The sequence below is a fragment of the Streptomyces sp. ITFR-6 genome (genome assembly GCF_031844725.1).
Classification (GTDB): Bacteria; Actinomycetota; Actinomycetes; order Streptomycetales; family Streptomycetaceae; genus Streptomyces.
The window spans coordinates 6,387,533-6,846,260 of the sequence record NZ_CP134612.1; the positions used below are offsets into that span (position 1 = coordinate 6,387,533).

The following is a 458,728-nucleotide window of genomic DNA, read 5'->3' on the forward strand; positions in this document are numbered from 1 at the left end:
GCGCCCGACGCGCGGTAGACGAGCCGTCCGCCGTGCGGGTCGGGCTCACCGGGCGCGATGCCCTTCGGTGGGGCCGATGGGGTGGGGGAGGAGGGTGTGGTGGCCGGTCCGCCCGTCCGCTCGTCGAGGGAGAGCGGCGGGGGACTGCCCGCGCCGCTGCCCCCGTTCTCCTCGACGTGGCCGCCGTCCGCCGCGGTCGCGGCCCAGTACGCGCCGCCGCCACCGGCCAGCAGCACGGCTGCCGCCACCGAGGCCACGGCGAGCGGCGAACGCCGCCTGGGGCCGGTCTCGTCGTTGTCGGGTCGCTCGGTGCTCACCGGATCGCTCCTTCGCCTGCATTGGCGTCATACACCTGACCGGCATATGGCCCGCCCCTTGGGTGCGGACACCGATGGGACGGGACGCGGGAGCGCACGGTTCCCCCGTGGGGCGGCAGTTGCCGCGGAAGCGGGGGCGGGAGCGGCCGGAGCGCGTGGACTCAGCCGCCGTACTCCGCCGTCGCGTCGATCAGCTTCGCCGAGGCCGGCGGCACGCTCACCCCGTGAATCAGGGACGGCGCCACCGGGGCCGCGGCGGCCTTCGCGGGTACCACCCAGTGCGGAGCCATCCGGGCGCAGTCTCCGCGCAGCTCGGCCAGGCCGGTCTCGGACTCGAACGAAGCGATGTGGTTCGGCATATCCGCACCGTAAGCACCTCGGAGCTCAGGAGCAAAGCCCTACTATCGGGTAGTTTTTCCCATTCGGACCGCCCCGGGAACCGGTAGCGTGAGGGGGCCCGCGATTTGCGGGCCCCCTGTCATGCCGCCCCGGGGACGCGGACACCGTTCCCCCTCGACCTCCGCAGGAGCAGTCTCCCGTGCGTATCGCAGTCACCGGCTCCATCGCCACCGACCACCTCATGACCTTCCCCGGCCGATTCGCGGACCAGCTGGTCGCGGACCAGCTGCACACGGTCTCGCTCTCCTTCCTGGTCGACAACCTGGACGTGCGCCGCGGAGGTGTCGCCGCCAACATCTGCTTCGGCATGGGCCTGCTCGGCACCGACCCGATCCTGGTCGGCGCCGCGGGCTCCGACTTCGACGAGTACCGGGCCTGGCTCGACCGCCATGGCGTCGACACCGGCTCCGTGCGGATCTCCGAGGTCCTGCACACCGCCCGCTTCGTCTGCACGACGGACGCCGACCACAACCAGATCGGCTCCTTCTACACCGGCGCCATGAGCGAGGCCCGGCTGATCGAGCTCAAGGCAGTGGCCGACCGGGTGGGCGGTCTCGACCTGGTCTCCATCGGCGCCGACGACCCCGAGGGCATGCTCCGCCACACGGAGGAGTGCCGCTCCCGGGGGATCCCGTTCGCCGCGGACTTCTCGCAGCAGATCGCCCGGATGGACGGCGACGAGATCCGCATCCTGCTCGACGGCGCCACCTACCTCTTCTCCAACGAGTACGAGAAGGGGCTCATCGAGTCCAAGACCGGCTGGACCGACGCGGAGATCCTGTCCAAGGTCGGCCACCGCGTCACCACTCTCGGCGCCCAGGGCGTACGGATCGAGCGCGTGGGCGAGGAGCCGATCGAGGTCGGCTGCCCGGAGGAGAACGTCAAGGCCGACCCGACCGGCGTGGGCGACGCCTTCCGCGCCGGATTCCTCTCCGGTCTCGCCTGGGGCGTCGGCCTGGAGCGGGCCGCCCAGGTCGGCTGCATGCTCGCCACGCTGGTCATCGAGACGGTCGGCACCCAGGAGTACACCCTGCACCGCACCCACTTCATGGACCGCTTCACCAAGGCGTACGGCCACGAGGCCGCCGCAGAGGTCCGCACGCACCTCGCGTAGCCGGGCGGTCAGGACAGCCGGCGGACCACATAGGCCGAGCCCCGGTCCGCCGGCTCCTCCCCCACGTACTCCTGTTCGCGCATCGCACACCAGGCCGGAATATCGAGCCGGGCCGCCTCGTCGTCGGACAGGACGGTCACCGTGCCGCCCACCGGTACCTCTCCGATCACCTTTGCGAGCTCGATCACCGGGATCGGGCAGCGCCTGCCCAGCGCGTCGACGACCAGCGAGGCCGCCGGGGCGGCGGCGGGCGCTGCCGGGGCGGGCGCGCCCAGCTTCTCCCGTACCCCCGCCACCGCCCCGGGCAGCACGTCGAGGAAGCGGTCGACGTCCTCCTCCGTGGTGCCGGCCGGCAGCGACACGCGGACGTTCCCCTCCGACAGCACCCCCATCGCCTTGAGCACATGGCTCGGCGTCAGGGTGCTGCTCGTGCAGGACGAACCGGACGATACGGAGAAACCAGCCCGGTCCAGCTCGTGGAGCAGGGTCTCTCCGTCGACATAGAGACAGGAGAACGTGACCAGATGCGGCAGCCGCCGCACCGGATCACCGACGACCTCCACATCGGGCACCAGCACCGGCACCCGGCTCCGGATCCGGTCCACCAGCGCGCCCAGCCGCACCGACTCGGCCGCCGCCTCCGCCCGTACCGCCCGCAGGGACGCCGCCGCGGCCACGATGGCCGGAATGTCCTCGAAGCCGGCGGCGCGCCCCGACTCCCGCTCGTCGGCCGGACCTTGGACCGCGAACCGGACGCCCTTGCGCACCGCCAGCAGCCCGACCCCGGCCGGGCCGCCCCACTTGTGGGCGCTCGCCGCCAGCAGCGACCAGCCGCCGGGCACCGGTTCCAGGGCCAGCGACTGCGCGGCGTCCACCAGCAACGGCACCCCGGCCTCCCGGCAGAGCCCGGCGACCTCGGCCACCGGCTGCACGGTGCCGACCTCGTGGTTGGCGGACTGGAGGCACGCCAGCGCGGTGTCCTCGCGCAGCGCCGCTCCGTACACCGCCGGGTCCACCGCCCCCGACCGGTCCACCGGCACCTCCGTGACCGTCCCGCCCCGGCTCTCGTGGTCGGCCGCCGAATGGAGCACGGACGAGTGTTCGACCGCGGAGACGGCCAGATGGCGGCCGACACGCCGACGCCCGGCGAGAGCCCCGGAAATTCCTGAGTGCACCGCCCGGGTGCCGGACGAGGTGAAACTGAGCTCGTCGGGGCGGCAGCCGACGGCCTCCGCGGCGGCCTCCCTGGCCGCGTCCAGCAGCAGCCGGGCCCGCCGCCCCTCCCGGTGCAGCCGGGCCGGATCGGCCCAGCCCTCGTCCAGTGCGGCAAGCAGCGCCTGGCGGGCGACGGGGTGGAGGGGGGCGGCGGACGCGGCGTCGAAGTAGGGCACCCGGCCACGCTAGCCGGGCCCGGAGCCCGGCCCGGGACCCGGCCGCCCGCGGGGTCAGGAGAGGGGGCGTCAGATGGCGGCCGGAGGCGCGGATTCCACCCCTTCGGGGAGTCGGGCGGCGCGTTGGGCACCCTCCCCGCGCGACCCCAAATAGCGTCCAGTAGGGTTTGGTCCGCATAAACATCCAAACCCCTGCCCGCGTCAGGGGCGGCGACCGACAAACGAGACGGGCGCGCCGACCGTGCGGGCGAGACTCTCGGGAAGGCGCTACGTGAGTCCCAACGGCTCCGACCGCTCGTCGCGGCGCCCGATGCGGCGGAAGCTGCCGCAGGTGCTGACTGCGGGCCTGATCCTGGCGACCGCAACCGGTTGCACATACAAGGATTTCCCCCGCCTCGGTATGCCTACTCCGGTGACGGAAGAGGCCCCACGGATCCTTTCCCTCTGGCAGGGCTCGTGGGCGGCAGCGCTCGCCACGGGTGTCCTGGTCTGGGGCCTGATCCTGTGGAGCGTCATCTTCCACCGGCGCAGCCGCACCAAGGTGGAGGTTCCTCCGCAGACCCGGTACAACATGCCGATCGAGGCGTTGTACACCGTGGTCCCTCTGATCATCGTCTCGGTGTTGTTCTACTTCACCGCACGCGACGAAACGAAGCTTCTAGAGCTCTCCCCGAAGCCCGCCCACACGGTCAACGTGGTCGGCTACCAGTGGAGCTGGGGCTTCAACTACATCGAGAACGTGGACGGCTCTGCCGCCACGGGCAACAAGATCCCCAAGGAGCTCAACGCCATCCCGGACCGGTTCCGCAAGGACTTCCCCAAGGGTGCTGACGGCGTCTACGACGTCGGCGTCCCGGGAACCCGGAACCCGCAGAACGGCAACCCCGGTCCGACCCTGTGGCTGGCCAAGGGGGAGAAGGTCCGCTTCATCCTGACTTCGCGTGACGTCATCCACTCCTTCTGGGTGGTGCCGTTCCTCATGAAGCAGGACGTCATTCCGGGCCACACCAACTCCTTCGAGGTGACTCCCAACCAGGAGGGCACCTTCACGGGCAAGTGCGCCGAGCTCTGTGGCGTCGACCACTCCCGGATGCTCTTCAACGTCAAGGTCGTCTCCCCGGAGCGCTATCAGGCGCACCTCAAGGAGCTGGCGAAGAAGGGCAACACGGGCTACGTGCCGGCCGGCATCGAGCAGACTGACCGGGCCAGGAATGCGGAGACGAACAAACTGTGAGCATCCTCAACGAACCTCAGGGTGCCGCGGCAGCAGACGACTCGTACGAGGACGAGCTGCCGGTCCGGGCCAAGCAGCCGGGAAACGTCGTCATCAAGTGGCTGACCACCACTGACCACAAGACGATCGGCACGATGTACCTGGTCACATCGTTCGCCTTCTTCTGCATCGGCGGTCTGCTCGCGCTCTTCATGCGCGCCGAGCTGGCCCGTCCGGGCACGCAGATCATGTCGAACGAGCAGTTCAACCAGGCGTTCACGATGCACGGCACGATCATGCTGCTGATGTTCGCGACGCCGCTGTTCGCCGGGTTCGCGAACTGGATCATGCCGCTTCAGATCGGTGCGCCCGATGTGGCGTTCCCGCGGCTGAACATGTTCGCGTACTGGCTCTACCTCTTCGGCTCGATCATCGCGGTGGCCGGCTTCCTCACCCCGCAGGGTGCGGCCGACTTCGGCTGGTTCGCCTACTCCCCGCTCTCGGACGCGGTCCGCTCGCCGGGCGTCGGCGCCGATATGTGGATCATGGGTCTGGCCTTCTCCGGATTCGGCACGATCCTCGGTTCGGTCAACTTCATCACCACGATCATCTGCATGCGCGCACCCGGCATGACGATGTTCCGCATGCCGATCTTCGTCTGGAACGTCCTGCTGACCGGTGTACTGGTCCTGCTGGCCTTCCCGGTCCTCGCCGCGGCGCTCTTCGCGCTGGAGGCGGACCGAAAATTCGGGGCGCATGTATTCGACGCGGCCAATGGCGGCGCATTGCTATGGCAACACCTGTTCTGGTTCTTCGGGCATCCAGAGGTGTACATCATCGCTTTGCCCTTCTTCGGGATCGTCTCCGAAGTGATCCCGGTGTTCAGTCGAAAGCCGATGTTCGGATACATCGGCCTGATCGGCGCGACGATCGCCATCGCGGGTCTGTCCGTGACCGTGTGGGCCCACCACATGTACGTCACCGGCGGTGTGCTGTTGCCGTTCTTCTCGTTCATGACGTTCCTCATCGCGGTACCGACCGGGGTGAAGTTCTTCAACTGGATCGGCACGATGTGGAAGGGCTCGTTGTCCTTCGAGACACCGATGCTCTGGGCCGTCGGCTTCCTGATCACCTTCGCCTTCGGTGGTCTGACCGGCGTGATCCTCGCCTCGCCCCCGATGGACTTCCACGTCTCGGACTCGTACTTCGTGGTGGCGCACTTCCACTACGTGGTCTTCGGCACCGTGGTCTTCGCGATGTTCTCCGGATTCCACTTCTGGTGGCCGAAGTTCACCGGAAAGATGCTGGACGAGCGGCTCGGCAAGATCACCTTCTGGACGCTGTTCGTGGGCTTCCACGGCACGTTCCTGGTGCAGCACTGGCTGGGCGCCGAGGGCATGCCGCGCCGCTACGCGGACTACCTCGCGGCGGACGGCTTCACCGCGCTGAACACGATCTCCACGATCTGCTCGTTCCTGCTCGGACTGTCGATCCTGCCGTTCTTCTACAACGTCTGGAAGACGGCCAAGTACGGCAAGAAGATCGAGGTCGACGACCCGTGGGGCTACGGCCGTTCGCTGGAGTGGGCGACCTCCTGCCCGCCGCCCCGGCACAACTTCATCACCCTTCCGAGGATCCGTTCCGAATCCCCGGCGTTCGACCTGCACCACCCGGAAATCACGGCGCTCGAACAGCTTGAGCACCACTCCGAGGGTGACAAGGCCCTCGCCGGCGGCAAGGAGGCTGGCAAGTGAAGATCCAGGGCAAGCTGTTCATCTGGCTATCGGTCTTCATCCTCGCCATGGCCATCACGTACGGCGTGTGGTCCAAGGAGCCGGCCGGCACCACCGCCCTCGTCCTGGCCTTCGGCCTGAGCGTCATGATCGGCTTCTACCTGGCCTTCACGGCCCGGCGGGTCGACGCGCTCGCGCAGGACGACAAGGAAGCCGACGTGGCGGACGAGGCCGGCGACGTGGGGTTCTTCTCCCCGCACAGCTGGCAGCCGCTCTCGCTGGCGGTCGGCGGCGCTCTCGCCTTCATGGGAGTCGTCTTCGGCTGGTGGCTGTTCTACTTCTCGCTCCCGGTGCTCATGGTCGGTCTCTTCGGCTGGGTCTTCGAGTACTACCGAGGCGAGAACCGCACCCAGTGACACCGCTCCACCCGTGACACCGCTCCGCCTGACGGGGGGCCCGCACTTCTCCGAGAAGTGCGGGCCCCCCGTTTGCAGTCACCCCGCGCGCTGAAACGGATGAATCTTCTTAGCGTGGGTTCATGAACCACACGCCGCGCATCCGTCCCGTAGTGAGCTGCACTCTGCTGGTCGTGACCCTGGTCGCAGGGATGACCGCCTGTGGGGAGTCCGACAGCCATCCGCTGGCGGCCAAGCCGTACGACGCCGCCGACGAGATCTCCTCCAACACGCCCGACGGCGGTGAGAAGGTCGATCCGGACAAGCCCCTCGAAGTCAGCGTGGACGGCGACGACGGCCGGATCACCGACGTGACGGCCGTGGACGGCGAAGGACGCCACCTGGCGGGCGAACTCGACGCCGACGGACACCGCTGGCACTCCACCGCCCCGCTGGCCGCGGGCACGCGGTACACCGTCAAGGTCAGCATGGAGAACGACGAAGGCGCCCCAGGCAGCCGCACGCTGTCTTTCGGGACCGCGGCCGCCAAGAGGTTCCTGAAGGTCACCTTCGGCCCTCAGGCGGGCACCTACGGCGTCGGACAGCCCGTTACGGCGCAACTCAGCGCCCCGGTCGCGGACAAGGCCGCCCGCGCCACCGTCGAACGCGCCCTCAAGGTGCGCTCCACGCCCGCCGTGACCGGCTCCTGGTACTGGGTCGACGACAAGACGCTGCACTACCGGCCGAAGGACTACTGGCCGGCCAAGGCCTCCATCGAGGTCAGCAGCGACCTGACCGGCATCAAGGTGGCCAAGGCGCTGTACGGGGCGCCCACGAAAGCGTTGAAGATCACTACCGGCGACCGGATCGAGGCCATCACCGACGCCTCGGAGCACTCCATGACGGTCAAGCGCAACGGAGAAGTGATCAACACCATTCCGGTGACCACGGGCAAGCCCGGCTTCTCCACCCGCAACGGCGTCAAGGTCGTGCTGGGCAAGGAGTACTACGTACGTATGCGCGGCGAGACCATCGGCATCGCCGAGGGTTCGAGCGACTCGTACGACCTGCCGGTCTACTACGCGACCCGGGTCACCTGGAGCGGCGAGTACGTGCACGCCGCCCCCTGGTCCACCGGCTCGCAGGGCGTCGCGAACGTCAGCCACGGCTGCACCGGGATGAGCACCAGCGAGGCGGAGTGGTTCTACAACACCGTGCGCGAGGGCGACATCGTCAGCGTCGTCGGCAGCGAGGGCGAGACCATGACGCCGTTCGACAACGGCTACGGCGACTGGAACCTGTCCTGGGCGAAATGGCAGAAGGGCAGCGCACTGCAGAACGACACGCCCGACCGGGTCGACCCGGTTCAGGCGGCGCGCCTGCGCCCCGCGGTCTGACCGGGGGGTGCGCTGCCCCTCTGCGGGACAACGGGCGGGAGGCGGGCTCTCAGGCGCCCACGGAGAGCCTGCTGCGCAGCAGGGCGGCCAGCGAGTCCGCGAACCCGACCGGTTCGACCGGCAGGGTCACCGCGGCGTCCGCGCGGCTCCAGGTGGCCAGCCAGGCGTCCTGCGGGCGCCCGATCAGCAGCAGCACCGGCGGGCAGCGGAAGACCTCGTCCTTGATCTGGCGGCAGACGCCCATGCCGCCGGCCGGGGCGGTCTCACCGTCCAACACGCAGACATCGACGCCTCCCTGCTCCAGAGCGTCCAGGACGGCGGGCAGGGTGGCGCACTCCAGGAACTCCACCGGTGGCACGTCCGCCGCGGGCCTGCGCCCTGCCGCCAGCCTCACCTGCTCACGGGTGTGTGCGTTGTCGCTGTAGACCAGGACCGTGGCGGTCGGCTGCATTGTTCCTCCGTGACATCCGTGTCTTCGGGGCCGTCGGAGCCCTCGGTGCGCGAGGGCTGTCCGATGCGCGGATCGTACTCCGCCCGACGCCCTGTCAGCACGGCCCGGGACAGCGGATCCATGGGCCGTTCGGGGAGGACACACCCCTCTGACACACCGAACGGCACCCCCCGGAGTGAGGGCGGGATAAGCGACCGACATAATGTCGGTCGTGGCGACAGCAACGACAGTAGAAACCGGGCACGCGCACCCGTCGGTCAATCGGCCGAACCTCACCAGCGTCGGAACCATCATCTGGTTGAGTTCCGAGCTGATGTTCTTCGCGGCCCTCTTCGCGATGTACTTCACCCTGCGATCGGTGACCGGACCAGATCACTGGAAGGAAATGGCGTCGTCCCTGAACGTTCCGTTCTCGGCGACGAACACCACCATCCTGGTGCTCTCCTCACTCACCTGCCAGCTCGGCGTCTTCGCCGCGGAGCGGGGCGATGTGAAGAAGCTCCGCGCCTGGTTCGTGATCACGTTCGTGATGGGTGCGATCTTCATCGGAGGCCAGATCTTCGAGTACACCGAGCTGGTGAAGAAGGACGGCCTCTCGCTGTCCTCGGATCCGTACGGCTCGGTGTTCTACCTGACCACTGGCTTCCATGGTCTGCATGTGACAGGCGGTCTCATCGCCTTCCTGTTCGTTCTGGGCAGGACATACGCGGCCAAGAGGTTCACCCATGAACAGGCGACCGCTGCCATCGTCGTGTCCTATTACTGGCACTTCGTCGATGTTGTGTGGATCGGCCTCTTTGCCACGATCTACTTGATCAAGTAACCGGGCCAGAGCCCGAACCACATCCAGCATCGACGCAGAAGATCCTGACACCGGGGTAATCCGTGAAAAAGCTCTCCGCACGACGACGCCATCCGTTGGCGGCGGTCGTCGTACTACTCCTCGCGCTTGCGGCTACTGGGGGGCTGTACGCCGCGTTTGCGCCCGCGAGTAAGGCGCAGGCCGACGAAACCGCCCAGTCCCTCGCCATCGACGAGGGCAAGAAGCTGTACTCCGTCGGTTGCGCCAGCTGCCACGGAACCGGCGGTGAGGGAACCACCGACGGGCCCCAGCTTGTCGGCGTGGGCTCCGCCGCCGTGGACTTCCAGGTCGGTACCGGCCGTATGCCCGCGCAGCAGCCGGGTGCCCAGGTACCGAAGAAGAAGGTCATCTACACCCAGGCCGAGATCGACCAGCTCGCGGCATACGTCGCGTCGCTCGGCGCCGGCCCGATCGTCCCGACCAAGAGCCAGGTCAGCCCTGAGGGCGCGGACGTGGCCAAGGGCGGCGACCTGTTCCGTACCAACTGCGCTCAGTGCCACAACTTCACCGGCGAGGGCGGTGCCCTGACGAAGGGCAAGTCCGCTCCCAGCCTTGAGGGCGTGGACCCGAAGCACATGTACGAGGCCATGCAGACCGGTCCTCAGAGCATGCCGTCCTTCCCCGACACGACGATGCCCAATCAGCAGAAGAAGGACATCATCGCGTACGTCCGGACCGTGAACAGCGCGCAGGCCGAGAGCCCCGGTGGCCTCAAGCTGGGCGGCCTCGGTCCGGTCAGCGAGGGTCTGTTCGGCTGGATCTTCGGGCTCGGCGCACTGATCGCAGTTGCCATCTGGGTCGCGGCCCACACCGCTAAGGCCAAGAAGTCATGAGTAGCCAAGAGATTCCAGAAGAGAACCTGCCCGCAGAGCAGGTCCCCGCGCACGGCGCGGTAGAGGGCGCGGACGATCCGTTCGCGGACCCGGGGCTGCCGGCCCACCAGCCGCGCATCCAGGACATCGACGAACGGGCCGCGGACCGGTCCGAGCGCGTGGTCGCGTTCTTGTTCACGCTGTCCATGCTTGCGACGGTCGGCTTCATCGCCTCCTACGTCATCTTCCCGGTCGACCAGATCGTCTACATCTTCCCGTTCGGTCATGTGAGCGCGCTCAACTTCTCCCTGGGTCTGACCCTGGGCGTGGCGCTCTTCGCGATCGGCGCGGGAGCCGTCCACTGGGCGCGCACCCTGATGTCGGACGTGGAGGTCGCCGACGAGCGGCACGCCATCGCGGCCGAGCCCGAGGTCAAGGCGAAGGTCCTGGCGGACTTCGCGGCCGGTGCGGAGGAGTCCGCGTTCGGCCGGCGCAAGCTGATCCGCAACACGATGTTCGGCGCGCTGGCCCTGGTGCCGCTCGCCGGTGTGGTGCTGCTGCGCGACCTCGGTCCGCTGCCGGAGAAGAAGCTCCGCTCGACCCTGTGGGCCAAGGGCAAGCAGCTCATCAACATGAACACGAATGAGCCGCTCCGCCCCGAGGACGTCGCGGTGGGTTCGCTCACCTTCGCCATGCCCGAGGGCCTGGAGGAGGACGCACACGACTTCCAGACGCAGATCGCCAAGGCTGCGCTGATGATCATTCGCATCGAGCCGTCCAACATCAAGGACAAGCGCGAGCGCGAGTGGGCCCACGAGGGCATCGTGGCCTTCTCGAAGATCTGCACCCACGTCGGCTGCCCGATCAGCCTGTACGAGCAGCAGACGCACCACGTGCTCTGCCCGTGCCACCAGTCAACCTTCGACCTCTCCGACGGCGCCCGCGTCATCTTCGGTCCGGCCGGTCACGCCCTCCCGCAGCTGCGGATCGGCGTGAACAGCGAGGGCAACCTCGAGGCGCTCGGTGACTTCGAAGAGCCCGTCGGTCCTGCATTCTGGGAGCGCGGATGAGTACTGCGACCGATACGAAGCGCAAGGCGCCCGCCGGTGAGAAGATGGCCGACTGGGCGGACGGCCGGCTCGGGATCTACTCCCTGGCCAAGGCCAACATGCGCAAGATCTTCCCGGACCACTGGTCCTTCATGCTCGGTGAGATCTGCCTCTACAGCTTCATCATCATCATCCTCACGGGTGTGTACCTGACGCTGTTCTTCCACCCGAGCATGGCCGAGACCGTCTACCACGGTCCGTACGAGCCCATGCAGGGCATCCGGATGTCGGAGGCCTACGCCTCGACGCTGGACATCAGCTTCGACGTCCGCGGTGGTCTGCTCGTCCGGCAGATCCACCACTGGGCCGCGCTGATCTTCCTGGCCGGCATGTTCGTGCACATGATGCGCGTGTTCTTCACGGGCGCGTTCCGCAAGCCGCGCGAGATCAACTGGCTGTTCGGCTTCCTGCTGTTCGTGCTCGGTATGTTCACCGGCTTCACCGGCTACTCGCTCCCGGACGACCTGCTCTCGGGTACGGGTGTCCGCTTCACCCAGGGCGCGATCCTGTCGATGCCGATCGTCGGCACCTACATCTCGATGTTCCTGTTCGGCGGGGAGTTCCCGGGCGGCGACTTCGTCGCGCGGTTCTACTCGGTGCACATCCTGCTGCTGCCGGGCATCATGCTCGGGCTGCTGGTGGGCCACCTCATCCTGGTCTTCTACCACAAGCACACGCAGTTCGCGGGTCCCGGCCGGACCAACAAGAACGTCGTGGGCATGCCGCTGCTGCCGGTGTACATGGCGAAGGCCGGAGGCTTCTTCTTCCTGGTCTTCGGTGTCATCGCCGTCATCGCGGGCATCGCCTCGATCAACCCGATCTGGGCCATCGGCCCGTACCGCCCGGACCAGGTGTCCACCGGCGCCCAGCCCGACTGGTACATGGGCTTCGCCGAGGGTCTCGTCCGAGTGATGCCGGGCTGGGAGATCAACCTCTGGGGTCATACGCTCGTCCTGGGCGTGCTCATCCCCCTGGTGCTCTTCGGGCTCATCCTGGGCGCGATCGCGATGTACCCGTTCATCGAGTCCTGGGTCACCGGGGACAAGCGCGAGCACCACATCCTGGACCGCCCGCGCAACGCCCCGACGCGTACGGCCTTCGGCGTGGCGTGGATCACGGTGTACTTCATCGGCCTGGTGGGCGGCGGTAACGACCTCTGGGCCACGCACTTCCACCTGTCGCTGAACTCCATCTCGTGGTTCGTCCGGATCTTCTTCTTCGTCGGACCGGTCCTCGCGTTCATCGCGACCAAGCGGATCTGCCTCGGCCTTCAGCGCCGGGACAAGGAGAAGGTGCTGCACGGGCGCGAGTCCGGGCTCATCAAGCGCCTGCCGCACGGTGAGTTCGTCGAGGTCCACGAGCCGCTGTCGCAGGGGCAGCTGCACACCCTCACCGCGCACGAGCAGTACGCGCCGGTCGAACTCGGCCCGCTGGTCGACGAGAACGGCGTCAAGCGCAAGGTGTCGCCGATCGAGAGGACGCGGGCCAAGCTCAGCAAGAGCTTCTACGGCGAGAACAGCCAGATCGCCAAGGCGTCCCCCGAGGAGTACAAGGAGATCACCGAGGGCCACGGCCACCACTGATCACCTGAACTGATCGCCACAGCAGGAGCCCCGCCCATCCATACGATGGACGGGGCTCTTCGCTGTCCCCGGCGCTCGATAGGGTGGTCGCATCCCTGTATCGGCTGTGGACCCCAGGAGCGGACCATGAACGTTGTGACCCCGGTCGGCGGCGACAGCGTGGCGGCTCGTACCTGGCCCGGCGTGCTGACCCAGCTGATGCGCGGCGAGGACCTGAGCGCGGACGACACCGCGTGGGCGATGGACCGCATCATGAGCGGCGAGGCGACCGACGTGCAGATCGCCGGCTTCGCGGTGGCCCTGCGCGCCAAGGGCGAGACCGTCGGGGAGGTCACCGGTCTGGTCCGTGCGATGTACGAGCACGCCACCACGATCCACGTGCCCGGCCGCACGGTCGACATCGTCGGCACCGGCGGCGACATGGCCAAGACGGTCAACATCTCCACCATGTCCGCGATCGTGCTGGCCGGGGCGGGCGCCAAGGTCGTCAAGCACGGCAACCGCGCCTCCTCCTCGGCCAGCGGCTCCTCCGACGTACTGGGCAAGCTCGGCGTCAACCTGGATCTGGCGCCGCAGCGCGTCGTCGAGGTGGCGGAGGAGGCGGGCATCACCTTCTGCTTCGCGGTGAAGTTCCACCCCGCCCTGCGGTACGCCGCGAAGGCGCGGGCCGAGCTCGGCGCACCGACCACCTTCAACATCCTGGGCCCGCTCACCAACCCGGCCCAGGTGCGCTCCCAGGCCATCGGCGTCGCCGACCCGCGGATGGCGCCCATCGTCGCGGGCGTCCTCGCGGAGCGCGGCAACTCCGCGCTGGTCTTCCGCGGCGACGACGGCCTGGACGAGCTGACCACCACCGCGACCTCCAGGGTCTGGACGGCCCGCGACGGCGTCGTGCGCGAGCAGGCCTTCGACCCGCGCGACGTCGGCCTGGACCTGGTGCCGGTCGAGGCGCTGCGCGGCGCGGACGCCTCGTACAACGCCGATGTGGCCCGCCGGCTGCTGGCCGGTGAGACGGGGCCCGTACGGGACGCCGTGCTGCTCAACGCGGCGGCGGCGCTGGTCGCGCTGGACCCGGGGGAGGGCACCCTTGAGGAGCAGCTCACCGCCGGTATGGCGAAGGCCGCCGAGTCCATCGACTCCGGGTCCGCCGGGCGCGCGCTGGAGAGATGGGTCAAGGCCAGCAACGCCTGAACGCATGGAGCGGCGAAGAGGGGCGCAGTCCAGATCATGGACTGCGCCTTGCGCGTTCCCGCGCGTATGGCAAGATGCTGGGCAGGTCATGAGTGACAGCGACTACGGCCCCGGCCCGCTGTCCGGCAACCCTCCGTCCGTGGCGGGGTGCCCCGGGTGAAGACCAGGCCGTAGGCAGCGAGGTCTGCGGCAAGCGCGGACCCCTCGACATCGTGAGATGTCCACCCGTGGGGTCCTGGTCCTCAGGGAGCCTCTGTGAGCAAGCGAATGCGATAGGGCTTTTCGGCCCTCCTCCGCACACCCTTTCTTCTTCTTCCGTGCTGCCGCGTATCCGCAGGCACGCGGAGTTCGCCTGCCTGTTACGGGAGTTCGTCATGTCTGTCTTCACCGCTGCCGCCGACCAGTCCATTTGTGCCCCGCTGCCCGTTCTGGGCAAGGATGTGACGGTTCCGCTGGTGACCGGCGGTGAGGTCACCTACGCCGCGCTCGACTACGCCGCCAGCGCCCCGGCCCTGCAGCGGGTGTGGGACGACGTCGCCGCGTACGCGCCGTACTACGGCAGCGTCCACCGCGGTGCCGGCTACCTCTCGCAGCTCTCCACGGACCTCTTCGAGTCCAGCCGGGTGACCGTCGCGGAGTTCCTCGGCTGCCGCGAGGGCGACCAGGTGATCTTCACCCGGTCGACGACCGACTCGCTCAACCTGCTGGCCGCCGCGTTGCCCGCCGACTGCCAGGTGTTCGTCTTCGAGACCGAGCACCACGCGTCGCTGCTGCCCTGGCGCGACGCCCGGGTGACCTACCTGAACGCCCCGCGCACCCCGGCCCAGGCCGTTGCCACGCTTGAGCGGGCGCTCGCGGACCGCGATCCCTACGGTCCCGCGCTGGTCTGCGTCACCGGTGCCTCCAACGTCACCGGTGAGCTGTGGCCGGTCAAGGAGCTCGCCGCCGCCGCGCACGCCCACGGCGCCCGCATCGTGCTCGACGCGGCCCAGCTCGCCCCGCACCACCCCGTCGACATCAGCGAACTGGACGTCGACTGGGTCGCCTTCTCCGGCCACAAGCTGTACGCGCCCTTCGGCTCCGGCGTGCTGGCCGGCCGCTCCGACTGGCTGCGCGACGCCGAGCCCTACCTGGCCGGCGGTGGCGCCTCCCGCAAGGTCGCCCGGCGCACCGACGGCGGGGTGGACGTCGAGTGGCACACCACCGCCGCCCGCCACGAGGCCGGCTCGCCCAACGTCATTGGCGTCTACTCCATCGCCGCCGCCTGCAAGGCGCTCACCGAGGCCGGGTTCGACAGCCTGGTCGCCCGCGAGCAGCAGCTCGTCTCCGAGGTCCGGGCCGGGCTGGCGGAGGTCCCCGAGGTCAAGGTGCTCTCGCTCTTCGGTGACGACGCCCCGCGCGTCGGCGTCATCTCGTTCGTGGTGGAGGGCTGGAACAGCTCGCACTTCGCCGCGGCGCTCTCCGCCGAGTACGGCATCGGGGTGCGCGACGGTCTGTTCTGCGCCCACCCGCTGGTGCGCACCCTGCTCGGCAGCGACCCGCAGGACGTCGGCGAGTGCGGCGCGCCGGAGGCCGAGCCGGGCGAGAAGTCGCTCAACGCGATCCGGGTCAGCTTCGGCGCCGGTACGCCGGACGAGCACATCGAGCGCTTCGTGCGGGCGGTCAAGGAGCTGGTGAGCGAGGGCGCCCAGTGGAAGTACCGCACCGAGGACGGCCGCTGCGTCCCGGACCGGGGCACCGCCCAGCACTGAGCCGCAACGCGTTCGGCCGGGTACGGAAGCTGTTCCGTACCCGGCCGAACGCGTTTGCCTAGGTCAGCCGTCCAGGCCGATGGCGAAGGCCGCCTCCAGGTCGTGCTGCGAGTACGTACGGAACGCCACATGGGTGTCGGTCGCCTCGACGCCGGGGATCTTGCTGATCCGGCCGGGGATGACGTCGGCGAGATCGTCGTGCTTGGCCACCCGGACCATGGCGATCAGGTCGTACGTACCGGTGACCGAGAAGACCTCGCTGACGCTGTCCAGTGCCGCGACGGCCTCGGCGATCTCGGGAATCCGGTCCACGCTGGTTTTGATGAGCACGATCGCGGTGATCACGGCTGGCTTTCTCCCTCGGTGGCCGTGGCTGGAGATCTCACTCTAGCGTTACCCCGGTAGCGCCCCCAGGCGTAGAGGAACCCGACGGCGAAGCCGACCACATGGGCGAGATAGGCGACGCCGGGGCCGCTGCCCGCGCCCTCCGCGGCCAGCCACTGGAGCACGAACCAGAAGATCAGCACGATCCAGGCGGGGAAGCGCAGCGGGAGGAAGAGCAGGAACGGGAACACGCTGGTGACCCTGGCCCGCGGGAAGAGGTAGAGGAAGGCGCCCAGTACCGCCGAGATCGCCCCGGAGGCGCCGACGAGCGTCTGGTCGGAGGTGGCGTGCGCGGCCGCGTAGGCGAGCAGCGCGAGGTAGCCGCAGCCCAGGTAGAAGAACGCGAACTCGGTGTGGCCCATGCGCTCCTCGGCCATCGCTCCGAACACGTACAGGAACAGTATGTTGCCGAGCAGGTGCAGCCGGCTGCCGTGCACGAAGAGCGCGGTGAGCGGGGTGATCAGGGCGTGTGCGGAGCCGTCCCACAGCTCGCTCGGGATCACGCCCCAGCGCTCGAAGTACCCGGCCTGGGCGGACAGCAGCGCGTCCGCGCTGCCGTACACCGGGGCGAGCCCGGAGAGCGGGCTGATCGCGAAGACCACGCAGCACAGCGCGATGAGGGCGTAGGTGACCGGCGGCCCGCCCGAGGTGGCCGCCCGCAGAAGTCTGCCGGCCGCAGCCCGCCGATCGATCATGAACAGAGCATGACGCAAGCGGAGGGAACGGGACAGAGTGCCTCGCCGTGCCGGTGGTATGCGGTGAGGCCGTAGGGTTGCGGTAGGACATCCGCAGTTCGACGGCGCACCGCGAAGATCCTTATCTGGCAGCACGAGGCCCGAGACAAGAGGACACAACGATGACGACGGTTCCCCAGCCGACCGAGGCGACCCGCTGGCGCTGCACGCTCTGCGGAAACCTCACGCGATTCGACGTGACGCGCTCGTCCAAGGTCGTCGAATACGTCCATCTCGACCTGGCCGGGGAGTCGAGCGTCGAAGAACGCGAGGTGGTCAGTGAGACCATCGAGTCGGTGCGCTGCCGTTGGTGCAACGCGGTGGACCAGATCGAACTAGTCGACAGGCCGGGTGCCGACTCCTGACGGGGCCGTGCGGACATACAGTTTGAGGTGACGGATGGTGGAGCAGCCCCCTGGCGGCGCCGCGTCGGCCGATGCGGCCGACGATGCCGTGGAGATGCTCGACCGCCCGCTGCCCGAAGGCGTACGGCGTCGGGTCGTCGCGCTGGTCTCGGACGCGTTCGGAGCCCTCACGGTCACCGAACTCCCCGCTCAGCTCCGACAGTACGCCCGATTCACGCCGAGCAGGCGTGCCAAGTTCGCCGGGAACGCGATGGCGGCCGCGCTGGCGGGCGACGCCACCTTCAGGCGGCGCATCGGTGAACGGCTGCGGGAGACCCAGCCGGAGCTGAGCGCCGCCCTGGAGGCCGGCTCGCCGCCCGCCGCCGCCGACCCCGTGGACGTCGCCGCCGCGGCCTACGTGCTGCGCCCGGACGGCTGGGTGAAGCTCCTCGCCGCCGCGGGTGAGGAGGCCCAGCGCGCCGACGCGGAGCGGGCCGACGAAGAGAGCCGGCGCGAACTGGAACGGCTCCGCGAGGAGCTGGACCGGGCCCGCGCCCAGACGAAGAGCGAGACCGAACGGCTCCGCGGCGACCTCGACGCGGCCCGCAAGGAGGCCGAGTCGCTCCAGCGCAAACTGCGCAGCGCGGCCAACGAGGTGAAGCGCGCGGAGGCGGCGCTGCGCCGGGGCAGGGCCGAGAGCGACACCGTACGGGCGGAGGCGGCCGCCCAGGTGTCCGCGGCGGAGAGCGAGACCCGCAGGCTCCGGGCCCGGCTCAGCGAGGCGGAGGCGTCCGTCGAGGCGGGGCGCAGGGCCGCCCGTGAGGGGCGCTCGGTCGAGGACATGCGGCTGCGGCTGCTGCTGGACACGGTGCTCGAAGCGGCCGGCGGACTGCGGCGCGAACTGGCGCTGCCGCCCTCCTCGATGCGTCCCGCGGACACCGTCGACGCGGTCGAGCCCGGCCGGATGTCGCCCAAGGACGTTGCCGCCAGAGCCCTTTCCGACACCGATCCGGCGCTGCTGGACCAACTGCTGGCGCTGCCGCAGGCGCACCTCATCGTGGACGGATACAACGTCACCAAGACCGGCTACCCGCAGCTGCCGCTGGAGAAGCAGCGACTGCGGCTGCTGGGCGGTCTGTCGATGCTCGCGGCCCAGACGGGCGCCGAGATGACCTGCGTCTTCGACGGGGCGGAGCTGGCCGCTCCGGTGCTGCTCGCACCGCCCCGCGGCGTACGGGTGCTGTTCAGCAGGGCGGGTGTCACCGCGGACGAGCTGATCCGTCAGCTCGCGCGTGCCGAACCGTCCGGGCGGCCCGTCGTGGTGGTCTCCACCGACCGCGAAGTGGCCGACGGGGTGGCGAAGGCGGGAGCCAGACCCGTCGCGTCCGTCTTGCTCCTGAAGCGGCTTTCACGCGTTTGACGAATCTTGCCAGGCTTGTTGGTGGTTGCCGTAAATTACGGAACGGGCCGTCAATTCGCCGCTACACGCAGTGTGGTGTGGGTAAAGAAGTACCCGGTGTGACGAGATTTTTCCCGCGAGGATTTGAACTGATCACAGGATGGTCACTATGGTCGGGCCTCGAACCTTCGCACGGTTGATCACCCACCCGGGGTGGCAGTGAAGGAACCGCCGAATCCGTGATCCACACGGAGCCGGGGATGACGTCCCCCACAGCCCGGTAGGCGGCTCACGGAAGAAGGAGCTCGCCTTCGTGGCGTCCCACCGTCGTCCCAAGAACCCGAGCCGTGCCCGTGTGACCGTGCTCACCGCGACCGCCGCTGCGGCCGTGGCCCTCACTTCCCAGGCCGCTCACGCCGACCCCAAGCCGACCAAGAGCGAGGTCAAGGCGAAGGTCGACAAGCTCTACCACGAGGCGGAGGCGGCCACCGAGCAGTACAGCGGGGCCAAGGAGAAGCAGGAGAAGCTGGAGAAGCAGGTCGGCGCGCTGCAGGACAAGGTGGCCCGCGGTCAGGAGGAGCTCAACACGCTCCGCTCCGGACTCGGTTCGCTCGCCGCCGCGCAGTACCGCTCGGGCGGCATCGACCCCTCGGTGCAGCTCTTCCTCGCCTCCGACCCGGACAGCTTCCTCGACCAGGCCTCCTCGCTGGACCAGTTGACGGCCAAGCAGACCGAGTCGCTGACGAAGATCCAGGAGAAGCAGCGGTCCCTCGCGCAGGAGCGCAAGGAGGCCCAGGACAAGCTGGACGACCTCGCGGACGTCCGCAAGACGCTCGGCGAGAAGAAGAAGCAGCAGCAGGGCAAGCTCGCCGAGGCGCAGAAGGTGCTCAACACCCTGACCGCCGCCGAGCGCGCGAAGATGCGCGAGGACGACCTGCGCGCCAGCCGCTCCGCCGGTGACCGGGTCGACCTGGGCAGCGAGGTCCCCGCCTCCGCCCTCGGCGGCGCGGCCCTCCAGGCCGCCTCCACCCAGGTGGGCAAGCCGTACGTCTCCGGCGGCACCGGCCCGAATTCGTTCGACTGCTCGGGTCTGACCCAGTGGGCCTACCACCAGGCCGGTGCCGAGATCACCCGCACCACGTACACGCAGATCAACCAGGGCACCCAGATCGGCCGCAGCCAGCTGAAGCCGGGCGACCTGGTCTTCTTCAGCAACACCTCGCACGTGGCCCTCTACGCGGGCAACAACACCGTGCTGCACGCCCCCAAGCCGGGCGCCGTGGTCCGCTACGAGTCGATGAACACCGTCGGCGCCTACCAGACCGCCGTACGCATCTGATCACGCCCGAACGGGCGAATTCCCGCGCCCCGTACTGACTGCCCGCCCCGCCGGAGACCACAGGTCACCGGCGGGGCGCCGCTGTTCGGGGCCCCGGCCCGCCCGGCGTGGTCTTTGTCCGCTCCGTGATCGTCCGACTACTGTCTGGCTGCCGCGCAGCTCCAGTTGTCGGTCCGCCCACCCGGGCGGCAGGGGCTGCGCACATCTGCGTACAGCGGAAGGGAGTGCGGCGTCCTGTGGTGTCCCATCGCCGTTCCACACAGCCCGGCCCGAGCCGGAGCGCCCGGGTCACTGTCCTGTCGGCCGCGGCGGCGACCGCCGCCGCGACGCTCGGCGCGGCCACCGCGAACGCCGAACCGCGGGACACCCCGCAGACCGCCGGGTCCCGGGCCGACCGCCTCTACGCCGAGGCCGAGCACGCCACAGAGCGGTACAACAAGGCCGGTGAGGACGTCCGGCGGCTGCGCGGCGAGGTGAGCAGGGCGCAGGACCGGGCGGCCCGGGGACAGGAGCGGGTCAACGGGATGCGCAGGGCGCTCGGTTCCGCCGCCCGCGCCCAGTACCGCTCCGGCGGCATCGACCCCTCGCTCGCCCTGCTGCTCTCCTCCGACCCGGACAACTACCTGGAGCGGGCCGCCGCGCTGGGCATGGTCAACGACAGCCGGGCGGCCGCCCTGTCCGAACTCCGCAGAGCCCAGCGGTCGCTGGCCCAGACCCGGGCGGAGGCCGCCCGTTCCCTCGCGGGCCTGGAGCGCGACCGCGCCGCCCTCAGCCGCCACAAGCGGACCGTCGTCCGCAAGCTCGCCGAGGCCAGACGGCTGCTCGAAACGTTGCCCGGTGCCGAGCGGGCGGCCTTCGACCGGTCCTCGCGCACCGGCCGGGACACCGGGGACGGGACGGTGGCCGGACTCCCGGCGGGCTCCGGGCGGGCGGCGGCCGCCGTCATGGCCGTCCACCGGGCGCTGGGCCGCCCGTACGTCTGGGGCGCGAGCGGCCCCTCCGGATTCGACTGCTCCGGTCTGATGCAGTGGGCGTACGCGCAGGCCGGGGTCAGCCTGCCCCGCACCTCACAGGCCCAGCGGTACGCCGGCCATCAGGTGCCGCTCTCCGAAGCCCGCCCCGGCGACCTGGTCGCCTACCGCGCGGACGCCAGCCATATCGGGATGTACGTGGGAAACGGCCAGGTCATCCACGCCCCGTACCCCGGCGCCCCGGTCCGCTACGACCCCGTCGGCATGATGCCCGTCTCCTCAGTGACCCGGGTCTGACCGTACTCTCGGGCATGTGGCTGATCAGGGGCGTACCGGAACAGGGGCGCGCGGCGGACGGCGGCGCGCGGCGGGCGCCGTGCTCGCCGCGCTGCTGTGCGCCGCCGCCTGCTCGGCCCCGCCCCCCGGCCTCCCGCACAACGCCGCCGCCGATATCCGCGCCACCCTGGACCGCCGGGCCGCCGCGGTCATGCACCACGACGCGGACGCCTACGTCTCGGTCGTCGCCCAGGACGCCACCGACCTGCGGGCCGCGCAGCGCAAGGAGCTCGGCCACCTCGCGGACATGCCGATCGGCTCCTGGACCTACCGGCTGACGGACATCTCGCCGCACGGCGCGGACCGGGCCACCGCCGACGTCCGGCTCGGCTACCGGATCAAGGGCTACGACAGCGCGCCGGTCTCGGTGGACCGGGTCCTCGACCTCGAACGGGACAAGGCGGACGGCCGCTGGTACCTCACCGCGGACCGCCCGGCGCGGGGCGGCGGCCGGCAGCTCTGGCAGCAGGGCGATGTCGAGGTGGTGCGCGGCGAGCACAGCCTGGTGCTGGGCGTCGGCCGTCCCCGCGAGGAGCTGACCGGGATCGCGGACACCGCGGACCGGGCGGTGCCCGCCGTCTCCGGGGCCTGGCCGGAGAAGTGGGCCGGTCGGGTGGTGGTGCTGGTCCCGGACACCGTGCAGGACATGGGCGAGCTGCTCGGCTCGCCCGCCGCGAACTACCGGGGCATAGCGGCCGTCACCACCGGCGAGACCGGCGGTTCGAAGACGGCGCCCGCCGACCGGGTCATCGTCAACCCGCAGGCGTACGCGCTGCTCGGCGGCTTCGGGCAGCGCGTCGTCCTCACCCACGAGACCACCCACGTCGCCACCCGCACCCGCACCTCGTCCGCCACCCCCACCTGGCTCTCCGAGGGCTTCGCGGACTGGGCCGCCTACCGGGACGGGGAGCGCACCGCCGCCGAGGTCGCGCCGGAGCTGGCGGACGCCGTCCGGAGCGGCGAACCGCCCGCCGCCCTGCCCACCGACGGCGACTTCGGCTTCACCGAGGACCCGGACCGGCTGGCGAGGGCGTACGAGGGCGGCTGGCTGGCCTGCGAGCTCATCGCGGAGCGCTGGGGCGAGGAGAAGCTGTTCGCCTTCTACCGGGCCGTCGGGGGGCACTCAGGACGGGACGGGGCGGTGGAGCAGGCCCTGCACGAGGTGCTCGGCACCACTGAGCAGGACTTCACGGCGCGCTGGCGGGAGTACGTGCGCGACCGGCTGGGCTGACCTCGGGGGCCGGCCGTGTCACCGTGTCCCGCCAGAGCCGCCCGCCCGCGATCAGCGTCGCGGCGACCAGCAGCCCGTTGCGGACGAACATCAGGAGCACGCCCGTCGCGTCGCTCGTCACCACGTGGACGAACCCGAGCGGGAACTCCAGCTGGGTGACGCCCGTCGCGACCAGCACCAGACAGGCGGGCAGCGCCATCCGGCTCTCCCGGAAGACCAGGCAGACCGCCGCCAGACCGACCAGCCACAGCATGTACTGCGGGCTGATCACCCGGCTCGTGGTGGTGAACAGCAGCACCGCGGTGAACGCCGCGTCCGCCGGCGTACTCACGCCGAACACGCGCGCCTTCAGCCGCCACACCAGCAGCCAGCCGAACGTCGGCACGCTCAGCCCCAGCGCGAGCGTGCTCACCAGCGGCACGTGCGGGCCCAGGAACTCCAGCGAGCCGTAGTGCAGCTCCACCCGGCCCTGCCAGCCGAACTGCCGCGCCACATGGAAGACCAGGGCGCCCAGCGACTCGACCTCCGTGCCCCGGTCGCGCTGGAAACCGAGGAAAGCCAGCGCGCCGGGCGCCGCCAGCGCGCACCCCACCAGCAGCACCACCGCCACCCCGGCCGCCGTCGCCCACGCCAGCCGCGTCTGCCGCCCCCTTGCCGTACCGGCCAGCACCAGCGCCGGCCACACCTTCAGCAGCGCCCCGAAGGCCGCCAGCGCCCCCAGCACCCTCGGATGCCGCACCCCCGCCAGCAGCGCCGCCACCGCGACGGCCGTCACCATCACGTCGTACCGGGCGTACGCGGTCGTCCCCAGCAGCGGCACGCCCGCCACCCACACCCACGCCCCGGCCGTCCGCCGGGCCGCGCCCCGGCCCGCGTACAGCAGCAGACCGAGCACCAGCGCGTCGCAGAGGAACGCCAGCACGAAGAAGGCCGAGGCGTAGTCCAGGAACGGCAGCAGGGCGGGGGAGAGGATCGCGAGCGCCGCGACCGGCGGGTACTGCCAGGTGACGTCGGATCGCGGGTAGCTGCCCGAGCTCAGCACGTCGTACCAGCCGTGGTAGATCACAGAGACGTCGCTCGTCACGTCGGGGCCCGGCAGCGTGATCACCTTGATGACGCAGAGCAGCAGCAGAGCCCTGCTGAGGGCCCACACCACGAAGGCCGGTCGTGCGCTGCTCGAACCCGTCATGTCCCGCCCTCGTCCGTTCCGTCGGTCGTACGACAGGACATGATGCCCGCCCCGTCCGTGCGAGAGCCACGAGGCGGGGCCGCCCGGTACTGTCGGCGGCGATGGACAAGACCCTGATCGTGACCAACGACTTCCCGCCCCGCCCCGGTGGCATCCAGGCGTTCCTGCACAACATGGCGCTCCGGCTGGACCCGGACCGGATCGTCGTCTACGCCTCCACCTGGAAGCGCGGCCCCGAGGGCGCCGAGGCCACCGCCGCCTTCGACGCGGAGCAGCCCTTCACCGTGGTCCGCGACCGCACGACGATGCTGCTGCCCACCCCGCGCGTCACCCGGCGCGCCGCCCGGCTGCTGCGCACCCACGGCTGCTCGTCCGTCTGGTTCGGCGCCGCCGCCCCGCTCGGGCTGATGGCGCCCGCGCTGCGCAGGGCCGGTGCCCGCCGGCTGGTCGCCACCACCCACGGGCACGAGGCCGGCTGGGCCCAGCTGCCCGCCTCCCGGCAACTGCTGCGGCGGATCGGCGAGGGCACGGACACGATCACCTACCTCGGCGAGTACACCCGCTCCCGGATCGCCGCCGCGCTCACCCCGGCGGCCGCCGGGCGCATGGTCCAGCTGCCCCCGGGCGTGGACGAGAAGACCTTCCACCCGGATTCGGGCGGGGACCGGGTCCGGGCCCGCCTCGGGCTCACCGGACGGCCGGTCGTCGTCTGTGTCTCCCGGCTGGTGCCGCGCAAGGGCCAGGACACCCTGATCCTCGCGATGCCCGCGATCCTGGCCGAGGTGCCGGACGCCGTGCTGCTGATCGTCGGCGGCGGACCGTACGAGGCGGATCTGAGGAAGCTGGCGGCGCAGACCGGGGTGGCGGACTCGGTGCGGTTCACCGGCCCGGTGCCCTGGGCGGAGCTGCCCGCGCACTACGGGGCCGGTGACGTCTTCGCGATGCCGTGCCGCACCCGGCGCGGCGGCCTCGACGTGGAGGGCCTCGGCATCGTCTACCTGGAGGCGTCCGCGACCGGGCTGCCGGTGGTGGCGGGCGACTCGGGCGGCGCCCCTGACGCGGTGCTCGACGGCGAGACCGGCTGGGTGGTGCGCGGCGGCTCGGCCGAGGAGGCGGCGGAGCGGATCGTCGCGCTGCTCGGGGACGCGGAGCTGCGCCGGCGGATGGGGGAGCGGGGCCGGGCCTGGGTCGAGGAGAAGTGGCGCTGGGACCTGCTCGCGGAGAAGCTCAGGACGCTGCTCTGAACGCACGAGGGGCCCGCACCGTGTCCGGCGCGGGCCCTTGCGTACGCGTGGATCAGCCGCGGTAGATCGACTCGACCTCGTCCGCGAAGTCCTTCGCCACCACATTGCGCTTCAGCTTCAGCGACGGCGTGATGTGGCCCGCCTCCTCGGTGAACTGGGCGCCCAGAATGCGGAACTTCCGTACGGACTCGGCCTTGGACACCGCGGCGTTGCCGTCGTCGATCGCGCGCTGCACCTCGGCCAGCAGCTCCGGGTCCTCGCGCAGCGAGAGCGCGGTGGAGCCGACGGGCTTGCCGTGCTCCTCCGCCCAGTGCCCGAGGAACTCCTCGTCCAGCGTCACCAGCGCCCCCACGAACGGGCGCCCGTCGCCGACCACCATGCACTCCGCCACCAGGGCGTGCCCACGGATGCGGTCCTCGATGACGGCGGGCGCGACGTTCTTGCCGCCCGCCGTCACGATGATCTCCTTCTTGCGGCCGGTGATCGCGAGGTAGCCGTCCTCGTCGAGGGTGCCGATGTCACCGGTGTGGAACCAGCCGTCGGCCAGCGCCTCCGCGGAGGCCGCCTCGTTGTTCCAGTAGCCGGAGAACAGGTGCTCGCCGTGCAGCAGCACCTCGCCGTCGTCCGCGATCCGCACGACGGAGCCGGGCAGCGGCTGGCCGACCGTACCGATCTTCTGCCGGTCCCACGGGTTGAAGGCGGTGGCCGCACACGTCTCCGTCAGGCCGTAGCCCTCCAGGACGGTGAAGCCGATGCCCCGGTAGAAGTGCCCGAGCCGCTCACCGAGCGGGGCGCCGCCGGAGATCGCGTACTCGCCGCGCCCGCCCAGCACGGCCCGCAGCTTGCTGTAGACCAGCCGGTCGAAGACCTTGTGCTTGAACTTCAGGCCCATGGACGGGCCCTGCGGCGTGCCCAGCGCACGGCTGTACGCGATCGCCGTGTTCGCCGCCTTGTCGAAGATCTTGCCCTTGCCGTCGGCCTGGGCCTTGGCCCGCGCCGAGTTGTAGACCTTCTCGAAGACCCTCGGCACCCCGAGGATCAGGGTCGGCCGGAACGCGGCCAGCTCATCGGTGAGGTTCTTGATGTCCGGTACGCAGCCGAGCTTGATCGGGGCCATCACGGAGGCGACCTCGACCAGCCGTCCGAAGACGTGCGCGGCCGGCAGGAACAGCAGCACCGAGCACTCGCCGGTACGGAAGAGGGGCTTGAGCCGCTCCACCACGTTCCCGCACTCAGCGAAGAAGCTGCGGTGGGTCAGCACACAGCCCTTGGGACGTCCGGTGGTGCCGGAGGTGTAGACGATGGTGGCCGGATCGTCGGCCTTGGCGCTCGTCATCCGCAGATCGAGTACCTCGTCCGAGACCTCCGCCTCGCCGAGCGCCGACATCTGACGGATCGTGCCGTCACCGATCTGCCAGATGCCCTTCAGCTGGGGCAGCCCCTCCTGGACCGAGACGACGGACGCCTGGTGCGCCTCGGACTCCACGACGCACAGGGTGGCGCCGGAGTCGCCCAGGATCCACTGGATCTGCTCGGCGGAGCTGGTCTCGTACACCGGCACGGTGACCGCGCCCGCGCTCCAGATCGCGAAGTCGACCAGCACCCACTCGTAACGGGTGCGGGAGAGCAGGGCCACCCGGTCGCCGGGCTCGACACCCGCCGCGATCAGCCCCTTGGCGACGGATCTGACCTCGGCCAGGAACTCGGTGGCGGTGACGTCCGTCCAGACGCCCGCCACTTTGCGGCTCATCACCGCGACATCGGGATGCTGAGCGGCATTGCGGCGGATGAGATCCGTCAGGTTGCCGTCCGAGGGGACCTCGTACAGGGCCGGAAGGCTGAACTCGCGCAAGACTGCTGCTCCTCATCGGGCTCCGGTGCCACGGCTCTGTGTGACGCACCGGATGCTGTCCAAGATGGCGGGTGCTCAGTGGGGTGAGCACAACTGGACTGCCCGGACGTTACCCACCAGTACTCGGTTCCGGATAGGGGGTTCCGGCCAGATGTCTTACGCGTCACACATATCGGCCGGGCTTTCGCGCACAGTAGTGCACCCGTACCGTCCCCTGGAAGTAACCGCAGGTCCGGTGCCCTCTACCCAGGCGGACGCGAGGGTTCTAGGGTGATCAACATGCGAGCAGGACCGAACAGCCGGGAGACCGCCGCCGAGCGCCGCACCCGCATCCACGTGGTCAGTGACGTGCACGGGAACACCGAGGCACTGGCCCGCGCGGGCGACGGCGCCGACGCCCTCGTCTGCCTAGGCGACCTGGTGCTCTTCCTCGATTACGCCGACCACGCGCGCGGCATTTTCCCGGAACTCTTCGGTGTGGAGAACGCCGACCGCATCGTCGCCCTGCGCACCGAGCGCCGCTTCGAGGAGGCCCGGGACTTCGGCCGGGAGCTCTGGGCGGGCGTGGACCGCGATGCCGCGATCCTCTCGGCCGTGCGCAAGCAGTACGCCGAGATGTTCGCCGCGCTGCCCACCCCGACGTACGCCACCTACGGCAACGTCGACATCCCTACCCTGTGGCCCGAGTACGCCCGCCCCGGAACCACCGTCCTGGACGGCGAGCGCGTCGAGATCGGCGGCCGCGTCTTCGGCTTCGTCGGCGGCGGCCTGCGGACCCCGATGCGCACCCCGTTCGAGATCAGCGACGAGGAGTACGCGGCGAAGATCGAGGCGGTGGGCGAGGTCGACGTGCTCTGCACCCACATCCCGCCGGACGTCCCTGATCTGACCTACGACACCGTGGCGCGCCGGTTCGAACGCGGCAGCCGCGCCCTGCTCGACGCCATCCGCCGCACCCGCCCCCGGTACTCCCTGTTCGGCCACGTCCACCAGCCCCTGGTCCGCCGGATGCGGATCGGCGCCACCGAGTGCGTGAACGTCGGCCACTTCGCCTCGACCGGCACGCCCTGGGCGCTGGAATGGTGACCGGGCCCGGCCGGGCATCGCGGCAGGCCCTGGGCCGAGGCGCGGCGCACACGCGATAGCCTTCTGGCGGCAGGCCTCTGCCGACCGACCGGTACACCGCACTGGAGGGCCACAGCGATGGCTGAACACACCAGCTCGACGATCACGATCGAGGCGGCACCGGCCGACGTCATGGGCGTGATCGCCGACTTCGACCGCTATCCGGAATGGACCGGCGAGGTCAAGGAGGCCGAGGTGCTCGCCTCCGACGACCACGGCCGCGCCGAGAAGGTCCGCCTCGTCCTCGACGCCGGAGCGATCAAGGACGACCACACCCTCGCGTACACCTGGATCGGTGACTACGAGGTCAGCTGGACCCTGGTCAAGTCCCAGATGCTGCGCGCCATCGACGGCTCCTACGCACTGGCCCCGCTGGGCGACGGCGACCGCACGGAGGTCACCTACCGGCTGACCGTCGACGTCAAGATCCCGATGCTCGGCATGATCAAGCGCAAGGCCGAGAAGGTCATCATCGACCGCGCCCTGGCCGGACTGAAGAAGCGCGTCGAGTCCGTCCCGAAGGCCTGACCCGGTGCGTACGGTCCTGGTCACCGGCCCCGGCGGCGCCGGCCGTACCACCGTCGCGGCGGCGACCGCGCTGGCCGCCTCGCGCCGAGGTGCCCGCACCCTGCTGATCTCCCCGGACGGCATACCCGGCTTCCCCCGGTCCACCGAGCCCGCCCAGGTCACCGACACCCTCTGGTCCGTGCGGACCGACTCCGCGGAGCACTTCCGCGCCGAACTCCTCGCCCTCCAGGACCAGCTGTCCGGAGTGCTCGGCCTGCTCGGCGGCAACCGGCTGGACGGTGAGGAGCTCACCGAACTCCCCGGCAGCGGCCAGCTCGCCCTCCTGCAGAGCCTGCGCCGCGCCGCCCGGGGCGACTGGTCCCGCGAGGGCTACGACCTCCTCGTCGTCGACCTGCCGCCGCTGCGCGAGGCCCTCGCCGTACTGGCCCTGCCCGAACAGCTGCGCCGCTACCTGCGCCGGCTGCTCCCCCAGGAACGCCAGGCCGCACGCGCCCTGCGCCCGATGCTCGCCCAGCTGGCCGGCGTGCCGATGCCCGCCCAGTGGCTCTACGAGGCCGCCGCCCGGCGCGACGCCGAACTCGCGGAGGTCCAGGCCCTCATCGAGGACCGCGCCACCACCATCCGGCTGGTCGCGGAGCCGGGCCCGGCCGCGGAGGACGCGCTGCGCACCGCCCGTACCGGACTCGCCCTGCAAGGACTGCGCGTCGACGCCCTGCTGGCCAACCGGGTGCTGCCCCGGCACTCCAGTGACCCCTGGTTCGCCGCGCTCGCCGCGCAGCAGGAGAAGTGCCTCGACCACTGGCGCGAGGAGTGGGCCGCCGAAGCCCCGCCTCGGGAGCTGCCCCACCTGGGCCGCGACCCGCAGGGCGTCGATGACCTGGCCGCGCTGGCCGGTGCGGACGGAGCGGCGGCCGTGGCCGACCGGGGGACCGGCCGTGCCGAGGACCCCTGGTGGATCGAGGAGTCCGAGCCGCCGGACGGTCCAGGCGGTTCAGCCGGTCCGGGCGGTCCAGCCGGTCCGGACGGGATACTGGTCTGGTGCCTGCGGCTGCCCGGAGCGGTCAAGAAGGACCTCCAGCTGGTCCGCCGAGGCAGCGAACTCCTGCTCACCGTCGGCCCGTTCCACCGCATCGTGCCCCTGGAGTCCGCGCTGCGCCGCTGCACCGTCTCCGGCGCCGCGCTCACCGACGGGGTGCTGCGGGTCCGGTTCACGCCCGACCCGGAGCTGTGGCCCAGGACGGGCTGAACGGCTCGCGGCCGTTCGGGTAACGTCGTAGGTACGGGTCCCGTGTGCCGGGCCGCCGGCCACCCACGTCGCAGGAGTCCGCCATGAGCGAAGCCACCGATCGTCCCGCCGACGACGACGCGTGGGCCCAGGCCTGCGCCGAGGACCTCGCCGCCGAGAAGGCCCGCCGCCGTGCCGAGTACGGTCCGCCGCCCGGCTCCGCCGCAGAGGAGCTGCGCAAGCTGGTGGACGCGGTGGCCGACAAGGTCTCCTCCCTCCAGTCGCCGCTGTTCGGGGCGGCGGCCCAGGGCGCGGTCCAGCAGGTCATCCGGCAGGCGAAGTCCGCGGTCGAGCCCGTCATCGAACGCAATCCGGACGTTTTCGACCACATCGCCGCAGCCGGTGGTGAACTGCTCGCCGCCTACCGCTCGGCCGTCGAGGGTCAGGAACGCCGTTGGACCCAGGGCGCGGGGGACCCGGCGGGCACGGAAAAGAAGGCGGACGACGCCACAGGCCCCCGGGACGAGGGGCCTGACACCGGCGAACAGATCGACCTGGACTGACCGGCGCCGACAGGACGGCGCCCGGCCTCGGGTACGGTTGCCCCAGCGGGGCTCGACCGAAACTGAGGGATTCATGGGACTCACCATCGGCGTCGATATCGGCGGCACGAAGATCGCAGCTGGAGTGGTCGACGAAGAGGGCCACATCCTCTCGACCTTCAAGGTGCCGACCCCGCCGACGGCCGAAGGCATCGTGGACGCGATCGCGGCGGCGGTGTCCGGCGCGAGCGAGGGGCACCCGGTCGAGGCGGTCGGCATCGGCGCGGCAGGATATGTCGACGACAAGCGTGCCACGGTGCTGTTCGCACCGAACATCAACTGGCGGCACGAGCCGCTCAAGGACAAGGTCGAGCAGCGCGTCGGCCTCCCGGTGGTCGTCGAGAACGACGCCAACGCGGCGGCCTGGGGCGAATACCGCTTCGGCGCCGGCCAGGGCCACGACGACGTCATCTGCATCACGCTCGGCACCGGCCTCGGCGGCGGCATCATCATCGGCAACAAGCTGCGCCGCGGACGCTTCGGCGTGGCCGCCGAGTTCGGCCACATCCGGGTCGTCCCGGACGGTCTGCTCTGCGGCTGCGGCAGCCAGGGCTGCTGGGAGCAGTACGCCTCCGGGCGGGCGCTCGTCAGGTACGCGAAGCAGCGGGCCAACGCCACCCCCGAGAACGCCACGATCCTGCTGGCGCTCGGCGACGGCACGGTCGAGGGCATCGAGGGCAAGCACATCAGCGAGGCCGCCCGGCAGGGCTGCCCGGTGGCCGTCGACTCGTTCCGCGAGCTGGCCCGCTGGGCCGGAGCCGGACTGGCCGACCTCGCCTCGCTGTTCGACCCGTCCGCCTTCATCGTCGGCGGCGGCGTCTCGGACGAGGGCGAGCTCGTCCTCGACCCGATCCGCAAGTCGTTCCGGCGCTGGCTGATCGGCGGCGAGTGGCGCCCGCACGCCCAGGTCCTCGCGGCCCAACTGGGCGGCAAGGCCGGTCTGGTGGGCGCTGCGGACCTGGCCCGGCAGGGCTGATCCGGCCGGATACGGACACACCGGACGCCCGTCGCGCCCCTCTCGGGTAGCGGCGGGCGTCCGTCGTATCGTGACCGGCATGGTCATGACGTCGCTGCCAGAATCCCGTACCGAGCAGGACGGTTCGGCCGTCATCAGAGTGCTCGGCTACAACATCCGGTCGATGCGCGACGACCCCGCCGCGCTGGCCCGGGTGATCCGCGCCTGCGCGCCCGATCTGGTTCTCATCCAGGAGGCGCCGCGCTTCTTCCGCTGGCGCAAGTACGCCGCCCGGCTCGCGCGCGCCTGCGATCTGGTGATCCTCGGCGGCGGAGCCACCGCGGCCGGGCCGCTCCTGCTCTGCTCGATGCGCGTCGCGGTGGAGCGCGCGGAGGACATCCTGCTGCCGCTCACCTCCGGACTGCACCGCAGGGGTTTCGCCACCGCGGTCGTCCGGATCGCGGGCACCCGGATCGGGGTGCTGAGCTGCCACCTGAGCCTGCGGCGCGAGGAGCGCCTCACCCAGGCGGAGGCGCTGCTGGGCAGGCTGGAGGCGATGGGCGTGGAGCACGCCGTGGTGGGCGGCGACCTCAACGAGTCACCGGGCGGGCAGGCGTTCCGGCGGCTGGCCGGGCGGCTCCAGGACTGCTGGGCGGTACGGCCCCGGGGCGGCGAGCACACCTTCCCGTCGCACGACCCGGCCCGGCGGATCGACGCGCTCTTCGCGACCGGGGGCATCGAGGTGCTCGGCTGCGGGGTGCCCACGGAGCTGCCCGGGGTCCGCGAGGCCGACCTTCGGGCCGCGACCGACCACCTGCCGGTGCTGGCCGCGCTGCGGGTGCCCGCGGCGCGGGGTGCGGGTGCTCCGAGCCGACCGAGCCCGTCCGGCGCTTGAGGACGGAACCCCGCGCCCCGGCCGGGGCAACCGCACCGGGGCGCAGCGACCCCGCAGGGGATCGGCTCAGACCACCGCGCCGCGGCCGGGGTCGTCGCCGTCCTCGTCGTCGTGCTCCATCCGCGCCACCAGCGTCACGAAGCCGCCCAGGAAACCTCCGACGCAGACCGTCGTCAGCCACCAGGTCATCTCCCAGCCCAGCAGCACCGCGAGCAGCAGCAGGACCGGGCCCCCGATCACGGCCAGCCAGGCGAACTTCGCCGTGACGTCGGCCTCCGGCAGCGGCGGCGGCTCCGGCGGCACGAAGTGCCCCTCGTCGCTGTCGTCGCCGTCGTCCGCGTCACCCGGGGCAGGCTCCGCCGGCTCGTAGTCGCGCGGGCCGGCACCGACACCGGGGGCGAACACCACCGAGCTGCCGAGCGGCTTCTCCGGCGGCTTGGGCGGGCGCTTGCCGATGCCCTTGTCCGGGTCGAGGGCGGTCAGCGGACCGTCCTTCAGCAGCGCCACGTCCTCGATGGACCGGAACGGCCTGGCGCCCGGCGGGTCCGGCGGCTCGTCCCCGTACCCCGCGACGATCGCCTCCCAGACGGCGTCCTCGTCCACCGGAAGCTCCCCGTCGCCGCCCCGGTCCGTGGCCGGGGCCTCCGGCGGTGGTGCGCCGCCGTCATCGGGGACGGCCGCTCCCTCGGCGGGAAGCGGCTCGCGCTCCTCCTCGCCGCCCGCGCGATCCGCGTTGTACTCAGCCACCGGTCGTGCTCCCCTTCTTCCCGACGCTCGGAGCGAGGCGGCCGATGAACGAATAGCTCTCGTCGAAGATCCGCTCCGCATCGTGGTCCAACGTCGCCACGTGGTAGCTCTGTTCCAGGAGGATCTCCTCGACGTCCCTCGAAGAGATCCGGCTCAGGATCCGGGCCGAGTCGGCGGGCGGCACCACGTGGTCCTGCGGGCTGTGCAGGAGCAGCAGCGGCTGGGTCACCTGGGGCAGCTCCGCGTCGACCAGCCGGAAGAACTTCCGTACCGAGTGGGCCGCGTGCAGCGGCACCCGGTCATAGCCGACCTCCTCGGAGCCCGTCAGGGCGATGTCGCTGACCAGCCCCTTCGTCGTCGGCACCAGATGGCGGGCGACCGGCAGCGCGTGCGCCGCGAGACCGTGCACCTTGTTGGCCGGGTTGACCAGCACCAGACCCCGGACCGCGTCGCCGTGCTTAGCCGCGAGCCGCAGCGCGAGGGCGCCGCCCATGGAGAGGCCGAAGACGAACACCTGGGAGCACCGCTCCAGCAGTGACCGCAGCTCCCGGTCCACCTCCGCGTACCAGTCCTGCCAGCCGGTCACCTGCATGTCCTGCCAGCGGGTGCCGTGCCCGGGAAGCAGCGGCAGCGAGACCGTGAGCCCGCGCTCCGCCAGATAACCGGCCCAGGGGCGCAGCGACTGCGGGGAGCCGGTGAATCCGTGACAGAGGAGGACGCCAACCTCTCCGCCGTCGTGGCGGAACGGCTCGGCTCCAGGAAGGACCGGCACCGGGGTCTCCTGTTCGTCAGGCTCGGAGGGGAGCGAAAGGGGGGAGTGCAGAGGATTACTTCACCGTACGCGACCGGACCGACACCGACCAGGGCCGTCACCGGCACGGACCGGGTACCCCGCGCCGTGCCGGGCAGGAGCAGGGAAGACCGGACGGGTTAGGGTCTGTCGGACAGCACACAGGAGGCACCCGAGTTGATCTACGGCGCTATGAAGTTCTCCATCGGCGGGTCTCTGAAGCTCGCCTTCAGGCCGTGGGTGGAGGGCCTGGAGAACATCCCCGCGCAGGGACCGGCGATCCTCGCGAGCAACCATCTGTCCTTCTCCGACTCCTTCTTCCTGCCCGCCGTCCTGGACCGCAAGGTCACCTTCATCGCCAAGGCCGAGTACTTCACCGCGCCGGGCGTCAAGGGCAAGCTGACCGCCGCCTTCTTCAAGGGCGTCGGCCAGCTCCCGGTGGACCGCTCGGGCGCCCGGGGCGCCGGCGAGGCGGCGATCAAGGCCGGCATCGAGGTGATCGAGAGCGGCGGTCTCTTCGGCATCTACCCGGAGGGCACCCGTTCGCCCGACGGCCGCCTCTACCGGGGCAAGCCCGGCGGGCTCGCCCGGGTGGCGCTCGCGACCGGGGCGCCGGTCATCCCCGTCGCGATGATCGACACGGAGAAGATCCAGCCGCCCGGCCAGGTGATGCCCAAGCTGATGCGCCCGGGGATCAGGATCGGCAAGCCGCTCGACTTCAGCCGCTACCACGGCATGGAGGGCGACCGCTTCATCCTGCGCTCGGTCACCGACGAGGTGATGTACGAGATCATGAGGCTCTCCGGTCAGGAGTACGTGGACATCTACGCGACCGCCGCCAAGCGGCAGCTCGCGGACGAGTCGAAGCGCCAGGCGGAGGCCGCCAAGCGGGGTTCGTCCGGCCGCCGGGACGGGCAGCCGGGCACGGACGGGGACCACGGCGGCGCCTGAGCGGTCGCCGGTCCGTCGGGGGTGGGGAGAGATCCCGCGTGGGGGAGAAGAAGATGGCCAAACGGGTGCGGGTCGTGCGGATGTCGGTCGAGCAGCCGCTGTGGCGTGCGCTGACCGCCTACCGCATTCTCACGATGCTCTACGCGATCCTGCTCGCCGTCTTCGGACGCGACAAGTACGAACGGCCCTGGGTGGCCATCGCCTTTCTGACCGTCATGGCCGTCTGGACGCTCGCCACCCTGCCGAAGGTCTCCGGCGCGGTGGCCTGCACCAAGCGCTTCCTCGGCACCGATCTCGCCCTCGCTCTCGCCGGCATCCTGCTGACCCCGCTCGCGGACTTCCAGGCCCAGCACATGGACGGTCCGACGCTGCCGTCCATCTGGACCGCCGGCTCCGTGCTGGCCTTCGCGATCAAGGGCGGCTGGCGGTGGGCGGCCTTCGCCTCCACCTTCGTCGCCGCCGCCAACCTGATCGAGCGCGCCGAACCCAGCCGCGACACCCTGCACAACGTCCTGCTGGTCTGGGTCGCCTCCATCGCGATCGGTTACGTCGTCGAGGTGGCCCGCGCCAGTGAGCGCACCCTCGCCCGCGCCCTGGAGATCGAGGCCGCCACCCGGGAACGGGAACGACTGGCCCGTGACATCCACGACAGCGTGCTCCAGGTCCTGGCGATGGTGCAGCGAAGGGGTACGGCGATCGGCGGCGAGGCCGCGGAGCTGGGCCGGATGGCCGGGGAGCAGGAGGTCGCCCTGCGCACCCTGGTCTCCAGCGGCCTGGTGCCGCCGACCCGGGTGTCGGAGGACGCGGCCGAGGGCGCCGTGGTCCGTACCGTCGAGACGGACGACGACGAGCCCGGCGCACCCGGCGAGACCGATCTGCGCGCCCTGCTCGCCCCGCACGCCGGATCCAGGGTCAGCTTCGCGGAGCCCGGCGCCCCGGTGCTGCTCCCGCCCCCGGCGGCGATGGAGCTGGCGGCCGCGGTCAGCGCCGCGCTGGACAATGTCCGGGTGCACGCGGGGGAGGGCGCCCAGGCCTGGATCCTGGTCGAGGACTGGCCGGACGAGGTGATCGTCACGGTCCGGGACGACGGGCCGGGCATCCCGGACGGGCGGCTCGCCCAGGCCGAGGGTGAGGGGCGGCTCGGGGTGGCCCTGTCGATACGCGGCAGACTGCGGGAGCTCGGCGGCACGGCAGAGCTGATCTCGGTGCCAGGCCAGGGCACAGAGGTCGAGTTGAAGGTTCCGAAGGTCCCGAAGGATTCACGGGGGAAGGCGGGTTCAGTCCGATGAGCACAGCACACGGAGAGGGCGCCGGGCAGCAGCGGTCCATCAGGGTCATGGTGGTCGACGACCACCCGATGTGGCGCGACGCCGTCGCCCGCGACCTCGCGGAGTCCGGGTTCGACGTGGTGGCGACCGCGGGCGACGGCCCCCAGGCGGTCCGCCGGGCCGGGGCCGTCACCCCCGACGTCCTGGTTCTCGACCTCAACCTGCCCGGGATGCCGGGCGTCCAGGTCTGCAAGGAGCTGGTCGGCGCGCACCCCGGGCTGCGGGTCCTGGTGCTCTCCGCGAGCGGCGAGCACGCCGATGTGCTGGAGGCGGTCAAGTCGGGCGCCACCGGCTACCTGCTGAAGTCCGCGAGCACCCAGGAGCTGACCGAGGCGGTCCGCTCCACCGCGTCCGGCGATCCGGTCTTCACCCCCGGCCTCGCCGGACTCGTACTCGGCGAGTACCGCAGGCTGGCCTCCGAGCCCGTCCCCGCGGCCTCCGACGAGCCGAAGGTCCCGGAGCTCACGGACCGGGAGACCGAGGTGCTGCGGCTGGTCGCCAAGGGGCTCTCGTACAAGCAGATCGCGGAACGGCTCGTCATCTCGCACCGCACCGTTCAGAACCACGTCCAGAACACCCTGGGCAAGCTCCAGTTGCACAACCGGGTGGAGCTGGTGCGGTACGCGATCGAGCGCGGCCTCGACGACGTCTGAGATCAACACCCGGACATTGCACGGGAATTGACCGTACGACCCATGCCACTGTGACCTGGATCACCTTAGCTTGGAGTGGAGTGAGCTCACTTCGGCGAAGGGATGCTTCCATGCGGGTCGGAGTACTGACCGGGGGCGGCGACTGCCCCGGGCTCAACGCGGTCATCCGTGCCGTCGTCCGCAAGGGCGTGCAGGAGTACGACTACGACTTCATCGGATTCCGGGACGGCTGGCGGGGACCGCTGGAGGGGGTGACCGTCCCGCTCTCCATCCCGGCGGTGCGCGGCATCCTGCCGCGCGGCGGCACCATCCTCGGTTCCTCGCGCACCAACCCCCTCAAGGCGGATCACGGCGTCCGCCGGATCCGGGACAACCTCGACAGGCACGAGGTCGACGCACTCGTCACCATCGGCGGCGAGGACACCCTCGGCGTGGCGGCGACCCTGTCGCAGGAATACGGGATCCACTGCGTCGGCGTACCCAAGACCATCGACAACGACCTCTCCGCCACCGACTACACCTTCGGTTTCGACACCGCCGTCAACATCGCCACCGAGGCCATCGACCGGCTGCACACCACGGCCGAGTCCCATATGCGCGTCCTCGTCGTCGAGGTGATGGGCCGCCACGCCGGCTGGATCGCGCTCCACTCGGGACTGGCCGGCGGCGCCAACGTCATCCTCATCCCGGAACAGCGCTTCGACGTCGGCCGGGTCTGCGCCTGGGTGGCCTCCCGGTTCCGGGCGAGCTACGCCCCGATCGTGGTGGTCGCGGAGGGGGCCATGCCCGCGGAGGGCGAGATGGTCCTCAAGGACGGCTCGCAGGACTCCTTCGGCCATGTCCGGCTCTCCGGGGTCGGTGAGTGGCTGGCCAAGGAGATCGAGCGCCGCACCGGCAAGGAGGCCAGGACCACCGTCCTCGGCCACATCCAGCGCGGCGGCACCCCCAGCGCCTTCGACCGCTGGCTGGCCACCCGGTTCGGCCTGCACGCCATCGACGCCGTGCACGACGGCGACTTCGGCAAGATGGTCGCCCTGAACGGCACGGACATCGTGCGGGTGCCGATCGCGGAGGCGACCGCCCGGCTCAAGACGGTCGACCCGGCGCTCTACGCGGAGGCGGAGGTCTTCTTCGGCTGAGGGCCGGGCGGCGTGCCGGGCGCCCCGGCCTTATATTCGCGAAGACCGGACCGGGTCCGGACCCGCACCCCGGTGCGGACCGGGACCCGGCACCCCGCCCGCATCAGTCACGGGAGACGTCGTGGAAATCCTGGCCTTCGGTGTGCAGTCCGACGAGAAGCCGCTGATCGAGAAAGCCTTCGCCGGGAAGCACGAGGTCCGCTGCCTGGACGTCTTCCTGAACCAGGACACCGCACCCATCGCGGCCGGCTACGAGGCCGTCTCCACCAGCGTCAACGCCGACCTGGGCAGCGCCGTCCTGCAGACCCTCGCGGCCGGCGGCACCCAGATGATCGCCCAGCGCTCCACCGGCTTCAACAACATCGACCTGGACGTCGCGGAACGCCTCGCCATGCGCGTCGCCCGGGTCTCCTACTACTCCCCGTACGCCGTCGCGGAGTTCGCCTGGACCCTCGCCATGGCGGTCAACCGCCGCGTCATCCGGGCCGCGAGCCGCACCCGCGACTTCGACTTCCGCCTCGACGGGCTCCTCGGCCGCGACATGCACGGCCGCACGGCCGGCATCATCGGCACCGGCAAGATCGGTGAGGCCTTCACCCGGATCGCCCATGGCTTCGGCATGAATCTGCTGGGCTGGGACGTCGCGGAGAACCCGGCCTGCGTCGAGCTGGGCATGCGCTACGTGGCGAAGGAACAGCTGCTGGCCGAGTCCGACCTGATCAGCCTGCACGTACCGCTGCTCCCCTCGACGCACCACGTCATCGGCAGACAGGCGCTGGCCCGGATGAAGGACGACGCGATCCTGATCAACTCCAGCCGGGGCGGACTCGTCGACACCACCGCCCTGGTAGGGGAGTTGCGGGCCGGCCGTTTCCTCGGCGTCGGACTCGACGTGTACGAGGCCGAGGCCGGGCTCTTCTTCCTCGACAAGTCCCTGGAGGGCGTCGACGACGACACGCTCGCCCGGCTGGTCACCTTCCCCAACGTCATCGTCACCTCGCACCAGGCGTACTACACGGAGGACGCGGTCGGCCAGATCATCGAGGCCACCGTCCGCAACATCGACGACTACCTGGCGGGCCGGCGCAGCGAGAACGTCCTGGTCCCCGCGGCGCCCGCCCCCTGAGCCCGCCCCTCAGCCGCGCACCGGCAGCCCCGCCAGCAGCTCGGCCACGATCGCCGCACCGCGCAGCGTCAGCACCGACTCCGGGTGGAACTGCACCGAGGCGAAGCCGTCCCCGCGCAGCGCGTGCAGCTCCCCGGCCGCCCCGTCCACGCTCGCCTCGATGCCGTGCGCCGCCAGCTCGGTGACCGAGGCCTCGTCGCAGCGCGCGGTGAAGCTGTTGTAGAAGCCGACGGTCTCCGGGCGGCCGAACAGCTCGATCCGGGTCTGCGCACCCTGGTACGGCACCGCCTTGCGGACGATGTCGAGACCCAGTTCCGCCGCGATCAGCTCATGGCCCAGGCACACCCCCAGCAGCCCGTGCCGGTGGTCCCGGACCAGCTCGGCGGCCAGCGTGCGCAGCAGCCGCATCTTCGGATCGGCCGCATCGCCCGGGTTGCCGGGGCCGGGCCCCAGCACGATCGGGCCCTTGTGCGCCCGCACGGCCTCGCGCAGCCCCGGCTCGTCGTAGCGGCGCACCGACACATCGAGCCCCGAAGCGCGCAGCAGATGCCCGAGCATCGCGGTGAACGTGTCCTCGCCGTCGATGACCAGCGCATGGCCGGACAGCTCTTCGGTGCGCTCCTGCATCCGCAGCCAGAACGGCGCCAGCCCGTCCCGCCGGGCGTCCAGCGCCGCCCGCACCCGGGGGTCCGCGGCCAGCAGCGGCCGGGCCTCCTCCGCGCGCGGACGCCCCGGCCGCACGCCCAGCGCGGTCAGCACGCCGGCCGCCTTGGCGTGGGTCTCCGCCACCTCGCTCTCCGGATCCGAGTGACGCACCAGCGTCGCCCCGACCGGGACCCGCAGCTCACCGTCCGGCGAGATGTCGGCGGTCCGGATCAGGATCGGTGAGTCCAGCGTCTGCGCCCCGTCCGGGCCCTGCCGCAGGAGGGCCAGCGCGCCCGCGTAGTAGCCGCGCCCGCCGGACTCGTACCGCTCGATGACCCGGCAGGCGTTCTGCACCGGCGAGCCGGTGACCGTCGCCGCGAACATGGTCTCCTTCAGCACCTCGCGCACATCCAGCGAGGAACGCCCGCGCAACTCGTACTCGGTGTGCGCGAGATGGGCCATCTCCTTGAGCCGGGGGCCGATCACCACCCCGCCCATGTCACCGACGGTGCACATCATCTTGAGTTCCTCGTCGACCACCATGGAGAGCTCCTCCGTCTCCTTGCGGTCGCCGAGGAACTTCAGCAGGTTCTCGGCGGTCGGCCCTTCCGCGGGGTAGCGGTAGGTGCCGCTGATCGGATTCATCACGACCGTCCCGCCCGACATCCGCACATGCACCTCAGGACTGGCGCCGACCAGCGTCCTGGCCCCGGTGTGCACGACGAACGTCCAGTACGCGCCCCGCTCGCCCGCCAGCAGCCGCCGGAACAGCGCCAGCGCGTCCGCCCGCCCGAAGCCGGCGATCTCGCCCCGGAAGGTCCGCCGGATAACGAAGTTCGCGCCCTCGCCCCGGCCGATCTCGTCCTCGATGACCCGCCGGACGGTCCCCGCGTACTCCTCGTCCGGAACGTCGAACGCACCGTCCCTGACCCGTACCTCATGCGTGGGGAGCAGCTCCAGCGCCTCGTCGAGCGGCAGCGTGTACGTCTCGTCCGCGACCAGCACGGACAGCGGCGTCCCGTCGTCCCGCACATCGAAGCCGCGCTCGGCGATCTGCCGGAACGGGACCAGGGCGAGCGAGGGCCGCTCACCGACCGGGAGGTCCGCCAGCCGGTCCGCCTCCCGCACCTCACCGATCAGCACCTCGACGGTGTCGTGGTCATGGCCGGGGGTGCGCCTGCGGAGCAGGGCGAACGGCGGGCAGTCGTCACCGAGGAGTCGCTGGACGAGCGTCTGAGGTGCCGGGTGCGGGGTCATGTGCGGCGTCATGCCGGGTTCCTTCCAGTGGGATCAGCTGGGAGGAACGGCCCGTGAAAACGGAAAAGGCCGCCCCTCGGGCGGCCTCTGCGTTTCTGTGTACGCGCAGTCAGTGGGCCGCCGGATGAGCGGTCCACCACCAATTACGGGTCGAGTGCGCGAACATGGCTGAACCATAACCCACGATCGGGGACGAGGAGGCCCGCTCCACCCGATGGGGGGAACGGGCCTCCCGGCCCGCGCCGGAAGCCGAGACGCTGGCAGCGCCCGGCTGTGGCCCCGGTCACTGGCGCGCCGCGTCAGCCGTCTCAGTCACTGAGCACCAGAAAAAGCACTCGACATGACCCCGTAATGTGGGACCCGTGACCGTGAACGCCAATACCTCCGTCGCCGGTGGCAACACCTGGCGAGACCTTCCCGCGGCGCAGCAGCCCGAGTACCCCGACTCCGAGGCGCTGCGCGATGTACTCGCGGACCTCGCGTCGTATCCGCCGCTCGTCTTCGCGGGCGAGTGCGACCAGCTGCGCGCCCGCATGGGAGCCGTCGCCAAGGGCGAGGCGTTCCTGCTTCAGGGCGGTGACTGCGCCGAGGCCTTCGACGCCGTGTCGGCCGAGCACATCCGCGCCAAGCTGAAGACGCTGCTCCAGATGAGCGCCGTCCTCACCTACGCGGCCTCCGTGCCCGTCGTCAAGGTGGGCCGGATCGCCGGCCAGTACTCCAAGCCCCGCTCCAAGTCGACCGAGATCCGCGACGGCGTGACCCTGCCGACCTACCGCGGCGACTCCGTCAACGGCTTCGCCTTCACCGAGGCCGAGCGCGTTCCGGACCCGGACCGGCTGAAGCAGATGTACCACGCGTCCGCCTCCACGCTGAACCTCGTGCGCGCCTTCACCACCGGCGGTTACGCCGACCTGCGCCAGGTGCACGCCTGGAACCAGGACTTCGTGAAGTCGTCCCCGTCCGGCCAGCGCTACGAGGCACTGGCCCGCGAGATCGACAACGCGCTGAACTTCATGAAGGCATGCGGCACCGACCCGGCCGAGTTCAAGGCCGTCGAGTTCTACGCCTCGCACGAGGGCCTGCTGCTGGACTACGAGTCGGCGCTGACCCGCACCGACTCGCGCACCGGCGAGCTGTACGACACCTCGGGCCACATGGTGTGGATCGGTGAGCGCACCCGCCAGATGGACGGCGCGCACATCGAGTTCGCCTCGAAGATCCGCAACCCCATCGGCATCAAGCTCGGACCGACGACCACCGTCGACGAGGCGCTCGGCTACATCGACCGCCTCGACCCCGAGCGTGAGCCCGGCCGGCTGACCTTCATCGTCCGGATGGGCGCCGACAAGGTCCGCGACAAGCTCCCCGAGCTGGTCGAGAAGGTCACCGCCTCCGGTGCCACCGTCGCCTGGGTCACCGACCCGATGCACGGCAACACCTTCGAGGCCGCGTCCGGCCACAAGACCCGCCGCTTCGACGACGTCCTGGACGAGGTCAAGGGCTTCTTCGAGGTGCACAAGGGCCTGGGCACCCACCCGGGCGGCATCCACGTCGAGCTCACCGGTGACGACGTCACCGAGTGCGTCGGCGGCGGCCACGAGATCTTCGTGGACGATCTGCACCAGCGTTACGAGACCGCCTGCGACCCGCGGCTCAACCGCAGCCAGTCGCTGGACCTCGCGTTCCTGGTCGCCGAGATGTACCGGGACCAGTAGCCATCACGGCAGGTGGCACACGTACGACTGTGGGGCACGGATCGATGTGATCCGTGCCCCACAGGGCGTTCCGGGGCTTTTACCGCCCTTGAGCGGCGGGTAAGGTTAGGTTAGCCTCACCGATTAATCGGGGCAGCCGCCACGACCTCATCCCGCCGGGAGGTGAATCCGCATGTACGTCTGCTCGTGCTTCGGCGTTACGGAGCAGCAGGTCAGGAAGCATGCGGAAGCCGGCGCATGCACGCCCCGCCAGATCGCCTCCGCCTGCAAGGCGGGTACCGACTGCGGCGGCTGTGTGCGCACCATCCAGGCGATGCTCGGCCGGGGCGCCTGTCCGCGCCGCGAACTGCTCGACCAGAAGCAGCCGGCCGGAACCGTCGAGCGTCTCGACGCCGGCACCGCTCCCGTACCGGCGGCAGGGTTCCCCGAAGCCGCCTGAGCCGGGTCAGCTCTCCGGCTGCTCGATCAGCTGCGCGATGTAGAGCGGCTCGCCGAGCTTCTCCACCAGTTCCAGCTGGGTGTCGAGATAGTCGATGTGGTGCTCCTCGTCGGCCAGGATCGACTCGAAGATGTTCGCGGACGTGATGTCGCCCTTGGCGCGCATCAGCTCGATGCCCCGCTTGAGGCGGTCGATCGCCTCCACCTCGACCTGGCGGTCCGCCTGGAACATCTCGGTGACCGTCTGGCCCACCCGGACGTGGAAGAGCCGCTGGTAGTTCGGCAGTCCGTCGAGGAACAGAATCCGGTCGGTCAGGATCTCGGCGTGCTTCATCTCGTCGAACGACTCGGAGCGCGTGTACTTCGCGAGCTTCGTCCAGCCGAAGTTGTCCTGCATCTTCGCGTGCAGGAAATACTGATTGATGGCGGTCAATTCGGCGGTCAGCTGCTCGTTCAGGAACTCAAGGACCTCGGGGTCGCCCTGCATCGCAGAGGCTCCTTCCAACCGGTGAACTGGGCAAGTTGGCCGCATCTTCGCATCGCACCCGGTGGCCGTCCAGTAAGTGCATGCTTAGTAAGGCATGCCCGAATCGTCTCTGTGCTGGTCATGACCACCCCTGCCTGTCTGTCACCATGGAGTCATGGGTCAGCCGGAAAGCCGGGAAAACCGCGCAGCAGAGCAGTCCGAGCTTCCGCCGGGGCAGCGACTTCAGCGCGGCTGGCCGGTCACCCATTACGGACCGGTGCCGAAGTTCAAACCCGAGCGCTGGGAATTCCGCGTTTTCGGGGCCACCGCCGATGGCGACAAGCACTGCTGGAACCATCAGCAATTCTCGGAACTGCCGTTCTCCTCGGTCGTCGCGGATCTGCACTGCGTGACGAAATTCAGCATGCTCGGCGCCGAGTGGGGCGGGGTGCTCGTCCGCGACGTCGTCGCCCTCGCGCCGCCCGCGCCCCAGGTCACCCATGTGATGGTCTGGGCCGAATACGGATTCAGCTCGAACCTCAGGATCGACGACTTCACGGCGGAGCGGGCCCTGTTCGCCACCCACAAGGACGGCGAGCTGCTCACCGCGGAGCACGGCTTCCCGCTCCGGCTCGTGGTTCCGCAGCTCTACGCCTGGAAGGGCCCCAAGTGGGTCCGGGGTATCGAGTACATGACCGCCGACCGCCGCGGCTTCTGGGAGGAGCGCGGCTATCACAACGTCGGCGATCCGTGGAAGGAGCAGCGCTACTCCTACCAGGAGGAGCCCGGGGACGGCCCGGAGCTCTGACCTGCCCGGACCGCCTAAGTGGTGGTACCGGTGCACCACGGGTGGTCAGCTCCGGCCGCGCAGCTCCTTGAGCCGGGCCACGTCCGCCGCGTGGCCCTCCTTGCCGCCAGGCGTCTCGATGATCAGCGGCACGCCCTCGGTGGCCGGATGGGAGAACAGCTCCCGGAACGGCTCCTCACCGATGTGACCCGCGCCGATGTTCTCGTGCCGGTCCTTGTGGGCACCGGCCACGTCCTTGGAGTCGTTGGCGTGGATCAGTTTCAGCCGGCCCGCGCCGACCGTCTCCACCAGCAGATCCAGCGTCTCCTTCATCCCGCCGGGACCGGCCAGATCGTGTCCCGCCGCGAAGATGTGGCAGGTGTCGAGGCAGACGCCGAGCTTCGGATGGGCGTCGAGCGCCTCGAAGTACGGGCCGAAGTCCCAGGTCCGCGAGCAGAGCGAGAAGCCCTGCCCCGCGGTCGACTCCAGCAGCAGGAACGGGTCGTCGTCGTGCGTCAGCTCGTCCAGCAGCGGCCGCAGGTAGGCGCGCACCTGGGCCAGCGCCTCCTCGCGCGGCCTGCCGTTGGTGGCGGAGCCGGTGTGCACCACGACGCCCAGGGCGCCGATCTCGCGGGCCCTGCGCAGGGAGTGGCGCAGCGAGTCCACGGACTTCTCCACGGTCGCCGCCGTGTGCGAGCCGAAGTTGATCAGGTACGGGGCGTGCACATACGCGGGCATGGACGCGGCGGCGCACTCGGCCCGGAACCGCTCGTCCTGCGCCGGGTTCCCCGCGGGCGTCGCCCAGCCGCGTGGATTGGCGACGAAGACCTGGACGGCCTCCGCGCCCATCTCCCGGGCGTAGGGGAGACCGACCTTGGCGAGGCCGCCGGCCACCGGGATGTGACCGCCGACGGGGTTGCGCACTCTAGAGCCCCTTGGTCTTGATGGTGATGGTGCTGCCCTCCGGCGCCCGGTCGCCGCCGTCGACGGACTGGCTCGCGATCGTGTCGCCGAAGGAGAGGAACGGGCGGTCGACCTTGACCTCGAAGCCCGCGTCCTCCAGCTCGCTCCGGGCGTCGTCCACGTCCTTGCCGGTGACGTCCGGCACGTCGATCATGCGCGGGCCCTTGGAGACCGTCAGCGTGACGGTGTCGCCCTCCGCGGCCTCCCGGCCCTCGGCCGGTGACTGCTCGGCGACGTCGCCCGCGTCCTCGGGGCTGTTCACCCGGTCCGGCAGCACCTTGGCCTTCAGCCCCTCCTCGTCCAGCGCGTCGGTGGCGTCCTCGACGGAGAGGCCGGTGACGTCGGGGACGTCGACCGGGCTGCCCTTGGAGACGACGAGCGCGACCGCGGTGTCCGGGTGGCGCTCGGCACCGGCCTCCGGGTCCGTGCGCACCACCTCACCGGCCGCCGCGTCCTCGCTGAACTCCTTGCTGGTCATGCCGGGCACCAGGCCCGCCTTCGTCAGCCGGCGCTTGGCCTCGGCCAGCGTGACGCCCTCGACATCGGGCACCTTCACGATCTCGGGCCCGCGCGAGACGACGAGCTTCACCGAGCCGTTGCCCCGGATCCGGGCGGCCGACTTCGGGTCGCTGTCGATCACCTTGCCGCGCTCGACGGTGTCGCTGTAGGCGCGCTCCACGCCCTTCAGCTCCAGGCCGGCGTCCGACAGCCGCTCCTTGGCCGCCTTCTCGCTCTGGCCGAGCACCCGGGGTACGTGGGTGAACTGTCCGGAGTTGATGTACCAGACACCGCCGCCGATCCCCAGGACCAGCAGCACCGCGACGACCGAGGCGATCAGGCCGCGCCGGGGGCCGCCGAGGAACCCGGCCCGGCGGGCGGGCCGCTCCGGCGGCAGCGGCGGGGGCGTCTCCAGCCGGCTGGTGTGGTGGGCGGTGCCCTGACCGGGCGGCAGCACCCTCGGGATCACGCTCGTGCGGTCCTCTGCGGCGTCGCGCACCTCCGCCAGGGCCTGCGGCGGTACGGCGTCCAGCTGGGCTTCGGTGAGGCCGGCGCGGGCCTCGCGGGATTCGGCGAGCAGCGCCACCGCGTCGAACGGCCGCACCTCGGGGTCACGCGCGGTGGCGCTCGCGACCAGCCTGTCCAGCTCGGGCGCGAGCCCGGGGACGAGGGCGGAGGGGGCCGGGGCGTTTTCGTTGAGATGCTGGTAGATGACCTGGGCCGGGGACTCCCCGGTGTGCGGCTTGGTGCCGGTGAGCATCTCGTACAGCACCACACCGCACGCGTACACATCGGCGCGGGTGTCCGCAGTGCCGTGCTCGATCTGCTCGGGGGCGAGATAGGAGACGGTGCCGAGGATCGACCCGGTGGTGTTGGTCACCGTGCCCACGGCCCGTACCAGGCCGAAGTCCGCGACCTTGACCCGGCCGTCGTCGCCTATGAGCACGTTCTCCGGCTTCATGTCCCGGTGTACGAAGCCGGCCCGGTGCGCGGCGCCGAGCGCGGCGAGCACCGGCTCCAGGATGTCCAGCGCGGCCCGAGGCTGCAGTGCGCCACGCTCGCGCAGCACATCGCGCAGCGTGCAGCCCGCGACGTACTCCATGGCCAGGTAGACGTACTGCCCCTGGGCCCCCTGGTCGAAGACCCCGACCACATTGGGGTGGGCGAGCCCCGCCACCGACTTGGCCTCGCGGATGAAGCGCTCGACGAACGAGGCGTCGGTCGCGAGCGCCGGGTGCATCACCTTGAGGGCGAGCACCCGGTCGAGGCGGGTGTCCATGGCCCGGTAGACCGTGGCCATGCCGCCCACGGCGATGCGGGCATCGACGCGGTAGCGGCCGTCGAGCAGCTGCCCGACGAGAGGGTCCTGGAGGGTCGTATCCACGCAGCGAGTCTACGAGCCGCCACGGACACCGCCGACTGCCCGGGGCGATCCCGGAGCCGTACTGCAGCCGAGCCGTGACAGGGACACGCGATCCGGTGCCGCGGGATCCGGTGTCAGAACGCCGGGCGCTCCGGATCCAGCACCGCACGCCCCGCCACCGGCGACGACGCCTCTGCGAAGTGGCGGCGCGGGATCCGGCCCGCCCGGTACGCGAGGCGCCCGCCCTCCACCGCGTGCCGCATCGCGGCGGCCATCAGCTCGGGCTCCTGGGCCCGGGTCACCGCCGAGGCGAGCATCACAGCCGCGCACCCCAGCTCCATGGCGAACGCCGCGTCCGAAGCCGTACCGGCGCCCGCGTCCAGGATCACCGGGACCCCGGCCCGCTCGGTGATCAGCTGGAAGTTGTGCGGATTGCGGATGCCCAGGCCCGAACCGATGGGGGAGCCGAGCGGCATGACCGCCGCGCACCCCACGTCCTCCAGCTTCCGGGCCAGCACCGGGTCGTCATTGGTGTACGGCAGCACGGTGAATCCGTCGTCCACCAGGATCTCGGCGGCGTCCAGCAGCTCGACCGGGTCGGGCAGCAGGGTGCGCTCGTCGGCCACCACCTCCAGCTTGACCCAGTCGGTGCCGAGCGCCTCGCGGGCCAGCCGGGCGGTGAGCACGGCCTCGCCCGCGGTGAAGCAGCCCGCCGTGTTCGGCAGCACCCGGATATCGAGCTTCTTCAGTACGGAGAGCACGGAACCCTGCACGGTCGGGTCGAGGCGGCGCATCGCGACCGTGGTCAGCTCGGTGCCGGACGAGGTCAGCGCGCGCTCCAGCACATCGAGGCTGGGCGCCCCGCCCGTCCCCATGATCAGCCGGGAGCCGAAGACGGTGTCCCCGAGGGTGAAGAGGTCGTCGGACACGGTCAGCCTCCCTGGACCGCGGTGAGGACCTCGACCCGGTCGCCGTCCGCGAGCGTCGCGGCGGACCACCGACCGCGCGGCACGACGGTCTCGTTCAGCGCCGCCGCGACCCCGGAGGGCGCCTCGGTCAGGGTCGCGACGAGGGCGTCCAGGGTGGTCCCCTCGGCGACGGCGACGGTCTCGCCGTTCACGGAGACGGCCAGGGAAGTGGGCGCGGTCATGCGGGCTGCTCCTGTCGTACGGGGGCGGCGGCCGGGAAGCGGCCGGGGGAGAAGGGGCGGGCCACCTCGGGCAGCTCGCCCTCGGCCAGCAGCCGCGCCATGGCGTCCCCGGTCACCGGGGTGAGGAGCACCCCGTTGCGGTGGTGGCCGGTGGCGAGGTGGAGGCCGGGCAGCGCGGTGCGGCCGAGCAGCGGGGCGTTGTCGGGGGAGGCGGGGCGCAGACCGGCCCGGGTCTCGGTGAGCGGCAGCTCGGTGATGCCGGGCACCAGCTCGTGGGCGTCGCGCAGCAGCTCGTAGACCCCGCCCGCCGTGACGGTGGTGTCCCAGCCCATCTCCTCGCTGGTGGCGCCGACCACCAGTTCGCCGTTCTCGCGCGGCACGAGGTAGAGGTGGCTGCCCCGGACCACGGCTCGGACGGTGCGGCTGAGGAAGGGGGCGTACGCGGTGGGTACGGTCAGCCGCAGCACCTGGCCCTTGACCGGGCGGACGGGCGGCCGGACGTGCTCAGGCACCCCCGCGAGCCGGCCGCTGAGGCTGCCGGCGGCGAGCACGACCTGATCGGCCGACAGCTCCGAACCGTCGGCCAGTACCACCCCGGTGGCCCGGTCGCGCACCACGGAGAGCCGCTCGGCCCGCTGCCGGTGGAAGACGACCCCGGCCCGCTCGCCCACCGTCAGCAGCGCGGCCGACAGCCGGCGCGGGTCGACCTGGTGGTCGCCGTCGACCCGCAGTCCGCCGCGTACGCCCGGCGCGAGCATCGGCTCCAGGCGCCGGCACTCCCGGCCGGTGAGCCACTGCGACTCCAGCCCGGAGCGGCGCTGCAGCTCGTGCAGCTCCCGCAGATGGGCGCGGTCGTCGGTGTCCAGCGCGACGGCCAGGGTGCCGCAGGCGCGGAAGCCGATGTCCTGACCGCTCTCCGCCTCCAGCTCGGCCGCGAACGCCGGATAGCGCGCGGCGGAGGCGAGGTTGAGCCCCAGCAGCATTTCCTCGCCGTAGTGCAGTTCGGTGACGGCGGCCAGCATTCCGGCCGCGACCTGGGTGGCCCCGCCACCCGGATCGGGATCGACGACCGCGACGGCCAGACCGCGTTGTGCGGCCCGCCAGGCGGTGACCAGGCCGATGACGCCGCCCCCGATGACGAGGACCTCGTACCCGCTCGTGCGGTGGACAGGCGTGGGCATCCAGCCCCTCCCTTCGCCGGCATGACCCGGATCAGGTTCGTACGGTCGGAGGCCGTCCAGCCTCCCTCTCAGCCCGGTACGTCCGGGCTCCCGCGAGTCTTTTACGTCAGTCACCCTAGACCCAGCCCCCCTGGGCGGGTAAAGCAGGAGGCCGGCGGTACGAGGACCGTGAGGAACCCCTTTCCTGACGGCCCGTCAGTTGATTAAGGTGGTCGGGTGAACGAGCAGCAGCGGGCAGAGCGGCCGGAGCGGCAGTCGGAGCGGGCCGGGCGGCGGGTGGTCGTCGTCGGTGCGGGCATGGCGGGTGTGCAGACGGCGGTGGCCCTGCGGGAGCAGGGCTTCACCGGCGACCTCACCCTCATCGGTGCCGAACCCCATCAGCCCTACGACCGTCCACCGCTGTCCAAGGCGGTGCTGCTCGGCAAGGCCGAGGAATCCGCCTTCGACATCGACTTCGAGACACTCTCCATCGAGTTGCGGCTGGGCCGCGAGGTCACAGGCCTGCGCGCCGCCGACCACGAACTGGACACCTCGCAGGGGCCCGTCCCCTACGACGTCCTGGTCATCGCCACCGGAGCCGAACCCGTCGTGCTGCCCGGCTCGGAGGGGGTGCCGGGGGTCCATCTGCTGCGCACCCTGGACGACGCGGCGCGGCTGCGGCCCGTACTGGACGCGGGGCACACCGTCGTGGTCGTCGGTGCGGGCTGGATCGGCGCCGAGTTCGCCACCGCGGCCCGCTCCGCGGGCTGCGAGGTCACCGTCGTCGAGGCCGCGGAACGGCCCCTCGCGGGCGCCCTGCCCGCCGAGGTCGCCGCCCCGATGGCCGCCTGGTACGCGGAGAGCGGCGCCACACTGCTGACCGGGGCGCGGGTGGCCGGGGTCGGGCCGGGCCGGGTGCTCCTGGCGGACGGCCGAAGCCTGCCGGCCGACGCCGTCGTCGTCGGGATCGGCGCGCACCCCGCCACCGGCTGGCTGGCCGGCTCCGGCGTCGCGCTCGGGCCCGACGGCTCCGTGACCGCCGACGCGGCGCTGCGCACCTCGCTGCCCGACGTGTACGCCGTGGGCGACTGCGCCTCCTTCCCCTCCGCGCGCTACGGGGCGCGGCTGCTGGTCCACCACTGGGACAACGCGCTCCAGGGCCCGCGGACCGCCGCCGCCCACATCATCGGGGCGTCACCGGACGGGGCGGAGCCGCCCGCCTACGACCCCGTGCCCTACTTCTGGTCCGAGCAGTTCGGCAGGTTCGTGCAGTACGCGGGCCACCACGAGGGCGCGGACACCCTGCTGTGGCGCGGCGATCCGGACGGTCCCGCCTGGTCGGTGTGCTGGCTGCGGGACGGCGTGCTGGCCGCGGTGCTCTCCGTGGGCCGGCCGCGCGACCTGATCCAGGGACGCAAGCTCATCGAGGCGGGGACACCGCTCGATCCGGAGCGGGCCGGTGACGCCTCGGTGCCGCTGAAATCGGCCGTACGCCAGTAGCCGCGCGCCGCCGACGGGGTGCGCCGGGCCCCCAAGGGCGGAGTCCGGGTATCGGCTGTCAGTCCGGGATGGCAGGCTTGTCCCGTGACCGAGATTGACGCAAAGATCGATGCTCTCGTCCCCGCCTGGCTCCACCTGCCCGATATCGCCGAAATGTTCGATATCCAGGTGACGCGCGTACGGCAGCTGGTCAAGGAAGGCCAGCTCATCGCCGTACGACGTGGTGAGAACCGGGCACTCCAGGTGCCTGCCGCCTTCATCGACGGCGACAAGGTGGTCAAGGGCCTCTCGGGGACCCTGACGCTCCTGAGGGACGACGGCTACTCCGACGAGGAGATGCTGGAATGGCTCTTCACCCCCGACCCGAGCCTGCCGGGCACGCCCGCGCAGGCGCTGAGTGAGAATCGCGGCACGGAGGTGAAGCGCCGCGCCCAGGCGCTCGCCGTCTGACCTTTCGCCGTACCGGGATGCGGGCCGCACCGCGCGGCCCGCATCCCTCCGCGCCACCTGACCGACGTCATCGCTCTCCCGGGGGAACTTCGCCATGTCCACGCCTCGCGCACAGCTGTCCGATGCCCGGCTCTACCTGTGCACGGACGCCCGCAGGCGCCAGGGGGACCTCCCCGAGTTCCTCGACGCGGTGCTCTCCGGCGGAGTGGACATCGTTCAGCTCCGCGACAAGGGGATGGAGGCGGCCGAGGAGCTCGAACACCTCGCGGTCCTCGCTGACGCGTGCGGGCGGCACGGCAAGCTCCTCGCCGTCAACGACCGGGCCGACGTGGCTCACGCCATCGGCTCCGACGTGCTGCACCTGGGCCAGGGCGACCTGCCGGTGCCCGCCGCCCGCGCGATCATCGGCCAGGACGTCGTCATCGGCCGCTCCACGCATGCCGAGGCCGAGGTCGACGCCGCCGTGGCCGAGCCCGGCGTGGACTACTTCTGCACCGGCCCCTGCTGGCCCACCCCGACCAAGCCCGGCCGCCACGCGCCCGGTCTGGACCTCGTCCGCTACGCCGCCTCGCTCGCCCCGGCCCGCCCCTGGTTCGCCATCGGCGGGATCGACGCCGGCAACCTCGACGAGGTGCTCGACGCCGGAGCGCGCCGCGTCGTCGTCGTACGGGCCCTCACCGAGGCGTCGGATCCGGCCGCCGCCGCCGCCGAGCTGGCCAAAAGGATCCGGGCCCGCGCCGACGCGTGATCCGGCGGGTCCGCCGGGGCCCTCCTGGGGGGGACGTGTTTGGGACATCGGTGTCCGAAGCGTGGACAAGAACCGGTCAATTCGGGCAAATCTCGCCAGTTCGGTTGGGTGGCCGTCACGCCCTGGTTAACCTGCCGTTATGGCCTTCGGTACACCCTCCACCAGGACAGATCGCGCGCGCACCGTGCGCGAAATGCTCGCGACCGGCAAGACCCTGCACTCGTTCGAGTTCTGGGCGCCCAAGACCGAGAAGGGTGAACGGAATCTCTGGAACGCGCTGCGCCGGATCGAGGCGGTGGGCCCGAGCTTCGTCTCGGTGACGTACGGAGCCGGCGGGTCCACCAGGGCCGGGACGGTGAAGGCGACCCAGGACATCGCCGCCGAATCCACCCTCACCCCGGTCGCGCACCTCACGGCGGTCAACCACTCCATCGCCGAACTGCGCAACATGATCGGCCAGTACGCGGACGCCGGGATCCGGAACATCCTCGCCGTGCGCGGTGACCCGCCCGGCGATCCGATGGGCCCGTGGGTCGAGCACCCGCAGGGCGTGCGGTACGCGGCGGACCTCGTCCGGCTGATCAAGGAGTCCGGGGACTTCTGCGTCGGCGTCGCGGCGTTTCCCGCGATGCACCCGCGCTCCGAGGACTGGGACACCGACATCCGGCATTTCGTGGACAAGTGCCGCGCCGGTGCGGACTACGCGATCACGCAGATGTTCTTCGACCCCGAGGATTATCTGCGGATGCGTGACCGGGTGGTCGCTGCGGGTTGCGACACCCCCGTCATTCCCGAGGTGATGCCCCTCACGAGCGTCCGCCAACTGGAAAGACTCGCCCAGCTCAGCAACGCGACGCTGCCCGCGTCCCTGAAAGAACGCATCCTCGCCGTCAAGGACGATCCCGCCGCTGTACGCTCCATTGGCATCGACTTCGCAACGCAGTTCTGCGCGAAGCTGCTCTCCGAGGGTGTCCCCGGGCTGCACTTCATCACGCTGAACAACTCGACGGCGACGCTCGAAATCTACGAAAATCTCGGACTGCACAAGCAGTCGTGACCGGCCGTACCCGCCGAGCTCCGGGGCGGCGGCCGTAGAAGGGGGCGGGCATGGGCTGGACGGTCCTCTACATCGCGTTCGGCATCGTTGCGCTGTGGCTGCTCGGAGAGGTGCTGCTCCAGTACAAGGCGCGGCTCCGCTGGCGTCTGCTCGCCTTCACCGGTTTCGTCGGTGTGGTCATCGGTGTCCTGATGCCGTCCGTGCCCGTGATCGTGATCGGTGCGATCGCCTTCGCGACGGGCCAGACGTGCGTCACGCTCTCGTTCCGGCGCGGTTTCTCGACCGGCTGGGCCATAGGCGGCAGCCCCGGCGAGAGCCGCCGCCGCCGCGGGAGCGGCGACCGCGAGCCCCGGCTGCAGGTGTCGGATCTGGAGACGGAGTACGAACCCGGCGCCACGCCGCCGGAGCCGTCCCACGCCCCGCAGGGCCCGGCGGCGGTCTACGAGCCGGAGCCCATGCCGGACGACACCGGCCAGTACGGCGTCTACACCGACTCCAGGTCCCGGCAGGAACAGCAGCAGCACCAGGGACCCGAACAGCCCCAGGGCCAGCCGCAGTACGCCGGTTACGAGCCCTACACCGACTACTCCGCGTACCCGGCGCAGGGCCAGGACGCCTACGGCGTCCAGGACGCCTACGGCGGCCAGGGCGGCTATCCCGGCCAGGAGACCTACGCGGGCCAGGACGGCTACGCGGGAGCCGGGCAGTACGACTACGGCACCTCCGGGCAGCAGTACGCGGCGTACTCCGACCCGTACATCGGCACCGGCACGACCGCGGGCGCCCCGCAGTACGGCACGTACGACAGCTACGGGAACCACGACAGCGACGGCGGCCGGGCGCCGTACGCCGACCCGTACGCCCCGTCCGAGCAGTACGCTCCCGAGACGCCTCCGGGCGGGGTCTGGGTGCCGCAGCAGCGCGAGGGCGAGCAGCACTACGCCCCGCTGCCCCCGGAGCAGCCCGCTGAGCCGGCCCCGTACCCGAACGGCTACGACACCGGCCACAACGACCAGTACCGCTACTGAGCCCGGAGCGGCCGCCGGGACGGTCCCCGGCGCCGCTCCCGCTCGGGTGACGCCCGGCTCACTGCGAGCCGCGGAAGCCGTCCCCCTCGACGATCAGCCCCGCGACCAGCGTCCCCGACATCCCCGCGTGCGCCGGCCCGCCGCCCGGATGCGACCAGCCGCCCGCCAGCAGCAGGCCGGGCAGCCGGGTGCTGTTCGCCGCGTGCAGATATCCGCCCCCGGCCCCGGCCAGTGCGGGCGGGGGAACCGCGCCGCCCGCCGCGCCGGTCTCCGCCTCGCTCTCCGCGGGCGTCCGCACCTCCGCGTGGAGCACGCGTTCGCGCAGGCCGGGCACGGCCGCGTCCGCCGCGTCGATCAGGGTGTCCGCGTACCGCTTCCGCAGCGCGGCATCCGTCCAGTCCACCGCGCCGTGCGGGGCGACCGTCGCCATCAGGGTCACCGCCTCGTGGTCCGCGTCGGGGCGGGTCGAGGGGTCGTCGGGGCGCAGCACCGTCACCGTGGGGCGCTCGGCGAGCCGGCCACCGAACACCGCCGCGCGCTCGGCCGCCCCGTCCGCCGGATGAACCAGCGTCCGGTGCACGGCACCGGAGGGGCGGGCGCCGCGCAGCGACAGCAGCACCAGGAACCGTCCCGTCGCCCCGGCGCCGCCCGGCCGGGGCTGAACCGTCACATCGCCGTCCCGCCAGATCTCCTGACCGGGGATCAGCCCCGGGCGCGGCTGGGCGCCCAGCACCACATGGGCGGCTTCGGAGACCGTCCCGTCGGCCAGCTCCACACCGGCCGCCCGGCCGTCCTTCTCCACCACCCGGGCCACTTCGGCACCGAAGACGAACTCCACCTTGCGCGCCAGGCACCGCTCGTACACCGCCCGTGCCAGCGCCCGCATGCCGCCGGAGACGTACCAGCTGCCGAACGTCTCCTCCATGTACGGCAGCAGGGCCGCGCTCGCCGGGGCGTGCAGCGGATCCAGGCCGTAGGACAGCGCGTACCCGTCGAGCAGGGCGGCCAGCCGGGGGTCCGCCAGCTCCCAGGAACCGACCTCCGCCACCGTGCCGGCCCGCAACGCCGGGCGCAGCAGCCGCCGTCGCACCGGGGCCGGGTACGGATCACGGGCCAGCACCTGCCAGTCGGGGCGCAGCGGCTCCTCCAGCAAGGGCCGCCTGGACCGGTCCCAGGCATCCCCGGCCCGGTCCAGGAACGCGCCCCAGCGCGCACCCGCACCGTCCCCGAGCGCGGCGTCCAGCGCCGTGACGGCCCCGGACCGTGAGGCGTTCGGCAGCGACACCGAGGTGCCGTCCGCGAAGACATGACGGCTCGCCGGATCGACCTGGGAGAGCGTGACGCACCGCTCCAGCGGCTCCTTGCCCGTCTTCACGAACAGGTCGCGGTAGACCGCGGGCAGATGCAGCAGGGAGGGCCCGGTGTCGAACGCGAAGCCGCCTCGGGCATGGCGGCCGAGCGAGCCGCCGAAGGTCCCGGAGCGCTCGTACACCGTCACCCGGTGGCCTGCCACGGCCAGCCGGGCCGCCGCCGACATCGCGCCCATCCCGGCGCCGATCACCGCAATACGTGCCATGGCAGCGACCTTAACGGCCGCCACTGACAGCTCAGCCGTCAGGCCACCGGGAAGGGACGGCGGTCAGCCGCTTCTCCTCCCGCCGCTGCGCCCTGCGGCGCAGGAACCGGCGGATGCGGGAGGCCAGGAAGGCCAGTATCACCAGCCCGAGCACCAGCAGCGTCCCGGCGATGGTGGCCGCGATCCAGGGATGGAAGATGGCGAACGTGACGACGCCGGCCACGCCCAGGTCCTCGACCGTGCTCATGGCGATGTTGCTGAACGGCTCGGGCGAGCTGTTGACCGCCATCCTGGTGCCCGCCTTCACCAGATGGCTCACCAGCGCGGTGGAGCCGCCGAGGGCCCCGGCCGCGAGCTCCGGCAGTGAACCGTCCCCGCCGGCCAGCAGCGCCGCGACGACCGCTCCGGAGACCGGCCTGATGACGGTGTGGGCGGTGTCCCAGACCGAGTCCACGTAAGGGATCTTGTCGGCCACCAGCTCGCACAGGAAGAGCACACCGGCCACGACGAGCACATCGGTGCGCTGGAGCGAGGCGGGTACCTCGTCGCTCACACCGGTCGCGCCGAATACGCCGAGGAGGAGGACCACCGCGTAGGCGTTGATCCCGCTCGCCCAGCCGCTCGTGAACACCAGGGGGAGTACGGACACGGACGCGATCGTAACCAGTCGGCGTACGGGCGCGGGAGGGCTTCGGTGCGCAGGTCTGAGTATCCGTACCTAGGACGCCGGATGAGTAGGGACGCGGATGGGCCGAGGCCCGTGCGGACGGCAGAGTGGTGACCACGGGAGGGGCGCCGCGGCGGTACCGCCGGCACGGGGCGGCGGAACAGGCGCGGTGCCCCGCCCGAACGGGGGGCAGCGACGGAGGGCCCGGGACCACGGAGGAACGAACGGGGTCACGGGGGAGGCTCTCCGGCAGCACGGATGACGCCGGTCAGGCGAGGCCCGGGGGGATCGGGCCCGGTCGGACCGGCGTCGTCGTGCGTCCGGACCGCCGGAGCCCGCAGACCGGCGGCACGGGCGGGTCAGCGCCCGCTGACGCGGCCGTGCAGCAGCAGGGACAGCGCCGAGTGCACGTCGTCGATCGACCGCTCCGGCTGGAACGCCTGCCAGTCCAGCGCCGCCACCAGCACCATGCCGACGAGCGCGGCCGCCGTCAGCGGGATGTCGATCTCCTCGCTGAGCTCGCCGCCCGCGACTCCCTCCCTGAGCACTCCCTCGACCACGGCGACGGCCTCCTGACGCACCACCAGCAGGGTCGCCTGCCAGGCCCGGTTCGTCCGCCAGAGCTCCGCCACGTACAGCTGGGTGAAGGCGGGGTAGCGGTCGATGAAGGCCAGACCCGCCCGGATCATGGCGTCCAGCGCCTCGACCCGGCTGCCGCCCCGGGCGTCGGTCTCCTCCTCCGCCGCACGCAGCGAGGCGGTGAGCAGCCCGACGCCGTGCCGCAGCAACTCCTCGAACAGCTCGGTCTTGCTCTTGAAGTTGTAGTAGACCGTGCCCTTGGCGACCCCGGCGCGCTCGGCGATCTCGTCCACGGTGGTGGCCGAGAAGCCCTTCTCGGCGATGAGGGTCACGGCCGCCTCGTAGAGCTTCTGCCGGGTGGCCTGGCGGCGCGTGGTGCTACTGCTTTCCATGCTCCTGATTCTCACAGGTCCCGGGGCGCTCACAGGCTCAGCTCCGGGTGCAGCCGGTCCACGGTCCACATCTGCTTGCGGCGCGCCGAGACGGCCGTCAGCGCGAGCGCCCCCGCGGTGAAGGCCGCCAGCACCGCGCAGCCCTGCCAGACGGGGCCGAGCCCGCCGCCCGTGATCAGCCGGCGCAGCCCCTCGACGACGTAGCTCATCGGCAGGTAGGGGTGGATCGCGTTGAAGAAGCCCGGACTCGTCTGGACGGGGTACGTGCCCCCGGCCGAGGTCAGCTGGAGCATCAGCACGGCCAGCACGAGGATGCGCCCCGCCGCCCCGAAGCGGGCGTTCAGCCACTGCACGATCGCAGCGAAACAGCAGGTCACCAGGGCCAGGAAGCCGACCGTCCCGGCCGCCCGGACCATCTGCAGCCCGAGACCCCAGTGCAGTACGGACATCAGGGCGGCCACCTGGAGCAGACCGATCGCGGCCACCGGCAGCCAGCCCGCGAGGGCGATCCGCCAGGCCGGGGCCCCGGCGGCGAGCGCGCGCCGGTTCAGCGGCTGGATCAGCATGTACGCCACCATCGCGCCGACCCAGAGGGAGAGCGGGATGAAGTAGGGCGCGAAGCCGGTGCCGTAGTTCGGGGCGGCGTGCAGCGACTTGGAGGCCAGCTGCACCGGATCGGCCATGACCCCGGTACGGGCGTCGCGGTCCTTCTTGTCGTAGTCGGGGATCTTGCCGACGCCCTCGTCGAGGCCCTGGGCGAGGGTGGCAGAGCCGTCCCCGAGCCGGATCATCCCGCTGTTCAGGCTCGTCGCGCCCTTCTTCAGGTCGCCCACGCCGGTGTTCAGCTCGGCCGAACCCGTCTGGGCCGTGGCCAGCCCGGTGCGCAGCTGGGCGGCGCCCTTGGCGACCTTTTGGGCGCCGGTGTTGAGCGCGTTGATCTTCTTGACCGCGCCGTTCAGGTCCTCGTCCAGGTGCGGTGAGCGCTCGGCCAGTGCGTCGGCCTGCTTCTGGAGGGTGGCCAGCTGGCCCCGGAGCGCCGTGAGGTCCCCGTGCTGGTTCGTCACCAGGACGTTCACGTCGTCGGCCACGGCCGCCACATCGGCGGCCGCCTTCACGGCCCGCTTGAGCGGTGCGCAGACGGTGGCGTCGGGGAGCGGCTGTTCCTCGCACCGGGTGCGGTGGACAGCGGCGAGATCGTCGGATGCCGTGTGTGCCGCGGTGGCGGCGGCGGGCGCGGTCTTGACCAGCACGTCGAGGTTGTCCCGTACGGTCTGCGAGGAATCGGCCACCAGCCGGGCGGTGTCCCCGATCGACTTCCCGTTGTCCTTGAGGAACGGGCGGATGTCGGCCGCCACCCCGTTCACCTTGTCGGCGAGCAGCTGGGTGCCGTCCGCGACCTGGTGCGAGCCGGTCTTCAGGTCGCCCGCTCCGGTGTTCAGCTTGACGATGCCGCCGGCCAGCCGGCTGCTGCCCGCCTTCGCGTCCTTCAGCCCGTCCGCGAGGTCCTTGGAGCCCTTCTTCGCCTTGCCGATCCCGCCCCGGAGATCGTCGGCGCCCCTGGCGGCCTTCGCCGTCGCGTCGTGGAGATCCGAGAAGTTGATGAAGATCCGGTCCAGGAAGCCGCGCGAGGCGTTGGCCGAGGCGGCGGTGCGGACCTCGGAGAAGACCGTCCGGGAGATCTGCCCGACGATGTAGTTGTTCGCGTCGTTGGTGCGCACCTGGAGCGCACCGGTCTCGGGGGAGTCCCCGGAGCTGGAGGCGATGCGCTTGCTGAAGTCCGACGGCATGCGCAGCGAGAGGTAGTACGTACCGTCCTCGACGCCCTTGTCGGCCTCCTCCGCACTCACCTCGTGCCAGTCGAAGACCTTGGAGTCGAGCAGTTTGCCGGTGATCTCGTCCCCGGCCTCGACGCGCTTGCCCTCGGCGCCGGCGCCCTTGTCGTCGTTGACCAGGGCGACCGGGATGCGGTCCAGGCGGCCGTAGGGGTCCCAGAACGACCACAGGTACAGGGCGCCGTAGAGCAGCGGCAGCAGCAGGAGGGCGGCGAGGGCGGCCCTCGGCAGCCTGCCCCTGCCGAAGCGCCGCAGCTCAAGAGCGGCCAGTCGCGGCGAGCGCATCGGCGGTCCCTTCGTCGTCCGTGTCGGTGCTGTTGTTGGTGGTGCTGGTGCTGGTGCTGGTGCTGGTGCTGGTGCTGGTGGTGCCGGTGTCGGCGGTGCTCTCTGTGGTGCCGGCTCCCGTGCGTACGGTCACCGCGTCCGCCGGGGCCGGGCCGCTGCAAACGGCCAGCACGGTCGTACCGTCGGCGGCGAGGGAGCGCAGCAGCTCCCAGGCCTCGGCGCGTTCGGCGTCGGAGAGCTTCAGATCGGCGTCGTCCACCGCGATCAGCGCCGGCCGCCCGATCAGCGCGAGGGCGACGGAGAGCCGCAGCGCCTCCAGCCGCTCCAGATCCCGTACGCGGGTCCGCTCGGCCTTGGGCAGGGTGGCGGGGTCGAGCCCGGCCGCGTCCAGCGCCGCGTCGATCCGGGCCCCGGCCGAGGCGGCGCGCTCGCGGCGCGGGCGCAGCAGGGCGCGCAGGGAGCCGTCGTAGCGCCGCTGGAGCAGGGCGCGTTCGCGCAGGTGCTCGGCGACCGTGAGGGCAGGGTCCAGCTCGCTGACCCCCGGCACCGGCCCCAGCGCGGCGATGCGCCGTACGGCGGCGGCCCGGCGCGGCAGGCGCAGCCCGCCGGTCTCGGCGTGGCCCTCCGACGGGCGCATCCGGCCGGTGAGGGTGAGCAGCAGGCAGGTGCGCCCGGAGCCGGAGGGGCCCTCGACCGCGATCAGGGAGCCGGGTCCGGCGCTGAAGCTCACCTCGCGGAAGGCCCAGCCGTGCGGCCCCTTGAGGCCGAGATTCCCGGCGGTGACGGCGGCCCCGTGCAAGCTGTCCACAAGCTCTCTCCCATTATCTGAACTGACTGGTCAGTACAAAAAGGTAGCCCGAACTTGTGATCGAAGCAAAACTCCAGGTCAGGCGGGCATCTGGACCGATTGTCAGTGGGGGCAGTCAGGATGGATACAGACGGCCACCGAGCCGTTACGAGACAGGAGGTTCTGTCATGGCCCACTCGTCCGCAGCAGCCGCCCCGCGACGCCGCGCAGACGGCCCTGCCCCCTCATCGACCGGTCCGGCGCACGACGTCCACCCCGTTCTCCGGCGTGCCACGGCGCCGCCCGCCGCTCTCGATCTCCTCGCCCAGGCCCGCGCCGGCCTCGAAGAGGCAGCTGTTCTCGACGTGCCGAACGAGCGGTATGCCACCGCTCACCTCGCCGCCCTGCGCGCCGCGGCCGCCGTGCTCGCCGTCCGGGGGCGCCCCGAGCCCTCCCGGCGGCGCCGCGAGAAGATCCGCAGCGCCTGGGAGGTCCTCCCGGAGACCGCCCCCGAGCTGACCGAGTGGAGCGCGCTGTTCGCCTCCGGTGCCCGGCGCCGGGCCCGTGCGGAGGCGGGCATACCCGGTGCGGCGGGCCGGCGTGACGCGGACGATCTGCTGCGGGACGCGGCGATGTTCCTGCGCCTGGTGGAGCGGCTGCTGGTCCTGCAGCCGGTGCTGCCGCAGCCGCGCGGGGAGCGGCCCGACGCGTGAGGGCGGTGCGGGCGGCGCGAGGCAATAGGGTGGTCGGGACCTATCACCTGCGCTGTTCACGCTCCGCCCTCAGCGGCGGCCCGTGCCGAGGAGTCAACTGCCGTGTCGGACCAGCTGCGCCCCCGCGCCTCCCTCCGTACCGCCGTGGTCTGGGAGGTCCTCAAGGACGCCCTCGACCGTCAGGTCAAGGCGACCGGCAGGGACGCCCTGGACGTACTGGACACCGGCGGCGGCACGGGCAACTTCGCCGTGCCGGTGGCCCGCCTCGGCCACCGGGTCACCGTCGTCGACCCCAGCCCCAACGCGCTCTTCGCGCTGGAGCGCCGCGCCGCGGAGGCCGGGGTGGCGGAGCGGGTCCACGGCGTCCAGGGCGACATCCTCGGCCTGTTCGACGTGGTCGGGCGCGGCGGCTATGACGCGGCGCTCTGCCACGGCGTCCTGGAGTACGTGGACGACCCCGCGCAGGGCGTGCGCAACGCGGTGGACGCGCTCCGGCCGGGAGGCGCCCTCAGCCTGCTCGCCGCCGGACTGGGCGGCGCGGTCCTGGCCCGTGCCCTCGCCGGCCACTTCACCGAGGCCAGGCAGGCGCTCAGCGACCCGGCCGGACGCTGGGGCGAGGGCGACCCGATGCCCCGGCGCTACACGGCCGAGCAGCTCACCGAGCTGGTCTCCGCGGCCGGTGCCGAGGTCGGCGCGGTGCACGGCGTACGCGTCTTCGCGGACCTCGTGCCGGGCGTCCTGGTGGACACCGAGCCCGGCGCGATGGAAGCCCTGCTCAGGCTGGAGACGGCGGCCGCGGAACTGCCGGCCTTCCATTCGGTGGCGACCCAGCTGCACGTTCTGGGTGCCAGGCAGGCCTGAGGATCACGCCGCCGGCGCGGCTGATCAGCAACGCAGCCGCAGACGGAGTACGGCCCAGCAGCCCCGATCAGCGCCTGAGCCCCGTATGATCGGAGGACACCATCCGGCATGACGGATCGGAGGTTGGGGAATCAACGCCTCAGCAGCTGAGCCGCCGTGGCGGCCCGGACTGGCTGATTGGCAATGAGGGCGGGTTTCACGGGGACGATTCCCTGCCTATCCTGGAAGGGCCGCATACCGGCCGCCCCCCGCGGCCGACGACGAGGAGGACTCCGTGCCGCTCTCGGAGCACGAGCAGCGAATGCTCGAGCAAATGGAGCGAGCGCTGTACGCCGAAGATCCCAAGTTCGCGACAGCGCTTGAGGGAAGCGGGCTGCGTACGTACACCCGGCGACGGGTCTACCAGGCAGTTGCTGGCTTCCTGGTGGGTATCGCGCTCCTCATGGCCGGAATGGTCGCCCAGCAGATCTGGATCAGCGTGGTGGGTTTCCTCGTCATGCTGGGCTGCGCGGTGCTCGCGGTCACGGGCTGGCGCAAAGCGCCCAAACCCGGTGAGCAACAGACGGCCGGGACCGGAGGCGGGGGCGAGCGTCGACAGCCCAAACAGCGCCGGACCGTGATGAATCGGATCGAGCAGCGGTGGCAGCGCCGCCGCGATGAGCAGGGCCAGTAAGCGCTTCGAACACTTATGGGTGAGGGGCGGCCGCATTTCTGCGGCCGCCCCTCACACGTGTATCCGCACACGCTGTCCGCCCAGGGAGAACACCGGCCGGACGGGGTGGGCCCGACGGGTACGCGCCCCGGCCCGTCCGGGCGGGCCCGGCAGCCCGCCCGGTGTCCGGTTATCCCTCCTGGCCGCTGCCCGTCCGGACGGGCAGGTGTCAGCCCTCCTGGCCGGACGGGCGCCGTGACCAGGCCGGGCGCCGCAGCCACGCCGGGCGCCGGGGCAGGTGCCACCGGGCGGTCAGGGCGGCCCGGCGGTCCGAGGCCGCCCACACCACCCGTACGGCCGAGCGCGGTGCCACGACCGCGCGGAGCCGGAGCAGCCCGCCGACGGAGGCCCGCAGCGCGGCCCGTACCGCCTGCACGTCCTCCGTGAGCCCCGTCTCAGGCCGCGGCTCCGGCGCGTAGAGCACCTGCTCCACCGCGCCCGCCACCCGGTGCACCGCCTCGGCCCCGTTGGTGTCGAGCCGCCCCAGCCGCACGAGGCGCTCCGCGGCCTTGCGCGGGGTCAGGGACTCGTCCGGGACGATGCCGTGGTCCCACGCCGTATCGATGATCTCCCGCCAGGCGGCCAGCGTTCTGGCGGTGACGTCACCCGGCGTACGCCCGGCGGAGAAGCTCAGCCTGCGGGCCCGTGCCCGGATCCGCCAGAGCATCGGCAGCATCGGCAGCAGCAGGACGAGCACCACCAGCAGGGTCACGCCGACCACCGTGCCGGCCGGCGTCCCCGAATCCGTCGGGCCCACCGCTCCCGGCGCCACCGTGTTGCCGCACTCGCCCTGCTTGCGCGACTGCGCCGGGCAGCTCTCCGATGCGGACGGGGCGACCGGCGTGGCGGCCGACGCGCCCGTCTCCGGCCGGTCCGGACCGGCCGGATCGCCGGAGGGGGTGTCCGGCAGGGTGTACGACGGTGCGGTGCCACGCGTCGGCGTCGGCTCGAACCGGGTCCAGCCCACGCCCTCGAAATACAGCTCCGGCCAGGCGTGCGCGTCGCGCAGCCCGACCGACATCGAACCGTCCGACTGCGTGGTACCCGGAGTGAAGCCGATGGCGACCCTGGCGGGAATCCCGAGCGTCCGGGCCATCGCGGCCATCGTGAAGGAGAAGTGGACGCAGAAGCCCTCCTTGTCCTTCAGGAAGCGGCCGATCGCCGCGCTGCCGGTGCCGGAGTTCACCGAGGTGTTGTAGGTGAACCCGCCCTCGTAAGCGAAGTAGTCCTGCAGCTTCACCGCCTGCTCGTAGGCGTTGCCGGCGCCCCGCGTCACCTTCGCCGCCGTCTCCTTGACCACCTTCGGCAGTGAGCCGGGCACCCGGGTGTACTCGCGCTGGAGAGCGGCCGGGGCCGGTCCCGCACCGGCCAGCTGGTCCGGCGTCGGCTGCACGACCAGGCTGGACACCTGGTACTGCGCCCCCTGGGTCGTCTCCCCGCCGTCGCCGACGAGAGTGCGCCCCTCGGACTCGTACCGCCAGTGCCCGCCGACCCGGACCTCGGTCGCCGGATAGGGCAGCGGCAGATACGTCTGCCGGTACGAACTGGACGCGGAGATGTTCGAGCTGATCTCCGTGACCGCGACCTCCGGGGACAGCCCCCCGGGGCTCGGCAGCCGTTTCGGCACGTCCCTCAGCCGACGGGTCGAGGCCCGCCACTCGTTGCCGTTGAACTGGTCCAGCGCCAGGATCCGCAGATAGAAGTCCTGCGGGCTGTTCGAGTTGGTGCGGTACGACATCACCTGCCGGTTCTCCGGCTGGTTGAGGTTGTTCTGCAGGGAGACCAGCGGGTTCACCGCGGAGATGGTGCCGCCACCGCCCCCCTTCCCGTTGCCGGCCCCCGAACCGGACAGCAGACCGCTGTCCAGAGCGGGCAGCGCCGCGGGCATGACCAGCGCGATGCCCAGGGCCAGCGCACCGATGCGGCGGCCCGTGCGCACCGGGGCGAGCGCTCCGCCGCCCGTCAGGCCGCCACCGGCCGGACCTCTGGCGGGCCCGGCCGCACCGGCGAAGACCCGCCCCCACTGCGAGAGCCGGTCGCGCCCCTCGGCCAGCAGCAGAAGCAGGTAGCCGCAGGCGGCGAGGAGGAACCACAGCCAGTCCGCACCGCCGTCCGACAGCCCGGCCGCGACGGAGTACAGGGCCAGCAGCGGGAGCCCGGCCGGCGCGGCACTGCGGAACGTCACCGCCAGCACGTCCACCGCCAGACCGACCAGCAGCACACCGCCCACCAGCATCAGCCGGATGCCCGCCGTGGCCGGAGCCGGAATCGCGTACCGGCTGACGTCATCGGCACCCTCCGACAGCAGATCCGCGAGCAGCATCACGGTCTGCGGCCCCGGCAGGAACCCCGCCAGCGCCTGCTCCCGGGCGAACGCCACGGTGAGCAGCATCAGCGTGACCAGCAACTGCACGGCGACGGTCAGCAGCCGAGGCAGCGGCACCCGGCGCCCGAGCGCACCCACCCCGCACTGGATGGCCAGCAGGAACGCGGCCTGCACCATCCAGCTGACCGGGTCGACCAGCGGCAGCATCGAACACGCCGCCATCAGCGTCGCCGCATAGGCGCACAGCGCCAGCCGACCACGACCGCTCATGCCCGTCCCCTCATGACCAACCACCGGAGAAACCTGTCGTGCCGCCCGTCGAGCCGCCCACGGCCGCGGACTGCGTGAGCGAACCGAGATGGCTCGCCTGCTGCCACAGCCCGGCGAGGTTGCTGCCGGGCTTCACCGCGACCGCCGTCCACCCCGACTCGCGCAGCAGCCGCAGCCGCTGCTCGGACGCCGCCTCCGTGGCGGACGACTCACCGTGCACCCAGGCGGCGCTGTCCAGCACGAAGGCGACGGCACCACCGCTGCGCTGCCGCATCCGGGCGGCCACCGCCGCCTGCTCCTCGTCCAGTTCGCCCAGGAAGGCGATCAGCAGACCCTCGTTGCCGCCGCGCAGCACGTCGTACGCCCGGGAGAGACCGCCCCCGTCGGAGTTGTCCATCTCGGCGAGGGTGTCCATCATCAGCCCGGCCACGGCCGCCGGGTCCTGGCCCGAGCCGGCGAATCCGCCCGCCCCCTCCACCGGGAGCGCGCTGCCCTCGTCCGTCAGGAGCCGGACGGAGAAGCCCCGTTCCAGCATGTGCATCAGCGCGGAGGCGGCCCCGGACACCGCCCACTCGAACGCCGAGTCGGGCCCCGTCCCCTGATAGGCGGTCTGGCGGGTGTCCAGCAGCACCGTGCACCTGGCCCGCTGCGGCTGCTCCTCACGGCGCACCATCAGCTCGCCGTAGCGCGCGGTCGAGCGCCAGTGGACGCGCCGCAGGTCGTCGCCGTGCCGGTAGCCGCGCGGGATCACGTCGTCCTCGCCGGCCAGCGCCAGCGACCGCTGCCGCCCCTCGCCGTACCCGGAGGACTCGCCCGCCAGCCGGACGGGCGGCAGCGCTTCGGTCCGGGGGATGACGACGAGGGAGTCGTACGCGGTGAACGAACGCGTCAGCTCGCACATCCCGAACGGATCACTCAGCCGCAGCTGCAACGGGCCGAGCGGATAGCGCCCCCGCAGATCGGACCGCACCCGGTAGGACACCTCGCGCCTGCCGCCCGCCTCCACCCGGTCCAGGACGAAGCGGGGCCGTGGACCGAGCACGTACGGCACCCGGTCCTGGAGCATCAGCAGGCCGGTGGGCAGCCGCGAGATGTTGTCCATCCTCAGGTGGACCCGCGCCTCCGTGCCCGCGGACACCCGGGACGGCGAGAGCCGCCGGGTCCCCGCGACCCGGTACCGGGTCCGGAAGAGCACGGCCACACAGACCAGCGGCAGCACGGCGAGCAGCAGTCCGACCCGCAGCAGATCCCCCTGGCCCAGCACATACGCGCAGACCGCGGCGGCGATCCCGGCGGCGAGGAAGGACCGGCCCCGGGTGGTCAGCCCGCTCAGAGCGGCCCGCAGACCGCCCTTGTCGTCGCCGTCGTCCATCGCGGCAGGCCCCCCGGCGCTCATCAGAGCCGCCGTACGCCGGGCTGCTGCCGGGTGTCGTACGCGGTGCCCGGCCGATGCGGCGGGGACGGGACGGACGCACCGCCCGCGGCGGTCGGCACCGGTGTCTGCTGGAGGATCTCCAGCACGACCTGCTCCGCTGTGCGGCGGTTCAGCTGGGCCTGGGCGGTCGGCAGCAGCCGGTGTGCGAGCACCGCGACCGCCAGCCCCTGGACGTCGTCCGGCAGGCAGTAGTCCCGCCCGCTCAGCGCCGCGGTGGCCTTGGCCGCGCGCAGCAGGTGCAGGGTGGCGCGCGGCGAGGCGCCGAGTCTGAGATCGGCGTGGCCGCGGGTGGCCCCGACGAGCTGCACCGCGTACCGGCGGACCGCGTCCGCGACATGGACCGTGCGCACGGCCTCGATCAGCTTCGCGATGTCGTGCGCGTGCGCCACCGGCTGGAGGTCGTCCAGGGGCGAGACGCCGCCGTGCACATCGAGCATCTGCAGCTCGGCCTCCGGGCTGGGGTAGCCGATCGACACCCTGGCCATGAACCGGTCGCGCTGGGCCTCGGGCAGCGGATACGTGCCCTCCATCTCGACCGGGTTCTGGGTGGCCACGACCATGAAGGGGTCGGGCAGCTCGTAGGAGTGCCCGTCGATCGTGACCTGGCGCTCCTCCATCGACTCCAGCAGCGCCGACTGCGTCTTGGGTGAGGCGCGGTTGATCTCGTCGCCGATCACGATCTGGGCGAAGATCGCACCCGGTTTGAACTCGAACTCGCGGCGCTGCTGGTCGAAGATGGAGACCCCGGTGATGTCCGAGGGCAGCAGGTCCGGTGTGAACTGGATACGCCGCACCGAGCAGTCGATGGACCGCGCCAGCGCCTTGGCCAGCATGGTCTTGCCGACGCCGGGGACATCCTCGATCAGCAGATGCCCCTCCGCGAGCAGCACGGTCAGCGAAAGCCGTACGACCTCAGGCTTGCCCTCGATCACACTCTCCACCGACCTGCGCACCCGCTCCGCTGTGGTGGTCAGATCTGTGAGGCTCGCTCGATCGTCATAGGTCGTCACCCGGCCCTCCTCGGCCCTGCCCGACGCTCACCAGGAGCACGGGATTCCCCAGTCACGGTCCGGCGCTCCTGTACGGCCCGGCCCTCCCCGAAATACGGACACCTCGGCGGACGGTGTCCGGACGGGGTGTCACTCCCGCATTCTTGTTGCCGTTACCGCTTCGTGTCACTCGCCTGTGGATAACTGGGGCCGATATGTCGGGTTGGGTGGGTTTTTCGATGCCCGAAAGGGTCTTTCCGGAGGTCAGGAAGCCGGAGGGATCTCGCGCAGCAGACCGGTGGTCACGTCGAACACAAAGCCCCGGACGTCATCCTTGTGCAGCAGGAACGGCGAGGTGCGGACCCGCTGGATCGACTGCCGGACATCCTGGTCCGCGTCGGTGTAGGCCTCCACGGCCCAGACCGGGCGCTGGCCGACCTCTCCCTCAAGCTCCTGGCGGAACTCCTCGGTGATCGACTCCATGCCGCAGTTCGTGTGGTGGATCAGGATCACGCTGCGGGTGCCGAGGGCCCGCTGGCTGATGGTCAGCGAGCGGATCACGTCGTCGGTGACCACGCCGCCCGCGTTGCGGATGGTGTGACAGTCGCCGAGCGAGAGACCGAGCGCCTTGTGCAGGTCGAGCCGGGCGTCCATGCAGGCGACGATGGCGACGCGCAGCACCGGCTTCGCGTCCATGCCGGGATCACTGAACTCGGCGGCGTACTCGCTGTTCGCACCGACGAGGCGGTCGGTGACCGTACCGCCGGAGTTGGGCCGGCCTGCGGCGGGAGCGGACGGCTCGGCGGGGGAATGCGCGGAAATCGACATGGACAAGACGTTAGCCCGGCCCGGCCGCTCCGGCGTGGCGTGGAAGCGGACAAAGAGCGTCAACGGGGTTTGTTGTGAGGTAACCCACAAGCCTCACTCCCGGTCACCCGGCCGGGTGAACAAAGGGAGGGCCGACGCGCTGCGGGGTTGATTGATCGGGCATCGATCGAATGGCAGGGTGGAGCAGGACCGACTGCCGGTCGGTCTAAAGTGACGGGAAGTTACCGACACCCTGCACATTCCGAAGTTTCCCCGTGTGCGCGGCGTACGTACGGCCCGGCCCTCTCCCGCTCGCCGGTCGGCTGACGCCCCTTCCCCGGCGCCGGCGGACCTCCCCTTCGCGAGCGGGCGGGGACCAGGCCGTACGTGCCGCCACCCGGGACCTGAGCCTGAGAGGGCGCATGAGCCAGACCCGACACGTCCCGGTGATGCTCCAGCGGTGCCTGGACCTGTTGGCCCCGGCTCTGGAGGCACCGGGATCCCAGCAGCCCGTGGTCGTCGACTGCACGCTGGGCCTCGGCGGACACAGCGAGGCGCTGCTCTCGGCCTTCCCCACCGCGCGGCTGATCGCGCTGGACCGGGACAAGGAGGCACTGCGCCTCTCGGGTGAGCGGCTCGCTCCCTACGGCGACCGCGCCACCCTGGTGCACGCCGTCTACGACGAACTGCCCGAGGTGCTCGACCGGCTCGGCGTCCCCGAGGTCCAGGGGGTCCTGTTCGACCTCGGGGTCTCCTCCATGCAGCTGGACGAGGCAGAGCGGGGGTTCGCGTACGCCCAGGACGCCCCGCTCGACATGCGCATGGACCAGACGACCGGCATGGGCGCCGCAGAGGTCCTCAACACCTACCCGCCCGGCGAACTGGTCCGGATCCTGCGGGCGTACGGCGAGGAGAAGCAGGCCAAGCGGATCGTCTCCGCCGTCGTCCGTGAGCGCGAGAAGGAACCCTTCAGCAACAGCGCCCGGCTCGTCGAGCTGATCCGCGACTCGCTGCCGCAGGCCGCCAAGCGCACCGGCGGCAACCCCGCCAAGCGCACCTTCCAGGCCCTGCGCATCGAGGTCAACGGCGAACTGACCGTGCTGGAACGGGCGATCCCGGCCGCGGTGCGGAGCCTCGCCGTCGGCGGGCGCATCGCCGTCCTCTCGTACCACTCGCTGGAGGACCGGCTGGTCAAGCAGGTGCTCGCGGCGGGCGCCGCCAACACCGCTCCGGCCGGGCTGCCCGTCGTCCCCGAGCGCTACCAGCCCCGGCTGAAGCTGCTGACCCGGGGCGCGGAGCTGCCCACGGAGGAGGAGGTCGCGGAGAACCGGCGCGCCGCCCCCGCCCGGCTGCGAGGCGCCCAGCGGATCAGGGCGGAGGAGCGATGAGCCCCCGGAACCCCGGCGGGCTGACACGGCCGAGGGACGGGGCGGTGCGGTGAGCAGAGCGGCCGGGCAGTTGAAAGGGCGTGCCGCACGGCTCTCCCGGCTGATGCCGGCCGGGCCGAGCAACGCCGCCCGGACGCCCTTCGTCCTGCTGGTCGTCCTGCTCCTGGGCGGCGGCCTGATCACCCTGCTCGTGCTCAACTCCGCGCTCAACGAAGGATCGTTCCGGCTGAGCGAGCTGAAGAAGCGCACCACGGACCTCACCGACGAGCAGCAGGCGCTCCAGCATGACGTCGACAGCTCCGCGGAACCCGACGCGCTCGCCCGCCGGGCCCGGGAACTGGGCATGGTCCCCGGCGGCAGCCCCGTCTTCCTCGGCCCCGACGGCAGGATCCGGGGCGTGCCCTCCGCCGCCACCTCCGAGCCGGCCCCCGCACCCCCGCAGAAGACCACCCCGCCGCCGCAGCCCCCCGCGACCGCGACGCCCCCCTCCGGTTCGCCCGCGTCCGGTGGCCCCGCCCCGTCGGGCAGCGCGGCCACCGGACCGAGCACCTCCGCCGCCGGCCCCGACGCGGCCGCGCCGAGCACCCCGGCGGTCCCGCGTACCCCGGCAGACCAGACCTCCTCAAGCCCCGGCAGGTGACGCAGTGCCCTCCAAGGAACCCCCGCGCCGCCGGGTCCCCGGCCCGGCGCGCCCCCGTAGCGCGGCGCCCCGTTCCGGCCGTCCCCGGCCCGACGCGCGACGGCGGTCCGCGCCCGCCGCGCGCCGGCCGGCCCCGCGCGCCCGCTCCGGCCGCCCGCTGCGGCTCGGCAGCCCGCGCCCCCGGCTCCGGCTGGTCAGCCTCGCCCTGACGCTCGTCATGATCGCGTTCGTCGTCCGGCTCCTCCAGGTCCAGGCCGTCGACGCCAACGCGTACGCCGCCAAGGCGGACAAGAACCGCTACCTCAGCTACACCGTCGCCGCCGAGCGCGGCGAGATCACCGACCGCAGCGGCATCGCGCTGGCCACCAGCGTCGACGCGTACGACATCACCGCCGACCCCAAGATGTTCACCCCGGCCGACAGCAAGGCCCCGGACGCCCCCCAGCAGGCGGCCGCCCTGCTCGCGCCCATCCTCGGCGCCGACGCCGCCGAACTGACCAAGAAGCTCGCGAAGCCGAAGAGCCGGTACACGGTGCTCGCCCGCCGGCAGACCCCGCAGGTCTGGAAGCAGATCAAGGACCTCAAGTCGGTCTTCGCGGAGAAGGCCGCCAAGGACAAGGCGGCCGGCGGCCCCGGAGCCAATGTGCTCGCGGGTGTCTTCCAGGAGGCGACCACCAAGCGGGTCTACCCCAATGGCGGGCTCGCCGCCGGGATACTGGGTTACGTCAACGCGGAGGGCAAGGGCGCCGGCGGCCTCGAATCGCAGCTGGACAAGGAGCTGGCCGGCGAGGACGGCACGATCAAGTACGCCCAGTCCGGCGGCCGCCGGGTGCCCACCGCCGGCACCAAGGAGGTCCCGGCCGTCGCGGGCTCCGACATCGAGCTGACCATCGACCGGGACATCCAGTGGGCGGCCCAGAAGGCCATCTCGGACCAGGTGGCGAAGTCCAAGGCGGACCGCGGCTACGTCATCGTGCAGAACACCCGGACCGGCGAGGTGCTCGCCATGGCCAACGCCCCCGGATTCGACCCCAACGACCTCTCGCAGGCCGACGCGGCGTCCCTGGGCAACGCCGCGCTCCAGGACGTGTACGAGCCCGGCTCCACCAGCAAGGTCATGTCCATGGCCGCGGTGCTGGAGGAGGGGGCCGCCACCCCCGGCACCCACGTCACCGTCCCCAACCGGCTGCACCGAGGCGACCGGCTCTTCAAGGACGACATCGACCACCCCACCTGGTACCTGACGCTCAACGGCGTACTCGCCAAGTCCAGCAACATCGGCACCATCCTGGCCGCCGGACAGCTCGGCAAGACGCAGGCCCAGGCCAACAAGACGCTCTACTCCTACCTGCGCAAGTTCGGTATCGGCTCACCGAGCGGACTCGGCTACCCGGGTGAGACCCCCGGCATCCTCGCCAAGCCGCAGGACTGGTCGACCTCGCAGCAGTACACGATCCCGTTCGGCCAGGGGCTCTCGCTCAACGCCATGCAGGCCGCCTCGATCTACTCCACGATCGCCAACGGCGGGGTCCGGATCGCGCCCACCCTGGTCCGCGGCACCAAGGGGGCCGACGGGCGCTTCACCGCCGCCGACGCCCCCGAGCAGTCCCGGGTGGTCAGCGAGAAGACGGCGAAGACACTGGCGAAGATGCTGGAGTCGGTGGTCGGTGACCAGGAGGGCACCGGAACAAAGGCCAAGATCCCCGGCTACCGGGTCGCGGGCAAGACCGGTACGGCCAACCGGGTCGATCCGGTACGCGGCGGCTACCACGGCTACACCGCCTCCTTCGCCGGTTTCGCCCCCGCCGACAACCCCCAGATCACCGTCTACTGTGCGATCCAGAACCCCACCAAGGGCGGCTACTTCGGCGGCCAGATCTGCGGGCCCATCTACAAGCAGGTCATGGAGTTCGCGCTCAAGACGCTTCAGACCGCACCCTCCGGCAGCGAGCCGGCCAGGCTGCCGGTGTCCTTCAAACCCGGCGAGTGAACTCGGGGAGAACCTCCAGTGACAACCATCACCCCTGATCCCGGGAACCGGAACGGGAACCACCACGACCCCGGCCCCTCACTTCGCGAGAGGCCGGGTGATCCCGGTACGCTCACCGCCGTGTCCCACGCTGAACAGTCCCGAACCACCCAGAAGGACGCCCCTGTGAACTACCCGGGAGCGCCCCGCCCGGATCGGCTGCGGCCGACCTCCATCGCTGATCTGGCCGCCCGGCTGGGAATCGAACCGCCGGGCACCGGCGAAGTCACCGGCATCACCCACGACTCCCGGGCCGTACGCCCCGGAGACGTGTACGCGGCCCTGCCCGGCGCCCGCCTGCACGGCGCCGACTTCACCGCCCAGGCGGCCGGCCTCGGCGCCGCCGCCATCCTCACCGACCCGGCGGGCGCCGAACGCGCCGCCGCCACCGGGCTTGCGGTGCTGGTCATCGAGGACCCGCGCGGCCGGATGGGCGAACTCGCCGCCGAGATCTACGGGCACCCCGGCACCGACCTGCTCCAGATCGGCATCACCGGGACCTCCGGCAAGACCACCACCGCCTACCTCATCGAGGGCGGATTCCGAGGCGCGGGCCGCAGCACGGGCCTGATCGGCACCGTGGAGATGCGGATCGGTGACGAGCGCATCAAGTCGGAGCGGACCACGCCGGAGGCCACCGACCTCCAGGCCCTGTTCGCCGTGATGCGCGAACGCGGCGCGGACGCGGTGACGATGGAGGTCTCCAGCCACGCCCTGGTGCTCGGCCGGGTCGACGGCTGCACGTTCGACGTGGCCGTCTTCAACAACCTCAGCCCGGAGCACATGGAGTTCCACTCCGGCATGGAGGACTACTTCCAGGCCAAGGCCCGGCTGTTCACCCCGCAGCGCAGCAGGCAGGGCGTCGTCAACTTCGACGACGAGTACGGCCGCAGGCTGATCACCGAGGCATCCGTCCCGATCACCACCTTCTCCGCCGAGGGTCACCCGGACGCCGACTGGCGGGCCGAGGACGTCGAGGTCGGCCGGCTCGGCTCCACCTTCACGGTCGTCGGCCCCAAGGACGAACGGGCCACCGCCAGGGCCCCGCTGCCCGGACCGTTCAACGTCGCCAACACCCTGGCCGCGATCGTCACCCTCGCCGTCGCGGGCATCGACCCGCAGATCGCCGCCGACGGCGTCGCCGTCGTGCCCGGGGTGCCCGGCCGGCTGGAGCGGATCGACGCCGGACAGCCGTATCTCGCGCTCGTCGACTACGCGCACAAGACCGACGCCGTCGAATCGGTGCTCCGCTCCCTCCAGAAGGTCACGGAGGGCAAGCTGCACATCGTCCTCGGCTGCGGCGGCGACCGCGACACCACCAAGCGCGGCCCGATGGGAGCGGCCGCCGCCCGGCTCTCCGACACCGCCGTGCTGACCTCCGACAACCCCCGCTCCGAGGACCCCCTCGGCATCCTGGCCGCCATGCTCGCGGGCGCCGCCGAAGTGCCCGTGCACGAACGCGGCGACGTCCTGGTCGACGCCGACCGGGCCGCCGCCATCGCCGCCGCGGTCGGCCGGGCCGGCCCCGGCGACACCGTGATCGTCGCGGGCAAGGGCCACGAGCAGGGCCAGGACATCCACGGCGTCGTGCGCCCCTTCGACGACCGGGTGGTCCTGCGCGAGGCCATCGAGCGGTCCATGGGACACGAGAGCGCCGCCCACCGCGCCCCCACCCACGAGAACAACAGTCAGGGATGACCAAGTGATCGCCCTTTCCCTCGCCGAGATCGCCGAAATCGTCGGCGGGCAGTCGTACGACATACCGGATCCGGCAGCAATCGTCAGCGGGCCAGTCGTCATCGACTCCCGGGCGGTGAAGCAAGGCAGCCTCTTCGTCGCCTTCGCCGGTGAACGGGTCGACGGCCACGACTACGCGCAGCGCGCCGTCGAGGCGGGCGCGGCAGTCGTGCTGGCCGCCCGGCCCGTCGGCGTCCCCGCGATCGTCGTGGACGACGTGGTGGCGGCCCTCGGCGCGCTCTCCCGCGCCGTCGTCGGCCGCCTGGGCACCACCGTGGTCGCCCTCACCGGATCCGCCGGCAAGACCTCCACCAAGGACCTGATCGCCCAGCTCCTGGAGCGCAAGGGCCCCACCGTCTACCCGGAGGGCAACCTCAACAACGAGATCGGCCTGCCGCTCACCGCGCTGCGCGCCACCGAGGAGACCCGGCACCTGGTCCTCGAAATGGGTGCACGCTACATCGGTGACATCTGCTACCTCACCGGTCTCGTCCCGCCCCGGATCGGCCTCGTCCTCAACGTCGGCAGCGCGCACATCGGTGAGTTCGGCGGAAGGGAGCAGATCGCCCAGGCCAAGGGCGAGATGGTCGAGTCCCTCCCCGCGGACGGTCTCGCCGTACTCAACGCCGACGACCCGCTCGTACGCGCCATGACGTCCCGCACCAAGGCCCGGGTTCTGCTCTTCGGCGAAGCCGCGGATGCGGACGTACGGGGAGAGAACGTGCGGCTCACCGACGACGGCCGCCCCGCGTTCCGCCTCCACACACCCACCGGGTGCAGCGATGTGACCATGCGCCTGTACGGTGAGCACCACGTGTCGAACGCGCTCGCCGCGGCCGCCGTCGCCCATGAGTTGGGCCTGTCCGCAGACGAGATCGCCGTGGCGCTCTCCGAGGCGGGCACCCTCTCCCGCTGGCGCATGGAGGTCACCGAGCGTCCGGACGGCGTGACGTTCGTCAATGACGCCTACAACGCCAACCCCGAATCCGTGAAGGCAGCGCTGCGCGCGCTGGCCGCCATGGGGAAGGGGCGTCGTACGTGGGCGGTGCTCGGCCTGATGGCCGAGCTCGGCGACGCCTCGCTCACCGAGCACGACGCGGTCGGACGGCTCGCCGTCCGGCTCAACGTCAGCAAGCTCGTCGCGGTCGGGGGCAGAGAGGCCTCCTGGCTGCAACTGGGCGCATACAACGAGGGTTCGTGGGGTGAGGAGTCGGTGCATGTGTCCGACGCACAGGCTGCCGTCGACCTGTTGCGCAGTGAACTGCGCCCGGGAGACGTCGTGCTGGTGAAGGCGTCCCGGTCGGTCGGCCTGGAGCAGGTCGTTACGGCACTGCTGGAGAACGCGACCGAGGGCGAGGTCGCCGGCCGATGAGGCAGATCCTCTTCGCGGGGGCCATCGGGCTCTTCCTGACCCTGGTCGGTACCCCGCTGCTGATCAAGCTGCTGGCCCGCAAGGGATACGGGCAGTTCATCCGGGACGACGGCCCGCGCAGCCACGGATCGAAGAAGGGCACGCCCACCATGGGCGGCATCGCCTTCATCCTGGCGACGATCATCGCGTACGTCGTCGCGAAGCTGATCACCGGCGAGGACATGCGCTTCTCCGGCGTGCTGGTCCTCTTCCTGATGGCGGGGATGGGGCTCGTCGGCTTCCTCGACGACTACATCAAGATCGTCAAGCAGCGCTCGCTGGGCCTGCGTGCCAGGGCGAAGATGATCGGCCAGCTGACCGTCGGCATCGCCTTCGCGGTGCTCTCGCTCCAGTTCGCGGACGCCCGCGGCAACACCCCCGCCTCCACCAAGCTCTCGTTCGTCGAGGACTTCGGCTGGTCGATCGGGCCGGTGCTGTTCGTGGTCTGGGCGCTGTTCATGATTCTCGCCATGTCCAACGGCGTGAACCTGACGGACGGTCTGGACGGCCTCGCCACCGGGGCGTCGGTGATGGTCTTCGGCGCGTACACCTTCATCGGGCTCTGGCAGTTCCAGGAGTCCTGCGCCAACGCGGCCACCCTCACCAACCCGAGCGCCTGTTTCGAAGTGCGAGATCCACTCGACCTCGCGGTCGTGGCCTCCGCCCTGATGGGCTCCTGCTTCGGCTTCCTGTGGTGGAACACCTCGCCCGCCAAGATCTTCATGGGTGACACCGGTTCGCTCGCCCTCGGCGGCGCGCTCTCCGGTCTGGCGATCTGCTCCCGCACCGAGTTCCTGATGGCGGTCCTCGGCGGCCTCTTCGTGATGATCACGATGTCCGTCGTCATCCAGGTCGGCTCGTTCAAGATGACCGGCAAGCGGGTGTTCCGGATGGCGCCGCTCCAGCACCACTTCGAACTCAAGGGGTGGTCCGAAGTCCTTGTCGTGGTCCGCTTCTGGATCATCCAGGGCATGTGCGTCATCGTCGGTCTCGGCCTCTTCTACGCAGGATGGGCAGCCAAGAAGTGAGCAACGCGGACTGGCAGGGCAAGCACGTCACGGTCGCCGGACTCGGGGTCTCCGGGATCCCGGCGGCCCGGGTGCTGAACGGTCTCGGCGCCGTCGTCACCGTCGTCAACGACGGCAACGACGAGCGCTCGCGCGCCCAGGCGGCGGAGCTGGAGGCGCAGGGCATCACCGTGCGCCTCGGTGACGGGGCCACCCTGCCCGAGTCCACCGAGCTCATCGTCACCACCCCGGGCTGGAAGCCCGAGAAGCCGCTGTTCGCCGCGGCCGCCGAGGCGGGCGTCCCGGTCTGGGGCGACGTCGAACTCGCCTGGCGGCTGCGCGGACAGGATGGCCGCGAACCAGCACCCTGGCTCGCGGTCACCGGCACCAACGGCAAGACCACGACCGTCCGGATGCTCGCCTCGATCCTGGAGGCGGCCGGTCTGCGCACCGCCGCCGTCGGCAACATCGGCGTCTCGCTCCTGGACGCGGTGCTCGGTGACGAGAAGTACGACGTACTCGCCGTCGAGCTGTCCAGCTACCAGTTGCACTGGTCGCCCTCGCTGCGCGCCCACTCCGCGGCCGTCCTCAACCTGGCCCCCGACCACCTCGACTGGCACGGCTCCATGGCCGCGTACGTCGCGGACAAGGGCCGGATCTACGAGGGCAACACCGTGGCCTGCGTCTACAACGTCGCGGACGGGCTCACCGAGGAACTGGTGCGCATGGCGGACGTCGAGGAGGGCTGCCGGGCCATCGGCTTCACCCTCGGTACCCCCGGGCCCTCCCAGCTCGGGGTCGTCGACGGCATCCTCGTCGACCGCGCCTTCGTGACGAACCGGCAGAAGCAGGCGCAGGAGCTCGCAGAGGTCGCGGACGTGAACCCGCCCGCCCCGCACAACATCGCCAACGCGCTGGCGGCCGCGGCGCTGGCCCGCGCCTTCGGCGTCGCCCCGGGCGCCGTGCGCGACGGGCTGCGGAACTTCCGTCCCGACCCGCACCGCATCGAGCACGTCGCGGACGTCGCCGGGGTCACGTACATCGACGACTCCAAGGCCACCAACACCCACGCCGCCGAAGCCTCGCTGGCCTCGTACGACCCCATCGTCTGGATCGCCGGCGGCCTGGCCAAGGGCGCCACCTTCGACGAGCTGGTGACCGGGTGCGCGGGCCGCCTGCGGGGCGTCGTACTGATGGGCGCCGACCGCGACCTGATCCGCGAAGCCCTCGCGCGACACGCGCCCGAGGTCCCGGTGACCGACCTCGACCGGACCGACACTGGGGCGATGTCCGAGGCGGTCTGCGAGGCGGCACGGCTCGCCCGGCCGGGAGACACCGTACTGATGGCCCCGGCCTGCGCCTCGATGGACATGTTCACCAACTACAACAAGCGGGGCGAGGCCTTCGCGGACGCGGTCCGCGCACTCGCCGCCGAGAGCGCCTGACGGGCCCGGCCTCCACGCCGTACCGTCCCGGCACAACCGGGTGCGTACGGCAGTGCCGTGGGCGCGGGCCCTCGGCACCGAAGCCCCGGGCACGAGCAGTGGAGGGGACAGGACCATGCCGGCCGAAGAGAGCCCTGCCGCACGCGGCGGGGACCGCTCACGGGCGTCCGCGGCGATCAGCCGGGCGCTCCAACCGCCCCTCCTGGCGACCGCGGGCGCCCCGCTGCCGGACGGACTCGCGCTCCGCGTCCGCTCCGCGCCCGGCTCCCGGCGGCCCCCAGCCGCCCGCTCCAGGAGCACGGGCGGTACCCACACCCCGCGCGGCGGCGGTGTGCGGCGCCTCTACGAGCAGGCGCGACGGGCCTGGGACCGGCCGCTGACGGCGTACTACCTGATCCTGGGCGCCGGGCTGCTCATCACCGTGCTCGGGCTCGTGATGGTCTACTCCGCCTCGATGATCAAGGCGCTGGAGCTCGACAAGCCGGGCACCTACTTCTTCCGCAAGCAGTTCCTGGCCGCCGTCACAGGGGCCGGGCTGATGGCGATCGCCGCGCGGATGCCGGTGAAGCTGCACCGCGCCCTGTCCTACCCGCTGCTGATGGGCGCCGTCTTCCTGATGGTGCTGGTCCAGGTGCCGGGGATAGGAATGTCGGTCAACGGCAACCGCAACTGGCTCTATGTGGGCGGCCCCTTCCAGCTCCAGCCCAGCGAGTTCGGCAAGCTCGCCCTCGTCCTGTGGGGCGCCGACCTGCTCGCCCGCAAACAGGACAAGCGGCTGCTGAACCAGTGGAAGCACATGCTGGTGCCGCTGGTGCCGGTCGCCTTCATGCTCCTCGGGCTGATCATGCTCGGCGGTGACATGGGCACTGCGATCATTCTCACGGCGATCCTGTTCGGGCTGCTCTGGCTGGCCGGGGCTCCCACCCGGCTGTTCGCCGGGGTGCTCGCCACCGCCGGACTGATCGGCTTCGTGCTGATCAAGACCAGTCCGAACCGGATGGCCAGGCTCGACTGCATGGGCGCGAGCGAGCCGGGACCCGGCGGCTCGTGCTGGCAGGCGGTCCACGGTATCTATGCTCTGGCGTCCGGCGGCTGGTTCGGATCCGGGCTCGGTGCGAGTGTGGAGAAATGGGGTCAACTCCCAGAACCCCACACCGACTTCATCTTCGCCATCACGGGGGAGGAACTGGGGTTGGCGGGGACGCTGTCGGTACTCGCCCTCTTCGCGGCTCTAGGCTATGCGGGTATCCGCGTGGCCGGACGCACGGAGGACCCCTTCGTGAGGTATGCCGCGGGAGGTGTGACCACCTGGATCACGGCTCAGGCCGTGATCAATATCGGTGCGGTGCTCGGTCTGCTTCCGATCGCCGGCGTCCCGCTCCCGCTGTTCTCCTACGGAGGGTCCGCTCTGCTTCCGACCATGTTCGCTGTCGGGCTGCTGATCGCGTTCGCGCGAGAGGATCCCGCCGCGAAGGCGGCCCTGGCCATGCGGAGGTCCGGGGTGAGATGGAAGACGATGAGACGGCGCATCAAGAAGCGTTCGTCCGGAGAGCGGTGAATTTCGGTGCATGTCGTACTCGCCGGTGGGGGGACCGCCGGCCACATCGAGCCCGCGCTTGCCCTCGCGGACGCCCTGCGCAGGCAGGACCCGAGCGTGGGGATCACCGCTCTCGGCACGGAGCGCGGACTTGAGACAAGACTCGTACCCGAGCGGGGGTACGAACTCGCCCTGATCCCGGCCGTGCCGCTGCCGCGCAAGCCCACCCCCGAACTCATCACCGTCCCGGGCAGGCTGCGCGGCACCATCAAGGCCGCCGAGCAGATCCTGGAGCGGACCAAGGCGGACTGCGTGGTCGGCTTCGGCGGCTACGTCGCGCTGCCCGGCTACCTCGCCGCCAAGCGCGCCGGGGTGCCGATCGTCGTGCACGAGGCCAACGCCCGGCCGGGCCTGGCCAACAAGATCGGTTCGCGGTACGCGCACGGGGTCGCCGTCTCCACCCCCGACAGCAAGCTGCGCGGTGCCCGCTACATCGGCATTCCGCTTCGCCGCACCATCGCCACCCTGGACCGGGCCCGGGTCCGTCCGGAGGCGCGTGCCGCCTTCGGGCTCGACCCCAACCTGCCGACGCTGCTGGTCTCCGGCGGCTCGCAGGGCGCCCGCCACCTCAATGAGGTGGTCCAGCGGGTCGCGCCACTGCTGCAGCGCTCCGGAATCCAGATCCTGCACGCGGTCGGCCCGAAGAACGAAATGCCGCGCGTGGACAACATGCCCGGTATGCCACCCTATATCCCGGTACCGTATGTGGACCGGATGGACCTCGCGTACGCCGCGGCCGACATGATGCTCTGCCGCGCGGGCGCGATGACCGTGGCGGAACTCTCCGCCGTCGGGCTGCCCGCCGCCTACGTCCCGCTGCCGATCGGCAACGGCGAACAGCGGCTCAACGCCCAGCCGCTGATCAACGCCGGCGGCGGTCTGCTGGTGGATGACGCCGCGCTCACCCCGGAGTGGGTGCAGGGCAACGTCCTTCCGGTGCTGTCGGATCCGCACCGGCTGTACGAAATGTCCCGCGCGGCCGCCGAGTTCGGCCGCCGGGACGCCGACGACCTGCTGGTCGGCATGGTGTACGAGGCGATTGCCGCACGCCGTAACGCGTGAGGCGGACGGGTCCGGGGGCGGTGGCCCCCGGACCCGGCATAAGGAGCGAGCGTGGCCGGACCGACGACCGCCCAGCGCGGTGCAGGGCAGCAGGAGGACACCCCGGACCGGCCGCCGCGCCCGGGGGCCGAAGGGCGCCGGATGTCCCGGCGGACCCTGCTGATCGTGATCGCCGCGGCCGTACTGCTGCTCGGCTCCGGCGCTGTCTGGGCGCTCTACGGCTCGTCCTGGCTCCGGACCGAACAGGTCCGGATCACCGGCGTCGACGTACTGTCACCGGCAGAGGTGGAGTCGGCCGCGGCGGTGCCGATGGGGTCTCCGCTCGTTTCTGTGGACACGGGCGCCATCGCGGACAGATTGCGCCAGAAGTTGCCTCGTATCGACTCGGTGGATGTCGTACGGTCATGGCCGCACGGCATCGGACTTAAGGTGACCGAACGAAAGCCGGTCCTGTTGGTGAAAAAGGGCGCAAAGTTCATCGAAGTGGACGCCAAGGGCGTGCGCTTCGCCACGGTGGACAAGGCACCCGGGCGCGTACCTCTGCTGGAACTGACCCCTGGTCGGTCAGCGAGCCTGCGCCGTTTCGGCAGTGACCGGCTGGTGCGGGAGGCGGTCCGGGTCGCGGGCGACCTTCCGGGCGGCATTGCCGGGGACACCGAAGTCGTGCGGGTCACCTCGTACGATTCGATCTTCCTGGAGCTCACTCGGGACCGTGAGGTGATCTGGGGGAGTGGTGAAGAAGGTGCTGTGAAGGCGAAAGTCCTCACCGCACTCATGAAAGCCGCTCCCAAAGCAGGACACTTCGATGTGAGTGCACCCACCGCTCCTGCGGTGTCGGGCAGTTGACGCACATTCGGCCTGGCCAGCACCCTGGTTGGTCAGCGCTACGGGTGATCACATAGGGTGAAAAGAAAAACGGGAGGTTCGGCGTGTTCGTTGAACGTGCGCCACTTGTCGACTTAGTGTCCTGTTCGGAAGAGTCCATGAAGCAGACACACTGGTAACCCTAAACTTCAACGTTAGGGTTTGGGTCGGCGTTCGGACCGTCCCAATCGGCATCCGTCGTCGCGGCGGGACTACCGCCAAGCGACGACACGTAACTCGAGGCGAGAGGCCTTCGACGTGGCAGCACCGCAGAACTACCTCGCAGTCATCAAGGTCATCGGTGTCGGCGGCGGTGGTGTCAATGCCATCAACCGAATGATCGAGGTCGGTCTCAAGGGCGTCGAGTTCATCGCGATCAACACTGATGCGCAAGCCCTGTTGATGAGCGACGCCGACGTCAAGCTCGACGTCGGCCGTGAACTCACCCGTGGCCTCGGCGCCGGGGCGAACCCGGCCGTCGGTCGCAAGGCGGCAGAGGACCACCGTGAAGAGATCGAGGAGGTCCTCAAGGGGGCCGACATGGTCTTTGTCACCGCAGGCGAAGGTGGCGGCACCGGAACCGGTGGCGCACCCGTCGTCGCCAATATCGCGCGCTCGCTCGGCGCCCTGACGATCGGTGTGGTCACCCGCCCGTTCACCTTCGAGGGCCGGCGTCGTGCGAACCAGGCGGAGGACGGCATCGCCGAACTCCGCGAAGAGGTCGACACCCTCATCGTCATTCCCAACGACCGACTGCTGTCCATCTCGGACCGCCAGGTCAGCGTGCTCGACGCGTTCAAGTCGGCCGACCAGGTGCTGCTCTCGGGTGTCCAGGGCATCACCGACCTCATCACCACCCCGGGTCTTATCAACCTCGACTTCGCCGACGTCAAGTCGGTCATGTCGGAGGCCGGATCGGCGCTCATGGGCATCGGCTCCGCCCGCGGCGACGACCGCGCGGTGGCGGCGGCGGAGATGGCGATCTCCTCGCCGCTCCTGGAGGCGTCCATCGACGGCGCCCGCGGTGTCCTGCTCTCCATCTCCGGCGGCAGCGACCTCGGTCTCTTCGAGATCAACGAGGCCGCCCAGCTGGTGAGCGAGGCGGCGCACCCGGAGGCGAACATCATCTTCGGTGCGGTCATCGACGACGCACTGGGCGATGAGGTGCGGGTCACCGTGATCGCCGCGGGCTTCGACGGCGGACAGCCGCCGGCCCGTCGCGAGAACGTCCTGGGCGCGAACTCCACCAAGCGTGAGGAGTCCGCCCCGCCGGTCCGGGCCGCGGAGCCCGTGCGCCAGTCGAGCGGACTGGGCTCCGTGCCCCCGCGCGAGGAGACCCCGGTCCAGGCCGAGCCGGTGCCGGTGGCCAACGAGAGCCACCTCCCGCCGGTCGCTCCGCCGCACGTCCCGCCGGCCCGTCCTTACCAGGACTCCCAGGCCGAAGAGCTGGACGTTCCGGATTTCTTGAAGTGATAGGTCCGCACCACACAGTGAGCTCCACGGAATCCGGTTCGCCGGGCGGCGGCGCCCACTTCTCCTTCACCGACAGGTGGGGAGGGGTGAGCGCCGCTCCGTATGCGGAGCTCAATCTCGGCGGCGCGGTCGGTGACGACCCCGCCGCCGTTCTCGCCAACCGGGAGCGCGCCGCACGCGCTCGCGGGTTCGACCCGGCGCGGGTCGTCTGGATGAACCAGGTCCACGGCCGGGACGTCGCCGTGGTCGACGGGCCGTGGGGCGACGCCTCCGAGATTCCCGCCGTGGACGCGGTGGTGACCGCGCGGCGGGGACTCCCGCTCGCCGTCCTCACCGCGGACTGCACCCCCGTACTCCTCGCGGACCCGGTCGCAGGGATCGTCGCGGCGGCACACGCGGGCCGCCCGGGTCTCGTCGCCGGCGTGGTGCCCGCCGCGGTCGGGGCCATGGTCCGGCTCGGCGCGGCCCCCTCGCGGATCATCGCCCGCACCGGGCCGGCCGTCTGCGGGCGGTGCTACGAGGTGCCGGCCGCGATGCGGGACGAGGTCGCGGAGAGCGTCCCCGCCTCCTGGTCCGAGACCAGCTGGGGAACCCCCGCCGTGGATGTCGCCGCTGGGGTCCATGCCCAGCTCGACGCCCTCGGAATCACCGACCGGCACATGTCGCCCGTTTGCACTCTCGAATCGGGTGACCATTTCTCGTACCGACGCGACCGCACCACCGGGCGGCTCGCCGGATATGTCTGGCTGGACGGATAGGGCATGACGGAGCGTAAGGATCAACTCGCAGCGAATCTGGCACAGGTGGAGGAACGCATCGCATCCGCCTGCGCCGCCGCCGGCCGCAAGCGGGAGGAAGTGACCCTCATCGTGGTCACCAAGACCTACCCGGCGACGGATGTGCGGATCCTGCACGAACTCGGCGTGCGCCAGGTCGCGGAGAACCGCGACCAGGACGCGGCGCCCAAGGCCGCCGCGTGTGCGGATCTGTCCCTCACATGGCACTTTGTCGGTCAATTGCAGACGAACAAGGTTCGTTCTGTGGTGAGTTATGCCGATATCGTGCAGTCGGTGGATCGTGCCAAGCTGGTGACGGCACTCTCCGCGGCGGTCGGCCATGATGAGCGCGACGGGCGTGAACTCGGCTGTCTCATCCAGGTCGCGCTCGATGCGGAGAGCGGTGAACGGGGTGAGCGGGGCGGCGTCGCCCCGGACGGGATCGAGGAGTTGGCCGCAGCGGTCGAATCCGCCCCGGGGCTGCGGCTGGCCGGTCTGATGACCGTCGCGCCGCTCGCCGGACCGTTCGCCGGAAGGCGACGGGCCGCGTTCGACCGGCTGATGGAAATCTCATCCCGGCTGCGCGGGAACCATCCGGCTGCGAACATGGTCTCCGCAGGGATGAGTGCGGACCTTGAGGACGCGGTTGCGGCCGGTGCGACACATGTGCGCGTCGGTACCGCGGTACTCGGAGTCCGACCCGGGCTCGGGTAACGTCGCCAAGCAAGTCGGACCACAGCAGAAAATATGGTCATTACCGCCCATGGCGGACAGACCACAGTGGATCGCGGGCACTTGGTGACAGATGCCGATCCACCACAGAGCGGAGGACTCAGAGCATGGCCGGCGCGATGCGCAAGATGGCGGTCTACCTCGGCCTCGTGGAGGACGATGGGTACGACGGTCCGGGGTTCGACCCCGACGACGAATTCGAACCCGAGCCGGAGCCCGAGCGGGACCGGCGCCGGCACCAGCCCGCGCATCAGGTGGAGCGGGAACGGGGCGAACCGGTACGAGCGGTACAACCTCCCGCGCAGCGGGAGCCGGTTCAGATCCCGGCCGAGCGAGAGCGACCCGCCCGAATCGCCCCCGTGGCATCCATCACACCTGAACGCTCGAACTTGGAGAAGAACGCACCGGTGATCATGCCCAAGGTTGTGTCCGAGCGGGAGCCCTACCGCATCACCACGCTGCACCCCAGGACCTACAACGAGGCCCGTACCATCGGGGAACACTTCCGTGAGGGCACTCCGGTGATCATGAATCTCACGGAGATGGACGACACGGACGCGAAGCGACTTGTCGACTTTGCCGCGGGACTCGTCTTCGGTCTTCATGGCAGCATTGAGCGAGTGACGCAGAAGGTCTTTCTGTTGTCGCCTGCTAACGTCGATGTCACGGCGGAGGACAAGGCCCGCATCGCAGAGGGCGGATTCTTCAACCAGAGCTGAGAACACGACACCGGGAACAACCCGGCCGAGAGGCCGGAGCTACGAGAGCCAGGGGAGAGGGAAGCGCGAGGATGGGCGTCGCTCAAAGTGTTGTCTACATCGCGTTGATGTGTTTCCTCATCGTGCTGATCTTCCGGCTGGTCATGGACTACGTCTTCCAGTTCGCACGTTCATGGCAGCCGGGCAAGCCGATGGTGGTCGTCCTTGAGGCGACTTACACGGTCACCGATCCACCGCTCAAGCTCCTGCGGCGGTTCATTCCGCCGCTGCGTCTCGGGGGCGTGGCACTCGACCTGTCCTTCTTCGTTCTGATGATCATCGTTTCCATCCTGATCAGCGTCGTGATCAGGTTGTGAGCGATACGGTCTTGCCGACTGCCGACGACTACGTAGAGGTGAAGAAGAGATGCCGCTGACCCCCGAGGACGTGCGGAACAAGCAGTTCACGACGGTCCGCCTCCGAGAAGGCTATGACGAGGACGAGGTTGACGCCTTCCTCGACGAGGTCGAATCGGAGCTGACCCGCCTGCTCCGTGAGAACGAGGACCTGCGCGCCAAGCTGGCCGCCGCCACGCGTGCCGCCGCGCAGAACCAGCAGCAGCAAGGCATGCGCAAGCCGGAGCAGCAGGAACGGCCCGGTGCACCGGTGCCCGCCGCCATATCTGGTCCGCCGGTCCAGCAGCAGCAGCAGCCCCCGCAGATGGGTCCGCCCCAGCTGCCCGGTGGCGCTCCGCAGCTGCCCGCCGGTCCCAGCGGCCACGGACCCCAGGGTCCGCACGGCCCCGGTCCGCAGGGTCCGCACGGCCCCGGCCCGATGCAGGGCGGTCCCATGGGTGGCCCGATGGGCGGTCCCATGGGTGGTCACAACCCCCAGCAGCAGCAGATGCAGCAGATGCAGCAGCAGCCGCCGCAGATGCAGCAGCAGGGCCCCGGCGGCGACAGCGCCGCCCGTGTCCTCTCCCTGGCGCAGCAGACCGCCGACCAGGCGATCGCGGAGGCCCGTTCCGAGGCCAACAAGATCGTCGGCGAGGCGCGCAGCCGCGCCGAGGGCCTGGAGCGCGATGCCCGTGCCAAGGCGGACGCCCTGGAGCGGGACGCGCAGGAGAAGCACCGCGTGGCGATGGGCTCCCTGGAGTCGGCCCGCGCGACGCTTGAGCGCAAGGTCGAGGACCTGCGTGGCTTCGAGCGCGAGTACCGGACGCGTCTGAAGTCCTACCTGGAGAGCCAGCTGCGTCAGCTGGAGACCCAGGCGGACGACTCGCTGGCTCCGCCGCGGACCCCGGTGACCGCTTCGCTGCCGCCGTCGCCCTCGCTGGCTCCGGCCGGTGCGGGTGCCATGGGCCACACCATGGGCGGCAACCACGGTGGTCACGGCGGCCCGCAGATGGGCGGCAGCCCGTCCATGGGCAGCGCGCCCTCGTACGGTGGCCAGCAGCAGATGTCGCCGGCGATGACCCAGCCGATGGCACCGGTGCGGCCGCAGGCGCCGCAGCCGATGCAGCAGGCGCCTTCGCCGATGCGCGGGTTCCTGATCGACGAGGACGACAACTGAGCGGCTCGCGCTCGCTGAGCGCGTAGCCGTCGGCAGGCTGAGGGCCGGGCCCCGGGGATTTCCCCGGGGCCCGGCCCTCAGCCGTGGGCGGGGCATCCCCCTACCCCCGGGGGCGGAGCCCCAGGTTCGGGAAGGGGCGGGTAGGGGAACGCCGAAGGGCCCGGCCGGAACGTGTCCGGCCGGGCCCTTGTGTGCTGTGTGGCTAGCGCTCCGTCTTGCGGAGGCGGAAGGTCAGGGACAGGCCCTCGTCCTCGAACGGCTCGCCGTACGCCGCGTCCGCCTCGCCCTCGGCGTAGTCCAGGGCCAGGACCTCGTCCGCGATCAGGGACGCGTGCTCGGCCAGCGCCTCGGCCGTCGCGGGCGACGTGGACGTCCAGCGGACGGCGATACGGTCCGCCACGTCCAGGCCGCTGTTCTTGCGGGCCTCCTGGATGAGGCGGATCGCGTCACGGGCCAGGCCCGCACGCCGCAGCTCCGGGGTGATCTCCAGGTCGAGGGCGACCGTGGCGCCCGAGTCGGACGCGACCGACCAGCCCTCGCGCGGGGTCTCGGTGATGATGACCTCGTCCGGGGCCAGCGACACCGTCTCGCCGTCGACCTCGACCGAGGCCGTGCCCGCGCGCAGGGCCAGCGACAGCGCGGCCGCGTCGGCGTTCGCGACGGCCTTGGCCACCGCCTGGACGCCCTTGCCGAACCGCTTGCCCAGCGCCCGGAAGTTGGCCTTCGCCGTCGTGTCGACCAGCGAACCCCCGACCTCGGACAGGGAGGCCACGGAGGAGACGTTCAGCTCCTCGGTGATCTGGGACCGCAACGCGGGGGAGAGGCTCTCGAAGCCCGAGGCCGCGACCAGAGCCCGGGACAGTGGCTGGCGGGTCTTGACGCCCGACTCGGCACGCGTCGCCCGGCCCAGCTCGACCAGCCGGCGCACCAGCGCCATCTGCGTCGAGAGCTCGGGGACGATCGCCGTCAGGTCTGCCTTCGGCCAGTCGGAGAGGTGGACCGACTCCGGGGCGTCCGGGGTGACCGGCACGATCAGGTCCTGCCAGACCCGCTCGGTGATGAACGGCGTCATCGGGGCCATCAGCCGGGTCACCGTCTCGATGACCTCGTGCAGGGTGCGCAGCGCCGACTTGTCGCCCTGCCAGAAGCGGCGGCGGGAGCGGCGTACGTACCAGTTGGACAGATCGTCGACGAACCCCGAGAGCAGCTTGCCGGCCCGCTGGGTGTCGTAGCCCTCCAGTGCCTGGGTGACCTGGTCCACCAGGGCGTTGAGCTCGCTCAGCAGCCAGCGGTCCAGGACCGTGCGGTCGGCCGGTGCCGGATCGGCCCCGGACGGCGCCCAGTTCGACGTACGGGCGTACAGCGCCTGGAAGGCGACGGTGTTCCAGTACGTCAGGAGCGTCTTGCGGACGACTTCCTGGATCGTGCCGTGGCCGACGCGCCGCGCCGCCCACGGGGAGCCGCCGGCCGCCATGAACCAGCGCACGGCGTCGGCGCCGTGCTGGTCCATCAGCGGGACCGGTTCGAGGGTGTTGCCCAGGTGCTTGGACATCTTGCGGCCGTCCTCGGCGAGGATGTGGCCCAGGCAGACGACGTTCTCGTAACTCGACTTGTCGAAGACCAGGGTGCCGATCGCCATCAGCGTGTAGAACCAGCCGCGTGTCTGGTCGATGGCCTCCGAGATGAACTGCGCCGGGTAGCGGCTCTCGAAGATCTCCTTGTTCTTGTGCGGGTAGCCCCACTGCGCGAACGGCATCGAGCCCGAGTCGTACCAGGCGTCGATGACCTCGGGGACGCGGTACGCCTCCAGCTGGCAGCTCTCGTGCGAGCAGGTGAACGTGATCTCGTCGATGAACGGCCGGTGCGGGTCGAGGCCGGAGAGGTCGGTGCCGGTCAGCTCGCTCAGCTCGGCGCGCGAGCCGATGACGGTGAGGTGGTCGTCCTCGCAGCGCCAGATCGGCAGCGGGGTGCCCCAGTAGCGGTTGCGGGACAGCGCCCAGTCGATGTTGTTGTTCAGCCAGTCGCCGTAGCGGCCGTTCTTGACCGAGTCGGGGAACCAGTTGGTCTTCTCGTTCTCCTCCAGCAGGCGGTCCTTGACGGCCGTCGTGCGGATGTACCAGGACGGCTGCGCGTAGTACAGCAGCGCGGTGTGGCAGCGCCAGCAGTGCGGGTAGCTGTGCTCGTACGGGACGTGCCGGAAGAGCAGGCCGCGGTCCGCGAGGTCCTCGGTGAGCGCCTCGTCGGCCTTCTTGAAGAAGACGCCGCCGACCAGCGGCACGTCCTCCTCGAAGGTGCCGTCGGGCCGCACCGGGTTGACCACCGGCAGGCCGTACGCCTTGCAGACCAGGAGGTCCTCCGCGCCGAAGGCGGGGGACTGGTGGACCAGACCCGTACCGTCCTCCGTCGTCACGTACTCGGCGTTGACGATGTAGTGGGCGGGCGCCGGGAAGTCGATGAGGGCGAACGGGCGCTCGTACGTCCAGCGCTCCATCTCGCGGCCGGTGAACGAGTCGCCGGTCAGCTCCCAGCCCTCGCCGAGCGCCTTCTCGACGAGCGGCCGGGCGACGACGAGCTTCTCCTCGCCGTTGGTCGCGACGACGTACTCGACCTCGGGGTGCGCGGCGACGGCCGTGTTGGAGACCAGGGTCCAGGGCGTCGTCGTCCAGACCAGCAGGGCCGCCTCGCCGGCCAGCGGGCCGGAGGTGAGCGGGAAGCGGACGAAGACCGAGGGGTCGACGACCGTCTCGTAGCCCTGGGCCAGCTCGTGGTCGGAGAGGCCGGTGCCGCAGCGCGGGCACCAGGGGGCGACCCGGTGGTCCTGGACCAGCAGGCCCTTGCCGAAGATCTCCTTCAGCGACCACCACACGGACTCGACGTACTCGGGGTCCATCGTGCGGTACGCGTCGTCGAGGTCGACCCAGTAGCCCATCCGGGTCGTGAGGTCGGTGAAGGCGTCGGTGTGCCGGGTCACGGACTCACGGCACTTGGCGTTGAACTCGGCGATGCCGTACGCCTCGATGTCCTTCTTGCCGTTGAAGCCCAGCTCCTTCTCGACCGCGAGCTCGACCGGCAGGCCGTGGCAGTCCCAGCCGGCCTTGCGGCCGACGTGGTAGCCCTGCATGGTGCGGAAGCGCGGGAAGACGTCCTTGAAGACGCGGGCCTCGATGTGGTGGGCGCCGGGCATGCCGTTGGCGGTCGGCGGGCCCTCGTAGAAGACCCACTCGGGGCGGCCCTCCGACTGGTCGAGGCTCTTGGTGAAGACCTTGTTCTCGCGCCAGAAGTCGAGCACGGCGTGCTCCAGCGCGGGCAGGTCTACCTGGGCGGGTACCTGGCGGTACTGCGGCGATGTCATGTGCGGGCTTCCTCCGGCGGACGTTTTCCACTTCCGTCGGAGGGACGAGAACCGGTCGGGTCCCCGCGGTACCACCCTCCTTGGCCCCGGACGGCTGTCCGTGGCCCCCTCATTAGGGGTGCGAAGCCGGTTCTACTCGCCCTGTGCACGTGGGCACGGCCCACGGTCCAGAACTTTCCTCCGACGGCTCCGGGTGATCTTCACGACGCGCTCGCCCCCGGGCTTCCACCGTCCCCGGGTCGCTCCTGGCTGCGTACGACGCTACTCGTCCCATCCACGCCTCTCGCTGCCGCCAGTGTACGGGGCCCGGAGTGCGGGGGCCGACCGGTTTAGCGGCGGCCCCCGGCGTGACCCGAATGGCCAGACCCGGCGTACGGAGTACCGGCGCCGTCCGGCGAGGGGAGCGAGGGCGGATTACCCGGCTGGGAGCTGGGCACAACGGACTCAGGCGGGCTGTGATCCGGACATGGGGAGGGGCGAATCGGCGGCGTGCCCCGTTGCCGCGGGGCTGGGGTCGACTTATCGTCCCAGCACGACTCGCGAGCAAGATCACAATATGTGAAGGGGCCGCGGCCATGGTGGCGAAGAAGACCGCCGCGAAGAAGACGGCGTCAGCGGAATCCACGGGCCCGGCGGCCGAGGAGAAGGCGACGAAGAAGGCCGCCAAGAAGGCGGCGCCCAGGAAGACGGCGACCAAGAAGGCGGCGGCGAAGAAGGCCGCTCCGAAGAAGGCCGCGGCCGCGAGGACCGCGGCCGAGAAGGCTTCGAAGAAGGCCGCCGCTGCGGCCACGGGGGCGGCCGAGGCCGCCGAGCAGACGGGAGCTCACACGGTGGTAGCCAAGAAGAGCGCGGCCAGGACACGGACCGCGGGCCGGAGCGCGGCGCCCGTGCCTCCGGCCCGCGCCGCCGCGACCGCACCGGGGGAGCTGGCCGTACGGCCGGGCGAGGACCCCTGGACGCCGGAGGAGGTCTCGGCCGCCCGGTCCGAGCTGACCGGCGAGATCACCCGGCTCCGCAGCGAGCTGGAGACCTCGGGCGCGGCGCTGGCCGGGCTGATGCGGGACTCCGGCGACGGGGCGGGTGACGACGAGGCGGACACCGGCACCAAGAACATCACCCGCGAGCACGAGATGTCGCTGGCCGCGCACGCCCAGGAGACGCTGGAGCAGACCGAGCGGGCGCTGGCCCGGCTCGACGCCGGGACGTACGGGCTCTGCGAGATCTGCGGCAATCCGATCGGCAAGGCGCGGATGCAGGCGTTCCCCCGGGCCACCCTGTGTGTCGAGGACAAGCAGAAGCAGGAGCGGCGCGGTTAGGGCCTGCCCGGCGGATCGTGGCCGGTGCCGCCCCCCCCCGGTCATGACCGGCCGGGGGACAGGCCCTGCTCCCCGGCGCTGTGTCGTACCCTCGTCCTCAGTCGGGAACTAGGTTGAGGGACTCACGTGGCAGAGGCGGAGAGCATCATCGGTAGGCCGGAGATCCCTGAGTCGGGGGGACGCGAAGGAGCCGAGCCGGAGCGGGGCGAGGCGGCCGGGTCCCCGGACGGGCAGTCGGCGGATCCCACCGCCGCACAGGACGGGGACGGCGAGGCGGTGGTCGACCGTTCGGCGGCCACCCGGCGGCGCCGGATCATCCTGCTCTTCTGCGTCGCCGCCCTGGCGTACCTGCTCGACCTGGGCAGCAAGATGCTCGTGGTGGCGAAGCTGGAGCACCAGGAGCCGGTCGAGATCTTCGGGAGCTGGCTCAGGCTCGACGCGATCCGCAACGCGGGCGCCGCGTTCGGTATCGGTGAGGCCTTCACGATCATCTTCACGATCATCGCGGCGACCGTCATCGTGGTGATCGCGCGGCTGGCGCGCAAGCTCTACAGCCTGCCGTGGGCCATCGCGCTCGGGCTGCTGCTCGGCGGTGCGCTGGGCAACCTGACCGACCGCATCTTCCGCGCGCCGGGCACCTTCCAGGGTGCGGTGGTGGACTTCATCGCACCCGCCCACTTCGCCGTCTTCAACCTGGCCGACTCCGCGATCGTCTGCGGCGGCATCCTGATCGTGATCCTTTCCTTCAGGGGCCTGGACCCCGACGGCACCGTGCACAAGGACTGAGCCATGCAAGGCATACTCGACAGGTGAGTACGCATCCCGAGATCCGAACCCTGCCCGTACCCGATGGCCTGGAAGGCGAGCGTGTCGACGCCGCCATTTCCCGCATGTTCGGTTTCTCCCGCACCAAGGCCGCAGAGCTGGCCGCCGCCGGGAAGGTACAGGTGGACGGTTCGGTGGCCGGGAAGTCCGAGCGGGTGCACGGTGGCGCCTGGCTGGAAGTGGAGATGCCGCAGGCTCCCGCACCGGTCCAGATCGTCGCCGAGCCCGTCGAGGGCATGGAGATCGTCCACGACGACGACGACATCGTCGTGATCATGAAGCCGGTCGGCGTCGCCGCGCACCCCAGCCCCGGCTGGACCGGCACCACCGTGATCGGCGGCCTCGCCGCCGCCGGGTACCGGATCTCCACCTCCGGCGCCGCCGAGCGCCAGGGCATCGTGCACCGGCTCGACGTCGGCACCTCGGGGCTGATGGTCGTCGCCAAGTCCGAGCGGGCCTACACGCTGCTGAAGGCCCAGTTCCGCGACCGGGTCGTCGAGAAGAAGTACCACGCGCTGGTCCAGGGGCACCCGGACCCGATGAGCGGCACCATCGACGCCCCCATCGGGCGCCACCCCAACCACGACTACAAGTGGGCGGTCGTCGCGGAGGGCAAGCCGTCGGTCACGCACTACGACCTGATCGAGGCGTACCGGGCCGCCAGCCTCCTGGACATCAAGCTGGAGACCGGCCGTACGCACCAGATCCGGGTGCACATGTCCGCCCACCGCCACCCCTGTGTCGGTGACCTGACCTATGGCGCCGACCCGACGATGGCCAAGCGGCTCGGCCTGACCCGGCAGTGGCTGCACGCCGTCCGGCTCGGCTTCGAGCACCCCTCCGACGGCCGCTGGGTGGAGTTCTCCAGCACCTACCCGGACGACCTCCAGCAGGCCCTGGACCGGATCGCGGCGGAGAGCGAATGATCTCCTACACCACCCGGACCGCCGTCGGGGAGCAGGACCGCGCCGCCTGCTTCCAGCTCCGCAAGGACGTCTTCGTCGGTGAGCAGAACGTGCCGGAGGAGATCGAGTACGACGCCTACGACGCGGACGCGGTGCACGTCATCGCCGTCGCCGAGGACGGCACGGCGCTCGGTACCGGGCGGCTGCTGCACGGCCCCGGCACGGAGGCGAAGACCGGCGGTGACCTCACGGTCGGCTCGCTCGGCCGGCTCGCGGTGACCAGCGGGGCGCGCGGCCTCGGGGTCGGCGCGGCGCTGGTGCGGGCCATCGAGGACGCGGGCCGTGAGCTGGGCCTGGCCGCCGTCGACCTGCACGCCCAGACCCACGCGCTCGGCTTCTACGAGCGGCTCGGCTACGTCGCGTACGGCCCCGAGTTCCCGGACGCGGGCATCGCGCACCGGGCGATGCGCCGCACGCTGAACGACTAGGGACGCGCCGCACGCTGAACGACCAGAGCCCCCGGCCGCCCGCCGCCGGCTCCGGTCAGCCCGGCAGGCCCCAGCTCTTCCACGCCCCGTTCGACGGCACGTCGCGCGGGCCCGTCGCGTCCCGGCGGGCGCCCCTCGGGGTGATCAGCGCGGTGGAGCCGCGCGGCAGGGCGACCGTGATCCGGCCCGGCCCGCTCTCCCGCCAGTGCAGCGGGCGGCCGAGGCTGTCCCGTACCTCGACCGGGCCCTTGACCGAGTGGTCCAGGGTGAGCGGCGCGCCCGCCTCGCTGTGCACCCGGACCCAGCGCGTGGCACCGTCCGAGCGGTCGGCGTCCACGAGGAAGGCGCCCTGGGTGCGCAGGGACGCGAACGACGCGTCGGCCCAGCGGTCCGAGACGGACGGGAAGACCTTCACCACGCCCTCGTGTCCCTGCACCACCATGTCGAGCATCGACTGCGCGGCGGACAGCGGGCTCTCCAGGGCCAGGTTCTTGCCCTCCCGGTACATCGTGTTGACGGTCAGCTGACAGTCCGCGACCACCTTCAGATCGGTGAAGAAGGTCAGGAAGTCGAGCGCCTTCTCCGGTTCGTCCATCACCGAGTACATCGAAGAGGCGGTCGCGTAGCTGTAGCCGTGCCACAGCTCCCGCATCGAGACCCAGTGGTCCATGGAGCGACGCATGACCTCGCGGTCCCCGGCCCGGTCCCAGCTCCGCTCGCGCAGCGGGTACAGCCAGAGCAGATGTGAGTGGTGGCGGTGCGAATCGGCCAGCGGGACGCCCTTGCCGATCATGACACCGGCCGCCGGGTCCTCGGCGTACGGGGTGAGGCGGCGCTCGATGTCCTGCCAGCGCGCGAGCCGGGGGTCGTTGTTCCGCAGCAGCTTCGAGGACGCGATGAGGGTGCGCACGCCCCAGCGGATGAGCGAGAGGTCGTAGGTGCAGTCCTCGGCGTTGGCGTACTCGGGTGAGCGGGTCTCCAGCAGGTGCAGCCTGCCGTCCGGGCCCTCGTGCAGGAAGTGCGCGTAGAAGTTGACGGCCCTGGCGAGGACCGGGTGCACGACGTCGCGCAGGACGGACAGGTCCATCGAGTGCCGGTAGGACTGCCAGACGTTGTGCAGCGCCCAGATGAGGTTGCCGAAGTTGTCGGAGACGTGGTCGGAGCCGGGGGCGCCGACGTCGTAGGTGTCGCCCGCGCGCAGCTGCCAGTCGGAGGGGTGGCCCAGCGCGTAGCTCTCGCCGTCGCGGTACGCGGCCGGGACGGAGGCCGGGAGGTTGTGCTCGAAGCGGCGGAAGGTGCTGGTCACCGAGTCGAGTTCGGGGTGGTTGGAACCGTGGACCGGCGCCATGCCGATCTGGACGTTGAGATTCCACCAGACCGCCGTCCAGTTGTTGCCGACCTCGGGGAACCAGGGGCCCCACTCGGAGATCGTCGGCCCCCCGGCCCTGGTCGAGGCGGCGAGCTTGTAGAGCTGGAGGACGTAGAAGCTCTGCAGCCGCTTGTCCGGTACGGAGAGGAAGCCGCGCCGGTAGTAGGCGTGCCACCAGCGGCGGTGACAGTCCACCAGCCGGTCCGGGGCCGTGGCCAGGGTGCGGTCCACGGCCCGCAGCGCGTCCGCCGTCGCCTGTGACACCTGGCCGGGGAAGCGGTACACCAGGTGGGCGGCGAGCAGCCGGCCGGTGCCCTCGCGCCGCTCGCGCCAGGCGGTGGTCCAGCCGCCGCCGGCGAGCAGCGGCTGTTCGACGAAGCCGTCACCGGTCCGGGGGTCCGGGTTGGGCGTGTAGTCCTCCGGTTTCCCGCTGTTGCGGGTGGTGGCGGCCCGCAGCCACTGGAAGGACCAGGCCGAGGACTCCTCGCCGGGGCTGGGCCGGGTGGAGACCAGCAGGGCGCTCGTGTCGTTCTGGACGAGGGTGGAGAAGGCCAGGGAGCCACGGGTGGTGGTGACGGTGCCGCACAGCTCGGCGTCGTACGGGTCCAGGGTCCAGTCGACGCCGGTGATCTCCCCGGCTAGGGTCAGGGTGAAGTACCCGACGGGCAGCCGGGAGAAGCCGATGCCGCCGCGCCACTGGCCGCGCTGGTCCTGCACCTGGCTGTGACTGAGCATCAGCTTCAGGGTGTTGGCGGACTCGCCCGCGTAGAGCTGGGCGCCGAGGTAGCCGTTGGCGAGGAACGGGGCCTCCTGCCAGCCGGTGGGGAGGGTGCGCCAGGTCATGGCGGCGTCCCGGGCGGTCTTCTCGTGGACGGTTTTCTCATGGGCGGCGGGGCCCGGCCGTCCGGCGGGCGCGGTGGTGGTCGCGGCCCATCCGGTGGGGGAGCCGGCGAGCCAGAACGCGGAGGTGCCGGCCGCTGCCGTGCCGACGAAATGCCTTCGGGAGAACGCGGTCACGTGGTCTCTCCTGCCAGTCATGTATGTGGTGAGAGTTCTTGTCCCTGAATGACGCACGCCGCATACTGCCCTCCCTCGGAGGACGGCGGAAGGGGGCTGACGGCAGAAACATCGGAGGAATGATCGGTCAGGAGAGCTGTGCGGAGGGGGTGTTGCCGGGATTACGCGCCTTGCATGGCAGGCTGGAACCCCGTATCGGCCGATCACCGAGGCCGGTTCGCCGCGCTCGGAAGGCACCTTCGTGGACCAAATGGCCCTGTTGCTCCTGCTGTTGCTCGGAGCGGTGGTGACTGTGCCACTGGGGGACAAGCTGGGGCTGCCCGCGCCGGTGCTGATGACGCTCGCGGGCGTCGGAATGGCCTTCCTCAGCTTCGTGCCGAATGTGGACATCCCGCCCGAGATCATCCTTCCAGCGCTGCTTCCGCCACTGCTCTACGCCTCCGTGCAGCGCACCTCCTGGCGGCAGTTCGCCGCCAATAAACGACCGATCTTTCTGCTGGCCGTGGCGCTGGTCTTCCTGACGACGGCGGCGGTGGCCGCGGTCGCCAACGCGATCGTCCCCGGGCTGCCGATCGCCGCCGCCGTCGCACTCGGCGCGCTCGTCGCACCGCCCGACCCGGTCGCGGCGACCGCCGTCGCCGGTTCGGTCGGGCTGCCCCGCAGGCTCGTCTCCATCCTGGAGGGCGAGGGGCTGTTCAACGACGTGACCGCGATCGTGCTCTACCACGTGGCGATCGCGGCCGCGGTGAGCGGCACCTTCTCGCTCCCGGAGGCGTTCGGACTGCTGATCCTGTCCGCCGTCGTCGCGGTGGCGGTGGGCGTCGCGCTCGGCTGGCTCACCATCAAACTCATGGGCCTGCTCGGCGATGCGACGCTCCAGGTCGGACTCACCCTGCTGGTGCCGTTCGTCAGCTACGTGCTCGCCGAGGAGCTGATGGGCTCCGGCGTCCTCGCCGTCCTCACCACCGCGCTCTTCCTCGCCGAGCACACCGCCGACGCCGACGACGTGCTCGGCCGGCTCACCGGCCGCACCTTCTGGGAGATCGTCGACACCCTCGTCACCGGCGTCGCCTTCGGACTGATCGGCCTCGAACTGCACAACGTCTTCGGCACGGCCGACGGGCGGGAACTGCGGATGGCCGGCTGGGGGCTGGCCGTCGTCGCGGTCGTCGTCGGGGTCCGCCTGCTCTATCTGCTCCCCGCGACCTGGCTGGCCAAGCGGCTGCACACCCGCCGCGACGTCAGCGAGGAGATCCCCACCGGCTGGCGGGAGACCGTCGTCATGTGGTGGGCCGGGATGCGCGGGGTGGCGTCGGTCGCGCTGGCCCTCGCGATCCCGCTGAAGACGGACGACGGAAAGCCGTTCCCCGGCCGCGACGAGATCGTCTTCATCGCCTTCGCCGTGATCATGGTCACCCTGGTCTTCCAGGGCCTGACCCTGCCGTGGCTGGTGCGCAAGCTGCGGGTCAAGGCGGACACCGACGCGGAGGAGGCACTGGAGAAGGACCTCGCGATCCGGGCCGCCAGGGCCGCCAAGCAGCGGCTCAAGGAGATCCAGGAGGTCGAGGAGTTCCCCGAGGACGTCGTGGAACGGCTCCAGCGCCTCGCCTACGACGTGGGGGCCCGGATCAGCCCCGACATGGTCGACGACGAGCGCCGCGAGGCGTACGCGAAACGCACCGAGCGGTTCAAGGCCGTCAGCCGCATCCAGCGGGAGATGATGTCGGCCGCCCGCCACGCGGTGCTCGCCGCACGCAACGAGGCCGGGGCCGACCCCGAGATCGTCGACCGGGTGCTGCGGCAGCTGGACGTACGCAGCCTGCGCTGACCCGCGCCCCTGGCCGGTGACCCATGCCCCGGACGGGCCCGGTCAGCCGCGCCCGGTGCGCGGCGCCCTGTCCCGGGCCGCCGGCTTCCCGTTCGGGTGGGTGCTGACCGGCCACCCGTCCTGCGGCGGCAGCGCCGCGGGCGCCGTCGCGATGCGGGGCAGGGCGTACGGATGGTGATCGCGCAGCCAGCCGATCAGCTGCTCCCGGACCGCGCAGCGCACCGTCCAGATGTCGTCCGCGTCCTTGGCGGTGACCACCGCGCGCACCACGACGGTCGACGGGGTGGTGTCGGTGACGGCCAGCGACCAGTTCCGGCCGTCCCACGCGGCGCACTCGCCCAGGATGTCCCGCAGTTGCTCACGCATCGCGGCGACCGGCGCCGAGTGGTCCAGGTGGAAGAAGACCGAACCGGTCATCTGGGCCCCGCCGCGTGACCAGTTCTCGAAGGGCTGGCTGGTGAAGTACGAGACCGGCATCGTGATCCGCCGCTCGTCCCAGGTCCGTACCGCGAGGAAGGTCAGCGTGATCTCCTCGATCGTGCCCCACTCCTCGTCCACCACCACGGTGTCCCCGATCCGCACCATGTCACCGAACGCGATCTGGAGGCCGGCGAAGAGGTTGCCGAGCGTGGACTGGGCGGCGACACCGGCGACGATGCCGAGCACACCGGCGGAGGCCAGCATCGAGGTTCCGACCGCGCGCATGGCCGGGAACGTCAGCAGCATCGCGGCGACCGCGATCGTCGTCACGATCGCGGTGACCACCCGCTGGATCAGCGTCACCTGCGTCCGGACCCGCCGCACCCGCGCCGGGTCCTGGGTGTTCGCCGCGTAGCGCGCGTACACCGAGTCCACCACCGCGATGGCGATGCGCAGCACCAGCCAGGCGGAGGCGCCGATCATCACCAGTGTCAGCGCCTGGCCGATGCCCTTGCGGTGGTCGGTGATCAGGTCGAGCCCGGTGTGGGTGTAGCCGGCCCGCAGCAGCGCGGTGCACAACGTGAGCTGGAACGGTATGCCGCAGCGCCGCAGCAGACCCCACAGCGGGGTCTCGTGATGGCGCCCGTCGGCCCGTCTGAGCAGCAGGTCCACCAGCCGGCCGGCCAGCAGCGCGATCGCTACCGAACCGCCGATGGTGATCAGCGGACGCAGGAGGCTCTCCATCTGTCGTTCTCCAAGCTTTCGACGGTAAATGGCACCATGGGCCTCATGAACATCATGCTTTTCCACTCGACGTACGGCCTGCGCCCCGCGGTGCACGCGGCCGCCGACCGGCTGCGTGCAGCCGGGCACGAGGTGCGGGTTCCCGATATCTTCGCGGGGCACACCTTCGAAACCGTCGAGGAAGGACTGGCCTACCAGCAGGAGACGGGCAAGGAGGAGCTGCTCAAGCGGGCTGTGCTGGCCGCCGCGCCCTACTCCGACTCCCGGCTGGTCTACGCCGGTTTCTCCTTCGGCGCGTCCGTCGCCCAGACGCTGGCGCTCGGGGACGCGAAGGCGCGCGGGCTGCTGATGTTCCACGGCACTTCGGACATCGCGGAGAGCGCCTCTGTGGACGAGCTGCCGGTACAGCTGCATGTCGCGGACCCGGACCCGTACGAGACGCACGACTGGCTGAACTCCTGGTACCTCCAGATGCGGCGGACCGGTGCCGACGTCGAGATCTACCGCTACCCCGGCGCGGGGCACCTCTTCACCGACGCCGAACTGCCGGACTTCGACCAGGCCTCCGCCGAGCTGGCCTGGAAGGTCGCGATCGGTTTCCTCGCCACGCTGTGACGAGCACGCCGTGAATACCCCGAAGGGCCCCGCGCGGAACACTGCGCGGGGCCCTTCTGCGGTGCGGATCGTGCGCGGATCGCGGGCGGGTCAGCCCTTCAGCGCCGCGGTGATCGCGGTGTTGAAGTCCGCCACGCTCATCGGCGCGTTCTTGTTGTCCGCGCCGGTCAGCGTCTTGCCGTCCATCTTGAGCGTCGGGGTGCCCTGCACGCCGCTCTTGTCGAAGGCCGCGGACATCTTCATCGCCCAGGTGTCGAACTTGCCGTCCTTGACGCTCTTCTCGAACCCGCTGTTGCCCTTCAGCGCGTCCACCGTGTCGGCGATCTTGAGGAGGTAAGAGTCGTCCTTGAACTTGTCCTCGGTCTCCGAGGGGTGGTACTTCGCGGAGTAGAGCGCGTACTTGTAGTCGAGGAAGGCCTCGGGGCTCACGTCGAGGGCGGCGCCCAGCGCGCTCAGCGCGTTCTTCGAGCCCTCGCCGTTGTCGCTGTTGTCGATGAACGTGGCACCGACGTACTTGATCTTGTACTTGCCGGCGTCGACGTCCTTGTGGACGGTCTCACCGACCGTCTGCTCGAACGTGGCGCAGATCGGGCAGCGGGAGTCCTCGTACAGCTCCAGGGTCTTCTTGGCGGTCGACTTGCCGACGACGACGGTCGTGCCGTCCTTGCCCGAGGTGTTCTTCGGCACGGTGACGTTCTTCGCGTCGGCCACGTCGTCCCAGTGGTCCGGCTTGTTCAGCTGCATCACGCCGTAGCTGACGCCCGCGGCGATCGCGAGGACGGCGACGATCGAGACGCCTACGACGACCTGCCGGCGGGTCTTGTCCTTCTTGGCCTGGCGCTCGCGCTCGGCGCGCAGCCGCTCGCGGGCGGCGGACTTGTTGGCCTGGCTGTTGCGGTTGCTCATGTGTCTGTTCTCCGTGGGATGCGTGGTCGTGCGTGGTCGGGGACTCGTGCTCAGGCGGTGGCGCAGGCCGAGCGCGGCGGTCCCCTCCGTCCCACGGAGTGCACGAGGAGGCGGGCCGGTGCGTGCGCGTGCGGGCCGCGCGGCGCGGGCCGGACCGGACGGCGTACCCGGTGACGGGCCGTCCCCGCCACGGCGACCGCGACCAGCAGCGGCCGGAACGCCAGCAGCGCGAACGCGCCCAGCAGTCCGGCGAGCGCCAGCTCACCGCGGTGCAGCCAGGCGGCGGCGAGCAGCCCGACGGTGACATGGGCGGCCAGCAGCAGCCACGGCACCAGCGGCCCCGGGGAGGCCAGCAGCGCGGCTGCGCCGTGCCCGGAACCCGTCACGGAGGCGAGCGGGGTGCCCACCCCGCCGACGCCGGCGAACGCCGTCGCGCCCGCGCCGACATCACCGCCGCCGCAGAACACATCGACGCCCACCGAACGCAGCGGGCCGGTGATCGGGCCGCCCGCCGCCCCGTAACAGAGGTGCTGACCGGAGGTGAAGACGGTGTCGGCGGCCAGCTCCAGCGGCACCAGCAGCCCGGCGATCGCCCCGAAGCCGCGCTCCCGGCCGGCCAGCGCGTACGCCACGGCGAAGACCCCGCCGGCCAGTACCGCCAGGAGCGGCAGCGGCAGCGGGACCTGGGAGAGCAGCACGTGGGACGCAGCCGACAGCGTCACGACGAGCGCCGTGAAGAGCGCCGCGCGCACGAGTCTGAGCTGCGTCCCGGATATGTCCATCGTCGAGGAGTGTCGCATGCCAACCTGTAAGCGAGCCCTAAAGTCGCTGCCCTCCCATAATCACAACCCCGGGATCCGGCCGTTGCGGAACAGGTCCACGAAGATCTGGTGGTCGGCGCGGGCCCGTGCGCCGTAGCTGTGGGCGAAGTCCACCAGCAGCTCCCCGAAGCCCTCCTCGTCCGCCGAGATCGCGGCGTCGATCGCCCGCTCGGTGGAGAACGGCACCAGCGAGTGGCCGCTCTCGTCGTCCGCCGCGGAGTGCATCGTCGCCGTCGCCCGGCCGAGGTCGGCCACCACCGCCGCGATCTCGTCGGGCTCGTCGATGTCGGACCAGTCCAGATCGACCGCGTACGGCGAGACCTCCGCGACCAGCTGTCCAGAGCCGTCCAGCTCGGTCCAGCCCAGCCACGGGTCGGCGTGCGCCTGGAGGGCACGCTGCGAGATCACCGTGCGGTGCCCCTCGTGCTGGAAGTAGTCGCGCACCGCGGCGTCCGTGATGTGCCGGGAGACCGCGGGGGTCTGCGCCTGCTTGAGGTAGATCACCACATCGTTCTCCAGGGCGTCGCTGTTGCCCTCCAGAAGGATGTTGTACGAGGGCAGCCCAGCCGATCCGATGCCGATCCCGCGCCTGCCGACGACGTCCTTGACCCGGTAGGAGTCTGGCCGGGTCAGGCTCGACTCCGGCAGCGTCTCCAGATAGCCGTCGAATGCCGCGAGCACCTTGTAGCGCGTCGCCGCGTCCAGGTCGATCGCGCCGCCGCCGTCCGCGAAGCGGCGCTCGAAGTCACGGATCTCGGTCATCGAGTCGAGCAGCGAGAACCGGGTCAGCGCGCGGGCGTCACGCAGCGCGCCCAGCAGCGGACCCTCCGCGGTGTCGAGCGTGAAGGGCGGCACCTCGTCGTTCTTCGCGCCCGTCGCCAGCGCGTGGATCCGCTCGCGGTAGGCAGCGGCGTAGACCCGGACGAGCTCGGTGATCTGCTCGTCGCCCAGCGCCTTCGCGTAGCCGATCAGGGCGACGGAGGCGGCGAAGCGCTTGAGGTCCCAGGTGAACGGGCCCACATAGGCCTCGTCGAAGTCGTTGACGTTGAAGACCAGCCGGCCGTTGGCGTCCATGTACGTGCCGAAGTTCTCCGCGTGCAGATCGCCGTGGATCCACACCCGGCCGGTGCGCTCGTCGAGGTACGGACCGCCGTGCCGCTCCCGCTCCAGGTCTCCGTAGAACAGGCAGGCCGTACCCCGGTAGAACGCGAAGGCCGAGCCCGCCATCTTGCGGAACTTGACCCGGAAGGCGGCCGGATCGGCGGCCAGCAGCTCACCGAAGGCGGTGTCGAAAACCTCTAGGATCTGCTCCCCGCGCTGCGCTGCGCCGGTCTGCGTTTCCGACATCTCTGGGTGCCTCCTGGTACCTGGCGTGTGTGACGACGTACATGACAAATGGGACGGGCGTCCTCGCCCTTTCAACGCGCGACCGTATCGCGGAGTGCCCGTCACTCGTGACCCGGGAGACGTAGACTCCCACGCTGTCCCCCCAGCCGACATTCGCAGTTTCCCCGGAGGCACAGCGCCGTGACCAAGCCGCCTTTCACGCACCTTCACGTCCACACCCAGTACTCGCTGCTGGACGGTGCCGCGCGGCTCAAGGACATGTTCGAGGCGGCGAACACGATGGGCATGTCGCACATCGCGATGACCGACCACGGCAACCTGCACGGCGCCTACGACTTCTTCCATTCGGCCAAGAAGGCCAATGTGACGCCCATCATCGGGATCGAGGCGTACGTCGCCCCGGAGTCGCGCAAGCACAAGCGGAAGATCCAGTGGGGCCAGCCGCACCAGAAGCGCGACGACGTCTCCGGCTCCGGTGGTTACACCCACAAGACGATCTGGGCGTCCAACGCCAAGGGCCTGCACAACCTCTTCAAGCTGTCCTCCGACGCCTATGCCGAGGGCTGGCTGCAGAAGTGGCCGCGGATGGACAAGGAGACGATCTCCCAGTGGTCGGAAGGCCTGATCGCCTCCACCGGCTGCCCCTCCGGTGAGGTGCAGACCAGGCTCCGGCTCGGCCAGTTCGACGAGGCGGTGCAGGCGGCCTCCGACTACAAGGACATCTTCGGCGCGGGCAAGTACTTCCTGGAGCTGATGGACCACGGCATCGAGATCGAGCGCCGGGTCCGTGACGGGCTCCTCGAAATCGGCCGCAAGCTCGACATCCCGCCCCTAGTCACGAACGACTCGCACTACACCTACGCCAACGAGGCGACCGCGCACGACGCGCTGCTGTGCATCCAGACAGGCAAGAACCTCTCCGACCCGGACCGCTTCCGCTTCGACGGCACCGGCTACTACCTGAAGACGACGGACGAGATGTACGCCGTCGACTCCTCGGACGCCTGGCAGCAGGGCTGTGCCAACACCCTGCTGGTCGCGCAGCAGATCGACACCACCGGGATGTTCGAGAAGCGCGACCTGATGCCGAAGTTCGACATCCCCGAGGGCTTCACGGAGATCACCTGGTTCCAGGAGGAGGTCCGGGTCGGGATGAATCGGCGCTTCCCCGCCGGTGTCCCGGAGGACCGGCAGAAGCAGGTCGAGTACGAGATGGACATCATCATCCAGATGGGGTTCCCGGGGTACTTCCTGGTCGTCGCGGACTTCATCATGTGGGCGAAGAACAACGGCATCGCGGTCGGCCCCGGCCGTGGTTCCGCCGCCGGATCGATCGTCTCGTACGCGATGGGCATCACCGACCTCGACCCGATCGAGCACGGGCTGATCTTCGAGCGCTTCCTCAACCCCGAGCGCGTCTCCATGCCCGACGTCGACATCGACTTCGACGAGCGCAGGCGCGTCGAGGTGATCAGGTACGTGACCGAGAAGTACGGCGCCGACAAGGTCGCCATGATCGGCACCTACGGCAAGATCAAGGCCAAGAACGCGATCAAGGACTCCGCCCGCGTCCTCGGCTACCCGTACGCGATGGGCGACCGCCTCACCAAGGCCATGCCCGCCGACGTCCTCGGCAAGGGCATCGACCTCAACGGCATCACCGACCCCAAGCACCCGCGTTACAGCGAGGCGGGCGAGATCCGGGGGATGTACGAGAACGAGCCGGACGTCCAGAAGGTCATCGACACCGCCAAGGGCGTCGAGGGCCTGGTCCGGCAGATGGGCGTGCACGCCGCGGGCGTCATCATGTCCAGCGAGCCGATCGTCGACCACGCCCCGCTCTGGACGCGGCACTCCGACGGCGTGACCATCACGCAGTGGGACTACCCGCAGTGCGAGTCGCTCGGCCTGCTCAAGATGGACTTCCTGGGGCTGCGCAACCTGACGATCATGGACGACGCCATCAAGATGGTGAAGTCCAACAAGGGCATCGACCTGGAGATGCTGGCCCTCCCGCTGGACGACCCCAAGACGTACGAGCTGCTCTGCCGGGGCGACACGCTCGGGGTGTTCCAGTTCGACGGCGGGCCGATGCGTTCGCTGCTGCGCCAGATGCAGCCCGACAACTTCGAGGACATCTCCGCTGTCTCGGCCCTGTACCGGCCGGGCCCGATGGGCATGAACTCGCACACGAACTACGCCGAGCGCAAGAACGCCCGCCAGGAGATCACTCCGATCCACCCGGAGCTGGAGGAGCCGCTCAAGGAGGTCCTCGGCCTCACCTACGGCCTGATCGTCTACCAGGAGCAGGTCCAGAAGGCCGCCCAGATCGTCGCCGGGTACTCGCTCGGCGAGGCCGACATCCTGCGCCGCGTGATGGGCAAGAAGAAGGCCGACGAGCTGGCGAAGAACTTCGTCCTGTTCGAGGCCGGTGCCAAGAAGAACGGCTTCTCCGACGCCGCGATCAAGGCGCTGTGGGACGTGCTGGTCCCGTTCGCCGGATACGCCTTCAACAAGGCGCACTCCTCCGCGTACGGCCTGGTCACCTACTGGACCGGCTATCTGAAGGCCAACTACCCGGCCGAGTACATGGCGGCGCTGCTGACCTCGGTCAAGGACGACAAGGACAAGTCGGCGGTCTACCTCAACGAGTGCCGCCGCATGGGCATCAAGGTGCTCCCGCCGAACGTCAACGAGTCGGAGTCGAACTTCGCCGCCCAGGGTGACGACGTCATCCTGTTCGGGCTGACGGCCATCCGCAACGTCGGCCAGAACGTCGTCGACTCGATCATCCGGTGCCGCAAGACGAAGGGGAAGTACAGCAGCTTCCCCGACTTCCTCGACAAGGTCGAGGCGGTCGTCTGCAACAAGCGGACCGTGGAGTCCCTCATCAAGGCCGGCGCCTTCGACGAGATGGGCCACACCCGCAAGGGGCTCGTCGCCCACCACGAACCCATGATCGACAACGTGGTGCAGGTCAAGCGCAAGGAGGCCGAGGGGCAGTTCGACCTCTTCGGCGGCGGCGAGGAGGACAGCGACGAGCCGGGCTTCGGGCTCGACGTGGAGTTCTCCGACATCGAGTGGGAGAAGTCCTACCTGCTGGCCCAGGAGCGCGAGATGCTCGGGCTGTACGTCTCCGACCACCCGCTCTTCGGCATCGAGCACGTCCTGAGCGACAAGTCCGACGCCGCGATCTCACAGCTCACCGGCGGAGAGCACAGCGACGGCGCGATCGTCACCATCGGCGGCATCATCTCCGGCCTCCAGCGCAAGATGACCAAGCAGGGCAACGCCTGGGCCATCGCCACCGTCGAGGACCTGGCCGGTTCCATCGAGTGCATGTTCTTCCCCGCCACCTACCAGCTGGTCTCCACCCAGCTCGTCGAGGACACCGTGGTGTTCGTCAAGGGACGGCTCGACAAGCGCGAGGACGTGCCCCGCCTCGTCGCCATGGAGATGCAGGTCCCCGACATCTCGAACGCGGGCACCAACGCCCCCGTGGTGCTGACCATCCCCACGGTCAAGATCACCCCGCCCATGGTCAGCCGGCTCGGCGAGGTGCTCAACAGCCACCGCGGCGACACGGAGGTGCGGATCAGGCTCCAGGGCCCCCGCAAGACCACGGTGCTCCGGCTCGACCGGCACCGGGTGAAGGCCGACCCGGCGCTCTTCGGAGACCTGAAGGTGCTGCTCGGCCCGTCCTGCCTGGCCGGCTGAGCCGCCGGACCGTCACACACGCACGGGAGGGGCGCCCCGCGAAAGCGGGAGCGCCCCTCCCGGCTACCGGCCTGTGGCCGTACCGGAGAAGTCCGGTCAGTTGTGGCCGAAGCGCCGCTGATGCTTACGCGCAACATCGGCAGGGCTGCCCTGGGACTGGGCCTGAGGCTGGTTCTGCGACTCGAAAGCCGTGGACCGTGCCTCCTGCGCACCGCGCTCCGACTCGGTAGCGCGGTCCTGCTGGCTGCCCTGCTTGCGGTTCTTGTTCTTGGCCATGGTGTTCCTCCTTGGGGGACTCTCGGGGCCAGGACCACAATCAAATTCACATAATCGGATAAACATCGCATGTTGGATCATTACCGTGCGTAGTGAGGGGGTATGATGCGCCGTTTTCCGGATCCGCCACGCCGATGATCGAGTTCCACCCGTTAACCCCCGCGTGGTCGGGCAGACTCGAAGAAAACCCCTGACCTGAGTGGACCCGTTCCCGAATTCCTGGAAGAGGGTGGAACGCGTGGACCGTTGCGTCGTCCTGGTGGACGCCGGTTACCTGCTGGGCGCGGCCGCCAGCCTGCTGGCCGGAGAGCCCGCCCGTTCCCGCATCACCGTCGACCACGCCGCCCTGATCCAGGGGCTGAGGGAGCGGGCGGAGGCCGATACGGAACAGCCGCTGCTGCGGATCTACTGGTTCGACGGCGCCCCCGACCGGGTACCCCAGCCCGAGCACCGCAGACTGCGCGTCATGCCGCGGGTGACGGTCCGGCTGGGCGCCCTCACCCGCAGTGACGGGCGCTGGGCGCAGAAGGGGGTCGACGCGGCGATGCACGCGGAGCTCACCGAGCTCGCGCGCAACCGCGCCTGCTCCGACGTGGTCCTGGTGACCGGCGACGGCGATCTGCTCCCCGGACTGATGTCCGCCAAGGAACACGGCGTGGCCGTCCACCTCTGGGCGGTCCAGGCCGCCGACGGCGACTACAACCAGTCGGAGGACCTCGTCGCGGAGGCCGACGAGCGGCGCGTGCTCGACCGGGCCTGGATCACCCGCGCCGTACGCGCCAAGGAGACCGGCGGCCCGTGCGCGCCGCCGCCCGCCGCGCGGAACTCCGAGATCGCCGCGATCCTCTCCGCCCCGCTGCCCGAATCCGCCCTCGCGGCCTCCGCGGAGCGGGCCACAGAGGTCCAGGCGGAGGCCGCCCGAGCCGGTGCGCCGGAGCCGTCGGAGGATTCCGCCCCGCACACCCCGCACAGCCACCCGGGCCGAGGCGTCCCCACCCCGAAGGACCTCGCCGGCACCCTGCGCGGCCCCGGCGCCCAGCCCGCCCAGCAACCCGCCCCGCCGCCCGCCAACGCCACCCTGCGCTGGTCCTCCGACCGGGGCTGGGTGGAGCGCGGCGGCCCCCTCGGCGAGCCCCCGGAGACCGCGTCCCTCCCGACGCTGGCCCAGATCACCAGCGCGGAACAGCGCTGGGCGGACCGCGAGGAGGACATCACCACGGTCGGCGGGGACCCCTTCGAGGTGGGCCAGGTCTTCGCCCGGCGCTGGATGGAGCGGCTGCCGGAGACCCTCCACCTCCAGAAGCTGTCCACCATGTACCCCCGCGTCCCGCACCGCATCGATGGCGAACTGCTCCGGTACGCGGCCCGGTTCGGGCTGCTCGCGCACAAGGACGACCAGATCGACGAGCACGACCGGTACGCGATCCGGGCCGGGTTCTGGCGCGAGATCGACGTACGGGCAGCGGCGGAGCCCGCTTCGCCGCTGCCCGAGAAGCACGCTCCGCCGGTGGCCCGCACGGAGAAAGCGGCACCGGCCGGAGACTGAGCCCGCATCGGGGGCCGGGGCGCTCAACCCTTCCGCGGATTGTCGCGTTGATGCCACATCGTCGCGGCCCCGGGCGTCATGGGGGCACCCGGACCCCGTACTCTCGTACCTCGTGAGTACGGGCACAGCACAGGCGCAGACGGCGAGCGGCACCGTGTGCGCGGTGCGTGATCTGGTCAAGACCTACCCGGCGGCCCGGGGCAGGCGCGGCAGGCCCGCCACCCCCGAGGTACGCGCCACCGACGGCATCAGCCTGGACGTCCGGCGCGGTGAGATCTTCGGACTGCTCGGGCCCAACGGCGCCGGCAAGTCCACCCTCGTACGACAGCTCACCGGGCTGATGCGGCCCGACTCCGGCAGTGTCGACATGCTCGGCCACGACCTTGTGCGCCACCCCGAGCGGGCCTCCCGGCTGCTCGGCTACCTCGGCCAGGAGTCGACCGCGCTGGACGAGCTGACGGTGGCGCTCGCCGCCGAGACCACCGGACGGCTGCGCGGACTGCCGGTACGGGACGCCCGCGCAGAGCGCGATGCCGTACTCGACGAACTCGGCCTCACCGAACTCGCGGGCCGGCCCCTGAAGAAGCTCTCCGGCGGGCAGCGGCGGCTCGCCTGTGTCGCGGCCGCGCTGGTCGGGGAGCGGCCGGTGCTCATCCTCGACGAGCCGACGACCGGCATGGACCCCGTCGCCCGGCGTGCCGTCTGGGCGGCTGTCGACCGGCGGCGGGCCGAGCGCGGCGCGACGGTGCTGCTGGTCACCCACAACGTCATCGAGGCCGAGACGGTCCTGGACCGGGTCGCCGTCATCGACCGGGGCAAGGTCATCGCCTGCGACACCCCGGCCGGGCTCAAGGAGCAGGTCGCCGGTGAGGTCAGGGTGGAGCTGGTGTGGCGCGAACGGGCCCCGCTCGATGTGCCGGAGGTCGCCGCGCTGCGGGGATCCGCGCAGGAATCAGGACGCCGCTGGGTGCTGCGGCTCGGGCCCGACGAGGCACGGGCCGCGGTCGCCGCGGTGACCGGCGGGGCGGCCTTCGCCGCGCTCGACGACTTCACCCTGGCGACGCCCAGCCTGGAGGATGTCTATCTGGCGCTCGGCGGCGGCGCGACCAGGGGACTGGTGAAGTCATGACCGCGACGCGTGCGACGAGCGGCGCGGCCGGAACGGACCGGTGCGGGCGTGCGGCCGGGCAGGGACCGAACAGGAGCAGCGCCAGGTGACGAGCATCGTTCGCGCGGAGGCGGTGTCCGGGCAGCCGGCCCGCTCCGTATCGTCGGGCAGGGCCGACCGGGACGCTTCCGCCGACGGCCGGAGCACGCGGGCCGCGGAGCTCGCCCCGAGGGCCAGGCTCTTCCCCTCGCTCTCGGCGGTCTACCGGGCCCAGCTCTCCCGGGCCAGGGTCGCCCGCATCCCGCTGCTCTTCGTGGCGACCTTCCAGTCCGTCGGGATCATGGTCCTGATGCGCGGGGTCGTCGACGGCGGCTCGGAGGCGCGGGCCGTCGTCGCCGGGGCCAGTGTCCTGGTCGTCGCCTTCGTCGCGCTGAACCTGCTCGCCCAGTACTTCGGGCAGCTCCGGGCCGGCGGAGGGCTCGACCACTACGCGACGCTGCCCGTGCCGCCCGCCGCCGTGGTGCTCGGGGCGGCCGGGGCGTACGCCTCCTTCACCGTGCCCGGCACCATCGTCACAGCGGTGACCGGCAGTGTGCTCTTCGGTCTGCCGATGACCCATCTGTGGGTGCTCGTCGCCGTCATCCCGCTCTCCGGCGCGGCCCTCTCCGGGCTCGGCGCCGCGCTCGGGCTGCTCGCGCCCCGGCAGGAGCTGGCCACGCTGCTGGGGCAGCTGGGCATGTCCGCCGCCCTGCTGCTGGGCGTGCTCCCGGCGAACCGGCTGCCGGAGCCGATCGGCTGGGCGCGCGATCTGCTGCCCTCCACCTACGGGGTCGAGGCGCTCGCCCGCTCCTTCGACGCCCACCCCGACTGGGCCGTCGTCACCCTCGACCTGGCCGTCTGCGCCGTCGTGGGCGTCCTCTCGCTGGCCGTGGCGGCCTGGGCGTACCGCAGGGCAGCGGTCCGGTGAGGCGCGGCACAGGGACGCCTGGCACGATGGCACGGTGACAGCACCTCTGACGCCGCCGCACCAGCCCTCGCCCCACGAGCCGTGGCAGACGCCGCAGAAAGGGGGCGGCCCCGGCGGTTCCCATCCCAGGAACCTGCTGGAGTCGCCGGAGGAACGGGATCTCCGTACGGATCTGCGCCGGGCCGGGATCGTCTGCGCGGCCGTGACGGTCGCCGGGGTCGCGCTCGGACTGCTGTGGCTGTGGCTGGCGCCCCGGGTGCCGCTGATCTCCGACAACACCGCCGTCTTCCTGAGCGACAGCGAGGGCGAGGAGGCGATCGGGGCCGACGGAACGTTCGCGCTGCTCGCGCTGGCGTTCGGCGCGGTCTCCGCGGGCCTGGCCTTCCTCTTCCACCGGCGGGGCGGGGTCGTGCTCGTCGTGGGCCTCGCGGTGGGCGGCGTGCTCGGCTCGGTGCTGGCCTGGCAGCTGGGGACCCGGCTCGGGCCGACCGACGACGTGGTCGCCCACGCGCGCGAGGTCGGCAAGGGCGTGATCTTCGACGCGCCGCTGGAGCTGCACGCGAAGGGGGCGCTGCTGGCGTGGTCGCTGGCGGCGATGGCCGTGCACCTGGGGCTGACGGCGATGTTCGGGCCGCGGGACCCGGAGCCGGAGTGGGGGGTCTACCACGGGCCGGGCGGCGCGCCGGTGTACGGGGCCGCGCCGTCGTCGGGGGCCGGGCCGTCGGGCGGGCAGCCGGGCGGGCCCGCCGCAGGTCCGTCGGCGCCCGAGCCGCCGGTGCCGCCTGCGGGGTCGTAGCGGGGTTCCGGCCCGGACCCCCGGTCCTCAATCGCCGGACGGGCTCGATCCGGCCTGATCCAAACGAAAGGCCCTAACCCCGGCCGATGGGTGCGAACACCGCGTCCGTCAGGGCTGCCAGATCTTCCGGGGACAGTTCGACCTCCAGCCCGCGGCGCCCCGCCGAGACGCAGACCGTGCCATGGGCCCGTGCCGACGCGTCCAGCACCGTGGGCAGCCGCTTGCGCTGGCCCAGCGGGGAGATGCCGCCCAGGACGTAGCCCGTGGTCCGCTCCGCCGCCGCCGGGTCCGCCATGGCCGCCCGCTTGCCGCCGACGGCCGTCGCCAGGGCCTTCAGGTCCAGGGAACCGGCGACGGGGACGACCGCGACGGTCAGCCGGCCGTCCACGTCGGCCACCAGGGTCTTGAACACCCGGTCGGGGGAGACGCCCAGCGCCTCTGCCGCCTCCTCGCCGTAGGAGGGGGCCGCCGGGTCGTGCTCGTAGGCGTGCACCGTGAAGGGCGTACCGGCCGCGGTCAGCGCGACCGTGGCGGGGGTGGAGCCGGACTGGGGCTGCTTCTTCGGCTTCTTCGCCACGGGGGAGTGGCCCTCCGGTCGCTCAGTTGGGGTGGGTCGGGGCCCGGGTCAGCTCCACCGCGGGCAGCGACGGCAGGTGCCGGATGACGGCGGTCTCCGAACGCAGCAGCGTCAGCTCCTCGCGGAGCCGGGTCGCGGTGTCCGGGGCCTGGAGCAGCCGCTGCTTGGCAGGGATGTCCAGTACGGCCGCCGCGGCGACCAGGTACGAGATGACGGCCGGGTCGTCGGGCAGGTCCGCCCCGGTGGTGAGGGAGCGTTCGCTCGCGCCCGCCAGCCGCTTCTGGTAGCTCCGGAAGGCCCGCAGGACGCCCTCGGCGAGCGCGCCCGCGTCCTCGCCCGGATCCTCCTCCAGCTCTTCGAGCTCAGCCGTCAGATACGGGCCGTCGGCGTCCACGGAGAGCACCCGGACCCGGGTGGTGCCGGTCGCCAGGACCTCGAAGCTGCCGTCGGAGCGCTCCCGGATCTTCGCCGCGTCGGCGATACAGCCCACCCGGTGGAACGTCTGGACGGGATCGGGGCCGAAGCCGTCCGCCGGACCGCGCTCGGCCGGAACGCGGCCGGGGTCGGGCATTCCGGTGGCCGTCGGAGCGGTCTCGCGGCCGTCGCGGATGGCGACCACGGCGAAGCGGCGCGGTTCGTCCTCATCGGCCTTCAGGAGTTCGCGCATCATGGCGCGATAACGCTCCTCGAAGACGTTCAGCGGCAGCACGAGGCCGGGGAACAGCACCGCGTTCAGCGGGAACAGAGGCAGGCGGGCGGTGGTCACAACGGTCAAGCGTAATGGCCGCGGGCCCGTCCTCGGTCGGCCCGGTGTCGCAAGGGCGTCACAGACGCCACCTGGAGCCTGGTGCCGTCGCGTGCGTCGAGGAACCGGCCGAGCGGATCGTCGGACACGGAGGACCACGGGAACGACGCCGCGTGGGGTCCGATCTGCCGGAACTGTTCCAGCGCCTCGTCCCACCGCCCACGTGCCACCAGCACGTACGCGAGCAGGTTGCGGACCTCGGCCGGCCACGGATCGCCCGGAGCGAACGCGGTGGAGAGCGAGATCGCCAGATCCGCGGCCCGGTCGATCCGTTCGACCTGCACCGAGGTGGTCCGCACGTCCGGCCCCTCGGTCAGCACGGCGAAGGCCGCCCGCAGCGGCAGCGCCTGCACCAGGGAGCTGGACAGCGAGTCCTCCGCGGCCCGCTCCGCGAAGTCGAAGCACTCGCGGTGCGAGCCGTACCAGGCGGCGGAGAGGTACTGGAGGGCGGCGACGTGGCAGCCGTAGTGGTGCGTGGAGCGCTGTACGGCCTGCTCCCACAGCGCCTCGAACGTGGTGTGCGTGGCCCGGGTGCCCCGGGCGTGGTCGAGCGCGAGGCGCCAGGGCACCGGATCGCGCGGGTCGCACTCCGCGGCGGCCGTGATCATCGGCCCCACCTCGCGGAGCTGTTCCGCGCGGGCGGGCGACTCCCAGCCGCGCAACAGGGCCAGCTGGGCCTTGACGAGCAGCGCGTCGGGGTCGTGCGGGGCGGTGGCCAGCCAGTTGCCCAGCCAGCCGTCCCGGTTGCGGGCGAACGCCACGAGCCGCTTCAGATAGCGGTCCCGGCTCTCCCACTCGCCCGCGTCCCTGGTGGTGGCGAGCAGCTTCGCGGCCGGTTCGTACTCCCCGAGCGCGGCGGCGACCAGCGCGGGCGACAGCCGGTCGTCGGGGGCGTCGAGCATCACCGCATGGTCCGCGGGCAACCCGGTCGACAGTTCCGGGGTGTGCCGGACCATGCGCGCGGTACGGAGCAGAGCGCGGAGGAAAGGCATGGTGCAGACCATTGAAAAGCGCTGGTGGGAGCGGCGCCAGAGGGGCGCTGTGAAACTTTGGTGGCGAGTGAAAGGGTTGCCCGGCAGATGGCCAAGAAAGAGTAAAGGAAAATGCGGAATCTGGCCTGTTCTTGTCGCTCGGGGAGCAGTCGGGAGCAGCCGCGAGCGTCCGGGAGGAGTGGCCGCAGGGGTGTGTTCCGGCGCCCTTCCACCCGCTCGTGGAGCGGGCGGAAGGGCGCCGGCCGGGCGCGGCGGGGCCGCTCCGCGGTCAGCTCCGGCTCAGCAGCCGGGAGGCCCCTGCCGCGACGGTGGTGGCCAGTATCCAACCCAGCATGATCAGCGCGGCCGCCACCCATTGCCAGCCGCCCTCCATCAGCCAGTAGCCGTCCTGGCCGAGATTGATCACCGGCACCAGCAGATCCAGCGCGTACAGGGCCGGGTTCCACTCCGGGTGCTCGCTCCCCTTGATCGACGCCGGCTGGTAGCGCGAGAAGGCCACCGCTCCCGCCGCCCACAGCACCGCCATCCACACCGCGGCCCGCCCCGGCCGGTAGCCGTACGCCACCGTCCAGTCCTGGAGGTAGCCCCAGAGCTTCGCGGCGGGCGGCAGGGTCTCCCGGCGCCGCCGCTGCTTGGCGAGCAGCACCTCGCGGGCGTCCGCGTCCTCGCCGCTGTTGCGGAGCACCGCGGCCAGTCGCTCATACGGCTCCGGCACGTACTCCGGGGTCGCCGCCGCCACCCACTCCAGCCGCCGGGAGAGCGGGAAGTGCCCGTACGGGACGAGGTTCTCGTACACGAACCCGCCCATCGCCAGACCGCCCGGACCCGGCCAGCTGGTCGACACGTCGATCAGCGTGACGATCTTCGCCCCGTTCAGCACCACCCGGCCCTGGGTCGGGCGCTCCGGGTTGAACCGCAGCTCCGGAGCGATTATCCGGCGCAGCGACAGCTCCTCGTGGCCGACCAGGATGAAGACGGCCTTGTGCAGATCGACGGCGTCCCCGAACCGCCCGTCGTCCAGCCGCACCCCGCCGCGGCACCGGAAGACCTGCGCACGGGTGCCGTGCGCGGGCGTCGGGGACAGGGGGATCCCGTACGGGGGAGTGTTGCCCTGGTTCCCGGTGTCCACGCTGACCCAGGCCTCGCTCATGTACAGCGTCCGCTCCACGCTGAGCTGCGGGGCGTTCAGCGCGCGGAGCCCCTGCGTGGCTCGGAGCCGGCTGCCGCGCAGACTCAGCGAACCGCCCACCTTCGCCCCGCGCAGGCTCAGCTCGCCGAGCGTCTCGATCATCTCGGCCTGGAGGTCCTGGGCGACGGTGAGCCCGTCACCGATGAACGCCCGGCCCTGCCGGTCGGGGCCGATGCCGATCTGGTTGATCAGCAGATCCGTGCCGATCTGCGCGTCCGTGAGCCGGATGCCGCGCTCGACCCGGCAGCGCGGCAGATGGAGATCGCCCTCGGTGCGCAGCCGGGCCGCGTCCAGCCGGGGGATCGCGCACCCGACCATCCGCAAGGTCGTGAAGTGGCACTCGGGGAGCACCACTTCCTGCTCGAATCGGCAGTCGGTCAGCTCCACGTACGGCTCCACCCGGCCGCCCGCGAGATCCAGCTTCCCGGTGATCCGTACGCCACGGAGCTTCAGCGCGGCCACCCGGCCGGGCCTGGCCTTGGGGCCGCTCAGCAGCAGCCGGGCGACGACCCGGGCGCCCACACTGCGTTCGAGGCCCCAGGCGAGCGGGGCGAACGGATCGTTGAGGGCCGCGTCACGGGCGCGCAGATCGTAGGTGGTCCCGTTCCTGAACGACTGCCACATGCCCAGCTCGGCTGCGCTGAGGTCGTCCGGAAAATCCCCGTCGTGCGGTTCGGTCACCGACGCCCCTTTCACTCGGAGCTTTGGGCCGACCAGCACATCGGGGGTCGGTCCGTAGTCCCGTTATTCCCTCTGAGTGACCGAATGAACGCTAATAGTCAGCCGTGACAGCGAGGGCATGTATCAGCCAGTGATACGGGCGTCCGGGCCTCTGGGGCGGTCTGAGAGAATTGGGCGGTGATCTCTCGAATCGATCTGCGCGGCGATGCCCTCCCCGAGGGCGGCGCCCTGCGCGACCTGCTGCCCCGTGCCGAGTTCGACGTGGAAGCCGCCCTGGAGACGGTGCGGCCCATCTGCGAGGACGTACGCCATCGTGGCTCCGCGGCAGTGATCGACTGGGGGGCGAAATTCGACGGGGTGCGGATCGGCTCGATCCGGGTCCCGGCCGAGGCGATCGGCGAGGCGCTGGAGCGGCTCGACCCCGCCGTGCGCGCCGCCCTGGAGGAGTCGATCCGCCGCGCCCGGCTCGTCCACCGCGAGCAGCGCCGCACCACGCACACCACCCAGGTCGTCCCCGGCGGCACCGTCACCGAGAAGTGGGTGCCGGTCGAGCGCGTCGGGCTGTACGTGCCGGGCGGACGCTCGGTCTACCCGTCCTCCGTCGTGATGAACGTGGTCCCCGCCCAGGAGGCGGGCGTCGAGGGCATCGCCGTCGCGTCCCCGCCGCAGAAGGAGTTCGGCGGACTGCCGCACCCCACGATCCTGGCCGCCTGCGCCCTGCTGGGCGTGGACGAGGTCTACGCCGCCGGCGGCGCCCAGGCCGTCGCGATGTTCGCGTACGGCACCGAGGACTGCCTGCCCGTCGACCTCGTCACCGGCCCCGGCAACATCTACGTCGCCGCCGCCAAGCGCCTCCTCAAGGGCCGTATCGGCATCGACGCCGAGGCCGGGCCCACCGAGATCGCGATCCTCGCGGACGCCACCGCCGACCCGGTGCACGTCGCCGCCGACCTGATCAGCCAGGCCGAGCACGACCCGATGGCCGCCGCCGTGCTGGTGACCGACTCCGAGGAGCTGGCCGCCGCCACCGAGGCCGAGCTGAAGCCCCAGGTCGCCGCGACCAAGCACGTCAGCGACCGCATCGAGCCCGCGCTCGCCGGCCGGCAGTCCGCGATCGTCCTGGTCAACGACCTGGCGGACGGCCTCAAGGTCGTCGACGCGTACGCCGCCGAGCACCTGGAGATCCAGACCGCCGACGCCGCGGCCGTCGCGGACCGGGTCCGCAACGCCGGAGCGGTCTTCGTCGGCCCCTGGTCGCCCGTCTCGCTCGGCGACTACTGCGCCGGCTCCAACCACGTACTGCCCACCGGCGGCTGCGCCTGCCACTCCTCCGGACTGTCCGTGCAGTCCTTCCTGCGCGGCATCCACATCGTCGACTACACCCGCGACGCACTGGCCGAGGTCACCCACCACGTCGTGACGCTCGCGGAGGCGGAGGACCTCCCCGCCCACGGCGCCGCGCTGAAGGCCCGGTTCGGCTGGAAGGTTCCGCAGCAGTGACGAACGACAGCACCACGCGAACCGGCACCCCCGCGCGGACCCGTATCGACGACCTCCCCATCCGGGACGAACTGCGCGGCCAGTCCCCGTACGGCGCGCCGCAGCTCGACGTACCGGTCCGGCTGAACACCAACGAGAATCCGTACCCGCTCCCCGAGGCGCTGGTCGACCGGATCGCGGAGCGGGTCCGCGAAGCCGCCCGTGACCTCAACCGCTACCCCGACCGGGAAGCCGTCGAGCTCCGCACCGAGCTGGCCCGCTACCTCAGCCGCACCGCCGGACACCAGGTCGGTCGCGCCAACGTCTGGGCGGCCAACGGCTCCAACGAGGTGCTCCAGCAGCTGCTGCAGACCTTCGGCGGGCCGGGCCGCACCGCGATCGGCTTCGAGCCCTCGTACTCCATGCACGCCCTCATCGCCCGGGGCACCGGAACCGGCTGGATCTCCGGGCCGCGCAACGAGGACTTCACCATCGACGTGGACGCGGCCCGCGCGGTCATCGCCCGGGAACGTCCCGACGTCGTCTTCATCACCTCGCCCAACAACCCCACCGGCACCGCGGTCGACGCCGGGACCGTCCTCGCACTGTACGACGCCGCGCAGGCCGCGAAGCCGTCGATGGTCGTGGTCGACGAGGCGTACGGCGAGTTCAGCCACCACGCCTCACTGCTCCCGCTGATCGAGGGCCGCCCCCGCATGGTGCTCTCGCGCACCATGTCCAAGGCGTTCGGCGCCGCCGGACTGCGGCTCGGCTACCTCGCCGCGGACCCCGCCGTCGTGGACGCGGTCCAGCTGGTCCGGCTCCCGTACCACCTGTCCTCCATCACCCAGGCCACCGCGCTCGCCGCCCTGGAGCACACCGATACGCTCCTCGGGTACGTGGACCGGCTCAAGAGCGAACGCGACCGGATTGTCACCGGGCTGCGCGCCCAGGGCTTCGACGTCACCGACTCGGACGCCAACTTCGTCCAGTTCGGCCGCTTCGCCGACAGCCACACCGCCTGGCAGCACATCCTCGACCGGGGCGTCCTGGTCCGGGACAACGGCGTACCGGGATGGCTGCGGGTCTCCGCAGGGACCCCGGCAGAGAACGACGCGTTCCTCGATGCGGTACGCGAACTCAAGAAGGAGCACGACGCATGACTCGCGAGGCCCGCGTAGGAAGAGTGGAGCGGACCACCAAGGAAACCTCCGTGCTCGTCGAGATCAACCTCGACGGCACCGGCAAGGTCGATGTCGCGACCGGGGTCGGCTTCTACGACCACATGCTCGACCAGCTCGGCCGCCACGGACTCTTCGACCTCACGGTCAAGACCGACGGCGACCTGCACATCGACTCGCACCACACCATCGAGGACACCGCCCTCGCGCTCGGCGCCGCCTTCAAGCAGGCCCTCGGCGACAAGGTCGGCATCTACCGCTTCGGCAACTGCACCGTCCCGCTGGACGAGTCGCTCGCCCAGGTCACGGTCGACCTCTCCGGCCGCCCGTACCTGGTGCACACCGAGCCCGAGAACATGGCGCCGATGATCGGCGAGTACGACACGACGATGACCCGGCACATCCTGGAGTCGTTCGTCGCCCAGGCGCAGATCGCCCTGCACGTCCACGTCCCGTACGGGCGCAACGCCCACCACATCGTGGAGTGCCAGTTCAAGGCGCTGGCCCGTGCCCTGCGTTACGCCAGCGAGCACGACCCGCGTGCGGCCGGAATCCTCCCCTCCACGAAGGGCGCGCTGTGACCGGCCTCAACACCATCCTGATCCTGGTCGGCCTCTTCCTGGCCGGCGGGGTCTACTCCTTCTCGAAGCAGGGCATGCCCAAGGGCGTCATCGTGCTGCTCTCCATCGGATCCCTGATGTGCCTGGTCGCGGGCGTCATGCGGATCCAGGGACTCTGGGACTAGGGGCGCCGCGTGGACAGCAAGAAGGTGCACAGCAAGAAGAAGGTCGTCGTCTTCGACTACGGCTTCGGCAACATCCGCTCCGCGGAGCGCGCCCTCGCCCGGGTCGGCGCGGAGGTCGAGATCACCCGCGACTTCGACACGGCGATGAACGCCGACGGGCTGCTGGTGCCCGGCGTCGGCGCGTTCTCCGCCTGCATGGAGGGGCTGAAGAAGGCCCGCGGCGAATGGATCATCGGCCGCAGGCTGGCCGGCGGGCGCCCCGTCATGGGCATCTGCGTCGGCATGCAGATCCTCTTCGAGCGCGGCATCGAGCACGGCGTGGAGACCGAGGGGCTCGACGAGTGGCCGGGCACCGTGGGCCCGCTCAAGGCCGACGTCGTCCCGCACATGGGCTGGAACACCGTCGAGTCCCCGGCGGACTCCCGGCTGTTCGCCGGACTCGCCCCCGAGGCCCGGTACTACTTCGTGCACTCGTACGCCGCGCACGACTGGTCCCTCGAAGTCACCAACGCCAACATCCGTGCTCCCAGGGTCACCTGGGCCACGCACGGCGAACGGTTCGTGGCGGCCGTGGAGAACGGCGCGCTGTGGGCCACCCAGTTCCACCCCGAGAAGTCCGGCGACGCCGGCGCCCAGCTGCTGACCAACTGGATCGAGACGCTGTAATGCCGAAGCTTGAACTGCTCCCCGCCGTAGACGTACGCGACGGCCAGGCGGTCCGCCTGGTGCACGGCGAGTCCGGCTCGGAGACCTCCTACGGCTCCCCGCTGGAGGCCGCCCTCGCCTGGCAGCGCTCCGGCGCCGAGTGGCTGCACCTCGTCGACCTGGACGCCGCCTTCGGCACCGGCGACAATCGCGCCCTCATCGCGGAGGTGGCCGGCGCCATGGACATCAAGGTCGAGCTGTCGGGCGGCATCCGCGACGACGCCACGCTCGCCGCCGCCCTCGCCACCGGCTGCCGCCGGGTCAACCTCGGCACCGCCGCCCTGGAGACCCCGGAATGGGTCGCCAAGGTCATCGCGGAGCACGGCGACAAGATCGCGGTCGGCCTCGACGTGCGCGGCACCACGCTGCGCGGCCGGGGCTGGACGCGCGACGGCGGCGACCTCTACGAGACCCTCGCCCGCCTCGACGCCGAGGGCTGCGCCCGCTACGTCGTCACCGACATCGCCAAGGACGGCACGCTCCAGGGCCCCAACCTGGGTCTGCTGAGGGACGTCTGCGCGGCCACGGAGCGCCCCGTCGTCGCCTCGGGCGGAGTCTCCTCCCTCGACGACCTGCGGGCGATCTCCCTGCTCGTCCCCGAAGGCGTCGAGGGCGCGATTGTCGGCAAGGCGCTGTACGCGGAGGCGTTCACGCTGGAAGAGGCCCTGAAGGCGGTCGCCGCATGACCGACTCCGTCAAGCGTCTCTCCTCCGGCGGCCCCTGGGAGGAGAAGATCGGCTACTCCCGCGCCGTCGAGCTGTCCAACGGACTGGTCCTGGTGTCCGGGTGCACCTCCGTGGTCGGCGGCCAGATCGCCGCCGGCGGCCCCTACGAGCAGGCCGTCACCTCCTTCGGAGTCGCCTTCGACGCGCTGAAGGAGCTGGGCCTGGGCCGCGAGGACGTCGTCCGTACCCGGATGTACCTCACCCACGCCCGGGACGTGGAGGAGATCGGCCGTGCGCACAAGGAGCTGTTCGACGACGTGCGGCCCGCCGCCTCCATGATCATCGTGTCCGGCTTCATCGACCCGAGCCTGGTCGTCGAGGTCGAGGTCGAGGCCTACCGGGCAGGTGCGCGATGACGCTCGCGGTACGAGTGATCCCCTGCCTCGACGTGGACAAGGGCCGCGTCGTCAAGGGCGTCAACTTCCAGAACCTGCGCGACGCCGGTGACCCCGTGGAGATGGCGAAGCTGTACGACGCCGAGGGCGCCGACGAGCTGACCTTCCTGGACATCACCGCCTCCAGCGGCGACCGCGAGACGACCTATGACGTGGTGCGCCGTACCGCGGAGCAGGTCTTCATCCCGCTCACCGTCGGCGGCGGCGTCCGCACCACCGACGACGTGGACAAGCTGCTGCGGGCCGGCGCGGACAAGGTCGGCGTCAACACCGCGGCCATCGCCCGTCCCGAGCTGATCCGGGAGATCGCGGAGCGCTTCGGCCGCCAGGTCCTGGTGCTCTCCGTGGACGCCAGGCGCACCCCCGCGGGCACCTTCGAGGTCACCACGCACGGCGGCCGCAAGGGCACCGGCATCGACGCCGTCGGGTGGGCGCACCGGGCCACCGAGCTGGGCGCGGGCGAGATCCTGCTCAACTCGATGGACGCCGACGGCACCAAGGACGGCTACGACACCGAGATGATCGCGGCCGTACGCGAGCACGTGAGCGTCCCCGTCATCGCCTCCGGCGGCGCGGGCCGGCTCGCGGACTTCGCGCCGGCCGTCGGCGCGGGAGCCGACGCTGTCCTCGCCGCGTCCGTCTTCCACTTCGGTGATCTGCGGATCTCCGAGGTCAAGGGCGCCCTCCGGGAGGCCGGCCACCCGGTCCGCTGAACCCCGTCCACCGAGCCCTGTCAGACGCCACCGGCCATGCGGCCGGTGGCGTCTTCGTGTGTGCAGCCGTGACGAGTCCGAGTTCCGCAACATTTATTGCGCAACAGATATTGCGCAAGTTTTCTTTCCTATCTACCGTGGAGGCATGGCAAGCAAGGAATCACGCAGGGTCTCCGACCTCGGGACCCTCAAGGCGTTCGGACACCCGCTGCGGATGAAGCTCTACCGGGCGCTCTACATCGCCCGGCGGGCCACCGCCTCCCAGCTCGCGGAGCAGGTCGACGAACAGGTCTCACTCGTCAGCTACCACCTGCGCAAGCTCGCCGACCACGGCCTGATCGAAGCGGCCGACGGGCCGGGCAGGGACGGCCGCGAGCGCTGGTGGCAGCCCGCCTCGAAAGGGCTCCGCTTCCACGACGAGGACTTCAGCGACGCGCCGGAGAAGGCCGCCACCCACACCGCCGTCAGCCGGCTCTCGTTCGACCAGCACATCGAGCTCTACCGCCGCTTCCTGGACGCGTACCGGAGCTGGACACCCCCGTGGCGCAAAAGCTCCTTCACCTCCGAGTACCTGACCCGGCTGAACCCCGAGGAACTCTCCTCGCTCGAACGCGAGCTGCACGAGGTCATCAACCGGTACGAGGAGCAGGGCCGCGCCCGCGACGAGGCCGGTGACACGGAGAACCGCGAGAACGTCGCGATGCACCTGTACGGATTTCCGTTCCGGACCTGACCCGGCCACCCGAGAGGACGCCCCCGTGACCGCCACGCGCACGCCCCCAGAGGCCCCGGAACGCCCCGCCCACCGCGACGGCAACGTGCTGCGCTGGCTCGGCGCCTACACCGCGTCCACGATCGGGGACAGCGTCTACTACATGGCCCTCGCCTGGGCCGCCGCCCGCACCGGAAGCGCCTCCCAGACCGGCCTCGTGCTGGCCGTCGGCTCCATACCCAGGGCCCTGCTGCTGCTCGGCGGGGGAGTGCTCGCGGACCGGTTCGGGCCGCGCCGCGTCGTGGTCGTCAGCGACACCGCCCGCTGTCTCGTCATCCTCGGGCTGGCCGGGGCGCTGCTCCTCACCTCGCCCACGGTGTGGATGCTGATCGCCGTCGCCCTGGTCTTCGGCGCGGCCGACGCCCTCTTCCTGCCCGCCGTCGGAGCCCTGCCGCCCCGGATCACCGCCGCCGGACAGCTCGCCCGGGTCCAGGGGATGCGCGGCCTCGCCACCCGGACCGCGACCGTCGTCGGCGCCCCGCTCGGCGGCGTCGCCGTCGCCCTCGGCGGCCCGGTCCTCGCCTTCGCCGCGGCCGGTGTGCTCTTCGCCCTCTCGCTGCCGCTGCTGCTCGCCGTACGGATCCGCCCGCTGCCGGCGGCGGACGCGGCCGAAGCCGTACCCCCCGGCACCGCCTGGCGCGAACTCGTCGACGGGGTGCGCCACATCCGCCGCCACCCGCTGCTCGGGCCGCTCATGCTCGTCATCGCCGTCAGCGAACTGGGCTTCGTCGGACCGCTCAACCTGGGCCTGATCCTGCTCAGCGAGGAGCGCGGCTGGGGCGCCTCCGGCATGGGCTGGGTCGTCGCCGCCTTCGGCATCGGCGCGGGCACCTCCGCCCTGGTGCTGGCCGTGCGCGGCCGGGTCCCCAGGGCGGGGCTCACCATGTGCCTCACCGTGCTGACCGGCGCGGTCGCCATCGGCGCCCTGGCGTACGCACCCTCCGTACCCCTCGCGGCCGCTGTCGCGCTCCTCGTCGGCCTCTTCGCGGGCCTGGGCGGCGCCCTGTGCGGAGCCCTCATCCAGACCGCCGCCGACCCCGCCTACCTGGGCCGCGTCACCTCCGTCTCGACGCTCTTCACCCACGCGCTCTCGCCGCTCAGCTACCCGGCCACCGGCGCGGCCGTCGCCCTCTGGGGCACCGGCCCGGTCTTCGTCGCCAGCGCCTCGCTGTGCGCGGCGGGGGCGGTGATGGGCCTGCTGCCCCGCGCGCTGCGCCGCGCGGAACTCCCGCGCTGACCGCGCGGAGCGCCGCTACATCCCGAGCTTCGCCGTCGTCACCCGGCCGATCGCGTCCTGGTCGCCCTCCAGCTCCACCCGCGCCGCGTCCTGCCGCCCGAACGCGAACAGCAGCAGCTCGCCCGGCTCACCGGTCACCGTCACCACCGGGGTCCCCTTGTGCGCGACGGCGGTCTGACCGTTGGGGCGGCGCAGCACCAAGCCCACCGGCGCCTTGCGCCCCAGCATCCGCGCCGCCTTCTCGGTACGCGACCACAGGACATCGGCGAAGACCGGGTCCAGCTCCCGAGGGGTCCAGTCGGGCCGGGCCCGGCGCACGTCCTCCGTATGGACGTAGAACTCCACGGTGTTGGCGGCCTCGTCCACCTGCTTCACGCCGAACGGGGACATCCGGGGCGGCCCCGTACGGATGAGCTGGATCAGCTCCTCGTACGGCTTTGAGGTGAACTCGTCTCTGATCCGCTCGCTCCGGCTCTTCAAGGGGCCGATCACCAGCCCGGCCGCCGCGTCGGGCCTGCGCTCCCGCACCACCACATGGGCCGCCAGATCCCGGGCCGTCCAGCCGTGGCAGAGGGTCGGGGCCTCCGGGCCCGCCCCCTCCAACAGGTCGGCAAGCAGAAGTCGTTCGCGCTTCGCATGGGTCGACATGTCCGCCAGCGTACGACCGGTGTCCAGCGTCCGCCCAGTGGACGCACGCCCGGACGGCCCTCCTGGCCACGGCACAATGGGGACATGACCAGCTCGCCCACGCCCGGCACCCCACCACCCGCCAGCGGCCTCGACCCCGCCATCGCCGCCCGTCTCAAGCGCGGCGCCGACGGACTCGTCCCGGCCATCGCCCAGCAGTACGACACCGGCGAGGTGCTGATGCTCGGCTGGATGGACGACGAGGCACTGCACCGCACCCTGACCACCGGCCGCTGCACCTACTGGTCGCGCAGCCGCCAGGAGTACTGGGTCAAGGGCGACACCTCCGGCCACGTCCAGCAGGTCAAGTCCGTCGCGCTGGACTGCGACGCCGACACCGTCCTCGTCCGGGTCGACCAGACGGGTGCCGCCTGCCACACCGGGGACCGCACCTGTTTCGACGCCGACGTCCTCTCGCTCGGACAGTAGGGTCAGCCGCCATGGACTTCGACACCTTCCGGAAGCTGGCCATCGACCGGCGCGTCATCCCCGTCACCCGCCGGCTCCTCGCGGACGGTGACACGCCGGTCGGCCTCTACCGCAAGCTCGCGGGGGAGCGCACCGGCACCTTCCTCCTGGAATCCGCCGAGAACGGCCGCACCTGGTCGCGCTACTCCTTCATCGGGGTCCGCAGCGCCGCCACGCTCACCGCCCGCGACGGCGAGGCCCACTGGCTGGGCACCCCGCCGGTCGGCGTCCCGGTCGACGGCGACCCGCTCCAGGCCCTGCGCGCCACCATCGAGACCCTGCACACCCCGCATGAGCAGGATTCCGGACTGCCGCCCTTCACCGGCGGCATGGTCGGCTACCTCGGCTACGACATCGTGCGCCGGCTGGAGAAGATCGGTGAGAGCGGGGGCGACGACCTCAAGCTCCCCGAGCTGACCATGCTGCTCACCTCCGACCTCGCCGTCCTCGACCACTGGGACGGCAGTGTCCTGCTCATCGCCAACGCGATCAACCACAACGACCTGGCCACCGGGGTCGACGAGGCGTACACCGACGCGGTGGCCCGGCTCGACGCCATGGAGCGGGACCTGCGCCGCCCGGTCGAGAACGCCCCCGCCGCCCTGCCGCCCTCCGAGCTCCCGCCGTACACCGCACTGTGGGGCGGCAAGGCCTACCAGGACGCCGTCGAGGACGTGAAGGAGCGGATCAGGGCCGGCGAGGCCTTCCAGGTCGTCCCCTCCCAGCGCTTCGAGACGCCGTGCACGGCAAGCGCGTTGGACGTCTACCGGGTGCTGCGCGCCACCAACCCCTCGCCGTACATGTACCTCTTCCGGTTCGACGGCTTCGACGTCGCGGGCTCCAGCCCAGAGGCGCTCGTCAAGGTCGAGGACGGCCGAGCGATGGTCCACCCGATCGCCGGGACCCGGCACCGGGGCGCCACCCCGCAGGAGGACCAGGCCCTCGCGGACGAGCTGCTGGCCGACCCGAAGGAGCGTGCCGAGCACCTGATGCTCGTCGACCTCGGCCGCAACGACCTGGGACGGGTCTGCGAGCCCGGCAGCGTCGAGGTCGTCGACTTCATGTCGGTCGAGCGGTACTCGCACGTGATGCACATCGTCTCCACCGTCACCGGCCGCGTCGCCGAGGGCCACACCGCCTTCGACGTCCTCACCTCCTGCTTCCCGGCGGGCACCCTCTCCGGAGCCCCGAAGCCGCGCGCCATGCAGATCATCGAGGAGCTCGAACCCACCCGCCGAGGCCTCTACGGCGGCTGCGTCGGCTACCTCGACTTCGCCGGGGACTCCGACACCGCCATCGCCATCCGCACCGCCCTGCTGCGCGACGGAACGGCGTACGTCCAGGCCGGCGCGGGGGTCGTCGCGGACTCCGACCCGGTCGCGGAGGACACCGAGTGCCGCAACAAGGCCGCGGCGGTGCTGCGCGCCGTCCACACGGCCAACCGGCTCGGCGGCGCGTGAGGGCCTGACGCGCACCCGGCACCCCGCGCGGGCGGGGGGCTCCCGGGCGGCCGGGGGCTCCATCTCACACCCCCCGTGTGCCCGTAACTGCGGGGCGGTAGGGGATAGTGGGGTACGTGAGCGCTGTCCCCGTACCCCAGCCCCGTGCCGAAGCCGCCTCCGCGCCCGACAGCGCGGGAAGCCGCCGAAGCCTGGCCGCCGGCCTGCTCCTCGGGGCAGCCGGCGCCACCGTCGTCCTCCTCGCGTCCGGGCAGACCTGGGCCCGGGGCCGGGCCTCGGTCGGCGGCGGCGCCCTGCCGCTGAGCGCCGACGGACAGGACGTCACCGGTGTCCCGGCCGCCCTCGCCATCGTCGGCCTGGCCGCCCTCGTCGCCGTCTTCGCCGTCCGCAGCGGCGGCCGGCTCCTCGTCGCGGGACTGCTCGCACTCAGCGGACTCGGCGCCGCGCTGAGCGCCTTCCTCGGCGCCTCCGACAGCGCCGCGCTCGACGAACGGGCCGCTCAGAGCACCGGCGACAGCGCCGCCACCATCGGCGCCCTCAGCCACACCGCCTGGCCCTATGTGACCGCGGCCGGCGGGCTGCTGATCCTGCTCGCCGGGCTGCTCGCCCTGCGCTACGGCAGGCGCTGGCCCACGATGTCCGGGCGGTACGAGCGCGACGGCACCCCGCGCCCCCGCAAGGCCCCCCGCAAGGCGATGGATCCCGATCGGCCCGAGGACCTGTGGAAGGCCCTGGACCGAGGCGAGGACCCGACGCGCGAGGCATGACCCCCAGCTCACGTCCACTCCGCACGTACGGGACAATGGGCCGAGCTCACAGCACAGCGGCACCCACAGCGGCACCGGCTCTGCGCACAGCGACACCGAGCGATACCAACAGCGCAACACCAACGAGGAGCAACTCATGGCGGGCAGCAGCCACGGACACACCCCGGCCGCCTGGACCGGTGTCATCATCTCGTTCATCGGCTTCTGCGTCGCAGGCGTCTTCATGGTCGCGGCGAACCCGCTCGGCTTCTGGGCCGGTATCGCCGTCACCGTCATCGGCGGGATCGTCGGGCTCGCGATGAAGGCCGCCGGTCTCGGCATGCCGAAGGAGTCGGCGGAGCTGGCCCAGGCCAGGGCCCGCGCCGGGCAGGCGCAGACCTCCTGACCCCCTCCGCGGGACGTACGCACGCGAGGCGCAGCCCGGATCGGGCTGCGCCTTTCCGCGTCAGCGGCGACAATCACCGGGTGGACGCTTCGCCCTCTCCAGCCGCCCCGCCGACGCCGGGCCACCACCCCGCGCCCGGCGCCTCCGCGGCCCCCGGCCACCTGCCCGCTCCGGACGGCGAACGGCCACCGCCCGGCCCGCCCCCGCTGCCCGGCGGACACCCGCCCGCGCCCGGCCCGCCCGCGGGGCAGCCGGGACCGTTCCCGCCGGTCTTTCCACCGGCGCCCGTCCCCGCCTCACGGCTGCGGCGGATCGCCGCCCCGGCCGGTGTCATGGCGGGCGTCCTCGGGGCCTTCGTCCTCGTCGGCTCCGTCGACCCCAACGAGCCGGGCCACTACCCGGTCTGCCCGCTGCTCCGGCTCACCGGCATCTACTGCCCCGGCTGCGGCGGGCTGCGCAGCGCCTACGCGGTCGCCCACGGCGACCTGGGGACGGCGTTCGGCTCCAACGCCCCCGCCGTCATCGGCTACGGGATCTTCGCAGTGGTCTGGGTCCTCTGGATGGTCCGCGCGGTCGCCGGGAAGCCCGCGCGGTTCGCGCCGCGGCCCGTGCACTGGTGGGCGATCGGAGCCGTCCTGCTGATCTTCACCGTTGTTCGGAACCTGCCGTTCGGATCGGCGCTGGCGCCGTGAACACCCCGGCGGCGGCGGGCTGTGCGAATGCCCAGGTAGTGGGACATCCGTCGGCCGGATGCGGGCCCATCGGCCTCCTGCGGATACCATCGGCATGGCTGATCCTGTTCTCTTGTCACCGTCCCGGAAGGGGGCCGATCGCGTGAGTGTGCTCGACGAGATCATCGACGGCGTACGCGCCGACCTCGCGGAGCGGCAGGCGCGCGTCAGCCTCGACGAGCTGAAGGAGCGCGCGGCGCGCGCTCCCCAGGCGAAGGACGGAGTCGCCGCCCTGCGCGGCGAGGGTGTGACCGTCATCTGCGAGGTAAAGCGCTCCAGCCCCTCCAAGGGGGCCCTTGCCGCCATCGCCGACCCGGCCGCACTGGCCGCGGACTACGAGGCGGGCGGCGCCTCCGTCATCTCGGTCCTCACCGAGGAGCGCCGCTTCGGCGGTTCGCTCGCGGACCTGGAGGCCGTCCGCGCCAAGGTCGACATCCCGGTCCTGCGCAAGGACTTCATCGTCACCTCCTACCAGCTGTGGGAGGCGCGGGCGTACGGTGCCGACCTCGCTCTGCTGATCGTCGCCGCCCTCGACCAGGAGGCGCTGGTCTCCCTCATCGAGCGCGCCGAGTCCATCGGCCTGACGCCGCTGGTCGAGGTGCACGACGAGGAGGAGGCGGAGCGTGCGGTCGACGCCGGCGCACGGATCATCGGCGTCAACGCGCGCAACCTGAAGGACCTCAAGGTCGACCGCTCCACCTTCGAGCGGGTCGCCCCCGAGATCCCCGACCGCATCGTCAAGGTCGCGGAGTCCGGTGTCCGGGGTCCGCACGACCTCATCGCCTACGCCAACGCCGGCGCGGACGCCGTACTGGTCGGTGAGTCCCTGGTCACCGGCCGCGACCCGCGGGTCGCCGTCGCCGACCTGGTCGCCGCCGGCGCCCACCCCGCACTCCGGCACGGACGGGGCTGACCTCACCCGTGTCCACCGACCGTTCCGCGCCCCGTGTCCGGCCGGGCCTGCGCCCCGCCGCGGCCACCGGCCGGGACCCGCACGCGCCGCTGGCGCGCGGCTGCCGCCCCCGCGGCTGCCGCGCCCCCGCGCGCCGCGTGCACGGCCGGCGGGTGCGGTACGTGATCGGTGACGAACCCGGCCAGGTCAACGGCATGCGATGGCGCACGGGGTCCGCGCAGTAGAGCGAACCCCGGCCGTCGCACCCACCGCCCTCCGGTGGTACCGCACGACCCGCACCGCCCGGCCCCCGGCCGAGGCGGCGCCTCGCTCACGGCGCAATACGGTGAATCCACGCATCCACCCCATGCCATGCCGAGGAGCACGTCGAGATGTCGTCCGACTTCTTCATTCCGGACCCGGAGGGTCTGATCCCCAGCGCCGAGGGGTATTTCGGCGCGTACGGCGGAAAGTTCATCCCGGAGGCGCTCGTTGCCGCCGTGGACGAGGTCGCCGTCGAGTACGACAAGGCGAAGGCCGACCCGGCGTTCGCCGCCGAGCTCAACGAGCTCATGGTCAACTACACCGGCCGCCCCAGCGCGCTCACCGAGGTGCCGCGCTTCGCGGAACACGCCGGGGGCGCCCGGATCTTCCTCAAGCGCGAGGACCTCAACCACACCGGCTCACACAAGATCAACAACGTGCTGGGCCAGGCGCTGCTCACCCGGCGCATGGGCAAGACCCGGGTCATCGCGGAGACCGGGGCCGGCCAGCACGGCGTCGCCACCGCGACCGCCTGCGCGCTCTTCGGCCTCGAATGCACCATCTACATGGGCGAGGTCGACACCGAGCGCCAGGCGCTGAACGTGGCGCGGATGCGGATGCTCGGCGCAGAGGTCATCGCCGTGAAGTCCGGCTCCCGCACCCTCAAGGACGCCATCAACGAGGCGTTCCGCGACTGGGTCGCCAACGTGGACCGCACGCACTACCTCTTCGGTACGGTCGCGGGCCCGCACCCCTTCCCCGCCATGGTCCGCGACTTCCACCGCGTCATCGGCGTCGAGGCCAGGCGGCAGATCCTGGAGCGGACCGGCCGGCTGCCGGACGCCGCGGTCGCCTGCGTCGGCGGCGGCTCCAACGCCATCGGCCTCTTCCACGCCCTCATCCCGGACGCGGACGTCCGCCTCATCGGCTGCGAGCCGGCCGGGCACGGCGTGGAGACGGGCGAGCACGCGGCGACCCTGACCAAGGGGGAGCCCGGCATCCTGCACGGTTCGCGCAGCTACGTCCTCCAGGACGAGGAGGGCCAGATCACCGAGCCGTACTCCATCTCGGCCGGTCTGGACTACCCGGGCATCGGCCCGGAGCACGCCTACCTGAAGGACACCGGCCGGGGCGAGTACCGCGCCGTCACCGACGACGCGGCCATGCAGGCGCTGCGGCTGCTCTCCCGCACCGAGGGGATCATCCCGGCCATCGAGAGCGCGCACGCGCTGGCCGGTGCCCTGGAAGTCGGCAAGGAGCTCGGCAAGGACGGCCTGATCCTGGTCAACCTGTCCGGCCGGGGCGACAAGGACATGGACACGGCGGCCCGGTACTTCGGGCTGTACGAGACCGACGCGGCCGTCGAGGCGGACGCGTCCGGCCGCGGCGCCGAGATCGAGGGGGACGCCAAGTGAGCGGCAACATCGAGCTGTTGGACACCGCCCTCGCGGCGGCCAAGGCCGAGGACCGGGCGGCGCTGATCGCGTACCTGCCCGCCGGGTTCCCGACCGTCGACGGCGGCATCGCGGCCATCAAGGCGGCGGTCGAAGGCGGCGCCGACGTCATCGAGGTGGGCCTGCCGCACAGCGACCCGGTGCTCGACGGCCCGGTCATCCAGACCGCCGACGACATCGCGCTGCGCGGCGGCGTGAAGATCGCGGACGTGATGCGCACGGTCCGCGAGGCGCACGAGGCCACCGGCATCCCGATCCTGGTCATGACGTATTGGAACCCGATCGACCGGTATGGCGTCGAGCGCTTCACCGCCGAGCTGGCGGAGGCGGGCGGCGCCGGGTGCATCCTGCCCGACCTGCCGGTCCAGGAATCCGCCCTGTGGCGCGAGCACGCGGCCAAGCACGGTCTCGCGACCGTCTTCGTCGTCGCGCCCAGCAGCAAGGACGAGCGCCTCGCCACCATCACGGCGGCCGGTTCCGGCTTCGTCTACGCCGCCTCGCTGATGGGGGTCACCGGCACCCGCGTCTCGGTCGGGGAACAGGCCGAGGACCTGGTGCGGCGCACCCGCGCCACCACCTCGATCCCGGTCTGCGTCGGCCTCGGCGTCTCCAACGCGGACCAGGCCGCAGAGGTCGCCGGGTTCGCGGACGGGGTCATCGTCGGTACCGCCTTCGTCAGGTGCATGCTGGACGCGCCCGACGAGGCGGCCGGCCTGGCGGCCGTCCGCTCACTGGCGGCCGATCTGGCCGAAGGTGTTCGAAAGCGCTGATACCGGGCGTCACCCGAATGGGTGGACCTGGGACCGGGGAGGCACGCGAGTGCCTCCCCGGTTCGTTGCTGCGGTGTGAGCGAGAAGAACCAAGAGGGAAAAAGGGCCGCGCGAGACCGGCTGATCCAGCAGCGTGAGCAGTTGAAGGCGCGAGAGCGCCGTCGCCGCACGCTGATCGTCTCGACCGCCGTGGTGGGTGTCCTCGCCCTGGCCGCCGTCGTCGGTGTGATCGCCGCCAACAGCGGCGGAAAGGGCAGCAAGGACAAGGCGTCGGGCCCCGCCGTCGCACCGTCGGGCGCGACCGGCAAGGACAGCCTCGCCATCCAGGTGGGAGCGGACGACGCCCCGTCCACCCTCACGATCTGGGAGGACTTCCGCTGCCCCGTCTGCGCCCAGTTCGAGAACGCGTTCCGGGACACGATCCACCAGCTGGAGCAGAGCAAGCAGCTCAAGGTCGAGTACCACCTCGCCACGCTGATCGACGGCAATCTCGGCGGCAGCGGCTCCCTCCAGGCGGCCAACGCGGCGGCCTGCGCCCAGGACGTGGGCAAGTTCTCCGCGTACCACGACATCCTGTACCGCAATCAGCCGCAGGAGGCCGACGACGCCTTCGGTGACAACAGCAAGCTGATCGACCTGTCCAAGAAGGTCGACGGACTCGACACGCCCGCCTTCCGCAGCTGTGTCGACGACGGCACGCACGACAGCTGGGTCCAGAAGTCCGACAAGGCGTTTCGCGACGGCGGCTTCCAGGGCACGCCGACGGCGCTGCTCAACGGTCAGTCGATCTTCCCCAAGAAGGACAACGAGCCGATCACCGTCGCCAACCTGAAGAAGTGGGTCGCGGAGGCCAACAAGGGCAAGGGGAAGGGCACGGCCACCCCCGCCCCCTCGGGGTCCTGAACGGCGGATTCCCGGGGAATCGATGACCGGCTCGTTACCCAGAAGTTGTCGGGCGGGTTGCCGCACTTCCCGCCCGGCAAGGTAGCGTCGACCCTGCCATGGACCTTGCCTACATTCCCAGCCCGTCGACCGGCGTGATCGATCTCGGCCCGATCCCGCTTCGCGGCTACGCGTTCTGCATCATCATCGGTGTGTTTGTCGCCGTCTGGCTCGGCAACAAGCGCTGGATCGCCCGAGGGGGCAGAGCCGGCACGGTTGCCGACATCGCCGTCTGGGCGGTGCCCTTCGGCCTCGTCGGCGGGAGGCTGTACCACGTCATCACCGACTACCAGCTGTACTTCAGCGACGGTGAGGACTGGGTCGACGCCTTCAAGATCTGGCAGGGCGGCCTCGGGATCTGGGGTGCGATCGCGCTCGGCGCGGTGGGTGCCTGGATCGGCTGCCGCCGCCGGGGGATCCCGCTGCCCGCCTGGGCCGACGCGCTCGCCCCCGGTATCGCCGTGGCCCAGGCCTGCGGCCGCTGGGGCAACTGGTTCAACCAGGAGCTGTACGGCCGCGAGACCGACGTCCCGTGGGCGCTGAAGATCAGCGAGGGCCCCAACCGGGCGGCGGGCACGTACCACCCGACGTTCCTGTACGAGTCGCTGTGGTGCATCGGCGTGGCCCTCCTGGTGATCTGGGCGGACCGCCGGTTCAAGCTCGGACACGGGCGGGCGTTCGCGCTCTACGTCGCGTCCTACTGCGCCGGTCGCGCGTGGATCGAGTACATGCGCGTCGACGAGGCCCACCACATCCTGGGCCTGCGCCTGAACGTGTGGACCGCGCTGATCGTGTTCGTGCTGGCGGTGGTCTACATGGTGATCTCGGCGAAGGCGCGGCCGGGCCGCGAGGAGATCGTCGAGCCCGGGGCGCCGGACTCGGCTGACGCCGAGGACGCGGAGCCCGGTGAGGCGAAGTCCGACGACGCGGCGGTGGAGTCCGACGCGTCGAAGACGGAGGATGCGGCGGAGACGGCCAAGGGCTGACGCCGCCACGACGACACCGAGGGGCCGCCGGACAACCCGGCGGCCCCTCGCGCGTGTGCGCCACGCCCCCCGTCGCCGGGTGCCCTCAATCGCCGGACAGGCTTGGTTCTGCCGTCCGTGGCTCTGTCTCTGCGGGCCCCGGATCGGCGTGGAAATCAAGCCCGTCCGGCGATGGAGGACAGAAGGGGCCCCCGGGCTCAGCGTGGGCCCGTCACCACCGTGCGCCCGGCCAGGGCAAGCGTGCGGTGGGCCGAGGCCACCACCGCCGCGTCCACGAAGCGCCCGTCCGGCAGGGCCAGCGCACCCGCCTCCACACGGGCCGCCTCGACGATCTCCTGCGCCGCCTCGATCTCCTGCGGCGTCGGCCGGAACGCCCGCTCGATCACCGGAAGCTGCCGGGGATGGATCGCCGCCCGCCCCAGGAACCCCAGCGCCCGCCCGTGCGCGCAGGACGCCCACAGCCCGTCCAGGTCCCGGACGTCCGGGAACACCGACTGGGTCGGCGGGGCCAGCCCGGCCGCCCGGCACGCGACCACCGCCCGGCTGCGCGACCAGTCGAGCCCCGTGTCGTCACGCACCCCCAGATCGGCCCGCAGATCCGCCTCGCCCAGCGCGATGGACCGGACCTGCGGATGGGCGGCGGCCACCGAGTACGCGTGCTCGATGCCGAGCGCCGACTCCAGCAGCGGGCAGAGCGCGACCCCGGGGGCCAGCGCCGCGATGTGATGGACGGAGGCCGCATGGGTGATCTTCGGCAGCCGCAGCTCCGCGAGGCCCGGCAGCCCGGCCAGGGCCGTGACGTCGGCCTCGGTGTGGACCCGGACGTGGAGCGGCGCCGCGCCGGCGTCCGCAGGATCGGAGAGAAGCTCCGCGGTCGCCGCCCGCGCGTACTCCTTGCGGTCCGGGGCGACCGCGTCCTCCAGGTCCACGATCACCACATCCGCCCCCGACGCACGGGCCTTGCGCACCACTTCGGGCCGGTCCCCGGGGACGTACAGCCAGCTCAGGGGGATCGTCGCGGTCACAGGACACGCTCCGCCCGCAGCGCCGAGATCTCCGCGCCGCTCAGCCCGAGCCCGGTGAGGATCTCCTCGGTGTCCGCGCCGTGCGGCCGTCCCGCCCAGCGGATCGCCCCCGGGGTCGCGGAGAGCCGGAACAGGACGTTCTGCATCCGCAGCGGGCCCAGCTCGGGGTCGTCGACCTCGGTGACGGAGTCCAGCGCCCGGTACTGCGGGTCCTCCATCACGTCGCGGATGTCGTGGACGGGCGCGATGGCGGCCTCCGCCTTCTCGAACGCGGAGACCGCGTCGTCCCGGGTGTGCCGGGCGATCCAGTTGCCGACCGCCTCGTCGAGCTCCTCACAGTGCTCGGCGCGGGTGGTGCCGGAGCCGAACCACGGCTCGTCGATCAGCTCCGCCCGTCCCACCAGGCGCATCACCCGCTCCGCGACGGACTGCGCGGAGGTGGAGACGGCCACCCACTGACCGTCGGAGGTGCGGTAGGTGTTGCGCGGGGCGTTGTTGCGCGAACGGTTGCCGGTGCGCGGCTGGACGTAGCCGAGCTGGTCGTACCAGAGGGGCTGCGGGCCGAGCACCGTCAGGATCGGTTCGATGATCGCCAGGTCGACGACCTGCCCCTCCCCGGTGCGTTCCCGCGCGGCCAGCGCGGTCGTCACCGCGAACGCCGTGGCGATCGCCGCGATCGAATCGGCCAGCCCGAACGGCGGCAGCGTCGGCGGACCGTCCGGCTCCCCGGTGATCGCCGCGAATCCGCTCATCGCCTCCGCGAGCGTCCCGAAACCGGGCCGGTGCGCGTACGGGCCGAACTGTCCGAAGCCGGTGACCCGGGCCAGCACCAGCCGGGGGTTGACGGCGTGCAGCTCCTCCCAGCCGAGCCCCCACCGCTCCAGGGTGCCCGGCCGGAAGTTCTCGATGATCACATCGGTGTCCGCGGCGAGCCGCAGCAGGATGTCGCGCCCGCCGGCCCCGGACAGGTCGAGGGTCATGGTGCGTTTGTTGCGGCCGAGCAGTTTCCACCACAGCCCGATGCCGTCCTTCGTGGGGCCGTGGCCCCGGGACGGGTCGGGGCGGCCCGGATGCTCGACCTTGATCACCTCGGCGCCGTAGTCACCGAGCATGGTGGCGCACAGCGGCCCGGCGAAGAGCGTGGCCAGGTCGAGGACCCGCACTCCGGTCAGCGGCGCTGCCGCGGGCCCGGTCACGCGGCGTCGATTTCGCTGCGGTACGGCATGGACGTGGAGGCGCCGGGCTTCTGTACGCAGAGCGCGGCGGCCGCGGAGGCCCATGCGACGGCCTGCGGCACCGGCCGGCCCTCACCGATGGCCACCGCGAGCGCGCCGACGAAGGTGTCGCCCGCGCCCGTGGTGTCGACGGCGCTGACATCGGGGGCGGGGAAGTGGACGGCGGTGCTGCCCCGGGCCGCGTACAGGCAGCCCTTGGAGCCGAGCGTGATGAGGACCGCTGGTACGTGACCGAGCAGGACCTCCGCCGCCGCGTGCGGCTCGGTGTGCCCGGACAGTTCGGCGGCCTCGTGCTCATTGGGGATCAGCAGGTCGACGCAGTCCAGGAGTTCGTCGGGCAGCTCCCGCACGGGCGACGGGGTGAGGAGCACGCGCACCCCCTGGGCGTGACCGGCCCGCGCACCCTCGATCACGGCGGACAGCGGCAGCTCCAGCTGGAGCAGCAGCAGGTCGGCCCCGGCGATCGCGGCGATCTCGCCGGGACCGAGCGCGGTGACCGCGCCGTTGGCGCCGGGGATGACCACGATCGCGTTGGAGCCCTTGGCGTCCACCACGATGTGCGCGGTACCGCTGGGCCCCTCGACGGTGTGCAGCAGGTCGGTGTCGACGCCCGAGTGCTCCAGGTTCTCCCGCAGCCTGAGACCGTATTCGTCGTTGCCGACGGCGCCGATCATCGTCACGTCGCCGCCGGCGCGGGCGGCGGCGACCGCCTGGTTGGCCCCCTTGCCGCCGGGCACGGTGCGGAACTCCCGTCCGGTGACGGTCTGTCCGCGCTCCGGGGCCCGGTCTGTGTAGGCCACGAGGTCCATATTGGTGCTGCCGAGCACCGCGACTCCGGTCATGGGCACAGGTCCTCCTGGTGGGTGAGCCGGTGGGTCAGGTCCGCGAGGGTGTCGAAGCCGACCGAGTCGAAACCCGGTACGGACGTGGCGAGACGGTTCTTCAGCGGGGTGGTCCACCGGTCGGGCAGTGCTTCAGGCCGCCCGGCCAGCAGTCCGGCGAGCGAACCGGCGGTCGCCCCGTTGGAGTCGGTGTCCCAGCCGCCGGACACCGCACGACACACCGAGCCGGAGAAGTCGCCGTCGGCGTGCGTGAGCGCGGCGGCGAGCAGCGCCGCGTTGGGCAGCACGTGCACCCAGTGGTAGTGGCCGTACGCCGCGTGCAGCCGGTCGACGACCGCGTCGAAGTCGTCCTGCGCGCGCGCCGCTTCGATGCCGTCCCGTACCGCCCGTGCGAACCGCGAACGCGGTGGTACGACCCTGAGCCCGGCGGCCAGGCAGCCGTGCACATCGGCCTCGCCGCCGGCCGCCTCCGCCAGGGCGGCGGCGGTGAACATGGCGCCGTACACCCCGTTTCCGGTGTGGGTGAGGACCGCGTCCCGGTGGGCCTGCTCCGCCGCCGCGGCCGGGTCGCCGGGGTGGGTCCAGCCGTGCACGTCGGCCCGGATCTGCGCACCGATCCACTCCCGGAACGGATTGCGGTACGAGGCGGTGTCCGGCGGCTCGATGCCGTCCAGCAGATTGCGGTACGCGACCCGCTCCGCGGTGAACGTCCGGCCGGCCGGAAGCTCGTCCAGCCAGAGCCGGGCGAGGTCCGCGGTGGTGAACGAGCGGCCGTGACGCCGGAGCAGCAGCAGTGCCAGAAGGGGGTGGTTGAGGTCGTCGTCCTCCGGCATCCCGTCGATGTTCTCCGCGAGCGAGGTGGCCGCGGAGCGCCGGTTCCAGGGGTAGGTGGCGGCCAGTTCAGGGGGCAGTCCCCTGGCGGTGAACCAGGTGGCCAGCGGCCAGTTCCCGGTGGCGCGGGCCAGGGCGCGGATGCCTTCCAGCGGCAGCTTCTCGACCGGTTTCCCGAGCAGACAGCCCGCCGCCCGCCCGAGCCAGGCCGCGTGCAGCCGCTCGCGGTCCACGCCGGACGGCGCCGTGCGGGGGAGCGGCCAGCGCGGGCAGGCGGCCCGGACCGCGTCCAGACCGGTCGGCTCGTCGTCGGCCAACGGCGATTCCAGCACGGCGAGCTCGTCCAGCAGGCGGCCGGCGACCGCGCGCAGTCCTGGCGGTGCGGGGTGCTCGGAGGCGCCCGCGCGATCCGGGGCGGGCGACCCGCCGGCCTCGTACCACCGGCGCTCGATGTCCCGGGCGTCCCGTCCGTCCTGCGCGGCCTGCCGCAGTTCGTGTCCGATCAGGTCCTCCGGCTGCACCCAGGTGGCCCGCACGGTCGCGGTCATGGGGTGCCCGCCAGCGCGGTGAAGGCGCTCTCGTGGGCGCGGCGGCGGGCCGTGTCGTGTGCGAAGACCTCGCGGGCGACCTCCGCCAGGGTCCGGGCCGGGGCGTGCAGATCGAGGCGGCTGGCCCCGGCGACCGTGCTCACCCAGTCGGCGGGGATCGCGCCTTCACCGTGCAAAGCGCCCGCGACGGCGCCGCTCATGGTGGCGATCGAGTCGCAGTCCCGCCCGTAGTTGACAGACCCCAGGACCGTGCGCCGGTAGTCCCCGTCCCCGACGAGCAGCATGCCGAGTGCGACGGGGAGTTCCTCGATGGCGTGCAGCCGGGACGGGCGGCGGGCGCCGAGCGAGGGGGCGCGGTAGTCGGGCCCCACGGTGTCGAAGGGGGCGACCGCCTCCCGCAGCGGGGTCAGGGCGGACTCGAAGTCCCGGTGCCCGACGGCCGTTTCGCAGACCGCGTCGATCGCCGCCCGGGTGCCGTCCTTGGCGAGCGACAGACACGTCTCGATGACGCTGGTGGGCGTCGCCCCCGGGACGCAGGCCGCGGCGACGGCGGCCGCGAACACCCCGGCCGCCTCCCTGCCGTACGAGGACTGATGGGCGCCCGCGACATCCAGCGCCTCGGCGTAGGCGGCCTGCGGATGGGCCGCGTTCACCAGGCCGACCGGCGCCATGTACATCGCGGCACCGCAGTTGACGATGTTTCCGGAGCCCGCCTCGCGGGGGTCGACGTGGCCGTAGTGCAGCCGGGCGACGATCCACTTCTCGGCGAGGAAGACCCGCTGGAGCGGCAACGCCTCGGCCTCCAGCTCCGGAATCCAGCGGGGGTTGGAGATCAGCTCCGGTACCAGGTGGTCGGCGACCGAGTACGCGTCGAGGTGGCCGCGCACCTTGCCGTACACCCGGACGAGCGCATGGGTCATCAAGGTGTCGTCGGTGACGTGCCCGTCGCCCTTGTGGTACGGGGCGATGGGGCGGGCGGTCCGCCAGTCGTCGCCGTCCCAGGGGCCGACGACGCCGGTGATCCGCCCGCCGTGCCGGGCCACGATCTGCTCGGGGGGCCGCCCCTCGACCGGACCGCCGAGCGCGTCACCGACGGCGGCGCCGACGAGCGCGCCCGCGATCCGTTCATCGAGAGTGAGCGCCTTGGTTGTCGTGGGCGGTGCGGACCTCGTGGGCGCCGGGGGCGCGGTGGATGTCATGTCCGAATTGTCCACCCAGGGGTGCCGGTTCCGTGTCTGCCAGCAGCCCGGCGAGTTCCAGCAGATCCGTGCCCGCGAAACGGGGCAGCGCACACCCCGCGAGGGTGCGGCAGGCCTCGCGCCAGCCGTCCGGCACGGCGGCGATGGAGCCGAGCGCGCCGGTCAGCGCACCGGCCAGGGCCGGTGCCGAATCCGCGACCCGGGACAGGCAGGCGGCGGACGGTACGGCCTGCGCGATCTCGCCCCGGGCGGCGGTGGCCAGGGCGAGGGCGACCGGGACGGTCTCGGCCGCGGCGATCCCGTAGCTGTAGACGTGGTCCACGATCTGGTGCTCCAGCACCGGTACGAGGGCGAAGGCGCCGGCCGCCTCTCCGGCGAAGTCGCGGGCGATCCGGACCGCGTGGGCGGCGTTGCGGGCGATCTCGGTGCCTTCCGGGAGCTGGTCCAGCGCGGCGTTCACCGCCGTGTCCACGTCCGCCCCGCCGAGCGCCTGCGCGATCGCGGCGGCCATCGCCCGCGCGCCGTGCACCCCGTCGCCGTCCTGGGTGTAGCGCGCGTCGAACTCCGCGAGATCGGCCGCCGCCTCCGGATCGCCGGGGTGGACGACGGCCAGCACGGCGGCCCGCACGCACGCCGCGTCGTCGAAGTAGTGCGGGTTGTCATGGCCGGTGGCGGGCGGTCGCAGCCCGGCGGCGAGGTTGCCGAGCCCGGCCCGTACCGAGATCCGGGCCCGCAGCGGCAGCACCGCCGACTCGACCTCCGGCGCCCGCGCGGCGGCCGCGGCGACCTCTGCTGCCAGCGCGTTCCAGGCGACGTCCACCGCGGCCCGGATCCGGCGGCCGGGGGAGAGGCCGTGCAGCGGGCCCGCCGCGGAGGTCAGCACGGTCCCGGCCGCGAACGCCGCCCATTCGGCGTCGTCGGAGGGGCCCAGCCGCAGCGGCTCGGGCGGCTGGTTGAGGGCGATGGGGACGGGCAGTGTGGTGGTCGCGTTCTGCTCGGCGAAGGTGTCCAGCTCGCGGGTGAGGCGCCGGGTCCACTCCGGCATCCGGGCCGCCCGGTGTCGCGCGGCCGGCCAGCCGGCGGCGTCCCCGGCGGCCAGCCCGAGCAGCAGCCCCTCGATCCGGGCGCGGCGGGCGGTGCCGGTCATGGGCGCACCGCCGGTGCGCCGTCGCGGCCGGTGCGTTCCCCGGTGTCTTCATCGGGAGGGGGCGCCCCGCCGCCGGGTCCGGGGTCCGGGGGCCGTTGCCCGACCCGTCCGTCCGGCTCCGCCTCTGCCGGGGTGAGGAGTTCCGCGATGTCCAGGACGTGGTACCCGCGCATCGAGGGCAGGCAGCTGCCCCGGACCGGGCCGATCGCCGCGGCCCAGTGCGCCGGAATGGCCGAGGCCCCGTGCAGCGCCCCGGCCAGCGCGCCCGCCACCGCGGCCGTGGTGTCGGCGTCGCGGCCCATGTTGACCGCGGTCAGCACCGCCGTACGGAAGTCGCCGCGCGCCGCGGCGAACGCCCCGAAGGCCAGCCCGACCGCCTCCGGCGCCAGATCCGTCCACGGGTAGCCGCCGACGACCACGGCCGAGCGCACCGCGCGCTCCATCGTGAGCCGGTCCGGGTAAGGGCGCTGGGCGGCGGTCACCGCGCGGCGCAGCGAACGCGCCGTCCAGGAGTCCATGGGTACGACGGAGAGCGCGGCGGCGATCACGGAGGTGAGCCCGGACCCCGTCATGGCGGCCGCCACCCCGGCCGCCACCGCCTGGCCGCCGTAGATGCCCTCGCCCTCGTGGCTGACCCGGCCGTCCACCGCGACCAGCCGGGCCGCCTCGGCGGGCCGGCCCGCCGCGAAGACGCCGAACGGCGCCGCCCGCATCGCCAGTCCGTCGCTCCAGGCGTGCCGGTGCTGGGCGGAGATCGGGGCGGCCAGCCCCCGGCGCAGGTTCTCCAGCGTGCCGCGCTCGCTGAAACCGGCACCTCGGAACGGCCCCTCGTCCAGATCCGCGATCCACAGCCGCCAGGCCCGCTCGACATGGGTCACGGTCAGCGCCGAACCGTGCCGGGCCAGCAGCAGCCCGGAGAAGATCGCGTACTCCGTGTCGTCGGTGCCCGCCGGGTCGTCGCTCACGAAGCTCTCGATCCGGCCCCAGCGGCGGCGGATCTCGGAGGGCCGCATGTTCTCCGCGGGGGCGCCCAGCGCGTCGCCGACCGCGAGGCCCAGCAGCGAGCCCCTGGCCCGGTCCGCCGGACCGCCCCGGACGGTGTCGCCGTGGGCCGTTCCGCCCCGGACCGTTTCCCCCCGGACCGTTTCGCCGGGGGCCGGTGCTCCCCGTACCGCTGCCCTGCTGTCCGTCCGCGTGCTGTCCGTCCGTGTGCCGTCCGTCCGCGGCGCTGCCGGATTTCCCGCCATCAGCTCCATCGCGTCGACCCTTCGCTCGTACCGAGCCAGTTCTCGTACCTGTGGGATCTGTGCCACGCGGAGCCGGGACAGAGGCCGGTAATCACCACAAAAGGGCCACTCGGATGACGGCCTTCGGACAGCAAGGCAAGCCGTACCTACCTGGTCACAGACAGTGGTAAGTGCGGCCTGCCTTGCTGGCGGGGGCCATTTTTCGTGCGTACTTTCGATGGTGTCGAACGGGGCCGGAGCGGGTGAACACCCCTCCGGGAGAAGGGGAGAGCTGTGTCCATCACCGAGACCGACGCCGTACTGCACGAGGCGCACCGGGACAACCACACCCACCGCGATGTCAACGGTGGCTGGCTGCGGCCGGCGGTCTTCGGGGCCATGGACGGTCTCGTCTCGAACCTCGCCCTGATGACCGGCGTCGCGGGCGGTGACGTCTCGCACCGCACGATCGTGATCACCGGGCTGGCCGGTCTGGCCGCCGGGGCTTTCTCGATGGCGGCCGGCGAGTACACCTCCGTCGCCTCGCAGCGTGAGCTGGTGGAGGCCGAACTCGACGTCGAGCGGCGTGAGTTGCGCAAGCATCCGCTGGACGAGGAGCGGGAGCTGGCGGAGCTCTACGAATCCCGGGGCGTCGAGCCAGGCCTCGCCCGCGAGGTCGCCCGGCAGCTGTCGCGCGACCCGGAGCAGGCCCTGGAGATCCACGCCCGCGAGGAGCTCGGCATCGACCCGGGCGACCTGCCCTCGCCGCTCGTCGCCGCCGTCTCCTCGTTCGGCGCCTTCGCGCTGGGCGCCCTGCTGCCCCTGCTGCCGTATCTGCTCGGCGCGGACGTGCTGTGGCCGGCCGTGCTGCTGGCCCTGGCCGGGCTCTTCGGCTGCGGCGCGGTGGTCGCCCGGGTCACGGCCCGCAGCTGGTGGTTCAGCGGACTGCGTCAGCTGGTGCTCGGCGGCGCGGCGGCCGCGGTCACCTATGGCCTGGGCATGCTGTTCGGCGTCGCGGTCGGCGGCTGAGCCACTCGCACGCGTTACGGGCCGGGGCCGGAACCACGGTTGCGGCCCGTAACGTGTGCGTCATCCGTGTGACATACGTCCTGATCACCGCCACTGGGCGGAACGTGTTCACGCGACGTAAAATGAGACTCTATGCAGGGCTACACATAAGTAGTCGTTACCCGGCGGTTTCGTTTTCGCTTCCGCCGGGCATGAGCCGTAGACACCGCAGGCAACGACGCCTGCTCTCTGCGGTCTCCCGGGCGCCGATCCTCTGACTGCGACCCCCTCCACCGCCATCAGCGGTGTCCGTATGTTGGAACGAGCTATCCGCTTCTTGAGAAGCGTCCCATCATGTAATCTGCACGAAATTTCGCAGAGGGCCAGAGTCGTCCCTCGGCTGTTCATATGCCACGACGACGACGGGAGAGCCGATGCGCACCGACGCCTGGTCGCCCATGGACGGTCGCCCCGCCCAGCAGGGGATGTACGACCCCCGCAACGAGCACGACGCCTGTGGTGTCGGGTTCGTGGCCACTCTGACCGGTGTGGCCGGCCACGAGCTGGTAGAGCAGGCGCTGACCGTACTGCGCAACCTCGAACACCGCGGCGCCACCGGATCCGAGCCCGACTCCGGTGACGGAGCCGGAATCCTGCTCCAGGTACCGGACGCCTTCCTGCGCGCAGAGGTCCCCTTCGACCTCCCCGAGGCCGGTGCCTACGCCGTCGGCATCGCCTTCCTGCCCGCGGACGACTCCACAGCGGCCGTCAAGGGCCTGGAGAAGATCGCCGCGGAAGAGGGCCTCAAGGTCCTGGGCTGGCGCGACGTGCCGGTCACCCCCGACATCCTCGGCAGGGGCGCCCGCGCCACCATGCCCGAGTTCCGCCAGCTCTTCGTCGCCGACGGCGAGAGCAGCGGCATCGTCCTGGACCGCAAGGCCTTCGTGCTGCGCAAGCGCGCCGAGCGTGAGACCGGGGTCTACTTCCCGTCGCTCTCCGCCCGCACGATCGTCTACAAGGGCATGCTCACCACCGGGCAGCTGGAGCCGTTCTTCCCGGACCTCTCCGACGCCCGCTTCGCCACCACGGTCGCGCTGGTCCACTCCCGCTTCTCCACCAACACCTTCCCGAGCTGGCCGCTCGCACACCCGTACCGCTTCGTCGCGCACAACGGCGAGATCAACACGGTCAAGGGCAACCGCAACTGGATGAAGGCCCGCGAGTCCCAGCTCGCCTCCAGCCTCTTCGGTACGGAGCAGCTGGACCGGATCTTCCCCGTCTGCACCCCGGACGCCTCCGACTCCGCCTCCTTCGACGAGGTCCTGGAACTCCTCCACCTCGGCGGCCGCTCGCTCCCGCACTCCGTGCTGATGATGGTCCCCGAAGCATGGGAGAACCACGCCTCCATGGACCCGGCCCGGCGCGCCTTCTACCGGTACCACTCCACGATGATGGAGCCCTGGGACGGACCGGCCTGCGTCACCTTCACCGACGGCGTCCAGGTCGGCGCGGTCCTCGACCGCAACGGACTGCGCCCCGGCCGCTACTGGGTCACCGACGACGGACTCGTCGTGCTCTCCTCCGAGGTCGGCGTCCTGGACATCGACCCCGCGAAGGTCGTCCGCAAGGGCCGCCTGCAGCCCGGCAAGATGTTCCTCGTCGACACCGCCGAGCACCGCATCATCGAGGACGACGAGATCAAGGCGTCCCTCGCCGCCGAGCAGCCGTACCAGGAGTGGCTGGAAACCGGCGAGATCGAGCTGGAGGACCTCCCCGAGCGGGAGCACATCGTCCACACGCACGCCTCCGTCACCCGCCGCCAGCAGACCTTCGGCTACACGGAGGAAGAGCTCCGCATCATCCTCGCCCCGATGGCCCGCACCGCCGGCGAACCGCTCGGCTCCATGGGCACGGACTCCCCGCTCGCCGCGCTGTCCGCCCGGCCCCGGCTGCTCTTCGACTACTTCACCCAGCTGTTCGCCCAGGTCACCAACCCGCCGCTGGACGCCATCCGCGAGGAGCTCGTCACCTCGCTGCGCTCCACGCTCGGCCCGGCCGGAAACATCCTGGAGCCGACCGCCGCGGCCTGCCGCAGCGTCACGCTCCCGTTCCCGGTGATCGACAACGACGAGCTGGCCAAGCTCATACACATCAACGCCGACGGCGACATGCCGGGCATGAAGGCCGCCACGCTCTCCGGCCTCTACCGGGTCGGCGGCGGCGGCGAGGCGCTGGCCGCACGGATCGAGGAGATCTGTACCGAGGTCGACGCCGCCATAGAGGACGGCGCCCGCCTGATCGTCCTGTCCGACCGGCACTCCGACGCCGAGCACGCACCGATCCCCTCGCTGCTGCTCACCTCGGCCGTCCACCACCACCTCATCCGCACCAAGCAGCGCACCCAGGTGGGCCTGCTGGTCGAGGCCGGTGACGTCCGCGAGGTCCACCACGTCGCGCTGCTGATCGGCTTCGGCGCCGCCGCGGTCAACCCGTACCTGGCCATGGAGTCCGTCGAGGACCTCGTCAGGGCCGGCACCTTCATCGAGGGCATCGAGGCCGAGCAGGCCATCCGCAACCTGATCTACGCACTGGGCAAGGGCGTCCTGAAGGTGATGTCCAAGATGGGCATCTCCACCGTCGCCTCCTACCGGGGCGCCCAGGTCTTCGAGGCCGTCGGCCTCGACCAGTCCTTCGTCGACCGGTACTTCAACGGCACCGCCACCAAGATCGGCGGCGCCGGACTCGACGTCATCGCCAAGGAGGTCGCCGCCCGGCACGCCAAGGGCTACCCGGCCACCGGCATCTCCGCCTCGCACCGCGCGCTGGAGATCGGCGGCGAGTACCAGTGGCGCCGCGAGGGCGAACCGCACCTGTTCGACCCGGACACGGTCTTCCGCCTCCAGCACGCCACCCGCAACCGCCGCTACGACATCTTCAAGCAGTACACGGACCGGGTGAACGAGCAGTCCGAGCGGCTGATGACGCTCCGCGGCCTGTTCGGCTTCACCTCGGACCGCGAGTCCATCGACATCGAAGAGGTCGAGTCCGTCTCGGACCTCGTCAAGCGCTTCTCCACCGGCGCCATGTCCTACGGCTCGATCTCCCGCGAGGCGCACGAGACCCTCGCCATCGCCATGAACCAGCTGGGCGGCAAGTCCAACACCGGCGAGGGTGGCGAGGACGCCGACCGGCTCTACGACCCGGCGCGCCGCTCCTCCATCAAGCAGGTCGCCTCCGGCCGCTTCGGCGTCACCAGCGAGTACCTGGTCAACGCGGACGACATCCAGATCAAGATGGCCCAGGGAGCCAAGCCCGGCGAGGGCGGCCAGCTGCCCGGCCACAAGGTCTACCCGTGGGTCGCCAAGACCCGGCACTCCACCCCCGGTGTCGGCCTGATCTCGCCGCCGCCGCACCACGACATCTACTCCATCGAGGACCTGGCTCAGCTGATCCACGACCTCAAGAACGCCAACCCGGCGGCCCGCATCCACGTGAAGCTGGTCTCCGAGGTCGGCGTCGGCACGGTCGCCGCCGGTGTCTCCAAGGCACACGCGGACGTCGTCCTCATCTCAGGACACGACGGCGGAACGGGCGCCTCCCCGCTCACCTCGCTGAAGCACGCGGGCGGCCCCTGGGAGCTCGGCCTCGCCGAGACCCAGCAGACGCTGCTGCTCAACGGCCTGCGCGACCGCATCGTCGTCCAGACCGACGGCCAGCTCAAGACCGGCCGCGACGTCGTCATCGCCGCACTGCTGGGCGCCGAGGAGTTCGGTTTCGCGACCGCGCCGCTCGTCGTCTCCGGCTGCGTCATGATGCGCGTCTGCCACCTGGACACCTGCCCCGTCGGCATCGCCACCCAGAACCCGGTCCTGCGGGACCGCTTCTCCGGCAAGGCCGAGTACATCGTCAACTTCTTCGAGTTCATCGCCCAGGAAGTCCGCGAGATCCTCGCAGAGCTCGGCTTCCGGACGATCGAGGAGGCCGTCGGCCACGCCGAGCTGCTCGACACCGACCGGGCGATCACGCACTGGAAGGCCCAGGGCCTCGACCTCGCCCCGCTGTTCCACGTCCCCGAGCTGGCCGACGGCGCCGTCCGCCACCAGATCGCGGAGCAGGACCACGGGCTGGACAAGGCGCTGGACAACGAGCTGGTCAAGCTCGCCGCCGACGCCCTGAAGGCCGACAGCGCCGAGGCCGCCCAGCCGGTCCGCGCGCAGATCGCGATCCGCAACATCAACCGGACCGTCGGCACCATGCTCGGCCACGAGGTCACGAAGAAGTTCGGCGGTGCGGGCCTGCCCGAGGACACCATCGACATCACCTTCACCGGCTCCGCGGGCCAGTCCTTCGGCGCCTTCCTCCCCAGCGGTGTGACCCTGCGCCTGGAGGGCGACGCCAACGACTACGTCGGCAAGGGCCTCTCCGGCGGCCGCGTCATCGTCCGCCCGGACCGGGGCGCCGACCACCTCGCGGAGTACTCCACCATCGCGGGCAACACCATCGCCTACGGCGCGACCGGCGGCGAACTGTTCCTGCGCGGCCGCACCGGCGAGCGCTTCTGCGTCCGCAACTCCGGCGCCACGGTCGTCTCCGAAGGCGTGGGCGACCACGGCTGCGAGTACATGACCGGCGGACACGCCGTCGTCCTCGGTGAGACCGGACGCAACTTCGCGGCCGGCATGTCGGGCGGCGTCGCCTACGTCATCGACCTCCAGCGCGACCACGTCAACGTCGGGAACCTCGGCGCCGTCGAGGAGCTCTCCGACACCGACAAGCAGTGGCTGCACGACGTCGTGCGCCGCCACCAGGAGGAGACCGGATCCACGGTCGCCGAGAAGCTCCTCGCCGAGTGGGACACCGCCGTGACCCGCTTCAGCAAGATCATCCCGTCCACCTACAAGGCAGTGCTCGCCGCCAAGGACGCCGCTGAGCTCGCCGGTCTCTCCGAGCAGGAGACCACCGAGAAGATGATGGAGGCGGCGACCAATGGCTGACCCCAAGGGCTTCCTGACCACCGGCCGCGAGGTCGCCAAGACCCGCCCCGTGGATGAGCGCGTCAAGGACTGGAACGAGGTCTACGTTCCGGGCTCCCTGCTGCCGATCATCAGCAAGCAGGCCGGCCGTTGCATGGACTGCGGCATCCCGTTCTGCCACAACGGCTGTCCGCTCGGAAACCTGATCCCCGAGTGGAACGACTACGCCTACCGCGAGGACTGGACCGCCGCGTCCGAGCGCCTGCACGCCACGAACAACTTCCCGGAGTTCACCGGGCGGCTCTGCCCCGCCCCGTGCGAGTCGGCGTGCGTGCTCGGCATCAACCAGCCGGCCGTCACCATCAAGAACGTCGAAGTCTCCATCATCGACCAGGCGTGGGACCGCGGCGACGTCACCCCGCAGCCGCCCGAGCGCCTCTCCGGCAAGACCGTCGCCGTCATCGGCTCGGGACCGGCCGGACTCGCCGCCGCCCAGCAGCTGACCCGGGCCGGCCACACGGTCGCCGTCTACGAGCGCGCGGACCGCATCGGGGGACTCCTCCGGTACGGCATCCCCGAGTTCAAGATGGAGAAGTCGCACATCAACCGCCGCATCGAGCAGATGCGCGCGGAGGGCACCAAGTTCCGCACCGAGGTCGAGGTCGGCAAGGACGTCGACGCGGCCAAGCTGCGCCGCCGCTACGACGCCGTCGTCATCGCCGCCGGTGCCACCGTCTCCCGCGACCTGCCCGTCCCGGGCCGCGAGCTGAACGGCGTGCACTTCGCGATGGAGTACCTGCCGCTCGCCAACAAGGTGCAGGAGGGCGACCTGACGGTCTCCCCGATCACCGCCGAGGGCAAGCACGTCGTCGTCATCGGCGGCGGCGACACCGGCGCCGACTGTGTCGGCACCGCCCACCGGCAGGGCGCGCTCTCCGTCACCCAGCTGGAGATCATGCCCCGGCCGGGCGAGGACCGGAACGCCAACCAGCCCTGGCCGACCTTCCCCATGCTCTACAAGGTCACCTCCGCGCACGAGGAGGGCGGCGAGCGGATCTACTCCGTCTCCACCACCCACTTCGAGGGCGACGAGGACGGCAACGTCCAGTCCCTCCACCTCATCGAGGTGGAGTTCAAGGACGGCAAGCTGGAGCAGAAGACCGGCACCGAGCGGGTCATCCCGGCGCAGCTGGTCACCCTCGCCATGGGCTTCACCGGCACCGACCAGGCCAACGGCCTCGTCCAGCAGTTCGGCGTGGAACTCGATGCCCGTGGCAACGTCGCCCGCGACGACCAGTACGCTACGAATGTCGACGGCGTGTTCGTCGCCGGTGACGCCGGCCGAGGCCAGTCCCTCATCGTGTGGGCCATCGCCGAGGGCCGCTCCGCGGCACGCGGCGTGGACCGCTTCCTCACCGGGGCCAGCGCACTGCCGGCCCCGATCCGCCCGACGGACCGTTCCATGATGGTCTGATCACGGCACACAGACGTCCCGTACAACGGCGTACGGAACTGAACGCGGCGCCTGCCCGTCCCCGACCGGACGATTCGGCAGGCGCCGTGGCGCATCCCGGGCCGGGCACGCTCAGCCCGTCAGCGCCGACGTCTTGAGGACCACCAGCAGCACCAGTACCGCGGACAGCACCACACACCCGGCGGCCTGGACCGAGGTACGGCGCTCCGCCGGGGCGTACGCGTAGACCACCGTCACCACCGCACCGGTCAGCAGCCCGCCCAGATGGCCCTGCCACGAGGTGAACCCGGCCGAGACCACCATCCACACCAGGAACCCGGCCAGGAACCTGTTCACCGCATGCATGTCCCGGCCCAGCCGCCGGCTGATCACATAGAAGGCCGCCGCGAGCCCGAACACCGCGCCGGAGGCGCCCACCGAGGTGTCCAGCGGCGCGACCAGGTACACCAGCACCGAACCGCCCAGCGCGGACAGCAGGTACAGCGCGAGGAAGCGGACCCGCCCCAGCTGCTCCTCCACGACCCGGCCCAGGTTCCAGAGCGCGTACACGTTGAAGACGATGTGCAGCACCCCTAACGGCACCGAACCGAGGGCGGACCCGTCGGGCGGCAGGTGCAGGAAGGCGCCGGTCAGCAGCCGGTACCACTCACCGCCCAGCACCCCGGTCACCTCGAAGCCGGGGATGCCGCCGCTCTCGTAGACGTACCTGACGCCGTCCGGGCCGGTCAGCTCCGCACCCGTCATGCCGAACCGGTCCACGATCCCCGGGCGCACCAGCTCGGCCAGGTACACCAGGATGTTCAGGCCCATCAGTACATAGGTGACGAGCGGAACCGCGCTCCTGGCCACCGCCCCGCCGAACACCGTCCGCGGCTGCCGGACCGAACGCCGCCCCTCCTTCACGCACTCCACGCAGTGGTGGCCGACCGAGGCCGCACGCATGCAGTCGGGGCAGATGAAGCGCTCGCAACGGGTACAGCTCACATACGTCTCGTACGAGGGGTGGCGGTAGCACGTGGTGATGGCGGCCTCCATGGCCGGCTCCTTCATCGGTGAACGGGGTAAGAGCGGCCGGTGGGGGGCGGCGGCGATCAAGATAGCGAACCCCGGGGGACCGCTGAGCAGCAGGGGTTACGGGACAGCCCTTAGGCTCGGTGTCCCTGCCCCCGTCGAGACCGGAGCACTCCCATGACCTCAGAGGCGTTCCGGATCCTGCGCGCGGCCGGCCGGGCTCCGGCCCCCTGGAAGAACGGCGGGGGAGTCACCCGCGAGATCGCGGCGGCGCCCGGCCCGGCGGGCGACGGCTTCGACTGGCGGGTCAGCCTCGCGGACGTCACGGAGGACGGGCCGTTCTCCGCGTTCCCCGGCGTGGACCGCACCCTGACCGTGGTGGAGGGCGCCGGTATGGACCTCATGGTGGACGGTGAGCACCACATCGTCGACGAGCCGTACTGGCCCCACGAATTCCCGGGCGACGTGGCGACCGGCGGACGGCTGCTGGCGGGCCCGGTCGTCAACCTCAACGTGATGCACCGCAGGGACCGCGTACGGGCCGAGGTGGCGGTCGTACGCGGCGCCCTGCGGCTGGCGGCGCCCGAGGGCGGGGTGGTGCTGGCCGTGGCGCTGGAGGACGGCGCCGCCGTCGACGGCACGGACACCGGACTCGGCCGCTACGACGCGGTGTCGCTGCACGGCCGCGCGTCGTGCGTGCTGCGGACGTACGGGTACGCGGCGCTGATCACGCTGTCGGCATGTGGGCCCGGCGAAGTCCGGCCGTAATCCCGACAGCGGCTGTCGGGATTACGGGGTTCGATGAACTCATGACATCGAACTCCTGGGCAGACTTCCGGACCGCGGAACCCGACTTCGCCGACACCGTGCGACGGCGCTTCGGGCTGTACAAGCACCATGTCCTGGCCACCCTCCGGAAGGACGGCTCGCCCCGCGTGACCGGGCTCGAAGTGGACTTCTGGCTCGACGAGCCGTTCCTCGGCATGATGCCGAACTCGCGCAAGGCGCTGGACCTGCGCCGCGACCCCCGCTTCGCGGTGCACGCCAATCCCGGACCCGGCGCCGAGATGGCCGACGGGGACGTGCGGATCTCGGGGCGCGCGGTCGAGGTGACCGACGCCGGACTGCTGGCCCGTTTCATCAGCGAGCGGACACCACCGGAGCCCTTCCACCTCTTCCGGGTGGAGCCCACCGAGGTGGTACGCGTAGGGATCGAGGGCGGCGACACCATGGTCATCCAGTCCTGGCGCCCCGGCCTCCCGGTGCGCACGATCCGCCGGGGCAACGACGACGGGTCGACGACAGCGCCCTGACCGGCCGGGGAGGGGTGACGCGGTGGCCGTGCCACCGTCCCCCGGGCGGAGAATGGACGGGTGCCTACCAAGAAGAAGCCACAGGCGACGCCTTCCCCCGAGCGGCGCGGCGAGCTGCTCGCCACCGCCGCGGAGGTGTTCGCCGCGCAGGGATACAACGCCACGACCGTCCGCCGCATCGCGGACGCGGCCGGAATGCTCGCGGGCAGCCTCTACTACCACTTCGATTCCAAGGAATCGATGGTCGACGAGATCCTCTCCACCTTCCTGAACGAGCTGTGGGAGGGGTACGACGCGGTGCTCGCCGCCGGGCTCGGCCCCAGGGAGACCATCGAGGCGCTCGTCACCGAGTCCTTCCGTGAGATCGACCGGCACCGTGCCGCCGTCGCCATCTACCAGAAGGAGTCGCAGCACCTGGCGGACCGGCCGAGGTTCCAGTACCTCGTCGACTCCCAGCAGAAGTTCGAGAAGGCCTGGCTCGGCACCCTGGAGCGCGGAGTCGCGGACCGGGTCTTCCGTGCCGATCTCGACGTCCGCCTCACCTACCGGTTCGTCCGCGACACCGTCTGGGTCGCCGCCTCCTGGTACCGGCCGGGCGGACAGCACAGCCCGGAGGAGATCGCCCGCCAGTACCTCTCGATGGTCCTGGACGGGATCGCGCTGCGCGGCTGAGGCGGTCCGGAGACCCCGGCGGCCTCTCTTCGGCGATCTTCGAACGGCTCCGGCCCTTGCGCCCCATGGGTTCACCCGGAAAACAGCCGGCCGGCGGCGTGGCGTGTCCCACCGCTGGTCGGCAGATCGTGCTACGGTGGTCCGGTTGCAGTTTTGGTACCCATGAACTTTATGTGCGCCTGACGGGAATGCTTCCTCAGGCGCTTTATTGTTTTCCGGCTTTCTCCGGGTGGGGCTCAATGCGGCGACTTGGAATTCGTAAAGTGCGGATTTCCGGCACTGCACCTGTTTTAGGAGAATGACATGGCTACTGGAACCGTGAAGTGGTTCAACTCGGAAAAGGGCTTCGGCTTCATCGAGCAGGACGGCGGCGGCGCTGACGTCTTCGCCCACTACTCCAACATCGCCACCCAGGGCTTCCGTGAGCTCCAGGAGGGCCAGAAGGTCTCCTTCGACGTCACGCAGGGCCAGAAGGGCCCGCAGGCGGAGAACATCGTCCCGGCCTAATTGCCGGACGCGTACCTCGCAGCCGGGGCCCGCACCGTGAAGGTGCGGGCCCCGGCTTGTGCTGTCCCTGGGAATACGTACGTTCCGGGCGTCCTCGGGCGCCCCGCACCGGGTGCGACGAAGCACCCCGGGTGTCCCGGGCCCCCGCGCACCGCGTGCGGCAGTCCGCATTCCGCGCGGGCCCCGGCAATGTCCCAGCAGTCCCACGTAGTTCCCAGGAATCCCCAGGAGGGCAATTCCGTATGACCCGCTCCGAACGTCAGGACCGTCCCGCCCGCAATCGCCCGTCGAGGGGGCGTGGCACGGCCCAGGCAAAGGCAACCGCACAGGGTTCCGGCAAGGGATCCGGCAAGGCGTCGCCGCGTCGCAAGGCCACGCCGCCGCAGGGTGAGTTCGCCCTGCCCGAAACCATGACCCCCGCACTGCCCGCCGTCGAGGCGTTCGCCGAGCTGGACATGCCCGCCGCCCTGCTGAAAACCCTTGCCGCGCAGGGCGTCACCGACCCCTTCCCGATCCAGGGCGCCACCCTGCCGAACTCGCTGGCCGGCCGGGACATCCTCGGCCGGGGCCGCACCGGCTCCGGCAAGACCCTCGCCTTCGGCCTCGCGCTGCTGGCCCGCACCGCCGGACGGCGCTCCGAGCCGAAGGCGCCGCTCGTCCTCGTCCTCGTCCCGACCCGCGAGCTCGCCCAGCAGGTCACCGACGCGCTGACGCCCTACGCCACCGCCGTCAACCTGCGGATGGCCACCGTCGTCGGCGGGATGTCGATCAGCAAGCAGTCCGGCACCCTGCGCCGCGGCGCCGAGGTGCTCGTCGCCACGCCGGGCCGGCTCAAGGACCTCATCGAACGCGGCGACTGCCGCCTCGACCAGGTCGCCGTCACCGTCCTCGACGAGGCCGACCAGATGGCCGACATGGGCTTCATGCCGCAGGTCGTCGCCCTGCTCAAGCAGGTCGAGCCGGACGGGCAGCGGATGCTCTTCTCCGCGACCCTGGACAAGAACATCGACCGGCTGGTCAAGATGTTCCTGACCGACCCCGTCGTGCACTCGGTCGACCCGTCCGCCGGTGCCGTCACCACAATGGAGCACCACGTGCTCCACGTGCTCGACGAGACCGACAAGAAGGCCGTCGCCACGAAGATCGCCGCCCGCGAGGGCCGGGTGATCATGTTCGTCGACACCAAGCGCGCCGCCGACCGCTTCGCCAAGCGGCTGCTCGCCAGCGGTGTCCGGGCCGCCGCCCTGCACGGCGGACGCTCGCAGCCGCAGCGCAACCGGACCCTGGACCAGTTCAAGAACGGCCAGGTCACGGCGCTCGTCGCGACGAACGTGGCGGCGCGCGGCATCCACGTCGACGACCTCGACCTGGTCGTCAACGTGGACCCGCCCACCGACCACAAGGACTACCTCCACCGCGGCGGGCGCACGGCGCGCGCCGGGGAGTCCGGCAGCGTCGTCACGCTGGTGCTGCCCGAGGAGAAGCGGGAGATGACCCGGCTGATGCAGGACGCGGGCATCGCGCCGCGCACCACCCGGATCAAGTCCACCGACGAGGAGCTGACCCGGATCACCGGTGCGCGTGAGCCCTCCGGCATCGCCATCGTGGTCGAGATCCCGCAGCCGACCCAGCCCAAGCCGCGCACCACCCGGTCCGGTTCCACCGGGTCCGGTACCGGCGGCGGCTTCCGCTCGGGCACGCGTGGGCGTGGCCGGCGCGGATCCGGAGCGGGCGGCGCCGGATCCGCCGGTACCGGCGGTGCGGGTCGCGCCGGCGGCTCCGGCCGCAGCGGTGCGCCCGCGCGCGGGCGTCGCGCGGCCTAGGGCCTGTCTTCAAACTGCCGTCTGCCGGGCGACGCCATGCACGCACTCTCGCCGCACCGGCCCCAGACCCCAGTACGTCCAGTACAGGGGCCTGGGGCCGGCACGCCGAGAAATGGGGTCTCCCCTGCTCGAACGAAGCCGAGAGCTTGGGGAAGCACCTGACGCCGCCCGGCCGCCCTTCGGGCAACGACGGCAATTTGAAGACAGACCCTAGCGGAATCCAGCCCGTCCGGCGACGGAGGACGGAAGCGGGCCCGGGAGCACCCGGCTGACGCTTCGTCCTCAATCGCCGGACGGGCTTGTCTGCGCCCGACGGGCTTGTCTGCGCGCGGCGGGCTTGTTCGGGTGCGCAGCGTCAGATCAACCCAGCCGGGACAGGACATCCGCGCCGAACGCCCGGCGCTGCGGATCGTCCGCCGCGCACCACGCGAGCGCCGCCTGCCGGGTCTCCTCGTCGCCGCGCTCGCGCAGCGCCTCCGCGGAGGCCTGCCAGTTGTCCAGCTCCGGGGCACCGGAGCGCAGCGCCCGCCGGGCCAGCTCCTCGAACGGGGCCAGCAGCCCCAGCTCGTTCTCCAGGAGCGTGGCGATCGCGCCGTGCCCCGTCTGCTGGTCCCGGCCCGCGAACGGCTCCCCGTTCCCGCGCACCAGCTCGACCGTCAGCGTCTCCCCGCCGTCGACGACGGCACGGTGCACCCGTACGTGGTGCGCGTCCGTGTCCCCGTACGCCTCCAGCAGTCCGCCCCGCATCTCCTGCTCCAGGTCCACGTCCAGCATCCGGCGCGCCTCGTCCAGCGCCTCCTCCAACGCCCCCTCCGGTGCTCCCGCACCGTGGTGCAGCAGCGCCCGCACGGTCTCCAGGGAGCCTCTGCGGGCGGCCAGGAAGAGCGGAGCCTCGCCCTCCGGCCCCGGCAGACACGGATCGGCGCCATGGGCCAGCAGGGTGCGCGCGGTCCCCGCGTGGCCGAGCCCCACCGCCCAGCGCAGCGCCGTGAACCCGAACTGCTCACGCAGATCCGGCCGGGCGCCCGCGGAGAGCAGCGCCTCGACCACCTCGGTGTGACCGCCGCACGCCGCCCCGCAGATCGGCAGGTCGCCCGATTCCGGACCACAGGCCCGGTCCGGATCGGCGCCCGCGGCGAGGAGCAGCCGCACCACGCCCGGCCGGTCGGAGACCGAGGCCAGGTACAGCGGGCTCGCGCCGTCCTCGTCGGACGACTCCACGGGCACCCCGGCGCGGAGCAGCCGTACGACGGCGTCCTCGCCCTCGTACACGGCGTCGAACAGGCTCTGCCCGTCCACCGCCGGATACGCCCGCGTCATCGGATCTTCTGCCACATTTCGACTGTAATACCTTTCGAGCCAGGGCCCGTTGCGGGCGGCGGCTCAGGTCGTGCAGTCCAGCACCGTGCGGCACAGCGCGCACCTGGCCCGCACCCGGCCGCGCACCGGCACCCGGTTGCGCTGATGGCAGGTCGGGCACGCGAAGGCGACCCGCAGCCCGTCCCGGCCGGTCTCGAAGGCGTACGGGGGCTCGGGGCCCGGGGCGGAGGCCGCACCGGGATGGTCCTGGGCGTACCGCCGGTCCTTGGCGTACCGGCGCCGGCCCGCCCAGCCGGCCGCCGTCAGCGGCGGCTGCAGGCTCTCGCGAAGCGCCTGCGCCCGGCCCTTCGTGTACGCGGTGTAGGCCTGCGGGCTGGTGAACCAGGGCGAGGGGTCCTCGTCGAAGGCGAGTGCCCGCTTGGCCAGCACGTACCCGAACTCCTCCGGGGTGAGATAGCCGAGCTTCTGACTGGAGACGGCGTCCTCCCGGAACGCGTCCAGCAGCAGCCAGCCCGCCCCCAGATAGGCGGCCGCGGTGTCGGTGAGGATCTCGTTGTCACGGGTCCCCGGGAACTCAAGGCCGAGCCGGTGCAGCAGCACATGCGTGACCTCGTGCGACAGCGCGGCCCCGATGTCCCTGCGGTGGGTGCGGAACCGGTCGTTGAGCTCGATGAAGTACTCCGGACCGGCCGCGAGTTCGACACTCCCCGCATGCTCCATCGCACGGAACGCCACCACCATCCGGGCGTCCGGCAGCCGCAGGTGCCGCACCATCGCCCGCGCCACGCGCTGCGCGCCGAGATGCAGATCGTCCGCGTCCGCGAAGGCGGCGTCCACCGGCGGCAGGCTCGGCGCGAACCGGTGCACACCGTCGTACGAGAGCCGCCGGTACAGCGCGGTGATCGCGGAGCGGACGGTGTCCAGGTGCGGGAAGCCGTGCACCACCGGGCTGCCGTGAGGGCTGTCGCTCACACCCTCACCCCCGTCCGTACCACTCGGCTCCCGCCCACAGTAGCGGGACTTTCAGGAAACACCCCGGGGCGTGTCCGCCGCACTCCGGGGCGGCAGCCCCGGGCCCAGCTCCGCGTACGGCGCGCCCGCGTCCTCCAGCTCCAGCACCCACACCTCGTTCTGCCCCTCCCGGAGCACCGGGCCCGGTACGTACAGCGTGTGCTGCGGGCCCGCCGACCAGTACCGGCCGAGGCAGAACCCGTTCACCCAGACGAACCCGCGCGTCCAGCCCGGCAGTTCGAGCCCGGCGTGCCCGGTGCCGGCCGCGTCCGCGAGCTCGAAGGAGCCCCGGTACAGGCCGCCGCGCCCCGACCCGTCGAGCGGGCCGAACGGGACACCGGCCACCGCCGCCGCGTCCTCGAACGCGTCCAGCCGCAGCGCCCGCGCCCGTACGCCGTGCAGGAACTGCCGTTCGTGCAGCACGCCCCCGGTGATCCCCTTGGCCTCGCCGAGGCGCGGACCGTAGTTGACCCGGCCCAGCGACTCGACCCACAGTTCGACCTCGGCGGGACCGGCCACCTGCTCCTTGAGCGTGCCGTCCTCCTCGCTCAGAACGCCCCTGCGGACACCGTCCACATACACCACCGCCCGGTCCCGGAGCCCCGACACCCCCAGGGCGTAGGGCCGTCGGGGACCCGGCACGCCGACCCGGTAGCGCACCAGACCGCGGTCCACCCCCAGCTCCTCGAAGGTGGGCGGGACACCGGACTCCGGCCGCTCCTCGTCCCCGAGCGCCTCCATCACGTCCCGTAGCGGCGCCCAGCCGGTCAGCGCCGCCCGCACCGGTCCGGCAAGCCCGGCGGGCTCCGGCGGCAGCTCCGGCAACGGCCCGTCCGCGTACTGGGCGAGGACCTTCCGGAACAGCCAGAACTTCTCCGTGGGCCGCCCGTACTCGTCGACCGGCGCGTCGTAGTCGTACGACGTCACCGTCGGCTGGAGCTCCTGGTCCTGGAGCGGGCCGCCTCGGTTGGCGCCCGCCCAGCCGCCGAAGTTCGTCCCGCCGTGCGCCATGTAGATGTTGACCGACGCCCCGCACTCGAGGATCTCCCGCAACGCCTGCGCGGCCTGCGCCGGATCGCGTACGACGGAGGGGGCGCCCCAGTGCTCGAACCAGCCGCACCAGAACTCCATGCACATCAGCGGGCCCCCGTCCCTATGACGCCGGAGCACCCGGAACGCCTCCCGCGCCCCCGAGCCGAAGTTCGCCGTGGCCAGCAGACCGGGCACGGAGCCGCCCGTGAGCATGTGGTCCTCCGGCCCGTCGGAGGTGAACAGCGGCACGCTCACGCCGTACTCGACGAGCATCGCGGCCAGCTGCCGCAGATAGTCCTGATCGCTGCCGTAACTGCCGTACTCGTTCTCCGCCTGGACCATGATCACCGGGCCGCCCCGGTCGATCTGCCGCTCCACGACCTGGGGCAGCAGCTCGGCGAACCACCGCCGTACCGCCTCCAGATACTCCGCGTCGCGGGTCCGCACCCGGCGGCCGTACCGCCCGGTCACCCACACCGGCAGACCACCGTTCTCCCACTCCGCACAGATGTACGGACCGGGGCGGACGATCGCCCACAGCCCGGCCCGCCGGACCGCGTCCAGGAACCGGCCCAGCGCCGCCACGTCCCGGAACCGGCCGGGCCCCGGCTCGTGGAGATTCCACGGCACATACGTCTCGACGCAGTTCAGGCCCATCGCCCGCAGCATCGACAACCGGTGATCCCACTGCGCCTCGTGCACCCGGAAGTAGTGCAGGGCACCCGACAGCAGCCGTACGGGCCGCCCGTCGAACCGGAAGTGGTCGTCGTCGCCCACCGTGAAATCAGCCATCGTGCTCGTTCTCTCCTGTGCGGGCGGTCCCGGAACGCCGTGCTCCGCGACCGGGTACGGGCCACCGGAACGCGGCACGTGTGACGGAGCGGGCGAACCCGGGAGGAATGTCGCGACCCAGCCTCACCCCCTGGCGTGCGGCCGGTCCATGGACAAAGATCATTGCTGTTTGGACGCAGCGCCGCCCGGGAGCGACGCCGTCCGCAAGCGGCACACCACCGGCGCCGCGGACGCGAGAACGGGGGAGCGAAGACCGATGTACCACACCTGGATGCGCTTCTTCACCCCGAGCCCGCTCCACCACCGCCTCGGCCTGGTCTGCCTCGGGGTGGGCCTCCAGCACGGCGCACTGCCCACCGTCGGCCCCCGCACCCTGGACCACCACGTCGCCGTCGTCATCAACTCGGGCAGCGGATGGTTCGCCGGACCCGACGGACGGCGGACCCCGGTCACCGGACCCAGCCTGATCTGGCTCACCCCCGGCACCCCGCACCACTACGGCGCCGACCCCGCCACCGGCTGGGACGAGAGCTTCGTCGACTTCACCGGCCCCGCCACCACCACGTACACCGAACTCGGCTACATCGAGCCGGACCGCCCCCTCGTCCCGCTCTCCGACACGGCGGCACCCCGCGCCGCCATCGGCCGGATGGTCCGGGCCGCCCGGCGCGGCAACCCCCTGCTCGAAGTGGAGACCGGCGCCGCCGTCCACGAACTGCTCGTCGCCCTGCGCCGGGCCCGCGCCGATGTCAGCCCCGACGGCGACCCGGTGCTCCAGGCCATGGCCCGGGACGCCTTCCAGCCGCTCTCCGTCGCCGAGCACGCCGCACGGCACGGGATGACCGCCGCCGAACTGCGCACGGCCGTCCGGCGCGGCGCGGGATGCAGCCCGAAGGACTACCTCCTCGGCATCCGGCTCGGCCGCGCCAAGGAGCTCCTCGCCACCAGCGACCTGCCCGTCGCGGCCGTCGCCCGCCGCGTCGGATACGACGATCCGGCGTACTTCTCCCGGCTGTTCGCCCGCCGCGTCGGCACCGCGCCGGTCCGCTTCCGCGAGCAGCAGGGCCGCAGTGTGCCGGGCGGCTGGAGCGACCGGGTGCCGGACCCCGACCACCCGCCGACGATCACTCCGTAGCACGCCCCGCCGGACAGGCTCTAAGCTCGACGACCATGACCACGAGCAACATCGACGATTCCGTAGGCGCCGAGCTGAACCGGCTGCGAGAGAGCATCGACAACATCGACGCGGCCGTCGTCCACATGCTGGCCGAGCGCTTCAAATGCACCCAGCAGGTTGGTCACCTCAAGGCCGCCCACCAGCTTCCCCCCGCCGATCCGGCCAGAGAGTCCCGCCAGATCGCCCGGCTCCGGCAACTGGCGGAGAGCGCACACCTGGATCCGGCGTTCGCCGAGAAACTGCTGAACTTCATCGTGGCCGAGGTCATCCGCCACCACGAGCGCATCGCGGAGGAATCGGTACACGGCGCGAACGCCGGTACCTGAGCGCGCCGCCGGGGCCCGTCGCCCCGGCGCCCCGCCCCCGGCCCGCTCAGCCCGCCGCGAACCCGCCTGCACCCCGCACACCGCATACGGCAGCATGGGGTCATGTCCGTACTGATGCGCGACGAAGCGCAGACCCGAGCCCAGTTCCTCGACGTACAGCGGTACACGATCGACCTCGATCTGACCGCGGGGGAGGAGACCTTCGACTCCCGTACCCTCATCCGGTTCACCGCCCGCGCGGACGGTGACACCTTCGTCGAGATCAAGCCCGCCACCCTGCGCTCGATCAGCCTCGACGGGCAGCCGCTCGACCCCGCCGACCTCGACGGCAACCGCTTCCCGCTCACCGCCCTGACCAGCGGCGAACACGAACTCCGCGTCGACGCCGCCATGCGCTACTCCCGGACCGGCGAAGGCATGCACCGCTTCACCGACCCCACCGACAACGAGACCTACGTCTACACCCAGCTCTTCATGGAGGACGTCCAGCGCGTCTTCGCCGCGTTCGACCAGCCCGACCTCAAATCCGTCTTCGCGCTCACCGTCACCGCCCCCGAAGGCTGGACCGTCCTCGGCAACGGCATCACAGAACACACCGGGAACGGCCGCTGGACCATCGCCCCCACGCCGCCGATCTCCACCTACCTCGTCGCCGTCGCCGCGGGCCCCTGGCACTCCGTGACCACCGAACACGCCGGACTGCCCTTCGGCATCCACTGCCGCGCCTCCCTCGCACCCCACCTCGACGCCGACGCCGACGAGATCCTCGACATCACCCGGGCCTGCTTCGACCGGTTCCAGGAGAAGTTCGACGAGCCCTACCCGTTCGACTCCTACGACCAGGCCTTCGTCCCCGAATTCAACGCGGGCGCCATGGAGAACCCCGGCCTCGTCACCTTCCGCGACGAATTCGTCTACCGCTCCGCCGTCACCGACACCGAGCGCCAGACCCGCGGCATGGTCATCGCCCACGAGATGGCCCACATGTGGTTCGGAGACCTCGTCACCCTCGCCTGGTGGGACGACATCTGGCTCAACGAGTCCTTCGCCGAGTACATGGGCTACCAGACCCTCTCCGAAGCCACCGCCTACACCGACACCTGGGTCGACTTCGGCGTCGCCCGCAAGAGCTGGGGCTACGACGCCGACCAGCGCCCCTCCACCCACCCCGTCGCCCCCGACCCCGCCGCCGTCCCCGACACCGCCTCCGCGATGCTCAACTTCGACGGCATCTCCTACGCCAAGGGCGCCTCCGCCCTCCGCCAACTCGTCGCCTGGCTCGGTGAGAAGGACTTCCTGGCCGGCATCAACACCCACTTCGCCCGCCACAAGTTCGGCAACGCCACCCTCGCCGACTTCATCGACAACCTGGCCTCCGCCACCGACCGCGACGTCCACACCTGGGCGGACCAGTGGCTGCGCACCACCGGAGTCGACACCCTCACCCCGCACATCACAGAGGCCGACACCACCTGGTCCCTCACCGTCGACCACCGGGGCACCCGCCCCCACCGCATCACCGTCGGCACCTACGACCACGCCATCGACACCCAGTCCGGCCCCGACCGGCTCGTCCCGCGCGACCGCTTCGACATCGGCATCCCCCAGGACGACGCCCCCACCACCCGGCCCGGCCGCCGCCCCGCCCTCGTCGTCCTCAACGACGGCGACCTCACCTACGCCAAGGTCCGCCTCGACCCGGACTCCTGGAACACCGCCCTGCGCAGCCTCTCCGGCATCCCCGACGCCCTCACCCGGGCCGTCATCTGGAACGCCGCCCGCGACATGGTCCGCGACGGCGAACTCGCCCCCGCCACCTACATCGAGGCCGCCCGCACCCACCTCCCGCACGAAACCGACCTCGCACTCCAGCAGGGCGTCCTCACCTTCGCCACCACCCAGATCGCCGGACGCTACCTCACCCCCGACGACCGCCCCGCCGCCCTCACCACCCTCACCGCCCTCTGCCGCGACCTCATCCGCCGCACAGAGGACGGCAGCAACCCCGGCCTCCGCCTCATCGCCGTCCGCCACCTCATCGACGCCGCCACCCAGCCCGACGCCATTCAGGACTGGCTCACCGAAGGCACCGTCCCCGGCGGACCCGAACTCGACGCCGAACTCCGCTGGCGCGTCCTCACCCGCCTCGCCGTCCTCGGCGCCGCCGACGAAACCGCCATCGCCGCCGAACTCGACCAGGACCCCAGCGCCACCGGCCAGGAAGGCGCCGCCCGCTGCCGCGCCGCCCTGCCCACCGAAGAGGCCAAGGCCGCCGCCTGGCAGGCCATGTTCACCGACGACAGCCTCTCCAACTACCTCTTCACCGCCGTCGCCCAGGGCTTCTGGCAGCCCGAACAGGCCGACCTCCTCAGCCCGTACGTACCCCGCTACTACCCCGAGGCGACCCAGCTCGCCGTCCGCCGCGGACCCGCCATCGCGGAGGCCGCCGGACGCTACGCCTTCCCCGCGTACGCCATCGACGCCCACAGCCTCCACCTCGGCGAACAGGCACTCACCGACCAGGCCCTGATCCCCGCCCTGCGCCGCAAGCTCGCCGACCAGATCGACGACCTGCGCCGCGCCCTCGCCGTCCGCGACGCCCACTGACCGGACCGGAGAACCCGCACCACCCGTGCCCGGCCCGCCCTCACCCCGAGGGCGGGCCGGGCACGGCCCTTGGTGCGCCGGGCAGACCGCAGGGCCGTGCCCGCGAAACCCCATCCGGTGACACACGTCACAGGAACCCGCCGGGCCGGTCGGACATCAATCCACGTGACTCATTCAATCCCCGCCCGTCTCCGCGAAGGTGACCCGGCCGCGCTGGCCGAGGCGTTCCGGGAACACGCGGACGCCGTGTACCGCCATGCCCTGTGGTCCACCGGCAACTGGTCCACGGCCGAGGACGTCGTCTCCCTCACCTACCTGGAGGCGTGGCGCTCGCGCGAGCGGCTGCGCCCGGAGGAGACCGACAGCCTGCGCCCGTGGCTGCTGGGCATCGCCACCAACGTGCTGCGCAACACGGCACGTTCGGCCCGGCGGCACCGCAGAGCCCTGGCCCGGATGGAGCGCCCGGACACCGTCCCGGACCTCGCGGAAGAGGTGACCGGGCGGCTGGCGGACGCCGAACAGCTGGCGGCGGCCAAGGCGGCGCTGGAGGGGCTGCGGCGCACCGAGCGCGAGGTGTTCACCCTGTGCGTCTGGGGCGGACTGGACTACGCGTCCGCCGCCGAGGCCCTGGGCATACCCGTCGGCACCGTGCGCTCCCGGCTGTCCCGCGCCCGCGCCAAGCTGCGCGACGCGGTGCGGCATCCGGCCCCCCGGCGCGACGGCACGCGGAGTACATCCGGCCGGGAACTCCCCGGAGGCAGCGGACAAGTACAGCACGTAGACAGCATTCTGGCCCGAACCACCCAGGAGAACCCCGCATGAACGCCTTGTTCCGGCACCGCTCCGGCGCCGCCGCCCCGTCCTCCGGTCCGGCGGCCGAAGACCGCGCAGAACTCGACGCACTGCGTGAGATGGCCCCGCCCCCCGGCGCCCCCCGGCTCTCGCCCACCCGTCACGCGGAGCTCGAAGCGCACCTGATGAACGCGGTCAACGACACGACCGCCACGTCCGGCACCGCGAAGCGCATCAAGTCCCGCTCCGCCACCGGCCGCGCGTCGGGCTTCGGCCGGCTCACACCCGGCCGGTCGATCTCCCTCGGCGTGGCCGCCGCCGTCGTCGCGGCGACCGTGGCGGGGTTCGCCGTCACCGGCAGCAGCGGCCAGACGGCCGTCGCCGCGCCCGCCCCGCTCAAGGTGGAGAGCTCCCGGGCCACCGTGCCGCTCGCCACCGTCGCGAAGCGGGCTGCCGCCCTCGCCGGCTCCGGCGGCGCCGCACGCCGGGGGACCCACCGCCGGGAGTGGGCCATGGGGATGTGGGGCGACGGCAAGCACGAGCCGGAGCAGGTGCCGGTGATCGAGTCCCGCGACCGCTACAACGCCGACGGCAGCGGGGAGGCCCAGCGCATCGAGGACGGCCGGGTCGTCCACCGCACGCGGCTGCCCGCGGGTTCGTGGAAGGAGTCCGCGTCCTACGTGAACACCCCCCCGACCACCGCCGGCGGCCTCGCGGACTACCTGGCGGAGGAGAACTCCGACACCCGGGGCAGCGCGTACTGGACGGTGGACTCCCTGGAGGCGCTGCTGCGTGAGTGGACGCCGGGCCCCGCCCAGACGGCCGCGATCGACGGACTGCTCGCCGAGCAGCCCGGACTGCGTGCCATCGGCCCGGTCAGGGACCGCGCGGGGCGCCAGGGCCAGGCGTACGCCGCGGACTTCAAGGGGACGGTGCGCTGGACGGTCATCCTCGACGAGCACACCGGACGCGTCCTGGGCACGGAGCTCTCCAGCATCAGGACCGACCCGAAGACGCGGCTCGAACCCGGTGACGTCGAGCAGTACGACGCCTACCTGGACTGAGGCCGCACCGCCCGGTCACGGCCGTCCCGTGCGCCCTGGGGCGGGACGGCCCTCAGCCGCGACGGACCGCCGCGGCCTCCACCTGGGCGAGCTGGGCGGCCAGCAGCTCCACGAACGCTTCGCGGCGGTCCACCCCGAGGGGGCGGACGTCACGGGCGAAGTGCGACAGGGCGGGGAAGCGCTCGGGGTCCGCGCCGAGCACCGCGACACGGAACAGTTCCATGCCCTGGTCGTACTCCTGGGGCGTGATCGTGCTGACCCCGGCCTCCGAGGCGACCAGCGCGGAGATGAGGACCGCGATCCGGTGATAGTGCGCCGGGACCTCCTCGTCGGGCAGACCCGACGCCCGCAGATCCTGCAGCACCGCTTCCATCACCAGCCGGGAACCGGCGCCGCTCGACGCGTAGCGCCCCCAGACCGAGGCGAGCTGGGGCTGCCGGCCGAAGGCCTCCCGCAGCCGCAGGCCCAGGGCGGTGATGCGCTGCTTCCAGTCACCCTCGGGGCGGTAGCCGTCCATGGCGGCCAGCAGAATCCGGTCGGCGACCGCGCGCAGCAGCTCGGTCTTGCTGCGGAAATGCCGGTAGAGGCTGGAGGAATCGGTCCCGAGGACCGCGGCCAGCTTGCGCACGCTGAACGACTCGGCATCGCCCGTGCGCAGCAGCTCCGCCGCCGCGTCCAGGATCTCCTCGGTCGACCAGCGCCTTCTCCCTGCCATCCCGTTCCTCTCGTCGGCTCCCAGCCTAACTTACGCACCTGGTGTTGCACGCACCGCGTGCATAATGAGTACATGGGCATGCCGGGCCGCCGGCGAGCGGACCACCGGCCTGCCCTCGTGCCCCGCCACCCGCGCCCGGGTCGCACGACCGATACGGACGGTCACCCCAGGACCACGAAAGGACACCGCCCGTGAGGAACGCACTGGATACCGCCCAACTGGAAACCGCCCTCGAACACGTCCACCGCGCCGGAATTCCGGGCCTGTTCGCCGAAATACGCGACGGCGACCAGATCTGGCGCGGCGCCGCCGGGGTCGCGGACACCACCACCGGACGCCCCGTCACCGCCGACATGCGCCACCGCGTCGGCAGCATCACCAAGACCTTCACCGCCGCCGCCGTACTGCAACAGGTCGACAGCGGCCGGATCGGCCTCGACACACCGATCGGCCAGTACCTCCCGGCGCTCGTTCCCGGCGAACGCGGCGAGACGATCACCGTCCGGATGCTCATCAACCACACCAGCGGCCTCGCCGAGTACCTCCCCTACGCCTATCCCTCCCTCAAGGGATTCCCCAACGCCGCGCACACCCGGCCGGAGAGCCTCGACGACAACCGGTTCACCCGGTTCCACGCCGCCGAACTCATCGCGTTGGGAGTCGGCGCACCCGCCACCGGCGCCCCGGGCAGCACACCGGGCATCTACTCCAACACCAACTACCTGCTCCTCGGTGAACTCCTGGAACACATCACCGGCACCACCGTTCAGCAGTGCATCACCCGCAACGTCATCGAACGCGCCGGACTCCGCGACACCGAACTCCCCACCGGACCGCACATCGAAGGACCGCACTCACAGCTCTACGAGGCCTGGTTCGGCATGATCGACCCGCCGCGCGACTACAGTGTCTTCGACATGTCATGGGTGGGACCGGCGGCCGGACTGATATCGACCGTCACCGACCTCAACCGCTTCTACGGCCAGCTCCTGGCCGGCGAGATCGTCAGCCAGGCAGCACTGACCCAGATGCGACGCACCGTCCCGGTCATCTCCCAGGACGGAAAGACCATCGAATACGGCCTCGGCCTGTACCCGACCGAAGCCCCTGACCAGCCCGCCTTCTGGGGCCACGGCGGCTCGGCCTGGGGAGCCGGAGCCCTGACCATGACCCGTGCCGACGGCAACCGCCAGATGTCCGTCGCGGTGAACCTCCAGAGATGGAACACCCTCGACCCCTCCGGCAAGCCGCAGCCCCACCCCATCGACGCCGCACTCGCGGCCTTCTGCCGACTGGCGATGTACGGCTGACCCAACCGGCGGAACACCCCCGCTCCACAGACCCGATCGGGCCCCGGCGAACACCACTGGGCGCCCGATCGTCGGCGTTCCGGCGGCGTACGCCGACCGTCCGCACCCGGTCACGCCCCCACGCCCGCCCGAGCGTCAGAGCCCCGGCCAAGCACCCCATCACGGCCACGCACCCATACCACCCCAACCGCCACCAACCCGCCCCCCTCGCACATCCATCCCCCTTTCGAGTTCAGATCACCGCACTCACCGGCCACGCCACCCAAAACCCGGACAAGCTGGGATGTCCACCCATGCGCTCCGAAGGGCCACCACCTCCATGCCCACCCCGCCCCTCGCCGGAGGCACCACCGGCCCCGCCGCTCTGCGCCCCCTCATCGACACCGTGCTCACCGCACTCCACGACGGCGCCCGCCGACGCGACGGCCCCCTCCCCGCAGGCGGCCCCGACACCGTCACCCCCCACCTCCGCACCGCCCTGCACCCCGTCATCCCCGACCAGGGCACCGGCGCCCACCACGCACTCACCACCCTCATCACCGCCCTCACCGAAGGCGCGGCGGACCCCGCAGACCCACTCTGCGCGGCACACCTCCACACCCCGCCCCTCGCCCTCGCCGCCGCAGCCGACCTCGCCGCATCTGCCCTCAACCCCTCCATGGACTCCTGGGACCAGGCCCCCGCCGCCTCCGCCCTCGAAGCCGACCTCACCACCGCACTCGCCGCCGAGATCTACCCCCACCACACCGCACCCGACGCCCTCGTCACCACCGGCGGCACCGAAGCCAACCAACTCGCGCTGCTCCTCGCCCGCGAACGCCACGGCCCCATCCAGACCATCAGCGGCGCCAACGCCCACCACAGCATCACCCGCGCCGCCTGGCTCCTCGGCCTCCCCACACCCCTCACCATCCCCGCCCCCACCGGCGTCATGGACCTCACCGCCCTCGACAACACCCTCACCCGCCTCCGCGAGCGACCCGGCACCCCCGTCCTCGTCACCGCCACCGCAGGCACCACCGACACCGGCCAGATCGACCCCCTCGCCGAAATCGCGGCCCTCTGCACCACCCACGGCGCCGAACTCCACATCGACGCCGCCTACGGCGGCCCCCTCCTCTTCAGCCCCACCCACCGCAACAAGGTCCACGGCCTCGACCGCGCCCACAGCGTCACCCTCGACCTGCACAAACTCGGCTGGCAACCCGCCTCCGCAGGCATCCTCGCCGTCCCGGACCACCACCACCTCGACGCCCTCCACCACCACGCCCCCTACCTCAACGCCGACGACGACACCGAAGCCGGCCTCCCCGACCTCCTCGGCCGCTCCCTGCGCACCACCCGCCGCCCCGACGCACTCAAGATCGCCGTCACCCTCCAGGCCCTCGGCCGCACCGGACTGGCCGACCTCATCGACCGCACCTGCGCCGCCGCCCACCACCTGGCCGACCTCATCACCAAAACCCCCACCCTCGACCTCTACGACCACCCCACCATCTCCACCGTCCTCTTCCGCCCCACCGACGCCCCCGACCACACCGTCGCCACCATCCGCCGCACCCTCCTCACCCGCGGCCACGCCGTACTCGGCCGCACCCACGCCCACGGCCGCCTCTGGTTCAAAGCCACCCTCCTCAACCCCCACACCACCCCCCACGACCTCAGCAAACTGCTCGACCTTGTCACCCACCTCGCCACAGAGATCACGGAAGGCAGCACCCCCCGATGACAGCCCGGCCACCCAGGCCCGACCGGCCCGCACCCGACACCGACCAGCCCCACGACCTCGTCGGCATCGGCATCGGCCCCTTCAACCTCTCCCTCGCCGCCCTCGCCCACGGCATCCCCCACCCCCTCGCCGCCGCCTTCTACGAACAACGCCCCGCCTTCCACTGGCACCCAGGCCTCCTCATCGACGGCGCCAGCCTCCAAGTCCCCTTCCTCGCAGACCTCGTCACCCTCGCCGACCCCACCAGCCCCTGGACCTTCCTCAACTACCTACGCACCCGCGACCGGCTCTTCCCCTTCTACTTCGCCGAGCGCTTCCACATCCAACGCGCCGAATACGACGCCTACTGCCGCTGGGTCACCGAACAACTCCCCGGCCTCCACTTCGGCCACCAGGTCGACGCCATCCGCTGGAACACCGAACGCGCCCTCTTCGAAGTCGACTTCACCCAACTCGACGCCCACGGCGAAGCCGAAGCCCTCGGCCGCGCCCACACCCGCCACATCGCCCTCGGCGTCGGCACCGAACCCCACATCCCCGAACCCCTCAAACCCCTCGCGGAAGCCGGATCAGTCCCCGTCATCCACTCCGCCGACTACCTCCACCACCGCGAACAACTCCTCAACGCCGAACACATCACCGTCATCGGCTCAGGCCAGTCCGGCGCCGAAATCTTCCTCGACCTGCTGCGCGCCCGCCCCGCCGGACACGAAAAACTCCACTGGCTCGCCCGCACCCCCGCCTTCGCACCCATGGAGTACTCCAAACTGGGCCTCGAACACTTCACCCCCGACTACACCCGCTACTTCCACGCCCTCCCCGAACCCGTACGCGACGAACTCGTCCCCCACCAATGGCAACTCCACAAGGGCATCGACCACGACACCATCACCGCCATTCACGAAGAGCTCTACCGCCGCACCCTCCACGGCGGCTGGCCCGACGCCACCCTCACCCCCGGCGTCCGCGTCCGCACCGCGGGCCGCGTCGCCACCACCCGCGTCGAACTCCACCTCGAACACACCCAGCAAGGCACCTGCTCCCGCCTCACCACCGACGCCGTCGTCCTCGCCACCGGCTACCGCGAACGCCCCCTCGACCAGATGCTCGACGGCCTCCGCACCCGCCTGCGCCGCGACAGCTCCGGCCGCCCCCGCATCGACGAGCAGTTCCGCCTCGAACTGGACCCCGCCATCACCGGCAACATCTACGTACAGAACGCCGAACGCCACACCCACGGCGTCGGCGCCCCCGACCTCGGCCTCGCCGCCTGGCGCAGCGCCACCATCCTCAACAACCTCACCGGCACCACCGCCTACCACCTGCCGCAACGCACCGCCTTCACCACCTTCGGCCTCACCCCGCACACCCCGAACATCCCCACCCAAGCCCCCACCCACACCCCACTCGTCCAGAGCAACTGACACCCCCCCGCCCCACCCCGGCACACAGAGAAGCGGCCGCTCCCCCCGTTATGTTTTTCGCGGTCCTGCAATGGGGCCGCTGGCCTCCGGGCCCGGCATGACTGTGTCCCCCTGTCGAAGACATGACCTGGGGGGTGGTGTCACCGGGCCCGGGGGTATTCGTCGGAGACGCTGATCAGAGGTCCGGCCACCGTCCGGTCCGGCGCAACGCCGGACAGCTCGCGGGCGGCAGGTCTGCATAACGTGGATGCGCGAGCACGACACCCGAGCCGAGGCCAGCACCGTCAAAACCCCTGGAAGGGCGCGATGTTCGAGATCGAAGACGTGGGCGTGTTCCTCGGCCTGGACGTCGGCAAGTCCGCCCACCACGGACACGGACTCACCCCGACCGGGAAGAAGGTTTTCGACAAGCCGCTGCCCAACAGCGAACCCAAGCTGCGGGCCGTGTTCGACAAGCTGACCGCGAAGTTCGGCACCGTCCTGGTCATCGTGGACCAGCCCGCCTCGATCGGCGCCCTGCCCCTGGCCGTCGCCCGCGATGCCGGCTGCCGCGTCGCCTACCTGCCCGGCCTGGCGATGCGGCGCATCGCCGACCTCTACCCAGGAGAGGCCAAGACCGACGCCAAGGACGCAGCCGTCATCGCGGACGCCGCACGAACCATGCCGCACACCCTGCGCTCGCTCGAACTGACCGACGAGATCACCGCCGAGCTGACCGTACTGACCGGCTTCGACCAGGACCTCGCCGCCGAGGCCACCCGCACCAGCAACCGGATACGCGGCCTGCTCACCCAGTTCCACCCCTCCCTGGAACGCGTCCTGGGACCGCGCCTGGACCACCAAGCCGTCACCTGGCTCCTGGAGCGTTACGGCTCCCCGGCCGCCCTGCGCAAGGCCGGCCGCAGCCGGCTCGTGGAACTGATCCGCCCGAAGGCCCCACGCATGGCCGCTCGACTGATCGATGAGGTCTTCGACGCGCTCGACGAGCAGACCGTCGTCGTCCCGGGCACCGGCACCCTCGACATCGTCGTCCCCTCCCTGGCCGCTTCCCTGACCGCCGTGCACACCCAACGCCGGGCTATGGAAGCCCAGATCAACGCCCTGCTGGAGGCCCACCCTCTTTCCCAGGTCCTGACCTCGATGCCCGGCGTCGGCGTCAGGACCGCCGCTGTCCTGCTGACCACCGTCGGCGACGGCACCAGCTTCCCCACCGCCGCACACCTGGCCTCCTACGCCGGCCTCGCACCGACGACAAAGTCGTCGGGCACCTCGATCCACGGCGAACACGCACCCCGAGGCGGCAACCGCCAGCTCAAACGCGCGATGTTCCTCTCCGCCTTCGCCTGCATGAACGCCGATCCGGCCTCCCGGACCTACTACGACAGACAACGAGCCCGCGGCAAAACCCACACCCAAGCCCTCCTCCGCCTCGCCCGCCAACGCATCAGCGTCCTGTCCGCCATGCTCCGCGACGGCACCTTCTACGAATCCCGGACACCGAAGGACATCGAGCTCGCCGCATAACCCCAGCAACCCGAACCACACCAAACCCGACAGGGCCGCCTTGACGAAGGACATAGAGGCACCCCCCCCCGCCCCACCCCGGCACACAGAGAAGCGGCCGCTCCCCCCCCACAAGGAAAGGAGACGGCCGCCCCACCACAGACCCAGAAGAACCACAGACCCAGAAAGGCCCGAGCCCTAGAACACCGGCGTACCGTCCCGCGTCAGCCGCCAGTCCACCGAAGCGAACTGCGCACCGTCCACCGAACCCTTCGCCTGCACCCACGCGATAATGGTGTTCCGGATCTCCTCCGAATTCGCCCACAACTGCTTCGCACCCGGCACATGCGGGAAGTTGCCCCCACCACTCGCCCGGTAGTTGTTCACCGCCAGCACGAACTGCGCCGCCGGATCAATCGCCTTACCCTGGAACGAAAGACCGACAATCCGCGAACCATTCGGCTTCGCGATGTCGATCTCATACGTCAGACCCGACACCGCGTCATAGTTGTAATCCGGCGTGTTGTCCGCGTTCGTCAGCTTCGCCGTATCCACCGGAGCACCGGCCGCCGTCTGCACGTAATACCGCGCCGAGAACTCCAGATAATCCTTGACCTGCGCCCCCGTCACCAACCGCGCCTCAAGGGTGTTCTCGAACGGATACAGACCTGCCGCATCCTTGATCGTCACATCACCGGCCGGGATCTGCGCCGTACGCGAGAAGCAGGACGCCTGCGACAGCACCGGAAGCGACGCGTACTCACCACCCGCCAACGCCTCCTTCACCGTCTCCGCCTGAACCACATTGATCAGATCGATGATCGGCTCGTCCTTCCACGCCGCCTCGGCCGTCGTCATCGCCGCCGTCGACGTACCGATCACCTGGTTGACGTACGCCACGACCTTCTTGTGCTCGTCCGCCAGCAGCCGCGTGATCCGCTTGTCCTCCGCCGCCGTGTTGGAGTTCAGCACCTGCGAACCGGCCTTCTCGACCACCCAGCGGCCCTTCTCCCACACCAGATCGAAGTCGAACAGCGTCAGCCGCTGCCCCCACTTCAACGGCTCGGAGAGTACGACCTTCTTACCGGTCTCCTTGTTCTCCACGAAGTACTCGGGAATCTCCAGATGCGCGTGACCCACCAGAATCGCGTCGATCCCCGGCACCTGCTCCGCCACCAGACCCGCGGCATTCTCCACGTACGGAATCTGATCCCCGTACGACGACGTCCCGCTGTTCCCCGAATGCGCCGACACGATCACCACATCCGCACCCATCGAGCGCAGCCGGGGCACGAACTTCGCCGCCTGCTCCTCAAGCCCCGGGAACACCATCTTGCCGCCGACGTTCACCTTGTCCCAGATGGCGATACCCGGATTCGTCAGCCCCAGGATCGCCACCTTCACATCCCGGCCGTGCGGCGTACGCAGCTTCTTGATCACATACGGCGCGAACGCCGGCTTCAGCGTCTTCGCGTCCAGCGCGTTCGCACCCAGCAGCGGGAAGTCACACTGCTCCTCGAACCTGCGCAGCACCGGAATGCCGTAGTTGAACTCATGGTTGCCCAGCGCCGCGGCGTCGTAGCCGATCACGTTCATCGCCTGCGCCATCGGATGCACCGGACCACGCTTCGCGGTGATCGGATCGATCTTCGCGTAGTAGTACGACAACTGCGTGCCCTGGATCGTGTCACCCGCATCGATCATCAGGGTGTTGTGACGGCCCTTCTCCCGACGCACCTGCTCCACCAGCGTCGAGATCTTCGCCAGACCGACGTCGTTGTGATCCTTGTCGTCGAACTCCTGGTCCGTGAAGTAGTCCCAGTTGAAGACGTTACCGTGCAGATCCGTCGTGCCCATCACAGTGAACGAGTACCGCTTCTGCGGACGCCCATGACCATGACCGTGTCCGTGCCCATGCCCGTGACCGTGCGCCTCGGCAGGAACCGCTCCACCGCCCACGATCGCGACACCGGCACCCGCCGCGGCCGATGTGCCCAGGAACGTCCTTCGGTTCAGCGGCATCTCGTCTCCCACATCTCAGTTCTCGTCCGTACCCAGTGCTCTCGCCGCACAACGCGCGTAGACCTCGCACCCGCGTGAACAACGCGCGTAGATAATCACCCACGCACCACACCCGGCAACACCCCCAGCAGGTCTCGTTTCGATGACCACCGGCTGTCGTACCCGAGTGCGACAGTTGACCCATGACCGACACCCCGTACTCCTACGGCACCCCCGACCACCCCCGCCTCGCCGTCCGCGGCGAAGCCCGACTGGAGATCGACCCCGAGATCGCCCGCGTCGTCATCACCGTCAGCGCCCGCGGAAAAGACCGCCGCGCCGCCCTCGAAGACCTCACCCGACGCAACACCACCGTCCTCGAACTCGCCCGCACCTATGGAGAAGCCGTCGAGAAACTCGAAACCGGCGCCTTCTCCATCACCCCCGAACTCACCCAGCGCGGCCGCGACGAGAAGATCCGCGCCTACCTCGGACGCGTCCACATCACCGCCGTACTCGGCGACTTCACCGCACTCGGTGAATTCACCACCCGCATCGCCGACCTCGACATGACCCGCATCGACGGCCCCTGGTGGGCCCTGCGCCCCAGCTCACCCGCCCACGGCGAAGCCCGCCGCCAAGCCGTACGCGAAGCGGTCCAGCGCGCCCGCGAATACGCCGACGCCGTCGGCGCCCAGCTCGCCGCCCTCGTCGAACTGGCCGACCTCGGCGCCGAGAACGCCGCCCCCGCCCCGCCCCCGGCCTCCGGCGGCTACGGCGCCCCCCGCGGATTCGCCGGCGCACCGGCAGAAGCCGCCCCCGCACTCGACCTCGAACCACAACGCCAAACGGTCCGTGCCCAGGTGAACGCCCGCTTCATCATGACCCCACCGAACCTCTGAACAGAATGCTCATCCGAGCACCCCGCCGCACAATTCAACACTTGTCAAAAAGCCTTCATTCAAAGGATGTTGAGGAGTCATCCCGAGCCAATTCGCTACCCGTAGGTAAGGTTTAGGCTCAAACCATGCGCCGAGCAAAAATCGTTTGCACCCTAGGACCCGCCACCGACACATATGACCAGATCAAGGCCCTGGTCGAGGCGGGTATGGACATCGCCCGCCTCAACCTCAGCCACGGCACCTACGCCGAACACGAAGAGCGCTACCACCGAGTACGCAAAGCATCCGACGAAGCCGGACGCAGCGTCGGAATCCTCGCAGACCTTCAAGGCCCGAAGATCCGCCTCGGACGCTTCCGCGAAGGACCCGTACTCCTTGAACGCGGCGACGACTTCACCATCACCGTCGAACCCATGGAAGGCGACCGCCATACCTGCGGCACCACCTACGAAGGCCTCAACACCGACGTCACCCCCGGCGAACGCATCCTCATCGACGACGGTCGCGTCACCCTCGAAGTCACCGGAGTCGACGGACCCCGCGTCCACACCACCGTCATCGAGGGCGGCATGGTCTCCGACCACAAGGGACTCAACCTCCCCGGCGTCGCCGTCTCCGTCCCCGCCCTCTCCGAAAAGGACATCGACGACCTCCGCTGGGCCCTGCGCACCGGCGCGGACATCATCGCCCTCTCCTTCGTACGCAGCGGACGCGACATCGAACCCGTCCACCGCGTCATGGACGAGGAAGGCCGCCGCCTCCCCGTCATCGCCAAGGTCGAGAAGCCCCAGGCCGTCGAGAACATCGACGACATCGTCGCCGCCTTCGACGGCATCATGGTCGCCCGCGGCGACCTCGGCGTCGAAATGCCCCTGGAACAGGTGCCGATCGTCCAGAAGCGCGCCGTCAAGCTCGCCAAGCGCAACGCCAAACCGGTCATCGTCGCCACCCAGATGCTCGACTCGATGATCGACAACTCCCGCCCCACCCGCGCCGAGGCCTCCGACGTCGCCAACGCCGTCATCGACGGCACGGACGCGGTCATGCTCTCCGGCGAGACCAGCGTCGGCAAATACCCCATCGAGACGGTCCGCACGATGTCCCGCATCGTCGAAGCCGCCGAAGAGGACATCCTCGTGAAGGGCCTCCCGCCGCTCACCGACCGCAACAAGCCCCGCACCCAGGGCGGCGCGGTCGCCCGCGCGGCGGCGGAGATGGGCGACTTCCTCGGCGCGAAGTTCCTGGTCGCCTTTACCCAGAGCGGCGACACGGTCAAGCGCCTCTCCCGCTACCGCTCGCCCATCCCGCTCCTGGCCTTCACCCCGGACCCGGCCACCCGCTCCCAGCTGAACCTCACCTGGGGCGTGGAGACGTTCCTGGGCCCGCACGTGGACTCGACGGACGCGATGGTCGCCCAGGTCGACGAGGAACTGCTGAAGATCGGCCGCTGCCGGAAGGGCGACGTCGTGGTCATTACGGCCGGCTCCCCGCCCGGCGTCGCGGGCTCGACGAACCTGGTGCGCGTGCACCACATCGGTGAGGACGACAGCCCGAAGTAGGGCAGCTCAGAATTTCGGCCCGACGTGTGCATCCATGAGCGCCACGGATGCCCGTCGGGCGACGGAGATGTTCTCGCTGTTCGGCTGCTTCCACTCCACTCCCACCTGGTCCAGTGTGCTCGTGAAGAGACTCAGAATGTCGGCTGACAGGTTGGTGAAGAAGTAGCGGGGGTACTCATAGCGCCTTGTCTGACCCCTGACGAGTCGACTTGTCCAATTGGTGATCCGGCAGCCGTCGGAGTGGATCAGGCCTCGGATGAACTCCCACGGGTGGGCAGCAACGATGTCCTGCTGCCAGGCAACGAGGGAGATCTCACGTTCGTGTTTCTTGCCGGGACCGTGCTGGGGAAAGAGGCAGGGCCAGTGTTTGCTGAAACACGTGACGTACTGACAGCCCGGACTTGGCACCAGGCCCACCTTGTTGGCCGGTCGCGCGATCTGTACGGCCTCGACGCAGGCGGCGATGAGGCCGGGCCATGCGTCGGCACACGCGATACGGAGGGAGTAGACACCTCGCCTGCCCGCACTGACACAGCCGTCGCCGAGGTAGAGGCCGAGGAGGTACGCGTACGCGGCCGGGGTGTCGGGGTGTCGGGGTGTCCGGGCGTGTCACCGCATCGAGGGCATTCGCGGCCGCGCGCGTATTCGAGGGGCTCGATTCGCACGAGCCAGGAACGGATGGCCGCTCGTGAAATGCCGGTTTGCTTGCTTACGGAGTTCTGGCTGAAGCCCTGATCGAGGAGGGCCAGCGCGTGCTTACGTGTTTGAAGGTTGTACACACGGCCGAGCCTGCTCCGAGCGGGACGCTCCGAGGGGAAACGGCATTGCAGTCACACGATCATGTGAACCTGTGGCGTTTCCCTGCGACCTTGGAATCCAAGGAAAAGTGCCCCGAGTCGGACTCGAACCGACACTGTATGGGTTTTGAATCCATTGCCTGCTGCCAAATTGGGCTACCGGGGCTAGCACAATCGAAGGTCTCGTTCGACCCGCTGCGCGACCACCATACCGCAGCTAGGTAGGCTCAAGGGAGCAGTACCTGCCCTGAGCCAAGGAGCCCCGTGACCACCCCCGAGTCGCCCCAGCCCGTAGACGCGTCCGACGACGACAAGTCGCACGTCCCGCCGCTGACGACCCGCGTCGTCATCGCTGAGGACGAGGCGCTCATCCGCCTCGACCTGAAAGAGATGCTGGAGGAAGAGGGGTACTCCGTCGTCGGTGAGGCCGGTGACGGGCAGCAGGCTGTCGAGCTGGCCCGGGAGCACAAGCCGGACCTGGTCATCCTCGATGTGAAGATGCCGGTCCTCGACGGGATCTCCGCCGCCGAGAAGATCGCCGAGGAGTCCATCGCACCGGTCCTGATGCTCACCGCGTTCTCGCAGCGCGACCTCGTGGAGCGGGCCCGGGACGCCGGGGCGATGGCGTACCTGGTGAAGCCGTTCAGCAAGAGCGACGTGGTGCCGGCCATCGAGATGGCGGTGTCGCGGTTCGCGGAGCTGAAGGCGCTGGAGGGCGAGGTCGCGGACCTGTCGCAGCGGCTGGAGACCCGGAAGCTGGTGGACCGGGCGAAGAGCATTCTGCAGACGGACTACGGGCTCTCCGAGCCCGCGGCGTTCCGCTGGATCCAGAAGACGTCGATGGACCGGCGGCTGTCGATGCAGCAGCTGGCCGAGGCGTTGATCGAGGACGCCGAGGAGAAGAAGAAGGCGGCAGAGTAGCTCAGGCTCCGTACGGTACGGAGAAGGCCCGCGCCCCGGATGCAGTCCGGGGCGCGGGCCTTCTCCATGTGCGTACGGGCTCAGTCCTCGCCGAGGTAGGCCTTGCGGACGGACTCGTCGTGGAGGAGGTCCGAGCCGGTGCCGGAGAGGACGATCTTGCCGACCTCCATGACGTGGCCCTGGTCGGCCAGGGAGAGCGCGGCCTGGGCGTTCTGCTCGACGAGCAGGATCGTGGTGCCCTGGGACTTGAGCTCGACGATGGTCTCCATGATCTTCTGCATCATGATCGGGGAGAGGCCCATGGAGGGTTCGTCGAGCATCAGGAGCTTGGGCTGGCACATCAGGGCCCTGCCCATGGCGAGCATCTGCTGTTCGCCGCCCGAGAGGGTGCCGGCGGCCTGCTTTCGGCGTTCCCCGAGGATGGGGAAGAGGTCGTAGGCGCGCTGGATGTCCTTTTCGATGCCTGCTCTGTCGTTGCGGAGGTAGGCGCCGAGCTGGAGGTTCTCGGTGATCGTCAGCCGGGGGAAGATGTGGCGGCCCTCGGGGGAGTGGGCGAGGCCCAGTGCGACGATCTTGTGGGCGGGGATGCCGGTCAGCGGCTTGCCCTCGAACAGGACGCGGCCGTCGAGGGGCTTGAGCAGTCCGGAGAGGGTGCGCAGGGTGGTGGTCTTGCCCGCACCGTTGGTGCCGATCAGGGTGACGACCTGGCCGGCTTCGACGCTGAAGGAGATGCCCTTGACGGCTTCGATCTTGCCGTAGGCGACGCGGAGGTCCTCGACCTCTAGCAGTGCGGTCATCGGGTGTCCTCCTCCTCGGTGCTGGTGGTGGTTGTGGTGCTCTTGGTGGCGACGGCTTCTGCGGCTTCGACCTCGGCGATCTCCTCGGCGCCGGGGGCGCCTTCGAAGGGGGTGCCGAGGTAGGCGGCGACGACGCGTTCGTCGCTCTGGACGACGTCCGAGGTGCCTTCGACGAGCTTCTCGCCCTGGACGAGCACGGTGACGCGGTCGCAGAGGTTGAAGATGAAGCGCATGTCGTGCTCGATGACGAGTACGGCGATGCCCTGGTCGCGGATGGCGAAGATGAGCTCTTCGGTGACCCGGGTTTCCTGCGGGTTCATGCCGGCGGTGGGCTCGTCCAGGAGGAGGAGGCCGGGGTCGCTGGCGAGTGCGCGGGCGATTTCCAGCTTGCGCTGGTCTCCGTAGGGGAGGTTGCGCGCGAGGTGGTCGGCCTTGTCCTGGAGGCCGATGAACTCCAGGAGTTCCATGGCGCGTTCCCGGCTGGCGTTCTCGGCCTTGGTGAAGCCGGGGAGGCGCAGGAGGGCGGACCAGAGGCCTTCCTTGGTCCTGGTGTGGCGTCCGACGAGGACGTTCTCCAGGACGGTCATGTTGGCGAAGAGCCGGATGTTCTGGAAGGTGCGGGCGATGCCTGCCTGGGTGACGAGGTGGGGTTTGGGCGGCAGGACGGTGCCCTTGTAGCTGACCTTGCCCTCGGTGGGGACGTAGAGGCCGGTGAGGCAGTTGAAGAAGGTGGTCTTTCCGGCGCCGTTGGGGCCGATGAGGCCGACGATCTCGCCTGCGTTGACGGTGAGGTCGACGTTGTGGACGGCGGTGAGGCCGCCGAACCGCATGGTGACGCCGCTGGCGTCGAGCACGGGGGTGCCGGTTTTCGTGGTGGTGGTCATGGTGGTCACGCCCCCGCCTTGGCGATGCCGGCGTCGACGTCGTCGGACTTCCGCGGTTCCGGTACGTCGAGCTGGTCGGTCTCGTGGAATTCGAGCTGCTTCCTGCGGTCGGCGACCAGTCCTTCGGGGCGCAGGCGCATCAGGAGGATGAGTGCGATGCCGAAGAGGAAGAGCTGGTAGTCCTGCATGAACTGGAGTTTGGCCGGGATGAGGTAGAGCAGTGCGGCGCCGACGAGGGGTCCGCTGAGGGTTCCCATGCCGCCGAGGATGACGGCGGCGAGGAGGAACGCGGAGTTCGGGGGTACGGAGCCGGCGAACTGGTACTGCTCGGGTGTGACCGTGTAGTTGACGTGCGACTGTACGGTTCCGGCGAGTCCGGCGAGGGTGGCGCCGAGGGCGAAGGCGAGCAGCTTGAGCCGGAAGGCGTTGATGCCCATGGCGGTGGCGGCGGTTTCGTCCTCGCGGATGGCGACCCAGGCGCGGCCGATGCGGGATTCTCCGGAGCGGCGGAAGACGAGGACGACGACGGCGGTGAAGACGAGCATGAGCAGGTAGTAGTTGGCTGACCTGCCGAGGGTGAAGCCGCCGATGTCGTGCTTGAGTCCGAAGTCGATGCCGAAGAGGTTGAGGTCGGGGATGCTCGGGATGCCCTGGGAGCCGTTGGTGAGGTCGGGTCCGCTGTTGCCGTTGAGGTTGTTCACGGTGAGGCGGAAGATTTCACCGAAGCCGAGTGTGACGATGGCGAGGTAGTCGCCGCGTAGTCGCAGGGTGGGGGCGCCGATGAGGACGCCGAAGATGAGTGAGGCTCCCGCGCCGGTGAGGACGGCGGCCCAGAAGGGGAATTCGACGCCGATGGCCGACATGGTGGAGCCGGAGACCAGGGCGGCGGCGTAGGCGCCGACGCCGAGGAAGGCGACGTAGCCGAGGTCGAGGAGGCCGGCGAGGCCGACGACGACGTTCAGGCCGAGTGCGACGGTCGCGAAGATGAGGATGTTGGCGCCGATGAGCGCGTATTCCTCTTTCTGCTGGGTGAAGGGGAAGCAGACGGCTGCGACGAGGGCGGCGGTGAGGGTGATGTTGCGGTGCTTCGAGGTCAGCGCGGTGATGCGGGAGATGAGTCCGGCGCGGTTCAGTGCGGTGAAGGCGAAGGCGGCGGTGATGAGGAAGCCGATGAAGAGTTCGGTGTAGTCGGTGTCGACGCCGTAGGCGAAGACGTAGAGGCCGATGCCGAAGGTGATGGCGATGATGAGGATTTCGGCCCAGGCGGGGAGGGGGGTGGCGCGGCGGGCGGAGGGTGCGGCGAGGCCGTTGCGGAAGCGCTGCCAGCCGGAGTCCGGGGTTCCGGTGTCGGGGAGTGGCTGGTCGGCGGGGAGTCCGTGGGCGGCGATGACGGCGATGAGGGAGCCGATGCCGCTGACCCAGGCGCCGGGTTCGAGGTTGACGACGCCGCCGAGGTCGTAGGTGATGGCGCCGATGGTGTAGCCGGTGGTGCCGAAGGTCCCGAGTGCCAGGAGGCGTACGGGGCTGTTGGTGCCGCCGGGGGTGAGCCAGCCGAGGCCGCGGATGCCGTACCCGGAGAGGGTGAGGAGCAGGGTGAGTGCGGCGCCGATGAGGGTGAGGACCTGGAGGCCGCCGGGGTAGCCGGTGACGGTGAGGTCGCCGGGGAACTGGTCGGTCCAGGTCCAGGCGAGGAAGGTGCCCGCGAGGGTGATGGCCGCGCCTGCGGTGGTGGCGATGCGGGCCGCGGGGGCGGGCATCGGGATCAGGGCGGTGGCGGGGGGCGTGGTGGTGGTGTTGGTGGTCATCCGTATCACGCCCGATCCGCGACGCGTTCGCCGAGCAGGCCCTGGGGGCGGAGCAGCAGGACGATGATGAGGAGGACGAAGGCCCATACGTCCTTCCAGGCGCCGCCGCCGAAGAGTTCCATGCCGGGAACGTCGCTCATGTAGCCGGTGGCGAGTGATTCGGCGATGCCGAGTACGACGCCGCCGAGCATGGCGCCGTAGATGTTGCCGATTCCGCCGAGTACGGCTGCGGTGAAGGCTTTGAGGCCCATGATGAAGCCCATTTTGAAGCCGATCTGGCCGTTTTTGAGCCCGTAGGCGACGGCGGCGACGGCTGCGAAGGCGGCACCGATGGCGAAGGCCATGACGATGATGCGGTCGGTGTTGATGCCCATGAGCTTGGCGGTGTCGGGGTCCTGGCTGGTGGCCTGCATGCCTCGGCCGGCGCGGGTCTTGGAGACGAAGAGGCCGAGGGCGATCATGCAGACGGGTGCGCTGATGAGGACGAAGAGGTCGCCGCGCTGGATGTGGGCGCCGAAGATGTCGAGGGCGTCGCCCTTGAACTGGGGGAAGGAGCGGTCCTTCTTGGCGTCCGGGTACCACTTCCAGATGGCTTGCTGGAGGGCGAGGGAGAGGCCGATGGCCGTGATGAGGGGGGCCAGTCGTGGTGCGTTGCGCAGGGGCCGGTAGGCGAAGCGTTCGGCGGCGGCGCTGATGGCGACGGAGCAGATGACGCCGCCGATGATCATGAGGGGGATGATTGCGAGGAGGTTGGCGCCGGCCGGCATCCAGAGGTAGACGGTGAGGGCTCCGAAGCCTCCGATCATGAAGATCTCGCCGTGGGCGAAGTTGATGAGCTGGATGATTCCGTAGACCATCGTGTAACCGATCGCGATGAGACCGTACATCGCGCCGAGGATGAGTCCATTGGCCAGCTGTTGCGGCAGTTCGTGCACCGCAGGGCCTCCGTGGAGTGGTTCGGATATGGCACCGCGCGGGAGCGCTCTCGGCGCTCCCGCGCGGTCTGGTGTCAGTCAGTGGTGACCGGGGAGCTGGTTACGGCTTGTAGACCTCGCTGAGCTTGGAGACCCACTTGCCGCCGTCGACCTGGTAGGCGGTCATCATGGTGTTGGTGGTGTCGCCGAACTCGTCGAACGAGACGGGGCCGGTGACGCCGTCGAACTTGACCTTGCTCATGGCGGCGAGGACCTTTTCGCGGGCGTCGTCGGGGAGCTTGCCGTCGTTGTCGGCGACGGCGATCTTGACGGCCTCGATGATGGACCAGGTGGCGTCGTAGGTGCCGCCGCCGTAGGCCTCGTAGGCGTCCTTGTATCCGGCCGTCTTGTAGTTCGCGATGAAGTCCTTGGCGGAGTCGAGCTCTTCGACGGGCTTGCCGACGGAGGTGGCGATGTCGCCCTGGGCCTTCTTGTTGAGTTTGATGAAGTCGGCGCTGTACATGCCGTCGCCGCCCATCAGGGGGATCTTGACGCTGTCCTTGAGCTGCTGGCTCAGGGGTGCGCCGGCGGGGTACTCACCGCCGTAGTAGACGGCCTTGGCGCCGGACTTCTTGACCTTGGTGACGACGGCGTTGAAGTCGCGGTCGTCGGGGTTGACGTGGTCCGCGCCGGCGATCTTGCCGCCGAGCTTGGTGAACGTCGCCTTGAAGGAGGCTGCGAGACCGGCGCCGTAGGGCTTCTGGTCGTCGATGAGGTAGACCTGCTTGATCTTCGCGTTGTTGTAGAGGTACTTCGCCGCGAAGGCGCCCTGGATCTGGTCGGTGGTGGCGGTGCGGAAGAAGGTCTTGAAGGGACGCTTCTTGTCGCCGGTCTTCCAGTTCTCGCCCTGGGTCAGTTCGGTGCCCGTGTTGGCGGGGGAGACCTGGGTGAGGCTGGCGTCGTTGAGCGGCTTCTGCATCGACTGGGAGACGCCGGAGTTCAGGGGGCCGACGACGCCGAGGACGGTGTCGTCGTCGATGAACTTCTGGGCGTTCTGCTGGCCGACGGAGGGCTGGGCCTGGTCGTCGAGGGGCTTGACGACGAAGTTGATGCCGGGGACGGTCTTGGCCTTGTTCGCCGTTTTGGCGGCGAGGTCGGCGGAGTTCTTGATGCCGAGGCCGAGCGCGGAGAGGTCACCGGTGATGGGTGCGTCGACGCCGATGACGACGGTCTGGGTGCCGCCGCTGTCGCTGCTCTTCTTGTCGTCGTCGCGCGACCCGCAGGCGGTGAGTGTCAGTGCTCCTGTGGTGAGCACTGTGGTGAGGATGAGCAAAGAACGGTGTCGCACGAAAAGTCCTTTCCCTGGCGCGGCCTCCTCTGCTTGAGGTGCCGTGTCGTTCGCCGGGCCGTACTGGTTGGTACAGGGCCGTGCCGTAGTCGCGCCCGGCGGCGCGGTGACTGGCGGTGACTCTAAGGGCAGGGGCGGGGGTCGGGGATGGGTCAGCCGAATGATGTGACTGTCTTGTTATGCCTTTGAGGAAGGCTTGAGGTGGCTGTGCTGACATGTACGGCTTTTTACTGGAGCGTGAAGTGACCGCATTCTGAGAACGCGCAGCTCTGCTAAGGGGCTTGAACCGATCTTGCTGCTGTCGCGTGGTGGGGGTGCGGGAGGGCGCGTCGGTGCGCGCGAAAGCGCCCGGTGCCTGTGGGGCCGGGTTCTTCGGGCTGCGTCGGGCGGGTGAACATTGCGCGGATGTTACGCAGTGTTACGTCGGGGGTGGTGTGGTCGACGCGGGGTGGCGGGGGCGCGGGCGGGCGTGGCTGCTGAGTGGGCCACAGAACGGGGTGTGGGGTCAAGGGTGTTGGTCGGTGTGGCCGGTCAATTGTGTTGCGTGGGGCGGTGGTTGTGGGGGGGATATGGCGCTGCCCGGCCGGTTTGCGGTCCGGCCGGGCAGTGGGGTGCGGGGGGTGTCGGGTGGTCAGGCGGTCTTGCCCGTGGGTGCGCCTTGCGGTGCGTCCTTCGGTACGTCACGCAGGAGGCAGGTGAGGCGGGCGGTGCAGACGCGCTTGTCGTGCTCGTCGGTGATGACGATCTCGTACGTGGCGGTGGTGCGGCCGCGGTGTACGGGGGTGGCGACGCCGGTGACGAGGCCGCTGCGGGCCCCTCGGTGGTGGGTGCAGTTCAGGTCGACGCCGACGGCGAGTTTGGTGGCGCCGCCGTGGAGCATGGCGCCGACGGAGCCGAGGGTCTCGGCGAGGACGGCGGAGGCGCCGCCGTGCAGGAGTCCGTAGGGCTGGGTGTTGCCCTCGACGGGCATGGTGCCGACGACGCGGTCCGCGGCGGCCTCGATGATCCGTACGCCCATGCGTTCGCCGAGGTGTCCGGCGGAGAACAGGGCGGGGAGGTCGACGCCGAGGGCGGCGTACTCGTCGATGATCTCCTGGGGGAACTTGGGTGTGGTGTGCTCGCCCATGGGTCCGGCTCCGTCTCTCTGCGGTGGTGCGCTGCTGCGTCTGGTGTCCGTTGTTCCTGCTCTGTTCTTATCAGACGGCTGAGCGGGCGCTTAGTGCGGCTGTGTGGTGAGGCCGGTCCCGGGGCGTCAGCGGACGTTCTCGAAGCGGATCACGACGGATTTGCTGGCGGGGGTGTTGCTGGTGTCGGCGGTGGAGCCGAGGGGGACCAGGACGTTGGTCTCGGGGTAGTAGGCGGCGGCGCAGCCCCGGGCGGTGGGGTAGTGGACGACGCGGAAGCCGGGGGCGCGCCGTTCGGTTCCGTCCTTCCACTCGCTGACGAGGTCGGCGTAGGCGCCGTCGGTGAGGCCGAGGGCGGTGGCGTCGTCGGGGTTGACGAGGACGACGCGCCGGCCGCCCTTGATGCCTCGGTAGCGGTCGTCGAGGCCGTAGATGGTGGTGTTGTACTGGTCGTGGGAGCGCAGGGTCTGCAACAGCAGCCGTCCTTCGGGGAGTTCGGGGAACTCGACGGGGGCGGCGGTGAAGTTGGCCTTCCCGGTGGCGGTGGGGAAGCGGCGGGAGTCGCGGGGGCCGTGCGGGAGGGTGAATCCGCCGGGGTGGGCGACGCGTGCGTTGAAGTTCTCGAAGCCGGGGACGACGCGGGAGATGCGGTCGCGGATCGTTGCGTAGTCCTTCTCGAACTCTTCCCAGGGGGTGGTGGAGGCGGGGCCGAGGACGGCGCGGGCGAGGCGGGCGACGATGGCGGGTTCGGAGAGCAGGTGGGGGCCGGCGGGGGTGAGGTTGCCGCGGGAGGCGTGCACCATGCTCATGGAGTCCTCGACGGTGACGAACTGCTTGCCGCCGGCCTGGACGTCCTTGTCGGTGCGGCCCAGGGTGGGCAGGATCAGGGCGCGGGTGCCGGTGACGGCGTGGGAGCGGTTGACCTTGGTGGAGACGTGGACGGTGAGGCGGGCACTGCGCATGGCGGCCTCTGTGACGTCGGTGTCGGGGGTGGCGGCGACGAAGTTGCCGCCCATGGCGAAGAAGACTTTGGCGTCGCCGTCGCGCAGGGCCTGGATGGAGCGGACCACGTCGTAGCCGTGGTGGCGTGGTGAGGTGATGCCGAATTCCTTGTCGAGGGCGTCGAGGAAGGCGGGTGCGGGCCGTTCGAAGATGCCCATGGTGCGGTCGCCCTGGACGTTGGAGTGGCCGCGCACGGGGCAGACCCCGGCGCCGGTGCGGCCGATGTTGCCGCGCAGGAGAAGGAAGTTGACGACTTCGCGGATGGTCGGCACGGAGTGCTTGTGCTGGGTGAGGCCCATGGCCCAGCACACGATGGTGCGCTTGGAGGCGAGGACCATCGCGAGGGCCTCTTCGATGGCGGCGCGGTCGAGGCCGGTGGCGGTGAGGGTCTCGTCCCAGTCGGCTTCCGCGGCGGCCTCCGCGAACGCCTCGTAGCCGTGGGTGTGCTCCGCGACGAAGGTCTCGTCGACGGCGCCCTCGGTCTGCAGGATCAGTTTGTTGAGCAGCCGGAAGAGGGCTTGGTCGCCGCCGATGCGGATCTGGAGGAAGAGGTCGTTGAGGGCGGCGCCCTTGACCATGCCGAGGGGGGTCTGGGGGTTCTTGAACCGTTCGAGGCCGGCCTCGGGCAGCGGGTTCACCGAGATGATCTTCGCTCCGGCGGATTTGGCCTTCTCCAGGGCGGAGAGCATCCGGGGGTGGTTGGTGCCGGGGTTCTGTCCGGCGACGATGATCAGGTCGGCGTGGTGCAGGTCCTCCAGGGAGACGGAGCCCTTGCCGACTCCGATGGTCTCCGTGAGCGCGGAGCCGGACGACTCGTGGCACATGTTGGAGCAGTCGGGCAGGTTGTTGGTGCCGAATTCGCGGGCGAACAGCTGGAGCAGGAACGCGGCCTCGTTGCTGGTGCGTCCGGAGGTGTAGAAGAGGGCTTCGTCGGGGGAGCCGAGGGCGGTCAGTTCCTCGGCGATGATGGCGAAGGCGCGCTCCCAGGTCACGGCCTGGTAGTGGTCGGCTCCTTCTGGCAGGTACACGGGCTGGGTGATGCGTCCCTGCTGGCCGAGCCAGTAGCCGCTGCGGGTGGCGAGGTCCGAGACGGGGTGGGCGGCGAAGAAGTCCGGGGTGACGCGGCGCAGTGTCGCCTCTTCCGCGACGGCCTTGGCGCCGTTCTCGCAGAACTCGGCGGTGTGCCGCTTGTCGCCCTCCGGCCAGGCGCAGCCGGGGCAGTCGAAGCCGTCCTTCTGGTTGACCTTGAGGAGGGTCCGCGCGGTGCGGCGGACCCCCATCTGCTGCTGGGCGATGCGCAGGCTGTGGGCGACGGCGGGCAGTCCGGCGGCGGCGTGTTTGGCCGGTTCGACCTGCGGCGCGTCCTGGACCGGATCACCTGCGGGCGGCTTGGTGGCCATCGTCTTTCCCCTTTGAGCCGGCTGCGGACCGGGTGGGGTCCGCTGTGCGTGTTTCCTTGCGGGTTCCTTGCGTGTTTCCTGCTCCACCGATCCTGGCACGCGGCGCGGCAGGCCGTCCCGGCGAGCGGTCCCTCGGGCGGCCCGGGGCGGTCGCCGGTCCGGATTGTCAGTGGTACGTGGCAGGATCGGGGTGTGGCTGAGACGGCATCGAAGAAGACGGCAGACAACCGACCGCGCCTGCTCCTCATGGACGGGCACTCCCTGGCGTACCGGGCGTTCTTCGCTCTGCCCGCGGAGAATTTCACGACCGGGGCGGGGCAGCCGACGAACGCGGTGTACGGCTTCGCGTCGATGCTGGCGAACACGCTGCGTGACGAGGCGCCGACGCATTTCGCGGTGGCGTTCGACGTGTCCCGCAAGACGTGGCGTGCGCAGGAGTTCCCCGAGTACAAGGCGAACCGGTCGAAGACGCCGGACGAGTTCAAGGGGCAGGTCGAGCTGATCGGGGAGCTGCTCGACGCGATGCGCGCCGACCGTTTCGCGGTCGACGGTTTCGAGGCGGACGATGTGATCGCCACGCTGGCCACCCAGGCGGAGGCGGCGGGCTTTGAAGTGCTGATCGTCACCGGTGACCGGGATTCGTTCCAGCTGATCACGGACAACGTCACGGTGCTGTACCCGACGAAGGGTGTCTCGGAGCTGACCCGCTTCACCCCGGCGAAGGTCGAGGAGAAGTACGGGCTCACCCCCCAGCAGTATCCGGATTTCGCGGCGCTGCGCGGTGACCCGTCGGACAACCTTCCGGGCATCCCCGGGGTCGGTGAGAAGACGGCCGCGAAGTGGATCAACCAGTTCGGTTCGTTCGACGAGCTGGTGGAGCGGGCCGAGGAGGTCAAGGGCAAGGCCGGGCAGAATTTCCGCGACCACCTGGACGCGGTGCGGCTGAACCGGCGGCTGACCGAGATGGTCCGGGACGTCGCGCTGCCGAAGACCCCCGGCGATCTGGAGCGCGCCCCCTACGACCGCAGCGCGGTCACCGGGGTGCTGGATGTGCTGGAGATCCGCAATCCGAGCCTGCGTGAGCGGCTGCTCGCGGTGGACCCGGGCAAGAAGGAGGACGAGGCGCCGGCGCCCGCCGCGGGCATCGAGCTGGACGGCGCGGTGCTGGGCGCGGGCGAGGTCGCCCCGTGGCTGGCCGAGCACGGCGGGCAGCCGCTCGGCGTCGCGACGGTCGACACCTGGGCGCTCGGCAGCGGCACGGTCACCGAGATCGCGCTCGCCGCGGCGGGCGGGGCCGCCGCCTGGTTCGACCCCACGCAGCTGGACGAGGCCGACGAGCAGGCGTTCGCCGCCTGGATCGCGGACGCGGGCCGGCCGAAGGTCATGCACAACGCGAAGAGCGCCATGCGGGTCTTCCCGGAGCACGGCTGGCGGATCGAGGGCGTCTCGATGGACACCGCGCTCGCCGCCTATCTGGTCAAGCCCGGCCGGCGTTCCTTCGCGCTGGACGCCCTGGCGGTGGAGTACCTGGGGCGCGAGCTGGCCCCGGCGGCCGCTTCCGACGGTCAGCTGGCCTTCGGCGCGGACGACCGGGCGGAGGCCGACGCGCTGATGGCGCAGGCCCGCGCGGTCCTGGATCTCGGGGACGCGTTCACCACCCGGCTCCAGGAGGTGGGCGCGGCCGAGCTGCTCCACGACATGGAGCTGCCGACGTCCATCCTGCTGGCCCGCCTGGAGCGGCACGGCATCGCGGCTGACCGGGCCCATCTGGAGGGTATGGAGCAGCAGTTCGCGGGCGCCGTGCAGCAGGCGGTGAAGGAGGCGCACGCGGCGGTGGGTCGGGAGTTCAACCTCGGTTCGCCCAAGCAGCTCCAGGAAGTGCTGTTCGGTGAGCTGGGCCTGCCGAAGACGAAGAAGACGAAGACCGGTTTCACCACGGACGCCGACGCGCTGGCGTGGCTGGCGGCGCAGACGGAGCACGAGCTGCCCGTCATCATGCTGCGCCACCGCGAGCAGGCGAAGCTCCGGGTGACGGTCGAGGGCCTGGTCAAGACGATCGGGGCTGACGGGCGTATCCACACCACGTTCAACCAGACGGTCGCGGCGACCGGCCGGCTGTCCTCCACCGACCCGAATCTGCAGAACATCCCCGTCCGTACGGACGAGGGCCGGGCGATCCGCCGCGGCTTCGTCGTCGGCGAGGGTTTCGAGACGCTGATGACGGCGGACTACAGCCAGATCGAACTGCGGGTGATGGCCCACCTCTCCGAGGACGCGGGCCTGATCGAGGCGTTCACCTCCGGTGAGGACCTGCACACCACGGTCGCCTCGCAGGTCTTCGGCGTCGAGAAGACCGCGGTCGACCCGGAGATGCGGCGCAAGATCAAGGCCATGAGCTACGGGCTGGCCTACGGCCTGTCCGCGTTCGGCCTCTCCCAGCAGCTGAACATCGAGGCGGGCGAGGCCCGCGGCCTGATGGACACCTACTTCGAGCGGTTCGGCGGGGTCCGCGACTATCTGCGCCGGGTGGTGGAGGAGGCCCGTGCCACCGGTTACACGGAGACGGTCTTCGGCCGCCGCCGCTACCTGCCGGACCTGAACAGCGACAACCGCCAGCGCCGGGAGACGGCCGAGCGGATGGCGCTCAACGCGCCGATCCAGGGCACGGCGGCGGACATCGTCAAGGTCGCGATGCTCAAGGTGGACAAGGCGCTCACCGAGGCGGAGCTGACCTCCCGGATGCTCCTCCAGGTGCATGACGAAATCGTGCTGGAGATCGCCGCGGGTGAGCGCAAACAGGTCGAGGGCATCCTGCGCCACGAGATGTCGACCGCGGTGCGGCTGCGGGCGCCGCTCGACGTGTCGGTCGGTGTCGGCACGGACTGGGAGTCCGCGGCGCACTGACGGCCGGGGGCCGCGAAGGGCGGGCCCAGGCGGGCCACGCCCTCAGCTGTCGGACGGGCTCGTGCTGCGGGCCCGTCCGGTGGCGGGGAGCGTCGGTGAGCCGCCGCCGCGCCCCGGGAGCCGCATCCACACCCCGTAGAGCACCAGCCCCACCGCGAGTCCGGCGCCCGCGCCGAAGCACGCGGTCGAGATGTCGAGCGGGGTGTCGATGTGCCCGAAGTACGCGTACCAGCGCGCGCACCGGTGAACGGTGCCCAGCACCACGCACAGGCCGATGAACCCGGCCGCGTACCACCGCGCCCGTCGGCCCAGCACCGGTACGGACGCGGGCTCGGGCTGTCCGCCGTCGCGCCGCAGCGCGGCGACCGTGAACCAGGTGAGCACGGTCAGTGCCACAGCCGAAGTGCCGTACTGCACCAGTTGGAACACCGGGTATCCGCCCGCGTCCCGGCTGAGCACCGGCACCAGCCGCACCCCCCCACCGGTCGTGGTGGGTGAACGCGTCCCAGACCACATGGGTAGCGGCGCCGATGACCGCGGAGGCCACGAACCACGCACCGTCCCGGACCCCCCACGGCCCCTGGCCTAGCGCCCGCCGGGCTCCCCGTGCCAGTGCGTACACCCGCCCCTGATGCCTCCTCGGCGCCAGCGCCACCAGCGGTTCGCGCAGCAGCAGCCACAGTGCGACGGTCGCCGCGGTGATCAGGACATCCACCGTGAACACCCCCCCACACCGCGTGGGTGACCTCGCCGAACTCCATGGCGCCGCGGATGGCGGTGTCCGCGTAGTAGGTGATGTCGGGGGCGAACGAACCGGCGACGAGGGCGGAGGCGACGAGTGGGCCGCGCCCCGTCCCGTCGCGGTGGAGCCCCGGCAGAACGGCTGCGGCATGGCTCAGGGTGAACGGCATGGTGGAAGTATGGGTGAGCCGCCGTCACCGGAGCGCCGCCCCCTGTACACCTTGTGATCCAGAACGTGAGAAACCGGTGAGAAGCGGTAAGGCCGCAGTGTTCCGGCGGCACAACTTGCCGTAGGGTCGCCTGAGTCCAGGCGCAGGGGAGCGCGGACGCCGACGACGGGGAGGGCCCACACGTTATGGCAGTGCAATTCGGTCGCCGACTGCGCAGAGGGGCGACCACCACTGCTGTGGCCGCCGCCGTCGTCGCCGCGCTTTCCGCCTCGCAGGGCCCCGGTTCGCCCCTGGTCGCTTCCGAGGACGACCAGCCGGCCGCCGGCGCGACGCCGTCGGACGACAGCGCGGCCTCCGGCAACTCGCCCTACTTCACGGACCTGCCGCCGCTGAACACGCCGGACAAGCCCGGCACTTCCGTCGACCTGCCGGCGACCGGCAGTGCGGAATCGGGCATACCGGCGTCGATCCTGGCGGCGTACAAGAAGACCCAGCAGACCGTCGCGGGCACGGACGCCGCCTGCCGGCTGCCGTGGCAGCTCCTTGCCGCGATCGGCAAGGTCGAGTCCGGCCAGGCCCGCGGCGGCCGCGTCGACGCGCAGGGCACCACGCTCTCCCCGATCCTCGGCCCGGCCCTCAACGGCCAGGGCTTCGCCCTGATCAAGGACACCGACAACGGTGCCTACGACGGGGACTCGACGCACGACCGCGCGGTCGGCCCGATGCAGTTCATCCCGTCCACCTGGGAGACCTGGGGCCAGGACGGCAACGGCGACGGCCGCGAGGACCCCAACAACATCTACGACGCGGCCCTCGCCGCCGGACGCTACCTCTGCGCCGGCTCCCGCGACCTGTCGCTCGCGACCAACCTGGACCAGGCGGTCCTCAGTTACAACCACTCGGACGAGTACCTGCGCACCGTCCGCTCCTGGTTCGAGTACTACAAGCGCGGCACCCACGAGGTACCGGACGGCAGCGGAGTCCTGCCCTCCGGCCTCGGCGGCGGCACGGACCGGAACCCGTCCTCCGGGCACCCCGGCGCCTCGACGTCACCCACGCCGTCACCGTCGCCCTCGCCGCACGGCTCTGCGACCCCGAAGCCGCCTTCGAAGCCGAGCCCCTCCCCGTCGGACCCGGGCGGTCCGACCGGCAAGCCGTCGTCCCCGCCGCCGACGCCGGACCCCACGCCGTCCCAGACCCTCGCCGGGGTGAAGAACGCGGGCACCGGCCCGCTGACCGCCATGGCGGGCGACGCCTTCGCCGAGCGGATCAAGGTGCGGGCGCAGAACGGCTTGGGCGGCCCGCTCGCCAAGGTGTCCGTGACCTTCGCCGTCACCGGGGACACGGACGCCGCGTTCACCGGCGGGAAGCGCACCGTCATCCTCACCACCGGCGCCGACGGCACGGTCATCGCACCGGTGCTGAAGGCGGGCGGGAAGACCGGCGACTTCGCCGTGCGCGCGACGGCCACCGGCACCTCGCTGCCCGCCGTGAGCTACTCCGCGAAGGTCACCGCCCGGCAGGCCGACACGATCGCCAGGACCGGCACCGAGAAGCTGACCGCGGAGGCCGGCGCCACCTTCGACGACATCGCGTTCGAGGCGATGTACAAGAAGGCGGCCGCCCATGGCGTCGCCGTCACCGCCACCATGATCACCGACGACAAGAAGCCGGTCGAGAACGACAGGGGCCCGTACTTCGAGGAGAAGGACGGCAAGCAGGTCCGCACCCTGACGGACCTGAGCACCGACGCCGACGGGAAGCTCGTCCTCTCGAAGATCCACGCCGGTGACACCCCGGGCACGTACAAGCTGCGCCTCACCACCGAGGGCGGCGCCACCGTCGACATCGAGCTGACGGTCGAGGCGGCGACAGACGGCGGGACCGGGGCGGGTGGCGAAGGCGGAACCGAAGCCGATCCGGAGGCCGGAACCGAGGCCGGGGCCGGGGCCGAAGCGGGCGCCTGACCCGGACGTACCAAGACCACGACAGCCCCTCCGCCGGAACCCGGCGGAGGGGCTGTCCGCTGTGGTGCCGCGACGGCGGACAGGGGCGCGGAGCACACCAGGTGTTCTCATCTCGCGCCCCGGTTGCTACCGTGCCCCAGCCCTGACGACCCATCAGTTCCGCGCTCCGGGAGGCCGAGCATGCGTGCCCTAGTCGCCGCCGCCATCGGACTGGCCGCCGCCCTCGCCATCGTGCTCACCATCAGCGCGGTGGGCGCGCCACCCGGCGAGACCTCGCCCAAACCCCTGCTGACCACCGTCCCGGGCCCCAAGAACTAGCCGCCCGCACCACGCAACGCACCACGGAATGCAGAGGGAGGACACCCCATGCGCCGCCGAGCCAGCCTCGTACTCCTGGCCTTCGCCGTCTTCTTCGCAGCCATGTCGCCGCTGCTGCGCTGGTACGCCTTCCCCCGGCTGGCGAAGATCCCGCCGAACCAGTACCAGGAGACGGTGCTGGAGGCGAAGCCCGCGACCCTGCTCGACTACAGCACCCTCACGGCCAAGAAGGTCGGCAAGGTCACCATCGTGCAGACCCTCAAGGGCGATGTGGAGGCGTCCGAGAAGATCGAGCGCAGCGCCGGCCGCGACGTCGTCGTGTGGAACGCGCTCTCCTACATCCAGGGTCCCGACGGCAAGATGGTCTCCAAGATCCCCGAGCGCTACATCTTCGACGCGCACAGCCAGGCCCCGGTCCACGCCACCGGAGAGATGGTCGACGGCGACCGGGTCAGCCGCGAGGGCATCGAGTACAAGTGGCCCTTCCTCACCGAGAAGCGGGACTACGAGTACTTCGACGCCCAGACCCGCACCAGCTCGCCCATCCACTACAAGGGCACCGAGACCTTCCGGGGCCTGAAGGTCTACTACTTCGAGCAGACCATCCCGTGGACCAAGGTCCCGATGCCGAAGACCATGCCCATCAAGGGCATCACCCCGGAGCAGATCGCCAAGACCGGGATGACCCGCTGGTACACCACCAAGCGGATGTTCTGGGTCGATCCCGTCACCGGGGCGCCGGTCAACGGCGAGGAGATCCACAAGGAGGAGATGCGGAACGCGAAGGCCATGGGCATGCCCAAGGACACCGTCACCGTGTTCGCCGGGCACGTGAAGATGCGCGAGGACTACATCGCCTCGATCGTCGACCAGGTCAAGTCCCAGCGGGTGCTGGTCCTGCTGCTGACCTCGTACCTGCCCTGGGGCTTCCTCTTCCTCGGTGCCGCGCTCCTGGCCCTGTCGCTCTGGCTGGAGGCCCGTTCGCGGCGGCCCGGCACGCCGAGGCCGCACGCCGCGCCCGAGCCCGTACCCGACCCGGAACCTACTCCCGCTTGAGCCGGGCCTTCGTGAACCGGGTCGCCTCCATCGTCGTCGGGTCCTCCGGCCACGGGTGCTTCGGGTAGCGGCCGCGCAGCTCCGCGCGCACCGCCCTGTAGCCCTCCCGCCAGAACGACGCCAGGTCCGCCGTCACCGCAGCGGCCCGGCCGGCCGGGGAGAGCAGGTGCACCAGCACCGGTACGCCGGCCACCCTCGGGGTCTCCTGGAGCCCGAACAGTTCCTGGAGCTTCACGGCGAGCACCGGCTGCGCCCCGCCGTACTCCACCCTGATCCGTGAACCGCTCGGCACCTCGATCCGTTCCGGGGCCAGCTCGTCCAGCCGGGCCCCTTCGCCGGTCGCCCAGGGCAGCAGCCGGCGCAGCGCCTGCCCGGCGTCGATCCCGGCCAGCGCCGAGCGGCGCCGGGCCCGCGACAGCTCGGGCTCCAGCCACTCCTCCGTACGGCTCAGCAGCGCCTCGTCCGACACGTCCGGCCAGGGCTCGCCCAGCTCCCGGTGGAGGAAGGCCAGCCGCTCCCGGAGCTGTCCGGTGTCCCGGGTCCAGCGCAGCAGGGAGAGCCCCTCCCGCCGCAACCCCTCCACCAGGGCCTCGCGGACCAGGGCCGGGTCGGGCTGTTTCAGGGGGCGCGCGGAGAGTTCGACGGCGCCGAGGCGTTCCACCCGGCGGGCCACCACGTCGTGGCCGTCCCAGCGGACCTCCTCGCCGGCGAACCGCAGATGCCCGGCCGCCAGGCGTGCCGTGTCCTCGTCGATGACGGCGGCGAGCCGGACCCGCGCGGACGCGGCGTGCGCCGGACGGTCCGCGACCGCGACCGCGAGCCACGCCGCACTGCGCAGCCGTGAGCCGTCCCGAAGCTCCGCGCCCGTGCCGGACGCCATCAGGAACGTCCCCTCGCCCCGGGCCCGCGCCACCCGCTCGGGGAAGGCCAGGGCCGCCACGAGACCCACCGCCGCGTCGTCCGGCCCGGAACCGCCGCCCTCACCGCCCTTCAGGGAGGACGACAGCCGCCGCACCTCCTGGCGCCAGCGGGCCGCGTAGGCGTCCTTGCCCTGGCGCGCGGTGCGCAACGCGGCCGCCAGATCGTCCCCGTACTCCCTGGGCGGCTCCTCGCTCAGCAGCGCCACCACCTCCGCCGCCCGGCGTCCGCCGACCGAGGCCGCCCCGTCCAGCAGCGCCCTGGCCAGCCGGGGGTGCAGTCCCAGCCGGGACATCCGTACGCCGCGCTCGGTCACCCGCCCGTCCGGGCCGACCGCGCCGACCGCCGTCAGCACCTCGTGGGCCGCGCCCATCGCACCGGCCGGAGGCGCGTCGAGCAGCGCGAGCCCGGTCGCCTCCGGATCACCCCAGCAGGCCGCCTGGAGCGCGAACGCCGCGAGGTCGGCCACCTTGATCTCGGGGGAGGGGAACCGGGCGAGCCGCCCGTCCTCCGCCCGCTCCCAGCAGCGGTAGACCGTCCCGGGCGCCTCGCGGCCGGCCCGGCCCGCCCGCTGACGGCCCGCCGCCTGCGAGGCCCGCACCGTCGTCAGCGCGCTCAGGCCCCGGGCGTGATCGGTGCGCGGCTCCCTGGCCAGCCCCGAGTCGACGACGGTCCGCACCCCCGGCACGGTCAGCGAGGACTCCGCCACCGAGGTCGCCAGCACCACCCGGCGCCCCTCGGACGAACCGGCCAGCACCGCGTCCTGCACCGCCGCCGGGGCCCGTCCGTGCACCTGGAGCACCTCCGCCGCGACGCCGGACAGCTGCCCCGCCACCCGGCCGATCTCCCCGACCCCGGGCAGGAAGCACAGCACGTCGCCGTCCCGCTCGGCCAGCGCCCGCCGCACCACGGCGGCGACATGAGTCAGCAGCGCCGGATCAACCCTCATCCCGTGCGGCGGCCGCACCGGCCGGACCGGCGGCGCCCACACCACCTCCACCGGGTAGGAGACGCCCTGCGCCTCGACCACCGGGGCGTCCCCGAGCAGCCGGGCCCAGCCCTGCGCGTCCGTCGTCGCGGACGCGGCGACCAGCCGCAGGTCGGGCCGGATCGCGGCCCGTACGTCGAGGAGGAACGCGGCCACCGTGTCCGCGTCCAGGTGGCGTTCGTGACACTCGTCGATGATCACCGCGTCGACCCCGGACAGCTCCTGGTCCCGCTGGAGCCGCTGGAGCAGCACCCCGGTGGTGACCACCTCCACAACGGTGCCGGGACCCACCACCCGCTCTCCGCGCACGGTGAACCCGACCCGTTCGCCGGTCCGCTCGCCCAGCAGCCAGGCCATCCGCCGGGCCGCCGCGCGGGCCGCGATCCGCCGGGGCTCCGCGACCACGACCCGGCGTGGCGGTCCGTCGCCGGTCAGCCCGGCCAGGACCAGCGGGACGAGGGTGGTCTTGCCGGTGCCGGGCGGCGCGCACAGCACGGCGACACCCCGGTCGTCGAGGGCCCGCCGCAGCGCGGGCACGGCGGTGCGGACGGGCAGCTGGTCCAGGGCGTCGGTGCGGATCACGGCCCCAGTCTCGTACGGCCCGCCGCCGTGCCCCGCATCGGTGTCCTGCCCCGCACCGGTGTGTCAGTCGCGCTCGCAGACGAAGATGGCGGTTCCGGGGATCAGGTTGCCGCGCAGCGGCGACCAGCCGCCCCACTCCTGGCTGTTCCACTCCGGCCACTCCGGTTCCACCAGGTCGACCAGGCGGAATCCGCTCGCGACCACGTCCCGCACCCGGTCACCGAGCGTGCGGTGGTGCTCCACGTACACCGCGTCGCCGTTCTCGTCCTGCTCGACGTAGGGGGTGCGGTCGAAGTACGAGGCGGCGACGGAGAGCCCCTCGGGCCCCGGCTCGTCCGGGAAGGCCCAGCGGACCGGGTGCGTGACGGAGAAGACCCAGCGGCCGCCGGGGCGCAGCACCCGGCGCACCTCGCGGAACACCTGGACCGGGTCGGCGACGAAGGGCACCGCACCGTAGGCGGAGCAGGCCAGGTCGAAGCTGCCGTCGCGGAAGGGCAGCACCCCGGCGTCGGCCTGGACCAGCGGGACGCCGCCGATCCGCAGCCCGTGCTGGAGCTGGCGGTGCGAGAGGTCGAGCGCGACCGGGCGGGCGCCCTGGGCGGCAAGCCAGCGGGAGCACTGCGCCGCGCCCGCCCCGATCTCCAGGATGTCCAGCCCCGCCAGGTCGTCCAGGGGACCGAGCAGCCCGGCCTCCGTCTCGTCGAGGCCCTCCGGACCCCAGACGAACCTGTCGTCGCCCAGGAAGGTGCCGTGTTCGTTCTGGTACTCGTCGGCGTTGCGGTCCCACCAGCCCCGGCTGGCCCGGCTGCTCTCGGCCACGTCCGCGCTGCGGCGAGTCACCTCGGGCTCGGAGAGTCCGGGAAGCTTCGAGGTGAGGGAGCGTTCGGAGGGTTCGGCAGGGGGAATCTCTTGGCTCATCGTGCCCGTCGCTGTAGTTTGCCTTCACCCCGTCGTACGCGGTACGTACCAAGGGGGGATCTGTGGGTGGGCAACCCGTGTGTCCGGGACATCATCGGGACCGATGTGGCCTCGGTGAACACGAGTTGTGCCGGGTATGGGGCGTTCCGCCCCTGGCGTGCGCCTTCGCGCATTGACCCTGCCCTGCTGCCCCCGTATGCTACAAGTTGCGCTGCGAGCCTGCGCGCCTCAGACCTAGCAGGCCGCGCTCGCATCTGTTGTATGCCCCCTCGGTTCACGAGGCGCCTCCCGCTCGCGGGATTCGGCGCCTCCCAAGCTGGCCGGCTTCCGCAGAGGCGATACGGGCTCACGGCGTAGCAGTAACTTCGACTCACTGTCCGTACCGGAGCCCTTTCCCACATGACGAGCAGCACCGAGACCACCGCCACCACTCCGCAGGTTGCGGTCAACGACATCGGCGACGCGGACGCGTTTCTCGCGGCCATCGACGAGACGATCAAGTACTTCAACGACGGCGACATCGTTGATGGTGTCATCGTCAAGGTTGACCGCGACGAGGTTCTCCTCGACATCGGTTACAAGACCGAAGGTGTCATCCCGAGCCGCGAGCTCTCGATCAAGCACGACGTCGACCCGAACGAGGTCGTCAAGGTCGGCGACGAGATCGAGGCCCTGGTTCTCCAGAAGGAGGACAAGGAAGGCCGCCTGATTCTCTCGAAGAAGCGCGCTCAGTACGAGCGTGCCTGGGGCACCATCGAGAAGATCAAGGAAGAAGACGGCATCGTCACCGGTACCGTCATCGAGGTCGTCAAGGGTGGTCTCATCCTCGACATCGGCCTCCGGGGCTTCCTGCCGGCGTCGCTGGTCGAGATGCGCCGCGTCCGCGACCTCCAGCCGTACGTGGGCAAGGAGCTCGAAGCCAAGATCATCGAGCTGGACAAGAACCGCAACAACGTGGTCCTGTCCCGCCGTGCCTGGCTTGAGCAGACCCAGTCCGAGGTTCGCCAGACGTTCCTCACGACCCTGCAGAAGGGTCAGGTCCGCTCCGGCGTCGTCTCCTCGATCGTCAACTTCGGTGCCTTCGTGGACCTGGGTGGCGTCGACGGTCTCGTGCACGTCTCCGAGCTGTCCTGGAAGCACATCGACCACCCCTCCGAGGTCGTCGAGGTCGGCCAGGAGGTCACCGTCGAGGTTCTCGACGTGGACATGGACCGCGAGCGTGTCTCCCTGTCGCTCAAGGCGACGCAGGAAGACCCGTGGCAGCAGTTCGCCCGGACGCACCAGATCGGGCAGGTCGTGCCCGGCAAGGTCACCAAGCTCGTTCCGTTCGGTGCGTTCGTGCGCGTCGACGAGGGCATCGAGGGCCTGGTCCACATCTCCGAGCTGGCCGAGCGCCACGTGGAGATCCCGGAGCAGGTCGTCCAGGTCAACGACGAGATCTTCGTCAAGGTCATCGACATCGACCTTGAGCGTCGTCGGATCAGCCTCTCGCTGAAGCAGGCCAACGAGTCCTTCGGTGGCGACCCGGCCTCGGTCGAGTTCGACCCGACGCTGTACGGCATGGCCGCGTCGTACGACGACCAGGGCAACTACATCTACCCCGAGGGCTTCGACCCCGAGACCAACGACTGGCTCGAAGGCTTCGAGGCTCAGCGCGAGGTCTGGGAGACCCAGTACGCCGAGGCGCAGACGCGCTTCGAGCAGCACCAGGCCCAGGTCATCAAGTCCCGCGAGGCCGACGAGGCCGCTGCTGCCGAGGGCGCTGCCGCCCCGGCCGGCGCGGCTCCGGCTGCCTCCGGCGGCAGCGGTGGCGGCGGTGGCGGTTCGTACTCCTCGGAGTCCGCGGACAACTCCGGCGCCCTGGCGTCGGACGAGGCCCTGGCTGCCCTGCGCGAGAAGCTGGCGGGCGGCCAGAGCTGACGCTCTGACCCTCCGGCCGGTCATCGGTCGTAGTAGATGACGGTGAGGCCCGTCCCCTTCGGGGGGCGGGCCTCATTCGTCGTTACGGCAGGTTCCAGCGGGCTCCAGCCGGGTTCCAGTCGCTTTCCGGCCGCCTCCAGCCGCTTCCGGACGGGTCTGGCGGGTTCCTACGGGGTGACGGCGATGTTGGTCAGGCCGTTGCCGCCCGTCACGGTGTTGCTCGCGTAGACCGTCGTCGGGCAGCTCGCGCTGTAGTTGGTCACGTTGACCGCGATCCGCTTGTCGCCCGTCGAGCCGGACAGGTCCGAGGTGTTGTCCCGGAAGACGGTTCCGCAGCCCCAGCCGCTCTGCTGGGTGTGCGTCTCGTAGCCGTTGTTGGTCGTGCTGGATCCCCGGTTGCCCTGGACCAGCACGTCGTTGCCCTTCACATCGACCCAGGAGTCGTCGTAGTTGGCGCCGGTCAGCCCGCTTCCGTCGAAGGTGTTGCCGGTGATCCGGGTGCCCGTGGTGCCCTCCTTGATATCGATGTTCTCGCCGCCGACATCCGGGCCGATCGTATTGTCCAGGATCTGGACCCGGTCGCTGTTGTCGGAGAGGTCGCCCGCCGTGCCCACGTAGACGCCCTCGCCCATGCCCCGGCCGTCGTGCCCGGTGTCGTAGATCCGTGAGTTCTTGATGACGCCGTCGCTGCTGGACTTGCGGAAGTGGACGCCCTCCATGTCGAGGTCGTGCACGGTGACCGAGTCGATGACGACGCCGTCGGCGCTGTCGGCCATGATGCCCTTCTGGCCGCCGGAGACGGTGATGCCCTTCACGGTCCAGTACGAGGCGCCGTTGAGGTGCAGCCCGTAGCCGCCGCCGGCCGTCAGGACCGCCCCGGCGGAGCCGGTCAGAGTGATCCGTGCGGCGGCGGTGCCGGGGACGGCCGCCTTGAAGTTGCCGGTGTACGTGCCGTCCGCGAGCTGGATCGTGTCGCCGGGAGCGGCCGCGGTGAGGGCCGACTTGAGCTGGGCCGCGGTGCTCACCTGGATCACCGTCGCGGCTCCGGCGGTGGCGGCCGAGGCGAGGATGAGGCCGCCGGTGGCCAGGGCGGTGGAGAGCAGGGCGGGGAGCAGTGTGCGGGTGCGCATGGGGGTGCCTTCCCGTCAGAGGTTCAGGGTTCTCGTACGTGAATGTGGGGCGAGTTTCTGAACGTGCTGCCCAGTGACGGTAGGGACGAGGTGACGCCGTGTCAAGGTCTGGACCAATACCGTGGGGGCTGTGGGGACTGTGAGGCCCACGGGGAGCGTGAGGGGCGTGAGCGGGGTGAACAGAGAGAAACGTGCGGGATGCACGAGTAACTGACGGCACGTAACACGCCCTTGCCAGGATCCCGGCAACCTCAGGATCCGGACAGGAGCCGCCCCATGAACCAGACTTCGCACCACTCCTCCGTGACGCCCGGCGACAGCCGCCGCACCTTTCTGCGCAACGTCGGCATCACCGGCGGTGCGGGCGCCATGTTCGCCACCATGGGGGCCCTCGGCCTCGCCCCCACCGCCCAGGCGGCAAGCCGCGAACCCGCCTACCACGCCCCCAGCACCAGCGACTTCCACCTGAAGGGGAAGGCCGCGGCCAAGGTGGTCGTCGTGGGCGGCGGCATCGCCGGTCCCGCCACCGCATACGAGCTGGGCAAGGCCGGCTACGATGTGACGGTCCTGGAGGCCCGCGGCCGCACGGGCGGCCGCAACTTCACCGTGCGCGGCGGGGACTCCACCACCGATATCCACGGCGTCCGGCAGACGGCCCGGTTCAGCGACGGCCAGTACATGAACTGCGGGCCCGGCCGGATCCCCCAGTGGATGGTCACCCTCGACTACTGTCGCGAACTCGGCGTACCCATCGAGATGTTCACCAACGTGGACGCCAACGCCTATATCTACAACGAGAAGGCGGGCATGAAGGCCCCGGTGCGCTACCGCACCGCCAAGGCCGACGTGTACGGCTATGTCGCCGAACTCCTCTCCACGCCCCCGACAAGGGGGCGCTCGACCGGCAGATCTCCGCCGACGACCAGGAACGGCTCATGGAGTTCCTGAAGGACTTCGGTGACATCGGAGACACGCTCGACTACACCGGAAGCCCCCGGCGCGGCTACCGCGTCGACCCCGCGGCCGCCGGGGCCCCGGGCGAGGAGCTGGGCTCCGTACCCTCCGCCTCCGAGGTCTTCGCCAGCGGCGTCGGGCGGTACTTCGCCTTCGAGTTCGAGTACGACCAGGCGATGCTGATGTTCCAGCCGGTCGGCGGCATGGACCGGATACCCGCCGCGCTCACCCGGGCGACAGGGGAGCGCCGGATCCGTACCGGCGCCGCCGTCACGAAGATCACCGACACCTCGCACGGCGTCACCGTCACCTACACCCAGGCGGGGCGCACCCGCAGCATCGAGGCGGACTACTGCGTGGCCGCGCTGCCGCCCGACATCCTGGCCAAAACCGCCCACAACCTGGGCCCGGCCGTCCAGACCGCGCTGGAGGCCTGCAAGCCGTCCTCGGCCGGGAAGATCGGTCTTGAGTACCGCAGCCGCTGGTGGGAGAGCGACCACCGGATCTACGGCGGCATCACCGAGACCGACATGGACCTCGCCCACATCTGGTACCCGTCCTACGGCCACCAGGGCAGGCGGGGCACCCTCATCGGCTACTACAACACCGGCGCGGACGCCGACGCGTACGCCGCTCTCACCCCGGCGCGGCGGGAGGCGCGGGCCGTGGCCCAGGGCGTGAAGATCCACGGTGAGAAGTACCGGACCGAACTCGCCACGTCGTTCTCCCACCACTGGCGGCAGACCCCGTACCTGGAGGCGTCCTGGCACTCACTGGCGGGCGGCCCCGACGCCCCCGTCTTCGCGCCGCTCAACCGGGCGGCAGGGCGGGTCTACTTCGCCGGTGACTACCTGAGCTACGCGGACGCCTGGCAGCACGGCGCGTTCACCTCGGCGCGGAAGGCGGTCACCGCACTGCACGCGCGGGTACTTGAGTAAACACCATGTGAAGGGGCGCGGGAGGGAATGCCCGTGCCCCTCGGGGCGTTCTTCTTCAGGAACACAAGGAGGAGCGGTAACCGTGGCTGATCCGCAGAGTTTGTACGAATGGGACCCGAAGGGCCTGGCAGTCGTCGACATGGCGCTGGCCCAGGAGTCGGCCGGCCTGGTCATGCTCTACCACTTCGAGGGGTACATCGACGCGGGTGAGACCGGCGAGCAGATCGTCGACGGTCTGCTCGAATCGCTGCCGCACCAGGTGGTGGCCCGCTTCGACCACGACCGCCTCGTCGACTACCGCGCGCGGCGTCCCCTGCTGACCTTCCGGCGCGACCGCTGGACGTCGTACGAGACCCCGACGCTGGACGTCCGGGTGGTCCAGGACGCCACCGGGGCGCCGTTCCTGCTGCTGTCCGGGCCGGAGCCCGACGTGGAGTGGGAGAGGTTCGCCGCCGCCGTCGAGCAGATCGTCGAACGGCTCGGTGTCCGCCTCGCGGTCAACTTCCACGGCATCCCGATGGGCGTCCCGCACACCCGCCCCGTCGGCATCACCCCGCACGGCAACCGCACCGACCTGATGCCCGGCCACCGCAGCCCGTTCGACGAGGCACAGGTGCCCGGTTCCGCAGAGGCCCTGGTCGAGTACCGGCTGATGGAGGCCGGACACGACGTGCTGGGTGTCGCCACCCACGTGCCGCACTACGTCGCCCGCTCCGCCTACCCCGACGCCGCGCTCACCGCGCTGGAGTCGATCACGGCCGCGACCGGGCTGGTCCTGCCGGCCGTCGCCCACGCGCTGCGCACGGAGGCGCACCGCACCCAGACGGAGATCGACCGCCAGATCGGGCAGGGCGACGAGGAACTCGTCTCGCTGGTCGAGGGCCTTGAGCACCAGTACGACGCGGTGGCGGGCGCCGAGACCCGGGGCAATCTGGTCGCGGAGCCGGTGGACCTGCCGTCCGCCGAAGAGATCGGCCTCGAATTCGAACGCTTCCTGGCGGAGCGGGAAGGCGACAGCTGACCGCCGGCAGCTGACCGCCGGTCCCTTCCAGGGACTGGGGGGCTAGGCTGCCGCCATGCTGAAAGTGGGCCTGACCGGTGGAATCGGCGCCGGCAAGAGCGAAGTGTCCGCGCTGCTCATCGGCCACGGAGCCGTCCTCGTCGACGCCGACCGGATCGCCCGCGAGGTCGTCGAACCCGGGACCCCCGGGCTCGCCGCTCTCGTCGAGGAGTTCGGCACCGGGGTCCTCACCCCGGACGGCAACCTGGACCGGCCGAAGCTCGGCTCGATCGTCTTCTCCGACGCCGGCCGGCTGGCCGCCCTCAACGCGATCGTCCACCCGCTGGTCGGCGCCCGCTCCGCCGAGCTGGAGCGGGCCGCGGGCGCCGGCTCGGTGGTCGTCCATGACGTCCCCCTCCTCACGGAGAACGGCCTCGCCCCCCTGTACGACCTGGTCGTCGTCGTGGACGCCGCTCCCGGGACCCAGCTCGACCGGCTCGTGCGACTGCGCGGGATGACGGAGGCGGACGCACGGGCCCGGATGGCCGCGCAGGCCACCCGCGAGGAACGGCTCGCCGTCGCGGACCTGGTCATCGACAACGACGGACCGGTCGAGGCCCTGGCACCTCGGGTCCGCGAGGTCTGGTCGGAGCTGGTGCGGCGGGCCGAGGCCGGCTGACCCGGACCGGAATACCGGGCCCCGGAGCGACGTTCACACCGAGGTGGCCGAGGGAAGGATGCGACTGTGCCCGAGAGGAACCCGGAAACCGACGTCATCGACTTCCGCGCGGCCGAGCAGCTGCTCGCGGCGCGCGACCCCCGGGGCGCCGTGAAGCTGCTCGACTCGGTGATCGCCTCGCACCCGGAGAACACCGCGGCCCGGCTGCTGCGCGCCCGTGCCTTCTTCGCGGCCGCCCAACTGCGCCCCGCCGAGCTCGAATTCGAACTCGTCCTGGAACGCGAGCCGGACAACGCCTTCGCGCACTTCGCGCTGGCCCGCACCTTCGAGCGGGCCGGCCATCCGGAACGGGCCACCCGCCACTTCAGGCTCGCGGCGGCTCTCGACCCCAACCCGGAGTACCTGAGGGCCGCCCGCTTCGACGGCTGACGCGTGAACGCCGTCAGGCCGTCGTCAGGCCCTCATGGGGCTGAAGACGGCCGGGGCCGGGCCCCATAGACTCGGCCGGTGCCGCAGTCGCAGCGAACTGCGCGCGGTCGTCGGTTCACCTAACGGTACGCATGGCATCGCCTCTCCTGCCGGCATGGACCCGCGACAGCGGAACGCGGCGGACCGACGAGAGAGTGTGGGGTGCCGGCGATGAGCGGTGCGGCATGGGGGAACGGTTCCGTCCGGAGGGCCCGGGTCCGGGGATGCCTGCTGGGCGGGGCGATAGGGGACGCGCTGGGCAATCCGGTGGAGTTCCTGTCGCTCGCGGGTATCCGCCGCGCCCACGGTGAGCAGGGCGTACGCGGCCTGACGGCCGACGAGGACGGGGTCACCGGGCGCGTCACGGACGACACCCAGATGACGCTCTTCACCGCGGAAGGCCTGATCAGGGCCCACTCCCGGGCCATGGCCAAGGGCATCGGCGGCGCCGAGACCGCGGTCATCAGGCACGCCTATCTGCGCTGGCTCGACACCCAGAACCACCCCGCGCCCCCCGCTCGCGGCGGCGAAGACCTGGTCCGTACCGGCTGGCTCAGGGAGCAGCCCTGGCTGTACGCGCGGCGGGCCCCCGGCAACGCCTGCCTGACCGGGCTCGCGGCCGGCCACACCCCGGATCCGAGGGCCCCGCTCGACAGTCCCGGCCCGGTCAACACCGACTCCAAGGGCTGCGGCACGGTGATGCGCTCCGCCCCCTTCGGGCTGACCGGCGGGCCCGTGGACGAGAGCTTCGGGCTGGCCGCCCGGTGTGCGCGGATCACCCACGGCCACCTCACCGGCGCCTACGCGGCCGGTGCGCTCGCGGCGGTCGTCGCCCACCTCATGGAGGGCGACTCGCTGCCCGGCGCGGTGCTGCGGGCCATGGAGCTGCTGGCCCGCCACCCCGGCCACGAGGAGACGTCCGCCGCGCTCCGGGCAGCCTACGAGCTGGCCGGCCGGGGCGCGCCGAGCGCGGAGAAGGTGGAGTCGCTCGGCGCGGGCTGGGTGGCGGAGGAGGCGCTCGCCATCGCCGTGTACTGCGCCCTGGTCCTGCCGGGTGCGGATCAGGTGGGCGAGGCCCTGCTGCTCTCGGTCAACCACTCGGGCGACAGCGACTCCACCGGGGCCGTCTGCGGAAACCTGCTCGGCGCCCACCACGGCGACGTACACCTTCCGCCGTCCTGGCTGGTGCGTACCGAGGGGCGGGCGGTGATCACCGAGGTGGCCGACGACCTGTCCCTGGAGTTCGAGCACCCGGTGGACTGGCCTGGCGACCGCTATCCGGGGTGCTGATCAGGGCCGCGCCTCAGTCGGTCAGGAGCTTGGCGCGCAGGGCTGCCACGGTCGCCGCGTCGAGCTTCAGCCCCTCGCGGACGTAGCTGTCGAAGTCGCCGTACAGGTGGTCAGCCTCGTCGAACGCGGCGCGCAGCCAGCTCAGTTCGACGGCTTCCGGGTTGCCGGTGTACTGGTTGCTGGCGAGGAAGTCCGCCTCGACCGTGGCGCGCGGGACGCCGAGCAGGGTGAGCAGGACGGCGGTGCCCCAGCCGGTCCGGTCCTTGCCGGCGCTGCAGTGGAACACCGTGGCACCCGAGGTGTTCGTGGCGACGGCGGTGACCAGGTCGTGGAACGCGTAGTCGCCGCCCACGAAGTTGACCATGAACGGGTAGCCGATGGACTGGCCCAGGTCGGACGAGCCGGAGAAGAGTCCGGCGGCGACGGCCTGGGCCAGGGTCATCAGGGCCGAGTCGTGGAAGCGGATGCCGTGGCTGAGCGAGACGACGTCCGCGACCTGGTAGGCGACACCGGCCGGCAGCCGGTCCGGGTCGTCGTGGCGCTCCATGGCGTTGCGCAGGTCGACATCGAGCGTGAGGTGCTGGGAGACCAGCCGCTGCTGCTCGGCGTCGGTGAGGCTGTTCAGCTTGCCGGAGCGGTAGACCAGGCCGGAGCGGACCCACCGCCCGTCGGTGGTGCGGTAGCCGCCGATGTCGCGGAAGTTGCGGGCGGACTCCAGGCCGAGGGAGCGGTCCGCGACGACCAGCGGGCTTCCGCCGTCCGGGACCAGCCGGAAGTACCAGCGCCCGGACTCCGGGAGTGTCCCGGCGGGCACGGTCAGCGAGCCGGTGCCCGGGGCGGTCCCGACGGGGACGCCGGTGGTGGCGTCGGGGGAGGTGACGGCGGTGACGGTGACCGACGTGGCAGGGGAGGCCCAGGCGAGGGTGTGGCCGCCGTCGGCCGTGCGTGCGGCGGTGGCGGAGGTGAACGGTACGGCGGACTGCGCCGTGGCCGTCGCCGTCGCGGCGGGCGGGGCCGCGAGCGCGGACGGGGCCAGTGCCGTACCGGCGAGGAGGGCGGCCGCGACGGCGGCTCCGGCTATGCGGTGCGTGCGCATGGGTGCTCCTTGTCTGTGCCCGGCGGGCGTCCTGGCCCGCCGGGGCGGCGGAGGTGTCAGGAGGTGGGGGTGGCGGTGCACGGGGTGGTGCCACAGACATTGATGACACGGCCGGTGGTCAGGAAGGTGGCCTTCTGCTGACGTGCGGCGGGCGAGTTGCGGGGATCCTCGTGCGGGTCGTGGCCGTACTCGGGCCCAACGGGCGGGGTGTTGGTGAGCGGCGGCGTCGGGGTGCCGCTGTCCCACACGGTCATGGCCGAGCCCCGGTAGGGCGGTTGACCCGGTCCGGTCCGGCGGATGCCCCAGTACGGGACGGTGTCCGGGCTCCGTCCGGCGGCGAGCGTCGGTGACAGGACACGGGCGCCGATGGTGCGGGCCTCCACCTCGGCCGCCGCGTTCGCGACCTGGTGGTCGCCGTAGGCGATGTGCAGCAGTACCTCGTGGTGGTCGGTGAGGTGGTTCGCGTACGCGTTCGTCTCGCCCCGGTCCCACACCATCTGGAACAGCTGGAGGACGAGCTGCTGGTGCAGCTTGTCCGGGTAGGACGCGTCCAGTACCTGCTGGAACGGTGCGAAGTCGGCGCTCCGGTTGAGGAGCAGCCCGTAGTTCATGGCGGTGACGCCCAGCACCCCGCGCCGGATGTCGGGCGAGGCGGCGACGAGCGCGCCGCCGAGGATGCCGCCCTGGCTGTTCCCGTCGTACGCGAGGCCGTGCCGGGTGTCGAGCAGCGGGCGGCCGCCGGCGGTACGGAAGGCGGGGTCGGTGCCCAGCCCCCTGGCGTGGATCAGGGCGCGGCCGAGGAACAGGGCGTTCAGCATGCCCTGTTCGCTGCGTTCGGGGACGGCCGGGAAGAGGCTCGGGTCCGCGAGTCCGCCCAGCACGACGGGGATGTCCTCCTGCGCCATCCCGATCCAGTCCGTCGCGCAGAACGTGAAGTCGTGCTCGGCCGCCATGTCCTTGACGTTGCCCGCGCCCACCTCCGAGCGGCGGCCCAGCAGCCCGTGCCCGTAGAGGGACGGGCGGGACGGGGTACGGAAGGCCGCGCGCGGGATCTCGCAGCGGAACTCCGCGGTCTGGCTGTTGCCGGGCAGGGCGCGCGGGGTGCCGTCCCGGCCCCGGTTCAGCACGGAACCGGGCGGGCCGCCCGGCAGGTTCAGATAGCTGGGTACGGTGATCCGCCCCGTGACCTCGCGGGCGATCCGGGCGTCCTGGGCGGGGGTGAGGTCGGTGACCCCGGTGACGGTGAAGCCGGGCGGGCGGTTGCCGAGCCGGCGGAACGCGTCGTCGCGGATGGTGAAGAGATCGCCGCTGAGGCTCCGGGTGGACGCGACGGTGAAGTCCCAGGCCAGATTGAGCCCTTGGGCCGTGACCCCGGCCCGGCGCAGGGCCGTGAGCGAGGGGCGGAGCCCGTCCTGGCGGGCGCGCAGCGGATCGTGGGCGGGGAGCCGTCGGCCGGCGACGGCGGCGAACGGGGCGGCGGCCGGGATCGTACGGCCCGTGGCGTCCTTGAGGCGGCGCAGGGCCACGGCGTAGTGGTGGCCGTCGTGGAAGTTGCGGGCGGGGTGGATCAGCAGCGCCTGCCGGGCGGGCTCTGTGGCGTTGGCGTCGAGCTCTGCCCAGTACGGCCACCTCTCACCGGTCGTGGTGTCCAGGAGGACCACGGGCGCGTCCCGGTCGAGGGAGCGGCCGATGTCGGTGAGCGGGGCCGCGCCGGTCGCGGCCAGGTCGAGCCCCGGCACCTGGGCGATCAGGGCGGAGCCGGGGGAGAAGCCGTCGGACCGGTTCCAGGCGGCCGGGTCGACCGGGAGGCCGGTCGCGGGGCGGGGGAGCACCGCGGTGTCGAAGGCCACCCGGCGGCCCGTGCCGCTGCCCGGGTCCGGCCGGGTGTACCAGTCGTTGGGGAACGGCAGCAGGCACTCGGCGGGTGCCAGCGGGTCGCAGCCTCCCCCTGGGGCGTGGCCCGCCGGAGCCGCGTGGGCGGGCGGGGCGAGCAGCGCGGCTGCGCCGAGCGCCGCCGCGAGCAGGCCGTTGAGCAGCCGCTGCCGCACGCGTCAGCTCCCCTGGAGGTGTACGCCGATGACGCGGGCGTAGTTCGCCTCGCCCTGCCGGTTCGGGTGCAGGGGCGCGGCGGCGGCCGTCGGCACGTACCCCTCGACCCACTTCTCCGAGGGGGCCTGGCAGGAGTCGTGGCCCTTGCTGGGCGTGGCGAGGTCGATGTACTCGGCGCCGTGCGCGGCGCTCTGCTGCGCGATCACCGTGTTCATCCGGTCGACGCTGCCCTGGAGGAAGTCGGCGTCCACCGGCAGCACCGGCTGGAGCGGCCAGCAGCCGCCGGGCTTGATGTACAGCCCGTAGCCCGTGACGATCACCCTGGCCTGCGGCGAGCGCTGGTGGATCCCGTCCAGTACGGCGGCCATCCGGGGGACGAACTCCGCGATCCGCTGCCCCACCTGGTCCACCCCGCCCTCGTTGTACTTGTCCTTGCACGGGGTGGCGGACGGGTCGAGGTTGGTGCAGTCCTGCGCGATGCCGACCAGGCCGGTGTCGTTGCCGCCGATGGTCAGGGTCACCAGATCGGTGTCCGCGCGCAGCGCGTCGAACTGGGGCGGCGCCGAGCCCATGGGGACGTCGAGCAGGGAGAGCGACTGCTTCTCCGTCATGTGCTTGGACGCCGCTCCGCTGCAGGTGACGTCGGTCAGCGTGGCACCCAGGCTCGCCGCCAGCTCGTGCGGGTAGTTGTGCGTGGAGCGTCCGCAGGCCAGCGGCCCGGTGATGCCCGGGATGAGCGGCCCGGAGGCCATCGAGTCCCCGAGCGCCACGTACGAGGTGGTGTCGTCGGCGGCCGCCCAGGCGCCGGACGCGCCGGTGCCGACGGCCAGTCCGGTCAGCGCGAGTACACCGACCGCTGTTCTGACGGTCCGGCAGAATGCCTTGTTCCGGGACGAGTTCACGGCGACCTCCGGTGGTGGGGGCGAGGCGGGGCATGGCGGGTGTCGCCGGTCATCATGCAGACTCGAACGCCGTCGTTTAACTGGTGGGTAACGCAGACTTCCGCGGGGGTTTTTGTGACGCGTGACAAAGAGCGGTCCGTCGTGAGGGGCGCGGGCGCGGGACCGCGGGACTGCGGACCGCCGCCGCCGTGCATCGGCGGACGGCCGGTCGCCGCCCAGCTGCGCGCCCGCGCACCCGCCCTGACCAGCCGCGTCGTCGACCGGCTGCTCCGCGATCTGCCGGTCTACGCGGAGCTGCCCCACGAGGAGATCGCGGGCGACATCGCGGACATCGTCCAGCACAACCTGCGGCTCTTCGCCGATGTCGTCGAGCACCGCCGCCCCGCCACCGACGCCGAACTGGCCCAGCAGCGCGACTCGGCGGCCCAGCGCGCGGAGGAGGGCGTGCCGCTGGACGCCATCCTCGCCGCGTACCAGGTCGGCATCGCGATGTGCTGGCAGGAGACCGCCCGGGACGCTGGCCCCGCCGATCTGCCGGCCGTCCTGGAGATCATGGACCGCATCATGGTCCTCCAGCAGCAGCTGACCTCAGCGGTGAGCGGCGCCTATCTGGAGGCCCGTCAGATCCTGGACAGCCAGGAACACGGCGGCCGGCACGCCCTGATGGCCGCCCTGCTGACCGGTGAGTCCCTGGAGCTCCTCACCCAGCGCACCGGGCTGCGTCCGGCGGCCGGCTATCTGACGATGACCCTCGCGCTCGCCCCGCACCCCGACGAGACGGGCCAGGCGCCCGGACCCGGCACCGGGGTGGCCGCCCGCCGCAAGATCCGCCGTATCCGCGCGGCCCTGGACCGGTTCGCCGGCACGCCCGCGCTGACCGCGCTCGACGCCTCCGGCGGCACCGTCCTGCTGCCCGTCGCGGAGCCGCCGCCGTGGGACGGGCCCGGCGGGCTGCGCGAGCTGATCGCCGAGGCCACCACGGCGGCCGGGGTGCCCGTCACCGCGGCCGCCGAGACCGCGGAACCGGCGGCGGTCCCGGCGGCCGTGGCCCGTAACGCGGAGATCGTCGGCCTGGTCGCCCGCACCGGCCGGCCCGCCGGGCTGTACCGGCTGGCCGACGTGCTGCTGGAGTACCAGCTGAGCAGGCCCAGCGAGGCGCTGCACGGACTCGCCCGGCTGCTGCACCCGCTGGAGGCCAAACCGGAGCTGCTGCGCACGCTGGAGACCTACCTCGGGCACGGCCTGGACCGCCGGGCCGCCGCGGCGGCGCTGCACGTCCACCCCAACACCGTCGACTACCGCATCCGCCGCATCGACCGGCTGACCGGCCTCTCCCCGGCCCGCCCCGCCGACCTCCAGTACCTCAGCGCCGCGCTGGTCGCGCGCCGCTCCGTGTGAGGGGAACCGCGGCTGCGGACGGTTCGTTCGGGGAGATACGAGCGGACGACTGGTACGTGAGGGCTGTTCAGGGACGGGGCCCGGCGCCATCACCCCGGACGGCTGTGCGGTCGAGCTGTAAACCCGGCTGCCGGTCGGTGACGAACCCGACGTGATCGCCGGGGCGGTCCCCGCCGGATCGAGCATTCTGGAACTGGGCTGCGGGGCGGGCCGGGTGACGCACCCCCTGCTCCGGCGTGGCTTCGCGGTCACCGCGGTGGACGAGTCGGCGCAGATGCTGGAGCAGGTGCGGGGCGCGCGTACGGTGCGCAGCCCCATCGAGTCCCTGGAGCTGGGTGACGAGACGCTCGACGTGGTGATGCCGGCGTCGTTCCTGGTGCACTCGGGCGACCATCAGGTGCGGGACGGTCTGCTGCGGACCTGCCGGAGATATGTGCGCGACGGCGGGGTGGTGCTCATTCAGCGCGAGGGGAAGGACCTCCACACCGGCCTGCCTCGCGAGCGGGTCGACCCGGCCGGGTACACGGTCCGCATCGTCTCCTCCGAGCCGGTCGGCGACGGGGTGCATTCGGTGCGCGCCGAGTACCGACGACGCGCGCTGGACGCAGACGTTCCTGTCGCGGCCGATGTCGAAGGAGCGGTTCGAGGGATATCTGGCCGAGGCCGGTCTGCGCGTGGACCGCTACCTCACCGACGACGGGGTGTGGGTACGGGCCCTGCCCGAGTAGCCGGGACCGCGGGCCCGCACCGGCTGCGGGGCCCGCGGCGGGAGCCCGGGTCAGTGCACCGTGCTGAAGCTGCGCCAGGGCAGCGAGTCGGGCGCCTTCTGGCCGGTGAACGTGGTGGCCAGATAGGTCGTACCGGGCCCGGTGCAGTCGCGGGTGCGGTACAGGATGATGTCGATCAGGGTGCCGTTCTCCACTTCCTTGGCGCCCGCCGGGGCCAGCGGGTGGCAGCCCCGTACCGAGGGGCTGTTCACCTGGATCACGGCCTCCCGCTCGGTCGTGTAGGTGACCGGACCGACCGCGGTCCGGCCGAGGCCCGAACATCCCGCGACGGTGAGGGTCAGGAGGGCGGTCCCGGCTGCGGCGCCGAGGCGGCGCCGTCGGTTGTCGATCACGGGCATGGCAGGTCCTCGTCTGTCTCGTCCGGCTCATCCGTACGCGCTCCGTCACGCGGCCCCGTACGCCACGGGGGTACGTGCTGACGCTGGTCACCTTGCCCGCTCGCCGTCCGCCCGGCATCCGGGAGACCGCCGGGCGGGCTACCGGTGCGCGGAATGTGCGGACAGATGATCGACAGCCCCGCGGTCGGCTGGGGTGTGCAGATCGACCGGGTGGAGATCAAGGACGTCTCGCTGCCGGAGACGATGAAACGCTCCATGGCGCGTCAGGCGGAGGCGGACCGGGAGAGGCGCGCCCGGGTCATCAACGCCGACGCGGAGCTCCAGGCGTCGAAGAAGCTGTCCCAGGCGGCGGCCGAGATGTCCTCCCAGCCCGCGGCCCTGCAGCTGAGACTGCTCCAGACCGTGGTGGCGGTGGCAGCGGAGAAGAACTCCACCCTGGTGCTGCCGTTCCCGGTGGAGCTGCTCCGCTTCCTGGAACGGGCCCAGCAGCCGACAGCGCCGGAGGGTGTGGAGTCCCCGCCGCAGGTGCCGAAGGCCCCGGCCGGCCAGGCGCCGCCGGTGGAATCGGCGGCGCCCGTGGCGTCGGCGGAGCCCGAGGAGCCCGTCGAGCCCGTCGAGCCCGTGGAGTCGTCGGAGTCGGCCGGGGCCGCGTCTTCGTCCACGTCTCCCTCACCCGGCCCGGCGAGGACGGCCCCCGCGCCGAAGCAGGCCCCGGCCGCGGCGAACCCCGGGCCCCGTCCCGCACCCACCGGCTCGAAGCCGCTCGCCAGACACTGACGACACCACCCACGGGCCCGCCGCCGCACCCCGCCAGGACAGCGGGGCGGCGGTGGGCCCGTGGTCCGCTGTCGGACCCCCCGCCTAGACTCGCGAGTCAGAGGGATCCGGTGCCGCAAGGGCGCCGGGGACCGCGAACCGAGCCCTTGACCAGGGCCTTGGACATGAGGGGAGGGGCAGGTGGCCATCGCAGCACCGACGCGGGACGCGGCTGTCGGCCGTCTGCTCCGCTGTGCGGCCGTCTTCCTTCCCGCACCGCTGCCGAGAGAGGGACGCGTCGCGTTCTGGGACCCGGAGGGAGCCCCGCTCCCCGTCCTTGCCACGACGACGGGCCTCGCCACGACGACCGGCCCCGGCACCGCCCCCGGCGCGGACGGCCGGGTCTCCGAGATCACCGTCGTGCGACGGCACGGCGATCAGGGCGACGTCCGCCCGCAGACCGTGCCGGCCCTCGTGCTGCCCCTGGCCGACGCCGTGCCCCTGCTGGCCCGTGCCCGCCACCAGCAATCCGCCCACCCCGCCACCCGGTGCTGGGGCGCCGCCGCGCTGCACGCGCTCCATCTGGTGGCCGGCGGCCGGATGCTCCCCGGGCTGACGCCCGAGGACCACGACGCCTGGCGGGCCGGGCCGCGCGCCGCGGAGGACGTCGCGCATCTGCGTGCGGTCGCCGCGGCGATGCCGCCCGAGGGGTACGCGGTGCCGTTCCCCGGCCGCACGCCCCTCCAGGTCCCCGAGCCGGAGCCGCTCATCGCCTCCTTCCTCGACGCGGTGGCCGACACCCTGCCCCGCACCCCCGCGGCGGCGTTCGCCATGGGGGCGCCCTTCGCCGCCACGGAGGCCCAGCACCTGCCCGGCGCCAGGGAGTGGGCGGTGGCGGTCGCGGCCGGGCTCGACGCGGGCGTACGGGTGTCCCTGCGCCTGGACCTCTCCGCGTACGAACTCTTCGACACGACGGACACGGCCGGTCCCGGCAGCCCGGACGACGCCGCACGGCATGCCGCCGCGGCCGTCACCCAGGTGCACAGCCTCGCGGACCCGACCTACGTCGTCGACGCCGCCGCCCTCTGGAACGGCGGGGCGGGCGAGCCCTTCGGCCCGCGCGCCCGGATCGACGCCGTCCTCGCGCTGCGCCGCGCCGCCCGCGTCTGGGCCCCGCTGGAACGGCTCCTGGACCAGCCCGTCCCCGATGTACTGGCCCTCACAGAGGACGAGTTGTACGAACTGCTGAGCGATGCCGGGGCCCGGCTCTCGGCCGCCGGGATCAGCGTGCACTGGCCCCGGGAGCTGGCCCGCTCGCTCACCGCCGCCGCCGTCGTGCGGCCCGCGCCGGGCACCGCCACCGACGGCACCGCGTTCTTCGACGCCGAACAGCTCTTCGCCTTCAACTGGCAGCTCTCGCTGGGCGACCAGCAGCTCACAGAGGCCGAGATGGACGTGCTGGCCGAGGCCCACCGGCCCGTCGTGCGGCTGCGCGACCAGTGGGTCGTCGTCGACCCCGCACTGGTGCGCAAGGCGCGCAAGCGGGAGCTCGGCCTGCTCGACCCGGTGGACGCCCTCGCCGTCGCCCTGACCGGCAGCGCGGAGGTGGACGGCGAGCAGGTCGATGCCGTGCCGGTCGGCGCGCTCGCCGCCCTCCGCAGCCGCATCGTCGACGACGACACCACGATCGCACCGCCGCCCGGCCTCGACGCGACACTCCGCGACTACCAGCTGCGCGGCCTCGCCTGGCTCGACCGGATGACCGCGCTCGGCCTCGGCGGCTGCCTGGCCGACGACATGGGCCTCGGCAAGACGATCACCCTCATCGCCCTCCACCTGCACCGCGCCCACCCCGCGCCCACCCTGGTGATCTGCCCCGCCTCGCTGCTGGGCAACTGGCACCGGGAGATCAACCGCTTCGCCCCCGGCGTGCCCGTGCGCCGGTTCCACGGCACCGACCGCAGCCTCGCCGGGCCCGACGGCGGCTTCGTGCTCACCACGTACGGCACGATGCGCTCCAGCGCCGCCGAACTGGCCGCGCACAGCTGGGGACTGGTCGTGGCCGACGAGGCACAGCACGTGAAGAACCCGCACTCCTCGACGGCGAAGGCGCTGCGCACCATCCCGTCCCCGGCCCGGGTCGCCCTGACCGGCACCCCCGTCGAGAACAACCTCTCCGAGCTGTGGGCCCTGCTCGACTGGACGACGCCCGGACTGCTGGGCCCCCTCAAGGCGTTCCGGGCCCGGCACGCCCGGATCGTGGAGAACACCGGCACCGCCGCCGGGATCGGCAACGACGAGGCGGTCGAGCGGCTCGCCCGGCTGGTCCGCCCGTTCCTGCTGCGCCGCAAGAAGTCGGACCCGGGCATCGCCCCCGAGCTGCCGCCCAAGACGGAGACCGACCACCCCGTCTTCCTCACCCGCGAACAGGCCACGCTCTACGAGGCCACGGTGCGCGAGACCATGGCGTACGTCGAGGCGTCCGAGGGCATCGCCCGGCGCGGCCTCATCATGAAGCTGCTGGCCTCGCTCAAGCAGATCTGCAACCACCCCGCGCAGTATCTGAAGGAGGAGCCGACCAGGCTCACCGGCCGCTCCGGAAAGCTCGCCCTGCTCGACGAGCTCCTCGACACGATCCTCGCGGAGGACGGCTCCGTCCTCGTCTTCACCCAGTACGTGACGATGGCCCGGCTGCTCTCCGCACACCTCACCTCGCGGGCCATCCCCTCCCAGCTCCTGCACGGCGGCACCCCGGTGGCCGAGCGGGAGCGGATGGTCGACCGCTTCCAGTCCGGCGAGGTGCCGGTGTTCCTGCTCTCGCTGAAGGCGGCCGGCACCGGCCTGAACCTCACCAGGGCCGCCCACGTCATCCACTACGACCGCTGGTGGAACCCGGCCGTCGAGGAACAGGCCACGGACCGCGCCTACCGCATCGGGCAGACCCAGCCGGTCCAGGTGCACCGGCTGATCGCGGAGGGCACGGTCGAGGACCGGATCGGTGAGATGCTGCTCGCCAAGCGCGCCCTGGCCGACGCCGTGCTCGGCGTCGGGGAGACCGCGCTGACCGAGCTCAGCGACCGCGATCTCGCCGACCTCGTCTCCCTCCGGAGGCCGTCATGAGCCCCCGCCCCGACTCCCTTCGGCCGGCCCGCGAGGCGCGGCCGGGCGCCCGGTCCCGGCCGGGCCCCGACGACCTGCGGCGGACCTTCGAAGCGGTACCCGCGCGGACGTCCGGCGACGACGAGCCGTTCGCGGACAGCTGGTGGGGCCGGGCCTGGGTGGCGGCGCTCGAAGCCCTGTCGATGGACGCGGCGAGACTCGCCAGAGGCCGAGCGTACGCGGACGGCGGGCATGTCGCCGCGGTCACCGTCACCCCCGGCCGCGTCGTCGCCTATGTGCACGGCAGCCGGCCCCGGCCCTACCGTGCCGAACTGCGGCTGCGCACCTTCACCGACGCCGACTGGGACACCTTCCTCGGCGCGGTCGCCGCCCGCCCGGACCACCTGGCCGCGCTCCTCACCAAGGAGATGCCGCACTCCCTGGTGGACACGGCGGCCGCCTCCGGCGTCACGCTGCTCCCCGCGGCGAACGATCTGGACCCCAGCTGCTCCTGCCCCGACCACGGCTGGCCCTGCAAACACGTCTCCGCGCTCTGCTACCAGATGGCCCGGCTCCTGGACGCCGACCCGTTCGTCCTGCTGCTGCTGCGCGGCCGGGGCGAGCGCGAACTCCTGGAGGACCTGGGCCACCGCAACGCCGCGCACTCCGCACGGGAGCGGCCCGAGGCTCCCGCCACCCCCTCCGTACCGGCGAAGGACGCGCTGGCGGACCGCTTCCTGCCACCGCTGCCCGCCCCGTTCCCGGTGGCGCCGCACCCCGGGCAGCCGCCCTCCTACCCGAGCCTGCCCGGCAGCCGCGACCCGCTCGCCCTCGACCAGCTCGCCACGGACGCGGCCGCCCGCGCCCACGCCCTGCTCACCACCGGCCGCGACCCGCTCGCCGGGCTGACCCCCTGGCAGGACGCCGTCCGGCTGGCCGCCGCCCGCCCCACCGCCGGGCTGACCGCCACCACCCGCGCCCTCTACCGCGAGCTGGCCTCCGCGACCGGCCGCAACATCACCGACCTGGCCCGCGCCGTCGCCGCCTGGCGCCAGGGCGGGGCCGAGGGGCTGGACGTCCTGGAATCGCAGTGGGACCCCCCGGCGGGCCCGTTCGACCGGGCCCGCCCGGCTCTGGCCGCCGCCGGATTCCCCCGCTTCCAGCCCTGGCGCAACCACCTCACCCACCCCGGGGGCACCCTCCAGCTCCGCTTCGGCCACGACGGCCGCTGGTACGGCTACGAGTCGGACCCTGGCCAGGACGAGTGGTGGCCGCGCGCCGCACCGGACACCGACCCGGTGGGCGCGCTCCTGGAGCTCAGCGGCGGCTGACCGCTCAGCCCCTCCAGGCGGAACATCAGCCCTTCAGCAGGAACAGCAGGCCGATCAGCAGGACGGCGACGACCGGCAGCACGATCATCCGCGCCTTCCGGAACGACTCGTCCTCCTGCTGCGCCAGTCCCCGGTCGGCCCCGTGCGCCGTGGCCAGGTGCTCCCCGGCCATGTCGACGATCCGCTCCGTGGTCAGGAGTGACGGACGCCAGTCGCAGTGGGCGCACACCAGGAAGTCGCGGTACGGGTCGTACCGGAAGTCCCGCTCGATGTTGACCGTGAAGACCTGCCCCTGCCCGGTCGTGGCGGTGAAATGACGTATCGCGGCGCCCATGCGGCCTGCCCCCTGCTGAGATCGGTATCCGGTGCCCTGCCCAAAAAGCGCTGGCGCGGCTGGTGTTGATGTTGCTAGCTTCCTGGGTGTGGCGAAACTCAATCAGATCATCGCAGTGGAGAAGGGCGTCAAGTCCAAGGCTCACCAGGACCTGACGGCGGCGCATCACGGCCTCCAGAAGGCCGGTCTGCTGGCCGGGATCTCCCGGACGTACCAGCCGAAGGACGAGGAGGGCGAGCAGCTGCCGCCCGAGTCGACGCCGGTCCAGATCAAGGCCGAGGACGTGCTGCGCCAGACGGCGACGACCCTCACCCGGCTGTTCGACGTGACCGCCACCAAGGACTGGGCGAACTGCGCCGCCCGCGCCGACATCTCGGTCGACGGCCGGGTGCTGGTGGCCGGCGTGCCGGTCTCGTATCTGCTCTTCCTGGAGAAGCAGCTCACCGACATCACCACCTTCATCCGCAAGCTGCCGGTGCTCGAAGCCTCCGAGGCCTGGGCCCAGGACCCGTCCACCGACTCCTGGAAGACCGAGCCGGTGCGGACCCTGCGGACCAAGAAGGTGCCCCGCAACCACGTGAAGGCTGAGGCCACCGAGAAGCACCCGGCGCAGGTCGAGGTGTACTACGAGGACGTCCCGGTCGGCTACTGGACGACCGTGAAGTTCTCCGGGGCGCTGCCCGCGCGGCGGATCAACGAGCTGACCGACCGGGTCGAGAAGCTCCAGCAGGCCGTCAAGTTCGCCCGCGAGGAGGCCAACGGCGTGGACGTCACGGACCAGCGAGTGGGTGATGCGGTCTTCGGTTACCTCTTCGGGTGACCGACCAAGGAATCCCCGGCGGCGGTCGAAGCCGCCGGGGTGCGCGAGGAGCGCAAAGCTGAAACTGAAGTTTGTCGTGACGACGCGGTTACGGTGGAGGTTCGAGTCCTCCCCCCGGCACTTCCGCAGCTCCTGCGGATGCGGGCCGGGGTGGCCCAACTGGCAGAGGCAGACCGCGATCAATCTCAGACTCTTGCTCCAGACTCAGCATGCGCCGCCTATCGCCGAATCGACCGGGCCCGTGCCCGTGTGCGTCGAGATGCCGGTTCGACTCCGGCCCGCGGAGCTCCGGTCCGCGGTTGTCTAAAGGCAGGACGCGACGACATAAAACTGATACGGGACCTTAAACGTGTCGGCGTGCAGTACAGGCGGCATCACAGGGCTCGGGGGTCGGCTACACCCCCGGGCCCGCTCCTGTTCCGGGGCCCGGTCCGTCAGGCCCGCGCGGCCAGCGACACCCCGCGCCCGGCGAAGAACCGCGCGAACTCGGCCAGCGCAAGCTCCGCCGCCCGGGTCTGCGCGCTCGTGCCCGAGGGATTGTGGAAGTGCACACCCCCGCCGTCTGCCGTGCGCGAGGTCAGGAGCACCAGATGGCCGCCGCGCCCCGGTGCGGGCCGTTCGGGATGACGGATCGCGTAGTGCACGGACGCCATGACGGACCGGCCCGCGTCCAGCAGGCCGGGGATCTCCTCCGGCGAGAGGTGCCGGTGGACGGTGGCGTCGAGGCCGTGGCTCTCGCGTACGTAGTCGGCGAAGGGGGCGTAGACCAGGCCGTGGATCGCCCCGTCCGGATCCTCGGTGTACGCGCCGTACCCGAGCGCTCCGTCGCGCAGCGCGAAGAGGGGCGGGGCATCGGCGCCGAGTGCCATGCGCAGACAGGTCATGCCGCACAGGTGCCCCGCCCAGCGCGCGTACTCCGCGGGCGACTTGGCGCCCGACTCCGCCCACGCGGGGTCGGAGGCCGGATCGAGCCCGCCTTCGACGATCGGCCCGACCAGCTCGAACGAGGCGAACTGGGTGTGCACGGGGACCCGGCAGGTGGCGCAGGTGGAGCGGCTCACGATCGGTATCCGTTCATTTACGGCGTCCGTCCATCTCCAGCGCCCGTTCAGCTCCGAGTCCGGTCACTGCCGGAATCCGGGCAGGGTCACTGCCGGTAGCCGGTCAGGAAGCGGCCGATCCGGCTGATGGCCGCGTCAAGATCGTCAGCGTACGGGAGGGTCAGGATCCGGAAGTGGTCGGGCCTCGGCCAGTTGAAGCCGGTGCCCTGCACGACCTGGATCTTCTCCCGCAGCAGCAGGTCCAGGACGAACTTCTCGTCGTCGACGAGGGGGTGCACCTTCGGGTCGATGCGCGGGAAGGCGTACAGCGCGCCCTTCGGCTTCACGCACGACACCCCGGGGATCTCGTTCAGCTTCTCCCAGGCGCGGTTGCGCTGCTCGTACAGCCTGCCGCCCGGCACCACCAGCTCCCGGATCGACTGCCGGCCGCCGAGTGCGGCCTGGATGGCGTACTGCGCCGGGGCGTTGGGGCACAGCCGCATGGAGGCGAGCATGGTCAGCCCCTCCAGATAGCTGCGCGCGTGCTGCTTGGGGCCGGACACCACCATCCAGCCCGAACGGAAGCCGGCCACCCGGTACGTCTTGGACAGGCCGCTGAAGGTGAGGCAGACCAGGTCGGGCGCGAGGACTGCCACGCTGTGGTGCTCGGCGTCGTCGTACAGGATCTGGTCGTAGATCTCGTCGGCGAACACCATCAGCCCGTGCCTGCGGGCCAGATCGAGGATGGCTTCGAGGACCTCGCGCGGATACACGGCGCCGGTCGGATTGTTCGGGTTGATGATCACGACGGCCCTGGTCCGGTCGGTGATCTTCGATGCCAGGTCGGCCAGGTCGGGGTTCCAGTCCGAGGCCTCGTCGCACATGTAGTGCACGGCCTTCCCGCCGGCCAGCGTCGTCACCGCAGTCCACAGCGGGTAATCCGGTGACGGGATCAGCACCTCGTCACCGTCCTCCAACAGGCCCTGCACGGCCATCGAGATCAGCTCGGAGACCCCGTTGCCGAGGAAGATGTCGTCCACGTCGACCTCGGTGAGCCCCATCGCCTGGTAGCGCTGCGCCACGGCCCGGCGGGCGGAGAGGATGCCGCGCGAATCGGTGTAGCCGTGGGCCTGCGGAAGCATCCGGATCATGTCCTGGACGATCTCCTCCGGCGCCTCGAAGCCGAACTGCGCCGGGTTGCCCGTGTTGAGCCGGAGCACGCTGTGGCCCGCCTCCTCCAGGGCGTTGGCGTGTTCGATGACCGGGCCCCGGATCTCGTAGCAGACCTCGTTGAGCTTGCTGGACTGGCGGAATTCCATGCGGTGCCTCCCCGACCCGACTGTGATACTTGGTTTTACCAAGCTTGAGCTTGGAAAGTCCAACAACATGTCTAGACTGCGTCGCATGCCACGTGAGCAACAGCCCGCAACCCGCCCGGCCCGCCGCCGGAGTTACGACCAGTTCTGCGCCGGCGCACGCGCCCTGGACGCCGTCGGCGACCGGTGGACCCTGCTGATCGTCCGTGAACTGCTGGCCGGTCCGCGCCGGTACACCGATCTGCACGCGGACCTGCCCGGCGTCAGCACGGACGTCCTGGCCTCCCGGCTCAGGGACATGGAGCAGGGCGGACTGGCCACCCGCCGCCGGCTGCCGCCGCCCGCCGCCGCCGCGGTCTACGAACTCACCGAACGCGGCCACGGCCTGCTGCCCGTCCTCGCCGCACTCGCCGAATGGGGAGCACCCGCCCTCGCGGAGCGCCGGCCCACGGACGCGGTCCGGGCGCACTGGTTCGCGCTGCCGCTGCTGCGCGCACTGGACGGGCCCGGCGGACCGGCCGGTGACGGAGTGCTCGATGTCCAGCTGGACGAGGGCGAGTTCCACGTCAATACGGGGGTACGGGAGCCCGGCGGCGCGGTCTACGGGGACGGCCCCGCGGAGCGGGCCGACGCGCGCATCGTGCTCGACGCCGAACTCTGCCTCGCCCTCGGGCGCGGCGAGGCGACCTTCGCGGAGGCGGTCAGGGACGGACGCATCGAGGTGTCCGGCGAAGGGCCGCTGGCCGCCGGGCTGCGGGGCGAATGACGAAGGACTGATGACGACGGCGGCGGGACGGTTCGCCCGGCCGGCTCCTGGGTAGCGTCGGGGCATTTGGGATGCCAGGGGCATCAGATGATGCCCGGGGCACTGATGCGGAGGAGTGGCCCATGAGACGTGGCGGACAGCAGGGGCGGCCGGTCAAGGCGCTTGTCATCGGGGGCTGTGTGGCAGCGCTCTGCTTCGTGCCTTCGGCGGCCGTCGCCACTCCCGGCAGCGGTGTGAGCGGCACCGTCGTGGCGGAGGGCACCTCGCCGGGCAAGCTGAAGGTGAAGACGCCGAAGGGCCGTACCGACGTCACCTTCCGGAAGATCACCGTCGAGCCCGGCGGCTCCACCGGCTGGCACACCCACCGCGGCCAGCTGATCGCGGTGGTCAAGAAGGGGACGCTGACCCGCACCCTGGACGACTGCTCGGTCGAGGTGACGCCCGCCGGAACGTCCTTCATCGAGCCCTCCGGTGCCAAGCACCGCCACATCGGGCGCAACCTGGGGACCGAGCCGGTCGTCCTCTGGGGGACCTATCTGCTGCCCGAGGGCAGTGAACTCTCCGACGACGCCGACGCCGTGGACTGCGGAGGGAAGAAGTGAGGCGGGGCTGAGGCCCGCCCCCGTCCTCAGCGGGCGAGCGTCTCCCCGTGCGCGCCGAGGCCGCCGATCACCAGCCCGTCCCGGAACGTCAGCACCTCGTACACCCGGCCGCCGATCTGGTTGCGGTAGTCGATCACCAGGGTGTCGACGCTCACCTGGACGTCCATCACCTCGAACTCCAGGTCCGGGATGAGCTCAAGACCGCGTGCCCAGTAGGCACGCAGCTGGTCCTTGCCGCGCACGGTGCCGGAGGGGTCGCCGGTGAACCGGGTGATCATGGGGGAGCTGAACGTCACGTCCTCGTGATAGTGCGTCAGGATGCGCTCCAGATCATGGGAGTTCCAGTCGTCCTGCCACTGAGAGGCGAACGTGCGGGCGAATTCGAGATCCATGGGGAAGATCGTACGAGGCGGCGCCGGAAGGGTGGCAGGCAGTGAGTGAAGCGGGCCCCGGCGACCTCGATCCGGCGCGCCGGGCCGCGCCGGCGCGGCAGCTCCTGGGCACGCTCCGCTCCCACTGCGCCGGATCGCGGGCGGAACCGAGGGGGTCGCTCGCGAAGGGGACCGCCGACGCGCACAGCGATATCGACCTCCGCTGGACCGTGCCCGACGGACGGTTCGCGGACTGCGTCGCCGCCGTCCCGGAGCTGCTCGGCACGGTCCGGCACGTCGCCTCGCTGCGGGTCGACCCCGAGCTGGGGAACTCCCGGGCCAGGCGGCTGCTCTTCGTCGACTTCGACGGGCTGTCCCTCTTCTGGCGGCTGGATCTGGAGATCGTGGCGCTGTCCGTCGCGGACCGGCCCGGCTACGACCAGGACAACCCGGCGGCGCGCAGCGACGACTGGTCGAGGCCCGCCAGTGCGCTCGCCAACGCCGTCGCCGCCGTGAAGGCGCTGCTGCGCGGCCGCCCGGAGACCGCAGCGGGCCTGCTGGAACGCGGCTTCGCCCGGATCGGGGTGGCGGACCCGCTCTCCGGCGACTGGTTCACCGACATCACCCGCCTCGCCGCTGCCGCCGCCGCGATCGAGCCCGCCCGGGGCCCGCTCGCCGAACGCGTCGCGCGACTGGCGGCTGACCACCGGACGGACCTCGGCCGGCCGGGGCGATGATGGTGACGTGCGATTCGAAGCGATCACCTGGGAACGGCTGGCGGACGCCCTCGCCGCGCACGCCGACGCGCTGGAGCCGTCCGGCGGCGGGCCCTGGCTCAAGGTCGCCGTCGACGGGGCCCCGGCCGCCCGGACCGGCGAGCTGGCCGAGTCGCTCGCCCAGGCGCTGCGGCTGCGCGGCCGGTCCGTGCTGCCGGTGTCCACGGCGGGGTTCCTGCGGCCCGCCAGCCTGCGGTACGAGTACGGGAAACGGGACCCCGACTCGTACTACGCCAGCTGGTTCGACACCGGAGCGCTCTGGCGCGAGGTGTTCGGGCCGCTGGAGGCGGGCGGCGACGGGCGGGTGCTGCCCGACCTCTGGGACCCGGCGACGGACCGGGCCACCCGGAGCCCCTACCGGCTCCTTCCGGAGGGCGGGGTGCTGGTGGTGCACGGGCCGTTGCTGCTGGGGCACTGGTTCCCGTTCGACCTGAGCGTCCACCTGCGGCTTTCGCCGGGCGCGCTGCGGCGGCGCACGGAGGAGGCCGAGCAGTGGACGCTGCCCGCCTTCGCACGGTACGAGGACGAGGTGGCGCCCGCCGGGACCGCGGACGCGGTCGTCCGGGCCGACGACCCGCGCCATCCCGCCTGGACGGGGCTGCGGGACAGCGACTAGGCCGTGACCACTACCGTTCCCCCGGCAGGGACGGCCGCCCGCCCACCGCCATGACGGCCCGTGCTCCCGCGCGGCACCCCGCCGCAGCGGCCGTCGCCGGGGCCTCGCCCGCCAGCAGCGCCGCGAGGAAGCCGCCGGTGAAGGCGTCGCCCGCCCCGGTGGAGTCCACCGGGTCCCGCACCGGTTCGGCCGCGACCCGGCCGGTCACCGCGCCCCCGGTGGCGAGCAGGGCGCCGTCCCTGCCCAGGGTGACGACGACCTGGCGGACCAGCAGGCTCAGCTCGGCCGCGGCGTCGGCAGGTCGGGGGAGGCCGGTGAGCAGCCGGGCCTCGTCCGCGTTGGGCAGCAGCAGGTCCACCTCCCCGACGAGTTCCAGGAACCGGTCGACGCCCAGCTCGGCCAGGAACCCCGCGGAGGCCGGGTCGACGCTCACCGGGATGTTCCGCCGCCCGGCCTCCCGAAGCGCGAGCAGGGCCGTCGCGCGGCTCCGCTCGGCGAAGAGCAGGTAGCCGGAGAGGTGGAGGCGGCCGATTCCGTCGAGCATCGACGGCGACCAGTCCTCCGGAGCGAGACGCAGGGCCGCGCCGCTGTCCGTGAGGAAGGTGCGTTCGGCGGCGGAGTCGACCAGGGCGACGACCGTCGCGGTCGGGGCCCTGTCGTCCACGGCCAGCAGTCCGCGTACGCCCGCCCGGCGCAGCCGGTCCCGGTGCCAGACGGCGGAGTCGGCGCCGACCCGGGCCAGCAGTCGCACCTCCGGGCAGCCGGAACGCACCGCCCAGCAGGCCACGTTGGCGCCGGCCCCGCCCGGCAGGGTCCGGATGCCGGCCTTGGTGTCCGTACCGTGGACCAGCGCCGTCGCGTGCCGGGCCACCACGTCCGTGACCACGTCCCCGACGACGAGAAGTCCACCGGTCACCGGGCGGTCCAGTCCGTGGCGATCCGGGCGGCGAGCGCCACGTTGCCGCGGACCACCGCGAGGTTGGCCTCCAGCGAGGCGCCGCCGGTCCGCCGGGTCAGCTGGTCCAGCAGATACGGCGTGACGGCCTGCCCCACGATGCCGCGCTCCCGGCAGGCGTCCAGCGCCTCGGCCAGCACCCGGTCGTGCAGTGCGGGATCCAACTGCTCCTCCGGCGGTACGGGGTTGGCGACGATCAGCGCCGCTCCGGGGCCGCCGAGCGCGTCCTGGGCGCGCATCACCCCGGCGACGTCCTCCGGGGTGTGCACGGTCCAGTCGACCGGCTCGCCCGAACTGCTGAGGTAGAACCCGGGGAACCGGTCGGTGCCGTAACCGAGCACCCCGACGCCGAGCGTCTCCAGCCGCTGGAGCGTGGCGGGCACGTCCAGGATCGACTTCACGCCCGCGCAGACCACGGTGATGCCGGTCCCGGCGAGCAGCCGCAGGTCCGCCGACTCGTCCTGGGTCTCGGTCCAGCCCCGGTGCACCCCGCCGAGCCCACCGGTCGCGAAGACGCGCAGGCCCGCGCGTGCGGCCAGGAACGCCGTCGCGGAGACCGTCGTCGCCCCGCTCGCGCCCGCCGCCAGGGCCGGGGCGAGGTCCCGGTGGCCGAACTTGCGCATCGCCGGGTCCTGGGCGACCCGCTCCAACTGGTCCTTGTCCAGGCCGATCCTGGCCCTGCCGTCCAGCACGGCGATGGTGGCGGGCACCGCGCCGCCGGACCGCACGAGCCCCTCCAGCTCCTCGGCCACCCGAAGATTGCGGGGGCGCGGCAGACCGTGGGCGATGATCGTCGACTCCAGCGCGACGACGGGCCGGTGCGCGGCGAGCGCGGCCCGCACCTCTGCGGAGACCACGGGTGCGTAGGGGGCGGTGCCGAACGGCTCAGTCAGTGACATGTTCACATCCCTGTCGCGGGCGGGCCGCGCTCAAACGTCCACCACCCGGGCCGCGTCGGCCGTTCAGGCGAGCTGGGCCAGCTGGACCTCCGGCTGGCCGCCGAAGCCGGCGTCACGCGCTCACACCGCGGCCGAGGCCCGGTCGTGCACCTCCAGCTTGGTGAAGATCCTGGAGACGTAGTTGCGTACGGTCTTCTCGGCGAGAAAGAGCCGCCGCGCGATCTGCTGGTTGCCCAGACCGTGGGCGAGCAGGTCGAGTATTTCCAGTTCGCGACTGGTCAGGCCGCAGAAGTCCGTCGGATCAGGAGTGTTCTGAATCTGCATCGAGGAGAAGTAGCTGCTGAATCTGGCGGCGATCCTTCTGCTGAAAGCGGCGCCGCCTTTCGCGACGATGCGAATGGAATCGAGGAGCTCGTCCGGTGAACCGATGCGTGCGAGATAGCCGCTGACGCCGACGCGCAGGGCCGCCACGATCATTTCGTCGTCGTCATTCTGCGAGACAACGAGAATCTTCGGACGCGACCTCTCGTGGCCGTATTTCGTGAGGCCCTGCTGCACGTTCTCGCAGATGATTTGTTTCGTCGGAGGCTCTCCCAGGATGATGACGTGCGGCTTCACCTCGTCTTCGTCGGGACATCGGAGCCAGTCGGCGGCGTCCAGGGCCCGGTCCGGCAGGACGATGTTCTCGTCCTGGTCGACGATCGCCTCCAGGCCCGCGAGAGTGACCGAGTCCTCGCCGATGATGAGCAGGTGTATTTCCACTTCTCCACGCCTTTCTCCGTCATTCCAGGAATTGAAATGCCAATACAGAGAAGCCGCACAGGGCTCCTCCTGATCATCATTCGTTCATGTGGGTGCATGAGATGAGTGGGGGGCGGAGGTGTGGTGACGCAAATGCCGAGTATGCTGACGCGGTTCAGGGGAACGCAAGTTCGTTCATTGAGTGAAGGGAAGCGCTTCCGCTTGGGGGGCGACTCTCGGCCAGGTCCGACGGGCCCCTGAGACGCAATCGGCAGGGACGGCGACGGCCGGTCTCTGCGGCGTTGGACGTACCGCCGGACAGCGAATACTTTCGCCGCATGGTGCCTATCCGCGACCGGCGATCAATCGTGTTCGACGTGATGGCCGCGCTCGGCTTCACGCTGCTTCCGCAGCTCTCGCCGCTGCGCCCCGCCCTGGGCGGCGAGTTGAGCGGCACCACTGTGTGGCTGCTCTCGCTGAGTGCCGCGCTGCCGCTGACCGTGCGGCAGTTGTGGCCGCTGCCGGTCTTCGGCGTCACCCTTGTCGCGGCCTGCGCGGCGCTGCCGTTCGGTCTCGGGCCCACCTCCTTCCTCGCCGCCGCCTACGCGCTGTACCTGGTGGCCCTGCGACGGCAGCCGGGGCGTTCCGCGGTCCTCGTCGGCGGCGTTTGCGCCGTCGGCGCGGCCCTGCTGACCATGACGGGAAGTCAGCACTACGAGGGCGGGACCCGGTCCGTGCAGGCCGTGTTCGGGGTGCTGGTCCTCGGTGCGACCTGGGCGGCGGGGTCGGCCGCCCGGGAGCGCCGGGCCGGGGTCGAGCGCGTCATCGACCAGGCGGCCGAGCGGGCGAAGGTCGAGGAGCGCCTGCGCATCGCCCGCGACATCCACGACGTGGTCACCCACAGCGTGGGCCTGATCGCGGTCAGGGCCGGCATCGCCAACCACGTGGCCGAGACGCGCCCCGAGGAGGCGCGTGAGGCCCTGGTGGTGATCGAGGGCGTCAGCCGGCAGGCGCTGCGGGACATGAGGGCCACGCTCAGGGTTCTGCGCCGGGAGGACCGGCGGGAGGACCAGGAGGAAGCGGCCGCCCGCGATCTGCGGCCGGTGCCCGGACTCCTGGACCTTCCGGCCCTGGTGCGGACGGCCGAGGCGGCGGGCGTCGGCGTCGAACTGCGCTCTTACTGCCCGCAGGAGCCTCCGGACGGTGTCGCCACGTCCGCCTTCCGGATCGTGCAGGAGGCCCTGACCAACGTCGTCAAGCACGCGGCACCGACCCGCTGCTCCGTGCGGATCGTCGCGGAGGAAGGCGTGCTGACGGTCGAAGTCGCTGATGAGGGACCGGGCACCGGGCACCGCCCGACCGTGCCGGGAGGCGGTCTCGGACTCGTCGGGATGCGGGAGCGCGCCGACGCGCACGGCGGCACCTTCACCGCCGGGCCGCGGCCGGACGGAGGGTTCCGGGTCACGGTGACCCTGCCCTGCTGACCCGTAGGCGTTCGTGTCCTGAACCGGACTCATTCGCAGGTATGGGTTCCGGGCGCCGGAGACGCCCGGCCTTCCCGCCGCGGGAGCGATGCGGGGGCCGGGGGCCCGCGGACAGACTGGATCGCATGATCGACGTCTCGAACTTGACGAAGCGGTACGGGCCGAGCACCGTCGTCGACGGACTCACCTTCACCGTGCGGCCGGGGGCCGTCACGGGCTTCCTCGGCCCCAACGGGGCCGGCTAGTCCACCACGATGCGGATGATGCTCGGCCTGACCCGCCCGGACGAGGGGTCCGCGCGGATCGGCGGACACGCCTATCAGGAGCTGCGCTACCCGGCCCGGCACGTCGGTGCGTTGCTGGAGGCCTCCGCCCCGCACCGCGGTATGAGCGCGGTCGACCACCCGCGCTGGCTGGCGCGGAGCAACCGGATCCCGCGACAGCGGATCGGCGAGGTCCTCGACGCCGTGGGCCTCGCGGACGCGGCGAAGCGGCGGATCGGCACGTTCTCGCTCGGCATGGGCCAGCGGCTGGGCCTGGCGGCGGCCCTGCTCGGAGACCCGCCCGTCCTGGTCCTCGACGAACCGGTCAACGGCCTCGACGCGGAAGGCATCCGCCGGCTGCGTGAACTGCTGCGCGCCCAGGCGGCAGAGGGCCGCACCGTCCTCGTCTCCAGCCACCTGATGACGGAGATGTCCATGGTCGCGGACCACCTGATCGTCATCGACCGGGGCAGGCTCCTCGCGGACACCGGCATGGCGGACTTCATGGAGCGCCACGGCAGGTCCTACGTACGGGTACGTACGACCGAACCGGTACTGCTGAGAAGGGAGCTGGAGCGCGCGGGGGCCTCGGTGACCCCGGCCCGCGACGGCGGCCTGGAGGTCGACGGGCTGCCGGCGGGCGAGATCAGCCGCCTCGCCGCGGCGAGCGGCCTCGCGCTCGACGAACTGAGCACCCACCAGGGGTCCCTGGAGGAAACCTTCCTCGGACTCGTCTCCAGGACAGGAGGGCAGACCCGTGTCTGAGACACTCGCGGCCGTCCGGGCCGAGTTCATCAAGATGCGCCGCATCCGCAGCACGTTCCTCGCGCTGCTGCTCTTCGTCCCGCTCAGCGTGCTCATCGGCGCTCTGGACGGCTGGTCCGCGAAGTCGGCGATCGACTCCGACAACGGGATGATCCGGGACGGATTCACCGCACAGCAGGCCGGACTGGACGGAATCCTCTACGGCCAGCTCGCCCTGATCGTCTTCGGCGTACTCGTCGTCAGCAGCGAGTACGCCTCCGGCATGATGCGCGTCTCCCTGCTCGCCGTGCCCCGGCGCGGCCGGCTCTACGCGGCCAAACTCACCGTCACAGCTGCCGCCGCCCTGCTCGTCGCGATCCCGGTCACCGTCGTCGGGTACCTGGCCACGCAGGCGGCACTGGGCCCGCACGGCGCCTCGATCACCTCGGACGGTGTGCCCCGGGCCCTGGCCGGAGCGGTGCTCTACCTCACCCTGATGAGCCTGTTCGCCGCCGGGGTGGCCGCCGCCGCGCGCAGCGCCGTCGTACCGCTGGCCGTGATGCTGCCGATGGTGCTCGCCGGCTCCCAGATCCTCTCCGTCATCGGGGCGACGAAGGAGGTGGCGCGGTACTTCCCCGACCGGGCGGGGACCCAGATGCTCACGATCGACTCGGGCGACGCCGTCAGGGGCTGCGCGGTGCTGCTCGTATGGACGGCGGCGGCGCTCGTCCTCGGCTTCGTACGCCACCGCCGGTGGGACGTGTGACGGGACCCGACCGGGGCGCCTGCCTCATGCCCGTGGGACACGCGCCGCCGTAACTTCCCAGTCAGCCGGGTCGAGGACCGAAGAAGTCGGTTTGAGTGATCCGGTCCAACTGGGAGGAAGAACATGTCTGTTGAGATCTACGAGCCCCCGATGCTCCAGGAGGTCGGCGACTTCGACGAGCTCACCAAGTGCCTCGGCGTCGGAAGCTGCAACGACTTCGCCGGCTGTGGCTACGCCGTCGTCTGCTTCTGGTGAACTCATCCGGTGCCGGTGCGTCCGTTTCGGACGCACCGGCACCGCCCGGGGAACGAGGCGACATGGAATTCACAGTTCTTCCGGACTGCCCGGCCGGTGCCGCGGTCGCGGCGAAGGTACGGGCGAGCCGCCGGATCGACCACGCGTCGGGGCGGCCCTGGATCCTCGGGTACTGGCCCGACGGAGATACCACGCTGGTCGAGGCGGGCCGGCACCGCCTGGTGCTCATCGGCAACACCCGGATCGATCCGGCGGTCGCGGCCGCGGCACTCGCCCGGACGAAGTCGACGCACGACGTGGACAAGGAGGCGTCCCGGCTGCCGGGGCTCTTCCACCTGCTGGCCTCGGTGGACGGCGTCACCCGGATCCAGGGTTCGCTCGTCGGCGTACGGCAGGTCTACTCGGCCGTGGTCGACGGGCCCACCCACTCGCTCGCGGAGGGTGCGCAGGCCGTCCGCGCCGCGCTGGCGGAGGCGCTCGCCGCACGGGTGCGCCCCGGCCGGACCATCAGCGCCGACCTGTCCGGCGGCATGGACTCCACCTCGCTCTGCTTCCTCGCCGACGCGGCCGGTGCCGACCTGATCACCTATCACGTCGCGCCACTGGACAGGGCGAACGAGGACACCGCCTGGGCGGCCAAGGCCGCGGCCCTGCTGCCGCGGGCCCGGCACCACACACTGGCGGCGGACCGGGCGGAGAATCTGTTCGGGATCGGTTACACCGCCGGTCACAAGGACGCGGCACCCGAGGGGCCGTCCACCTGGGCCTCCGGACTTCCGCACATCAGGGACCTCGCGGGACGGGCCACGGAGCAGGGCGCCACCCTGCACCTGAGCGGATTCGGCGGCGACGAGCTGTTCGGCCGGATGCCCACCAGCGCCTGGTCACTGGCGCCCGCCCGGCCGGTCAGCGGGCTCCGGCTCGTCAACCGCTACCGGCTCGCGAATCGCTGGTCCTGGGGCAAGACCGTGAGGGCGCTCGCCGACCGGAGGACGTTCGCGCAGAACCTCACGGCGGTCGCCGCCCGGATCGCCGCCCCGCCCCCGCCGCTCGACGAACCCGACTTCGGCTGGGTGTTCGCGCCCCGCATGCCGGCCTGGGCCACGCCCGAGGCGGTGTCGGCGGTCCGGCGGCTGCTCACCACGACCGCCCGCGGTCTGCCGGAACCCCTGGACGCCGACCGGGCCCGGCACCAGGCACTCGCCTCGCTCGTCTTCGAGGGATCGACGATCCGTCAGATCAACACGGTCGTGGCCGGCGCCGGTATCGCGTGCTGACCTCCGCCGTACGCGGGACCGTACCCGGAGAGATCCTCGACCGGCGCGACAAGGGCGAGTTCAGCGCCGAGGCGTTCCGCGGCCTCGAACGCAACCGGGCCGCGATCCTGGAGCTCTGCGAGGACCCGCACCTCGCCCACCTCGGCCTCATCGACCCGGCGGCGTTCCGTGCCGCGGTGCTCAATCCCGGGCCGATGTCCCACCACCTCCAGCCGATCGACACCACCGTGGCCTGCGAGAGCTGGCTCCGGACCCACACCGGGGCGGACACCCCGCACACCGACACCCAGGACACGGGAGCAAGCAGATGAAGCTGAGGCTCGCCCGCGACGTCACCCTCACCCCCGTCGGCTCGGGCGCCGTCCTGCTCGACGGGCGCCGCGGCCGCTACTGGCAGCTCAACGCGTCCGGCTCCGCCGTCCTGCGCAGGCTGCTCGACGGGGACGGACCCGACGCGGTCGCGGCGAGCGTGTCAGAGGCCGCCCCGGTCGACGCCGACCGGGCACGGCAGGACGTCCTGGCGCTCATCGAGTCGCTGAGCGCCGCCAACCTCCTGGAGGTCTCCGCATGACCACCCCCGCAGTCGCCGAGCACTCGGCACGCCTCCCGCTGCGCAGACAGCTCGCACCCCGCTGCGCGGCCGGCGCCGCCCGGCTCCTGGTGCGGCTGCCGCCCGCCCGGCTGCACCGCCTCCTCGGCGTGATCAGCCGGGGCAGCCGGCCCGCCGGATACGCAGAGGTCGCGCGGGCCCGCCGGTCGGTCGTCTCCGTCAGCACCCGCTGCGCGGGCCTCGGCTGCCTCCAGCGCTCCGTAGCCACCGTCCTGATGTGCCGGGCCCGTGGCCGATGGTCCGACTGGTGCACCGGATTTCGCACCCAGCCCTTCGGGGCGCACGCCTGGGTCGAGGCCGACGGCCGGCCGGTCGACGAACCCGGCGAGCTGAGCGTGTTCCGTACGGTCCTGAGCGTGCGGCGTTCCGAGGGGAGCCTGCCATGACGGCGATCAGGGCCGAGAGCCTCTACGCCTACTACGGCACCCGGGCGGCCGTGAACGGCCTCGACCTGGCGGTGCCGGAAGGCTCGACCTTCGGCTTCCTCGGGCCGAACGGCGCCGGCAAGACAACCACCATCAGCATGCTGACCACACTGCTCAAACCCACCGCGGGCCGCGCGGAGGTGGCGGGCTTCGATGTCGCGAGCCAACCGGCCGAGGTCCGGCGCAGGATCGGCATCGTGTTCCAGGAGTCGACGCTCGACCTGGAGCTCACCGCTGTCGAGAACCTTTGCTTCCAGGCGGGCCTGTGCGGGCTGCCGCGCCACGAAGCGCGTACGGCGATCGCCGCCATGCTCGAACTGATGGAGCTGTCCGCGCGCGGCGGCGTCCCCGTACGGCAGTACTCCACCGGGCTGCGCCGGCGCCTGGAGATCGCCCGCGGCCTGCTCGGCGCCCCACGGGTCCTCCGTCATCGGATCGGATGTCGTCGTGCTGCGCACGGAGGACGACACCAGGGCCGCGGACGCCGTCTCCGAACGCTTCGGCATCGCCGCCGAACCCACCCCGGACGGACTGCTCCTCAGGGTCGCGGACGGCGCCGGGCTCGTCCCGCGACTCTGCACCGGTCCCGGTCTGACCGTGCACTCGGTGTCCGTCGCGCCGCCCACGCTCGACGACGTCTTCCTGCACCACACCGGGTCCGCCATCCGGGAGACCGGGACGAACGCACACACGCTGAGCAACATCGGGGAGGGGCTGCGATGAGCCGCACCGACACCGTACGGGAAGCCCCCGGCGGCTACGCGGCCACCGCCGCCGCCGAGGGCCCGCCGCCCGGCTCCGGGCCCCGGCACGCGCTGCGCCCGTACGCCCTGCTCTGGCGGCGGGAGATGATCCGGCTCAAGCACAACCCGGTACGTCTCGCCATGGGACTCGTGACACCCCTGCTCTTCCTCGTCGTCCTCGGAACCGGCCTCGACGCGGCCTCCGGGAACCTCGGCAAGGCCCAGCTGAACGACAACCGGGCCTTCCTGTTCCCCGGCGTGCTGGTCATGTCCGTGCAGGCACCCGCGATCGCGGTGGGCATCTCGCTCGTGTGGGACCGCCGGCTCGGAGTGCTGCGGCAGATGCTCGTCGCACCGTTCCCGAGGTCGAGCATCGTGCTGGGCCTCGCGCTGGGCGGAGCGACCACGGGCGCCCTCTACGGACTGCTGGTCCTGTCCGTCGGAGGCATCGCCGACATCCGGTACACCCCGGCGCAGTTGCTCGTCCTGCTGGAGATCCTCCTGGTCTCCCTGCTGTTCACCTCGCTCGGGCTGCTCGCCGCGGTGACGATCCGGCAGGTCGACACCTTCCAGGTCGTGGTGAACCTCAGCCTGATGCCGCTCATGTTCTTCTCCGGCGCGATGTTCCCGCCGAACGGTCTGCCGGGCTGGCTCGCCATCGTCGTCGAACTGAACCCGCTCACCTACGGGGTCGACGCCGTACGCCGGACCCTGCCGGGCCCGGACGTGCTCAGCTCGGAGCAGACGCGGCTGCTGATCGGTGACTGGCACCTACCCGTCGTCGCGGAGGCGGGGCTGCTCGTCGCGATCGTGGCCCTCGCGCTGGGCGTTGCCACCTACCGGTTCTCCCGCACCAAATGAGCCGGGCGGCGCGGATCACGAAGACATGGGCCCCCACCGCGGCCCGCATCGTCCTGGCGGTGGTCCTCGGCTACGCGGGCCTGGTGAGGATCCAGGACCTGAACGACGCGGGGCGCTCGGTCGCGGTCTACCGGATCGTGCCGGACGATCTCGCCGAACTCATCGGCGGCGCACTGCCGTTCGCCGAGATCGCGGTCGCGCTGCTCCTGGTGGCCGGACTGGCCACGCGGGTGGCGGCAGTCGTCACGGCCGTCCTGCTGATCCGGAATCCGCGGACCCGCTATGCCCTGGACCGCTGGGTCCTGGACACGAAGGAGGAATAGGCATGCCCCCGACGCAGCCCACGGACACCTCGGTACGGGACATGGTGACAAGGCGGCGCCGGCGCACCCTCGTCATATCGACCGTGGCCACGGTCGTCATCGCCGCCGCCGCGGTGGTCGGCGCGGGACTGGTCCGGACGAACAACTCCGATCCCGGAAAGGCCCCGGACCGCGCGCCCGCCGGTGCGACGGCCGACAAGGCGGGTCTCGCGGTCTCCGGCGGCGCGGTGCGTGTCGACCTCTACCTCGACTACCTCTGTCCCGAATGCCGCAACACGGAACGGGCGATCGCCGCGGACCTGAAGGGGCTGAAGGCCGACGGGGGCGTGCGGCTCGTCTACCACCCCGTCGCCTTCCTGGACGACTACAGCAGCCCCGGCGGCTACTCGACCCGTGCCGCCTCCGCGGCGGCCTGCGCCGCGGACCGGGGAAGGTTCGAGGAGTACTCCTCCGCGCTCTTCGAGAAGCAGCCGCCCGAGCGGGGGCCGGGCCTCAGCGACGAACAGCTGATCAGGACGGCGGAGGAGGTGGGCATCAAGGGTGACGCCTTCACCCGCTGCGTCCGCGACGCCACCCACAAGCCCTGGGTGAGGTACGTATCAGAGGCCGCCGCCTCCCGCAGGGTCTCGCTGACCCCGACCGTCATGGTCGACGGAAAGCGGCTCGACATGACGGGCGGCGATCCGGGCGGGACACTCGTCCGCGCGGTGCGGGAGGCGCGGCGATGACCACGCTGACCGTGGCACTCTCCGGTGACTGCATGGCCACCAGGGGCGCGTTGATCACGTCCGACCCGGCGGCCGAGCGGTTGCGCGGACTCCTGCGCGGCGCGGACTTCGCCTTCACGAACCTGGAGGTGGTGCCCAGCGAGGGCCGGGGCCGCCCCGTGCACAACGCGGCGGGCGGCGGCGGCCTGATCGCGGACGCCGGTGTGCTCGACGAGATCACAGAGGCGGGTTTCTCCGTGCTCGGCTGCGCCAACAACCACGCCCTGGACATGGGCGTCGACGGCGTGCTCGGCACTCTGGACCTCTTGGACGCGCGGCGGATCGCCTTCGCCGGGATCGGCACCGATCTGCCCGCCGCCCGACGGCCCCGTTACGTGGACCGGCCCGGCGGCAGCCTGGCCCTCATCGCGTGCAGCTCGACCTTCCTGCCCGGACAGGAGGCGGCCGCGCCCTCGCCCGAACTGCCGGGCCGCCCCGGACCGAACCCGCTGCGGCACGGCGCCACACTGGCGGTGACCGGCACCCAGATGGAGGTGCTGCGGGAGATCGACGAGCGGACCGGGCTGCGGGCCCGGCGGGCCGAGGCGCGCACACTGCTCGGCATCGATCCCGCCCTGCCCTCGCCTGAGCGGCTGACGCTGTACGGCGCGCGCTTCCAGGTGGCGGACGAGCCGTGACTGACGACCGTGTGCGACCGGACGGACCTGGACGAGATCGCCCGCCGGGTGGCCGAGGCGCGCGGCCGGGCGGACGTCGTCCTGGTGAGCGTGCATTCCCACGAGCCGGGGCCGACACCGGAGGAACCGGGGGAGTTCCTGCGCGCGTTCGCCCATCGGATGGTGGACGAGGGGGCCGACGCCGTGGTGGGGCACGGCCCGCACTTCCTGCGGGGCATCGAGCTGTACCGGGGCAGGCCGGTCTTCTACAGCCTGGGCAACATCGTCAGCCGGATCGAGCTCGCAGAGCGGGTTCCCGCCGAGGACTACGCGAACATCGCCGCCGCTCCAGGGACGGTCGCACCGGGCCGGTACTTCGCCGAACCCAGCGGCCATGGACGCCGCTTGTTCGCCCCGCACCGCCGCTATCGGCGCTCGCTGGTGCCGGTCCTCACCTTCGACGACGGCACGCTCGTCGGCGTCCGCCTCCATCCGGTGGGCCTGGGCTTCGGCGAACCGGTCCACCGCCGGGGCCGCCCGCGCCTGGCCGGTCCGGCGGAGGCGGAGGAGATCCTTGCCGACGTCGCCCGTCTCGCGGAGCCGTACGGCACCACGGTGAAGGCGGGGGACGGAGGAAGCGGTGAGTTGCTGCTCGACGGGGTCGACAGCCTCACGTAGAAGGCACTTGGGCGGCACTCGGGAGGGGCGCCGCTGCTGAAGTCGGCGCAGCCGAAGCCTCCGACGAACGGTATGCGAGGAACGCGCGATGACCGACGTGGTCCGGGTGCTGATCGCCGACGACCAGGCGCTGTTGCGCGGGAGCTTCCGGGTCCTGATCGACTCGACGCCCGGAATGGAGGCGGTCGGCGAGGCGGGTGACGGCGCCGCCGCGGTGGAACTGGCCCGTGAACTCAGGCCGGACGTCGTCCTGATGGATCTGCGCATGCCCGTCCTGGACGGCGTCGCGGCGACCCGGCACATCTGCTCGGACCCGTCGATGTCCGGTGTGCGGGTGCTCGCCCTCACGATGTTCGACCGGGACGCGTACGTCTATCCGGCCCTTCAGGCGGGGGCGAGCGGGTTCCTGCTGAAGGACACCTCACCGTCCGATCTGGTCGCGGGTATCCGCGTCATCGCCACCGGCGAGAGCGTCCTCGCGCCGACGGTCACCCGTCGCCTCATCGCGGACTTCTCGCGCCACAGCGCGACCCCCCGGCCGGCGTCGAGGCTCGTCGGACTCACCGGGCGGGAGCAGGACGTGCTGGTGCTGATCGCGAACGGGCTGTCGAACGCGGAGATCTGCGAGCGCCTGGTGATCAGCCTGCCGACCGTGAAGACACATGTGAGCAGCCTCCTCACCAAGCTGCGGGCCCGAGACCGCGCGCAGTTGGTCATCATCGCGTACGAGAGCGGGCTCGCGGAGCCGGGAATGCCCGCCGGATAAGGCTCTCCCATTCCGGACCGGTCCCGCTGCGGCAGAAGGCGGAAGTCCGTGATTCCCGTTGCCACCGCTGCCGTACGGGCATGAAGGTGCCGATACCCGCGAGAAATGATGTCCGAACGCGTTCCTGGTTCGGGGACCCTTGCCCGTTCTTTTGGCTTCTGGCTCTTCGGTCTCGCGGTGGTTGGGCCGGAAGCCTATTCGGAGAATTATGCGGAGCGCCAGTCCGGGGCCGGGACGCCTGCCCTGCCCCGAACTATCGCTCCTCCCGCTTACGTTTCACTGACGTTTCACTGACGTGCCGCCCCTGGGCCGCGGATTCATAAAATCGGGTGTCGGCCGGGCTTGCCCGGTCCCGGGAATTCGGTACAGCATGGCCGCATCGAGTCCAGCAGCCGCGCCCCGATCGTGCCTCGGGTCTCGGGCAGGAGCGGTGCGTGGAGGCTGACGACGTGGCAGGTGGCGAAGAGTTCCTCGACCGGGACCAGCCGGACGCCCGCCTGCCGGGCGGCATCCGGGGAGGCGACGGGGTCGGTGGCGAGGACCTCGACGTCGAAGCGGCCGAGGTGTCCGGCGACGAGCCGGCCGATGTGGCCGAGCCCCAGCAGGCCCACCCGTGACCGGTAGGCGCCCGGCACGTCGGGGTTGTGCGGGAAGCTGCGGCTGGCCACGACCTCCCGCGCGATGCGGTGTGCCTGCTTCAGGGCCAGGAGGACCTGGGCGAGGGTGAACTCCGCGACCGGGACCGCGTTGGCGGAGGCGGCGGAGACGATCGGGATGCCGCGCTCCCAGAAGGCGGGCGTGGTCAGGTGCCGGACGGACCCCGCCGCGACGAGAACGGCCCCCAGCCGCGGGGCCCGGGACAGGAAGGCGGTATCGAGGACGGGCGCGCCCCAGCCCGTGAGCAGGATGTCGACGTCCCTCAGGCCCTCGGGGTCCTCGGCCAGCTCCTGCCGGGTGCGGGGCGGTCCCTGCCAGCGCGCGAGCCGGCCGATCCCGGCCAGCACCTCGGGCGGGTAGACGTCCGCCCGGCGTTCTTCCTCCATGACCAACAGGGCTGTCGGTGCGGTGGCCGGTTCGTTCATGTCGGGTCTGGCTCCTCGGCCTGTCAGGTGCCGGGCAGGCGGCCGGGCGGCCGCCCGGCCCTGCTCGGAACTGTGGGTGAACGTCTGACTGGATGTCGTGCGTCGGTGTGGCGTGTTCGGTTCTCAGGTCGGACGGTTCGCAGGGACGATACATCGGATCACTGGAATGTCCTCGGGTGCAGGTCGGATGTCCAGGCCCTGTTGTCCGGCATTTCTTCTCATGGTCCGCGCTTGCCTCGGATCGCGCCATCCGTTCCCGTCGATCGCTGAACTTGCCAGGTATCAGGCGATTTCTGAGGGCGATGTCCCTCTCGCGCGTTCTGGATTGCCGGAAGCGTACCCGGGAGGTCGTTCGGTGGGTGCTGTTCCGGTCCGTCGAACCTTTTTGTATTCATCGGAGTATTGACCACTGAATCTCGCCCCGTTAACGTCGCGGAAAGCGCTTTCCAGGTCAACTGTGATGCGGCGAAAACAGGAGTCGTGATGCAGAGATCGCGATGGATCGGTGCGGGTGTCCTCGCCTCGGCACTGGTCCTCACCAGCTGTTCGTCCGGGCCTGCGGGAGTGGATGCCAAGCAGGACCCCAAGGCGCCGCTGGAGCTCTGGACCAGGACGACACCGGGCGGACCGGGGGAGCAGGGCGCGCTCAAGCTCGCCACCGCCTTCGAGAAGAAGACGGGCTACAAGGTCGAGGTCACCGCGATCTTCGACGACTTCAAGACCAAGCTCCAGCAGCGGGCCGCCCAGAAGAACCTGCCCGACATCGTCATGAACGACGTGACCCAGCTCGGGGCCATGCACAGTCAGGGCCTGCTCCGGGAGATCGACCTGGACAAGATCAAGAACAGCGGGCAGATCATCGGCCAGGGGCTGGACTCCGGAAAGGCCGTGGACGGCAAGCAGTACGGACTGCCGTACTCGGCCCAGGCCTCCGCGCTGCTCATCCGCAAGGACTGGCGGCAGAAGCTGAAGCTCGACACCCCGCGGAACTGGGACGACTTCGCCGCGATGGCCAAGGCCTTCACCACCCGGGACCCGGACGGCGACGGCAAGAACAACACCGCCGGGCTGGCCGCCCCGCTGTCCACCAAACGCGGCTACGCCTCCTGGTACTTCTCCAACTTCCTGTGGGCTGCGGGCGGCGACTTCATCACCGAGACGGGCAAGGGCACGTACAAGCCGGCCTCGGCCACGAAGGCATCGGTCGATGCCATGCAGTGGTTCCGCGACCTGGGCTGCAAGGCCAAGGCCATCCAGCCCGGCGCCGTGACCATGGACACCCCGCCGACGAACGAGACGTTCGAGGCGGGCCGGACCGGCATGTTCGTCGTCGGCCCGTACCTGCTGCCGCGCTTCGACGAGACCCTCGGCAAGGACAAGTACGAGGTCGTGCCCATGCCCAAGGGCCCGAAGGACGCCACCGTCCTCGCGGAGGGCGGCTCCGTCTACCTGATGGCCGGCTCCGCCAACCAGGCCGGCCAGGACGCCTTCGCCGGCTTCGCCGTCTCCGCCGAGGGCCAGAAGATAGGCATGGAGGGCGAGACCGGCTACACCGTGCAGCTCCCCGTCAACAAGACGGTGGACATCACCCAGGTGCGGCCCGACCCCCGCTGGAAGAGCTACGCCCAGGCGTACCAGGACTCCGGTCGGTACGCGCCGTCCATCCCGAACTGGACCCCGGTGCGGCAGGCGACGGCGGACACCGTGAACGCGCTCATGGCGGACTGCGGCCTCGACACCGGGGCCAAGCTCCGTGAGCTCGACAAGCAGCTCGCCGGGATCCTCAAGGAGCAGGGGATCGCCGCGTCATGAGCCTCGACCAGGCGGAACCGGCCGCCCCTCCGGCGGCCGGCCCCTCCCCGCGGAAACCGGGCCGCCGGGACGGCGGGGCCACCGGCCTCCTGGGGCGCGGCCGAAGATCGGGCCGGTGGTGGACGCCCTGGCTGTTCCTCGCCCCCGCGCTGCTTCTCTTCCTGTACTTCAAGTTCATCCCCATGGCCAACGCGCTGACCATGTCCTTCCAGGAGGTTCAGCCCTACCTGGGGAACAAGTGGGTCGGCACGGACAACTACGCCACGGTGCTCCAGTCCCACGGATTCCGGGAGGCCGCGTGGCACACGGTCGTACTGGCCGCCGGGCAGACCGCCGGTTCGATGGCACTCGGTCTCGCCCTCGCCCTGCTGATGGAGGGGCAGAGCCGCCGGCTGAAGTTCGTGCGCTCCGCGGCGTTCCTCCCGGTGGTGGTGCCGCTCGCGGTCGTCGCCGAACTGTGGCGGATCATGTACCACCCGACCGGCGACGGCATGCTCAACTCCCTGCTCGGGATGGTGGGGATGGGGCCCTCGGGGTTCATCAACGACCCCGACACGTCGATGCCCTCCATCATGCTCACCGGCATCTGGCGGGGCGCCCCCTACGACATGATGATCATCCTCGCCGGTCTGACGAGCGTGGACCGGGGCCTGTACGAGGCCGCGAAGGTCGACGGCGCGTCCAGGTGGCAGCGGGTGTGGCACGTGGCCGTGCCCGGACTGCGGTCGGTGTTCTCGATCCTCTTCATCCTCGCCGCGATCCGCGGACTGCGGTTGTTCACCGAGGTGTTCCTGCTCACCAACGGCGGGCCCCACGGTTCCACCGAGGTCGTCATGACCCTCATCTACAAGCTCGGCCTCGAACAGAACCGGCTCGGTGCCGGAGCGGCGGGAGCGGTCCTGCTGTTCGTCGCGACGCTGGTCCTGACCGTCGTCGTCCAACTGCTGCGGCGGAGGGAAAGCAAGTGAGTGAGCAGACCGAGACCGCGCTCGGCCTGACCGAGAGCAGGAGCGTCGGCGGCCGGATCCTGCGGAACGTCGTCCACCTGCTGGTCCTGACCGTCTTCGCGGGGCCCCTGATCGCCCTGCTCGTCAGCGCCTTCGGACACGTCAAGGACCCGACGCAGCTGAGCGTCATCCCCTCCGGCGTCACCCTGGACAACTTCCGGATCGCCTTCGACCAGGGGGTGCTGACGTACCTGCTGAACTCGTTCTTCGTGGTCGGCGGCGGGCTGCTGCTCCAGGTGGCCGTCTCCGTCCTGGCCGGGTACGCGCCGGCCAGGAAGGTCTTCCCCGGGATGACGCTGGTGCTCGTCGCCGTCCTGGCGACGCTGATGCTGCCCGAGGAGATCCTGGCCCTCCCGCTGTCCCTGATCCTCTCCGACCTGCCGGTCGTCCACTTCAACCTCATCGGCACGCTGGCCGGAATGATCGTCCCGCTGGGCGCCTGGGGGTTCTCCATCCTGGTGATGACGGAGTTCATGAAGGACGTGCCGCGCGAACTCGAAGAGGCCGCCCGCATCGACGGGGCCGGAGACCTGCGGATCTTCGCCCAGATCATCCTGCCGATGTACAAGCCCGCGCTCGGTGTCATCGGGGTCTTCGGCTTCACCATGATCTGGGACCAGTACCTGCTGCCCCTCCTGGTCTCCACCGACTCCTCCTCGTACACGCTCCCGCTGGCGCTGCGGACCCTGCGGATCGACCCGTCGGTCACCCCCGGAGTCGTGATGGCCGCCTCGCTGCTGGCCCTGCTGCCCTCCGTGATCGTCTTCCTGTTCTTCCAGCGGTCCTTCGTGAGCGGTCTGTCCTCCGGCGCGCCGAAGGGCTGACCCCCGCCGCCCCCTCCGCCCCGCCCGCAACCTCCGTCCCCGCAAGGAGTACATCCCCATGACCCCGTCCGCGACCCCGGCCCCCGCGGGAGCCCCGGAGACGACCTGGTTCACCGAAGCCCGGTTCGGCATGTTCGTCCACTGGGGCCTGTACTCCCTCGCCGCGCGGCACGAGTGGGTCAAGAACCGGGAGAAGCTGACCGACGAGCGGTACCAGGTCTACTTCGACCTCTTCGACCCCGACCGTCACGACCCGGTCCGGTGGGCCAGGGCCGCCAAGGCGGCCGGCATGCGCTACGCCGTCCTGACCACCAAGCACCACGACGGCTTCTGCCTGTGGGACAGCGCCCTCACCGAGTACAAGGTCACCAACACCCCGCACGGCCGCAACCTCGTCGGCCCGTTCGTCCGGGCGTGCCGCGACGAAGGGCTCAAGGTCGGCCTCTACTACTCGCTGATCGACTGGCACCACCCGTCCTTCCCGGTGGACGGCACCCACCCGCAGCGCGACGACGAGGAGTTCAAGGCCGCCAACGCCGACCGGGACATCCGCGACTACCAGCGCTACCTGCACGGCCAGGTCCGCGAACTGCTGACGTGGTTCGGGCGCGTCGACTACCTCTTCTTCGACTTCTCCTACGCCGGGCGCACCTGGTGGGGCGGCAAGGGGCCCGACGACTGGGACTCTCCGAAGCTCCTGGAGACGATCCGGGAACTCCAGCCGCACGTCCTGGTCAACGACCGGACCGGACTGCCCGGGGACTTCGTGACCCCGGAGCAGTACCAGCCCTCGGGGCCGATGACGGAGGACGGGCGCCCGGTGCTCTGGGAGGCCTGCCAGACCCTCAACGGGAGCTGGGGCTACGACCGGGACAACCTCGACCACAAGAGCGCCGACCTGCTGATCCGGATGCTCGTCGACGGGGTGTCCAAGGGCGGCAACCTGCTGCTCAACGTGGGACCCAACGGCCGCGGCGAACTCGATCCGCGCGATGTGGCGATCCTCGGCGAGATCGGCCGGTGGACGGAGCTGCACGAGCGCTCGGTCCGCGGTTGCGGCCCGTCCCCGTACACCGCCCCCGCCGAATGCCGGTACACCCAGCGCGGCGACCGGCTCTACGTCCACCTGTTCGCCTGGCCGCCGCGCCACCTGCACCTGCCGGGACTCGCGGGGCGGGTGCGGTACGCCCAGCTGCTGAACGACGCGTCCGAGATCATCCCGGTCCACATCGACCCCGACCGGCCCGCCGTCAACACCGAGATGGGCGGTCAGCCCGCCGGAACGCTCACGCTCCAGATCCCGGTGCGCCGCCCCGACACCCCCGTCCCCGTCGTCGAACTGTTCCTGGACACCCCGGCCTGATCCGAACGTTCAGGCCCCGGGCCCCGATCCACCACTCACTCACGGAGGCACCATGCAACGCCGCACGTTCCTCAGGAGCACCGCCGTGGCCGCTCTCGCCGCAGTACCGCTGACCACCTCACTGTCGGGCAGCGCGTCGGCCGCCGACATCCCGGTCGCCACCCTCGCCCAGTTCCAGAGCGCCATCAACAGCGCCGCGCCCGGGGACCGGATCGTCGTCGCCGACGGCACCTACACGGTCCCGTCGGGGAGCGCGATCAACATCTCCGGCAAGAACGGCACCGCCGCCGCACAGATCACGATCGTCTCGAAGACCCGCGGCGGCGCCGTGCTGCGCGGCGAACGCGGCTTCGTGCTCAGCGATTCGAGCAACATCACCCTCAGCGGCTTCTCCTTCCGGCAGAGCACCACGATGGAGATCCCGGCGGACTGCTCGGCGATCCGGCTGACCCGCAACGACTTCCAGCTGGCGGACACCGGCGACGCGTACTGGCTCGTCGTGCGGGCGGACGACTCGAAGATCGACCGGAACCACTTCCACAACAAGACCACCGCCGGCATTTTCATCGTCGTCGACGGCACGGGCAAGACCGCCATGGCCCAGAACCTGCACATCTTCCGCAACCACCTCTCCGACCACAGCTTCACCGGAGCCAACGGCGGCGAGCCGATCCGCCTCGGCGTCAGCGGCCGGGCCCTGTCCGACGCCAACGCCGTCGTGGAGTACAACCTGTTCGAGCGCTGCGACGGCGACCCCGAGGCCATCTCGGTGAAGTCGTCGCAGAACACCATCAGGTACAACACCATCCGCGACAGCCGAGGCGGCATCGTGCTGCGCCACGGCAACCGTTCCGTGGTGGAGGGCAACCACCTGATCGACGGCATCGACGGGGTACGGATCTACGGCAACGACCACCGGATCGTCAACAACTACCTCAGCGGGCTCTCCGGCCGGGCCCTGGTGATCGGCAGCGGCAGCACCCGTGACCACAACTCCGGCGAGACACCGGACGAGCGGACGGGCAACGACGCCTGCGACCGCGCGGTCATCGTGCACAACTCCCTGATCAACAACGCCGGCTCGCTCTCCGGCGAGACCCGGGCGGACGAGCCGCAGGACGTGACCGTGGCCGACAACCTGCTGGTCGGTGACGCCGGCAGCCTCGTCGCGATGGGCGCCACCACCGGCTTCACCTGGCAGAGCAACCTGCTGTGGGGCACGGCCGCGGACGGCAACATCCCCGCCGGAGGCTTCACCCGGGCCGACCCGCTGCTCAGCCGGGGCGCGGACGGTGTGCTGCGGCTGTCGGCGGGCAGCCCGGCGATCGGCGCCGCCACCCTGGCGGGGGCCGCCGTCACCGACGACATCGACGGCGACCAGCGCGGCAGCGTACGGGACATCGGCGCCGACGAGTACGCGACGGCGCCCGCGCTCCGGCACCCGCTCACCGCCGCCGACGTGGGCCCGAACGCCGCCTGAACGTACGCGGTGACGGGGAACGGCCCAGTCCGGTCCGTGCGGTCCGCCCGCCCCGTCCGGGCGGACCGCGCGAGGAGCACACCCATCGCGGGAAGGCAGTGACATGACCGACGAGAGCCGCCGGAACGCGGCGGGAGGAGCCGGGCTCGGGCTGTGTTCGGTCACCTTCCGCCGACTGCCCGCCGCAGAGGTCGCGCGCCGTGCGGCGGAGGCGGGCCTGCACGTGATCGAGTGGGGGGCCGATGTGCACGCGCCCGCGGACCGGCCCGACACCGTCCGCGCGGTCCGCGAGGCCACCGATCGGTACGGGATGGCCTGTTGCTCGTACGGCTCGTACTTCCGCGCCACCCCGGGCGAACTGGCGGGGTTCCCCGCCGTCGCCCGTGCCGCGGTGCTTCTCGGGGCACCCCGGATACGGGTGTGGGCGGGCGCGGCCGGATCGCGGTCCGCGCTGCCCGGGGAGCGGCGGGAGACCGTGCGCTGTCTGCGGGAGGCGGCGCGGATCGCCGCGGACCACGGGCTGCTGCTGGCGCCCGAGTTCCACGGGGGAACGCTCACCGACACCGTCGCCTCGACCGCCCGGCTGCTGGACGAGGTGGACGCGGACAACGTCCGCACCTACTGGCAGCCGCCGCTCGACGCCTCGGACGAGGAGGCGCTGGCGGGGCTCGCGGAGCTGGCGGACCGGGTCTGCGCGGTGCACGCCTTCTCCTGGTGGCCGGGCAACAACCGGCTGCCGCTGGCGGACCGTTCGCGGCTGTGGACCGCCGCGCTCGGCCTGCTGGACGGCCGGGGCGTCGAGGCGCTCCTGGAGTTCGTGCCCGGCGACGATCCCGAGGTGCTCGCGCGGGAGGCCGCGGCACTGAGGGGATTCGCGGGCCGGACCGCGTAGGGCCGAACATGGTCGAACATGGTCGGCTGGACCCCGAAGGCCGCGAGGGGCGTCTCGGCGCCCCCGACGTCAGAATGGCAGACATGCGCATCAGACACGACGACACGCTCCTGTTCATCGGAGACTCCATCACCGACGCGGGCCGCGACCGGGCGGACGCCGCATCGCTCGGTGCGGGTTACGTCCACGAGATCGCGCGGACCCTGCGCGACCGGGCAGTCGAGGGCCCCGGACCCCGTGTCATCAACCGGGGGATCAACGGCAATCGCGTCTACGACCTCGAAACGCGCTGGACCACCGATGTCATCGATCACCGGCCCACCGTGGTCACCGTGAAGATCGGCATCAACGACACCTGGCGGCACTACGACAGCGGACTGGCAAGCCCCGTCGACGTGTTCGAGGCCTGCCTCGACGGTCTGCTCGCGGACACCGCGCGCGGGCTGCCCGCACGGCTGGTCGTCATCACCCCGTTCCTGCTCCCGGTCGAGCCGGAGCAGGAGCGCTGGTTCGAGGACCTGGCGCCGCGCACCGACGCCGTCCTGCGGGCAGCCGCCAACAACGGGGCCCAGGTGGTCCGCGCCGACCACGTCATGGCCCGCGCGGTACGGGACCGCACGCCGGCGGAGCTGGCCAGGGACGGCGTCCATCCGACCCCGCTCGGGCACCGGCTGATCGCCGACGCGTGGCTGGCCGTGGCCGATCCCACCGCCGGTCCGCAGGGGTAGGGGGTAGCACGGGACGCTCATGGGCGGTCGCTAGAGTGACCGCCCATGACCACAATTGATCAAGCTCCCGCCTCTTTTGCCGTGCACATTCCGGACGCCGTGCTCGAACCGGAACCGCTCGATCCCGCGCAGATCGTGTCGGGCGATCCGCAGGTCACCGGCAAGGTGCTGTGGGAGTCGGCCGACGGCAAGCAGTTGCGCGGGATCTGGCAGATCACGCCCGGCGTGGTCACGGACACCGAGGCCAACGAGCTGTTCGTGGTGGTCAGCGGGCGCGCGACCGTGGCGGTCGAGGGCGGCGCGACCCTGGAGATCGGACCGGGCGACGCCTGCGTGCTGCGCGAGGGCGACCGTACGACGTGGACCGTGCACGAGACGCTGCGCAAGGCCTACCACATCACCCTCTGAAACCTCTGAAACCTCTGAAGCCCTGAGGAGCTCGCGCGTTCGGGCGGTGGGGTCAGGCCGGGGCGGGGCGGGCGAGGGACCGGCGCAGGGCCAGCGCGGCCATCGGCAGCAGCAGGCAGGCGCCGGTGAGGTTCAGCCAGCCGTAGCTCGCCCGGGAGACGATGACCCCGGCGACCGCGCCGCCGATGCCCGCGGAGGCGTTCATGGTCAGGTCCGACAGGCCCTGTACGGCGGCGCGGGCGGGCTGCGGCACGGAGTCGGTGAGCAGCGCGGATCCGGCGACCAGCCCTGCGGACCAGCCGAGCCCGAGCACGAAGAGACCGGCCGCGGTCCTGCCGTGAGCGGCGCCCGCGGTGCCCGCCAGCAGCGCGGCCAGGGAGAGCAGCCCGACGGCCAGGCCGATGACGGCGAGCCGCCCGAAGCGGTCCGACAGCCAGCCCATCACCGGCGAGAACGCGTACATCCCCGCGATGTGGCCGCTGATGACCAGGCCGACCAGTTGGAGGTCCGCGCCGTGATGGCCGAGGTCGACCGGGGTCATCACCATGATCGAGACCATCGCGGTGTGCGAGACGGCGACGGTCACCAGGGCCAGCCGTGCCATCGGCGAAGCCCGCACGGCCGCGACACCCGCACGCAGCGAACGGTTCCCGGCCGATTTGCCCTCCTGGGGGTCCAGCGCGCGTGCCGTGAGCAGCGGGTCGGGCCGCAGCAGGACCGCGATCACCAGGGCGGCGAGGAGGAAGATGCCGGCCGCCCAGACGAAGGGACCGGCCGTCTCGGACACGGCGGTGCCTCGGAAGACCCGGCCGGCCGGAGCCGCGATGTTGGGCCCCGCGACCGAGCCGATGGTGGTGGCCCAGATGACGGTCGAGATCGCCCGGCCGCGCCGCTCCGGCTCGGCCAGATCCGCCGCGGCGAACCGCGCCTGCAGATTGGCGGAGGAGCCCGCGCCGAACGCGGCCATGCCGAGGAGCAGCAGCGGGAAGCTCTCCACCAGGGTGGCCAGCACCACCAGGCCGGCTCCGAGCGCCCCGATCAGATAAGCGAGTACGAGACCGGGGCGGCGGCCGCGCGAGGTCATCAGCGCGGCCAGCGGCAGTGACAGCAGGGCCGTACCGGTCACAGACGCGGTGGGCGCGAGCCCCGACAGCGCCTCCGAGCCGCTGACCTGCGTCGCCAGCACGGGGGCCAGGGCGATGCCGACGGGCACGCCGAGGCCGCCGAGTATCTGGCCGGCGATCAGCACGGCGGTCGTCCTGCGCCGGAGTCCCGGCAGGTCGGCCGCGGTGACCCGCCCGGTGGGAGCGGGTCCGCCGGGGGTGTCGGATGCGTCGAGGGTGTTGGTCACCGAGGCAGTGTGCCAGCCCGAATGTGCGTACGAAAACGAGAATGGGGCGCCGGCGTAGCGGTGGCTCAGAACAGCGGCTGCGGCAGCACGCCCTCCAGCGCCAGCAGCTGCCGCTTCGTCTCCAGACCGCCGCCGAAGCCACCGATCCCGCCGTCGCGCTCCACCACCCGGTGGCAGGGCACCACGACCGGCAGCGGATTGGACCCCATGGCCGCCCCGACCGCCTGGGCCGCCCCGGGCTGTCCGACCCGCTCCGCGAGCTCCCCGTAATTGGCGACGGCGCCGTACGGCACGCCGGCCGCCAGCTCACGGAGCACCTGGCGGTTGAAGCCGCCCGTCAGCGACCAGTCGAGATCGAGCGAGAAATCCCGCAGGGTGCCCGCGAAGTACGCCGCGAACTGGCGTATCGGCTCGGCCAGCCGGGCGGAGTCCGGTGCTTCGATCAGCTCCGCGCCGAGCCGGCTCCGCAACTGGTCCAGCGCCCTGTCCCGTACCGCCGGACGGGCGTGGAAGACCACGCTCACCAGCCCGGCACCGGTCGCGGCCAGCAGCAGCGGACCGATGTCGCTCTCCACGACGGCCCACTCGACAACCCCGTTGTTGTTCATGGCATCCACCGTACGGCCGGCCACTGACAACGGTCGGTGGCCGGCCGTACCAAGGGCCCCGGAACGGCCGGCCGGCGGCCTCGCCTACCGCCTCACATGCCTCCGGCGGCCTCGCGCGCCCCGGTAGCCGCTCGGACCACGTCCGGTGCGTTGGTGATGATGCCGTCCACGCCGTAGCCGGTCACCCGGAGCGCTTGCGCCGCGTCGTTGACCGTCCACGTGTCGACCTGGAGCCTCCTGCCGTGCGGTCCCTTCAGCGCGTGCACCACCGCGACGTACTCGGCCGAGACCGAGGTGTACTCCGGGTTGATCCGGTCGGTGAACCCGGCGTACGCGGGCAGCTCCGCGACTGCCGGGGCGCCCAGGAAGCCCGTGATGACGTCCGGGCGCTGCTTGTGCACCGTGCGCACGCTGTCCGCGCCGAAGCTCTGGATCACGAGGCGGTCGCGGACATGACCGGCGTCGAGCCACCCCTCCTGGTCCAGCACCTGAAGGGCCGCCCGCTCGATCCCGGGGTAGGTCTCGGGGCTCTTGATCTCCATGAGCAGGCTCTGGTGGTTGTGCTCGATGCGTTCCAGGTACTGCCGGAGCGTGGGCACCCGGGCACCGGCGTACCGCGCACCGAACCAGCTCCCCGCGTCCAGCCGGGCGATCTCGGCGGCCGTGAAATCCTTGACCGCCCACGGCGCGCGGTCCGGGAAGACCTTCTCGGCGTCGGTGGTCCGCTTCAGATCGGTGTCGTGGATGACGACGAGAACGCCGTCCTTGGTCAACTGGATGTCGCTCTCCACCCAGTCGAAGCCGAGCGCGTGGGCCCTGTCCACGGCCGCGAGGGTGTTCTCGGGGGCGTAGGCCGACGCGCCCCGGTGGGAGATGACGAGCGGGGCGGCGTCGGCGCGCGTCACCGGCACGGCGTGCCCGGCGGCGGTGGCAGCGGTGGTGGTGGTGTCCGGGGCCGGGGCGTCGGTGTTCGACAGCAGGAACGTGCCGGCGGCCAGCAGGGCGGCGGCAGCGACGGAGGCGGTAGCGGTAGCGGTGCCTGCGTGCACGTGGACTCCTTGCGTGGGGTACGGAGCGTCGGAGTAGCGGACGGCCCGAGCGTCGCAGCCGCCGCCGAACGGGGGAGAGTCGAAGGGTGGCCACCATGTGAACGGCCCCCGGGGACCGCGTCATGGACCGGTGACCCTGTCGATAAAGTGCAGTTCTTCTGTTTGTCTGCCGGGCCTCGCGCCTTAGGGCCTGTCCGGCGGATCAGACCCTAAGGTCGTCCGCACCCGGGCTTCTGCGAAGGGCGTGTGTATGCAGGGCACAATCGACGGCTTCAGCTATGGGGCGGTGACCCCCGTCGCGGCGTTCCTCATGGCCTGCCTCGGCGCGGCACTCGGCCTGCGCTGCACCACCCGGTCACTGCGCACGGAACGTTCCTTCAAGGCCGGCTGGCTGGCTCTCGGTGCGACTTCCATAGGCTCCGGAATCTGGACGATGCACTTCATAGCGATGATGGGTTTCTCCGTCGAGGAGGCGCCGATCGGCTACGACAAGGCGATCACCTTCGCCAGCCTCGCTGTCGCGATCGTCATGGTCGGTGTCGGGATCTTCCTGGTCGGGTACCGGGGCGCCACCCCGATGGCACTGGTGACGGGCGGCACGATCACCGGGCTCGGCGTGGCCACCATGCATTACCTCGGCATGGCCGGGATGCGACTTGATGGGCAGTTCGAGTACGACACGATCACCGTGATGCTCTCCGTGATCATCGCCGTGTCGGCCTCGACCGCCGCGCTCTGGGCCGCCGTCTCGATCCACGGCTTCCTGCCCAGCCTCGGCGCCGCCGTCGTCATGGGCGTCGCGGTCGGCGGAATGCACTACACGGGCATGGCGGCGCTCCGGGTCCACCTGCACGCCGCCGCCCTCGCCGGCACCACCGGGGGCGACACCCCGACCGGCCTGCTCGTGCCCATGCTGATCGGCCCGGCCTGCTTCCTGCTGGGCGCCGGGGTCGTCGTGACGTTCGACCCGCTGGTGGTGATGGGCACCCCGGACTGGGAGGACGCCGCGGCCGGACGGACCCTCGGCATCCCCGCGCAGCGCCAGGTGCCCCGGTTCGGCACGCACGCCGACCCGGCGTCCTTCCACTCGCAGCGGCGCGACCCCGTGGAGCACCACGACCGCTGATCCGCCCCCGTTGTCAGTGGGGGGTCGTACGGTGGTTGCATGCGGCCCGTTTCGAATATCGAACGTTCGGTGGCGCCTTTCGAGGTCGTCAGTCCCTACCAGCCCAGTGGCGACCAGCCGACGGCCATCGCCGAGCTGGAGCGGCGCGTCACGGCAGGTGAGAAGGATGTCGTGCTGCTCGGCGCGACCGGCACCGGAAAGTCGGCGACCACCGCCTGGATGATCGAGAAGCTCCAGCGCCCCACCCTGGTGATGGCGCCGAACAAGACCCTCGCGGCCCAGCTCGCCAACGAATTCCGCGAGCTCCTGCCCAACAACGCCGTCGAGTACTTCGTCTCGTACTACGACTACTACCAGCCCGAGGCGTACGTCCCGCAGTCGGACACCTACATCGAGAAGGACTCCTCGATCAACGAGGAGGTCGAGCGGCTGCGCCACTCCGCGACGAACTCCCTGCTCACCCGGCGTGACGTCGTCGTGGTCGCCTCCGTCTCCTGCATCTACGGCCTCGGCACACCGCAGGAGTACGTGGACCGGATGGTCCAGCTCAAGGTGGGCGACGAGATCGACCGCGACCAGCTGCTGCGCCGCTTCGTCGAGATCCAGTACAGCCGCAACGACCTGGCGTTCACCCGGGGCAGTTTCCGGGTGCGGGGCGACACCATCGAGATCTTCCCGGTCTACGAGGAGCTCGCCGTCCGCATCGAGATGTTCGGTGACGAGATCGAGGCGCTCTCCACCCTCCACCCGCTCACCGGCGAGGTCATCAGCGAGGACCAGTCCCTCCACGTCTTCCCCGCCAGCCACTACGTGGCGGGTCCTGAGCGCCTGGAGAAGGCAGTCGGCGGGATCGAGCAGGAGCTGGAGCAGCGGCTCGCCGAGCTGGAGAAGCAGGGCAAGATGCTGGAGGCCCAGCGGCTGCGGATGCGCACCACGTACGACATCGAGATGCTCCGCCAGATCGGCACCTGCTCGGGTGTCGAGAACTACTCGATGCACTTCGACGGCCGCACCCCCGGCACCGCGCCCAACACCCTCCTGGACTACTTCCCCGAGGACTTCCTGCTCGTCCTCGACGAATCGCACGTCACCGTGCCGCAGATCGGCGCGATGTACGAGGGCGACGCCTCCCGCAAGCGGACCCTCGTCGACCACGGCTTCCGGCTGCCCTCCGCCCTGGACAACCGCCCGCTGAAGTGGGAGGAGTTCCTCGGACGGATCAACCAGACGGTCTACCTCTCCGCCACCCCCGGCAAGTACGAGCTCTCCCGCGGCGACGGCTTCGTGGAGCAGATCATCCGGCCCACCGGCCTCGTCGACCCGGAGATCGTCGTCAAGCCCACCGAGGGCCAGATCGACGACCTGGTGCACGAGATCCGCAAGCGCACCGAGAAGGACGAGCGCGTCCTGGTCACCACCCTGACCAAGAAGATGTCGGAGGACCTCACCGACTACTTCCTGGAGCTGGGCATCCAGGTCCGCTATCTGCACAGCGACGTCGACACCCTGCGCCGCATCGAGCTGCTGCGCGAGCTGCGCTCCGGCGAGTACGACGTCCTGGTCGGCATCAACCTCCTGCGTGAGGGCCTCGACCTGCCGGAGGTCTCGCTCGTGGCGATCCTCGACGCCGACAAGCAGGGCTTCCTGCGGTCGGGCACCTCGCTGATCCAGACCATCGGCCGAGCCGCTCGTAACGTGTCGGGCCAGGTCCATATGTACGCGGACAAGGTCACCCCGGCGATGGCGCAGGCCATCGACGAGACCAACCGGCGCCGTGAGAAGCAGATCGCCTACAACACCGAGCGGGGAGTCGACCCGCAGCCGCTCCGCAAGAAGATCAACGACATCGTCGCGTCCATCGCCCGCGAGGAGGTCGACACCGAGCAGCTGCTCGGCACCGGCTACCGCCAGACGAAGGGCACCAAGGCACCCGTGCCCACGCTGGGCATCAAGGCCGGTTCCGCGAAGACCAAGGGCGACGGGGCGGCGGTCACCGACCGCCCGGCCACCGAGCTCGCCGGGATCATCGAGGAGATGACCGACCGGATGCGCGCCGCCGCCGCGGACCTGCAGTTCGAGGTGGCCGCCCGACTGCGCGACGAGGTGGGGGAATTGAAGAAGGAGCTGCGCCAGATGCGGGAGGCAGGCCTGGCCTGACCCCTCGGTACGGGGGTGTGTTGCAGGAACGACACAAAACGGCCCGCACCCGATGCGCCGGTGGAGCTAATGCGTAGGGTGCTGGAAACCGCGCAAGGACGGTTTGCGGGGAAGCGGAGAGGGGACAGCGCGTGACGGTCAATATGACCAAGGGCCAGGCCATCAGCCTGCAGAAGAGCGACGGGGGGACCCTGACCGCGGTACGGATGGGGCTCGGCTGGCAGGCGGCGCCGCGCCGCGGCCTGTTCGGTTCACGCACCCGGGAGATCGACCTGGACGCCTCGGCGGTCCTGTTCGCCGACAAGCAGCCGGTCGACGTCGTCTTCTTCCGCCACCTCGTCAGTGACGACGGCTCGGTCAAGCACACCGGGGACAACCTGGTCGGCGGCGCCGGCTCGGGCGGCGACGACGAGGCGATCCTGGTGGACCTGCAGCGGGTGCCGGTCCACATCGACCAGATCGTCTTCACGGTGAACTCCTTCACCGGCCAGACGTTCCAGGAAGTGCAGAACGCCTTCTGCCGCATCGTCGACGAGACCAACGGCCAGGAGCTCGCCCGCTACACCCTGGACGGGGGCGGGCAGTACACCGCGCAGATCATGGCGAAGGTGCACCGCTCGGGCAACGGATGGCAGATGACCGCCATCGGCACCCCGGCCAACGGCCGGACCTTCCAGGACCTCATGCCGGCGATCCTGCCGCACCTGTAGGCGGAGCCGGACCAGCCGGTCCGTATCGGCAACGCGCAGCTCCCGGAGGCAACGGCCGCCGGGAGCTGCACCGCATCACCACCAGCGCATCACCACCGCCGCGGTACCGCGCCGCGCGGCAGCGACTCGTCGAGGGGACAGGGCAATGACGGCCGAGCTGGTCCGGGGGCAGAACCACGTCTTGCCCCAGACCCGTCTGGAGATCCGGATTTCGGCGGGGGCGCCGGTCGTCGCCGGAGCCACCCTCGGGGACGAGCACGGCACGGTGCACGGCGTGGAGCGGATCGCCCACCCCGGCTCGCCGCAGCTGCCGGGGCTGGAGGTCTCCAGGCAGGCGGCGGCGGACCACCGGCTCGCCGTCGACCTCGACGCCCTGCCGGAAGGGGTGCACCGGGTCACCGTGCTGCTCGCCCTGCCGCTGGAGGCGGGCGGCCCGGCCCGGTTCGGAGCCGTGGCCGCGCCCTTCGTCGCCGTCACCGGGCTCGAAGGCACGGAGATCGCCACCTTCACCCTGACCGGCCTGGACAGCGAGTCCGCGGTCACCGCCCTGGAGCTCTACCGCAGGCAGGGCGCCTGGAAGGTCCGTGCGGTCGGCCAGGGCTATGCGGGCGGTCTCGCCGAGATGCTCGCCGACCAGGGCGTGGACCGGGCGGCCGAACTGGCCGGTTCGATCCAGGAGGCCGTCGCCCGCGGCCTGGCCCGCTCCGTGTCACCGCCGCCGCCCCGTACCCCGGAGGGCGACCGGGTCCGGCACCCGGCGCGACCAGCACCCGCCCAGGGCGGCGGGCAGCCCCCGGCCGGGCAGCCCCCCGTCGGGCCGCCGGCCGACCGGCAGCCCGAGACCCCGGCCGCCGTCCCGTCCGGCCCCATCGACTACGCGCACCCGCGCCGCCAGTCCGCCGCGCCCCCGCCGCCCCCTCCCGCCGCGCCGCCCACCGGGCCCGGACAGCCGGCGCAGCCCGTCGCGGGGGACGCGACCGGCTGGTCCATGGACGAGCGCCTCTACAACCAGATATGGGGGATGTTCGAGGACCTGGCCAGGGCCACCGCCGCCTACCGCAGCGCGGTCGACTTCGCGGAGTCCCGGATGGACCAGGAGCTGGAGCGGACCCTCTCGGACCCGCGCAGCAGGATCGGCGGCACGGGTGACCTCGCCCGTGAGCAGGCCCGCGCCAAACGCGACGAGCTGACCGGCCGGGCCCGCGAGGCGCTGGACCGCGACCTCGCCCAGCTGGCCGCGGAGTCCGCCGTGGTGGAACCCGCGCTGCCCGCCCCCTACGCGGGCTGGGACAACCCCGTCTGGCACGCCTACCGGGTGCCGATGGAGATCCCGATGGCGCTGCGGATCGGTGACCTGCACCTGCCGGAGAGCGCCGCCCTGCGCATCCCGCTGCTCGTACGGCTGCCGCTGCAGCGCGGGATCTGGATCGACAGCGGCCGCCCGGCCTCGGAGGCCGCCGCCCTGACGGACGGCGACCAGTTGCACCGGCTGGCCATGGAGAGCGCGGTGCTGCACGCCGCCCGGCTGCTCGCTGTCTACCCGGCGGGCGAGTTCTCGGTCCACGTCATCGACCCGGCCGGCTCCGCTTCGGCCGCGCTCGCCCCGCTGGTCCGCTCCGGGGTCCTCGCGGGGCCGCCCGCGTCCGGTGCCGGGGGAGTGTCCTCGGTCCTCGCGCAGCTCACCCGGCGGGTCGACCTGGTGCAGATGGCGATCAGGGCCGGTGCCGCGGATTCCCTGCCGCCCGACCTGGACCCGGCCGAGCAGCTGCTGATCGTCAACGACTTCCCGCACGGCTTCGACGACCGGGCCGTCAACCAGCTGCGCTACCTCGCCGACGAGGGGCCGTCCGTCGGCGTGCATCTGCTGATGGTCGCGGACCGGGAGGACGCCTCCGCGTTCGGGCCGGTGCTCGATCCGCTGTGGAGGTCGCTGCTCCGGATCACTCCGGTCGCCGACGACCATCTGGCCGACCCCTGGGTGGGTCACGCCTGGACGTACGAGCCGCTGACGACGCCGCCGGGCAGCCGCGTCCTTGAGCTGGTACTCGACCGGGTGGCGGCCGCCCGCAGCGGCGGACCCCGCTGACCTGCTCCGCCGCCGTTCCGGCACCACCCCTCTGACCTGGAGCTTTGATCCTTCTTTAGCTTTCCCTTTACCTTTCCTTGGTAATTCCTGTACTGTTCCTTGGGCGGAGGGGAGTACTCCCGATCGCGGCGTTCCCGTCAGTACGGACTGTGACCGGTCCCGGGGCGCCGGCCAGGCGCGCAGCCCGCGCGCCCAGGTGGAAGAGACCTCCGGCAGCGACGACGCTGATCAGTAGCCGTAGCGAACTGCCGGAGGCGCAGTGGACGTTTCATGGACCCTCTGGGCGCTGACCATCCTTGGTCTCAGCGCCCTTATCGCCGTCGACTTCTTCATCGGGCGCAAGCCCCATGACGTGTCGGCCAAGGAAGCCGGGATCTGGACGGTCGTCTGGATCGCCCTGGCCGCCCTCTTCGGGCTCGGCCTGCTCGCCTTCGGTGAGACCCAGGCCTCCGGCGAGTTCTTCGCCGGATTCATCACCGAGAAGTCGCTGAGCGTCGACAACCTCTTCGTCTTCGTGCTGATCATGGCGAAGTTCTCGGTGCCCTCGCACCTTCAGCAGCGGGTGCTGCTCTTCGGTGTGCTGATAGCGCTGGTGCTGCGGGCGATCTTCATCGCCGCGGGCGCCGCGGTCATCGCCAACTTCTCGTGGGTCTTCTACATCTTCGGCGCGTTCCTGATCTTCACCGCCTGGAAGCTCATCCAGGAGGCGCGGGCCGACGAGGAGGAAGAGGAGTTCGAGGAGAACCGCCTCCTGAAGACGATCGAGCGCCGCTTCGGGGTCGCGGACAGGTACCACGGCACCAAGCTCTTCATCCGGAACAACGGCAAGCGCGTACTGACGCCCCTGATGGTCGTCATGCTCGCCATCGGCACCACCGATGTGCTGTTCGCGCTGGACTCGATCCCGGCGATCTTCGGGCTGACCCAGGACCCGTACATCGTCTTCACCGCCAACGCCTTCGCCCTGATGGGGCTGCGGCAGCTGTACTTCCTGATCGGCGGCCTGCTGAAGAAGCTGGTCCACCTCAGCTACGGGCTCTCGGTGATCCTCGGCTTCATCGGCGTCAAGCTGGTGCTGCACGCCCTGCACGAGTCCGGGGTGCACGTCCCGGAGATCTCCATCCCGGTCTCGCTCGGCGTCATCTGCGGCGTGCTGGTGATCACCACGATCACCAGCCTCCTGGCCACCAGGAAGCAGGCCGCCGCGGAGGACGCGAAGGCCGAGGACAGCGTGGACGACGGTGCGGACAAGGGCGCCGGAATAGACGCCTGACAGGGCCGCGGGGCGGTGACGCCCGCGGCGCGGCCCCGATGACCCTCGCTGTGCAGGGGGCGCGGGGGCCGTCACTCACCAGCCGCGGGCCCGCCACTCGGGAAGTCGCGGGCGCTCGTCGCCCAGCGCGGTGTCGTTGCCGTGGCCCGGGTAGACCCAGGTCTCGTCCGGCAGCGGGGCGAAGAGCTTGGTCTCCACATCGTCCAGCAGGCTCACGAACGCCTCGGCGTCCCCGAAGGTGTTGCCGACCCCGCCCGGGAAGAGGCAGTCCCCGGTGAACAGGTGCGGGGCGCCGTGCGGGTCGTCGTAGAGGAGCGCGATCGACCCCGGTGTGTGCCCGGTCAGGTGGCGGGCGGTCAGGGAGACCTGGCCGACCCGGATCGTGTCGTCGTCCTCGACCAGCACATCGGTGGGGACCTCGATCCCCTCGGCGTCGTAGCGCCCGGCGTACGTACGCGCGCCGGTGGCCGCCACGACCTCGCCCAGCGCCTGCCAGTGGTCGCCGTGCCGGTGGGTGGTGACGACCGAGGCGATCGAGTCGTCACCGATCAGCCGCAGCAGGGTCCCGGCCTCGTTCGCCGCGTCGATCAGGAGCTGCTCTCCGGTGGCCCGGCAGCGCAGCAGATAGGCGTTGTTGTTCATCGGCCCGACGGCGACCTTGGAGATCATCAGATCCGTCAGCTCGTGCACGTCCGCCGGCCCGCCGACCTTGACCATTCCGCTGTACGTCATGCGTCTCAGCCTATAGCGGGGGCAGCGCGGGCAGGGAGTGCCCGCCCTCGACGGTCAGCGCGGACCCGTCGCGGCGCCCGCTGAGCCAGCCGAGCAGCTCGGGGGCCGTCCCGCGGACCGCTACCGGGCCGCCTTCCTTCCCGCCCCCCGTCGTCCAGACGCGGCCCGTGTCGTCGGCCACGCCCGTGCACACGACCTCCGGGTGCCCGGCGAACCGCTCGGCCAGGAAGTCGATCTCCCGGGCGATGAACTTATCCGGCAGATCCTCCAGCTCGTAGCCGACCCCCAGGTCGACGTGGTGCAGCTCGACCTCGATGCGGCGGCGGAAGGGGATGCGGGAGGCCGAGTCCGTCACACCGTTGCGCATCGCGACCGTGCGTGACCAGTCGGCCGGGGCGGCCGCCGCCGCCACGAATCCGGCCGCGCTCTCCGCCAGGTCGGCCAGCTGTTCGGCCTGCGGCCGGGGGGCGTCGCGCTCGATGTCACGGTCGCGGGTTTCGCTGTCTGCGTACATCGGCCGACCCTGGAGAACATTTACCAGCGCGTCGGCGTTACGTGAGAGGTGCGCGACGACATGGCCCCGGCTCCAGCCGGGCAGCCGCGACGGCCGGGCGAGCTCGGAGTCGTCCAATTTCTCCGTGGCGCTGAGCAGCCGGGCGGTCGCTTCCCGCAGTGCGTCCAGGTCGTGCGCGTGATCAGTCATGGGGCAGAGAGTAGCCCCGCCACTCATTCGGGTGAAGGAGTCATCAGCCGTCCGTAAATCGAATGCGCGTGCTATACGCTCGGAGATGAAAGCTCCGTACATCGCTGTGGCACCCCCCATACCCTGGGGCAGGGGCTCAGTTCCCCCGCTTCTCTCTAGAAAGGTGCGGACCGGCGTGGCCGACCGTCTCATCGTCCGTGGCGCTCGCGAGCACAACCTCAAGAACGTCTCGCTCGACCTTCCCCGCGACTCCCTCATCGTCTTCACCGGGCTCTCCGGGTCGGGCAAGTCGTCGCTCGCGTTCGACACGATCTTCGCCGAGGGGCAGCGCCGTTACGTGGAGTCGCTCTCCTCGTACGCCCGGCAGTTCCTCGGTCAGATGGACAAGCCGGACGTCGACTTCATCGAGGGCCTGTCGCCCGCCGTCTCCATCGACCAGAAGTCGACCTCGCGCAACCCGCGCTCGACGGTCGGCACCATCACGGAGGTCTACGACTACCTCCGGCTGCTCTTCGCCCGGATCGGCAAGCCGCACTGCCCCGAGTGCCACCGGCCCATTTCGCGCCAGTCGCCGCAGGCCATCGTGGACAAGGTTCTCGGCCTGCCGGAGGGCAGCCGCTTCCAGGTCCTCTCGCCGCTGGTGCGTGAGCGCAAGGGCGAGTTCGTCGACCTCTTCGCCGACCTCCAGACCAAGGGCTACAGCAGGGCCAGGGTCGACGGCGAGACCATCCAGCTCTCCGAGCCGCCCACGCTCAAGAAGCAGGAGAAGCACACCATCGAGGTGGTCATCGACCGCCTCACCGTCAAGGACAGCGCCAAGCGCCGGCTGACCGACTCGGTCGAGACCGCGCTGGGCCTCTCCGGCGGCATGGTCGTGCTCGACTTCGTCGACCTCCCCGAGGACGACCCCGAGCGTGAGCGGATGTATTCCGAGCACCTCTACTGCCCGTACGACGACCTCTCCTTCGAGGAGCTGGAGCCGCGCTCCTTCTCCTTCAACTCGCCCTTCGGCGCCTGCCCCGACTGCACGGGCATCGGCACCCGCATGGAGGTCGACCCGGAGCTGATCGTCCCCGACGAGGAGAAGTCCCTCGAAGAGGGCGCGATCCACCCCTGGTCGCACGGCCACACCAAGGAGTACTTCGGCCGCCAGATCAACGCGCTGGCCGAAGCCCTCGGCTTCCGTACGGACATCCCCTGGGCAGGGCTGCCGCAGCGCGCCAAGAAGGCCCTGCTGCACGGCCACAAGATCCAGACCGAGGTCCGCTACCGCAACCGTTACGGGCGCGAGCGCGCCTACACCACGCCCTCCTTCGAAGGCGCGGTCCAGTTCGTCAAGAGGCGGCACTCCGAGGCGGAGAGCGACTCCAGCCGGGAGCGCTTCGAGGGCTACATGCGCGAGGTGCCCTGCCCGACCTGTGAGGGCACCCGCCTCAAGCCGATCGTCCTGGCGGTGACGGTGATGGAGAAGTCCATCGCGGAGGTCTCCGCGATGTCGATCAGCGAGTGCGCCGAGTTCCTCGGCCGGATGAAGCTGAACGCCCGCGACAAGAAGATCGCGGAGCGGGTGCTCAAGGAGGTCAACGAGCGGCTGAAGTTCCTGGTCGACGTGGGCCTGGACTACCTCTCGCTGAACCGCGCGGCCGGCACCCTGTCCGGCGGCGAGGCCCAGCGCATCCGGCTCGCCACCCAGATCGGCTCCGGACTGGTCGGCGTGCTCTATGTGCTGGACGAGCCGTCCATCGGCCTGCACCAGCGTGACAACCACCGGCTGATCGAGACCCTGGTCCGGCTCCGCGACATGGGCAACACCCTCATCGTCGTCGAGCACGACGAGGACACCATCAAGGTCGCGGACTGGGTCGTCGACATCGGCCCCGGCGCCGGTGAGCACGGCGGCAAGGTGGTCCACTCCGGTTCGCTGGAGGAGCTGCTGGCCAACGAGAAGTCGATCACCGGTCAGTACCTCACCGGCAAGAGGTCGATCGCGATGCCGGACGTCCGGCGTCCCGTCGACCCCGCGCGCCTGCTGACGGTGCACGGCGCCCGGGAGAACAACCTCCAGGACATCGACGTCTCGTTCCCGCTCGGGGTGCTGACCGCCGTGACCGGTGTCTCCGGCTCCGGCAAGTCGACGCTGGTCAACGACATCCTCTACACCCACCTGGCGCGCGAGCTGAACGGCGCCAAGTCGGTCCCCGGCCGGCACACCCGGGTCGACGGGGACGATCTCGTCGACAAGGTCGTGCACGTCGACCAGTCGCCCATCGGCCGGACGCCCCGCTCCAACCCGGCTACCTACACGGGCGTCTTCGACCACGTCCGCAGGCTGTTCGCGGAGACGATGGAGGCCAAGGTCCGCGGCTATCTGCCGGGCCGGTTCTCCTTCAACGTCAAGGGCGGCCGCTGCGAGAACTGCTCCGGTGACGGCACCATCAAGATCGAGATGAACTTCCTGCCGGATGTGTACGTCCCGTGCGAGGTCTGCCACGGAGCGCGCTACAACCGGGAGACGCTGGAGGTCCACTACAAGGGCAAGTCCATCGCTGAGGTGCTGGACATGCCCATCGAGGAGGGCCTGGAGTTCTTCGAGGCCGTGCCGACCATCGCGCGCCACCTGCGCACGCTCAACGAGGTCGGTCTCGGATACGTCAGGCTCGGCCAGTCCGCGCCGACGCTCTCCGGCGGTGAGGCGCAGCGCGTGAAGCTGGCCAGCGAGCTGCAGAAGCGTTCGACCGGCCGCACGGTCTACGTGCTGGACGAGCCGACCACCGGTCTGCACTTCGAGGACATCTCCAAGCTCATCAAGGTGCTCTCCGGCCTGGTCGACAAGGGCAACACGGTGATCGTCATCGAGCACAACCTCGATGTCGTCAAGACCGCCGACTGGGTCATCGACATGGGCCCCGAAGGGGGCAACGGCGGCGGACTGGTCATCGCCGAGGGCACTCCGGAGTACGTGGCCGGGGTCCCCGCCAGCCACACCGGCAAGTTCCTCCAGGGCATCCTGGACGCGGACCGGATCAGTGAGGCGGCGGTCCCCGCAGCCCGTAAGCCGGTCCGCAAGACGGCCGCGAAGAAGGCGGTCGCCGCGAAGTCCGCCCCTGTCAGGAAGACGGCGACGGCCAAGACGGTCCGGAGCACCACGGCGAAGGCCACGGGCACGGCAGCGGCGAAGAAGGCCGCCACCAAGAAGGCGGCCGCCAAGAAGGCGGCCCGCGCACGCAAGGCCTGACAGCCCGCGCACGCAAGGCCTGACAGCCCGCGCGTGCACGGCCTGACGGCAGGCGAGGCGGCGGTTCCCGGTTCCGGGGGCGCCGCCTCGCCGTATGTACGGCGGCCGTACCGCAGCCGCCCCGCGTGACCTGCCGCACCCGCCCCCGGGCGCCGGGGCATCCCTCTCCGCCGGTATCGTCGGTTACGTCACCGATGCCTCCGCTGCCGCTGCTGTCCCAGGCACCTCTGGCACCGCACCGAATCCCTCAGACCAGTGGAGACCGCATGCCCGGCCAGCCCGCCCGCCGTACCGTGCTGAAGGGCGCCGCTCTCGTGGGCGTCGCCGGGCTGGGAACGGCCGCCTGCTCGACCGACTCGAAGCTCGGGCACGCCCAGACGCCGACCCCCACCGCGCCCGTCGAGCTCGGCGCCCCGGACGAGGTGGCGGTGGGCGAGTCCAAGCTCTTCCGCGAGCAGCGCGTCATCGTCAGCTGCCCGGCCAAGGGCCAGTACAAGGCGTTCAGCGCCCAGTGCACCCACGCGGGCTGCCTGCTGGACAAGGTCGAGGAGAACGAGGGGCACTGCCCCTGTCACGGCAGCCGCTTCGACACCACCACCGGCAAGGCCGTGCACGGACCGGCGACCGTGCCGCTGCCCTCCGTCCCGGTCAGGGTCGAGGGCGGCCGGCTGGTCGCGGGCCCCGAAGCCTGAACCGGCCCCGCCTGAACCGGCCCCGCCTGAACCGGCCCCGCCCGAACCGGCCCCGCCCGGACCCGCCGCGAGCCCGAACCGCCCCGCTGCTCACTCCCAGTCCCAGTCGATGCCGACCAGGCCCGGCCGCACCCCCTGCTCCACCAGATGGACCGTCCGGTGGCGGCCGGTGAGCGTGAGGTCGGTCCGGGCACCGCGCGGTGCCCCGGCGGACACCTGGACGAAGCGCCGGCACCGGACCGGCAGCGCCTCCTCGTCGAACCGGACCTGGAGCACGTACTGCCCGCCGCCGAAGCTGAAACCGCGCACGTACTCGCCGCAGGGCCCGCCCGTACCGTCCTCGAAGCCGTAGCCGAAGAGGTACGTGTCGCCCGCCCGCAGCCGGGTGTCGAAGAGCAGCTCCGCGACCAGCACCCCCGCCGCCGCGTCCCAGCGGACCCGCCCCGTCCGGCAGTTCTCCCGCGCGCTCACCCCGACCCGGGCCGGATCGCAGCCCGGATCGCCTCGGTACACGGCGAGATAGCGGTCGATGCCGTCGCGGTGGGCGCGCACCACGTGCTGGGAGCCGCGCTGCTGCAACCGGCGGCCGGGCCCGATCCGTACCCGCTCCTGGTGCCCCACCGTGTGCAGCCCGCCGTCCGCGGGTGACTCCATCGCGGCGAGCAGCTGCTCGACCGCGCCGGACGCGTCCACCAGGGAACGGTACGAGCGGCCCTGCGGGCGGTCGGCCTCCGGGCGGGACTCCCCGGACCCCAGCAGCCCGAGCAGGGAGTTCCCCGGCAGCTCCAGCACCTCCTCCAGTGCCTTCACGGCCCGCAGGGACTCCGGGCGCTGCGGACGCCTGGCGCCCTGCTGCCAGTAACTCAGGCTGGTCACACCGACCTTCACCCCGCGGTGCGCGAGATGGTGCTGCACCCGCTGGAGCGGCAGCCCGCGTACCGAGAGCGCGGTGCGCAGCGCCAGATGGAACGGGCCGGTGTGCAGCACCTGCGCCAGTTCGGCCTCGGTGTGCTGCATGGGTCCTCCAGGTGAACGTTCACGTCGCGCGGGGGCGGTTCCGCGCCGGTGGATGCCGGTCCGCAGGTGGCCGGGGGGAGACGTTCACGGAGCCGCCCCGGGCGTTCACACCGCGATGTTCCCCCGCATTGAAGCGTGTTGACCCGTTCCCGACAACGGTTGATGCTCCTCGACAGCGTCCGGACGCGCTCCTTGGAACCCCACCCCCCGCCCCGGGAGGCCACCATGCGCAACCGAAGAGTCAGGACCGGAAGGCTGTCGGTCACAGCCCTCCTCGCCGCCGTACTGCTCGCCGTACCCGCGACGACCGCCACCGCGACGACCGCCACCGCGTCGGATCAGAGCCGCTCCGCGCCCACCGCCACCCTCGCCGCCGCCCAGCGGCTGAACATCACCATGCAGGCCCAGCAGAAGAGCAACTGGTGCTGGGCCGCCGCCGGCAACACCGTCGCCGCGTGGTTCGGCCGCAACCACACCCAGAACGAGTTCTGCAACGCCGCGTTCGGCCGGGCCCAGGGCTACGAGTGCCCCAACTCGCAGGCCTCGCTCGGCAACGTCCAGGACGGTCTGTACTGGGCGGGCATCAACCCCGGTTCGTACGTCACCGGCTGGCTGCGCTACCCCACCGTGCAGGCCGAGATCAGCGCCGGGCGGCCGGTGGAGACCCGCATCCAGTGGTCCTCCGGCGGCGGCCACATGCACGTCCTGTACGGCTACGACGACGCGAACAGCTGGGTCTACTGGGGCGATCCCTGGCCCTCCAGCAACCGCTACAACTGGGCCTCGCACGCCTGGTACGTGAACAACAGCGAGTTCTCCTGGACCCACTCGCTCTACCGGATCGGGGCGTGACGGCATGACCTCCACCCGTACCGTGCGCGGCGCGCGTCCCTTCGCCGCCGCCCTCGCCGCGAGCGGGGTGCTGGCGGGCGCCGCCCTGCTCACCGCCGCCCCGCAGGCCTCGGCCGCCACCGGGCCCTCGGCCACCCCGGCATCCCTGGCGGCGGCCCATGAGGCGGCCACCGATGCCACGACCCTGGACACCCTGTCCCGGTTCTTCGCCCGGGAGGGCGCCGTCACCAGGGCGGCCGCCGCCCCGCGGATCGAGGGCGCGGCCGTGCCGGTCCGCACCCTGTCCGCCGATTTCGTGGCCGGCGAACCGGGGGCGCCCGTCGCCGCGCTCGACTACCTGGCCAGCACCGCCGTCTCCTCGGACGGCCAGAAGGCGTCCCTGTGGACGCTGCCCGAGCCGGGCAAGGACGGGCACTGGCAGGTGGTGAACATCGCCACCGGCGACGACGAGACCCGCTACACCGCCGCGGGCGCCCGCAAGCTGCCCGGCGGCACCGTCTTCCGGGAGCCCCAGATCGACGCCTGGTACGTCCAGAAGGGGAGCAGGGTGCTCCCGCTGGACCGGGACGCGGTGGGCGCGGTCGGCAAGGACGGCACCACCCTGGCCGCCTACCGCACCCGGGTACGGGCCGCGTACGCGGACAAGCTCCCTGGCTCCGGGTACGCCCGCGCGGGCCGGGCGGGCGGCTACGGGCCCACCGGTTCGCAGCCCGCCGCCGGACGGCCCCCGGCCCCCGCCGGGCGCTCCGGGCCCGCCATCGCGGCGGACACCGGCCGGTCCACCGCCCTGACCGCCACCTCTGGCGCGGCGGCCGCGGGCGCCGCCGTCGTGCTCGCCCTGTGCGCGGCCACCGCCCTGCGCAACCGGGGGCGGCGCCGCGGTCAGGAGTGACGGCGGGTCCCGCCCGCCCCCGGAGACCCCGGGCTCCGGGACACGTGCCCCCCAACCCGTGTCCCGGGGCCCGGCTCCACCCGTGCGCACGCCGCGTTGTCACCGCCCGCAAGTAGGGTGGGAGACATGGCAGACCCCTCCAGCTACCGCCCCAAGCCGGGACAGATCCCCGACTCCCCGGGGGTCTACAAATTCCGCGACGAACACCGCCGGGTGATCTACGTCGGGAAGGCGAAGAACCTGCGCCAGCGCCTGGCCAACTACTTCCAGGATCTGGCGGGCCTCCATCCGCGTACGCGCACGATGGTGACCACCGCGGCGTCCGTGGAGTGGACCGTCGTCTCCACGGAGGTGGAGGCGCTCCAGCTGGAGTACTCCTGGATCAAGGAGTTCGACCCCAGGTTCAACGTCAAGTACCGCGACGACAAGAGCTATCCGTACCTCGCCGTCACGCTCAACGAGGAGTTCCCGCGCGTGCAGGTGATGCGCGGGGCGAAGAAGAAGGGCGTGCGCTACTTCGGTCCGTACGGCCACGCCTGGGCGATCCGCGAGACGGTCGACCTGATGCTGCGGGTCTTCCCCGTCCGCACCTGCTCCGCCGGCGTCTTCAAGAACGCGGCCAGGACCGGCCGCCCCTGCCTCCTCGGCTACATCGGCAAGTGCTCGGCCCCCTGCGTCGGCCGCGTCACCCCCGAGGAGCACCGCGAACTGGCCGACGACTTCTGCGACTTCATGGCCGGCCGCACCGGCGCCTACATCCGCCGCCTGGAGAAGGACATGACGGCGGCGGCCGAGGACATGGAGTACGAGCGGGCCGCCCGGCTCCGTGACGACGCCGAGGCGCTCAAGCGGGCCATGGAGAAGAGCGCCGTCGTGCTCGCCGACGCCACCGACGCCGACCTCATCGCGGTCGCGGAGGACGAGCTGGAGGCCGCCGTCCAGATCTTCCACGTCCGGGGCGGCCGGGTGCGCGGCCAGCGCGGCTGGGTCACCGACAAGGTGGAGAACGTCGACACCTCCGGGCTCGTCGAGCACGCGCTCCAGCAGCTGTACGGCGAGGAGGCCGGGGACGCGGTCCCCAAGGAGGTCCTCGTCCCGGCCCTCCCCGAGGACCCGGACGCGGTCTCGCAGTGGCTGGCGGAGCGCCGCGGCTCCCAGGTCAGCCTGCGCATCCCGCAGCGCGGCGACAAGAAGGACCTGATGGCCACGGTCCAGCGCAACGCCCAGCAGGCCCTGGGGCTGCACAAGACCAAGCGCGCCTCCGACCTGACCACCCGCTCCAGGGCCCTGGAGGAGATCTCCGAGGCCCTCGGCCTGGACACGGCCCCGCTGCGCATCGAGTGCTTCGACATCTCCCATCTCCAGGGCGACGACGTGGTGGCGTCGATGGTGGTCTTCGAGGACGGGCTGGCCCGCAAGGGGGAGTACCGCCGCTTCCAGATCAAGAGCTTCGAGGGACAGGACGACGTCCGCTCGATGCACGAGGTGATCGGCCGGCGCTTCCGCCGCTACCTGCACGAGAAGGAGCAGACGGGGGAGTGGGAGGAGACGCCCGCGCGGACGGCTGAACAGCCCTCCGGGCCCGCCCCCCTTCCCACCGGCCCCGCGCCCTCCGGGCCCGTCCCGGATTCCTCTGCCGAGCCCCGCGAGGACGACGGCCGGCCCAAGCGGTTCGCCTACCCGCCGCAGCTCCTCGTGGTCGACGGCGGCCAGCCCCAGGTCGCCGCGGCCAAGCGGGCGCTCGACGAGCTGGGGATCGACGACATCGCCGTCTGCGGCCTGGCCAAGCGCCTCGAAGAGGTCTGGCTGCCCGATGACGACGACCCGGTGGTGCTGCCCCGCTCCAGCGAGGGCCTCTACCTCCTCCAGCGCATCCGCGACGAGGCGCACCGGTTCGCCATCACCTACCAGCGCGCCAAACGGGCCAAGCGGGTCCGCTCCAGCCCCCTGGACGATGTGGCCGGGCTCGGTGACACCCGGAAGCAGGCGCTGATCAAGCATTTCGGCTCCGTGAAGAAGCTGCGGCAGGCGACAATCGACGAGATCTGCGAGGTTCCGGGGATAGGCCGCAGAACGGCGGAGTCAGTGGCCGTCACGCTCGCCTCGACCACCCCGGCCGCGCCCGCCGTGAACACGGCCACAGGAGAGATCATCGAAGAGGACGACGGGGGCAGTAAGACATGACTGAGCGCGAACATGAACAAGGGCACGACCGCACAGACCGAGCAGACGGAGCAGGACACGTGAGTACGGGCACCCCGGCGGGCACCACGGCCGAGACGGCCGACAGCGCCGCTGCCATCCCCGAGCTGGTGATCATCTCCGGCATGTCGGGCGCCGGGCGCAGCACCGCGGCCAAGTGCCTGGAGGACCTCGGCTGGTTCGTCGTGGACAACCTGCCGCCCGCGCTGATCCCCACCATGGTGGAGCTCGGCGCCAGGTCCCAGGGCAACGTCGCCCGCATCGCCGTGGTCGTGGACGTGCGCGGCCGCCGCTTCTTCGACAACCTCCGGGAGTCCCTCGCGGACCTGGAGGCCAAGGGCGTCACCCGGCGGATCGTCTTCCTGGAGTCCTCCGACGACGCCCTGGTCCGCCGCTTCGAGTCGGTCCGCCGCCCGCACCCCCTCCAGGGCGACGGCCGCATCGTCGACGGCATCGCCGCCGAGCGCGACCTGCTGCGCGAGCTGCGCGGCGACGCCGACCTGGTGATCGACACCTCCAGCCTCAACGTGCACGAGCTGCGCGCCAAGATGGACGCCCAGTTCGCCGGTGACGAGGAGCCGGAGCTCCGGGCCACGGTGATGTCCTTCGGCTACAAGTACGGGCTCCCGGTCGACGCCGACCTCGTGGTGGACTGCCGGTTCCTGCCCAACCCGCACTGGGTCCCCGAGCTGCGCCCCTTCACCGGGCTCAACGAGGAGGTCTCCGCGTACGTCTTCGACCAGCCGGGCGCCAAGGAGTTCCTCAACCAGTACACGGAGCTGTTCCAGCTCATCGCCGCCGGATACCGCCGCGAGGGCAAGCGCTACGTGACCATCGCCGTGGGCTGCACGGGCGGCAAGCACCGCTCGGTGGCCATGTCGGAGAAGCTGGCGGCCCGGCTCGCCACCGAGGGGATCGAGACCGTGCTCGTCCACCGGGACATGGGGCGCGAGTGACCAGTCGCAATCTGCGTCTGCGCCGGCTGAGCAGGGCCACCTCCGCGCTGTCCGGCCGCAAGCGCGGCGCACAGCCCAAGGTCGTCGCGCTCGGCGGCGGCATGGGGCTGTCCGCCTCGCTGGCCGCGCTGCGGCGGATCACCGGTGATCTGACCGCCGTGGTCACCGTCGCGGACGACGGCGGCTCCAGCGGCCGGCTCCGCGAGGAGCTGGGCGTCCTGCCGCCCGGCGACCTGCGCAAGGCGCTGGCCGCCCTGTGCGGCGACGACGACTGGGGCCAGACCTGGGCCCAGGTCATCCAGCACCGCTTCCAGTCCAAGGGCGATCTGCACGAGCACGCCGTCGGCAATCTGCTGATCGTCGCCCTGTGGGAGCAGCTCGGTGACCACGTCCAGGCCCTGGACCTGGTCGGCAAGCTCCTCGGGGCGCACGGCCGGGTGCTCCCGATGTCCGCCGTGCCGCTGGAGCTCCAGGCGCTCGTACGGGGACACGACCCGGAGCGCCCGGACGCGGTGGACACGGTCCGGGGCCAGGCCACCGTGGCGCTCACCCCGGGCGAGGTGCAGTCCGTGCACGTCGTCCCGGCCGACCCGCCGGCCGTCCCGGAAGCGGTCGCGGCGGTTCTGGACGCGGACTGGGTGGTGCTCGGCCCGGGGTCCTGGTTCTCCTCGGTCATCCCCCATCTGCTCGTCCCCGATCTGCTGGACGCGCTGATCGAAACGAAGGCCCGGAAGGTCCTCTCGCTGAACCTCGCGCCGCAACCCGGTGAAACAGATGGCTTCTCTCCGCAGCGTCATTTGGAGGTTTTGGGACGACACGCCCCTAAACTCGCCTTGGACGTGGTGCTGGCCGACCAGGCTGCCGTGCCCGACCGCGAGTCCCTCGCCGATGCCGCAAAACGGCTCGGTGCCGCGGTCGAGCTGGCGCCGGTGGCCTCACCCGACGGCGTTCCGATTCATGATCCGGAGCTGTTGGCCGCCGCGTACGACCGTATTTTTCGGATGCATGGAAGGATCGGCCCATGGCGATGACGCCAGCGGTGAAGGACGAAATCTCTCGGCTTCCCGTAACCCGGACCTGCTGCAGGAAGGCAGAAGTCTCGGCGATTCTTCGGTTCGCGGGTGGGCTGCACCTGGTGAGCGGCCGGATTGTGATCGAGGCGGAGCTGGACACCGCGATGGCGGCGCGCCGGCTGAAGCGGGACATCCTCGAAATCTTCGGGCACAGCTCTGAGCTGATCGTGATGGCCCCCGGCGGGCTGCGGCGCGGCTCCCGCTACGTCGTACGAGTGGTGGCGGGCGGCGACCAGCTGGCCCGGCAGACGGGTCTGGTGGACGGCCGCGGCCGTCCCATCCGCGGGCTTCCCCCGCAGGTGGTCTCGGGGGCCACCTGCGATGCGGAGGCCGCCTGGCGCGGGGCGTTCCTGGCGCACGGCTCGCTCACCGAGCCCGGTCGCTCCTCGTCACTGGAGGTGACCTGCCCGGGGCCGGAGGCGGCCCTCGCGCTGGTCGGCGCCGCCCGCCGGCTCTCCATCGCGGCCAAGGCCCGCGAGGTGCGCGGCGTGGACCGGGTCGTCGTCCGCGACGGCGACGCGATCGGCGCGCTGCTCACCCGGCTCGGCGCCCATGAGTCGGTGCTGGCCTGGGAGGAGCGGCGGATGCGGCGCGAGGTCCGCGCCACCGCCAACCGCCTCGCCAACTTCGACGACGCGAACCTGCGCCGCTCGGCCAGGGCCGCCGTGGCCGCGGGTGCCCGGGTGGGGCGCGCGCTGGAGATCCTGGGCGAGGAGGTGCCGGAGCACCTCGCGGCGGCCGGACGGCTGCGCATGGAGCACAAGCAGGCCTCCCTGGAGGAGCTGGGCGCGCTGGCCGATCCGCCGCTGACCAAGGACGCCGTCGCGGGCCGCATCCGCCGGCTCCTCGCGATGGCCGACAAGCGGGCCCAGGACCTGGGCATCCCGAGCACGGAGTCCACCCTCAGCGAAGAGCTGGCCGACGGGCTGGTCGGCTGATCAGGGCGTGTCCGCCGTCGGGCGGCGCGGAAACGCGCCACGGCCCCGGGGGCGTTGACGCTGCGTAATCGCCCCAGCGGACGGGGCCGGACAACCGGAGGCCCGTACTCCTACCGAGGAGTACGGGCCTCCGTCGTTCTGCCGGCCCCGCTCGATGTCACCCCGGCCGCCTCGGAGAGGTAGGGTCGTAGGCGGTCGGGGACATCCCATACACACTCGCCGGCGTCTAAAGCCGGCGTCCCTAACGAGGAGATCGGTTCGTGACGATCCGCGTAGGCATCAACGGCTTTGGCCGCATCGGTCGTAACTACTTCCGCGCGCTGCTGGAGCAGGGTGCGGACATCGAGATCGTGGCTGTCAACGACCTGGGTGACACCGCGACCACGGCTCACCTGCTGAAGTACGACACCATTCTGGGTCGGCTCAAGGCAGAGGTCAGCCACACCGCCGACACCATCACCGTCGACGGTCGCACCATCAAGGTGCTCTCGGAGCGCAACCCGGCGGACATCCCCTGGGGTGAGCTGGGCGTCGACATCGTCATCGAGTCGACCGGCATCTTCACCAAGAAGGCCGACGCCGCCAAGCACATCGCGGGCGGCGCGAAGAAGGTCCTCATCTCGGCTCCGGCCAAGGACGAGGACATCACCATCGTGATGGGCGTCAACCAGGACAAGTACGACGCGGCCAATCACCACGTCATCTCCAACGCCTCCTGCACCACCAACTGTGTGGCGCCGATGGCCAAGGTTCTCGACGAGAACTTCGGCATCGTCAAGGGCCTGATGACGACGGTCCACGCGTACACGAACGACCAGCGGATCCTGGACTTCCCGCACTCGGACCTGCGTCGCGCCCGCGCCGCCGCCGAGAACATCATCCCCACCACGACCGGCGCCGCCAAGGCGACCGCTCTGGTCCTCCCGCAGCTCAAGGGCAAGCTCGACGGCATCGCGATGCGTGTCCCGGTCCCGACCGGTTCCGCCACCGACCTCGTTGTGACCCTGCAGCGCGAGGTCACCAAGGACGAGGTCAACGCCGCGTTCAAGAAGGCGTCCGACGACGGCGACCTCAAGGGCTTCCTGACGTACACCGAGGACCCGATCGTGTCCTCGGACATCGTCGGCGACCCGTCGTCCTGCACCTTCGACTCCTCCCTGACCATGGTCCAGGAAGGCAGCACGGTGAAGATCCTCGGCTGGTACGACAACGAGTGGGGCTACTCCAACCGCCTCGTCGACCTGACCGTCTTCGTCGGCAGCCAGCTCTGACCCTCGAATCGGCAGGCACCTCGATGTGAGCACGGGGCTCGAACAGCGCAACGAAGCGCCGTTCGAGCCCCGTTGCATGCTCTCTCGTCCTTCCAAGGAGTGCAGAAGATGAAGACGATCGACGAACTTCTCGCCGAAGGGGTCGCCGGCAAGCGCGTATTCGTCCGCGCCGACCTCAACGTGCCGCTCAGCGGCACGACCATCACCGACGACGGCCGCATCCGCGCCGTCCAGCCGACCGTGGAGAAGCTGGCCGCCGCCGGTGCCCGGGTCGTCGTCGCCTCGCACCTGGGCCGCCCCAAGGGCGCCCCGGACCCGGCGTTCTCGCTGGCGCCCGCGGCCACCCGTCTCGGTGAGCTGCTCGGGACCGACGTGGCGTTCGCGGCCGACACGGTCGGTGAGTCCGCCCGCGCCGCGGTCGCCGCCCTCACCGACGGCAAGGTCGCCGTCATCGAGAACCTCCGCTTCAACCCCGGCGAGACGTCGAAGGACGACGCCGAGCGCGGCGCGTTCGCGGACCAGCTGGCCGAGCTCGCCGACGTGTACGTGGGTGACGGCTTCGGCGCCGTGCACCGCAAGCACGCCTCGGTCTTCGACCTCCCGGCACGGCTCCCGCACTACGCGGGCTACCTCATCGCCACCGAGGTCGGCGTCCTGAAGAAGCTCACCACCGATGTGAAGCGGCCGTACGCGGTCGTCCTCGGCGGCGCCAAGGTCTCCGACAAGCTCGGCGTCATCGACCACCTGCTGGAGCGGGCCGACCGCATCCTCATCGGCGGCGGCATGGCGTACACCTTCCTCAAGGCCCAGGGCCACGAGGTCGGCAGCTCGCTGCTCCAGGAGGACCAGATCCCGGTGGTGCTGGAGTACCTCAAGCGCGCCGAGGAGAAGGGCGTGGAGTTCGTGCTCCCCGTCGACGTCGTGGTCGCCCCGGCGTTCCCCGACCTCAAGACCAAGGCCCCGGCCCAGGCCACCACCGTCGCCGCCGACGCCATGCCGGCCGGTCAGATGGGTCTGGACAACGGTCCGGAGACCAACCAGCTCTACGCATCGAAGCTCGCCGACGCGGCCACCGTCTTCTGGAACGGCCCCATGGGCGTCTTCGAGCACCCCGATTTCGCCGAGGGCACCCGGGCCGTCGCCCAGGCCCTCGTCGACTCGTCCGGCTTCAGCGTGGTCGGCGGTGGCGACTCCGCCGCCGCTGTCCGCATCCTGGGCTTCGACGAGAACGCGTTCGGACACATCTCGACCGGTGGCGGCGCCAGCCTCGAATACCTTGAGGGCAAGACGCTTCCCGGCCTGGCCGCACTGGAGGACTGACCTTTCATGACCACCCGCACCCCGCTGATGGCGGGCAACTGGAAGATGAACCTCAACCACCTTGAGGCCATCGCGCACGTCCAGAAGCTCTCCTTCGCCCTGGCCGACAAGGACTACGACGCCGTCGAGGTCGCCGTCCTGCCGCCCTTCACCGACCTGCGCTCCGTGCAGACGCTGGTCGACGGCGACAAGCTGAAGATCAAGTACGGCGCCCAGGACATCTCGGCGCACGACTCCGGCGCGTACACCGGCGAGATCTCCGGTCCCATGCTCGCCAAGCTGAAGTGCACCTACGTCGCCGTGGGCCACAGCGAGCGCCGCCAGTACCACGCCGAGACCGACGAGGTCTGCAACGCCAAGGTGAAGGCCGCGTACAAGCACGGCCTGACCCCGATCCTCTGCGTCGGTGAGGGCCTGGACATCCGGAAGGCCGGCGAGCAGGTCTCCTACACGCTCGCCCAGCTGGACGGCGCCCTGAAGGACGTCCCGGCCGAGCAGGCCGAGTCCATCGTGATCGCTTACGAGCCGGTCTGGGCCATCGGCACCGGCGAGGTCGCCACCCCGGAAGACGCGCAGGAGGTCTGCGGTGCGATCCGCGGCCGCCTCGCGGAGCTGTACTCGCAGGAGCTGGCCGACGCGGTCCGTATCCAGTACGGCGGTTCGGTCAAGTCCGGCAACGTCGCCGCGATCATGGCGCAGCCCGATGTGGACGGCGCGCTGATCGGCGGCGCCGCATTGGACGCCGACGAGTTCGTCAAGATCGTCCGCTTCCGCGATCAGTGAGTATGCCGTAGCGCGGATCCGTCGTACCCTTGCGGGGGCCGAGGAGGCTGAGCCTCCCGGCCCCCGTTGTTCGCATAGCAGTCCAGGAATTTCCGGAAAGTAGGGACCAGCCGTGATTTTGGCGTTCGAGATCGCCCTGATCGTCTTCAGCCTGCTGATGATGCTGCTGGTGCTGATGCACAAGGGAAAGGGCGGCGGTCTCTCCGACATGTTCGGTGGCGGCATGCAGTCGTCCGTCGGTGGCTCCTCGGTCGCCGAGCGCAACCTCGACCGGATCACCGTCGTGGTCGGTCTTGCCTGGTTCGCATGCATTGTGGTGCTTGGTCTGCTCATCAAGCTGGACAGCTGACCCGTCGTACGTGATTCCTGTGAGGGTGTAACTCCTTTCACTGGACGCGCGTTGGGCCTTACGTAGACTGGGGCATCTTCGAGCACCATCACGCAGGGAGTTACGACCGTGGCAAGTGGCAACGCGATCCGGGGAAGCCGGGTCGGAGCGGGGCCGATGGGGGAGGCCGAGCGCGGCGAGTCCGCGCCACGGGCCCGCATCTCCTTCTGGTGCTCCAACGGGCACGAGACGCAGCCGAGCTTCGCCCATGACGCGCAGGTACCGGAGACCTGGGACTGCCCGCGCTGCGGTTTCCCGGCCGGCCAGGACCGCGACAGCCCGCCGGACCCGCCGCGCACCGAGCCGTACAAGACGCACCTCGCGTACGTGCGCGAGCGGCGCAGCGACGAGGACGGCGAGGCGATTCTCGCCGAGGCCCTCGCGAAACTCCGCGGCGAGATCTGATGGTTCACCGGCCGGACACCCCAGGGGTGTCCGGCCGGAATGCTTCCGCCGTGCCGCAGCCCGCCGCCGTCCCGTCCGCCCCTCTGATCAATTAAGTTGGAGGGGCAGCGGGGAACTGCGGTGACGAGGAGAAATGGGCTGATGTCCGGGATGAACGCACAAAGCCGAACCAGGCTCAACCAGACGTCGGAATGGACCGCGCTGGGAAAGCACCGTGAGCAGCTCGGGGCGACCCGCCTGCGCGAACTGTTCGCGGACGATCCGGAGCGCGGCACCGGATACACACTGCGGGTCGGTGACCTGTACATCGACTACTCCAAGCAGCTCGTCACCGACGAGACGCTCCGGCTGCTGCGCGAGCTGGCCGGAGCCACCGGAGTGGCCGCCCTGCGGGACGCCATGTTCCGCGGCGACAAGATCAACACCACCGAGGACCGCGCCGTCCTGCACACCGCGCTGCGCGCCCCGCGCGACGCCGTGATCGAGGTCGACGGCGAGAACGTGGTGCCCGCCGTGCACGCCGTGCTCGACAGGATGGCGGCCTTCTCCGACCGGGTCAGGTCCGGCGAGTGGACCGGCCACACCGGCAGGCCGATCAAGAACATCGTCAACATCGGCATCGGCGGCTCCGACCTCGGCCCCGCCATGGCCTACGAGGTGCTGCGCTCCTTCACGGACCGCTCGCTCACCTTCCGCTTCGTCTCCAACGTCGACGGCGCCGACCTCCACGAGGCGCTGCACGGCCTGGACCCGGCCGAGACGCTGTTCATCATCGCGTCGAAGACCTTCACCACGATCGAGACGATCACCAACGCCACCTCCGCCCGCGACTGGCTGCTGACCGGTCTGAGGGCCGGTCAGGACGCGGTGGCCAAGCACTTCGTGGCGCTGTCGACCAACGGCGAGAAGGTCGCGGACTTCGGTATCGACACCGCGAACATGTTCGAGTTCTGGGACTGGGTCGGCGGCCGCTACTCGTACGACTCCGCCATCGGCCTCTCGCTGATGATCGCCATCGGCCCGGACCGGTTCCGCGAGATGCTCGACGGTTTCCACCTCGTCGACGAGCACTTCCGCACCGTCCCCGCCGAGGAGAACGCCCCGCTGCTGCTGGGCCTGCTCGGCGTCTGGTACGGCGCGTTCTTCGACGCCCAGTCGCACGCGGTCCTGCCCTACAGCCACTACCTGTCGAAGTTCACCGCGTACCTCCAGCAGCTCGACATGGAGTCCAACGGCAAGTCGGTGGACCGGGACGGCAATCCGGTGGACTGGCAGACCGGACCGGTCGTCTGGGGCACCCCCGGCACCAACGGTCAGCACGCCTACTACCAGCTGATCCACCAGGGCACCAAGGTCATCCCGGCCGACTTCATCGGCTTCTCCGAGCCGGTCGACGGACTGCTGCCCGGACTGGTCGCCCAACACGACCTGCTGATGGCCAACTTCTTCGCCCAGACCCAGGCCCTCGCCTTCGGCAAGACGCCGGACGAGGTGCGCGCGGAGGGAGTCCCCGAGGAGCTGGTGCCGCACAAGACGTTCCGGGGCAACCACCCGACGACGACGATCCTCGCCGGCCGGCTGACGCCGTCGGTGCTCGGCCAGCTGATCGCGCTGTACGAGCACAAGGTCTTCGTCCAGGGCGCCGTCTGGAACATCGACTCCTTCGACCAGTGGGGCGTCGAGCTCGGCAAGGTCCTCGCCAAGAAGATCGAGCCGGTGCTCACGGAGGGCAGGGGCGGCGAACAGCTCGACAGCTCGACCGCCGCGCTCGTCGCCGCGTACCGCGAGCGCAGGGGGCGCTGAGCCCATGCCCACGGGGGAGGGGACGGTACGGCTGCGGCCGCCGGTCCACACGCTGGACCGGCGGGCCGTCGGCTGGTGGCGGACCCGGGGGCTGCTGCTGACCGCGGGCCCGGTGGTGGTCCTGGCCGTGCTGGGCGTGTTCCTCACGTCCGCCCGGTTCTGGCTGGTCCTCTGCGCCTCGGTCCTGGCGGTCCTCGGCGCCGGCTGCGCCGTCCTGCTCCCCCTCTGGTGGTTCCGCACCCACCGCTGGGAGGTCACCGACGAGGCGGTGTACGTCCGTACGGGGGCGCTGTGGCAGGAGTGGCGGATCGCGCCGATGTCCCGGATCCAGACCGTGGACACCGTGCGCGGCCCCCTCGAACAGCTCTACCGGCTTGCCACGGTCACCGTCACCACCGCCTCCGCCAAGGGCGCGGTCCGGATCGAGGGCCTCGACCACGAACTGGCCGCCGAACTCGCGGAACGGCTGACCCGGATAACCCAGGACACCCCCGGGGACGCCACATGAGCACGTCGGACCCGGCGGAGACATCCGGCACCGCCGGCGGCCCCGCCCCCGACGGCTGGCGGCGGCTCGACCGGCGTACCGTCCCGCTCTCCGCCCTCGTCACCGCGGGCGTGGCCGCCGGCGCCGCCGTGCCGACCACGCTCGGGCTCTCCGGCCGCCTCGGGTTCGGCCCCGCCGTCGCCTGGGTGCTGCTGGGCGCCGCCCTCCTGACCGGCTTCGGCGCCGGCACCGACTACGTACGGTGGCGCCGCACCCGCTACCGGGTGGGAGCCGACCGCGTCGAACTCCACACCGGCCTGCTGCTCGTCAGGAAACGCTCCCTGGCCCGGGAACGCATCCGCAGCGTCGACCTCACCGCGCATCCGCTCCAACGCGTCCTCGGGCTCGTCACGGTCCGCATCGGCACCGGCGAGCACACCGGCGGCGAATCCACCCTGGAGCTCGACCCGGTCCTGCGGGCCGAAGGGGAACGGCTGCGCCGCGCCCTGCTGGAGCGGGGCCTCACCGCGGCGTCCGGCAGTCACGTCGAGGGCGAGCTGGTCACCCTCGACCCACGCTGGATCCGCTACGCACCGGTCTCCTTCGTCGCACCGGCGCTCGGCGGTGCGGCGGCCGGGGCCGTGTTGCAGGTCAGTGACTGGTTCGGCGCGCAGGGCGAGGTCATCGAATGGGTCGGTGACCGCTACCGCGAAACCTCGCTGCTCTCCGTGATCGTGATCCTCGCCGTCGCCGGGGTCCTCGCCGGGGTCGTCGGCGCACTGGGCCTCTGGGTCGAGATGTGGTGGAACTACCGCCTCGAACGCGAACCCGGCGGCACCCTGCGCATCCGGCGCGGACTGCTCACCTCCCGGTCCGTCTCCATCGAGGAGCGCCGGCTGCGCGGAGTCGACCTCGTCGAACCGCTCGGCGTCCGGCTGCTGGGCGCCGCCCGGGTCGACGCGATCACCACCGGACTGGCCAAGGACGACGAGGAACAGCACGGCGACCACAACACCCTGCTGCCCGCCGCTCCCCGGCCGGTCGCCGACTCCGTCGCCGCCGCCGTACTGCGCGAGCCCACGTCCCCGACCGGCACCGTGCTGACCGGGCACCCCGCCGCCGCACGCGGCCGGCGGCTGCGCCGGGCGCTGTGGGCCGTGCTCGCCCCGGTCCTCCTCCTCGCGCTCCTCGGCGTCCTGCTGACCCCCGTACTGCTCTGGATCGCGCTGGGCTGCGCGCTCGTGGGACTGCCGGCCGGGGTGCTGCTGGCCCGGGACGCCTACCGCGCTCTGGGACACGCGCTCAGCGGCGGGTACCTGGTGACCCGGTCGGGGGCGCTGCGCCGCTCCACCGCCGCGCTGGAACGCGCCGGGGTGATCGGCTGGACGGTGCGCCGGTCCTACTTCCAGCGCCGGGCCGGGCTGCTGAACATCACCGCCACGACGGCCGCGGGAGCGGGCGCCTACACGGTGTACGACGCGGCGGAGGCCGAGGGCCTGGACTTCGCGTCCGAGGCCGTCCAGGGACTGCTGGAGCCCTTCCTGGAGCGGATTCCGGCGGTCCGTACGGACGAGTGAACCGCGCCCCCGCACGGCGCGGGCCCGGCCCGCTCCGAGGAGCGGGCCGGGCCCGGGTGTCGCGCCACCGCGTACCGCTCAGGCGGAGGCCGGCGGGTAGAGGGCGCGCGGCAGCTGGGATGCCGCCGCCGCGTCCAGCAGCCACAGCGTGCGGCCGCGTCCGTACGCGCCCGCCGCCGGGGCCTGGATCTCACCCGCGCCGGAGAGGGCGATGGCCGCGGCCTCCGCCTTGTCCTCGCCCGCCGCGAGCAGCCACACCTCGCGGGCCGCGCGGATGGCGGGCAGCGTGAGCGTGACCCGCACGGGCGGCGGCTTGGGCGCCCCGTGCACACCGACGACGGTGCGCTCGGTCTCCCGTACCGCGGGCAGCTCGGGGAAGAGCGAGGCGACATGCGTGTCCGGGCCGACGCCCAGCATCAGCACGTCGAACACCGGCACCGGACCGTGGTCCTCCGGACCGGCCGCCGCCGCCAGTTCGGCGGCGTACGCGGCGGCCGCGGCCTCGACGTCCCCGCCGTACGGACCGTCGGACGCGGGCATCGCGTGCACCCGGGACGGGTCCAGCTCCACCGAGTCCAGCAGCGCCTCGCGGGCCTGCGTGACGTTGCGCTCCGGATCGCCCTCCGGCAGGAACCGCTCGTCGCCCCACCACAGGTCGAGCCGCGACCAGTCGACGGCGTCCCGGGCGGGCGCCCCGGCGAGCGCGGCCAGCAGGCCGTTGCCGTTGCGTCCGCCGGTGAGCACCACCGAGGCGTGACCGCGTGCGGCCTGGGCGTCCACGATCTTCGTGATCAGCCGGGCGGCCGCGGCCTGCGCCATCAGCTCCTTGTCGCGGTGCACGACGAGCTGGGGGGCGACGGTCACTTGGCCGCCGCCTTCTTCGCCGGTGCGGCCTTCTTCGCGGCGGCGGGTGCCTCGGACGGTGCGGCCTTCTTCGCCGTGACCGGCTCCGCCACCTTTTCGAGGCGCTCCACGCCGAACTTCACCGTGGCCTCGTAGATGTTGTCCGGGTCCAGCCGCCGCAGCTCCTCCGCGAGGAGTTCCGCCGTCTCACGGCGCTTCAGCGCCACCGCGCGGTCGGGCTGGCCCACCATGCAGAGCGTGGCGAGCGAGCCGTCGGCCCGGTCCAGGACGATGTCGCCGCTCTTCGTCGTCATCCGGACGGCCGTCAGGCCGGGGCCGTCGGACGTGGTGCGCTGCACCGGCACGCCGAGCCGGTCCGCCAGCCACATGGCCAGCAGCTCACAGCTCGGGTTGTCGGACTCGCCCTCGACCGTGGCGGAGATGACCTCCGCCGGCTGCTGGTCGAGCGCCGCCGCCAGCATCGAGCGCCAGGGCGTGATGCGGGTCCAGGCCAGGTCCGTGTCGCCCGGCTGGTACGTCGCCGCGCGCACCGCCAGCTCGTCGATCGGGTGCTCCGCCGAGTAGGTGTCGGTGATGCGGCGCTGGGCGAGGGCGCCCAGCGCGTCCTTCGCCGGGTCCGCGGGGGCGTCCTGGGGCCACCACAGCACCACCGGGGCGTCCGGCAGCAGCAGCGGCAGGACGACCGACTGGGCGTGGTTGGCCAGCTCACCGTGGAGACGCAGCACGACGGTCTCGCCGGAGCCCGAGTCGGAACCGACCCGGATCTCGGCGTCGAGCCGCGCGTCGCGGCGGGCCCGCGGCGAGCGGCTGACCCGCTTGATCACGGCGATGATCCGCGAGGGGTGCTCCCGTGAGGAGTCGCTCGCCGCCTTCAGCGCGTCGTAGGCGTTCTCCTCGTCGGTGACGATGACGAGGGTGAGCACCATCCCGATGGCCGGGGCGCCGACCGCGCGGCGGGCCGACACCAGGGCCTGGTTGATCTTGCTGGACGTGGTTTCCGTGAGATCGATCTTCATGGCCGCCGCCAGCTCCGTCCGTCTCGTGCGAGCATGTCGTCCGCCTCGGGCGGGCCCCAGGTTCCGGCCGGGTACTGCGCCGGCTTGCCGTGCTTGTCCCAGTACTCCTCGATCGGGTCCAGGATGTTCCAGGAGAGCTCGACCTCCTGGTGGCGCGGGAAGAGGTTGGCGTCGCCGAGCAGGACATCGAGGATGAGCCGCTCGTACGCCTCCGGGCTGGACTCGGTGAAGGACTCGCCGTAGGCGAAGTCCATCGTGACGTCCCGTACCTCCATCGAGGTGCCGGGCACCTTCGAGCCGAACCGCACCGTCACTCCCTCGTCCGGCTGGACCCGGATGACCAGGGCGTTGCCGCCCAGCTCCTCCGTGGCGCCGGACTCGAAGGGCAGGTACGGGGCACGCTTGAAGACGACCGCGATCTCCGTGACCCGGCGGCCGAGCCGCTTTCCGGTACGGAGGTAGAACGGCACGCCCGCCCAGCGGCGGTTGTTGATCGTCAGCTTGACCGCGGCGAAGGTGTCGGTCTTCGACTTGGGGTCGATGCCCTCTTCCTCCAGGTAGCCGGGCACCTCCTGGCCGCCCTGCCACGCGTGGGTGTACTGGCCGCGCACCGTGTGCTTGCCGAGGTCCTCCGGCAGCTCCACCGCCGTGAGCACCTTGAGCTTCTCTGCGACCAGGGCCTTGGGGTGGAAGGAGCCGGGCTCCTCCATCGCGGTCAGGGCCAGCAGCTGGAGCAGGTGGTTCTGGATGACGTCACGGGCGGCGCCGATGCCGTCGTAGTAGCCGGCCCGGCCGCCGATGCCGATGTCCTCGGCCATCGTGATCTGGACGTGGTCGACGTACGACCTGTTCCAGACCGGCTCCCACATCGTGTTGGCGAAGCGCAGCGCCAGGATGTTCTGGACCGTCTCCTTGCCGAGGTAGTGGTCGATCCGGAAGACCTCGTTCGGCGGGAAGACGTCGTGCACGAGCTGGTTGAGCTCCTGCGCGCTCTTCAGGTCGTGGCCGAAGGGCTTCTCGATGACGGCCCGGCGCCAGGAACCCTCGCTCTGGTCGGCGAGCCCGTGCTTCTTGAGCTGCTGGACGACCTTGGGGAAGAACTTCGGCGGCACGGACAGGTAGAAGGCGAAGTTGCCGCCCGTTCCCTGTGCCTTGTCGAGCTCCTCGATGGTGGCCCTGAGGGTCTCGAAGGCGACGTCGTCGTCGAAGTCGCCCTGCACGAAGCGCATGCCCTGGCTGAGCTGCTGCCAGACCTCTTCGCGGAAGGGGGTGCGGGAATGCTCCTTGACTGCGTCGTGGACGACCTGGGCGAAGTCCTCGTCCTCCCAGTCGCGGCGCGCGAAACCGATGAGCGAGAAGCCCGGCGGCAGCAGGCCGCGGTTGGCCAGGTCGTAGATGGCGGGCATCAGCTTTTTACGGGACAAATCGCCCGTGACGCCAAAGATGACCAGGCCCGACGGCCCCGCGATGCGCGGGAGCCGTCGGTCCTGGGCGTCACGGAGCGGGTTGGCTCCGGGAACACCAGACAAAGTGGTCAGCCCTCCGAAGGGGCGAGGCGCTTGAGTTCCGCCTCTGTCGAGTTGAGCAGGTCGTTCCAGGCCGTCTCGAACTTGTCGACGCCCTCGTCCTCAAGGACCTGGACGACGTCGTCGTAGCTGACCCCGAGCTCCTTGATCGCGTCGAGGTCGGCACGGGCCTGGCCGTAGCCACCGGCGACGGTGTTACCGGTGATCTCGCCATGATCGGCCACCGCGTCCAGAGTCGCCTCCGGCATGGTGTTGACCGTGTTCGGTGCGACGAGGTCGTCGACGTACAGGGTGTCCTTGAGGGACGGGTCCTTCACGCCGGTCGAGGCCCACAGCGGGCGCTGCTTATTGGCCTGCGCCTTGTCGAGGGCGGCCCAGCGCTCACCGGCGAAGACCTCCTCGTACGCCTCGTAGGCCAGGCGCGCGTTGGCGAGGGCGGACTTGCCCTTGGCGGCCTCGGCCGCGTCGCCGCCGATCGCGTCGAGCCGCTTGTCGATCTCGGTGTCCACCCGGGACACGAAGAAGGACGCCACCGAGTGGATCTTGGAGAGGTCCAGGCCCGCGGTCTTCGCCTTCTCCAGGCCCGCCAGGTAGGCGTCCATGACCTCGCGGTAGCGCTCCAGCGAGAAGATCAGCGTGACGTTGACGCTGATGCCGCGGCCGATGGTCTCGGTGATCGCGGGCAGTCCGGCCTTGGTCGCCGGGATCTTGATGAGCGTGTTCGGCCGGTCCACCAGCCAGGCGAGCTGCTTGGCCTCCGCGACCGTGGCCAGGGTGTTGTGCGCCAGTCGCGGGTCGACCTCGATGGAGACCCGGCCGTCCTGGCCGCCCGTCGCGTCGAAGACCGGGCGCAGGATGTCGGCGGCGTCACGGACGTCGGCCGTCGTGATCATCCGGAGGGCTTCCTCGACGGTCACCTTGCGGGCCGCGAGGTCGGTGAGCTGCTGCTCGTAACCGTCGCCCGAGGAGATCGCCTTCTGGAAGATCGACGGGTTGGTCGTGACACCCACGACGTGGCTCTGGTCGATCAGCTCGGCCAGGTTGCCCGAGGTGATCCGCTTGCGCGAGAGGTCGTCGAGCCAGATCGCCACGCCCTCGTCGGAGAGGCGCTTGAGTGCGTCTGTCATGAGAATTGCATCTCCTACTAGTCGTATAACGGCGTCAGCGCGCGGCGGCCGCGAGAGATTCCCGGGCGACGGCGGCGACGTGCTCGGCGGTGAAGCCGAACTCGCGGAACAGGACCTTCGCGTCGGCCGAGGCACCGAAGTGCTCCAGCGAGACGATCCGGCCCGCGTCCCCGACGTACCGGTACCAGGTCAGGGCGATTCCCGCCTCGACGGCGACCCGCGCCTTCACGGCCGGCGGCAGGACACTGTCCTTGTACGCCTGGTCCTGCTCCTCGAACCACTCGACACACGGCATCGAGACCACCCGGGTCGGGACGCCGGCCGCCTGGAGCTCCTCGCGCGCCTCGACGGCGAGCTGGACCTCGGAACCGGTGCCGATGAGGAGGAGCTCGGGCGCCGCGCTCTGTCCGTCGGCCGTCTCGGCGTCGAACAGGACGTAGCCGCCCTTGGCCGCGTTCTCGTTCGCCTCGTACGTCGGCACGCCCTGACGGGTCAGCGCCAGACCGTGCGGGGCGCCCTTGCCGAACACCTTGGTGTAGCGGCGCAGGACCTCGCGCCAGGCGATGGAGGTCTCGTTAGCGTCCGCCGGGCGGACGACGTTCAGGCCTGGGATCGCGCGCAGGGAGGCCAGGTGCTCCACCGGCTGGTGGGTCGGGCCGTCCTCGCCGAGACCGATCGAGTCGTGCGTCCACACGTAGGTCACCGGCGCGTGCATCAGCGCGGACAGCCGTACGGCGTTGCGCATGTAGTCGGAGAACACCAGGAAGGTGCCGCCGTAGATGCGGGTGTTGCCGTGCAGTGCGATGCCGTTCATGGCGGCTGCCATGGCGTGCTCGCGGATGCCGAAGTGCACCGTGCGGCCGTACGGGTCCGCGCCCGGCAGCGGGTTGCCCGCCGGGAGGAACGACGACGTCTTGTCGATCGTGGTGTTGTTCGAGCCCGCGAGGTCGGCGGAGCCGCCCCACAGCTCGGGCACGATCTCGCCGAGCGCCTGGAGCACCTTGCCGGAGGCCGCGCGGGTGGCGACGCCCTTGCCGGGCTCGAAGACCGGGAGCTTGTCCTCCCAGCCCTTGGGCAGCTCGCCCGCACGGATGCGGTCGAACTCGGCGGCGCGCTCCGGGTTGGCGGTGCGCCACGCGGCGAAGGTCTTCTCCCACGCGGTCCTGGTCTCACGGCCGCGGTCCAGCGCCTCACGGGTGTGCGCGATGACCTCGTCGGCGACCTGGAAGGACTTCTCCGGGTCGAAGCCGAGGACCGTCTTGGTCGCGGCGACTTCGTCGGCGCCGAGCGCGGAGCCGTGCGCGGCCTCGGTGTTCTGGGCGTTCGGGGCGGGCCAGGCGATGATCGAGCGGGCCGCGATGAACGACGGGCGCGTGGTCTCGGCCTTGGCCGCCTGGAGCGCCTTGTACAGACCCGCCGGGTCCAGGTCGCCGCTGGGCAGCTGCGCGACCCGCTGGACGTGCCAGCCGTACGCCTCGTAGCGCTTCAGGGTGTCCTCGGAGACCGCGGTCTCCGTGTCGCCCTCGATGGAGATGTGGTTGTCGTCCCACAGGAGGACCAGGTTGCCCAGCTTCTGGTGCCCGGCCAGCGAGGACGCCTCCGCGGAGATGCCCTCCTGGAGGCAGCCGTCACCGGCGACGGCCCAGATCATGTGGTCGAACGGCGAGGTGCCGGGGGCCGCGTCCGGGTCGAACAGGCCGCGCTCGTAGCGGGCGGCCATGGCCATGCCCACGGCGTTGGCGACACCCTGGCCCAGCGGGCCGGTGGTCGTCTCGACGCCCGTGGTGTGGCCGTACTCCGGGTGCCCCGGGGTCTTCGAACCCCAGGTGCGGAAGGCTTCGAGATCCTCCAGCTCCAGGCCGTAGCCGGCCAGGTAGAGCTGGATGTAGAGGGTCAGGCTGCTGTGGCCCACCGAGAGGACGAACCGGTCGCGGCCGGTCCACTCCGCGTCGGCGGGGTCGTGCCGCATCACCTTCTGGAAGAGGGTGTACGCGGCGGGAGCCAGGCTCATGGCCGTACCCGGGTGGCCGTTTCCGACCTTCTGTACGGCGTCCGCGGCGAGAACGCGGACAGTGTCCACGGCCCGCTGGTCCAATTCGGTCCACTGGAGGTCTGTGGTGGTCGGCTTGGTGCTCACCCTGAGTCAGGGCTCCTCTCCACTGTTGTAAACCGGTGGCTGTGACCGCACCGGGCGTTGTCGAGCCTACCCCCGTCGCCACCCGCTATTTTCGGCTAATCCCAGGGTGCGGGCGGCCCGCCGGATTCGCCTCCCGTATGAGCGCGCGGGCTCACCGATGCGCCTCTCCGATGAGCGCGGGGACCCACTCCTGAGGCACTCCGAAGAGCGCGCCGGAACACCCCTGAGCGAGTTCGGGGAGCGCCCGGAATTCCCGGTCCGTCACCCGGATGAGCGAGCCCCTCCGGGCGGCCGCCGCAACGGCTCCGCACGCCACATCAACACGACCCCACCCCCGCGAAGAACGGCATGTCCCCAACGTCTACAGTGGTCTGGTTCGCGCAAGTCTTCACCGGGCCCTCACGCCCGGAGCTTGCTGGGATTTCTCTGTCAGGGGTGTGCGTGACGGCCGTCGAGTCCCGACCCGCAGGGGTCGCCTTGACTCCGAGCCCAGGGGGCCATCGCCCATTCGGGGCCCGTGTCAAGGCATTCGTGGCACTGACCAAGCCTCGGATCATCGAGCTGTTGCTGATCACCACTGTTCCGGTGATGTTCCTGGCCGCTCAGGGTGTACCCGACCTGTGGCTCGTGCTCACTACCACCGTCGGCGGCTATCTGTCCGCCGGTGGTGCCAATGCACTGAACATGTACATCGACCGCGATATCGACGCGTTGATGGACCGTACGTCGCAGCGACCGCTGGTCACCGGCATGGTGAGCCCGCGCGAGTGCCTGGCCTTCGGTATCGCCCTCGCGGTGATCTCGACGGTCTGGTTCGGGCTGCTGGTGAACTGGCTCTCGGCGGCGCTGTCGCTCGGGGCCCTGCTCTTCTACGTCGTCGTGTACACGATGCTGCTGAAGCGCCGGACCTCGCAGAACATCGTCTGGGGCGGCATCGCGGGCTGCATGCCGGTCCTCATCGGCTGGTCGGCCGTGACGAACTCGATGTCCTGGGCCGCGGTGATCCTCTTCGCCGTCATCTTCTTCTGGACGCCGCCGCACTACTGGCCGCTCTCCATGAAGGTGAAGGACGACTACGCCCGGGCCGGTGTCCCGATGCTCCCGGTCGTCGCGACCAACCGGGTGGTGGCCCGCCAGATCGTGGTCTACAGCTGGGTCATGGTCATCGTTTCGCTGCTGCTGACCCCGCTGGGCTACACCGGCTGGTTCTACACGGCCGTGGCCCTGCTCACCGGTGGCTTCTGGCTCTGGGAGGCGCACGGACTGCAGAACCGCGCCAAGGCCGGGCTGGCGGGAGCCAAGCTCAAGGAGATGCGGCTGTTCCACTGGTCGATCACCTATGTGTCGCTGCTGTTCGTCGCCGTCGCGGTGGACCCCTTCCTGAGGTAGTCCGCCCTCGGCTTCCGTTCGACTTCCGCCGACGGGCGGGGTACGTGGCCCACGCCACGCGCCCCGCCCGTCGCCAGTTGATCTACTCGTCGGTAGCATCCTGTTCATGGCAGAGACGGAGTGCACCCAGCAGGTGGACGGCAACGAGGCGGACGGCAGGCAGGCGGCGCGCGCGGAGCGCAGGGCGGCGCGGCTGGCCAAGCAGATCGGCGCGTTCGCGAAGGCCCACGGCGGCGCCGAGGGGCAGCTCGCCTACATCGGGCAGATGGGCACCCGCATCGTCCTGGTCGGCGAGGACGGCGGCTGGGGCGATCTGGTCGCCCCGTCGTACGCGGTCGCGGAGAGCGCCGCCCGGAAGTCCGGGATCACCATGCACGAGTCCTTCGACGGCGAGTTCGCCGCGAAGGTGCGCACCGGTCCGTACGAGTGGACGCGGATGGCCGGCATGCAGATCGGCGGCCCGGCCGACAAGGCCTGAGGCCTGCGGCACGAACAGAGCGGCGGAGGCCGGTCGGACACCTGTCCGACCGGCCTCCGCCGTTTCCGTGTCCGCCGCGTGTCCGCTTCGTCCGTGCGCCGCCGAACCAAGTTTCACTTAATTAGTAATTAATCTTGACGGGGGGTCGGGTGAGCCGTCACAGTCCTGTGCGTGGCGCCGCCCGGCCCGCACGGCGTCGAGACCGGCGAATCGCCCTTCGAGCGACCGCTGCGCACCCACTTCCTCACCCCCGCCGACGCCGCCCCCGCCGAATACCTCCCGTACGGGATGCGCCCCTTCACCGGCTCCGAACTCGTCGTCCGGCGCACCGGCCAGGACCGGGGCACCTGGTGGACCTTCGACTCCGCCACCGCCACCGCCACCGCCGACGGCGACCGCGCGCTGCGCCTCGCCTTCACCGACGAGCTCCAGGGGCTGCGCGCCGTCCTGTGCTACGAGACCGTGCCCGGCACCGACGTGATCCTGCGCTGGACCGAGCTGACCTGCACGGGTGAGGACGAACTGCGCCTGGAGCGCCTCGACTCCGCGGCCGTCAACGTCCCCGTCACGGGCGGCGCCCGGCTCACCACCCTCACCGGTCAGTGGTCCCAGGAGTTCACCCGCACCCAGCACGAACTCACCCGGGGCCGCTACGAGATGGCCTCCACCCAGGGTGTCGCGGGCCACGCCTACGCCCCCTGGCTCGCCGTCCAGGACGCCGCACTGCCGGACGGGCACGACACCCCGACGTACGGCGTCGCCCTGGAGTGGTCCGGCAACTGGCGCATGAGCGCCGACGCCGAGCCCGGCGGCGCGGTACGGATCGCGGCCGGCCGGGTGCCCCACGAGGGCGCCGTCCGGCTCGCCCCCGGGGCCACCCTCACCACCCCCCGGCCGGCCTGCGCCTTCAGCCCCGAGGGACTGGACGGCCTGGCCCGGGTCTGGCACCGCTACGAGCGCCTGCTGAGCGGCGACCGGATGGACCGCACCCGCAAGGTCCTCTACAACTCCTGGGAGGCGACCGGCTTCGACGTCGAGGCGTCCGCCCAGCTCGAACTGGCCCGGATCGCCGCGGACATGGGCGCCGAACTCTTCGTCGTGGACGACGGCTGGTTCACCGGACGGCACGGCGAGAGGGGCGGCCTCGGCGACTGGCACCCCGACCCGGCGAACTTCCCGGACGGCTTCGACGCCTTCATAGCCGAGATCCGCGCCACCGGCATGGACTTCGGCCTCTGGGTCGAACCCGAGGCGGTCAGCCCGGCCTCCGCGCTCTACGCCGAACACCCCGAGTGGGTCTACCGGATCGACGGCCGCCCCGCCACGCTGGTGCGCGAGCAACTGCTCCTCGACCTCGGCCGCGAGGACGTCCAGGACTTCGTCATCGCGACCCTGGGCCGGCTGCTCGGAGACCACGCCATCAGCTACCTCAAGTGGGACATGAACCGCCCGCCCACCGAACGCGGCCGGCCCGGCGGCGCACCGCCAGGGGAACAGGACCTGGACGCCGAGCACGTCGCCGGGTACCTGCGGGTCCTGGACCACCTGCGCGCGCACCACCCGCACGTCACCGTCGAGGGCTGCGCCGGGGGCGGCGGCCGCGTCGAACACGCCACCCTCGCCCGCACCGACGTGATGTGGCCCAGCGACAACACTGCGCCCCTGGACCGCCTCGCCATCCAGTACGGCTACCTGCACGCACACGCCCCGCACACCATGAGCTCCTGGGTCACCGACGCGCCCGGCGTCTTCGACCCGCGCCCCCGCTCGCTCGGCTTCCGCTTCGTCCTGGCGATGTCCGGGGTGCTGGGCATCGGCGCCGACATCCGCACCTGGTCCGCCGCACAGCGGACGGAGGCCGCCGGCTGGGTGAGCCGCTACAAGGAGATCCGCGACCTGGTGCACCACGGCGAGATCCGGCTGCTGGGCTCCCCGGCCGACGCCACCTGCGGCGTCCAGTACGAGGAGGGGGGCGGCGCCCGCATCGCCGTCACCGCCTGGAACACCGGCCGCCTCGACGGGGCGCCGCTCGTCCCGGGACGCCCCGCCCGGCTCCGGCTGCGCGGACTGGACCCGGCCGCCCGCTACACGGACCGGCGCAGCGCGGCCGAGTACAGCGGAGCCCATCTGCTGCACTACGGACTGCCGTTCGCCTGGACCGCGCGGTACGACGCGGAACTCGTCGTACTCGTGAGGTAGTAAACCGCCCAGCCAGAGCCACCGTCACTAGAGTCACGACAGCACCGCTGAACCCGAGGAGTCGACCCGCACCATGAACGGAAACCCCCGCTTCGCAGACAAGGTGGCCGTCGTCACCGGAGCCGCCTCCGGCATCGGCGCGGCCACCGCGGAGAGACTGGCCGCGGAGGGCGCCGCGGTGATCCTCGCGGACATCTCGGAAGGCCCCGGCGAGAGCGTCGCCGCATCCATCCGCGCCGCCGGCGGCCGGGCCCGTTTCGTGCGTACGGACGTCTCCGACGCGGGGGACTGGCAGCGGGCCGTGGACGCCGCGCACACCTTCGGACCCGTCGGTGTCCTGGTGAGCAACGCCTACACGGTCGACGTCACCCCCGCCCACGAGATGACCGTCGCCTCCTGGGAGCGCCAGCTGTCGGTCAACCTCACCGGAGCCTTCCTCGGATTCCGGGCGGTCCTGCCCGACCTGCGCGCCCGGCGCGGCGCCGTCGTGCTGACCTCCTCTGTCCACGCCCACAAGGGCATCCCCGGACACCCCGCCTACGCCGCGTCCAAGGGCGCGCTGCTGTCGCTGTGCGGACAGCTCGCGGTGGAGTACGGGCCCGAGGTGCGGGTCAACGCCGTACTGCCCGGACCCATCCTGACCGGGGCGTGGGACCGGGTGGGGGAGGAGGACCGCCGCAAGAGCGTCGCGGAGACCGCCGCGGGCCGGTTCGGCACCCCCGCGGAGGCGGCCGCCGCCATCGCGTTCCTCGCCGCCGACGAAGCGTCCTACATCACCGGATCGAGCCTGCTCGTGGACGGCGGCTGGTCCGTCGTCAAGGCCTCGGCCTGACCCCCGCCCGGCCCCATCCTTTCGCACAGCAGAGCACAGCAGAGCACAGCAGAGCACAGCAGAAAGGCACACAGACATGACGCCATACGCGCGCCGCGGAGTGCACGGCCAGACCGTGGAGACTCTCGCGCGCCGGGTCCTGAGCGGCGAGATCCCCGAAGGGGCGACACTCGACCTCGTGGCGCTCCAGGGCGAGCTTGACGTCAGCCTGACCGCCCTGCGCGAATCTCTCAAGGTCCTCGCGGCCAAGGGGATCGTCGACGCCCGCCAGAAGCGCGGCACCTTCGTCAGAGCCCGCGCGGACTGGAATCTGCTCGACGCGGACGTGCTGCGCTGGCAGTTCGCCGGCGGCACCGAATCGGGCGCCGACCTGGCACTCCTGCGCAACCTCGGGGAGGTCCGAGGCATCATCGAGCCGGCCGCCGTCCGGCTGGCCGCGGACCGCCGCACAGAAGCGGACCTGGCCACCCTCGAAGCCGCGATCACCGCGATGGGCGAGCAGGAGGGCGGCCCCGCCCACGCGGTCGAGGCGGACCTCGCCTTCCACCGCGCCCTCCTCGCGGCCACCCACAACGAACTGCTGGAACGCCTGGAGATGGTCATCGAGTCCGGCCTCGCCCACCGGGACGAGATCGTGCACAGCTCACAAGCCGGCGAGGACCCGGTCCCGAGCCACCGGGCGGTCCTGGACGCCGTCCGCGACCGGAACCCGGCCGCCGCCGAGCACGCCATGCGCGCCCTGCTCGACCAGGCAGTCCGCGACCTCGACCGGGTGCACGGCACCGTCCCGGACACCGAGGACGCGCCCGGTACCGGCGAGGGGACCGTGAACCGGTGAAGATCACCCGTATCGAGACCTTCCTCGTCCCGCCGCGCTGGCTCTTCTGCCGGATCGAGACCGACGAGGGCGTCGTGGGCTGGGGCGAGCCCGTCGTCGAGGGCCGTGCGGAGGTCGTCAGGTCCGCCGTCGACGTGCTGGCCGAATACCTCATCGGCCAGGACCCGTTGCGCGTCCAGGACCACTGGCAGGTGCTGAGCAAGGGCGGCTTCTACCGGGGCGGCCCGGTGCTCTCCAGCGCCGTCGCCGGAATCGACCAGGCCCTGTGGGACATCGCCGGGAAGGCGTACGGCGCCCCCGTCCACGCCCTGCTCGGCGGCCCCGTGCGCGACCGGGTCCGGGTCTACGCCTGGGTCGGCGGCGACGAACCCGCCCGCCTCGCGGAGGAGGTCACCGCCCAGGTCGAGGCCGGCTTCACCGCCGTCAAGATGAACGCGGCCGGCCGCACCTCACCGCTGGCCAGCCCAGCGGAGACCGCCGGCGTGGTGGAACGGGTCGCCGCCGTCCGCGATGTGCTCGGCCCCGGCCGTGACGTCGCCATCGACATGCACGGCCGGTTCGGACCGGCCGGCGCCCGCCGGGTGCTGCACGCCATCGAACCGCTGCACCCGCTGTTCGTGGAGGAGCCCCTGCTGCCCGAGCAGGGCCATCTGCTGCCCGCCCTCACCGCCGCCACCTGCGTCCCCATCGCCACCGGCGAACGGCTCTACGGGCGGGCCGACTTCCTGCCCGTACTGGCGGCCGGGATCGCGGTCGCCCAGCCGGACCTGTCGCACGCCGGGGGCATCTCGGAGGTCCACCGCATCGGCTCCCTCGCCGAGACCTTCGGCGTGCAGCTCGCCCCGCACTGCCCGCTCGGCCCCATCGCGCTGGCGGCCAGCCTGCAGATCGCCTTCGCCACCCCGAACTTCCTCATCCAGGAGCAGAGCCGGGGCATCCACTACAACAAGGACGCCGACCTGCTGAGTTACGTCGTGGACACCGAGCCGTTCCGCTTCGAGGCCGGCCACGCCCGGCGCACCGCCCTGCCGGGGCTCGGCATCACCGTCGACGAGAACGCCGTCCGCGCGGCCGACCGGTCCGGGCACGCCTGGCGCAACCCGGTCTGGCGGCACGACGACGGATCGTTCGCGGAGTGGTGAGCGCCCCGGTCCCGGTGCGGATCGAGACGGACCCGGCGCACGGCGGCCGGTGGACCTCGCTGCGGGCGGGCGGCCGCGAACGGCTCTGGTACCGGCCAGAGCCGCGCCGCCCCGGGGTCCGCCCCGGCGACGCCTTCGCCGACGCGGGCGGTCTTGAGGAGTGCGTGCCGACGGTACGCGGCACCCCCGACCACGGCGACGCCTGGGCCCGGCCCTGGCACCGCGCGGCCGACGGCACCGAGTCCGCCGACTGCCCCGACTTCCGGATCAGCCGGCTGATCCGCGCCGACGGGGACCGGGCGGTGGCCGAGTACCGGCTCACCGCGGAGCCCGGTTACCGTTTCCTGTGGGCCGCCCACGCCCTGCTCGACCTGGCGCCGGGCGCCCGCATCGGGATCGTGGACGGCACCCCGGTCCGCCGCTACCCGGACGGCGGCGACGGGTACACCACCTGCGCCTGGCCGTCGGGCCTGGACCGGATCGGTCCGGACGACGGGACGGCCACCGGCGCGGTCGTCGGCACCGGGCGGGTGTCCGTCCACGACGGGACGGCCGTGCTGCGGCTGGCCGTCGAGGCGGCAGGCCAGCCGGTGTCCGTCGCGCTCTGGCGCAACCTCGGCGGGTTCCCCGAGCAGGACCCGTACCGCTCGGTCGGCGTCGAACCGATGCTCGGCCGGGTCTTCGGCCTGGCCGCCGCGGGGGAGGGGGACGCCGCCGTCGTCCCGGCCCGCGGCGAGGTCCGCTGGCGCCTCACCGTGACGGCGCACACCACGACCACCGAACAGAACCAGTAGAAGGGAACCCGCACGTGGAGTTGCTGACCGAACTGCGCACCCACCGGATCGTCGCCATCGTGCGCGGCGCCGACGCGGACGCCGCACTCAGGACCGTACTCACCCTGGCAGAGGAGGGGCTCCCGCTCATCGAGGTCTCCCTCAGCGGGCAGGACGCGCTCGGCGTGATCCGCCGCGCCCGCGCCGCGCTCGGCTGCGGCGCACCGCTCGGCGCCGGCACCGTCCTGACCGCCCAGGACGCCCAGGCGGTCCGTGACGCGGGAGCCGACTTCGTCGTCACCCCGGCCGTCTGCGAGGGCGTCACCGAGGCCAAGCGCCTCGGGCTGCCGGTGCTGGCCGGGGTCATGACCCCGAGCGATGTCGTCGCCGCCCGGCGGCTCGGCGCCGACGCCTACAAGCTCTTCCCGGCCGCGCAGGCCGGCGGCCCCGGCTATCTGAAGGCGCTGCGCGGCCCGTTCCCCGGCCTGCCGTTCGTCCCGGTCGGCGGCGTGGACGCCGAAGCGGCCCGCGACTACCTCGCCCGGGGCGCCACCGCCGTGGGCGTCGGCTCCCCGCTGATCGGCGACGCGGCCGACGGCGGCGGCACCGACGCGCTGCGCGAGCGCACCCGCGCCTTCCTGGACGCGGTACGCCTCCCGTCGGGCGCCGGACGATGAGCGCCGGCACACCGGCCGTCCAGTGGGCCGACCGGCTTGAGCTGGGTGAGGGCATCCGGGCGGTCGACGGCCGCATCGTCCTCGTCGACATCCTGACCGGCCGGCTGCTGACCGGCCCCGCCGACCGCACCGCACCGCTGACCCGGCTGGCCGGGCTGGACGAACCGCTGGGCGCCGTCGCCCCCGTCCACGGACGCCCGGGGCACTGGATAGCCGCCGCCGGCACCGGCATCTGCCTGATCGCCCCGGACGGCGCCGCCGAGTGGCTGGCCCGTCCCGAGGAGGGGGCGGCGCACGCCACCCGGATGAACGACGCCGCCGCCGACCCGGGCGGCCGGTTCTGGGCGGGGAGCATGGCCTACGACGCGGTGGAGGGTGGCGGCTCCCTCTACCGGGTCGGCCACGACGGCACCGTGGACCGGGTGCTGGACGGGCTCACCGTGCCCAACGGCCCGGCGTTCACGGCGGACGGCTCCGCGATGTACCTCGCGGACAGCGCGAAGGGCGTCATCCGCCGCTACCCCGTGGACCCGGACAGCGGGCTGCCGGGTGCGCCGGAGACCTTCGCCGTGTTCGACGAGGGCAGCCCGGACGGTATGGCGGTCGACGCGGAGGGCGGCCTGTGGACCGCCGTCTGGGGCACCGGGACCGTCCACCGCCTCCGCCCCGACGGCGCCCCCGACCGGCAGATCCGGGTCCCCGCCGCCCAGCCCGCCGGACTCTGCCTGGACGGCGACACCCTGTACGTCACCAGCGCCAGGACCGGACTCGCCGCGCCCGGTCCGCTGGACGGTGCGGTGTTCTCCGTACGGGTCGACGTGCCCGGCCTGCCCACCGCCGCCTACCGGCAGGAAAGCCCCGCATGACCGCCGCGTCAGTCGCCTGGGCCGGACAGCCCGCCCGCTCCCCGGTGGCCTGCGTCGGGGAGACGATGGCCGCGCTGGTCCCGGACCCGGTCGCCCCGCTGGAGGACGCGGCGCGGCTCGGCGTCCGGATCGCGGGCGCCGAGTCCAACGTGGCCGTGTACCTCGCGGACCACGGGGTGCCCGCGCGCTGGGTCTCCGCCCTGGGCGACGACCCCTTCGGCCGCCGCATCCTCGGCGAGGTGGCCGCGTCCGGGGTCGACGTCAGCGGGGTGCGCACCGACCCGCACCGCCCGACCGGGCTGCTGGTCAAGGACCCCGGCACCGAGTCCACCCGGGTCCACTACTACCGGCGCGGCTCGGCGGCCTCCGCGCTGGCCCCGGACGTGCTGGACGACGACGCCGTGCGCACCGCCGGGCTCGTCCACCTCAGCGGCATCACCCCGGCGCTCTCGGTGAGCTGCCACGCGCTGGTCGCCGCGCTGCTGGAACCGGAGGCGGACGAAAGGCCGTGCCCCGTCAGCTTCGACGTCAACCACCGGCCCGCCCTGTGGCCGGACGGCTCGGCGCCCGGGGTGCTGCTCGGCTTCGCCCGGCGGGCGGACATCGTCTTCGTCGGCCTGGACGAGGCCCAGGCCCTGTGGGGCGAGGAGCTGGCCGACGCGGCCGCCGTGCGCGCCCTGCTGCCCCAGCCGCGCGTCCTGGTGGTCAAGGACGGCGGACGGGCCGCCACCGCCTTCGACGGCGACCGGGCGCACACCGTGCCCGCGCCCAGGGTCGCGGTCGTCGAACCGGTGGGCGCGGGCGACGCGTTCGCCGCCGGGTTCCTCGCCGGGCTGCTGCGCGGCGAGGACACCGTACCGGCGCTGCGGCTCGGGCACCTCACCGCGGGCGCCGCGCTGCGGGTCACCGGGGACCACGGGCCGCTGCCTGACCCGGACCGGCTGGCCGCGCTGCTGGACGCGGGGGAGGAGGCGTGGGCCGCGGGTGAATGACAGGACACAGCGCCGCAATCCGCACGTTGCCAACTCCTTACAAGCGCCCGGCAGTCGATCTTTAATAAGCCACACGGCGCAGCCGGAACCGGACGGTCCGCAAGACCCCGTCCCACCCGCGGACCGCCGTGCCACAACTCCGTGACACAGCTTCATCGTCCGGCAGCCGTCGGCCCCACCTGGGCCGGCCGGCGCCGACGGGCCCACCCCCTCCCCTTGATCCCAGGTTGACCTCAGGGCCTGCCCCTGAAGTCTGACAACGTTGCCATTCCTTTCTTTTGCCGCCCTTACCGTTCTTGTGCTTTCTCCCACTCCCTCAGCCAGGAGGCCGGACTGCCGGAACAACCCGCTGACACCACGCTGGACAGCGACCTCAGGTCAGCAGCGGACCACGACGGACCCGGGGGCATCTCCCCGGTCACCGGCGCCGCTTCCTCGCCACCAACACCACCCTGCTGGCCGCCTTCGGCATCAGCGCCGCGCTGCCCGCCACCGTCGCCGCCGCGGACGGAAAGGACCGGCCCGGTGCGGCAGCGGCCGAGCTCGCCGCCGCCCGCCCGGTCAAGGTCTCCTCCACCGCGTACGCGGCCACCGTGCCGGAGTTCGCCGTGGACGGGATCGCCGTACCCGGGGTCCGGGGGACCGGCTGACGGGCCGAGCCCGGTGACCCGCAGTGGATCGCCGTGGACCTCCAGGGCCGCTGCACCGTGGAGGCGGTGGAGCTGGTCTTCGAGGCGGCCGTCTCCGACCCGCCCTTCGTCCCCGTCACGGGCGGCAACCCCCGTGACGGCACGGACGGCAGCGAGGTCCTGTCCAGCTGCGCGGTCGCGTTCACCCTGGAGGTGTCGGTGGACGAGCGGAAGTGGACCACCGTGCACCGGGCCACCGACGGCCGCGGCGGCGCCATGACCATCACGCTCGACAAGCCGGCCACCGCCCGCTGGGTCCGGCTGACGGTCACCAGGCGCTCCAACGACAACCCCCTCGGCCTCAACGGCTTCCGCGTCCACGGCCGTACATCGGACCGGCGGCCCGCCGCCGGGAGCTGGACCGACTGGTCGATGCCCCGCACCCCCGCCCCCGCCCTGGCGGTCGCGGCCGACGGCACCGTGCCGCTCGAATCCGGCTGGGCGCTGACCATGGACGACTTCGCACCGGCCGACGACGGCAAGGTGGTCTCCGGCTCCGGCGTAGACACCGCCCGCTGGCTCCCGGCCACCGTCCCCGGCACCGTCCTGGCCTCCCTCGTCGAGCAGGGGCATCTGCCCGACCCGGTGACCGGCCTCAACAACCTCAAGGTCCCCGAGGCGCTGTCCCGGCACTCCTGGTGGTACCGCAGGGCGTTCCGGCTGCCGCGCGGACTGGGCACCGGACGCGGCCGCCGGATCCGGCTGGAGTTCGACGGCATCGACCACGCCGCGCAGATCTGGCTGAACGGCACCCGGATCGGCACGATGAGCCGCCCCTTCGCCCGCGAGTCCTTCGACATCACGGACGCGCTCCACGACGGCGGCCGCGAGGACAACGTCCTGGCCGCGCGGATCAGCCCCATGCCGCTGCCGGGCAGCCCCGCGGACAAGGGCCTCGGCGGTGAGTCCTGGCTCGACGCCGGCGCCACCATGATGATGCGGAACGGGCCGACGTACCTCTCCGTCTCCGGCTGGGACTGGATGCCGCCGGTCCGCGACCGGGCCGCCGGCATCTGGAACCACGTACGGCTGCGCTCCACCGGCACCGCGCTCCTGGGCGACCCGCAGATCACCACCACCCTGCACGGCCTGCCCGCGCTCGACGTCGCGGAGGTCACCCTCACCGTCCCGGTCAGCAACACCGGTTCCGAGGCGAAGCGGGTCACCGTGCGCGCCGCGTTCGGGGGCGTCCGGGTCGAGAAGACGGTGACCGTGCCCGCCGGGAAGAGCGCCGACGCGGTGCTCGCCCCGAAGGAGTTCCCCGCGCTGCGGGTGCGGCGGCCGAAGCTCTGGTGGCCCAACGGCTACGGGAAGCCCGATCTGTACGACCTCACGCTGAAGGCCGAGACGGGCGGCGCGGTCACCGACCGGCGCGGGCTGCGCTTCGGGATCAGGGAGTTCGGCTACAGCTACGGCATGCCGGTCGACTTCGCCGGCGGGCACGGCAGCCAGACTGTCGAGTTCGAGGCGCGCCCGGCCCGTTACGTACGGCTGGTGGGCACCCAGCGGGCGACCGACTGGGGCATGTCCCTGTGGTCCATGTCGGTGTACGGCGACGCGGACCCGGACCCGGACCCGGCCAGGGGCGCGAAGGCCGAGGCCTCCACGTCGGACGGCACGGTCCGGCCTCCGCCGTCTTCGACGGCGACCGCACGACCCGCTGGTCCTCCGAGTTCGCCGACGGCGAGTGGATCCAGGCCGACCTCGGCTCCGAGCTCCCGGTGAACCGGGTGGTGCTCGACTGGGAGAGCGCGTACGCCAAGAAGTTCGTCATCCAGGTCTCGGCGGACGGCAAGGAGTGGACCGACGCCAAGAGCGTCGAACAGCCTCCGGTGCGCCGGCTCCAGATCACGGTCAACGGCACCCGGGTGTTCTGCCGGGGCGGGAACTGGGGCTACGACGAGCTGCTGCGCCGCGCCCTGGACGGCCGCACCGAGGACACCGTCCGGATGCACCGTGACATGAACTTCACGATGATCCGCAACTGGGTGGGCAGCAGCAACCGCGAGGAGTTCTTCGCGGCCTGCGACGAGAACGGCCTGCTGGTCTGGAACGACTTCTGGAACGGCTGGTCGATGGACACGCCGGACCACGCCGGGTACCTGCGCAACGCGCTGGACACCGTCCGCGCCTACCGCTACCACGCGTCGATCGTCGTGTGGTGCGGCTCCAACGAGGGCACCCCGCCCGCCGACATCGACACCGGGGTACGGGAACTGGTGGCCGCGGAGGCGCCCGGCATCCTCTACATGGGCAGCTCGGCGGACGGCGTCGTCAAGGGCCGGGGCCCGTACAACTGGGTGGACCCCGTCTCCTACTTCCGTACCGGCGACTTCGGTTTCCACACCGAGATCGGGATGCCCGTCCTGCCCGTCGAGGAGTCGATGAAGAACCTCGTCGGCGACGAGCCGGCCTGGCCCATCGGCGATGTGTGGGGCGCCCACGACTGGGCCCGCAAGGGCAACCAGCAGCCGCAGGGCTACCAGGCGGCGATCGAGGAGCGGCTCGGTACGGCGACCGGACTGGCCGACTTCACCCGCAAGGCCCAGCTGATCAACTACGAGAACGGCCGGGCGATGTTCGAGGCGTGGAACACGCGCCTGTGGGACAACGCCTCCGGGCTGCTGCTGTGGATGTCGCACCCCGCGTGGCACAGCACCGTCTGGCAGACGTACGACTACGACCTGGACGTCAACGGCTTCTACCACGGCGTCCGCAAGGGCACCGAGCCCGTGCACGTCCAGGTGAACCCGGTCGACTGGCGTACCGGCGCGGTCAACCACACCACCCGCGCCATCAAGCGGGCGACCGTCACCGCGACCCTGTACGACCTGCGGGGGCAGCGGCTGGGCAAGCCGGCGCACAGCACGGTCGACCTCGCCCCGTCGTCGTCGGCGGCCGGGGACGTGGTGCCCTTCGGTGACTCGCTGCCCGCGGCGCACCTGCTGCGCCTCGAACTCCGGGACGCGCACGGCGCCCTGCTGTCGCGCAACACCTACTGGCGCTACCGGGCCGCCACCGACCTGTCCGCGCTCAACAAGCTGGTCCGCACCCGGGTCACGGTGCGCTCGGTCTCCGACGTCTCCGGGCACGGCGGGGGTCCCGGCGGAAAGCTGAAGGCGGTCCTCCGCAACGACGGCGCCACCGTCGCCGCCATGGTGCGCCTCTCGCTGCGTGACCGGCGCACCGACGAGCGGGTGCTGCCGGCCTACTTCGACGACAACTACCTCTGGCTGCTGCCGGGCGAGCAGCGCGAGATCGAGGCCGAGTGGAGCCACGACACCAAGGGCCGGGCCCGCCCCCGGCTCGTGGTGGAGGGATACAACGTGTCGCGCTCGGTCAACGGGTAGCGACCGCCCGCCGGTCCGGTGCGGGTCAGGCCGCACCGGACCGGCGAAACGGCCCGGTCCGCACCCCCGAGGGCTACGGACCGGGCCGTTCGCGTCGTTCCGTGCGGCGGGGCTCAGGCGGTCGCGGGCTCCGGCTGCTCGGCCGCCGGTCCGGGCACCTGCGGGGTCTCCACCGGCCGCTCGCGCTGCGAGAGCAGGACGCGCACCACGCCGATCCAGACCAGGCACGAGCCGAACATGTGCAGCCCGACGAGGATCTCCGGGGTGTCGGTGAAGTACTGGACGTACCCGATCACACCCTGCGCCATCAGGATCAGGAAGAGGTCCCGGGCCCGGTGCAGCGGTCCGACGGGCGCGTCGACGGCCTTCAGAACGAACCAGAGCGCGACGGTCAGCGCCACCACGCCCCAGGCGAGATCGGCGTGCAGCTGCGCGATCATCTTCCAGTCGATCGGGATGCGGTGGACGTCGCTGGAGTCCCCGGCGTGCCGGCCGGCCCCGGTGACGACGGTGCCGACGGCGATCAGCAGCCCGGCCGCGACGACCAGCAGCCAGGTCAGCTGCGAGACGGCCTTGCCGACCAGCGGACGCGGCGCCGTGTCGCCCTCCCGGATCCGCTGCCAGGTCAGCAGGGCGATCGTGAGCAGCGCCGTGGCCAGCAGGAAGTGCGCGGCGACGGTGTACGGGTTCAGGCCGACGAGCACGACGACGCCACCGAGGACGGCGTTGCCCATCACCACCCAGAACTGCGCCCAGCCGAGCCGGGTGACGCTGCGCCGCCAGGGCTTCGCGGAGCGGGCGGCGATGATCGCCCAGCCGACCACGGCGCACAGGGCGTAGGTGAGCATGCGGTTGCCGAACTCGATGGCGCCGTGGAGGCCCATCTCGCTCGTCGCCGTCAGCGACTCGTCGGAGCACTTGGGCCAGGTCGGGCAGCCGAGACCGGAACCGGTCAGCCGGACCGCACCGCCGGCCACGATGATCACCACGGCCAGCACGATGGACGTCATGGCGGCGCGCCGGACGGACCGGGGGGACGGCGTCCAGCGTTCGGCGATGTACTGAAGCGGGTTCCGCACGGCTTGAGCGACTTCGGCTCGGGTCAGCTTGGGCACGCGCACCATCGTAGGCGGCCGCTTGTGCAAGCTTTCACGAGGGGGACGAATCGTGACCTGTGGGTGGCCGGGGTCACTCCCAGCGGAAGAACCGTGCCGCCGCGCCCAGTCCCAGCACCGCCCAGACGGCCAAAATCCCAAGATCGCCCCACGGCATCGCCGCACCGTGCTGGAGCACGTCGCGCAGCCCGTCCGACAGGGCCGCGATCGGCAGCAGCCCCAGCACCGACTGGACCGCGTCCGGGAATTTGTCGAGCGGCACGATGACCCCGCCGCCGACCAGCAGCAGCAGGAAGACCAGGTTGGCGGCGGCGAGGGTCGCCTCCGCCTTCAGCGTCCCGGCCATCAGCAGTCCGAGACCGGAGAACGCGGCGGTGCCGAGCACGAGCAGCAGCAGGACGGCGAACGGGTTGCCGTGCGGCGACCAGCCCAGCGCGGAGGCGATCACCGTCAGCAGCACCACCTGGAGCACCTCGGTGACGAGCACGGCCAGCGTCTTGGCGGTCATCAGCGCCCAACGGGGGAGCGGGGACGCGCCGAGCCGCTTGAGCACCCCGTACCGCCGCTCGAAACCGGTGGCGATGGCCTGGCCGGTGAAGGCGGTGGACATCACGGCGAGCGCGAGGACGCCGGGGGTCAGGAAGTCGACCGACTTCCCCGAGCCGGTGTCCACGATGTCGACCGCGCTGAACAGCACGAGCAGCAGGGTCGGGATGACCACCGTCAGCAGCAGCTGCTCGCCGTTGCGCAGCAGCATCCGGGTCTCCAGCGCGGTCTGCGCGGCGATCATCCGGGGCAGCGGGGCGGCGCCCGGCCGGGGGATGTACGTACCGGCGCTCATGCGCGCAGCTCCTTGCCGGTCAGTTCCAGGAAGACGTCCTCCAGGGTGTGGCGCTCCACGGAGATGCCGGAGGGCATCACGCCGTTCTGCGCGCACCAGGAGGTGACGGTGGCCAGCAGCTGCGGGTCGACGGCGCCGGTGATGAGGTACGTGCCCGTGCTGAGCTCGGCCGCCTCCGAGCCGTCGGGCAGCGCCTTCAGCAGGGAGCCGAGGTCGAGGCCGGGACGGCCGGTGAAGCGCAGGGTGTTCTCGGCGCCGCCCCGGCAGAGCGTCTCCGGGCTGCCCTGGGCGACGATCCGGCCCGCGTCGATGATCGCGACGTCGTCGGCGAGCTCCTCCGCCTCGTCCATGAAGTGGGTGGTGAGCACGACGGACACGCCGTCGGTGCGCAGCTCCTTCACGAGGTCCCAGGTGGAGCGGCGGGCCTGCGGGTCGAGGCCGGCGGTCGGCTCGTCGAGGAAGACCAGCTCGGGGCGGCCGACGACGGCCATCGCGAGGGCGAGCCGCTGCTGCTGGCCGCCGGAGAGCCGCCGGTAGGTGGTGCGGCCGCAGCCGCCGAGCCCCAGCCGCTCGATCAGGGCGTCCACGTCGAGCGGGTGGGCGTGGAGTTTCGCCATGTGGCGGAGCATCTCGTCGGCGCGGGCGCCGGAGTAGACGCCGCCGGACTGGAGCATCACGCCGATCCGGGGGCGCAGGCGCGCCGAGTCGGTGACGGGATCCAGACCCAGTACCCGGACCGTGCCTTCGTCCGGACGGCGGTATCCCTCGCAGGTTTCGATGGTGGTGGTCTTGCCGGCGCCGTTGGGGCCGAGGACCGCGGTGACCGCGCCGGTGCTCATGCAGAGGTCGAGGCCGTTCACCGCGGTCTTCGCGCCGTACCGCTTCACCAGGCCACGGACCTGGACAGCCGGGCCGGAGGGGGGCGAAACGGGGGGGCTATTCATAGGACGTGAGTCTAGGCAGCCGCCTCGGAGGCCCAGGGCCGGGGGCCTGATTAGGTAACCCTAAGTGATGGATTCCACCCTTGATCGTTCCGGACCGTGGTTGTCAGGGCCGGATGAATTACGCAACAATAGCGTTGTGAAATACGTTGGCGAGGCTCCGCAGGAGGAACTCGCGACCGGTGAGCGCTCGACGCGCAACCGGATCGCGCGCTCCGTCCTGGACCATGGCCCGTCCACCGCCGCCGATCTCGCGAAGCGCCTGGGTCTCACCCAGGCCGCCGTCCGCCGCCAGCTCGACGCCCTCGTCTCCGACGGTGTCGTCGAGGCCCGTGAGCAGCGGGTGTACGGCGCACGGACCCGTGGCCGCCCGGCCAGGGTGTTCGCCCTGACCGACTGCGGCCGGGACGCCTTCGACCAGTCCTACGACGAGCTCGCCGCGGACGCCCTGCGCTGGATCGCCGAGAGCGCGGGGGAGGAAGCGGTCATGGCGTTCGCCCGTGCCAGGGTGGCCGGCCAGTCCGCGGCCTACCGCGCGGCGATCGAGGCCGCGGAGCCCGGCACCCGTACGGATGCGCTGGCCAAGGCCTTGTCCGCCGACGGGTACGCTGCTACGGCGCGCAGCGCGCCGGACCCGCAGCAGGGTGAGCAGTTGTGCCAGCACCACTGCCCGGTCGCACACGTCGCCGAGCAGTACCCGCAGCTGTGCGAGGCGGAGACGGAGATCTTCTCCAGCCTCCTGGGGACCCATGTGCAGCGTCTCGCCACGATCGCCCACGGCGACGGGGTGTGTACGACCTACATCCCGCGCAGCGGTCACCCCACCACGCAAACCACTGATTCAGCATCCACCAGCAAGTCCGGGAGGAACCCCGCATGACGCTCCCTACGGAGACTGCCCACCCTGAGCTCGATGGCCTGGGCACGTACGAATTCGGCTGGGCCGACTCCGACGCGGCAGGCGCGGCGGCCAAGCGCGGCCTCTCCGAGGCTGTCGTCCGTGACATCTCGGAGAAGAAGAACGAGCCCGAGTGGATGCTGAAGCTGCGGCTCAAGGGCCTCAAGCTTTTCGGCAAGAAGCCCATGCCGAACTGGGGCTCCGACCTGTCGGGCATCGACTTCGACAACATCAAGTACTTCGTGCGTTCCACGGAGAAGCAGGCGGAGTCCTGGGAGGACCTGCCCGAGGACATCAAGAACACGTACGACAAGCTCGGCATCCCGGAGGCGGAGAAGCAGCGCCTGGTGGCCGGTGTCGCCGCTCAGTACGAGTCCGAGGTGGTCTACCACCAGATCAACGAGGAGCTGGAGGCGCAGGGTGTCATCTTCATGGACACCGACACCGCGCTGAAGGAGCACCCGGAGCTCTTCAAGGAGTACTTCGGCACCGTCATCCCCGTCGGTGACAACAAGTTCGCCTCGTTGAACTCGGCCGTGTGGTCCGGTGGCTCGTTCATCTACGTGCCGAAGGGCGTGCACGTCGAGATCCCGCTCCAGGCCTACTTCCGTATCAACACGGAGAACATGGGCCAGTTCGAGCGGACGCTGATCATCGTCGACGAGGACGCCTACGTCCACTACGTCGAGGGCTGCACCGCGCCGATCTACTCCTCGGACTCGCTGCACTCCGCGGTCGTCGAGATCATCGTGAAGAAGGGCGGCCGCTGCCGCTACACGACGATCCAGAACTGGTCGAACAACGTCTACAACCTGGTGACCAAGCGCGCCGTCGCCTACGAGGGCGCGACCATGGAGTGGGTCGACGGCAACATCGGCTCCAAGGTCACCATGAAGTACCCGGCCATCTACCTGATGGGCGAGCACGCCAAGGGCGAGACCCTGTCCATCGCCTTCGCGGGGGAGGGCCAGCACCAGGACGCCGGCGCCAAGATGGTCCACATGGCCCCGAACACCTCGTCCAACATCGTCTCCAAGTCGGTGGCACGAGGCGGCGGCCGCACCTCCTACCGAGGTCTCATCGAGATCGGCGAGGGCGCGCCGGGCGCGAAGTCCAACGTCCTCTGTGACGCGCTGCTGGTCGACACCATCTCCCGCTCCGACACCTACCCCTACGTCGACGTCCGCGAGGACGACGTCTCGATGGGGCACGAGGCGACCGTCTCCAAGGTCTCCGAGGACCAGCTCTTCTACCTGATGAGCCGCGGCATGACCGAGTTCGAGGCAATGGCGATGATCGTGCGCGGCTTCGTGGAGCCGATCGCGAAGGAGCTCCCGATGGAGTACGCCCTGGAGCTCAACCGGCTGATCGAGCTGCAGATGGAGGGTTCGGTCGGCTAGTACGCCGGCAACCGAACCCCCGACATCTGTCCGACCTGAGAAAGCGAGCACTACGACAGCCATGGCTGAGGCTCAGAACATCCCGGTGGGCTCCACCACCACCGGCTCTATCGCGGTGGCCGCCGAGTCGACCGTCGCCACGCGCATGAGCGCGCCCCCGTCCTTCGACGTCGCGGACTTCCCGGTCCCGCACGGCCGCGAGGAGGAATGGCGGTTCACGCCGCTGGAGCGGCTGCGCGGCCTGCACGACGGCACGGCCGTCGCCACCGGCAGCGCTGTGAAGGTCGCCATCGAGGCCCCCGCGGGCGTCACGGTCGAGACCGTCGGCCGTGACGACGCCCGCCTCGGCAAGGCCGGCACGCCGGTGGACCGGGTGGCCGCCCAGGCCTACTCCTCCTTCGAGCAGGCCTCCGTCGTCACTGTCGACAAGGAAGCCGTGCTCACCGAGCCGATCCGGATCACGGTGCACGGCGAGGGCGGGGTGGCCTACGGACACCAGGTCATCACGCTGGGCGCCTTCGCGGAGGCCGTCGTCGTCATCGACCACACCGGTGACGCGGTGCTCGCCGCCAACGTCGACTACGTCCTGGGCGACGGCGCGAAGCTGACCGTCGTCTCCGTCCAGGACTGGGACGAGAGCGCCGTCCACGTCGGCCAGCACAACGCGCTGGTCGGCCGGGACGCCTCCTTCAAGTCCATCGTCGTCACCTTCGGCGGCGACGTCGTCCGCATCCACCCGCGGATCGCCTACGCGGGCCCCGGCGGCGAGGCCGAGCTCTTCGGCCTGTACTTCACCGACAAGGGCCAGCACCAGGAGCACCGCCTCCTGGTCGACCACAACACCCCGCACTGCAAGTCCAACGTGGCCTACAAGGGCGCGCTCCAGGGCGACGGCGCGCACGCCGTGTGGATCGGGGACGTCCTGATCCAGGCCGCCGCCGAGGGCACCGACACCTACGAGATGAACCGCAACCTGGTTCTCACCGACGGTGCGCGGGTCGACTCGGTGCCGAACCTGGAGATCGAGACCGGCGAGATCGTCGGCGCCGGCCACGCCTCCGCGACCGGCCGCTTCGACGACGAGCAGCTGTTCTACCTGCAGTCCCGCGGCATCCCCGCCGAGGAGGCCCGCCGCCTCGTCGTGCGAGGCTTCTTCGCGGAGCTGGTGCAGCAGATCGGCCTTCCGGACGTCGAAGCCCGGCTCCTCGACAAGATCGAGACCGAGCTGAAGGCCTCGGTCTGATGGCCTTCGTCAAAGCCTGTGCGCTGAGCGAGCTGGAGGACGACACCCCCAAGCGGGTGGAGCTCGACGGCACGCCGGTGTCCGTCGTCCGCACCGAGGGTGAGGTGTTCGCGATCAACGACATCTGCTCGCACGCGAACGTCTCACTGTCCGAGGGAGAGGTCGAGGACTGCATGATCGAGTGCTGGCTGCACGGATCGAGCTTCGACCTGCGCACCGGCAAGCCGTCCGGCCTTCCCGCGACGCGCCCCGTCCCCGTATACCCCGTCAAGATCCAAGGGGACGATGTGCTCGTCTCCGTCACCCAGGAGACCTGAGTCACCCATGGCAACGCTTGAAATCCGCGACCTGCACGTCACCGTCGAGGCCGACAACGCCACGAAGGAGATCCTCAAGGGCGTCGACCTGACCGTGAAGCAGGGCGAGACCCACGCCATCATGGGCCCCAACGGGTCCGGCAAGTCCACCCTCGCCTACTCCCTCGCAGGCCACCCCAAGTACACGGTCACCAGCGGCACGGTGACCCTGGACGGCGAGGACGTCCTGGAGATGACCGTCGACGAGCGCGCCCGCGCCGGTCTGTTCCTCGCCATGCAGTACCCGGTCGAGATCCCCGGCGTCTCCGTCTCCAACTTCCTGCGCACCTCCGCCACCGCCGTCCGCGGCGAGGCGCCCAAGCTGCGTACCTGGGTGAAGGAGGTCAAGGAGGCCATGGCCGAGCTCCAGATGGACCCCGCCTTCGCCGAGCGCAACGTCAACGAGGGCTTCTCCGGCGGTGAGAAGAAGCGCCACGAGATCCTCCAGCTGGAGCTGCTCAAGCCGAAGATGGCGATCCTCGACGAGACGGACTCCGGTCTGGACGTCGACGCGCTGAAGACCGTCTCCGAGGGCGTCAACCGGGTCCGTGAGTCCGGCGAGGTCGGCACGCTGCTGATCACGCACTACACGCGCATCCTCAAGTACATCAAGCCCGACTTCGTGCACGTCTTCGCCAACGGCCGCATCGCCGCGTCCGGCGGCGCCGAGCTGGCCGACAAGCTGGAGAACGAGGGCTACGAGGCCTACACGAAGGGTGGCCCCGTGAGCGGAGCGAACTCAGGAGGTACGGTCGCGTGACTGACGCCCGACAGGGGCTCTCCGGCCTCCTCGACACCGAGGCGATCCGCAAGGACTTCCCGATCCTGGACCGCACGGTCCACGACGGCAAGAAGATCGTGTACCTGGACAGCGCGGCGACCTCGCAGAAGCCGCGCCAGGTGCTCGATGCCCTCAACGAGTACTACGAGCGGCACAACGCCAATGTGCACCGCGGCGTGTACACGATCGCGGAAGAGGCCACGGCGCTGTACGAAGGCGCCCGTGACAAGGTCGCCGCGTTCATCAACGCACCCAGCCGCAACGAGGTGATCTTCACCAAGAACGCCTCGGAGTCGCTCAACCTCGTGGCGAACATGCTCGGCTGGGCCGACGAGCCCTACCGGGTCGACCACGAGACCGAGATCGTCACCACCGAGATGGAGCACCACTCCAACATCGTGCCGTGGCAGCTGCTCTCGCAGCGCACGGGCGCGAAGCTGAAGTGGTTCGGCATCACCGACGAGGGCCGGCTCGACCTGTCCAACATCAACGAGATCATCACAGAGAAGACGAAGATCGTCTCCTTCACGCTGGTCTCGAACATCATGGGCACGATCAACCCGGTCGAGCAGATCGTCCGGCGCGCCCAGGAAGTCGGCGCGCTGGTCTGCATCGACGCCTCGCAAGCCGCCCCGCACATGGTGCTCGACGTGCAGGCGCTGCAGGCCGACTTCGTGGCCTTCACCGGCCACAAGATGGTCGGCCCGACCGGCATCGGCGTGCTCTGGGGACGGCAGGAGCTCCTGGAGGACCTGCCGCCCTTCCTCGGCGGCGGCGAGATGATCGAGACCGTGTCGATGCACTCGTCGACCTACGCCCCCGCGCCGCACAAGTTCGAGGCCGGTACGCCCCCGATCGCCCAGGCCGTCGGCCTCGGCGCGGCCGTGGACTACCTCTCGGCGATCGGCATGGAGAACATCCACCGCCACGAGCAGGCCATCACCGAGTACGCGGTGAAGCGGCTCCTGGAGGTCCCGGACCTCAGGATCATCGGTCCGGCCACCGCGGAGGACCGCGGGGCCACGATCTCCTTCACGCTGGGCGACATCCACCCGCACGACGTGGGCCAGGTACTCGACGAGCAGGGCATCGCCGTCCGGGTCGGACACCACTGCGCACGGCCGGTCTGCCTGCGGTACGGAATTCCTGCGACGACGCGAGCGTCGTTCTATCTGTACTCCACGCCCGCCGAGGTCGACGCTCTGGTGGACGGCCTGGAACACGTCCGGAACTTTTTCGGTTAGACAGCGGCGAGGGTTGACTGGTGAAGCTTGATTCCATGTACCAGGAAGTGATCCTGGACCACTACAAGCACCCTCACGGGCGCGGCCTGCGGGACGGCGACGCCGAGGTGCATCACGTCAATCCGACGTGCGGTGACGAGATCACGCTGCGCGTGCGGTACGACGGTGAGACCATCGCCGATGTGAGTTACGAGGGCCAGGGCTGCTCCATCAGCCAGGCCAGCGCCTCCGTGCTGAACGAGCTGCTGGTCGGCAAGGAACTGGGCGAGGCCCAGAAGATCCAGGCCGCGTTCCTGGAGCTGATGCAGTCCAAGGGACAGCTGGAGCCGGACGACGCGATGGAGGAGGTGCTGGAGGACGCGGTCGCGTTCGCCGGTGTCTCCAAGTATCCGGCCCGGGTCAAGTGCGCGCTGCTGAGCTGGATGGCGTGGAAAGACGCGACGGCGAAGGCGCTGTCCGAAGGGAAGACGGCATGAGCGACAACGAGACCCTGACCACCAAGCCGGCCTCCGAGGAGGAGGTCCGCGAGGCGCTGTACGACGTCGTCGACCCCGAGCTGGGCATCGACGTCGTCAACCTGGGCCTGATCTACGGCATCCACGTGGACGACGCCAACATCGCCACCCTCGACATGACCCTGACGTCCGCGGCCTGTCCGCTGACCGACGTCATCGAGGACCAGGCGAAGTCCGCCACCGACGGCATCGTCAACGAGCTCCGGATCAACTGGGTCTGGATGCCGCCGTGGGGCCCGGACAAGATCACCGACGACGGCCGCGAGCAGCTGCGCGCGCTGGGCTTCAACGTCTGAGTCCCACCCGTACGATGTCCCACCCGTACGACCTGAACGGCCCCCGGCGCGAATTTGCCGGGGGCCGTTCGGCGTTGTTCGCCCGCTGTACCCCCGGTGGGCAAGGTCGAGGCCAACCGGCGTCCTGCAGAGCCGGCCGTCTTATCTCACGGTTGGCTATTTCGACCGGTAGCAAGCCGATTCGACGGTGACCTCCAGCAGAGGCGGGGAGTTGCCGACTTTGCTCGCCTTGTGCAACCGTACGTCGACTGCGAATTCTCGCCCCTTGGACTCCGCGATGATCTGCGGACTGTTGAGCTGAGATCCGTCCCTGCCGTCCTTGGCGATCTGCCAGCCGTCCTTCGGGAGCTCGACCCGGAGACGATCCATGCCTTTTTGCATATCAGCAAAGGAAGCCCTGTAAATACTCCAGGGGTGACTTTGGCGGTAGACCTCTTCCTCGGAGTCGTAGTCCGAGCAAGGCGACGTCATCGCGCCCGTCTCCGTGACCTTCCCTTTGACGTCGAGGATCTCAAGAATCCGGCTCGACGTTCTCTCGGTGTCCGTCTTCACGGTATCGCTGTCCCGTGTCTTCACCGCCGCCTCCTTTCCGTTCGAACACGCCACCGCCAGCGCGCATATCGCGATGATGAATCCCTGTCCGAGAACTCGCCTATTCAAGAATCACCTTGCTGTATGCTCCGGCGATGACGGCGGCCTGATCGCGTAGGCTGAGGGAGCCTTCTCTGTTCCCCTGGGTGGCACCTATTTCGACCGGTAGCAAGCTGATTCGACGGTGACCTCTAGCAGGGGCGGGGAGTCCTCGGCTTTGACCTCTTTGTGCAGCCTCACGTCGACTGCGAATTCCCGACCCTTGGACTCCGCAATGATCTGTGGACTGTTGCCCTGGGTGCCGTCCATGCCGTCCTTGACGATCTTCCAGCCGTCTTTCGGGAGTTCGACCCGCAGGCGGTCCATGCCCTTTTTCATATCGGCAAAGGGAGCCTTGTAGATACTCCAGGGGTGACGTGCGCGGTAGATCTTTTCTGCGGAGTCGTAGTCCGAGCAAGGCGACGTCATCGCACCCGTCTCCGTGACCTTTCCCTTGACGTCGAGGATCTCAAGAATCCGGCTCGACGTTCTCTCGGTGTCCGTCTTCACGGTATCGCTGTCCCGTGTCTTCACCGCCGCCTCCTTTCCGTTCGAACACGCCACCGCCAGCGCGCATATCGAAATAATGAACCCCAGTTTCGAAATTCGCCTATTCAAGTTTCACCTTGCCATATTTGCCGGCGATGACGGCTGCCTGATTGCGTAGGCTGACGGAGTCTTCGTCGTAGAATCCGGTGTGTCCGCCGGAGTCGCTTGTCATGATCTTCCCGCCGAAGGATTCGTCGGTGGGAATGATCCCGTTATCACCGAGTCCCATGAATCGACCGCCCTGCCGGACTATCTGATCGTCCCAGGGGGCACCCATGGCCCACACGTGATCGGCTCCGGTACCCAGGTCCGCCGCGTGATCCGCCTGAACACCGGGACTGCCCGCGAAGACGTAGTCGTCGGCAGCTTGAGGGTCATCCCAACTCCCCGACTGTGCTGAGACGCCGACCACCGTGCTGCCGTAGCTGTGCCCGACGACCGTGGTGTGGGCGCGAGTGCCGTCCTCAGCCTGCTGCGCGACGCCGTTCCCCTGCAAGAAATCGTGGAGTCGCGGTCCGCCCTCTGCCGCGTACTCCCCGCGTGTCGCCTCTGGAACGATACTGTCCGGCGCGTTGTAGTCGAGCCACGTGATAGTGGAGATGTTCTTTTCGGGGTTGAGGCGGTGGCTTTCGGACCAGAGCCGTTCGCTTCGGCCGAGGTCACCATGAGTATCCCCGCCGCCGCCGACGGATTCTATGCCTGCGAATGTACCGGGGACGTAGACGCCTACGTGATCCGCTGTGTCAGGATTCCCGTTGGCGATGATCACCTTTCCGTCCCCGAGGCCGGTCGGATCGAAGCCGAGCAGGTAAGCCTCGGGAAGCCCTCCCTCACCTGTGCGGTCGAAGCGGTCCTGGATGGCCTTCGATCCCTTCAGCACGCCCTCCATCCTGGCCTTCTTGGCTCCGTACTTGTCGTGCCAGCGCTGCCATTCCGGGCTGATGAGGACAGCGGGGTAGCTTCCGCTGGTGTTGGGGGTGTACTTGGCCGGCTCCTTCGGAATGGCGTTCAGATCCAGCTGATATTTCGCCGTCGTCTCGTCCAGAACCATTCTGTTCGCGTCGTCGCGAATATCGGACGGAAGGCCGTTCATGGACCCGATGGCATTCGGATGGACGGCCAGATAGTCGGCCTGCTGCTCCGGGGTGAGGTTCTTCCACCACTCCGCGTTCTCCTCGGGGGTGGCCTCCTTCGGTGGGCCCTTGATGCTGTCCAGATAGGGGTCGGCGGCCTTGAGCACCCCACCCCGGTCGGACGTCACGTCCGTCCAGTCCCTGTTCGAGACCACCAAGTCGTCGTCGGCCTGGAGAGCACGAAGCTTCGGTGCCCACTTCGCGTCCGCGTCAGTGGCCTCCTGCAAGGCATCCGCTATCCGGTCGGCGTAGCCAATGGCCGCACCGTAGTGCGGGTTCGGGTGAATGCTCGCCGCTTGGCGGTCCAGGGCATCAGATGTCGGATTGCCTCCGGCGCTGCCGGTCACCGTGCCGCCCGCGGCATCCTTCTCCTCACCCGGCTTCCTGCCTGCCGGAAAGCCGACCGAACCGTCCGCGTGCACCGTGCAGTGGTCCGCCTGGGCGTCCTCGATCGCCGCCTCCAGCCTCCGTTTGGCCGAGGCCATGTCGACGCGAAGCCGTCCAGCGCGGTGCTCACCAGCCCGCACTCGGTCTGTACGTACTGGAAGTTCTTCGACAGCCCGGCCAGTTCCCGAAGGGCTGCCTTCGCCGTCGCGCCCGCGAGCTGGTTACGTATCCCCGCGGAGATCTGGTTGTCGACGGTGTCCTTCGCCGTATTGGCCATCTGGTCCGTCGCCCGGTACCCGTCCGCGGCATCCTCGAACTCCGACGGCTTGAGCGCCTTCAGTGTCGCAAAGTCCATGTGCCCGGATCACTTCCCCTTCGACTGGCCGCCGACGGCTGGGGTATCCGTGTACTTGTTCTTGAGCGCGTCCAGTTCGGTCTTCAGCGACTCGTCGGTCTTGGACAGGTCACGCCCTGAAGACGCGAGAAGCTCCCCCAGGGATGTGCAGCGCTTGCGCACATCCGCCACGTACTTGTTCCAGGACGTGTACAGCTCCCTCTGTGCCGCCGCGCTCCGGCAGCCGGCCGCGTCGCCCAGCCCCGCCTGCCCGTCCTCAAGTTTCGTCAGCGCGGAACCGATCGGCACGGCGAGGCCCTTGGTGCCGTCGCCCGCCTGGACCCATGCCCTCTTGTCCGACTTCAGGTCCGCCGACGTATTGGTCCCGGGTGCACCGCCCCCGACGTCGGTCTGAAGGTGGTTCAACTGCATGTGCGTCGGCGGTGTTGCCGCACCGGCCTTGAGCTGCTCCCACTCGGCCCGTGTCGTCACTACTTCCTCCCCGTATCCCCGTATCCCTTGGGTCCGTTCCCGCGTTTGGGCTACCCGAGGGCCCAACGAGCGCCATCATTCCCGGATCGCCGAGCGCAATCAAACACGCATGCAGGTTTGCGCCAGGCGAGACTGGAAGAAGGACGCAAGGCGCACAGGGCCGTCTGTACCGGCCGAGGACGCTAACTTCCAGGGACAAGGCGCGCCATGGCGCGGCATGTCCACGAAGTGCGGCACTACGACACGCGCCACCATGTGCCGACGGCCGTCCGGCGTTGTTCGCCCGCTGTACCCCCTGCGTCCGCCCGCCGTTGGCGCGAGAATCGGAACCTACTTCTCGACACCACGCCGACGAGAGGCACACCGTGCTGCATCAGCTTGTCCTCCCTCACCGCCGGACCGTCGCCGCCGCGGGAGGTGCGCTGGCGCTGGCCGCCCTGGGGCTCGGCGCGCCCGCGCACGCCGCGAGCTACGGGACGCCGACGATCACGCTGTCGTCCGGCTACCTCTCCGGGGCCGTCGGCGCGACCGCCGACCCCGTGGTCACGGTCACCGTCGGGCAGAGCGGAGCCGATGTGTCCGCCCTCGGTGTGGCGGCGTCCGCCAGCTCCAAGTCGTCCGTCGCCGCGACCGGTGATGTGACGGTGACCGGCACGGGCGCCACCCGGCAGCTCCGGGTCGCCGCCCGCGCCCGCGGCTACGCCGACCTCACGATCAAGGTCACCGGCCTCGGCGGCAAGACCGCCACCAAGTCCCTGCACTTCGCGGCGTCCGCCGCCGTCCAGAACGCGGCCGACACCCGCTACCTCACCGGCTCCTCGGACGTCTCGGCCGCCGTCGATGTGGGCGGCGGGTACCTGGTGGTTGCCGACGACGAGACCAACACCCTGCGTCTATACGACAGTTCGGCATCCGGAGCGCCCGTCCGTACCTGGGACGTCGCCTCGAAGCTGGGTGTCTCCAAGGAGGTCGACATCGAGGGCGCGGCCCGGGTCGGGAACACGATCTACTGGACCGGTTCGCTGGGCAACAACAAGGACGGCGAGTACAAGTCCGACCGCAACACCGTCTTCACGACCACGGTGAGCGGTTCCGGCGCGGCCACCCAGCTGACGGTCGGCGGGACGTACAAGAAGCTCCGCGACGACCTGGTCGCCTGGGACAAGTCGAACGGCAACCGCTACGGCTTCGCGGCGGGTACGGAGGACGGCGAAGTCCCCAAGCAGATCGACGGGTTCAACGTCGAGGGCCTGGAGTTCGCCCCCGGCTCCACGACCACCGCCTACATCGGCTTCCGTGCCCCGCTCGTCCCGCCGAAGGGTGGCGGCAAGGCGCTGATCGTGCCCGTCACCAACTTCGACAAGGTGGCCGGCTCAGGAGCGAAGGCGACGATCGGTACCCCGATCGAGCTGGATCTCGGCGGGCTCAGCATCCGCGACATCCGCAAGAACTCCGCCGACCAGTACCTGATCGTGGCCGGTTCCTGGGCGGCGGACGACAACTCCGACCCGTACGCCCTCTACTCCTGGGACGGCATCGCGGGCCACGCGCCGGTCAAGCGCCTCGACCTGCCGACCGCCGACCCGGGCGGCTGGGAGGCCGTCGTCGCCGTCCCCGACCTGAACACGCCCGGCGCACGCGCCCAGCTGATCACGGACGCGGGCTCGGCCGACCTGTACGGCGACGGCACGGAGGCCAAGGACCTCGACCACGACGAGTGGAAGAAGTCCCGAGCCACCTGGTTCACCGTCAACGGCTGACCCGGAGGGGCGAACCCGACGGTCCGCCCTCCGCACGGCCGTGCCCGCCGGTCCGCCCGGCGAGCACGGCCGTCTCGTCTGCCCTCATCGTCGCGGACCGGCCGCACGCGCCGCCCGGCGAACGTCACCAGCAGGCCGAGGACCGGGTCCACCACGGTGAACACGTCGGGGTCCCCGGACTCCAGCCGAGCCATGGCGTGATCCTGCTGGCCGAGGTCGTCGCCCCAGTTCCGGAGCGCGCCCCGCACACCGGAGCTCTGACGGATCACGGACCGCACGTCCCTTCCGCCGCCGGACCACGCGGAGCCCCACGCGGCGTCACACCCGTCCCCGAGCCGGAGCGCCTGCCGCCGCAGCCACCGCAGGGCGAGCCGGCGATTCCTCACCACGGCCCCTGCGAGCGAAACCGCGCGCTGCCCGGTCGTCGCGGTGACCTCCACCGCGTATCCCGCACCGGTCACGCGGCACGCTCCCCACCCGGCTGCGGCTTCACGGCCGCTCCCCGTGCTCGGCGTCCCGATGCCGCTTGCGCAACACCCGGCAGTCGGTCGCCCGGCTCTCGTCCCTCACTCGCCGGGCCTCGGCCTCGGCCGCATCGAGCTCCTGGCACTCACGGCACTCGGCGTCACTGTTGGAGCTCATGCCACGTCCCCCCGGCTCCTGGCGTTCTCGTACGCGGTACGGGCGCGGAGCCGCTCGTCACGGGTAGCGGGCCGGACGTACTCGGGGATGGCCTCCCACTCGGGACCCCCGCCGACCGGCCGCAGTGACCAGTAGGGGCCGGAGACCCCTCGGAACTCCCCGACCCGGTCGTTACGGCCCCGGTCCACCAGGAGTGCCCCGGCGGGCGGGGGTTGGACGCGCTTCTACTCAGGCATCGCCGCACCTCTCTGTAGTCATTCCACTACCAAGGGCGTTCAGCGTGGCCTAGGGTCAGAACGCATTCAACTTGCAGTTATTGAGTGAGGAGTTGGATTTACGGATGGTGAACCGCAAAGAGCTGGACCCGGACAAGTCGCCCAGCGCGCGCTTCGGGCAGCTTCTCCGCAGGCTGCGGGATGAGCGAGGCTGGACGCAGGACGAGCTGGCGGAGCGCATGGGGTGCTCGGGCACCCATATTTCGGCCGTTGAAACTGGCCGCCGTCCTCCAACTCCTCAGTTCGCGAAGAACGCTGACAGGGTGTTCGGCACGGGCAAACGATTCGAACGCCTGAGCCGGGCAGTGAGGTACACGGCATTGCTTGAAGGGTTTCCGGAGTACGTCGCGCATGAGGCGCGAGCGGCGGAGATCCGGCTGTACGAAGTGGGCGTCGTGCCTGGTCTGCTCCAGACGCGGGAGTACGCGGCAGCGCTGGAAGCCGATGCGGTAAGGCGCGAAGCGATTACTCCTGAACAGGCTGACGAACGAGTCGAGTTGGTGCTGCGGAGGCAGGCCGCGCTTGCCCGTAACCCGTCACCCTTGATCTTTGCTGTGCTCGACGAGGGGTGCATTCGTCGACCGATGGGTGATCCCGCGATCATGGATGCCCAGTTCGAACACCTGCTGAGGTTTGCCGAGCGGCCGAACACAGTGCTGCAAGTAGCGCCGTTCTCTATGGGGGCACGGAGGCCGTTCAGCCTGCCCATCACCGTGCTCACGATGCCGGACCGCTCTCTCATGTCCTACGCCGAGTCCGCTCAGCGCGGGCACCTCGAACGGGAAACCGGCTTAGTGCTGCCCATGCTGACGGCCTACCATCAACTGCAGGCCGAAGCGCCATCCCAGGCAGCATCCGCGGCCATGATCGAGCAGTTACGAAAGGGCACCCTGTGACGACCGAATCCCCCCGTTGGTTCAAGTCCTCGTACAGCGGCAACGGCGGCCAGTGCATCGAGGTCGCCACCAACCTCGTTGCCTCGCGCGGCGTGGTCCCCGTCCGTGACTCCAAGAGCCCGGTCGGCCCGGTCCTGAACGTCGCCGTGGGTTCGTTCGCCTCCTTCGTCGCAGGCGTCAGGGCCGGCGAATTCGGCACCGTCTGACCCTCCGGAGTTTGGGCTGGTCTACGACATCGAGGTACCGAGGGGGAACTGAGCCGGGGCGTCGCGGCAACGGCCGGCTCCTCCTCGGTGGGCAAACCCGCTCGACCTGAATGTGTCGTTGAAGAGATCATCAGGTATGGACTTTCTCTGCTACCACCGCGACCGGCCCGGCTCCTTGGCGCTGCGCGAGGAACTGTCGGAAGAGCATTGGTCGTACATGGACCGGTACGCGAAAGAGATGATCGCCCGGGGCCCGACCTTCTCCGACGATGGTGAAACCCTCACCGGAAGCGTGCACATCCTCGATCTGCCCGATCCCGCCGCTGCCCGCGCGTTCGCCTTCGACGAGCCGAACTACCAGGCGGGTGCCTACCGGGACGTGCTGTTGCGACGGTGGCGCAACATGCTCGGACGCACCATGTAGGACTTCCCCGGCGGCCGGACCGGCGGCAACCGGTACCTGGTCCTCGGCCTCGGTACGGGGCAGGCCGCAGACCTCGCGCTGCCGCCCGACCGGGACGAGCTGATCGCCTTCGGCCCGCTGCTGTCCGACGACGGGGCCGTCTGGCTGGGCACGGCGGCGCTCCTCCGGACCCGGACACGGCGCGAGCCGTCCTGACGCCGGACCGGTACGCGGCCATCGAGGTGCACAACTGGGACTTCGGCGGGCGCCCGTCCTAGCCGTCGCTGACGCGGACGTCGCCCCGGTGACGTTGTCGCCGTGCCGGATTACCATCAACTACCGGCCCGGGGTGCGGCCCCGGGTGGCGTCCGTGGGCACGATTGACCAGTTACGAAAGGGCACTCCGTGACGAGCGAATCTTCCCGTTGGTTCAAGTCCTCATACAGCGGGAACGGCGGTCAGTGCATCGAGGTCGCTACGAATCTTGTTGCCTCGCGCGGTCTGGTCCCGGTCCGTGACTCCAAGAGTCCGACCGGCCCGGTGCTGAACGTCGCCACCGGTTCGTTCACCTCGTTCGTGGCGGGCGTCAAGGCCGGAGAGTTGGGCACTGCCTGACTCAGATGCCGGCTCCGATGTTGGTGATGATCTCGATCCACTCGGAGTGCTCGTCACCGAAGGGGTGTGGATCCTTGCCTTTGACCTCGTTCCTGAAGGTGTCCAGGGACTCTGTCAAGGCTTCGATGAGCTCTTCGTCGTCCTCGTAGCCCTCCGGGAGGCTTCCGACGATTCCTGCCAGCCCTGTAATGGTGTGGGCCAGCGAGGAGAGATCGCGGTGAAGCGGGATCGGGCGCATGATGCCTTCGGCCAGTTGGTGCAGCTCACCTGTTCGTGTGTCCGCTACGACGGCACTGATCTCGAAGTTCCCGAGGAAGACCCAGTTGGCAGCGGCGGCGGGGAGGTTCCACGTACTGCCGAGTTCGTCGACCGGGACGGCGCGGAACCCGAAGCCCTCTGCATCGAGCCGAGGGAAAGAGATGAACTCGCTGTCCGGCAGCCCGATGGTCGTGAGGAAATTCAGGGCATCGCCGCTGAAGCCTGCCGCCCGCGCCGTATCTGAAGATGCTTGATGGACTCGCTCCTCGCCAAAGGTATGAATGAGTTCATCGCGAGAAAGTTCGAAGATCAACTCAACTGTCCTGCCGTGCTCCGCTCAGAGCTCGCAACGCGATCTTTTAGAGGCGCCCTGATCGGGCGTGGCTTGTGTGGCGAAGGGGAGGTCTCAAAGGCCCCTTTCGCCTTTGCTTGAAGCGTGTGTGCACGGGCGTCTTTCCTGGCAGGATCATGCCATGTTGGACACGGTGCTTGTTTCCGTACTCACCGGTGCCACCGCCATTCTTGCTAGCTGGGTAGGTAGTAGGGGGAGTACGCGAGCGGCTCAGATCCAGGCTCAGGCGAGTCGGGCGGTGCAGGAGGCGGAGAGTGCGCGGGCATCGCGGCGGGCCGCATACACCGAGGTCATCCACAGAGCCCACGTCGTGGGTGAACGGTTCATCAACGTGCTCCCAGCTGTGAGCTTGAGTGATCCCACGGCTCGGTCCTTGCGCCTGCGGGAGGTGCTGCAGCAGCACTCCCAGCTGCACGCGGAGATGATGCGAGCCGTTCATACAGCACATCTAGAAGGCCCGGACGAGGTGGTACAAGCCTCTGGCCGGCTGGAGAGAGCATCCACTCAGGTCTACCTCGCCATCGATGTGATGGCGGAGGGCGCGGCGGTGCACAGTCCGGACTTCGATGAGGGCTATTTCATGTTCTGGGGCGCGCTGAACGATTTCACATCAGTGGCCAGGAGGAGCCTCCACCATGCGCAGCCGGTACGGCGGCAACCGCCTCGGAACTCGTAACACGGTCGTGATCGGTGATCCTTGAGGCGTCTCCAGTATGTGAGGCCGCAGGCCGGAGAGGCGAAGGTGTCATGGAATTCGGTTCGGTGATTCCTTGCGCGAAATGGCGGGCGGGCTCCGCCGTTGTCGCAGCTCTCCTGCCGCGTTCGGCTCGGCGGGCAGGACCCGGTGCAGCCGTCGTCAGGCGATGTCGTTGCGCGACGCTCCGGAAGAGACGGGTCGGAGCGTTAATTAGCTCATGCGTTCGATTAATGCGTACACTGGACGCATGGCAACGCACCAGCTTCAGGGATCGCTCTTCGATCAGAGCGAAGACGTGCGCCTGGGGCCGCTGGGCGGGATCCGGCGGACGGTCCTCGGGGACAGGGCCTGGATCGACCTGCTGCCGGGGTGGCTGAGTGGCGCCGGGGTCCTGTTCGAGCGGCTGGCCGCCGACGTTCCGTGGAAGGCGGAACGGCGGCAGATGTACGAGAGGGTCGTGGACGTGCCCCGGCTGCTCGCCTTCTACCGGGCCGGCGAACCGCTGCCGCACCCCGTTCTCGACGAGGCGCGCCGGTCCCTGTCCGCGCACTACGCGGCCGAGCTGGGGGAGGAGTTCACGACCGCCGGGCTGTGTCACTACCGCGACGGGCGCGACAGCGTGGCCTGGCACGGCGACCGCATCGGCCGGGGCGCCCGCGAGGACACCATGGTCGCCATCCTCTCCGTGGGCACGCCCCGTGACTTGCTGCTCAGGCCCCTCCATGGTGGCGAGACCGTCCGTCGGCCGCTGGGGCACGGCGACCTGATCGTGATGGGCGGCTCATGCCAGCGGACCTGGGAGCACGCCATCCCCAAGTCGGCCCGGTCCACCGGAGGGCGCATCAGCGTTCAGTTCCGGCCGCACGGGGTGCAGTAGCCGGTCCTCGGCCCCTGGCCACAAGCCGCCCAGAGGCCGGAGGCCCGGATGTCGCTAGAAGGGGCCCATGTTCTGCCGCTGGGCGTTCCCCGTTCCCCGTTCCCAGGCCCTTCGCGAGTCCCTGGTCAGCGGCTCCGCGCTCCACCGCGCCGCGTGCGCCCGAGCCGCCTCTGCGACGAAGCGCGATCAGGCATCCGGCGATCGCCGCAGCGAGCACGACCACAATGGCAACGACAACGATCATGTGCCCCCCGTGTGTCCGGCGGAACCGGGACCGGACCGGCAACGGAACCGGAACCGTGTCGCGGTTCGCCGCTGGTACGCATTGTCGCCTGCCGTCCGTCGGCTGGGAGGGCGATCGCGCCCCGGGCGGCGGACCGGTCACCCTTCGCCGCGCAGCTGAAGCAGGTACGTCGCGGTCAGGGCCACGGCCCGGTCGCCGTCCCGCGACAGCTCCACGAGCGCACGTGAGGCCCTCGTCCCGGGGACGCCCGCCAGTGCCTGGGTCAGCCGGCCGCGTGCGGGCGGCCCCGTGGTGTCCTCGGTGAGGCGGTCGACGAGAGCGGCGGCGATCCGGTCCGCCGCAGCGGTGTCAGCCGCGAGTACGCCGAGTGCGTCGGCGGCGCCGGTGTCGTTGCGTCCCTCGACGATCATGCCGATGAGCATCGGGACCGCCTCGGCCTCGCCCCGTTCACCGAGCGCCAGCGCCGCGTGCCCGCGCACCACGGCGTCGGGGTGGGCGAGGGCGTCCCGGAGTCGCGCGGCGGCCTCACCGCCGGGCAGCTCCGCGAGGGACTGCACGGCGCGTTCCCGCACGGCCGCCACCGGGGAGTCGAGGCCCGCCGCCAGCAGTGCCGGGCCCCGGTCGCCGGAGCGTGCCAGCGCCCAGCGAATGGCTCCGGCGACGTTCGGTTCCGTTTCACTCAGCGCCGCCTCCACCAGGGCCTCCACCGGTACCGGCACCTCGTCGCCCGAGGACAGGGCCGCGCGCTGGCGGGTGTCGGCGCTCTTCGAGCCCAGCGCCCGCAGGAGCGCCACGACCTGGAGGACGTCGTCCCAGCCGGCAGGGTCCGTGGCGTCGACCCTGCGCAGCACCGTGAGCAGTTCGGTCTCCGCCGCGATGCGTTCGCGCGTCTTGCGGACGAGGTCCTCGACGAGCAGCGAGGGCGTGAAGCCGGGATCGTCGAGTGCGCGGCCGATCTCGCGCAGCGACAGCCCCAGTGACCGCAGGCTCTCGATGTGGAAGATCCGCCGGATGTCCTGCCCGGAGTACTCCCGGTAGCCGGAACCGGTGCGGCCGGAAGGGCTCACCAGGCCGAGCGACTCGTAGTGCCGGAGCATCCGGGCACTGACCCCGGACCGCCGGGCGACCTCACCGATCAACACGTCCCATCATCCCTCCTGGCCGGCCCCGCCCAGGGCCACGACGCGCTTCGCCTCCTCGATCGCGTACTCGAATCCGGCGTCCGGGTCGCGCAACAGCCGCTGGGTGGCGATCGCGTGCGCACGCACACCCGGCTCGGGGGCGGTTGTCGCGGCGAGCAGAGCGGGCGCGGCCGCTTCCCCCAGTGCGACCAGGGACCGGCTCAGGCTCAGCTGCGTCTCCCGCCCGCCGCGCCCGAGGTGGGCCGCCAGCGCCTCGGCCAGTGCGGACTCCTCGCCTTCCGGTACGAGCGCGACCGCCGTCCGCCAGGCGGTCCGCGCCACTTCGTCGTCGGCGTCGCACAGGAGCGTACGGGTGATGGCCCGCCACGCCTGCCGGTCCCCGATCTTGGACAGCGTGTGCAGCGCCTGACTCCGCGCCTGCGCCCGCTCCGAGCGCAGTTCGCGGAGCAGCCCGGGAAGCGTCAGCGGTACCGGGTGCCGGGTGAGCGCCCAGGTCAGCATGTCGCGGACGAGGAAATCGGGTTCGACCGCGCATCGCTCGATGAGCCCGTCGACGAAGCGCGCGTCGGGAGCCGTGCCGACCGCGAGCGCCGCCCGCAGCCGTACCGGCGAACGGTCGTCCTCCAGAGCGCGAAGCAGCCGTGCCGCATCCGTGTCCTGCTTTGTGGTCGCCATGGGGGCCACCTCCTCGGCAGGCAGTCAAGACCTTGTCACCGTGTCAAGGTCAACCCGATGCCGGCCGCGGGCCGCCTCAGTCCGCGTACTGCGGCGGTACGGCGGCGGCCTGGGCGAGGACCGGGCCCAGGTCCTCCGTGCGGATGCGGCGGTCCACGTACAGCAGGCCCGTCACCAGCGGCGGGAACGTGGCCACGATCAGCTGGCTGACCAACTGGCCGACCAGCAGGGCCAGCAGGTAGCCGCTCATGGCGACGACGATCGACGCCGCGTTCGGGTCGTCGCTCAGGTTGGCCGAGCCGAGCATGCCCGAGAACATGCCGAGGAACGTGAACGGCAGCTGGATCACATAGCTCGCGACCGCCGCCATGGCGCCCGCCAGCAGGGTGATGCCGAAGATCCGCCACCAGTCCCCGCGCACCAGGGCGGAAGAGCGGCGCATCGCGGCGATGGGGCCATGGTTCTCGAAGACCGCCGCCGAGGGCGCCAGGCTGAACTTCACCCAGAGCCAGAGCGCCAGTGGAGCCGTCGCCAGTGCGCAGAGGACACCGATGACGATCAGCGCGACCGAGAGGCCGTCGCCGCCCGAGGCGGCCAGGCCGACGATGAGGGTGACGACCCCGGCCCAGACGAGAACGATCGGGACCATCGCGATCAGAGAGGTCAGGAAGACGGTTCCGATCACGGCGGGAACCCGTGCCCAGGCCCGGCGCCAGACGGCGGAGAAGGTGGTCGGCCGGCCCAGCACCGCTTCCTGGAGGACCGAGGGCACGGCCGCGTACATCAGGGCAGTCGAGAGGACGCCCACGATCAGGCACACCAGGGCGATCACGCAGAAGGCGACCAGGACCGGTACCCAGTCCTCGGTTCTGGCGTCCTCGTCGGAACTGAGCGAGAGCAGCCGGTCCAGATGGTCCGCCGTGGCGGAGTAGGCGATCGCGATCGCCGCCACGACCACCGCCAACGTTCCTCCATAGGCCGCCGCGCCGACGCCGTACAGCTGCTTGCCGTGGCGTCCCACGGTGGTGAACGCGCCGTTCAGTATGTCCCCGAGCCTCAGCGGCCCCAGGGGTATCACCCCGGGTTTGGGCGGCATCCAGCCGCCGCCCCAGCCGGGCGGCCCCCCGTACGGCGCGCCCCCGTACGGCGCGCCCTGCGGCCCGCCGCCCCACCCTGCGTCCTGCCCCACTGCCGCTCCGCCTGTCCCTCGGTCATGTACATGGACGGACCACGGTAGCGCCCAGTGAGTCCGGCCGGCCCCGGACCTTTTACGGGCGCCGATGCGTACACTCGTACACATGGGATATGGACTGCTGGCCGCGGCCATCGCGGCGGAGGTGGCCGGGACGACCGCCATGAAGTACAGCGAGGGATTCACCCGGCTCTGGCCCTCGCTGATCACCGTCGTCGGCTATCTGCTCGCCTTCTCGCTGCTCGCCCAGACCCTCAAGACCCTGTCGATGGGCACGGCGTACGCGATCTGGGCCGGCATCGGCACCGCCGCCGTCGCCGTCATCGGAATCCTGTTCATGGGGGAGTCCGGAAACCTGGTCAAGGTGGCGGGCGTGGCGCTGGTGATCGCCGGTGTGGTGGTGCTCAACCTGGGCGGTGCGCACTGATGGCGCGGCGGTACGACCCCGAGCGGCGCGCCCGGATCATCGACGCGGCGATCCGGGTGGTCGGCGCCAAGGGCATCGCCGGTCTCAGCCACCGTTCCGTCGCGGCCGAGGCCGATGTGCCGCTCGGCTCGACGACGTACCACTTCGCCTCGCTGGACGAACTGCTGATCGCCGCGCTCCGCCGGTCGAACGAGAACTTCGCCGCGCTCATGCGGGACAGCGCCGCCCTCGCCGACCCGGCCGCCGACCTCGCGGCCGAACTCGCCCGGCTGCTCGGGGAGTTCTTCGGCGGCGGCCGGGGCCGGGCGGAGCTGGAGTACGAGTTGTACCTCGCCGCGCTGCGCAGGCCCGCGCTGCGGCCGGTCGCCGCCGAGTGGACCGACGACACGGCCGGGCTCCTCGCGGCGCGCACCGACCCGGCCACCGCACGGGCGCTGGTCGCCTTGATGGACGGGATCTGTCTCCAGGTCCTGCTCACCGGCGGCGACTACGACGAGGCAAACGCCCGGGAGATGCTGGCGCGGATCGCCGGCCCGCCGTGGACACCGGGCGGCCCGCAGCCGGGGCCGGGCCGGGGCGACGACGGTACGGCGGGGGTTCAGACGTAGAGGCTCGGCGAGTGGTACAGCGTTTCCGGGCTGTCGGGGACGGGGCTGTACTGCATGGAGTTGTGCCGGCGGTGGCGGCCGGACCGGCTCGCCTCGTGCGTCGGGGGCTGCGGCGTCAGTCGCCCCTCGGTGGTCAGCATCTGCGCTCGGCGGAGAAGATCCTCGGAATGCAGGCCGAGTTCCTCCGCGACAGCCTGAAGATCCAGCCCGGACTGCCAGCTCCACTGCAATACGGAGTCCATCCCGGGCGTCCAGGTCACCGCGCCACTCGAAGCCGCGCTCTCCACGACAGGCGCGGGGGCGGCCGGCACCACCTCCGGGCGCGGATGGGGCACAGGGACGCTCACAGCTTGCGGGCGTGGCTCCCCTCCGGGATCCGGGACGGGCGGAGCCGGCTGAAGGGACGTTTCGGCAGGCGGGCTGAGCAACTGGTCGGCGACGACAAGGGCGTCCGCCTTGCCGACCGTACGGCGCGCGACACGTACCTCTCGCTCGTTCAACCCCATCAGGTCGGCTACAGCGGCGTCGCTGCCGACGGTCACCGCGAACGCGGCCAGTGCCCTCGTCCGCCTGGCCAGCGCCTCGTCCATCACCGCCTGCGCCTCCCGCACCTGATCGTCCGTGCTGCAGAACGCCTCGGCCAACAGCGTGTTTCGTTCCCAAAGTTCACGTGGCTCCACGCAGGCATCAACGTTTTTGCTCCGTCCACGACACCCCATCACGGCCGCATCACCCGAAGGGCCCATCGCGGCCCGGGATGGCAGCTGATCACAACAACCGATCGTCGACACCCGAGCGGGGTCTCAGCCCGCTCCCGCCGCGGCCCGGACCGCCGCCAGCGCCGCCCGCACGCTCGCTTCGATGTCGGTGATCGGGTACAGCGCCTCACGGACCGTGCGGTCCCGGTCCACCACCAGTGTCAGCCGCTTCAGCCGGCTGATCCCCGCCGCCCGGAAGGTGGGCAGCCGCAGGGCCGCCGTCAGCGTCAGCTCCGCGTCCGACAGGAGAGGGAAGCGCAGCCGCTCCGCCTCCGCGAACGCCCGCTGCTCGTCCGGGCGTTGGGTGGAGACGCCGTGCACCGTCGCGCCCGCCGCCGTGAACCCGGCCAGCTGGTCGCGGTACGTGCACGATTCGAGGGTGCAGCCCCGCGCACCGGGGATGCCCGCCCAGTCCGGCGGATAGGACTCCGGACGGGCGTAGGCGCCGGGGAAGAAGTACAGGACGGTGTACGGGGTGGCCGAGGCGACCGGGTCGTGCTCGCCCCCGGTGTGGAAGGGCAGACTCAGCTCCGGCACCCGGGTGCCCACCAGTGCGTGCACCCGTGCGGCCTCCTGCGAGGATTCCTGTGCGGTGGCCATGGTCGTTCCGTCTCCCGTCACCCACGCGTCGCCCCAGTCCTGGAGCGCGATCAGCACCGGCAGCAGGGCGCGGCCGCGCGGGGTCAGCCGGTACTCGTACCGGGCGGGCCGCTCCTGGTACGGCTCCCGGGACAGCACGCCCGCGTCGACCAGCAGCCGCAGCCGCTCCGTCAGGACCTTGCGGGACACGCCCAGCTCGTGCTGGAGCGCGTCAAAACGGTGCACCCCGCGCGCCGTGTCCCGCACGATCAGCAGGGTCCACCAGTCCCCGACCACGTCGAGCGCCTGGGCGATCGCGCAGTCGGCGTCGGCCAGGCTGGTTCGCTGGGGCATGGGGTTCCTCCGTCGCCTCTGACGGCCATTCAACTGGATTGACCTGCGGAAAGCATGCTGCCACAGTCCGTTCCCAAAAGGAACTCACGAGTGAGTGCCTGCGGAACCGGGGACGGGGCGGGGGGTGCCGCGCACGGTGCGGCTGCTGGCCCTCGGCGCGTTCTTCAACGGCGTGGTGAGCTTCACCTTCGTCTATCTCTTCGTCTACCTGACCGGGCCGCGCGGACTCTCCGTCGCCCAGGCCGGGGTGCTCAGCGGCATCGGCGCGCCGCCCGCTTCTCGTACGACTGGCTCTTCGTCATCGACGGCGTCGGCACCCTCCTGTACGCCGCGTACGCGGCACGGATCCTGCCCGCCGGGGGCACCGCGCACTCCCGCCCCGCGCACCGCCCCGACGCTCCCGGGCTCTGGAGCGAACTGCGGGCCAGGCCCGCGGTGCCGGTGCTCCTCGCCGCGATCGTCTGCGTCGACCTGGTCTACCGCCAGCAGTACTCCACCCTGCCCGTCTTCCTCACCGACCACGGCCACGGCACCCAGTTCTACGGCTGGCTCATCGCCATCAACGGCGGCGTCATCCTCTGCCTCGAACTCCCCGCCGCCCACGCGCTGCGCGACCGGGCGCCGCTCGCCGTCGTGGGCACCGGACTGCTGCTGGTCGGGACCGGCTACGCGGTGCTGATCCCCGGCGCGGGGGCCCTGTTCGCCGTCATGATGATGGTCTCGCTGACCCTGGGCGAGATCCTCTACAAGACCCCCGCCACGGCCTACGTCGCGGACCGGGCACCCGCCCACACCCAGGGCCGGTTCCAGAGCCTGTACGCGGGCGCCTCCATCAGCGGACAGGTGCTCGCACCCCCGCTGGGCGGCGCGCTCTACACCACCGCGCCCGCGCTCCTGCGGCCCGCCTGCGCGGTGCTGGCCTGCGGCGCCGGGGTGGCCGTGCTCGCGGCCCGGCGGCTGCGTGAACCCCCAAGGCCCCGACCGCCGTACGGGGGCTACAGGGGTGCTCCCGTACGGCGGCCGGCGCGACGCCCGGAGGATGGGACCGGTTGGCCGGGGCGGGCCCCGGCCGGTTAGGTTCTGGTCATGACCGACACGACTTCCACCCGCACCACCGGCGCCGTCGCCGCCGGACTCGCCACCATCGCCGGCGACGGTTCCGTTCTCGACACCTGGTTCCCCGCGCCCGAGCTCACCGCCGAGCCCGGCCCGGCCGGAACCGAGCGGCTCACCCCCGACCGCGCCGTCAACCTGCTCGGGGAGGGCGCCGCCAAGGCCATCGGTGTGGACGCCCGCCGCGGGGTCGAGGTCGTCGCCGTGCGTACGGTCATCGCTTCGCTCGACGACAAGCCGCTCGATACGCACGACGTGTACCTGCGGCTGCACCTGCTCTCGCACCGCCTCGTCCAGCCGCACGGTCAGAACCTGGACGGCATCTTCGGTTTCCTCACCAACGTGGCCTGGACCTCGCTCGGCCCGGTCGCCGTCGACGACCTGGAGAAGGTGCGGCTGAACGCCCGCGCCGAGGGCCTGCACCTCCAGGTCACCTCGGTCGACAAGTTCCCGCGCATGACGGACTACGTCGCGCCCAAGGGCGTCCGGATCGCCGACGCCGACCGGGTGCGGCTCGGCGCCCACCTCGCCTCCGGCACCACCGTCATGCACGAGGGTTTCGTCAACTTCAACGCCGGCACCCTCGGCACCTCCATGGTCGAGGGCCGGATCTCCGCGGGCGTCGTCGTCGGCAACGGCTCCGACATCGGCGGCGGCGCGTCCACGATGGGCACGCTCTCCGGCGGCGGCAAGGAGCGCATCGTGATCGGTGAGCGCTGCCTGGTCGGCGCGGAGGCCGGCGTCGGGATCGCGCTGGGCGACGAGTGCGTCGTCGAGGCCGGTCTGTACGTCACCGCAGGCACCCGGGTCACGCTGCCGGACGGCCAGGTCGTCAAGGCGCGCGAGCTCTCCGGCGCCTCGAACATCCTCTTCCGCCGCAACTCGGTGACCGGCACCGTGGAGGCCCGCCCGAACAACGCGGTCTGGGACGGCCTCAACGACGTCCTGCACAGCAACGGCTAAGCAGCGGCGGCGAGCAGTTCCCCGTACGCCCTCCGCAGCCCGTCGGACGCCTCGCGCCCGGCGGGCTGCAGCGGTTCCCGGACCGGGCCCGCGTCCAGCAGCGCCTTCGCGGTCACCGTGCCGGGCAGCCCGGACGCCATCATCAGCTCGACGAGCGGGGCCAGCAGCCCGTTCAGCCGGGCCGCCCCAGCCGTGTCCCCGGCGTCGAACGCGTCAAGGACGGCCCGCAGCGCCCGTGGCGCCACGTTGGCCACCGTGCTGACGTACCCCGCGCCGCCCACCGCGTACAGCGGCAGATTCAGCTCCTCGCAGCCCGAGTAGTACGCGAGCGAGGTCGCCGCGATCACCTTCGTCGCGCCCAGCAGGTCCTGCGAGCAGTCCTTCACCGCCACGACGCGCGGGTGCTCCGCGAGCCGCAGCACCGTCTCCGGTTCGACGCGGGTGCCGGTGCGGCCGGGGATGTCGTACAGCATCAGCGGGAGGCCCGCCGCGTCCGCGACCCGCCTGAAGTGCGCCTCTACGGCGGCCTGGGGCGGCCGGCTGTAGTACGGGGTCACGACCAGCAGGCCGTCGGCGCCCGCCCGTTCCGCCTGCCGGGCCAGTTCCACGGTGTGCCGGGTGTCCGAGGTGCCGATGCCCGCGATCACCGGCACGTCCGGACCGACCGCCTCGCGCACCGCGCGCAGCAGCGTCACCTTCTCGGCGTCCGAGGTGGTCGGGGACTCGCCGGTGGTGCCGCTGAGCACCAGCCCGTCGCAGCCGTCCGCGACCAGGGCGGAGGCGTGCCCGGCGGCCGCGTCCGGATCGAGGGCCCCGTCGGCGGTGAACGGGGTGATCATGGCGCAGAGAGCGCTGCCGAAGGGGCGCGGCCGGGTTGCTGCGGGAGACGTCATGTCCGAAGTGTCCGCCCAGTAGACCGTGAAGGTCTACTTAGTTCTTCTCCGGGTGAAGGTGAAGGAACGCTCAATGATGCTGTGCTCTGGCATGATCGCCCGCACACGGGGCGGGCCGACCTGGGGGCGGGGACATGAGCGTGCGGGGACTGACGGGGACAGGGATACGCGGAGCTGCCTCCGCGGCTCTGATCATGGCCGGAACACTCAGCCTGTCCGGATGCGCGGGCTTCCTCGTGCCGGCGGGGGAGGGCGAGGCGGGCCCCAGCCCGTCGCACACGGCATCCACGAGCGTGCACGTGAGCCCGCCGTCCCCCCTCGACATCGCGTCCCCGCCCGCCGCGCTTCCCGGGGAGTCCGTCCGCCCAAGCCCCACACCCTCCGCCACCGGCGGCTGCCCGGACTCCGGTCTCGTCGTGGACATGGGCCCCGTGGAGGCCGCGATGATGCACCGGGCCGTCGGACTGACCCTCACCAACTGCGGCGGCAAGCCCGTCCGGGTCGACGGCTACCCCTCGGTCCAGGCGCTCGACGAGAACGGCGACGCGCTGCCGGTGAAGGTGAACCCGGGCTCGTCCTACATGGGCCAGGACAAGGGCCCCGAAGAGGTCATGCTGGCCCCCGGGAAGACCATGCGGTCGCTCTTGGCCTGGGTCTCCACCCCGACCGGCGGCGACCTGATCGAGGGCGACGCGCTGGAGATCGCCCCGGCGCCGGGCCTGGAGGCGCGCACCTTCCCGCTGGAGGGCAGCGACGTACGGATGCTCGACGAGTTCAACATGACGGGCTGGCGCACCTCGACGCCCGGGTGACCGGATCGCGGACGGTCGCGCCCCGCTCGTCCCGCGTCAGCGCCTGGCCATGTACAGGCCGAACGCCTTGTGCAGCAGCCTGTTGACCGGGTAGTCCCACTCACCGACGTACTCGGCCGCCCGGCCCCCGGTGCCCGCCTTGAAGCGCAGCAGACCCATCAGGTGGTCGCTCTCGTCGAGGGTGTCGGTGATGCCGCGCAGGTCGTAGACGGTCGCGCCCCGCTCGTGTGCGTCGCTCATCATCCGCCACTGGATCGCGTTGCTGGGCTGCACCTCGCGCCGGCGGCCGGTGGAGGCACCGTACGAGTACCAGACGTGCGTCCCGACCGTCAGCATCGTCGCCGCGGAGAGGACCTCTCCGTCGTGGTGCGCGAGGTACAGCCGCATCCGCCCGGGGTCCTCGGCGCGCAGCGCGGTCCACATGCGCTGGAAGTAGTCGAGCGGGCGAGGGATGAAACGGTCGCGCCCGGCCGTCTCGCGGTACAGCTCGTAGAAGGCCGGAAGGTCGTCGTGGTCGCCCTCGACCACCTTGACGCCCGCCTTCTCCGCCTTCTTGATGTTGCGCCGCCACTGCTGGTTCAGCCCGTCGCGGACCTCCTCCAGCGACCGTCCGGCGAACGGCACCTGGAAGACGTACCGGGGCTGTCCGGCGCTGAAGCCGTCCGACTCCCCGTCCTCGCCCTGCTGCCAGCCCAGCCGGCGCAGCTGCTCCACCAGCTCGGCGGCGCCCGGCTCGCACACGTCCGGCTCGACGTCGCGCAGCCTGCGCGCGGCCGGATCGGGGATGGCGTCCTTGACGGTCCGCGCCTCCCAGCGGCGGGCGATCACCGGCGGGCCCATCCGTACCGTGAACGCGCCGCGCGCCTTGACGTGCGCCACCAGCGGATCCAGCCAGGGGCGCAGATCGGCCTCGTGCCACGGGATGACAGGCCCCTCCGGCAGATAGGCCAGATACCGCTTCAGCCGGGGGATCGGCCGGTACAGGACCAGTCCGACGCCGACCAGCTTCCCGGCATCGAGCCAGCCGATGCTCTCCGCGCGCCAGTCCGGCTTCACCTCGCCCCACGACGGGACCTGCATATGGCTCGCGGAACCCCGCCCCGCGACGAACGCCAGATGCTGTTCGCGCGTGATGCCCTCGACCCGCAGCGACATGCGGTACTCCGTTCGTTGTCCGGTTCTGTCCGATTCATCAGCCTAACGACGACAGCGCGGAACGTAGTTGACCTCAAGCGCACTTGACGTAACAGGGTGGCTGTCACGGGCGAGCCGCAGGGGAGCGTCCGCGAGGGGAGCAGCCATGAGCGTGGAATTCGTGACCCGGCCCGATTTCACCCGAGCGGACGCGGGGATCGTCAAGGCGAGCACCTGGGACGTCGGCACACCGGAGCGGCAGCGGCAGGCCGTCGCGGCCATCCGGGAGGCCTGGGCGAGCCGGGAGTGGCCGCACCCCGGGCTGCTCTCCTACTCGGTCGGCGCGGGGGAGGACGGCAGGACGCTCCTCCACTACTCGCAGTGGTCGGACGAGGAGAGCTACCAGGCCTTCGTCCGGTCCGGCCGGGACGCGCGCAACGCCGACATCGACGCGGCCGTGCCGGGCATCGAGCGGCTCGGACCGCACACGTACGAGCTGTACCGCTCCTCGTCGCCCGACGGGTCCGACGCCCGGGAGCCGGGGTGCGTGGTGACCGTCGACGTCGAGTTCGAAGGAGCGGAGCGGGCCCGCCAACGCGACTGGGTGGACAGCGTGTTCGAGGCGCTCGGCACGGACCCCGCGCCCGCGCCCGGCGGTATCGCCGGACACTTCCACGTGAGCACCGACGGAACCCGGGTGCTCAACTACGCGGAGTGGGTCAGCGCGCAGGCCCACATCGACGCGCTGGCCGCGCCCGGGAACGGGGTCGGCTCGCGGACGCCGCAGTGGGAGCGGGTACAGGCCTACCCCGGCGTGACCGGCGGCGGTGTGCACCGCTACACCCCCGCGCTCAGCCTGCGGCCGACGGTCCCCGCACGGTAACCGCGCGGGCGCGCACGACGGTTGCGGGGGCCCCGCGCGCGGGCTGCGGCGGACCTGTCCGGGTACCGGGCGGCGGGGAACGAAATGCGTCTACGCTTGGGGCCGCCTGTCCCCGTACGCGCCAGGAGCTATCGCCCGGCGGCGCGCACGACCCGAACTGTTCCTAGGAGACCCCCCTGATGTCCGCAGAGCGCCCCACCCTGCCGCCGGTACGGCTGCACACCGAGGCCGAGCTGGCACGGGACGCGCTTGCCGCGCCGCTGCTCGCCCGCGCCGTCCGGCTCGCCCGCTGGGCCGGGCCCGGCACCAGGGTGGGCGCCGGCGGCGAGCTCGTCGACGCGCAGCTGCCCGCGGCGGCCGAGCACCTCGGCCTCAGCGCGGACGAGGACGGTGCCGCGGAGGCCAGCGAGGCCTGGCGGCTCGCCGTCGACACCGGGCTCGTCGAGGTCGAGGACCCGGAGACGGATCCCGGTGCGGACCCGGCGGTGGAGGACGGCTCCGGCGAGGAAGGTCCCGAGGCGGAGGGCACCGTCACCGCGGGCGAGAACCTCGCGCTGCTGACCGGCGGCTCACCGCAGGACGTCCTGGCGATCTGGCTCGACGGCCTGGAGGCCGCGCACGCCGATGCCACCGCCCCCTTCTTCGACGACTTCGCGGACCTCGTCGGCGAGGACGGCTCCATCGACTTCGACGCCCTGGACTGGGACCCGGAGACCGAGGCCGAATTCCTCGACGGGGTGCTCGGCAACCTCTACCTGCTCACCGTCTCCGACAGCCCCGCGGGCGACGCTCCGGTACCGCTGCCCGCGCTCGCCGCGTCGATGATCGTGCCCGACGACATGGGCGAGCCCACCGACGACATCCTGGAGCAGGTCTCGGACGCGATGATGCGCCTCGACGACCAGTTCCGGGTCCTGGAGCCCATCGGCATCGTCGAGTACCAGCCGGTGGACGAGGCGCTGCTGGCCGAGGAGGGCGAGGACGCCACCCCGTCCGCCGACGACGACGACGTCACCCGGTACGGGATGGTGAGGCTGACCCCCCTCGGCCTGTACGGCATCCGGGCCAGGATGCTGGACGCGGGCGTGGAGGCCCCCGCCATCGGGGATCTCGTCGACAAGGACGCCGACGCGCTCCTCGGCGGCATCGCGTACTACCCGGAGGACGCCGCCCGCGCCGAGGTCCAGCTCTGGCTCGCCCGGCGCGGCGCGGGCGGGGCCGCCGCCGAGCTTCTGGACGCCGCGCGCGGCGAGGACCCGCAGGCACCGCTGCGCCGGCTGCACTGCCAGCAGGCACTCGCCCTGGTCGGCGCGGAGTCGGAGCCCGCCGTGCGCGCCGTGCTCGACGACGGGGAGCTGGGCGGCCTCGCCCGGGTCTGGCTCGCGGAGCTGGGCGCCGCCGACGTGCCCGCGCCGCCGGAGCCGATGATCTTCTGGCTCGCCGTCGACACGATCGCGGCGCAGCTGGAGGCGGACGGTGATCTCGACGAGCTCCAGGGCCTGGTCGAGGGGCTCTCCGGTCAGCACAGCGGCTTCTTCGACGAGGTGTGGCGGGTGGACCACCCGGCCACGGCGGACGTCCTTGAGGCGATGGGCCGGCTGCACAGCGACAAGAAGCTGGCGAAGGACGCCCGCAAGGCCGCCTTCAAGGCCAGGTCCCGGGGCGGCTCCGGCAGCTGAGCGGGAGACGGCGGGTGGCGGGGCGGACGGCCCCGCCACCGGGGAAGTTCACGGAAGGCATTCCCTGAAAGCCGTCCAGTTCAACTGGTGTTGGCGAAGGCGCGGGACGGTGATCCCGCCCGCTACCGCCCCAGCTGCACCAGGAGTACGTGATGGCCTTCACGCACAGGGAATTCACCAGACAGTCCGCCCTCACGGGTGCCGGCGTCTCCCTCACCGGAACCGTAGCCGCGCTGGCCACCGCGCCCGGCGCCCTCGCCGCCGGGGACTCGAAGCACGGCCACGACGGTCACGGCCACGGTCATGACCATGACGGCCACGGCCACGGTCACGGCTACGGGCACGACCACGGACCCGGCTACGGGGCGCTGGTCCCCGACCCGAAGGGCATACTCGCGCTGCCCGCCGGATTCTTTTACAAGGTCATCACCCACAGCGGCGTCACCAAGCTGGAGACCGGTGAGTACACCCCCTCCAACCACGACGGCACGGCCGCCTTCGAAGGCGGCCGTGCCGTCACCCTGCTCGTGAACAACCACGAGCTGGCCGGGGTCCGCACCGACTGGGAGCACCCGGTCCCGCTCACCGACGGTCTCGTCTACGACGCGGTCGCGGGCGGCGGCTGCACCGTCGTGGAGACCCGCCGCGACGGCCGCACCGCCGAGTGGGTCGGCATCGCCGGCACCTCCACCAACTGCGCCGGCGGCGCCACCCCGTGGGGCACCTGGCTCACCTGCGAGGAGACCGAGGACAGGGCCGGGACGAACGGTCTGCTCAAGGACCACGGCTACGTCTTCGAGGTCGACCCGTACGACAAGCGCGCCAACCGCGACCCCCGCCCCATCAAGGCGTTCGGCCGGTACGCCCACGAGGCCGTCGTCATCGACCCCAAGCAGGGCCACGCCTACCTGACCGAGGACGCCTCCGGCCCCAACGGGCTGCTCTACCGCTGGGTCCCGCCGCACGGCTTCAGGCACGGCCACGGCAAGCTGCGCACGCTCGCCGCCGACGCCGGGGTCCTCCAGGCCATCAAGTGCTTCGACCGCGGCGGCAGGTTCGTCGACGACCTCTCGCGCGCCACGAAGATCGGCACCGTGTACGGCGTGGACTGGGCCGATGTCCCCGACCGAGACGCGAAGACCGTCTCGGTGCGCAAGCAGTTCGGTGACAGGGCCGTCACCCGGGCCCGCAAGCTCGAAGGCATGTGGTGGGGCGACGGCGGCACCTACATCGTCTCCTCCTTCGCCCGTGACGAGAGCCCGGTCCAGCACGACGGCCAGGTCTGGTTCTACGACCCGAAGCGCCGCACCCTGACACTGAAGGTGCTGCTCGGCGTCAACGCCGACCCCTCGAAGGACGGCGCCTTCGACGGCCCGGACAACATCACCGTCTCGCCGTACGGCGGGCTGGTGATCGCCGAGGACGGCGAGGGCGTGCAGCACCTCTTCGGAGTCACCGAGAGCGGCCGCACCTACCCCATCGCGCGCAACGAGCTGAACGCCGGGACCGAGGAGGACCCGGAGTACAGCGAGTTCACCGGCGTCACGCTCTCGCCCGACGGGAAGACGCTGTTCGCCAACATCCAGACGCCCGGGATCATGGTCGCCGTCACCGGCCCGTGGAAGCGTCAGCCGCGAGAGCAGCGGTAACACGTACGAGTGGTCCGTGCCGTGCCGTGCCGGTGTCCTCCGGGAGAGGGACATCGCGGCGTGGCACCGGCCCGGCGGGGCCGCCGGGTGCGTACGGACCTCGCGTCCGGCGGACCGGGCGCCGGCGTCCCATGTCGGAAAGGGATAAGCGCCACATCCCGGGGGGTCGTGCGGGGGGCGTGCTTCGGCGTGATGCCCTTGCCGGGAGCGGGACAGGAGGCCCGCCGGGCCCGGAATCGCTGATTACGAATCCGGCATCAGTGGGGCTCCAGGAGCGGTCGGGCATGGCGTCCGGCGTTTCCAGGGCGCATACTCAAGGTAATGAAACAGTCAGCCGGATCCCGGCGTCACCTGCCTTCCAGTCCCTTCAACCGCCCGGCCCAGGCGGCCCCACCGGTCGAATTGTTCGATGTGGGCGACAGGGTGTCGCACGACCAGTTCGGACTCGGCCGAGTCCTTGCTGTCGAGGGCGACAACGACGCAGTGCTCATCGACTTCTCGGGGCGACAGGGGAGGATCCTGAGCCCGTACTCCAAGCTGACCAAGCTCTGAGAGAAGCGACGAGCACGCGCCGCGTCCGCCGTACTCCTCCACGTTTCCTCACAGACGGCCTTCAGGGGCACCCGCACCAGCCGGGTGCCCCTGAAGCCGTTCCCCCGCGGACGATCAGAGCGACTGGGCGGCGGGCTTGACCATGCCCCGGACGGTGCGCGACTTCACGAAGTCGCCCACCGCGGTCATCTCCCACTCGCCGGAGAACTGCTTGATCAGCTTGGCCATGATCACGCCGGTCTGCGACTCCGCGCTCGTCAGGTCGAAGCGGACCAGCTCCTCTCCGGTGGCAGCGTCGATCAGCCGGCAGTAGGCCTTGGCCACCTCGGTGAACTTCTGTCCGGTGAACGAGTTGACCGTGAAGACCAGACCCGTCGCCTCCGCCGGGATCCGGCCCAGATCGACGACGATCACCTCGTCGTCCCCCGCGCCCTCGCCCGTGAGGTTGTCGCCCGAGTGCTTGATGGCGCCGTTCAGGATGGAGAGCTTGCCGAAGTAGCAGCTGTCCAGGTGGTTGCGGTCCGGCCCGTAGGCGATCACCGACGCGTCCAGGTCGATGTCCTTGCCCCGGAACGCGGGCTCCCAGCCGAGGCCCATCTTGACCTGCGAGAGCAGCGGCTTGCCGCCCTTGACCAGCGACACCGTCTCGTTCTTCCGCAGGCTGACCCGGCCCTTGTCCAGGTTGATCCGTCCCGTGGCCGGGGGCGCCGGAGGAGCGGCGGGCGGGGCGGCGGGGACCGGCGGGGCGGCCAGCCTCGGGTCCACCGGAGCGGCGGCGGGCACCGGAGGCGCCACAGGGGCGGGCGCGGCGGCGGGCTCGTCCTCGACGGAGACGCCGAAGTCGGTGGCGATGCCGGCCAGCCCGTTGGCATAGCCCTGACCGACCGCACGGGCCTTCCAGGCGCCGCCCCGCCGGTAGACCTCGATGACCACGAGCGCGGTCTCCGCACTCAGCTGGGGCGGGGTGAAGGTGGCGAGCACGCTGCCGTCGTCCGCGTTGCGCACGGTGGCGGTGGGCTCGATGCCCTGGAAGGTCTGGCCCGCCCCGTCCGGGCTCGCGGTGATGACGATCTTCTCGATCCCGGACGGCACGGCAGCCGTGTCGACCACGATCGCGTCGGGCGCGGTGCCGCCGCCGGAGCGGTAGGCCACACCGGGGCCGGTGGGCTGGTTGTAGAAGATGAAGTCGTCGTCGGAGCGCACCTTGCCGTCGGCGGTGAGCAGCAGGCCCGATACGTCGAGCCGCACCGGAGCGGCGACGTCCACCGCCACGCGGGGGGCGGAGAGAGAGATGTTCGAGCCGGGTGTCATAGCGGTCATGCAGGAGGTAACGAATGACCCGGCTTTGCCGTTCCCTTACCTTTGGGCGGCTTCGCCCGTACGGCGGCGGAGCCGGCCGCGCTCAGTGCGGCCAGATCGGCGGGTTGGTGCAGAAGTGGCCGCCGAGGTGGGCGTGGTCCGGGTTGTCCGGGTCGAGTTCGCCCTGCTCGGCGATGAGCTTCGCCGCGTACGGCTCCGAGTCGTCCCTCGGCTCGTAGCCGAGCGAGCGCGCCGAGGCCAGATCCCACCAGAGCCGGGTGTTGTCGGACGAGCCGTGGATGACGGTGTGCCCGACGTTCTCCGCCGTGAGCGCGGCGTCGAAGAGCCGGGCGCCGTCGCCGGGGCTCATCCATACCGAGAGCATCCGTACGGAGGTCGGCTCCGGGAAACAGGAGCCGATGCGCACGGAGACGGTCTCCAGGCCGTGCCGGTCCCAGTAGAGCTGGGCGAGATCCTCACCGAAGGACTTGGAGAGCCCGTAGAACGTGTCCGGGCGGCGCGGGGTCCCGATCGGGATCAGCGGGTCGCCGGGGAGCGGGCGGGGGGTGAACCCGACGGCGTGGTTGGAGGAGGCGAACACGATCCGCCGTACGCCCTCCGCGAGCGCGGCCTCGTAGAGGTTGTAGGTGCCTTCGATGTTCGCCCGGAGAATCTTGTCGAACGAGGCTTCCAGCGAGATGCCCGCGAGGTGGATGATCGCGTCGACGCCCCGCACCGCCTCGCGCAACGCCTGCGTGTCGCCCAGGTCTGCGGTGATGGCGTCCGGCTCGCCCTCGATGGGGACCATGTCGAGCAGGCGCAGCCGGTAGCCGTGGGTGGGCAGCAGCCCGCGCATGAGGGTGCCGAGTCCGCCGGCGGCGCCGGTGAGCAGGACGGTACGGGGGCCGGGCATACGCGGATCTCCTCGGTACGGGGGGGCGGCTTCGCTCGCCGGGTCCTTGGGCGGGGTTCACATGCGTGGACAAGTTATGGAGCGGGGTGGGGGTGCGTCAAGGGGTGTCCGGGTCCTTGGTGCGGGGTTCCGTCCTCAATCGCCGGACGGGCTTGATTGTGCGGGTGCTCCGCCGGGTGTGGGGTGTGCCCTGGCCCGGTGGGTGGGGGTTCGGGGTCCCTCCGGGGAGACTCCTCGAACGACGAACGTGCGGCGGGTCCGCGTTGCGTACCCGGGTCTGTGTTCGTCGTCCTGCGGGGACTCCCCTGCACGCCCCCGAGCCCAGAGCCGTCGCGCGTCTGCGGCAGCAGTTCCACAGGCGTGCAGACGCGACTGGGCCTGGGGTGGGGACGTGCAGGGGAGTCCCCGCAGGGAATGGCGTACGACCCGGGTCCCTTACGGTCCCGGGTGAACACGCCATTCCCGAGGAGTCTCCCCGGAGGGGCACCGCCCCCCACCCACCGGGCGGGCGCACCCGCAACGCGGAGTACCCGCACCTCATCTTGACCCGCGCCAAGGCGCTGCCTTAGCGTAGGAGTGTTCATAAATATGGACGCCGATCAGAATTGTGCACGCCTGAACCTGCTCAGGGAGCGCCCGTGTCCTCAGCCCCTCTTGCCGCCCGACTCACCGCTGTCGCCGGGCCGCTCTTCTTCCCCGTCACCCCTTACGGACCCGACGGCTCCGTCGACCTCGATGTCTTCCGCGCGCATGTGCGCCAGGGCATCGACGCCGGTGCGGCCGCCGTCTTCGCCTGCTGCGGGACCGGTGAGTTCCACGCCCTGACGCCCGAGGAGTTCCAGCTCGTCGTCGCCGCGGCGGTCAAGGAGACGGCCGGCCAGGTGCCCGTCGTGGCGGGCGCCGGGTACGGCACCGCGCTCGCGGTCCAGTTCGCGAAGCTCGCGGAGGAGGCGGGCGCGGACGGGCTCCTCGCCATGCCGCCGTACCTGGTCGTGGCCGACCAGGAGGGCCTGCTGGCGCACTACACGGCGCTCGCCGCCGCCACCGGACTGGAGACGATCGTCTACCAGCGCGACAACGCCGTCTTCACCCCGCAGACCGTTCTCGCTCTGGCGCAGACACCGGGCATCATCGGCCTCAAGGACGGCTACGGCGACCTCGACCTGATGCAGCGCATCGTCAGCGCCGTCCGCACCGGACTGCCCGGCCGGGACTTCCTGTACTTCAACGGGCTGCCCACCGCCGAGCTCACCGGTCTCGCCTACCGGGGCATCGGCGTCACGCTCTACTCCTCCGCGGTCTTCGCCTTCGCACCCGATATCGCGCTGGCCTTCTACCGGGCCCTCGAAGGGGGCGACGACGACCGGGTCAACGCGCTGCTCGACCACTTCTACCGGCCGCTCGTCGAACTCCGGTCCAAGGGCCGGGGGTACGCGGTGTCGCTGGTCAAGGCGGCCGTCCGGCTCCAGGGCCTGGACGTCGGGCAGGTGCGCAGCCCGCTCACCGAGCCGCCGGCCGCGCACATCGAGGAGCTGACCGGGATCATCGCGAGCGGCCGCGCACTGCTGGAGCGGAGCGCCGCCGACGGCACCGGGGAGCGCGGGTGAGGACCTCCGCCTTCCTGTATCCCTGGGACATCGTCGGGGACCCGGACGCGGCCGCCCGCGTCGCGGACCTCGGCGTCCAGCAGGTGACGCTCGCCGCCGCCTACCACTCCACCCGGGCGCTGACCCCGCGCCACCCCGGCCACCGCATCGTCACGGCCGAGCACGCGGCGGTGCTCTACCCGCCGGAGCCCGGACGGTGGGAGGGGCGGCGGCTGCGGCCCCACACGCAGTCCTGGGTGGCCTCCGACGATCCCTACGCCGAGGCGGCTGAGGCGCTGGCCGGTGCCGGGCTCCAGGTGCACAGCTGGGTGGTGCTGGCGCACAACTCCCGGCTGGGCGCGGAGCATCCGGACATCTGCGTGGTCAACGCCTACGGCGACCGCTACCCGTGGGCCCCGTGCATCGCGCAGCCGGCCGTCCGCGACTACCTGGTGGAGCTGGCGGCGGAGGCCGCGGTGCGCGGCGGTACGCACGGTACAGAGCTGGAGTCCTGCGGCTGGTACGGCTTCGCGCATCTGCACGCCCACGACAAGATCGCGGGCGTCGGCCTCGGCGACGTGGCGCAGTACCTGATGTCGCTCTGCTTCTGCCCCGACTGCCGGACCGGATACGCGGGCCAGGGGCTGGACGCCGACGAGCTGGGCCGGGCGGTACGCCGGGCGCTGGAGCCGTCCTGGTCCGGTACAGGATCGCCGGAAACCGGCTGGTCCGGCGTCGAGAAGCTCCTCGGCGCGGACCTCGCGGCGGCCACCCTCCGGTGGCGCACCGAGGTGGCCCGCGGGCTCCAGGAGTCGGTGGTCGGCGCGGTACGGGCGGCGGCCGCCCCCGGCTTCCAGGTGCTGCTGCACGCCGACCCCGCGCCGTACCGCTCGGGTGCGAACGTGGGTGTGGACCCGGAGCACATCCTGTCGGTGGCGGACGGCGTGGTGCTGCCGTGCACCGGGGGCGACGCGGCGCGCGAGGCGGTGCTCGGGCCGTTCGGCGGACGGGCGGGTGTCCTCGCGGCCAACCTCACCGTGGTGCGGGGGATGGGCGGCAGCCCGGACACCCTGGAACGCGACGCGCGGCACGCGCTCTCGCTCGGGGCGAACCAACTGCGGCTGTACCACGCGGGGCTGGCCTCCGGTCCGGATCTGGAGGCCGTCGCCGGAGCGCTCTCACGCCTCGGCCGATGACGGGAGCGGGCCGGCGGGGGCGCTCGTCGGCCGCCCCCGCCGGCCCGTGACCAGGGCCACCGCCGCCGCCAGCGCCACCGCGCCCACCAGCGGCAGCAGCACCCGGACGTCCACCACCGCGACCAGCCCCGCGCCCAGCGCCAGCGCCACCGCGTTGGGCGCGAACATCAGCGTTCCGGCGGTCGCCGCCGTGCGCCCCAGCAGCGCGTCCGGCGTCTCCCGCTGCACCGCCGTCATCGCGGCGATCAGCACACCGGGCAGCCCGGCCCCGATCAGCCCGCACGCCAGCAGCGCGACCGCGTCGTGCGGCACCGCGCGCAGCCCCACCGCCACTCCGAAGAGGGCGATGCCCGCCGCGGTGAAGAACCGTTCCGGGAGCCGCCGCAGCAGCGGTCCGGCCAGCAGCCCGACCGCGACGGACCCGACGCCCTGTACGGCGGAGAGCACTCCCGCGTACGCGGGGGAGTGGCCGAGCGTCCGGTCCACGACGGCGTACAGCGTCGCCCCGTTGAGCCCGGCGCACAGCATCGTGACCGATCCCATGAGCACCAGCGGCCGCAGCACCGTCGAACCCCACACCTGCCGCACCCCCGCGGTCCAGCCGCCCGCGCCGTCCCCGGTCGCCGCGGGTGCCGCGTGCCGCACCCGCAGCAGTCCGTAGAGTCCGGCGGCCAGCGCGAAGGAGGCCGCGTCCAGCAGGGCCACGGATACGCCGCCGAACCGGGTGAAGAGCGCCGCCCCGGTGAGCGGGGCCACCAGCTTCATGCCCTCGTTCGCCATCATCCGCAGTCCGTTGAAGTCGCCCAGCAGCCGGGCGTCCACGGCCCCCGCGACCAGCGCCGACTCCGCCGAGTCCATCAGCACGGAGCTCGTCCCGTAGACCAGGAGCACCGCGAACAGGATCCGGACCCGCCCCGCCGAGTCCACCGCGGTCAGGGCCGGCAGCAGCAGGGCCATGACGATGTTCGACCGGACCAGCAGCGGCTTCCTGGGCAGCCGGTCGGCCACCGCGCCCAGGACCGGGCCGAAGAGCACCGGCAGCCAGACGGTGAACAGGGCGAGCGCGGCCAGACTGTCGGAATTGGTCAGGGACTTGACCCAGATCCCGGCCGCGAGCGACATCGCGGAGCTGCCGAATCCGGAGACCACGACCGCCGCCAGGAACAGCCCCGCCGTCCGGTCGCCCAGTACCCGTACCGCCGCGGAACCCGTCATCGTGCCCACCGAACCTCCCTGACCTGCGCGTGTGTTGTGCGGTCAGGCTGGCGTCTGAGGCCGGTCCGGGGCATCGGGAGGATGCCGTAGGCCCGCCCGGCGGGGCGGACCGCGGCCGGGACCGGTGTAGGGCGCACGTCGTAGTCCGGCGAAGTTCTTCTGTCGGAAGCGTTGACGAAACATTCCTGGCGCCTCTAGCTTCATCGCGTCGTACTTCGTACGTCATATATGAGACGCGATACGCGAGATGTGAGAGCCCTTCACCCATGACCTTTGCGCCCACCCCGATTCCGTCCCGCACCCAGTACGTGCTGGAGGCGATCAAGCACGCGATCCTCACGGCGCAGCTGAGACCAGGGCAGGCGCTCGTGGAGACCGAGCTGGCCGCGCAGTTCGGGGTCTCCAAGACCCCTGTCCGTGAGGCGCTCAAGACCCTGGCCGGTACCGGACTCGTCGTCATGAGCCAGTACAAGGGCGTCACCGTGCGCCTGGTCGACGCGACCATGGCCAGGGAGGTGTACGACGTGCGGCTGCTGCTCGAACCGGAGGCGCTGCGCCGCTCCATCACCCGCAAGGCCTCGCTCGACGCGGCCCAGGAGGCCCTGGAGCGCGCCGACTCGGCCGGCGACAAGGCCGACAGGTCGCTCGCCAACCGGGACTTCCACCGGGCGCTCTACCTGCCCTGCGGCAACCCGCTGCTGTCGCGGATGCTCGACGAGGTCCGCGATCAGGCGGCCCTCGTGTCGACCGTGGCCTGGGCGACCATCCCGTCCTGGGAGCGGGAGGCGGCCGAGCACCGGGAGATCCTGCGGCTCGCGCTGGCCGACGACGCGGACGCGGCGGCCGGCGCCCTGCACGACCACATCGCGTCGTTCGTCCGCCGCGCGTTCCCCGACGACGAGGACGGGGGCGGCGCGGCGTGAACCACCGGCACACCGAAGAAAGGCCAGTCCGCATGGACCTCACACCGCTGAAGGCGGCTCTCGCGGACGTCGTGGCGATCCCGGTGACCCCGTTCGCCGCGGACGGCACCATCGACTCGGCGGCGCACCGCGCCCTGCTGCGGAGGCTGCTCGACGGCGGCGTGCGCATCCTCACCCCGAACGGCAACACGGGCGAGTTCTACGCGCTCACCCCCGACGAGCGGCGCTCCGTCACCGAGCTGACCATCGAGGAGACGGGCGGCCGCGCCACGATCCTGGTCGGGGTCGGCCACGACGTGCCGACCGCCGTCGCCGCCGCCGAGCACGCCAGGGACGCCGGCGCCGAGATGGTGATGGTGCACCAGCCCGTCCACCCGTACGTCTCGCAGGACGGCTGGATCGACTACCACCGGGCCATCGCGGAGGCCGTTCCCGGACTCGGCGTGGTGCCCTACATCCGCAACCCGCAGCTGGACGGGGAGCGCCTCGCCACGCTCGCGGACCACTGCCCCAACGTCATCGGCGTCAAGTACGCCGTCCCGGACGCCGCCCGCTTCGCCGCCTTCGCCCGGGACGCGGGCCTGGAACGGTTCGTCTGGATCGCCGGTCTCGCCGAGCTGTACGCCCCTTCCTACTTCTCGGCGGGCGCCACCGGATTCACCTCCGGGCTCGTCAACGTCGCCCCCGGTGTCTCGCTGGCCATGCTGGAGGCGCTGCGGGCCGGTGACCACCCGGCCGCCATGAAGGTGTGGGAGCGGATCCGCCGCTTCGAGGAGCTGCGCGCGGAGGGGCAGTCCGCCGACAACGTGACGGTCGTCAAGGAGGCCCTGGCCTCGCTCGGGCTCTGCGGCCGCGACGTCCGCCCGCCCAGCCGGGTGCTCCCCGAGGCGCGGCGCGCCGAGGTCGCGGACCAGATAGCGGGGTGGTCGGTATGACCGGCCGCATCGCCCCCGAGAAGCTGCGCAGCCACCAGTGGTACGGCACCGACGGGCTGCGCTCCTTCAGCCACCGCGCCCGCACCCGCCAGCTCGGCTACCTCCCCGAGGAGCACCTCGGCAAGCCGGTCGTCGCGATCCTCAACACCTGGTCCGACATCAACCCCTGCCACGTCCATCTCCGCGACCGCGCCCAGGCGGTCAAGCGGGGCGTCTGGCAGGCGGGCGGCTTCCCGCTCGAATTCCCGGTCTCCACCCTCTCGGAGACGTTCCAGAAGCCGACCCCGATGCTCTACCGCAACATGCTGGCGATGGAGACGGAGGAACTGCTGCGCTCCTACCCCGTCGATGGGGCGGTGCTGCTGGGCGGCTGCGACAAGTCGACGCCCGCGCTGCTGATGGGCGCCGCGTCGGTGGACCTGCCGGCCGTGTTCGTGCCGGCCGGGCCGATGCTGCCGGGACACTGGCGGGACGAGGTCCTCGGCTCCGGCACCGACATGTGGAAGTACTGGGACGACAAGCGGGCCGGGCTCATCGGTGACTGCGAGATGGCCGAGCTGGAGAACGGGCTCGCCCGCTCGCCGGGGCACTGCATGACGATGGGCACCGCCTCCACCCTGACCGCCGCCGCGGAGGCGCTCGGCGTCACCGTCCCGGGCGCCTCCTCCATCCCGGCCGTCGACTCCGGGCACGACCGGATGGCCGCGCGGTCGGGGCTCGCGATCATCGAACTGGTGTGGCGGCAAAGGAAGCTGTCCGAGATCCTGACGGCCCAGGCGTACCAGGACGCAGTCGCCACCGTCCTCGCGCTCGGTGGCTCCACCAACGCCGTCATCCATCTCATCGCGATGGCGGGCCGCTCCGGCGTCAGGCTCAGCCTGGACGACTTCGACCGCGTCGCCCGTACCGTCCCGGTGCTGGCCAATCTCCGCCCCGGTGGGAAGTACCTCATGGAGGACTTCCACTTCGCGGGCGGGCTCCCCGGATTCCTGGCCCGGCTCACCGATGTACTCCACCTGGACCGGCCCACGGTCACGCACGACACCCTGCGCGCGCAGCTCGACGGCGCGCTCGTGCACAACAGCGACGTCATCCGGGAGCGCGACAACCCCCTGGCCGACGAGGGCGGCGTGGCGGTGCTGCGCGGCAACCTCTGCCCGGACGGCGCCGTCATCAAGCACATCGCCGCCGAGCCCCGTCTGCTTCGCCACACCGGTCCCGCGGTCGTCTTCGACGACTACCAGGAGATGCAGCGCACCATCAACGACCCGGCCCTGGCGCTCACCCCCGACCATGTGCTGGTGCTCCGCAACGCCGGGCCCAAGGGCGGCCCCGGGATGCCCGAGTACGGCATGCTGCCGATCCCCGACTACCTGCTGAAGCAGGGCGTACGGGACATGGTGCGGATCTCCGACGCCCGGATGAGCGGCACCAGTTACGGGGCCTGCGTGCTGCACATCGCGCCCGAGTCCTATGTCGGCGGGCCCCTCGCCCTCGTCCGTACCGGCGACCTGATCACCCTGGACGTCGAGGCGCGGCTGCTCCATCTCGACGTGAGCGAGGAGGAGCTGTCCCGGCGCAGGGACAAGTGGACGCCGCCGGTCAACCGTTACGAGCGCGGATACCCGGCGCTCTACCAGGACCAGATCACCCAGGCCGACACCGGCTGCGACTTCGCCTTCCTGGCCCGGCCGGGAGAAGTGCCGGACCCGTACGCCGGCTGAACGGCCCCACCGGAATTCCGCGCACCGCCCTGTGTACCGCCCGTACACCGCCGTGTTCGACAGGTCGAACGCCATGCGGCAAGCGCTTGCGCGCTACACGCACCGCCCGTACGCCGTACCCCGTACCTCGTAGCTCGTACCTCCAGAGAACGGAGACGTGTCATGGCCCAAGCCGCCGCTGTGGCCACACCGCCCAAGGTGCCCAGGCGCCGCTCCGCGAGCCCCCGCCGACTGCCGTATCTGCTGATCGCCCCGGCGGGGCTGCTGATGCTCGGCTTCATCGCCTACCCGGTGATCAGCGTCTTCTACTACAGCCTGCAGAACTACAACGTCACCAAGCCGTGGCGGAACGGCTTCGCGGGCTTCGACAACTTCACCCGGATCTTCACCGAGGACGACCAGTTCTGGACCACGCTGGGGTTCAGCGCCCAGTGGGTGGTCACGCAGGTCGCGCTGCAGCTGGCCCTCGGGCTCGCGCTCGCCCTGATCGTCAACCAGAGCTTCATCGGCCGGGGCCTCTCCCGCGCCATGGTCTTCTCGCCCTGGGCCGTCTCCGGCGTGCTGACCAGCACCATCTGGATCCTGCTCTACAACTCCTCGACCGGTTTCAGCCGCTACCTCGCGGACGCCGGCATCGGGGACTACGGCACCTCCGTGCTCTCCGACACCGGCACCGTCTTCTGGGCCGCGACCGTCGCCGAGCTCTGGCGCGGAGTCCCCTTCTTCGCCATCCTCATCCTCGCTGACCTCCAGTCCGTCTCCAAGGAGCTGTACGAGGCGGCGTCCGTCGACGGCGCGGGGCGGCTGCGCCAGTTCTTCCACATCACCCTGCCGCACCTGCGGGACGCGATCATCCTCGCCACCCTGCTGCGCGGCGTCTGGGAGTTCAACAACGTCGACCTGCTCTACACCCTCACCGGAGGCGGACCCGCGGGCGAGACCACCACGCTGCCGCTCTACGTCGCCAACACCGGCATCGAGGGACATGACTTCGGCTACGCCTCCGCGCTCACCACCGTCGCGTTCGTGATCCTCCTCTTCTGCTCGATCGTCTATCTGCGCCTGAGCAAGTTCGGAGGCGACCAGAAGTGACCGCCGCACTGGCCGAGAAGCACGGCACCCACTCCGTACACCCGCCCGCGCAGAACACCCGCCCGCCCGCCGCGCACCGGCGCCGTGGGCCCGGACGCGAGCGCGCCTTCGACGAGGTGCCGCGCCGGCAGATCTACGTACCCCTCGGCATCTACCTGGTCTTCACGCTCATCCCGTTCTACTGGATGCTGCTGTTCGCCGTGCGCCCCGCCGGGTCCACCTCGCTGGTGCCGTGGCCGACGACCGGGGAGCACTTCGACAAGGTCTGGAACGAGCGCAGCTTCGCCGTCTTCTTCCAGAACAGCATGATCGTCGGGATCTGCACCCTGATCGCCACCACGCTCGTCGCCCTGGCCGGCGGCTACGCGCTCGCCCGGTTCGACTTCAGGATCAAGAACGGCTTCATGCTGGCGCTGCTCTGCTCGCAGTTCATCCCGGGCGCGCTGATGCTCGTACCGCTCTTCGAGATCTTCAAGAACCTCCAGATGATCAACTCGCTGGGCAGTGTGGTCATCGCGGAGACCGTCTTCCAACTGCCGCTCTCCATCATCCTGATCAGCGGGTTCATCAAGAACGTGCCCGTCTCGCTGGAGGAGGCCGCCTGGGTGGACGGCTGCTCGCGCTTCCGTGCCTTCTGCGCGGTGGTGCTGCCGCTGCTGCGGCCGGGGCTGATCGCGGTCGGCTCGTTCGCCTTCGTGCACAGCTGGAACCACTTCCTGTTCGCCCTGATGTTCCTCAGCGAGCAGGACAAGCAGACGATCCCGGTCGGCCTGAACACCCTCATCGGCGCGGACAGCGTCGACCTGGGCGCGCTCGCGGCGGGCGGGGTGATCGCCGCGGTCCCCGTGGTGATCGTCTTCGCCTTCATCCAGAAGTGGCTGATCACCGGCTTCAGCGCCGGCGCCGTGAAGGGCTGAGGCGCATGGGCCCGACGAACAGCACGCACACCGCCCCGCTGCCGGTCGTCCTCGCGGGCGCCCGGGGCCACGGGAGCTGGCACCTCGCCAATATCCGCCGCCTCCAGGACCAGGGCCTCGTCCGGCTCGCCGGGGTCTGCGAACTCCACCCGCTCGACGCGGCCGAACTCGCCGCCTTCGCCCCCTCCGCCGCCTTCGCTTCCGAACCTCCGGAGCAGTCGGCCGACTTCGGGGCGCTCCTGGACTCCACCGGAGCCCGCGCCGCCGTCATCTGCACCCCCATCCAGACCCACGCCGAACTGGCCCTCACCGCCGCCGCCCGCGGCGTACACCTGCTGCTGGAGAAGCCGCCCGCCGCGACCCTCGCCGACTTCGAGCGGATCCTGACCGGGGTACGGGACGCCGGGATCGCCTGCCAGGTGGGCTTCCAGTCCTTCGGCTCGCACGCGGTGCCCGCCGTCCGCGCACTCGTCCGGACCGGCGCCATCGGCACCGTGCGGGGCTACGGGGCCGCCGGCGCCTGGGTCAGGGACGACGCCTACTACGGGCGGGCGCCCTGGGCGGGGCGGCGCCGGATCGGTGACACCGACGTGGTGGACGGGGTACTCACCAACCCGCTCGCCCACGCCGTCGCCACCGCCCTCGAACTCGCCGGCAGCGGTGCGGCCCACGACATCGCGTCGATCGAGACCGAACTCTTCCGCGCCCACGACATCGAGGCCGACGACACCTCCTGCGTCCGCCTCACCACGACGTCCGGACGGCCGGTCACCGCCGCCGTCACCCTCTGCGCGGAGCAGGCCGGGGAACCCTATGTGATCGTCCACGGCGACCGGGGCCGGATCACCTTCTGGTACAAGCAGGACCGGGTCCTGCTCCAGCGCGCCGGACACGGCCCGCGGGAGAAGGTCCACGGACGGACCGACCTCCTGGAGAACCTCGTCGCCCACCTGACACACGGCACCGCACTCCTGGCCCCGCCGCACCGCACCGGCGCGTTCATGCGGGTCGTCGAAGCCGTACGGAACGCCCCCGAACCCGCCGCCCTGCCCTCCGACGCCTGGCACACCGCCCCCGCCCTCAGCGGCGACGGCACCCGCCGGGTGGTGCGCGGCATCGACGCGGCCGTCGCGGCGGGTGCCGACACCCTCAGGCTCTTCTCCGAACTCGGCGTCCCCTGGGCGCTCCCGACAGAGGTGAGTTCACCATGACCACCACCGCACTCCTGAGCTGCGCCGGCCGCCCCGTCGGCCGCTACACCTACCTCCCGGCCCCCGGGGGCCGCCCCTATCTGCACCCCGTCACCACCCTCGGCGGCATCCCGGTCACCGAGGAGCACCCGGCCGACCACCTCCACCACCTGGGCACCTCCGTCGCCGTGCCCGATGTGGCGGGGCACAACTTCTGGGGCGGCCGCACCTTCGTCCGTGGCCAGGGCCCCACCGCGCTCGACAACCACGGGGTCCAGCGCCACCTGGGCTGGAAGCTCCGCGACCCGGACGGCTTCGTCGAGGAGCTCAGCTGGGAGGCCGAAGACACCGAGCTGCTGCGGGAGCACCGCACGGTCGCCGCCACCGAACTCTCCGACACCGCCTGGGCGCTGGACTTCTCCTTCTCGCTCACCAACCGGGGCAGCGCCGACCTGTCGATCGGCAGCCCCGCCACCAACGGCAGGCCGGGCGCCGGATACGGCGGCTTCTTCTGGCGCGCCCCCAAGGAACCCTCGGCGCCCGCCGTGTTCAGCGGCCACGGGGACGGCGAGGAGGCGGTGCACGGACGCGCCGCCGACTGGGTCGCGATGAGCGGCGACGGCTGGACCCTGGTGTTCGCGGGGGCGACGGAGGAGACCCGCCGCGACCCGTGGTTCGTACGGAGCACCGAGTACCCGGGCGTCGGCTCGTCCCTCGCCGCCGCCCACCGGCTGTCCGTCCCCGCCGGAGCCACCGTCGTACGCCGCGTCGTCACCGTCATCGCGGACGGCCGGCTCGACCGGGCCACGGCCGCCGCCCACGTCCGCCGGGCGGTGACCGCGTGAGCGCCGTGCAGGACGACCGGACCTGAGCCCCCCCACGCAGCAACCCTCACACGGACCAGCCACAGAGAAGAGCCGACCATGAAGATCTCGAAGACGCAGCGTGGGCGTGCCGCGGCAGCGGTGTCCGTCGCGGCGGTACTCGCACTGACCGCCACCGCCTGCGGTGACGACGGCAGCGACAGCGGAACCGAGGGCAACGGCAAGGGCGAGATCACCTTCTGGGACAACAACGGCGGTCCGCGCACCGCCATCTGGACCGAGATCATCAAGGATTTCGAGAAGGCGAACCCGGACATCAAGGTCAAGTACGTGCCGATCCCGATCGCCGACGTGCAGTCCAAGTACGACACGGCCATCGCGGGCGGCGGACTGCCGGACGTGGGTGGCGTCGGCACCGCCTACCTGGCCAACATGGTCTCGCAGGAGGCCCTCGACCCGCTCACGGACCGGATCAAGGACTCCGCACTCCAGGGCAAGCTCGTCGAGGGCATGGTCGAGAGCGTCAAGGACGCGGGCGGCCGGGGCGACGACATGTTCGCGGTGCCGACCTCCGCGAACAACGGCGCGCTCTGGTACCGCACCGACCTGTTCAAGGCCGCGGGACTGAAGGCCCCCGCCACCTGGGCCGACTTCTACAAGGCGGCCGACAGGCTCACCGACGCCAAGAAGAACAAGTTCGGCTACACCATCCGGGGCGGCGCCGGCTCTATCGCCCAGGCCATGGACGCCGCGTACGGCCAGTCCGGCATCACGGAGTTCTGGAAGGGTGACAAGACCACCCTCAACGACCCGAAGAACGTGGCCGCGCTGGAGAAGTACGCCGCGCTGTACAAGAAGTCGACGCCCGCCGCCGACGTCAACAACGACTTCACCAAGATGGTCGCCCAGTGGGACACCGGCACCATCGGGATGCTCAGCCACAACCTCGGCTCCTACCAGGACCACCTGAAGGCGCTGGGCAAGGAGAAGTTCGCCGGCATACCGAACCCCGTCAGCGACGGCGGCACCCGGGTCCAGGTCTCCAACCCGGTCGACGGCCTGGGCCTGTTCCGGTCCAGCAAGAACAAGACGGCCGCCTGGAAGTTCATCGAGTTCGCCGCCTCGCACGCGTCCAACAGCAGGTGGAACGAGTCCGCCGGCGCCATCCCGGCCAACACCGAGGCCGCCAAGGACCCCTGGATCAGCGCCACGGAGCCGACCGAGCTCGCCGCGAAGGCTCTCACCGACGGCTCCACCAAGATCGTGCAGCTGCCGTACTACCTGCCCGACTGGAACAACATCAGCAAGGCGGACAACGAGCCGGAGTTCCAGAAGCTGCTGCTCGGCAAGATCACGGCCAAGGCCTTCCTGGACAAGATCGCCGAGGAGCTGAACAAGGCCCAGGCGGAGTGGAAGGAGATCGGCAACGGCTGATCCGGCCCGTTCACAAGGCCGGCGCCCCCGGCGGCCGGCGGCGGGGCTCGTCCAGCCGCCGGCGGCCCCCTCTCCCCGCGCACCTGAACGAGAGCTGAGGATTCGTCATGCCCGCACGCAGATCCCGCACCCGCGCCATCGCCGTCGCGATGGGCTGCGCCTCGTTGGCCCTGGCCCTGAGCGTGCCCGCCCAGGCATCCGCGCACCACGGCGGCAGCAGCACCGAGCGCTCGGTGCTTCCCGCAGGGGACGGCTGGGCCGCCGCCGAGGGCTCCACGACCGGAGGCGCCGCCGCCACCCCCGATCACGTCTACACCGTGAGCAACCGGGCCGAACTCGTCGCCGCCTTCGCGGACGCGGGCGACGCCCCGAAGATCGTCAGGATCGGCGGCACCGTCCACGGGAGCTCCGACGCCGAGGGCAACCCGATCGGCTGCGAGGAGTACCAGAGCGACGGCTACACCCTGGACAAGTACCTCGCCGCCTACGACCCGGCCACCTGGGGCCGCGAGGAGGTCCCGTCCGGCCCCATGGAGGACGCCCGGCTCGCCTCCGCCAAGCTCCAGAAGGCCGCCGTGAACGTCTACGTCCCCTCCAACACCACACTGATCGGCGTCGGCAAGGACGCCACGGTCGTCGGCGCCAGTCTCCAGATCCAGAACGTCTCCAACGTCATCGTCCGCAACATCAGCTTCGAGGACACCTACGACTGCTTCCCCCAGTGGGACCCCACCGACGGCGACACCGGGCACTGGAACTCCGAGTACGACAACCTCGTCGTCCACGGCTCGGACCACGTCTGGGTCGACCACAACACCTTCAGCGACGGGGACCACTCCGACGCGGACCAGCCCCGCTACTTCGACGAGTTGTACCAGCAGCACGACGGGCTCTTCGACATCGTCAAGGGAGCCGACCTGGTCACCGCCTCCTGGAACGTCCTCAAGGACCACGACAAGACGATGCTCATCGGCAACAGCGACGGTGCCGGGGCCACCGATCGCGGCAAGCTCCGGGTCACGCTGCACCACAACCTCTTCAAGGACCTGAACGAGCGCGCGCCCCGCGTCCGCTTCGGGCAGGTCGACTCCTACAACAACCACTTCGTCGCCACTGGAGGCAGCGTCTACGGCTACTCCTACGGCATCGGCGCGGAATCGCACCTCGTCGCAGAGCACAACGCGTTCACCCTGGCCGGGGAGTTCGACCGGGCGAAGATCCTCAAGAAGTGGTCCGAGTCCTCGCTCACGGCCGCCGACAACTACGTCAACGGCCGCCGCACGGACCTGGTTGCCGTCCACAACGCGGGCGTCCCCGAGGAGCGGCTCACCACGGGCGCCGGCTGGACCCCGGCCCTGCGCGACCGGGTCGACCACCCGCTGCTCGTGCCGCTGCTCGTCGGCCTCGGCGCGGGAGCCGGCCGGATCCCCGGCGCCTGACCTCCGACCGCATGCCTGAGAGCCCCCTCTGGGAGTGATCAACCATGCCCTAAAGTGGAACCGCGGGGCCCCTCGAATGTGGTGACCCCGCGGTCCGGGGGCCCAGTGGAGCGACATGAGATCGAGACGTTCCTGACGCTGGCCGAAGAGCTCCACTTCACGCGCACCGCCGAACGCCTGCTCGTCTCGCCGGGCCGGGTCAGCCAGACGATCAAGAAGCTGGAGCGCCAGGTCGGTGGCGCCTTGTTCGAACGCAGCAACCGCCGGGTGGCCCTCACCCCGGTCGGCCGGGAGCTTCACGCCGAGCTGCGCCCCGCGTACCAGCGGGTCCAGCAGGCTTTCGCCAACGCGTCAGCGGTCTGCCGGGGCCTGGGCGGTGTCCTGCGCGTCGGATTCTCCGCCCCGTGGTGCGGCGACCTCATAGTGCGGGCGGGGGAGGAGTTCAGCGCCCGCCATCCCCGGTGCACCGTGGAGTTCCACGAGGTGACGTTCAGCGCCGCCTTCACAGCGTTGCGGGCCGACGCACTCGACCTGCTGATCAAGGAACTCCCCGCAGACGGGGCCGAGTTCGACGTGGGACCGCTTCTGTTCTCCGAACGCCGTGCGCTCGTGGTGCCCGCCTCGCACCACCTCGCGGCTCAGGAGGCGGTCTCCCAGGAGGACACGGCCCTCCTGCCGCTGATCACGCCTGCCGGTGTGTCCCGGGAATTCCTCGATGTGCTGTACCCGACGCGCACACCGGGTGGCCGGACCGTCTCCCGGGGCCCGGAAGCCGTGGCCTGGCAGGAGATCCTCTCGCTGGTCGGGGCCGGCCGAGGCGCGACGACGGTCAGCATGAGGGCAGCGGCCTACCACGGGCGACCGGACGTCGTCTACCTGCCGTACGACTACGCGCCGCCCGTCGACTACGCGCCGCCCGTCGACTACGCGCCGATGTGGCTCAGAGGCAGCGAATCCGCCGAGCTCCGGGCCTTCGTCGGAATCCTCCTGGAGTTCTCGGACATGCGATGACACACGCGATTGCACCCGTGCGACGGGACGTGCGACGAGACGTGTGACGGGACGTGTGACGAGGCACTTGACCACGGTGGCCCGGCTCAGACCTCCGCGTCCCGGCGCGCGTCCCGCGAGGGCAGCGTCAGTGTGGCGCCCGCCGTCAGTACGAGCCCCACGGCAGCGACCAGCATGCTCCACCGCATCCCGGCCAGGAAGGTGTCCGCCCCCGCGAGCAGCGCCCCGAAGACCGCCACCGCGATCGCCCCGCCCACCTGGCGGCCGGTGTTGAGGACGGCCGAGGCGGTGCCCGCCCGGTCCGCGGGCACCGCGTCCAGCAGCATCGCGGTCAGGGCCGGCACCGTCAGCGCCCCGCCGAGGCCGACCGGCACCATCAGAGCCGCCACGACCCACACGCTGGTGTGCGGGCCGACGGTGAGCAACGCCACCAGCCCGGCCGCCCCTGTCAGCTGTCCCGCCACCATGGGCACGCGCGGGCCGAGCAGCCCGGCCATCCTCGCCGAGGCCAGGTTCACCACAGCGACCAGCGCCGTCATCGGAATGAACATCAGACCGGCGCGCATCGCCGATTCGCCGCGCTCCTGCTGCAGATACAGGCTGAAGATGAACACCCCGCCGTAGTAGGCGGCGTTGAGCATGAAGCCGACCACCAGGGAGACCGCCACCACCCGGGAGCGGAACAGGGGCAGCGGAAGCATCGGGTGCGCGCCCCTGGCCTGCGCCGCGAGGAAGGTAGCCGCCGCCACCGCGGCCACCAGCAAGGACAGCACCACGACCGGCCGGCCGAAGCCCTTGTCACCTCCCTCGATCACGCCGTACGTCAGCGCGCCCATCGTGAGCACCGCCGTCACCTGACCGACCGGGTCAAGACGCGCGGGCAGCCGGGGGGAGGCCCGCACCCGGGGGGAGGCCCGCACCCGGGCAAGCAGGACGAGCGCCAGCAGACCGGCCGGGAGGTTGACGAAGAAGATCCACCGCCACCCGACGGAAGCGGTGAGCGCACCGCCGAGCACCGGTCCGGCCGCCACCGCGACCGCGCCGCCCACGGTCCAGACCGCGATGGCCCGCGCCCGCTTCGCCTGATCGGGAAAGCCCTGCCGCACCAGGGCGAGCGACGCCGGCATCATGACCGCCGCCGCGGCCCCCTGCACCAGCCGCGCCGCCACCAGCACACCGAGGCCGGTGGCGAGCCCGCACGCGGCCGAGGCCAGCACGAAGAGCACGACACCGCCGCCGTAGGCCTGCCGGGCCCCGATGCGGTCGGAGAGGGCGCCGGCGGAGAGCATCAGGGCGGCGAAGAGCAGGGTGTATCCGTCCACGACCCACTGCAGGCCGGACATGCCGACGCCGAGGCTACGGCCGATGTCGGGCAGCGCGACGGTGACGATCAGGGCGTCCAGCGAGATGAGGAAGAAGCCCAGCAGCGCGGCGCCGAGCACCACGGGGGAGCCGTCCCTCACTGTCTCCGGGGCTGCGGGCCCCGAGACCGGGAGGGACTTGAGCAGGGATTTCATCGAGGCGCTCCTGGGACGTACGTGACGCTGTGCAACCGTGACCGGGGGTCTGCGCACCACCTGAACAGGCCGTGCCGCGCAGCCCGTCCGCCGCCCAGACACGCTGACAGCCATCGCTCACGCCGACAACGCCCAATGTCTAGAAGCACGTTGAGCGCGGCTAACGGTGGGGTCCGACGGCTCCGGGCGACGGTCACCGGAGGGCCGAAGGGGCTGTCCCACGCGCCGAGTCCCGTTGGCCGCAGGTCTCGCGCGCCGGGGCCCGGCAGCGGCATCGTCGGCGTCGCTGGACGTGTCCACGGCTAGGCGCGTATTCAAGTCAGGCGCAACAATGCGAAGACGTGAAGGACCCGGGACACGCCGAACGCCCCGGTACCCCGAACCGGGGCACCGGGGCGTCACGTTCCCTCGGTCACCGCTGGAGCGCGGCCTTCATCATCTTCTGCGCGATCGGGGCCGCGAGGCCGTTGCCGCTGACCTCGGAGGCGGAAGAACCGGAGTCCTCCACGATCACGGCGACCGCGACCTCCCGGCCGCTCGACCTGTCCTTCGCGTACGAGGTGAACCAGGCGTACGGGGTGTTGCTGTTGCCCACACCGTTCTCCGCCGTGCCCGTCTTGCCGCCCACCTCCGCGCCGCCGATCCTGGCGTTGGTACCGGTGCCCTGCTCCACGACGGTCACCATCGCGCTGCGCAACTGCTTGGCGGTGGAAGCGGAGACGACACGCTTCATGTCGCCGTCCGCGAAGTCCTCCAGCGTGCTGCCCTTGGAGTCCGTCACCTTCGAGACCATGTGCGGTGCGGCCAGCTCACCGCCGTTGGCGAGGGCGGCGGAGACCATCGCCATCTGGAGCGGGGTCGCGGTGACCTCGAACTGGCCGATGCCCGTCAGCGCCGTCTGCGCGTCGTCCATCTTCTTCGGGTAGACGCTCTCGTACGCCCTGACCGGCACATCGAGGTCCTCCGTGTTGAAGCCGAACTTCTCGGCCATCGCCCGCACCTTGTCCTGGCCGAGGTCGGCGGCGACCTTGCCGAAGACGTTGTTGCAGGAGTACTGGAGCGCCACGCGCAGCGTCGCGTTCTCGCAGGGCGCGGAGGCGCTTTCGTTCTTCAGGGGGGTGCTGGTGCCGGGCAGCGTGTACGGCATCGGGCTCTTCGTGGCCTCGTCGACCGAGCTGTACAGCCCGTTCTCCAGCGCGGCGGACGCCACCACCAGCTTGAACGTCGAACCGGGCGCGAGCGGTTGCCGCATCGCGCGGTTGACCAGCGGCTTGTCCGGGTCCGCGAGCAGCTTCTTCCAGGTGTCGCCGTCCGTCGTCCCGCTGATGTCGGACGGGTTGTAGGACGGCGTGGAGACCATCCCCAGGATCTGCCCGCTCTTCGGGTCGATCGCCACGGCCGCGCCCTTGTCGTCACCGAGGGCGTCGTACGCCGCCTTCTGCACGTCCGGGTCGATCGTGGTCAGCACACTGCCCGGATCGGTCTTCTCACCGGTCACCACGTTCAGCGGGTTCTTCAGCCGGTCGTCGGAGCCGTCCAGCACATGGCTGTAGATCCCTTCGAGCTGCGTGGAGCCGTAGGCCTGTGAGCTGTATCCGGTGACGGCGGCGTAGAGGTCGCCCTTGTCGTAGGTGCGCTTGTACGCGAGATCGCTGCCCTCCGTCCTCTTCGATCCGGTGACCGGCGAGCCGGCCATGATGATGTCCCCGAGCGGCTGCGCGTACTGCGCGATGGTTTTCCGCCGGTTGTGGTCGTCGTCTGCGAGCGCCCGTGCCTGGTACGCCTGCACCCAGGTCGCCCGCCCCAGCAGGGCGAGGACCAGCAGCAGGCAGAAGACCGAGGCTCGCCTTATGGTCTTGTTCATCCCGTACAAGGGACGTGCGGGGCGCGGTACGCCGTTCCCGGTTGTGCCGCTTCTCACCCATTACTCATCGTCCTGTCACCCGGCGTCGCCGGCCCGGCCCGGTGCGATGAACCCCGACTCGTACGCGGCGATGACCGCCTGGGTACGGTCCCGCGCGCCGGTCTTCGCCAGGACGCCCGCCACATGGGACTTCGCCGTCGCCGCGCCCACCCGCAGCCGGGCGGCGATCTCCGCGTTGCTGAGCCCGGCCGCCATCAGCCGCAGCACGTCCGCCTCCCGCTCGGTGAGCCGGGCCGCCCAGGCGGCGGGCGGGGCGGACGGCCGCCGCCTCCCGTACTCGGCCGCCAGGCTCCGTACGGCGGCGGGGAACAGCAGCGAGTCGCTGCGGGCCACCAGCCGCACCGCCTGCACCAGCTCCTCGGCCGCCGCCCGCTTGAGGAGGAAGCCGGCGGCTCCCGCGCGCAGCGCCTCGTACACGTAGGAGTCGTGCTCGAAGGTGGTGACGACGATGACGCGGGGCGCCGGGTCGAGCACGGCCAGGATGCGCTCGGTGGCCCGGATGCCGTCGGTCTCCGGCATCCGCACGTCCATCAGCACCACGTCGGGGCGCAGCTCGCGCACCACGGAGAGCGCCTCCGCTCCGGTCGAGGCCTCGCCGACGACCTCCAGCCCGGCCTCCGCGTCCAGGATGACCCGCAGGGCGGTACGGACCATGCGCTCGTCGTCGGCGACGACGATCCGGACCGGCGTGCTCATGGCAGCTCCCGCTCGCCGGGGCGCAGGGGGAGGCGGGCGGTCAGCCGCCACCCGCCGGCGTGCGGTCCGGCGCCGGCCCGGCCGCCGAGCAGTACGGCGCGCTCACGGACGCCGCGCAGTCCTCGGCCGCCGCCGGGGCGTACCGGGGCCGCCGGGGACGGCCGTGCGGGCAGCGGGCTGTCCATCACGATCTCCACTTCCTCCGCGCGCACCGTGATCCGCAGCCGCACCGGTCCGCAGTGCCCACCGTCTGCGCCATGTGCCCCGTGCCGCAGCGCGTTGCTCAGCCCCTCCTGCACGATCCGGTAGGCCTCGCGCCCCACGACGCCGGGCACCGCGCCCCGGTCACCTTCGGCGGTGTACGAGACGGGCACCCCGCACCGCGCCAGCAGCCCGTCCAGCGCGTCGAGCCCGGAGCCGGTCGTGTCCTGCGCGAACCCGGCCGCTCCGGCGCCCTCCGCGGTGCCGGCGGTCTCGGCGTCCTCGGCGGTCCGCTGCAGCAGCCCGAGCACCGAGTCGAGCTCGTCGACCGTCCGCCGCGTGGTCTCCTCGGTCGCGGCCAGCGCCTCGCGGACGAACTCCGGGTCGCTGTCCAGCACCCTGCGGGCCGCGCCTGCCTGGAGGGTGACGGCGCTGAGCGCGTGGCCGACCGAATCGTCCAGTTCCCGGGCCAGTTGGTTGCGTACCGCGAGGCCGGCCGCCCGGCGTTCGGCGGCGGCCAGCCGGTCGTCGGGGGTCGGGACCAGCAGGACCGGTGCCCGGTTCGCCAGCAGCGCCCCGGCCGCCGCCGCGCAGCCGGCCATCGCCGCCAGCATCGCGATCCCGGCGAACGGGGCCAGGGCCGGGAGCCACGGACCGTCCAGCGCCTCCGGCACGTCGAGCACCGGGGACTCGCGCACGGCGGCGAAGAACGGCAGCACCGTCACACCCACCGCGAACGGGGTCAGGGCCAGCGTCATGCCGCTCACGATGCCGCCGAGCGCCACGTGCGGGGTGTACCAGAGCGCCGCGCGGACCCGGGCCTGCCGGGTCCTGGCCGGTCCGTCCGCCAGCGGCCGGTCCGGCGGCAGTCCGCACAGGGCGCGGGCGGCGGACACCGACAGCGGCCGGGCGAGCGGGAAGAGCGCGGTGGCCGAGGCCATCGGCAGGGCGAAGGCGAACGCGATCAGCTGGTCGACCGGCGAGCTGAACACATTGGCGCCCGCCCGGAACGAGCCGACCATCACCGTGCCCACCAGGAAGTACGGCATCAACAGGGCGCCGCCGATGATCAGATGGAGCCAGCGGAGCCGGGCCCGCCGCCCGAGCAGCGGCGTCACGCCCGGAGGCCGGACGGCGGCCGCGTACCGGCCGCGCGCTCGGCCAGGAAGTACGCGCCCAGGGCCAACACCAGCGTTCCGACCAGCATTTGCACAGCGTAGGTCAGCACCGCGGCGGGGGTGGGCCGATGGGCGAGGTCATCGACGCTGCTCAGGGCGGCGAGACCCATCCAGCCGCCCCAGCAGCCCACCGCGCCCGACCCGCCCCAGGCCAGCGCGAGCGGCACCCGAAGCGGCAGCGCGGAGCTCCGGCGGAAGGCGAGGAGCAGCACTCCGGCGACCGCGGCGGCGGTGAAGAGGACATCGACCGCGTCGACGACGTGGGAGCCGCTGTTGCTCTCCGCGATCAGCGCCGCGTTGAGCCCGGCGGTCGACCCGGTGGCCCAGAGCAGATGCATGGTGCCGGGGATCAGGGCGGTCAGCGAGACGGCGACGGCGCAGGCCCGCAGGGCGGGAGCGGTGGGACTGGCGGGCAGATCACGCAGCGTGCCCCGCCAGAGGTGGCCCCAGCGGTCCTTCGCGTACAGCGCGAAGAGGGCGCCCAGGGCCAGGCCCTGGATGATGAAGCCGGTGTAGACGACGGCGAAGACCCACTGGTCGAGGAAGGGCCGGGTGGATTCGGCGCTGCTGGTGATCTCGCCGCCCAGGGCCTGGACCAGCAGTTGGAGCGGATAGCCGGCCATGATCGGCAGCAGCAGACCGGTCGCCACCCACATCGGCAGGACGAGCAGCCACGCGGGCACGCGCCGGCCCCAGGCCTGGGTGAGCAGCAGGGCGGTGACGACGACCGCCCCGTCCATCAGGACCGAACCGCTGTTGGCGACGATCATCGTGGTGCGGTGGTCGAGCAGCGAGCTGCCGTCGGGAATCCCGAGGTGACTGCCCGAGACCCATGCGGCCTTGAGCACGATGTAGGGCAGGCAGGCGACGATCGCCAGGGCGCGCAGCGCGGTGCGCGCCCTGGTGGTGACGGGGGTGGTGAGAGGTGGTCCGGGAGCCGGTGCGAGCGGTGTCTGTGTCATACCGTCCACGCTCCCGCGCGGGCGGCGAGCGCACCTCATACCCGACGGTGATCTGCCTCCCCCGCGCGGGGGAGAGGAGCCGCCCGCCGCTCAGGCCGGAGTCAACAGCAGCTCGGCCGTCTCGTCATCCGGGCAGGGTGAACAGCAGCTCGGCCGTCTCCTCGCCGCGGGCGTTCGCGTAGCCGCGGTCCTCGCCCGTCACGGTGAACCCGCACTTCTCCAGCACCCGCCGGGACCCCGCGTTGTCGGCCGCCGCACGCGCGTACAGCGGACGTTCCGGTACGGCGGCGAGCAGGGCCGCCAGCGCGGCGGTCGCCACGTCCCGGCCCCAGCGCGCCCGGTCGATCCAGTAGGTGACCTCGCGGTCGCCCGGCGGCCCGTAGACCCCGGCGTTGCCGACCACCACCCCGTCGGCGAGGACGCTGCGCATCACGACCGAAGGGTCGGCCAGGACGCGCGCCCAGTGGGCGTCGAACGCGTGCCGGTCCGTGGGGTCCTCGCTGGTGAAGGCAGCGGCATGGACCGCCACCGGGTCGGACATCCAGCCGAAGAACAGCGGCAGATCGCCGTCCTGGACCGGGCGGAGTGAGACCTCCACGGGTCAGAGCCTCCGGGTCGCGAGGGTCAGCCGGTCGCGCGCGTCGAACAGCGCGTCCTTGACCGTCTGTTCGTGCGCGGGCGTGAGCCGGGCGACCGGCACCGAGCAGCTGATCGCGTCGCGCGCCGGGGTGCGGTACGGGATCGCGACACCGAAGCAGCGCAGCCCCAGGGTGTTCTCCTCGCGGTCCACCGCGTACCCCTGCTCGCGGATCAGGCGCAGCTCCTCGATGAGCTTCTCCCGGTCGGTCAGGGTGTGCTCGGTCAGCGCGGGCAGCGTCTCGGGCAGCATCTTGCGGACCTGCTCGTCGCTGTGGGTGGCCAGCAGCGCCTTGCCGAGCGAGGTGGAGTGCGCGGGCAGCCTGCGGCCGACCCGGGTGAAGGGGCGCAGATAGTGCTGGGACTGGCGGGTGGCGAGGTACACCACGTTCGTCCCGTCGAGACGGGCCAGGTGGATGGTCTCCGTCGTGTCGTCGGAGAGCCGGTCCAGGGTGGGGCGGGAGGCGGCGACGACCTCGTCGCCGTCGATGTACGAGGTGCCGACCAGCAGCGCCCGTACGCCGATCCCGTACCGCGTGCCGGTCGCGTCCGTCTCCACCCAGCCCAGCTCGACCAGGGTGCGCAGCAGCATGTAGAGGCTGGACTTGGGGTAGCCGACGGCCTCCTGAACCGCGGCGAGCGAGTGCATGCCGGGCCGCCCGGCGAAGTACTCCAGCAGTTCCACCGTCCGTACCGCGGACTTGACCTGTGCCCCACCAGACTCGGCAACCGACATCGCCCTACGCCCTTTCCAGCCCACTTGAGAAACCCGCGACTTCTTGCCAACACCGAACGCCCGGAAATAGAGTCGCTTCATATTCACGATCGGGAATTTTGTTCAGAATACCGAACAACTTCTGATGTGTGGCAGTGGAGCGGAAGGAAAAAACGGTGGCAGCAGCACCAGTCTGGAGCGTCGACCCCCGCACCGGGAACCCGCGTGAGCAGGTTGCGGTGGAGGCTACAGCGGAGGAGGTCGACCGGGCGGTCCGGGCCGCCCACGCCGCACGTGCCTCGCTCGCGGACCGCACCGTGCGCGCCGCCTTCCTGCGCACCGCGGCCGATCTGCTCGCCGAGGCCGGTGAGCACGTCATCGAGGCCGCCGACGCGGAGACAGCCCTCGGCCCGGCCCGGCTCACCGGCGAACTCGCGCGCACCGCAGCCCAGTTGCGGGCCTTCGCGGAGGTCGTCGACGAGGGCGCGTTCCTCGACATCCACATCGACCACGAGGACGCCACCCGCACCCCGCCGTGGCCCGACCTGCGCCGCTACAAGATCCCGCTCGGAGTCGTCGCCGTCTACGCGGCCAGCAACTTCCCGCTCGCGTTCTCCGTCCCCGGCGGCGACACCGCCAGCGCCCTCGCGGCCGGCTGCCCGGTCGTCGTCAAGGCGCACCCCGACCACCCGGCGACCTCCGAACTCTGCGCCTCCGTGCTGCGCAGGGCCGCCGCGCAGCACAGTCTCCCCGAGGACGTCCTCACCGTCGTGCACGGCTTCGAGGCGGGCGTCGAGCTGGTCAGGCACCCGCTCGTCAGCGCCGCCGGCTTCACCGGCTCGGTACGCGGCGGCCGCGCCCTCTTCGACGCGGCGGCGGCCAGGCCCGCCCCCATTCCGTTCCACGGCGAGCTGGGCTCCCTCAACCCCGTCGTCGTCACGGAGGCGGCCGCCGCGGAGCGCGCCGAGCAGATCGGCGCCGGGCTCGCGGGCTCGATGACCATGGGCGAGGGCCAGTTCTGCACCAAGCCCGGATTCGTCCTCGCCCCGGCGGGCGAGACGGGCGACCGCCTCCTGAAGTCCCTCACGGAGGCGGTCAGCGACACCGAGGCCGGCGTCCTGCTCGACCACCGGATGCGCGAGGCCTTCCTCGCCGGAGTCAGCGAGCGCGCCGCCCTCCCGGACGTGGACGCCCCGGTCACCCCCGGCGCGGGCGGCGAGCACACCGTCGCGGCCGGCTTCCTGACCGTACCGGCGCACCTCCTGACCGCCGAGGGCCCGCACGACGCCCTCCTGGAGGAGTGCTTCGGCCCGGTCACCGTCGTGGCCCGCTACACCTCCCAGGACGAGGTCACCACGGTCCTCTCCCGGCTGCCCGGCAACCTCACCGCCACCCTCCAGATCGCCACGGAGCAGGCCGACGACAGCGCCGCCGCACTCCTCGCGGCGCTCACCCCGCTGGCCGGCCGGGTCCTGGTCAACGGCTGGCCGACCGGCGTCGCCGTCGCCCCCGCCCAGCACCACGGCGGCCCCTACCCGGCCACCACCTCCACCTCCACCTCGGTCGGCGCCACCGCGATCGAGCGCTGGCTGCGCCCGGTCAGCTACCAGACCACCCCCGAGGCACTGCTCCCGCCGGAGCTGCGCGAGGACAACCCGCAGGGGCTGCCGCGCCGGGTGGACGGGCGCCGCGCATGACCCTGCGACTCCCCGAACTCCCCTTCGGCCTCGAACCGTTCGGCCCGGCGACGGAATGGGCCTACGAGGGCGGCGTACTGACCGGCCGCGCGGGCGCCCGGCAGGACCGCTTCGTACCGCCGGGCGGCGCCGCCCTCGAACCGGCGAGCGACGCGCCCCGGCTGCTGGGCACCGCCCCCGAGGGCGACTTCCAGCTGATCGCCCGGGTGCGGGTCGGCTTCGCCGCCGCCTTCGACGCGGGCGTCCTCTACCTCCACGTCGGTGACCGCGAGTGGGCCAAGATCTGCCTGGAGCTGTCCCCGGACCGCCCCACCATCTGCACGGTCGTCACCCGTGGCCACTCCGACGACGTCAACTCGGCCGTCGTGGACGGCGACACCTACTGGCTGCGGCTGAGTCGTACCGGCAGCGCCTTCGCCTGCCACGCCTCCGCCGACGGCGAGAAGTGGACCTTCGTCCGCGTCTTCGCCCTGGGCACCCCGGAGCAGGCCGCCGCCGCGTCCATCGGCTTCCTGGTCCAGTCACCCACGGGTGACGGCTGCGAGGCGGCCTTCGACCGGATCACGTTCCGCCCGACAGGTCTGGTGGACCTCCGCGACGGGAGCTAGGCAGTGTGCACCCCGACGCCCTCGGCCTCCGGCATCGGAGACTGTCGGGGTGCACGCCGCGCTCACCCCGGCGCGTCCCCCGAGGATCCCAGCCCGTCGGACGCGTTGACGCACCTCAGGACCGCGGACAGGTCCTCGGCCGTGCCACCGGACCAGCCGTGGACGGTCACCTCGACGCTCTCGCCGGGGAGCAGCGTCATCAGGCCGCGGTCCGCGTGTGCGTCCGGGGACAGGCGATCGGCCTGGAGCAGGAGGTCGCGTACCAGGGTGTGCGCCGTGACGGTGACACGGGTGAGGTTCGCCGCGGTGGCGACCTGGGTGGTGACCTTCGCGGCCGGATACGCGAAGAGGCGATCAGGCGTCGCGAAGTGCAGCGCGCGCAGCTGGTCGGCGTCGGCGACGATGAACTCACGGCTGGAGTCGACCATTTCGGTGATGTCGTCCGGCAGCGGGATCAGGGCCACGGCTCGCGGACCGAGCGTGACGGACTCGTGGTGCTCGGCGCGCACCGCGCCGTCGGCGTCCATGCGGCGGACCGTGGGTCGGCACGTCCACGCGGTGCCGCTCTGATTCACCGCGGCCAGCACCAGCCGTCCGTCGCGTCGCTGGAGGGTCAGCAGCCGGTCGGCATACAGGCGCTTCAGCTCGTGGTATAGCGGCTTCTCGCGCTCGTCGCCGTCGATGGCCGCCCAACTGGTCACCGGCCAGCAGTCGTTGAGCTGCCACAGGATGGTGCCCGCGCACACGGGCCAGTGCGAGCGCCAGTGCTCGACGCCCGTGGCGATGGCCCGTGCCTGGTTGACCTGGGTCAGGTAGTGCCAGGTGTCGAAGTCCCGGGGCGCGTCGAAGTGGTTCAGCAGACCCCGGTCGAGCTTGCCGTTGCCGTCCTCGGCCTTCTGGTGGTGGAGCATGCCCGGCGAGTCCGCGGTCAGCGGCTCATCGGTGACCGACCGCCGTACCGTCGCGTAGGCGGGCGGCGCCTGCCAGCCGAACTCGGCAACGAAGCGGGGCACGTCGTCGAGGTACGCCGAGTAGTCGATGCGGTTCCACACCTCCCAGGAGTGGCTCGTGCCATGGTCTGGGTCGTTGGGGTGCAGGGCACGGGAGCCGGACCAGGGGCTGCCTGCCCAGTAGGGCCGGGTCGGGTCGGTGTGCGCCACCACGCGGGGCAGCAGGTCCAGGTAGTAGCCCTCGCCCCAGCTCTTTCCGTCGAGCTCCGGTTCCCAGTCCCAGTCGCGAAATCCCCACAGGTTCTCGTTGTTGCCGTTCCACAGGACCAGGGAGGGGTGGGGCATCAGCCGCACCACGTTCTCGCGCGCCTCCGACTCGACCTCCGAGCGGAGCGGCTCCTCCTCGGGGTAGGCCGCGCACGCGAACAGGAAGTCCTGCCAGACCAGCAGCCCCAGCTCGTCGCAGGCGTCGTAGAACTCCTCGTTCTCGTAGATCCCGCCGCCCCAGACCCGGACCAGATCGACGCCCGCCGCCGTGGCCTGTTCGAGGCGGCGCCGGTAACGGGGGCCGTCCACCCGGGTGACCAGTGTGTCGTCCGGGATCCAGTTGACACCCCGCACGAACAGGTGCTCGCCGTTGATCACCAGGGTGTATCCGGAGCCGGCCGCGTCCGGCGCGGTGTTCAGTTCCACGGTGCGGAAGCCGACGCGGCGCTCCCAGGTGTCCAGGGGGGCGGCGGGCTCGGCGCCGGTGGTGTCGGTGAGGGTGACGGTGCAGGCGTACAGGGACTGTTCGCCGTAACCTCGGGGCCACCACAGCTCGGCGTCCGCGACCACGACCTCCACGTCGGCGGTGGTGGCCCCCTCGGGCAGGTCCGCGTGGGCCAAGACGCCGGCCACCTCGACGGCGACCCGCAGGGCGCGCGCGGCTCCGGTTGCGGTGCGCTCCACCTCCGCGCGCACCAGGACACGGCCGGTTCCCTCGGCGTCGACCGTGACCTCGGGGCGTACCTCTGCAATCCGCGCGGTCGACCAGCTTTCAAGGCGGGCCTGGCGCCAGATGCCCGCGGTCACGAGCGTCGGGCCCCAGTCCCAGCCGAACGAACTCGCCATCTTACGCACATAGTTGAAGGGCTCCGGATAGGCGTTGGGCCGCGGGCCGAGCTCGGCGCGGACCGCCTCAGCCTCCTCGTAGGCCGAGGTGAACTCCACGTCGAGAGCCGGTTCGGCCCCGTCGGCCAGCGCCTCGGTGACATCGAAGCGGTAGGAGCGGTGCATGTTACGGGTGCGGCCCAGCGACACGCTCCCCAGCCGTACGTCCGCGACGGTGTCGAGTCCGTCGAAGACCAGGTCGGTGCGCTCGTGGTCGCCGACCGGTGGCAGCACGGTGCGGTAGGTCCAGTCCGCGCGGCCGACCCAGGCCACCTCCACCTCGTTCCGGTCGATGAACGGGTCCGGGATCAGCCCGGCGGTCAGCAGGTCCGTGTGAACGCATCCCGGGACGGTGGCGGGTACACCGCCGTGCAGCAGCGCCTGTGGCGCCTGCGCGGGGAGGTGCCGGGTGGTGTTCAGGCTCATGGTCCAGCCCCGGGTGAGAGGGGTGGTGACCTTCATGCGTTCTCCTTGGACCCGGAAGGGCTCGTCGGTACGGACAGGTGCTACGCCATCGCCCGCGGGGGTCATTTGGTGGCGCCCGAGGCGAAGCCGCTGTAGATGAAGCGCTGCAGGGCGAGGAAGACGGCGAGGCTGGGGACGATGACCAGGGCAGCGCCCGCCGAGATGACCTCCCAGTGCGCGCCGTAGGGGCCCTTGAAGCGGAACAGGGAGGTGGAGATCGTGCCGAGGCCGTCGCTCGGCATGTAGAGGAAGGGGATGTAGAAGTCGTTGTAGATCGCCACGCCCTTGACGATCACCACGGTGGCGATGGCGGGTTTGAGCAGCGGCACGATGATGCGCCAGTAGATGGTCAGTGAGTTCGCACCGTCCAGGCGGGCCGCCTCGTCGAGCGATACCGGGATGGAGCGGATGAATTGCAGGAAGATGTAGATGGACACGATGTCGGTGCCCATGTACAGCAGGATGGGAGCCCAGCGGGTGTCCATCACGCCCAGCCCGTTGACGATCTGGTACGTGGCGACCTGCGTGGTCACGCTGGGGACGAGCGAGGCGATCAGGAACAGCGCCAGGACCAGCTTCTTGAGACGGAAGTGGAAACGGTCGATGGCGTAGGCGGTCATCGACCCGATCAGGACCGTGCCGAGCACGGAGAAGACCAGGATGAACGTCGTGTTGCCCAGCGCGCGCAGCATGTGGCCGTCGGTGAAGGCGATCGTGTAGTTGTGGAAGTTCAGCCAGTCGTCCGGCAGCGCGAGCGCGCTGCCCTGCCCCATCTCGGCGCTGGTGCGCAACGAGGTGAGCAGTACGGCGAGGAGCGGGACGACCACCACGGCACTGGCCGCCATCAGGGAGAGGTACTTGAGAAACACCGCCAGGTGACCGCGCGGGCAGGTTTTCCGGGTACGGGAGGTCCTGGCGGGACCGGTGATCGTGGTCATGCCTGTTCCACCCTCTCGTCCGGGAACAGCCGGCGCTGCAGCCAGGTCACCAGGAACACGAAGCCGAGCAGCACGAGCGCGGCTGCCGAGGCGAGCCCGGTCTTGTTGAAGTTGAAGGCGAGCTTGATGGTCTGGATGACGAACGTCTCGCTGTTGTTCGCGCCGCCGGTCATGATGAACGGGATCTCGAACACAGAGAGCGCGCCGGAGACTGCCAAAATCACGCTCAGCGAGATGATCGGCCGGATGGACGGGGCGATGACGTAGCGGAACCGCTGCCACTTGGTCGCACCGTCCAGCGCCGCCGCCTCGTACAGCTGCGGGGGGATCGACTGGATGGCACCAATGAACAGCACCATGTTGAGCCCCATGAAGCGCCAGACCGAGACCCCGGCCAGCGAGGTGTTGACCAGGTCGGGGTCGCCGAGCCACAGGTGGGGACCGACGCCGAGCCAGCCCAGCACCGTGTCCAGAGTGCCGCCGGGCTGGAAGAAGTACAGGAAGACGAACCCGATCGCCACACCGTTGATGAGGTAGGGGAAGAAAAGGATCCCCTTGAACAAGTTCCGCAGCCGGGTGTTGAAGCTGAGCACGGTGGCGAAGTAGAGGGCGGCGCAGATCTGCACCGCGGAGGCCGCCAGATAGAAGAGGCTGACCCAGAACACCTGGAAGAGTTGCGGCCTGCTGAACAGGTCCGAGTAGTTGTCCAGGCCGACGAAGTTCTGGGTGGGACTGAGGCCGTCCCAGTCCGTGAAGCTGTAGCCGAGCAGGGCCGCCATGGGTAGGCCGGTGAAGGCCACGAGCAGGGCGAGCGGGGTCAGCAGGTACAGCCAGGGGGTGAACCAGCGGTTGCCGCGGCGCCGGTGCGGCCGGGGGCCGGGCGCGGGGACGGCGGGCGGGTCCGGCGGCAGCGTGCGGGCGCGACGTGTGCGGCTCGCGATCCGCGGTGTGCTCATGCGGTCCTTCTTCCTGCTTCCTGCCGTTGCTCGGGTGCGGCGGCAGGATCGGGGTCGGCGGGGCGGCCCCGCCCGCTTGGGTGGCGTTGCGTCCTGGGCGGAGCTGCTGGGGGGTGTGGCGGTGGTACGCCGGTTAGCCGATCGTTGCCTGGGCGTCGGACCACTTCTGGTTGAGGTCTTTGAAGACGCCGGCCAGGTCGCCGCCACCCGCGCCGTGGGCCACGTCGACGATGCGCTGGGGGTAGTCCTGCGCGTTCAGACCGACCTCGGACGCCTTGTCGATCTCGTCCACCTGGACGGCGCGGTCGTAAGCGAGGCGGACGAACGTGACGCCCTGGTCCTGGAACGGCTTGAGGATGGCGGGCAGCGGCTTGGCCTTGACCGAGGAGATCGACAACGCCGCCTGCGCGTCACCGGACTTATTGATGTACCAGTCAAGCCAGGCCCGCGCCGCGGCCTTGTTCCGGGAGTGCGCGCTGACGGCGTACTGGTAGTCGGGGCGCACCACGGAGCAGAAGTGGCCGTCCTTCTGTGCCGGGAAGGGCATGAAGCCGATGTCGTCCGCGTCCTTGCCGGCCTTCTTCGCGGCGTCGCGCATCTGCACCACGGCCCAGGAGCCGAGCCACATGGTGGCGACCTTGCCGGTCCCGATCAGGGTCTTGGAGTTCTCCCAGTTGGTGGTGGTCGGGTCCTGCTCGGCGAGCTTGTCGTGCACGATGTCGTACAGCAGGGTGTCGGTGGTGTGCAGGTCCGTCCCCTCGGCCCAGGGCTCTTTGGTGGCGGCGAGCTTGTCGTTGGCTGCCGGGTCGCAGCTGGGCGAGCCCAGGGCGTTGCCCCAGTTCGTGAGCGGCCAGCCGTCGTGGTAGTTCGTGTAGTACGGCGTCGCCCCGGTCTTCGCCTTGATGGCTCTGAGGTCGGAGAGGAACTCCTGCGGCGTGGTGGGCCAGTCGGTGATTCCCGCCTTCGCCCACACGGCTTTGTTGTAGACGAACCCGTTGGCGGTACCGATGTTGGCGATACCGTAGACCTTGCCGTCGACGGTGGCGCGCTCGGTGAAGTCGTACGTCTTGGACAGGTCCGCCGCACTGCCGAGCGAGGCGAAGAACGTCGGGTACTGCTTGAGCGGGACGGCGCCGGGGATCGACAGCACATCCCCGTAGTTCTTGCTGTTGAGGCGGATCTTGACGTCGCCCTCGTAGTCGGTGAGGCCTTGGAACTTGACCTTGACCTTCGGGTAGAGCTTGTTGAAGTTCGCGGTGTACCGCTTCAGCGTGCCGTCCTGCACCTGGTCGGTGCGGTTGGTCAGGACCGTGATGCTGCCCGAGACCTTGGTGGGGTCATTGGGGGCCGGTGCCGCGTCCGACGACGCCCCGCCGCCGGATCCGCCGCCGCACGCCGCCAGCGTGAGGGCGAGCACAACTCCCGTACCCGTTATGGCTGTTCTGCGCATGCCGGTCCTACTCCCTTGCACTCGATGGGGAACGCCGCACTGCATGCCGCGCAGCGACGGACGTCTCGTCGTCGGGCGAAGCGGCTTGATGGCTGCTTAACGTAGAGGCAACCTGGAGTCGTGTCCATAGAACGGTCTAGTCGCGGAAAATGCGTTGCCTGTACGCGATCTGTGAATGCCCGGCGAGTGAATCCACTGAACGATCAATGTAGACATTTCGCCCGATCGTCGTCGGAGAGGGGGCGCCCGTCCCCGGGGCACCCCCTCTCCGACGGCTTCCCGGTGGGTCAGCCGACGGGCCGGGACAGGGGGTGCTTCTTGAAGAACTCCCACATCAGGGCGTTGGCGCTGATCTCGTGGGTGACGTTGCCGTTGCCGTTGTCGTGCGGGGTGCCCGGCCAGGTGTGGCCGCCGTCGGAGACCGTGTACAGCTCGACGTCCGCGCCGTCGTGGCAGCCCGTGTAGACGGTCCGCCGGACGTGGGTGGTGGTCTGCGTGACGGCCGGGCCGGTGGGGCAGTTGTTCAGGGCGGCCCAGCGCTGCTGCGCCACTGCTACGGAGTAGCGCCAGGCGCCGTTGTCACCGCCGCCGTTGTACGGATTGGTGGCGTCCCGCTCTCCGTGGAAGGCGATCACCGGGACTGCCCGGGACGGCGCGCACGAGGTGGGGTCGGGCCGGTCGGCGCCGGATGGGTCGGGCCGGCCGGCCCTGATCCCGGCCACCGGCGCGATGGCGGCGATCCGGTCGGACAGCATGCAGCCCAGGGCGGAGGTCATCCGCCCGCCGCCGGAGTAGCCGGTGGCGTAGATGCGCGCGGGGTCGAGGCAGGCGCTGACCGTGAGGGTGTCGATGACCTGCCGGATGAAGCCGACATCGTCACGCGTGCCGCTCGGCGTGACGTACGGGACGTTCCAGATGTAGCCGCTGCCGCTCGGAACCACGCCCGTGGGGGCCACTGCGACGAAGCCGTTCGAGTCCGCGGACGCGGCCATGTCGCTGTAGGCCAGCTGACCCGCCCCGGTGGACTGACTGCCGTGCAGGTTGAGCACCATGGGCAGGCGGGAACCCGTCTGCCGGTCCGGGATGTGCACCAGCAGCTGGTAGGTCTTTCCCTCATAGGACACCGGGGTGTTGTACTGGCCGGCGCCCAGGGAGGGCGCGCAGGAGCCCGGGGGGGTGGTGCCGCCGTCGGGGAGGTGCCAGGTCTGCCAGGGGTTGGTGTTGCGGTCCCAGATCTGCAGCCGGGTCCCGTTGACCGTGCTCCCACCCGGGGCATCGAGATAACGCCCGGACTGCGGGTTCTTCAGATGCCCGTCCGCCTCCGCACTCCACTGCTGGGCCCCGGAACCATTGCAGTCCCACAACTGGACCTTCGACCCGTTCACCGTGCCCTGACCCGTCACATCCAGACACTTCCCCAACGCACGCACCGTGCCGTCCGAACCCACCGTCCAGCTCTGCGCACTACCCCCGTCGCAGTCCCACAACTGCACCGCGGTCCCGTTCACCGTCCCCGCACCCGCCACATCGACACACTTACCACCCACCCCCGAAACCACACCCGTGACCTGCGCTGCGGTGACTGCGGCGGACGCTATGGGCGGGACGCCGAGGGCGATGACGGTGGCCGCGAGGGCGGCGCCCGCCGCTGCCGTGGCCGTTGTGGGAGTGCGCCGTGGGCCGCCGCGCCGTGGAGGTCGGGACCTTCTCAGGGGCAGTAGTCCGGAAAACATCGGGTCACCTCTCTGGAGGGCGGGGTGGGGGCGGCCGTCACAGTAGACCTGGCAACCATGGCTGCCCATATACCGTTCAAGTAATGCCGGGGGCCCCGATATTGGCCCAGAAATGCGACTGATCTCTTCAGGACCGGAGTTTCGATGATCGGCCCGTCCACCCTCACCTACCTCTAAAACGCCGGTATTTGGCGTCTCAGGCGAGTGGCGCGCGGACGACGCCGCCCGAGGGGCAGGGCCGCGGGCGCCCCTGCCCGGCGATTTCTCATACCGGTCATTGCGGATAGATCCATAACAGGAACTCGCACGTTTTATCTCTTGGTTGTCCAATCCATTGACACCGCCCCGGCCCGGTCCTAGCTTCCAGGCGTCGATTCGTCCTGCCGGCCATAGCGCGACATCGACGTCGCGCCGGCGCGGCGCGACCCTCCTGTCGCCCTGAGCGCCGTCCCCCACTGGCATTCATGAGAGGGTCCTATGAGTCCGAGACGGAAGATCTTCACGCGTAGAAGCGCGGCCGCACTGCTGGCCGGTTCGGTTGCCGCCGTTGCATGGCTGGCCGCACCCTCCTCGCAAGCAGCCACCACATCCACCCCCCAGGCCGCCGCGACAGCTTCGACACCCGGCGCTGTCGTGGACTACCTCCACCAGATCAATGGCAACCACATCGTCAGCGGTGTCCACAACAAGGAGCCCTTGAACAACCCCTCGCAGTACACAGCGCAGGCCCACTCCCTCACCGGCAAGTGGCCGGGCGTGTGGGGCGGGGAGCTGGGCTTCCGGGCAGACGACATCGCCAACCGGCAGACGCTGATCAACCAGGCGATGAGCGAGTGGAACAACGGCTCACTGGTGAGCCTGACCTGGCACATGTGCAAGCCGAAAGTGACCAGCTGCGAGTTCAACGGCGGCATCAACGGCAGCAGCCTCTCCGACCCCGAGTGGCAGCAGCTCATCACCGACGGAAGCGAGTTGAACGCCGCCTACAAGCGCAAGCTCGACACCGCCGTGTCCTACTTCCAGCAGCTCAAGGACGCCGGCGTCCCGGTGCTGTTCCGGCCGCTGCACGAAATGAACGAGGGTTGGGCGTGGTGGGGCGGCCGGTCCGGCGCGAACGGCAGTGCCCGTCTCTTCCAGATCACCCACGACTACCTGGAGTCCAAGGGTCTCGACAACATCGTCTGGGTGTGGAACGTCAAGGACACCGACGCGAACAACGGCTCCGCGGGCGTTGCCGGCTTCTACCCCGGCGACGACTACGCTGACGTCGCCAGCCTCGACCCTTGGGTGCACACCTGGCCGGGCAGCAACTGGTACCAGGCGTTGCTGGACGTCGCCCACGGCAAGCCCATCTCGCTGGCGGAGGTGGGTGCCGTACCCACCCCCGCGCAACTGGCCTCCCAGCCGCAGTGGACCTGGTTCATGATCTGGTCCGAATACCTCACCACGGCGAACTCCGCCTCGCGTCTGCAGACCACGTTCAACGATGCGCGGGTGTTGAGTCAGGGCCAGTTCACGGTGCCGGCGGGTGGTGGTCCGGTGGATCCTCCCGAGGCTGTCGGTGTGGTTTCGGGGGTGGGTGGTAAGTGTGTCGATGTGGCGGGTGCGGGGACGGTGAACGGGACCGCGGTGCAGTTGTGGGACTGCGACGGGGGTAGTGCGCAGAGCTGGACGGTGGGTTCGGACGGCACGGTGCGTGCGTTGGGGAAGTGTCTGGATGTGACGGGTCAGGGCACGGTGAACGGGTCGAAGGTCCAGTTGTGGGACTGCAATGGTTCCGGGGCCCAGCAGTGGAGTGCGGAGGCGGACGGGCATCTGAAGAACCCGCAGTCCGGGCGTTATCTCGATGCCCCGGGTGGGAGCACGGTCAACGGGACCCGGCTGCAGATCTGGGACCGCAACACCAACCCCTGGCAGACCTGGCACCTCCCCACCTGAACAAGCCCCGCAAATCCTCCCCTCACGCAAGAGAGGTACAGCCATGTCCATACGCGCCCGAACACGCGCACTGCTCGCGAGCACGGCGGCCGCGTCGTTCGCCACGCTCGCCCTCGCCCTCGCCACCTGCGGCGCGGCCTCCGCGGCCCCGCCCGCCCCGGCCGGCGTCACCAGAGGTGACGAGATCGCCTACCTCAAGAGCCTGACCGGAAACCACGTGCTCTCCGGCCAGCAGGGCGGCGCCAACAGCGACCCGGCCTACTGGACCCAGAAGGTCCACGACATCACGGGCAAGTACCCGGGGATCTGGAACGGCGACTTCGGGTTCAGCCAGAACGACATCGACAACCGCCAGAAAGTCATCACCCAGGCGAAGACCGAGTGGGCCAACGGGAGCCTGCCCGGCCTGATGATGCACGCCTGTCGGCCCGACGTCGCCGCCTGCGCCTTCGAAGGCGGCTCCGATCCGGTGAAGGGCAGCAGGCTCTCGGAGCCGGAATGGCAGCAGGTGGTCACCGACGGCGCCGCACTCAACACCGCCTACAAGCGCAAGCTCGACCAGTTCGTCCCCTACTTCCAGCAGCTCAAGGAGGCTGGCGTCCCGGTGCTGTTCCGGCCGCTGCACGAAATGAACGAGGGTTGGGCGTGGTGGGGCGGCCGGTCCGGCGCGAACGGCAGTGCCCGTCTCTTCCAGATCACCCACGACTACCTGGAGTCCAAGGGCCTCGACAACATCATCTGGGTGTGGGCGCCCAAGGACGTGCAGGGCGCCGCGGGCCAGGCCGCCGCTTACTACCCCGGCGACGCCTACGTCGACGTGGTCGGCCTGGACGTGTGGTGGAGCAAGTTCCCTTCCACCGACTGGTACAACGCGCTGTCGAACATCGCCGGGTCCAAGCCCATGGCACTGGCCGAGGTCGGCAGCGTTCCCCAGCCCGCACAGCTGAGCAGCCAGCCCAAATGGGTCTACTGGAACGTGTGGCTCGACTACCTGACCAACTCCTCCTATAACTCGAACGTCTCGGTCCAGGCCGGGTACAACGATGCGCGGGTGTTGAGTCAGGGCCAGTTCACGGTGCCGGCGGGTGGTGGTCCGGTGGATCCTCCCGAGGCTGTCGGTGTGGTTTCGGGGGTGGGTGGTAAGTGTGTCGATGTGGCGGGTGCGGGGACGGTGAACGGGACCGCGGTGCAGTTGTGGGACTGCGACGGGGGTAGTGCGCAGAGCTGGACGGTGGGTTCGGACGGCACGGTGCGTGCGTTGGGGAAGTGTCTGGATGTGACGGGTCAGGGCACGGTGAACGGGTCGAAGGTCCAGTTGTGGGACTGCAATGGTTCCGGGGCCCAGCAGTGGAGTGCGGAGGCGGACGGGCATCTGAAGAACCCGCAGTCCGGGCGTTATCTCGATGCCCCGGGTGGGAGCACGGTCAACGGGACCCGGCTGCAGATCTGGGACCGCAACACCAACCCCTGGCAGACCTGGCACCTCCCCACCTGACCCAGGTCCACTTCACCTCAGGGCCGTCCGGGAAGAACGGGTTCCCGGACGGCTACCGGTCAGCCGATGCCCGTGGGTTCCAGATCGGCGGCCAGGAACGCCGCTCCCACCAGTCCGGCGTCGGGCCGCAGGGCCGCCCGCCTGATCCGTACTCCTGCCGCGAACGGCGGCACGGCGTACGCGGTGAGATGACGGCGCAGCGGCGGGAACAGCACATCGTGCGCCTCGGCGACCCCGCCCCCGATGACTGCCACCCCGATCTCGACCAGTGTGGCCACCGCTGCGGCGGCCGCCGCCAGGGCGCGGGCCGCCACGTCGGATGCGGCCAGCGCCGACGCGTCACCCGCACGGGCGTCGGCCGCAGGGTCCTGACCATCGGCCCGCCCTGACGGCTGCCACCCCTGCCCCAGTGCGCGCCGGACCATCGACGGGCCGCTCGCCAACTGTTCGACGCAGCCTTGGGATCCGCAAGGGCAGGGGTCTCCCAGCAGGTCCACGGTCACGTGCCCCAGATGCCCGGCGTTTCCGGTGGGGCCGTTGCGCACCGCTCTGTCCATCACCAGCCCGGCGCCCACACCCGTGGAGACCACCATGCACAGCGCGTCCCTGCAGCCGCGGGCGGCACCTATCCAGTGCTCGGCCGCCGTCATCGCGACCGCGTCTCCGCACAGGGACACCCGCAGCCCGGCGGCCGCCAGCAGCGCGCGCACGCGGTCGACGACGGGGAAGCCGCGCCACCCGGGGATGTTGACCGGGCTCACCGTTCCGCGGCTGATGTCCACGGGCCCGGCGCTGGCGATGCCCAGCGACCCCACCCGCTCCCACCGCGGCAGCGAGGCGAGTTCCGTCACGATGTCCCCGACGGCACGGAAGGCCTGCTGCGCGGGCGCCTGCCCGGTAGTCGGGCGCTGCACCCGGTGGAGCACCCCGCCGGCCCGTCCTCCCCGGCCGCCGTTATCTCGGCGTCGCCGCCGCGCATCCCGTATCGCCCATTTCGAGGGAGTGTCATGATCCTGAGACTGTCCACCGGCCGGCCCGGCAGCCCCGCGCGCCGGTCCCGGCGCCGCGCCGCGGCCTTCGCGGCAGGCTGTGCCCTGCTGACCGGCCGGGCCACCGCGCACAGTGCGACTTGCCCAGGCCTCCGGCGCCGCCGGCGGTGTGCGTCAGTGGGGGACCGATGCCCGGACCGCCGGAGCCCAACTCGGCCCGGCCACCGACCTGGTGCCCGAGCAGGGGCCCGCCGACACGACCGTGCACGTCGATCCCACTCTCACCTTCCAGAAGCTCACCGGGTTCGGGGCCTCCCTCACGGACTCCTCGGCGGCCGTGCTCCACAGGCTGGACAGGAGGCGACGCGACGCCCTGATGGCGGAGCTGTTCAGCCCGCACGACGGCAACGGCCTCAGCATGCTGCGCCAGCCCATCGGTGCCTCGGACTTCGCCACTTCCCTCTACAGCCTCGACGACGTGCCGGCAGGCGACACCGACTACGCCCTCCAACACTTCAGCGTCGCCCACGGCACCAAGCAGATCCTGCCACTGCTGCGCCGGGCCAAGGCTCTCAACCCCCGGCTGCAGGTCATCGCGAGTCCGTGGAGCCCGCCGGCCTGGATGAAGACCGGCGGCTCGATGATCGACGGCAAGCTCATCGACGACCCGCGGATCTACGACGTCTACGCCCGGTACCTGGTCAAGTTCGTCCAGGCCTACGCGGCGCACGGCGTGCCGGTCGACTACCTCACCGTGCAGAACGAGCCCCAGGCCCTGCTGCGTGCCGACTACCCGGGCACCGACCTGCCCGTCACACAGCAGGCGGCGGTCGTCGAGAGGCTCGGCCCGGCACTGAAGAGGGCCGGTCTGCGCACCAAGATTCTCGGGTTCGACCAGAACTGGGCGGAGCACCCTTTCGACGTGAAGGCTCATGAGGACGCCGGGGAGGACCCCGAGCTGAACTACCCGCTCGATCTGCTGAAGTCGCGTGCGAACAAGTGGATCTCGGGGACCGCGTACCACTGCTACTACGGCGGCCCCAGTGCCCAGACCGCCCTGAAGGCGTCCTTCCCTGGCAAGGACATCTTCGAGACCGAATGCAGCGGCGCTGGTATCGACCGGACCATCGGGGCGACGAACAACCGGGCCCGCAGCATGATCTTCTGGAACCTCGCGCTCGACGAGAACCACGGCCCGCACACCGGCGGCTGCACCGGCTGTCACGGCACGGTAGACATCGACTCCCGTACGGACGAGGTCACCTACACCGACAACTACTACACCCTCGCGCACTTCTCCCGCTTCACCCGCCTCGGTGCCACCCGCATCGCGGCGAGCGTAGCCGCGGCTGAGGGCGACAGCGCGCCCCCGCAGGTGGCGGCCTTCAGTAACCCCGACGGCAGTACCGCCCTTGTCGTGCACAACCCCAGCACGACGGCCGCGCACACCACGACGATCAGCGCGCCCGGCGTTCACGTGACCACCGGTGTCGCACCCGACTCCACTGTCACCTACACATGGGCCCGCCCGTGACGGGATACGGGGGGACGTGGCGGATCAGGGCCCGCTGATATAGAACGTTCGAGTAAAATGACGAGCCGACCAGCCCGGGGACACCTTCCCGGCCGACTCGTCGCTCTCGTGCCAGCCATGGCCGCGAGGCCACATCCCATGGCGGGCAGGGGAAAAGCGTCTACTATGAGGCCGCTCGGTGCCTGGTGGTGGCGCAGGTGGATCCCGCTGTCCGGGCCACTGGCACGCTCAAGCACCGCAGGCCTTACGGGTCGGGCATCGCGAGGACAACACGCACTAAGGCGGACACTGTGGCGGGTCGGACGACATCTCCCTCAGGAAGCGGGCGCAAGACCACGATCAGGGACGTCGCCCAGCGGGCCGGCGTCTCGCCGTCAGCGGTGACCCTGGCCGTGCACGGCAAGCCGGGCGTCTCGACGACGACCAAGGAGCGGATCCTGCAGGCAGCCAGGGACCTCGGCTGGAGCCCGAACCAGGCGGCCCAGTCGCTGAAGGGGCAGGCGCTGCACTCGGTGGGGCTTGCCATTGCCAGGCCTGCCCGGATGCTGGGCCTCGAACCGTTCTACATGGAGTTCATCTCCGGCATAGAGGGTGTGCTGACGCAGCACTCGTGCTCGCTGCTGCTGCGGCTGGTGGAACCGGACGAGGAGATCGAGGTCCATCGCGACTGGTGGCAGAGCAACCGGGCCAGTGGCAGCATCCTCGTCGACCTGCGCGTGGACGACCCGCGCGTCGCCGCGCTCTCGGCCATCGGCCTGCCCGCCGTCGCGGTCGGACACCCCTCGCTGGCCGGCCCGTTCACCGCGGTGTGGACCGACGACGCGGCCGCCGTCGTGGAGGCCGTGCGCTACCTGGCGGCTCTCGGGCACCGCACGGTCGCCCGGGTCAGCGGCCCGGCCGATCTGGGTCACAGCATGATCCGCACCAAGGCATTCACGGACACCGCGCAGGAGCTCGGGCTGCAGGCGCGCACCGAGGTAGCCGACTTCTCCGCCGACCAGGGCAGCCGGGCGTGCCGCACGTTGTTGCTGGCGGCTGAGCGCCCCACCGCGATCATCTTCGACAACGACCTGATGGCCGTGACCGCGCTGGGAGTCGCTGCGGAGTTCGGTCTCTCCGTGCCCCACGACCTGTCCCTGCTGGCATGGGACGACTCCCAACTGTGCCAGCTCACCCGTCCGACGCTGTCCGCGATGCAGCATGACGTCTTCTCCTTCGGAGCAGACGTGACCGAGACGCTGTTCGACGTCATGCTGGGCCGGGAGGCCACGTCGCACGCGACGCAGGTGCCCAGGCTCGTGCCGCGGGCCTCCACAGCGCCTCCGTCCCGGACGTGAGGCACGGGCGTCGGCCGTCCCTCTGCGGCACGCCACCCGCTGCGCTGTCCGTGCGCCCAGGTGCCGGTCGGGACCGCGGATATACCTCCCCGACCCGGCAACCCCCCCGCCCCTCGGCGGCGACAACTGAGGGACAGCGGCTCGCACGCGGGCGCACCGCGCCGCGCACGAGCCGCCGAGCACAGCACTCTCCCCGCACGTCGTCGTACCGAAGGGACATCATGCGCACCCACCTCCGCACCCGTAGCCGCGGCCTCACGGCCCTCGCCGCCGCGACGGTCTCCGTCGTCGCCGTCGCCCTGCTCCCGGGGTCCGCCGGGGCCGCCGAGACCTCCCCAACACGTTCTCCGCCGACCGCGACCACGACAAGGACTACTACGACGGTCTCCTCGACATCACGCACGCCTCCGACCAGGTCACCGTCTCCTGGAACACCTTCAAGGACCACTACAAGGGCAGCCTGGTCGGCCACAGCGACAGCAACGCGAGCGAGGACACCGGCCACCTCCACGTGACCTACCACCACAACTACTTCGACAACGTCAACTCCCGCATCCCCAGCCTCCGGTTCGGCACCGGACACTTCTACGACAACTACGTCGTGGGCGCCTCGACGGCGGTGCACTCGTGGATGGGCGCGCAGATGCTGGTGGAGAACAACGTCTTCCGCAGCACCGGTGTCGTCGCCTTCACCACCATCCGCGACAGCGACGAGGACGGCTACGTCGTGGAACGCGGCAACGACCTCGGCGGCGCGGCCACCGAGATCTCGCAGGTCGGCACGTTGACCCAGGCGCCGTACTCGTACACCGCCGAGCCGGCCTCGTCCGTCGTCTCCTCCGTGACCGGCGGAGCGGGCGCCGGCCACCTCTAGGCCGCAGTCCCGGGGCGCAGTTCCAGAGCGCAGGTCCAGGGCGGAGGACGCTCCCGGACGGCCGCACCGCCGGCCGTCCGGGAGCGTCCCCTTCAGCATGATCCGAATAGCCACGCCCGCCGATCTCGACGGGATAGTCCGCCTGCACACCGAAGCGCGTGCCACCTGCTACCGCGGCCACCTCCCGGAGGAGGAGTACCTCGGCGCGGAGGAGGTCGGCCGCAGCAGGGGCGGCTGGGCCCGCGCCATCGACCGCGCCGATGCCACCGTGCTCTGCGCCGAGCGGGACGGCGTCCTCGCCGGAATCGCGGCCCACGCCGTACGCGACGGCGTCATGCATCTGACCCAGCTCCACGTCGCACCGGACCGCTGGCGCGAGGGCATCGGCACCGAGCTGCACGAGGCGTGCGTGGCGGCCTGGCAGCGGGACGGGGTGACCGAAGCCCGGCTGGAGATTTTCGTCCACAACACCCGCGCCCAGTCGTTCTACGTGGCCCGCGGCTGGACCCCCGACCCGGGCCACCGCCGCGCGAGCGACCATCTGGTGCTGCACCTGGCGGTGTCGGCCGAGGTGCGCGCCTGAGCGGGGCGGGAACGAGCGGGCGGGAATGGCATGGGCCCGGACAGGTGTTCCCACAGGAGCGGAGGATGCCTCCGCGCTGTTTGAGCAGCCCCCCGAGAGCCCGGAGAGTAGAAGAGTCATGCGCGTCGAGATCTGGAGCGACATCGCCTGCCCGTGGTGCTACATCGGCAAGGCCCGTTTCGAGAAGGGCCTGGCCGGGTTCGCCCACCGCGACGAGGTCGAGGTGGTGCACCGCTCCTTCGAGCTCGACCCGGGGCGGGCCAAGGGCGACACCGTGCAGGTGCTCGACATGCTGGCGCGGAAGTACGGGCGCAGCGCTGAGGAGGCGCGGTCCATGGAGGCGAGTGTCGCCGCCAACGCGCACGCCGAGGGGCTCGGCTACCGCAGTGAGGGGCGCGACCACGGCAGCACCCTCGACATCCACCGGCTGCTGCACCTGGCCAAGGCCCGCGGCCGTCAGGACGCGCTGCTGGACATCGCCTACCGGGCGAACTTCGCGGAGGAACGGTCCGTCTTCGACGGTGAGGTGCTGGTCGAGCTCGCCGTCGAGGCCGGGCTCGACGCCGACGAGGCGCGTGCGGTGCTCGCTGATCCCGAGGCGTACGCGGCCGAGGTGCGGGCCGATGAGCGGGAGGCGTCCGAGCTGGGGGCCAACGGGGTGCCGTTCTTCGTGCTGGACCGGCGGTACGGGATCTCCGGCGGCCAGCCCGCCGAGGTCTTCGCCCAGGCTCTGGAGCAGGCCTGGCAGGACCGGCCGCTGACCGCGATCGGCGGGGACGCCGCGGCCTGCGGCGCGGACGGCGCGTGCGAGGTTCCGGCGGCGGGCGGCGGCAACGGCTGAGCTGCGGCCGCCTGTACCTGTACTCGTATGGAGTGCGGTTGACCGCCGACCACGCGCACTCATAAGCGTTGCTTGGGGATACCCCTTAACTATTGGTGATTGACTATGAGGTAAGGGGCCCCCAGGCTGGGCGCATGATGATCTCTTCGCTCAGCCGTGCGGTCGACGCCGAGTTCGCGCCGGAGACCGCCTACCTCAACACCTCCAGCTGCGGGCTGCTGCCCCGCCGTACCGTGGCCGCGGTGAAGGCACTCGCGGAGGAGAACGCCACCGGCCGCCGGGACGGTGCCGGGGACTTCGAGGCCGCCGACCGTGCGCGGGAGGGCTTCGCGCGGCTGGCCGGGGTCGGGGCCGGACGGGTCGCGGTCGGCAGCTCGGTCTCCGTCCATGTCGGGCTGATCGCCTGCTCGCTGCCCGCCGGGGCCGAAGTGCTCTCACCGGAGGGGGAGTTCAGCTCAGTCGTCACTCCGTTCGCGGTGCGCGGCGACCTCCGGACGCGGTACGTCCCGCTGGAGGAGCTGGCCGACGCGGTGCGCCCGGACACCGCGCTCGTCGCCTTCTCCGCCGTGCAGTCGGCCGACGGCCGGACCGCGGATCTGGACGCGGTGCGGGCCGCGGCCGCCGCGCACGGGGCCCGCACGCTCCTGGACACCACCCAGTCCGCGGGCTGGCTGCCGCTCGACGCCGGGGCGTACGACTACACGGTCGCGGGCGGGTACAAGTTCCTGCTCTGCCCGCGCGGCGCGTCGTTCCTCACCGTCACGGAGGAGGCGCAGGAGTCACTGCCGCCGGTCTTCGCCGGGTGGGTCAGCGCCGCCGACAGGTGGGGCAGCACCTACGGCCCGGTCGCCGGGTTCGCGCCCGACGCCCGCCGCTACGACGAGCCGCCCGCGTTCCTCTCGTACCACGGTGCGGAGCACTCCCTCGCCCTGCTGAACGAGATCGGCCTCGACGCCCTTCACGGCCACGCCACCGGCCTGGCGGCCCGCTTCCGGGACGGGCTGGCCGGGGCCGGGCGCGAGGCGGTGCCGGGGGAGTCGGCCGTGGTCGCGGTGCCCGGACTCGGGGAGCGGGCGGCGGAACTGGTGCGGGCCGGGGTGATGGTCTCCAACCGGGCCGGCAACCTGCGGGCCGCCTTCCACCTGTACAACACCGAGGCCGATGTGGACCGTGCGCTGGACGTGCTCACCGGCTGAGCCCTACGGCCGGGGAGCGTCCGGCAGTGGGGTACCGTGCCACTTCCAGGACGACACCCTCGCGCGGCCCGGCAGTTCGGCACGACCGGTGGACCACAGCAGTACGGTCCACCGGTCGCTGTCGTCCGGGGCGTCCGGGAAGAGCCGGGCCAGCACCCGGTCGCAGAGGTCTGTGGGCGGAGCCCAGCCGACGCCCAGGCCCTCGGCCAGGTCATGGGTGTGGACCAGGGTCTCCACGATGCCCATCGCGGCGAACCCCTCCGCGTCGGAGATCCCGAAGCCGTGGTACGAGCGGACATCCGGCGAGGTCGTCCTGACCATCGCCGCGAGCATCGCCCCGCTGGCCTCCAGGGTCTGGAGCAGCCCCGCCGTACCGGCCGCAGGGTCGGCGGAGATCGCGTTGGCCGGTCCGCCCTCGCGCCGCCTGGTCCAGTGGAACGGCACCTCACGGTCCAACGGAGGCGACTGCGGGCCCAGTTGGGCGGCATAGGCGAAGAGGTCGTCGCTCAGGTGCTCCACGGTCTCCCAGCAGTCCCAGGTGAGCGTCCCCGCCGGGGTGTGCCAGTCCTCCGCCGGGGACTCCTTGAGCGCGGCGACCGCGAGCCGTACCGCAGAGGTCACGTCGTCCGCAGTGACCGGCAGCCGCGTCCCCGTCAGCAGCGCCCGCTCCCGCGCATCGCACTCCACGCAGAACTCGTTGCCCTCCGGATCGGCCAGGGTCGCCCACCCCCGCCCGTTCGGCCTGCGGTGATCCGCCACCAGCGTGGCACCGAGGGCGAGCAGCCGCTCGACCTCCTCGTCCCGCGTCCGGTCGTCCGGCTGGACGTCGAAGTGGATGCGGTTCTTGGTGCTCTTCGGTTCGGGCACGGTGATGAACAGCAGCGCGGCACCGGGGGTCTCGACGAGAGCCTCGGGGTCACCGGGGGCATCGTCGTCGGAGACGGGGGAACCCAGCACCTGGGCCCAGAACGTGGCGAGTTCGTAGGCGTTGGCGCAGTCGACGGTGACGTGGTGTACGTGTGAAGTCATGGGCCACACTGTCGCCCGTGGGCGCCGCCGGGTCCAGCGAGATACGCGGCCTCGCGGACCCGGCCCGCGGGACGGCCCTCAAGGCCGGGCCGGCGCGTTCAGTTCGGCCCAGAGCCGCTCCGGGATCCCGTGGGCGAGGTGGGCGGCGGCCGAGGTGACCTCGGCCGGGGTACGGAAGCCGGCCAGGACGCTCGACACGACCGGTTCGCGCAGCGGGAAGCAGAGGGCGGCGCGGGGGAGCGGGACGCTGAAGTCTCCCCGTGATCACGGACACAGTTGCGTTATGCCGCGAGGGCTTGTCCCTGCTGATAGCGCAGGCGTGTCTCGTGGGGTGTGAGGTATCCCCAGTGGATGTGCTTGCGTAGTCCGCGGCGGTTGTAGAAGGTCTCGACGAACGTGAAGATTTCGCCGCGGGCGGTGGCGCGGTCGGGCCGGAGGCGGGTGTTGATCTCCTCTTTGAGGACGGCCCAGAAGCTCTCGGCGGCGGCGTTGTCATAGCAGATCCCGGTCCTGCCCATGCTTTGTTGTCCTCCCAACTCACTTATTTTTGAGCGAAGTTGACTCGACGTGCATTCCGATCCGCGGTCCGAGTGGATCACGCAGCCCGGTCGCGGGCGGCCGAGGTTCGCGGCCATGTCGAGGGCGTCGACGACCAGTTCAGCGCGATGGTCGTCGGCCATCGAGTAGCCGATGATCTCGCGCGTCGCCAGATCGAGCCAGCCGGCAAGGTCGAGCCGGCCCCGGCGGTCGGAATGCAAGTGACGTCCCCGACGATCTTCATGCCGGGAAGGCCGGCGTGAAAGTCGCGGCCGACCAGGTCGGGGGCCGGGGCGGCCTTGTGGTCCTGCTGGGTCATGCCGCGGCGTCCGGTGCGCCGGGTGTGTCCGACGATTCCGCGCTCGCGCATGACGCGCTCGACGCGCTTGTGGTTGACCAGCTGCCCGTGGCGGCGCAGTTCAGCGGTGACCCGGGGCACCCCGTAGGTCCTTTTCGACGCCACGTGGATGACGGTGATCTCGTGCGCGAGCGCCTCATCGCCCCGGCGTCGTTCCTCGCGGGCCTTGATGCCGGTGTGCCATGCGTAGTAGCCGGAGCGGGCGGCCATCATCACTCGGCAGAGCAGGACGATCGTGTAGTCGGCTTTTCCCTCGTGGATGAACCGGCATACATCGCTCACCGATCGCTCTCCTTCGCGAAAAAAGCTGTCGCTTTTTTAGGATTTCAATCGTCTTCGCCTGCTCCGCGGTGAGCTTCCGCAGCCGCTTCAGCTCCTCGTCCCGGTCGTCTGCGCCCGACGGCACGGCTGCCGTCACCGGCGCGGCTTCCGCGGCCCAGGGCCTTCTTCACCCACGCACGCAGGCTTTCCGAACTGACCCCGAGTTCACGGAAGACATCAGTCACTGTCCGGCCCGACGACCGTACGACCTCGATCGCGTCACGCTTGTACTCGTCCGAGTACCGCCTCGTGTACTTGCTTCCCACCTGGTGCTACTTCCTCCGGAACCTCAGGGTCCCAGTCTCCAGGTGCCCATGATCAAGGGGAAGCTTCATCACCAAGATCGCGCTGCCGCTGGCCAAGCCGGTCGTCGGGCTCGTCGCCTTCTTCAGCTTCGTGGGCAACTGGAACAACTTCTTCGGGTCTGTCGAACGAACGGGCCAAACCCGAACGTTTTACAGTCCCTCCCCGAGCTGGCGCTCGCCATCGTCGTGGCGATCCTGCCGGTTCTCGTCCTCTTCCTCTTCTCCCAGCGCACCCTGGTCTCCGGGATGCTCGCGGGAGCGACGAAGGAGTGAACGCGCACGACGGCGGAGGGGGTGGGACGGCATTCCGTCCCACCCCCTCCGCCGTGCCGGGCGGCCCTACTTCACCGGGGTGAAGTCCCGCGCCCCGATGAACTCCGGGCGGCGGACCGGAGCCGCGAAGGGCTCCTGGGCCTTGTTCTCCACGCTGTTGAACACGATGAAGACGTTGCTGCGCGGGTACGGGGTGATGTTGTCCCCGGAGCCGTGCATGGCGTTGCAGTCGAACCAGGTCGCGGAACCGGCCTGTCCCGTGAAGAGCCTGATGCCGTGTCGGTCGGCCATCTTCGTCAGCGCTTCGTCGGACGGGGTGCCCGCGTCCTGCATCTGGAGCGACTTCTTGTAGTTGTCTTTCGGCGTCTCACCGGCACACCCGAGGAACGACTTGTGCGAGCCGGGCATGATCATCAGCCCGCCGTTGGTGTCGTAGTTCTCGGTCAGCGCGATCGAGACGGACACCGCCCGCATGTTCGGCAGACCGTCCTCGGCGTGCCAGGTCTCGAAGTCCGAGTGCCAGTAGAACCCGGAGGCGCCGAAGCCCGGCTTGACGTTGATCCGGGACTGGTGGACGTACACGTCGGAGCCGAGGATCTGCCGGGCCCGGCCCACCACGCGCTCGTCGCTGACCAGCTTGGCGAACACCTCGCTGAGCCGGTGGACCTCGAAGACCGAGCGGACGTCCTGCGACTTCGGCTCGATGATCGAGCGCTCGTCGGCCCGGACCGCCGGATCGGCGATCAGCCGCTCCAGCTCCGCGTGGTAGCCGGCCACTTCGTCCGGGGAGATGAGCTGGTCGACGGTGAGGAAACCGTCCCGCTCGAATCCCTGGAGATCCTTCGCGGCGACCGGGCCCGGTGCGCCGGGCGCGGACCAGATGACCGGGTCCTGGCGGGGAGTGGTCATCTCGGCGGCGCCGCGCGATGGGTACAGGTCGGCGCGTGCATCAGTGGTCATGGTGGTTCAGACCTCCTCGGTCAGCAGCGGGTAGACACCGTTCTCGTCATGCTCCTCCCGTCCGGTGACGGGCGGGTTGAAGACACAGACGCAGCGGAAATCCGTCTTCGGGCGCATGGTGTGGTGCTCATGGCCGTTGAGCAGGTACATCGTGCCGGGAGTGATCCAGTGCTTCTCACCGGTCTCGTCGTTGGTGAGCTCGGCCTCGCCCTCGACGCACAGGACCGCCTCGATGTGGTTGGCGTACCACATCGACGTCTCGGTACCGGCGTACATCGTGGTCTCGTGGAGCGAGAAGCCCACCTTCTCCTGCGCGAGCAGGATGCGCTTGCTCTCCCAGGTGCCGGAGGCGGCCTTCACATGCCGGTCGGTGTTCTCGATGTCACTGAAGGATCGGACGATCACGGTGGGTCGGTGCCTTTCTCTCTACGGTGTTTCGTCGGGCCCGCCCTGGGCGGGCCCGGGTCAGGCGGTCTCGCGGACGCAGCGGGCCAGCGTGCGCAGGCCCTCGTCCAGCTCCTCGGGGGTGATGGTCAGCGGCGGCAGCAGCTTGACGACCTCGCTCTGCGGGCCGGACGTCTCCAGCAGCAGCCCCAGCTCGAAGGCGCGGCCGCAGACGGCCGACGCACGCGCCGGGTCGTTGAACTCCATGCCCCACACCAGTCCCCGACCACGGAACTGCGCGCTGTCGTGCTCGGCGCAGATGGCCAGGAGCGCCTGCTCGACCTGCTCGCCGCGGGCCAGCGTCTGCTTCTCCATCTGGCCGTCCGCCCAGTAGGCGTCGAGCGCGGCGGCGGCGGTGACGAACGCCGGGTTGTTGCCCCGGAAGGTGCCGTTGTGCTCGCCCGGCTCCCAGATGTCCAGCTCGGGCTTGAACAGGCAGAGCGACATGGGCAGTCCGTAGCCGCTGATGGACTTCGAGAGCGTCACGATGTCCGGCGTGATGCCGGCCTCCTCGAAGGAGAAGAAGCCGCCGGTGCGGCCGCAGCCCATCTGGATGTCGTCGACGATCAGCAGCATGTCCTGGCGGTGGCACAGCTCCTGGAGCGCGCGCAGCCACTCGGCGCGGGCGACGTTGATGCCGCCTTCGCCCTGGACCGTCTCCACGATCACGGCGGCGGGCTTGTTGAGCCCGGAGCCCTGGTCCTCCAGCAGCCGCTCGAACCAGAGGAAGTCCGGGACGGTGCCGTCGAAGTAGTTGTCGAACGGCATCGGGGTGCCGTGCACCAGCGGGATGCCGGCGCCGGCCCGCTTGAAGGCGTTGCCGGTGACGGCCAGGGAGCCGAGCGACATGCCGTGGAAGGCGTTGGTGAACGACACCACGGACTCGCGGCCCTTGACCTTGCGGGCCAGCTTCAGCGCCGACTCGACGGCGTTGGTGCCCGTCGGGCCGGGGAACATCACCTTGTACGGCAGGTCGCGCGGCCGCAGGATGACGTTCTGGAAGGTCTCAAGGAAGGCCCGCTTGGCGGTGGTCGCCATGTCGAGGCCGTGCGTGATGCCGTCGCGCTCGATGTAGTCGATCAGCGCGCGTTTCAGCACCGGGTTGTTGTGGCCGTAGTTGAGGGAACCGGCTCCGGCGAAGAAGTCGAGGTACGAGTGGCCGTCCTCGTCCGTCAGCCGGGCGCCCTGCGCGCGGTCGAACACGGCGGGCCAGCCGCGGCAGTAGCTACGTACCTCGGACTCCAGGGTCTCGAAGACACTGAGGGCGGGCGGGGTGATGGTCACAGCGGGTCTCCTGCGTGAGGGGGGTGTGACGTGCGGCGGTGAAGGGGATCGCGGCGGGCACCGGGGCCCGCCGGCGGAAGTGCGTGCTCAGGCGTGGAACGGGCCTATGCGGTAGAGCACTTCCGGCAGATGAGTGCCCTCCGGGAACAGCTCGCCGTCGAAGAGCACCTCGCGCTCCAGCCCCACGTCGTGGCGCTGGGCGTAGGACGTGAACAGGCGGTCCGACGCGGTGTTGTCCGGCGTGATGGTCGTCTCGACCGAGGCCAGGCCCTGGTTCGCGGCGACCCGTGAGGTCAGGTCGTCCAGCAGCTTCGCCGCCAGACCGGTGCCTCGGTGGCCGTGGTCGACGGCCACCTGCCAGACGACGAGCGTCTCGGGGCGGTCTGGCCTGATGTACCCCGTCACGAAGGCGACCGGGCTGCCGGTCTCGTCGCGGGCGACCACGGAGGTCGCCGCGAAGTCACGGCACCACAGCAGGTAGCTGTACGAGGAGTTGAGGTCCAGGACCTTGGAGTCGCGGGCTATGCGCCAGATCGCGGCTCCGTCCTCCACTCGTGGGGTGTCGATGGTGATGAATTCGCTTCGGGCACGTGCAAAATCTGCTGGTGCGGCGGTCATGGGATTTGAATTTACCCAGCAAATTTCGAAATTGCATCGAGGAAAAGGGTTGGGTGAAGGCGCCTTCTGTGCTATCACGCGGGTGCGCGCTCCAGCGCGAATCGACTTCGATTCGTTCCGAATTGACCCGTATTTATCGGGCAAAACGCCCTTGATGTGGAGTCGGTCACAACGTGATAACTCTATGGAGACACAACCGAAATGGGTGACAGGGCCTCGCGGAAACTGGGGTGTTTAGCCTTCGGATGAGCGGGAAGAAGAATGCGGGGAGCTGCTCTCGACGAGCCGGCTCCCCGCATTGTTGAATTGCGGCGCAATTTATTCGCTGGGCCAGGTTTCCGAAACGGTCTTGCGGGCAGCTTCGAAATTGACCTGCCGGCCGGTGTCGGCCAGCGCCGCCCCCAGAGCCGCGAGCGAGGAGAGCACCGCGCCCCGCGTCGCATCCACCCCGTAGTGATTCACCCTGATCATCTCTCCCGACAGCGCCCCACCGCCCGCGATCAGCGGCAGCGACGGGTCCGCGGCGAGCGCCCGCGCCACCAGGCCCGCCGCGTCCACGCCCTCCGGAGCACGCAGCGTGGTCGCCACCGGCGCCGCGTCCTTCGCCTCGTGCACGTACGGGGCCAGGCCGCCGCCCAGCGCGAGCGCCCCGGCCCGGGTCGCGGCGGCCGCCGCGGCGTGACGGGCCATGAGGACGTCCAGGCCCTCCGCCTCGATCCGCTCCGTACAGGCCTCCAGGGCCAGCATCTCCAGCTGGGCCGGAGCGTGCGGCAGCGCCTTGCGCCCACCGTCGATCCAGCGCTCCTTCCAGTCCAGCAGAGAGAGGTAGGAGCGGCGCGGGGCCCTCGGATTGGCGGCGAGCCGCTCCCAGGCGCGGGTGCTCACCGACACTGCGGACACCCCGGCCGGACCGCCCATCGCCTTCTGCGCGCCGATCACGCACAGGTCGACGCCCCACGCGTCCGGCAGCAGCGGCTCCGCGCCCACGGAGGCGACGGCGTCCAGCATGAACAGCGCCCCGTGCGCGCGCACGACCTCACCGATCTCCGCGACCGGGTTGGTGTTGCCGGTCGCCGCCTCCGCGTGGACCAGCGAGACGAAGTCGATCTCCGGGTGCGCGGCCAGCGCCTGCGAGACCTGCTCCGCGGTGACGGCCGTGTGGAAGGGCACCGCCAGGTCGACGACCTCGGCGCCGCAGTCCCGCAGCCAGTTGCCGAAGGTCTGCCCGTACGGGCCGGTCACCACGTTCAGCGCGGTCGAACCGGGCCGGGCGCCGCCCCGGATACAGCCTTCGAGGGGGAGCAGGGCCTCGCCCTGCGTGATGACGACATCCTGCTCGGTGGCGAGGAGACGGGCCACCCGCCGCTCGATCGCCGCGAAATGCTCCGCGGTGAGCGGGGTGAGGTCGAGGAAGGGGTGCGTCACGGTCGGTGCTCTCTTCGGGTTCGGGGCGGTGTGCGGGCCTGCGGACCGGGCCCGCACCGAGCGTACCCAGCACCTCGCGGACCGCCGGAGGGGTGCCTCGTACAGTGCTGTCCATGAGTGATCACAAGGCGCCGAGGGTGCTGCACGTGAAGGGGCGGGTGCTCGTCGGACCCGAGGAAGTCAGGGACGAACTCTGGGCGGTCGACGGGCGCGTCACGTACGAGCGGCCCGCCGGTGCGGACGGGGCGACGGTCCTCACCGGATGGGCGCTGCCGGGGCTGGTCGACGCCCACTGCCACGTCGGGCTCGACCACCACGGGGCCGTCGACACGGCGACCACGGAGAAGCAGGCCGTCGACGACCGGGAGGCCGGCGCGCTGCTCCTGCGCGACGCGGGCTCTCCCGCCGACACCCGGTGGATCGACGACCGCGAGGACCTGCCGAAGATCATCAGGGCCGGCCGGCACATCGCCAGGACCCGGCGCTACACCAGGAACTACGCGCACGAGATCGAGCCGGACGAACTGGTGGCGTACGTGGCGCAGGAGGCGCGGCGCGGCGACGGCTGGGTGAAGCTGGTCGGGGACTGGATCGACCGGGAGGTGGGCGACCTGACCGCCTGCTGGCCGCGCGAGGAGGTCGGGGCCGCCATCGCGGAGGCGCACCGGCTGGGCGCCCGGGTCACCGCGCACTGCTTCGCGGAGGACTCGCTGCGCGATCTCGTCGAGGCCGGTATCGACTGCGTCGAGCACGCGACCGGGCTGACAGAGGAGACGATCCCGCTCTTCGCGGAGCGCGGGGTCGCGATCGTCCCGACCCTGGTCAACATCGCCACCTTCCCCTCGCTGGCGCGCGGCGGCGACGCCAAGTACCCGCGCTGGTCGGCCCATATGCGCCGGCTGCACGAGCGGCGCTACGACACGGTGGGCGCCGCGTACGACGCCGGTGTCCCCGTCTTCGTCGGCACCGACGCGGGCGGGGTGCTGGCCCACGGGCTGGTGGCCGGGGAGGTCGCGGAGCTGGTGAAGGCGGGCATCCCGGCCCTGGAGGCGCTGTCCGCGGCGGCCTGGGGCGCCCGCGCGTGGCTCGGCAGGCCGGGGCTGGAGGAGGGGGCTCCGGCGGACCTCGTGGTGTACGACGAGGACCCGAGGGCGGACGTGCGCGTGCTGGCCGCGCCCCGCAGGGTCGTGCTGAACGGGCGCGTGATCGGCTGACGGACGGGCCTCCGGTGTGCCGTGTTGACCGGCAGTTACCGGAGCGCGGACCGTTCGTTGAACCTCTTCCGTGTGCGCCCCGGCGTGGCCGTCCTTGAGCCGCTCGCGCTCAGGGAAACGGGTGAACGGGGTGAAACCAGCGATGCTGAGGGAACGCACGTGCCGGAATAATCGAATACAGACATGGAAATGCCCCTTTGGGGTGAACTCATGTCAGGCGTCCGCCAGTTCACCCTCCGTGCGTAAAGATTCACGGAGTCGAGGCCACCGGTGCCCGCGATGTCCCCCATTGGACGGCGCCGGTGGCTCCAAAGTCTCTTGTGGGGGTTCCACCATCTTGAACAGCAACACCTTCCGCCTCGCCGCCCTGGCGGTCGCCGCCGCTCCCGTCGCCCTGCTGGTCGCCGTCCCGGCGCAGGCCGCCACCGCGACCACCGCCACGACCACCGGCGACGGGAAGGCCAGCGCGGTTGTGCTCCGTACCGCACTCGACGTCTCGCTCCTGAACAAGACGATCGATGTGCCGCTCAAGACCACGCTCAACGAGGTGCACGCCCCGGCCACCGCGAAGGAGACCGCGCTCAGCGTGCGGCTCGACGGCGTGGAGCAGGGGCAGCCCGTCAAGGTGCTGCGTGCCGATGTCGCCACGGCGAACGCCACCGTCGACAAGCACCGCGCCGAGGGCTACACCAACATCGCCAAGGCCCGGCTCCACCTGCCCGGTCTGCCGCTGCTCTCGCTGATCGAGGTGGAGCAGATCACCACCAAGGCGGTCTGCGAGGTGGGCCACCGGCCGGTGGCGGAGGCGAACGTGCTGGGGCATGTGAAGGTGCTCGGCCAGCGCGTCACCCTCACCACCGGAGGCGCCACCCGGGTCGATGTGCCGGGCGTCGGTGAGGTGACGCTCGACCTGGCGAAGACGGACACCACCTCGCGCACCGCGGCGGCCACGGCGCTCCAGCTGAAGGTCTCGGTCAACCCGCTCAAGCTGAACGTGGCCGATGTGCAGGGCGAGGTGACGCTCGCGGAGGCCACCTGCGAGACCCCGAAGGCGCCCAAGCCGGGCGGCTCCACGGGCGGTTCGTCGGATGGTGGCTCGTCGGACGGCGGTTCGTCCGACGGCGGTTCGTCCAGTGGCGGTTCAAGCGATGGTGGTTCCGGCAACGGCGGTTCGACCGGCGGGGGCTCCAGCGCCGGGGGTTCCACCTCGGGTGGCTCCGGTGACTCGGGTGGTGATGTGAAGACGCAGACCGGCACCGGCAGCGCACCCGCCGCCACCGACGGCGACCTCGCGGAGACGGGCTCCAGCTCCACCACGCCGTACATCGCGGGCGGCGCGGCACTGCTGCTGGCGGTCGGCGCGGGCGCGATGGTCGTGGCCCGGCGGCGTGCGCAGAACTGACGCGCGGATGAGCGAAACAGGGCCCGAGGGGGCGGCCGGGGGGCCGTAGGAAAGAAAGAGGGGGGCGGAGAGCGGTGCTCCATGGACGGAACACCGCTCTCCGCCCCCTGGCGGGACGTCAGCCGGACGGGACCGTCACCGACTCACCGACTCACCGACTCACCGGTTCACCGGCTGACGGCGGTCAGCGCCTGGAGCGCCTGGTCGAGCACCTGCAGAAAGCGGTTGGTCGTCGTACGGTCGCGCACGGCCAGCCGCAGCCAGTCGGTGCCGAGTCCCGGAAACGTATCGCCGCGCCGGGCCGCGAAGCCCAGCATCCGCAGCCGCTCCCGTATCTCGGAGGCCCGTTCGAGGCGGATCAGGACGAACGATCCCTCGGCCGGCTCCACCACCTGGATCTCGGTGAACTCACGCAGCCCCGCGACCAGATGGTACCGGTCCACCGCGATGCGCTCCGCGGCGGCCTCGGCCTCGGCCAGCGCCCTCGGCTCCATGCACGCCTCGGCCGCCGCCAGCGCGGGCGAGGACACCGGCCACAACGGCTGCGCCTCGGCCAGCAGGCGCACGGTCTCCGGTGCCGCCGTGACATAGCCGATCCGCAGCCCGGCGAGCCCCCAGGTCTTGGTGAGGCTGCGCAGGACCACCAGCCCGGGGACATCCGTACGGCCGCACAGCGCCTCGCGCTCACCGGGCACCGCGTCCATGAACGCCTCGTCGACCACAAGCGTCCGCCCGGGACGGGCCAGCTTCTCCAGGACGGCGGAGGGGTGCAGCACGGACGTCGGGTTGGTCGGGTTGCCGACCACCACCAGATCCGCGTCCGCCGGGACGTCGGCCGGATCCAGCCGGAAGCCGTCCTCGGCCCGCAGCAGCACCCGCCCCACCTCGTGCCCGGCCGCGCGCAGGGCGGCCTCCGGCTCGGTGAACTGGGGGTGGACCACGACCGGCCGCCGGGCCGGCAGCGCGCGGGCGATCAGCACGAACGCCTCCGCCGCACCTGAGGTCAGCAGGACCCGCTCGGGCGGCAGCCCGTGCCGCGCGGCGACCGCCGCGAGCGCCGGACGCCCGTCCGGATAGGCAGAGAGCGCGCCCAGCGACGCGGCTATCCGCTCCTTCAGCCAGGCCGGTGGGGTACCGGCCCGTACGTTGACGGCGAGATCGGTGAGATCCCGGCCCCGTCCCCGTATCTCCGCGTCACCGTGATGCCGCAGATCGTGGGCTCCCGCGCCGGTGGCGTCGGGGCTCTCAGTGGGAGTGTGCATGACCGCCATGGTGGGGGTGGGAGTGGGGGGAATGGCCGTCGTCGTGGGGGTGGAAGTGCGGCGATACGACTATGCGCCCCGCGACGGGCTTCACGCAACGGTCCGGACCTGACGACGCGAAGGGCGCGGACGGTGCGACGTGCGCCGGCACGGCCTCGCCGACGGGGAGGCCGCCGCGCGGGGCCCGCCGGACGACCGCGCAGGTGACCATCGCCGGGCGCCCCTCCGGGTGCGACTTCCGCTTCGGTACGAGGAGTTCGCCGCCCCCGGCGAGCGCCGCGGCTTCCGCCACCGAGGGCGTGCCGACGGCGGCGAGCGGCGCGCCGGACGGATGCGGCACCTCGACCCGGGCCAGCACCTCGGCCGGGTACGTCAGCAGCGGCACCCCGAGCCTCGCGGCGGCGGCCACGATCCCCGGCTCCCCGGCCCTGGCCTCTACGGTCGCCAACTCCGCGACGCCCAGCGGAGAGAGCCCGGCCCCTGCCAGGGTGTCCCGGATCAGCCCGAGCACCTCGTCCCGCGGCGCGCCCCTGGACGCGCCGACCCCGACGGTGAGCGAGGGGGGCGGCGGACCGGGCAGGTGACCGCCGGCGCTTTCGGTCATGGAGCACTCCTTCCGGACTGATGAGAGCGGTGACGGCGCACGCCCTGAGATGCGCGCACCGGGGTCAATCGGCTAGCAAGAGCCCATGGCGGTGTTCGTCGCGCTCGGCGCGTTCCTGATGACCCTGGCCGGCGGCTGGGTCGCCCAGCGCGTCACCGACCGCCGCCACCTCGTACTCGGCTTCGCCGGCGGACTGATGCTCGGCGTGGTCGGCCTGGACCTGCTGCCGGAGGCGATCGAGGCCGCCGGCGGCCTGGTCTTCGGCGTACCGGCGGCCCTGCTGCTGTTCGTCGGCGGCTTCCTGGTCGCGCACCTGGTGGAGCGGCTGCTCGCGGTACGCCAGGCGGCACACGGGGCGAGCGAGGAACGGGTACCCCAGGTCGGGCTGACAGCGGCGGCGGCGATGGTCGGGCACAGCCTGATGGACGGCGTGGCGCTCGGCGCGGCCTTCCAGGTCGGCGGCGGCATGGGCGCGGCCGTCGCCCTCGCCGTGATCACCCACGACTTCGCGGACGGCTTCAACACCTACACGATCACCAGCCTGTACGGGAACGCCCGCCGCAAGGCCCTCACGATGCTCTACGCGGACGCGGCGGCGCCCGTCGTGGGTGCGGCGACGACGCTGCTGTTCACCCTTCCGGCGGAACTCCTCGGCTGCTATCTCGGTTTCTTCGGCGGAGCGCTGCTCTACCTCGCCGCCGCCGAGATCCTCCCCGAGGCGCACCACGACCATCCGGCCCGCTCCACACTGCTCTGCACGATCGCCGGGGTGGGCTTCATCTGGCTGGTCGTGGGCATCGCGGACTGACCGTTTCACCGCGTGCCGCCCGGCGCCGTGCTCGTGATCCGTCCCGCGCACTTCTCGACGAACCGGCGGGCGGTGCCGGGCACGGCGGCCCAGTGGGTGTGCAGGTAGCTCGCGTGGACGCCCCGCCGCACGAACCCCTCCACGCGCCGCTCCGGCCGGTGCATGCCCCAGGCCGGCTCGTCCCCGGCGCCCGGCTCCAGCACGGTGCGGTGGAACTCGTGCCCGCGCATCCGGGTGCCGGCCGCCGCGAGCACGTTGTCCGTGAGCGCCACGGCGTCCCGGTAACCGAGCGTCAGCCGCTGGGACATCCGGCCCTCGGCGTTCAGCACCCCGCACATCGGCAGCCCGTCGAGCGACCGCGCCAGATAGAGCAGCCCGGCACACTCGGCGGCCAGCGGTGCCCCGGACGCCGCCAGCTCCGCGACGGCCTCGCGCAACGGCTCGTTGGCGGACAGCTCCGGCCCGTACACCTCGGGAAACCCGCCCCCGATGACCAGCCCCCGGGTCCCTTCGGGCAACGACTCGTCCCGCAACGGATCGAACGGCACGACCTCGGCCCCGGCGGCGGTGAGCAGCTCGCTGTGTTCGGCGTAGGAGAAGGTGAACGCGGCCCCGGAGGCGACCGCGATCCGTACCCCGGCCGATGCGCTGTCCAGCGCCTCCGGCGCGCCGTCCGGCCCTGCCGACGAGCCGCCCGGCCCCGCCGATGCCACGGCCCCCGCCGCGTCCCACACCTCATCCGTCACCGGCGGCGCGGACCGGGCCAGCGCCAGCAGCCCCTCCAGGTCGCACCCGGCCAGAACCTGCCCGGCCATCGCCGCGACCGCGTCCACCGCGTCGCCCCGGCGCTCCGCCACCGGCACCAGGCCCAGATGCCGCGACGGCACCGCCAGCTGACCGGCCCGCCGCAGCGCCCCCAGCACCGGCACCCCGGACTCCTCCAGGGCCTCGCGGAGCAGCGTCTCGTGCCGTTCGGAGCCGACCTTGTTCAGGATCACCCCGCCGATCCGCACCTCCGGATCCCACGAGGCGAAGCCGTGCACCAGCGCCGCCACGGAGCGCGACTGCGACGACGCGTCCACGACCAGTACCACCGGCGCCCGCAGCAGCTTCGCGACATGCGCGGTGGACGCCAGCTCACCGAGGCCGGAGGCCCCGTCGTACAGCCCCATCACGCCCTCGACGACCGCCAGGTCACACCCCTGCGCGCCGTGCGCGAACAGCGGGGCGATCAGCTCGGGGCCGCACATGTACGCGTCGAGATTGCGCCCGGGGCGCCCCGTGGCGAGGGTGTGGTAGCCCGGATCTATGTAGTCGGGCCCCACCTTGTGCCCGGACACGGCGAGTCCGCGTCCGGCGAAGGCGGCCATCAGGCCCGTCGCGACGGTGGTCTTGCCGCTGCCGGACGACGGCGCGGCGATGACCAGGCGCGGAATCGTCACCACTCGATGCCCCTCTGGCCCTTCTGCCCGGCGTCCATCGGGTGCTTGACCTTCGACATGTCGGTCACCAGGTCCGCCGCGTCCAGCAGCGCGGCGGGCGCGTTGCGCCCGGTGATCACCACGTGCTGCGAACCGGGCCGGTCGCGCAGCACCTGGACGACCTCTTCGGTGTCGACCCAGCCCCAGTGCATCGGGTAGGCGAACTCGTCGAGCACGTAGAGCCGGTGGGTCTCCGCGGCGAGATCGCGCTTGACCTGCTCCCAGCCCTCGCGGGCCGCCGCCTCGTTGTCCAGCTGCTGGTCGCGCTGGACCCAGGACCAGCCCTCGCCCATCTTGTGCCAGACGACGGGCCCGCCCTCACCGCTCGCGCCGAGGACCTTCAGCGCGTTCTCCTCGCCGACCTTCCACTTCGCGGACTTCACGAACTGGAAGACCCCGACCGGCCACCCCTGATTCCAGGCGCGCAGCGCCAGCCCGAAGGCCGCCGTCGACTTCCCCTTGCCGATACCGGTGTGCACCATCAGCAGCGGCCGGTTGCGGCGCTGCCGGGTGGTGAGTCCGTCGTCCGGCACACTGACCGGCTGTCCCTGCGGCATCAAGCAGCCCTCCTGTTGTCACCCAGAACGTCCTTGACCAGCCCGGCGATCGAGTCGGCCCGCAGCTCGTCGAGCGTGACGGCGGTGCCGCCCAGCTCGGCCGCGAGACTCGCCGCGAGGCCGAGCCGCACCGGACCCGACTCGCAGTCCACGACCACGGACGCGGTGCCCTCGGCCTCGTGCAGCCGGGCCGCCCGCGCGGCCAGCGCCACCGGCTCCGGTCCGCCGGTCGCCCGCCCGTCGGTCACCACGACCAGCAGCGGCCGCCGCGACGGATCGCGCAGCCGCTCCACCCGCAGCACGTCATGCGCCTTCAGCAGCCCGGCGGCCACCGGGGTACGGCCGCCGGTGGGCAGCGTCTCCAGCCGCGCGGCGGCCGCGTCCACCGAGGAGGTCGGCGGCAGCACCACGGCCGCCTCCTTGCCCCGGAAGGTGATCAGCCCGACCTTGTCCCGCCGCTGATAGGCATCCATCAGCAGGGAGAGGACCGCGCCCTTCACGGCGGTCATCCGCTGCCGGGCCGCCATCGACCCCGACGCGTCCACGACGAACAGCACGAGATTCCCCTCGCGCCCCTCCCGCGTGGCCTGCCGCAGATCGTCCCGCCGCACCACCAGACCCCGCCCGGACCGGCCCCGCGCCCGCTGGTGCGGGGCGGCGGCCTGCACGGTGGCGGCCAGGTGCAGCTTGGTGAGCGCGCCCTGCGGACGCCGCGCGCCGGTGGTCCGCCCGTGCTCGGTGCGCGCCCGGGAGCGCCGCCCCGCCGCACCCTCGCCCAGGCCGGGCACGCTCAGCATCTTCGTACGGAACGGCTCGCCGGCCCGTACGGGCTGCTGTTCGCCGCCCCCGGCCGGCTGCCCCTGCCCCGGTTCCCGCTCCTTGCCCTGTTCGGGCACGGACTGCTCGGGCCCGGACCCCTCGGGCGTGTCGTCGGCGCCGCCCTCGGGCCGCGGCGGTGTGTCGGGCCCGTCGCCCTGCGGCGGCGGGCCGCCGCCACCGGGGCCGTCCGGGTCCGGATCGTCGTCCTCGCCGCTGTTCTGCTCCAGCGTGTCGTCGAGCTTGTCCTCGTCGAGCCCCGGCGCGTCGAACGGATTGCGCCGGCGCCGGTGGGGGAGCGCGAGCAGCGCTGCCTGCCGTACGTCCTCGGACTGCACGTCGGCGCGCCCGTCCCACGCGGCCAGCGCCGTGGCGGTCCTGGCCATCACGATGTCGGCCCGCATCCCGTCGACCTCGAAGGCCGCACAGGTCGCCGCGATCTGCCGCAGTGGCCCGTCACCGAGGCTTACTTCGGGCAGCAGTGCCCGCGCGGCCGCGATCCGGTCCCGCAGCGCAACCTCCTCCTCGGCCCATCGGGCGGCGAAGGCGGCCGGGTCGTCGTCGTAGGCGAGCCGCCGCCGCACCACCTCCACCCGCTGGTCCGTGTCCCGGGAGGCGGCGACCTCGACGGTCAGCCCGAACCGGTCGAGGAGCTGCGGCCTGAGCTCGCCCTCCTCCGGGTTCATCGTGCCGACCAGCAGGAAGCGGGCGGCATGCCGTACGGAGACGCCCTCGCGCTCCACGTAGGAGGCGCCCATGGCGGCCGCGTCCAGCAGCAGGTCGACCAGGTGGTCGTGGAGGAGGTTGACCTCGTCCACGTACAGGATTCCGCGATGGGCGTCCGCGAGGAGCCCCGGTTCGAAGGCCTTCACGCCCTCGGCCAGCGCCCGTTCGATGTCGAGCGCCCCGACGAGCCGGTCCTCGGACGCGCCGACGGGCAGCTCGACCGTCCGGGCCGCCCGCGACACGCCGGACGCCGGCTCGTGCGGGCCGTCCGGACACGCCGGGTCGGGCGACGCGGGGTCGCAGGAGAACCGGCACCCCGGGACGACGGACACCTCCGGCATCAGCGCGGCCAGCGCGCGGACGGCGGTGGACTTGGCGGTGCCCTTCTCGCCGCGCACCAGCACTCCGCCGACGGCCGGCGAGACGGCGTTGAGCAGCAGGCCGAGCCGGAGATCGTCCTGCCCGACGATGGCGGTGAAGGGGTACGGCGTACTCACAGGGCCTCCTTGGTGGCGGCGGTTTCCAGCGGTTCGGGCTGTTCCGGCGGTGCGGTCGTGCGTGGGGCCTCGCGCGCCGCGGGCGCCCCCGGCGGGATGAAGGGGAGTCCCGCGGGCGCGCCCGACTCGATGAGCCGCCACAGCGCGTCGGTGTCCGCGTGCTCCTCGATGAGGTCACCGAGGAGGTCGAGCTGTTCCTCGCGCAGTGCGGCGAAGCAGGTGTCGGGGGCGGGGACGAAGCGGCGGCCTGCGGCCCGCGCGATCTCGGTCAGGAAGCGGCGGCGGAACGCGTCGCTCTCCAGCGAGCCGTGCCAGTGGGTACCCCACACCGCCCCTGACCGGCAGCCGTCGAGCCGCTGCCCCCGCCCGTCGGTGAGGAACGGCTCACCGCCGCGTACGTCCGCGACGCCGTGGTGGATCTCGTACCCCTCCACGGGGGCGCCGAGCGCCTCACCGACCGGCCGGGCGAGGGTCTTCTCGCGGTCGAACCGGACGCGGACGGGCAGCAGCCCGAGCGCGTCGACCCGCCCGGCGCGCGACTCCACCTCGTCCTCGATGTGTTCGCCGAGGATCTGGTAGCCGCCGCAGATACCGAGGACCGGGCGGCCCTCCGCGGCGCGCCGCAGCAGCGCCTCGGCGAGCCCGCGCTCGCGCAGCCAGGCCAGCGCCTTCACCGTGCCCCGGGTGCCGGGCACGATGACGAGGTCGGCGTCGGTCAGCTCCTCCGGGCGGTCCACGAACCGCACGACGACGCCCGGTTCGGCGGCCAGCGCGTCGACATCGGTGAAGTTCGACATCAGCGGCACGGCGCACACGGCGACGCGCAGGATGTCCTCGCCGTGCGGCGGTGCGACGACCGACTCGCGTACGGTGCCGCGCAGCGAGACCCGCAGCCCGTCCTCCTCGTCGATGCCGAGGCCGTGGGCGAACGGCAGCACCCCGTACGTGGGACGCCCGGTGAGACCGAGCAGCATGTCCAGACCCGGCTCCAGCAGTGACACGTCACCGCGGAACTTGTTGACCAGGTAGCCGGCGATCAGCTGCTGGTCCTCCGCGGCCAGCAGCGCCGTCGTACCGAAGAACGAGGCGAAGACCCCGCCCCGGTCGATGTCCCCGACTACCACCACCGGGAATCGGGCCGCCCGTGCGATGCCCATGTTCACGATGTCCGTGCGCCGGAGGTTGATCTCGGCCGGACTGCCCGCGCCCTCGCAGATCACCGCGTCATATGTGGACCGGAGCTGCTCCAGGCAGTCCACGACGGTGGACAGCAACTGCTCCTGCCTGCCGCCGTGGTAGCCGCGGGCGCTCATCTCACCGACCGCGCGCCCCATCAGGACGACCTGGCTGGAGCGGTCGCTGCCGGGCTTGAGCAGTACCGGGTTCATCAGGGCGGTCGGCTCCACCCGGGCGGCCTGGGCCTGCATGGCCTGGGCCCGGCCGATCTCGGCGCCCTCACGGGTGACGAAGGAGTTGAGGGACATGTTCTGCGCCTTGAAGGGCGCGACCTTCACCCCCCGGCGCACCAGCCAGCGGCAGATCCCCGCCGTGACGACGCTCTTGCCCGCGTCCGAGGTGGTCCCGGCGACCAGCAGTCCGCCGCTCATGTCGGTCTCCGTCCTGAGGTGCGCGTACCCGGGGCAGGTGTCCCCGGGCCGCGCGTCGAGGTGATCCGTCGTGCGGCGGCGCCCACGCCCAGCCGGGCCGCCACGCTCACGCCGAGGGCCAGTACCCCGATCCGGCGCGACAGCCGTACGGCGTGTTCGATGTCCCCGGTCGCCACCGCCCGGCCCGCCTCGCCGTTGAGCACGGGGCGGTGTTCGACCCGGCCGCCGTAGGCGAGGGTGCCGCCGAGCCGTACGCCGAGCGCACCCGCGAACGAGGCCTCCACGGGGCCCGCGTTGGGGCTCGGGTGCTTGGCTCCATCCGCCCGCCAGGCGTGCAGCGCCCCCCGGGGCCGGCCGCCGGCGGCCACGGCGAGCAGGGCGGTGAGCCGGGCGCCCGGCCAGCCCACGAGGTCGTCGAGCCGGGCCGAGGCCCAGCCGTAGCGCAGGTAGCGGGGCGACCTGTGGCCGACCATCGCGTCCAGGGTGTTGGCGGCCCGGAAGCCGACGAGTCCGGGGACCCCGCCCAGCGCACCCCACACCAGGGCGCCGACCACGGCGTCGGAGGTGTTCTCCGCGACGGACTCCACCACCGCGCGGGCGATCTGCGGACCGTCCAGGGACTGCGGGTCGCGGCCGCACAGATGGGGCAGCCGCTCCCGCGCCAGGCCGAGGTCCCCGGCGGCCAGCGCGCCGCCGATGGACCGGGCCTCGCGCCCCAGCGACGTACCGCCGACGACGGACCAGGTGGCGGCGGCGGTCAGCGCGACGGAGGCGGCGGGGCGGCGGCGCAGCGCGCGGGAGGCCAGTGCCGCACCCCCGGCGGCGCCTCCGGCGCAGACCAGGGTGTGCAGAGCGCCCCACCCGCGGTGGTCGCGCCACAGACGGTGTTCGACGCCTGCCGCGGCGCGCCCGAAGGCGGCGACCGGATGTCCCCGGCGGGGATCACCGAGCAGCAGATCACCGATCAGACCGGCCGTGGCGCCGTACGCGAAGATGCGATCGGCACGCACGGTTCAGCCGGCCGTCGCGCCTCGACGGACCTTCGCGCGGGCAGCTGGTGCTGGTCGGAGGGGAGACACGGAGACGGGCGCACGGCGGCCGGGCATGGCGATATGTCCTCACTCAGGGTCCGCGCCCTGGTTCGACGTGACCGGCGACGAGAGTCTCCTGGCTCCCGGATCCGCAGTTCCCCTGGTCTTCCAGCCCACTCGGCGTGGACCGTGACTTCCGGTGGTGGGGGACTGCTCCCCGGTGACAGTGGCGGGACCGCGCCGGATTCGCACCGGCTTCCTCTGCTGTCGCCGTAATGGCTCCGGCAGTCCACCACGCTCCGCGAACGCCAGTCAACCTACCGTTGACCTGCGACGGCACAGTGTGCTGAGACGCACATCGGGCCGGCCGCACCCGGGGTGCGGCCGGCCCGAGGCGGCGGATGGATCAGGGGCTGTGGATCAGGCGACGATCAGGTAGATCCCGTAGGCCACCGCCGCCGCGCACAGTCCGAAGCAGACGTACGCGCCCGCGCGGGCGAGCATCAGGGACCCGCCGGACTGGCCGCCCCGCTCGGCCGGTTCCGGCTGCCTGGAGAGGCCGGCGATGCCCAGGGTGAAGAGGCCCACCAGGGCGACGGTGGCGACGAGAGAGACGCCGAAGACGGTGCCGAGGGCTGCCCAGTCGATGTTCATGGAGGATCTTCCTTACACCGTGGCGGGTCGTGCCGGGTCGGCTATGGCCGGGGCCGGGATGGTGGCGGTGAGGTCGTGGGCCTGGGCGGCCGGGGTGGGCGGCGGGCTGACGGCCGCGATGGCGGTGGTGACGACGCCCGCGGGTTCGGCTTCCGGGGTGACCGGAGCGCCGTCCTGGGCGCCGGGTGCGACATCGTCCTGGCCGACCGGCTTGCGGCGGGACAGCACCCAGATCGCTCCGGAGCCCGCGATCAGCAGTACGGCGACGAGCACGACACCCCAGGTGCCCTGCTTGGTGAGGAACTCCGCCCCCGCGCCGACCAGACCGGCGGCCGGCAGCGTCAGACCCCAGGCGACGAACATCCGGGTGGCGGTGGACCAGCGGACCACACCGCCCCGGCGGCCGAGACCGGCACCCATCACGGCACCGGAGCAGGACTGGGTGGTGGAGAGGGAGAAGCCGAGGTGCGAGGAGGCCAGGATGACCGTGGCCGCACTGGTCTGGGCGGCGAAGCCCTGCGGCGGCTTGAGCTCGGTCAGGCCGCTGCCCATGGTGCGGATGATGCGCCAGCCGCCGAGGTAGGTGCCGAGCGCGATGGCCATTCCGGCGCTGACGATGACCCAGACCGGCGGGTTGGAACCGGGGGAGAGGACTCCGCCGGTGACCAGGGCCAGGGTGATGATGCCCATCGTCTTCTGTGCGTCGTTGGTGCCGTGGGCGAGGGAGACCAGCCCGGCGGAGGCGATCTGTCCGGCGCGGTAGCCCTTGGCGGTCGCCTTCTCCTGGGCGCCGCCCTGGACCTTCCCGCCGATCCGGTACGTCAGCTTGGTGGCCAGCAGCGCGGCCAGTCCGGCGACGATCGGGGCGGCGACCGCGGGGAGCAGCACCTTGGTGACGACGGTGCCGCCGTCGACAGAGGACCAGCCCGCGGACATCACCGCGGCGCCGATCAGACCGCCGAAGAGGGCGTGCGAGGAGCTGGACGGGAGCCCGACCAGCCAGGTCAGCAGATTCCACAGGATGGCGCCGACGAGCGCCGCGAAGATGACCTCGGTTCTGAGGCCGTCCTCATTGATGATCCCGCCGGAGATCGTCTTGGCGACCTCCACCGACAGGAACGCGCCGACGAGGTTGAGAACGGCGGACATCGCCACCGCTGTCTTGGGTTTGAGTGCGCCGGTCGAGATGGTGGTCGCCATCGCGTTGGCGGTGTCGTGGAAACCGTTCGTGAAATCGAACACTAGAGCTGTCACGATCACAATCGCGAGCAGCAGCGTGATGTGTTCCATTTACCCAGGCAATCGTTCGACGTCAGTGGCACGAGGAACGTAGGCAACCTGGGTGAACGGAAGATGAACTAAACAGGGCGTTGCGGTGACCCCAACCGGAGCGGCCCCGCCCCGTTTGGCCGTGGTCCGACAGGGCGGGGCGGGTACGGGGCGGTGTGGGCCCCGAATGCGGGGCCGCCCGGCCTCCGGCGGGAGGCGGAATCATGGACCGCTCATCAGTGGAAAGGATCTTCGTATGAGCGATCAGCGGCAGGATCCGGTCGAACACACCGGGGGCCTCGAACGCACCGGTGCCACCGGCCACGCCGGAGACACCGACGCCGGAGACATCGAACGGGCCTGGGGCGCGGTCGTCGCCACCGCGCGCAGGACGGCGGCCGACGGTCTGGTCGTCGGCACCTCGGGCAACGTCTCCGCGCGGGTGGGCGACACCGTCCTGGTCACCCCGAGCGGTGTGCCGTACGACCGGCTCCGCCCCGAGGACCTGGTCGGCGTCGATCTGGAGGGCAACCGGATCCTCGGTGAGCTGGCCCCGACCAGCGAGCTTCCGCTCCATCTCGCGGTCTACCGGAATACGGCGGCGGCCGCTGTCGTGCACACCCACGCGGTGCACGCCACGGCCGTCTCCACGCTCGTCGCCGAGGTCCCGCCGATCCACTACGCGGCCGCGCTGCTGGGCGGCCCCGTCCGGGTCGCCGCCTACGCCCGGTACGGCACGGACGAGCTGGCCGCGAACATGCTGACCGCCCTGCGGGACCGCACCGGCTGCCTGCTCGGCAACCACGGAACCGTCACCTACGGAGCCACCCTCGACGAGGCGTACGACCGCACCGCCCAGCTCGAATGGCTCTGCCGCCTCTGGCTCGCCGCGAGCGCCGTCCCCGGCCGCTCCCCGGCCCTGCTCACCCCGGACCAGCTGAGCGACGTAGGGGAGGCGCTGAAGGGGTACGGGCAGCCGGGCTGAGCCCGCAGGGGCGGGGGCCGCCACCGGACGGCCCCCGCCCGCTGGCCGAGTCCGCGGGCGGCCAGGAGACTGAAGCCGTGCGCCCGGCAACAGCGACGGCAGCAGTCGCCACCTCCATCCTCGGCGCCGGTGCGGCGGCGGTCGCGGCCGGCCGGTACGCCGGCGACGTCGCCCTCAAGGCGCCGTCGTCCGGACGTCCGTTCCCCGCCGACCGCAGAGTCACCGTGCACGCGACGGCGGCCGGGCAGGTTACCCTGACCCGCTCCTTCGCCGCGCTGCGCCCCGGCACCTACGGGCTGGTCGGTGACGACGTCCACGCCGTCGTCGGCCCGGTGATCGACCAGGCCCACCAGGCCGCCGACACCGTCGTGCGCCGGCTGGAGCGCGTCAACCGGGGCACCCTGCGCCCCGGGGCCAAGGTCCGCCTCACGCCCGAGCTGCACACCGGTGACCCCACCACGGCCCTCGGCCTCGAACACCGCGACGTCGAGATCACCGGCGAGCTCGGCGCCCTGCCCGCCTGGTTCGTGCCCGGCCCCCGGGACACCTGGGTCATCACCGCGCACGGCATCGGCACCACCAGGGCACACCCCCTGAACCTGCTCGGCTTCCTGAACGGACAGCAGCTGCCGGTGCTCGACATCGCCTACCGGGGCGACGCCGGAGCACCGCGCTCCCCGGACGGCCTCAGCCACCTCGGGGAGTCCGAATGGCGCGACCTGGACGCGGCCATCCGCTTCGCGGTCCGCTACGGCGCCGAGAAGGTCGTGCTGCACGGCTGGTCGACCGGCGCCTCCATGGCGCTCCACGCGTCCGCCAACTCCGCGCTCCGGGACCGGATCTGCGGCCTCGTCCTCGACTCCCCGGTGCTGGACTGGGAGACCACCCTGCGCGCCCTGGCCGCCGCCCGCGGGGTGCCGTCCGCCCTGCTGCCCCTCGCCGTCCGGGCCGCCCAGGGACAGACCGGACTGCGCGGCACCCGGCTCCTGGACACCTCGCTGCCCCGGACCCTGCACGTGCCCACCCTGATCTTCCACGGGCCGGACGACACCCTGGCGCCCTGGCAGCCGTCCCGCGCGCTCGCCGCCCACCGCCCCGACCTGGTCGCCCTGCACCCCGTGGCGCAGGCTCCGCATGCGGCGATGTGGAATGCCGACCCGGTCTACTACGAGGAGACGTTGCGCCGCTTCCTCACGCCCCTGATGTGAGCTGATGCGCCGCTTCTGCTGATTGGTCCGGGAGAGCGCGGACGCCCCGGAACACCGGTGATCCGGGTTCCGTTTGGGCTTTCGGGCTGTCAGAGGCAAGACTGCTCCCGTGACGTCCCGTACCCCGCGCGACTCCAGGCTGCGACTTGTCCGCCCGCGACCCCTCGCCACCGCTCACAAGGCCGTGATCACCCGGCGCACCAGGCCGGCCCCCCGCCCGCCCGAGGGCACCCCGCCCCGGGCGGAACTGGCCCGGCAGGCCAGGACCGCTCTCGCCGACGCCGTGCGGATCGCCCGCTGGGCAGCCGGCGGCTCCCGGCCGGGCACCCCGCCGCTGGCCGCGACGGCTCTAGAACGGGCCTGTTCGGAACTCGAACTGTCCCCGGGACAGGTGCGGTCCGGCTGGGACCGGGCCCGGCTGGCCGGGCTCGTCGAACTGCACGGCGACACCGCACGGCCCGGCTGGCGGCTGCGCGCCTGGGACCGCGACGACTCGGCCGTGCTCCGCGGCTGGGTGGCGCTCTTCGACGCCTGGTCCCTCGTCCACCCCGCGCCCGAGGACATCGAGTCCACCGCGGTCGCGGAGGCCGTCGAGGCCGTGCCCCAGGTGCTCTCCCTCCTCCAGCTCTCGGCGGGCCCGGTCACCGTGCCCGCCCTGCTCGACCTGCTGGGCCAGCGCGTCGCGGAACTCCACGAGGAGCGCTGCGAGGTGCCGTACGGGCCGCAGCCGCTGCCGGTTCCCGCGGAGGAGGCTCCCACCGCCCACCCGGAGGCGCTGGTCGCCCTCCTGCTGGACTGGGCCCTGGAGGGGCTCGCCGCCGTCGGCGCGCTCACCCTCGGCTCGGGGCACGCCACCCTCACCCCCCTCGGCAACTGGGCGGTCTGGGTCAAGCTGGAGCAGATCTGCGTCGCCGCCCAGAGCCCGGCCGGCAACATCGAGCAGTCTGCCGCCGACATGCTGCTCGGCTGCGCCCGGCTCACCCCCGGACCGGCACGGGCCGAGTACCGCGCCTGGCTGGCCGCCCGGCCCGTCGGCAGCGCCGTCGCCGAACTGCTCGGGGTGGCCCGGGGCGAGGACGCGCTGCTGCGCGGGCTCGCCTTCGAGGCGCTCCGGGTGGTCGGCGCGCCCGCGGAGCCCGAGGTGCGCTCCGTCGTGGCGGACCCGTCGCTGCGCCCCTACGCGCTGCTCTGGCTCGCGGAGTACGACGGGGCCGACCCCGAGGACGCCCAGGAGGTGCTCAGCCGCGAAGAGGCCACCTGGCTCTGGGTCGACACCGCGGCGGCCGTGGCCGACCACGGCGAGACCGCGCTGCTGGTCCGCCACCTCGACTCAGCCGTGCAGGGCAGCGTCCCGGCCCTCCTCGACGAGGTGAGGGCGGTGGGCCATCCGCGCACCGTCCAGGTCCTGGTGGCACTGGCCGCCGCGCACCCCGACCCGGCACTCGCCAAAGCGGTCCGCAAAGCGGCGTTCCAGGTGCACACCGGCGGAGCCTGAGCGGCCGGTCCGGCCGGCCCCGGGGGAGACCTCCGCCGACCGGACCGCCGTCAGCCCGTCGCCGGCCCTGGGTGCGCCGTCAGCCCGCCGACCCCGGGGCGTACGTCCCGAAGCTCCACACGTTGCCCTCCGCGTCCCGCGCCATGTAGTCGCGCGAGCCGTAGTCCTGGTCGGTGGGCGGCATCAGGATCTCCACCCCGTGCTCCACCGCCCGCGCGTGGTGCGCGTCGGTGTCGTCGACCACCACGCAGACACCGGCAGGCCCGGATCCCCGCATCGCCTTCGCGAAGATCCCCTCGCGGCCCCTGGAGCCCGGCATCGCCCTGCCGTTCCCGCTGGACAGCTCCGCGTGCATCACCGTGCCGTCCTCGCTTCGTACACCGCTTCCGCGGTGAAGCCGAGGGCCTCCGTCAGCAGCTTGATCGCCGCCTTCGCGTCGTCGTAGAGAACCGTCGGAAACACCGACGGCACACCTGCCGTCGAGCCCGCCATCGCGCTCACCCCTTCTCGCGTCACCAGGACCCCGCGCCCGGCTTGTATGTGATCTGCGTCTCAGTCTGTCACCGGGCACTGACAACGCCCCGCCGGAAGCGTTCCCGCAGGTCAGCGGAGTATGTCGCAGCCGGCCGGGTCGCCGCCGCGAAGCCCCGTGGTGAACCACTGCTGCCGCTGCGCCGCCGAGCCGTGCGTCCAGGACTCCGGGGTGACCCGGCCCTGGAACCTCTCCTGGATCCGGTCGTCCCCGACCGCCGCGGCCGCGTCGAGACCGTCCCGGATGTCCGCCCCGTTCAGCTCGGTGATCAGCGGCCGGCCCGTCGCCGCGTCGGGCGTCGTCGTCGCGTGGTGCGCCCAGACCCCGGCGTAACAGTCCGCCTGGAGCTCCACCTTCACCGCGTCGCTGTTCTCGCCGGTCCGCCCGTCCTGCGCCCGGCCCAGCGTCCCCAGCTGGTTCTGCACGTGGTGCCCGTACTCGTGCGCCACGACGTAGGCCTGGGCGAACGGTCCGCCGCTCGCCCCGAACGTGGTCCGCAGCTCGTCGAAGAACCCCAGGTCCAGATAGACCTGCCGGTCCCCGGGGCAGTAGAACGGCCCCACGGCCGAGGTCGCGGCGCCGCAGGCGGTGCCGATCCGGTCGGTGAACAGGACCGTGCGGGCGTTCCCGTACGTCGCTCCGCGCCGGGCGAACTCCTCTTTCCAGTAGTCCTGAACGCTGTTGACCACCGCGACCGTCCGGCAGTCGTCCTTGGTGCCGGCGTCCCGGCCGGTCCGGCAGTCCCGCTCGACCTGGGCGGCCGACGACGCGGTCGCGGTCGTGCCCGGGTCACCGGAGGAGAGGCCGAGCTCCTCGGGGCCGACGCCGAAGAGCAGCCCCAGGATCAGCGCGATGACCGCCGCGATGCCGCCGCCCACGGTGGCCCTGCCGCCCGGGACGCGGCTGCCGCGCACATCCCGGACCTCGGACGTGTCCAGACCGGCGTCGTCGTCGAACCGCATGGCACCACCCTCTGCTCCGCGCGGCCGCGCACCGCCCTGCGCCGAGTATCGGATAGTTCACACCGTGTTGCCCCTTATCGGGTCAAGGGTGGGGGGTCGGGCGGTGAGGAGCGGGAGCAGGCGGAAAAGCGATTGGACACCGCCAGTAGACTGGTCCTCATGGCAACTCTCCTTGTGCGTATGCGTGAGTAGCGGCGTTCGAGTCGTGAATAGCTAGCCGTTCCTCCGCCGTCCATTCCGCCCTGGAGTTTTTCCCGTGATCACCGCTTCCGGCATCGAGCTGCGCGCCGGCGCCCGCATGCTTGTCGAATCCGCCTCCTTCCGCATCGCCAAGGGCGACCGCATCGGCCTCGTCGGCCGCAACGGAGCGGGCAAGACCACCCTCACCAAGTGCCTCGCGGGCGAGGGAACCCCCGCCGCCGGCACCATCACCCGCTCCGGCGAGGTCGGCTACCTCCCGCAGGACCCGCGCACCGGCGACCTCGACGTGCTCGCCCGCGACCGCGTCCTCTCCGCCCGCGGCCTCGACGAGACCCTCCGCCGGATGCGCGAGAACGAGGAGCGGATGGCGAACGGCAAGGGCGCCACCCGCGAGAAGGCGATGAAGAAGTACGAGCGCCTGGAGACGGAGTTCCTCACCAAGGGCGGCTACGCCGCGGAGGCCGAGGCCGCCACCATCGCCGCGGCCCTCAGCCTGCCCGACCGAGTGCTCGCCCAGCCGCTCCACACCCTCTCCGGTGGTCAGCGCCGCCGTGTCGAGCTGGCCAGGATCCTCTTCTCGGACGCCGACACCCTGCTCCTCGACGAGCCCACCAACCACCTCGACGCCGACTCCATCGTCTGGCTGCGCGACTACCTCAAGAGCTACCGGGGCGGCTTCGTCGTGATCTCCCACGACGAGGAGCTGGTCGAGACCGTCGTCAACAAGGTCTTCTACCTCGACGCCAACCGCTCCCAGATCGACGTCTACAACATGGGCTGGAAGCTCTACCAGCAGCAGCGCGAGGCCGACGAGAAGCGCCGCAAGCGCGAGCGCCAGAACGCCGAGAAGAAGGCCGCCACCCTCAACGCCCAGGCCGACAAGATGCGCGCCAAGGCCACCAAGACCGTGGCCGCGCAGAACATGGCCAAGCGCGCCGACCGGCTGCTCTCCGGCCTGGAGGCCGTGCGGGTCTCCGACAAGGTCGCCAAGCTGCGCTTCCCCGACCCCTCGCCGTGCGGCAAGACCCCGCTGATGGCGGAGGGCCTCTCCAAGTCCTACGGATCGCTGGAGATCTTCACCGACGTCGGCCTCGCCATCGACAAGGGCTCCCGGGTCGTCATCCTCGGCCTCAACGGCGCGGGCAAGACCACGCTGCTGCGCCTCCTCGGCGGCGCGGAGAAGCCCGACACGGGCGAGATCATCGAGGGCCACGGACTCAAGCTCGGCTACTACGCCCAGGAGCACGAGACCCTCGACCCGGACCGCACCGTCCTGGAGAACATGCGCTCCGCCGCGCCCGATCTCGACCTCGTCGCGGTCCGCAAGACGCTCGGCTCGTTCCTCTTCTCCGGTGACGACGTCGACAAGCCGGCGGGCGTGCTCTCCGGCGGCGAGAAGACCCGGCTAGCCCTGGCGACGCTGGTGGTCTCCTCCGCCAACGTGCTCCTGCTCGACGAGCCCACCAACAACCTCGACCCGGCCAGCCGCGAGGAGATCCTCGGCGCGCTGCGCACGTACAAGGGCGCCGTCGTCCTCGTGACGCACGACGAGGGCGCGGTCGAGGCGCTCCAGCCCGAGCGCATCATCCTGCTGCCCGACGGGGTCGAGGACCTGTGGGGTGCGGACTACCGGGACCTGGTCTCGCTGGCCTGACCCGGTGAGGCCGTCCATTGATCCACTCCTGCTGGATCATTCGGCCTACGCGTGATCCATCATCTGCGTGAGTACGTCTCGTACCTCGGCGCGGCGCCCGGCAGATAGCTGCCGGGCGCACCCATTTCCGGGCACAGAACCCGCGCGGCCCTGACCTGGACGTTTTTCCCGGAGGGCTCCCCAGGGGCCCTCCGCAGCCCTACGGAATGCGTGATTCCGATCAGTCCGGCGCACTCCCGGGGCGTGAATCCGGTTGCACAGACCTTGCCGAATGGGTGGCCAGGAAGCGCCGGAGGGGTGATCATGAGAGTCCAGAGCGCACTTCCCACGAGGAGGCACGGGTGGCCGAGACTCTGAAGAAGGGCAGCCGGGTAACCGGCGCCGCGCGCGACAAGCTCGCGGCAGACCTGAAGAAGAAGTATGACTCCGGTGCGAGCATCCGGGCGCTGGCCGAGGAAACCGGTCGCTCCTACGGGTTCGTCCACCGGATGCTCAGCGAGTCCGGAGTGACGCTGCGAGGACGCGGCGGCGCGACACGAGGCAAGAAGGCCGCGACGGCCTGACAGCCGTCGCCGGACCGGAGCGGATCGCCTGATCCGCTCCGTGGCCCACCGGTTCGGTGGTGGCCACCCGGTCGATCGTATGGTCGATCGGGTGGTTACTGTTCAGTCACTCAGCTCTGTGCTGACTGCACCCGATCCGGAGGCGCTTCATGACCTCGTTCGACACTGTGCTCGACAAGGACGGCGTACGACTCACCGTCGATGACGCGGTTGCCACGGTGACCCTCACCAATCCGGCCAAGCGCAACGCTCAGTCCCCCGCTCTGTGGCGGGCGTTGACAGAGGCCGGACGGGCCCTGCCCGGCAGTGTGCGGGTCGTCGTGCTGCGTGGCGAAGGCGTGTCCTTCTCCGCCGGCCTCGACCGCCAGGCATTCACCCCCGAGGGCTTCGACGGCGAGCCGTCGTTCCTCGACATGGGGCGTGGCCCGGAGGCCGAGCTCGACGCGGTGATCGCCGAGTACCAGTCCGCGTTCACCTGGTGGCGCCGCAACGACCTCGTGTCGATCGCGGCCGTCCAGGGGCACGCCATCGGTGCGGGCTTCCAGCTCGCCCTCGCCTGCGATCTGCGGATCGTCGCCGAGGACGTGCAGTTCGCCATGCGCGAGACCAGCCTCGGTCTGGTGCCCGACCTCACCGGCACGCACCCCCTGGTGCACCTGGTGGGGTACGCACGCGCGCTCGAAATCTGCGCCACCGGCCGCTTCGTGCACGCAGAGGAGGCCGAGCGCACCGGACTGGCCAACCTCGTGGTGCCCGCGGCGGAGCTCGACGGAGCCGCCCGTGACCTGGCCGGCGCCCTGCTGGCCGCCCCGCGCGACGCCCTCGTCGAGACCAAGGCCCTGCTGAGCGGCGCCGTCTCGCGGACGTACGAGGAACAGCGCACCGCCGAACGGGCCGCGCAGGGCCGTCGGCTACGCGACCTGGCGGGCGCGTCCGACTGACCCGTCACCCGGCCGGGGGCATCCCGCCTCCGGCTTTTCGGCGCGCTGGCCCCCGGCCCAGGCGCGCCCGGCTCAGCACTCCGGCGCGCCCGGTTCAGCTTGTGGCGCGCCCGTCCCGGCCGTGGGTCCTGTCACCGCCGTGACCAGCACCGCGACCGGCGGATGCCCGTCCACCGCTTCCGTCACCGCGACCCGCACCGCGCGTGCCACGTCGAGCGCGCGGTGGCCGTCGTCCGTGGCCAGCTCGACCCGTACGTGATCCGTGTCCGTGTGCACGGCGGGGCCCAGCACCCGGGTCAGCGTCGAGACACCGGCCACCCCGGCGGCCGCCGTGCCCGCCGTGCCCTCGGCCTTCGCCGCGCGCACCCCGTCCGGCTCTGGCTCCGCCCGCTCCGGCTGGGTGTCCAGCAGCTCCGTGACCTGGAGATCCACCTCGCAGACCTCCAGGCCGAGCCGGAGCGAGGCCGCCGCCAGCAGCGCGGAGCGCAGGGCCGCCGCGGCGGCCGGCAACGGCTGGTCGGCCGTCGCCGCCATGGTCGCCTCGATGCGCAGCGGGCCCGGCGGCAGCGCACTCGGGGGAGAAGGCACCCGCGCACCGGGGGCCGTGTCCGGATCGGCCACCGCGATCCTCAGCTCACCGAGCACCGGCCCCGGTCCCCGGCCGCGTACCGCCCGGCGGAGCACCGCGACCGCGGCCCGTTCCGAGATCCAGGCCCCGTCCGCCGGGCCGCCCAGCGGGAGCAGCCTGCCCAGGCCGAGTCGTTGCCGAACCGCAGCGGTCCATCCGTCGGCCCTGTTCGGGCTGTCAGCCGTCGTCATTCCCCCAGCCTGCCGTATCCACGGCGCGAGACGGGGCAAGCGCACTTAATGTGGGCAATGAAGTCCATTCCTGCCCCGAAGGGAAGAACGGCGATGACCGAGACCCCACAGCGGAACCGGCCAGAGAACACCGACAGGGACGCGAGCTCGTCACTGACCAAGCGTGGCGGGGGAGACCCCGGCTCCCGCGGCCGTACGACGATCGCGGACGGGGTGGTCGAGAAGATCGCCGGAATGGCGGCACGCGATGTGGAAGGCGTGCACGCGATGGGCAGCGGCCTCTCCCGCACCTTCGGCGCGGTGCGCGACCGGGTGCCCGGCGGCGGCAAGTCCGTCACCCGGGGGGTGAAGGCCGAGGTCGGTGAGTCACAGACCGCCCTCGATCTGGAGATCGTCGTCGACTACGGCGTGTCGATCGCGGATGTCGCCCGTGACGTACGGGAGAACGTAGTCGCGGCCGTCGAGCGGATGACAGGTCTCGAAGTCGTCGAGGTCAACATCGCGGTGAGCGATGTGAAGCTGCCGGACGAGGATGACGACGACGACCAGCCCGAGCCACGTCTCCAGTAGTCCTCCGGTCCGAGCTAGTTGAGGAGCGCACGATGAGCATGGCTGTGGTCGGCATGGTGGCGGGCATGGCGCTCGGATTCGCCGGATATTTCGGCGGGTTCGGGGCCTTCCTGCTGGTGGCCGCGTTGGGAGCGGTCGGCTTCATCGCCGGCCGCTTCCTGGACGGTGATCTGGAGCCCGGTGACTTCTTCCGGAGTCGCGATCGCGGCGACCGACGGCGGTGAGGGCCGTGTCGGGGGCGGGCGACCGGGTCGCCGCAGCGGAGCGGGGGGAGACCCGGATCGCCGACCGGGTGGTCGCGAAGATCGCCGCCCAGGCGGCGAAGGAGGCCGTCGACGAGCCGGCAGAGGAAGGCGCGACGCCGCGCGCCACGGTCACGGTGCACCGTGACACCGCCCGGGTACGGGTGAGCCTTGAGCTCGGATATCCCGGCGACATCGGCCGCCAGTGCGGCGCGGTGCGTCAGCGGGTCGCGATGCGGGTAAAGGCGTTGGCGGGGATGGAGGTGCCCGAAGTGGCCGTACAGGTCGAGCGCCTACACCCCTCAGGAGCGAGCCTCGCGGTGCAGGGGAGGATCCGATGACCGAGCCCCAGAACCCGGAACACAGCACGCGGCGTCTGCCGACGGTCCAGCCGGTGGAGCGCGGTGACGTGCTCGAACTGGACCAGTCCGCCTCGGGCGCGTCCTACGAGCCGGTGCCCGCCAAGGACCGGGGCGAGGGCAGTGGTGGCCGCTTCTGGTCCGCCCGCCGGGTGCCGGCCGGCATCCTCGCCCTGGTGGTCCTCGGCGGCGCCGGGCTGCTGCTGTACGACGTGGCGGCGGTCCGGGCCGGCCATCCGGCGATGCAGTGGCGCCGCACCCTGGCCGACGAGCTGGCGCGGCGGCCCGTGAACGACGTCTGGGTCATGACCGGCGCGGCGGTCGCCGCGGCGATCGGCCTGTGGCTGATCCTCCTCGCGCTCACGCCCGGACTCCGCGATCTGCTGCCGATGCGCCGCAACCGCCCGGACGTCCGGGCCGCGCTCGACCGGACCGCGGCCGCGATGGTGCTGCGCGACCGGGCCGTCGAGGTCTCCGGCGTGCAGTCGGTCCGGGTCCGGATGCGCCGGAGCAAGGCGAAGGTGCGGGCCGTCTCGCACTTCCGCGAACTCGACGACGTACGGGCCGACCTGGACACCGCGCTCTCCACGGGCATCACGGAACTCGGCCTGTCCAGGCCGCCCGGACTGTCCGTCCATGTCCGCCGTCCGGCGAAGAAGGGGTGAGCGGCGTGCGCAGGACCGTCAACCGGGTACTGCTGGGCCTCGCCGGACTGGTGCTGGTCTGCGTCGGCGGCGGAGTGCTGGCCGCCGCCACCGGCCTCTCCGTCCCGTCCTGGTGGCTGTGGTCGGGGAAGAACGACGTACTGCTCAGCGAGGCCGACCGCACCCGCTGGCGCTCGGACGGCTGGTGGTGGCCGACGGTGATCGCGGTCCTCGCCGTCCTCGTCGTGCTCGCCCTGTGGTGGCTGCTGGCCCAGCTGCGCCGGGCCCGGCTCTCCGAAGTGCTGGTGGACAGCGGGGACGGCGAGGGCGCCCTGCTGCGCGGCCGGGCCCTGGAGGGTGCGCTCGCCGCGGAGGCGGGCGGCCTGGACGGGGTGGCGCGCGCCCAGGTCGTACTGACCGGGAAGCGCAGCGCACCGCGGACCAGGATCCGGCTGCTGGTGGAGCCGGACGCGGCGCCGGACGAGGCGCTGGGCCGGCTGACCGACGAGGCGCTGGCCCATGCCAGGGACTCCGCGGGGCTGGACCGGCTGCCCGCCGAAGTACGGCTCAAGGCGGTCAAGCACCGCGCGGAGCGGGTGAGCTGACGGGCGGTACGGGCGGTACGGGCAGTACGGGATACGACGACGGGCGGGCCGGAGAAGTCATCATCCGGCCCGCCCGCCGCATCCCGGCCGGCCATCGGGCCGGACGGATCAGAAGCCGTGCCGGGAGCCGCCGTCGACCGGGACCATGATGCCGGTCAGATACGAGGCGGCGGGCGAGAGCAGGAAGGCCGCCGTCCGGCCGAACTCCTGCGGGGTGCCGTAGCGGCGCAGCGGGATGCGCGCCTCGTTGGCCGTGCGCGAGGCCTCCGCGTCGCCCGAGAGCGCGTCCAGTTCACGGACCCGGTCCGTGTCGATCCGGGCCGGCAGCACGCCCACCACCCGGATGCCGCGCGGGCCCAGCTCATTGGCCAGCGATTTGGCGAACCCGGCCAGTCCGGGGCGCAGACCGTTGGAGATGGTCAGCCCGTCGATCGGCTCGTGCACGGAGCCGGAGAGCACGAAGCCGATGACCCCGCCGTCGCCGAGCGCCGCGGCGGCCACCCGGGCGAGCCGTACCGCGCCCAGGAAGACCGATTCGAAGGCCGACTGCCACTGCTCGTCGGTGTTGTCCGCGGCGGAACCGGGCGCCGGACCGCCGACGCTGATGAGGATGCCGTCGAGCCGGCCGCACCCCTCCAGCGCGGTGTCCACCAGCCGCTGCGCCACGGCCGGGTCCGCGTTGTCGGCGGCGAGCCCGACGGCGTCCGGGCCCAGCTCCTCCGCGGCGGCCCGGACGCTCGATTCGTCCCGGCCGGTGATGATCACCTTCGCACCGTCGTCCACCAGCGCCCGCGCCGTGGCGTTGCCCAGTCCCCGGGTCGCTCCGGTGACGATGTACACACGGTCCTTCAGTCCAAGATCCATGGCTCTATCCTGCCGCCTCGCCCGTCGCCGTGTCCTCGGGGGCCCGCGCCTCCGCCAGGGCCACCGCCGTACCCACCAGCCCGACGTGGCTGAAGGCCTGCGGGAAGTTGCCCAGCTGACGCTGTCCGGCGGTGTCGTACTCCTCGGCCAGCAGCCCCACGTCGTTACGGAGGGCCAGCAGCCGCTCGAACAGCTCGGTGGCCTCCTTGGTGCGCCCCGTCATCCGCAGCGCGTCGGCCAGCCAGAACGAGCAGGCCAGGAAGGCGCCCTCGCCGCCCGGCAGTCCGTCGATCGAGGGGCCGTCGGTGCTGTAGCGGCGCACCAGCCCGTCACTGCCGAGTTCGGCGCGGACCGCGTCCACCGTCCCGATGAGCCGCGGGTCGTCGGGCGGCAGAAAGCCGGTCCTGGCGATCAGCAGGGTCGCGGCGTCCAGGTCCCGTGATCCGTACGACTGGGTGAAGGTGTTGCGCACCGGGTCGTACCCCTTCTCGCAGACCTCCCGGTGCACGGCGTCCCGCATCGCCCGCCAGCGGTCGGCGTCGCCGGTCAGTGACGGGTCCTCCTCCAGGCTGCGCACGGCCCGGTCGGCCGCCACCCAGGCCATCACCTTGGAGTGCACGAAGTGGCGGCGCTGGCCGCGGATCTCCCACAGCCCCTCGTCCGGCTCGCGCCAGGTGGACTCCAGGAAGCCGAGCAGGCTGAGCTGGAGGTTCCAGGCGTGCGGTTTGTCGCCCAGACCCGCGTCGCGGGCCAACCGGAGCGAGTCGATGACCTCCCCGTACACATCGAGCTGACGCTGGCGGACCGCGGCGTTGCCGATCCGGACCGGGGCGGAGTTCTCGTAACCGCGCAGCCACGGCAGTTCCGATTCGGGCAGTCTGCGCTCGCCCGCGAGCCCGTACATGATCTGCAGGTCGGCGGGGTCCCCGGCGACGGCGCGCAGCAGCCAGTCCCGCCAGGCGCCGGCCTCCTCCAGATAGCCGGCCGAGATGAGGGCGCCGAGGGTGAGCGTGGAGTCCCGCAGCCAGCAGAAGCGGTAGTCCCAGTTCCGTACGCCGCCGATCTCCTCGGGCAGCGAGGTGGTGGGGGCCGCCACGATGCCGCCGGTCGGGCCGAAGGTGAGGGCCTTCAGGGTGATCAGGGAGCGGATCACGGCCTCCCGGTAGGGCCCCTGGTACTTGCAGCGCGCGGACCACTCGGCCCAGTCGGCGAGGGTGTTCTCCAGCGCCTCGAAGGGATCGACCAGATCGGGCCGGGGCGAGTGCGAGGGGTGCCAGGTCAGGACGAAGGCGACCTGTTCCCCGGCGGAGACGGTGAACGAGGAGCAGGTGGAGAACTGCTGGCCCCAGGTCTTGACCGGCGGCTCGCTGCGCAGCCAGGCGGAGTCCGGCCCGGCGACCGCCACCCGGTGGCCCTGCGAGCGGCGCACCCAGGGCACGACGGTGCCGAAGTCGAAGCGCAGCCGGAGCACGGAGGCCATGTCGACGGTGCCGCTGACCCCCTCGATGATCCGCATCACATCGGGTGCGGCGTCGCGCTGCGGCATGAAGTCGATGACCTTGACCGTGCCGGTACGGGTCTCCCAGAAGGTCTCCAGGACGAGGGAGTCACCGGCGTAGGCACGCCGGGTACAGGTGTCCGCGCCCTGCGGTGCGATGCGCCAGTGGCCGTTGTCCTCGTCACCGAGCAGGGCGGCGAAGCAGGCGCCCGAGTCGAAGCGGGGCAGGCAGAGCCAGTCGACAGAACCGTTCTTTCCGACCAGGGCGGCTGTCTGGAGATCGCCGATGAGGGCGTAGTCCTCGATGAGTGGTGTCACGTTCTGGCGTGTTCCCGAACATGGCCCCGGCTAAGCAGCCGTTGTCCGACGTGAGGTGGGAGTCACCCCGCCGGACGACGGTCGGGCACCGGCCCGCGCGGGCCCGACACGCCGTCAGGCCTTCGCGGGCTCCGGCTTCCCGGGCTCCGCCGGGGAGTCCTGCGCCTCGGCGGCCTCGGCCGCGGCCGCCACCAGGTCGCGCTTCTCCCGGCGGGCCAGCACCACGTAGCCGACCGGCACCCCGGCGGCGAACAGCCACCACTGCACGGCGTACGCCATGTGCGGGCCGATGGAGCTGTCGTCGGGGGCCTCGATCAGCTCGGGCTTGCCGCCGGACGGCACCGGACCGGTCTGTTCCAGGTAGCCGCCGAGCACCGGCCGGGAGAGCAGCTTGGCCTGCTGGGCGCTGTTGATCAGCATCACCTGGCGGTCCGGCAGGTCCGAGAGGTCCTTGATGCCGCTGCTGCCCGTCGTCTCGTCGGCCTTGAGCCGCCCGGTGACCGTCACCTCGCCCTTCGGCGCGGCCGGTACGTCGGGGAAGGCACGCTGGTCGTCGGCGGTGGCGATCCAGCCCCGGTTGATCATGACCGTGCCGCCGCCCTTGAGGTCGAACGGGACGAGCACGTGGAAGCCGATGCTGCCGTCGGTGGACGTCCTGCGCCGCACCACGACCTCGTGCTTCTCGTCGTACGTCCCGATGGCCTTCACCGCGCGCCAGTAGTCGGAGCGCGGAACGACGTGGCCGGGCGAGGTGAGCGCGGCGACCGGCACCGGTTTCGCCTTGAGGTTGTGCGAGATCAGGGCGTTCTGCGCGACCTTGTGCTCATGCCGGTGCAGCTGCCAGAAGCCCAGCTCGATCATCGTGGGGATCATGACGAGGGCGAGGAGGGCGAGGATCAGCCACTGCCGTGTCAACAGGAAGCGGTACACCCCATGACGGTACAACCGCGTCATGGGGTGCATCGCGGAGGGGGTCGGCTGTCCGGTGCTCAGACTTTGTCGATGATGCCCACCTTCCCCTCCGCGCGGGCGCAGTGACCGCCGCAGAACCAGTGCCCGTCGACCTCCACGCCCTGGCCGATGACCTGGACCCGGCAGTGCTCACAGATCGGTGCCATCCGGTGAATGGCGCAGGAGAAGCAGTCGAAGACGTGCACCGCGCCCTGCGCGTGCACCTCGAAGGACATCCCGTAGTCGTTTCCGCATACCTCGCAACGTGCCATGCGCCACAGGGTGGGACGCCAGGGGGCGGCGGGCGAGCGGCGGGCGGGCGAGTCGCCCCCGGTTCACTCCGATGACGGCGTGGCCGACGGGCCCTTCGGTGACTCGGCCACGTCCCGCAGGAGATGGGTGAACGCGCTCTCCTCCAGGATCGGGGTGCCGAACGACTTGGCCTTCACCGTCTTCGACGTCGCCGCGTCCGGATCGTTGGTGACGAGCAGACTGGTCAGCCGGGAGACGCTGGTCGCCACGTGCAGCCCGGCCTCCACCGCGCGGTCCTCCAGCAGCTCGCGGTCGATCGAGGTGTCCCCGGAGAACGCCACCCGCATGCCCTGCATGAGAGGTTTGTCCTTCTCGTACCGTCCCGGGTTGGGGTACGGGCAGGCCGGACGCTTCCGCGAAGGACGCCAGCCGGTCTGGCCGCCGCCGTGCGGGGCCTGGCGGCCGATCCGAGGGGTGACGGGGGAGTCCGACCACTCGGTCAGCGGCCGGCACTCCAGCAGCGGCAGCCTGAGCCCGCCGCCCGCCGCCGCGTGCAGACTCGGGCGGAACGCCTCGGCCAGCACCCGGGCGTCGTCCAGCGCGTGGTGCGCGCGCTGCTGCACGACCCCGAAGTGCGCGGCCAGTGACTCCAGCTTGTGGTTGGGCAGCGGCAGCCGCAGCTCCTTGGAGAGCGCGATGGTGCACAGCCGCTGCTGGACCGGGGCGATCACCGAGGCACGCGCGTACTCCCGGGCGAGCATCGACCAGTCGAAGGCGGCGTTGTGCGCGACCAGGACCCGGCCGGTGAGCCGTTCGGAGAGCTGGGCGGCGATCTCCGGGAAGAGCGGGGCGCCTTCGAGTACGTCACTGGTCAGCCCATGGATCCACACGGGGCCGGGATCCCGCTCCGGGTTGACCAGGGTGTACCAGTGGTCCTCGACATTGCCCTGCGCGTCCAGGCGGTAGACGGCGGCGGAGATTATCCGGTCGTCCCGTGCGAGGCCGGTGGTCTCCACGTCGACGACCGCGTACCCCTGCGGGTAGGCGGTCGGCCACGGTGCTGCGGTCTGGCGGTCGTCGAGCATGGTCACAGAGAATACGGGCCGCGACCGACAGTCCCCTAGTCGGCCGTCACCCCCGGTCCCCTTCCGACGGGCCGGAGCCCGCCAGCAGCCCGACCACCAGCGCCCGCAGCGAGGTGGCGAACAGCCGGTCCGGGTCTGCCGGGCGGGCCAGTGAGCGGGCCAGCGCCAGATCGCCGCCGGCCGTCGACCCGCCCCACAGATCGCCCTCGCCGGGTGACTGGACGGGGGACCGCTCCCGGTTCCGCTCCACCAGCAGGAAGCCGACGGTGTGGAACTGCACCGCACGGACCGCGTCCGCCGCGCGGGCGCCGCGCAGCCCGGCGGCGTGCACCTCGTGGACGAGGGCCCGCTGCGCCGGCAGGAACATCCGTTCCGTCAGCCCCCGTTCGTGGACCATCGCGATCAGATGCGGCCGGGCGCGCAGTTCGCGGCGCAGTCCGCGGGCCACCGAGACGATCCGGGCGGCCGGGCCCCGGCCGGCCGGGCGCAGGGTGCCCATCTCCTGGACGGTGCGCTCCACGAGGGCGTCCAGCAGCGACTCGCGGTTGCCGACATGCCAGTAGATCGAGGTGACGGCGGTCCCCAGCTCGGCGGCCAGCTTGCGCATGGTGAGGGTCTGCGGACCGTGCTGCCGCACCAGTCCAGCGGCGGCCACGAGGACCTCCTCGCGGGTCAGCGCCGATCGCGCCACAGCTCCTCCAGGTCCAGAACTCCGTTACACGCGCGGCTATTTACCCTTCATCGTCTCCGGTGTAACTGTGTTACAGAGCCCGGCGGAGAGCCGGGACACGGACGACGCAGAAGGGTGGCACCGCATGGCACGGGTACGGTACGGCGCGCGCACCGAGGCCCAGATCGCGGCATCCCGCGAGGCCCGGTCCAGGCTCCCCGACATCTGGTCGACCGGCGTCACCGCCGTCTGGGAGAGCGACCACGACGCGGTGGCGGCCGTCCTCCCGCCGCCCCTGAAACCCGCCGGGCGCCCGCTGGTCCGGGCGAGCGTCAGCAAGGTCGACCTGCCGGGCTATCCGCTCGGCGCGGGCTCCGTCGCCGTCGCCGCCGTCCACGACGGGCACGAGGGCTGGTACCCGCTGGTCATGCCGATGACCCACGAGCGGGCGCTGACCGGCGGCCGCGAGGTGTTCGGTGAACCGAAGAAGCTGGGTGAGGTGAGCGTCGAGCGCGAGGGTCTCGTCGTCCGGGCCGCCCTCGTCCGCCACGGCATCGCCTTCGTCGAGATCCGAGGAGCCGTCGACGGACCGCTCCCGCTGCCGGAGCCGAGCACGAAGCTCGACTTCTACTTCAAGTTCCTGCCCGCCGTGGACGGCGACGGCTTCGATTCCGGACCCGTGCTGATCCACTGCACCCGGCACGAGAAGGTCCGCAAGCTGGAGCGGATCACCGGCGACGTGGTGCTGCGCGAGTCGGTGTACGACCCGGTCGCGGACCTGCCCGTCCGCAGGCTGCTCGAACTCACCATCGGGGAGAAGACCAGTGACCAGCGGGGCAGGGCGGTGGAGCGGGTCAGCGCCGACGCGCTGCTGCCGTACGTCCACCAGCGCTACGACGATCCGCAGCAGATCCACGACGGACCGCCCGAGGGGAGCGTCCGATGAGGCTGCAGGAAGGGCAGACCGCTGTCGTCACCGGGGCCGCGAGCGGCATCGGCCTCGCCATGGCCCGCCGGTTCGCGGCCGAGGGACTGAACGTCGTCCTCGCGGACGTCGAGGAGGGTGCGCTCGACAAGGCCGCCGGTGAACTGCGCGAGGACGGCGCACGGGTGCTGGCCCGGCCGGTCGACGTCAGCGAACGGGACTCGGTGCGGGCGCTGGCCGAAGCCGCCTACGACACCTTCCGCGCCGTGCACGTGCTGTGCAACAACGCCGGGGTCGGCTCCGGCGCGGAGGGCCGGATGTGGGAGCACGAGCCGAACGACTGGAAGTGGGCCTTCGCGGTCAACGTGTGGGGCGTCTTCCACGGAATCCAGGCCTTCGTGCCGCGCATGCTCGCGGACGGCGCCCCCGGCCACGTCGTCAACACCTCCTCCGGCGACGGCGGGATCGCCCCGCTGCCCACCGCCTCCGTGTACGCGGTCACCAAGTCCGCCGTCGTCACCATGACCGAATCGCTGTACGCGCACCTGCGGGCGGAGGGCGCGGCGGTCGGCGCCTCCGTCCTCTTCCCCGGCCCGCACATGCTCCGCACCGGACTGTGGGAGTCGCACCGCAACCGCCCCGAGCGGTACGCCAAGGAGCGCCCGCGCCGCACCCCGTACCGCAGCCTCGACCAGTGGGAGAGCGCGATGAGGGCGGCGGGCCAGGAGGTGGAGTTCACCCCCGTGGAGGACGTCGCCGCGACCGTCGTGGACGGCATCCGCGCCGACCGCTTCTGGATGCTCCCCGACAGCGAGCGCAGCGACAGCCGGATCCGGGCCAGGTCGCAGTCGATGCTCGACCGGTCCAACCCGTCGTACCTGGAGAACTTCATACTCGACTGAGGAGTGAGCCATGACCGATGACGACCCGTACCTGATCATCTCCTCCGACTGCCACGCCGGACTGCCCACCGAGGAGTACCGGCCCTACCTCGACAGCCGCTTCCACCGCGAGTTCGACGAGTTCCTCGCCGGACGCGACCGCCGCCGCGAGGAGATGACCCGTCTCGGGGTCCGCAACGAGGCCTTCGCCGACAAGTGGTTCCAGGACAACGAGGAAGGCCTCAGGGGCGGCTGGGACTCCACCCAGCGGATCAAGGAGCTGGACGGCGACGGGGTGGCGGCCGAGGTCGTCTTCCCCGACGCGGACGCCGTGGACAGCCGCACCGCCGCCCCCTTCGGCGTCGGCCTCGGCCTCTCCGGCGACCAGGACCACGAGCTGGGCATGGCCGGAGCGCAGGCCCACAACCGCTGGCTCGCGGAATTCGTCTCCCGGCACCCCGAACGCCACTGCGGGGTCGCCCTGCTGCCCGTCACCGGCGAGACCGGCCGGGTCGTCGCGGAGATCCACCGGGCGAAAGAGTCCGGCCTCGGCGCCCTGATGATCCCGTCCATGTGGATGGACAAGGCCCCGTACCACGACCGCCGCTACGACCCCGTCTGGGCGGCCGCCGCCGAGACCGGGATGCCGATCGTCACCCATTCCGGCACGGCCCCGCGCCACGAGTACGGCGACCACCTCGGCATCTACGTCTCCGAGGTCACCTGGTGGCCCTCGCGCCCGCTCTGGTTCCTCCTCTGGTCGGGCGCCTTCGAACGCCATCCCGGGCTGAAGCTCGGCGTGGCCGAGTCCGGCTGCTGGTGGCTGCCGAACCTCCTCTGGTTCATGGACCGGCTCTACCTCGGCGCCCACGGCGGCAAGAAGCTCTCCCCGTTCGCGGAGCTGAAGCGCCCGCCGCACGAGTACCTCGACCGCCAGGTGTTCATCTGCGCCACCAACACCAAACGCCGCGAGCTCGCCCAGCGCTACGAGATCGGCGTCGACAACATCCTCTGGGGCAGCGACTTCCCGCACCCCGAGGGCACCTGGCCGAACACCGCGAACTGGCTCCGCGACACCTTCCACGACATCCCCGTCACCGAGACCCGCCGGATGCTCGGCCTGGCCGCCGCCGAGGTCTTCGGCTTCGACACGGACAGGCTCGCACCCGTGGCCGCGCGCATCGGCCCCACCCCCGCGGAGCTCGGCCAGAGCGCCGACCAGGCGGCGGTGGAGGCCTCCTGGGCCCGTTCCCGCGAGGTCGGCCGGCACTGGCTGACCGACCACGACTTCCCGGTCCTGGGGGCGTCATGACGGACCGCTACACGGTCATCTCCGCCGACTGCCACGCCGGCGCCGACCTCCTCGACTACAAGCCGTACCTGGAGTCGGCGTACCACGACGACTTCGACGCCTGGGCGGCCACCTACGTCAACCCGTACGAGGACCTGGTGGCCGACACCGCCGACCGCAACTGGAACTCGGACCGCCGCCTCGCGGACCTGGAGGCGGACGGCATCGTCGCGGAAGTCGTCTTTCCCAACACCATCCCGCCCTTCTTCCCCTCCGCCTCCCTGATGGCACCCGCCCCCTCCCGCGCGGAGTACGAACAGCGCTGGGCCGGGCTGCGCGCCCACAACCGCTGGCTGGCCGACTTCTGCGCTGCCGCGCCCGGCCGGCGAGCGGGCGTCGCGCAGATCCTCCTCAGCGACCCGGCGGAGGCGGCCCGCGAGGTCCGCCGCACCAAGGACGCCGGGCTCACCGGAGGCATCCTGCTGCCCGGCGCCCCGCCCGGCTCCGGCGTCGCGGAGCTGCACTCCCCGGCGTACGACCCGCTCTGGGCGGCCTGCGCCGAGCTGGACGTACCGGTCAACCACCACGGCGGCTCGGCCTCCCCGCCGCTGGGCGACGAACCGGCGGCCCGCGCCGTCTTCATGGTGGAGACCACCTGGTTCTCGCACCGGGCGCTGTGGCACCTGATCTTCGGCGGGGCGTTCCGCCGTCACCCCGGGCTGAGGCTCGTCCTCACCGAACAGGGCTCGGGCTGGATCCCGGGCATCATGGACATGCTCGACTACTACCACGCCCGGCTGGTCGCGTCGGCTTCCCGGGCTGCCACCGCGGAGTCCAAGTTCGGTGCGGGGCTGGCCGGTTCGATGGGCGCCAGCCCCAGCGAGGTCTGGCGTGAGAACTGCTACGTGGGCGCCAGTTTCATGCGCCCGCACGAGGTGCCGCTGCGCGACCGGATCGGCCTCGACAAGATCATGTGGGGCAGCGACTACCCGCACGACGAGGGCACCGCCCCCTACTCCCGGGAGGGCCTGCGCATCGCGTACGCCGGGCTGCCGCCCGCCGAGGTCGCGGCGATGACCGGCGGCAACGCGGCCCGCGTCTACGGATTCGACCTGCCCGCCCTGGACCGGATCGCCGCCACCGTCGGCCCGACGGTCGAGGAGATCGCCGAACCCCTGAAGGAGGTCCCCGCAGGCGCGACCAGCCCCGCGTTCGCACCGGGTGGGTCGGTACGGGTCTGGTAACGCCGGGGGATGAGATCATCCCCGGATGACGGATACCCCGGCGCACGACGAACCGCACAGCACGGGCATGGGCGCACGGCTGAACTGGCTGCGCGCCGCCGTGCTCGGCGCCAACGACGGTGTGGTCTCCACCGCCGGTCTCGTCGTCGGTGTCGCCGGGGCCACCGACGACCGCGGCACCCTGCTGACCGCCGGCCTGGCCGGGCTGCTGGCCGGGTCCATGTCGATGGCCGCGGGCGAGTACGTGTCGGTCTCCACCCAGCGCGACTCGGAGAAGGCCGCACTCGCCACGGAGAAGCGCGAGCTCCAGGAGACCCCGGAGGCGGAACTCGCGGAGCTCACCGGGCTCCTGGAGGGCAAGGGGCTGAGCCGCGAGGTCGCCCGCGAGGCCGCTGTCCAGCTCACCGAACGCGACGCGCTGCGCGCCCACGCGGAAGTGGAGCTGGGCATCGACCCGGACGACCTCACGAACCCCTGGCACGCGGCGGGCGCCAGCTTCCTGGCGTTCACCGCGGGCGCGCTGCTGCCGCTGCTGGCCATCGTGCTGCCCCCGACCTCGCTGCGGCTGCTGGTGACCGTGCTCTCGGTGCTCGCCGCGCTGGCCCTGACGGGCTGGGGGAGCGCCCGGCTGGGTGAGGCGGCGGTGGGGCCCGCGGTGCTGCGGAACATGGGCGGGGGTGCGCTGGCGATGGCGGTGACGTACGCGGCGGGGGAGTTGCTGGGGGCGGCGGGGGTGTAGGGCCGCTAGCGGAGGCGGATGATCCGCTCCGGTGGGAACAGCTCGTCCCCGATGGTCGGTGTGTCGCTGCCGAGGGTGATCGTGAGGGCGTCGAGATCCGCCAGGGGGGGCAGGTCGTACGGGTCGGCCTCGGGCTGGAAGGAATCCCACGCGTTGGCCAGTTGGACGGCCACCGCATCCCGTTCGTCTTCCCGGTACCGCCTCACCACCTCATACGCCGCATCGCCGCCCACCAGAGCCGCCGTCAGCACCACGTAGCCCGCCGCCGACTCATGGGACACCTCCTCCGGCCCCGGCAGCAGTTCGAGGACCAGTTCACCGAGGGCGGCCAGCCCCTCCGCCTCCTCGCGGCTGCGCGGCGGCAGCAGGTCCGCCGTCTGCCGCTGGACCTCGGCCCGCACTGCGGGATCCAGCTCCGGGGCGTGCTCCAGGCTCGCCGCCGCCAGCAGCGCCAGCCGGTTGTGGTGCTTGTGGGTCTGGGCCGCGCGCTTCAGCAACTGCCGTAGCAGCCGGGCCCGTTCCTCGGCGCGGGCGTGGCCCACCGCCATCTGCACCACGTCGTGCCACTGGTCGTCGTGCGCGTGCTTGACGAGCACCCCGAAGTCCCGGGCCTCCACCGCCGCCTTGGCCCCCAGGTAGTCCTGGAACGTCCGGTGCACGAACCCGACCGCCCCCGGCGCGGGTTCCCGCAGCAGCCCGCTCCTGATCAGGAGGTGCGCGAACACGTCCTGCGGGCTGCCCTGGACCTGGGACATCGCCGTCAGCCACTCGGTCACCATCGCCAGGGCCTCTTCGCGGTCGGCCTCCGCCTGCCCGTTGCGGATCAGCCAGTACGCCAGCGGTTGCAGCAGCGCCGTCTGCTCGTCCCGGGTCAGGTCGACGCCCTCGACCCCGGTGATGTCGCGTTCCGTGTCGCGCCGCACGAGCAGCATGTCCAGCGCGGCGTCGTACAACTCCTGACGGGCGCGCGGCAGTTGCGTGCGCCGGTCCCGGTTCAGCGCGCACAGCAGTGCGCACATCAGCGGGTTCGTCGCGAGCCTGCCCAGGTCGCGCCGCGTCCCCACGGCGCGCCACAGGGAGGCCTCGTAGCCGTCGAGCTGCTCGCGCTCCTCGTCGGAGACGCACTCGGAGTGCGCGGCCGTGTGCCAGTGCTCGATGAAGGCGCGGATGTCCTTCTTCCCCATCGCCAGCAGGGAGTGCGCCTCGAATCCGGAGCCGGACAGCCAGCTCTCCGGAACGGCGGACGGCCGGGTCGTCACCACGTACCGGGACCTCGGGTACGCCGCGATGAGGTCCTTGAGCCACTTCTCGGTACGCCGGCGCAGCCGCATCGGGACCTCGTCGACCCCGTCCACCAGCACCAGCCCGCGCCCCTCGGAGAGCAGCCGGTCCGCCCAGCCCGAGGGCGCCGCGCCGTGCAGCGGAACGCCTGCCGCGCGCAGGAAGTCCTCCGGGCCCGGCAGCCTCTCGTCCGAGGTGAACGCGCGCAGCCGCAGGACGAACGGCACACAGCGGTTCCAGTCCGCCAGCTCGCTGCCGAACGTCCGCCGGGCGGTGTTCACCGCGAGCCACTGCACCAGGGTGCTCTTGCCCGAACCCGCGGGGCCGCGCAGCAGCAGCCGGCTCGTCCCGGACAGCGCCTGCTCCACGGAGACCGTCACCGCGGCCGGGTGCTCCACCCCGTCCTGCCGGACGGCCTCGCTGCTCACCGTCAGACTGATGTAGGCCGTCTCCCGCGGCCATTCGCCCGCTGACCGCCCCAGCGTCAGCCCGAACAGCCCCATCCGGCTGTGCGTCGTGGCCACGAACTCCGCGTACCGCCGCTCGAAGTCCAGTGCCGCCGCGTCCGGGCGCGGGCCGAGCCGGTCCCGTACGTCCTCCACCAGCTCCCGGGTCCGTCCGGCCTCGCGTACCTGCTCCACCGCCGTCCGCGCCATGAACGACGGCTCTGCGGTCAGCTGCTCCACGACGCGCGCGCAGCACCGCTCCAGCAGCTCCCGGTACAGTCCGGCCGCCCGCTCGGAGAGCCCCGCCGGGGGCTCCGGGAACCCGGCGGCCAGCCGCCCGGGATCGAGGTTCACGGCGAACAGCCGGTCCGCCGTCAGCGAGTCCGCCGCCGCGAAGGTGTCCTTGACCGCCTCCACGGCGGCCAGCCGCTCGTGCTCCGGGAGGCCGGCGTACGGGGCCTCCAGCCGGCCGCCGAGCACCTTCGCCAGCCGGTCCGGCTTCGCCGGGCGGGGGAGCGGGCGCACCGGGTCCGGGACCAGTCCCGCGCCGGGCTTCGGCGCGAGCAGTGACTTGACCACAGTGCCGAGCACCGTCGTCGCCAGCCGCATCAGCGCAACTTCCAGACCGGCCACCGCAGTTCCTCCCCCTGTCGGACCCTGGTAGAGGGATCGTACGACGGCCGTGCTGTCAGAAGTCACCAAAGATTGCTGACGCCATGTCTCGCATACTTGTTGGTAACAACGTCTGTTCGCGGGCCGACCTGCGGCTCTACGGTGCTGACATGCCGACGAACCTGCCCGATGTAGTGCTCTGGTCCATACCGGCCTTCGTCCTGCTCACCGTCCTGGAAATGGCGCTCCACCACTTCCACCCCGACGAGGAGGCCGCCGGGTACGAGGCCAAGGACGCCGCCACCAGCATCACCATGGGGCTGGGCAGCCTGGTCTTCGACCTGCTGTGGAAGGTGCCCATCGTCGCCGTCTACACGGCGGTGTACGAGCTGACGCCGCTGCGCGTGCCCGTCCTGTGGTGGACCGTCCCGCTGATGCTGCTCGGGCAGGACTTCCTCTACTACTGGTCGCACCGGGGCCACCACGTCATCCGGATGCTCTGGGCCTGCCACGTGGTCCACCACTCCAGCCGGAAGTTCAACCTCTCCACCGCGCTGCGCCAGCCCTGGACCTCGCTGACCGTCTGGCCGTTCTACCTCCCGCTCATCGCCTGCGGTGTGCACCCGGCGGCGCTCGCCTTCTGCTCCTCCGCCAACCTCGTCTACCAGTTCTGGGTGCACACCGAACGTGTCGACAAGCTGCCCAGGCCCTTCGAGTACGTGCTGAACACCCCCTCCCACCACCGGGTGCACCACGCCTCCCAGGGTGGCTACCTAGACCGGAACTTCGGCGGCATCCTGATCGTGTGGGACCGCTGGTTCGGCTCCTTCACGGCGGAGACGGAACGGCCCGTGTTCGGGCTCACCAAGAACATCGACACGTTCAACCCGCTGCGGGTCGCCACCCACGAGTACGCCGCCATCGCCCGCGACGTGCGTGCCGCGGGCAGCTGGGGCGAGCGGGCCGGACGGGTCTTCCGGGGCCCCGGCTGGCAGCCCGCCGGGGCGACGGCCGCCCCAGCGACGCCTGCCACCGCCACTCCTGCCACCCCCGCCCCGGCCTCCGCTCCCGCGCGCGAGCGCACCGGATGAGCGCCGCGCGCGCCGCCGGGCCGCTGACGAACGCCGCGCCGTTCCCGGACCGGCGGGAGCGGCTCGTACGCCCCCTGCTGGCGGCCTTCCTCGCCGTCAGCGCCGCCGACCTCGTCGCGGTCCTCGCCGGCAGCGGCCTCGCGCACCTCGTCGCCAAGCCGCTGCTGATGCCGCTGCTGGCCGGGTACGCCGCCGCCCGGCGCGGGCCCCGGCCGCTGATCGCCGCACTGCTCTGCGGCTGGGTGGGCGACACGTTCCTGCTGGCCGACGCCGATGCCGCCTTCCTCATCGGGATGGGCGGCTTCGCGGCCGGACACCTCTGCTACCTCAGGCTCTTCGGACGGGCCCGCAGCGCACTGCTGCCCGCGATCCTGTACGCGGTCGTCCTGGCCGCCTTCCTCGCCCTGATCCGGGGCGGGCTGCCGGCCGGTCTGCGGTTGCCGCTGGCCGGCTACAGCCTGCTGCTCACGGCCATGGCCTACCGGTCCCGCGTGCTCGGCCGGTGCGCGGCGGCCGGCGGCGCGCTCTTCCTGCTCTCCGACGCCCTGATCGCCACCGGCATCGCGGACCGGCCGCAGCTGCCCGCCCCCGACTTCTGGGTCATGCTCACCTATGTGGCGGCCCAGCTGCTGCTGACCCTGGGAGCGCTGGGCCCAGGTGCTCGACGGCCAGGTGCTCGACGGCCGGGCGCCGGGCCCGGGGCGTACCGTGGACGGCGTACCGGCATCTGAGATCAGCAAGGACTCCCACGCATGCGCGCCACCGTCATCCACGCCCCCCACGACATCCGCGTGCAGGAGGTCCCGGACCCGGCGATCCAGCAGCCCACCGATGTGGTGCTGCGGGTCCTGCGGGCCTGCATCTGCGGCAGCGACCTGTGGGCCTACCGGGGTGAGTCCGCCCGCAAGTCCGGCCAGCGCATCGGCCACGAGTTCCTCGGGATGGTCGAGGAGGCCGGTTCCGGCGTCAACGGCTTCGCCGTCGGTGACCTGGTCGTCGCCCCCTTCGTCTGGTCCGACGGCACCTGCGCCTACTGCGCGGAGGGCCTGACCACCTCCTGCCCGCAGGGCGGGTTCTGGGGTTCGGTCGGCTCCGACGGCGGGCAGGGCGAGGCCGTACGAGTCCCGTTCGCCGACGGCACCCTGGTCAAGCTGCCGGCCGCCGCCGCCTCCGACGACCGCCTGCTCACCGCGCTGCTGGCCCTCTCCGACGTCCTCGGCACCGGCCACCACGCTGCCGTCGGCGCCGGGGTCCGGCCCGGCTCCACGGTCGCCGTCGTCGGTGACGGAGCCGTCGGCCTGTGCGGGGTCATGGCCGCCAAGCGGCTCGGCGCCGAACGGATCATCGCGCTCGGCCGCCACACCGCCCGCACCGACATCGCCCGCACCTTCGGCGCCACCGACGTCGTCGCGGAGCGCGGCGAGGCCGCTGTCGCCGCCGTACGGGAACTGCTCGGCGGCGAGGGCGCCCAGGCCGTCATCGAGGCCGTCGGCACCGAGCAGTCCATGCGCACCGCCGTGGAGATCACCCGCGACGGCGGCTCGATCGGCTACGTCGGCGTACCGCACGGCAGCGGCACCGGACTGGACCTCGGCGTCATGTTCGACCGGAACATCGCCCTGCGCGGCGGGGTCGCCCCCGTGCGCGGCTACATACCGGAGCTGCTCCCCGACGTCCTGTCCGGCGCCATCGACCCCTCGCCCGTCTTCGACCTCGCCATCGGCCTCGACGACGTACCGGCCGGCTACAAGGCGATGGACGAGCGGACGGCGCTGAAGGTCCTCATCAAGCCGTGAGCCGCTGAGGCCGGTGCGGGGGCCGGTGCTTTCACCGGTCCCCGCACCGGACCCGCTACCAGCGGACCGCGTCCAGGGCGTCCACCACACCGGCCCCGTAGAAGCCGTTGCGGTTCTTGCCGCCCTCGCAGACCGCGTCGACGGTGCCGTCACCGTCGATGTCGTACGGTGCGCCGCACGCCGTGGCGTCGGCCTCCGCCGTCAGCAGCGCCTTCACCGCGAACGGGAAGGCGTACGGGTGCCTGGACTTGATCAGGGCCACCACGCCCGCCACGTGCGGGGAGGCCATCGACGTACCGGCCATGTAGCCGTACTCGCCGCCCGGCAGCGTGGACAGGATCAGGCCGTTCGTCGCGGGGAGCTCGGGCGGCTGGTAGGCCGTCGAGTCGCCGCCCGGCGCAGCCACGTCGATGACACCGTTCCCGTAGTTCGAGTACGAGGCCTTCAGGCCCTTCGCGCCCGTCGCCGAGACCGTCACGACACCCGGCAGCATCGTCGGGATGTCGAAGCACCTCTTCGGGTCGATCGTCCGGGTGGTGGTGTCGCCGTCGTTCGGGCTGCCCGAGTCCTCGATCGTGTCGGCCGCCAGGTCCTCGGCCGAGTTGCCCGACGCGGCGACGTTGACCGTGCCCCTGCTCTCCGCGTACCGGGTGGCACGGGCGACCGCATCGACCAGTGCGCCCTGGTCCGGGTCGTCCTTGCAGTTGTACATCCACGGGTCGGTGTAATAGCTGTTGTTGGTGACGTCGACACCGTGGTCCGCCGCCCACATGAAGCCGCAGACGATGGACTCGGTGTAGAAGTATCCGTCCGGGTTCGCCACCTTGATACCGGCCACCTTCACCCCGGGCGCGACGCCCGTCACCCCGACGCCGTTCTTCGCCGCGGCTATGGTGCCCGCGACATGGGTGCCGTGCGGGCTCTCACCGGCGTTCGGGCGCCAGGAGCCGGGTGTGGTGTCCGGTGCGCCGGTCACACAGTTCGCGGAGGCGGACCGGTCGAAGTTGGGCGCGAGGTCCGGATGGGTGTCGTCGACACCCGTGTCGATGACCGCGACCGTGACCTTCCGGCTGCCCAGTGACTTCTGGTGCGCCTTGTCCGCCTTGATGGCCGGCAGGTCCCACTGCAACGGCTCCATGGGGTCCTGGTCCGCCGTCGCCCGCGCCGCGGCGGTCCGCTCCTGCTCGGCGGTGAGCGGCTGCTCGACGCCGATGTCCTTGGTGGCCGTCGGGACGATCGGGTTGGTGCGGGTGGCGCCCGCCGAATCGACGCCCCTGACCCTGCGTACGGACTGCGCGAAGTCCGGGTTCTGCGAGTGGACGACGAGGACGCCGATCCGGTCGTAGGCGATCACCACCGTGCCCCCGGCCCGCTCCACCGCCTTGCGCACCTGCTTGACGGTGCCGGGACCGCCCCGCGTGTTCACCACGTACGACAGCTTCGGTCCGTCCGACGGGACCGCCGCCGCGGTCCGGCCGTCCACCGCAGAAGCGGAAGCGGAACCCGTCGGCAGGAAGCCGAGCGAGACGGTGAGGGCCAATCCGACGGGCAGCGCCAGTGCGCGCGCACGTCCGGATCTCAGATGAGCCATGGGGTCTCCACATCATCCGTGCCGGTCGACCGGACACGGGCCGTGTCCAGTCGCGTACATGACCAGTGAAGCTATCGCTGATCATCCCGGCTCATCAATGAGTTCGGGAGAACCCGTCCCCACCGCGGCGTCCGAAGGGGTGACCCGGAGACCGGCGGAAGAGTGCGCGCCCGCGTTGAACCGCTTCGCCGCGGGCCGCGTGCCGTTGTCAGGGGAGGCGCACCATCACCCCCCGATACCGAGGTCCACCAGTGAAATCCACCGTCCCCACCACCACCGCACCCGCGTCGCGAGGAGATTCCGTGGCTACCGATGCACCGCCGCCCGAGGGCAGTACGGAGACAGGGCCGGCCCAGCCCACGACCGAGGCCTTCGTCGCGGAGCAGGAGAGCGCGGAATTCGGCGAACTGCGCCGCTCGTACCGCTCGTTCGCCTTCCCGCTGACCATCGCGTTCGTCCTCTGGTACCTGCTGTACGTACTGCTGTCCAACTACGCCGGCGGCTTCATGGGCACCAAGGTGTACAGCAACTTCAACGTGGCCTTCGTCTTCGGCCTCGCCCAGTTCCTCACCACCTTCCTCATCGCCTGGTTCTACTCGCGGCACGCCAACGCGAAGCTGGACCCGAAGGCCGAGGCCATCAAGTCCCGTATGGAGGCCGACGCATGAGCGCCGCGTACCACTCCCACACCGCCGTGCTCGCCGCCTCCTCCACCACCGAGCACCGGCCGCTGATCATCACGCTCTTCGCGGTCTTCGTCGCGGCGACCCTCGGCATCACCGTCTGGGCCGGCCGGCAGACCAAGAGCGCCTCCGACTTCTACGCGGGCGGACGGCAGTTCACCGCCTTCCAGAACGGACTCGCGGTCTCCGGCGACTACATGTCCGCCGCCTCCTTCCTCGGCATCGCCGGAGCCATCGCCCTCTTCGGATACGACGGCTTCCTCTACTCGATCGGCTTCCTCGTCGCCTGGCTGGTCGCCCTGCTGCTGGTGGCGGAACCGCTGCGCAACTCGGGCCGCTACACCATGGGCGACGTCCTCGCCTACCGGATGCGGCAGCGCCCCGTACGCACCGCTGCGGGCGTCTCCACCATCATCGTCTCGATCTTCTACCTGCTGGCGCAGATGGCCGGCGCGGGTGTGCTGGTCTCCCTGCTCCTCGGCATCACCAGCGACGCCGGAAAGATCCTCATCGTTGCGCTGGTCGGCGTACTGATGATCGTCTACGTCACCATCGGCGGCATGAAGGGCACCACCTGGGTGCAGATGGTCAAGGCCGTGCTGCTCATCGCGGGCGCCATCCTGATGACCTTCATGGTGCTCTGGAAGTTCGACTTCAACATCTCTGACCTGCTGGGCACCGCCGCGGAGAAGAGCGGCCACGGCAAGTCGTTCCTGGAGCCCGGACTCAAGTACGGCGCCACCGGCACCTCGAAGCTGGACTTCCTCTCCCTCGGCATCGCCCTGGTGCTGGGCACCGCGGGCCTGCCGCACATCCTGATCCGCTTCTACACGGTGCCGACCGCCAAGGCCGCCCGTAAGTCGGTCAACTGGGCCATCGGCATCATCGGCGCCTTCTACCTGATGACGATCGCGCTCGGATTCGGCGCCGCGGCCCTCATCGGACCGAAGGAGATCATCGCGAAGAACCCGGCGGGCAACGCGGCGGCCCCACAGCTCGCCGAGTACCTCGGCGGGGTCGGCTCCACCGGCGGCGCCATCATGCTCGCCGTCATCTCCGCCGTCGCCTTCGCCACCATCCTCGCCGTCGTCGCGGGCCTCACCCTCGCCTCCTCGTCCTCCTTCGCCCACGACATCTACGCCAACGTCATCCGCAAGGGGAAGGCCACCGAGAAGGAGGAGATGCGGGCCGCCCGCTGGGCCACCGTCTTCATCGGCGCCGCCGCGATCGTGCTCGGCGCCTTCGCCCGCGACATGAACGTCGCCGGACTGGTCGCGCTCGCCTTCGCCGTCGCCGCCTCCGCCAACCTGCCCACGCTCCTCTACAGCCTCTTCTGGAAGCGCTTCACCACCCAGGGCGCGCTGTGGTCGATCTACGGCGGTCTGGCCAGCTCGGTGATCCTGGTGCTGTTCTCGCCGGTCGTCTCCGGAAACGAGAAGACCTCGATGTTCAAGGGCGTCGACTTCGCCTGGTTCCCACTGGAGAACCCCGGCCTGATCTCGATCCCGCTGGGCTTCCTGCTCGGCTGGCTCGGCTCCCTCCTGTCGAAGGAGGAGCCGAGCAAGGGCAAGTACGCCGAGCTGGAGGTCAAGTCCCTCACCGGCATCGGAGCCCACTGAGAGCAGGAGTTCACCCAGGAGTTCGTCTCTCGCACCGATCCTCTGACCCGGCCGCGTCGTAGAGTCCTACGACGCGGCCGCGTCGTACCTCGTGTCAAACGGGCCCCTGCGATGTCACACGCCTCGCGTAGTCTCGAAAGAGCCAGTAACCGCAACCGGGAATTCAGCCGGAGGAGGGGGCCCACCATGCTCATCGACACCTACGACCGGGTCGCCACCGACCTGCGCGTATCACTCACCGACCGGTGCAACCTGCGCTGTACGTACTGCATGCCGGAGGAAGGCCTGCAGTGGCTGGCCAAGCCGGACCTGCTGAGTGACGACGAGATCGTCCGGCTCGTCCGCATCGCCGTCACGCAGCTCGGCATCACCGAAGTCCGCTTCACCGGCGGCGAGCCGCTGCTGCGCCCCGGACTCGTCTCCATCGTCGAACAGTGCGCGGCCCTGGAACCCCGCCCGAAGATGTCGATCACCACCAACGGGATCGGGCTGAAACGGACGGCCACTGCGCTCAAGTCCGCCGGGCTGGACCGGGTCAACGTCTCGCTGGACACCCTGCGCCCCGACGTGTTCAAGACCCTCACCCGCCGCGACCGGCACCACGACGTCCTGGCCGGCCTCGAAGCCGCCCGGGAGGCCGGGCTCACCCCGGTCAAGGTCAACACCGTCCTGATGCCGGGACTCAACGACGACGAGGCCCCGGAGCTGCTCGCCTGGGCCGTGGACAACGCCTACCAGCTCCGCTTCATCGAGCAGATGCCGCTCGACGCACAGCACGGCTGGAAGCGCGACGGAGTGATCACAGCCGGTGACATCCTCCGGTCGCTGCGCACCCGCTTCGAGCTCACCCCCGAGGGCCGGGACGAGCGCGGCTCCGCCCCCGCGGAGCGCTGGCTGGTCGACGGCGGACCGCACCGGGTCGGCGTCATCGCCTCGGTCACCCGGCCGTTCTGCCGGGCCTGCGACCGCACCCGGCTCACCGCCGACGGACAGGTGCGCACCTGCCTGTTCGCCCGCGAGGAGACCGACCTGCGCGGCGCACTGCGGTCGGACGCGCCGGACAGCGAGATCGCCCGGATCTGGCGGCTCGCGATGTGGGGCAAGGAGGCCGGCTCCGGCCTGGACGACCCCTCCTTCCTCCAGCCCGACCGCCCGATGTCGGCGATCGGCGGGTAGGCGGGCGGGGCGGGGTGGGGCCGTCAGCTGGACGACTCCCACTCCTCCAGCGTCACCACGTCCTTGAGGAAGCCGCGCACGCCGAGGAACGAGGACAGGTGCTCCCGGTGCTCGTCACAGGCCAGCCAGGTCTTGCGGCGGTCCGGGGTGTGCAGCTTCGGGTTGTTCCACGCGAGCACCCACACGGCGTCGGCACGACAGCCCTTGGCGGAACAGACGGGGGCCTCGGCAGCGCGCTCGGCCGCGGATTCAGGGGAGTTCACGGACTCAACCCTAGATCCTCCCGGGCCAACCGCGGAGGCGGGCCGGTGCGAAGCATCCCCGCCGGAGAAAAGGCGACGCCGGGCAGCCACGGGGGGAGCTGCCCGGCGTCGGTCCGTCGCTCCGACGGGGGATGCGGAGCGCATTTGAAGTATGTCACGCAGACAGGGGTGCGGGGCACTGGAACTTCATGATTGATCTGAGCTTTTCTTGAGCTTGGACCCGCCGCCAAAACGGTCAATACCGGGGCGTACGGGGGCAGCTGGGGGTCAGCTCTGACCCTGCGGATCGGGGGAACGGAAGGCGTGGTCCGCCTCCGGGCCCGGTTCGGCGTGACCCGCCACCGGTGCGGCGCCGAGCGCGAGCCGCGTCGGGGCCGGGACGAAGGTCGAGGGCATCGCGGGGGAGTTCTCCCGGCCCGCGTTGGCGATGACGACGGCGATGTACGGGAGCAGAACGCCCAGCGCCAGCCCCACGATCGCCACATAGCGCTCCACGTTCCACAGGGCCGCGGCGGCGATCACCGAGACCGTGCGCACCGACATCGAGATCACGTAGCGCCGCTGCCTGCCGCGCACATCCTCCGCGAGCCCCTGCCGGGCCCCCGTGATCCGGAAGACCTCGGAACCGCTCTGCTTGCCCATCCCGCCTCCACCCGACTTCCCCGCGCCCGCGTCTTCGTTCCGCTCGCGCGAACCGGAGGAGACCCCGTTCCCACGCCGGACGCTCCCCGGATCCGGACCGCTCCCACGGTACGCCCGGCACCCGCCGCGTTCGAGACCGGGGCGCGCCACGAATCCCGCTCACCTCACGTACGGACCCCTCCGGCATGCGGTGCGACCGTTCTGGGCCGAGACTGATCGCACATCGCGACACCGCGTCGCACGAGGAGGCGGTATGAGCTGGTTGTGGGCAATCATCGTGGGCCTGGTTCTCGGCCTGATCGCGAAGGCGATCCTGCCGGGGAAGCAGGAGATCCCACTCTGGCTGACGGTCATTTTCGGCATGATCGGCAGCATTCTCGGCAATGCTGTCGCCACCTGGATCGGTGTCAACGACACCAAGGGCATCGACTGGACGCGCCATGTGCTCCAGCTGATCGGCGCAGTGGTGGTGGTCGGTGTGGGGGACATGCTGTGGGCCTCGATCCGAGGCAGCAGACGACAGAAGACCTGAGCGCCTGAGCATTTCAGTGCCTCAGTGCCTGGACACCGAACGGCCGCGGCCGGTCACGCGTCACGCGTGACCGGCCGCGGTGCTTGCGGGCCCGGCTCAGCCCGCCGTGACCTCGATGGCCGCGAGGTTCTTCTTGCCCCTGCGCAGCACCAGCCAGCGCCCGTGCAGCAGCTCCTCGCGGGCCGGTGCCGCCTCGCCGTCGGTGACCTTGACGTTGTTCACGTACGCCCCACCCTCCTTGACGGTGCGGCGCGCGCCCGACTTGCTCGGCGCCAGACCGACCTCCACCAGGAGGTCCACCAGCGGACCCAGCTCGGTGACCCGGGCGTGCGGCACCTCGGAGAGCGCGGCGCTCAGCGTCGCCGCGTCCAGCCCGACCAGCTCGCCCTGGCCGAACAGGGCCTTCGACGCGGCGATGACCGCGGCGCACTGGTCCGCGCCGTGCACCAGCGTCGTCAGCTCCTCGGCCAGCGCGCGCTGCGCGGAGCGGGCCCGCGGCCGCTCCTCCGTGACCTTCTCCAGCTCCTCCAGCTCGGCGGGGCTCAGGAAGCTGAGGATGCGCATGTAGCGCGAGATGTCCCGGTCGTCCACGTTCAGCCAGAACTGGTAGAACGCGTACGGCGTCGTCATCTCCGCGTCGAGCCAGACGGCCCCGCTCTCCGACTTGCCGAACTTGGTCCCGTCCGCCTTCGTCATCAGCGGCGTCGCCAGCGCGTGCACCTCCGCGCCCGGCTCCAGGCGGTGGATCAGGTCCAGACCCGCGGTGAGGTTGCCCCACTGGTCGCTGCCGCCCTGCTGGAGGGTGCAGCCGTGGCGCCGGTACAGCTCCAGGAAGTCCATGCTCTGGAGCAGCTGGTAGCTGAACTCGGTGTAGCTGATGCCCTCGTCGGACTCCAGCCGGCGGGCGATGGACTCCTTGGTGAGCATCTTGTTGACCCGGAAGTGCTTGCCGATGTCCCGCAGGAACTCGATCGCGGACATGCCCGCGGTCCAGTCCAGGTTGTTCACCATGACCGCGGCGTTCTCGCCCTCGAAGGACAGGAAGGGCTCGATCTGGGACCGCAGCCGCGACACCCAGGCGGCGATGGTCTCCGGGTCGTTCAGAGTGCGCTCCGCGGTCGGCCGGGGGTCACCGATCTGGCCGGTGGCCCCGCCCACCAGGGCGAGCGGCCGCAGTCCGGCCTGCTGGAGCCGGCGCATGGTGAGCACCTGCACCAGATGGCCGACGTGCAGACTCGCCGCGGTGGGGTCGTAGCCGCAATAGAACGTGACGGGACCGTCCGCGAGAGCCTTGCGCAGTGCGTCCTCGTCAGTGGACTGGGCGAACAGCCCGCGCCACTTCAGCTCGTCGACGATGTCCGTCACGGTTCCGTGTCTCCTCAGCTACGTGTTCGATAGGCCTACCGATACGTGGACCGACAGGCATCGGCCAGTCTAGGCCGGTCACACGCCCCGGCTCACCGAGCTCATGTTGAAGTCCGGGATGCGCAGCGCGGGCATCGCGGCCCGGGTGAACCAGTCGCCCCACTCGCGCGGCAGCGTCTTCTCGGTGCGCCCCGCCTCCGTGGCCCGCGACAGCAGGTCCACCGGGGACTCGTTGAAGCGGAAGTTGTTCACCTCACCGAGCACCTCGCCGCCCTCCACGAGATACACCCCGTCGCGGGTCAGGCCGGTCAGCAGCAGCGTCGCCGGATCGACCTCGCGGATGTACCACATGCAGGTCAGTAGCAGTGCGGGCCCGGTCGTCGCGGCCACCATCTCCTCCAGAGAGCGTTCACCGCCGCCGTCCAGGACCAGGTTGTCGATCGCCGGGGCGAGCGGCAGCCCCGTCAGGCCCGCGGTGTGCCGGGTCGTCGTGAGCTGTTCAAGGCGCCCGTCCCTGATCCAGTCGGTGCGGGTCAGCGGCAGCCCGTTGTCGAAGACCGAGGTGCCGTCACCGGAGGAGTGCGCGATGACGAACGGCGCGGACTCGATCCCCGCGGCGTGCGGGTCGCTGCGCAGCCACAGCGGCAGCGGGGAGAGCGTGTCGCCGAGCCGGGTGCCGCCGCCCGGCTTGGAGAACACCGTCCGGCCCTCGGCGGCGTCCCGGGCGGTCGCGGACCGCAGCTGGTAGATCAGCAGATCGGCCACGGAGGTCGGCGGCAGCAGCGTCTCGTACCGTCCGGCCGGCAGCTCGATACGGCGCTCCGCCCAGCCGAGCCGCCGGGCCAGCTCGGTGTCCAGCTCCGCAGGGTCGACGTCCTTGAAGTCGCGGGTCGCGCGCCCCGCCCAGGCCGAGCGCGAGCGGTCGGGCGACTTGGCGTTCAGCTCCAGCGTGCCGTTCGGCTGGTCGTGGCGCAGCCGCAGCCCGGTCGACGTACCGAGGTAGGTCGAGGTCATCTCGTGGTTCGCGAAGCCGTACAGCTCCCGGCCACCGGCCCTGGCCCGCGCGAAGGCGTCCCCGAGCGCGGGGGCGAACGCCGCGAACACGTCGGAGTCCGTCTCGGCCGGCGCGTCGGTGAAGTCGGGGGACGACGGCACCCCGGTGACCAGCGGCTGGGCGTCCTCGGCCGGTCCGGCGCCGCGCGCGGCTGCCTCGGCGGCCCGCACCAGCGGCTCCAGGTCGGCCGGGGTGACGGCGCCCCGGGACACCACCCCGGCCGCGGTGCCCTCGGCCCCGTCGACCGTGGCGATGACGGTCAGGGTGCGGCCCCTGGTCACCCCGTTCGTGGTGAGCGCGTTGCCCGCCCAGCGCAGGTTGGCCGACGACTCCTCGTCGGCGATGACCACACAGCCGTCGGCGGTGGACAGTTCGAGAGCGCGCTCGACGATCTCGTACGGCTTGCTGACGCGGCTCATCGTCCGGCCTCCTGCGTCGTGTTAAGGATGTTCACGCCTCGGAAGAGGGCGGAGGGGCAGCCGTGCGAGACGGCCGCGACCTGGCCCGGCTGGGCCTTGCCGCAGTTGAAGGCGCCACCCAGGACGTACGTCTGCGGGCCGCCGACCTTCTCCATGGAGCCCCAGAAGTCCGTCGTCGTCGCCTGGTACGCGACATCGCGCAGCTGCCCGGCGAGCTTGCCGTTCTCGATCCGGAAGAACCGCTGCCCAGTAAATTGAAAGTTGTACCTTTGCATGTCGATGGACCATGACCGGTCACCGACCACGTAGATCCCGCGCTCCACCCCGCCGATCAGATCGTCGGTGGACAGCCCGCCGGGATCGGGCGCCAGCGAGACGTTCGCCATCCGCTGCACGGGGACATGGCCCGGCGAGTCCGCGTAGGCACACCCGTTGGACCGGCCCAGGCCCGTCAGCTTCGCGATCCGGCGGTCCAGCTGGTAACCGACCAGCGTGCCGTCCTTCACCAGGTCCCACGACTGGGCCTGCACGCCCTCGTCGTCGTAGCCGATCGTCGCGAGCCCGTGCTCGGCCGTGCGGTCGCCCGTCACGTTCATCACGGGCGAGCCGTACGCCAGCTTGCCCAGCTTGTCGAAGGTGGCGAACGAGGTTCCGGCGTACGCCGCCTCGTACCCCAGCGCCCGGTCCAGCTCCGTGGCGTGCCCGATCGACTCGTGGATGGTCAGCCACAGGTTCGAGGGGTCGACGACCAGGTCGTACGTCCCCGCCTCGACGCTCGGTGCCCGCATCTTCTCGGCCAGCAGCCCCGGAATCCGCTCCAGCTCCGCGTCCCAGTCCCAGCCGGTCCCGGTCAGGTACTCCCAGCCGCGCCCGACCGGCGGCGCGATCGTGCGCATCGAGTCGAACTCACCGCTCGTCGCGTCCACCGCCACCGCCGTGAACTGCGGATGCAGCCGGACCCGCTGCTGCGTGGTGACCGTGCCCGCCGTGTCCGCGTAGAACTTGTTCTCGTGGACGGTCATCAGCGAGGCGTCCACATGTGCGACGCCCGCCGCCCCCAGCAGCCGGCCGCTCCACTCGGCGAGCAGACCCGCCTTCTCCTCTGCGGGCACGTCGAACGGGTCGGTCTCGTACGAGGAGACCCAGCTCCGCTCCCCGTGCACCGGCTCGTCCGCCAGCTCCACCCGCTCGTCGGAGCCCGCCGCCGCGATCACCTTCGCCGAGAGCTTCGCCATCGCGACGGCCTGCGAGGCCACCTTCGCCGCCGCGTCCATCGTCAGGTCCACCCCGGAGGCGAACCCCCACGCCCCGCCGTGCACCACCCGCACCGCGTACCCGAGCTCCGTGCTGTCCGACGCCCCGGCCGGGCGGGCGTCCCGCAGCCGCCAGGTGGCGCTGCGCACCCGCTCGAAGCGGAAGTCCGCGTGCACGGCCCCGAGCGCACGCGCACGGGCGAGCGCCGCGTCGGCCAATGGCCTCAGCGGCAGGGCCAGGAACGACTGATCTACCTCATGGGGCACGAGCGGCCTCTCCTCTGCGTCACATACCCTCGGTCCTTTTACGGGGGCAGTGAAGCACGGCCGCCGGGGCTGCACAGCCGAATCGCGGCCGGGCCCCCGGCCGGACAGGGCCGCGACAGGGCCGGAACGGCACTGTAGGAACCCGACAGCGCCCGGGGGAAGGCGCTGTCAGAGGCCGATTGCTCGGGAAGCGGGCGGTACCGATAGGTTTTTCGAGGTACCAGACAGCTATGGAAAGGGTGATCCGTTGAGCCGCTCGGTTCTCGTCACCGGAGGAAACCGGGGCATTGGCCTCGCCATCGCCCGCGCTTTCGTCGACAACGGCGACAAGGTCGCGATCACCTTCCGCTCCGGCGAGCCGCCCCGGGCCCTCACCGAGGCCGGTGTTCTCGCGGTTCGTTGCGACATCACCGACGCCGAGCAGGTGGAGCAGGCCTACAAGGTGATCGAGGAGAAGCACGGCAATGTGGAGGTGCTGGTCGCCAACGCCGGTGTCACCAAGGACCAGTTGCTGATGCGGATGACCGAGGAGGACTTCACGTCGGTACTCGACACCAACCTCACCGGTACCTTCCGGGTCGTCAAGCGCGCCAACCGGGGCATGCTGCGCGCCAAGAAGGGCCGGGTCGTCCTCATCTCCTCCGTCGTCGGCCTCCTCGGCTCTGCGGGGCAGGCGAACTACGCCGCGTCCAAGGCCGGCCTGGTCGGCTTCGCCCGGTCGCTCGCCCGTGAGCTGGGCTCCCGGAACATCACCTTCAACGTCGTCGCACCCGGCTTCGTAGACACCGACATGACGCAGGCGCTCACCGAGGAGCAGCGCAAGGGCATCGTCGCCCAGGTGCCGCTCGCGCGGTACGCGCAGCCCGCGGAGATCGCCGCCGCGGTGCGCTTCCTCGCCTCCGACGACGCGTCGTACATCACTGGAGCCGTCATCCCTGTTGACGGCGGATTGGGCATGGGTCACTGATCACCATGAGCGGAATTCTCGACGGCAAGCGCATCCTCATCACCGGGGTGCTGATGGAGTCGTCCATCGCGTTCCACGCCGCGAAGGTGGCCCAGGAGCAGGGCGCGGAGGTCATCCTGACCGCCTTCCCGCGGCCCACGCTCACCGAGCGCATCGCCAAGAAGCTGCCCAAGCCGGCCAAGGTCATCGAGCTGGACGTGACCAACGCCGAGCACCTGGACCGGCTGGCCGGTCTGGTGCGCGAGGAGCTCGGTTCGCTCGACGGCGTCGTCCACTCCATCGGCTTCGCGCCGCAGGACGCGCTCGGCGGCAACTTCCTCAACACCCCCTTCGAGTCGGTCTCCACGGCGATGCACGTCTCGGCGTTCTCGCTGAAGTCGCTCGCCATGGCCTGCAAGCCGCTGATGAGCGAGGGCGGTTCGATCGTCGGACTCACCTTCGACGCGCAGTTCGCCTGGCCGCAGTACGACTGGATGGGCCCGGCCAAGGCCGCGCTGGAGGCCACCTCCCGCTACCTCGCCCGCGACCTGGGCAAGGACGGCATCCGCTGCAACCTGATCTCGGCGGGACCGATCGGCTCCATGGCCGCCAAGTCCATCCCGGGCTTCGGTGAGCTGGCCGAGGTCTGGAACACCCGTGCGCCGCTGGCCTGGGACATGAAGGACCCGGAGCCGGCCGGCCGCGGCATCGTCGCGCTGCTCTCGGACTTCTTCCCGAGGACCACGGGCGAGATCATCCACGTCGACAGTGGCGTGCACATGATCGGCGCCTGACCCCCGGCCCCGTACGGCAGCGTTACGGAAACGGTCGCGCACCACCTCCCCGGAGGTGGTGCGCGACCGTTTCCCGTGTCCCGCCCGGCCTCCCGGCGCTCAGGTCGAAAACCTGGTCGATCCACCGCAGAATGTGGAGGAACCGGACTTTTGTCGGGCCGACGAGGGGAGGAGACCGCTGTGCGCCGCACACGTCACCGAACCCGTTCCCTGCTGGCGGCCTCCGCCCTCCTCGCCGGGCTGCTCGTGCCCGTCGGCCTGTACGCGGCCGGGCACGTCGGAGCCGTCGGGCCCGGCGGAGCGCCCGCAGCGCCCGACCCCGAGCCCTCCGGCGCCGAATGCCGTACGTCGGTCCACGGCTCCCGGGTCATCGCCTACTGCCACAACCCGTACCCGTCCGCCGACCGGGTGCAGCTGCACACCGACTGCGCCCGATGGTGGGACATCGACGCGGACTCCAGGCCGGTCGCCGTCCCGCCGGGCCGGACCGTACGGCTGGACGACCGTTGCTGGAAAGAGGTCCGCTCCACCTGGGTCACCCACGCCGGCAAGGCACACGGGACCACGGCCTCCCACGGGGCAGCCGGGACAGCCGGGACAGTCCTTGGGTCCCTTGGGTCCCTCGGGTTCCTCGGGTAGACGGCGCGAGGGCACGGCGCGCCCGCCCGCCCCCGTACGCCGGGATCGGGCAGGCTGTCCTCGGTCAGGGGTTCATTCCCCAACTGCCTTGCCGAGGAGCGGTCATGTACGAGTTACGGGCCCCGAGCCCACCCCCGGTGCGCGAGTTGACGGGTTCGGCACCCCTGCCCTCGCCGCGGCTGCTGCCCTGCCTGGTGGCGGTCGCCCTGTTCTGCGTGGCCGTCCAACTGGCCTTCGTCATACCGGGATCGGGCCTCGGGTGGGACGAGACCGTGTACGTCAGCCAGGCCGAAGGCGACACCCCGGCGGCGTTCTTCAGCGCTCCCCGCGCCCGAGGCATCTCCTACCTGGTGGCTCCGGTGGCCGCCCTCACCGCGTCCACGACCGCCCTGCGGATCTATCTCCTCCTGCTCTCGTCCGGTGCGCTCGTCGGCGCCTTCTGGGTCTGGCGCACCCTGGTGCCCGGCCGGGTCCTGATCTGTGCGGCGGCCCTGTTCGCCACCCTGTGGCCGGCCCTGTTCTACGGCTCCATGGCCATGCCGAACCTGTGGTGCGCGCTGGGCTCCGTGGCCGCCACCGGGTGGGTCGCGCGCGCCCTGCTGCGGGGGACGGGGCGGGCCGAACTCCTCGGTGCGGGGGCGGCGACAGCGGTCGTCGTACTGATGAGGCCGGCCGACGGGGTGTGGCTCGCCCTGCCGTTGCTGCTGGTCACGGTGGTGCGGCCCCGGATGTTCGCCGCGCTGGCCGTCGGGCTGCTCGCGGGCGCCGCACCGTGGATCGTGGAGGCGTTCGCGCACTACGGGGGCCCGCTCACCCGGATCCACCGGGCCAGCGAGATCCAGGGCGGCCTGGGCTGGAACCTGGCGGTGGACGACCAGGCCAAGGCGCTGGAGGGACGCACCCTCTGCCGCCCCTGCACCATCCCGTGGAGACGGCCCGGGACGACGGTCTGGTGGGCCCTGCTGCCGTTCCTCGCCGCCGGCGGCGCGGTCGTCGCACGCCGGGCGGGCCGGGGCCGGGTGATCCTGCTGGCGACCGGGACGGCGGTGTCGCTGGCGGTGCCGTACCTCTTCCTGGTCGACTACGCCGCACCGCGCTTCCTGCTGCCCGCTTACGCGCTGTTCTCCCTTCCGGTGGCGGAATGCCTGGTACGGCTCTACGCGTGGGCGCGCCGTCCCGCGAAACGGCCGGGGCGCACCGTCGCGGCGCAGTGGCGCGTCGTCGCGCTCGGCGCCGTCCTCGCCGCCCACCTGGTCGTACAGCTCCAGGTGACGAGCCGGGTGTCCGCCAGCAGCCATTCGACCACCGCGGACTTCGAGGCCGTGGCCGCCGCGCTCCACCGCAACGGAATCCGCCCGCCCTGCGTGATCAGCGGCGATCAGGCCGTCCCGATCGCCTACTACGCGGGCTGCGCCTCACGGCAGACCGCCGGGCACGACGGGTCCATCACCCCCGAGGGTCTCAGGGAGACCGCCCGGCGGGTGCCGACCGCCGTCCTCGTCTCCGGCGGCGGCCCCCGGCCGGCGTACGCCCCCGAGGGCCCGCCCGTCTTCCTGGCGGGGACCCGGGACGCGGGACCGTACAGCGGCTATCTGTTCCCACCGCCGGACCGCCCAGGGCCGGGCCGGCCGGACTCCTGAGACGGTTCGAGACGGCTTGGGACGGTCCGGGGCCGGACGGTCAGTCGGGGAGGGGGACGCGGATCACCGGCTCGAACGGGCGTTTGTTGAAGCCGGTGCGCAGATTGCGGCAGTCCGGCGCGCCGCACATGAAGAACTCCTCGACGACCCTGCGCCCTGTGCGGGCCCTGAGCCACTCCTTCTCGTCGGTGGTGAGGGCGCGGTGTTGTTCGTCGGAATCGCAGGTGAAGCAGTACATCTGACGGGGCTGCACTGGACCTCCCGAAGCGGGCGGACAGACCGGACAGGGCGAAGCGAACCGAAGCATAAGAGGGGTGTGGCAGGCGAGGGGAGGGCGCGCGGAAGCGTTTCCCGCGCCGCCTTCCCGCCCGGGGTGCGGCCCGGCGCGCGAAACGCACTGGCGGACGGGTGTCGGGCAGGGTCTCAGACCCGGTCCGACAGGCAGTTGAGGGCGTGGCTCGTGGCCTCCTGCGCCGCCGTCTCCGCGTCACCGGCGCGGATCGCCTCGACCAGCCGCCCGTGGTCCATGTGGTTCTCCGGCCGCAGCTCATGGCCGACGTCGTCCCGGACGTGTTCCCGCAGGAGATCGCCCAGGTCGGCGTAGAGCCCGGTCAGCACATCGTTGTGGGCGGCGGCCACGACGGCCAGATGCAGGGTCGCGTCCGCCGCCACGAAGGCCTCCGCGTCCCCGGCGGCCCACGTCTCCTCCCGGCGCCGCATGAGCGCGTCCAGCTGCTTCAGGTCCCGGTCTGTGCGCCGGGCGGCGGCCAGCCGCGCGGCCGACGACTCCAGCGTCGAGCGCAGCTCGGCGACATGGCGCGGATCGGCGGACGCGAACCGGCGGTGCATCACCCCGGCCAGCTCGCTGGTGGCGGCCACATAGGTGCCCGAGCCCTGCCGGATGTCGAGCAGGCTGTTGTGCGCGAGCGCGCGCACCGCCTCGCGCACGGTGTTACGGGCCACCCCCAGCTGCTCGACCAGCTCGGGTTCGGTGGGGATGCGCGAGCCCACGGGCCACTCGCCCGAGGTGATCTGGTTCCTCAGCTGGGCAATCACCTGGTCGGCGAGTGCCGAACGCCGAGGGGACGTCAGCGCCATGGTGCTCCTTGCTCGGGTCTCCGGGGCCGGGGCTGTGTTCTCGGCGGTCGCGCCGCTCCCGGGGTGTCCGCATGCTCTCAGAGGATTGACGGAGATTGGACAATCAATCATCCCATGATTCTATGATGGCCTCATGCGTGACGACGAAACCCCTCCCCAGACCCCGACCGGGACGCTGAGTTCCGTCACTCCGACGCCCCCCGGAACCGACACCCCCGCCACCCAGGCCGGTCCCGCGGCGTGGCTGCTCCGTCTGGTCGCCGTCGGGCTCGTCCTCACCGCGCTCAACCTCCGCCCCGCCATCACCAGCCTCGGCGCCCTCCTCGAAGAGGTGCGCGACGGGCTGCACATGAGCGGGAGCGTCGCGGGGGTCCTCACCTCCGTGCCGCCCCTCTGCTTCGCGGTCTTCGGCATCATGGCGCCGCGGCTGGCCCGCCGCTTCGGCCCCGGCGCGGTCGTCTGCGCGGGCATGACCGCCATCACCGCAGGGCTGGTGATCCGGCCCCTCGTCGGCGGCACGGCCGGCTTCCTCGCCGCGAGCGCGCTCGCCCTGATGGGCATCGCCGTGAGCAACGTGCTGATGCCGGTGATCGTCAAGCGCTGGTTCCCGGACCGGGTCGGCTCCATGACCGGCCTCTACTCCATGGCGCTGGCCCTGGGCACCTCGCTGGCCGCCGCCGTGACCGTCCCCATGACCGAGGCGATGGGCGGCAGTTGGAAGGCCGGGCTCGGCATCTGGGCCGTGCTCGCCGCCGTCGCGATCCTGCCCTGGATCCCGCTGGTACGGGACCGGCACACCGCCTCCGGACAGCCCTCCGCCGAGCAGGTGCGGGCACCGGAGCTCAGGATCACCCGCAGTCGGACCGCCTGGGCCCTCGCCTGTTTCTTCGGCCTCCAGGCCACCGCCGCGTACATCACCATGGGGTGGATGCCGCAGATCTTCCGGGACGCCGGGGTCCCGGCCGGTACCGCGGGCGTCCTGCTCGCCGTCACCATGGCGATGGGCGTCCCGCTCGCCTTCGTCATCCCCCGGGTCGCGGCCCGGATGCGGAACCAGGGCCCGATCGTCGTCTTCCTCGGCTCGTGCGGCCTCATCGGCTACGCGGGTCTCTTCCTCGCCCCGTCCGGCGGGGCCTGGGCCTGGGCGGTGCTCCTGGGCGTCTCGAACTGCGCGTTCCCGCTCGCCCTCACGATGATCGGCATGCGTTCGCGCAGCGGCGCCGGAGTGGTGCGGCTGTCCGCGTTCGCCCAGTCCTGCGGCTATCTGATCTCCATCCCCGGCCCGCTCCTCGTCGGCGTGCTCTACCAGCACAGCGGCGGCTGGGGGCTGCCGATCGGCCTGATGGCGGCCCTGATGGTGCCGCAGATGGTGGTCGGCACGCTGGCCGGCCGGGACCGGACGATCGAGGACGAATGCTGAGATGCGAGACTGGGGCCATGTCTCCTGTGCTCGACCCGAATCCCCAGAACGGTCAGAAGAAGCTCCTGCTCGTCTTCGGGGCGATGGTGCTGATCTCGGTCGTCATCGCCGTCATCGCCACCCTCGCCTCCCCCTGACGGTTCGCGCCCGCCCGGCCCCGGCGGGTGGATGGCGGTGCTAGCCCCACCATCCCCTAGGGGGTCAGGGTCAGGGTGAAGTGGGTGGGTCACCGGATGGGCCGGAGGCAGCCGGATCCGTAGGTTCTCAGGTATCAGACCCGAGACCCGCGGAGGCGGACATGCCGGCCCGTACACACCCCCGGTCCACCCGCCCGGATCCGGGCAGTGTCGAGATCCGGCTGCCCTGGTGGGCCGTCGCGCTGCCTGCCGTCGCCTTCGGCGCGCTCCTGCTGCTGATCGTCGCGCCGGGGCAGGCTCACGCGGCGACGGGCGGTTCGGCGGTGGGCCAGTTGCTTGAGCGAATAGTGGACCTGCTGACCCGCTGAGGCCCCCCGCCCGTCTCGGACCGGCCCTCCAACACCCTGCGCCAGCTGGCACAATTCGTGCGAAGCTGAGGTGTATGAGCGTCGATACACCTCGCAGGATTGTCCTTCTCAGGCACGCGAAGGCGGAATGGTCGCAGGACTCCGACCATGAGCGCCCGCTCGCGGAGCGCGGCCGCAAGGACGCACCCGTGGCAGGCCGCAAACTCGTCGATTCCGGGATCGCCGTCGATCTGGCTCTCTGTTCCACCGCGGCCAGGACGCGCGAGACATGGAAGCTGGCCGTGCACGAGATGCCCGAGCGGCCCAGGACCGTGTACGAGGAGCGGTTGTACGAGGCCTCGCTCGGCGAGCTGATCGCCCTGGTCAACGAGGTGCCCGACGAGGTACGCGACCTGCTGGTGATCGGGCACAACCCGGGCATGCACGCGCTCGCCGATGCCCTCTCGGGCGCTTCGGAGGGCGACGCCCTGGCCCGGCTGACCCGCGGCGGCTTCCCGACCGCGGCGTTCGCCGTGGTCGAGTTCCCCGGCACCTGGAAGAGCGTGGAGCACGGCGTCGGCAAGCTCACCGAGTACTGGACCCCGAACGACTGACGGCTGAGGTCTGCCGTCGGCCGGCTGACGGCAGTCCGTCCCACCGGCTACGCGGAGGGCCCCGGTGCGCGAGCTTCCGCTCGTACACCGGGGCCCTCCGTGCTGTCCGGGGCGCACCGGCCCCGGAGCCGGCTCCCTATTCGACGAGACCGTCGGCGGCCTCGACCTCCTCGCGGGTGATGCCGAGCAGATAGAGCACGGTGTCCAGGAACGGCACGTTCACCGCCGTGTGCGCGGCCCTGCGGACCACCGGCTTCGCGTTGAACGCGACGCCGAGCCCCGCGGTGTTGAGCATGTCCAGATCGTTGGCCCCGTCACCGATCGCCACGGTCTGCGCCAGCGGCACTCCGGCCTCCGCGGCGAAGCTGCGCAGCAGGCGGGCCTTGCCGGCCCGGTCGACGATGGGCCCGGTCACCCGGCCGGTGAGCTTGCCGTCGACGATCTCCAGAGTGTTGGCAGAGGCGAAGTCGAGCCCCAGCCGCTCCTTGAGATCGTCCGTGACCTGCGTGAACCCGCCCGATACGACGCCTACTTGGTAGCCGAGCAGCTTCAGGGTACGGATCAGGGTGCGGGCGCCCGGCGTCAGCCGTACCTCGGCGCGGACCTTCTCCACCACGGACACGTCGAGGCCCGCCAGCAGCGCCACCCGGGCGTGCAGCGACTGCTCGAAGTCGAGTTCACCGCGCATCGCCTGCTCGGTGACCGAGGCGACCTCCGCCTCGCAGCCGGCGTGGGCCGCGAACAGCTCGATGACCTCGTCCTGGATGAGGGTCGAATCGACGTCCATCACGACGAGCCGCTGCGCGCGGCGGCTCAGCCCGGCCGAGACCACGGCCACGTCGACGCCGATCTCGGCGGCCTCGGTGGCCAGCGCGGTCCGCAGCTCCTCGGTACCGGTGCCGGACACCGCGAACTCGACGGCTGTGACCGGGTATTTCGCCAGCCGGAAGATCCGGTCGATGTTCCCGCCGGTCGAGGTGATGCTGGCCGCTATGGCGGCGGTCGACTCCGCGGTCAGCGGGTGCCCGAGCACCGTCACATGGGAGCGGCCGTCGCCACGGGGACGGTTGTCGCCCGTGCCGGAGATGATCTCGGCCTGCAGTTTCAGCGACTCGGCCCAGCTGTGCACGGTGGCCCGCAGGTCGCCCTCCGTGGTGCCGCCCGCGACCGGGGCGGTGACCAGCACGCACAGGACGATGCGGCCACGGGTGACCACCTGCTCGATGTCGACGACGTCGACCGAGTAGGCGGCGAGGGTGTCGAACAGCCCGGCGGTGATACCGGGACGGTCCTTCCCGAAGATCTTCACGAGAAGGGTCGGTGCGTCGATGCCCTGACGTGACTCAGGGGACTCAGGAGACGGCGAGGACTGAGGTGGCTGAGATGCGCTCATGGTGCCCCCACCGTATCGGTCCGCGACGCGCCCCCGGCGGTCCGTCCCGAGGGCCGGACAGTCCGGCCCGACACCCCCAACCAGATAATTCAGCACGATCCGCAAACGTTCATGGCCAGTTTTGTCGGTAGATGACCGTTTTGTTGGCTTCAAAGCCATAACAGCGCAGGTCTCGGCAGGGTCAAACCCCCGCCCGGCTTTCGTATCGGGGACTGCTCCTGGAATAGTTCCCCACGATGTTCAGCATCCCTAGACTCCCTGCGACGGGGGTAATCGGGGGACAACTAGTGGGGCGCGGAGTGCCGGAACTCGTACTGGAATTGAATGGCAGGACCTGGACGCTCGATCCGTCCAGGTCGTACACCCTCGGACGTGATCCGCAGGGCGACATGACGATCGATGACGCCAGGGTGTCGTGGCGGCACGCCACGATCAGCTGGAACGGCCGGGGTTGGTCCATCGAGGACCACGGCAGCACCAACGGCACCTATGTCCAGGGCCAGCGGATCCACCAGCTGGAGATCGGCCCCGGCTCCACGGTGAACCTGGGCAATGCCACCGACGGGCCCCGGCTGAGCCTCAGCGGCGCCGCGGCCGGCGCAGGTGTCTACAGCGGGCAGGCCGCCGCAGGGGCCCAGGCCCAGCAGCCGCAGCAGACCCCGCCGCAGCAGCCGCAGCAGGGCGGACCCGGCTGGCCGGGACAGCAGCACCCGGGACAGCAACAGATTCCGGGCCAGCAGATTCCGGGCCAGGCCCAGCAGCCGCAGGGCTGGCAGCAGGCGCCCCAGGCGCCGCAGCAGCCCCACGGACCGCAGCAGGGCATGGCGAACAACCCCGGAAGTGGCGGGGCCGGCGGCGCGGCGGGGGCGTCACCGGTCTACGGCGACCGCAGCCCGACCACCTTCCACCAGGTCGCTCTCGGCCGGGTGATGCGCATCGGCCGTGCGCTGGAGAACGAACTGGTCGTCTCCGACCTCCAGGTCTCGCGCAACCACGCCGAGTTCCACGCGACGCCCGACGGCCGCTTCGAGATCCGTGACCTCGGATCCCACAACGGCACGTATGTCAACGGCCAGCCGCTCTCCAAGTCCGGCTCCGCGTTCATCGGCGCGAACGACATCGTCGGTGTCGGTCACTCGACGTTCCGGCTGGTCGGTGACCGCCTTGAGGAATTCGTCGACACGGGCGAGGTCTCCTTCGCCGCCCGCCACCTCACCGTGACGGTCGACGGCGGCAAGCAGATCCTCAAGGACGTCTCGTTCGGCGTCCCGGAGAAGTCGCTGATCGGCGTCATCGGCCCGTCCGGCTCCGGAAAGTCCACCCTGCTCAAGGCGCTCACCGGCTACCGGCCCGCCGACCAGGGCGAAGTCCTCTACGACAACCGGAACCTCTACAAGCAGTTCGCCGAGCTGCGCCAGCGCATCGGCCTGGTTCCGCAGGACGACATCCTGCACAAGGAACTCACGGTCACCAAGGCCCTCAAGTACGCGGCCAAGCTCCGCTTCCCCGCCGACACCACAGAGGCCGAGCGGCAGTCCCGGATCCTGGAAGTCCTCGCCGAGCTCAAGCTCGACATCCACAAGGACAAGAAGGTCACCTCGCTCTCCGGTGGCCAGCGCAAGCGCGTCTCGGTGGCCCTGGAGCTGCTCACCAAGCCCTCGCTGATATTCCTGGACGAGCCGACCTCCGGCCTCGACCCGGGCATGGACCGCGACGTCATGCAGCTGCTGCGCGGTCTGGCCGACGACGGCCGTACCGTCCTGGTCGTCACGCACTCCGTCGCCGAGCTGGCCATCTGCGACAAACTTTTGGTGATGGCGCCCGGTGGTGCCGTGGCCTACTTCGGCCCGCCGGAGGAAGCGCTCAACTTCTTCGGCTACGGCTCCTGGGCCGACGTCTTCTCCGCGTTCGAGAACTACCGCGACTACGACTGGGCGGGCCGCTGGCGCGGTTCGCAGCACTACCAGATGTACGCCGCGGACATCGACTCCGTCGCCGCGCAGTCCGTACACATGCCGCCCCCGCAGCAGATGCGCCCGCCGAAGCCGCAGGGCTGGGGCACGCAGCTGTGGACGCTGATACGCCGCTATCTGTCGGTGATCGCGTCCGACAAGGGCTTCATGGGCCTGATGGTGATCCTGCCCGCGGTGCTGGGTGTGGTGAGCGTGGTCATTCCGTCGGACTTCGGCCTCGGCCCGCCCAAGGCGCCGTCCCGGTTCAACGGCGACGCCGGGACGATCATGCTGATCCTGGTGATCGGCATGACCTTCTCGGGTGCGGCCAACTCCGTACGAGAGCTGATCAAGGAACGGGTGATCTACGAACGGGAACGGGCCACCGGCCTCTCCCGCTCGGCCTACCTGATGTCCAAGGTGATCGTGCTCGGCCTGATCACGGCCGTCCAGGGCGTCATCATCTGCGGCATCGGCTTCGCCACCCGTGATCTGCCGGCGGAGGGCCTGATCATGCCGCCGGCCGTCGAGCTCTGCGTGACGATCATCGCGCTCGGCTTCACCTCGATGATGTTCGGCCTGGTGATCTCCTCGCTGGTTAAGACCTCCGAGAAGACCATGCCGCTGCTGGTCATGTTCGCGATCGTCCAGGTGGTCTTCACCGGCATCCTCTTCCAGGTCTACGGATCGCTCGGCCTGGAACAGTTCGCCTGGCTGATGCCGTCCCGCTGGGCCATCGCCGCCGCGGGCTCGACCCTCGACCTCGCCCACCTCATGCCGCCGTGGGACCAGAAGAACCCCACCGACCTGGACCCGCTGTGGGAGCACTCGGTGAGCCAGTGGGGGATCAACATCGGGGTGCTGGTCTTCCTCGGTGTGATCTGCGGCTTCGCGGTCGCGCGGCTGCTGCGCCGCCACGAGCCCGAGGTGATGCGCAAGTAGCCGCCGCCTCGCGGCCGGCACGGTACGACGCCGAAGGGCGGCACCCCGCACGGGGTGCCGCCCTTCGGCATGTGTCACGGCGTACCGGAGTGGACTCAGTACGCGCTGTTGACGTTGTCGATCGAGCCGTACTTGTCGGCGGCGTAGTTGGCCGACGCGGTGATGTTGGCGACCGGGTCGTACTGGTCGTGGGGCGTACCGCCGACGTGGTAGGCGTCGAAGGTCGGCTTGATGATCTGGAGCAGACCCTTCGACGGGACACCGTTGACCGCGTTGACGTCCCAGTCGTTGATGGCCTTCGGGTTGCCGCTGGACTCGCGGATGATGTTGCGGTGCAGACCGTCGTAGGTGCCCGGGATGCCCTTGGCCTTCATGATGGACAGGGATTCCTTGATCCAGCCGTCCAGGTTGTTCGAGAAGACCGGGGTACGGGACTCGGAACGGCTGGCCCCCTGCTTACCGCGCTTGGACGCGGCCTTCTTCGCCTTGGCCTTCTCCTTGGCGTGAGCCTTCGCCTTGGCCTTCTTGGCCTTCTCCTTCGAGACGGCCTTGGCCTTCGCGGAGTCGGACGCCTTGATCAGCTGCTCGGCGGTGGAGTGCTGCTCGATGACGCTGGACTGGATCGTCTTGGCCTGCGAGGCGCCGGCGGCGGACGCGAAGATGACGGGGGCGCCGGAGATGGCCTGCGGCTCGGTCTCGGCATCGGCGTTACCGGGCACCAGCGACAACGAGAGCGCAGCGGCGGCGACGGCGGATATACCGGCGACGGAGAGCTTCTGGGTCTTGTTCATACGACGGAGACGGCCGGGAATGCTGGACGCGGACATGCAGGTACCTCTTCGAATCGCGGAAGTCCTCACGGAGGACGAAGACGGGAGGCGGCATCGCATCTCCGTCGGGGACGAGAGCAATTCTTAGCGACCGCAAAATGGCGTGGCAAAGGTGTGACGTACGAAGCCGGGTAGTGGGTCGGGTCCCGGCGCTAACCGTACAAACCGGACTCTTTCCCGACCGTATCGCCCTTATTTGTCCACTAGGTGACTTCGTAAGTGACGCAGGTCCTATGCGCGGCCTCACATCGGCCGGGTATCAATCTCACCAACCGTTGCTGGAGCAATCCGGAGTGTGAGCTTCCGTTTACCTTCACTCCCTGCCCGGTACGCCGTTTCCGCCGGGAGGTCCTAGTCCCCGCGCCCTAATCAGTGGCTGCCCACAGGCCGATACGGGGCCTGAGACCCGCCGGTACGGTGAGGCCCATGACCCATCGCCCACCGGCGGGCGGCCTCGCGGCAGTGAGCGCCGCACTGCTCGCCATGAGCCGGCACCTGGAAATGCGGGACGTCCTGAAGACGATCGTCGCCTCGGCCCGCGAACTGCTCGACGCCGAGTACGCGGCGCTCGGCGTCCCCGACGACCACGGCGGCTTCGCCCAGTTCGTCGTCGACGGCGTAAGCGACGAACAGTGGAAGGCCATCGGCCCGCTTCCCCGGCAGCACGGCATCCTCGCCGCGATGCTGCACGAGGCGAAGCCCGAGCGGCTCGCCGACGTCCGCAAGGACCCCCGCTTCGAGGGCTGGCCGTCCGCCCACCCCGACATGTCCGACTTCCTGGGCCTGCCCATCAGGGACGGCGCCGAGACCATCGGCGCCCTCTTCCTCGCCAACAAGCGCTGTCCGAAGCCCGAGGGCAGCTGCGGATTCACCGCCGACGACGAGGAACTGCTGGGCATCCTCGCCCAGCACGCGGCGATCGCCCTCACCAACGCACGGCTCTACGAGCGCAGCCGCGAACTCACCATCGCGGAGGAGCGCTCCCGCCTCGCCCACGAGCTGCACGACGCGGTCAGCCAGAAACTGTTCTCCCTCCGGCTCACCGCCCAGGCCGCCGCCGCCCTGGTCGACCGCGACCCGGCCCGCGCCAAGGGTGAACTCCAGCAGGTCGCCGCCCTCGCTGCGGAGGCGGTGGACGAGCTGCGGGCAGCCGTCGTCGAACTGCGCCCCGCGGCCCTCGACGAGGACGGCCTGATCGCCACCCTCCGCACCCAGATCCAGGTCCTGGACCGCGCCCACACGGCCCGGGTCACCTTCGAGAGCCTGGGCGTGCGGGCACTGCCCGCCGCACAGGAGGAAGCGCTGCTCAGGGTCGCCCAGGAGGCCCTGCACAACGCCCTGCGGCACTCGGAGGCCGGCCACGTCGGCGTCACCCTCGTACGCGGCGCCGACGGCGGCACGGTGCTCCGGATCACCGACGACGGCTGCGGCTTCGAGCCGACGGCCACCCGTCGGGCGGGGCGGCATCTGGGCCTGGTCTCGATGCGGGACCGCGCGAGCGGTGTCGGCGGCAAGCTCACCGTTGAATCGGCGCCCGGCAAGGGCACCACGATCGAGATGGAGGTACCCGGTGGCTGACAGGATCATCAAGGTGCTGCTGGTCGACGACCACCAGGTGGTCCGCCGCGGTCTGCGTACGTTCCTGGAGATCCAGGACGACATAGAGGTCGTCGGAGAGGCCTCCGACGGAGCCGAGGGGGTGGCCAGGACCGAGGAGCTCCGCCCCGACGTGGTGCTCATGGACATCAAGATGCCCGGCACCGACGGCATAGAGGCGCTGCGCAGGCTCCGGGAGCTGGAGAACCCGGCCAAGGTGCTGATCGTCACCAGCTTCACCGAACAGCGCACCGTCGTCCCCGCCCTGCGGGCCGGAGCCTCGGGGTACGTCTACAAGGACGTCGACCCGGACGCGCTGGCAGGCGCCATCCGCTCGGTGTACGCGGGCCATGTCCTGCTCCAGCCGGAAGTGGCGGGAGCACTGCTCGCCCAGGACGACCCGGGCAGCGGTACGGGCCGGGGGAGCACCCTCACCGAACGGGAGCGGGAAGTGCTGGGCCTCATCGCCGACGGCCGCTCCAACCGGGAGATCGCGCGGGCACTGGTCCTCTCGGAGAAGACCGTCAAGACGCACGTCTCGAACATCCTGATGAAGCTGGACCTCTCCGACCGCACCCAGGCCGCGCTCTGGGCGGTCCGGCACGGGGCGGCGGGCTGACCGGGCGGCCCGACCGGTCCGTCCGCGACCGGGCCGAGATTCATACTGTCGGGTGTATGTCACTCGAACGGCGCATCCCCTCCGGCGCCGGGGCGTTCTCCAAGGCGTGCTGCGGCGGCCGGCCGCGGCGAAACCAGGAGGATCCTGAAGTGAAGAACCTGAAGAAGGCCGCAGCCGTCACCATGATCGCCGGTGGCATCATCGCCGCCGGTGCCGGCGCGGCCTCCGCCACCGGTCACAGCGGTGCGGACGCCCACGGTCTCGCGACCCAGTCCCCGGGCGTGGCCAGCGGCAACCTCGCGCAGGTCCCGGTCCACGTACCGGTGAACGTGGTCGGCAACACGGTCAACGTGATCGGCCTGCTCAACCCGGCCTTCGGCAACTTCGGCCTGAACGGCTGACGCCGCGCATACCGCGTCACCACCGGGCGGGCCTCACGAAGGCCCGCCCGGCCCATGCCACACCCAAGGGCAACAGGCCGCACCCCGAGTCCCCGCCCCGCTACCGGGCCCGCTCCTCCACATACGCGTTGTACGCGGCCACCTGCGCCCGCCGGGCCACCCGCTCCACCGGCCGCAGCGCCTCCCCCCGCGCCGCCATCTCCGAGGCGCTCACCGCCCCGCCGGGCCCGTTCTCGTACGCCAGCGCGACCAGGAGCCCCACCCGCTGCGCCAGCGCCAGCACCCGCACCGCCCGTGGCGGATATCCCGGCGCAAGCACCTCGCGCCCCTGCTCCGCCCGCGCTCGGTACGCGTCCAGCGCCGCCTCTGCCACCGGCCCGGACCCCGCCACATTGAGCCGCGACAGCGCCGCCGTCGCGTCCCGCAACGCCTCCGCGAGCTCCCGCTCCGCCTCGCTCAGTGAGGGCACATCGGCCGGCGGCGCCTCCCGCACGGCCAGGCAGTGCCACGCCACGGCGACATGGAGATCCCCGGCAGGCCCCGACTCGCGCACCTCCGGCACCAGCCCGTACGGCGCGCCGTAGGTCACCACCGCCTCCTCGGCCTCCAGCGCCCGCGCGTTGAAATCCGGGGGACCACTGAGCCCCAGCGGATGCCCGGGGACCGGCAGAGCGACCCGGAAACCGGTCACCCCGAGCCCCCGCAGCCGCCCCAGGGCCAGCGTCAGGCCGACCGGCCCGGCCTCTCCCGGCAGTCCCTCGACGCGGTGCACCGCGTCCTCCCCGACGATGGCGAGGGCCGCGTCGTCCGGCGAGACGAGTCCGGCCAGCAGCGCGTTTCCCCAAGCGGCCAGCAGCCCTGAGCGTGGTTCCGAAAGCATGGCAACACCCTAGGGAACGGACCCGGCCCCTGTCTCACCCCGGCCGGACCCGGTCCGGGACGGTCCGGGGACCGCACGACAACCGTGCGACGACGGGCCCAGCGCCCGAAGCTCTCCCCCGGTGGCGTAGGTTTTCCCTGGGAGCTGTGCCCACAGGCACGCGACGAAAACGAAACTGCATGGGGAGACAACGCGCTCATGAGCGATGTACTGGAGCTGGTGGACGTATCCGTGGTCCGCGACGGACGCGCTCTGGTGGAAGACGTCTCCTGGTCGGTCAAGGAGGGGGAGCGCTGGGTCATCCTCGGCCCCAACGGCGCCGGCAAGACCACCCTCCTCAACGTCGCGTCCAGCTACCTCTTCCCGAGCAAGGGCAGCGCCACGGTCCTGGGGGAGCGGCTCGGCGGCGTCGGAACCGACGTCTTCGACCTGCGCCCCCGCATCGGGATCGCGGGCGTCGCCATGGCGGAGAAGCTGCCCAAGCGCCAGACGGTCCTGCAGACGGTGCTCACCGCCGCCTACGGCATGACCGCCACCTGGAACGAGAACTACGACAAGGTCGACGAGGACCGCGCCCGCGCCTTCCTCGACCGGCTCGGCATGACCGACTACCTGGACCGGAAGTTCGGCACCCTCTCCGAGGGCGAGCGCAAGCGCACCCTGATCGCCCGCGCCATGATGACCGACCCCGAACTGCTGCTTCTCGACGAGCCCGCCGCCGGTCTCGACCTCGGCGGACGAGAGGACCTGGTCCGCCGCCTCGGCCGGCTGGCCCGAGACCCGTACGCCCCCTCCATGATCATGGTCACCCACCATGTCGAGGAGATCGCCCCCGGCTTCACCCACGTCCTGATGATCCGCCAGGGCAAGGTGCTCGCCGCCGGCCCCATGGAGACCGAGCTCAGCTCGCGTAACCTCTCCCTCTGCTTCGGCCTGCCGCTCGTCGTCGAGCACCAGGGCGACCGCTACACCGCCCGCGGCCTGCCGCTCGGCTGAGATCCGGGCCCCGGCCCGGCACTTGGCGCGTCCCCCTAAGGCGCACCCGCCCGCTTGCGCCCTGTCGGCGGAGCGCTCCCGGTCATACGATGGCCGGGTGGACATCATCGACGCATGGGTGTGGTGGCTGATCGGCGCGGTGGGACTGGGCATCCCGCTCGTCCTGACCGCGATGCCCGAGTTCGGCATGTTCGCCGTCGGAGCGGTCGCCGCGGCGGTGGTCGCGGCTCTCGGCGGCGGAATCGTGGCTCAGGTGCTGGTCTTCGTCCTGGTCTCGGTGGCGCTGATCGCCGTGGTCCGGCCGATCGCCAACCGGCACCGCTCCGACCGGCCCCATCTGGCCACCGGCATAGACGCGTTGAAGGGCCGTCAGGCCGTCGTCCTGGAACGGGTCACCGGCGAGGGCGGGAGGGTCAAGCTGGCCGGAGAGATCTGGTCGGCCCGCGCTCTGGACGCGGAACTGAGCTACGAACCCGGCCAACAGGTCGATGTCGTCGACATCGACGGGGCCACAGCCGTCG

General features: G+C 71.2%; 411 protein-coding genes, 2 tRNA genes, 17 pseudogenes and 3 riboswitches (2 of these 433 cut by a window edge). Of the genes and pseudogenes, 270 read left to right on the plus strand and 160 right to left on the minus strand.

Annotated elements, in window-relative coordinates; all coding sequences use genetic code 11:
• On the minus strand, positions 1 to 317 hold the beginning of the coding sequence (locus RLT59_RS29045; protein ID WP_311306135.1) for a hypothetical protein. Its footprint begins 1,159 nt before the window's first position; the window shows 317 of its 1,476 coding nt (coding positions 1–317); the start codon lies at positions 315 to 317; the stop codon falls past the left edge of the window.
• A gap of 161 nt (positions 318 to 478) precedes the next feature.
• Positions 479 to 676, minus strand: a complete 198-nt coding sequence (locus tag RLT59_RS29050) for a hypothetical protein (RefSeq protein WP_311306136.1) — start codon at positions 674 to 676, stop codon at positions 479 to 481.
• A 179-nt stretch (positions 677 to 855) separates the two neighbouring features.
• Between RLT59_RS29050 and RLT59_RS29055 the strand changes: the two genes are divergently transcribed.
• On the plus strand, positions 856 to 1,830 hold the full coding sequence (locus RLT59_RS29055; protein WP_311306137.1) for a carbohydrate kinase family protein: 975 nt from the start codon (positions 856 to 858) through the stop codon (positions 1,828 to 1,830).
• An 8-nt stretch (positions 1,831 to 1,838) separates the two neighbouring features.
• On the opposite strand, the gene RLT59_RS29060 is transcribed toward RLT59_RS29055, so the two are convergent.
• Positions 1,839 to 3,221, minus strand: coding sequence for a cysteine desulfurase/sulfurtransferase TusA family protein (locus RLT59_RS29060; protein WP_311306138.1), 1,383 nt, complete (start codon positions 3,219 to 3,221; stop codon positions 1,839 to 1,841).
• Between the two features lie 271 nt (positions 3,222 to 3,492).
• Here RLT59_RS29060 and coxB point away from each other — a divergent pair, with 271 nt between their 5' ends.
• From coxB to RLT59_RS29080, 4 genes are all read left to right on the plus strand, one after another.
• Positions 3,493 to 4,455 carry an aa3-type cytochrome oxidase subunit II gene (gene coxB / locus RLT59_RS29065; protein WP_311306139.1) on the plus strand — a complete coding sequence of 321 codons (963 nt, stop codon included), beginning with the start codon at positions 3,493 to 3,495 and terminating at the stop codon, positions 4,453 to 4,455.
• Positions 4,452 to 6,188 (plus strand): aa3-type cytochrome oxidase subunit I, encoded by a 1,737-nt coding sequence (gene ctaD, locus RLT59_RS29070; protein WP_311306140.1) that lies wholly within the window; start codon positions 4,452 to 4,454, stop codon positions 6,186 to 6,188. The genes coxB and ctaD overlap by 4 nt, the downstream gene beginning before the upstream one ends.
• Positions 6,185 to 6,583: a cytochrome c oxidase subunit 4 gene (locus tag RLT59_RS29075; RefSeq protein ID WP_311306141.1), complete on the plus strand. Its 399-nt coding sequence runs from the start codon at positions 6,185 to 6,187 to the stop codon at positions 6,581 to 6,583. Before ctaD ends, RLT59_RS29075 begins: the two co-directional genes overlap by 4 nt.
• A 122-nt stretch (positions 6,584 to 6,705) precedes the next feature.
• A complete protein-coding gene (locus tag RLT59_RS29080) occupies positions 6,706 to 7,959 on the plus strand; it encodes a L,D-transpeptidase (RefSeq protein WP_311306142.1) in 1,254 nt (417 codons plus the stop codon).
• Between the two features lie 49 nt (positions 7,960 to 8,008).
• On the opposite strand, the gene RLT59_RS29085 is transcribed toward RLT59_RS29080, so the two are convergent.
• Entirely contained in the window at positions 8,009 to 8,410 is a 402-nt protein-coding gene (locus RLT59_RS29085) for a hypothetical protein (protein ID WP_311306143.1), read from the minus strand.
• A 202-nt stretch (positions 8,411 to 8,612) separates the two neighbouring features.
• Here RLT59_RS29085 and RLT59_RS29090 point away from each other — a divergent pair, with 202 nt between their 5' ends.
• From RLT59_RS29090 to RLT59_RS29115, 6 genes are all read left to right on the plus strand, one after another.
• Complete coding sequence (locus tag RLT59_RS29090) at positions 8,613 to 9,233, plus strand: aa3-type cytochrome oxidase subunit III (protein WP_024494183.1); 621 nt, start codon at positions 8,613 to 8,615, stop codon at positions 9,231 to 9,233.
• 62 nt (positions 9,234 to 9,295) lie between these two features.
• Positions 9,296 to 10,105: a cytochrome bc1 complex diheme cytochrome c subunit gene (locus RLT59_RS29095; RefSeq protein WP_311306144.1), complete on the plus strand. Its 810-nt coding sequence runs from the start codon at positions 9,296 to 9,298 to the stop codon at positions 10,103 to 10,105.
• The gene (locus RLT59_RS29100; RefSeq protein WP_311306145.1) at positions 10,102 to 11,154 is read left to right on the plus strand and encodes a cytochrome bc1 complex Rieske iron-sulfur subunit; all 1,053 of its coding nucleotides are present in this window, start codon (positions 10,102 to 10,104) and stop codon (positions 11,152 to 11,154) included. Before RLT59_RS29095 ends, RLT59_RS29100 begins: the two co-directional genes overlap by 4 nt.
• On the plus strand, positions 11,151 to 12,776 hold the full coding sequence (locus RLT59_RS29105) for a cytochrome bc1 complex cytochrome b subunit (RefSeq protein WP_311306146.1): 1,626 nt from the start codon (positions 11,151 to 11,153) through the stop codon (positions 12,774 to 12,776). Before RLT59_RS29100 ends, RLT59_RS29105 begins: the two co-directional genes overlap by 4 nt.
• A 126-nt stretch (positions 12,777 to 12,902) precedes the next feature.
• Positions 12,903 to 13,967 (plus strand): anthranilate phosphoribosyltransferase, encoded by a 1,065-nt coding sequence (gene trpD, locus RLT59_RS29110; protein WP_311306147.1) that lies wholly within the window; start codon positions 12,903 to 12,905, stop codon positions 13,965 to 13,967.
• Positions 13,968 to 14,051: 84 nt separating this feature from the next.
• Positions 14,052 to 14,169, plus strand: a riboswitch (SAM riboswitch).
• Between the two features lie 172 nt (positions 14,170 to 14,341).
• On the plus strand, positions 14,342 to 15,718 hold the full coding sequence (locus RLT59_RS29115; RefSeq protein ID WP_311307896.1) for an aminotransferase class V-fold PLP-dependent enzyme: 1,377 nt from the start codon (positions 14,342 to 14,344) through the stop codon (positions 15,716 to 15,718).
• A gap of 63 nt (positions 15,719 to 15,781) precedes the next feature.
• Here RLT59_RS29115 and RLT59_RS29120 read toward each other — a convergent pair whose 3' ends face one another.
• On the minus strand, positions 15,782 to 16,063 hold the full coding sequence (locus tag RLT59_RS29120; RefSeq protein ID WP_073735580.1) for an Lrp/AsnC family transcriptional regulator: 282 nt from the start codon (positions 16,061 to 16,063) through the stop codon (positions 15,782 to 15,784).
• Positions 16,060 to 16,797: a rhomboid family intramembrane serine protease gene (locus RLT59_RS29125; protein ID WP_311306148.1), complete on the minus strand. Its 738-nt coding sequence runs from the start codon at positions 16,795 to 16,797 to the stop codon at positions 16,060 to 16,062. Before RLT59_RS29125 ends, RLT59_RS29120 begins: the two co-directional genes overlap by 4 nt.
• Before the next feature lie 161 nt (positions 16,798 to 16,958).
• On the opposite strand from RLT59_RS29125, the gene RLT59_RS29130 reads away from it, so the two are divergent.
• From RLT59_RS29130 to RLT59_RS29150, 5 genes are all read left to right on the plus strand, one after another.
• Positions 16,959 to 17,201: a hypothetical protein gene (locus RLT59_RS29130; RefSeq protein ID WP_024494175.1), complete on the plus strand. Its 243-nt coding sequence runs from the start codon at positions 16,959 to 16,961 to the stop codon at positions 17,199 to 17,201.
• A gap of 34 nt (positions 17,202 to 17,235) precedes the next feature.
• Positions 17,236 to 18,600 carry an NYN domain-containing protein gene (locus tag RLT59_RS29135; protein ID WP_311306149.1) on the plus strand — a complete coding sequence of 455 codons (1,365 nt, stop codon included), beginning with the start codon at positions 17,236 to 17,238 and terminating at the stop codon, positions 18,598 to 18,600.
• 292 nt (positions 18,601 to 18,892) lie between these two features.
• The gene (locus RLT59_RS29140; protein WP_311306150.1) at positions 18,893 to 19,918 is read left to right on the plus strand and encodes a C40 family peptidase; all 1,026 of its coding nucleotides are present in this window, start codon (positions 18,893 to 18,895) and stop codon (positions 19,916 to 19,918) included.
• Between the two features lie 236 nt (positions 19,919 to 20,154).
• Positions 20,155 to 21,186 (plus strand): C40 family peptidase, encoded by a 1,032-nt coding sequence (locus RLT59_RS29145; RefSeq protein ID WP_311306151.1) that lies wholly within the window; start codon positions 20,155 to 20,157, stop codon positions 21,184 to 21,186.
• A gap of 16 nt (positions 21,187 to 21,202) precedes the next feature.
• Entirely contained in the window at positions 21,203 to 22,456 is a 1,254-nt protein-coding gene (locus RLT59_RS29150) for a hypothetical protein (RefSeq protein ID WP_311306152.1), read from the plus strand.
• Here the strand turns inward: RLT59_RS29150 and RLT59_RS29155 are convergent.
• A complete protein-coding gene (locus RLT59_RS29155; RefSeq protein ID WP_311306153.1) occupies positions 22,413 to 23,645 on the minus strand; it encodes a glycosyltransferase 87 family protein in 1,233 nt (410 codons plus the stop codon). The genes RLT59_RS29150 and RLT59_RS29155 overlap by 44 nt on opposite strands.
• A 101-nt stretch (positions 23,646 to 23,746) precedes the next feature.
• Here RLT59_RS29155 and RLT59_RS29160 point away from each other — a divergent pair, with 101 nt between their 5' ends.
• On the plus strand, positions 23,747 to 24,889 hold the full coding sequence (locus tag RLT59_RS29160) for a glycosyltransferase family 4 protein (RefSeq protein WP_311306154.1): 1,143 nt from the start codon (positions 23,747 to 23,749) through the stop codon (positions 24,887 to 24,889).
• Positions 24,890 to 24,941: 52 nt separating this feature from the next.
• Here the strand turns inward: RLT59_RS29160 and RLT59_RS29165 are convergent, their stop codons facing one another.
• Positions 24,942 to 26,741 carry an AMP-dependent synthetase/ligase gene (locus tag RLT59_RS29165; RefSeq protein WP_311306155.1) on the minus strand — a complete coding sequence of 600 codons (1,800 nt, stop codon included), beginning with the start codon at positions 26,739 to 26,741 and terminating at the stop codon, positions 24,942 to 24,944.
• Between the two features lie 279 nt (positions 26,742 to 27,020).
• Here RLT59_RS29165 and RLT59_RS29170 point away from each other — a divergent pair, with 279 nt between their 5' ends.
• From RLT59_RS29170 to RLT59_RS29195, 6 genes are all read left to right on the plus strand, one after another.
• A complete protein-coding gene (locus RLT59_RS29170; protein WP_311306156.1) occupies positions 27,021 to 27,827 on the plus strand; it encodes a metallophosphoesterase family protein in 807 nt (268 codons plus the stop codon).
• 117 nt (positions 27,828 to 27,944) lie between these two features.
• Positions 27,945 to 28,394 carry an SRPBCC family protein gene (locus RLT59_RS29175; protein WP_311306157.1) on the plus strand — a complete coding sequence of 150 codons (450 nt, stop codon included), beginning with the start codon at positions 27,945 to 27,947 and terminating at the stop codon, positions 28,392 to 28,394.
• A 4-nt stretch (positions 28,395 to 28,398) separates the two neighbouring features.
• Positions 28,399 to 29,640, plus strand: a complete 1,242-nt coding sequence (locus RLT59_RS29180) for an ArsA family ATPase (RefSeq protein WP_311306158.1) — start codon at positions 28,399 to 28,401, stop codon at positions 29,638 to 29,640.
• A gap of 83 nt (positions 29,641 to 29,723) precedes the next feature.
• Positions 29,724 to 30,182 carry a DUF5304 domain-containing protein gene (locus tag RLT59_RS29185; protein WP_311306159.1) on the plus strand — a complete coding sequence of 153 codons (459 nt, stop codon included), beginning with the start codon at positions 29,724 to 29,726 and terminating at the stop codon, positions 30,180 to 30,182.
• A gap of 73 nt (positions 30,183 to 30,255) precedes the next feature.
• Complete coding sequence (locus tag RLT59_RS29190; protein ID WP_073735568.1) at positions 30,256 to 31,197, plus strand: ROK family glucokinase; 942 nt, start codon at positions 30,256 to 30,258, stop codon at positions 31,195 to 31,197.
• Between the two features lie 79 nt (positions 31,198 to 31,276).
• The gene (locus RLT59_RS29195) at positions 31,277 to 32,071 is read left to right on the plus strand and encodes an endonuclease/exonuclease/phosphatase family protein (protein ID WP_311306160.1); all 795 of its coding nucleotides are present in this window, start codon (positions 31,277 to 31,279) and stop codon (positions 32,069 to 32,071) included.
• 66 nt (positions 32,072 to 32,137) lie between these two features.
• Here the strand turns inward: RLT59_RS29195 and RLT59_RS29200 are convergent, their stop codons facing one another.
• Together RLT59_RS29200 and RLT59_RS29205 are read right to left on the minus strand one after the other, a co-directional pair.
• Complete coding sequence (locus RLT59_RS29200; RefSeq protein WP_311306161.1) at positions 32,138 to 32,818, minus strand: hypothetical protein; 681 nt, start codon at positions 32,816 to 32,818, stop codon at positions 32,138 to 32,140.
• The gene (locus RLT59_RS29205; RefSeq protein ID WP_311306162.1) at positions 32,811 to 33,590 is read right to left on the minus strand and encodes an alpha/beta hydrolase; all 780 of its coding nucleotides are present in this window, start codon (positions 33,588 to 33,590) and stop codon (positions 32,811 to 32,813) included. Before RLT59_RS29205 ends, RLT59_RS29200 begins: the two co-directional genes overlap by 8 nt.
• A 195-nt stretch (positions 33,591 to 33,785) precedes the next feature.
• Between RLT59_RS29205 and RLT59_RS29210 the strand changes: the two genes are divergently transcribed.
• The 5 genes from RLT59_RS29210 (at position 33,786) to RLT59_RS29230 (ending at position 38,805) form a co-directional block, all read left to right on the plus strand.
• Complete coding sequence (locus RLT59_RS29210; protein ID WP_311306163.1) at positions 33,786 to 34,559, plus strand: lysophospholipid acyltransferase family protein; 774 nt, start codon at positions 33,786 to 33,788, stop codon at positions 34,557 to 34,559.
• A 53-nt stretch (positions 34,560 to 34,612) separates the two neighbouring features.
• Entirely contained in the window at positions 34,613 to 35,848 is a 1,236-nt protein-coding gene (gene macS, locus RLT59_RS29215) for a MacS family sensor histidine kinase (RefSeq protein ID WP_311307897.1), read from the plus strand.
• Positions 35,845 to 36,540: a response regulator gene (locus RLT59_RS29220; RefSeq protein WP_311306164.1), complete on the plus strand. Its 696-nt coding sequence runs from the start codon at positions 35,845 to 35,847 to the stop codon at positions 36,538 to 36,540. Before macS ends, RLT59_RS29220 begins: the two co-directional genes overlap by 4 nt.
• Positions 36,541 to 36,650: 110 nt before the next feature.
• Positions 36,651 to 37,679 (plus strand): 6-phosphofructokinase, encoded by a 1,029-nt coding sequence (locus RLT59_RS29225; RefSeq protein WP_311306165.1) that lies wholly within the window; start codon positions 36,651 to 36,653, stop codon positions 37,677 to 37,679.
• Between the two features lie 121 nt (positions 37,680 to 37,800).
• Positions 37,801 to 38,805, plus strand: coding sequence for a 2-hydroxyacid dehydrogenase (locus RLT59_RS29230; protein ID WP_311306166.1), 1,005 nt, complete (start codon positions 37,801 to 37,803; stop codon positions 38,803 to 38,805).
• A gap of 9 nt (positions 38,806 to 38,814) precedes the next feature.
• Here the strand turns inward: RLT59_RS29230 and RLT59_RS29235 are convergent, their stop codons facing one another.
• Both RLT59_RS29235 and RLT59_RS39480 read right to left on the minus strand, forming a co-directional pair.
• The gene (locus tag RLT59_RS29235) at positions 38,815 to 40,719 is read right to left on the minus strand and encodes an anthranilate synthase family protein (protein WP_311306167.1); all 1,905 of its coding nucleotides are present in this window, start codon (positions 40,717 to 40,719) and stop codon (positions 38,815 to 38,817) included.
• Positions 40,720 to 40,816: 97 nt separating this feature from the next.
• Entirely contained in the window at positions 40,817 to 40,873 is a 57-nt protein-coding gene (locus tag RLT59_RS39480) for a trp operon leader peptide (protein ID WP_073735655.1), read from the minus strand.
• A 202-nt stretch (positions 40,874 to 41,075) separates the two neighbouring features.
• Between RLT59_RS39480 and RLT59_RS29240 the strand changes: the two genes are divergently transcribed.
• Positions 41,076 to 42,422 carry a class II 3-deoxy-7-phosphoheptulonate synthase gene (locus tag RLT59_RS29240; protein WP_311307898.1) on the plus strand — a complete coding sequence of 449 codons (1,347 nt, stop codon included), beginning with the start codon at positions 41,076 to 41,078 and terminating at the stop codon, positions 42,420 to 42,422.
• Positions 42,423 to 42,594: 172 nt separating this feature from the next.
• Positions 42,595 to 42,861: a (2Fe-2S)-binding protein gene (locus RLT59_RS29245; protein ID WP_311306168.1), complete on the plus strand. Its 267-nt coding sequence runs from the start codon at positions 42,595 to 42,597 to the stop codon at positions 42,859 to 42,861.
• A 6-nt stretch (positions 42,862 to 42,867) separates the two neighbouring features.
• Here the strand turns inward: RLT59_RS29245 and bfr are convergent, their stop codons facing one another.
• Entirely contained in the window at positions 42,868 to 43,347 is a 480-nt protein-coding gene (bfr, locus tag RLT59_RS29250) for a bacterioferritin (protein ID WP_073735557.1), read from the minus strand.
• Between the two features lie 154 nt (positions 43,348 to 43,501).
• On the opposite strand from bfr, the gene RLT59_RS29255 reads away from it, so the two are divergent.
• Positions 43,502 to 44,134: a sulfite oxidase-like oxidoreductase gene (locus RLT59_RS29255; RefSeq protein ID WP_311306170.1), complete on the plus strand. Its 633-nt coding sequence runs from the start codon at positions 43,502 to 43,504 to the stop codon at positions 44,132 to 44,134.
• 45 nt (positions 44,135 to 44,179) lie between these two features.
• On the opposite strand, the gene RLT59_RS29260 is transcribed toward RLT59_RS29255, so the two are convergent.
• From RLT59_RS29260 to thiO, 5 genes are all read right to left on the minus strand, one after another.
• Entirely contained in the window at positions 44,180 to 45,037 is an 858-nt protein-coding gene (locus tag RLT59_RS29260; RefSeq protein WP_311306171.1) for a deoxyribonuclease IV, read from the minus strand.
• Position 45,038: 1 nt separating this feature from the next.
• The gene (gene pknB / locus RLT59_RS29265; protein ID WP_311306172.1) at positions 45,039 to 46,958 is read right to left on the minus strand and encodes a Stk1 family PASTA domain-containing Ser/Thr kinase; all 1,920 of its coding nucleotides are present in this window, start codon (positions 46,956 to 46,958) and stop codon (positions 45,039 to 45,041) included.
• A gap of 113 nt (positions 46,959 to 47,071) precedes the next feature.
• Positions 47,072 to 47,866, minus strand: a complete 795-nt coding sequence (locus RLT59_RS29270) for a thiazole synthase (protein WP_311306173.1) — start codon at positions 47,864 to 47,866, stop codon at positions 47,072 to 47,074.
• A gap of 2 nt (positions 47,867 to 47,868) precedes the next feature.
• Positions 47,869 to 48,087, minus strand: coding sequence for a sulfur carrier protein ThiS (thiS, locus tag RLT59_RS29275; protein ID WP_311306174.1), 219 nt, complete (start codon positions 48,085 to 48,087; stop codon positions 47,869 to 47,871).
• Positions 48,084 to 49,268, minus strand: a complete 1,185-nt coding sequence (gene thiO / locus RLT59_RS29280) for a glycine oxidase ThiO (protein WP_311306175.1) — start codon at positions 49,266 to 49,268, stop codon at positions 48,084 to 48,086. The genes thiS and thiO overlap by 4 nt, the downstream gene beginning before the upstream one ends.
• A riboswitch (TPP riboswitch) is annotated at positions 49,260 to 49,372 on the minus strand. Its footprint overlaps the gene before it by 9 nt.
• Positions 49,373 to 49,484: 112 nt before the next feature.
• Between thiO and RLT59_RS29285 the strand changes: the two genes are divergently transcribed.
• The 5 genes from RLT59_RS29285 to RLT59_RS29305 all read left to right on the plus strand — a co-directional run bounded on the left by RLT59_RS29285 (position 49,485) and on the right by RLT59_RS29305 (position 54,030).
• Positions 49,485 to 50,747: an NAD(P)/FAD-dependent oxidoreductase gene (locus RLT59_RS29285; RefSeq protein WP_311306176.1), complete on the plus strand. Its 1,263-nt coding sequence runs from the start codon at positions 49,485 to 49,487 to the stop codon at positions 50,745 to 50,747.
• Between the two features lie 84 nt (positions 50,748 to 50,831).
• Positions 50,832 to 51,197 (plus strand): Rv2175c family DNA-binding protein, encoded by a 366-nt coding sequence (locus RLT59_RS29290; protein WP_123526562.1) that lies wholly within the window; start codon positions 50,832 to 50,834, stop codon positions 51,195 to 51,197.
• A 94-nt stretch (positions 51,198 to 51,291) separates the two neighbouring features.
• Positions 51,292 to 51,945 carry a thiamine phosphate synthase gene (gene thiE, locus RLT59_RS29295; protein WP_311306177.1) on the plus strand — a complete coding sequence of 218 codons (654 nt, stop codon included), beginning with the start codon at positions 51,292 to 51,294 and terminating at the stop codon, positions 51,943 to 51,945.
• Positions 51,946 to 52,084: 139 nt separating this feature from the next.
• Positions 52,085 to 53,002 (plus strand): methylenetetrahydrofolate reductase [NAD(P)H], encoded by a 918-nt coding sequence (metF, locus tag RLT59_RS29300; RefSeq protein ID WP_311306178.1) that lies wholly within the window; start codon positions 52,085 to 52,087, stop codon positions 53,000 to 53,002.
• A gap of 50 nt (positions 53,003 to 53,052) precedes the next feature.
• Positions 53,053 to 54,030: a hypothetical protein gene (locus RLT59_RS29305; RefSeq protein ID WP_311306179.1), complete on the plus strand. Its 978-nt coding sequence runs from the start codon at positions 53,053 to 53,055 to the stop codon at positions 54,028 to 54,030.
• A gap of 58 nt (positions 54,031 to 54,088) precedes the next feature.
• Here the strand turns inward: RLT59_RS29305 and RLT59_RS29310 are convergent, their stop codons facing one another.
• The 5 genes from RLT59_RS29310 to RLT59_RS29330 form a co-directional block, all read right to left on the minus strand.
• A complete protein-coding gene (locus tag RLT59_RS29310; protein WP_311306180.1) occupies positions 54,089 to 55,606 on the minus strand; it encodes a phytoene desaturase family protein in 1,518 nt (505 codons plus the stop codon).
• Positions 55,607 to 55,637: 31 nt separating this feature from the next.
• The gene (locus RLT59_RS29315) at positions 55,638 to 56,255 is read right to left on the minus strand and encodes a DUF4126 domain-containing protein (RefSeq protein WP_311306181.1); all 618 of its coding nucleotides are present in this window, start codon (positions 56,253 to 56,255) and stop codon (positions 55,638 to 55,640) included.
• A gap of 377 nt (positions 56,256 to 56,632) precedes the next feature.
• The gene (locus RLT59_RS29320) at positions 56,633 to 57,244 is read right to left on the minus strand and encodes a TetR/AcrR family transcriptional regulator (protein ID WP_311306182.1); all 612 of its coding nucleotides are present in this window, start codon (positions 57,242 to 57,244) and stop codon (positions 56,633 to 56,635) included.
• Positions 57,245 to 57,273: 29 nt separating this feature from the next.
• Entirely contained in the window at positions 57,274 to 59,361 is a 2,088-nt protein-coding gene (locus RLT59_RS29325; RefSeq protein ID WP_311306183.1) for a YhgE/Pip family protein, read from the minus strand.
• The gene (locus RLT59_RS29330) at positions 59,333 to 60,169 is read right to left on the minus strand and encodes an ATP-binding cassette domain-containing protein (RefSeq protein ID WP_311306184.1); all 837 of its coding nucleotides are present in this window, start codon (positions 60,167 to 60,169) and stop codon (positions 59,333 to 59,335) included. Before RLT59_RS29330 ends, RLT59_RS29325 begins: the two co-directional genes overlap by 29 nt.
• Positions 60,170 to 60,336: 167 nt before the next feature.
• Here RLT59_RS29330 and RLT59_RS29335 point away from each other — a divergent pair, with 167 nt between their 5' ends.
• The 3 genes from RLT59_RS29335 (at position 60,337) to RLT59_RS29345 (ending at position 62,395) form a co-directional block, all read left to right on the plus strand.
• The gene (locus tag RLT59_RS29335) at positions 60,337 to 60,861 is read left to right on the plus strand and encodes an SAV_6107 family HEPN domain-containing protein (protein ID WP_311306185.1); all 525 of its coding nucleotides are present in this window, start codon (positions 60,337 to 60,339) and stop codon (positions 60,859 to 60,861) included.
• Between the two features lie 102 nt (positions 60,862 to 60,963).
• Positions 60,964 to 61,722 carry a class I SAM-dependent methyltransferase gene (locus tag RLT59_RS29340; protein WP_311306186.1) on the plus strand — a complete coding sequence of 253 codons (759 nt, stop codon included), beginning with the start codon at positions 60,964 to 60,966 and terminating at the stop codon, positions 61,720 to 61,722.
• 274 nt (positions 61,723 to 61,996) lie between these two features.
• The gene (locus tag RLT59_RS29345) at positions 61,997 to 62,395 is read left to right on the plus strand and encodes an SCO2097 family morphological protein (protein WP_024493487.1); all 399 of its coding nucleotides are present in this window, start codon (positions 61,997 to 61,999) and stop codon (positions 62,393 to 62,395) included.
• 208 nt (positions 62,396 to 62,603) lie between these two features.
• Here RLT59_RS29345 and RLT59_RS29350 read toward each other — a convergent pair whose 3' ends face one another.
• From RLT59_RS29350 to RLT59_RS29365, 4 genes are all read right to left on the minus strand, one after another.
• A complete protein-coding gene (locus tag RLT59_RS29350; RefSeq protein WP_311306187.1) occupies positions 62,604 to 65,030 on the minus strand; it encodes a transglutaminase TgpA family protein in 2,427 nt (808 codons plus the stop codon).
• 10 nt (positions 65,031 to 65,040) lie between these two features.
• A complete protein-coding gene (locus RLT59_RS29355; protein ID WP_311306188.1) occupies positions 65,041 to 66,426 on the minus strand; it encodes a DUF58 domain-containing protein in 1,386 nt (461 codons plus the stop codon).
• Positions 66,426 to 67,475: an AAA family ATPase gene (locus RLT59_RS29360; RefSeq protein WP_311306189.1), complete on the minus strand. Its 1,050-nt coding sequence runs from the start codon at positions 67,473 to 67,475 to the stop codon at positions 66,426 to 66,428. Before RLT59_RS29360 ends, RLT59_RS29355 begins: the two co-directional genes overlap by 1 nt.
• Before the next feature lie 243 nt (positions 67,476 to 67,718).
• On the minus strand, positions 67,719 to 68,282 hold the full coding sequence (locus RLT59_RS29365) for a beta-class carbonic anhydrase (RefSeq protein ID WP_311306190.1): 564 nt from the start codon (positions 68,280 to 68,282) through the stop codon (positions 67,719 to 67,721).
• A gap of 401 nt (positions 68,283 to 68,683) precedes the next feature.
• Here RLT59_RS29365 and rsmH point away from each other — a divergent pair, with 401 nt between their 5' ends.
• From rsmH to RLT59_RS29445, 16 genes are all read left to right on the plus strand, one after another.
• A complete protein-coding gene (gene rsmH, locus RLT59_RS29370) occupies positions 68,684 to 69,649 on the plus strand; it encodes a 16S rRNA (cytosine(1402)-N(4))-methyltransferase RsmH (protein WP_311306191.1) in 966 nt (321 codons plus the stop codon).
• Positions 69,650 to 69,698: 49 nt separating this feature from the next.
• Positions 69,699 to 70,289, plus strand: coding sequence for a cell division protein FtsL (locus RLT59_RS29375; RefSeq protein WP_311306192.1), 591 nt, complete (start codon positions 69,699 to 69,701; stop codon positions 70,287 to 70,289).
• A gap of 4 nt (positions 70,290 to 70,293) precedes the next feature.
• Positions 70,294 to 72,279 (plus strand): peptidoglycan D,D-transpeptidase FtsI family protein, encoded by a 1,986-nt coding sequence (locus RLT59_RS29380; protein ID WP_311306193.1) that lies wholly within the window; start codon positions 70,294 to 70,296, stop codon positions 72,277 to 72,279.
• An 18-nt stretch (positions 72,280 to 72,297) separates the two neighbouring features.
• The gene (locus RLT59_RS29385) at positions 72,298 to 74,016 is read left to right on the plus strand and encodes a UDP-N-acetylmuramoyl-L-alanyl-D-glutamate--2,6-diaminopimelate ligase (RefSeq protein WP_311306194.1); all 1,719 of its coding nucleotides are present in this window, start codon (positions 72,298 to 72,300) and stop codon (positions 74,014 to 74,016) included.
• A gap of 4 nt (positions 74,017 to 74,020) precedes the next feature.
• Positions 74,021 to 75,427: a UDP-N-acetylmuramoyl-tripeptide--D-alanyl-D-alanine ligase gene (gene murF / locus RLT59_RS29390; protein ID WP_311306195.1), complete on the plus strand. Its 1,407-nt coding sequence runs from the start codon at positions 74,021 to 74,023 to the stop codon at positions 75,425 to 75,427.
• Positions 75,424 to 76,494: a phospho-N-acetylmuramoyl-pentapeptide-transferase gene (gene mraY / locus RLT59_RS29395; RefSeq protein WP_311306196.1), complete on the plus strand. Its 1,071-nt coding sequence runs from the start codon at positions 75,424 to 75,426 to the stop codon at positions 76,492 to 76,494. Before murF ends, mraY begins: the two co-directional genes overlap by 4 nt.
• Entirely contained in the window at positions 76,476 to 77,918 is a 1,443-nt protein-coding gene (gene murD, locus RLT59_RS29400; protein ID WP_311306197.1) for a UDP-N-acetylmuramoyl-L-alanine--D-glutamate ligase, read from the plus strand. The genes mraY and murD overlap by 19 nt, the downstream gene beginning before the upstream one ends.
• Positions 77,919 to 78,033: 115 nt before the next feature.
• Positions 78,034 to 79,476 (plus strand): putative lipid II flippase FtsW, encoded by a 1,443-nt coding sequence (ftsW, locus tag RLT59_RS29405; RefSeq protein WP_311306198.1) that lies wholly within the window; start codon positions 78,034 to 78,036, stop codon positions 79,474 to 79,476.
• 6 nt (positions 79,477 to 79,482) lie between these two features.
• The gene (murG, locus tag RLT59_RS29410) at positions 79,483 to 80,577 is read left to right on the plus strand and encodes an undecaprenyldiphospho-muramoylpentapeptide beta-N-acetylglucosaminyltransferase (RefSeq protein WP_311306199.1); all 1,095 of its coding nucleotides are present in this window, start codon (positions 79,483 to 79,485) and stop codon (positions 80,575 to 80,577) included.
• Positions 80,578 to 80,628: 51 nt separating this feature from the next.
• Positions 80,629 to 81,423 carry a cell division protein FtsQ/DivIB gene (locus RLT59_RS29415; RefSeq protein ID WP_311306200.1) on the plus strand — a complete coding sequence of 265 codons (795 nt, stop codon included), beginning with the start codon at positions 80,629 to 80,631 and terminating at the stop codon, positions 81,421 to 81,423.
• Between the two features lie 276 nt (positions 81,424 to 81,699).
• On the plus strand, positions 81,700 to 82,914 hold the full coding sequence (ftsZ, locus tag RLT59_RS29420; RefSeq protein ID WP_311306201.1) for a cell division protein FtsZ: 1,215 nt from the start codon (positions 81,700 to 81,702) through the stop codon (positions 82,912 to 82,914).
• A gap of 17 nt (positions 82,915 to 82,931) precedes the next feature.
• Positions 82,932 to 83,672, plus strand: coding sequence for a peptidoglycan editing factor PgeF (gene pgeF / locus RLT59_RS29425; protein WP_311306202.1), 741 nt, complete (start codon positions 82,932 to 82,934; stop codon positions 83,670 to 83,672).
• A gap of 3 nt (positions 83,673 to 83,675) precedes the next feature.
• Complete coding sequence (locus RLT59_RS29430) at positions 83,676 to 84,404, plus strand: YggS family pyridoxal phosphate-dependent enzyme (protein WP_311306203.1); 729 nt, start codon at positions 83,676 to 83,678, stop codon at positions 84,402 to 84,404.
• Between the two features lie 125 nt (positions 84,405 to 84,529).
• Entirely contained in the window at positions 84,530 to 85,141 is a 612-nt protein-coding gene (locus tag RLT59_RS29435; protein WP_024493383.1) for a cell division protein SepF, read from the plus strand.
• A gap of 71 nt (positions 85,142 to 85,212) precedes the next feature.
• On the plus strand, positions 85,213 to 85,497 hold the full coding sequence (locus RLT59_RS29440; protein ID WP_073735521.1) for a YggT family protein: 285 nt from the start codon (positions 85,213 to 85,215) through the stop codon (positions 85,495 to 85,497).
• Positions 85,498 to 85,546: 49 nt separating this feature from the next.
• Positions 85,547 to 86,692, plus strand: a complete 1,146-nt coding sequence (locus RLT59_RS29445) for a DivIVA domain-containing protein (protein WP_311306204.1) — start codon at positions 85,547 to 85,549, stop codon at positions 86,690 to 86,692.
• Between the two features lie 202 nt (positions 86,693 to 86,894).
• Here the strand turns inward: RLT59_RS29445 and ileS are convergent, their stop codons facing one another.
• A complete protein-coding gene (ileS, locus tag RLT59_RS29450) occupies positions 86,895 to 90,044 on the minus strand; it encodes an isoleucine--tRNA ligase (RefSeq protein ID WP_311306205.1) in 3,150 nt (1,049 codons plus the stop codon).
• A gap of 575 nt (positions 90,045 to 90,619) precedes the next feature.
• Between ileS and RLT59_RS29455 the strand changes: the two genes are divergently transcribed.
• From RLT59_RS29455 to RLT59_RS29470, 4 genes are all read left to right on the plus strand, one after another.
• Positions 90,620 to 91,360, plus strand: a complete 741-nt coding sequence (locus RLT59_RS29455) for a TraR/DksA family transcriptional regulator (protein ID WP_311306206.1) — start codon at positions 90,620 to 90,622, stop codon at positions 91,358 to 91,360.
• Between the two features lie 126 nt (positions 91,361 to 91,486).
• Positions 91,487 to 92,146 carry a signal peptidase II gene (gene lspA / locus RLT59_RS29460; RefSeq protein WP_311306207.1) on the plus strand — a complete coding sequence of 220 codons (660 nt, stop codon included), beginning with the start codon at positions 91,487 to 91,489 and terminating at the stop codon, positions 92,144 to 92,146.
• A gap of 23 nt (positions 92,147 to 92,169) precedes the next feature.
• Positions 92,170 to 93,111 (plus strand): RluA family pseudouridine synthase, encoded by a 942-nt coding sequence (locus RLT59_RS29465; RefSeq protein WP_311306208.1) that lies wholly within the window; start codon positions 92,170 to 92,172, stop codon positions 93,109 to 93,111.
• On the plus strand, positions 93,108 to 93,578 hold the full coding sequence (locus tag RLT59_RS29470; RefSeq protein WP_311306209.1) for a GNAT family N-acetyltransferase: 471 nt from the start codon (positions 93,108 to 93,110) through the stop codon (positions 93,576 to 93,578). Before RLT59_RS29465 ends, RLT59_RS29470 begins: the two co-directional genes overlap by 4 nt.
• Before the next feature lie 55 nt (positions 93,579 to 93,633).
• Here the strand turns inward: RLT59_RS29470 and RLT59_RS29475 are convergent, their stop codons facing one another.
• On the minus strand, positions 93,634 to 95,964 hold the full coding sequence (locus RLT59_RS29475; protein WP_311306210.1) for a glycosyl hydrolase family 95 catalytic domain-containing protein: 2,331 nt from the start codon (positions 95,962 to 95,964) through the stop codon (positions 93,634 to 93,636).
• Between the two features lie 241 nt (positions 95,965 to 96,205).
• Between RLT59_RS29475 and RLT59_RS29480 the strand changes: the two genes are divergently transcribed.
• Positions 96,206 to 97,792: a Na+/H+ antiporter gene (locus RLT59_RS29480; RefSeq protein WP_311306211.1), complete on the plus strand. Its 1,587-nt coding sequence runs from the start codon at positions 96,206 to 96,208 to the stop codon at positions 97,790 to 97,792.
• A 42-nt stretch (positions 97,793 to 97,834) separates the two neighbouring features.
• On the opposite strand, the gene RLT59_RS29485 is transcribed toward RLT59_RS29480, so the two are convergent.
• A complete protein-coding gene (locus RLT59_RS29485; RefSeq protein ID WP_311306212.1) occupies positions 97,835 to 98,956 on the minus strand; it encodes a mechanosensitive ion channel family protein in 1,122 nt (373 codons plus the stop codon).
• A 36-nt stretch (positions 98,957 to 98,992) separates the two neighbouring features.
• On the opposite strand from RLT59_RS29485, the gene RLT59_RS29490 reads away from it, so the two are divergent.
• Positions 98,993 to 99,571: a dienelactone hydrolase family protein gene (locus RLT59_RS29490; protein ID WP_311306213.1), complete on the plus strand. Its 579-nt coding sequence runs from the start codon at positions 98,993 to 98,995 to the stop codon at positions 99,569 to 99,571.
• A gap of 90 nt (positions 99,572 to 99,661) precedes the next feature.
• Here the strand turns inward: RLT59_RS29490 and RLT59_RS29495 are convergent, their stop codons facing one another.
• Genes RLT59_RS29495 through RLT59_RS29505 form a run of 3 tightly spaced genes read right to left on the minus strand, consistent with a single transcriptional unit; the run spans position 99,662 to position 102,645 of the window.
• Positions 99,662 to 100,477: a DsbA family protein gene (locus RLT59_RS29495; protein WP_311306214.1), complete on the minus strand. Its 816-nt coding sequence runs from the start codon at positions 100,475 to 100,477 to the stop codon at positions 99,662 to 99,664.
• A gap of 50 nt (positions 100,478 to 100,527) precedes the next feature.
• The gene (locus RLT59_RS29500; protein ID WP_311306215.1) at positions 100,528 to 101,259 is read right to left on the minus strand and encodes a hypothetical protein; all 732 of its coding nucleotides are present in this window, start codon (positions 101,257 to 101,259) and stop codon (positions 100,528 to 100,530) included.
• 60 nt (positions 101,260 to 101,319) lie between these two features.
• A complete protein-coding gene (locus RLT59_RS29505) occupies positions 101,320 to 102,645 on the minus strand; it encodes a DUF2252 domain-containing protein (RefSeq protein ID WP_311306216.1) in 1,326 nt (441 codons plus the stop codon).
• A 180-nt stretch (positions 102,646 to 102,825) separates the two neighbouring features.
• Here RLT59_RS29505 and dnaE point away from each other — a divergent pair, with 180 nt between their 5' ends.
• A complete protein-coding gene (gene dnaE, locus RLT59_RS29510; RefSeq protein WP_311306217.1) occupies positions 102,826 to 106,362 on the plus strand; it encodes a DNA polymerase III subunit alpha in 3,537 nt (1,178 codons plus the stop codon).
• A 96-nt stretch (positions 106,363 to 106,458) separates the two neighbouring features.
• Here dnaE and RLT59_RS29515 read toward each other — a convergent pair whose 3' ends face one another.
• The gene (locus tag RLT59_RS29515; protein ID WP_311306218.1) at positions 106,459 to 106,638 is read right to left on the minus strand and encodes a hypothetical protein; all 180 of its coding nucleotides are present in this window, start codon (positions 106,636 to 106,638) and stop codon (positions 106,459 to 106,461) included.
• A 229-nt stretch (positions 106,639 to 106,867) separates the two neighbouring features.
• On the opposite strand from RLT59_RS29515, the gene RLT59_RS29520 reads away from it, so the two are divergent.
• From RLT59_RS29520 to RLT59_RS29535, 4 genes are all read left to right on the plus strand, one after another.
• Positions 106,868 to 108,184: an NYN domain-containing protein gene (locus RLT59_RS29520; RefSeq protein ID WP_311306219.1), complete on the plus strand. Its 1,317-nt coding sequence runs from the start codon at positions 106,868 to 106,870 to the stop codon at positions 108,182 to 108,184.
• 154 nt (positions 108,185 to 108,338) lie between these two features.
• A complete protein-coding gene (locus tag RLT59_RS29525) occupies positions 108,339 to 109,313 on the plus strand; it encodes an ABC transporter ATP-binding protein (RefSeq protein WP_311307899.1) in 975 nt (324 codons plus the stop codon).
• An 85-nt stretch (positions 109,314 to 109,398) separates the two neighbouring features.
• Positions 109,399 to 110,259, plus strand: coding sequence for an ABC transporter permease (locus tag RLT59_RS29530; protein WP_311306220.1), 861 nt, complete (start codon positions 109,399 to 109,401; stop codon positions 110,257 to 110,259).
• A 34-nt stretch (positions 110,260 to 110,293) separates the two neighbouring features.
• The gene (locus RLT59_RS29535; RefSeq protein ID WP_311306221.1) at positions 110,294 to 111,055 is read left to right on the plus strand and encodes an ABC transporter permease; all 762 of its coding nucleotides are present in this window, start codon (positions 110,294 to 110,296) and stop codon (positions 111,053 to 111,055) included.
• Positions 111,056 to 111,128: 73 nt separating this feature from the next.
• Here the strand turns inward: RLT59_RS29535 and ybaK are convergent, their stop codons facing one another.
• The 4 genes from ybaK to RLT59_RS29555 form a co-directional block, all read right to left on the minus strand.
• Positions 111,129 to 111,632, minus strand: a complete 504-nt coding sequence (ybaK, locus tag RLT59_RS29540; protein ID WP_311306222.1) for a Cys-tRNA(Pro) deacylase — start codon at positions 111,630 to 111,632, stop codon at positions 111,129 to 111,131.
• Between the two features lie 22 nt (positions 111,633 to 111,654).
• Entirely contained in the window at positions 111,655 to 112,398 is a 744-nt protein-coding gene (locus tag RLT59_RS29545) for an LON peptidase substrate-binding domain-containing protein (protein ID WP_311306223.1), read from the minus strand.
• A 5-nt stretch (positions 112,399 to 112,403) separates the two neighbouring features.
• Entirely contained in the window at positions 112,404 to 113,441 is a 1,038-nt protein-coding gene (locus RLT59_RS29550) for a hypothetical protein (protein ID WP_311306224.1), read from the minus strand.
• A gap of 256 nt (positions 113,442 to 113,697) precedes the next feature.
• A complete protein-coding gene (locus RLT59_RS29555) occupies positions 113,698 to 115,299 on the minus strand; it encodes an oxidoreductase (protein WP_311306225.1) in 1,602 nt (533 codons plus the stop codon).
• Between the two features lie 177 nt (positions 115,300 to 115,476).
• Here RLT59_RS29555 and hisD point away from each other — a divergent pair, with 177 nt between their 5' ends.
• From hisD to RLT59_RS29605, 10 genes are all read left to right on the plus strand, one after another.
• Positions 115,477 to 116,799: a histidinol dehydrogenase gene (gene hisD, locus RLT59_RS29560; protein WP_311306226.1), complete on the plus strand. Its 1,323-nt coding sequence runs from the start codon at positions 115,477 to 115,479 to the stop codon at positions 116,797 to 116,799.
• A complete protein-coding gene (locus RLT59_RS29565) occupies positions 116,796 to 117,941 on the plus strand; it encodes a histidinol-phosphate transaminase (RefSeq protein ID WP_311306227.1) in 1,146 nt (381 codons plus the stop codon). The genes hisD and RLT59_RS29565 overlap by 4 nt, the downstream gene beginning before the upstream one ends.
• A complete protein-coding gene (gene hisB, locus RLT59_RS29570; RefSeq protein ID WP_311306228.1) occupies positions 117,938 to 118,540 on the plus strand; it encodes an imidazoleglycerol-phosphate dehydratase HisB in 603 nt (200 codons plus the stop codon). Before RLT59_RS29565 ends, hisB begins: the two co-directional genes overlap by 4 nt.
• Entirely contained in the window at positions 118,537 to 118,704 is a 168-nt protein-coding gene (locus RLT59_RS29575; RefSeq protein ID WP_199884395.1) for a CG2302 family histidine operon protein, read from the plus strand. Before hisB ends, RLT59_RS29575 begins: the two co-directional genes overlap by 4 nt.
• Before the next feature lie 24 nt (positions 118,705 to 118,728).
• Positions 118,729 to 119,370 (plus strand): imidazole glycerol phosphate synthase subunit HisH, encoded by a 642-nt coding sequence (hisH, locus tag RLT59_RS29580; protein ID WP_311307900.1) that lies wholly within the window; start codon positions 118,729 to 118,731, stop codon positions 119,368 to 119,370.
• Positions 119,370 to 120,095: a bifunctional 1-(5-phosphoribosyl)-5-((5-phosphoribosylamino)methylideneamino)imidazole-4-carboxamide isomerase/phosphoribosylanthranilate isomerase PriA gene (priA, locus tag RLT59_RS29585; RefSeq protein WP_311306229.1), complete on the plus strand. Its 726-nt coding sequence runs from the start codon at positions 119,370 to 119,372 to the stop codon at positions 120,093 to 120,095. The genes hisH and priA overlap by 1 nt, the downstream gene beginning before the upstream one ends.
• Positions 120,092 to 120,490, plus strand: coding sequence for a RidA family protein (locus RLT59_RS29590; protein WP_311306230.1), 399 nt, complete (start codon positions 120,092 to 120,094; stop codon positions 120,488 to 120,490). Before priA ends, RLT59_RS29590 begins: the two co-directional genes overlap by 4 nt.
• The gene (gene hisF / locus RLT59_RS29595; RefSeq protein WP_311306231.1) at positions 120,487 to 121,242 is read left to right on the plus strand and encodes an imidazole glycerol phosphate synthase subunit HisF; all 756 of its coding nucleotides are present in this window, start codon (positions 120,487 to 120,489) and stop codon (positions 121,240 to 121,242) included. The genes RLT59_RS29590 and hisF overlap by 4 nt, the downstream gene beginning before the upstream one ends.
• A 145-nt stretch (positions 121,243 to 121,387) precedes the next feature.
• On the plus strand, positions 121,388 to 121,975 hold the full coding sequence (locus tag RLT59_RS29600) for an ArsR/SmtB family transcription factor (protein WP_311306232.1): 588 nt from the start codon (positions 121,388 to 121,390) through the stop codon (positions 121,973 to 121,975).
• Between the two features lie 25 nt (positions 121,976 to 122,000).
• A complete protein-coding gene (locus RLT59_RS29605) occupies positions 122,001 to 123,251 on the plus strand; it encodes an MFS transporter (protein WP_311306233.1) in 1,251 nt (416 codons plus the stop codon).
• A gap of 15 nt (positions 123,252 to 123,266) precedes the next feature.
• Here RLT59_RS29605 and RLT59_RS29610 read toward each other — a convergent pair whose 3' ends face one another.
• Positions 123,267 to 123,899 carry a TIGR03085 family metal-binding protein gene (locus RLT59_RS29610; protein ID WP_311306234.1) on the minus strand — a complete coding sequence of 211 codons (633 nt, stop codon included), beginning with the start codon at positions 123,897 to 123,899 and terminating at the stop codon, positions 123,267 to 123,269.
• A gap of 84 nt (positions 123,900 to 123,983) precedes the next feature.
• Here RLT59_RS29610 and hisI point away from each other — a divergent pair, with 84 nt between their 5' ends.
• The 11 genes from hisI (at position 123,984) to lgt (ending at position 133,057) form a co-directional block, all read left to right on the plus strand.
• The gene (gene hisI / locus RLT59_RS29615) at positions 123,984 to 124,367 is read left to right on the plus strand and encodes a phosphoribosyl-AMP cyclohydrolase (RefSeq protein WP_311306235.1); all 384 of its coding nucleotides are present in this window, start codon (positions 123,984 to 123,986) and stop codon (positions 124,365 to 124,367) included.
• An 11-nt stretch (positions 124,368 to 124,378) separates the two neighbouring features.
• Positions 124,379 to 125,866, plus strand: a complete 1,488-nt coding sequence (locus tag RLT59_RS29620; protein WP_311306236.1) for an anthranilate synthase component I — start codon at positions 124,379 to 124,381, stop codon at positions 125,864 to 125,866.
• Positions 125,867 to 125,973: 107 nt separating this feature from the next.
• Positions 125,974 to 126,633, plus strand: a complete 660-nt coding sequence (locus RLT59_RS29625) for a TIGR02234 family membrane protein (protein ID WP_311306237.1) — start codon at positions 125,974 to 125,976, stop codon at positions 126,631 to 126,633.
• Between the two features lie 136 nt (positions 126,634 to 126,769).
• The gene (locus RLT59_RS29630; protein ID WP_311306238.1) at positions 126,770 to 127,018 is read left to right on the plus strand and encodes an HGxxPAAW family protein; all 249 of its coding nucleotides are present in this window, start codon (positions 126,770 to 126,772) and stop codon (positions 127,016 to 127,018) included.
• A gap of 206 nt (positions 127,019 to 127,224) precedes the next feature.
• Complete coding sequence (locus tag RLT59_RS29635) at positions 127,225 to 127,710, plus strand: DUF2752 domain-containing protein (protein WP_311307901.1); 486 nt, start codon at positions 127,225 to 127,227, stop codon at positions 127,708 to 127,710.
• A gap of 142 nt (positions 127,711 to 127,852) precedes the next feature.
• Positions 127,853 to 128,662: an indole-3-glycerol phosphate synthase TrpC gene (trpC, locus tag RLT59_RS29640; protein WP_311306239.1), complete on the plus strand. Its 810-nt coding sequence runs from the start codon at positions 127,853 to 127,855 to the stop codon at positions 128,660 to 128,662.
• Between the two features lie 8 nt (positions 128,663 to 128,670).
• A complete protein-coding gene (trpM, locus tag RLT59_RS29645; protein ID WP_311306240.1) occupies positions 128,671 to 128,886 on the plus strand; it encodes a tryptophan biosynthesis modulator TrpM in 216 nt (71 codons plus the stop codon).
• 147 nt (positions 128,887 to 129,033) lie between these two features.
• Positions 129,034 to 130,320 (plus strand): tryptophan synthase subunit beta, encoded by a 1,287-nt coding sequence (gene trpB / locus RLT59_RS29650; RefSeq protein WP_311306241.1) that lies wholly within the window; start codon positions 129,034 to 129,036, stop codon positions 130,318 to 130,320.
• Positions 130,317 to 131,129, plus strand: a complete 813-nt coding sequence (gene trpA / locus RLT59_RS29655) for a tryptophan synthase subunit alpha (protein WP_311306242.1) — start codon at positions 130,317 to 130,319, stop codon at positions 131,127 to 131,129. Before trpB ends, trpA begins: the two co-directional genes overlap by 4 nt.
• A 75-nt stretch (positions 131,130 to 131,204) precedes the next feature.
• Positions 131,205 to 132,032 carry a thioredoxin domain-containing protein gene (locus tag RLT59_RS29660; RefSeq protein ID WP_311306243.1) on the plus strand — a complete coding sequence of 276 codons (828 nt, stop codon included), beginning with the start codon at positions 131,205 to 131,207 and terminating at the stop codon, positions 132,030 to 132,032.
• 98 nt (positions 132,033 to 132,130) lie between these two features.
• Positions 132,131 to 133,057, plus strand: a complete 927-nt coding sequence (gene lgt / locus RLT59_RS29665) for a prolipoprotein diacylglyceryl transferase (RefSeq protein ID WP_311306244.1) — start codon at positions 132,131 to 132,133, stop codon at positions 133,055 to 133,057.
• Positions 133,058 to 133,254: 197 nt separating this feature from the next.
• On the opposite strand, the gene RLT59_RS29670 is transcribed toward lgt, so the two are convergent.
• The 7 genes from RLT59_RS29670 to RLT59_RS29700 are packed head-to-tail and all read right to left on the minus strand — an operon-like array spanning position 133,255 to position 141,140.
• A complete protein-coding gene (locus tag RLT59_RS29670; protein WP_311306245.1) occupies positions 133,255 to 134,082 on the minus strand; it encodes an HpcH/HpaI aldolase/citrate lyase family protein in 828 nt (275 codons plus the stop codon).
• The gene (locus RLT59_RS29675; RefSeq protein WP_311306246.1) at positions 134,079 to 135,278 is read right to left on the minus strand and encodes a CaiB/BaiF CoA transferase family protein; all 1,200 of its coding nucleotides are present in this window, start codon (positions 135,276 to 135,278) and stop codon (positions 134,079 to 134,081) included. The genes RLT59_RS29670 and RLT59_RS29675 overlap by 4 nt, the downstream gene beginning before the upstream one ends.
• Positions 135,275 to 136,159 carry a ribokinase gene (rbsK, locus tag RLT59_RS29680; protein WP_311306247.1) on the minus strand — a complete coding sequence of 295 codons (885 nt, stop codon included), beginning with the start codon at positions 136,157 to 136,159 and terminating at the stop codon, positions 135,275 to 135,277. The genes RLT59_RS29675 and rbsK overlap by 4 nt, the downstream gene beginning before the upstream one ends.
• Complete coding sequence (locus RLT59_RS29685; protein WP_311306248.1) at positions 136,156 to 137,538, minus strand: ADP-ribosylglycohydrolase family protein; 1,383 nt, start codon at positions 137,536 to 137,538, stop codon at positions 136,156 to 136,158. The genes rbsK and RLT59_RS29685 overlap by 4 nt, the downstream gene beginning before the upstream one ends.
• Positions 137,535 to 138,737, minus strand: coding sequence for an ADP-ribosylglycohydrolase family protein (locus RLT59_RS29690; RefSeq protein ID WP_311306249.1), 1,203 nt, complete (start codon positions 138,735 to 138,737; stop codon positions 137,535 to 137,537). The genes RLT59_RS29685 and RLT59_RS29690 overlap by 4 nt, the downstream gene beginning before the upstream one ends.
• Positions 138,664 to 139,884: an ADP-ribosylglycohydrolase family protein gene (locus tag RLT59_RS29695; RefSeq protein ID WP_311306250.1), complete on the minus strand. Its 1,221-nt coding sequence runs from the start codon at positions 139,882 to 139,884 to the stop codon at positions 138,664 to 138,666. Before RLT59_RS29695 ends, RLT59_RS29690 begins: the two co-directional genes overlap by 74 nt.
• Positions 139,881 to 141,140, minus strand: a complete 1,260-nt coding sequence (locus RLT59_RS29700) for an ADP-ribosylglycohydrolase family protein (RefSeq protein ID WP_311307902.1) — start codon at positions 141,138 to 141,140, stop codon at positions 139,881 to 139,883. The genes RLT59_RS29695 and RLT59_RS29700 overlap by 4 nt, the downstream gene beginning before the upstream one ends.
• Before the next feature lie 264 nt (positions 141,141 to 141,404).
• Between RLT59_RS29700 and RLT59_RS29705 the strand changes: the two genes are divergently transcribed.
• The 3 genes from RLT59_RS29705 (at position 141,405) to RLT59_RS29715 (ending at position 148,565) form a co-directional block, all read left to right on the plus strand.
• Complete coding sequence (locus tag RLT59_RS29705; protein ID WP_311306251.1) at positions 141,405 to 142,139, plus strand: VIT1/CCC1 transporter family protein; 735 nt, start codon at positions 141,405 to 141,407, stop codon at positions 142,137 to 142,139.
• A 413-nt stretch (positions 142,140 to 142,552) separates the two neighbouring features.
• Entirely contained in the window at positions 142,553 to 147,112 is a 4,560-nt protein-coding gene (gene gltB / locus RLT59_RS29710) for a glutamate synthase large subunit (protein WP_311306252.1), read from the plus strand.
• Positions 147,105 to 148,565 carry a glutamate synthase subunit beta gene (locus RLT59_RS29715; protein ID WP_311306253.1) on the plus strand — a complete coding sequence of 487 codons (1,461 nt, stop codon included), beginning with the start codon at positions 147,105 to 147,107 and terminating at the stop codon, positions 148,563 to 148,565. The genes gltB and RLT59_RS29715 overlap by 8 nt, the downstream gene beginning before the upstream one ends.
• Before the next feature lie 111 nt (positions 148,566 to 148,676).
• On the opposite strand, the gene RLT59_RS29720 is transcribed toward RLT59_RS29715, so the two are convergent.
• The gene (locus RLT59_RS29720; protein ID WP_311306254.1) at positions 148,677 to 149,600 is read right to left on the minus strand and encodes a rhomboid family intramembrane serine protease; all 924 of its coding nucleotides are present in this window, start codon (positions 149,598 to 149,600) and stop codon (positions 148,677 to 148,679) included.
• A 153-nt stretch (positions 149,601 to 149,753) separates the two neighbouring features.
• On the opposite strand from RLT59_RS29720, the gene RLT59_RS29725 reads away from it, so the two are divergent.
• The 5 genes from RLT59_RS29725 (at position 149,754) to RLT59_RS29745 (ending at position 153,891) form a co-directional block, all read left to right on the plus strand.
• Positions 149,754 to 150,344 carry a HutD/Ves family protein gene (locus RLT59_RS29725; protein ID WP_311306255.1) on the plus strand — a complete coding sequence of 197 codons (591 nt, stop codon included), beginning with the start codon at positions 149,754 to 149,756 and terminating at the stop codon, positions 150,342 to 150,344.
• 41 nt (positions 150,345 to 150,385) lie between these two features.
• On the plus strand, positions 150,386 to 150,889 hold the full coding sequence (locus RLT59_RS29730; protein ID WP_311306256.1) for a pyridoxamine 5'-phosphate oxidase family protein: 504 nt from the start codon (positions 150,386 to 150,388) through the stop codon (positions 150,887 to 150,889).
• Positions 150,890 to 150,949: 60 nt separating this feature from the next.
• Positions 150,950 to 151,561, plus strand: coding sequence for a TetR/AcrR family transcriptional regulator (locus RLT59_RS29735; protein ID WP_311306257.1), 612 nt, complete (start codon positions 150,950 to 150,952; stop codon positions 151,559 to 151,561).
• A gap of 303 nt (positions 151,562 to 151,864) precedes the next feature.
• Positions 151,865 to 152,068, plus strand: coding sequence for a cold-shock protein (locus tag RLT59_RS29740; RefSeq protein ID WP_015607926.1), 204 nt, complete (start codon positions 151,865 to 151,867; stop codon positions 152,066 to 152,068).
• A gap of 242 nt (positions 152,069 to 152,310) precedes the next feature.
• On the plus strand, positions 152,311 to 153,891 hold the full coding sequence (locus tag RLT59_RS29745) for a DEAD/DEAH box helicase (RefSeq protein ID WP_311306258.1): 1,581 nt from the start codon (positions 152,311 to 152,313) through the stop codon (positions 153,889 to 153,891).
• A gap of 360 nt (positions 153,892 to 154,251) precedes the next feature.
• On the opposite strand, the gene RLT59_RS29750 is transcribed toward RLT59_RS29745, so the two are convergent.
• From RLT59_RS29750 to RLT59_RS29760, 3 genes are read right to left on the minus strand one after another with little or no spacing between them, the layout of a single operon-like run.
• Positions 154,252 to 155,226, minus strand: coding sequence for an ankyrin repeat domain-containing protein (locus tag RLT59_RS29750; protein ID WP_311306259.1), 975 nt, complete (start codon positions 155,224 to 155,226; stop codon positions 154,252 to 154,254).
• 48 nt (positions 155,227 to 155,274) lie between these two features.
• Positions 155,275 to 156,183, minus strand: a complete 909-nt coding sequence (locus RLT59_RS29755) for a hypothetical protein (RefSeq protein ID WP_311306260.1) — start codon at positions 156,181 to 156,183, stop codon at positions 155,275 to 155,277.
• A gap of 51 nt (positions 156,184 to 156,234) precedes the next feature.
• Positions 156,235 to 158,046, minus strand: a complete 1,812-nt coding sequence (locus RLT59_RS29760) for a glycoside hydrolase family 35 protein (protein WP_311306261.1) — start codon at positions 158,044 to 158,046, stop codon at positions 156,235 to 156,237.
• Between the two features lie 256 nt (positions 158,047 to 158,302).
• Here RLT59_RS29760 and RLT59_RS29765 point away from each other — a divergent pair, with 256 nt between their 5' ends.
• The 5 genes from RLT59_RS29765 (at position 158,303) to RLT59_RS29785 (ending at position 164,012) form a co-directional block, all read left to right on the plus strand.
• Entirely contained in the window at positions 158,303 to 159,181 is an 879-nt protein-coding gene (locus tag RLT59_RS29765; RefSeq protein ID WP_311307903.1) for a helix-turn-helix domain-containing protein, read from the plus strand.
• Between the two features lie 35 nt (positions 159,182 to 159,216).
• On the plus strand, positions 159,217 to 159,549 hold the full coding sequence (locus RLT59_RS29770; protein WP_311306262.1) for a chorismate mutase: 333 nt from the start codon (positions 159,217 to 159,219) through the stop codon (positions 159,547 to 159,549).
• A gap of 102 nt (positions 159,550 to 159,651) precedes the next feature.
• Entirely contained in the window at positions 159,652 to 162,156 is a 2,505-nt protein-coding gene (gene pepN, locus RLT59_RS29775) for an aminopeptidase N (protein ID WP_311306263.1), read from the plus strand.
• A gap of 165 nt (positions 162,157 to 162,321) precedes the next feature.
• Positions 162,322 to 162,978 (plus strand): RNA polymerase sigma factor, encoded by a 657-nt coding sequence (locus tag RLT59_RS29780; RefSeq protein WP_311306264.1) that lies wholly within the window; start codon positions 162,322 to 162,324, stop codon positions 162,976 to 162,978.
• Positions 162,975 to 164,012: a CU044_5270 family protein gene (locus tag RLT59_RS29785; RefSeq protein ID WP_311306265.1), complete on the plus strand. Its 1,038-nt coding sequence runs from the start codon at positions 162,975 to 162,977 to the stop codon at positions 164,010 to 164,012. Before RLT59_RS29780 ends, RLT59_RS29785 begins: the two co-directional genes overlap by 4 nt.
• 52 nt (positions 164,013 to 164,064) lie before the next feature.
• Here RLT59_RS29785 and RLT59_RS29790 read toward each other — a convergent pair whose 3' ends face one another.
• Positions 164,065 to 164,727 (minus strand): TetR/AcrR family transcriptional regulator, encoded by a 663-nt coding sequence (locus RLT59_RS29790; RefSeq protein WP_311306266.1) that lies wholly within the window; start codon positions 164,725 to 164,727, stop codon positions 164,065 to 164,067.
• Between the two features lie 191 nt (positions 164,728 to 164,918).
• On the opposite strand from RLT59_RS29790, the gene RLT59_RS29795 reads away from it, so the two are divergent.
• The 4 genes from RLT59_RS29795 (at position 164,919) to RLT59_RS29810 (ending at position 170,714) form a co-directional block, all read left to right on the plus strand.
• On the plus strand, positions 164,919 to 166,037 hold the full coding sequence (locus RLT59_RS29795) for a serine hydrolase domain-containing protein (protein ID WP_311306267.1): 1,119 nt from the start codon (positions 164,919 to 164,921) through the stop codon (positions 166,035 to 166,037).
• Positions 166,038 to 166,356: 319 nt separating this feature from the next.
• Entirely contained in the window at positions 166,357 to 167,766 is a 1,410-nt protein-coding gene (locus RLT59_RS29800; protein ID WP_311306268.1) for a pyridoxal phosphate-dependent decarboxylase family protein, read from the plus strand.
• Positions 167,763 to 169,190, plus strand: coding sequence for a lysine N(6)-hydroxylase/L-ornithine N(5)-oxygenase family protein (locus RLT59_RS29805; RefSeq protein ID WP_311306269.1), 1,428 nt, complete (start codon positions 167,763 to 167,765; stop codon positions 169,188 to 169,190). Before RLT59_RS29800 ends, RLT59_RS29805 begins: the two co-directional genes overlap by 4 nt.
• Positions 169,191 to 169,496: 306 nt before the next feature.
• A complete protein-coding gene (locus RLT59_RS29810; RefSeq protein WP_311306270.1) occupies positions 169,497 to 170,714 on the plus strand; it encodes an IS110 family RNA-guided transposase in 1,218 nt (405 codons plus the stop codon).
• 177 nt (positions 170,715 to 170,891) lie between these two features.
• Here the strand turns inward: RLT59_RS29810 and RLT59_RS29815 are convergent, their stop codons facing one another.
• Positions 170,892 to 172,715 (minus strand): bifunctional metallophosphatase/5'-nucleotidase, encoded by a 1,824-nt coding sequence (locus tag RLT59_RS29815; protein WP_311306271.1) that lies wholly within the window; start codon positions 172,713 to 172,715, stop codon positions 170,892 to 170,894.
• A 182-nt stretch (positions 172,716 to 172,897) separates the two neighbouring features.
• Here RLT59_RS29815 and RLT59_RS29820 point away from each other — a divergent pair, with 182 nt between their 5' ends.
• The gene (locus RLT59_RS29820; RefSeq protein WP_311306272.1) at positions 172,898 to 173,596 is read left to right on the plus strand and encodes an SIMPL domain-containing protein; all 699 of its coding nucleotides are present in this window, start codon (positions 172,898 to 172,900) and stop codon (positions 173,594 to 173,596) included.
• 125 nt (positions 173,597 to 173,721) lie between these two features.
• Complete coding sequence (pyk, locus tag RLT59_RS29825) at positions 173,722 to 175,155, plus strand: pyruvate kinase (protein WP_311306273.1); 1,434 nt, start codon at positions 173,722 to 173,724, stop codon at positions 175,153 to 175,155.
• A 6-nt stretch (positions 175,156 to 175,161) separates the two neighbouring features.
• On the opposite strand, the pseudogene RLT59_RS29830 reads toward pyk, so the two are convergent.
• Together RLT59_RS29830 and RLT59_RS29835 are read right to left on the minus strand one after the other, a co-directional pair.
• Positions 175,162 to 175,934, minus strand: a pseudogene (locus RLT59_RS29830) (transcriptional regulator).
• 108 nt (positions 175,935 to 176,042) lie between these two features.
• Positions 176,043 to 176,118, minus strand: a tRNA-Leu gene (locus RLT59_RS29835).
• A gap of 98 nt (positions 176,119 to 176,216) precedes the next feature.
• Here RLT59_RS29835 and RLT59_RS29840 point away from each other — a divergent pair.
• Positions 176,217 to 176,873, plus strand: a complete 657-nt coding sequence (locus RLT59_RS29840; RefSeq protein WP_024492786.1) for an ANTAR domain-containing response regulator — start codon at positions 176,217 to 176,219, stop codon at positions 176,871 to 176,873.
• 80 nt (positions 176,874 to 176,953) lie between these two features.
• Here RLT59_RS29840 and RLT59_RS29845 read toward each other — a convergent pair whose 3' ends face one another.
• The 7 genes from RLT59_RS29845 to RLT59_RS29875 all read right to left on the minus strand — a co-directional run bounded on the left by RLT59_RS29845 (position 176,954) and on the right by RLT59_RS29875 (position 186,147).
• The gene (locus RLT59_RS29845; RefSeq protein ID WP_311306274.1) at positions 176,954 to 177,670 is read right to left on the minus strand and encodes an ABC transporter ATP-binding protein; all 717 of its coding nucleotides are present in this window, start codon (positions 177,668 to 177,670) and stop codon (positions 176,954 to 176,956) included.
• Complete coding sequence (locus RLT59_RS29850) at positions 177,667 to 178,554, minus strand: ABC transporter ATP-binding protein (protein ID WP_311307904.1); 888 nt, start codon at positions 178,552 to 178,554, stop codon at positions 177,667 to 177,669. Before RLT59_RS29850 ends, RLT59_RS29845 begins: the two co-directional genes overlap by 4 nt.
• Positions 178,555 to 178,559: 5 nt before the next feature.
• On the minus strand, positions 178,560 to 180,359 hold the full coding sequence (locus RLT59_RS29855; RefSeq protein ID WP_311306275.1) for a branched-chain amino acid ABC transporter permease: 1,800 nt from the start codon (positions 180,357 to 180,359) through the stop codon (positions 178,560 to 178,562).
• A 5-nt stretch (positions 180,360 to 180,364) separates the two neighbouring features.
• A complete protein-coding gene (locus RLT59_RS29860; protein ID WP_024492782.1) occupies positions 180,365 to 181,294 on the minus strand; it encodes a branched-chain amino acid ABC transporter permease in 930 nt (309 codons plus the stop codon).
• Between the two features lie 100 nt (positions 181,295 to 181,394).
• Entirely contained in the window at positions 181,395 to 182,606 is a 1,212-nt protein-coding gene (locus RLT59_RS29865) for a branched-chain amino acid ABC transporter substrate-binding protein (protein ID WP_311307905.1), read from the minus strand.
• 646 nt (positions 182,607 to 183,252) lie between these two features.
• Positions 183,253 to 183,747, minus strand: coding sequence for a PaaI family thioesterase (locus RLT59_RS29870; protein ID WP_311306276.1), 495 nt, complete (start codon positions 183,745 to 183,747; stop codon positions 183,253 to 183,255).
• Between the two features lie 126 nt (positions 183,748 to 183,873).
• The gene (locus RLT59_RS29875) at positions 183,874 to 186,147 is read right to left on the minus strand and encodes an FdhF/YdeP family oxidoreductase (RefSeq protein WP_311306277.1); all 2,274 of its coding nucleotides are present in this window, start codon (positions 186,145 to 186,147) and stop codon (positions 183,874 to 183,876) included.
• A gap of 192 nt (positions 186,148 to 186,339) precedes the next feature.
• Between RLT59_RS29875 and polA the strand changes: the two genes are divergently transcribed.
• Positions 186,340 to 189,051, plus strand: coding sequence for a DNA polymerase I (polA, locus tag RLT59_RS29880; RefSeq protein WP_311306278.1), 2,712 nt, complete (start codon positions 186,340 to 186,342; stop codon positions 189,049 to 189,051).
• A gap of 42 nt (positions 189,052 to 189,093) precedes the next feature.
• On the opposite strand, the pseudogene RLT59_RS29885 reads toward polA, so the two are convergent.
• Positions 189,094 to 189,962 (minus strand): annotated as a pseudogene (locus tag RLT59_RS29885) (DUF4184 family protein).
• A gap of 185 nt (positions 189,963 to 190,147) precedes the next feature.
• Between RLT59_RS29885 and RLT59_RS29890 the strand changes: the two are divergent.
• The 3 genes from RLT59_RS29890 (at position 190,148) to RLT59_RS29900 (ending at position 193,303) form a co-directional block, all read left to right on the plus strand.
• A complete protein-coding gene (locus RLT59_RS29890; RefSeq protein ID WP_311306279.1) occupies positions 190,148 to 191,929 on the plus strand; it encodes a lytic transglycosylase domain-containing protein in 1,782 nt (593 codons plus the stop codon).
• 180 nt (positions 191,930 to 192,109) lie between these two features.
• A complete protein-coding gene (locus tag RLT59_RS29895; RefSeq protein ID WP_311306280.1) occupies positions 192,110 to 192,247 on the plus strand; it encodes an SPW_0924 family protein in 138 nt (45 codons plus the stop codon).
• A gap of 48 nt (positions 192,248 to 192,295) precedes the next feature.
• Positions 192,296 to 193,303, plus strand: coding sequence for a cell envelope lipid trafficking protein PgfA (locus RLT59_RS29900; protein ID WP_311306281.1), 1,008 nt, complete (start codon positions 192,296 to 192,298; stop codon positions 193,301 to 193,303).
• Here the strand turns inward: RLT59_RS29900 and hrpB are convergent.
• Both hrpB and RLT59_RS29910 read right to left on the minus strand, forming a co-directional pair.
• Complete coding sequence (hrpB, locus tag RLT59_RS29905) at positions 193,290 to 195,791, minus strand: ATP-dependent helicase HrpB (protein ID WP_311306282.1); 2,502 nt, start codon at positions 195,789 to 195,791, stop codon at positions 193,290 to 193,292. The genes RLT59_RS29900 and hrpB overlap by 14 nt on opposite strands.
• Before the next feature lie 63 nt (positions 195,792 to 195,854).
• The gene (locus RLT59_RS29910) at positions 195,855 to 196,709 is read right to left on the minus strand and encodes a class I SAM-dependent methyltransferase (RefSeq protein WP_311306283.1); all 855 of its coding nucleotides are present in this window, start codon (positions 196,707 to 196,709) and stop codon (positions 195,855 to 195,857) included.
• 399 nt (positions 196,710 to 197,108) lie between these two features.
• Between RLT59_RS29910 and rpsA the strand changes: the two genes are divergently transcribed.
• Positions 197,109 to 198,629 carry a 30S ribosomal protein S1 gene (gene rpsA / locus RLT59_RS29915; RefSeq protein ID WP_024493912.1) on the plus strand — a complete coding sequence of 507 codons (1,521 nt, stop codon included), beginning with the start codon at positions 197,109 to 197,111 and terminating at the stop codon, positions 198,627 to 198,629.
• Between the two features lie 167 nt (positions 198,630 to 198,796).
• Here rpsA and RLT59_RS29920 read toward each other — a convergent pair whose 3' ends face one another.
• Complete coding sequence (locus RLT59_RS29920) at positions 198,797 to 199,759, minus strand: right-handed parallel beta-helix repeat-containing protein (RefSeq protein ID WP_311306284.1); 963 nt, start codon at positions 199,757 to 199,759, stop codon at positions 198,797 to 198,799.
• A 369-nt stretch (positions 199,760 to 200,128) separates the two neighbouring features.
• Here RLT59_RS29920 and RLT59_RS29925 point away from each other — a divergent pair.
• The 5 genes and pseudogenes from RLT59_RS29925 to RLT59_RS29945 all read left to right on the plus strand — a co-directional run bounded on the left by RLT59_RS29925 (position 200,129) and on the right by RLT59_RS29945 (position 205,088).
• A pseudogene (locus RLT59_RS29925) lies at positions 200,129 to 201,651 on the plus strand (flavin monoamine oxidase family protein).
• An 82-nt stretch (positions 201,652 to 201,733) separates the two neighbouring features.
• Positions 201,734 to 202,672: a PAC2 family protein gene (locus tag RLT59_RS29930; protein ID WP_311306285.1), complete on the plus strand. Its 939-nt coding sequence runs from the start codon at positions 201,734 to 201,736 to the stop codon at positions 202,670 to 202,672.
• 55 nt (positions 202,673 to 202,727) lie between these two features.
• Entirely contained in the window at positions 202,728 to 203,330 is a 603-nt protein-coding gene (gene coaE / locus RLT59_RS29935) for a dephospho-CoA kinase (RefSeq protein ID WP_311306286.1), read from the plus strand.
• A 66-nt stretch (positions 203,331 to 203,396) separates the two neighbouring features.
• On the plus strand, positions 203,397 to 203,759 hold the full coding sequence (locus RLT59_RS29940; RefSeq protein ID WP_311306287.1) for a tetratricopeptide repeat protein: 363 nt from the start codon (positions 203,397 to 203,399) through the stop codon (positions 203,757 to 203,759).
• Between the two features lie 210 nt (positions 203,760 to 203,969).
• Positions 203,970 to 205,088, plus strand: a complete 1,119-nt coding sequence (locus tag RLT59_RS29945; protein ID WP_311306288.1) for an ADP-ribosylglycohydrolase family protein — start codon at positions 203,970 to 203,972, stop codon at positions 205,086 to 205,088.
• Between the two features lie 13 nt (positions 205,089 to 205,101).
• On the opposite strand, the gene RLT59_RS29950 is transcribed toward RLT59_RS29945, so the two are convergent.
• The 3 genes from RLT59_RS29950 to RLT59_RS29960 are packed head-to-tail and all read right to left on the minus strand — an operon-like array spanning position 205,102 to position 209,135.
• The gene (locus RLT59_RS29950; RefSeq protein WP_311306289.1) at positions 205,102 to 206,184 is read right to left on the minus strand and encodes a tyrosine-protein phosphatase; all 1,083 of its coding nucleotides are present in this window, start codon (positions 206,182 to 206,184) and stop codon (positions 205,102 to 205,104) included.
• Positions 206,185 to 206,240: 56 nt separating this feature from the next.
• The gene (locus RLT59_RS29955) at positions 206,241 to 208,232 is read right to left on the minus strand and encodes a hypothetical protein (RefSeq protein ID WP_311306290.1); all 1,992 of its coding nucleotides are present in this window, start codon (positions 208,230 to 208,232) and stop codon (positions 206,241 to 206,243) included.
• A gap of 3 nt (positions 208,233 to 208,235) precedes the next feature.
• Entirely contained in the window at positions 208,236 to 209,135 is a 900-nt protein-coding gene (locus RLT59_RS29960) for an SGNH/GDSL hydrolase family protein (RefSeq protein ID WP_311306291.1), read from the minus strand.
• 192 nt (positions 209,136 to 209,327) lie between these two features.
• Here RLT59_RS29960 and RLT59_RS29965 point away from each other — a divergent pair, with 192 nt between their 5' ends.
• Positions 209,328 to 210,533, plus strand: coding sequence for an RsbRD N-terminal domain-containing protein (locus tag RLT59_RS29965; protein ID WP_311307906.1), 1,206 nt, complete (start codon positions 209,328 to 209,330; stop codon positions 210,531 to 210,533).
• A 49-nt stretch (positions 210,534 to 210,582) separates the two neighbouring features.
• Positions 210,583 to 211,261 (plus strand): annotated as a pseudogene (locus tag RLT59_RS29970) (class I SAM-dependent methyltransferase).
• Positions 211,262 to 211,311: 50 nt separating this feature from the next.
• On the opposite strand, the gene RLT59_RS29975 reads toward RLT59_RS29970, so the two are convergent.
• On the minus strand, positions 211,312 to 211,659 hold the full coding sequence (locus RLT59_RS29975; RefSeq protein ID WP_311306292.1) for a hypothetical protein: 348 nt from the start codon (positions 211,657 to 211,659) through the stop codon (positions 211,312 to 211,314).
• A 165-nt stretch (positions 211,660 to 211,824) separates the two neighbouring features.
• On the opposite strand from RLT59_RS29975, the pseudogene RLT59_RS29980 reads away from it, so the two are divergent.
• The 3 genes and pseudogenes from RLT59_RS29980 to RLT59_RS29990 all read left to right on the plus strand — a co-directional run.
• Positions 211,825 to 212,436: pseudogene (locus tag RLT59_RS29980) on the plus strand (SPFH domain-containing protein); the annotation flags it as partial.
• A 180-nt stretch (positions 212,437 to 212,616) separates the two neighbouring features.
• Positions 212,617 to 215,535, plus strand: coding sequence for an SCO1167/SCO6262 family helicase (locus tag RLT59_RS29985; RefSeq protein ID WP_311306293.1), 2,919 nt, complete (start codon positions 212,617 to 212,619; stop codon positions 215,533 to 215,535).
• Positions 215,532 to 216,845 (plus strand): SWIM zinc finger family protein, encoded by a 1,314-nt coding sequence (locus tag RLT59_RS29990; protein ID WP_311306294.1) that lies wholly within the window; start codon positions 215,532 to 215,534, stop codon positions 216,843 to 216,845. The genes RLT59_RS29985 and RLT59_RS29990 overlap by 4 nt, the downstream gene beginning before the upstream one ends.
• 25 nt (positions 216,846 to 216,870) lie before the next feature.
• On the opposite strand, the gene RLT59_RS29995 is transcribed toward RLT59_RS29990, so the two are convergent.
• The gene (locus RLT59_RS29995; protein WP_311306295.1) at positions 216,871 to 217,179 is read right to left on the minus strand and encodes a hypothetical protein; all 309 of its coding nucleotides are present in this window, start codon (positions 217,177 to 217,179) and stop codon (positions 216,871 to 216,873) included.
• A gap of 88 nt (positions 217,180 to 217,267) precedes the next feature.
• Between RLT59_RS29995 and RLT59_RS30000 the strand changes: the two genes are divergently transcribed.
• Both RLT59_RS30000 and RLT59_RS30005 read left to right on the plus strand, forming a co-directional pair.
• Positions 217,268 to 217,999, plus strand: a complete 732-nt coding sequence (locus tag RLT59_RS30000; protein ID WP_311306296.1) for a DUF7873 family protein — start codon at positions 217,268 to 217,270, stop codon at positions 217,997 to 217,999.
• A 33-nt stretch (positions 218,000 to 218,032) separates the two neighbouring features.
• Positions 218,033 to 218,119: transfer RNA gene (locus RLT59_RS30005), tRNA-OTHER, on the plus strand.
• A 314-nt stretch (positions 218,120 to 218,433) separates the two neighbouring features.
• On the opposite strand, the gene RLT59_RS30010 is transcribed toward RLT59_RS30005, so the two are convergent.
• Positions 218,434 to 219,060 carry a cysteine peptidase family C39 domain-containing protein gene (locus tag RLT59_RS30010; protein WP_311306297.1) on the minus strand — a complete coding sequence of 209 codons (627 nt, stop codon included), beginning with the start codon at positions 219,058 to 219,060 and terminating at the stop codon, positions 218,434 to 218,436.
• A gap of 86 nt (positions 219,061 to 219,146) precedes the next feature.
• Complete coding sequence (locus RLT59_RS30015) at positions 219,147 to 220,358, minus strand: pyridoxal phosphate-dependent aminotransferase (RefSeq protein ID WP_311306298.1); 1,212 nt, start codon at positions 220,356 to 220,358, stop codon at positions 219,147 to 219,149.
• Positions 220,359 to 220,443: 85 nt separating this feature from the next.
• Here RLT59_RS30015 and RLT59_RS30020 point away from each other — a divergent pair, with 85 nt between their 5' ends.
• Both RLT59_RS30020 and RLT59_RS30025 read left to right on the plus strand, forming a co-directional pair.
• A complete protein-coding gene (locus tag RLT59_RS30020) occupies positions 220,444 to 221,121 on the plus strand; it encodes a winged helix-turn-helix transcriptional regulator (RefSeq protein WP_311306299.1) in 678 nt (225 codons plus the stop codon).
• A gap of 122 nt (positions 221,122 to 221,243) precedes the next feature.
• Positions 221,244 to 221,723, plus strand: a complete 480-nt coding sequence (locus RLT59_RS30025; RefSeq protein WP_311306300.1) for a cupin domain-containing protein — start codon at positions 221,244 to 221,246, stop codon at positions 221,721 to 221,723.
• Positions 221,724 to 221,749: 26 nt separating this feature from the next.
• Here the strand turns inward: RLT59_RS30025 and RLT59_RS30030 are convergent, their stop codons facing one another.
• On the minus strand, positions 221,750 to 222,115 hold the full coding sequence (locus RLT59_RS30030; protein WP_311306301.1) for a nuclear transport factor 2 family protein: 366 nt from the start codon (positions 222,113 to 222,115) through the stop codon (positions 221,750 to 221,752).
• A gap of 41 nt (positions 222,116 to 222,156) precedes the next feature.
• Here RLT59_RS30030 and RLT59_RS30035 point away from each other — a divergent pair, with 41 nt between their 5' ends.
• Positions 222,157 to 222,831, plus strand: coding sequence for a hypothetical protein (locus tag RLT59_RS30035; protein ID WP_311306302.1), 675 nt, complete (start codon positions 222,157 to 222,159; stop codon positions 222,829 to 222,831).
• A gap of 7 nt (positions 222,832 to 222,838) precedes the next feature.
• Positions 222,839 to 223,486 carry a nucleoside/nucleotide kinase family protein gene (locus RLT59_RS30040; RefSeq protein WP_311306303.1) on the plus strand — a complete coding sequence of 216 codons (648 nt, stop codon included), beginning with the start codon at positions 222,839 to 222,841 and terminating at the stop codon, positions 223,484 to 223,486.
• Positions 223,487 to 223,496: 10 nt separating this feature from the next.
• On the opposite strand, the gene RLT59_RS30045 is transcribed toward RLT59_RS30040, so the two are convergent.
• From RLT59_RS30045 to RLT59_RS30055, 3 genes are all read right to left on the minus strand, one after another.
• The gene (locus tag RLT59_RS30045) at positions 223,497 to 224,402 is read right to left on the minus strand and encodes a carbohydrate kinase family protein (RefSeq protein ID WP_311306304.1); all 906 of its coding nucleotides are present in this window, start codon (positions 224,400 to 224,402) and stop codon (positions 223,497 to 223,499) included.
• Entirely contained in the window at positions 224,399 to 225,340 is a 942-nt protein-coding gene (locus RLT59_RS30050) for a pseudouridine-5'-phosphate glycosidase (protein ID WP_311306305.1), read from the minus strand. The genes RLT59_RS30045 and RLT59_RS30050 overlap by 4 nt, the downstream gene beginning before the upstream one ends.
• Before the next feature lie 120 nt (positions 225,341 to 225,460).
• Positions 225,461 to 226,102, minus strand: coding sequence for a LuxR C-terminal-related transcriptional regulator (locus RLT59_RS30055; protein WP_311306306.1), 642 nt, complete (start codon positions 226,100 to 226,102; stop codon positions 225,461 to 225,463).
• A gap of 317 nt (positions 226,103 to 226,419) precedes the next feature.
• Between RLT59_RS30055 and RLT59_RS30060 the strand changes: the two genes are divergently transcribed.
• From RLT59_RS30060 to RLT59_RS30130, 15 genes and pseudogenes are all read left to right on the plus strand, one after another.
• Complete coding sequence (locus RLT59_RS30060; protein ID WP_311306307.1) at positions 226,420 to 227,565, plus strand: sensor histidine kinase; 1,146 nt, start codon at positions 226,420 to 226,422, stop codon at positions 227,563 to 227,565.
• A gap of 254 nt (positions 227,566 to 227,819) precedes the next feature.
• Entirely contained in the window at positions 227,820 to 228,593 is a 774-nt protein-coding gene (locus RLT59_RS30065; protein WP_311306308.1) for a DUF8746 domain-containing protein, read from the plus strand.
• A complete protein-coding gene (locus tag RLT59_RS30070; protein WP_311306309.1) occupies positions 228,586 to 229,338 on the plus strand; it encodes an ABC transporter permease in 753 nt (250 codons plus the stop codon). The genes RLT59_RS30065 and RLT59_RS30070 overlap by 8 nt, the downstream gene beginning before the upstream one ends.
• Positions 229,339 to 229,461: 123 nt before the next feature.
• Positions 229,462 to 229,593, plus strand: a complete 132-nt coding sequence (locus RLT59_RS30075) for an aborycin family tricyclic lasso peptide (protein ID WP_311306310.1) — start codon at positions 229,462 to 229,464, stop codon at positions 229,591 to 229,593.
• A gap of 62 nt (positions 229,594 to 229,655) precedes the next feature.
• A pseudogene (locus tag RLT59_RS30080) lies at positions 229,656 to 231,181 on the plus strand (asparagine synthase-related protein).
• A complete protein-coding gene (locus RLT59_RS30085) occupies positions 231,178 to 231,441 on the plus strand; it encodes a lasso peptide biosynthesis PqqD family chaperone (RefSeq protein ID WP_311306311.1) in 264 nt (87 codons plus the stop codon). Before RLT59_RS30080 ends, RLT59_RS30085 begins: the two are co-directional and overlap by 4 nt.
• Positions 231,438 to 231,866, plus strand: coding sequence for a lasso peptide biosynthesis B2 protein (locus RLT59_RS30090; RefSeq protein ID WP_311306312.1), 429 nt, complete (start codon positions 231,438 to 231,440; stop codon positions 231,864 to 231,866). The genes RLT59_RS30085 and RLT59_RS30090 overlap by 4 nt, the downstream gene beginning before the upstream one ends.
• Positions 231,863 to 232,270: pseudogene (locus RLT59_RS30095) on the plus strand (ATP-binding cassette domain-containing protein); the annotation flags it as partial. The gene RLT59_RS30090 and the pseudogene RLT59_RS30095, both read left to right, overlap by 4 nt.
• A gap of 82 nt (positions 232,271 to 232,352) precedes the next feature.
• A complete protein-coding gene (locus RLT59_RS30100) occupies positions 232,353 to 232,628 on the plus strand; it encodes a hypothetical protein (RefSeq protein WP_311308003.1) in 276 nt (91 codons plus the stop codon).
• Positions 232,625 to 233,509: an ABC transporter permease gene (locus RLT59_RS30105; protein ID WP_311307907.1), complete on the plus strand. Its 885-nt coding sequence runs from the start codon at positions 232,625 to 232,627 to the stop codon at positions 233,507 to 233,509. The genes RLT59_RS30100 and RLT59_RS30105 overlap by 4 nt, the downstream gene beginning before the upstream one ends.
• Positions 233,506 to 233,832 carry a DoxX family protein gene (locus tag RLT59_RS30110; protein WP_311306313.1) on the plus strand — a complete coding sequence of 109 codons (327 nt, stop codon included), beginning with the start codon at positions 233,506 to 233,508 and terminating at the stop codon, positions 233,830 to 233,832. Before RLT59_RS30105 ends, RLT59_RS30110 begins: the two co-directional genes overlap by 4 nt.
• A 2-nt stretch (positions 233,833 to 233,834) precedes the next feature.
• Positions 233,835 to 234,560 (plus strand): DsbA family protein, encoded by a 726-nt coding sequence (locus RLT59_RS30115; protein WP_311306314.1) that lies wholly within the window; start codon positions 233,835 to 233,837, stop codon positions 234,558 to 234,560.
• On the plus strand, positions 234,557 to 235,237 hold the full coding sequence (locus RLT59_RS30120) for a CapA family protein (protein WP_311306315.1): 681 nt from the start codon (positions 234,557 to 234,559) through the stop codon (positions 235,235 to 235,237). Before RLT59_RS30115 ends, RLT59_RS30120 begins: the two co-directional genes overlap by 4 nt.
• A gap of 9 nt (positions 235,238 to 235,246) precedes the next feature.
• A complete protein-coding gene (locus RLT59_RS30125; RefSeq protein WP_311306316.1) occupies positions 235,247 to 235,894 on the plus strand; it encodes a CapA family protein in 648 nt (215 codons plus the stop codon).
• 88 nt (positions 235,895 to 235,982) lie between these two features.
• Positions 235,983 to 236,660 (plus strand): response regulator, encoded by a 678-nt coding sequence (locus tag RLT59_RS30130; protein ID WP_311306317.1) that lies wholly within the window; start codon positions 235,983 to 235,985, stop codon positions 236,658 to 236,660.
• Positions 236,661 to 236,977: 317 nt separating this feature from the next.
• On the opposite strand, the gene RLT59_RS30135 is transcribed toward RLT59_RS30130, so the two are convergent.
• Entirely contained in the window at positions 236,978 to 237,742 is a 765-nt protein-coding gene (locus tag RLT59_RS30135; protein ID WP_311306318.1) for an NAD(P)-dependent oxidoreductase, read from the minus strand.
• A gap of 483 nt (positions 237,743 to 238,225) precedes the next feature.
• Here RLT59_RS30135 and RLT59_RS30140 point away from each other — a divergent pair, with 483 nt between their 5' ends.
• The 8 genes from RLT59_RS30140 to RLT59_RS30175 all read left to right on the plus strand — a co-directional run bounded on the left by RLT59_RS30140 (position 238,226) and on the right by RLT59_RS30175 (position 246,256).
• A complete protein-coding gene (locus RLT59_RS30140) occupies positions 238,226 to 239,554 on the plus strand; it encodes a sugar ABC transporter substrate-binding protein (RefSeq protein WP_311306319.1) in 1,329 nt (442 codons plus the stop codon).
• Entirely contained in the window at positions 239,551 to 240,522 is a 972-nt protein-coding gene (locus RLT59_RS30145) for a carbohydrate ABC transporter permease (protein ID WP_311306320.1), read from the plus strand. Before RLT59_RS30140 ends, RLT59_RS30145 begins: the two co-directional genes overlap by 4 nt.
• Positions 240,519 to 241,385: a carbohydrate ABC transporter permease gene (locus RLT59_RS30150; protein ID WP_311306321.1), complete on the plus strand. Its 867-nt coding sequence runs from the start codon at positions 240,519 to 240,521 to the stop codon at positions 241,383 to 241,385. The genes RLT59_RS30145 and RLT59_RS30150 overlap by 4 nt, the downstream gene beginning before the upstream one ends.
• A gap of 58 nt (positions 241,386 to 241,443) precedes the next feature.
• The gene (locus RLT59_RS30155) at positions 241,444 to 242,748 is read left to right on the plus strand and encodes an alpha-L-fucosidase (protein ID WP_311306322.1); all 1,305 of its coding nucleotides are present in this window, start codon (positions 241,444 to 241,446) and stop codon (positions 242,746 to 242,748) included.
• A gap of 52 nt (positions 242,749 to 242,800) precedes the next feature.
• Positions 242,801 to 244,228, plus strand: coding sequence for a chondroitinase-B domain-containing protein (locus tag RLT59_RS30160; protein WP_311306323.1), 1,428 nt, complete (start codon positions 242,801 to 242,803; stop codon positions 244,226 to 244,228).
• Between the two features lie 103 nt (positions 244,229 to 244,331).
• The gene (locus RLT59_RS30165) at positions 244,332 to 245,120 is read left to right on the plus strand and encodes a sugar phosphate isomerase/epimerase family protein (protein WP_311306324.1); all 789 of its coding nucleotides are present in this window, start codon (positions 244,332 to 244,334) and stop codon (positions 245,118 to 245,120) included.
• A gap of 83 nt (positions 245,121 to 245,203) precedes the next feature.
• Positions 245,204 to 245,848 carry an SGNH/GDSL hydrolase family protein gene (locus tag RLT59_RS30170; RefSeq protein WP_311306325.1) on the plus strand — a complete coding sequence of 215 codons (645 nt, stop codon included), beginning with the start codon at positions 245,204 to 245,206 and terminating at the stop codon, positions 245,846 to 245,848.
• 45 nt (positions 245,849 to 245,893) lie between these two features.
• The gene (locus RLT59_RS30175) at positions 245,894 to 246,256 is read left to right on the plus strand and encodes a cupin domain-containing protein (RefSeq protein WP_311306326.1); all 363 of its coding nucleotides are present in this window, start codon (positions 245,894 to 245,896) and stop codon (positions 246,254 to 246,256) included.
• 52 nt (positions 246,257 to 246,308) lie between these two features.
• On the opposite strand, the gene RLT59_RS30180 is transcribed toward RLT59_RS30175, so the two are convergent.
• The 3 genes from RLT59_RS30180 to RLT59_RS30190 form a co-directional block, all read right to left on the minus strand.
• Positions 246,309 to 247,607 (minus strand): MFS transporter, encoded by a 1,299-nt coding sequence (locus RLT59_RS30180; RefSeq protein WP_311306327.1) that lies wholly within the window; start codon positions 247,605 to 247,607, stop codon positions 246,309 to 246,311.
• Positions 247,608 to 247,672: 65 nt separating this feature from the next.
• Positions 247,673 to 248,215, minus strand: a complete 543-nt coding sequence (locus tag RLT59_RS30185) for a methylated-DNA--[protein]-cysteine S-methyltransferase (protein ID WP_311306328.1) — start codon at positions 248,213 to 248,215, stop codon at positions 247,673 to 247,675.
• Positions 248,216 to 248,307: 92 nt separating this feature from the next.
• A complete protein-coding gene (locus RLT59_RS30190) occupies positions 248,308 to 249,264 on the minus strand; it encodes a glycerophosphodiester phosphodiesterase (RefSeq protein WP_311306329.1) in 957 nt (318 codons plus the stop codon).
• Between the two features lie 250 nt (positions 249,265 to 249,514).
• Here RLT59_RS30190 and RLT59_RS30195 point away from each other — a divergent pair, with 250 nt between their 5' ends.
• From RLT59_RS30195 to RLT59_RS30215, 5 genes are all read left to right on the plus strand, one after another.
• Entirely contained in the window at positions 249,515 to 250,390 is an 876-nt protein-coding gene (locus RLT59_RS30195; RefSeq protein WP_311306330.1) for an MHYT domain-containing protein, read from the plus strand.
• A 39-nt stretch (positions 250,391 to 250,429) separates the two neighbouring features.
• The gene (uvrB, locus tag RLT59_RS30200; RefSeq protein ID WP_311306331.1) at positions 250,430 to 252,547 is read left to right on the plus strand and encodes an excinuclease ABC subunit UvrB; all 2,118 of its coding nucleotides are present in this window, start codon (positions 250,430 to 250,432) and stop codon (positions 252,545 to 252,547) included.
• Between the two features lie 131 nt (positions 252,548 to 252,678).
• Positions 252,679 to 253,257: a TerD family protein gene (locus tag RLT59_RS30205; RefSeq protein ID WP_136328667.1), complete on the plus strand. Its 579-nt coding sequence runs from the start codon at positions 252,679 to 252,681 to the stop codon at positions 253,255 to 253,257.
• A gap of 145 nt (positions 253,258 to 253,402) precedes the next feature.
• The gene (locus RLT59_RS30210; RefSeq protein ID WP_311306332.1) at positions 253,403 to 255,343 is read left to right on the plus strand and encodes a TerD family protein; all 1,941 of its coding nucleotides are present in this window, start codon (positions 253,403 to 253,405) and stop codon (positions 255,341 to 255,343) included.
• Between the two features lie 259 nt (positions 255,344 to 255,602).
• A complete protein-coding gene (locus tag RLT59_RS30215; protein WP_311306333.1) occupies positions 255,603 to 256,616 on the plus strand; it encodes a TerC family protein in 1,014 nt (337 codons plus the stop codon).
• Positions 256,617 to 256,691: 75 nt separating this feature from the next.
• Here RLT59_RS30215 and RLT59_RS30220 read toward each other — a convergent pair whose 3' ends face one another.
• Entirely contained in the window at positions 256,692 to 257,348 is a 657-nt protein-coding gene (locus RLT59_RS30220) for an MBL fold metallo-hydrolase (RefSeq protein ID WP_311306334.1), read from the minus strand.
• 10 nt (positions 257,349 to 257,358) lie between these two features.
• Positions 257,359 to 258,051 carry a maleylpyruvate isomerase family mycothiol-dependent enzyme gene (locus RLT59_RS30225; protein ID WP_311306335.1) on the minus strand — a complete coding sequence of 231 codons (693 nt, stop codon included), beginning with the start codon at positions 258,049 to 258,051 and terminating at the stop codon, positions 257,359 to 257,361.
• A 175-nt stretch (positions 258,052 to 258,226) separates the two neighbouring features.
• Here RLT59_RS30225 and uvrA point away from each other — a divergent pair, with 175 nt between their 5' ends.
• Complete coding sequence (gene uvrA, locus RLT59_RS30230) at positions 258,227 to 261,286, plus strand: excinuclease ABC subunit UvrA (protein WP_311306336.1); 3,060 nt, start codon at positions 258,227 to 258,229, stop codon at positions 261,284 to 261,286.
• A 266-nt stretch (positions 261,287 to 261,552) separates the two neighbouring features.
• A complete protein-coding gene (locus tag RLT59_RS30235) occupies positions 261,553 to 261,978 on the plus strand; it encodes a Rieske (2Fe-2S) protein (RefSeq protein WP_311306337.1) in 426 nt (141 codons plus the stop codon).
• Positions 261,979 to 262,068: 90 nt separating this feature from the next.
• Here the strand turns inward: RLT59_RS30235 and RLT59_RS30240 are convergent, their stop codons facing one another.
• Positions 262,069 to 262,995, minus strand: a complete 927-nt coding sequence (locus RLT59_RS30240; RefSeq protein ID WP_311306338.1) for a hypothetical protein — start codon at positions 262,993 to 262,995, stop codon at positions 262,069 to 262,071.
• 225 nt (positions 262,996 to 263,220) lie between these two features.
• Here RLT59_RS30240 and RLT59_RS30245 point away from each other — a divergent pair, with 225 nt between their 5' ends.
• The 14 genes from RLT59_RS30245 (at position 263,221) to RLT59_RS30310 (ending at position 277,942) form a co-directional block, all read left to right on the plus strand.
• Positions 263,221 to 263,847 (plus strand): papain-like cysteine protease family protein, encoded by a 627-nt coding sequence (locus tag RLT59_RS30245; RefSeq protein WP_311306339.1) that lies wholly within the window; start codon positions 263,221 to 263,223, stop codon positions 263,845 to 263,847.
• Positions 263,848 to 263,851: 4 nt separating this feature from the next.
• Positions 263,852 to 264,739 carry a hypothetical protein gene (locus RLT59_RS30250; RefSeq protein ID WP_311306340.1) on the plus strand — a complete coding sequence of 296 codons (888 nt, stop codon included), beginning with the start codon at positions 263,852 to 263,854 and terminating at the stop codon, positions 264,737 to 264,739.
• A 126-nt stretch (positions 264,740 to 264,865) separates the two neighbouring features.
• A complete protein-coding gene (uvrC, locus tag RLT59_RS30255; RefSeq protein ID WP_311306341.1) occupies positions 264,866 to 266,923 on the plus strand; it encodes an excinuclease ABC subunit UvrC in 2,058 nt (685 codons plus the stop codon).
• Positions 266,920 to 267,897, plus strand: coding sequence for an RNase adapter RapZ (rapZ, locus tag RLT59_RS30260; protein ID WP_311306342.1), 978 nt, complete (start codon positions 266,920 to 266,922; stop codon positions 267,895 to 267,897). Before uvrC ends, rapZ begins: the two co-directional genes overlap by 4 nt.
• Positions 267,894 to 268,928 (plus strand): gluconeogenesis factor YvcK family protein, encoded by a 1,035-nt coding sequence (yvcK, locus tag RLT59_RS30265; protein WP_311306343.1) that lies wholly within the window; start codon positions 267,894 to 267,896, stop codon positions 268,926 to 268,928. Before rapZ ends, yvcK begins: the two co-directional genes overlap by 4 nt.
• Positions 268,919 to 269,908, plus strand: coding sequence for a DNA-binding protein WhiA (whiA, locus tag RLT59_RS30270; protein ID WP_024494235.1), 990 nt, complete (start codon positions 268,919 to 268,921; stop codon positions 269,906 to 269,908). Before yvcK ends, whiA begins: the two co-directional genes overlap by 10 nt.
• 260 nt (positions 269,909 to 270,168) lie before the next feature.
• Positions 270,169 to 271,179: a type I glyceraldehyde-3-phosphate dehydrogenase gene (gap, locus tag RLT59_RS30275; RefSeq protein WP_311306344.1), complete on the plus strand. Its 1,011-nt coding sequence runs from the start codon at positions 270,169 to 270,171 to the stop codon at positions 271,177 to 271,179.
• A 108-nt stretch (positions 271,180 to 271,287) separates the two neighbouring features.
• Complete coding sequence (locus RLT59_RS30280; protein ID WP_311306345.1) at positions 271,288 to 272,499, plus strand: phosphoglycerate kinase; 1,212 nt, start codon at positions 271,288 to 271,290, stop codon at positions 272,497 to 272,499.
• Positions 272,500 to 272,505: 6 nt separating this feature from the next.
• Positions 272,506 to 273,282, plus strand: a complete 777-nt coding sequence (tpiA, locus tag RLT59_RS30285) for a triose-phosphate isomerase (RefSeq protein WP_311306346.1) — start codon at positions 272,506 to 272,508, stop codon at positions 273,280 to 273,282.
• 112 nt (positions 273,283 to 273,394) lie between these two features.
• Entirely contained in the window at positions 273,395 to 273,631 is a 237-nt protein-coding gene (gene secG, locus RLT59_RS30290; RefSeq protein ID WP_311306347.1) for a preprotein translocase subunit SecG, read from the plus strand.
• A gap of 108 nt (positions 273,632 to 273,739) precedes the next feature.
• On the plus strand, positions 273,740 to 274,075 hold the full coding sequence (locus tag RLT59_RS30295; protein ID WP_078617917.1) for an RNA polymerase-binding protein RbpA: 336 nt from the start codon (positions 273,740 to 273,742) through the stop codon (positions 274,073 to 274,075).
• A gap of 150 nt (positions 274,076 to 274,225) precedes the next feature.
• Positions 274,226 to 275,878, plus strand: coding sequence for a glucose-6-phosphate isomerase (pgi, locus tag RLT59_RS30300; RefSeq protein WP_311306348.1), 1,653 nt, complete (start codon positions 274,226 to 274,228; stop codon positions 275,876 to 275,878).
• Between the two features lie 4 nt (positions 275,879 to 275,882).
• A complete protein-coding gene (locus RLT59_RS30305) occupies positions 275,883 to 276,386 on the plus strand; it encodes a PH domain-containing protein (protein WP_311306349.1) in 504 nt (167 codons plus the stop codon).
• Positions 276,383 to 277,942, plus strand: coding sequence for a PH domain-containing protein (locus RLT59_RS30310; protein ID WP_311306350.1), 1,560 nt, complete (start codon positions 276,383 to 276,385; stop codon positions 277,940 to 277,942). Before RLT59_RS30305 ends, RLT59_RS30310 begins: the two co-directional genes overlap by 4 nt.
• Before the next feature lie 78 nt (positions 277,943 to 278,020).
• On the opposite strand, the gene pgl is transcribed toward RLT59_RS30310, so the two are convergent.
• From pgl to tkt, 5 genes are read right to left on the minus strand one after another with little or no spacing between them, the layout of a single operon-like run.
• Positions 278,021 to 278,806, minus strand: a complete 786-nt coding sequence (gene pgl / locus RLT59_RS30315; RefSeq protein ID WP_311306351.1) for a 6-phosphogluconolactonase — start codon at positions 278,804 to 278,806, stop codon at positions 278,021 to 278,023.
• Positions 278,803 to 279,822 carry a glucose-6-phosphate dehydrogenase assembly protein OpcA gene (gene opcA, locus RLT59_RS30320; protein ID WP_311306352.1) on the minus strand — a complete coding sequence of 340 codons (1,020 nt, stop codon included), beginning with the start codon at positions 279,820 to 279,822 and terminating at the stop codon, positions 278,803 to 278,805. Before opcA ends, pgl begins: the two co-directional genes overlap by 4 nt.
• Positions 279,819 to 281,351, minus strand: coding sequence for a glucose-6-phosphate dehydrogenase (gene zwf, locus RLT59_RS30325; protein ID WP_311306353.1), 1,533 nt, complete (start codon positions 281,349 to 281,351; stop codon positions 279,819 to 279,821). The genes opcA and zwf overlap by 4 nt, the downstream gene beginning before the upstream one ends.
• Before the next feature lie 5 nt (positions 281,352 to 281,356).
• Entirely contained in the window at positions 281,357 to 282,475 is a 1,119-nt protein-coding gene (gene tal / locus RLT59_RS30330; protein ID WP_311306354.1) for a transaldolase, read from the minus strand.
• Between the two features lie 34 nt (positions 282,476 to 282,509).
• Positions 282,510 to 284,612 (minus strand): transketolase, encoded by a 2,103-nt coding sequence (gene tkt, locus RLT59_RS30335; RefSeq protein ID WP_311306355.1) that lies wholly within the window; start codon positions 284,610 to 284,612, stop codon positions 282,510 to 282,512.
• A 435-nt stretch (positions 284,613 to 285,047) separates the two neighbouring features.
• Here tkt and RLT59_RS30340 point away from each other — a divergent pair, with 435 nt between their 5' ends.
• The 10 genes from RLT59_RS30340 to RLT59_RS30385 all read left to right on the plus strand — a co-directional run bounded on the left by RLT59_RS30340 (position 285,048) and on the right by RLT59_RS30385 (position 294,798).
• Entirely contained in the window at positions 285,048 to 286,001 is a 954-nt protein-coding gene (locus RLT59_RS30340) for a heme o synthase (protein WP_311306356.1), read from the plus strand.
• A 106-nt stretch (positions 286,002 to 286,107) separates the two neighbouring features.
• Positions 286,108 to 286,479, plus strand: coding sequence for a hypothetical protein (locus RLT59_RS30345; RefSeq protein ID WP_311306357.1), 372 nt, complete (start codon positions 286,108 to 286,110; stop codon positions 286,477 to 286,479).
• A gap of 171 nt (positions 286,480 to 286,650) precedes the next feature.
• Positions 286,651 to 288,678: an alpha-galactosidase gene (locus RLT59_RS30350; protein WP_311306358.1), complete on the plus strand. Its 2,028-nt coding sequence runs from the start codon at positions 286,651 to 286,653 to the stop codon at positions 288,676 to 288,678.
• Between the two features lie 73 nt (positions 288,679 to 288,751).
• Positions 288,752 to 289,510, plus strand: a complete 759-nt coding sequence (locus tag RLT59_RS30355; protein ID WP_311306359.1) for an SDR family NAD(P)-dependent oxidoreductase — start codon at positions 288,752 to 288,754, stop codon at positions 289,508 to 289,510.
• Between the two features lie 76 nt (positions 289,511 to 289,586).
• Positions 289,587 to 290,348: a FadR/GntR family transcriptional regulator gene (locus tag RLT59_RS30360; RefSeq protein ID WP_311306360.1), complete on the plus strand. Its 762-nt coding sequence runs from the start codon at positions 289,587 to 289,589 to the stop codon at positions 290,346 to 290,348.
• On the plus strand, positions 290,345 to 291,490 hold the full coding sequence (gene dgoD / locus RLT59_RS30365; RefSeq protein WP_311306361.1) for a galactonate dehydratase: 1,146 nt from the start codon (positions 290,345 to 290,347) through the stop codon (positions 291,488 to 291,490). Before RLT59_RS30360 ends, dgoD begins: the two co-directional genes overlap by 4 nt.
• The gene (locus RLT59_RS30370) at positions 291,487 to 292,284 is read left to right on the plus strand and encodes an aldose epimerase family protein (RefSeq protein WP_399126998.1); all 798 of its coding nucleotides are present in this window, start codon (positions 291,487 to 291,489) and stop codon (positions 292,282 to 292,284) included. The genes dgoD and RLT59_RS30370 overlap by 4 nt, the downstream gene beginning before the upstream one ends.
• A 14-nt stretch (positions 292,285 to 292,298) precedes the next feature.
• Positions 292,299 to 292,940, plus strand: a complete 642-nt coding sequence (locus RLT59_RS30375; RefSeq protein WP_311306363.1) for a bifunctional 4-hydroxy-2-oxoglutarate aldolase/2-dehydro-3-deoxy-phosphogluconate aldolase — start codon at positions 292,299 to 292,301, stop codon at positions 292,938 to 292,940.
• Positions 292,937 to 293,806 carry an SMP-30/gluconolactonase/LRE family protein gene (locus RLT59_RS30380; RefSeq protein ID WP_311306364.1) on the plus strand — a complete coding sequence of 290 codons (870 nt, stop codon included), beginning with the start codon at positions 292,937 to 292,939 and terminating at the stop codon, positions 293,804 to 293,806. The genes RLT59_RS30375 and RLT59_RS30380 overlap by 4 nt, the downstream gene beginning before the upstream one ends.
• A complete protein-coding gene (locus tag RLT59_RS30385) occupies positions 293,803 to 294,798 on the plus strand; it encodes a sugar kinase (RefSeq protein ID WP_311306365.1) in 996 nt (331 codons plus the stop codon). Before RLT59_RS30380 ends, RLT59_RS30385 begins: the two co-directional genes overlap by 4 nt.
• 418 nt (positions 294,799 to 295,216) lie before the next feature.
• Here RLT59_RS30385 and RLT59_RS30390 read toward each other — a convergent pair whose 3' ends face one another.
• Positions 295,217 to 295,504, minus strand: a complete 288-nt coding sequence (locus tag RLT59_RS30390) for a hypothetical protein (RefSeq protein ID WP_311306366.1) — start codon at positions 295,502 to 295,504, stop codon at positions 295,217 to 295,219.
• A gap of 10 nt (positions 295,505 to 295,514) precedes the next feature.
• Here RLT59_RS30390 and RLT59_RS30395 point away from each other — a divergent pair.
• Together RLT59_RS30395 and RLT59_RS30400 are read left to right on the plus strand one after the other, a co-directional pair.
• Positions 295,515 to 296,822 (plus strand): annotated as a pseudogene (locus RLT59_RS30395) (glycosyl hydrolase 2 galactose-binding domain-containing protein); the annotation flags it as partial.
• Between the two features lie 197 nt (positions 296,823 to 297,019).
• Positions 297,020 to 298,837 carry a discoidin domain-containing protein gene (locus RLT59_RS30400; RefSeq protein ID WP_311306367.1) on the plus strand — a complete coding sequence of 606 codons (1,818 nt, stop codon included), beginning with the start codon at positions 297,020 to 297,022 and terminating at the stop codon, positions 298,835 to 298,837.
• 113 nt (positions 298,838 to 298,950) lie between these two features.
• Here RLT59_RS30400 and RLT59_RS30405 read toward each other — a convergent pair whose 3' ends face one another.
• The 3 genes from RLT59_RS30405 to RLT59_RS30415 all read right to left on the minus strand — a co-directional run bounded on the left by RLT59_RS30405 (position 298,951) and on the right by RLT59_RS30415 (position 301,737).
• The gene (locus RLT59_RS30405; RefSeq protein ID WP_311306368.1) at positions 298,951 to 299,961 is read right to left on the minus strand and encodes a COX15/CtaA family protein; all 1,011 of its coding nucleotides are present in this window, start codon (positions 299,959 to 299,961) and stop codon (positions 298,951 to 298,953) included.
• A gap of 64 nt (positions 299,962 to 300,025) precedes the next feature.
• Positions 300,026 to 300,793: an ABC transporter permease gene (locus RLT59_RS30410; protein ID WP_311306369.1), complete on the minus strand. Its 768-nt coding sequence runs from the start codon at positions 300,791 to 300,793 to the stop codon at positions 300,026 to 300,028.
• A complete protein-coding gene (locus tag RLT59_RS30415; protein ID WP_311306370.1) occupies positions 300,790 to 301,737 on the minus strand; it encodes an ABC transporter ATP-binding protein in 948 nt (315 codons plus the stop codon). The genes RLT59_RS30410 and RLT59_RS30415 overlap by 4 nt, the downstream gene beginning before the upstream one ends.
• A 136-nt stretch (positions 301,738 to 301,873) precedes the next feature.
• On the opposite strand from RLT59_RS30415, the gene RLT59_RS30420 reads away from it, so the two are divergent.
• The 8 genes from RLT59_RS30420 (at position 301,874) to RLT59_RS30455 (ending at position 308,467) form a co-directional block, all read left to right on the plus strand.
• Positions 301,874 to 302,614, plus strand: a complete 741-nt coding sequence (locus tag RLT59_RS30420; protein WP_311306371.1) for a helix-turn-helix transcriptional regulator — start codon at positions 301,874 to 301,876, stop codon at positions 302,612 to 302,614.
• Entirely contained in the window at positions 302,611 to 304,032 is a 1,422-nt protein-coding gene (gene sufB, locus RLT59_RS30425; RefSeq protein WP_311306372.1) for a Fe-S cluster assembly protein SufB, read from the plus strand. The genes RLT59_RS30420 and sufB overlap by 4 nt, the downstream gene beginning before the upstream one ends.
• Positions 304,033 to 304,093: 61 nt before the next feature.
• Positions 304,094 to 305,275, plus strand: a complete 1,182-nt coding sequence (gene sufD, locus RLT59_RS30430) for a Fe-S cluster assembly protein SufD (RefSeq protein WP_311306373.1) — start codon at positions 304,094 to 304,096, stop codon at positions 305,273 to 305,275.
• Positions 305,275 to 305,592: a bifunctional 3-phenylpropionate/cinnamic acid dioxygenase ferredoxin subunit gene (locus RLT59_RS30435; RefSeq protein WP_024492618.1), complete on the plus strand. Its 318-nt coding sequence runs from the start codon at positions 305,275 to 305,277 to the stop codon at positions 305,590 to 305,592. The genes sufD and RLT59_RS30435 overlap by 1 nt, the downstream gene beginning before the upstream one ends.
• Before the next feature lie 7 nt (positions 305,593 to 305,599).
• Positions 305,600 to 306,391 (plus strand): Fe-S cluster assembly ATPase SufC, encoded by a 792-nt coding sequence (sufC, locus tag RLT59_RS30440; protein ID WP_311306374.1) that lies wholly within the window; start codon positions 305,600 to 305,602, stop codon positions 306,389 to 306,391.
• Positions 306,388 to 307,656: a cysteine desulfurase gene (locus RLT59_RS30445; protein WP_311306375.1), complete on the plus strand. Its 1,269-nt coding sequence runs from the start codon at positions 306,388 to 306,390 to the stop codon at positions 307,654 to 307,656. The genes sufC and RLT59_RS30445 overlap by 4 nt, the downstream gene beginning before the upstream one ends.
• Before the next feature lie 20 nt (positions 307,657 to 307,676).
• Positions 307,677 to 308,132, plus strand: coding sequence for a Fe-S cluster assembly sulfur transfer protein SufU (gene sufU / locus RLT59_RS30450; RefSeq protein WP_024492621.1), 456 nt, complete (start codon positions 307,677 to 307,679; stop codon positions 308,130 to 308,132).
• Complete coding sequence (locus RLT59_RS30455; RefSeq protein ID WP_056783575.1) at positions 308,129 to 308,467, plus strand: metal-sulfur cluster assembly factor; 339 nt, start codon at positions 308,129 to 308,131, stop codon at positions 308,465 to 308,467. Before sufU ends, RLT59_RS30455 begins: the two co-directional genes overlap by 4 nt.
• Before the next feature lie 156 nt (positions 308,468 to 308,623).
• Here the strand turns inward: RLT59_RS30455 and RLT59_RS30460 are convergent, their stop codons facing one another.
• The 4 genes and pseudogenes from RLT59_RS30460 to RLT59_RS30475 form a co-directional block, all read right to left on the minus strand.
• Positions 308,624 to 309,127: a hypothetical protein gene (locus RLT59_RS30460; protein ID WP_311306376.1), complete on the minus strand. Its 504-nt coding sequence runs from the start codon at positions 309,125 to 309,127 to the stop codon at positions 308,624 to 308,626.
• A gap of 84 nt (positions 309,128 to 309,211) precedes the next feature.
• On the minus strand, positions 309,212 to 309,631 hold the full coding sequence (locus tag RLT59_RS30465; RefSeq protein ID WP_311306377.1) for a hypothetical protein: 420 nt from the start codon (positions 309,629 to 309,631) through the stop codon (positions 309,212 to 309,214).
• A 76-nt stretch (positions 309,632 to 309,707) separates the two neighbouring features.
• Positions 309,708 to 311,521: pseudogene (locus tag RLT59_RS30470) on the minus strand (alpha/beta hydrolase).
• 9 nt (positions 311,522 to 311,530) lie between these two features.
• The gene (locus RLT59_RS30475) at positions 311,531 to 311,992 is read right to left on the minus strand and encodes a hypothetical protein (RefSeq protein WP_311306378.1); all 462 of its coding nucleotides are present in this window, start codon (positions 311,990 to 311,992) and stop codon (positions 311,531 to 311,533) included.
• A gap of 365 nt (positions 311,993 to 312,357) precedes the next feature.
• Between RLT59_RS30475 and RLT59_RS30480 the strand changes: the two genes are divergently transcribed.
• Positions 312,358 to 313,752: a DUF3616 domain-containing protein gene (locus RLT59_RS30480; RefSeq protein ID WP_311306379.1), complete on the plus strand. Its 1,395-nt coding sequence runs from the start codon at positions 312,358 to 312,360 to the stop codon at positions 313,750 to 313,752.
• Between the two features lie 489 nt (positions 313,753 to 314,241).
• Here the strand turns inward: RLT59_RS30480 and RLT59_RS30485 are convergent, their stop codons facing one another.
• The gene (locus RLT59_RS30485; protein WP_311306380.1) at positions 314,242 to 314,394 is read right to left on the minus strand and encodes a hypothetical protein; all 153 of its coding nucleotides are present in this window, start codon (positions 314,392 to 314,394) and stop codon (positions 314,242 to 314,244) included.
• Positions 314,391 to 314,585 carry a hypothetical protein gene (locus RLT59_RS30490; RefSeq protein WP_311307908.1) on the minus strand — a complete coding sequence of 65 codons (195 nt, stop codon included), beginning with the start codon at positions 314,583 to 314,585 and terminating at the stop codon, positions 314,391 to 314,393. Before RLT59_RS30490 ends, RLT59_RS30485 begins: the two co-directional genes overlap by 4 nt.
• Before the next feature lie 149 nt (positions 314,586 to 314,734).
• On the opposite strand from RLT59_RS30490, the gene RLT59_RS30495 reads away from it, so the two are divergent.
• The 4 genes and pseudogenes from RLT59_RS30495 (at position 314,735) to RLT59_RS30510 (ending at position 316,789) form a co-directional block, all read left to right on the plus strand.
• The gene (locus RLT59_RS30495) at positions 314,735 to 315,565 is read left to right on the plus strand and encodes a helix-turn-helix domain-containing protein (protein ID WP_311306381.1); all 831 of its coding nucleotides are present in this window, start codon (positions 314,735 to 314,737) and stop codon (positions 315,563 to 315,565) included.
• Positions 315,562 to 315,771, plus strand: a complete 210-nt coding sequence (locus RLT59_RS30500) for a DUF397 domain-containing protein (protein WP_311306382.1) — start codon at positions 315,562 to 315,564, stop codon at positions 315,769 to 315,771. The genes RLT59_RS30495 and RLT59_RS30500 overlap by 4 nt, the downstream gene beginning before the upstream one ends.
• 136 nt (positions 315,772 to 315,907) lie before the next feature.
• Positions 315,908 to 316,452, plus strand: a pseudogene (locus RLT59_RS30505) (YciI family protein).
• Positions 316,453 to 316,579: 127 nt separating this feature from the next.
• Positions 316,580 to 316,789, plus strand: a complete 210-nt coding sequence (locus RLT59_RS30510) for a DUF397 domain-containing protein (RefSeq protein WP_311306383.1) — start codon at positions 316,580 to 316,582, stop codon at positions 316,787 to 316,789.
• 1 nt (position 316,790) lies between these two features.
• Here RLT59_RS30510 and RLT59_RS30515 read toward each other — a convergent pair whose 3' ends face one another.
• The gene (locus RLT59_RS30515) at positions 316,791 to 317,360 is read right to left on the minus strand and encodes an SUKH-4 family immunity protein (protein WP_311306384.1); all 570 of its coding nucleotides are present in this window, start codon (positions 317,358 to 317,360) and stop codon (positions 316,791 to 316,793) included.
• Positions 317,361 to 318,343: 983 nt separating this feature from the next.
• Between RLT59_RS30515 and RLT59_RS30520 the strand changes: the two genes are divergently transcribed.
• Positions 318,344 to 318,973 carry an alpha-ketoglutarate-dependent dioxygenase AlkB gene (locus tag RLT59_RS30520; RefSeq protein ID WP_311306385.1) on the plus strand — a complete coding sequence of 210 codons (630 nt, stop codon included), beginning with the start codon at positions 318,344 to 318,346 and terminating at the stop codon, positions 318,971 to 318,973.
• A 381-nt stretch (positions 318,974 to 319,354) separates the two neighbouring features.
• On the opposite strand, the gene RLT59_RS30525 is transcribed toward RLT59_RS30520, so the two are convergent.
• The 3 genes from RLT59_RS30525 to RLT59_RS30535 all read right to left on the minus strand — a co-directional run bounded on the left by RLT59_RS30525 (position 319,355) and on the right by RLT59_RS30535 (position 322,223).
• The gene (locus RLT59_RS30525) at positions 319,355 to 320,359 is read right to left on the minus strand and encodes a MerR family transcriptional regulator (protein WP_311306386.1); all 1,005 of its coding nucleotides are present in this window, start codon (positions 320,357 to 320,359) and stop codon (positions 319,355 to 319,357) included.
• Between the two features lie 6 nt (positions 320,360 to 320,365).
• Positions 320,366 to 321,034, minus strand: coding sequence for a HEAT repeat domain-containing protein (locus RLT59_RS30530; RefSeq protein WP_311306387.1), 669 nt, complete (start codon positions 321,032 to 321,034; stop codon positions 320,366 to 320,368).
• Between the two features lie 76 nt (positions 321,035 to 321,110).
• A complete protein-coding gene (locus RLT59_RS30535; RefSeq protein ID WP_311306388.1) occupies positions 321,111 to 322,223 on the minus strand; it encodes a DUF7847 domain-containing protein in 1,113 nt (370 codons plus the stop codon).
• Positions 322,224 to 322,332: 109 nt separating this feature from the next.
• Here RLT59_RS30535 and RLT59_RS30540 point away from each other — a divergent pair, with 109 nt between their 5' ends.
• Together RLT59_RS30540 and RLT59_RS30545 are read left to right on the plus strand one after the other, a co-directional pair.
• Entirely contained in the window at positions 322,333 to 322,653 is a 321-nt protein-coding gene (locus RLT59_RS30540; RefSeq protein ID WP_311306389.1) for a DMT family transporter, read from the plus strand.
• Positions 322,653 to 323,261 (plus strand): TetR/AcrR family transcriptional regulator, encoded by a 609-nt coding sequence (locus tag RLT59_RS30545; protein WP_311306390.1) that lies wholly within the window; start codon positions 322,653 to 322,655, stop codon positions 323,259 to 323,261. Before RLT59_RS30540 ends, RLT59_RS30545 begins: the two co-directional genes overlap by 1 nt.
• On the opposite strand, the gene RLT59_RS30550 is transcribed toward RLT59_RS30545, so the two are convergent.
• Both RLT59_RS30550 and RLT59_RS30555 read right to left on the minus strand, forming a co-directional pair.
• Positions 323,252 to 323,905 (minus strand): hypothetical protein, encoded by a 654-nt coding sequence (locus tag RLT59_RS30550; RefSeq protein WP_311306391.1) that lies wholly within the window; start codon positions 323,903 to 323,905, stop codon positions 323,252 to 323,254. The genes RLT59_RS30545 and RLT59_RS30550 overlap by 10 nt on opposite strands.
• A gap of 159 nt (positions 323,906 to 324,064) precedes the next feature.
• Positions 324,065 to 324,952 (minus strand): HxlR-like winged helix-turn-helix transcriptional regulator, encoded by an 888-nt coding sequence (locus tag RLT59_RS30555; protein WP_311306392.1) that lies wholly within the window; start codon positions 324,950 to 324,952, stop codon positions 324,065 to 324,067.
• A gap of 94 nt (positions 324,953 to 325,046) precedes the next feature.
• Between RLT59_RS30555 and RLT59_RS30560 the strand changes: the two are divergent.
• Together RLT59_RS30560 and dapD are read left to right on the plus strand one after the other, a co-directional pair.
• Positions 325,047 to 326,029, plus strand: a pseudogene (locus RLT59_RS30560) (MFS transporter).
• A 9-nt stretch (positions 326,030 to 326,038) separates the two neighbouring features.
• Positions 326,039 to 327,028 (plus strand): 2,3,4,5-tetrahydropyridine-2,6-dicarboxylate N-succinyltransferase, encoded by a 990-nt coding sequence (gene dapD, locus RLT59_RS30565; RefSeq protein ID WP_311306393.1) that lies wholly within the window; start codon positions 326,039 to 326,041, stop codon positions 327,026 to 327,028.
• Here dapD and dapA read toward each other — a convergent pair.
• A complete protein-coding gene (gene dapA / locus RLT59_RS30570; protein WP_311306394.1) occupies positions 327,025 to 327,921 on the minus strand; it encodes a 4-hydroxy-tetrahydrodipicolinate synthase in 897 nt (298 codons plus the stop codon). The two genes, dapD and dapA, sit on opposite strands and share 4 nt — an antisense overlap.
• A gap of 194 nt (positions 327,922 to 328,115) precedes the next feature.
• Here dapA and RLT59_RS30575 point away from each other — a divergent pair, with 194 nt between their 5' ends.
• On the plus strand, positions 328,116 to 328,733 hold the full coding sequence (locus RLT59_RS30575; protein WP_311306395.1) for a DUF4232 domain-containing protein: 618 nt from the start codon (positions 328,116 to 328,118) through the stop codon (positions 328,731 to 328,733).
• 36 nt (positions 328,734 to 328,769) lie between these two features.
• Here RLT59_RS30575 and RLT59_RS30580 read toward each other — a convergent pair whose 3' ends face one another.
• Positions 328,770 to 329,888, minus strand: coding sequence for a lipid II:glycine glycyltransferase FemX (locus RLT59_RS30580; protein ID WP_311306396.1), 1,119 nt, complete (start codon positions 329,886 to 329,888; stop codon positions 328,770 to 328,772).
• 145 nt (positions 329,889 to 330,033) lie between these two features.
• Between RLT59_RS30580 and RLT59_RS30585 the strand changes: the two genes are divergently transcribed.
• The 4 genes from RLT59_RS30585 (at position 330,034) to RLT59_RS30600 (ending at position 334,630) form a co-directional block, all read left to right on the plus strand.
• Complete coding sequence (locus RLT59_RS30585; protein ID WP_311306397.1) at positions 330,034 to 330,750, plus strand: antibiotic biosynthesis monooxygenase; 717 nt, start codon at positions 330,034 to 330,036, stop codon at positions 330,748 to 330,750.
• Positions 330,751 to 330,929: 179 nt separating this feature from the next.
• Positions 330,930 to 332,429: a hypothetical protein gene (locus RLT59_RS30590; RefSeq protein ID WP_311306398.1), complete on the plus strand. Its 1,500-nt coding sequence runs from the start codon at positions 330,930 to 330,932 to the stop codon at positions 332,427 to 332,429.
• A 152-nt stretch (positions 332,430 to 332,581) separates the two neighbouring features.
• Positions 332,582 to 334,078 (plus strand): alkaline phosphatase PhoX, encoded by a 1,497-nt coding sequence (locus tag RLT59_RS30595; RefSeq protein ID WP_311306399.1) that lies wholly within the window; start codon positions 332,582 to 332,584, stop codon positions 334,076 to 334,078.
• Positions 334,079 to 334,399: 321 nt separating this feature from the next.
• Positions 334,400 to 334,630: a hypothetical protein gene (locus RLT59_RS30600; RefSeq protein WP_037711258.1), complete on the plus strand. Its 231-nt coding sequence runs from the start codon at positions 334,400 to 334,402 to the stop codon at positions 334,628 to 334,630.
• A 114-nt stretch (positions 334,631 to 334,744) separates the two neighbouring features.
• Here the strand turns inward: RLT59_RS30600 and RLT59_RS30605 are convergent, their stop codons facing one another.
• Complete coding sequence (locus RLT59_RS30605; protein WP_311306400.1) at positions 334,745 to 335,950, minus strand: TerD family protein; 1,206 nt, start codon at positions 335,948 to 335,950, stop codon at positions 334,745 to 334,747.
• A gap of 82 nt (positions 335,951 to 336,032) precedes the next feature.
• Entirely contained in the window at positions 336,033 to 336,842 is an 810-nt protein-coding gene (locus RLT59_RS30610; protein WP_311306401.1) for an NAD-dependent epimerase/dehydratase family protein, read from the minus strand.
• Between the two features lie 638 nt (positions 336,843 to 337,480).
• On the opposite strand from RLT59_RS30610, the gene RLT59_RS30615 reads away from it, so the two are divergent.
• Both RLT59_RS30615 and RLT59_RS30620 read left to right on the plus strand, forming a co-directional pair.
• Complete coding sequence (locus tag RLT59_RS30615; protein ID WP_311306402.1) at positions 337,481 to 338,449, plus strand: 5-dehydro-4-deoxyglucarate dehydratase; 969 nt, start codon at positions 337,481 to 337,483, stop codon at positions 338,447 to 338,449.
• On the plus strand, positions 338,446 to 339,624 hold the full coding sequence (locus RLT59_RS30620) for a hypothetical protein (RefSeq protein ID WP_311306403.1): 1,179 nt from the start codon (positions 338,446 to 338,448) through the stop codon (positions 339,622 to 339,624). Before RLT59_RS30615 ends, RLT59_RS30620 begins: the two co-directional genes overlap by 4 nt.
• Here RLT59_RS30620 and RLT59_RS30625 read toward each other — a convergent pair.
• Positions 339,607 to 340,839, minus strand: coding sequence for an MFS transporter (locus RLT59_RS30625; RefSeq protein WP_311307909.1), 1,233 nt, complete (start codon positions 340,837 to 340,839; stop codon positions 339,607 to 339,609). The two genes, RLT59_RS30620 and RLT59_RS30625, sit on opposite strands and share 18 nt — an antisense overlap.
• A 266-nt stretch (positions 340,840 to 341,105) precedes the next feature.
• Between RLT59_RS30625 and RLT59_RS30630 the strand changes: the two genes are divergently transcribed.
• The 10 genes from RLT59_RS30630 to RLT59_RS30675 all read left to right on the plus strand — a co-directional run bounded on the left by RLT59_RS30630 (position 341,106) and on the right by RLT59_RS30675 (position 352,328).
• Positions 341,106 to 341,762 (plus strand): GntR family transcriptional regulator, encoded by a 657-nt coding sequence (locus RLT59_RS30630; RefSeq protein ID WP_024494075.1) that lies wholly within the window; start codon positions 341,106 to 341,108, stop codon positions 341,760 to 341,762.
• A gap of 32 nt (positions 341,763 to 341,794) precedes the next feature.
• A complete protein-coding gene (locus tag RLT59_RS30635; RefSeq protein ID WP_311306404.1) occupies positions 341,795 to 342,697 on the plus strand; it encodes a dihydrodipicolinate synthase family protein in 903 nt (300 codons plus the stop codon).
• Positions 342,694 to 344,421 (plus strand): L-arabinonate dehydratase, encoded by a 1,728-nt coding sequence (gene araD / locus RLT59_RS30640; protein WP_311306405.1) that lies wholly within the window; start codon positions 342,694 to 342,696, stop codon positions 344,419 to 344,421. The genes RLT59_RS30635 and araD overlap by 4 nt, the downstream gene beginning before the upstream one ends.
• Positions 344,422 to 344,583: 162 nt before the next feature.
• Positions 344,584 to 345,513, plus strand: a complete 930-nt coding sequence (locus tag RLT59_RS30645; RefSeq protein WP_311306406.1) for a carbohydrate ABC transporter permease — start codon at positions 344,584 to 344,586, stop codon at positions 345,511 to 345,513.
• Positions 345,510 to 346,430: a carbohydrate ABC transporter permease gene (locus RLT59_RS30650; RefSeq protein WP_311306407.1), complete on the plus strand. Its 921-nt coding sequence runs from the start codon at positions 345,510 to 345,512 to the stop codon at positions 346,428 to 346,430. The genes RLT59_RS30645 and RLT59_RS30650 overlap by 4 nt, the downstream gene beginning before the upstream one ends.
• Before the next feature lie 5 nt (positions 346,431 to 346,435).
• Positions 346,436 to 347,641, plus strand: coding sequence for a Gfo/Idh/MocA family protein (locus RLT59_RS30655; protein ID WP_311306408.1), 1,206 nt, complete (start codon positions 346,436 to 346,438; stop codon positions 347,639 to 347,641).
• On the plus strand, positions 347,638 to 348,465 hold the full coding sequence (locus RLT59_RS30660; protein WP_311306409.1) for a DUF6807 domain-containing protein: 828 nt from the start codon (positions 347,638 to 347,640) through the stop codon (positions 348,463 to 348,465). Before RLT59_RS30655 ends, RLT59_RS30660 begins: the two co-directional genes overlap by 4 nt.
• Positions 348,466 to 348,543: 78 nt before the next feature.
• Positions 348,544 to 349,878 carry an ABC transporter substrate-binding protein gene (locus tag RLT59_RS30665; protein WP_311306410.1) on the plus strand — a complete coding sequence of 445 codons (1,335 nt, stop codon included), beginning with the start codon at positions 348,544 to 348,546 and terminating at the stop codon, positions 349,876 to 349,878.
• Positions 349,879 to 349,985: 107 nt separating this feature from the next.
• Positions 349,986 to 351,317, plus strand: coding sequence for a pectate lyase family protein (locus RLT59_RS30670; RefSeq protein ID WP_311306411.1), 1,332 nt, complete (start codon positions 349,986 to 349,988; stop codon positions 351,315 to 351,317).
• Positions 351,318 to 351,422: 105 nt separating this feature from the next.
• Positions 351,423 to 352,328, plus strand: a complete 906-nt coding sequence (locus RLT59_RS30675) for a LysR family transcriptional regulator (protein ID WP_311306412.1) — start codon at positions 351,423 to 351,425, stop codon at positions 352,326 to 352,328.
• 86 nt (positions 352,329 to 352,414) lie between these two features.
• On the opposite strand, the gene RLT59_RS30680 is transcribed toward RLT59_RS30675, so the two are convergent.
• The 7 genes from RLT59_RS30680 to RLT59_RS30710 all read right to left on the minus strand — a co-directional run bounded on the left by RLT59_RS30680 (position 352,415) and on the right by RLT59_RS30710 (position 360,178).
• The gene (locus tag RLT59_RS30680; RefSeq protein ID WP_311306413.1) at positions 352,415 to 353,845 is read right to left on the minus strand and encodes an MFS transporter; all 1,431 of its coding nucleotides are present in this window, start codon (positions 353,843 to 353,845) and stop codon (positions 352,415 to 352,417) included.
• A 412-nt stretch (positions 353,846 to 354,257) separates the two neighbouring features.
• Positions 354,258 to 355,709, minus strand: a complete 1,452-nt coding sequence (locus tag RLT59_RS30685; protein WP_311306414.1) for a peptidoglycan D,D-transpeptidase FtsI family protein — start codon at positions 355,707 to 355,709, stop codon at positions 354,258 to 354,260.
• A 75-nt stretch (positions 355,710 to 355,784) separates the two neighbouring features.
• Positions 355,785 to 356,465, minus strand: coding sequence for a response regulator (locus RLT59_RS30690; RefSeq protein WP_311306415.1), 681 nt, complete (start codon positions 356,463 to 356,465; stop codon positions 355,785 to 355,787).
• On the minus strand, positions 356,462 to 357,784 hold the full coding sequence (locus tag RLT59_RS30695) for a sensor histidine kinase (protein ID WP_311306416.1): 1,323 nt from the start codon (positions 357,782 to 357,784) through the stop codon (positions 356,462 to 356,464). Before RLT59_RS30695 ends, RLT59_RS30690 begins: the two co-directional genes overlap by 4 nt.
• Complete coding sequence (locus tag RLT59_RS30700; RefSeq protein ID WP_311306417.1) at positions 357,781 to 358,806, minus strand: hypothetical protein; 1,026 nt, start codon at positions 358,804 to 358,806, stop codon at positions 357,781 to 357,783. The genes RLT59_RS30695 and RLT59_RS30700 overlap by 4 nt, the downstream gene beginning before the upstream one ends.
• Before the next feature lie 124 nt (positions 358,807 to 358,930).
• Positions 358,931 to 359,404, minus strand: a complete 474-nt coding sequence (locus RLT59_RS30705) for a GNAT family N-acetyltransferase (RefSeq protein ID WP_311306418.1) — start codon at positions 359,402 to 359,404, stop codon at positions 358,931 to 358,933.
• 3 nt (positions 359,405 to 359,407) lie between these two features.
• Positions 359,408 to 360,178: an IclR family transcriptional regulator gene (locus RLT59_RS30710; RefSeq protein ID WP_024492240.1), complete on the minus strand. Its 771-nt coding sequence runs from the start codon at positions 360,176 to 360,178 to the stop codon at positions 359,408 to 359,410.
• Positions 360,179 to 360,333: 155 nt separating this feature from the next.
• Here RLT59_RS30710 and RLT59_RS30715 point away from each other — a divergent pair, with 155 nt between their 5' ends.
• Both RLT59_RS30715 and RLT59_RS30720 read left to right on the plus strand, forming a co-directional pair.
• Entirely contained in the window at positions 360,334 to 361,854 is a 1,521-nt protein-coding gene (locus RLT59_RS30715; RefSeq protein WP_311306419.1) for an aldehyde dehydrogenase (NADP(+)), read from the plus strand.
• A complete protein-coding gene (locus RLT59_RS30720) occupies positions 361,851 to 362,462 on the plus strand; it encodes a DUF1349 domain-containing protein (RefSeq protein WP_311306420.1) in 612 nt (203 codons plus the stop codon). The genes RLT59_RS30715 and RLT59_RS30720 overlap by 4 nt, the downstream gene beginning before the upstream one ends.
• Positions 362,463 to 362,524: 62 nt before the next feature.
• Here RLT59_RS30720 and RLT59_RS30725 read toward each other — a convergent pair whose 3' ends face one another.
• The 5 genes from RLT59_RS30725 to RLT59_RS30745 all read right to left on the minus strand — a co-directional run bounded on the left by RLT59_RS30725 (position 362,525) and on the right by RLT59_RS30745 (position 369,992).
• Positions 362,525 to 365,026 carry a glycoside hydrolase family 2 protein gene (locus RLT59_RS30725; protein WP_311306421.1) on the minus strand — a complete coding sequence of 834 codons (2,502 nt, stop codon included), beginning with the start codon at positions 365,024 to 365,026 and terminating at the stop codon, positions 362,525 to 362,527.
• A gap of 65 nt (positions 365,027 to 365,091) precedes the next feature.
• The gene (locus RLT59_RS30730; protein ID WP_311306422.1) at positions 365,092 to 365,967 is read right to left on the minus strand and encodes a carbohydrate ABC transporter permease; all 876 of its coding nucleotides are present in this window, start codon (positions 365,965 to 365,967) and stop codon (positions 365,092 to 365,094) included.
• Positions 365,964 to 366,923 carry a carbohydrate ABC transporter permease gene (locus RLT59_RS30735; protein WP_311306423.1) on the minus strand — a complete coding sequence of 320 codons (960 nt, stop codon included), beginning with the start codon at positions 366,921 to 366,923 and terminating at the stop codon, positions 365,964 to 365,966. Before RLT59_RS30735 ends, RLT59_RS30730 begins: the two co-directional genes overlap by 4 nt.
• A 133-nt stretch (positions 366,924 to 367,056) precedes the next feature.
• A complete protein-coding gene (locus RLT59_RS30740) occupies positions 367,057 to 368,373 on the minus strand; it encodes an ABC transporter substrate-binding protein (protein ID WP_311306424.1) in 1,317 nt (438 codons plus the stop codon).
• Between the two features lie 287 nt (positions 368,374 to 368,660).
• Positions 368,661 to 369,992 (minus strand): extracellular catalytic domain type 1 short-chain-length polyhydroxyalkanoate depolymerase, encoded by a 1,332-nt coding sequence (locus RLT59_RS30745; RefSeq protein ID WP_399127000.1) that lies wholly within the window; start codon positions 369,990 to 369,992, stop codon positions 368,661 to 368,663.
• Between the two features lie 591 nt (positions 369,993 to 370,583).
• On the opposite strand from RLT59_RS30745, the gene RLT59_RS30750 reads away from it, so the two are divergent.
• Together RLT59_RS30750 and RLT59_RS30755 are read left to right on the plus strand one after the other, a co-directional pair.
• Positions 370,584 to 372,044 carry a glycosyl hydrolase gene (locus RLT59_RS30750; protein ID WP_311306426.1) on the plus strand — a complete coding sequence of 487 codons (1,461 nt, stop codon included), beginning with the start codon at positions 370,584 to 370,586 and terminating at the stop codon, positions 372,042 to 372,044.
• A 43-nt stretch (positions 372,045 to 372,087) separates the two neighbouring features.
• On the plus strand, positions 372,088 to 373,539 hold the full coding sequence (locus RLT59_RS30755; protein WP_311306427.1) for a glycosyl hydrolase: 1,452 nt from the start codon (positions 372,088 to 372,090) through the stop codon (positions 373,537 to 373,539).
• 59 nt (positions 373,540 to 373,598) lie between these two features.
• Here RLT59_RS30755 and RLT59_RS30760 read toward each other — a convergent pair whose 3' ends face one another.
• Positions 373,599 to 374,660, minus strand: coding sequence for an ROK family protein (locus tag RLT59_RS30760; protein ID WP_311306428.1), 1,062 nt, complete (start codon positions 374,658 to 374,660; stop codon positions 373,599 to 373,601).
• Position 374,661: 1 nt separating this feature from the next.
• Here RLT59_RS30760 and RLT59_RS30765 point away from each other — a divergent pair, with 1 nt between their 5' ends.
• From RLT59_RS30765 to RLT59_RS30790, 6 genes and pseudogenes are all read left to right on the plus strand, one after another.
• Positions 374,662 to 376,062 (plus strand): glycoside hydrolase family 30 protein, encoded by a 1,401-nt coding sequence (locus RLT59_RS30765; protein ID WP_311306429.1) that lies wholly within the window; start codon positions 374,662 to 374,664, stop codon positions 376,060 to 376,062.
• 290 nt (positions 376,063 to 376,352) lie between these two features.
• Entirely contained in the window at positions 376,353 to 377,399 is a 1,047-nt protein-coding gene (locus RLT59_RS30770) for a LacI family DNA-binding transcriptional regulator (protein WP_311306430.1), read from the plus strand.
• A 337-nt stretch (positions 377,400 to 377,736) separates the two neighbouring features.
• Positions 377,737 to 378,273, plus strand: a pseudogene (locus RLT59_RS30775) (pectate lyase); the annotation flags it as partial.
• Between the two features lie 97 nt (positions 378,274 to 378,370).
• Positions 378,371 to 378,856, plus strand: coding sequence for a GNAT family N-acetyltransferase (locus tag RLT59_RS30780; protein ID WP_311306431.1), 486 nt, complete (start codon positions 378,371 to 378,373; stop codon positions 378,854 to 378,856).
• A 118-nt stretch (positions 378,857 to 378,974) separates the two neighbouring features.
• Positions 378,975 to 379,697, plus strand: a complete 723-nt coding sequence (locus RLT59_RS30785) for a DsbA family oxidoreductase (RefSeq protein ID WP_311306432.1) — start codon at positions 378,975 to 378,977, stop codon at positions 379,695 to 379,697.
• 134 nt (positions 379,698 to 379,831) lie between these two features.
• Complete coding sequence (locus tag RLT59_RS30790; RefSeq protein WP_311306433.1) at positions 379,832 to 380,893, plus strand: aminotransferase class V-fold PLP-dependent enzyme; 1,062 nt, start codon at positions 379,832 to 379,834, stop codon at positions 380,891 to 380,893.
• A gap of 3 nt (positions 380,894 to 380,896) precedes the next feature.
• On the opposite strand, the gene RLT59_RS30795 is transcribed toward RLT59_RS30790, so the two are convergent.
• The 4 genes from RLT59_RS30795 to RLT59_RS39490 all read right to left on the minus strand — a co-directional run bounded on the left by RLT59_RS30795 (position 380,897) and on the right by RLT59_RS39490 (position 383,404).
• Positions 380,897 to 381,922 carry a VOC family protein gene (locus tag RLT59_RS30795; protein ID WP_311306434.1) on the minus strand — a complete coding sequence of 342 codons (1,026 nt, stop codon included), beginning with the start codon at positions 381,920 to 381,922 and terminating at the stop codon, positions 380,897 to 380,899.
• A gap of 281 nt (positions 381,923 to 382,203) precedes the next feature.
• On the minus strand, positions 382,204 to 382,632 hold the full coding sequence (locus RLT59_RS39485; RefSeq protein WP_399127002.1) for a DDE-type integrase/transposase/recombinase: 429 nt from the start codon (positions 382,630 to 382,632) through the stop codon (positions 382,204 to 382,206).
• Positions 382,518 to 383,099 carry an IS3 family transposase gene (locus tag RLT59_RS30805; protein WP_311306436.1) on the minus strand — a complete coding sequence of 194 codons (582 nt, stop codon included), beginning with the start codon at positions 383,097 to 383,099 and terminating at the stop codon, positions 382,518 to 382,520. The genes RLT59_RS39485 and RLT59_RS30805 overlap by 115 nt, the downstream gene beginning before the upstream one ends.
• A 44-nt stretch (positions 383,100 to 383,143) precedes the next feature.
• A complete protein-coding gene (locus tag RLT59_RS39490) occupies positions 383,144 to 383,404 on the minus strand; it encodes a transposase (protein ID WP_399124688.1) in 261 nt (86 codons plus the stop codon).
• Positions 383,405 to 383,474: 70 nt separating this feature from the next.
• On the opposite strand from RLT59_RS39490, the pseudogene RLT59_RS30810 reads away from it, so the two are divergent.
• Positions 383,475 to 383,716, plus strand: a pseudogene (locus RLT59_RS30810) (carbohydrate ABC transporter permease); the annotation flags it as partial.
• 66 nt (positions 383,717 to 383,782) lie between these two features.
• Here the strand turns inward: RLT59_RS30810 and thpD are convergent.
• The 5 genes from thpD to RLT59_RS30835 form a co-directional block, all read right to left on the minus strand.
• The gene (gene thpD, locus RLT59_RS30815) at positions 383,783 to 384,676 is read right to left on the minus strand and encodes an ectoine hydroxylase (protein ID WP_311306437.1); all 894 of its coding nucleotides are present in this window, start codon (positions 384,674 to 384,676) and stop codon (positions 383,783 to 383,785) included.
• A gap of 6 nt (positions 384,677 to 384,682) precedes the next feature.
• Positions 384,683 to 385,081: an ectoine synthase gene (locus RLT59_RS30820; protein ID WP_024494051.1), complete on the minus strand. Its 399-nt coding sequence runs from the start codon at positions 385,079 to 385,081 to the stop codon at positions 384,683 to 384,685.
• 60 nt (positions 385,082 to 385,141) lie between these two features.
• The gene (gene ectB / locus RLT59_RS30825) at positions 385,142 to 386,404 is read right to left on the minus strand and encodes a diaminobutyrate--2-oxoglutarate transaminase (RefSeq protein ID WP_311306438.1); all 1,263 of its coding nucleotides are present in this window, start codon (positions 386,402 to 386,404) and stop codon (positions 385,142 to 385,144) included.
• Positions 386,405 to 386,491: 87 nt separating this feature from the next.
• On the minus strand, positions 386,492 to 386,956 hold the full coding sequence (ectA, locus tag RLT59_RS30830; RefSeq protein WP_390092604.1) for a diaminobutyrate acetyltransferase: 465 nt from the start codon (positions 386,954 to 386,956) through the stop codon (positions 386,492 to 386,494).
• Positions 386,957 to 387,340: 384 nt separating this feature from the next.
• Positions 387,341 to 388,447, minus strand: coding sequence for a pyridoxal-phosphate-dependent aminotransferase family protein (locus RLT59_RS30835; RefSeq protein ID WP_311306440.1), 1,107 nt, complete (start codon positions 388,445 to 388,447; stop codon positions 387,341 to 387,343).
• Between the two features lie 137 nt (positions 388,448 to 388,584).
• Here RLT59_RS30835 and RLT59_RS30840 point away from each other — a divergent pair, with 137 nt between their 5' ends.
• Together RLT59_RS30840 and RLT59_RS30845 are read left to right on the plus strand one after the other, a co-directional pair.
• Entirely contained in the window at positions 388,585 to 389,661 is a 1,077-nt protein-coding gene (locus RLT59_RS30840; RefSeq protein ID WP_399127004.1) for an amidohydrolase family protein, read from the plus strand.
• A 337-nt stretch (positions 389,662 to 389,998) separates the two neighbouring features.
• Positions 389,999 to 391,063, plus strand: coding sequence for an SCO1860 family LAETG-anchored protein (locus RLT59_RS30845; protein WP_311306442.1), 1,065 nt, complete (start codon positions 389,999 to 390,001; stop codon positions 391,061 to 391,063).
• A gap of 167 nt (positions 391,064 to 391,230) precedes the next feature.
• Here the strand turns inward: RLT59_RS30845 and cobC are convergent.
• Positions 391,231 to 392,929: pseudogene (cobC, locus tag RLT59_RS30850) on the minus strand (Rv2231c family pyridoxal phosphate-dependent protein CobC).
• Positions 392,930 to 393,014: 85 nt separating this feature from the next.
• On the opposite strand from cobC, the gene RLT59_RS30860 reads away from it, so the two are divergent.
• The gene (locus RLT59_RS30860) at positions 393,015 to 393,737 is read left to right on the plus strand and encodes a ZIP family metal transporter (RefSeq protein ID WP_311306443.1); all 723 of its coding nucleotides are present in this window, start codon (positions 393,015 to 393,017) and stop codon (positions 393,735 to 393,737) included.
• 5 nt (positions 393,738 to 393,742) lie between these two features.
• Here the strand turns inward: RLT59_RS30860 and RLT59_RS30865 are convergent, their stop codons facing one another.
• The 7 genes from RLT59_RS30865 to RLT59_RS30895 all read right to left on the minus strand — a co-directional run bounded on the left by RLT59_RS30865 (position 393,743) and on the right by RLT59_RS30895 (position 402,396).
• Complete coding sequence (locus RLT59_RS30865) at positions 393,743 to 395,182, minus strand: cobyrinic acid a,c-diamide synthase CobB (protein ID WP_311306444.1); 1,440 nt, start codon at positions 395,180 to 395,182, stop codon at positions 393,743 to 393,745.
• Positions 395,176 to 395,775: a cob(I)yrinic acid a,c-diamide adenosyltransferase gene (cobO, locus tag RLT59_RS30870; protein ID WP_024494042.1), complete on the minus strand. Its 600-nt coding sequence runs from the start codon at positions 395,773 to 395,775 to the stop codon at positions 395,176 to 395,178. The genes RLT59_RS30865 and cobO overlap by 7 nt, the downstream gene beginning before the upstream one ends.
• The gene (locus tag RLT59_RS30875; RefSeq protein ID WP_311306445.1) at positions 395,775 to 397,814 is read right to left on the minus strand and encodes a putative cobaltochelatase; all 2,040 of its coding nucleotides are present in this window, start codon (positions 397,812 to 397,814) and stop codon (positions 395,775 to 395,777) included. Before RLT59_RS30875 ends, cobO begins: the two co-directional genes overlap by 1 nt.
• Positions 397,811 to 399,421 carry a cobyric acid synthase gene (locus RLT59_RS30880; protein WP_311306446.1) on the minus strand — a complete coding sequence of 537 codons (1,611 nt, stop codon included), beginning with the start codon at positions 399,419 to 399,421 and terminating at the stop codon, positions 397,811 to 397,813. Before RLT59_RS30880 ends, RLT59_RS30875 begins: the two co-directional genes overlap by 4 nt.
• Positions 399,418 to 400,431, minus strand: a complete 1,014-nt coding sequence (locus RLT59_RS30885) for a cobalamin biosynthesis protein (RefSeq protein WP_311306447.1) — start codon at positions 400,429 to 400,431, stop codon at positions 399,418 to 399,420. Before RLT59_RS30885 ends, RLT59_RS30880 begins: the two co-directional genes overlap by 4 nt.
• 150 nt (positions 400,432 to 400,581) lie before the next feature.
• Positions 400,582 to 400,715: riboswitch (cobalamin riboswitch) on the minus strand.
• Positions 400,716 to 400,872: 157 nt separating this feature from the next.
• Positions 400,873 to 401,106: a hypothetical protein gene (locus RLT59_RS30890; RefSeq protein WP_311306448.1), complete on the minus strand. Its 234-nt coding sequence runs from the start codon at positions 401,104 to 401,106 to the stop codon at positions 400,873 to 400,875.
• A gap of 12 nt (positions 401,107 to 401,118) precedes the next feature.
• On the minus strand, positions 401,119 to 402,396 hold the full coding sequence (locus RLT59_RS30895) for an inorganic phosphate transporter (protein ID WP_311306449.1): 1,278 nt from the start codon (positions 402,394 to 402,396) through the stop codon (positions 401,119 to 401,121).
• Positions 402,397 to 402,631: 235 nt separating this feature from the next.
• Between RLT59_RS30895 and RLT59_RS30900 the strand changes: the two genes are divergently transcribed.
• The 3 genes from RLT59_RS30900 (at position 402,632) to RLT59_RS30910 (ending at position 406,063) form a co-directional block, all read left to right on the plus strand.
• Positions 402,632 to 403,360 (plus strand): class II aldolase/adducin family protein, encoded by a 729-nt coding sequence (locus RLT59_RS30900; RefSeq protein WP_311306450.1) that lies wholly within the window; start codon positions 402,632 to 402,634, stop codon positions 403,358 to 403,360.
• Between the two features lie 77 nt (positions 403,361 to 403,437).
• A complete protein-coding gene (locus tag RLT59_RS30905) occupies positions 403,438 to 404,568 on the plus strand; it encodes an alpha/beta hydrolase (RefSeq protein WP_311306451.1) in 1,131 nt (376 codons plus the stop codon).
• 184 nt (positions 404,569 to 404,752) lie between these two features.
• Positions 404,753 to 406,063, plus strand: coding sequence for a hypothetical protein (locus RLT59_RS30910; protein WP_311307910.1), 1,311 nt, complete (start codon positions 404,753 to 404,755; stop codon positions 406,061 to 406,063).
• Between the two features lie 79 nt (positions 406,064 to 406,142).
• Here the strand turns inward: RLT59_RS30910 and RLT59_RS30915 are convergent.
• Both RLT59_RS30915 and RLT59_RS30920 read right to left on the minus strand, forming a co-directional pair.
• Positions 406,143 to 406,555, minus strand: a pseudogene (locus tag RLT59_RS30915) (VOC family protein).
• A gap of 111 nt (positions 406,556 to 406,666) precedes the next feature.
• Positions 406,667 to 407,557 (minus strand): KPN_02809 family neutral zinc metallopeptidase, encoded by an 891-nt coding sequence (locus RLT59_RS30920; protein ID WP_311306452.1) that lies wholly within the window; start codon positions 407,555 to 407,557, stop codon positions 406,667 to 406,669.
• 256 nt (positions 407,558 to 407,813) lie between these two features.
• On the opposite strand from RLT59_RS30920, the gene RLT59_RS30925 reads away from it, so the two are divergent.
• From RLT59_RS30925 to RLT59_RS30935, 3 genes are all read left to right on the plus strand, one after another.
• Positions 407,814 to 409,412, plus strand: coding sequence for an ABC-F family ATP-binding cassette domain-containing protein (locus tag RLT59_RS30925; RefSeq protein ID WP_311306453.1), 1,599 nt, complete (start codon positions 407,814 to 407,816; stop codon positions 409,410 to 409,412).
• Between the two features lie 341 nt (positions 409,413 to 409,753).
• The gene (locus RLT59_RS30930; RefSeq protein WP_018518904.1) at positions 409,754 to 409,975 is read left to right on the plus strand and encodes a helix-turn-helix domain-containing protein; all 222 of its coding nucleotides are present in this window, start codon (positions 409,754 to 409,756) and stop codon (positions 409,973 to 409,975) included.
• Positions 409,976 to 410,124: 149 nt separating this feature from the next.
• Positions 410,125 to 410,916: an enoyl-CoA hydratase/isomerase family protein gene (locus RLT59_RS30935; RefSeq protein WP_311306454.1), complete on the plus strand. Its 792-nt coding sequence runs from the start codon at positions 410,125 to 410,127 to the stop codon at positions 410,914 to 410,916.
• A 72-nt stretch (positions 410,917 to 410,988) separates the two neighbouring features.
• Here the strand turns inward: RLT59_RS30935 and RLT59_RS30940 are convergent, their stop codons facing one another.
• The gene (locus RLT59_RS30940) at positions 410,989 to 411,735 is read right to left on the minus strand and encodes a hypothetical protein (protein ID WP_311306455.1); all 747 of its coding nucleotides are present in this window, start codon (positions 411,733 to 411,735) and stop codon (positions 410,989 to 410,991) included.
• 93 nt (positions 411,736 to 411,828) lie between these two features.
• On the opposite strand from RLT59_RS30940, the gene RLT59_RS30945 reads away from it, so the two are divergent.
• The 5 genes from RLT59_RS30945 to amaP are packed head-to-tail and all read left to right on the plus strand — an operon-like array spanning position 411,829 to position 414,155.
• Entirely contained in the window at positions 411,829 to 412,305 is a 477-nt protein-coding gene (locus RLT59_RS30945; RefSeq protein ID WP_311306456.1) for an Asp23/Gls24 family envelope stress response protein, read from the plus strand.
• 32 nt (positions 412,306 to 412,337) lie between these two features.
• Positions 412,338 to 412,529 carry a hypothetical protein gene (locus RLT59_RS30950; protein ID WP_073735273.1) on the plus strand — a complete coding sequence of 64 codons (192 nt, stop codon included), beginning with the start codon at positions 412,338 to 412,340 and terminating at the stop codon, positions 412,527 to 412,529.
• Positions 412,526 to 412,888 carry an Asp23/Gls24 family envelope stress response protein gene (locus tag RLT59_RS30955; RefSeq protein ID WP_311306457.1) on the plus strand — a complete coding sequence of 121 codons (363 nt, stop codon included), beginning with the start codon at positions 412,526 to 412,528 and terminating at the stop codon, positions 412,886 to 412,888. The genes RLT59_RS30950 and RLT59_RS30955 overlap by 4 nt, the downstream gene beginning before the upstream one ends.
• Complete coding sequence (locus RLT59_RS30960; protein WP_311306458.1) at positions 412,885 to 413,571, plus strand: DUF6286 domain-containing protein; 687 nt, start codon at positions 412,885 to 412,887, stop codon at positions 413,569 to 413,571. The genes RLT59_RS30955 and RLT59_RS30960 overlap by 4 nt, the downstream gene beginning before the upstream one ends.
• Entirely contained in the window at positions 413,568 to 414,155 is a 588-nt protein-coding gene (gene amaP, locus RLT59_RS30965) for an alkaline shock response membrane anchor protein AmaP (RefSeq protein ID WP_311306459.1), read from the plus strand. Before RLT59_RS30960 ends, amaP begins: the two co-directional genes overlap by 4 nt.
• A gap of 108 nt (positions 414,156 to 414,263) precedes the next feature.
• Here amaP and RLT59_RS30970 read toward each other — a convergent pair whose 3' ends face one another.
• The 6 genes from RLT59_RS30970 to RLT59_RS30995 form a co-directional block, all read right to left on the minus strand.
• Entirely contained in the window at positions 414,264 to 415,019 is a 756-nt protein-coding gene (locus RLT59_RS30970) for an SDR family oxidoreductase (protein ID WP_311306460.1), read from the minus strand.
• Positions 415,020 to 415,023: 4 nt separating this feature from the next.
• The gene (locus RLT59_RS30975) at positions 415,024 to 416,835 is read right to left on the minus strand and encodes a glycoside hydrolase family 15 protein (RefSeq protein WP_311306461.1); all 1,812 of its coding nucleotides are present in this window, start codon (positions 416,833 to 416,835) and stop codon (positions 415,024 to 415,026) included.
• Positions 416,836 to 416,949: 114 nt separating this feature from the next.
• Entirely contained in the window at positions 416,950 to 417,765 is an 816-nt protein-coding gene (locus RLT59_RS30980) for an SURF1 family cytochrome oxidase biogenesis protein (protein ID WP_311307911.1), read from the minus strand.
• A gap of 59 nt (positions 417,766 to 417,824) precedes the next feature.
• Complete coding sequence (locus tag RLT59_RS30985) at positions 417,825 to 418,058, minus strand: metallothionein (protein ID WP_078852816.1); 234 nt, start codon at positions 418,056 to 418,058, stop codon at positions 417,825 to 417,827.
• Between the two features lie 63 nt (positions 418,059 to 418,121).
• Complete coding sequence (locus RLT59_RS30990) at positions 418,122 to 419,129, minus strand: DEDDh family exonuclease (RefSeq protein ID WP_311306462.1); 1,008 nt, start codon at positions 419,127 to 419,129, stop codon at positions 418,122 to 418,124.
• Between the two features lie 40 nt (positions 419,130 to 419,169).
• On the minus strand, positions 419,170 to 419,814 hold the full coding sequence (locus tag RLT59_RS30995; RefSeq protein ID WP_311306463.1) for a TetR/AcrR family transcriptional regulator: 645 nt from the start codon (positions 419,812 to 419,814) through the stop codon (positions 419,170 to 419,172).
• A 124-nt stretch (positions 419,815 to 419,938) separates the two neighbouring features.
• Between RLT59_RS30995 and RLT59_RS31000 the strand changes: the two genes are divergently transcribed.
• The 5 genes from RLT59_RS31000 to RLT59_RS31020 are packed head-to-tail and all read left to right on the plus strand — an operon-like array spanning position 419,939 to position 424,873.
• Entirely contained in the window at positions 419,939 to 420,739 is an 801-nt protein-coding gene (locus tag RLT59_RS31000) for an acetoacetate decarboxylase family protein (protein WP_311306464.1), read from the plus strand.
• Positions 420,736 to 421,620: an SDR family NAD(P)-dependent oxidoreductase gene (locus RLT59_RS31005; RefSeq protein ID WP_311306465.1), complete on the plus strand. Its 885-nt coding sequence runs from the start codon at positions 420,736 to 420,738 to the stop codon at positions 421,618 to 421,620. The genes RLT59_RS31000 and RLT59_RS31005 overlap by 4 nt, the downstream gene beginning before the upstream one ends.
• A 10-nt stretch (positions 421,621 to 421,630) precedes the next feature.
• Positions 421,631 to 422,911 carry an amidohydrolase family protein gene (locus tag RLT59_RS31010; RefSeq protein WP_311306466.1) on the plus strand — a complete coding sequence of 427 codons (1,281 nt, stop codon included), beginning with the start codon at positions 421,631 to 421,633 and terminating at the stop codon, positions 422,909 to 422,911.
• A complete protein-coding gene (locus RLT59_RS31015) occupies positions 422,908 to 424,134 on the plus strand; it encodes an amidohydrolase family protein (RefSeq protein ID WP_311306467.1) in 1,227 nt (408 codons plus the stop codon). The genes RLT59_RS31010 and RLT59_RS31015 overlap by 4 nt, the downstream gene beginning before the upstream one ends.
• A 25-nt stretch (positions 424,135 to 424,159) precedes the next feature.
• Positions 424,160 to 424,873 carry a VIT1/CCC1 transporter family protein gene (locus tag RLT59_RS31020; RefSeq protein ID WP_311306468.1) on the plus strand — a complete coding sequence of 238 codons (714 nt, stop codon included), beginning with the start codon at positions 424,160 to 424,162 and terminating at the stop codon, positions 424,871 to 424,873.
• 128 nt (positions 424,874 to 425,001) lie between these two features.
• Here the strand turns inward: RLT59_RS31020 and RLT59_RS31025 are convergent.
• Positions 425,002 to 427,233: pseudogene (locus RLT59_RS31025) on the minus strand (NACHT domain-containing protein); the annotation flags it as partial.
• A gap of 149 nt (positions 427,234 to 427,382) precedes the next feature.
• On the opposite strand from RLT59_RS31025, the gene RLT59_RS31030 reads away from it, so the two are divergent.
• Genes RLT59_RS31030 through RLT59_RS31040 form a run of 3 tightly spaced genes read left to right on the plus strand, consistent with a single transcriptional unit; the run spans position 427,383 to position 430,099 of the window.
• Complete coding sequence (locus tag RLT59_RS31030) at positions 427,383 to 428,303, plus strand: sterol desaturase family protein (protein WP_311306469.1); 921 nt, start codon at positions 427,383 to 427,385, stop codon at positions 428,301 to 428,303.
• Positions 428,300 to 429,034 carry a lysoplasmalogenase gene (locus tag RLT59_RS31035; protein ID WP_311306470.1) on the plus strand — a complete coding sequence of 245 codons (735 nt, stop codon included), beginning with the start codon at positions 428,300 to 428,302 and terminating at the stop codon, positions 429,032 to 429,034. Before RLT59_RS31030 ends, RLT59_RS31035 begins: the two co-directional genes overlap by 4 nt.
• A 21-nt stretch (positions 429,035 to 429,055) precedes the next feature.
• Complete coding sequence (locus RLT59_RS31040; protein WP_311306471.1) at positions 429,056 to 430,099, plus strand: zinc-dependent alcohol dehydrogenase family protein; 1,044 nt, start codon at positions 429,056 to 429,058, stop codon at positions 430,097 to 430,099.
• 55 nt (positions 430,100 to 430,154) lie between these two features.
• Here the strand turns inward: RLT59_RS31040 and RLT59_RS31045 are convergent, their stop codons facing one another.
• Positions 430,155 to 431,690, minus strand: coding sequence for a S8 family peptidase (locus RLT59_RS31045; RefSeq protein WP_311306472.1), 1,536 nt, complete (start codon positions 431,688 to 431,690; stop codon positions 430,155 to 430,157).
• Between the two features lie 302 nt (positions 431,691 to 431,992).
• On the opposite strand from RLT59_RS31045, the gene RLT59_RS31050 reads away from it, so the two are divergent.
• The 3 genes from RLT59_RS31050 to moaA all read left to right on the plus strand — a co-directional run bounded on the left by RLT59_RS31050 (position 431,993) and on the right by moaA (position 435,168).
• Positions 431,993 to 432,358 carry a DUF485 domain-containing protein gene (locus RLT59_RS31050; protein WP_311306473.1) on the plus strand — a complete coding sequence of 122 codons (366 nt, stop codon included), beginning with the start codon at positions 431,993 to 431,995 and terminating at the stop codon, positions 432,356 to 432,358.
• On the plus strand, positions 432,355 to 433,992 hold the full coding sequence (locus RLT59_RS31055; RefSeq protein WP_311306474.1) for a monocarboxylic acid transporter: 1,638 nt from the start codon (positions 432,355 to 432,357) through the stop codon (positions 433,990 to 433,992). The genes RLT59_RS31050 and RLT59_RS31055 overlap by 4 nt, the downstream gene beginning before the upstream one ends.
• Positions 433,993 to 434,178: 186 nt before the next feature.
• Complete coding sequence (gene moaA / locus RLT59_RS31060) at positions 434,179 to 435,168, plus strand: GTP 3',8-cyclase MoaA (RefSeq protein ID WP_311306475.1); 990 nt, start codon at positions 434,179 to 434,181, stop codon at positions 435,166 to 435,168.
• 23 nt (positions 435,169 to 435,191) lie between these two features.
• Here the strand turns inward: moaA and RLT59_RS31065 are convergent, their stop codons facing one another.
• Both RLT59_RS31065 and RLT59_RS31070 read right to left on the minus strand, forming a co-directional pair.
• Complete coding sequence (locus RLT59_RS31065) at positions 435,192 to 435,431, minus strand: hypothetical protein (RefSeq protein ID WP_311306476.1); 240 nt, start codon at positions 435,429 to 435,431, stop codon at positions 435,192 to 435,194.
• 267 nt (positions 435,432 to 435,698) lie between these two features.
• Complete coding sequence (locus tag RLT59_RS31070) at positions 435,699 to 436,073, minus strand: DUF3099 domain-containing protein (RefSeq protein WP_311306477.1); 375 nt, start codon at positions 436,071 to 436,073, stop codon at positions 435,699 to 435,701.
• Between the two features lie 253 nt (positions 436,074 to 436,326).
• On the opposite strand from RLT59_RS31070, the gene RLT59_RS31075 reads away from it, so the two are divergent.
• Positions 436,327 to 436,605 carry a GlsB/YeaQ/YmgE family stress response membrane protein gene (locus RLT59_RS31075; RefSeq protein ID WP_024490366.1) on the plus strand — a complete coding sequence of 93 codons (279 nt, stop codon included), beginning with the start codon at positions 436,327 to 436,329 and terminating at the stop codon, positions 436,603 to 436,605.
• 96 nt (positions 436,606 to 436,701) lie between these two features.
• Here the strand turns inward: RLT59_RS31075 and tyrS are convergent, their stop codons facing one another.
• From tyrS to RLT59_RS31090, 3 genes are all read right to left on the minus strand, one after another.
• Complete coding sequence (gene tyrS, locus RLT59_RS31080) at positions 436,702 to 437,970, minus strand: tyrosine--tRNA ligase (protein WP_311306478.1); 1,269 nt, start codon at positions 437,968 to 437,970, stop codon at positions 436,702 to 436,704.
• Between the two features lie 78 nt (positions 437,971 to 438,048).
• On the minus strand, positions 438,049 to 439,443 hold the full coding sequence (locus RLT59_RS31085; RefSeq protein WP_311306479.1) for a metallopeptidase TldD-related protein: 1,395 nt from the start codon (positions 439,441 to 439,443) through the stop codon (positions 438,049 to 438,051).
• Positions 439,440 to 440,963, minus strand: coding sequence for a TldD/PmbA family protein (locus tag RLT59_RS31090; RefSeq protein WP_311306480.1), 1,524 nt, complete (start codon positions 440,961 to 440,963; stop codon positions 439,440 to 439,442). The genes RLT59_RS31085 and RLT59_RS31090 overlap by 4 nt, the downstream gene beginning before the upstream one ends.
• Before the next feature lie 247 nt (positions 440,964 to 441,210).
• On the opposite strand from RLT59_RS31090, the gene fabG reads away from it, so the two are divergent.
• The 4 genes and pseudogenes from fabG to RLT59_RS31110 all read left to right on the plus strand — a co-directional run bounded on the left by fabG (position 441,211) and on the right by RLT59_RS31110 (position 444,982).
• Entirely contained in the window at positions 441,211 to 441,930 is a 720-nt protein-coding gene (gene fabG, locus RLT59_RS31095; protein ID WP_311306481.1) for a 3-oxoacyl-[acyl-carrier-protein] reductase, read from the plus strand.
• A 5-nt stretch (positions 441,931 to 441,935) separates the two neighbouring features.
• Positions 441,936 to 442,703: an enoyl-ACP reductase FabI gene (gene fabI / locus RLT59_RS31100; protein ID WP_311306482.1), complete on the plus strand. Its 768-nt coding sequence runs from the start codon at positions 441,936 to 441,938 to the stop codon at positions 442,701 to 442,703.
• Positions 442,704 to 442,883: 180 nt separating this feature from the next.
• Positions 442,884 to 443,249, plus strand: a pseudogene (locus RLT59_RS31105) (hypothetical protein); the annotation flags it as partial.
• Between the two features lie 197 nt (positions 443,250 to 443,446).
• Entirely contained in the window at positions 443,447 to 444,982 is a 1,536-nt protein-coding gene (locus RLT59_RS31110) for a glycosyltransferase family protein (protein ID WP_311306483.1), read from the plus strand.
• A gap of 40 nt (positions 444,983 to 445,022) precedes the next feature.
• On the opposite strand, the gene RLT59_RS31115 is transcribed toward RLT59_RS31110, so the two are convergent.
• Together RLT59_RS31115 and RLT59_RS31120 are read right to left on the minus strand one after the other, a co-directional pair.
• Positions 445,023 to 445,235, minus strand: coding sequence for a hypothetical protein (locus tag RLT59_RS31115; RefSeq protein WP_311306484.1), 213 nt, complete (start codon positions 445,233 to 445,235; stop codon positions 445,023 to 445,025).
• A gap of 170 nt (positions 445,236 to 445,405) precedes the next feature.
• Complete coding sequence (locus RLT59_RS31120) at positions 445,406 to 446,080, minus strand: FadR/GntR family transcriptional regulator (RefSeq protein ID WP_311306485.1); 675 nt, start codon at positions 446,078 to 446,080, stop codon at positions 445,406 to 445,408.
• A gap of 133 nt (positions 446,081 to 446,213) precedes the next feature.
• On the opposite strand from RLT59_RS31120, the gene RLT59_RS31125 reads away from it, so the two are divergent.
• The 4 genes from RLT59_RS31125 (at position 446,214) to RLT59_RS31140 (ending at position 448,598) form a co-directional block, all read left to right on the plus strand.
• On the plus strand, positions 446,214 to 447,500 hold the full coding sequence (locus RLT59_RS31125) for a CynX/NimT family MFS transporter (protein ID WP_311306486.1): 1,287 nt from the start codon (positions 446,214 to 446,216) through the stop codon (positions 447,498 to 447,500).
• A 26-nt stretch (positions 447,501 to 447,526) separates the two neighbouring features.
• Positions 447,527 to 447,637 (plus strand): SGM_5486 family transporter-associated protein, encoded by a 111-nt coding sequence (locus RLT59_RS31130; RefSeq protein WP_311307912.1) that lies wholly within the window; start codon positions 447,527 to 447,529, stop codon positions 447,635 to 447,637.
• 161 nt (positions 447,638 to 447,798) lie between these two features.
• Positions 447,799 to 448,005 carry a hypothetical protein gene (locus RLT59_RS31135; RefSeq protein WP_311306487.1) on the plus strand — a complete coding sequence of 69 codons (207 nt, stop codon included), beginning with the start codon at positions 447,799 to 447,801 and terminating at the stop codon, positions 448,003 to 448,005.
• 74 nt (positions 448,006 to 448,079) lie between these two features.
• Positions 448,080 to 448,598 (plus strand): SixA phosphatase family protein, encoded by a 519-nt coding sequence (locus RLT59_RS31140; RefSeq protein WP_311306488.1) that lies wholly within the window; start codon positions 448,080 to 448,082, stop codon positions 448,596 to 448,598.
• 136 nt (positions 448,599 to 448,734) lie between these two features.
• On the opposite strand, the gene serB is transcribed toward RLT59_RS31140, so the two are convergent.
• Entirely contained in the window at positions 448,735 to 449,991 is a 1,257-nt protein-coding gene (serB, locus tag RLT59_RS31145; RefSeq protein ID WP_311306489.1) for a phosphoserine phosphatase SerB, read from the minus strand.
• Between the two features lie 287 nt (positions 449,992 to 450,278).
• Between serB and RLT59_RS31150 the strand changes: the two genes are divergently transcribed.
• Positions 450,279 to 452,885 (plus strand): ABC transporter ATP-binding protein/permease, encoded by a 2,607-nt coding sequence (locus RLT59_RS31150; protein WP_311306490.1) that lies wholly within the window; start codon positions 450,279 to 450,281, stop codon positions 452,883 to 452,885.
• Between the two features lie 95 nt (positions 452,886 to 452,980).
• Here the strand turns inward: RLT59_RS31150 and RLT59_RS31155 are convergent, their stop codons facing one another.
• Positions 452,981 to 453,712 carry a transglycosylase SLT domain-containing protein gene (locus RLT59_RS31155; protein ID WP_311306491.1) on the minus strand — a complete coding sequence of 244 codons (732 nt, stop codon included), beginning with the start codon at positions 453,710 to 453,712 and terminating at the stop codon, positions 452,981 to 452,983.
• Between the two features lie 429 nt (positions 453,713 to 454,141).
• Between RLT59_RS31155 and RLT59_RS31160 the strand changes: the two genes are divergently transcribed.
• The 3 genes from RLT59_RS31160 to RLT59_RS31170 all read left to right on the plus strand — a co-directional run bounded on the left by RLT59_RS31160 (position 454,142) and on the right by RLT59_RS31170 (position 456,331).
• Positions 454,142 to 455,293: a GAF domain-containing sensor histidine kinase gene (locus RLT59_RS31160; protein ID WP_311306492.1), complete on the plus strand. Its 1,152-nt coding sequence runs from the start codon at positions 454,142 to 454,144 to the stop codon at positions 455,291 to 455,293.
• Positions 455,286 to 455,930: a response regulator gene (locus RLT59_RS31165; protein ID WP_311306493.1), complete on the plus strand. Its 645-nt coding sequence runs from the start codon at positions 455,286 to 455,288 to the stop codon at positions 455,928 to 455,930. The genes RLT59_RS31160 and RLT59_RS31165 overlap by 8 nt, the downstream gene beginning before the upstream one ends.
• Before the next feature lie 149 nt (positions 455,931 to 456,079).
• Positions 456,080 to 456,331 carry a chaplin family protein gene (locus RLT59_RS31170; RefSeq protein ID WP_311307913.1) on the plus strand — a complete coding sequence of 84 codons (252 nt, stop codon included), beginning with the start codon at positions 456,080 to 456,082 and terminating at the stop codon, positions 456,329 to 456,331.
• A 100-nt stretch (positions 456,332 to 456,431) separates the two neighbouring features.
• Here the strand turns inward: RLT59_RS31170 and RLT59_RS31175 are convergent, their stop codons facing one another.
• Positions 456,432 to 457,211 carry an Rv1486c family protein gene (locus RLT59_RS31175; RefSeq protein ID WP_311306494.1) on the minus strand — a complete coding sequence of 260 codons (780 nt, stop codon included), beginning with the start codon at positions 457,209 to 457,211 and terminating at the stop codon, positions 456,432 to 456,434.
• 198 nt (positions 457,212 to 457,409) lie between these two features.
• Between RLT59_RS31175 and RLT59_RS31180 the strand changes: the two genes are divergently transcribed.
• Positions 457,410 to 458,207 carry an ABC transporter ATP-binding protein gene (locus tag RLT59_RS31180; RefSeq protein WP_073739907.1) on the plus strand — a complete coding sequence of 266 codons (798 nt, stop codon included), beginning with the start codon at positions 457,410 to 457,412 and terminating at the stop codon, positions 458,205 to 458,207.
• Between the two features lie 97 nt (positions 458,208 to 458,304).
• Positions 458,305 to 458,728 carry the 5' portion of an NfeD family protein gene (locus tag RLT59_RS31185; RefSeq protein ID WP_311306495.1) on the plus strand. It continues 8 nt past the right edge of the window, so the window shows 424 of its 432 coding nt (coding positions 1–424); it begins with the start codon at positions 458,305 to 458,307; its stop codon lies beyond the right edge, outside the window.

Bases quoted from the DNA above. Each gene is read 5' to 3' on its own strand.
- RLT59_RS30710 (WP_024492240.1), bottom strand. From the start codon at position 360,178: ATGTCGGTTGCCGAGTCTGGTGGGGCACAGGTCAAGTCCGCGGTACGG.
- RLT59_RS29870 (WP_311306276.1), bottom strand. From the start codon at position 183,747: ATGGGCGAGCACACCACACCCAAGTTCCCCCAGGAGATCATCGACGAG.
- RLT59_RS29950 (WP_311306289.1), bottom strand. From the start codon at position 206,184: ATGCGCACGCACCGCATAGCCGGAGCCGCCGTCGCGGCCGCCCTCCTC.
- RLT59_RS29770 (WP_311306262.1), top strand. From the start codon at position 159,217: ATGACCACGAGCAACATCGACGATTCCGTAGGCGCCGAGCTGAACCGG.
- RLT59_RS29245 (WP_311306168.1), top strand. From the start codon at position 42,595: ATGTACGTCTGCTCGTGCTTCGGCGTTACGGAGCAGCAGGTCAGGAAG.
- RLT59_RS29470 (WP_311306209.1), top strand. From the start codon at position 93,108: ATGATCTCCTACACCACCCGGACCGCCGTCGGGGAGCAGGACCGCGCC.
- RLT59_RS29800 (WP_311306268.1), top strand. From the start codon at position 166,357: ATGCCCACCCCGCCCCTCGCCGGAGGCACCACCGGCCCCGCCGCTCTG.
- RLT59_RS30245 (WP_311306339.1), top strand. From the start codon at position 263,221: ATGCGCAACCGAAGAGTCAGGACCGGAAGGCTGTCGGTCACAGCCCTC.
- RLT59_RS31020 (WP_311306468.1), top strand. From the start codon at position 424,160: ATGACGGATACCCCGGCGCACGACGAACCGCACAGCACGGGCATGGGC.
- RLT59_RS30485 (WP_311306380.1), bottom strand. From the start codon at position 314,394: ATGAGCTCCAACAGTGACGCCGAGTGCCGTGAGTGCCAGGAGCTCGAT.
- RLT59_RS30030 (WP_311306301.1), bottom strand. From the start codon at position 222,115: ATGGATCTCGAATTCGCCCGCACGTTCGCCTCTCAGTGGCAGGACGAC.
- ileS (WP_311306205.1), bottom strand. From the start codon at position 90,044: ATGACATCGCCGCAGTACCGCCAGGTACCCGCCCAGGTAGACCTGCCC.
- RLT59_RS29220 (WP_311306164.1), top strand. From the start codon at position 35,845: ATGAGCACAGCACACGGAGAGGGCGCCGGGCAGCAGCGGTCCATCAGG.
- RLT59_RS30385 (WP_311306365.1), top strand. From the start codon at position 293,803: ATGACCGCCGCGTCAGTCGCCTGGGCCGGACAGCCCGCCCGCTCCCCG.
- RLT59_RS30680 (WP_311306413.1), bottom strand. From the start codon at position 353,845: ATGAAATCCCTGCTCAAGTCCCTCCCGGTCTCGGGGCCCGCAGCCCCG.
- RLT59_RS29100 (WP_311306145.1), top strand. From the start codon at position 10,102: ATGAGTAGCCAAGAGATTCCAGAAGAGAACCTGCCCGCAGAGCAGGTC.
- araD (WP_311306405.1), top strand. From the start codon at position 342,694: ATGACCGGCCGCATCGCCCCCGAGAAGCTGCGCAGCCACCAGTGGTAC.
- RLT59_RS29130 (WP_024494175.1), top strand. From the start codon at position 16,959: ATGACGACGGTTCCCCAGCCGACCGAGGCGACCCGCTGGCGCTGCACG.
- RLT59_RS30120 (WP_311306315.1), top strand. From the start codon at position 234,557: ATGACCACGCTGACCGTGGCACTCTCCGGTGACTGCATGGCCACCAGG.
- RLT59_RS29185 (WP_311306159.1), top strand. From the start codon at position 29,724: ATGAGCGAAGCCACCGATCGTCCCGCCGACGACGACGCGTGGGCCCAG.
- RLT59_RS30235 (WP_311306337.1), top strand. From the start codon at position 261,553: ATGCCCGGCCAGCCCGCCCGCCGTACCGTGCTGAAGGGCGCCGCTCTC.
- RLT59_RS30700 (WP_311306417.1), bottom strand. From the start codon at position 358,806: ATGACACAGACACCGCTCGCACCGGCTCCCGGACCACCTCTCACCACC.
- RLT59_RS29720 (WP_311306254.1), bottom strand. From the start codon at position 149,600: ATGGAGGCCGCCATCACCACGTGCTACCGCCACCCCTCGTACGAGACG.
- RLT59_RS30020 (WP_311306299.1), top strand. From the start codon at position 220,444: ATGCCACGTGAGCAACAGCCCGCAACCCGCCCGGCCCGCCGCCGGAGT.
- sufC (WP_311306374.1), top strand. From the start codon at position 305,600: ATGGCAACGCTTGAAATCCGCGACCTGCACGTCACCGTCGAGGCCGAC.
- RLT59_RS30545 (WP_311306390.1), top strand. From the start codon at position 322,653: ATGGCGCGGCGGTACGACCCCGAGCGGCGCGCCCGGATCATCGACGCG.
- sufD (WP_311306373.1), top strand. From the start codon at position 304,094: ATGGCTGAGGCTCAGAACATCCCGGTGGGCTCCACCACCACCGGCTCT.
- RLT59_RS31110 (WP_311306483.1), top strand. From the start codon at position 443,447: ATGTACGAGTTACGGGCCCCGAGCCCACCCCCGGTGCGCGAGTTGACG.
- tpiA (WP_311306346.1), top strand. From the start codon at position 272,506: ATGACCACCCGCACCCCGCTGATGGCGGGCAACTGGAAGATGAACCTC.
- RLT59_RS29805 (WP_311306269.1), top strand. From the start codon at position 167,763: ATGACAGCCCGGCCACCCAGGCCCGACCGGCCCGCACCCGACACCGAC.
- rpsA (WP_024493912.1), top strand. From the start codon at position 197,109: ATGACGAGCAGCACCGAGACCACCGCCACCACTCCGCAGGTTGCGGTC.
- RLT59_RS30920 (WP_311306452.1), bottom strand. From the start codon at position 407,557: ATGCGGTTCGACGACGACGCCGGTCTGGACACGTCCGAGGTCCGGGAT.
- cobO (WP_024494042.1), bottom strand. From the start codon at position 395,775: ATGCCGCAGGGACAGCCGGTCAGTGTGCCGGACGACGGACTCACCACC.
- RLT59_RS29910 (WP_311306283.1), bottom strand. From the start codon at position 196,709: ATGAGCCAAGAGATTCCCCCTGCCGAACCCTCCGAACGCTCCCTCACC.
- RLT59_RS31155 (WP_311306491.1), bottom strand. From the start codon at position 453,712: ATGTCCGCGTCCAGCATTCCCGGCCGTCTCCGTCGTATGAACAAGACC.
- RLT59_RS29225 (WP_311306165.1), top strand. From the start codon at position 36,651: ATGCGGGTCGGAGTACTGACCGGGGGCGGCGACTGCCCCGGGCTCAAC.
- RLT59_RS29715 (WP_311306253.1), top strand. From the start codon at position 147,105: ATGGCTGACCCCAAGGGCTTCCTGACCACCGGCCGCGAGGTCGCCAAG.
- RLT59_RS29685 (WP_311306248.1), bottom strand. From the start codon at position 137,538: ATGACCGCGACCGTGCGGGCCACCTGGGTGCAGCCGGAGGACCTGATC.
- trpB (WP_311306241.1), top strand. From the start codon at position 129,034: ATGTCGTCCGACTTCTTCATTCCGGACCCGGAGGGTCTGATCCCCAGC.
- RLT59_RS30945 (WP_311306456.1), top strand. From the start codon at position 411,829: ATGACCGAGACCCCACAGCGGAACCGGCCAGAGAACACCGACAGGGAC.
- rbsK (WP_311306247.1), bottom strand. From the start codon at position 136,159: ATGACCGGAGTCGCGGTGCTCGGCAGCACCAATATGGACCTCGTGGCC.
- RLT59_RS30170 (WP_311306325.1), top strand. From the start codon at position 245,204: ATGCGCATCAGACACGACGACACGCTCCTGTTCATCGGAGACTCCATC.
- RLT59_RS30735 (WP_311306423.1), bottom strand. From the start codon at position 366,923: ATGAGCACACCGCGGATCGCGAGCCGCACACGTCGCGCCCGCACGCTG.
- RLT59_RS30075 (WP_311306310.1), top strand. From the start codon at position 229,462: ATGTCTGTTGAGATCTACGAGCCCCCGATGCTCCAGGAGGTCGGCGAC.
- RLT59_RS29175 (WP_311306157.1), top strand. From the start codon at position 27,945: ATGGCTGAACACACCAGCTCGACGATCACGATCGAGGCGGCACCGGCC.
- RLT59_RS30860 (WP_311306443.1), top strand. From the start codon at position 393,015: ATGGCGGTGTTCGTCGCGCTCGGCGCGTTCCTGATGACCCTGGCCGGC.
- RLT59_RS30670 (WP_311306411.1), top strand. From the start codon at position 349,986: ATGCCCGCACGCAGATCCCGCACCCGCGCCATCGCCGTCGCGATGGGC.
- tal (WP_311306354.1), bottom strand. From the start codon at position 282,475: ATGACAGACGCACTCAAGCGCCTCTCCGACGAGGGCGTGGCGATCTGG.
- pepN (WP_311306263.1), top strand. From the start codon at position 159,652: ATGTCCGTACTGATGCGCGACGAAGCGCAGACCCGAGCCCAGTTCCTC.
- serB (WP_311306489.1), bottom strand. From the start codon at position 449,991: ATGAGCGCATCTCAGCCACCTCAGTCCTCGCCGTCTCCTGAGTCCCCT.
- RLT59_RS31085 (WP_311306479.1), bottom strand. From the start codon at position 439,443: ATGAGCCGCGTCAGCAAGCCGTACGAGATCGTCGAGCGCGCTCTCGAA.
- RLT59_RS29170 (WP_311306156.1), top strand. From the start codon at position 27,021: ATGCGAGCAGGACCGAACAGCCGGGAGACCGCCGCCGAGCGCCGCACC.
- RLT59_RS30900 (WP_311306450.1), top strand. From the start codon at position 402,632: ATGAGCGATCAGCGGCAGGATCCGGTCGAACACACCGGGGGCCTCGAA.
- fabI (WP_311306482.1), top strand. From the start codon at position 441,936: ATGAGCGGAATTCTCGACGGCAAGCGCATCCTCATCACCGGGGTGCTG.
- hisF (WP_311306231.1), top strand. From the start codon at position 120,487: ATGACGCTCGCGGTACGAGTGATCCCCTGCCTCGACGTGGACAAGGGC.
- RLT59_RS30155 (WP_311306322.1), top strand. From the start codon at position 241,444: ATGACCCCGTCCGCGACCCCGGCCCCCGCGGGAGCCCCGGAGACGACC.
- RLT59_RS29700 (WP_311307902.1), bottom strand. From the start codon at position 141,140: ATGGAGCTGATGGCGGGAAATCCGGCAGCGCCGCGGACGGACGGCACA.
- RLT59_RS30240 (WP_311306338.1), bottom strand. From the start codon at position 262,995: ATGCAGCACACCGAGGCCGAACTGGCGCAGGTGCTGCACACCGGCCCG.
- RLT59_RS29445 (WP_311306204.1), top strand. From the start codon at position 85,547: ATGCCGCTGACCCCCGAGGACGTGCGGAACAAGCAGTTCACGACGGTC.
- RLT59_RS30220 (WP_311306334.1), bottom strand. From the start codon at position 257,348: ATGACGTACAGCGGAATGGTCAAGGTCGGCGGGCCGGCGGACGTGCAC.
- RLT59_RS29500 (WP_311306215.1), bottom strand. From the start codon at position 101,259: ATGGACATATCCGGGACGCAGCTCAGACTCGTGCGCGCGGCGCTCTTC.
- RLT59_RS30780 (WP_311306431.1), top strand. From the start codon at position 378,371: ATGATCCGAATAGCCACGCCCGCCGATCTCGACGGGATAGTCCGCCTG.
- RLT59_RS31000 (WP_311306464.1), top strand. From the start codon at position 419,939: ATGGCACGGGTACGGTACGGCGCGCGCACCGAGGCCCAGATCGCGGCA.
- RLT59_RS30630 (WP_024494075.1), top strand. From the start codon at position 341,106: ATGACCTTTGCGCCCACCCCGATTCCGTCCCGCACCCAGTACGTGCTG.
- RLT59_RS29725 (WP_311306255.1), top strand. From the start codon at position 149,754: ATGACCTCAGAGGCGTTCCGGATCCTGCGCGCGGCCGGCCGGGCTCCG.
- RLT59_RS29310 (WP_311306180.1), bottom strand. From the start codon at position 55,606: ATGGCACGTATTGCGGTGATCGGCGCCGGGATGGGCGCGATGTCGGCG.
- RLT59_RS31075 (WP_024490366.1), top strand. From the start codon at position 436,327: ATGAGCTGGTTGTGGGCAATCATCGTGGGCCTGGTTCTCGGCCTGATC.
- RLT59_RS29335 (WP_311306185.1), top strand. From the start codon at position 60,337: ATGGCCCACTCGTCCGCAGCAGCCGCCCCGCGACGCCGCGCAGACGGC.
- RLT59_RS29620 (WP_311306236.1), top strand. From the start codon at position 124,379: ATGGACTTCGACACCTTCCGGAAGCTGGCCATCGACCGGCGCGTCATC.
- RLT59_RS30590 (WP_311306398.1), top strand. From the start codon at position 330,930: ATGTCCGCAGAGCGCCCCACCCTGCCGCCGGTACGGCTGCACACCGAG.
- RLT59_RS29810 (WP_311306270.1), top strand. From the start codon at position 169,497: ATGTTCGAGATCGAAGACGTGGGCGTGTTCCTCGGCCTGGACGTCGGC.
- RLT59_RS29105 (WP_311306146.1), top strand. From the start codon at position 11,151: ATGAGTACTGCGACCGATACGAAGCGCAAGGCGCCCGCCGGTGAGAAG.
- RLT59_RS29490 (WP_311306213.1), top strand. From the start codon at position 98,993: ATGGGCCTCATGAACATCATGCTTTTCCACTCGACGTACGGCCTGCGC.
- RLT59_RS29195 (WP_311306160.1), top strand. From the start codon at position 31,277: ATGGTCATGACGTCGCTGCCAGAATCCCGTACCGAGCAGGACGGTTCG.
- RLT59_RS29900 (WP_311306281.1), top strand. From the start codon at position 192,296: ATGCGCCGCCGAGCCAGCCTCGTACTCCTGGCCTTCGCCGTCTTCTTC.
- RLT59_RS30625 (WP_311307909.1), bottom strand. From the start codon at position 340,839: ATGACGGGTTCCGCGGCGGTACGGGTACTGGGCGACCGGACGGCGGGG.
- RLT59_RS29590 (WP_311306230.1), top strand. From the start codon at position 120,092: ATGACCGACTCCGTCAAGCGTCTCTCCTCCGGCGGCCCCTGGGAGGAG.
- RLT59_RS29690 (WP_311306249.1), bottom strand. From the start codon at position 138,737: ATGACATCCACCGCGCCCCCGGCGCCCACGAGGTCCGCACCGCCCACG.
- RLT59_RS29745 (WP_311306258.1), top strand. From the start codon at position 152,311: ATGACCCGCTCCGAACGTCAGGACCGTCCCGCCCGCAATCGCCCGTCG.
- RLT59_RS30600 (WP_037711258.1), top strand. From the start codon at position 334,400: ATGAAACAGTCAGCCGGATCCCGGCGTCACCTGCCTTCCAGTCCCTTC.
- RLT59_RS30345 (WP_311306357.1), top strand. From the start codon at position 286,108: ATGGCAGAGACGGAGTGCACCCAGCAGGTGGACGGCAACGAGGCGGAC.
- RLT59_RS30720 (WP_311306420.1), top strand. From the start codon at position 361,851: ATGACCCTGCGACTCCCCGAACTCCCCTTCGGCCTCGAACCGTTCGGC.
- opcA (WP_311306352.1), bottom strand. From the start codon at position 279,822: ATGAAGATCGATCTCACGGAAACCACGTCCAGCAAGATCAACCAGGCC.
- RLT59_RS31120 (WP_311306485.1), bottom strand. From the start codon at position 446,080: ATGGCGCTGACGTCCCCTCGGCGTTCGGCACTCGCCGACCAGGTGATT.
- RLT59_RS30540 (WP_311306389.1), top strand. From the start codon at position 322,333: ATGGGATATGGACTGCTGGCCGCGGCCATCGCGGCGGAGGTGGCCGGG.
- RLT59_RS29850 (WP_311307904.1), bottom strand. From the start codon at position 178,554: ATGACCACCACCACGAAAACCGGCACCCCCGTGCTCGACGCCAGCGGC.
- uvrB (WP_311306331.1), top strand. From the start codon at position 250,430: ATGCGGCCCGTTTCGAATATCGAACGTTCGGTGGCGCCTTTCGAGGTC.
- RLT59_RS29630 (WP_311306238.1), top strand. From the start codon at position 126,770: ATGGCGGGCAGCAGCCACGGACACACCCCGGCCGCCTGGACCGGTGTC.
- RLT59_RS31070 (WP_311306477.1), bottom strand. From the start codon at position 436,073: ATGGGCAAGCAGAGCGGTTCCGAGGTCTTCCGGATCACGGGGGCCCGG.
- RLT59_RS29320 (WP_311306182.1), bottom strand. From the start codon at position 57,244: ATGGAAAGCAGTAGCACCACGCGCCGCCAGGCCACCCGGCAGAAGCTC.
- RLT59_RS29135 (WP_311306149.1), top strand. From the start codon at position 17,236: ATGGTGGAGCAGCCCCCTGGCGGCGCCGCGTCGGCCGATGCGGCCGAC.
- RLT59_RS29695 (WP_311306250.1), bottom strand. From the start codon at position 139,884: ATGACCGGCACCGCCCGCCGCGCCCGGATCGAGGGGCTGCTGCTCGGG.
- RLT59_RS29350 (WP_311306187.1), bottom strand. From the start codon at position 65,030: ATGAGCGGTCGTGGTCGGCTGGCGCTGTGCGCCTATGCGGCGACGCTG.
- RLT59_RS29600 (WP_311306232.1), top strand. From the start codon at position 121,388: ATGGCAAGCAAGGAATCACGCAGGGTCTCCGACCTCGGGACCCTCAAG.
- RLT59_RS29995 (WP_311306295.1), bottom strand. From the start codon at position 217,179: ATGGGCGCCGCGATACGTCATTTCACCGCCACGACCGGGCAGGGGCAG.
- RLT59_RS30690 (WP_311306415.1), bottom strand. From the start codon at position 356,465: ATGAGCACGCCGGTCCGGATCGTCGTCGCCGACGACGAGCGCATGGTC.
- RLT59_RS31180 (WP_073739907.1), top strand. From the start codon at position 457,410: ATGAGCGATGTACTGGAGCTGGTGGACGTATCCGTGGTCCGCGACGGA.
- RLT59_RS29430 (WP_311306203.1), top strand. From the start codon at position 83,676: ATGACGGAGCGTAAGGATCAACTCGCAGCGAATCTGGCACAGGTGGAG.
- RLT59_RS31035 (WP_311306470.1), top strand. From the start codon at position 428,300: ATGAGCGCCGCGCGCGCCGCCGGGCCGCTGACGAACGCCGCGCCGTTC.
- RLT59_RS29435 (WP_024493383.1), top strand. From the start codon at position 84,530: ATGGCCGGCGCGATGCGCAAGATGGCGGTCTACCTCGGCCTCGTGGAG.
- RLT59_RS30305 (WP_311306349.1), top strand. From the start codon at position 275,883: ATGCCCACGGGGGAGGGGACGGTACGGCTGCGGCCGCCGGTCCACACG.
- RLT59_RS29895 (WP_311306280.1), top strand. From the start codon at position 192,110: ATGCGTGCCCTAGTCGCCGCCGCCATCGGACTGGCCGCCGCCCTCGCC.
- lgt (WP_311306244.1), top strand. From the start codon at position 132,131: ATGGACCTTGCCTACATTCCCAGCCCGTCGACCGGCGTGATCGATCTC.
- RLT59_RS30280 (WP_311306345.1), top strand. From the start codon at position 271,288: ATGAAGACGATCGACGAACTTCTCGCCGAAGGGGTCGCCGGCAAGCGC.
- RLT59_RS29455 (WP_311306206.1), top strand. From the start codon at position 90,620: ATGGTGGCGAAGAAGACCGCCGCGAAGAAGACGGCGTCAGCGGAATCC.
- whiA (WP_024494235.1), top strand. From the start codon at position 268,919: ATGGCGATGACGCCAGCGGTGAAGGACGAAATCTCTCGGCTTCCCGTA.
- RLT59_RS30250 (WP_311306340.1), top strand. From the start codon at position 263,852: ATGACCTCCACCCGTACCGTGCGCGGCGCGCGTCCCTTCGCCGCCGCC.
- RLT59_RS29365 (WP_311306190.1), bottom strand. From the start codon at position 68,282: ATGTCGATTTCCGCGCATTCCCCCGCCGAGCCGTCCGCTCCCGCCGCA.
- RLT59_RS30405 (WP_311306368.1), bottom strand. From the start codon at position 299,961: ATGGTGCGCGTGCCCAAGCTGACCCGAGCCGAAGTCGCTCAAGCCGTG.
- moaA (WP_311306475.1), top strand. From the start codon at position 434,179: ATGCTCATCGACACCTACGACCGGGTCGCCACCGACCTGCGCGTATCA.
- RLT59_RS30105 (WP_311307907.1), top strand. From the start codon at position 232,625: ATGAGCCGCACCGACACCGTACGGGAAGCCCCCGGCGGCTACGCGGCC.
- RLT59_RS29785 (WP_311306265.1), top strand. From the start codon at position 162,975: ATGAACGCCTTGTTCCGGCACCGCTCCGGCGCCGCCGCCCCGTCCTCC.
- RLT59_RS30085 (WP_311306311.1), top strand. From the start codon at position 231,178: ATGAAGCTGAGGCTCGCCCGCGACGTCACCCTCACCCCCGTCGGCTCG.
- RLT59_RS29125 (WP_311306148.1), bottom strand. From the start codon at position 16,797: ATGATCGATCGGCGGGCTGCGGCCGGCAGACTTCTGCGGGCGGCCACC.
- RLT59_RS31140 (WP_311306488.1), top strand. From the start codon at position 448,080: ATGAGCGTCGATACACCTCGCAGGATTGTCCTTCTCAGGCACGCGAAG.
- RLT59_RS30985 (WP_078852816.1), bottom strand. From the start codon at position 418,058: ATGGCACGTTGCGAGGTATGCGGAAACGACTACGGGATGTCCTTCGAG.
- RLT59_RS30750 (WP_311306426.1), top strand. From the start codon at position 370,584: ATGAGTCCGAGACGGAAGATCTTCACGCGTAGAAGCGCGGCCGCACTG.
- coaE (WP_311306286.1), top strand. From the start codon at position 202,728: ATGCTGAAAGTGGGCCTGACCGGTGGAATCGGCGCCGGCAAGAGCGAA.
- uvrC (WP_311306341.1), top strand. From the start codon at position 264,866: ATGGCAGACCCCTCCAGCTACCGCCCCAAGCCGGGACAGATCCCCGAC.
- RLT59_RS31135 (WP_311306487.1), top strand. From the start codon at position 447,799: ATGCCGGCCCGTACACACCCCCGGTCCACCCGCCCGGATCCGGGCAGT.
- dapD (WP_311306393.1), top strand. From the start codon at position 326,039: ATGACCGACACGACTTCCACCCGCACCACCGGCGCCGTCGCCGCCGGA.
- RLT59_RS29815 (WP_311306271.1), bottom strand. From the start codon at position 172,715: ATGCCGCTGAACCGAAGGACGTTCCTGGGCACATCGGCCGCGGCGGGT.
- thiO (WP_311306175.1), bottom strand. From the start codon at position 49,268: ATGCCCACGCCTGTCCACCGCACGAGCGGGTACGAGGTCCTCGTCATC.
- RLT59_RS30225 (WP_311306335.1), bottom strand. From the start codon at position 258,051: ATGACTGATCACGCGCACGACCTGGACGCACTGCGGGAAGCGACCGCC.
- RLT59_RS29790 (WP_311306266.1), bottom strand. From the start codon at position 164,727: ATGGCAGGGAGAAGGCGCTGGTCGACCGAGGAGATCCTGGACGCGGCG.
- RLT59_RS30790 (WP_311306433.1), top strand. From the start codon at position 379,832: ATGATGATCTCTTCGCTCAGCCGTGCGGTCGACGCCGAGTTCGCGCCG.
- RLT59_RS30685 (WP_311306414.1), bottom strand. From the start codon at position 355,709: ATGAACAAGACCATAAGGCGAGCCTCGGTCTTCTGCCTGCTGCTGGTC.
- RLT59_RS29080 (WP_311306142.1), top strand. From the start codon at position 6,706: ATGAACCACACGCCGCGCATCCGTCCCGTAGTGAGCTGCACTCTGCTG.
- RLT59_RS30060 (WP_311306307.1), top strand. From the start codon at position 226,420: ATGGTGCCTATCCGCGACCGGCGATCAATCGTGTTCGACGTGATGGCC.
- RLT59_RS30015 (WP_311306298.1), bottom strand. From the start codon at position 220,358: ATGGAATTCCGCCAGTCCAGCAAGCTCAACGAGGTCTGCTACGAGATC.
- RLT59_RS31175 (WP_311306494.1), bottom strand. From the start codon at position 457,211: ATGCTTTCGGAACCACGCTCAGGGCTGCTGGCCGCTTGGGGAAACGCG.
- RLT59_RS29090 (WP_024494183.1), top strand. From the start codon at position 8,613: ATGTCGGTCGTGGCGACAGCAACGACAGTAGAAACCGGGCACGCGCAC.
- RLT59_RS31040 (WP_311306471.1), top strand. From the start codon at position 429,056: ATGCGCGCCACCGTCATCCACGCCCCCCACGACATCCGCGTGCAGGAG.
- RLT59_RS29875 (WP_311306277.1), bottom strand. From the start codon at position 186,147: ATGGCCACCAAGCCGCCCGCAGGTGATCCGGTCCAGGACGCGCCGCAG.
- RLT59_RS29975 (WP_311306292.1), bottom strand. From the start codon at position 211,659: ATGCCCGTGATCGACAACCGACGGCGCCGCCTCGGCGCCGCAGCCGGG.
- RLT59_RS30575 (WP_311306395.1), top strand. From the start codon at position 328,116: ATGGCCGGAACACTCAGCCTGTCCGGATGCGCGGGCTTCCTCGTGCCG.
- RLT59_RS30025 (WP_311306300.1), top strand. From the start codon at position 221,244: ATGAGACGTGGCGGACAGCAGGGGCGGCCGGTCAAGGCGCTTGTCATC.
- rsmH (WP_311306191.1), top strand. From the start codon at position 68,684: ATGAGCCAGACCCGACACGTCCCGGTGATGCTCCAGCGGTGCCTGGAC.
- trpD (WP_311306147.1), top strand. From the start codon at position 12,903: ATGAACGTTGTGACCCCGGTCGGCGGCGACAGCGTGGCGGCTCGTACC.
- RLT59_RS29920 (WP_311306284.1), bottom strand. From the start codon at position 199,759: ATGCGCACCCGCACACTGCTCCCCGCCCTGCTCTCCACCGCCCTGGCC.
- RLT59_RS30145 (WP_311306320.1), top strand. From the start codon at position 239,551: ATGAGCCTCGACCAGGCGGAACCGGCCGCCCCTCCGGCGGCCGGCCCC.
- RLT59_RS29730 (WP_311306256.1), top strand. From the start codon at position 150,386: ATGACATCGAACTCCTGGGCAGACTTCCGGACCGCGGAACCCGACTTC.
- RLT59_RS30195 (WP_311306330.1), top strand. From the start codon at position 249,515: ATGCAGGGCACAATCGACGGCTTCAGCTATGGGGCGGTGACCCCCGTC.
- RLT59_RS29740 (WP_015607926.1), top strand. From the start codon at position 151,865: ATGGCTACTGGAACCGTGAAGTGGTTCAACTCGGAAAAGGGCTTCGGC.
- hisI (WP_311306235.1), top strand. From the start codon at position 123,984: ATGACCAGCTCGCCCACGCCCGGCACCCCACCACCCGCCAGCGGCCTC.
- RLT59_RS29945 (WP_311306288.1), top strand. From the start codon at position 203,970: ATGAGCGGTGCGGCATGGGGGAACGGTTCCGTCCGGAGGGCCCGGGTC.
- RLT59_RS29050 (WP_311306136.1), bottom strand. From the start codon at position 676: ATGCCGAACCACATCGCTTCGTTCGAGTCCGAGACCGGCCTGGCCGAG.
- RLT59_RS30130 (WP_311306317.1), top strand. From the start codon at position 235,983: ATGACCGACGTGGTCCGGGTGCTGATCGCCGACGACCAGGCGCTGTTG.
- rapZ (WP_311306342.1), top strand. From the start codon at position 266,920: ATGACTGAGCGCGAACATGAACAAGGGCACGACCGCACAGACCGAGCA.
- RLT59_RS30755 (WP_311306427.1), top strand. From the start codon at position 372,088: ATGTCCATACGCGCCCGAACACGCGCACTGCTCGCGAGCACGGCGGCC.
- mraY (WP_311306196.1), top strand. From the start codon at position 75,424: ATGAGGCAGATCCTCTTCGCGGGGGCCATCGGGCTCTTCCTGACCCTG.
- dapA (WP_311306394.1), bottom strand. From the start codon at position 327,921: ATGACGTCTCCCGCAGCAACCCGGCCGCGCCCCTTCGGCAGCGCTCTC.
- RLT59_RS29155 (WP_311306153.1), bottom strand. From the start codon at position 23,645: ATGACGGGTTCGAGCAGCGCACGACCGGCCTTCGTGGTGTGGGCCCTC.
- RLT59_RS30645 (WP_311306406.1), top strand. From the start codon at position 344,584: ATGGCCCAAGCCGCCGCTGTGGCCACACCGCCCAAGGTGCCCAGGCGC.
- RLT59_RS30610 (WP_311306401.1), bottom strand. From the start codon at position 336,842: ATGCCCGGCCCCCGTACCGTCCTGCTCACCGGCGCCGCCGGCGGACTC.
- RLT59_RS29440 (WP_073735521.1), top strand. From the start codon at position 85,213: ATGGGCGTCGCTCAAAGTGTTGTCTACATCGCGTTGATGTGTTTCCTC.
- RLT59_RS30495 (WP_311306381.1), top strand. From the start codon at position 314,735: ATGGTGAACCGCAAAGAGCTGGACCCGGACAAGTCGCCCAGCGCGCGC.
- RLT59_RS30635 (WP_311306404.1), top strand. From the start codon at position 341,795: ATGGACCTCACACCGCTGAAGGCGGCTCTCGCGGACGTCGTGGCGATC.
- RLT59_RS30960 (WP_311306458.1), top strand. From the start codon at position 412,885: ATGACCGAGCCCCAGAACCCGGAACACAGCACGCGGCGTCTGCCGACG.
- RLT59_RS29085 (WP_311306143.1), bottom strand. From the start codon at position 8,410: ATGCAGCCGACCGCCACGGTCCTGGTCTACAGCGACAACGCACACACC.
- RLT59_RS30665 (WP_311306410.1), top strand. From the start codon at position 348,544: ATGAAGATCTCGAAGACGCAGCGTGGGCGTGCCGCGGCAGCGGTGTCC.
- RLT59_RS30660 (WP_311306409.1), top strand. From the start codon at position 347,638: ATGACCACCACCGCACTCCTGAGCTGCGCCGGCCGCCCCGTCGGCCGC.
- RLT59_RS29820 (WP_311306272.1), top strand. From the start codon at position 172,898: ATGACCGACACCCCGTACTCCTACGGCACCCCCGACCACCCCCGCCTC.
- pyk (WP_311306273.1), top strand. From the start codon at position 173,722: ATGCGCCGAGCAAAAATCGTTTGCACCCTAGGACCCGCCACCGACACA.
- RLT59_RS31055 (WP_311306474.1), top strand. From the start codon at position 432,355: ATGAGCGCCGCGTACCACTCCCACACCGCCGTGCTCGCCGCCTCCTCC.
- RLT59_RS29255 (WP_311306170.1), top strand. From the start codon at position 43,502: ATGGGTCAGCCGGAAAGCCGGGAAAACCGCGCAGCAGAGCAGTCCGAG.
- RLT59_RS29855 (WP_311306275.1), bottom strand. From the start codon at position 180,359: ATGACCACCAACACCACCACCACGCCCCCCGCCACCGCCCTGATCCCG.
- RLT59_RS30115 (WP_311306314.1), top strand. From the start codon at position 233,835: ATGCCCCCGACGCAGCCCACGGACACCTCGGTACGGGACATGGTGACA.
- murD (WP_311306197.1), top strand. From the start codon at position 76,476: ATGGGCAGCCAAGAAGTGAGCAACGCGGACTGGCAGGGCAAGCACGTC.
- gltB (WP_311306252.1), top strand. From the start codon at position 142,553: ATGCGCACCGACGCCTGGTCGCCCATGGACGGTCGCCCCGCCCAGCAG.
- RLT59_RS30355 (WP_311306359.1), top strand. From the start codon at position 288,752: ATGAACGGAAACCCCCGCTTCGCAGACAAGGTGGCCGTCGTCACCGGA.
- RLT59_RS30740 (WP_311306424.1), bottom strand. From the start codon at position 368,373: ATGCGCAGAACAGCCATAACGGGTACGGGAGTTGTGCTCGCCCTCACG.
- RLT59_RS30555 (WP_311306392.1), bottom strand. From the start codon at position 324,952: ATGCCCCAGCGAACCAGCCTGGCCGACGCCGACTGCGCGATCGCCCAG.
- RLT59_RS30410 (WP_311306369.1), bottom strand. From the start codon at position 300,793: ATGAGCGCCGGTACGTACATCCCCCGGCCGGGCGCCGCCCCGCTGCCC.
- RLT59_RS30895 (WP_311306449.1), bottom strand. From the start codon at position 402,396: ATGGAACACATCACGCTGCTGCTCGCGATTGTGATCGTGACAGCTCTA.
- metF (WP_311306178.1), top strand. From the start codon at position 52,085: ATGGCCTTCGGTACACCCTCCACCAGGACAGATCGCGCGCGCACCGTG.
- RLT59_RS30940 (WP_311306455.1), bottom strand. From the start codon at position 411,735: ATGACGACGGCTGACAGCCCGAACAGGGCCGACGGATGGACCGCTGCG.
- priA (WP_311306229.1), top strand. From the start codon at position 119,370: ATGCCGAAGCTTGAACTGCTCCCCGCCGTAGACGTACGCGACGGCCAG.
- RLT59_RS30090 (WP_311306312.1), top strand. From the start codon at position 231,438: ATGACCACCCCCGCAGTCGCCGAGCACTCGGCACGCCTCCCGCTGCGC.
- RLT59_RS30455 (WP_056783575.1), top strand. From the start codon at position 308,129: ATGAGCGACAACGAGACCCTGACCACCAAGCCGGCCTCCGAGGAGGAG.
- RLT59_RS30175 (WP_311306326.1), top strand. From the start codon at position 245,894: ATGACCACAATTGATCAAGCTCCCGCCTCTTTTGCCGTGCACATTCCG.
- sufB (WP_311306372.1), top strand. From the start codon at position 302,611: ATGACGCTCCCTACGGAGACTGCCCACCCTGAGCTCGATGGCCTGGGC.
- RLT59_RS30970 (WP_311306460.1), bottom strand. From the start codon at position 415,019: ATGGATCTTGGACTGAAGGACCGTGTGTACATCGTCACCGGAGCGACC.
- thiS (WP_311306174.1), bottom strand. From the start codon at position 48,087: ATGACCGCGCCCACTTCCCTGGCCGTCTCCGTGAACGGCGAGACCGTC.
- RLT59_RS31045 (WP_311306472.1), bottom strand. From the start codon at position 431,690: ATGGCTCATCTGAGATCCGGACGTGCGCGCGCACTGGCGCTGCCCGTC.
- RLT59_RS29550 (WP_311306224.1), bottom strand. From the start codon at position 113,441: ATGGTCTGCACCATGCCTTTCCTCCGCGCTCTGCTCCGTACCGCGCGC.
- RLT59_RS30140 (WP_311306319.1), top strand. From the start codon at position 238,226: ATGCAGAGATCGCGATGGATCGGTGCGGGTGTCCTCGCCTCGGCACTG.
- RLT59_RS29485 (WP_311306212.1), bottom strand. From the start codon at position 98,956: ATGGAGAGCCTCCTGCGTCCGCTGATCACCATCGGCGGTTCGGTAGCG.
- RLT59_RS30880 (WP_311306446.1), bottom strand. From the start codon at position 399,421: ATGAGCGGCGGACTGCTGGTCGCCGGGACCACCTCGGACGCGGGCAAG.
- RLT59_RS30110 (WP_311306313.1), top strand. From the start codon at position 233,506: ATGAGCCGGGCGGCGCGGATCACGAAGACATGGGCCCCCACCGCGGCC.
- macS (WP_311307897.1), top strand. From the start codon at position 34,613: ATGGCCAAACGGGTGCGGGTCGTGCGGATGTCGGTCGAGCAGCCGCTG.
- RLT59_RS29115 (WP_311307896.1), top strand. From the start codon at position 14,342: ATGTCTGTCTTCACCGCTGCCGCCGACCAGTCCATTTGTGCCCCGCTG.
- RLT59_RS30520 (WP_311306385.1), top strand. From the start codon at position 318,344: ATGGCAACGCACCAGCTTCAGGGATCGCTCTTCGATCAGAGCGAAGAC.
- RLT59_RS30595 (WP_311306399.1), top strand. From the start codon at position 332,582: ATGGCCTTCACGCACAGGGAATTCACCAGACAGTCCGCCCTCACGGGT.
- RLT59_RS30580 (WP_311306396.1), bottom strand. From the start codon at position 329,888: ATGTCGCTGCGGGTCGAGGGCATCACGCGCGAACAGCATCTGGCGTTC.
- bfr (WP_073735557.1), bottom strand. From the start codon at position 43,347: ATGCAGGGCGACCCCGAGGTCCTTGAGTTCCTGAACGAGCAGCTGACC.
- RLT59_RS30050 (WP_311306305.1), bottom strand. From the start codon at position 225,340: ATGTCACTGACTGAGCCGTTCGGCACCGCCCCCTACGCACCCGTGGTC.
- RLT59_RS29845 (WP_311306274.1), bottom strand. From the start codon at position 177,670: ATGACCGCACTGCTAGAGGTCGAGGACCTCCGCGTCGCCTACGGCAAG.
- RLT59_RS30725 (WP_311306421.1), bottom strand. From the start codon at position 365,026: ATGAAGGTCACCACCCCTCTCACCCGGGGCTGGACCATGAGCCTGAAC.
- RLT59_RS30065 (WP_311306308.1), top strand. From the start codon at position 227,820: ATGCGGATGATGCTCGGCCTGACCCGCCCGGACGAGGGGTCCGCGCGG.
- RLT59_RS30435 (WP_024492618.1), top strand. From the start codon at position 305,275: ATGGCCTTCGTCAAAGCCTGTGCGCTGAGCGAGCTGGAGGACGACACC.
- RLT59_RS30160 (WP_311306323.1), top strand. From the start codon at position 242,801: ATGCAACGCCGCACGTTCCTCAGGAGCACCGCCGTGGCCGCTCTCGCC.
- RLT59_RS30950 (WP_073735273.1), top strand. From the start codon at position 412,338: ATGAGCATGGCTGTGGTCGGCATGGTGGCGGGCATGGCGCTCGGATTC.
- pgi (WP_311306348.1), top strand. From the start codon at position 274,226: ATGAACGCACAAAGCCGAACCAGGCTCAACCAGACGTCGGAATGGACC.
- RLT59_RS30165 (WP_311306324.1), top strand. From the start codon at position 244,332: ATGACCGACGAGAGCCGCCGGAACGCGGCGGGAGGAGCCGGGCTCGGG.
- ftsW (WP_311306198.1), top strand. From the start codon at position 78,034: ATGCCGGCCGAAGAGAGCCCTGCCGCACGCGGCGGGGACCGCTCACGG.
- thiE (WP_311306177.1), top strand. From the start codon at position 51,292: ATGTCCACGCCTCGCGCACAGCTGTCCGATGCCCGGCTCTACCTGTGC.
- RLT59_RS29355 (WP_311306188.1), bottom strand. From the start codon at position 66,426: ATGAGCGCCGGGGGGCCTGCCGCGATGGACGACGGCGACGACAAGGGC.
- RLT59_RS30890 (WP_311306448.1), bottom strand. From the start codon at position 401,106: ATGAACATCGACTGGGCAGCCCTCGGCACCGTCTTCGGCGTCTCTCTC.
- RLT59_RS29760 (WP_311306261.1), bottom strand. From the start codon at position 158,046: ATGGCTGATTTCACGGTGGGCGACGACGACCACTTCCGGTTCGACGGG.
- RLT59_RS30185 (WP_311306328.1), bottom strand. From the start codon at position 248,215: ATGAACAACAACGGGGTTGTCGAGTGGGCCGTCGTGGAGAGCGACATC.
- RLT59_RS29160 (WP_311306154.1), top strand. From the start codon at position 23,747: ATGGACAAGACCCTGATCGTGACCAACGACTTCCCGCCCCGCCCCGGT.
- RLT59_RS30730 (WP_311306422.1), bottom strand. From the start codon at position 365,967: ATGACCACGATCACCGGTCCCGCCAGGACCTCCCGTACCCGGAAAACC.
- RLT59_RS30415 (WP_311306370.1), bottom strand. From the start codon at position 301,737: ATGAATAGCCCCCCCGTTTCGCCCCCCTCCGGCCCGGCTGTCCAGGTC.
- RLT59_RS30210 (WP_311306332.1), top strand. From the start codon at position 253,403: ATGACGGCCGAGCTGGTCCGGGGGCAGAACCACGTCTTGCCCCAGACC.
- RLT59_RS31030 (WP_311306469.1), top strand. From the start codon at position 427,383: ATGCCGACGAACCTGCCCGATGTAGTGCTCTGGTCCATACCGGCCTTC.
- RLT59_RS30785 (WP_311306432.1), top strand. From the start codon at position 378,975: ATGCGCGTCGAGATCTGGAGCGACATCGCCTGCCCGTGGTGCTACATC.
- RLT59_RS29765 (WP_311307903.1), top strand. From the start codon at position 158,303: ATGTACCACACCTGGATGCGCTTCTTCACCCCGAGCCCGCTCCACCAC.
- RLT59_RS29610 (WP_311306234.1), bottom strand. From the start codon at position 123,899: ATGTCGACCCATGCGAAGCGCGAACGACTTCTGCTTGCCGACCTGTTG.
- RLT59_RS29190 (WP_073735568.1), top strand. From the start codon at position 30,256: ATGGGACTCACCATCGGCGTCGATATCGGCGGCACGAAGATCGCAGCT.
- RLT59_RS30530 (WP_311306387.1), bottom strand. From the start codon at position 321,034: ATGGCGACCACAAAGCAGGACACGGATGCGGCACGGCTGCTTCGCGCT.
- RLT59_RS30795 (WP_311306434.1), bottom strand. From the start codon at position 381,922: ATGACTTCACACGTACACCACGTCACCGTCGACTGCGCCAACGCCTAC.
- RLT59_RS30380 (WP_311306364.1), top strand. From the start codon at position 292,937: ATGAGCGCCGGCACACCGGCCGTCCAGTGGGCCGACCGGCTTGAGCTG.
- RLT59_RS29235 (WP_311306167.1), bottom strand. From the start codon at position 40,719: ATGACGCCGCACATGACCCCGCACCCGGCACCTCAGACGCTCGTCCAG.
- RLT59_RS29515 (WP_311306218.1), bottom strand. From the start codon at position 106,638: ATGGCCAAGAACAAGAACCGCAAGCAGGGCAGCCAGCAGGACCGCGCT.
- RLT59_RS31160 (WP_311306492.1), top strand. From the start codon at position 454,142: ATGACCCATCGCCCACCGGCGGGCGGCCTCGCGGCAGTGAGCGCCGCA.
- RLT59_RS29325 (WP_311306183.1), bottom strand. From the start codon at position 59,361: ATGCGCTCGCCGCGACTGGCCGCTCTTGAGCTGCGGCGCTTCGGCAGG.
- RLT59_RS30935 (WP_311306454.1), top strand. From the start codon at position 410,125: ATGACCTCGTTCGACACTGTGCTCGACAAGGACGGCGTACGACTCACC.
- RLT59_RS29305 (WP_311306179.1), top strand. From the start codon at position 53,053: ATGGGCTGGACGGTCCTCTACATCGCGTTCGGCATCGTTGCGCTGTGG.
- RLT59_RS31005 (WP_311306465.1), top strand. From the start codon at position 420,736: ATGAGGCTGCAGGAAGGGCAGACCGCTGTCGTCACCGGGGCCGCGAGC.
- RLT59_RS30585 (WP_311306397.1), top strand. From the start codon at position 330,034: ATGAGCGTGGAATTCGTGACCCGGCCCGATTTCACCCGAGCGGACGCG.
- RLT59_RS30605 (WP_311306400.1), bottom strand. From the start codon at position 335,950: ATGACCGCTATGACACCCGGCTCGAACATCTCTCTCTCCGCCCCCCGC.
- RLT59_RS30655 (WP_311306408.1), top strand. From the start codon at position 346,436: ATGGGCCCGACGAACAGCACGCACACCGCCCCGCTGCCGGTCGTCCTC.
- RLT59_RS30310 (WP_311306350.1), top strand. From the start codon at position 276,383: ATGAGCACGTCGGACCCGGCGGAGACATCCGGCACCGCCGGCGGCCCC.
- RLT59_RS31010 (WP_311306466.1), top strand. From the start codon at position 421,631: ATGACCGATGACGACCCGTACCTGATCATCTCCTCCGACTGCCACGCC.
- RLT59_RS31015 (WP_311306467.1), top strand. From the start codon at position 422,908: ATGACGGACCGCTACACGGTCATCTCCGCCGACTGCCACGCCGGCGCC.
- RLT59_RS29495 (WP_311306214.1), bottom strand. From the start codon at position 100,477: ATGAGCAACCGCAACAGCCAGGCCAACAAGTCCGCCGCCCGCGAGCGG.
- hisB (WP_311306228.1), top strand. From the start codon at position 117,938: ATGACTCGCGAGGCCCGCGTAGGAAGAGTGGAGCGGACCACCAAGGAA.
- RLT59_RS29505 (WP_311306216.1), bottom strand. From the start codon at position 102,645: ATGTCGGAAACGCAGACCGGCGCAGCGCAGCGCGGGGAGCAGATCCTA.
- RLT59_RS30360 (WP_311306360.1), top strand. From the start codon at position 289,587: ATGACGCCATACGCGCGCCGCGGAGTGCACGGCCAGACCGTGGAGACT.
- RLT59_RS29890 (WP_311306279.1), top strand. From the start codon at position 190,148: ATGGCAGTGCAATTCGGTCGCCGACTGCGCAGAGGGGCGACCACCACT.
- RLT59_RS30135 (WP_311306318.1), bottom strand. From the start codon at position 237,742: ATGAACGAACCGGCCACCGCACCGACAGCCCTGTTGGTCATGGAGGAA.
- thpD (WP_311306437.1), bottom strand. From the start codon at position 384,676: ATGACCACTGATGCACGCGCCGACCTGTACCCATCGCGCGGCGCCGCC.
- RLT59_RS31125 (WP_311306486.1), top strand. From the start codon at position 446,214: ATGCGTGACGACGAAACCCCTCCCCAGACCCCGACCGGGACGCTGAGT.
- RLT59_RS29990 (WP_311306294.1), top strand. From the start codon at position 215,532: ATGAGCCCCCGCCCCGACTCCCTTCGGCCGGCCCGCGAGGCGCGGCCG.